A 456,236-nucleotide genomic window follows, 5' to 3' on the forward strand; every position below is an offset into this window, starting at 1 on the left:
GGCGTGATCCACACCGACTTCCAGCGCGGCTTCATCAAGGCCGAGGTGGTCTCGTTCGACGACCTGGTCGAGGCGGGTTCCATCGCCAGCGCCCGCTCGGTGGGCAAGGCCCGTATTGAGGGCAAGGACTATGTCATGCGTGACGGAGACGTGGTGGAGTTCCGCTTCAACGTCTAAGACGTTCGGCGAAAGGCCCTATGACCTGCGGCGGAGCGGGTTGGGCGGCCTTCGCGGTCGGCGCAGAGCTACCGTTACCGTCAGCCAGCGTTCAGGCGCTGGAGGGCCTCCTGGGCACGGAGCTGCGAAAGGTCATCGCCCGGTACTGACGTCAAGCGCTGGCTTCGCTATGCAGGGCCGCTCGGAAACAGAGGCTCGTAAGGCAGGTAATCGTCGTCCGGTACGCGCGGGACGTAGTCCGGGGCCGTGCGTGCAGCCACCGCCAGCAGGCGAGCGGCAGCCTCCTCCTCGGAGATGGAGGCAAGCCCGAGGGCGTGCAGAAGGCGGCCACGTTCGGCGTCGAAGTCCGGGTGGTCGGCCCGAAGGTCCGAGCCGAGCTCGCTGATCGCGAAGCCATTCGCCAGGTCACGCCAGAAGGGCAGCACCACGATGAGTGTGATGGCCTCGACGAGGTCGGCGCCGATCAGTGTGGCCTGGCCCTCCGAGTCGGCGTACAGGACGGGCCTCTCCTCGGCCCCGGCTTCCCCGCACAGGAAGTAAGTGCCGCCGGCGCCGCAGCCGGCTATCGGGTGTAGGGGGATCCCGCTGGGAAGGGCAAGGTCCTCAATGGGGTCCCGGCGCTCGACGTCGAAATCGCCAGGCCAGGCGAGCGCGGCAGCAAGGGAAGGCTCCTGCTCGATCCGAAGGAGTAGATCGTCTGGTGCGGTCATGGGTGGAACGTAACAGCGCCCTCGGACATCTGGTGCGGCTGGCATGCTGATCGACGCTGAAGGGGTGCTGTCAGTGGGGCATGGCACAGTTCGGCCATGAGCTACGACCTGGCGGTGTGGGAAGGCGGCAAGCCCGCTGACGATGTGATCGCGGGCGAGGTCCTCACCCAGCTACTTCGCGATGCGGTACAGCATGGCCGAGGAGGCTTCGGCCTACGCCGCCGAGCTCGCGGAATCGATGGGGCTCGTCTGCTATGACCCGCAGGCTCGGCTGCTGCGGCCGTGACCCGCGCGGCGGTCAGCCGATTCGCTGTTGGTTGATGCGACCCGAGTGCTATCATGGCTGATATCGGCTGAGGGGGTGGTTCTGATGTCATCCATCGTCGTCCGCGGGCTCGAGGAGTCCGTAAAGAAGCAGCTCGCCGTTCAGGCGAAGGAGCATGGCCGCTCCATGGAAGCCGAGGTCCGCGACATCCTTACGAAGGCCGCGCGCCGGCCCCACATCGGCCTGGCGCTCATGCGGGCCGCGCAGGAGGCTGGCGGGATCGATGATCTCGTTATCCCTGAGCGCAGCGACGTCGCGCGAGTGGTGGACCTCGAGTGATCGTCCTCGACACGAACGTCATCTCGGAGATCTTCCGACCGAAGCCCGATGCCCGCGTCGTGGCATGGCTGGAGTCTCTCGTCGGCGATGTGGCCATCACCTCCGTCACGCTCGCCGAGCTCTTGGCCGGCGTGCGCCGTCTCCCAGACAGCAAGCGCAGATCGGCGCTAAGCGCGATGATCGAATTCGCGCTGCAGCCCTACCGGGAGACCAGAGCAGTGCTGCCGTTCGACGAAGAGGCGGCAGCGCACTACGCCGACGTCATCGTTGTGCGCGAACAGGCCGGACTGCCCATCAGCACGGCAGACGCCCAGATTGCTGCGATCTGCCGGTCCCACAAGGCCGCGTGCGCGACCCGCAACATCAAGGACTTCGTGCAGACGGGAATCGAACTGCTCGACCCATGGACAGACTGAGCCGGCTCCCTCGCTGCGCCCGACGCTGGCACGCTCCTTGGCGGAAAATTCCAGAGTCGCGTTCCGGTTCAACCTTATGAATGGGTTTGCCGCCTGATATGCGGAAACATTAGTTTGCGCTGGTTTTTGAGGGTGTTTTGTAGCGTTTCATGTCCTCCCCCGGAACGTGGTGGAGTTCCGCTTCAACGTGTAGCGCGAATATCGCTCTACAAAAGTGACCACCCGAGCGGGGGTCTTGTCCGGGTGATCAGGCCAGTCGTGCGCGGTCAGGTCGCGGCAGGTGCTGGCCGAGTACCGAGCCGAAGCGGGTGCCCTGCGCCCCGACGGTGTCAGTGTAGGTACCGACCGGGAATGAGAACAGGGGAGAGCACGCTGCCGTGGCGCCGTATGCCGCAGCAGTAGGGGTGTGTCCGGTGGACGGTGTGGCCCTGTCCCGGTGTCGTAAATCCATGGAGGTTACTTTTCGGCATATGTCATAGCGGGCGTGCCTACCATGATCCTCATGGACCTCGATATGCGCCGGGTGCGCTACTTCGTGGCCGTGGCCGAGGAGTGCAGCTTCGTGCGAGCGGCGAGCCGTCTTTACATGACCCAGCCGGCGCTCAGCCGTCAGATCCGGGCGTTGGAGGAGGATCTGGGCGTGGTCCTCTTCCTGCGGGACCGGCAGGGCACTGTACTGACGCGGGCGGGACACCAGTTGCTGGAGGACGCCAGGCCGATGCTGGCGATGTCACAGGCGGTGCAGCGGCGGGTGCGGATGGCCAACCGGGAGATCAACCACTTCGCCATTGGCTTCATGCCGGGGATCGTCGTCACCCCGATCGTGCGGGAGTTCGCCGCGATGGCGCCGCAACTCGACATCGAGGTCGTGCACACCTCGATCACCGACCAGGTCGACTTCTTGATCGATGGTCGGGTCGACGTCTGCTATGTCCGGCTGCCGCTGCCGGAGGGCATGTTCGAGGTGGTCCCGCTCTTCCCAGAGCCCCGTGTGGTGGCGCTGCCGAGCGTGCATCCGTTCGCGGCGCTCAAGGCGGTGCATGTCGAGGACCTGCGGGACATGACCCTGTTGCAGGACCCGCACGACGTCCCGGAATGGCGCGGGCGCCTGCCGCGCGAACCCCTCGCGCCGCAGATGGATGCCGGGCGGTTTCCGGTGACGATCGAGGAGTGCCTGGAAGGCGTTGCCTCCGGCGCCGGATGTTATGTCATGCCGGCCGGCATGGCCGGCTTCTACCGCCGTGACGATGTCGCCTATCTGACGCTGGAGGGCGTCGCGCCGCGCATGGTCGCCCTGGCCTACAGCAAGCACCGGACCATGCCCGAGTTGAACCAGTTCGCCGAACTCTCCTGCCGCATGCTCGGCCCGGGCCCGGACTGACATCCGGCGTTGGCCGTCCGGCGGCACCGGCGCGAACGGACTGGTGGGACACGACGGTGACAGCCATGGCCGTCACCGTCAGTGGATCGGCGGGCCGGCGGTTCAGCTCAGCGACGGCATGAGGCCGGTCTGCATGAGGAAGCCCGCGAGGTTCCAGTAGTCGCGGTTCTCGGTGATGAGTCCGTTGGTCCGCACGCCGATGGTGACGCCGGGGCACTCGAACTTCTTGCCGGTGGCCGGTATCCCCAGGTCGGAGTTGGAGCGGTCATGCGTGCCGGAGAGGACCCACTCGAACGAGTAGGAGTCGCCCGATTCCACGACCTTGCCCAGGGTGAAGACGTAATCGCTCGAGAGATTCGCATCCATACCGTCGATCAACGCCTTGACCGCTTCCCTGCCTTTGAAGAGGCCACCGAAGGCGGTGTCGACGACCTGGACGTCCTCGCTCATCATGTCGACGACTGCCTGCGAGTCGTGCCTGTTGCAGGCGTCGATATAGCTCGTCACCCAGGAGGGCGGGGTCTGCTCGTTCATGTGTTTCCTTACTGGCTCGACTTGATACGACCGCATGTGTCCGGAGGGGACCGGACATTCGCAACCGATGGTCGAGCAGACGGAGACCGTGCCGCCAATGCCGAATCGGAGCGTCCTGATGCCTTCCCGGCATGTTGGGAGCCTGGAGCCGTCGCCTCGACGCTGTTCCCGCAGGACTCGGGCGACGCGTTTGCGATTGAAGCCTGCCGGTGTCGGCTTGCTGATCATTTCGAGTTTGCCCATGTTGCTAACATGCATGTTACTGACATTGCTGTTAGTACATGCGGTGGGGATGCGAGCAGGTGAGTGGGCGTGGTGGATTTCGTGGGGCGTCGGCAGGAGCTGGCGACGCTGGAGCGAGAACTGCAGAAGGTGGCGGCTGGGGTCGGCGGGGAGCGGCCCGGTCGATGTGTGATGCTGCGCGGACGACGCCGGGTGGGCAAGTCGCGGCTGGTCGAGCGGTTCGTAGAGCATGCCGGAGCGCCGTTCCTGTTCTACGCGGCCATTGGTGCATCGCCGGGTGACGATCTGGCGCGGCTGGCCCGGGACGCCCACGTGTCGACCCTGCCTCTCGCACCGCTGGTGGCTGCCGCGCGGCCGGAGAGCTGGGATGCGGCGTTTGATGTACTGGCCGCGGCGCTGCCCGCCGACCGGCCCAGCGTGCTGGTCATCGACGAGGTGCCGTACCTGATGGATGCCGATGGCGCCTTTGAGGGGATGCTGCAGCGGGCCTGGGATCGGGGGCTGGAGGCCAAGCCGGTGCTGCTGGTCCTCATCGGCTCGGATCTGTCGATGATGGAGGCGCTGAACAGCTATGGACGCCCTTTCCACCAGCGTGGCCGGGAGATGGTGCTCGGGCCGCTGAACCCCGCCGAGGTCGGGCGGATGCTGGGACTGAGTCCGGCCGAAGCCTTCGACGCCGCGCTGGTCACCGGCGGGCTGCCGCTGATCTGCGCGGAGTGGCCGCACGGTGCGGGACTGTGGGACTTCCTCGGCGAGGCGCTGAACGACCCGGTCTCGGCATTGTTGGTGTCCGCCGAGCGCTCGCTGGCCGCGGAGTTCCCACCGCAGGCCCAAGCTCGTGCGGTGCTGGCGGCGATCGGCAGTGGCGAGCGTACCTTCACCAACGTCGCCCGCGCGGCCGGCGGGATCAGCGCCACGCCGCTGCAGCGAGCGCTGGAGTTGCTCACACACAAGCGAATCATCGCCGCGGAGTTGCCTGTGTCCTTGCGCCCGTCGAAGGATCGCCGCTACCGGGTGACGGATCCGTACCTGCGGTTCTGGCTGCACCTTCTCGGTCCTTTCATGGAGGAGATCGAGCGGGGACGGGGAGATCTGACCTTGGCGCGGATCCGGGACAACTGGACCAGCTGGCGCGGCCGGGCGATCGAGCCGGTCGTCCGCGAGGCGCTCGCCCGGATACTGCCGGACGACCGGCTGCCCGCGGCCCCTGTGGTGGGCGGCTACTGGACGCGCACCAACGGCGTCGAGATCGACATCGTCGGGGCGGACCGCGCCCCCATCGCCAAGGAACTGCTCTTCGTCGGCTCCATCAAGTGGTTGGAGCAATCCCCCTTCGACCGGCACGACCTGGCAGCCCTTCACCGGCACCGCGCCGCGCTCACCGACGAACCCGTTCCCGCCGTGGCTGTCTCGCGCAGCGGAGTCGACTGTCCGGGGCTCGATGCCGCATACGGCCCTGGCGAATTGCTGACCGCTTGGCCGCTTTGAGCGGCGGATTTCCCACCCTGAAACCCCCTCGCCGCTGCCCGAGCCCGCCCCTCGAAGCGCGTGGGCTCGGTGGGTGTGATGGGCCCCTGAACCCCAGGGTTTCCCTCGGTCGCGGCATCCCGCCGGATTCTCCGCCCCGGGCTGTCGCGGCTCAGGGGTGAATCCCACAGCGACGGATTGCGTCGAAGTAGAGTTAGACGTATTCCGTCGCAGCCGAGATGTGGGAGGGTGAGTGACGAAGGGCCTGCCGGCCAAACCGGACGACGTGGTCGATCGGGACCGGGAGTGGGGTCTACTCGCGGAGTTCCTCATCGATCCAGACCCGGCGATGCGGCTCGGCATCGTGTCCGGGCGGCGGCGGCATGGGAAGTCGTACCTTCTGCAGGCCCTGTCCGAGCAGGTCGGCGGCCTGTATGTCACAGCCGTGCGGGAGGAAGGGCGGCTGCCCGCGATCCGGCGGTTCAGTGACGCGGTCGCCACCCACGCCGGCCTGAGGCCAGGAAGCCTGCGCCTGACCGACTGGCGTGATGTCCTGTCCAATGCCCTTGATGTGACCGCCCGTTCGTCGCACCCGCTCCTGGTGATCGACGAGTTGCCGTACCTACTCCAGCACTCGCCCGAAATCCCGGGACTGCTGCAACAGCTCTACGACGAGCGCCAGCGCGGCGCCGGGCCCAATGCCGCGCCGGGCCCGCGGCTGATCCTGTGCGGCTCCGCTATGAGCGTCATGCACGAACTGCTCTCGGGGACCAAACCGCTGCGCGGGCGTGCGGTGGTCGATCTACGGCTGGGTGCCTTCGGCTACCGGGACAGCCGGGCCTTCTGGCAAATCGATGACCCGCTGACCGCGCTGAAGGTGCACGCGGTCCTCGGCGGGGCCCCGGGCTACCGGCCGGTGGCGGCCCGTCCGCATCCGGACGACGGCTTCGACGCGTGGCTTACCCGGACGCTGCTCGATCCGGGGCGTGCGGTGTACTCCCGCGCCGAGACCGAGTACCTGCTGCGTGAGGACCCAAGGATCACGCAGCACACCCTGTACTACGACATCCTCACCGCGATCGCGCAGGGCGCCACCACCCCCAGCAAGATCGGTGCCGCCCTGGAGCGCCCGCGCAACGCCGTCGCTTACCCCCTTGGAGTGCTGGAATCCACCGGCTACATCCGGCGGGAACAGGACATCCTCCGCTCCAGGCATCCCGTCATCACCCTCGCCGACCCGGTTATCCGCTTCAACCAGCTCATCACCCTCCCGCAGGCCGCCGCCGTCGAGCAGGGGTTCGCCGAGCAGGTGTGGCAGCAGGCCGCTCCGACCTTCAACTCCAAGATCCTCGGACCGCACTTCGAGGACCTGGCCCGCGACTTCACCCGCCGTTACGCCCACACCCTGCTGCCCGGTGGACTGCCCGGTCCGGTCGGCACCACCGAGGTCGCTGACCAGGCCGCCCGCACGAGGCATGAGGTCGACGTCATCGCCCTGGCCGCCGGCGAGCGCCCGCAGGCCCCCCGGGCGAGGATCGCGCTCCTCGGTGAGGCCAAGGCGACAGTCGCCCGCCGGGGGACCGGCGACCTGGAGCGCCTGGAACGCATTCGTGGTCTGCTCGCAGATCAGGGGTACGACACCACTGCCACCACTCTGGCCCTGTACTCCCTGCACGGCTTCCACCCCGACCTGGTCGACCTGGCCGACCGCCGTAACGACCTCCTCCTGGTCGATCTGCTCACCCTCTATGGCAGCTGAGCTCAAGAGCGGCCAGTCTTCGGACGTGCCTGCTCTGGGGAGGGATGCGGGGCGCGTACCAGGTGAAGGCCGACTCTGCCTCGCGCATCCGCTCCTCCAAGCCCTCTGGGGCGTCGTCTTCGACGATCAACGGCCTCGGTGCCGGCCAGGCCGCCATGGCGTAGAAACGGCGGTTGCCGAGGCTGTAGAGCACGCTCCAACCGGGCCATGCCTGATCGAGTAGTTCGGCCTCGGCGCGGGCCGGGCCATCCCACAGGCGGCGGTACGCCTTCGTGTGAGCCTGGCCCTTACGGTGCCGGCCGGGGGCACGGGCAGGGCGTCGCCGGATCATGAGATCACCCGCTCGGCGATCTCTTCCTGCCGGGCGACCTCGACCTTCAGCGCGTCGAAGGTGTCGGCGTCCACGGTGGGTTCCGCCCCTGCGCGCAACGCGTCCGGAGGGAACGCCTCGCAGCGGACGGCCCAGAAGCGGCCCCTGTCGCTGAGGATCAGCCGCCAACCGGGAATCGTCGGTTCTGGCGTAGCGGTCTTAGCATCGTCCATGGATCGCAACACTCCTTTGCGATCAAGGAACCCCGTGTGGCCTGTCCGCCTGCGGGGTTCCGCTTTGCGTAGCGCTGACTGGTGCCATAGTTGAAGCGACTCAGCGTGTTGGACAAGACACGTAGCGTTGCTCTGGGGTCGGTGCAACGCGTGCAACGGATCGCGAGGCAGACGTGATCAGACAATCGACATCGACGACCTGGCAGGAGTTCGGCAGTGCTCTGCGGGCATGGCGCGAACGGCGCGAACTGAGCCTGCGTGACCTTGCCGGGCGGATTCGATGGGACTACTCATTGATCGCCAAGTGGGAGCAGGGGAAGAACCGCCCGCCCGCCGAGGCGATCACGGCCCTTGACGCCGAACTCGGCGCCGGGGGCGAACTGGTGGCCCACGCACTTCGTGCGGCCATGGCCGATACCGATCGGCAGCGGAGGGGTACCGTCCAAGGAAACGCCTCAACACGGGATGAGGGTGAGGATGTGGAGCGCAGACGACTGATGCGGGACGCGGCTGCCATCGCCGCTGTAGGTGTGCTGGCTCCTGTGCTGACCTCGTTGACCGACGCATTGGCCGTCGCGCAACGGCCGGTGCCGGGCGCGAGCGTGTCACAGGGGATGATCGACGACTGGGAACATGCCGCTGATGTCCACGCGCAGCGAGCACGCTTCGAGCCGGCCGCCGTCGTTCTCGCCGCGCTCGCGGTCGACTACACCGACATGGCTCCGCATCTGGGCCGTGCCCAACCCGATGCCGTGCAGCGTGACCTCTCCCATGCCGCCGCGCGTCACGCGGCCCTGATCGGTGGCAAGTGGTTCGACCTGGGCAACCGCCGCGAGGCGCAGCGCTGGTGGGCACAAGCCCGGCAGTTGAGCGAACGGTCCGGTGATGACCTCCTGGCGTCGTTGCTGAGAAGCTGGGAAGCGAGTTACCGGCTATATGATCCGGGTGAGGATCTCGACAGCGTGCTTCTCGTGGCGCGCGAAGCAGGTCGTCTCGCGGGAGATGCCCCCAACGCGCCACTCGTGTCCGCTCTCGCAGTCGAGGCCATGATCCTTTCGATGATTGGGCGTCACGCTGAGGCGATCACCGCGCTACGCCGCAGTGAGGAGACATACGAGCGGCTGTCTTCCTCGGCAGACCCACATCAAGGCCGTGCGCTGTGGTACGACCGAACGCTGATCCACACTCTCGCGGGGCACACCAAGCGCGCCGAGGATGCCCGCCGTACGGCCGAGAGCTTCTATCCGGCGGGGCATCGCACAGCGACCCTGCTCGCGCTCCACGGTGCCGCGCTCCACGCTCGAACTGATCCCGTCGAGGGCACGCATCAGGCGTTGCGGCTCCTCGACGCACTACCCGCCACGCGACACGATACCCGCGTGATCTCAGCGGCCCGTCTGATCATCGACGGCTTGCCGGAGAAGGCCCGCACCCTGCCTTCGGCACGCGAACTGCGCGCCCTGACGGTGGGTGCCCGGTCAGCCTGAGCCGGACCCGACGACGCCCGCTGGTGGATAACCGGCCGCGGACAGACGAACCGCGGCCGGAAGGTCTGCTTCAACGCCTGATTCTTAGATAAGTGAGCTGTCAACCACTTTGGGCCCCTACGCGTCGAATCGTCACAGCGTTTACGCTGACTCGGGAGGGCCCTCATGATCCGTCGCATCATCCGGAAACGACGTCCCGCACCTTCGCTGGCGGGCATCAGCCTCGAAGAGGAGCTTGCCCTGTTGCGGGTCGAGCTCATGTACGGTCTGCGCGTCAATCGCGAGGCGTACTTGCGCAGGAAAGTGGACGAGCGCGAAGAGCTCGCCATGCGGGTGCGTGGGCAGGACGCCACCACCATGCTCGAAGGCCTGCGTGGGTCGCTGGAGCGGTCGGTGGCGCCCACGGTGGTCGATCTGCGCGGCAGGAGACCGCGCGACTTGGGACAGGACCCAGAGCCTGCCTGAGGGCGCGCCACGCACCAGGCCGCAGGCCCCTTGGCGGGCATGCGGCCGTTCGCGTGTTATACCAATTCCGCAGGTCAAAGAGAGTCCATGGCTGGTTTGGACAGGAATCCATGGCCGCAGGGCTATGCCATTACCGGCCTCTGGCCTGGTCAAATGCCCATTTGGCAGGGGAAGTGACAAGAGTTGGCACTCCAGCGTGGCATACACAACCTGGTTTGCCCATGGACGGCGATGCCTGCAGCATGGGCGTGGCTTTCCTGGAACAATGGCGGAGACCGGTAGGGTGACTGCTTCACCGCGGATGATGGGGATCGGCAACGGACGACACCGCGCCAGCCCGGGGGATCGGCGCGAGCGGAGGCGTGATGGCTCGTAGGTCAACCGTCCAGCAGGGTCCTCGGATCCCTGGCGACCCCGAGCTTTCGGCTCGCCATGACATGGCTGACTTCGACGTTTCGCCTGCCCGCAGGCCGCGTCGTGGTGGCTGGTCTGGTGCCGGCGGGAGATGGCTGGTGTGGACCGGCCGAATCGTTCTTTGGGCGCTTATCATAGTTATCGTGGTTAATGGGGTCCGTGCCCCATTTGAGAGGTTTACTCAGAGTGGCGCGGCGGCTCCGAATGAGGCGCCGGTGGCCAATCACGGATTCCCGGCCGACCGTGGCATGGCGTTCGCGGCCCAGTTCGCCGGTGTCTATCTGAATTTCACCCCCGCCGACGCGCAGAGCAGGGCGGGCAAGCTGGCCGCGTTCCTGGCGGACGGCATGGATCAGCAGATGGGCTGGGACGGCAACGGCAAGCTGGCCGCCGTCGCGATCCAGCCCTACGACATCGAGGCCACCAGCGCCAGCGACGCGATCGTCACCGTGGCCTTCCAGTCGGGCTCCCGCCGGATGTTGCTGTCGGTCCCGATCTACTACTCGGCCGACGGCGGTAGCTTCGTCGTCTCCGGCCGGCCCGCCATACTGCCCGCGCCCGGCCGGGCGGATCTGCCCCAGCTGGCCAAGCCCGAGAACGACGACGCCGTCGCCGCCGAGCTCAAGCCGCAGCTGGAGGACTTCTTCAAGAACTACGGCTCAGGCGACACGACGGGATTGCAGCGCTATGTCGCCCCGGGCAAGAGCATCACGAGCTTCGGCGGCGCCTTCACCTTCGCCGAGCTCAAGGACATCGTGGTGCCTGTGGGGGGTGCCACTCGAGAGATCCAGGTGGTCGTGGTGTGGAGCGTGCCGAGCGGCGCGACGCCGTCGGCCGAACCGGACGCCGCCGACGCCAACGCGGTCGGCGCCCGCCTGGAGCAGGCATATCGCCTCACCGTCGAGAAGCAGGGCGACAAATGGTACGTCGACGACATCCGCGGTGCCGGTCGGGCCGTTGGGTAGACGCACGAACGCCTTGTTGATCGGTACCCCCGGGAGGACAAAGAAGTGATCTTGAAAACGATAGTGCTCAACCTGATCGAAATGACGCCAACGCCCGCCCCCACCGGCATCGACTCCGAGGGGCTCGCCAACTTCCTGCGGGCCTTCTTCGCCCCGCTCTTCCTTGTCGTCGTCTCCGTGGTCGCGCTCTTCTTCCTCTTCACGCGCGAGATCACGAGGTTCGTGCAGTTCCTCATCCTGGCCATCGCCATCGGCGTGATCTTCTACGTGCCCAACATCATTGAGGTGACGGCGAAGGCGATCGCGGGAGCACTGGGCATCAAGTAAAGGGTTGAGACCGCTCAAGGGCGGTCATTGTACGAGCGGGTGGAGAGGAGGACCGCGTGGACCTGCCCACGTATACCAATATTTGGCGAATTGAGAAGCGGCTCTACAAGCTGTACGATCTACGGCTGCCGATGCCCCTCCCGATCGTGTGGATCGGTGTGTTCGTCGGCGTGCTGGCTCCATGGTCCCTGCTCCTCATGCTCCTGCACATCCCTTTCGCCGCACCATGGCACGTGCTTTACCTGGTGCCACCGGGTGTCGTCACCTGGCTGTCCACCCGCCCGGTGATCGAGAGCAAGCGTTTGACCGAGCTCCTGCAGTCGCAGCTGCGCTATGTGGGCGAGCCGCGGGCCTGGTGCCGGATGGCGCCGACCTCCGAGCCCGAGACGGTCACCTTCGCGGGACGCGTCTGGCGGGTCACGCCCAAGCGGGTCAAGGCGCCGCGCAAGGCCCGCCAGTCCCAGCGCAAGCGCCGCGCCGAGCTGGAGCTCGCCACCCAGACCAGGAGGGCCGTCGGCGCCGAGCCGGTGACCGGCCCGCGCCAGGTCCGCCCCGCGGTCGCGGCCGCCGCCGCGGCGGCCGCCCAGGCGCCGGTCGCCGAGCCCAGGCCCGCCCGTCCCGGCTGGGGTTCGGTCACGCGCCGCGGCACCGCGCCCGCCTTGGGCACCGAGCTCGCGGTCCAGCCGCCGACACTTCAGCCTGAGTCCTCCGTACGCCCGGACAAGACACTCGCGATGGGCTCACGGGCGGCCAAGGCGGGCTCGTCGGCGGACAAGACATCAGGTGCGGGGCTGATAGCGGGTAAGGCCGCTGGGAGCGGTTCACGGTCGACGGAGCCGCCGCTGATCGCCGTACAGGGAGACGAGGGCGGCGAAGACGTCGTCCGGGCGGCCGGGAGGCCGGTCGACGGTGGCGGCGAAGACGTTGCCCGCGTGGCTGGGAGGCCGGTCGACGGTGGCGGCGACGATGTCGGCCGGGCGGCCGGGAAGCCGATCGACACGGAGGCGCTGCGGCGGCTGCGCAGGCTTGCGGCGAGCGCCGACACGACGGCGTCCAGCGAGGTGGCCGGTGCTGAGGCGGCTCGCACCGAGGTGACCCGCGCTGGGGCAGTCCGCACTGAGGCGGCCCATGCAGAGACGGTCCACACTGAGGCGGTCCACACCGAGGCGGCTCGCGCTGAGACGGTCCGCGCTGAGACGGCCCACGCAGAGACAGCCCACGCAGAGACGGTCCCCTCTGAGGTGGCGCGCGCTGGCGTGACCCCCTCTGACGTGACCCCCTCCGAAGACGTGACCCGCGCTGAGGCGCCGCACAGCGAAGCCGCCTCTCGCGAGGCGGTGGCCGGTGGATTGGCGGAGGTGGGCGGGTCCTCGGGGGCGGGCCGGAGCGAGGGATCGCGGCGGGACGACGGCGCCGGTCCTGAAGAGGTGCGTGAGGCCGGTCCCGAGGGCGAGCGCGCGGCCGGTGCCGAGGAGCTGCGTGCGACTGGTCCCAAGGAGGTGCGCGCGACCGGGGCGGACGAGGTGCGCGCGACCGATCCCGAGGAGTTGCGTGCGACCGGTGCCGAGGACGTGCGTGCGACCGGCTCCGAGGAGGTGCGCGCGGCCGGGGCGGACGAGGTGGCGCGTGACCAGCACAGGAAGGGGAAGCCGCCCAGGCAGAGCCCGCCGCTCGTGTTCCCGGACGTGCAACGGCTCTGGCCGCCGCTCAACCCCGACAGCAAGCCGGTGCGGTTCATCCGGCCGGTGACGCGGGACGACGAGGCCCAGAAGGCCGGGACGGCTCCCGTGGGGCGCGACGAGTCCGCGGCCACCGCGTCCCTCCATGGGCCCGAGACCACCGCGTCGGTTCACGAGATCGGCCCCGCCAAGAGCGAGCGGGCCCGTCAGGAGAACGGTCCGGCGAAGAGCGAGCGCGGCCGTCAAGGGACCAGCTCCACGAAGGGCGAGCGATCCGCGCCGGTAGGCGACCGCGACAGCAGGACGTTCGCGGACGAGGCTGCGGGCAGCAGGACGTACGCGGACGAGGCTGCGGGCAGCAGGACGTACGCGGACGAAACAGCGGGCAGCAGGACGCACGCGGACGAAGCAGCGGGCAGCAGGACGTTCGAGAGCGAGCAGAGCGAGCAGGTCGTGCGGCCGCCCGCGGCCAGGCAGATCACCCACGGGCCCACGCCGGGCGAGCGGGTGCGGCGGGTCGAGTCCGTGGTCGGCCGCGACTCCGGTGGCTGGCGGCGGATCGCGCAGGTGGTCGTCGGCGGCGGCAGCGTACGGACCGACGGATCGGAGATCGACGAGGCCCGGACGCGGGCGGTGTTCGGCGGCAGTCGCCGGGTCGTGGTGCTCGGCTGCACCGGTGGCGCCGGGCAGAGCACGACCGCGCTGATGCTGGGACATACTTTCGCCCAATATCGCGACGACCGGGTCGTGGCCATCGACGCCAACATCGGTGGCAACACGCTGACAAGCAGGATCGACCCGGAGACCCCCGAGACGCTGGCCTCGTTGCTGGCAGGGCTGGAGCGGGTCAGCGGCTACCTGACCATGCGGGGCTACACCACCCGCACCGGGTCGGGGCTGGAGGTGATCGGCGCCGACACCGACGTGGACGCCGAGCAGCGGCTGTCCGACCGGACGCTGTTCTCCGACCACCGGCTGGGCCAGGCCATGCACCTGCTCGACCGGCACTACAAGCTGGCCGTCCTGGACCCGGCCGCCGCGCTCGCGGCTCGCGTGCTCCCGTACGCCGACCAGCTGGTCCTGGTGGTCCCCGCGAGTGAGGAGGCGCCCGAGGCGGTGGCGATGACGTACGAGTGGCTCGACGGGCACGGCTGCGCGGACCTGCGCAGGCGGGCGGTCATGGTGGTCAACGGCGTGAGCAGGCGTTCGATGGCCGATGTCGAGCAGGCGGAGTCGGTGGCCAGCGGCAGGTGCCGGGCCATCGTCAGGGTCCCCTGGGAGGACGACCTGGCGCCGGGCGGCGACGGGGTGGTCGATCCTGGGCAGTTGCGCGCGGCCGGGCGGCGGGCCTACCTCGCCCTCGCCGGGGTCGTGGTCGCGGGCTTTGCGGCACAGACGGTCCGTCCGAGCGAAGAGGAGTTGGCGAGTGACCCCCCGGGCACGAGAATCGGTGAGCGATAAGTGAACATGCGAGCAGGTCTGACTTGTTCATGCGCCGAGGGGGCGGCATGAGCAGGGGGTCCCGAGCGCATCAGCGCCTGGCGGTCCGCTATTTCGACGACCGTATCCTGCTCACCAACACCTGCGCATGGGCGTATTTCCGACTTCCGACGATCAGCTACGAGTTCGTCACGCCCGAAGAGCGTGAGGCGCTGGCCACCAACATCACGATCGCGCTGGCCACGATCCGGATGCCCGACGCCGAGGTACACCTGAGGGTCGCCCACCGCACCTATCCCGCGGCCGAATGGGCGATGGCGCTCAACGCCACCTCCGACGAGGGGTCGGGCTGGCGCGACTATCTGGAGGAGATGTACCGGCACGTGTGGGCCAAGGACTTCTGGTCCAAGGAGGTCTACCTCGGTGTCCGCCTCGGCCCCCGGGGCAAGCAGGTGGGCGCGGGCGTGCTGGGGCAGCTGTTCGGCTTCTACCAGCGTACGGAGAAGGCACTCGGGCTCGAGGACGACCATGTGCCGGACGGCGAGATCGGCAGATGGACCGAGCAGGCCGAACGGCTGGGCCGGGCACTCGCCTCCAGCGCCCTCTATGCCAGGCACGCCACTTCCGTGGAGGTGGCGTGGCTGTTCCAGCACTCGGCGGCGGGCGCGCTCGGCGATCCGCCGCCGTCCGCGAGCCCGAAGCGGCGCTGGGGCAAGGGCGAGATCGAGTCGCTGGTCGAGGGTGAGATCCACAACGGCAGGTCGCTGCTGCGCATCGTGCAGCCGCAGGGCGACTCCTATGTCGCGCAGCTGTCGTTCGCCCGTTTCCCGGACATCATGCCGTTCCCGGACGGCGAGCCGTGGCTGCACTTCGCCGACCAGCTGCCCTTCCCCGTCGAGGTCTCGTCGAGGATGCGGCTGATCCCGCCGGTCAAGGCGTCGAAGGACGTCGCGCGCAAGCTCGCGCACGCGCGCGACATGGACATCCACATCCGCGAGGCCGGCGCGGAGGCGCCGCTCGCGCTCGCCGAGCAGATCGACGCGGCCCGCATGCTGGAGCACGGCATCACGAAGGAGCGGCTGCCCTTCGTGTACGGCTGGCACCGGCTGATCGTGTCGGCCCCGACCGAGGACCTGTGCGTACAACGGGTCGAGGCGGTCGTCGAGCACTACCGTGACATGGGCATCGACGTGGTCAACTCGACGGGCGACCAGTTCTCGCTGTTCTGCGAGGCGCTGCCCGGCGAGAAGGTCAGGGTCAACGCCTATGCCCAGCGCCAGCCGCTGCGGACGATCGCCGGCGGCATGGCCACGGCGACCGTGGACCTGGGCGACCGGCTGGGCGACGGCAGCGAAGGCTGGCTCGGGCCGTACATCGGGGAGACCGTCGGCCGGGCCCGCAGCATCGTGCACTTCGACCCGCTGGTCGCGGCCACCCGCAACCGGCCGACGGCCATCGCGATCACCGGCGAGCCCGGTGGCGGCAAGACCACGCTCGCGTTGCTGATGATCTACCAGATGGCGCTGCGCGGCGTCACCGTCGCCGTGATCGACCCCAAGGGCGACGCCGAGTCGCTGGTGCAGCTGCTGCAGAAGCGCGAGCGCAAGGCCCGCGTCATCCCGCTGGGCTCGGCGGCGCCCGGCCTGCTCGACCCGTTCTCGTTCGGCGACGACATCGCGGCCAAGAAGACCATGGCCACCGAGACGCTGCGCCTGCTGCTGCCCCGGATGTCAGAGGAACGCGAGTCGGCCATGATCCAGGCCGTCGCGGCCGTGTCCAACGGCGTGGACCCGTCGCTCGGCAAGGTGGTGGAGTTCCTGGAGCAGTCCACGGACGCCGCCTCCAAGAACCTCGGCGCCGTACTCCGCTCCATGTCGGAGATGCGGCTGGCCAGACTCTGCTTCGACCCCTCAGGAGGCGACCAGGTCGACACTGAGGGCTGGACGACCGTGTTCACGCTCGGCGGCCTGACGCTGCCCGACGTGGCGACGGGCCGCGACGACTACTCCTATGAGCAGCGGCTGTCGGTCGCGCTGCTCTACCTGGTCTCCCAGTTCGCCCGGCGGCTGATGAACAGCCTGGACCGCCGCGCGCCCAAGGCGATCTTCTTGGACGAGGCATGGGCGATCACGTCCACGCCCGAGGGTGCGAAGCTGGTGCCGGAGGTCAGCCGCATGGGTCGTTCTCGCAACACCGCGCTGGTGCTCGTCTCACAGAATGCCGGTGACCTGCTGAACGAGCAGGTCACCAACTGTCTGTCCTCGGTCTTCGCGTTCAGGTCCACCGAGCGGGTGGAGGTCGATCACGTGATGTCCCTGCTGGGTGTGGAGGCATCGGAAGAACACAAGGCGGTGCTGAGATCGCTCGGCAACGGCGAATGCATTTTCCGTGATCTGGATGGCAGGGCGGGCCGCATCGGAGTAGACCTGATCTCCGAAGACCTGCTCCGCTGGCTCGACACCAATCCGACACACGACAAACCCAGCGACAACGGGCATCATGATCTTCAAGGGGGAGTGGGCGGCAGAGCGCAGGAGGTGCGGTCATGAAGATCCGGCTACCCAGGCGGCTCGCGCTCGCTCTGGCCCTGCTCGTGGGCATCCTCGTGGTGCCGATCGTGGTGGGCTCGCTGTCACCCGCCGCCGCGGCCCCCTGTGACCTGTCCGGCGCGCTCGCTCCCGAGGTGATCGGCAGCGGCTCCGACGGCATGATGCAGCCGCCCGCGGCCGAGGGCGGCGCCGCCGCGGCGCCGACCACCAACTACGCCCAGTTCGGCATGAGCGGCCAGTTCTGGCACACCTACGACCTGGGCTGCTCCGACTTCGCCGCGGTGCTCGGCAACACCTGGGCCAACACGATCTTCCTGTGGGCCAAGGCCATCGACCGGGTGACCATCACCACCTACCAGGCGGCGGCCACGGAAGGACCGCTGCAGTCCATCAAGGACGTGGTCGATGACATCGTGACGAACCTGTCCAACGCGATGTACTGGCCGCTGCTCCGGCCGCTCGTCATCCTCGGCGCCATCTGGCTGGCCTGGTACGGACTGATCCGCAAGCGGGCCACCACCACCGCCGAAGGCGTGATCTGGATGGTGCTCGCGGTCACGGTCGCGACCTGGTTCTTCAGCCGGCCCGGCGACTTCACCGGCCTCGGCACGATCGTCACGGACAAGACCGGCGAGGTCGTCAATTCCGCCTTCTCCGGCCTGCCCGGCGCGGGCGGCGCCTCCTGCCTGCCCGGCCCCGGTCAGACGAACCCGCAGGTCAAGGCGGGCGGCTACGGCCAGACCGGCACGCCAGGGGTCGACCAGAACGCCGAGGCGCTGTGGTCCACGCTGGTCTGCAAGCCGTGGCTGATGGGGCTGTTCGGCACCGCCGACCCCAACCAGCCGATCGTGCGCGACTTCGGCCGTACGATGCTGGAGACCCAGTCGATCCCCGCCGCGACGGCCAACCAACCGGCGCCGGACGTCGGCGCGCATCAGGCCAAGTACGCCGAGATCGCCGAGAAGCTCAAGAACGACTCCCGCTACATGATCTTCTCCGGCCGTGACTGGACCAGCAGGCTCGGCGTGGCCATCGGCGCGCTGATCGCCGCGCTGGTCGCCGGGGTGCTCATCTTCCTGGTCGCGGTCTCGCTGCTGGTGCTGAAGGTCGGCTTCCTGCTGCTGCTCATCCTCGGGCCGGTGTTCCTGCTGATCGGCGTACATCCGGGCAGCGGGCGGATCATCGCCATGCGCTGGGTGGAGATGCTGATCGGCACGCTGCTGCGGCAGGCCGTGCTCGCGCTCGTGCTCGGCGTGCTGGTCTACGGCTATGCGCTGATCATCTCGACCGCCATGCCGTGGGGGCTGCAGATCCTGTTCATGGCGCTGCTGACGATCGCGGTGTTCTTCTACCGGCGGCCGTTCCAGCACCTGTTCGCCTCGATGAACGGGCACACCCTGACCACGCGCATGCTCGGCGACGCCGCGTCCTCCTCCGTGCTCGAGCGGTCCTCTTCGGCGCTGCCGCCGGTGGCGGCGGCCAGGATCGGCCGCTGGGGTGCGCGCAAGGCCGAGCCGCTCATCCAGGCGGCCGCGATGGGCGCGTCGGCGGGCACCGCGGCGGCGGCCACGGTCGCCCAGGGCCGGGCCCGTGGGCAGGAGACCGCGGAGGGCGCGGCCGCGGCCGGCACCCGGGTCCCCGCCACGGCGGCGCCGCTGAACACCGACAAGCAGGACGGGAAGGCCGCGGGCCGGCAGGTTCCCGCACCGCGCGCAGGGGCCGCGCCGCCGCTCAACCTGAGCGGCACGCCGACCCGCACCCGTGGCACTCCGTCGCCTGGTGGAGCGCGACCGTCAGGTGGGTCCGCCGCCGGTGCCGGGAGTGCCGGTGCCGGGAGCGCCGGTGCGGGGAGCAGCGGTGCGGGGAGCAGCGGTGCGGGGAGCAGCGGGGCCGGTGGAGGTGGCTGGTTCGGTGGAGGTTCCGGGGGCGGCTGGGCGTCACGTCGTGGCGCGGGCGGCTCCGGTGGCTCCAGGTCGGGTGGCACGCGGTTCGGCGGTTCCGGTGGTTCTGGTGGCTCCAGGTCGGGCGGGTCAGGGTCGGGTGGATCCTGGCTGAGTGGCTCCGGTCGTTCGGGTGGCTCTGGTGGCTCTGGTGGCTCGGGCGGTTCCGGTGGTTCTGGCGGGTCCCGGTCGGCGAGTCGTGGTTCGTCGGGTGGCGGGATGTTCGGCGGTGGCGGTTCGGGCGGTCGGCGCCCGGCCGACGAGCCGAAGGGCCGCTCGTCGGAGGCGCCGCCGCTCTGGCTGCCGAGCAGCCGCCGTGGCAGCGGCTCCGGTGAGGGCGAGCCATCCGTGCCGTTCTGGCTCAAGCCCAGCAATCCGGACAGGGACTGATCATGGCGCAGCCAGGTGACAGGCGGGGCGTCGCCTTCGCCGCCATCGTGGTGGTCATCGCCGCCGTCGGCATCTACCTGACGATGTGGCCGGACTCCGGCGAACCGGACGCGGGACAGGCGCCCGCCGGCCACACCACGACCGTCTCACCGGCCGCGCCGAGCAAGCCGCTGGCCACCGCCAGCGGCAAGCCGTTCGACATCTACTCCTACCTGCCGATGACCAAAGAGCAGCTCGCCGCGGCGTCCGACCTGGCCGAGCGGTTCACCGCCGCGTACGGAACGTTCCGCTACGACGAGGAGCCCTCGGCCTATGTGGACCGGGTCAAGGTGTTCACCACGGCCGAGTTCGGCAACGTGCTCGCCAGGACGCGCACCTCGCCCGGCACCGTCGAGCGCGACCGCGCCGACGAACTCGTGGCGGCGGGGACGGCCAAGATGAAGGAGATCAGGCAGGTCGAGAAGTCGTCCGTCATCTTCGTGGTGACCGGCACGCAGCAGATCACCGCCAAGAGCGGCAACAAGCAGGTCGTGGACGACTACGCGGTCACAGTGAGTCAGATGGGCGCCGACTGGCGGGTCTTCGACCTGCAACCCGCCGATGCCGGCCAGGACGGAGACACCCAGGGGTGAACACCTCCCGCGCTCACGTCGCCCTGGCGGTCGGGGCCGCCGGTGTGCTGCTCCTCGCCGTCATCATCATGTCGCCGATGCTCATGACCTCGATCCCGTCCTTCCTCGGCAGCGGAAGCACCGCCCGTACCGACTGCGTCAACGGCGACACACCCGTACAGGAAGTGTCCGACACCGGCGCCTCCGACATCCCGGCCGACTACCTGGAGCTCTACAAGAAGTTCGGCACGAAGATCGGCGTCCAGTGGAACATCCTGGCCGCCGTCGGCAAGCGCGAGACCGACCACGGCCGCTCGAACATGGCGGGCGTCAAGAGCGGCACCAACTACGCGGGCGCGGCCGGGCCGATGCAGTTCCTGATCGGCACGTGGGGCGGCAAGGCGCGGATCGCGATGTCGTCGAAGTTCAACGGGTACGCCTCCGACGGCGACGGTGACGGCGTGGGCGACATCTACAACCCCGCCGACGCGATCATGGGCGCCGCGAAGATGCTCAAGCGCAACGGCGCACCGGAGAAGGTACGCCAGGCGCTGTTCATCTACAACCGCGCCTGGTGGTACGTCGACCAGGTCGAACAGATCGCCAAGAACTACGCCAAGTCCGGTGACGTCGAGGTGCCGCCGCAGGCCGACGAGGCCTGTGACGATCCGCTGGTCGAGGCCGCGCCGAGTGACGTGGTGGCCAAGATCCTGGAGTTCGCGCTGGCCCAGCGCGGCAAGCCGTACCTGTGGGGCGGGACCGGGCCCGACGCCTTCGACTGCTCGGGCATCATCTACGCCGCCTACCGGGCGGCCGGGCTGTCGATCCCGCGGACCACGTTCGGGCAGTGGCCGTTCGGCGTGAAGATCCCGCAGGGTGACGAACAGGCGGGCGACCTGGTGTTCTTCAACGCCGGGCCGGGCACCGGGCCGAACAACCCCGGGCACGTCGGGATGATCGTGTCGAAGGGCAAGATGGTGGAGGCCCGCTGCACGCTGTGCGGGCCGATCAAGGTGACGACGTATCAAGCGCGCGGCAATATTATGGGTTTCACCCGTCCGTTACAGAACCCCGACGTGCTCGAACAGCTCAAGAAGCTGCAGAATGCCGCACTATGACAGTCGATCGTGGTGACGGCATGAGGGTGGTCGTGGTGGCGGTATGACGGTGATCGTGGTGGCGGCGGTGATCGTCTCGTCGGATGGGCACATACTCGCCGCGCAGCGGGCCGAGCCGCCCGCCCTCGCCGGCGGGTGGGAGTTCCCGGGCGGCAAGGTGGATCCCGGCGAGAGCGAGATCGAAGCGCTGATCCGGGAGTGCCGCGAGGAGCTCGGCGTGACCGTGTCGGTCGGCGCGCGGGTGGGCGGCGACTGGCCGCTGTCCGAGGGGTACGTCATGCGGGCCTGGCTCGCCTCCCTGGCCTCGGGCGTGCCGGAGGCCAAGGAGCATCTGGCCCTGCGGTGGCTCGGGCCTGGCGAGTATTACGACGTGGCCTGGCTCGGGGCGGATCTGCCGCTCATGGAAGCCGTGGAAGATCTGCTCCGACAGGGTTAACCATCTCCCCTGGGTGACATAACGATTACTGAGCGTAATGTCACGCGGCCTGGGGGGAGGCGACGTGGTCAGACATGGCTGGATCGTGGCGGGGGCACTGGCCTTCGCGGGGGCGTCGGTTTTGGCGGGCATCCAGTGCGAGCCCGTGGCGGCCGAGGTCTTCAGGGCCGCTGGCGGGGCTGGGATCGCGCTGGTCTTCGAGCGGCTGGGCGATGCCGGCGGGATCGGGCGATGGGTACGTACGGGGGATGCGCTGCGGTTTCGGGTGAGCCTGGAGGGGATGGGGCGCGACGCCCGGCTCGCGGTGGCGACCAGCCCGGCGAACGCGCTGACGTCGATGACGTGCCCGAGCTTGCCCGCCGGAGGGTTGTTGGACGCGGGGCCGGGAATCGTGGGCGGGCCAGGGGATCAGGCGGTTGAGGGGCGAGCGGTCCCGGGTGGGCAGGCAGCCTCGGGTGGGCTGCTGGTTCCAGGCGGGCAGGCCGTTCCGGGTGGGCAGGCAGCCCCGGGCGGTGCTCTGGCGGCTCGGACCGCCGCGCTGAACGCCCTGGCAGCTGGAGAGGCGGCTGACGGACAGGCGTCGGTGGGTGGGCGACCGGTCGCCGGGGCGGCGACGTCGCGAGGCGTCCTGGCGTCCGGGCCATCGCCGGTGCTCGCCGCGTCGCTGAGGACCGCGCTGGTGCCGACCGCGCCGGCGGTCAGCGCTTCGGGTGTGATGGCGCGGGGCGTGAGCGCGTCGGGTGTGGCGGCGCAGGGAGTAACGGCGCAAGATGTGGCGGCGCAGGGCGTGAGCGAGCTGGATGCGACCGCGCCGGGTGTGATCGCGCCCGGCGGGACGCGCCCAGGGGCCGGAGTCGCGGCAGGCGGGGTGGCTCCGAATGTGGTCCCCGTGGCGCGGGTGTGTGCGTTGGGTGATGCGGCGGGGGATCGGTTCGTGGACGTGCTGCTCACCGTGCCGCCCGGGCCGAAGGAGGTCGTGCTCACGGCGGCGGCTCGGGCGCGTGACACGGCGAGTGGTGGTGTCGCGACCGTCGTCGGCTCGACCACGACCTCTGTCAAGGCCCCAGTGAGCGCGCCTGTCAGGCCGGGCGGCGGGCCGACGACACCTGCCGCGACCCTGCCGAAGGGGACGAAGATACCCATCCAGACGCTCTCGCCAGGGACGAAGGCATCCGCCCAGAAGCCCTTGAAGGGGGCGAAGTCATCTGCCCAGACTCTGCCGCAGGAGACGCGCGGAGAGGGGGCGGTGCGAGGAGAGTCCGCCGATGACAGCACGGGGACGTTCGTCGAGATCCCACGTGGTGACGTCACGCTGAGCGGCCGAGCGGTGCGCGTCCAACGCGGCGCCGAGGACGTTCGCTCGAACGGGACGGGCGCGAAGGACGTTCGCTCGAACGGGGCGGGCGCCAAGGACGCTCGCCCGGACGGGACGGCGGTCGCCGGAAGGGCGCGCCCTGGAAACGGGCATACCGCGAAGTCCCATCTGCGGATGGTCTCCGCCGGTCATGCGCACGCGTCCAGCCCCGTACCGAACGGGACGGCCGCCCAGGTCCCGGCGCCTGAGCTGCGGCGCGAGCCCGCACTGACCCTGCCCCAGGTCCTCCCTCCGCCGACGTCGGGACTTGGCATCCCGGGAGTCGGCGGAACGTCAGGAATCACTGGCGGCACGCCGAGGGTCGGGGCTCCAGAAGTGAGCACCCCACAAGCTCCACAAGCCCTACAAGCCCCACAAGGCGGCACTCCCGGACTTGGTGCTCCGGGTTTCGGTGCCGGTGCGGGAACCGGGTGGGGGGCCATGACATCGGCCGAAGAAGTTGGGCCGCCGTTGCCATTCGCCATTACCGGTAACCGCTTTCAACCGGCCGAGCGGGTGAATCCCCTGGCAGGCGTACGCGGACTGCCGTGGGTCGCGAGCGGGATCGCGGTGCTGCTCGGCGCGCTGTGGCTGGTCGCCAGGGCACAACGGGCGCGATTGCGACGAAAGGTGTTGTAATTCCGTCTTTACTGTTACTTTTACCCGGCTAGGATTCCCTTGACCATGGTTTCGGGATTGCGCGGAGGGCACAGGTGGCACGTACGCGAGTGACGGCCGTGTCCGCACTGATCCTGGCTTTAGGGCTGACGGGTGCCGGTGCGGTTCCCTTCGTCCTCCAGAGCGCCAGCGCCTCCGCGGTCGCCTACGACCCCGCCGTCGAGCCCTGTGAAGCGGGCGAGGTGTGCGACACCACGCCGGAGACCACCGTCACGGTCACCACGACGATGGGCACCCCCACTCCGGACCCGGAGACGACGATCACCAAGACCGTCACCGCGCCCACGAAGACGACGACCAAGACGAGCACCCCGAAGCACTCGAAGACGCCGAGCTCGACTCCCAGCACGCCCAAGACCACGCCCTCGCAGATGCAGCCGTTGCCGTCGCAGAGCGTGGAGGTGCCGTCCACGACCGCCACCTCGTCCACGCCCGAGCCCACGGACTCGGGCGTCATCCTGCCCAGCGTGGCGCCCATCGAGACGCCTTCGACGACGCCGTCGCCGAGTTTGACGGAGAGCTCGACGGAGGAGTCGGTCCCGCTCGAACTGCGTAACGCGGCCCCCGAGTACGACCAGCGGACGCTGACGCAGCAGCTCAGCATCCCGGCGCTCGTGCTGGTGCTGCTGGTGCTGTTCGCGGTGCTCATCTTCGAGGGGCGGCTGCGCCGGATGGCCCACGCGGCGGCCGTACGCAAGGCGGGCCCGCAGGGTGGCCCGGGTCAGCCCGGCTTCCCGGGAGCCCCTGGTGGACCGGGAGGCTATCCGGCGGGCCCCGGTTATGCCACTGCCGGTTTCGCTGCGCCCGGTTATCCGGGCGGTACGGCGTACGCGCCGATCATCAGCTTTGTCCCCGTACAGACCTATCCGGGGGGACAAGTCCAGTACGGCGCGGTCTATCAGGACCCGAACATGTACGGCCAGTCCGCGCAGCCGCCCATGGCGGCGAGCGAGCCCGTGGTGCTGCATCCGGACGAGTTCGACACGTTCAGCCAGGAGCCGGCCAAGTCCGACTTCGATGCCTTCAGCCGTCCCGAGCCCCAGGGGGAGTCGTACCGGGCCCCGTTCGAGGCTCTGGTCCCGGCTGAGCAGCCGCCTGGGGACATCCCGCCCGGTGGTGCCGGTCCGTACGAAGACTCGCCTGAGCGCCCGCTGGGCGCCGCCTCGGCCGCCGAGACCGGCGACGCCGAGCCGTGGCAGAGCATCGGTCAGCCTGGCGCCGAAGGGCCTGGCGCCGGAGGGCCTACGCTCGAAGGGCCCACGCCCACCCTCGAAGGGCCGTCCGCCGATGTGACCGCCATCCAGCCGCTGCCCCCGCAGAAGCCCAAGCGCCGCTGGGGACGTCGCTCGTAACGCTTTCAGGCGGCCAGGAGCGTTGCCGCCGCGTCACGTACGGGTGACGAGTTTGTCGAAGGCGCGGTCCGAGAGCACCCGGTGGATTCTCAGCAGGAGCTTGCCCATGTAGCCGACGGCGTACCGCGGCTTGGGGGCCGTGGCGTCGATGGCCGTGCGAATGGTCTGGGCGACCACCGAGGGGTCCGAGGCCTTGTTCTTCCCGGCGAAGGCGGCTTCCGCGCGGTCGGCCATCGCGTTCGCGACGGAGGCGTAGGCGCCTTTGCCGGAGATCTCCCTCAGGTCGTGGGGCGTGCTCGACTCGAATTCCGTCTTGATGAGGCCGGGCTGGACGACCACCACCTTGATGCCGAAGCGGCCGACCTCCTGGCGCAGGGTGTCGGAATAGCCTTCCAGGGCGTGCTTCGAGGCGTGGTACCAGGCGCCGAGCGGGAGGGAGATCACCCCGGCGATCGAGGAGACGTTGACGATCGTGCCGGAGCGGCGCTCGCGCATCCCTGGCAGGACCAGTTGGATCAGCCGGGCGGGCCCGAACATGTTGACCTCGAACTGGTGGCGCGCGGTGTCGAGCGGCACGTCCTCGGCGGCCCCGTACACGCCGACGCCGGCGTTGTTCACCAGCACGTCGATGCGCTGCTGCTCGGCGAGGACGGTGTCGACGACGCGTCGCAGGTCCTCCTCCTTGGTGACGTCCATCGCGAGGGTGTGGCCGCCGGCCTCGCGGATGTCCTCCATCCGGTCGACGCGCCGGGCCACGCCGTACACCGTGTGGCCGGCACGCAGCAGTTCGAGTGCGGTGGCGCGGCCGATGCCGGCCGAAGCGCCTGTGACGAGGCAGATCTTGGCTGCCATGGAACGACCTTTCATCTGAATTGTGGTGCGGAGACTCGGTCCTTCAGGGCCGGGAGGAAGTGCCAGCCCTCCTTTCGAAAACAGTATGGAAAGACTCGGTCACGTTCGGTAATGTGTGCGGTGGGTGAGGCCGCTGTGACAGGAGGTGCACGATGGCGATCCGCCGCTCCACCACCAAATGCACCGGCCTGCCCACGATCGTGCAACTGCGGCTCATGCCGGTCCCGGTCCAGGCTGAGTCGCTGGCGGCGGCGGTGCTGTTGTGCAATCAGGCGGCCACCGTCGTCTCCCGCCTGGCCTGGCAGCACCGCGTCTTCGCGGTGGTGGAGTTGCACCGGCTGGCCTACTACGAGGTGCGCGCGCAGCTGGCCGGGCTCGGTGCGCAAGCGGCCGTACGGGCGATCGCCCGCGTCGCCGGCGCCTACGCCAACCGGCGCGCCACCAAGAAACGCGCCCACATCTTCCGCCCCCATGGCGCTGTCCCCTACGACGCCCGGCTGATGAGCTTCAACCGCGACGCCCGCACCGTGTCGCTGTGGACGCCCACCGGCCGCGTCACCGTCCCCTACACCGGCCGGCCAGAAGACCTCAAGGCCGTGGATGCGCTGCCGCTCGGGGAGGCCGACCTGATCTGCCGGCGCGGCATGCGGCTGCTGCAGGTCTCCCTTACCCTGCCCAAGCCAGCGGTGCGCGAGCCGGTCGGTGGCTTCGTGGGGGTGGATCAGGGGGTGGCGAACCTGGCGGTCACCTCCGACCGGGTGGTGCTGCCCGGCCCGGCACTGTCGGGGCCGGTCGGTGGCAACGGACACGTGCGCACCCTGCGGGAGCGGCGGCATCGCCAACGGCGTCGGTTGCAGAAGAAGGGCACGTCGGCGGCGCGGCGGGTGCTGCGCCGCCTGTCCGGGCGTGAGCATCGGATGATGACCGACCTCAACCACCAAATCTCGAAGTTCGTGGTGCGTGAAGCCGAACGCACCGGCCGCGGTGTCGCTCTGGAGGACCTTCAGGGTATCCGCGATCGGGTAAGGGCTCATCGGTTCCAGCGGCGCACCCTGCACACCTGGGCCTTCGCCCAGCAGATCACCTTCACCCGCTACAAAGCCGCCCGCGCCGGAATCGCCTTCCTGCTGGTCGACCCCGCCTACACCTCGCAGGCGTGTCCGGAGTGCGGGTGTGTGGCCAGGGCGAATCGGTCGGCGCGGGGCCGGTTCGTCTGCAAAGGGTGCGGCCTCGCTGGGCACGCCGACCACATCGCGGCCCGCAACATCGCCGCACGCGGCGCTGCGGGCTGGGCTGTTATCAACCAGCCACACGCTACCGGCCTCCCTTCACCCAGACGGGACCGTGAGAGCAAACCCCCAGCTTCAGCTGGTGGTAGTTGATCAGGGGTTACGCGGCGTAGAGCCACTCCCGGTAGGGCGGTATCAGGGCTTCCGAGGCGGCGATGATCTCCGCGGCGGCGGCCGCGATCACCTGTGCGTCCGGCCGCTCGGCCGGCTCGTACGCGTGCCGGACGATGTGCGCGAGCACCCTGGCCTTGGCCTCGGGATCCGGCTCGTCGGGCACCGTGATCACGGTGCCGAGGAGGTAGAAACTCGCCTGCGTCGCGGTCAGGCCGTAGATCAGGTGCTCGACGTCGTCGCGGAGCAGGCCGTGACGGATCAGCACCTCGTGGAAGCGCGCGGTGGCGAGCAGTTCGTGGCTGCGCGTCGCGCTGTCGGCCATCCTGCCTTGGAGAAGCGGCAGGTCGCCGGTGAGGAGCGTCCGCAGCATCGGCCGGCGGCAGCTCACCAGGAACAGCGTGCTGAGCATGCGGTGGGGTAGCACCACGGCCGGGTCGCGGCGCAACTCCGTCAGCAGCGTCTCGACGTAGATGATGGCCTCGCGCACGAACAGGGCCTCGAAGAGCTGTTGTTTGGTACGCCAGTGCAGGTAGACGGTGCCCTTGCCGATGCCGGCCCGCTGGGCGATGTCGTCGATCGTCACCTTGCGAACGCCGAGGCGCACGGTCAGCTCGGCCGCCGCGTCGAGGATCCGGTCGGCGCGGTCGGCCGCCTCGCTCGGTCTTCCCAGCGCCATCGTGCGACCTCCATCTGACTTGTTGACCAGCTTAGCAAAAGAAGTCATAAAGTCACACCGGCGCATGAAAAGGCCGGTGAGGGAAGCCCTCACCGGCCTTTTTCCAGTACTACTTGGCGCGCTTGAAGATCTTGTTGCCCAGCCACACGATCGGGTCGTACTTGCGATCGGCCACGCGCTCCTTCATCGGGATGAGCGCGTTGTCAGTGATCTTGATGTGCTCGGGGCAGACCTCGGTGCAGCACTTGGTGATGTTGCAGTAGCCCAGCCCGTGCTCCTCCTGGGCTGATTCCTGCCGGTCCGCCACGTCGTACGGGTGCATGTCGAGCTCCGCGATGCGCATGAGGAAGCGCGGCCCGGCGAAGGCGGGCTTGTTCTCCTCGTGGTCGCGGATGACATGGCAGATGTTGTTGCACATGAAGCATTCGATGCACTTGCGGAACTCCTGGGACCGCTCGACATCGACCTGCTGCATCCGGTATTCGCCCGGCCTCACATCCGATGGCGGAGTGAACGACGGGATTTCTCGTGCTTTTTCGTAGTTGAACGAGACGTCGGTGACGAGGTCCTTGATGACGGGGAACGTACGCATCGGCGTGACGGTGATCGTCTCGTCCTCGGTGAAGGTGGACATCCGCGTCATGCAGCCCAGCCGGGGCTTGCCGTTGATCTCCATCGAGCAGGAGCCGCACTTGCCGGCCTTGCAGTTCCAGCGGACCGCCAGGTCCGGCGCCTGCGTGGCCTGCAAACGGTGGATGATGTCGAGGACGACCTCGCCCTCGTTCACCTCGACGGTGAAGTCCTCGAGCTTGCCCTCACCGCCCTCACCGCGCCATACCTTGAACTTTGCCTTGTAGCTCATGACTTTGCGATCCCGTCGAACTCGGTCATCTCTTCGTCGGTGAGGTATTTCGCCAGCTCGTCCCGGTCGAACAGCTTGATCAGGTGGTCGGCCATCGTAGGCTGCACCTTCTCCTCGACCGAGACGGACGAGCCGTCCTCCGTCGAGCAGACGAGCAGCTTGCGGCGCCACGCCGGGTTCATGCCGGGGAAGTCGTCGCGGGTGTGCCCGCCGCGGCTCTCCTCGCGCAGCAGCGCGGCCCGCGCCACGCACTCCGAGACCAGGACCATGTTGCGCAGGTCGATCGCGAGGTGCCAGCCGGGGTTGTAGATCCGCGAGCCGGCCGCGCCGACCAGCTGCACCCGCTCCTTGAGCTTCTCCACGGCCTCCAGGGCCTCGGAGACCTCTTCGGCCTTGCGGATGATGCCGACGAGCTCGTTCATCGTCCGCTGGAGCTCGTGGTGCACCTCGTAGGGGTTCTCGCCGGAGCGGCCCAGCGGGGCCAGGGCCTCGGCGTGCGCCTCCTCGACGAGTTCCTGGGACACCTGGGGCCTGGCGGGCAGGCCGTCGATGTACGCGGCCGCTCCGGCGCCCGCTCGGCGGCCGAAGACCAGCAGGTCGGACAGCGAGTTGCCGCCCAGGCGGTTGGAGCCGTGCATGCCGCCCGAGACCTCGCCCGCGGCGAAGAGCCCCGGCACGGCCGCCGCGCCGGTGTCGGCGTCGACCTCGACGCCGCCCATGATGTAGTGGCAGGTCGGGCCCACCTGCATGGGCTCGGCGGTGATGTCGACGTCGGCCAGCTCCTTGAACTGGTGGTGCATCGACGGCAATCGCCGCTTGATCTCCTCGGCCGGGAGCCGGCTGGACACGTCGAGGAAGACGCCGCCCTGGGGAGAGCCGCGGCCCGCCTTGACCTCGGAGTTGATCGCCCGAGCCACCTCGTCACGCGGCAGCAGCTCCGGAGGGCGGCGGTTGTTGGCCTGGTCGGTGTACCAGCGGTCGCCCTCCTCCTCGCTGGTGGCGTACTTGTCCTTGAACACCTCAGGGATGTAGTTGAACATGAAGCGCTCGCCGTCGGAGTTGCGCAGCACACCGCCGTCGCCGCGGACCGACTCGGTGACGAGGATGCCGCGTACGGACGGCGGCCAGACCATCCCCGTGGGGTGGAACTGGATGAACTCCATGTTGATCAGCTTCGCGCCGGCCAGCAGGGCCAGGGCGTGGCCGTCACCGGTGTACTCCCAGGAGTTGGAGGTGACCACGTAGGACTTGCCGATGCCGCCGGTCGCAAGCACGACGGCGGGCGCATCAAAGACCACGAAATTTCCGGACTCGCGCCAGTAGCCGAAGCCACCCGAGATGCGGTCGCCGTCCTTGAGCAGGCGCGTGACCGTACATTCGGCGAAGACCTTGATGTAGGCCTCGTGATCGCCGTGCGTCTCGAAGTCCTCCTGCTGCAGCGCGACGACGCGCTGCTGCAGCGTGCGGATCAGCTCCAGCCCGGTGCGGTCGCCGACGTGGGCCAGCCGGGGGTACTCGTGCCCGCCGAAGTTACGCTGGCTGATCTTGCCGTCCTTGGTGCGGTCGAACAGCGCGCCCCAGGCCTCCAGCTCCCAGACCCGGTCGGGGGCCTCCTTGGCGTGGAGTTCGGCCATCCGCCAGTTGTTCAGGAACTTGCCGCCCCGCATGGTGTCACGGAAGTGCACCATCCAGTTGTCGTCTGAGTTGACGTTGCCCATCGCGGCGGCCGCGCCGCCCTCGGCCATGACCGTGTGGGCCTTGCCGAACAGCGACTTGCAGACGATCGCCGTCCGCTTGCCCTGCTGGCGGGCCTCGATGGCGGCCCGCAGTCCGGCGCCGCCCGCGCCGATGACGACGACGTCGTATTCGTGACGCTCGATGTCCACAGAAATTGTCCTAACAGAAAGGGCCTTAAGCGAACGGGAAGGCGATGATGCCCTTGGCGACCAGGCGGACATAGAGGTCGGCGCCCATGACGGAGAACATCGAGGCCCACGCGAGTGGCTGGTGCTTGGCGTTGAGCTTGGAGACGAACGTCCAGGCCCGGTAGCGAAGCGGGTGCCGGGAGAAGTGGTTGAGTCGGCCCGCGGTGATGTGCCGGCACGAGTGGCACGACAGCGTGTAGGCGACGATCAGGACGGCGTTGGCGATCAGGATCCACGAGCCCAGGCCCAGCGGCTTGTGGACGACCGCGAGGATCGCGTCGTAGCTCAGGATCGCGCCGATGACGATGGCCGCGTAGAAGAAGTACCGGTGGATGTTCTGCATGATCAGCGGGAAGCGCGTCTCACCGCTGTACTTGCCGTGCGGCTCCTGAACGGCGCACGCGGGCGGCGACAGCCAGAAGGACCGGTAGTAGGACTTCCGGTAGTAGTAGCAGGTCAGCCGGAACCCGCCGGGCAGGCCGAGGATCAGCAGACCAGGCGGCAGTGTGTACCAGTCACCGATCGGCGCCCAGCCGAACAGCCGCGCGCCCTCGGCACACGAGGTCGTCAGACACGGCGACGAGAACGGGGCGATGTACGGGTCAAGGTAGTAGCTGCCGTCGAAGATCGCCCACACGCCGTAGACGAGGAAGGCACTGAGTGCCAGGAAGGTCAGCAGCGGGGCCAGCCACCATCTGTCGGTGCGCAGCGTGCGCACCTTTATCTGCGCACGCTGCCTTCTGACAGGAGCATCGGGCGTCGTTTGGGTCATCGCGGACCTCTCCACCTCCCGCGGACCCTGCTCGCAGGGAATCCGGGTCGTTCGCTTGACGCGTGCACGGCGGGGCATGGCCTCCGCTCGCAGCGCGCACTTTGGTGGGGGATACGTTACGACGACCGCCTCGGGATTTGTGAGGAGGGTCACTCACTTTTTCGATGACTCGCTGTGATTCCTGTCACGTACCCCTGTCACGTGGGCTGCCCTTTGCTCGGCAGCTTAACCACAGTCACGAAAAAATCATCTATTTGGCGGACAACTCGGATAAATTGCTCAAAATCTACCGGCTTGGAGACGTACGCATTCGCGTGCAGCCGATAGCTGTGCAGGATGTCCTCCTCCGCCTCCGAGGTCGTCAGGATCACCACGGGGATCGTCCGCAGCTCGGCGTCGGCCTTCACCTCGGTGAGCACTTCCAAGCCGCCCATCCGGGGCAGGTTCAGGTCGAGCAGGATGAGGTCGGGCGTCGGCGCGTCCTGGTAGCCGTCCTCCCGGCGGAGGAACGCCATCGCCTGCTCGCCGTCGTTGACCACGTGCAGGCGGTTGCGGACCTTGTTGAAGTCGAACGCCTCCTTGGTGAGGAGCACGTCACCTTGGTCGTCCTCGACCAGGAGCACCTCGATGGGCCGCCAGTCAGTTGCCATCTTCGTCTCCAGCCGCGGGCAGGGTCCAGCGGAACGTCGCGCCCTCGGCGGCACTGTCTTCGCCATCCAGCCAGAGCTGGCCGCCGTGATACTCGACGATCTTGCGGCAGAGCGCGAGCCCGATGCCGGTCCCTGGATAGACGTCCCGTGGATGCAGGCGCTGGAAGATCAGGAAGATGCGGTCGGCGTACTTGGCCTCCACCCCGATCCCGTTGTCCGAGCAGCTGAACTCCCACATCCGCCCGGCCCGCTTGACGCCGATGTGCACCCGCGGCGGCAGGTCGGAGCGGAACTTGACGGCGTTCTCGATCAGGTTCTGGAAGAGCTGGGTGAGCTGGCCACGGTTGCCGACGACCTTGGGCAGGGCGTCGCGGGTGACGACCGTCCCGGTGTCCTCGATCGCGGCCGACAGGTTGTCCAGGGCCGTGGTGAGCGCCGTGTCCGTGTCGGTGACCACCCGCTCGCCGGTGACCCGGCCCACCCTGGAGAAGTCGAGCAGGTCGTTGATGAGCAGTTGCATGCGCTTGGCGCCGTCGACCGCGTAGCGGATGTACTCCTTGGCCCGGTCGTCGAGCCGGTCGCCGTACCGCTGCTCCAGCATCTGCGTGAAGCTGGCCACCTTCCGCAGCGGCTCCTGCAGGTCGTGACTGGCGACGTAGGCGAACTGCTCCAGCTCCCCGTTGGACCTGCGCAGCTCGTCGGACTGCTCCTCGGCCCGTCGCCAGGCCGACACGATGCGCGCGCGCATGGAGTCGACGTGGCTCGACAGCTCGGCCAGCTCCGCCGGCCGCGCCACGCTCAGCCGGTGGTCGAAGTCGCCCGCCGCGACCTTGCGCACCTGGTCGGTCAGCTGGGCGATGGGCTTCAGTACGGCGTAGCGGACGATGAACAGCAGCCCGATCCCCACCGCGGCCATCACGGCCAGCAGGACGACCAGCGCCACGTTCAGCCGGTCGAGCTGGACCGCGACGTCGGGCCGCAGACCCCGCTCCCGTACGTCGGCGACCAGCTTCATGATCAACGTGGCCCCGAGCACGAACACCACGGCGCTCACCACGCCGACGGCGAGGAACCAGCGGCCCACCGGCAGTCTGCCGACGCCCGTCGCCGGCTTCGGCGGGGGCAGCGGATGGATGCTCACTGCGACCTCCTGCTGACGCGCACCACGGCGAGGTCGTCGCTGAGCGTGCCCACGTGCCTGATGAGCCGGTCGAGATCGATCGAGCCGTGTTCGCGTACCAGGTCGACCAGGCCGTCCACGCCGAGCAGCTCCTTTTGCTCGCCCACCGCGGCCTCGATCAGGCCGTCGGTGTAGAGCATCATGGACCATTCCTCGCCCAGCGGCACGTCGAGGACGGTCCATTCGGCGTCGGAGAAGATGCCGAGCGGCGGCCCGGAGGGCGCGCCGGGGACCACGCCGACGACTCCATCACGGACGAGGACGGGCGGCGGGTGTCCGACCACCCGCATCCTGGCGTCGCGCAGGTCGGGCGTGATGGTCGCCATGCACAGGGTGGTGAAGATCTCCGGGGCCTGGCGTTCGGCGCGCAGGACGGCGTCGAGCGTACGCAGCAGCCGATCGCCCGTCTGCCCGGCGAGCACCAGCGTGCGCCAGGCGATGCGCAGCGCCACGCCGAGCGCGGCCTCGTCGGGCCCGTGCCCGCACACGTCGCCGACCACGACGTGCACCGCGCCGTCGGGCGTCTGCACGGTGTCGAGGAAGTCACCGGCCAGCAGCGATCCCTGGCTGCCCGGCAGATAGCGGGTGGTGTGCTCCAGCGCGTCGGTGCGCAGCAGGGCGACGGGCAGCAGGCCGCTCTCCAGCCGAGCGTTCTCCTTGGCCGTCAGCTCGGCCGCGACCAGCCTGAGCTGCGCCAGATCGGCCCGCTTGCGCTCCATGGCGTAGCGGATGGCCCTGGCCAGCAGCCGCGCGTCGACGTCCTGCTTGACGAGGTAGTCCTGCGCTCCGGCCTGGACCGCGGCGACCCCCACATGGGCGTCGCGCAGCCCGGTGAGCACCAGTACGGCCGCGTGCGGCGCCGCCCCCAGCACCTGCTCCAGCGCCTCCAGACCGGTGGCGTCGGGGAGCGAGAGGTCGACGAGTACGCACTGGATCCGGGCGTTGAGCTTGGCCTTGCCCTCGGCCAGGCTGCGTACCCAGGTGATGCGCGGCGGCGCCTCGGCCTGCTTCAGAAGCTCCTCGACGAGGAACGCGTCACCGGCGTCGTCCTCGATGAGGAGCAGCGTCAGCGTTTCGGAGAGAGTTGCCGTCACACGCGCCTCTTCGTAGAAGTCGGGCTGTTGGGGTTCATTCTGCGATGAGCTCTACCCCCTGCGGAAGCGTGTGCTCATGGCCGGCTTCGACGACGAAGGAGAGCAGGGTCGTACGGAACGCCTGCGCCGCCCTCGTCGGCTCCACGTCCTTGCGATGGGCCAGCGCGATGGTGCGGCTCAGCCCCGGCGGCGCCAGGGGAGTGCCGGTCAGCCCCGGCCGTCCGTCCAGCACCATGGACGGCACCACGGCCAGCCCCAGCCCTGCCTCCACGAACCGCAGGACGGCGTCCATCTCGCCGCCCTCCACCGCGAACCTGGGCTCGAACCCGGCCTGGCGGCAGGCCGCCAGCGTCGCCTCGCGCAGGTCGTAGCCGCGCCTGAACATCACCATCCCCCGGCCGCGCAGATCCTCCATACGAAGGTACGGCTTGCGTTCGGGCTGGTGAGAGGGCGTCACCACGACCAGGTTCTCGCGCAGGATCTCCTCGGTCACCAGGGACGGGTCGTCGCTCTGCAGCGGCGTGATGATGAGGGACAGGTCGAGCTGCCCGCGAGCCAGCGCCCTGACCAGGTCGCGTGAGCCGTCCTCCTCGACCAGCAGCTCGATGCCCGGATAGGCGAGGTGGAAGCGGGCCAGGGCGTCGGCCAGCAGCCCGGCGCACAGTGACGGGGTGGCGCCGAGCCGGACCCGTCCCCTGCGCAGTCCGGCGAGCTCGGCCACCTCCTGCCGGGCGGTGCCGGCGTCGGCCAGCATCCGGCGGGCGAGCGGCAGCAGCGCCTCTCCCGCCGGGGTCAGGGTGACGTTGCCGCGCGCCCTGGAGAACAGCGGGGCGCCGAGGTCGCTCTCCAATGCCTTGATCTGCTTGCTGAGTGAGGGCTGGGCGACCCGCATCCGCTCGGCGGCCTGGGTGAAGTGCCTGGTCTCCGCGACTGCGACGAAGTAGGCGAGCTGTTGCAGCTGCATGTGATTTTCCTCGCACCGGCGCGTGGGATTTCCTTACGCCGACCGTACAAACCAAGCATCATAGCCGAAGGCTATGGAAACCAGGCCCATCATGACTTGGACGGATCATGGCTGGATATCTAGCGTCGGAAGACGTGACAGCCACGATTGAGCGAGGCGCCGCTACCGCGCCAGTCTCGAAGCCCGCACCGACAAAGCCGACCCCCAGCGGAAAGCGCGGCGGATTCCTGCGCTCGTCCAACGGCAAGAAGGCCATCATGGCCGTCACGGGCGCCGCGATGGTGCTCTTCTTGATCCTCCACATGCTGGGCAACCTCAAGATCTTCCTCGGCAAGGACTCCTTCAACGAGTACGCCGAGGCGCTCCGCACACTGCTGGAGCCGCTCGCGCCGTACCGGACCGTGCTGACGATCCTGGAGGCCGGCCTCGTCGTCGCGGTGGTCCTGCACATGTGGGCCGCGATCTCGCTGGCGCGGCGGGCCCGCCAGGCCCGGCCGGTGAAGTACGTGGCCAAGAAGTCGCAGGCCAAGGGCTACACCACGCACATCATGCGGTGGGGTGGCGTCACGATCCTGCTCTTCGTGGTCTGGCACCTGCTCGACCTGAGCTTCGGCGTGGTGAACCCCAAGGGGTTCGACTCCGCGCCGGCCGACCGGATGATCGCCGGGTTCGACCTGTCGCGCTGGTGGGTCACGCTCTTCTACGTCGTGGCCGTCGTCATGGTCGGCCTGCACCTGCGGCACGGCATCTGGAGCATGTTCCAGACCCTCGGCTGGGCCACCCGTTTCAAGGCGCTTCGCCCGGTCGCGGCGCTGGTGTCCGCGGTCCTGGTCATCGGCTTCCTCGCGCCGCCGCTCGCCGTCACGTTCGGAGTGATCAAGTGAAGTACACCGAAGGCCCGGAGATCAAGGACGCCAAGGCTCCCGCCGGCCCCATCGAGGAGCGGTGGGAGAAGCGGAAGTTCGCCGCCAAGCTCGTCAACCCGGCCAACAAGCGCAAGCTCAACGTGATCGTGGTCGGCACCGGCCTGGCGGGCGGTTCCGCCGCCGCGACGCTGGGAGAGCTGGGCTACAACGTCAAGTCGTTCTGCTATCAGGACACGCCGCGCCGCGCGCACTCCATCGCCGCGCAGGGCGGGATCAACGCCGCGAAGAACTACCGCGGCGACGGTGACTCGATTTATCGCCTTTTCTACGACACGGTAAAGGGTGGTGACTTCCGGGCCCGCGAGTCGAACGTCTACCGCCTCGCCCAGGTCTCCGTGAACATCATCGACCAGGCCGTGGCCCAGGGCGTCCCGTTCGCCCGCGAGTACGGCGGGCTGCTGGACACCCGCTCGTTCGGCGGCGCGCAGGTGTCGCGTACGTTCTACGCGCGCGGCCAGACGGGCCAGCAGTTGCTGCTCGGCGCCTACCAGGCCCTGGAGCGGCAGATCGCGGCCGGGACCGTGGAGATGTTCACCCGGCACGAGATGCTCGACGTGATCGTCGACGACGGCCGGGCGCGCGGGATCATCGTCCGCGACATGGTCACCGGAGAGATCGAGCGGCACGTGGCCGATGCCGTCGTGCTGGCCTCCGGCGGCTACGGGAACGTGTTCTTCCTGTCCACGAACGCCAAGGGCTGCAACACCACGGCGATCTGGCGGGCGCACGAGCGCGGCGCGTACTTCGCCAACCCGTGCTACACGCAGATCCACCCGACCTGCATCCCGGTGTCGGGCGAGTACCAGTCGAAGCTGACGCTGATGTCGGAGTCGCTGCGCAACGACGGCCGGGTGTGGGTGCCGCTCGTCGGCGGCGACTCCCGCGCTCCTGGCGACATCCCAGAAGACGAACGCGACTACTACCTGGAGCGGATTTATCCGGCTTTCGGGAACCTCGTCCCCCGGGACATCGCCTCCCGCGCCGCCAAGAACGTCTGCGACGAGGGTCGTGGCGTCGGACCCGGCGGGCTCGGGGTCTACCTGGACTTCGCCGACGCGATCAACCGTCTCGGGCGGGACGCCGTGGAGAAGAAGTACGGCAACCTCTTCGAGATGTACGAGCGCATCACGGGCGAGAACCCCTACGAGGCGCCCATGCGCATCTACCCGGCCGTCCACTACACCATGGGCGGCCTGTGGGTGGACTACGACCTGCAGTCCACGATCCCCGGCCTGTTCGTGATCGGCGAGGCCAACTTCTCCGACCACGGCGCCAACCGCCTCGGCGCCTCGGCGCTGATGCAGGGCCTGGCCGACGGCTACTTCGTGCTGCCCACCACGCTCGGCGACTACCTGGCGGCCGGGCCGTTCGGGGAGGTCTCCGAGGACGCCGTGGCCGAGGCCGAGATCAAGGTACGAGCCAAGATCGACCGCCTGCTCGCGGTGAACGGCACGCGTACCCCCGACTCCTTCCACCGCGAGCTCGGCAAGCTCATGTGGGACTACTGCGGCATGGAGCGCACCGAGGAGTCGCTGCGCAAGGCGCTGGAGCGCATTCCGGAGCTGCGCGAGGAGTTCTGGCGGGACGTCAAGGTCTCGGGCACCGCCGAGGAGCTGAACCAGGTCCTGGAGAAGGCCGGGCGGGTCGCGGACTTCTTCGACCTGGCCGAGCTCATGTGCCTGGACGCGCTGATCCGCACCGAGTCGTGCGGCGGCCACTTCCGCGCCGAGTCGCAGGACGCCGACGGCGAGGCCCTTCGGGACGACGAGCACTTCGCACACGTGTCGGCCTGGGAGTACTCCGGGGACGGACCGGTGCTGCACAAGGAAACGCTCGAGTACGAGTACGTCAAGATGACCCAGCGGAGCTACAAGTGAACTTGACTTTGAAGGTCTGGCGCCAGAGCGGCCCGTCAGCTCCCGGCAAGATGACGACTTATCAGGTTGAAGACGTCTCCCCGGATATGTCCTTCCTAGAGATGCTCGACGTACTCAACGAGCGCCTCATCCTCTCGGGCGACGACCCGGTGGCCTTCGACCACGACTGCCGCGAGGGCATCTGCGGCATGTGCGGCATGGTCATCAACGGCGTCGCGCACGGCGAGCAGCGCGCCACCACCACCTGCCAGCTCCACATGCGCCACTTCGAGGACGGCGCCACGATCACCATCGAGCCGTGGCGCGCGGCGCCGTTCCCGGTGGTGAAGGACCTGGTGGTGGACCGGTCGGCGTTCGACCGCATCATCCAGGCCGGCGGCTTCGTCTCGGTCCCGGCGGGCTCGGCGCCCGACGCCCACAGCATCCCGGTACGCAAGGAGGACGCCGACTCGGCCTTCGACGCCGCCACCTGCATCGGGTGCGGGGCCTGCGTGGCGGCCTGCCCGAACGGGTCGGCCTCGCTCTTCACGGCCGCCAAGATCACCCACCTCTCCCTGCTTCCCCAGGGCCAGCCGGAGCGGCTGACGCGGGCCAAGGCGATGGTGGACCAGATGGACGCGGAGGGGTTCGGGGGGTGCACGAACACGGGTGAGTGCACCGCCGTGTGTCCCAAGGGGATTCCGCTGGACACCATCGCGCAGATGAACAGTGACTACCTCAAGGCGAACGCCAAATAGGGGCGGCGGGCCTTGTTTTGGTACGGCCCGCCCACCTGTGCGCGTTGACGCCGTCAACGCGCGTCGGCCACCACCATGAACAGCGGGCAACTGACCAGGAAGGGCCCGGAGCCGAGGTCGGCGGAGTCCTCCAGGTAGCCCGCGTGCACCGCCCTGGAGAGGGTGCGGCGCAGGCCGAAGAGCTGCTCGGCCGTCTCCAGGTCCCGGATCACCGGGCTGAACACTGTCGCCGTCCGCACGGTCAGTCCGGCCTGTTCGGCCAGGCGGGCGAGGCTCCGTCCGATGGCCGGGTTCCTGATCACCTCTGTGGTGACGTACCGGACGAGGCCCGGGCCGGCCGGAGAGTCGATCAGCAGGCCGTGCCAGTCGGGCTCGGCCATGGTGATCGTGGCGCCCGGCCGGGCCACGCGACGGAACTCCGCCAGCACTCGCCCCGGGTCCGGCACGTGCTGCAGCACCCGGTCCGTGCGCGCCCGGTCGACGGTGCCGTCGTCGAGCGGCATCGCGTGGGCGTCACCGACGCGGATCTCCACGTTGGCACGGTCGGCCAGCCGTAGCCGGGCCTGGTCCGCCATGGCCGGGTCGTGGTCGAGGCCGATCACCGTACCCGAAGAGGTCACGCCGTCGGAGAGGCCGGCCAGGTCGGTGCCGGGGCCGCAGCCTATGTCGAGCACGGTCTGGCCGGGCCGCAACTCCATCATGGTCAGCAGGTCCCGCTTGTACGCGCGGCCGGGGGCGCTGGCGGCGAGTTGGTCCAGGTACGCGATGGTCGTCATGACCATGAGCCAAGCAGGTCGCTGTGCGGTTTCCGGGGAGAGCGTGTCAAGATCCGGTGCACGAGCGTTCACGCTCTCAGAGCGTCGATCGGGTTGCCGCCGAATCGGTCGGAGAGCGCCACGACCTGTTCGAGGTGGGCGAAGGCGCCCTCCGGATGCCGGTGGACCTCGTCGAGGAAGCTGTCGCGCATGCTCGATGCGAAATCGAGCCGCGGATAGGCCGCCAAGATGTCGGCGAGATCATCGGCCGCGAGCCCTTCCCAGCCGAGTCCGGCGACGTCGACGGCCGCCCCCGCTTGGACCAACCGGAACACGGGCACCTGCTCGGCCACGAGGTTGGTGTGCCGCAGGATCGCCTCCTCGACCAGGTGGATGCGCTCCAGGTCCCATCCGCGCCCTTCGAGGAAGCGGCACGCGAGATCGGCGCCGACGCGTCCGAACTCGCTCTCGCCGGCGTAGGTGTCAGTGAGGCCGAGGTCGTGGACTATCGCCGCGACGAAGGCCGCCTCCTCGTCGACACCGGGCTCGGGGACGAGGCACCGTCCGAAGAGGTACGTGCGGTAACTGTGATTGAGCAGGTAAGCGGGTGCGGCCTCGGCGGCGAGATCGGCGGCCGCCTGGGTCGTGGGGGTTCGAGGAAACTCGGGAATCATCGAACGGGTCCGTTCGTCAGCGGAATTGAACGAGCACCATCGTCGGCGGGCACGACCGATGTCCGCAAGGACGTTGGTATGTCAGATCCGGACACGGCCACGTCGCCGGGCTGCGTCCGAATGTGACATGTTCTTGTCGCCACGGACATCCCGGTGATCCTGCAGACTTGGCGGCATGACCCCTCACCTCGTCGTGGTCGCCGTGTTCGACGGCGTCGAGCTTCTCGACGTCGCCGGACCGCTCGAGGTGTTCTCCACCGCTGATCGCCTGCTGAACAAGGACGTTCCCGGCTACAAGACGCTGGTCGCCGGCCCCCAGCCTGGGCTCGTGCGCTGTGCCGGGGGCACCTCGATCGCCGCCGACGTCTCCTGGAAGGAACTGCCTCGCGAGATCGGGACTCTCGTCGTGCCCGGTGGCCTGGCGCTCGATGAGAGCGGGGTCAAGGCGCTGGAAGCAGAGTCGCTTGTCCAGTGGCTGGCGGCCCCCGGCGCTCACGGCGCGTCCCGAATAGCCTCGGTCTGTGCGGGAGCGCACATGCTGGCCGCCGCCGGATTGCTCGACGGGCGGCGGGCGACGACGCACTGGGCGACGGCGGGTCAGCTCGCCGCCGACCATCCCGAGGTGACCGTCGAGCCCGACGCGATCTACGTGCGTGACGAGCACATCTGGACGTCGGCCGGCGTGTCCACGGGGATAGACCTCGCGCTCGCCCTGGTCGCCCACGACCACAATGCCGAGTTGGCCCGTCGTGTCGCCCGGTGGCTCGTCATGTACATGCGGCGACCGGGTGGTCAGAGCCAGTTCAGCGAGCTTCTGGCGTACTCCTCGGCCACCGACGCTCAGATCGCCCGCCTGCAGGCGTGGATTCCGGATCACCTCACCGAGGACCTGTCCAACGACGCGCTCGCGCTCCGGACGAACCTCAGCGTCCGGCACTTCTCGCGGGTCTTCCGTCAGCAGGTCGGGGTGACGCCCGCGCAGTACGTGGAGTCGGTCCGCGTCGACGCCGCCGCGCGGCAACTCGTCCACACCGGCAACGGGCTCAGAGCCATCGCGAACGCGGTCGGGCTCGGCTCGGTCGAGACGCTCCACCGGCTGTTCAAACAACGCTTCGGCGTCACCCCTGCGGCCTATCGGGAGCGTTTCACCACCCGAGGAGGATGACCGAAGTCCGCAGGGATCGGTACGGTACGGCAACGGCCATCCCCGGGCTCGGGAGCGACCTTGGGCAACCGCGCCGACTATTGCCGGATGCCTGCTCTTCAGGTCATGGGCGTAGCGGGTTCTCCTAGACATGGCGCAGTGGCTAGCTCCAGGTCATAGGCGTTGGCCGATGGTCAGGCCGACCGACCAGTGGCGGACGAGTCGTCCGTCCGGGCGTGCGGCGAGGAGGCGGCGTATCTCACGGTAGAGGTGTTCCCGCTTGGCCGGCTCCATGGCGATGTGGCCGGAGAATGTGTCGAGCAGAGCGATGTATTCGTCTACCGTGTAGCGCAATCCCCATACGTAGAGCCTCGTTCCGACCACTGTGAAGTGTCCGGAGGCATCGAACTCGGTGGCGATGGGGTCGGGCTGGTTCTCGGGCAGTGGCGGCGGCCACGGGCTACCATCACCTTCGCCGATCTCGTCATAGACCTTCTGGATTTCGGTGAAGAACGGGTCGAAATCTGCCGGGAACGCGTGGTCGGCGTTCCACACGGCCAGATGGCCGCCCGGGGTGAGCAGCTCGGCGGCTTTCGCGTACTTGACCTCTGGGTCCACCCATTTCCACGCCGTGGCCGCGTACGCGAGATCGAAGCGGGCCTCTGCCGGCGGCTCCCAGCCTTCGAAAGACGATGCGATGACGGAAACGTCGGCGAATTCGGCGAGGCGGTGCCGTGCCTCCGCCGCCAAAGCATCGCCGAGTTCGACCGCGGTGATCCGGAAGCCCATCCGTGCCAATGGCAGCGTGGCTTTCCCCGGACCGCATCCGACTTCGAGCAGGTGCGCGGGTGGCGTGATCGCCGTGATCGCCAGCAGGTCGGAATACAGCTCGGCCGGGTAGTCGGGGCGGGCGTCCTGATATGAGTCAGCGGCGCTGTCGAAGGTGGCTCTCATCAGCCGAAGATCGCGGGTCATTCTCCCATGCTGACAGTGCGGCGACGCTGCTTTCATCTACGCACCCAGCTCTGCTCGAACGCCGCGTTACTACGAGGTGGCGGTGGTGCGCCCGACTTAATGGGAGGCGCCGCGACCGCGTCCCTGCTTACGCTCGGGCGTCATGGACTACCTGACGACCAACCGGGCCAACTGGAACGCACGGGTCCCGATCCATGTCGACAGCGACTTCTACGATGTCGACGGTTTCAAGGCCAACGGCCGCAGCGTCCTGAGACCCTTCGAGGTCGCGGAGGTCGGCGACGTGTCCGGCCGCCGCTTGGCGCACCTGCAGTGCCACATCGGCCTGGACACGCTCTCCTGGGCCAGGCTCGGCGCCGAGGTGACCGGGCTCGACTTCTCCGACGCCGCCATCGAGCAGGCCAGGGCCATCGCCGCCGACTGCGGCCTGCCGGCGAGGTTCGTCACCGCCGATGTGTACGACGCGGTCGAGGCGCTCGGCGAGACCTACGACATCGTCTACACCGGCCTCGGCGCCCTGGTGTGGCTGCCTGAGCTCACCCGCTGGGCGGAGACGGTCGCCGCACTGCTGAAACCGGGCGGATTCCTCTATCTCGCGGAATTCCACCCCTTTCCCCAAGTCCTTGATGAAGAGACCGGTACGACGATCGCCTACGACTACTTCGACCGGGGTCCGCACGTCTGGGAGGAGCCGTACACCTACACCGGCGGCCGGCTGATCGAGTCCCACACCTCCGTGCAGTTCCAGCACAGCATCGGCGACGTCGTCAGCGCGGTGGCGGCGGTGGGCCTGCGGGTGGAGTTCCTGCACGAGTACGACCACACCCTTTTCCGCCGCTTCGCCACGATGTCCGGCGACCACACTGGCTACCGCCTGCCGGAGGGCGCGTCCAGGGTCCCGCTCATGTACTCCCTGCGAGCTTCAGCCGGTAGCGCACCTCCTGCGGCGGGTCCGGTCGCGGGTCCGGTCGCCCCAACGATGTGATCCCGAATCGCTCGCAGAACCGTCGCGCCTGCGGTTGTCGGCAAGTACCGCAGCCCTACCTCGGCGCATCCCGACGACAGATGTTCGAGACCTTCTTCGGCCGCCGCGGCAATACCGTCGCGATGCCGGAGGAGCGTTTTCAACACTCCTGCCGGCGGAGGCAATCGGTCATTCGCAAGATGGGTCCGGACGTCGCAAGGTTCGCGCGGTGATTGTCAGACTCGTTGAGTACCATCCGCGGGATGGAGATACCTTTTGTCCGACTTGAGCCCTGGTCGCAGGGTGACCTTGGGTTGCTGCGCCGCCTCAACGCTCCTGAGATGACCGAGCACCTGGGCGGTCCCGAGACCGAGGAAGAGGTGGTCGGGCGGCACGAGCGCTACCTCAAGCTGGATGATCCGGGACTGGGCGCCATGTTCAGCGTGGTCGTCGAGCCTGAGCTGGAGACGGTCGGCTCGATCGGCTTCTGGGAGCGCGAATGGCAGGGTGAGACCGTTTATGAGACGGGCTGGGGGATCTTGCCGGAGTTTCAGGGGCGGGGCATCGCGACGGCTGCTGCCATCGCCATCGCGACCAAGGCTCGGGCGGAGGGCAGGCACCGGCACCTGCACGCCTACCCATCGGTGGAACATCCGGCGTCGAACGCGATCTGCCGCAAGGCCGGGTTCACCCTCGTTGGGGAAGTCGACTTCGAGTACCCGGTGGGTCATCCGATGCGCTGCAACGACTGGCGACTTCGACTGCTCTGACCGGCCGCCCGCCGCTCTGGTGCCCGCCTGCATCGGTGTCAGGCTGCGCCGGCCCAGGGGGCGGTGATAGACGACTGGCGACCGTGATCGCGCTGATGGGTCGCCCGCCGCGCTGATGTCCGCCCGTATCGGTGTCAGGCCGCGTCGGTCCAGGAGGCGGTGACGTCGAGGCGCTCGCGCCACAGTTTCTCGCCGTTGCCGCCCGGCTCCCACCGGCCGGTGAAGTCGAGCAGGGCACGGCAGCGCGCCACCATGGCCGCGTGACGCTCCGGCCAGGGCGGCACCGGGCCGCCGTACGCGTCGAAGAAGGACGACAGGAGCGGTACGTGCTCCGCGTGGTGCATCCGCACGATCCACTCGCACCACGCGAGGTCCTCGATCGGCTCGCCCGGGTGCGCCCACTCCCAGTCGAGGATCGCCGCCGTCTCGAACGTGGCCGGGTCGAACAGCAGGTTCTGCGGCCCGTAGTCGCCGTGCACGATCCCCAGCCGATGGATGCGGGCCAGCGTCTTCCCGCACCCGGCGAGGACCTCGGTCACGCGGCCCTCGTCGATCAGGTCCTGACCGTGCGCCCCGCGTACGTAGCGAGTGGTCACGCTCGTCGGGGTCACCCGGTGTACGGCGGGCACAGGCAGCCGCCCGCGCAGTCGGCGCAGGAACCTGCTCTCGGTCTTGAGGCGGATCGCCGCGTCAGGACCTTCGTAACACTTGACGACCCATGTGTCGTCGCCGACCGTGCTGTTGGTGTACCCGTGCTTCACAGAGACCGATTCTGGCGTACCGGGAAGATCCCCGGAATCACCTGGGCCAGCCTCGATACACGGTGTAAGACGGGGTCGGCGGTAGAATGGTAGGGAAACCGCAGGCACCGGGCGGCTGAACGGCAAAAGCACGACGATGTGTCAGCCCGATGCGAACATGCGTCCTGTAAAGCGCTTCGGCGTGTCCCCGCTGCGCGCTCCCTGCCACCTGCTTAGGGCCGGACGCAAGGACAATCCGGCGGCAGCCATCCGCCCGGATGATCGAGCGCCGGACAGCCAATGCAGGACCGCCGTGGTCGGGCCGGCGGGCCCGCCGTGGCCGGACCGGTCGGACCGGCGGGGCCCGCCGTGGCACGCTGACCGGATGATCGGCGGCAGCCATCCGCCCGGATGATCGGGCGCCGGACCGCCCATGTAGGACCGTGGCCAGACCGGCGTACCGGCGAGACCGCCGTGGCCGGGCCAGTGGACCGGCGGGACGCCGTGGCACGCCGACACGCCGTCTGCAGCAGGCGCGGGTTGAGCCGCCGGTGCGCAGCCGCTGCATCCGGCAGCCGGCGCGCGGGCCGACGCTCGGCGCGGCGGGAGCGCCTCCGCCAGAACGCCTTGGCGGAACGCCTTTGCCGGGAGTGTTGTGGCCGGAACCCGATCTGGCAGGGGTCGGCGGTCCAGGTCGGTGCGGTTCGTCGCGGGCAGGTCGTACTCGCAGCCGGCCGCCAAGGCAACGGACCGGTGGATCTGGTTGGTGAGCACCGCCAGGGTGCTCAGGTCGGAAACCGCTGCAGTTGGTCGGTCGGCATCGGTGTGGTGTTCAGGTCGGAGATCAGCTGATCTGGTCGGTGAGCACCGCTATGGGGGTTGAGGTCGGAGAAAGGTGAATCTGCTCGGTTAGCACCGCTACGGGTGTTGAGGTAGGAGGCCGGTGGGTCTGGTCGGTGAGTACCACTACGGGTGTTCAGGTCGGAGACCGGTGCACCTGATCGGTCAGCACTCCTCGCGGTGCTTGAGTCGGAAAATGGTTTGCCGGGTCAGCCGGCGCCTTGTCAACCTTGATGAGCTATGCGATCCCTTCCAGAAGCCGATTTCGGCATGCCCGACATCCGCAGCCCGCTCCGGTACCTGTGGTGGAACGCGCGTGCCCAGGCCCCGGCATTGCTGGGCGGCATCGGCTTCGCCACCGCTTGGTGGCTGTTGCAGGCGCTGGTGCCCGCCGTGCTCGGCAAGGGCATCGACGCCGTCACGGCCAAGGACACCGACGCGCTGCTGACCTGGTCGGCGATCATGCTCGTGATCGGCATGCTGCAGGCGTTCACCGGGATCATGCGGCACCGGATGGCGGTCTACAACTGGCTGGCCGCCGCCTACCGCACCGTACAAGTGACCGCCAGACAGGCCGCGCGGCTCGGTGCCACGCTGCCCAAGCGGGTCTCGACCGGCGAGGTCGTCAGCGTCGGTAACTCCGATATCTCCCACATCGGCAACTCGATGGAGATCCTGCCGCGTGGCACCGGCTCCGTTGTGGCGATCATCGCGGTCACCGTGATCCTCATCTCCACTTCGCTGCCGTTGGGCCTGCTGGTGATGTTCGGCGTGCCGCTGATGGCCGTCGCGATCGGGCCTCTGCTCAAGCCGTTGCACAGGCGGCAGAAGACCCAGCGCGACCTGATGGGCGAGCTGTCCACCAGGTCGGCCGACATCGTGGCGGGCCTGCGGGTGCTGCGCGGCATCGGTGGCGAGCAGGTGTTCGCCACGCGCTATCGCGAGGAGTCCCAGCGTGTACGGGCTGCGGGCGTCAACGTGTCCAAGGTCGAATCGCTGCTCGAAGGCGCGCAGATCCTGCTGCCCGGAGTGCTCATCGCGGTCGTCACCGGGATAGGCGCCTCGTTCGCGATCGGCGGCGAGATCACCGCTGGTCAGCTCGTCGCCTTCTACGGCTACGCGGTCTTCCTGATCGGCCCGATGCGTACGCTCACCGAGGTCGCCGACAAGCTGACCAAGGGCCATGTCGCCGCCCGCCGCGTGGTGCGCATTCTGTCCATCGAGCCCGAGGTGTCAGGGGGCACCGGCACCAGTGAGGGCGGCGTGCTGCGCGACTCTTACAGCGGCGTCACCGTCCAGCCGGGCGTCATGACCGCGATCGCGGCCGCTCTCCCGGAGGACGCCATCGCCATCGCCGACCGGCTCGGCCGCTACGCCGACGGCGACGTCACCTTCGGCGGGGTCGACCTGGCGAAGCTGCCGATGGCCGAGATCCGTACGCGCATTCTGGTCGCCGACAACGGCGCCCGGCTGTTCACCGGCAGACTCCGCGATGAGCTCGATGTTCGTGGCGACTTGTCCGGCGGGTTGGACATCCGTGGCGACGGTTCGGGTGAGCTGGACGTCCGTGGCGACTCTTCCGACGAGCGGGTGGGGCAGGCGCTGTACGCCGCCTGTGCCGAGGACATCATCGAGGCCCTGCCTGACGGGCTCGACGCCCTGGTGGCCGAGGCGGGACGGGAGTTCTCCGGCGGGCAGCAGCAGCGGCTCCGGCTGGTCAGGGCACTGCTCGCTGACCCGGAGGTGCTGATCCTGGTCGAGCCCACCAGTGCCGTGGACGCCCACAGCGAGGCCCGCATCGGCGAGCGGCTGGCCAAGGCCCGCGTTGGCAAGACCACGCTGGTCTGCACGACCAGCCCGCTGGTGCTCGACCGCACCGACCACGTGATCTACGTCGAGAACGGCAGGGTGCTCGCCGAAGGCACGCACCGCGAACTGCTGGCGACCTCGCCGGAATACACCGCGACCGTGACGAGAGGGGAGGACTGACGATGGCCCGCGAGATCCTGCCGGTCGCCGACCAGCGACAGGTGCGCGCCTACGCCAGGCGGCTGACGCTCAAGTATCCGCGTCAGCTCACTGTTGTGCTCGCCCTGCACGGGTTCGCGGCGATCGTGGGCCTGGCCGTGCCCTGGCAACTCGGCAATCTGGTGCAGAACGTCCAGGACGGCGGCCACGTCAACGTGCTGCTCTTCGCCGTCGGCATCGGCGCGTTCCTGTTCGGGCAGGGCGCTCTGGTGCGTTACGCGGTGCTCGCCTCGGCCAAGCTCGGTGAGAAGGTCCTCGCCGAGCTGCGTGAGGAGTTCGTCGACCGGGTGCTCGGTCTGCCGCTGTCGACGGTGGAGCGGGCCGGCTCCGGCGACCTGATCACCAGGACCTCCCGCGACGTCGACTCCCTCTCCCAGACCGTCCGGCACGCCGTGCCCGAGACGCTGATCGCGATCGTCACTTTCACGATCACCGTGGGCGCGATGGTGCTGGTCAGCCCGCTGCTCATGCTGCCGATGCTGATCGCGGTGCCGCTGCTCTGGATCTCCACCCGTTGGTACCTCAACCGCGCCCGGGACGGCTACCTGCGCGAGAACGCCGCCTACGCCGACATGACCGAGGGACTGGCCGAGACCGTCGAAGGCGCCAGGGCCGTGGAGGCGCTCGGCCTCCAGCGGCGACGGGAGGCGCGGACCGCGAACGACATCCGCGGCTCGTTCGCCGCCGAACGCTACACCCTGTGGCTGCGCACGATCTGGTATCCCGCCGTCGAGCTGGGCTATGTGATCCCGGTCGTCTCGACCCTGTTCATCGGCGGCCTGTTCTACACCAACGGCTGGGTGTCGCTGGCCCAGGTCACCGCCGCCACCTTGTACGCGCAGCAGCTCATCGACCCGCTCGACCGGTTTCTCATGTGGATCGAGGAGTTGCAGGTGGGTGGGGCCGCCATGGCCCGGTTGCTCGGCGTGGCGAACGTGCCAGACGACCGGACCGCCTCGACCGCGCGGCCCGCGGGCGAACTTTTGGAGGCCGACGACGTCCGCTACGCCTACCGCGAGGGCCGCGACGTGCTGCACGGCGTGTCGCTGACCGTCCGGCCAGGGGAGCGGCTGGCCATGGTCGGCCCTTCCGGCGCGGGCAAGTCGACGCTCGGCAGGTTGCTGGCGGGCATCCACGGCCCGCGTACGGGCGCGGTGTCGGTGGGCGGTGTGCCCCTGGTCGACCTGCCTCTCGACGACCTGCGCGGCCACGTCGCGCTGGTCACCCAGGAGCACCACGTCTTCAAGGGCACACTCCGTGACAACCTGCTGATCGCCCGCCCGGACGCCGACGACACCGCCGTGCGCGCGGCCCTCGCGGCGGTCGACTCGCTCGACTGGGTGCTCGCCCTGCCCGACGGACTCGACACGGTCGTCGGGTCCGGCGGGCTGGCCGTCTCTCCTGCCCACGCCCAGCAGTTGGCGCTGGCCCGCCTGGTGCTGGCGGACCCGCACACGCTGGTGCTGGACGAGGCCACCTCGCTCATCGACCCCCGAGCCGCCCGGCACCTGGAGCGGTCGCTGGCGGCGGTGCTCGACGGTCGCACGGTGATCGCCATCGCCCACCGCCTCTACACGGCGCACGACGCGGACCGGGTGGCGGTGGTCGAGGATGGACGGATCAGCGAGCTCGGGTCGCACGATGAGCTGGTGGCGGAGGGCGGCTCGTACGCGGCCCTGTGGAGTAGCTGGCACGGGACCCCGGCCACCACCCGCTCCCTCGCCACGGACGAGTCGGCAGAGTGGCTGGCACGTCATTCCTGACCGTCTACTTCTGGTTGCCGACACTTGATGACCCACCTCTGGCCGGTGGTCAGCACTTAGCTTCAGAGGACGGCAAGGTGCGGTCCGTCAAGTAGCGGAACATGTGGGTGCGGGCGCACTCGTTGAAGGCGAAGAGTGTGTGTCCTGGGCCCTCATGGCGGATGGTGGCGCTGCCCGGCACCTGCGTGAGAATCCGGGCGACCGCGTCGGACTCGCGCCAGGCACCAGCGCCCAGCATCGGCGGCAGGCCCTTGGGGAGGGGTGCGGGCGGGTTGGTCACTGATACCGGCCAGCCGATGCAGCCGAGCGTGCCCGTCGCCAAAGTGTTGGCCGCGCCCGCGTTGGGGGCGATCTTGCGGAGCCGGGCGATCGTCTTGTCGAGCTCGGCGCGGCCGGCGGGGCGTGGCCAGTCGGTGCATTCGGTGACGCCGGTCGACTGGTCGGGGTAGCGGGAGCCGCGGGCGGGGACGAAGCCGGAAGCGTCGCCGCGTACGGCCTTACGGAGGGCCTCCGCCAGCTTGGGATAGCTGTCGGGACCCTGGTGGGCGAACCCCATGGCGAGGGATTGCAGGTCGCCCCCCGTATAGGCGATCCCTGCGGACTTGGCCGGGACCGGGGAGCGGTCGGCCTTGGCGACCAGGCCGCGCCATTGGGCGGACAGCTCTCGGCACTTGCCGGCACCGGCGCACCAGGTGAAGAAGCGGTTGAAGGACGTCTCGTTGTCCTTGGCCATGTTGACCATGTCGGTGGTCCAGTCGGTGCCGCTGTGGCTGATCGTGCCGTCGAGCACCATGGTGCGCACCTGGCCGGGGAAGAGCCGGGCGTAGTCCTGCGCGTAGATCCCGGCGTAGGAGGCGCCGTAGAAGTTGAGCTTGCCGTCGCCCAGGGCCTTTCTGATGGCCTCCATGTCTCTGGCGTGGTCGGCCGAGCTCATGTTGGCGAACAGCTCGGGGTCCTTGTTGCGGCAGACTTCCGCGTAGCCGCGGTTGGTGTCGGAGAGCCGTCCGAAGTCGGCGTCGTCTTTGGGGAAGTCGGGCAGCGGGATTCGGGTCCAGGTGCAGGCCAGCCCGGTGCTGAGGCCGCTGAACTGCGTGCCGTAGCCGCGGGTGTCCCAGGTGATGACGTCCATCCGTTCGCGCAGCTTGGCCCAGAGGTCCGCGTAGGTCTGGGTCAAGGCGATGCCGGGGCCACCGGGGCCGCCGTAGGCCACCAGGACCGACCCTTCGGAGGAGGTGCCTGTTGCCTTCAGCCGGCCCAGCTTGAGGGTGATCTTGCGGCCGTCGGGTTTCTGCCAGTCGGCGGGGACCTGGAGGTCGGCGCAGGTCATCCCCACTTTGTCGTTGGGGCAGGCGGACCAGTCGAGGGTGGCCGCCTGCTGGGACTGGACGCCAGCGCCGAGGAGGGCCATGGCGATGGAGAGGGAGATGTGCTTGAGCATGCGGACGACGATCCCGCAGAGGGGGTTGCGGGCACATCGGACCAGGGGCTGGTCTGGAAGGAGGCGAATCAGCCCGTGGCATGTCATGCCACGGGCTGATGACACCTGCGAGGCGGCTCACCCCGAATGGTCGGCCGACGAGAGTCACCCACTGCGCGGGAAGCCGGGCCACTGTCACCTAGAGCGCGGGTAGCCGGGCCACTGTCACTTACAGCGCGGGATGCCGGGCCACGGCCCGCCCCAGGCGGTCACACGCCCAACGACCTCTTCAGGAACTCCACCTGCAGCAGCAGCAAGTTCTCCGCCACGACCTCCTGCGGCGTCATATGGGTGACGCCCGACAGCGGGAGCACACTGTGCTGCCGCCCCGCCGCCAGCAGCGCCGACGACAGGCGAAGCGTGTGCGCGGCCACGACGTTGTCGTCGGCCAGACCGTGGATCAGCAGCAGCGGCCGCTCCAGCTTGGCCGCATCGCCGAACAACGAGGAGTTGTCGTACACGTCCGCCTGCTCGTCCGGATGCCCCAGGTAGCGCTCGGTATAACACGTGTCGTACAGCCGCCAGTCCGTCACCGGCGCCCCCGCCACCGCGGCGTGGAACACGTCGGGCCGGCGCAGCACGGCCAGTGCCGCCAGGAAGCCGCCGAACGACCAGCCCCTGATGGCCACCTTCGTCAGGTCGAGGTCATCGGGGTATTGCTCGGCCACCCCCTGCAGGGCGTCGATCTGGTCCTCCAGCGGGGGTGTGGCCAGGTCGTTGAGTACGGCGCGTTCGAAGGCGGGGCCCCTGCCCGGGGTGCCGCGGCCGTCGGCCACGATGACGGCGAAGCCCTGCTCGGCGAACCACTGGCTCTCCAGGTAACCGCCGCGACGGTTGAGCACCCGCTGCGCATGCGGCCCGCCGTACGGATCCATCAGGACCGGCAGCTTCCGCGAGCCCTGCTCGTGCCAGGAGGGCAGCACCACGGCGGTGGAGAGGTCGCGGCGGCCGGAGCGGCCGAGCGAGACCCGCAGGTCGAGGCCGGGGCGCTCGGCCAGCGAGGGGATCGGGATGGCCATGCCGTCACGCCGTACGACCGTGGTGGACACACCCTCGGTGTCGAGGCTCTGCTCGGTCAGTACGCCAACGCCGCCGGACATCCGCCCAGAGAACACGCCGGACCGGGTCGACACGGGCAGCAGCGAGTGGCCGTCCCAGGTCCACAACTGGATCTCGGTGGGGTCGCCGCTCGCGCTGAACAGCACGCTGTCGTGGTCGACGTCGAGCACCGCGCGTACCTGCAGGGTGGGCGGGGTGACGGCGCGGTCACCCACGAACAGGCGATTGCCGCCGTCGGACGCGGCCACCCAGACCAGCGAGCCGTCGTCGAGGTGGGCGGGAACGCCGGTGACGACGTCGACCCAGGCCGGATCGGCGTCCTCGCGGACCAGCGTGGACACGCCGGTCGCCGGATCGACCGCGAACAGGCGCAGCCTCTTCTGATCACGTGACATGGTCACGATCGACAGCGCATGGGAGCTCCAGGCGGCCGTCGTGAGGTATTCGTCCTCGTACGGCACCGCCACGCGCGACCCGTCGACTCCGAGCACGAACAACTGGGTCACCGCGTTGGGCGTGCCGGCGGCCGGATAGCGCTGGGCCGTCGCGGGCCGGTCCGGGTTGGCCGGGTCGGCGATGTGCCAGGTGAGGACCGGAGCCTCGTCGGCCCGTTCGACCAGGAGCGCGTCGCTCGACGGCGACCACCAGTGGCCGCGCATCCGGTCCATCTCCTCGGCGGCGATGAACTCGGCCAGGCCGTACGTGACGGTCGGCGATTCGGGCTCCGCGAGCGCGCGGTCGTCACCTGTCGCGAGGGTGTGCACCCGCAGGGCGCCCCCGCTGACGTACGCGACCCGCCGGCCGTCCGGGGAGATGCGCGGGTCGATGACCGCGCCGGGCGTCTCCAGCCGCCGGGTGTCGCCGTTGGGCAGCTCGGTGACGTACAGGCCGCCGGCCAGCGCGAAGGCGGCCCTGGTCACCGAGGAGTCGGTGCTGTAGCCGACCACGCCGCCCGCCTGCTCGCGGCTGCGCTCGCGCCGGGCGCGCTCCTCGGGCGGGAGGTCGCCGTCGTCGAGCGTGCGGGGGTCGACCACGAGGCGCTCGACGTGAGTCTCGGTGTCGAGTTCCCATAGGCACGTCACCGGGTCGGTGCCGGACTTCGTACGCAAGAACACGACTTTGCCGCCATCGGGGGAGATCGTGAAGCCCCTGGGCACTCCGAGGGTGAACCTGCGGGTCCTGGCCGACAGGCGCGGGAAGCTCTCACTCATGCTCTAATCCTGCCAGTACGCTCGAACGCATGACTGACCGACGGCTGCTCCTGGTGCACGCCCACCCCGACGACGAGTCGATCGGCACCGGCGCGACGATGGCCAAGTACGCGGCGGAAGGCGCGCACGTCACGCTCGTGACCTGCACGCTCGGCGAGGAGGGGGAGGTCATCCCCCCGGAGCTCGCCCACCTGGCCGCCGACCGCGACGACACGCTGGGCACCCACCGCATCGCCGAACTCGCGATGGCCTGCAAGGCGCTCGGCGTCGAGGACCACCGCTTCCTGGGCGCGCCGGGCCGTTGGCGCGATTCGGGCATGATGGGCGTCGCCTCCAACGACCGGACCAACGCGTTCTGGCGGGCCGACCTCGACGAGGCGGCGGGGGAGCTGGTCAAGGTCATCCGCGAGGTACGGCCCCAGGTCCTGGTCACCTATGACGACAACGGGTTCTATGGGCATCCCGACCACATTCAGGCACATCGCGTTTCGCGGCGGGCGTACGAACTCGCCGCCGACCCACGCTTCGGCGAGGGTGCGCCGTGGCGGATCACGAAGTTCTACCACACGGCCGTCGCCAGGTCGGTGATGCGCCGTACGGCCGAGGCGCTGCGCGCGGCCGACGTCGGCTTTGTCGTCGAGGAGGTCGACGACATGCCCTTCGCCAGCCCCGACGAGGTGATCACCACGGAGATCGACGCGCGGCCGTGGGTCGGCAACAAGCTGGACGCCATGCGCGCGCACGCTACGCAGATCAGTGTGGACGACCCGTGGTTCGCGCTCTCGAACAACATCGGCCAGGAGGCGCAGGGCGTCGAGCACTACATCCTGGCGCTCGGTGCGCCCGGCCACGCGATGCCTGGCCCGCCGATCGAGGCGGGCGGGATGGGAGCGCCGCACAACCGCGAGAACGATCTCTTCGCGGGCATCCACTAACCTCGTTCTTCATGGAGCAACGCAGCCAGGCCGAGTCGGCGTTGGGTGGGGCCGCCTACGGCATGCTGTTCGTGTTGGGGCTGGTCATGGGCATCGTGGGCGGGTTCACGCAGGCGGTTTGGCACGTCGGTCCCGTCCCGTTCGTCGGGATGATCCCGGGCTCGGCGATCGGCTGGCTGCTCGCGCTTTTCGGCGTCTGTTTCGGGGCGGGCAAGCTCATGGGTTCGCGCCTCGGGGTGTCGGTGACGGCGCTCGGGTGGCTGCTGGTGTCCATGCCGTTCTCGCTCAGGCTCTCGCAGGGCGACCTGGTGATCTCCGGTAACCCCTCCGGGTTCGTCTACCTGTACGGGGGCATGGCGGCGGTGGTCGTGGCCTTCTGGCTGGCGCCCTCGTCGGGCGGCGGTTCCTGGTTGTTGCATGGCCAGCAGCCAAGGAACCCGACTTAGAGGCATAAAGTAGCGATCGTGCACCATGGTTCCACAGAGCAGCACGTCGATCGGGACATCTACCGCAAGGTGGTCGGCCGATTCGCCACTGGAGTCGCGATCGTCACGACCAGGCTCGACGGGATCGATCACGCGATGACCGTGAACTCGTTCACGTCCGTGTCGCTGGACCCGCTGCTCGTACTGTTCTGCGCGGAGAAGGTGGCCCGGTTCCACGACGCCGTGGTGGAAGCGGGTGTGTGGGGGGTGTCGGTGCTGCCGGCCTCCATGGAGGACGCGTCGCGGTTCTTCGCACATCGGGGGCGGGAGCTCGACGGGCAACTGGAACGCTGGGCGCACCATCGGGGCGAGTCGGGCGTGGCGCTCTTCACCGACGCCGTGGCGACGTTGGAGGCCCGGACGACCTCCGTCCATGAAGGCGGCGACCACTCGATCGTGGTGGGTGGGGTGACTGCGCTGGGCGCGCGCGCCGACGACCGTCCGCTGCTTTACCACCAGGGCCGCTATAAGACGTTATGAGCAGTCTTTTGCGGCTGGCCTGGGTGTGTGACTGGGGACTGTCCCGGGGGCACGCTCCTCGGGTGGAGGTGGCTGGGCGCCGATTCGTTTTGCGATCCTTTACGGCAGGCCTGGTGAGCCCCACCGACCGCACGGGGTCGGGCTCTGCCCAGGGGCACGCTCCTCCGGTGGAGGCGGCTGGGCGCCGATTCGTTTTGCGATCCTTTACGGCAGGCCTGGTGAGCCCCACCCACCGCACGGGGTCGGGCTCTGCCCAGGGGCACGCTCCTCCGGTGGAGGTGGCTGGGCGCCGTGACGTGCGCATTCTTGACCCCGGCCGTGGTCACTCGTGGGCCGGTGCTCCTATGTGATGGGCCCTGTCGGCCCTACGGGCGGAATGTGGGTCCCGTGGGTGGAATGTAGGTTCCTGCAGCCCTGTGCGCCCGGCGCGCGTGACTGTGCCCGCGCCCGTGTGCCTGCGCGAGCGTGTGGCCATGTGCCCGTGCCCCTGTGTTCCCTGTGCGTGTGCGCATTTGCCTATAGCCCTGTGCGCGTGTGCGTCTGGTCGCGTGTGGCCGTGTGCCTATGTGCCACGGTGACCGCCGACCCGGCGCCCGAGAGGGAGCCGGGTCGGCGGGCCGGGGTTATTGGGCCTCGGGAGCTGGGGTCGTCTCTGTTGGTGCTGGTGTTTCGGACGCCGTGTCCGTGGACGCCGGTGTTTCCGCCGTGGGGGTCGCCGACGGCGTTCCCGCCGATGGCGGGCACGTGGGAACCGGGTCTGCAGCGGACTCGGTCGATGCCGCCGTCTCGGTGGCCGTCACGGACGCTGTGTTCGACGCCGTCTCGGGCGCTGCTTCGGGCGCTGTCTCGGACACCGTGTTCGACGCCGTGACCGACGGGGTGGGGGTCGGGGTGGGTTCGGGGGCTGCCGAGATTGTCGGAGTTGCCGAGTTTGTTGGGGTTTCTGGGGTTGTCGGGGTCTCGGTGGGGGCCAACGGTTCTGCGGTGTTGGGTTGGCAGGTGAAGGTGACCGTGGCGGTGACGGTGGCAGCTGGGGCGGCTTCAGTGACCGTGGCCGTGGACTGCTGGGTGACCGTGGCGGTCGCTGTGGCAGTTTCGGTCACTGTCGCGGTCGCCGTATTGGTTACCGAATCGCTGGTGCCAGGGGTGCCGGTGATCGTCGCCGTTGGGGTGGCTGTCACGGTGCGGGTGGGCCAGGGCAGGACCTTGACCTTGATGCCGGGTTTGCCCTTGACCTTGTAGCTACCCTTGCCGATCTTCTTGCTCGTCTGGCCGGCACCGGTGGTCACGGGGAGGTCGGTGGCCGTCGTCTTGCACGACTTGGCCTTGCAGACCTTCTGTTTCACGCTGAACCTGGCCGCTCCGTCGTACTTGATGGAGACATCCAGATACGAGACGCCCTTCTTCTTGACGACCTTCGTCTTCGCGGTGTACTTCCCGACTTTAGGGGTGGGGGTCGTCGTCGGGGCGGCGGCGGGTAACGCCACCTCTACGCGGAGAGGAGGGCCAGTGGAACTGAGGGGATCGGACGCTGACGTCTGGGTGATCGCGACTCCGCCGACTCCGGCCAAGGCCATGGTGCCGACCAGCGCGCCCACGATGGTGAATCTCATAATCCTGCTCTTGGGGGAGATTTCAGGACGCGGATCATTATTCCGTCTTGTCAAGATTGGTCAAGGCTGAAACGCATGAACAGGCGCTATCGGTTCCGGCGGGTGGTGAACTACGTCAATCTCTCCACCCCGCTCGGTCTGCTGATCTCCGTCGTCGGCGGTGCCACGAGGCAGAGTGGGCCCAACGGCCTCGTCCTCGCGTTCGGCTACCGCTACCGCTTCCCCATCGCCGGGGCTTTCACCGTCGGAAATGTCGTCCTGACCAGGCGCGACTCGCTCGAAGAGCAGCTCATCCGGCACGAGGGCCGGCACGCCACCCAGTGGGCTTGGTGCGTCGGTCTGCCGATGCTTCCGCTGTACTTGATGGCCATGCTCGTGTCTGTAGTGGTCTGCGGGCACCAAGCCTCGTACAACGTCTTCGAACGGCTGGCCGGACTCGACGACGGCGGATACCCACGCGCACCCCTCTGGTGGAGAAGGGGCGGGGGCCGGGATCGGTTGGGGTGATCCACATACTCCACTGGTCAGGCTTCACCAGGTCGGGGCAATGGTTGGTTTCAGTGATCTATATGCGCCTCGGGTGGGGAGGGGGCGGGGGTTGGCCGGACGATCCGTGTATGCCTCGGGTGGGGAGGAGATGCGGGTTGGGGGCGGTTGGGTGATCCGCGCATACCTCGGGTGGGGCGGGGGGTGGAGTTGGGGTACCCGTGTACGCCTCTGGTGGAGTGGGGGTTGGGGGCGGTTGAGGCGATCCGTGTACCTCTCTGGTGGGGAAGGGGCGCAGGTCACGATTGGTCTGGGTGACTGATCCGCTACGTAGGGCAGAGCGTCGCGTATGACGCAGACGATCGAAGTGCCGCACTGGCCGGACAGCTTCAAGGACCGCCTCACCGCCCCCCTCCCCGAGTTTCGTGAGTTACTGAGCGTCACCTGGCACGGCGCGTTCCGTCCGGACATCGGTGACGCCGACCAGATTCCGGTGCTGCGTAACGGCGGTCTTCCTCGGGCAGCCACCGGCGAGACCATGGTCACCTGGGTGGGTCACTCCACGTTCGTCCTGCAGATCAGAGGTTTGACGATCCTGACCGATCCGGTTTGGTCGCGCAGGATTCCCGGTGTACGGCAGCGGCTGACGCCTCCGGGTGTCGCCTGGAGCGACCTGCCGAGGATCGACGCCGTGGTGATCAGCCACAACCACTACGACCACCTGGACGCGCCCACCGTGCGCAAGCTGCCGAGGGACACGCCGATCCTTGTGCCTGCTCGGCTGAAGACCTGGTTCGACCGGCGTGGCTTCAACCGGGTGACAGAGCTTGATTGGTGGGAGTCCACGTCGATCGACGGCGTCACATTCGACTTCGTACCCGCCCACCACTGGAGCCGGCGGACTGTCTGGGACACGTGCAAGACGCTTTGGGGTGGGTGGGTGATCGACGGCTCGGTCTACTTCGCGGGCGACACCGGCTATGGAGACCGGCTGGCGCAGATCGGGGACAGGTTCGGTGGGCTGGATCTGGCGCTCATGCCGGTGGGGGCGTATGAGCCGCACTCGTTCATGAAGGCCGCGCACGTCAACCCCGAGGAGGCGGTGCGGGGCTGCCTGGACGTCGGGGCGCGGCGGATGGCGACCATGCACTGGGGCACGTTCGTGTTGTCGGGGGAGCCGCTGCTGGCGCCGGTCGAGGCCGCACGGTCCGCATGGCGCGCCCAGAGCTTGCCACGAGAGGGTCTGTGGGATCTGGCGATCGGGGAGTCACGTTCCTTCGTCTCCTGAGGGGTTTGGGCTGTGGGTCGACGGGCGGGGGTTACGTTCCTTCGTCTCCCGATGTGTGGGGGTTGTGCGGTTGTGGGCGGAGGAGGGTGCCCAGAGTCAGGGCGCCGATGGCCAGGCCTGAGATCGCACCCGCGCAGAGCACCGAGGCGGTTGACGGGCTGACGATGGTGATGTCGAAGAGGGCCAGGGCCGAGACGATCGCGGAGACGGTGATGTACGTCCAGATCGCCAGTCGTACGACACGCAGGCGGGTTTGCTCGGACGGGTGGGTGCGGGAGAGGAGCCAGGCCAGGGCGGGCAGCAGCAGCACACCGTGCATGAGGATGGCGTGGGCGGGTTTGAGCGAGCCGGCCACTGTGTAGGCGAGCTGCTGGGAGCCGGTTATAGCCTCGAACACTCCGCGGGCGATCATGATGCCCCCGAAGGCCATCGCCGCCAGGAACGTGCCGAACCCGGCCTGGACGGCCAGACGCATGCTGGGTGATCCGGCCAAACGTGCGATGGGTGACCCGCTGGGAACCGTGCTGGGTGAGGTGAGATTCGTGATGGAGGACCCGCCGAGATCTGTGCTGGGTCCGGTGTGATCCGTGGTGGGCGACCCACTGAGACCTGTGCTGGGCCCGATGAGACCCGTGGTGGGGGTGCCGCCGAGGTCCGCGCTGGGCGACTTGCCCGTGTTCGGGTGTGAGGGGCGGAAGGCGCCGACCGTCATGAAGATCGCTACGGCGATCAGGGTGAAGCCGCCGGCGGCCAGGGTTCTGGCGATGAGCGAGTCCACGTCGGTGGACATGTTGAAGTGCGAGGGCACGCCGCGCCACGCCTGCACGCTGATGAGCGCGACCTCCACGACCGAAGCCGCGGCGAAGACGCCCAGAAGGACGTTGCGCCTGCGTAGCCGGATGAACTGTGACACCCAGGTGAGCGAAAGCACGCTCAACCCGAACGAGACCCCGAACGTGAACGGTTTGCGCCACGACACAGGGCCGTCCCACGGGCCACCGTCGAGCACGAGCACGCCCAGGTGGACGAGCCCGGAGACGATCAGGAGCAGTCCGATCAGGTACCAGAGGCGAGTCATGTTCGCCATGGTGACGTGGGGGAGGGGGTGTGGGCGTCAGCCCAGGGTCTTGATTCCAGATACGGCTGTGGTCGTAGCTGCCAGGTCAGGGGATGAGGCACAGAGGTTATGTGAGGCACAGAGGTTTGGGAGCACCCCACCAGCACAGGGAGCAAGGGGCGAGGTGCCTGGTCAAGGGGCGAGGTGCCTGGTCAAGGGGCGAGGTGCCTGGTCAAGGGGCGAGGTGCCTGGTCAAGGGGCGAGGCCCCTGGTCAAGGAGTGAGGCGCAAGGTGTGGACGGCGGTCTTCTTGACGGTTGCCGGTCTCGAGTACATCGGGAGTAATTGTCCCTTCGCCCACAGCGGTGCCTGGTCCCAGTAGTTGTCGTGGAACGCGTGCCCCGAAGCCCCCGTCAGGTTGATCCATCCAGACTTGTCCAGATCGCCCAGATCGACGATCATCCGCATCGACGGTACCGAAGTCACCGCGTAGTCGCGCTGCGCGTTCCAGCCGGTGGCGTTCGGAGCGTCCTTGCTGCCCGGTACCTCGAACGGGCCGCGGTTGAAGAGTGCCTCGATGGGCGCTATGCCTGATGTGCCAAGTGAGCCGTTGGTGAGCGTCAGCTGGTGCAGGTCGCCCCAGCGCCAGGCCGCGACGTCCGTGCCGAGTCGGTCGGACACCTCCTGGTAGGCCGAGGCCAGTGCCTGCTGGACGATGTCGTCGCGGGTCTCGGTACGGCCCTTGGTCGTGGTGTCGTCCCAGTACGGGTCGTCGGGGGTTTCGAGCAGCCGCTTGATCACCTCGTACCAGCGGTCCCCGCCGCTCGGCCTGGCACCGGCGGGCAGGTCGTCATCGAACGTCAGCTTGAGCAGCTGCCGCCAGACCGCGTTGAAGTACGCCGCGGGAGCCGAGTCGACGCCCTGTGAGCCGTCCCAGTCCTTCAGCGACTGCCTGGCCTGTACGGCCGGACCCGCCAGAGGCACCCGCATCAGGGCGGGGACCAGGGTCTTGGCCAGGCCGTTCTGGGTGTCCTGCTGGATCTTGGACATGGTCGTGGCGTCGACCTTGCCCTTCGCGAGCTCCTGGTTGAGCCGGTCGATGATGCGCTGGGAGCGATAGCCGTACGCCCAGTCCTTGGTCAGCATCGGCCGGTACTGCCTGGGGTCGATGACGGCGTTGTTGGCCGTCACGATGTAGCCGTCGGAGGGGTCCTCCATGGAGGGCAGCTGGTCGTAGGGGATGGGGGCGGTGCGCCAGTCGTACTCGCCGGTCCAGCCGGGCACCGGCCATGTGCCGTCGCCCTTCTGGCGTACGGGGATCCGGCCGGGTGCCTGGTAGCCGATGTGGCCCTCGGTGTCGGCGTACACCAGGTTCTGCGCCGGCACGTCGAAGAGCGCGGCCGCGGCGCGGAACTCCTGCCAGTCGGTGGCCGAGTTCAGCGCGAAGATCGCGTCGACCGTGGTGCCGGGCGTCAGGGCGGTCCACTGGAGGGCCACGGCGTTCGCGCCGTCGCTCGGTTTGACGTCGCCCATCACCTCGTTGATCAGTGGGCCGTGCCGGGTGCTCCTGACGTTCAGCGTGACCGTGTCGCCGCCGGCCACCTTGATCTTTTCCTGCCGGGTCTCCAGCTTCACCGGCTCGCCCTTGTACAGGTACGTGTCGCCCTTCACCCGCTCCAGGAACAGGTCGGCCACGTCGGGGCCCAGGTTGGTGAAGCCCCAGGCGATCTTGTCGGTGTGGCCGATGATCACGCCGGGAACGCCGGAGAAGCTGAACCCGGTCACGTCGTACGCGCAGGATTCCGTGATCTTCCGGCAGTGCAGCCCGACCTGGTACCAGACGGACGGCATCTGCGCCGACAGGTGCGGATCGTTAGCCAGCAAGGGCTTGCCGCTGGCCGTGTGCTCGCCGGAGACCACCCACGAGTTCGACCCGATGCCCTCGCGGTCAGCGGCGCTCATCGTGCCGGGCACCGCGTCGAGCGCCTTCGCGGCCTGGGCGAGCGCCCTGGCCGCGCCCTGGCCTGGTGTCGTGGTCTCCTGCGGCGTGGTGCCGCGTGGCGTGGTCTTGCGGGTCGTGGTGCCACGGGGAGTAGTGCCGCGTGGAGCGGTGCCGTCCGTAACGGTGTCGCGTGGAGTGGTGCCGTCCGTTGTGGTGCCGTCTGTTGTGGTGCCGCGCATGGAGGTGTCGCGTGCGGGCAGCCGGTCGCGCTGGTCGAAGCGGTCATCGGCGATCGTGCCCTGAGTGACGATCGGCATATGGCTGTCGTACGGATAATCCGGGTACAGCTGCTCGACCCGGGCCCGAGGCAGCTTGGTAAGCGCCAGAGCGCGGTCGATCTCGTCTTCCATGTTGGAACGCAGGTCCCACGCCATGGCCTTGAGCCAGGCGACGGAGTCGAGCGCGGTCCACGGCTCGGGCTTGTAGGACCCGTTCTGTACCTTGAGCACCGAGTATTCGAGGCTCCGGTCGGAGGCGTTGGGGTTGGCCTGGAGCCAGGTGTTGACGCCCTTGGCGTACGCGTCGAGGTAGCGGCGGGTGCTTTCGCCCAGCTCGGGCAGCTCCTGCTCGGCCACCTTCCGCCAGCCCATGGTCCGGATGGCCTTGTCGTTGTCGAGCGTCGCCTTGCCGAACAGCTCCGACAGCCGCCCTGAGGTCACGTGCCGCCGGAAGTCCATCTCCCAGAACCGGTCCTGCGCGTGGACGAACCCCTGCGCCATGAACAGATCCTCGGCCGTGTCCGCGTAGATCTGTGGAATTCCCGCTTTATCGCGATAAATCTCTACATTCCCGGTTAAACCGGGTAGCCGCACGGTTCCGTCCACCTGAGGGAACGACCGCCGCACCGTGTACACGAGCACCCCGGCGAGCACCAGCGCGAGGACGAGGACCACGGTCAATGCCCGCGCCAGCCACCGGAACGGCCAGGGCATCCAGGCGTAGGGCCGCAACCTCACAAAGACCTCCATCTCTCGCGCAGCCCCTCAATTCTGACAGCCCACGATCACTACTCCCGCCCCACGAGCCCCTCCTGAAACACCGACGCCTACGGGGTTTCAGCACATGGGGACGGCCTGCCAGGGGCAACGAAAGACCGACTGCTTCAACATCGAACCGCGGCCGGGGGAATCTACCGAGACGCGGGCCGATGCTCCGTCTTCAGGCGGGATGGTGTGGGCGCGTGCAGTGATCGGCGCCGGACGGGCGGTGACAGGACGTGGAGACTTGCGGGTAGGCGGGTCGGTGAAGCGTCCGCGTTCATGCTGCGTACGCGGTATGCGTAAGTAGCAGGCGAGGAGCACGTCAATCCCACACCTGTCCGGAGGGCGTATCGGAAACCCGGACACCCATGCTCACGAGGGACTCGCGCAGCCGATCCGACGCCGCCCAATCCCCCGCCTCCCGGGCCCGCGCCCGCTCGGCCAGCAGCTCCGCCGCCCCCGGCGGCAACGCCGGCCGTCGAGACCGCCCGATCTCGACGGCCAGGTCCAGCCCCAGCACCTGGTCCAGATGCAGGAACGACTCCAGCTTCGCCCCCGGCGCCACCGACTCGTCCCGCTCCAGATCCCGCAGCGCACGCAGCGCGGCCGGCGTGTCGAGGTCGTCGTCGAAGGCCGACTCGGCCCGCCGTACGTGGTCGGCCGCCATCGGCGCGCTGGGCGACTCCGACCACTCCGCCACCCGTGTCCGCCACCGCCGTACGGTCCTGTCGGCCGCGTGCAGGGTGTCCCAGGTGAGGTTGAGCTGCTGGCGGTAGCGGTGTTCAAGGAACGCCAGGCGTACGGCCAGCGGATCGAGGCCGGCCTCGGTCACGTCGGACAGCAGCACCACGTTCCCGGTGGACTTGGCCATCTTCCGTCCGTCGAACAGCAGGTGCTCCCCGTGCACCCAGTGACGTACCACCTCGTGGCCGGCCGCCGCGTTCGACTGGGCCCGCTCGTCCTCGTGGTGGGGGAAGCGCAGGTCGATGCCGGCGGTGTGGAGGTCGATGCGCTCGCCGAGGAAGTGCAGCGACATGGCCGAGCACTCGATGTGCCAGCCGGGAAAGCCGCGGCCCCAGGGGGCCTCCCAGGACAGGTCGCCGTCGGAGGGCTTCCAGAGGGCCCAGTCGGCGTGGAAGCGCTTGCGGGGGTCGGTGGTGTCGGGACGGAGGGAGTCGAGGCGGTTGCCGGAAATATCGCCGTAAGTGGGGAAGGACGTGGCGTCGAAGTACACCGCTCCGTCCGGCAGCGCGTACGCGTGTCCCCGCTCGATCAGCTTGGCGATCAGCTCGATCATCAGGTCGATCGTCTCGCTCGCGCGGGGCATGTGCTCCGGCGGCCGCATGTTCAGGGCGGCGGTGTCCCGCTTGAAGGCGTCCTCGTAGTAGCGGGCCAGCTCACGCGGCGAGCGGCCCTCGGCCCGCGCCCGCGTGAGCACCTTGTCCTCGCCGGCCTCCGAGTCGTCGGCCAGATGACCTACGTCGGTGATGTTCTGGCAGACCACCATGCGGACCCGCTGCCGCTCCAGGACCCGCCGGATCAGGTCGGACAGCAGCTGGGAACGCAGGTTGCCGACATGCGCGTGGCGATAGACCGTCGGCCCGCAGGAGTACATGCGCATGGCGCGGGCGGGGGCGATCTCCTCGACCTGCCTGGCGCGCGTGTCGTAGATCCGCAACATCCCCCGAGCCTAGCCCCCGACCTTCAAGGAAAACCTCCGAGGAACCGCCGACGATGGAACCGCCGACGATGGAACCGCCGACGATGGAACCGCCGACGATGGAACCGCCGACGATGGAACCGCCGACGATGGAACCCCAGACGCGCCCAAAGAGACGCCCGAACAGTCAGCCGCCCAGGAAGCCGACGATGTCCCGGTCCCCCCGCTCCCGCAGCCGCGCCAGCACCTCGTCCCGCGTCGCCGTGTCCGGCAGTCCGATACGTGCCCCGATCAGCCGCAGCCCCTCCATTTCCGAGGTGACCGGAGCGGTGTAGCCGATCAGATAGAGCGCCCGGTTCAACGGCGGCATCCCCGGAGCCGCCGCGGGCAGGTAGCGGGTCAGCAGCTCGCCCCCGTCGGACACGGTGAGGAAGACGTGGTCGCCCTCCCCGGCCTTGAAGTCCGCCAGTACGTTCCTGATGGATCCCATGGTCGGCTGGTTGTGCCAGCTGACCACCACGTCCCCGGAAGGCGTCGCGGCCGTGAGCTGCCCGCCGGGAGCCATCCCCAGGTACGCCGCGAACCCCGTCGGCAGCGGCGACCCCGACCCGCGCAGGTGCTCGGCGTTGACGTCGACGCGGTGCCACCAGCGGCCGTCGCGGCTGCGGAAGCTGCGCCGGGTCTCCGACACGTCCCTGCGCGGCTGGTACGGCTCGGCCTCACCGGTCGGCGAGGTGCCCGCCACCCGGATCCAGCCCCGCTGCGTCCGCTCGAACCCGGGACCGCCCGAGTAGGCGCGTACCGAGCTCTCGCTGACGTCGTAGCGGGAGGTGAGGTTCGAGACGATTGTGCTGACCGACGCCTCGCCACCGGCGCGCTCGATCTCCCTGGCGATCATCTCCCTGATCCCCAGGTATTCGTCGCCGCCCCATCTGGTCAGCCCGTACTTGTTCCGGTCCACGCGGCGGAAGCGCTCGTCGGCGGTGAGCTGGTTGCGGATGCCGACCAGGCTGTAGTCCTCGCCGATGCGCTCCTGGATCTCCTCCGGCGTCATCGGCCGCCCGGCCACCGCCAGGACCGCCTCCGCCTTCTCGTTGATGCTGCGCGGCCACGGGACCACGTGCTGGTCCAGCACGCGCAGCTGCGGCACGGCCAGGATCCACCGCTCGGCCACGTCCTCGCGAATGCCGAGCTGCGTGACCATGGTGACGGCCTCGGCGATCGGCCGCGGGCCGTCGGTGAACAGCTGGCGCGTCTTCTCCCTCAGCTCGTCCGCGCCGCCCGCGATCAGCCAGTCGTCGGCCTGCTCGTACCCGGTCAGCAGCGTGCGGACGAACCGCCAGGCGGGGATGCCCAGCGTGCGCAGCTCGCCGCGGTGCCACGGCACGGCCGCGGCCAGGTCGTCGGCGGGTACGGCCGAGCCGAGGCGGCCGCGCAGCCAGGTGACGTGCGCGACGAGCGAGACCGCCTCCGGGCCGCCCAGCCAGGCTTCGACATGGTCGCGCAGGTCGCGTTCGATCTGCCGGATCCGCTCCCGCGTGACCGAGAAGCGCTGTGCCAGCTCGTCGAGCGTGGCCCGCTGCGAGGCGTACAGGCGGTCGCGGGCGATTGCCCGCTGCCGCTCGTCCAGCGCCGCGAACAGGCCGTCGATCAATTCGGGCAGTGGCTTGTCCGGCCGGGCCACGGCCGCGGCGACCGGCTCCGACGGAGGTTCGAGCAGGCGCTCGAACACCCCGCTGAACAGCTTCTGCACGACGTCCTTGCCCAGCATCTCCGGCGTGCGCTCGGCCTCGGCGGGGTCGGAGAAGCGCAGCAGCGGCAGGATGTCGCCGACGAGCAGGTGCCCCCAGCAGGCCACGGCGAGATCGGCGAGATGGCCCGCCACGGTCTGCGTGGTGATGACCGCGCACGCGCGGTCGAGGGGGATCGTCTGCCACCACGCCTCGGGCAGCTGGGGCTCCTCCACGATCGGCGCTATCTGCACAGGAGAAGTCCAGCGCAGCGGTGGCGCGAGGTCGCTCAGGCTGAGGTTCATTGAGGTCCAACCGGCAATGGGAAGATATCCGCAGTTCAGACTATGTGATCAGAGTGACAGAAAGGGGCTACCTCTTCCTGAATGGGAGATATAGAGCATGGATCGAGCCCGCGTGCAGGCTACATACAGCATGCTCCGTTCCCGTTGCAGTGCTCTCGCCCGGGCCCCCGGTTCGTCGGGCGGCGGTTCGGGCACCACGCCCTCCGCCACGCCGATGAGCGCGACCCGCTCGAACTCCAGCCCCTTCAGATTCTGGAACGCCGCCACCCGCACGCCCGCCCGCCCGAGCGCCTTGCGCGCCTCACGGACCAGCTTCGAGGTGCGCGCGCCGACGGCGATCTCATCGGCCGGGACACCGTCGTCCAGCCAGGAGGCGACTGTGGCCACCAGCCCGGCCAGCTCCGCCTCCGGCGAGTCGTACGCCCTGAGCACCGGCCGCTCGCCGTTGCGCAGCGCGCGGAACCCGTACAGCGGGGACATGCCCTTGACCAGCCCGTCGACGGGACCGCCGCCGCGCAGCCGGACCGCGAACGACAGCAGCTCGTGCGGCAGCCGGTAGGACACCTTGAGCGTGTGCTGCAGGGCCGGGATGCCCACCGAGCCGAGCGTCACGCGCGTGTCGGTGATCCGCTGGTGCGGGTCGCCGACGATGAACAGGTCGTCGTGCGCCCGCGGCGCCACCGCCCGCAACAGCCGCCACTGCGACGGGCTGATGTCCTGCGCCTCGTCCACCACGACGTGCCGGTACGGCTTGCGGCCCGGCTCGATGTCGTCGAGCAGGTCGCCGGTGGCCCTCGACAGCAGCCGGAGCGCCTCGTCGGTCAGCTCGGCCAGCGTGCGCGCGCCGGGGCCGATCAGCGCCGGACGCTGGCCCTCGGCGCTGGCCACGATGCGCATCGCCAGCCGCTCGGCGTTGTCCACGTCGACCCGCTTGCGCGTCACCCCGTCGTCGATCAGCCGGTCGAGCCGGTCTGACAGGTCCTCGCCCAGCCCCTGCGAGTACGTCACCAGCAGCACCGGTCCGCTCCCGTGCGCGGCCAGATGGGCCGCCCGGTGCAGCGCGATGATCGTCTTGCCGGTGCCCGCCCCGCCGATCACCAGCACCGGGTGCTCGTAGCGCGCGGCGCGGGCCAGCCGGTGCTGTTCCGGACGCGGGAACGCGCACCATTCCGGCGCGTCGAGGATCCGTTCCAGCTCCACCTTGTCGGCGGCGAACACCGCCCGGTCCGGGCTGCGGCGCAGCGCCGCGTGGAAGTCGTTTACATCGATGCCGTCGGCGTCCTCGTCCGTGGCGCGGCAGGCGTCCAGCTCCCGCCAGGCTTCGGCGAGCGTGCCGCCTCGGGCCAGCACCGCGAGCGGCACGTGCTGGGTCGGGGGGAGCAGCGGTTCGAGCGCCTCCACGTCGGCCTCGTTGCTGATGAGCCGTACCAGCGGCAGCGCGCGTACGTCGATGCCCAGCGCGAGCAGATCACCATCGCAGATCGGGGCGAATAACCCCGAAGCACTCGCCGACCGCCGTAACGCGGGTTCGACCCGTTCGAGCGCCTCGGCGTCCCACTCCTCGACGACGCCGATCACCGGGTTGATCCCGTAGCGGTAGCGCTGCGCGTACGACCAAGCCTCGGGATCCGGGAGCACGGTACGCAGCCAGTACACGTCCCGCTGACGCACCACCACGCCCCGATGCCCCGAAGTGAGGCGGAGCGTCGCGATCCGCGGGTCCCTGGCGCCCCTGACCCGCTCGGGGTGCGGAGCGCCCGAGACGTTCAGCAGCAGGCGGCGGAGTGCGACCACGGCGTCCCTGCGCACCGGCTGTGCCAGTGCGCTGAGGTCCCGGGGGAAGTCCGGGGCGATCGCCAGCCGCGGCACGGCTCAGTCCAAGAGTTGCAGCAGGTCGCGGTCCCCGCGTTCGCGGAGCCTGGTGAGCAGGTCGGGCAGTCCGACGGGTCCGGTCATCCCGATCCTGGTGGCGATCACCCTGGCGGCCTGGTCGCGGGTCCCGCCGGGGGCGGTGTAACCGACCAGGCGCAGCGCCTTGGTGATCTTCTCGGCCCCCTGCGCGGCCACCGGCAGGTGCCTGGCCCGCAACACGCCCTCGTCCGACAGCGTGAGGAACAGGTGCCCGCCCTCCTTCGCACCGACGTCCGCGAGCAGCCGCTCGACGGATTCGAGCACCGGCCTGCCGTGCCAGACCATGGTCAGCTCGCCGGCCGCGCTCCGCACGGTCCTGCTCTCTCCCGGCGACAATCCGAGGTACGTGGCGAACCCCGTGGGCAGCGCGCACTCGCCGCCGCCGAGCTGCTCGGCCGTCACGTCGATCCGCAGCCACCACCGGCCGTCCGGCTGGCGGAAGCACCGCCTGGTCTGCGAGACGTCCTTCAGCGGCTGGTACGGCTTGGCCGGCTCGTTCGAGGCGCCGTTGCCCTCGCCCACCACGACCTCGGCCGGAGCGAACGCCTGGAACTGCGGCGTCCCCGGCGGCGGCGACGGCATCGGCGGCACCTGGGCGAACGCGGATGCCGGGGGGACCTCAATGATCTGCGGCTCCGGAGGAGCCGGCGGCTCAGACGGCCTGGCGGGCGCCTCCGACGGCAGCGTGGCCAGCACGAACTGCCAGGCGGGGACCTCCAGCGCGTGGATCTCCAGGGCGTGCCAGTCGGCCGCGCCGATCAGCTGGTCCCTGGGGGCGGCCGGGCCGATCGTCCGGCGCAGCTCGTCCAGATGCGCCCGGTACGGGGCGGCCTCCTCGCTGGCCAGCCACTGGCCGAGGCGGGCCCGCAACTCGGTCTCGGTGGCGGAGATGTCGGCGGGCGGCACGGCGAACAGCTTGGCGAGCTGGTCCACGGCGGACGGCTGGTCGGTGAAGACCCGGTTCTGGGCGACGGCCCAGCTCTTGTCGTCCAGACCGGCGAACGCGGCCTCGATCAGCTCGGGCAGCTCGTGTCCTGCGGGCTCCGCCGGCTCCGGCTCCTCCGATTCGGCCGCCTCGAAGTCCGGTGTGTCGTACTTGGGTTTCGGCTCTTCGGGAGCGGGCTCAGGCTCAGGCGCGGCTTCGGCGTCCTGTGATTCCGGCTCCGCGCCCTCGGCTTCGAGCGCGGCGGCCTCCTCGGCGGCCGGCTCAGACGCGGGCTCGTCGGCGGCGTCCAGGACGGGCTCGGACTCGTGCTCGGTCTCTGGCTCGGCGGCCTCGTCCACGACCGGCTCGTCGTCGGCGTCGAGCACCGGCTCGCCGGCCTCCGCCGCGTCCTCGGCCTCCGCCGCGTCCTCGGCCCCCGCCGCGTCCTCGGCCTCCTGCGCCTCTTGAGGCTCCACCGTCTCTTCGGCGGACGTCGCCTCTTCGGCGTCCGGCGCTTCCTCGCGCTCCGGCGCCTCCTCGGCGATCGGGGCCCGCTCGGAGACGCGAGCCTCCTCGGCGACCGGCGGCGCCTCTACCGGTAGCGCGACAGGCACGGCCTCGGGCGCGTGGGCGGCGAGGGGCAGGGCGGATACCGGCGTCGAAGGGCGTTGGAGCTGGGGCGCGAGGTGTACCAGGGCCGCGAAGAACAGCGTGTTGAGCACCGGACGCGCCTGGATGAACGGCTGGTCCACCAGCTCCCTGCCGGTCAGCGCGAGCAGCCCCGTCCACGACCCGGCGCGGTCCAGCGCGATCGCCACCTGCGGCTCGTCGGCCTCGTCCGGATCCAGGACGTGCAGCGCCGGCAGCACGTCGCCCACGGCGGCGGCCGGCCAGTGCTCAAGCGCGATCTCCGTGAGCAGCTCGGCCAGAGGCTCGGGGCCGATGGCCGCGAGCACGAGCGGCATGGGCAGGCTGCGCCACCAGGCGTCCGGAAGCTCCGGCTGCCCGGTGAGCAGCGTGATCGTGGACGCGTCGCTCCACCTCAACGGTGGTACGAGGTCGCTCAGGCAGAAATTCATCCCGTTCCGTTCACCAGCCCCTCACGCCGCCGTGTCGTCGCAAGGCTCCTCAACTTCGTCAGCGGTGCAGCCTTACTCTCTCCGCCACTCTTTCCGCCGCCCACGAACAGACCATAGTCCGGCAAAACTCCCCCACGCATCATCCACTACGTATCAGCGCCGGACGGCGGCGAAGCGTAGACGGACGTAGTCGGCCATCCAGCCCGTCTCCCTGCGCAGAGCGGGTGCGGCGAGCTCGTTCACCCGCTGGAGCAGCGGCTTGACGATGTCCTGCGGCAGCCCTTCGATGACCGAGGACGCGAACATGCGTACCCAGTCGGCGGCCCCCTGCGGGCACTCCTCGAGCGGCGTCGGCCGGTCGAAGTACTCCAGCAGCCGGACCACGAAGCCCTCCTGCTCCAGCCGGCGGGCGTACTCGGCGGGCGTGGGGAAGTACCAGGGCAGGTCGGGCTCGCGCAGACCGTACTCCCGCCAGGCGGTGTGCATGGCGGCGGTGAGCTCCGCGCAGTTGCCCGCGCCGCCCATCTCGGCCACGAACCGGCCGCCGGGCGAGAGCGCCTCGTGCACGTTGGCGATGACGGAGACGGGGTCGCGGCTCATCCAGTGCAGCGCGGCGTTGGAGAAGACGGCGTCGTAGGCCAGCGCCACGCTGAAGTCGTGCCCGTCGCCGACGATGAAGTCGACACCCGGATAGAGGGCCAGAGCCTTCTCGATCATGGCGGGGGAGCCGTCGATCCCCAGGACGTCGGCACCCCGCGACGCGATCTGGGCGGTCAGCACCCCGGTGCCGCAGCCGAGGTCGAGCACGCGCTCTCCCGGCCGTGGATCGAGCAGGTCCACCAGGGGCGCGCCCTGCGTCGAGACGTAGCCGAAACTGCCGTCGTAGGCGCGACTGCTCCACCGCTCCAAGCTCGGTGTGTCGTATCGCAAGACGATCAGCTCTCATTCGTCAGACAAGGGCCCCCTGTGGCCGTGCTGTCTGTTCACTTTAGAGGTTGATTGTCTCCGCGACATATCAAGTCACAATGGTCTCATCGCACACTTTGCGTCCATCGCTTCTTGAGGTAGGACTTTCCGGCATCTGTCTGCGGAATCGTGAGGAGCACCGGCGGCCCGGGGGCGGCGGGCATTTTGGCTGCCTGCTCGGCGTCGAGCGTGCCGCGCATCAGCATCGCCTCGCCGCGGGCGGGGCGAGCCCAGCCCTTCTGCAGAAGGTTCTGGCCCTCGTCGGAGAACAGGAACTCCTGCCAGAGACGGGCGGCGGCCGGATGCGGCGCGTCCTTGCTGATCGCCTGCACGTGGTAGTCGCCCAGCGGCGCGTCACGCGGGATCGTCACCTTCCACGCCTCCGCGTCGCGGGCGCTGCGGGCGGCGTTGAGGTGGTCCCAGTCCACGATCACGTTGGCCTTGGCCGGATCGGTGAGCCGGCCCGCCTGCCTGAGCTTCGCGAACAGCTCGACGCCGCGCTGCGGCTGTGGCGCGCCCGACACCAGCGAGGCGGCCATCACGCCGTCGAAGGCCGCCGCCGAGTGCAGCGGGTCGCCGTCGAGCGCGACCAGGTAGCCCGGCTTGGCGGCCAGATCGGCGAAGGAGGCGGGGGCGGGGACCTTGCGCGGGTCGTAGCCGAGCGACATGTAGGCGCCGTAGACGCCGTACCAGGCGCCCGCGGGATCCTTGATGTGATCGGGCAGGTCCTGCCAGCCCTGCACCTTGTACGGGGCGAACTTGGCGGCATCGGCCACCGCGACGTCGAGGGTGAGGTCGAACACGTCGGGCTTGAGCTGGGCAGCGGCGTCGATCTCGCGCCGGCTGCTGGCGCCGGGCTCGAGCTCGTTGACCTTGATGCCGTACTTGTCGGTAAAGGCGTCGATGATCGCGCCATAGTTGACCCAGTCCCGGGGAAGCCCGATCACGGTGAGCGAGCCTTCCCGCTTGGCGGTCGCGGCGAGGTTGTCGAGGGTCGTGAAACCCTGCTTCATGGAGGCGGCCTTGACGTTCACCGGCGGCAGCGGCTTCTCGGCCGGGGACGACGACGCGCCGCATCCGGCGCTTGCGATGAGGACGGTTACGGCGGCGCAGATACGTACGGTCACACGACGAATACTCGCCGTTACTTTCGTTCAGGTCGAGGAGGCGCGGCCGGAACGACCTTGGCCGCCACCAGCACCTCTTCGGAGATCTCCACCAGAGTGCCGTCTCTCTTGCGGACACGCAGCACGCCGCCGTCCCAGGATTCGAGAATCCCGACGGCGTCACGGAAGCCTTCCGGAACCCGTCTGCGGGTGGTGATCCGGGCGCCGACGTCAGCGGTTGTGATCGCGATCACGAGGCGAGCGGCCACGAGTTTGCCACCCTCCGTTTCGGCCAGTTGGCAAGCACGGCAATACTAGGGCTAGCAGACCGCCGTCAGAGTCATGCCATGGTGCGGAGAGAAGGAGCTCGAGGTGACCTACGTCATCGCGCAGCCTTGCGTGGACGTCCTGGACAAGGCGTGCATCGAGGAATGCCCCGTTGATTGCATTTACGAGGGCGAGCGCATGCTTTACATCCACCCCGACGAGTGCGTGGACTGCGGCGCTTGCGAGCCAGTGTGCCCCGTCGAGGCCATTTTCTACGAAGACGACCTTCCCGAGCAGTGGAAGGAGTACTACAAGGCGAACGTCGACTTCTTCGAGGACCTGGGCTCGCCCGGTGGCGCCTCCAAGGTCGGCAAGATCGACAAGGACCACCCGGTCATCGCCGCGCTGCCGCCGCAGGCCGAAGAGCACTAGCCCGTCCCCCGCAGCGGGGCGCCCGAACGGCGGGCCCCGCTGCCGGGCGTACGGCGCGCACGCCTGAGAGGTGGAGACGTGCACGCCTGAAACCTGGAGAACCGTGAACAACCTGCCCGACTTCCCTTGGGACCGGCTGGAGCCGTACAAGGCGCGTGCGCTGGCCCACCCCGACGGCATCGTCGACCTGTCGGTCGGCACGCCCGTCGACCCGGTGCCGCCGCTCGTCCAGAGCGCGCTCGTCGAGGCCGCCAACAGCCCCGGCTACCCGCTCACCCACGGGACGAAGGCGCTGCGCGAGGCCGCCGCCGGCTGGCTGCGCCGCAGGCACGAGGTCACCGTCGAGCCGAGCGACGTGCTGCCGCTGATCGGTTCGAAGGAGTTCGTCGCCTGGCTGCCCAGCTACCTGGGCGCCCGGCGGGTCGTCTTCCCCGAGCTGGCCTATCCCACCTACGACGTGGGTGCCCGGCTGGCCGGAGCGGAGGCGACGGCCTCCGACGGCCTGCTCGCGCTGGGCCCCCAGCACGTGGACCTCGTCTGGGTCAACTCGCCCGGCAATCCCACGGGCCGGGTGCTGCCCGTCGAGCACCTGCGCAAGGTGGTGGCCTGGGCGCGCGAGCGCGGCGTGGTCGTCGCCTCCGACGAGTGCTACATCGAGCTGGGCTGGGAGGAGCGACCCGTCTCCATCCTGCATCCCGACGTCTGCGAGGGCTCCCACGAGGGGCTGCTCGCGGTCCACTCGCTGTCCAAGCGTTCCAACCTGGCCGGATACCGCGCCGGGTTCGTGACCGGCGACCCGGCTCTGGTCAAGCGGCTCCTGGAGATCCGCAAGCACGCGGGGATGCTCATGCCGGCCCCCGTACAGGCCGCTATGACGGCCGCGCTGGGCGACGACGCGCACGCCGAGGAGCAGCGTGAGCGCTACGCGAGGCGGCGTCTCCAGCTGCGGCCGGTGCTGGAGAAGGCGGGCTGGAGCATCGAGCACTCGACCGCCGGGCTGTATTTCTGGGCGACGGACGGGACCAGTTCTTGGGAACAGGTCAGCAAGCTCTCCGAAATCGGTATTTTGGTTGCTCCGGGGGAATTCTACGGATCGGCAGGTGGGCGGCATATCCGCATCGCCATGACCGCCACTGATGAACGCATCAGTGCGGCGGTGCGCCGCCTCCAGTAGGATCCCCGCGAAGCAGGGCACACATAAGTTGATAACGGCGTTTGCTGAGGCAGACCGCGAGTGGAGCGAGCTGATCGATGAGCATGACCTTCGTGGTCGTACTCGGGCTGAGCATCGCCACCGTCCTCCTGCTGCTGGGTGCCTTCCTGGCCACCATGCGCCAGGACAGGAAGGGTCGCGCGACCGCACAACCGGTCGAGATCGCGGCCACCGAGGCCCCACTGCCGGCACCGGTGAGCATGTCCGGGTACACCGGATCCGACTATGTCGATCCCCGCACCATCAAGGTCGGTGACCGGATAGAGGTTCATGGATCGCCCGCGCGAGTGCTCGGCGCCATGTACATCTCATGGCAGGGCACGCAGTGGGTCGAATACCGGTTGCGCGACAGCTCCCGCCGCATCCAGTGGCTGTCGGTGCAGGTGCGGCAGGCCGAAGGCGAGCCGTCGCACCTGGAAGTGCTCATCTGGACCGAGGTGCCCACCGAGGGCATGGTGCCCGCCAAGAGCATGCTGATCATGGAGGGCGTCGAGTTCCATCCGATCGAGCGGGGCACGGCCGCGTTCAGGTCGGAGGGCAACACCGGCAACGCCGAGCGGGGCCTGCTCGACTTCGCCGACTACCGCGCCTCCGACGGGCGGCTGCTCTCCTTCGAGCGGATCCAGGGCGCCAGGTGGACGGCCAGCTACGCCAGGCCGCTGCCGCCCGGCTCGATCAGCATCGTCAGCCGAGCCACTTCCTAGGCGGATCCGTCTAGGAGATGTCCACCTTGCTGTCGGTCGCCTTGCCGCCCGACTGCCAGCCCTCCAGGTTCATGTCGTTGGTCCAGGTGGCGCCGTTGAAACCGACGTGCTTGAGTCCGTACTTCTGCGCGTGGGCCACCGACCAGGCGGCGATCAGCCAGCCGCGCTTGCGCGTCGAGATGGACGGGTCGCCGAGCGCCCGGACGAGCTGGCGCCGCGCCTCGGCGGTCTTGGCCTGGGGAGCGGGCGTGCCCGTCTTGGGCGGTGGATACCAGCAGTGCACGGCCTTGGGGACACGCCCGGTGAACGCCGCCGCCAGGATCCTGGCGTCCTCCTCGTGCTGGGCGTAGGCGTAGCCGCCCGCCGAGCGCTGCACGGCCTGGGCGGCGTCCGCCAGCGGGATCTTCCGGTAGTTCTTGACCTTGACCAGCGCGGCGAAGAACCGGTTGGTCGCGTAGACGGGGTCGAGGAGCTGTTTGCGCTTGCCCCACCCCTGCGACTGGCGCTGCTGGAACACGCCGACGGAGTCGCGGTCGCCGTAGTCGAGGTTGAAGAGCTTCGACTCCTGCAGCGCGGTCGCGTAGGCGATCACCACCGCCCGCTCGGGCAGCTTGCGGCGCTCCGCGACGGCCGCGATGGTGGCCGATATCTGGGCCTGCTCGATGTCGAGATCCCGGTCGCCCACGGGGGTCTTGACGCTGCAGTGGGCTTCCGGAACGGCCAGCGGCTCCGTCTTTTTGAGCAGGTGATAGAGGCCGACGGAGATCCCCACCGCGAGCAGCAGAACGATGACCGCGATGGTGATGACTCCGCGGGAGAAGCGCAGGCGCACCCTGAAAAACCTACCCGGCCAGATAAGCTCCGTGGCCATGAGGCACGTGAGCGGTGTGTCACCGATCGTATCCGCGGTGGACGAGCTGTGGGCGCGTCGCGAGGAGCTGTCACCCCGCGACCTCGACGCGCGCAACGTGGTGGTGAGCGCGATCGACCTGCTGGACAGGGGACAGGCACGGGCCGCTCGGTTGTCCGACGGCGAGGTGGTCGTGGACGAGCGGGCCAAGCGGGCGATCCTGCTCAGTTTCCAGGTGCTCGGCCTGGCCAGGTCGCAGGTGGGCGACTTCCAGCACCACGACCGGCATCCGCTCAAGACCACGCTCGACGGGGTGCGGGTGGTGCCGGGAGCGATCGCGCGCTGGGGCTCCTATCTGGCGCCCGGCGTGGTGCTGATGCCGTCGTTCACGAACATCGGCGCGTACGTCGGCGAAGGCACGATGGTCGACACCTGGGCCACGGTCGGCTCCTGTGCCCAAATCGGGAAAAATGTCCATTTGTCCGGCGGCGTCGGGATCGGCGGTGTGCTGGAGCCGCCCAACGCCGTGCCGGTGATCGTGGAGGACGACGCGCTCATCGGCAGCCGTGCGATGCTGGTCGAAGGCGCCCGGGTGGGACGCGGCGCCGTCATCGGGGCGGGCACGATCCTGTCGGCCTCCATCCCGGTGATCGATGTGCAGACCGGCGAGGAGCTGGCCCGCGGCCGCGTGCCCGACTGGTGCGTCGCCGTCGGCGGCACCCGCCAGAAGGAGTTCCCCGGCGGCACGTTCGGATTGCCCTGCGTGCTGGTGATCAAGCGCCTGGAGCCGGGGCAGCGCCACGACAAGGCAGCGCTCAACGAGGCGCTGCGCGAACACGGAGTGAACACCTGATGCTGGACCTGACGCAGGACGTACGGACGCTGACCGCGGCCATCGTGGACATCGAGTCGGTGAGCGGCGACGAGAAGACGCTGACCGACGCGGTCGAGCGGGCGCTGGCGGCGTTGCCGTACCTCAAGGTCGACAGATCGGGCGAGACGCTCGTCGCGCGCACGGAGCTGGGCCGAGCCGAGCGGGTGCTGATCGCCGGGCACCTCGACACGGTGCCGGTCGCCGGCAACCTGCCCAGCCGGGTCGAAGGCGACCTGCTCTTCGGCTGCGGCACCTCGGACATGAAGGCGGGGGTGGCGGTCGCGCTCAAGCTGGCGGCCACCGTGCCCGCGCCCAACCGCGACGTCACCTACGTCTTCTACGACTGCGAGGAGATCGAGGCCGAGCGCAACGGGCTGACGAGGGTGGCGCGTGAGCACCCCGACTGGCTGGCGGCCGACTTCGCGGTGCTCATGGAGCCCACCGACGGGGTGATCGAGGGCGGCTGCCAGGGCACCCTGCGGGCCGAGATCACCGTGGCCGGCAAGCGCGCGCACAGCGCCAGGTCGTGGCTCGGGGTCAACGCCATTCACGGCATCGAGCCGGTCCTGGCCCGGCTCAACGCCTACGAGGCCCGGCAGCCCGTGGTCGACGGGCTCGCCTACCACGAGGGGCTCAACGCGGTCGGCGTGCGCGGCGGCGTGGCGGGCAACGTGATCCCGGACGAGTGCGTGGTCACGGTCAACTACCGGTTCGCGCCCGACCTGTCGATCGAGCAGGCGCAGGAGCACGTACGCGAGGTGTTCGACGGGTTCGAGGTCCGCTTCACCGACGGCGCCCCGGCGGCGCGGCCCGGCCTCACCCACCCCGTGGCGGCGGCCTTCACCGCCGCCGTCGGTGGCACGCCGCGGGCCAAGCTGGGCTGGACGGATGTCGCGCGATTCTCCACACTGGGGGTGCCGGCCGTGAACTACGGTCCTGGTGACCCGAACCTGGCGCATCAGCAGGGGGAGTATGTGTCGCTTCCGAAGATCGTGGAGAGCGAGCGGGCTCTGCTGAACTGGCTGACAAAGTGAAAGTGGCTTTCCTCGCCGGCCATTTGGCGGGGAAAGCCACTTTCAGTCCCGAGCAGCACCCTCGGCAGTTAGACGCAGGCAGGTCGAAATCTGGTTCCTGCTTCTTACAAGATTTTTTACGCGGGTTCTTAGGGCCATCTACCAGGGCATTTGCCGCAGAGGCCCTCCAACGGGTGACTAGTCCTCGTTGTGCGCGGGGTCGCCCGGCGTTGGGCTAGCGTGACCGCATGGAACAGACACGTCCGGAACGCCGTCAGGGGCAGGCCGTGATCCGCGGCAGTCTCGCGCTTCAGACCACCCATGATCAGCGGCTGCTCGACCGTCAGGGCCCCGCCGACTGGGTGCACATGGACCCGTGGCGAGTGCTGCGGATCCAGGCGGAGTTCGTGGAGGGATTCGGGCAGCTGGCCGAGCTGCCCCCGGCGGTCACCGTCTTCGGCTCCGCCCGCACGCCCGAGGGCTCGGCCGACTACGGCATGGGCCGCGCGCTCGGCCGTGCGCTGGCCCAGGCCGGATACGCGGTCATCACCGGCGGCGGCCCCGGGATCATGGAGGCGGCCAACCGGGGCGCTCTGGACGTGGCGGGCGCCATGTCGGTGGGGCTCGGCATCGAGCTGCCCTTCGAGCAGAAGATGAACGACTACGTGGACCTCGGCATCGAGTTCCGCTACTTCTTCGTCCGCAAGACGATGTTCGTCAAATACTCGTGCGGCTTCATCGCGCTGCCCGGTGGGTTCGGCACGCTCGACGAGCTGTTCGAGGCGCTCACGCTGGTGCAGACGCAGAAGGTGACCTCCTTCCCCGTCGTGCTGATGGGCTCGGAGTTCTGGGGCGGCCTGATGGACTGGATCAAGAGCACACTCCTGGACACCGGCAAGATCGCTGAGCAGGATCTCGGCCTCATCACCATGACCGACGACGTCGAGGAGGCCGTACGCATCATCGTCGACGCCGACCTCAAGCGGTCCGAGCAGCTCCGGGAGGAGCAGAGCGCCGTCGCCGCCCAGCCGGCCGAGCCCCAATAAGCTCAAATGTGTGAATATCTGCGTGTTTTGCGCCTCAAGCCAGAAGATTGACGAGAAATACCTCCAACTCGCCACAGAGGTCGGCGTCGAGCTCGCCCAGCGTGGCCACACGCTGGTGAGCGGCGGCGCCACCGTCTCGTGCATGGGCGCCATCACCGCCGCCACCCGCGCCTCCGGCGGCCGGACCATAGGCGTGATCCCCCAGGTCCTGGTCGACATCGAGGTCGCCGACACGGACTCCGACGAGCTGATCGTCACCACCGGCATGCGCGAGCGCAAGGCCGCCATGGACGAGCGCTCCGACGCCTTCCTCGTCCTGCCCGGCGGCATCGGCACGCTGGAGGAGCTGTTCGAGATCTGGACGGCCCGCGTCCTCGGCATCCACGACCGTCCGCTGGTGATCCTCGACCCATGGGGTCTGTACACGCCGCTGCGGCAGCTCATCGAGAACATGTACGACGCGGGCTTCACCCGGGCCAACGTCTTCGACGCCATCTCCTGGACCAGCACGGTCGAGGAGGCGTTCGCGCACCTGGAGGCCACCGGCAAGCCGGTTCGGCCCAGCGTCGAGGAGCTCGGCGAGGCCACCGGCTGACCCGTCCCGGGGAGTCCCAAGACGTAACAGGCGCGGCAAGTGCGGGACTCGTGCCTCGATCGTATGAGTACGATGCCAATGTGCTGGTCGTACTCGCCATTGCCGCGCTCGCCATTCTGGCCTGCGTGGTCCTGGTCTCCCTCGGAAGGGGCGGGGAGCTGACCGAGTTCCCGCCGGACGTGCCGCCTCTCGACCTGCCCGAGCCCGGGCAGCTCACGGCGGTGGACTTCATGGCGCTGCAGCTGCCGGTCAACCTGGTCGGCTATCACACGCAGAGTGTCGACGAGACCCTGCGCAGGGCGGCGACGGCGATCAGCGCTCGGGACACCAGGATCGCGGTGCTCGAACAGCGGGTCTCCGAGCTGCTGTCGAGCCGGCTGTACGCGCGGCAGGAGGTCTACGCGGCTCCGGGCGCCGGGCTGCGCACCGACCACGAGCCACCGGCCGCGCCCCGGGACCTCTCTCAAGAGGGGGACTCGGCGGCCGAGCCGCACGACCTGGCAGACCAGCACGCCGAGCCGTCCACGGACGAGCCGCAGGACGTGGTGGCGGAGCCGGACGTCGTGGCAGAGCCGGACGCCGTGGTGAAGCCGGAAGACGACGCCACGCCCTCCGATGCGCCGGCTGATCGCACGGCCGCGTTCGACGCCTCGGCCGTGGCAACGGAAGGCGAGCCGGTTCGCGACGGTGAGGCGGTTCGCGACGGTGAGCCGGTCGTGGCCCAGCCGAGCGACGACGGGGAGCCGATCGCGGCCCAGCCGAGTGACAAGGGGCTGGAGCGCGAGGGCGAGCCGGTGCGGGTGGCGCCGGGCGAGGACAGGGACGAGAGCAAGTGACGCAAGCGACCGAAGTGATCCGCTGTACCTGGCCGGGGATGGCGGACCCGATCTACATCACCTACCACGACGAGGAGTGGGGCCGCCCGGTCCGGGGCGACGACGGCGTATTCGAGCGGGTCTCCCTGGAAGCCTTCCAGTCGGGCCTGTCGTGGCTGACGATCCTGCGCAAGCGCGAGAACTTCCGCGCCGCCTTCGACCAGTTCTCCATCCCCAAGGTCGCCGCGTACACCGAGGAGGACGTGACCCGGCTCCTCGGCGACCCCGGCATCGTCCGCAACCGCGCCAAGGTGGAGGCGACCATCGCCAACGCGCGGGTCGCACTGGACCTGCCCGGCGGCCTGTCCGACCTGGTCTGGCAGTACGCCGACGCCGAGTCCCCGGTCCCCAGGTCGATGACCGACGTCCCGGCCATCACCCCGGCCTCCAAGGCCCTGGCCAAGGACCTCAAGAAGCGCGGCTTCAGATTCGTCGGCCCGACCACCGCGTACGCCCTCATGCAGGCCATCGGCCTGGTCAACGACCACATCGAGGGCTGCGTGGCCCGGCAGGAACAGCCCTGACGGTCAGCGGCCGCCGAACGTCGGCAGCTCCTTGGCCAGGAAGGCCCGCGTAGCGTCGAGATGGTCCAGGGTGGCCACGCATTCGTCCTGCAGGTCGGCCTCCACGGCCAGGGTCTCGGGCAGCGAGTGCGTCGCGGCGTAGGCCAGCGCGCGCTTCGTGGCCGCGTACGCCCTGGTAGGCCCCGCCGCCAGCCGTACGGCCAGCTCATGGGCGGTCTTGAGCACGTCTTCGGCGGGCACCACGCGCGTGACCACGCCCAGTTCGAGCGCGCGGGCCGCGCCGAGCGGCTCGCCGAGCAGCAGCAGCTCGGTCGCCCGTCCCAGACCCACCAGGCGGGCCAGGGTCCACGACGCGCCCGAGTCGGGCGCCAGGCCCACCCCGGTGAACGCCATCGCGAACTTGGTCTTGTCCGAGGCCACCCGCAGGTCGCACGCGAAGGCCAGCGAGGCGCCCGCCCCGGCGGCCACGCCGTTGACCGCCGCCACGACCGGCTTGGGCATCGTGGTGATCAGCTCGACGATGGGGTTGTAGTGCGCGCGGACCGTGTCGGCCAGGCCGCGGCCCGCCTCCAGGTTGTCGGCGTGCTCGCGCAGGTCCTGGCCCGCGCAGAAGGCCCGCCCCGAGCCGGTGAGCAGCACCGCGCGGACCTCGGGGTCGGCGGCGGCGCGGCGCAGCGCGTCGAGCAGGGCCGCCTTCACCTCGGCCGTCAGCGAGTTCATCGCCTCGGGCCGGTCGAGGGTGATGGTGGCGACGGCATCGGTCACGTCATAGCGGATCAAGGCAGCTCCCTGTCGACGAACGCGGCGGCCGCGGGCAGCAGGCGGACCGCCTCCTGCTCGAAGTAGGCCCTGGCCTTCTCGCCCGGCCAGGCGGATGGCAGCAGCTCCGGGGGGAGGCCGGGGTCCCGGAACAGGAAGTTGCGCCATCCGTGCACGAGTTTGCTCCTGGTCGCGAACACCTGATCAGCCGGGGCGCCGCCGGGCAGCGCGCCGACCAGAGTGACAGCTTCCGCCAGCCAGTGCTCGTACGCCGCGCCGATGGCGGTCAGATCCCAGGCGCGGGCCACCAGCTCGCGCGGGTCGCCCTCAAGCGCCGCGTCGAACCTGTCGGCGCGCACACCCTCGCCCTCCAGCAGGTTGTCCAGCTCGATCGACGAACGCGGGCCGATCCATGTCGTCTCTGACAGCGCGGCGTATCCCAGGAAGGTCAGGTCGGCGCGGATCCGTTCCCTGCGGGGGCGGTCCTTGACCGGCTCGAAGACGATCAGGTGCCACCGGCCACGCCAGCTCAAAGTTCCGGCTCGGTAAATTCTCAAGGCGGCTTCGTCCAGACGTCTGACGCACTTCGGCGTAAGTCCGTAACCGGCGCCCTGAGGCAGTCTGACGGGCTGCAACCAGCCCTGCCGCACCATGCGGGAAACAGCCGTCCGCACGGCTGGGGCGGCGATTTCGAGGGGCTTCATGAGCCGTACGAGAGCGGCCACGGACGCCTGTCCACCGCGCGAGCGCAGGTGGTCTCCATAGAGGTCGAACAGAGCGGCGCGAGCATGCACGAAGTCCAGTTTGGCCGCCTTCGCCAGCATGGACAACGCATTCTGGGAGGAGATCGTTACCCATGCGCGCTCTCGATGCGGGAGAATAGGACATCACAGATGACGTGAATGCGTCGGCCATCCTCAGGGGCGGCCGGAAACCGCGGGCCGCGGGAGCCCAAGGCAGGAAGGGATGCACGCATGGCGGCGATGAAGCCGCGGACCGGCGATGGTCCGCTGGAGGTCACCAAGGAAGGGCGCGGCATTGTCATGCGGGTCCCCCTGGAGGGTGGCGGCCGGCTCGTCGTGGAGATTTCCGCCGACGAGGCGAAGGCGCTCGGCGAAGCGTTGAAGAACGTCGTCGGCTGAGAGCTCCCGAGACACAGGTCGTTCCACGGCCCTGGCGTGCGTCCGCGCCAGGGCCGCTGACGTTTGAGGGGGATTTCCGTGCCCATTGAGACCACGGCATCGGTGGTGGCCGACGTACCAGCGGACGTCGAGCTGCTCGCCGTGCCCTATGACGCCGATCTCACACCCGCCGTCGAGCTGGATCTGCACCTGCCGACGGCCGCCCTGCTGGCGCACTACGACGCCAAGGGAGAGGCGGGTGAGGTGGTGGAGGTCCCGGTGGCGCGGGCGGACGGGGTCGGCCGGGTGCTCCTGTACGGAATCGGCGACGGCTCGCCGCGCGCGCTGCGCAAGGCCGGCGCCGCGCTCACCCGCAAGGCCAAGGGCAGGGAAGCACTGGTCGTGGTGACGCCGACGGGCGACGTGACGGCCTTCACCGAGGCGGCGCTGCTGGCGGCGTACACCTTCAAGATCGGTGAGCCGGGCAAGCCGTCCGTGCGGGCGCTGAGGTTCGTCGGCGCCGACGAGGACGCGGTGCGGCGCGGCCAGACCGTCGCCCAGGCGGTGGCGCTGGCCCGCGACCTGACCAACACGCCCGCGTCGGTCAAGAACCCGCTCTGGCTGGCCGAGCGCGCGGCCGAGCAGGACGTGCCGGTACGTGTCTGGGACGAGGAGCAACTGCAGGCGGGCGGCTTCGGCGGCATCCTGGCCGTCGGCCGGGGCTCGGCCAACCCGCCCCGCCTCATCCAGCTCTCCTACACACCGCCCGAGCCGAGCGCCCGGCACGTCGTGCTGGTGGGCAAGGGCATCACGTTCGACTCGGGCGGCCTGTCGCTCAAGCCGAACGAGAACATGAAGACCCAGAAGACCGACATGGCGGGCGGCGCCGTGGTGATCGCCGTCATCTCCGCGCTCGCCCGGCTGGGCGCGCCCGTACGGGTGACCGGCCTGATCGCGGCGGCCGAGAACATGCCTTCCGGTACGGCCCAGCGGCCCAGCGACGTCATCAAGCACTACGGCGGCCGCACGGTGGAGGTGCTCAACACCGACGCGGAGGGGCGGCTGGTGCTGGCCGACGCGCTCGCCTACGCCGACGCCGAGCTCGACCCGGACGCGGTGGTGGACATCGCCACGCTCACCGGGGCGATCACCGTCGCGCTCGGCCGCGGCTACGGTGCCGTCTACGCCACCGACGACGACCTCGCCCAGCGGCTGGTCGAGGCGGGGCAGGCCAGTGACGACCGGCTGTGGCGGATGCCGCTGATCGACGACTACGCGCCGGCGCTGGAGTCCTCGATCGCGGACCTGGCCAATGTCGAGAGCGGTTCCACCTATGGGGCCGGGTCGATCACGGCGGCGTTGTTCCTGAGGGAGTTCGCGGGCAAGCGGCCGTGGGCGCACCTGGACATCGCGGGCGTCGGACGCAGCACCGTGAACGAGGGCGTGCTCACCAAGGGCGCGACCGGGTTCGGGGTGCGCGTGTTGCTGGAGTGGCTGACGCGCTAGGAGTACGCGCGCTGCTGGTGTGGCTGAGGCGCCAGGTGCACGCGCCGCGGGTTCGGCTGAGGCGCCAACAGTAGGCGCCGCAGATTTGGCGCTATGAGGCGATCTTGACGGCGGCGAGCAGGCCGTCGCCCAGGGGCATCAACAGCGAGCGCAGCCGGTCGTCGGACTGCACCAGCTTGCCCAGTTCGCGCAGCGCGACCGTGTCGGGGTCGCGCTGCGCCGGGTCGGCCACGCGGTTGTGCCACAGGACGTTGTCGAAGGCGACGATGCCGCCCACGCGCAGCAGCCTGACGGCCTCGGACAGGTAGTCGGCGTACTCCTGCTTGGCCCCGTCGGCGAAGACCATGTCATAACCGCCGTCGGAGAGGCGGGGCAGCACGTCGAGGGCCCGGCCGGTGATCAGCCGCACCCGGCCGCCGGAGAACCCGGCCTCCGCGAACGCCTGCCTGGCCAGCCGCTGATGCTCCGGCTCCACGTCGACGCTGGTCAGCGTGCCGTCGGGGCGCATGCCGCGCAGCATCCACAGACCGGAGACGCCGCAGCCCGTGCCGATCTCGACGACCGACTTGGCGTTGACGGCCGTGGCGAGGAAGCAGAGCGCCGCCCCGCCCCCGGGAAGGATGGGCGTGGCACCCATTTCCAGGCCGCGCAGGCGCGCCGCGTGCAGGATCTCATCCTCATGATGGAACTGCTCCGCATAGGCCAGAGTGGCCTCTACCGGACTGGTCATCGGCCTCCTCCCCCCACTTTCGTGCGATTGGTCACCGATCGCAGCCTAGGGGAGACACGCCGGGACGGGAACTCAAGACGACCGTGAGGCGTTGCAGGTTTAAACGGGCTTTGCCGGTCCGGAAGGCAGGCAGTACGCACGAAGGGACGAAACCAGGCACTATGGCGGTAGCGGTGGTCCCAATGAGAGGAGTTCTGGTGGACGAAAGTGACCACCAGGCCGATACTCCCGTGTCTGACTGGACGCCTCCCACCTGGGAGGAAGTGGTGCGGACTCATTCCGCACGTGTATACCGGCTGGCGTATCGCCTGACCGGCAATGTCCACGATGCCGAAGATCTCACCCAAGAGGTCTTCGTGCGGGTCTTCAGGTCCCTGTCGAGTTACACCCCCGGAACGTTCGAGGGCTGGCTGCACCGGATCACGACGAACCTGTTCCTCGACATGGCGCGGCGCAAGCAGCGCATCCGGTTCGAAGGACTCGCCGACGACGCGGCCGAACGGCTGCGCGGGCGCGAGCCGTCACCGGCGCAGGCGTTCGACGACGCCCACCTTGAGCCGGACATCCAGGCCGCGCTCGACGCGCTCGCACCGGAGTTCCGGGCCGCGATCGTGCTGTGTGACATCGAGGGTCTGTCGTACGAGGAGATCGCGGCCACGCTCGGCGTCAAGCTGGGTACGGTCCGAAGCCGTATTCACCGTGGCCGGGCGCAGTTGCGGGAGGCGCTCGATCACCGGGCCCCCCGTAATTCCCAACTCCCCCCGCCATCATTCCCGTCGGGGACCCGTGGGGAGGAAGTCTGATATGTCGCATCTTGGAGAACGCGTTTCCGCGCTCGTGGACGGTGAGTTGAATCACACCGAACGCGACCGCGCTCTAGCCCATCTGACCTTCTGTGGCGACTGCAGGCGGGAGGTCGAGTCGATGCGGGCGCTGAAGTCGCGCCTGCGCTCGCTCGACGGCCCGGTGATGCCGGCCGATCTCACCATGTCGTTGCTGCGGATGTCCGAGCCCGGTGGCCCGTTGCCCCCCAGGGAGCGGCCTTTCCCTACCCGGACGTTCGGCGGAGTGCCCATCCCTGGGCCGCACAGCATCGCTCCGCTGGACAACCGCCCGCGCAGGGACGCGACTGGTGGCGGTTCGGGCCCTGGCCGCGGGGGTAGGCGGCGCGGCGCGTACGTGGCGGTCGGCGTGGTCTCCGCGGCCGTCGCGCTCGGCACCTTCTTCGCCGTCTCGGGGGTCGGCCAGAGCGCCCAGGCGCCGCCGGTCGAGCTGTTCGAGCAGGCGCGGCACACGCCCACTTCGTCGCCGACCACTACTCTGCCCACCGCCACGCCCTGATCTCCCGCCCGCTCTCAGGAATGCCTGGGATACTCGAGTGGCGTAGTCGACGGCGTCAGGGGCATACGATTTGAGTTCGGGAATCTGTCAGGTGTCCACATATGTTGGCTCATTGCCTGACAATTGCTTTACGACTCTCGTATGCCGTTCACGCCAGGATTGCGGTGTCCGAGGCAAGGAGTGGTGAGATCTAGATGACCGACGAGAAGCGCCCACCAGAAGGACGCATGCCGTCGGACTTCCCTGAGCCACAGGGGCGGCCGGAGTTCCTGCCGGCCGACGACCAGGCCGAACAGTCTGGATGGCGGTCCGAGACGGCCTCCTTCGAGAGCGGCCGGTGGGGTGACCCGTCAGGCCGCCCCGGAGACACCGCGTCCTATGGCAGCCCCTCCTACCCGCCTCCGGCCTCGTACGGGGCTCCGGCCTCGGGCCAGGGACCGGCTGAGGAGCCACCGCCGCCCAACAGCACCCGCACCTACGAGAGCCCGTTCTTCGGCAACTCGGCGGGCCCGCCGCCGTTCGGTGGCGGCGACAAGCGCCCGCCCCCGCCGCCCAACGCGCTCGGCATGGGCGCGGGCTGGGCGCCACCGCCCGGCGGCCTGACGTCGGCACCTGCTCCCAGGCGCGGTCCCGGCACGGGCGTCCTGATCGTCCTGGCGGTCGTCATCGCCCTGGTCGCCTCGGGGCTGGGCAGCGTCGGCACCTACCTGCTCACCAGGTCGGGCGGCAGCGGCACCGACCCTTCCTTCAGCCTCGGCCCCATCCCGAGCGGCGCCACGAACCGGGCCCCCGACTCCGTCGCCGGAGTGGCCGCCCGCGCCCGGGCCAGCGTGGTCTCGCTGGAGGTCAACGCCAGCAGCGCCGAAGGCGTGTCGGGCTCCGGCTTCCTGATCAAGAACGGTTACGTGGTCACCAACAACCACGTGGTCGCCCCGGCCGCCAAGGGCGGCGACATCCAGATCATGTTCAACAACCGCAAGACCACGAAGGGCCGCATCGTCGGCCGTGACCCGGGCTCCGACCTGGCCGTGGTCAAGCCGGAGGAGACGTTCGGCACGCCCGAGATCACCCTCGGCAACTCCGAGGACGTGGTCGTGGGCGACCCGGTCATCGCGATCGGCTCCCCGCTCGGCCTCACCGGCACGGTGACGACCGGCATCGTCAGCTCCCTGAACCGCCCGGTCATCGCGGGCGACGAGAGCGGCACCAGCACCGAGGAGCCGGCCTACATCAGCGCGATCCAGACCGACGCCGCCATCAACCCCGGTAACTCGGGCGGCCCGCTGGTCAACGGCAAGGGCGAGGTCGTGGGCGTCAACTCCGCGATCGCCACGCTGAGCCGCTCCATGAGCAGCCAGGGCGGCAGCATCGGCCTCGGCTTCGCCATCCCGGTCAACCAGGCACGCCGCGTCGCCGAGGAGATCATCACGACCGGCAAGGCCAAGCGCCCCAAGATCGGCATCGTCCTCGACAAGGACTACAAGGGTCAGGGCGTACGCATCGCCTCGGGCCCGACGGAGGGGCGGCAGCCGGTCGACGCGGGCGGCCCGGCCGCAAAGGCGGGCCTCAAGGCGGGCGACGTCATCATGGAGATCGACGGGCTGATGCTGCAGGACGGCAACGAACTGATCGCCCTGATCCGCAGCAAGTCTCCGGGCTCCAAGATCACCATCAAGTACCAACGCGCCGGCCAAGACCGCACCGCCACGCTGACCGTTACCGCGGATGACACCCCGGCTCCGACGCCGTCCTGACTTCCAAAAGCTTTTCTTTCACAGCTTTTACGGCAGGCACGGTGGGCCCCACCCGCCGTGCGGAGCCGGGGTCTGTCCAGGGGGACGCTCCTCCGGTGGAGGTGGCCGGCCGCCGCGACGAGACGGTGAGACCGCCCGCGTGGTCTTGGAGACCGTCTACGTGGTCTTGCTGAACCGAGACGGGGGCTGGCGACCTGGCCGGGGCGGTTTGGCCTTAGTCTTGAGGGGTCGGGTTGTCCCCGGTTTGGTTGGACTGCGGTAGGAGCAAACGGTGTTCGGACTCGGGTGGATGGAGATCTGCGCGCTGGTCGTCATCGCGCTGCTCGTCTTCGGTCCCGACAAGCTGCCTCAGGCGGCCTCGCAAGCCGGTAAGACGCTGCGCAACCTGCGCCGGATGGCCAACAGCGCACGCGACGACCTGCGGGCTGGCCTGGGCCCGGAGTTCTCCAACTTCGACCCCAGCGACCTCAACCCCAAAAACTTCGTCCGCAAGCACCTGCTGGAGGACGAGGACGACTGGGCCAACAAGCCCCAGCAGCTGGAGCCCGTCACCACCTCTTACGATCCTGAGCCGGTCGACGAGCTGGGCTACGGCGAACTGCCTCCCTACGACGCGGAAGCGACCTGAGTCGAGCTTCCGGTGTACGGCGCGGCGGCTGGGTGAGTCAGTCGAGTCGGACGGCGCGGCGGCTGGGTGAGTCAGCCGGGTCGGACGGCGCGGTTCAGCAGGGCCATGAGCTGCCGCAGTTCGCTGTCGGTCAGCGCCGCCAGCGGGGTCTTCTCCAGCGCCGTCCGGACCAGTTCGTCGCGGACCTCGCGGCCCTTGGCGGTCAGGACCAGGACGCGAGAGCGGCGGTCGGCCGGGTCCACGGCGCGCTCCACCAGGCCCCGGTCGGTGAGCTGGTTGGTGATGAAGGTCAGGTTGGGGGCGTTGCAATACAGGCGTTCGGCCATCACCTTCATCGAGGGTGGCGGCTCGGCCGGGTCGATGGCCCAGAGCGCGTGGAACGTGGCCGGTGTCAGTTGGTGTTCGGCCAGTGCCTGCCCGATCAGGTCGTTGGTCCGCATCCAGATCTCGTGGGTCGCGGCCACCACCGCGGTGAGCTCGGGCGTGGTCATGTCGCCATCCTATAGACGGTTCGAGAATTGAAGGATCGGGCCTGGGCCGCGGCCGGGAATCCTCACGTGGGCGCGGCCGTTGTCAGCGATGTGGGGCCGATCGGGTCCCGCCCGGACGAGATGCGCCGTACCCGGCCTGCAAAGACGACGCTCCTTGAAGAAAGGGGCTGTCATGGCCTGGCTCATGATCATTGTCGCCGGTCTGTTCGAGGTCGCCATGGCCTATTCGCTCAAGCACAGCAATGGATTCTCCGTACTGCTGCCTAGCATCGGCTTCTTCGTCTTCGCCGTGCTCAGCTTCGGCCTGCTGGCATTGGCGCTCAGGACCCTCGAGATCGGTACGGCCTACGCGGTATGGACAGGCATCGGTGCCGTCGGCACGGCCGCGCTCGGCATGATCGTGCTGGGAGAAGGCGTGTCCCTCCTCAAGATCGCCTCGATCGCGCTCATCCTCCTCGGCGTTGTCGGTCTCAACCTGGCGGGTGGCGGCCACTGACGCCTTGGCCCCAGATGCTGGTCCGGGGACGTCGTCGCGGGCGCACACGCCTGTGGAGCTGCGCGGGCGTGCGGTCCTGATCCTTTCTGGTTCGTCGGTCTGTTCTCTTCTCTACTCCGTGGTACTGTGTAGTGGTACTCGGTACTACAAAGTACTAGGAGATCGAATGAGGAATCACGATGGACGACCTGACGGAGATGCTGAAAGGCACGCTTGAGGGCTGCGTGCTGGAAATCATCGGCAGCGAGGAGACCTACGGGTACGCCATCACGCGTCGGCTGAACGAGCTCGGCTTCGCCGACGTCGTCGAGGGGACGGTTTACACCATCTTGCTGCGGCTGGAGAAGAACGGGCTCGTCCAGGTGACGAAACGACCGTCCGGCATGGGCCCGCCGCGCAAGTTCTATGCGCTCAACGACGCGGGGCGCGAAGAGCTCGCGAGGTTCTGGGCGAAATGGGAGTACGTCACATCACGGATCGACAAGCTCAAGGAGGGCGGGAGATGAACTTCTGGGAGGCCATGACGGGCAGCGATCTCACCAGGGACTGGAAGGCGTTCGAAGCCCGGGCCGCGAAATTGCCGGCCGAATACCGGGCGGCGTGGGAAGAGATCAAGGGTCATCTTTTTCCCTACGGGGACTTCTCGGGTCGCAACCTGATGCCGATCCTCGACAGCGCCCTGGGGCTGCTCGAAGAGACAGCGGCTGATGAGCAGAGCATTCACGACGTGCTGGGTGACGACATCGCGGGCTTCTGCGCGGCGCTGGTCGGCGGAGAAGGGGCTCGGAGCTATCGCGACCGATGGCGCGAGCAGTTGAACAGGAACGTCGCCAGGAAATTGGGCCGGCTGGGAGGCTGACGTGGGCATCCAAGACATCATCGAGGGCAAGAAGCAGTGGCGGGCGCACATGGCGCGGGTCAAGGCGCTCCCGCCGGACTACCGGATCGTCTACAAGGAGATTCAGAAGTACCTCTTCAAGGTCGGACCGATCGACTTGTTCGACGGGTCCCTGCTCACAGGGATCGTCGATTTCTTCGAGGAGGGCGTCGCGGCCGGCAAGGGAGTCCTCGAACTCCTCGGTAACGACGTCGCTGCCTTCTGCGACGACCTGATCAAGGACTCGCGCACCTACGCGGAGATCTATCAGGAGTCCATCAACGGGGAATCCGGCAAGGCCGAGAAGTAACACCAGGCGGAGTTCTTCGGACCCCTGGCCATCGACAGCCCGCTTGCCGCTGCGCGCTCCAAGTCGCGCTGAGTCGCGCCGGTTGTCTCCCGCCGAAGCCGGCGTCGTGGTCGCCCGCGGCGCTCGGCTGGTGGACACCCGCCCGCACGTCCAGCGGGCGGCCGACGGTGAGATCCCGGGGCCCCAGGGAGGGCCCTGTGGACGCCGAATCGCCCCTTGGGAGGCGTGCCAGGCGGGCCTGGTGCGGTGTCGTGTCAGCGTCCATGTCAGCACGGCAACGGGCTGGTATCAGCGCGGTCGGCGATGGTGGACGCCATGAACAGTTCAGCGAACGCACTCGTGATCGCGGGGCGCTTCCGCCTCGTCCGCGACGATCGAACTCTCCAGTGAGCCGGCGGAGCCCGTCTTCGCCCAAGGGATGACGGACTCGCTCACGAACAGCGATCAGGCCGCCCGCACCCACACGCTCAAACCTCAGCTATTCGGTGTTGCTATGTACTAGTAGTCAGTGCTACTTTGTACCGGTAGTCAGCGCCACTAAATAGCTGCCTCACCAGCGCCATCGAGAGCGCCGCCGGCGAGAACACCACGACAGAAGACAGGACAGACTGATGACGACACAGCAAGCTGCGGCGATCCAGGTGCAGGGCCTGGAGAAGGCGTACAAGGAGCTGCGGGTGCTGCGCGGCGTGGACTTCGACGTGGCGCGGGGCAGCATCTTCGCCCTGCTCGGCTCCAACGGGGCCGGCAAGACCACGGTCGTGAAGATCCTCTCCACGCTGCTCAAGGCCGACGCGGGGACGGCGCGGGTGGACGGCTTCGATGTCGCCACCCAGGCCGCGGACGTACGCGAATCGATCAGCCTGACCGGGCAGTTCGCCGCCGTCGACGAGATCCTCAGCGGGCGGGAGAACCTCGTGCTGGTCGCCCGGCTGCGGCATCTCAAGAAACCCGGCGAGATCGCCGATGATCTGCTCGCCCGCTTCTCGCTCACCGACGCGGGTGGACGGAAGGTCGCGACGTACTCCGGCGGCATGCGCCGGCGCCTGGACATCGCGATGAGCCTCATCGGGAACCCGCCGGTCATCTTCCTCGACGAGCCGACCACCGGCCTCGACCCCCAGGCCCGCATCGAGGTCTGGCAGGCCGTCAAGGAACTCGCCGGCCGCGGCACAACGGTGCTGCTCACCACGCAGTACCTGGACGAGGCCGAACAACTCGCCGACCGGATCGCGATCCTCCACGAAGGCCGGATCATCGTCAACGGCACCCTGGACGAGCTCAAGCAACTGCTCCCACCCGCCAAGGTCGAATACGTCGAAAAGCAGCCGACTCTCGAGGACGTCTTCCTCACCCTCGTCGGCACGAAGGCATAAGGAACAACAATGAGCAAGCATTTCCTCACTGACACCACCGTCCTGCTGGGACGGTCCCTGCGCCACATCACGCGCAGCCCGGACACCATCATCACCACCGCGATCATGCCGATCGCCATGATGCTGATGTTCGTGTACGTGTTCGGCGGCGCGATCAGAACAGGGTCGGGTTCGTATGTGAACTACATGCTGCCCGGCATCCTGCTCATCACGGTCGCCTCGGGCATCGCCTACACCGCATATCGGCTGTTCATGGACATGAAGGGCGGCATCTTCGAGCGCTTCCAGTCCATGCCGACCGCGCGCTCATCGGTGCTGTGGGCGCACGTGCTGACCTCGCTGGTCGCCAATCTGATCTCGCTCGTGGTCGTGACGCTCGTCGCCCTGCTCATGGGCTTCCGCTCGGGGGCGGGAGTGCTGGCGTGGCTGTCGGTGGCGGGCATCCTGATCCTGTTCACCCTGGCGCTGACCTGGATCGCCGTCATCCCCGGCTTGTCCGCGAAGACCATGGAAGGCGCGAGCGCGTTCTCCTACCCGCTCATCTTCCTGCCGTTCCTCAGCTCGGCGTTCGTGCCCACCGCCACCATGCCCGGCCCGCTGCGCGTCTTCGCCGAGAACCAGCCGGTCACCTCCATCGTCAACGCCATCCGCGCCCTGTTCACCCAGCAGCCGGTCGGCACCGACATCTGGATCGCCCTCGGCTGGTGCGTCGGCATCCTCGTCGTCGCCTACGCCTTCGCCATGAACACCTACCGCCGCAAGATCTCCTAAGCGACGTGCGGCAGTCGCTGCCCCTCTCGGAAGCCAGTTTGGCCGGGAGCCCACGCGGGCGGTCTCACCGTCTCGTCACGGCGCCCGGCCATCTCCACCGGAGGAGCGTCTCCCTGGACAGAGGCCGACCCCGTGCGGCGCTTGGGGCTCACCGTGCCTGCCGTAAAACTGTAGAAACGCGCCGCGGGCGTCAGCCGTTGAGTGCGGCGGAGAGGGTTACCACCGCGCTGACGAGGAGGGCCGCCAGCACCACCTTGCGGAAGCGCTCCGCATCGATGCGGCGGAAGACCGCGTTACCCGCGAAATACCCCAGCTGCACGATCGGCAGGCCCACCACCCCGATCCAGATCGACTGGGTGTTCACCTCGCCGGCCACGGCGAATCCCACCAGGCTGAGCACGCTGGTGCCGGCGAACACCACCGAGAGGGTGGCGCGGAACTTCGTGGGGTCGTAGCCCATCCCCTGGAAGGCGGCGACCATCGGCGGCCCATTGGTGCCGGTCGAGGTGGAGAGTGCGCCGGAGATGAAGCCGACTCCCACCAGCACGGGAACATTCCCCGGCACCTTCACGCGCCGCCACACCATCACCGTGCAGCCCAGGACGCCGACCCCGATGAGGGCCGTGAGCACTCGCTCGGACGTCACTCCATAGACCCAGAGGCCGAGCGGCATGCCGAGCACGATGCCGGCCATGGCGATCATGGCCACCTTCCACTCGGCGTGATGACGCTGACGCACGGCGATCGTGACGGTCATGGCCAGGGCGGACATCGTCGTGGCGACCACCGCTGTATGAGGGTCGACCGTGAGGGCCAGTAGGGGAGTGGCGACGAGGGCGTACCCGAATCCGGTCACCGCGTGCACTGTTGAGGCGATCAGGATAATCACGGCGGCAGCTAGCAGCGTGGACACCTGCCACACTTTGCCATGATCTACTGAAATGAACCAGTATTCTCGGAAAATTTGCCTCTGGCGGTTGGTGTTGGGATATATGGAGACTGTCCGGGATGGGGTAGTTACACGTTGGTAAATGGTTGGCCCTTGTACTTCGTCACTTGTCAATAGGAGCGAATGAAATGGGTGGTCAGGAGCCTGCGAGCTACATTGTCAGCCCGGCACTCGATGGTGGCCGGGCCGTCATCTTCGTTCCCGGTCTGGGCGGCCGGACGAAGTTCGTGGAGCGGTGGAACGAGCCGGGCAGGGAACCTGTCGTCCGCCGGGCCGGCTGGAGCGAGCCGATGAATGTGCCCTCCGTTGACGAGCGCGGCGCCGCGCTCGCGGCCCTCATCGCGGACTCCGGCGCCACGGACGTCGTGCTCGTGGGCCACAGCATGGGTGCTCTGGTCTGCCTGGAGGCGGCCAAGCGCCTGGAGCGACAGCTTCGCGGCATCGTCGTCATGTGTCAGTACCCGCCGCATCGCACGCCTGTCTCGCCTCTGGCGGAGCTGCCGGACCGGGCATTGGCCGAGGAACTGGAGGCGCCGTCACACATCATGGAAACGGCGGCTCTCCCCGAGTACGCACGTCTCTGGCGGTCTGAATATCAGCTGCTCAATCGCTATCTTGAGACAGATCCGCGCCCGATGCTCAACGCGCCGATAATCGCGGTCGGCGCCAAGGATGATGCGAGCTCCTGGAACACCGAGTCTCTCAATGACTGGAGCCAGTACACAACGGAATGGCTGTCCGTCCACATGATCGACGGCGGCCACCAGATCGTCGAGCAATTGCCTCCCGAGACTCTTCACGAATGGGTCAGAAAGGTTCGTGGCTGAACGCCATCATGCCGTCAGTCGGTGCAGTTCGGCGGCCAGCTCGGCCACCGTCGGGTGGTCGAAGATCACCGCGATGCCGACGTCCACGCTGAAAGCCCTGCGGATCTCCTCGACCAGACCCACCGCGGCGAAGGAGTCGCCGCCCAGCTCGAAGAAGTCCTCGTCGGGGCGGACGGACTCCACACCGAATTCGGCGCACCACATCTCCGTCAGCCGAGCTTCGAGCGACGCCTCGTCCGATGGCGCCCCACTTGGGACCTGCTCAGGCGCACGTACCATGGCCGTCGGTTGTTCGGCGGCGTCTGGCATGTCCTCGGGGGAGTTCCTCAGGACCGCGTCTTCCCCCGACATGGTGATCGCCACTTGTCTGTGGCCGGGGCGACCCAGGAGGCGCAGCAACATGCCGACCCCGGTCGCGGGCGTGATCCCGTCGTCGGGCGACGACGGGGCATCGGCGCCTCGCTCTTCACGAGAGGTCTCGGGGGCGACCATGGATTCGTCGACGCGGCGCATCGTGAAGCCCCTGACCTCGACGGCGACGTCACCACCGGCCGTCAGTACGTCGATGTCCGCCACGATCGTGTCCGAGCCGCTCGGGCGCCGACGGATGTGGCTGTAGGCAAGACCCGGTATCGGCCGGTGCACCACGATCGACTGGTACGCGAAGGGCGCGTGCGGAGGCTCAAGGTCGGGATCCCGCGCCAGTGACACCGCCGCGTCCAGGAGGGTGGGATGCAGCGCGTGCTCGTCGAGCTCGTGGTCGAACGCCTCGGGAAAGGTGAGTACGGCGAGCTTCGTGCTGATGTCCTCTCTGGAGGTCCAGATCTCCTCTCCCGGCCATCGCGGCCCGATGGTGAACAGCCGGTTCTCGGCGTCGTTCACGGGTATCCGCCGCTCGGGCAGCGACGCGCGCAGCCCGTCCAGGTCCACCGTGTCCACCCCGGCGTCCACCAGCAGGATCTCTCCCGTCGTGTGGACGCGGTAGCCGTCAGGGGAGCCGGCGGAGAGCGGCGCGGTGCGGACGGTGAAGCGCCAGAGGTCCTCGTGCGGTTCGAAGCCGACCTCGAGTGACACCGGCTCCGGGGTGGTGATCGGCTTCCGGAAGACCATGTGGCGCAGCTGCGCGGGCCGCCCGTTCGGGCGATCGATCGCCTCGTGGAAGGCGCGCAGGACGAAGTCGACCTGGGCCGTGCCCGGCAGTACCGGTACGCCGTCCATACGGTGTTCGTCCAGGATCGGATAGTTCTCGGCCGACAGCGGGGTCGACCACCAACGCACATCCGACGGCGTGTCTCGCGGCGGCCGCCCTTGACGGGCAGCCATACCGACCTCGGCCCAGGACGGCCAGTTGATGGTCATCGAGACGCAGCCCGCCAAGGGCTGCCGGCGTACGACCGCGTCGAGGAAGGCGTTCGCCGCGGAGTAGTCAGCGCCGCCGACCAAGCCCCTGAGCGCCGCTCGGCTGGAGAAGGCCACGAAGAAGTCGAGGTCCGCCCGGCCCCGCAGCACCTCGACCAGCGCCAACGTACCGTGGACCTTCGGCGCGAGCGTGTCCGACACCTGCTCCCGCGTCCGGAACTGGAGCATGCCCCCTCCCGCCACACCGGCCAGGTGGAAGACCCCGTTGATCCCACCGAAGGAGTCCGACGCCTGGTCGATCACCCGCCGCAGCGCGTCCACGTCGGTCACGTCGCATGCCTCGACGCGGCACTCGGCGCCGAGAGCCCGGATCTCGGCGAGCTCGGCGTCGTGCCCGCCTGTCACATGACGGCCCAGCAGCAGCAACCGTGGTCGCAGACCGGTGTCCGCCAGGCCACGTGCCACGGCCAGACCGAGGCCACCGAGTCCACCGGTGATGACGTAGGCACCCCTGTGACGCAGGTCGACGGGGCCCGCACCGTCAGGGACGAACTCCCGCTCGCCGGGCACCCAACGCCGATCCCCCCGCAGGGCGACGATCTCGGATCGCTTCCGGCCGCTCAGCTCCGCGACCAGCCGGTCATCGGTCACGCCGTCCTGGATGTCGACGAGCTTGCACATGGCGCGCGGGTTCTCGAGGATGTAGCTCCGCAGGAGCCCGAGCAGCATGGCCCGCACCGGGTGCACGTTCTCGCCGCCCGTCACGTCCGCGGACAGCTCGGTGACGACCAGGACGTCGCGGGCGCGCTTGTCGGGCGCCCGTCGCGCCGCTTCCTGCAGCAGCTCGACGATCCGCTGGAAACCGGTGTCGATCTGGTGGTCGATGTCGCTCAGGCCGGGCTCGGCCAGGCCGCCGCCGAGCTGCGTCGCGTCGATGATGAGCTCCGGGTATCGCTGCGAGTCTCTCAGCTCGTCCAGCAGCCGGACGACGTCCGCTTCGTGGCGGGAACGGATCACGAACTCCGAGCCCCGGGCTCCCGAATAGGAGGAGCCGTGCCGCACCAGCAACGCGTCATCCCACCCGGCCCTGCCGAGCAGGGCGACCAGCTCGGCGGCTCGTCGCGCATCGTCGGGTAGGAATACCAGCGCGCGGTCCGAGACGTCGGTGTGCCCGGCCGGCGCGGCCTCCACCCAGGTGGGCAGACGGAACACCGCATGGCCCGCTGGTTCCCGTGCCTCGTGGACGGGCGCGGAACCGCTCGGAGACTCGATCCAGTACCGCTCGCGCTGGTACGGGTAGCCCGGCAGAGGTACGCGTTCACCCGTCGCGGCCGGCGCCGACCAGTCCACATCAGCGCCAAGGGTCCACAGCCGGGCCAGCGCATGCAGGAACGAGCTGCGTTCGGTGGCGGCCTTGGCCGGCCCGCTCGGGAGCGTCGGCACCGTCAAATGCCGCTTGGCGCGTACCTGAGGATGTGAGCGCGCCAGGGTGGTGAGCGTCCGCCCGGGGCCCACCTCCACCAGCACCCGGTCACCGTCGGACAACACGGCCTCAAGCGCCTGCTTGAACAGGGCGGGCTGGGTGAGCTGCCGGCTCCAGAAGTCCACGCTGCTCACCAGGTCGCCGGTGGACGCGGAGTAGAGCTTCCACCGAGGACGACGTAACTCGATACCGTCGAAGTCCGGCTGGTGAGCGCCCATGGCTCGGGCGCTCACCAGCCGGACCGCTTCCGGGAGGGTGAACACCTCGGCGAGCGTGGCGGCCGCGAACTCCCCGATGCCGTGGCCGAGCAGCGCGTCGGGCTCGATGCCCAGCGCCAGCCACAGTCGCCCCAGCGCGTACTCGACGCTGAAGAGCGTCGGCTCTTCCGGCGCCCGCTCCCAGATCTGCCGCTGGGGCAGGCCGCAGGCATCGAAGAGCGCGAAGCACTCGTCGAGTGCCTGGCTGAAGGCTGGTTCGGTGCGATAGAGCTCCGCCGCCATATGGGCGTGCCGCGCCCCTTCTCCCGGGAACAGGAACACGGTGCTCCGGTCTGCCTGCTCCTCCGGGGTGACGATTCGCCGCCCGTGGTCACGCACGGCGGCGGCCGCGTCGGACATGCTCTCGACCACCACGGCGCCGCGCACCGGGTGTGGCGTGCGTCCCTGCCGCAGCGTGAACGAGACGCTGGAGAGCGGGTCCGCGCTCTCCTTGAAGGATTGGGCAAGCCGCTCCGGGTACGCCTCGGCCGCGGACGGCGTCCGTCCCGACCACACGATCAGCTGCGTGGGCCCCGGAGCGGGGTCGACGACGCGGGGCGGCGGCTCTTCGAGGATCGCGTGCGCGTTCGTGCCACCGATGCCGAACGAGCTGACCCCCGCCAGGCGTCGCTGGTCGCCCGATCGAGGCCAGGGCCGCAGCGTGTCGTTGACGAAGAACGGTGAGTTCCCGAGTTCAAGGAACGGGTTCACCTCCGTGAAGTTGACGCTCGCGGGGATCTGCTCATGATCGAGTGACAGCGCCGCCTTGATCAGCGACGTGATCCCAGACGCGTGACCCAGATGGCCCACGTTTCCCTTGATCGATCCGATGGGACACCGCCCGGGCGCGAGTCCCGACGTCGCCCGAGCGCTGAACGCCTTTCTCAGCGCCGCGATCTCGATGGCATCGCCCAGCCGAGTCGCGGTGGCGTGCGCCTCCACGTACCCGATGTCCTCGGGACCCACACCGGCCAGCTCCATCGCTCTCAGCACGACCTCCGCCTGCCGATCGGCGCTGGGCGCGGTGAAGCCGACCTTGTTCGCGCCGTCGTTGTTGACGGCCACGGCCCGGATCACCGCGGTGATCCGATCGCCGTCGGCCATGGCGTCGGCGAGCCGCTTGAGCACCACGACGCCGACGCCGCTGCCGAAGATCGTGCCGGTGGCCGCCGCGTCGAAGGGGCGACAGTGGCCGTCCCGGCTCAGCGGGCCGTCCTGAGCCCACCAGTACCCGTGACCGATGGGAAACTCGACGTCGGCGCCGCCGGCCAGAGCGACGTCGCACTCGTGGAGCCGGAGGGCGTTCACGGCGAGCTGTACGGCCACGAGCGAGCTCGAACACGCGGTCTGCACGGTCATGCTGGGGCCGTGCAGGTTCAGCTTGTACGAGACCAGCGTGGACGCGCTGTCGGGGTTGTTCCACATGCCGGTCGCCATGCCGGTGGCACTCCGGAGCGCCTCAAGGTTCCCGACGACGCGGCCGATCCCATAGCGGTTCGCGGCGACCGACGAGAACACACCTGCCTTACCAAGCCTCAAGGCGTCATAACCGGCGTTCTCGACAGCGGCGTGCGAGGTCTCCAGGTACAGCCGTAGCTGCGGGTCGCACACCTCGGCCTCACGCCGGTTCAGGCCGAAGAACCCGGCGTCGAACAGGTCGATGCCCTCAGGCTCGGCCACCGCCCGCACGTAAGCCTGGTCGTCCAGCGCTTCACGCGACACGCCGCTCGACCGGAGCTCGTCCTCGGACGGGAAGCGCACCGCCTCCTCGCCGGCCACGAGGTTCCGCCAGAGCCGCTGGGTGTCGACCGCTCCCGGGAAACGACCGGCCATCCCGATGATCGCGATCGGCTCAACGAGGTTGCCCATATCGTCCGCCCTCCGATTCGCTTGCTGCCGCTCCGTACGGGGAGCGAGCCGTCGCGGGGTCAGGACACGTCGTCCAGGTTCTCCCGCAGGTAATTGGCAAAGGCATTCAGGGTGGGATAGCGAAAGACCAGCAGGGGAGAGATCTCCGTTCCGAGCTGTACGGAGACCTCCGACACGAACCGCATGAGGGACATCGAGGTGAAGCCGGCCTCGAAGAAGCCGTCGTCAGGGTCGATCCGGCCGTCGCTCCGGCCTTGGCCGAGAGCCGACCGCGCGCTCTCGTGCAGCACTTCCCACAGCGTCGCCGCCCGGTCCTCAGCCCGCGCGGCGTCCACGACCGCCGGTTCGTCCGGCGATGAGTCGCGCACCTCGATGCTCGACGGCACGACCGCGGGGTCCAGGTGGTCGTGGAGTGCCGCACGAAGCTCGTCGTTGTCGATCGCCGTCGTGGAGCTCTGTACGACGGTCAGGCGTACGGATCCGACCCCGTTGCCGTCTTCGACGAACGTCGCCACCACTTCGGCGACACCGGCGACCAGGGCGGCCGCGCCCTCGATCTCGTCCAGCTCCACCCGCGTGCCGTTGACCTGGACCTGCCGGTCCGCCCGCCGTAGGAAGCACATCGAGCTGTCCGGTAGCCGACGGACGATGTCGCCGGTGTCGTACCAGCGGCCGTCAGGGCCGGTGGTCAGCAGTGGGGTCCCGTCCGTGTAGCCGAGCGCGCAGGCGGCGGCTTCCACGTGCAGCCGGCCTTCCGGACTCTCACCGTCGGACGCGTCGGTGGGCACGATCTTGACCACGGCCTGGTCGAGCGCGCGCCCGATGGGAACCGGGTCCTCGCTCGCCACCCCCTTTCCGGGCGGCACCTGGTGCACGCACACGACCTGCGGCGTCTCCGACGCGCCGTAGCAGTTGGCGATGGTGGCCTGTGGGGCGAACCGTGCGGTCGACCGCAGCGCCGCGGCCGTGAGCCGGGCCCCCACCGAGCAGACCAGCCGCAGGCTGTCGACGGGAAGCCGCGACGAGCCCGCCATGAGCTGGAGGAGGACCGGCGAGCCCTGGAGCACGGTGATGGAATGCTTCGAGAGCCAGGCCGCCAGCAGCCGGGGATCCGCGGCCGTGCGACTGTCGGGAATGAACAACGTCGCACCGGTGAGCCAGGGCGCGATCAGCTCCCGCAGGCTCGGATCGTGGCCGGGTCTGCTGAGAAAGGCGATCCGATCGGATTCGTCCATGGGCAGTTCCTTGAAGAACGCCACACTGGCGGCCTCGAAGGCCGCTCGTCCGACGACGATCCCCTTGGGCCTGCCCGTCGTGCCGGAGGTGAAGAGGATATGACTGACTCCTCCCACGCCCTCTTCGTCCTCTTCGTCGAACCCACGGCGTCTGCGGAGCCCGGTGAGCCCATCGCCTCCATCGACCTCATCGAGGCGCACGGGTGACGGGCCACCGTCATCCAGCAGTTCCAAGCCGGCCGGGGCGGACGACTGGCCGAAGGTCGCCACGGCGCCAGTGGCCGTCAATGCTCCGCGCACCCGCGCGGCACCCCAGTCCCCCAGGATCGCCGGGACGGCTCCCGCGCTCCAGAGCCCCACGATCCGCGCGACGAACTCCGGGCTCCGGTCCGCCGGCACGCCCACCACGCGGCGCTTCAGATGGTGACCCCGTACGACGCCGCTGATGTCCTCGCTGAGTGCGGCGACGTCGCCGAAGGTGATGCCACGATCCTCGTGAACCAGGGCGACCCTGCTCAGGTCACGAGGCACCCGTCCGAGAAGCCCCGGCGGGACAGCGCTGGTGGCGGTGTTGGTCGCGGTGTTGGATGTGGTGCTGGTCGTTGTTCTGGTCGTGTCACGGACGGGGCCGGCCGGCTCGTCCACTCGGCTCACGCTGACCTCCCTCGCGGGCATGACGTCCAGCCCGTCGGATCGATGTTGCGTTCACAACAGCTCATCCCACGCCGAGTGAAAGTACCTGGGGTGAGCGTTGCGTAGTTCGCGCCAGTGCTGCCTGCGGTTCTCCGCCGGCATGGTGTCGATCTGGCCGTCGGGGCCGCCTCCGGCCGCCGCCCACGCCAGATGCACCAGCGGGAGCACGACCGAGCCACGCCGGGCCTTGCCCAGCTCTGCCCCGGCGCCGGTGACGACTCTCGACAGCCCCACCGAACAGGCGTACTTGATGGGTTCGTAGACGGCCGCGTTGAAGTACACGAACGGGTCCGGCGCCTCGTCATCGAGGCGCCCGAAGTCCGTCACGTACAGCCGGTCATGCCAGCGGCACATGACTCCAGCACCGACGAGACGACCCCGCACCCGGCACAGCACGGCCATCGACGCGGCGTCTCCCAGCGCGGCCGAGTACACCGAGAGGCGTCGCGTCACCGCCTCCACGCTGTACGCCATCCCGTACTTGGCCCGCACGTTAACGATCATCGGCGCGATGGTCGTGATGGCTTCACGGAGAGGTACGGTCTCGGCCGCACAGTCCTTGGCGAAGAGCCCGACCTCCCTGCGGACGCTGGTGCGGGTGTTCCGTGGCAGCGTCGCCAGGTAATCCTCGAAGTCCCCGCCGGGGAGCTCCAGCTCAGTCTGTGCGACGCTCGCCAATCGGTGATGGTCTCCGTCGCCGACGACCGGAGCGAGGTCTCTCCACGCGGAGGAGTCGAGGAACAAGAAGAAGGTGTACGGGAGCCCGCGCTCGACCGCGACGGCGCGGGCGGCATCCCGAAGCGCTTGCAGGACCATCGTCCTGGTCGAAGTCGGCAGGGTGCGGTCCACGATGAGCCGCGTACTGAATCCCGCGCAGGAACCGGCCAGCAACCCTAGCCGACCATCGAGTGAACCCGCGGCGTGCAGCAGGTCCTGGAAGTGGAGCTCCGGCCAGTACAGGTAGTCACCACGGCTGGGGAGCGAGTCATAGAGGGGAAGGGCACCGGCGACTCGCGGGTGCCCGGATTGTCGGGCGATCAGATACATGATGGGCCCGTCACCGGACCGCGCAAGAGCCGTCAGCCACGCACGACTCTGGAACATGTCCCGCGGGTCGGCGACGTCATCCCACGCGCACCCGGCCACGTCGTCCAACGAGGGGACGCGCTCGACCGTCACGAGCCCGGCCGCTTCGGGCGACAGTTCCGGAATTTCCTGATGCTTCATCGAAACCCGGCAGTCATACCGTCACCTGGCCCCGTGATGGAGCCATTCGCGGAAGTCTGGCTCCGCGAGCTCGGCTATCCGACGGTCGTAGTGCGCTCGATCCTCATCGGTGAGGAACTCCTGCCACTGGCCCGACTTACCACTGCGGAAAAAGCGTTTGTGATCACGGATGTAGCCCAGCTGCTCGTCGGGTGCGAGTTCATCCGCGCGATTGCGCATCTGCTGGAACGTGGCGGCCTCGACCAGTTCCGGCCACTTGCTTTCGTCGATCTCGATGCCGAGCCGTTCGGCGAGCCGTCGCATCTGGCCGGCGAGATCCTTGGAGAGGTCGGCGTAGTGCAGCAGAATGACATTCGGCTCCGCGCGGCGAACCCATGCGCGGCTCTGCGTCCAGATCAGCGCACGCAGCGAGTCGAGATTGTCGTACGGCGAGTCGTCGTTGTCCACCCAGCGTAATAAGTACTCCCGTTCGTCGAGGAAGTCCCTCTCGTCATGATCGTCGATCTGAACGTCAGTCGCCGCGTTTCCGGGGTGGGCGGCCTGATGGATCAATCGACGAATCACGTCACGCTTGAGATTCTTGCCGTGGCTGCGCAGGGAGATGGCGACATCGCGCGGGTCCCGTCCCACCGTGATGTAGGTGACCTGCGGGTCGACCGGGATGCCGTCGAGCGGAATGTGGGTTTTGATGAAACGGCGGTGTTGCTGCGCGGCGAGGTTGTCCCAAACCTCCTGTTTCGGACGTACGAGCATGTCGATCCACGGTGAGAGACTCGACAGTGGAGCGGGTAGCTGCGGCGTCTGAAAAATCAGGAGCGCGCAGATCGTCTGGGTCCAGGTGGTGCCGCATTTGGCCGGCGAATTAATGACAATATCGCCGGGCCGGAATTCGAACGCGTCCCACCGGGAGCTGTCTTCCATCGGTGTGAGGTAACGGACTGGATGCGTCGTCATCAACGTGAGTTTAATCACATTATGGGAGTTAAGGAAGGTATGTGATTGCCTGTGTGCATTCAGTGATAGTAATGCGCAAATTGATGACTTTTCCGATCTGGCTGCAGGGGAATTCCAGCCACAACAAATCCCCTGGTAAGACATGTGCTATTTATCTGACGGCTCACCCGCTGCGCAGCGAATAGGCGGTCACATCCTTCGGCAGGTCGGCGACGCGTGACAGGGCGCCGGTGTTGATGTTCCAGCCGAGCAGCCTGTCCCCGCTCTCGACGATCACCGTGTCCTGGCCGATCCAGCCGCGCACGGGGCACCCGCCCTTACCGCACCTCCTGCCGGAAGAATCACCCCAGGGCAGGAGCAGCGTCCTGACCACCCGTCCCGTGGCGATGTCGGCCACGACGACCACGTCGGCTTGCTTCGCCCGGTCGTGGCCGGCGAACGCGGACCTGGCGACGAGGCCGCCGCGCTGCCATCCGTGGTTGCCCAGGACGCCCACGGGCATGCTGCCCTTGTCGGTGATGTCCCGGACGTTCAGCGCCACCTCCGACCCGCCCTCCTGGATGACCGTCCAGCCGCCTTTGGCGGGCGAGACGATCCTGAGGTCGCGGTAGCCCGCGACACCCGTGAATCCTTTGTACGGCTGCCGCCGCACCTTCCCCGTGGCCAGGTCGAGCAGGTAGCTCGCCTCCTCCTGCTCGACGAGGAGTTGCTCGCCGCGCCAGAGCACCATCTCGTTGAACCCCGGCACCGGGTAACGCCTGGCCTGGCCGATCACGAGGTCGACGACCACCACCTCGTGCTTCAGCGGGAAGGCGGCCATCGTCCCGTCGGGGGCGAGCGAGTTGGGCTTCAGCGGCGTCCCGCCGTTGCCGGTCGAGCCCAGCTCCATACCAAGAGGGATTCGGCCGCCGGATTTCATGATGTAGATCCGCCCGTCGCCGAACTCGGCCAGTGCCAGGACGGGCCCGGAAACGGTGGTCACTACGGGGATGTCGGCCCACCTCTCCGGGATCCCGGTCGCCAGCGTGGGCAGCCCCGCCTCACCGCTGGGCGGCGGAGCGGTGTCCATGGGGGGAGTCGGCGGGATCGTGGGTGTGGGCGGCACGCTGGGATACACGGTGATGCCGCGTTCGACCGGTTCCGGGGACACGACGATCCCCACCACGACGAGCACAGTGACCGTCGCGGCCGCCGTCCACCGGCGGCGAGTACGGCTCCGCGTGCCCTGCCGCCACAGCTCGCCCGCGCGGGACGACCCCTCAGGCAGAGTCTCGGCGAGATCATTGAAGAGCTCCCGCAGCCCCTGGTCGGTCATATCAACACCTCTTCCAGCTCGGGAGCGACCTCGCGCAACCGCTTCAGGGCCGCGTGCGTCTGGCTCTTGACCGTCCCGGAGGAGACCCGGAGGATCGCGGCGACCTCCCCGACCGGCAGGTCCTCGTAGAACCGCAGCACCAGCACCGCCCGCTGCTTCACGGGCAGCCTGGCCAGCGCGCGGGCGAACACCACCTTCAGGTCCGACGCTTCCGAGGTGTCGTGATCCGCCTGCTCGGGCGGCTCTCCGTAGGCGAACTCCCGTCGCCGCCGCCACGTGGACGCCACGTCCCTGTACAGGGTGGTACGCACGTAATTGACCGGGTCGGTATGCACCTTCGACCAGCGGCGCGCCAGTTTGATCAGGGCATCCTGGAGTACGTCCTCGGCCAGATGCCTGTCACCGCTGATGAGGATGGCGGCACGCAGCAGTCGCGGGTGCCAGGCGGCGACGAAGGCCTCGAACGCCTCGGAATCCGTCATATAGACAAGACGTCCGACAGGGGGTGAACGGTTGGGGCCGCCACGAAATGCTTATAGGGGGCCCGCTCTGAGGAGCGGACCCCCTATGGACGTCGAACCGGATGTCAGCGGTTGGGGGACAGGCCCAGCTGGAGGCCCTTCAGGCTGCTGGAACGCTTGCTCAGCCCGGCGGCGATCGTGCGGAGCTCGGCCGCGGCCGGAGAGTCGGGATCGGTCAGGACCAGCGGCTTGCCCTCGTCCCCGCCCTCGCGGAGGCGCAGGTCGATGGGCACCTGGCCCAGGAGGGGCACCCGGGTCCCCAGCGTCCGGGTCAGCGCGTCGGCCACCGTCTGGCCGCCACCCTCGCCGAAGACCGAGATGCGCTCGTCGCAGTGCGGGCACGGCAGCCAGGCCATGTTCTCGATGACGCCGGCGATCTGCTGGTGCGTCTGCGCGGCGATCGAGCCCGCCCGCTCGGCCACCTCGGCGGCGGCCATCTGCGGGGTGGTGACGACGAGAAGCTCGGCCGACGGCAGCCGCTGCGCCACCGAGATGGCGATGTCACCGGTGCCCGGCGGCAGGTCGAGCAGCAGGACGTCGAGGTCGCCCCAGTAGACGTCGGCGAGGAACTGGTGGAGCGCGCGGTCGAGCATCGGCCCGCGCCAGACCACCGCGCTGTTGCCCTCCGGCTTGAACATGCCCACCGAGATGACCTTGATGTCATGCGCCACCGGCGGCATGATCATGTCTTCGACCTTGGTGGGACGCTCCGAGGCGCCGAGCATGCGCGGCACGCTGTGGCCGTAGATGTCGGCGTCGACGATGCCGACCTTGAGCCCACTGGCGGCCATGGAGGCGGCCAGGTTGACGGTGACGGACGACTTGCCGACCCCGCCCTTGCCACTGGCCACCGCGAAGACGCGGGTCAGCGAGCCCGGCTGGTTGAAGGGGATCTCCTTCTCGGGGCCCCGATCGCCGCGCAACGTGGTCTGGAGCTTCTTGCGCTGCTCGGTGCTCATCACGTCGAGCTCGATCTCGACGCCCGTGACACCCTCGAGTTTGGTCACCGAAGTGGCGACGTCGCGGCGGATCGTGTCCTTCATCGGACATCCGGCCACGGTGAGGTAGACACCCACGCGAACGACACCGTCGGCACCGATGTCGATGCTCTTGACCATACCGAGTTCGGTGATCGGGCGACGGATCTCGGGGTCGATGACGGTGGCGAGAGCGGCCGTCACCTGTTCCTGTGTTGGTGCCATCTAAGTCTCGGCACGAGGGAGTGCCGTCCCTCCTTAGTCGTCTATGTGTGACCTGGCGCTGCACGCCGGTGAGGATGCCCCTCCATCGTATGAACCAGGGACCCCGTGCGGATAATCCGCACTGTTTAGGTTGTCCGTGCAACGTTCTAAGGTTACTCCGTGACTCTTCTGCGCGACGAGGGCCTCGCCACCGGCCGCACCACCGGCACCACCGGCCCCATCGGCCTCAGCGCCGAGGAGCTGGCGGTCTGGCGGATGCTGCAGCGAGCTCAGGTGCACATCACCCGCCACCTGGAGGCCGAGCTGCTCTTGGCCCACGGCCTGCCGCTGGCCTCCTACGACGTGCTGACGCAACTGGCCGAGGCGCCGGACCGGCGCCTGCGGATGAACGATCTGGCCGGCCGGGTGCTGCTCTCCCGAAGCGGCCTGACCAGGCTCATCGACCGGCTCCAGCGTGACGGCCTGGTGGCGCGCGAGGCGTGCGCCAGCGACGCGCGGGGGCTGTTCGCGGTGCTGACGGATCGCGGCGCGGCCCGGCTGACCGAGGCCACCCCCACTTACCTGCGCGGAATCAGATCCGAGTTCCTCGACCTGCTGGGGCCCGGCGAGATCCGCCTGGTCCGCGAGATGCTCGCCAAACTGCCCATCACCGCCGCTCTTTAACCGCCGCCGCGTTCATTGCCGGATCTTGAGTTGAGCTCCTCCGCCAGTCGCTGCAGCTCCGAGCGGAGATAGTCCCGGGTGGCCACTTCGCTGATCGCCAGCCGGAGCCCGGCGATCTCGCGGGTCAGATATTCGACATCGGCCTGGTTGCGGTCGGCCGCCGCCCGGTCCTGCTCGTACTGGACGCGGTCCCTGTCGTCCTGCCGGTTCTGGGCCAGCAGGATCAGCGGCGCGGCGTACGACGCCTGCAGGGACAGGATGAGCGTGAGGAAGATGAACGGATAGGGGTCGAACCGCAGGCTGTCGGGGGCCAGGACGTTCCAGGTCACCCAGACCGCGACGAACGCCGTCATGTAGACGAGGAACCTGGCCGTACCGAGGAAGCGGGCGATCTGCTCCGACAGGCGGCCGAACGCCTCGGGGTCGTAGTGCGGGCGCAGTGAGCGGCGCAGCGCGCGTGGCTGGTCGAGGCGTTCAGTCGTCACGGTGTGCCCTCTCGCGCCAGTCCTTGGGAAGCATGTGGTCGAGTACGTCGTCGACCGTCACCGCGCCGACGAGCCTGCCCAGCTCGTCCACGACCGGCGCCGCCAGCAGGTTGTAGTTCGCCAGGTAGGAGGCGACCTCGTGCACGGTCAGCTCCGGCCTGATCGGGTCGACCGAAGGGTCGATGGCCGAGCCGAGCAGCGTGGAGGGCGGTTCGCGCAGCAGCCGCTGGAAGTGGGCCATCCCCAGGTAGGCGCCCGTCGGCGTCTCGGTGGGCGGCCTGGTCACATAGACCTGCGCCGCGACGGCGGGCGTCAGATCCTTCTGCCGCATGTGGGCCAGCGCCTCGGCGACCGAGGCGGTGGGCGGCAGGATCACCGGCTCGCTGGTCATCATGCCGCCCGCGGTGTCGTCGGCGTAGGTGAGCAGCCGCCGCACGGGCGCCGCCTCCTGAGGCTCCATCAGTGCGAGCAGCTGAGTGGCCTGCTCGCTGGGCAGGTCGTGCAGCAGGTCGGCGGCGTCGTCGGGGTCCATCGCCTCCAGTACGTCGGCCGCCCGCTCCACCTCCAGTGACCGCAGGATGGCGATCTGGTCGTTGGGCGGCAACTCCTGAAGGGTGTCGGCGAGCCGGTCGTCGTCGAGGGCGCGGGCGATCTGGATCCGGCGTTTGTCCGGCAGGTCGTGCAGGGCACTGGCCAGGTCGGCGGCCCGCATCGACTCGAAGGCGGCGATCAGTCCGGCGGCTCCCTGGTCCTTCTGCAGGACACCGAACCCCGACACCTCGCTCCAGCCGACGATCCTCGTCTCGCGCCGCCGCCGGCCCCGGTAGACGGCCACCTTGGTGATCTGCCAGAACGACGGCCTGGTCTCCTCCATCGCCACGTCGTAGACGGTGACCGGCTCGCCGTCGAGCTGAACAGTGAGGTCGAGCATCTGCGCGATGACCAGCGTCTCGGTGTCACGCTGCTCGAACCTGCGCATGTTCAGCCGGCCCGTGAAGACCACCGCGCCCGCTTCGATGCCGCGCACCCTGGTGATGGGCAGGAAGACCCGGCGCCGCGGCTGGATCTCGACCACCATGCCATGCACGCTCGGCGGATTGCCGTCATGCGGCCCGACCACGACGTCTCTGATGCGGCCGATCTGATCGCCCGCGGGGTCGAAGACCGGGGTCCCCGCCAGGCGGGCCACGAAGATCTTCACGTCAGCAGGCTAACAGTGCCCCTCCATTGCGCTCCGGACGCCTGACGTGTCAGTATCAAAAGTACATTACGGTGATTACGAAGTTGAGGTTGATCGTGAAGTACCCAGGGCTCGCGCTGGCTTTCGTGTCCTCGTGCTGTTTCGCGTTCTCGGGCCCGATGGCCAAGTACCTGATCGCCGCCGGACTGGCCCCGATCGAGGCGGTCTGGACGCGCATGGCGGGCGCCGGCGTGCTCATGGTGGTCGTATTGGCCCTGGTCAAGCCGCGCGCCCTGCGGATCCCGCGGTCGCGGCTGCCGTTCTTCGCCATGTACGCGATCGTGGCGGTGGCCGCGGTTCAGTCACTGTACTTCGTGGCCATCACGCGGTTGCCGGTGGGGATCGCGTTGCTGCTGGAGTTCATGGCACCGGTGATGGTGGTGCTCTGGGTACGTTTCGTCCGCCGGGTACGGCTGGCCCGCGCGGCCTTCGTCGGCGCCGTAACAGCCGTCGCCGGCCTCGCGATCGTCGTGGAGGCCTGGCAGGGCCTGCGCCTCGACGCCCTGGGCCTGCTCCTCGGCCTGCTCGCCGGAGCCTGCTGCGCGGGCTACTTCCTGATGAGCGACAGCTTCGGCGACGACGTCGACCCCCTCGGCCTGATCGGCTGGGGCCTGATCGGGTCGGCCGTGATCCTGGTGCCCTTCGCCCGCCCGTGGAACATCCCGTGGGACGCCTTCACCCGTACCGTCACTCCCTCGGCGGGCGCGCACACGCTGCCGGTGCTCGGGGCGTACCTGTGGATGGTCCTGATCGCCACGGTCGTCGCGTACATCCTGGGCGTGAACGCGGTCCGGCGACTGACGGCGGCGGTGGGCGCCACGGTGGCCTCACTGGAGGTCATCGGCGGCGCGGTGGTGGCGTGGGCGCTGGTGGGGGAGACGCTGGGCGTGTTCCAGATCGTGGGCGGCCTGATCGTCCTCACCGGCGCCCTCCTCGCCCAGACCGCCACCGAACAACGACCGGAACCGAGCACGAAGCCCAGCCCGGACGACCTCGAGCAGCCGGTCGGCGTGGGGTGAGCTTTGGGGTCAGCGCGTGGTGAGCTCAGGTGTGTCAGCGGCGGGTGAGCTTTGGTGCCGTGCGGGCTTGGCGGCGGGTGGGCTGCGATGTGGGCTCAGCGGCGGGTGAGCTTCAGTACGGTCGACTCGCGCGCCCAGCGGTCGGTCAGGTGCTCGCTGTCGGGTGCGTTGAGCCGCTCCTTGGCCAGCGCGGCGACGGCCTCAGGCTCCGCCGCCTGGTCCACCACCCGGACCTCAGCCTCGAAGTCGGCCAGCCTGGCGCCGTTGTCCTTGCTGCGCAGGATGACCTGAACGGTGTCGAGCCCCTCGATGCCCGGCAACTGCTGCTCACCGCCGCCCGTGACGAGGTAGATGGCACCCTCGTGCCAGGCATGCCAGGCCAGGCGCGGGCGGTCGAGGGTGAGCCAGAGGACACCTGACTTCTTCGCGCCCTCTTCGATGGCCGCGGACATGTCGCTCACGCCTCGACTGTACCGGGGCTGTGCGCGCTTCGGCGGCACCGATCAAGGCGTGACCCATCCGAAGCCGCACCAGCGCCTTGGCGTCCTTGTCCAGACGGCCTTACGCGCCGAGAGCGGCAGTCAGGTCGAGTTCGACGAGTTGGCCGGCGAAGCCGAGCCGGGCAACCCCCAGCAGCGTGCTCGCGCTGGTGAAGGCGGCGGCGAGGGGCGAGTCGAGCAGGCGCTGCCATACTCCCCCTAGCGCGGTGTTGTCCTGGATAACCACGTAGATGACCGAGCGGACCACCTGCTCCGGGCGGGCGTTCACGGCCGCGAGCGCGGTCAGGGCGTTGGCGATGACCTGGTCCACCTGGGCGCCCAGATCTCCGTCGCCGACCAGGGCGCCGGTCGCATCCAGCGGACACTGTCCGGCCAGGTACGCCGTCCGCCCGGCCTCGACAACGGTGACGTGGCTGTAACCGGGAGTCGTGTGCAGTCCGTCGGGGTTGAGGCGGGTGATCGTCATGCGGAGATTGTGGCGGCTCTGGGGTCGGCGGAGCATCTGGTTTATGTTCGTGCCTCGCGATGGTCTCGAAGGAAGCTTCCGTCTCCCGGCTGACCGGGGGATGCCGGTGGCGCGAGCCGCCACCTCGCTAGGAGCTAACGGACCCTCCGGCAGACCGCCCACGTATGTGGCGGCAGACCGCCCACGGACCCTCCGGCAGAACGCCCACGCACCTAGCGGCAGAACGCCCACATAGCCGCATTTAACTGCGGTAGCGTTCAGCCTGTGATGGATCCGTCTCTGTTCCCGCGACGCGCCGAGGCAATGGCGCTCGAAGCGCTGTCGGACACGCGAGTCGTCGTCGTGAACGGCGCTCGGCAAGTGGGCAAGAGCACGCTGGCGAGCTTGATCGCCGCGCAGGCGGACAATGCCCGCCAGCTCTACCTGGACGATCCAGCGATCCTGGCCGCAGCCGAGGAGGATCCCGTCGCCTTCGTCCAGCACGACGGACTTCTGATGATCGATGAGATCCAGCGCACCCCGCAGCTACTCCTGCCGATCAAGCACGAGGTTGATCGGCATCCACGTGCGGGCCGTTTTCTTCTCATCGGTTCCGCGCGCCTACTGGGCCTTCGTGATCTCCCGGACGCTCTGCCCGGGAGGACGGAGACCATCGAGTTGTGGCCGCTGTCCCAAGGAGAGATCGACAGCGCTCCGGACGGATTCGTGGACCATGTCTTCACTCATGGCGCCGATGTCGCCATGAACCCCTCCCCGCTCCGCAAGCCTGACTACGTGGATCGGGCACTGCGCGGCGGCTACCCGGAGGCGGTCCGGCGGGATCCTGGACGCAGGCGCAACCGGTTCTTCGATTCCTACATCACCGACCTGGTCACCCGCGATGTGCGCCAGATCTCCGACATCGAACGTCCAGCGGAGATGCGCAGGCTGCTCAGCGTCATCGGGGCTCGGATGGGCGGGTTGGCCGTGGTCCAGTCGATCGCCGGCGACGTAGGGCTGCCCAGGGTGACGCTCTCGCGCTATCTGGATCTCCTGGAATTGATCTTCGTCATCAAGCGCATACCGGCCTGGTCGTCGAATCTCACCACCCGCGCCATCTCCACCCCCAAACTGATCGTCACAGACAGCGGGCTCGGCGGTCGGCTCATCGGCATGTCGACTGAGCGCGCCAGGGATGTCACGGCGCCCATCGGCCCGCTCCTTGAGAATTTCGCGATCGGTGAGGTAGCCCGTCAGCTCACCTGGGCCAATGAATCCGTCCAGCTGTTCCACTACCGGGACCGCGACCAGATCGAGGTGGACATGGTTCTGGAGCATGCTTCCGGCGAAGTGATCGGCTTGGAGGTCAAAGCCGCGGAAACCGTGCGCGGGGATGACTTCCGAGGACTGCGCCACCTGGCCGACCGGCTTGGAGCACGGTTTCGGGCGGGATTCGTCCTGTATACCGGCGAACAGAGCTTGTCGTTCGGTGAGAGGCTGAGAGCCTTGCCCATGTCATCGTTGTGGACGCTCGGCACCACAACCCAATCGTGAATGCGCAGACTTCCGGCTTACCGGCGCAGAATCCCCGACTGACATCGGCTGCAATGAGGAAACTCTAGTTTGCCGTGCCTGACCTCCCGCAGCACTCCGCGGAGGCAGGTTTCCGCTGAGTAGCGGCGTTGTCGGTGAGGCGGGGCTTCAGATTGTTCGGCCGGTCGCGGCTGTTGGGCTGCGGGAAGATCTCTGAGTTGCCGCATGCAGGCGGGCGGCCTCGCTGGCTGGCGACCCGCATCAAACGGGCTTACCCACGCTGAGGGCTCTAGCCTCCTCAGCGCGGTGCATGCGGGTGGGTGCGACGGGCCAAGGGTGCTGCCGCCGACGGCTCGACGTGAGGCGTTGTAGAATTCAATCGCTCATGATGTTGAATAATATCGCTCATGATGTTGGATTGTATTGGATAATGAAGCATGCTCTACGCCACTCCACAGCTCGATGACCAGGAGCTGAGCGTCCTGGCCGAGATCGATGCCCTCAGGGGGCGCCTCCGCACCCAGCTTCATGAGCCGCGCCGCTGGGTTGGCTCGCTGCGCCGTCAGAGCTTCGCTCGGGCCGTGCAGGGTTCTAATTCGATCGAGGGCTACGACGCCAAACTCGACGACGCGGCGGCCATCGCTGACGGGGCCGAGCCGATCGACGCGGCAGGTGAGACGAGAGAAGCGATCAGGGGCTACAGCGAGGCGATGACGTATGTCCTGCAGGTCGCTCGGGAGAAGGACTTTGCCTACAGCCCTCAACTGATCAAAGTCCTGCACTTCATGATGACTTCGTACAATCTTGACAACCGGCGCGGGAGCTGGCGCGCAGGAGATATCTACGTCCGCGACGACGCCAGTGGGGCGATCGTGTACGAAGGGCCACCTGTCGACGAGGTGCCCACGCTCATGGACGAGTTCACGGCGCGACTCGAAGCGGAGAACGGCTGCGCGCCTACGGACCGCGAGGAACCCCCGCTTGTGCGTGCCGCCATGGCGCACCTGAACCTGGTGATGATCCACCCGTTTCGGGATGGCAACGGCCGGATGGCGCGCTGCCTCCAATCGCTGATCATTGCGCGTGAAGGTGTACTCAGTCCGATCTTCATGAACATCGAGGAATATCTTGGTCGTAACACTCCCGCCTACTACAAGGTGCTGGGCGAGGTTGGACAAGGTCGTTACAGGCCTGATGGTGACGCTCGGCCATGGCTGAGGTTCGCGCTCGCCGCACACCTGCGGCAAGCGCGCACCGTGCTCGTGCGCGTGCGCGAATCGGCCAGGTTGTGGGTCGAACTGGAAAGACTCACCAAAGCGGAGGCGTTGCCCGAGCGCGCACTCACTGTGCTGTTCGACGCGGCCCTCGGGCAACGAGTACGCAATGCCACTTACCGGGCGTGGCTCAAGCGCGGGGGCGATGAGGAGATCTCTCTTGCTACTGCCAGCCGCGATCTCAGCCATCTTGCATCCATCGGCCTTCTGGAACCTCAGGGATCCAACAGGGGGCGCTATTACGTCGCGGGTGCGACGTTGCGTGAGGTGCGGCGGATGATCGTCGCCGAACGTGATCCGCGTGACGATTCCGATCCATTCGCCGCAGACGCTTGAGATCATGGTGGTGCCGACCGCACGCCACATCTGCCTCATCCCAGCTGTTCACCCGCACTTGCGCACGGGCCACCGAACTCGACCCCTCCTATCCGGGCCGTCGCCGGTAGGGCGCGGGCGGGGCCCGCTTGAGGAGGGCGTCCGAGCGGAGCGAGGGCTGCAGGGGTCGAGGCTTTGGCCCGACTGGGACAAGCGTCTGAGTCCGGTGCGCGAAGCGCTCCATGGGAAGTCCGTTGTGGCGGGGCGGGCAGCAGACGGTCAAGCCGGTAAGTGGGTAACGGGTGGCTGGGGCAGTCAGCCTGTCCAGGTCACGTTGAAGATCCAGATCAACTCGGCGGCCTCGTCGACCTTGAAGTACATGATGCCGAAGTCACCGAAGGTCGTCTGTCGATACTCAGGCTGATCCGCGTACAGCATGCGGGCATCCCACGGCTTCTCGACCAGATCCACCGTTCTGGCGAGGAGTGCGTCGAACGCCTTGCTCGGCAACCCCTTCATCTGGGCCAGTGCTGCCACGTGGAGCTCCACGCGATAGTTCAACGACGGTCGGCCCAGCCCGGGAACGCCATGTCCATCGAAACGAACTCGTCGGTCCGTCCCTCACGCACTGCCCGTTCGGCGTGGTCGAAATCAGGGTTGGAGACCGCGATCGCATGCAGCCGCCAGACATGCAGGAGCTCTTGAAGCTGCTTGAAGCGCCACACCTCGTGGGCCGCGTCCACGGCAGTGTGATAGTCGCTGAGGAACTGCTCGTGCCACCTCTCCGGCAGGAGGCGCAAGATCTCCGCAGGGTCATCCCCGATCTCATGCAGCGGCTCAGCAGTCATGCCCGCAGTCTAGGCGCCTCCCTCTCAGAGTGTGTTGATTTCCCGTCGGCCGTAACGGGAGATCCTCTTGGTGACGGAGTGCCATCGTCCTTTGGCCATGCTGCAACAGAAGTCCTTCACGACTTCATTGCTCCACGGCTTCGTGCTCATCCATCTGCCGCATTCGCATGCCGCCTTTCGAAGCAGATGGCCGAGGGGGGAGGGTGCGCGGGCGGAGCCCGCGCCAATAGGGAGTCCGAGCGGAGCGAGGGCCTTCAGGGGTCGGGCCTTGGCCCGACTGGAAGCAACGCCTGCCCCCGAAGCGCGAAGCGCCCACCCGCGAAGTCCTTTGTGGAGGGGCGGGCATCAGATGGTCAAGCCGGTAAGTGGGTAACGGGTGGGGGCGTGGTGGGTTGGGGGGTGCGAAAGGGCGGAGGCGAGGGGGCTAGCGTGTGCGCATGCGTTCACGTCGATCTGTTCTCGCCGTCCCCGGTAGTAACCCGAGGTTTCTGGAGAAGGCCCAGACCTTGCCGGTTGATGAGGTGTTCCTCGATCTGGAGGATTCTGTCGCGCCCCTGGTCAAGGATGAGGCTCGCAAGAACGTCGTGACCGCGTTGCGGGAGGGGGACTGGACGGGGAAGACGCGGGTCGTACGCGTGAATGATCTGTCGACGCAGTGGACCTACCGTGACGTGATCGAGGTGGTGGAGGGTGCGGGGGACAATCTCGACTGCCTGATCCTGCCCAAGGTGCAGGACTCGACCGAGGTCGTCTGGCTCGACACGCTACTCACCCAGATCGAGAAGACGATGGGGCTGGGGGTCGGGCGGATCGGGATCGAGGCGCAGATCGAGAACGCGCGCGGGCTGGTCAACGTGGACGCCATCGCGGGGGCGTCCAGGCGGCTGGAGGCGCTGGTGTTCGGGCCGGCCGACTTCATGGCGTCGGTGAACATGCGCACGATGGTCGTGGGGGAGCAGCCGCCGGGTTATACCGAGGGCGATGCGTACCACTACATCCTGATGCGCCTGCTGATGGCCGCGCGGATGCACGATCTGCAGGTGGTCGACGGCCCGTACCTGCAGATCAGGGACGTCGAGGGGTTCAAGCGGGTGGCCAGGCGGGCCGCGGCGCTCGGGTTCGACGGGAAGTGGGTGCTCCATCCGTCGCAGGTGGAGGCGGCCAACGAGGTGTTCTCGCCGACGCAGGAGGACTACGACCACGCCGAGCTCATCCTGGAGGCGTACGACTACTACACGACCGTGGAGAAGCGCGGCGCGGTCATGCTGGGGGACGAGATGATCGACGAGGCCTCGCGCAAGATGGCGCTCGTCGTGGTGGCCAAGGGGCGGGCTGCCGGGCTGAGCCGTACGAAGACGTTCAGCCCGGAGAGCTAGAGCCGTCCAGCCGTACGGCTTTCAAGCCGTCCGGCCGTCCACCGGTCATGGCGTCGTGGCCTTTAGGCCGTCAGACTTTGAAACCGATCGTGGTGAAGAACCAGAACGACGAGGTCAGCCAGAGCCCGACCAGCGCCGTGAACGCGAGCCCGCCGATCACGGGCAGCGTCCAGCCTGGCGTGCCCCGCTTCGGCAGCACCAGCATCTTGGCCGTGAACAGCCCGTAGAAGAAGCAGCCGAGCAGCGAGTGCGCGAGCACCCTGGGCACGTCGTACTGCAGCCCCAGGGCGTACAGGCAGTGGAAGGCGACGGGGATGGTGAGCAGGAAGGCCAGCCGGCCCGACCAGCGATGTACGGCCGGCGGAATGGAGATCCCGAGCTTGCCCCACATCGACAGGGCGGAGATGACCTGGACGGCGGCGAGCACGAACGCGCCCGTCGTCAGCCACGCCTTCATCGGCAGCGCGGCGGAGAAACCGGCGGGGCCGACCGCGAAGCCGGTGGGGGCGTGGACGCGCCCGAAGACGCCGAGGGCGATCGCCACCATTCCGCCGATCAGCAGCGGGACTGACAGGGGGTGGAAGCCGGTCGGCCGGTGCGAGGTGACGCTCATTGCATCTCCTGAATGAAGCCGTCGACGTCCTTCGGGTAGAGGGTGGTCTCGTCGTCGAGCGGCACCGGCTTGGTCGGCTGGTAGGCGTTCAGCTGCGGGATCTGCAGCTGCTTCTCGTCCGCGAACGCGGCGCCGACCTGCGTGAAGCCGCCTTGCGGGCGCTTCAGTACGATCCAGCCGGCTCGTAGCTTGGCGCCCCTTACCTGGGCGGTCGCCCGGTAGAGGCCGGAGGGTTTGACGACGGTGTTCGCGGCGAAGGTCCACTTCTTGCCGCCGATCTTCAGCCAGCCGGTGGCCTTGCCGCCGCCGAGTGTGCCGCCGACGGCCGCGGCGCCGAAGCCCTTCAGGGTGATCTTTCCGTCTTTCTCGTTGCCCTTGAACCAGGCCTCGGACTTGCCGTCACAGAAGTAGCCGATGGTCTTGCCGTCGCGGGTGGAGATGGCGATCAAGCCTCCGTTGCCGCGTACGTAGCCTCCGTAGTCCGCTTTGTCGATGGTCTTTGGGGCGGCTTCGGCGGTTTCGGTGGGTTCGGGGGTAACGGTGGCGGCGGTGGCGGCGGGTTCCGCCGAAGGTTCAGCCGCGGCGGCGGTCTCGGTCGCGGGGGGTTCGTTGGAGGTGGCGGCAACCGTTGTGTTCGCCGCCGGTGTCGCGGTGATGCTGGCGACACCCAGCCCGACGGCGAGCGCGGCGCCCGCTGTCAGGGTGATGACAGGTCCCAGCCTTGACATGAACTGCTCCCAGGGTCGAAATGCTTACTCCACCGAGCATCCGCTCAAACTAACGGATCGTCTGTGAACTAATGCTCATCTCCCAGACAGAATGTAGAGATGCAGGAAAATCCTGGACCCCAGCTTCCGTACGGGACGCAGCCGCCGGGCCGGCCGGCCTACCCTTACCAGCCGCCGCCCATGCCCGTGCGAGAGCCGTGGTTCCGGCCGATGCCCAGGGGCGCGCGGTACGACTACCTGGCCCGAGTGGGTGACCGAGGTGCCTGGCGGGAGATCGTCGGGACGATCCTGGTGGGCGTCGCGTTCTTCGTCATCGGTGCGATGGTCATTGGCGTCGGCGTGGTGCTGGCGACGATCCTCGGCATCCCCGCGTCGCTGACGCCTGAGGAACTGTTCGGCGATCCGGTGTTCTCGCTGGTGGTGCTGCTGCTCTCGATCGCGGCCGTGCTCCCGGCGGTGTTCGGTACGGTCGCGCTCGTCCAGCGGCGGCGGCCCGGGTCGCTCTCCTCGGTCGCCGGGCGGTTGCGGTGGGGGTGGCTGCTGCGCTGCCTGGGAGTGGCGGTCATAGCCCTGGCGCTGGGGCAGGTCGCCCAGGTCGCCATGATGACGGTGACCAGGGAACCGGTTACGGACCTGTTCGGCTGGGCCGGGTGGAGCGCGTTCCTTCCCTCGCTGATCGTGATCGTGCTGCTCGTGCCCTTCCAGGCCGCCACCGAGGAGTACATCTTCCGCGGCTGGGTCATGCAGGCGTTCGGAGCCCATCTGCGGAGCCCGATATGGGGGATCGTGCTGGGTTCGGCGCTGTTCGCGTCCCTGCACGGGTACTCGTGGATCGGGCTCATCGACGTCTTCAGCTTCGGTGCCCTCATGGCGTGGCTGGCGGTACGGACCGGAGGGCTGGAGGCCCCGATCGCCCTGCACGTGGCGAACAACATGCTGGCGTTCGGGGTCAGCGCGGCCGCCGGGCATCTGGAGAAGGCGCTGCAGCAGGGGGACGTGCCCTGGCAGGCGTTGGTGGGGACCGTGGTGCAGTTGGGCGCGTACGCGGTGGGGGTACTGTACCTGGCTAAAAAACGGTCAGTTAGCGATCTTTCGGGATAAATAGCTAGCTGGTGCCAGGAATCTCGCTAGAGAGGTCTCGCCATTCGGGCTCAGTCGTGTTGCTCTGGATCCAGTGGGTGGGCGAGGATTCCGGAGGTGATCATCTCGGCGAGACAGGGTAACTAGCACTCATGTGCGATATTCCACGCCGCAGTGACATTAGAAAACGAAATAAGCGCATAAACGTGGACAGGCTGCCCTGGAACGATCTGGCATACCTCTCTACCGGGTCGTTCGCTCAGTTCGATCAGTACGTACTAGGAGGTGCGACGCGTGGCCTCCGGCCCCAGCGACCCGCCACGGCGACCGCCGGGTGATGACGACCCGCGGCCCGAGAGAGCCGCCGACCCCCATGCCGCCAACGAGCCCCGGATCCAGCACTCTCCGCCGGGCCCCAGCGATGATCGGGCTCGTGGCCTGCCCGCGGCCTCACCGTGGGGTATGCCGCCGTTCTCCTCCCCTGTCCCTGGGGACGAGCCTCCGGACCCGCCGAAGGGGCGCCGGCCGTACAGCTCCCCGACCGCGGAACCCGAGACGGAGCCGCGCCGCCGCCGGGTCGTGAACCACCCCGACAAGCTCGTGGCCGGCGGCCCACCTCGGACCGAGCCCGAGCCCCGGACCGAGGATGAGCCCGCTGACGTAACACCCCGTTCCTGGTTCGAGACAGAGGACCAGCCGCAGGACGAGGACCGACCTCAGCACGAGCCCCAGTACAGCACGCCGGAAGACTCGGAGGAAGACGACCCCGAGGACCTCGACGAGCCCGAGGTGCGGCGCGTCGGACGCCCGCCCGCCGGCCGCCCCACCAGACCGGACCGCCTCGTCGCGTCCGGCCCGTCGCGTCCCGGCGGCTCCAGCGGCAGGCACCACCGCGGCCCCGCTCCGTCGGCGGTCCGCCGGTCGAGTCCGGTACGGAGGCGCAGCCTGGCCGCGCCGACGGCCATAATCCTGGCGCTGGTGCTGCTCGTGGCGGGCGGCGTGCTCGTGTGGCAGTGGCGCTCCTCCGACAAGCCCGGCCTGGCGCTGTCGGAGGGCACGGAACGCTCGGGCGACGAGCTGTTCACGGTGCCGTCGGCCGGTGACGGCTCCGATCAGAAGCTCAACGACATGACCTCCGTGGGCCGTGCCGTGGTGGCCGTCGGCAGCGACACGACCAGCCCGACGCCGCGGCCGCTGTTCCTGTTCTCGCCGGACAGCGGGAAGACGTGGCAGCTCGGCCAGGTCAACGGGTCGACCACGGCGACGGTCCAGCGGGTCGTGGGCGGCGACGGGCGCTGGCTGGCCAGCGGCGGCGACGGGGTGGGCGCCGAGCGCGGCCTGTGGACCAGCACCGACGGGTTCACCTGGGCGGCCGTGGAGCAGAGCGGTCTGTCCGCGTTCAGGAACGGTGACCTGATCTCCGGTATCGCCAGGACGTCGTCGGGGTTCGTGGCGGTCGGCCGTACGACGCTCACCGGCGGCGCGACGGGACCCGCGGCCTGGCAGTCGCCGGACGGGCGCGCATGGGAGCGCGTGAACATGGGCGGGCTGGACGTACGCGAGCTCAAGGCGGTCGTGGCCAAGGGGAACACCGTCGTGGCCATCGCCGAATCCGCCCCGGGCGAGGGCTCAAGGGTCGTCCGGTCGAGCGACGGCGGCGCCACGTACCAGGCCACCGGATTCCAGTTGCCCGAGGCGCGGACCGGGTCGTCGCTGGCCGTACTGCCCAAGCAGTTCGTCCTCGTCCCGACCAGGCAGCGGACGATCACCGGCGACGTGCGCGTCTACTGCTCACCGACCGGCGCGCAGTGGGCGCAGTGCGGCTCGATCCGTGGCCTGAGCGGTACGAGTCCCGGCATCGAATCGCTGATCAGCTACCCGTCGGGGATCGCCGCGGTCAGTCAGGCGGACCTCGGCAAGTACTCCATCCTGACCAGCGCCGACGGGCGCGGCTGGGCCAAGCGGACCGACCTCGGCAACCTGCCGGGCGCCACGCTGCGCGGCTTCACGATCTCCGACTCGGGCACCCTGTTCGCGGGCGGCGACCAGGCCACGGCGGACGTCGAGAACCAGCTCGTCCTCATGACCGCGCCCCCGCGCGGCGACGCGACGCGCGTACGGCTGGCCGGCGTCGACGGCCTGTCACGGATCGCCCGCCAGACCAACCGCCTGGCCGGTTTCGACGGCCGGTACGTCGCTGTCGGCTCGGCCTCCGGCGACGCCGGCATCTGGACCAGCCTGAACTGGCAGTCCTGGACCTCCATGAGCCTCGGCGGGACGAACCAGCAGACCCTCGACGACGTCGCCCACGGCCGCCGCGGCTGGCTGGCCGTCGGCAGCACCCAGACGGACACATCGGTCACCGACCCGCTCCTGGTGTCCTCCGAGGACGGCCGCACCTGGAAGAAGGTGACGGCCTCCGGTGACCTGGCCCGTACCCAGGACCATCCGTACCTGGCCCTCCACGTCGTGGCCGCCGGCGAGTCGGGCTATGTGCTCGCCGGCGAGGACCGGAACGCGGCGGGCATTCCGAACGCCGCGCTCTGGTTCACGCCAGACCTGCGCAAGTTCACCCGATCGAAGAAGCTGCCGCAGGGGGGCTCCGGTGTGCGCGTGTACGACGTGGCCGCCACACAATCCGGATATGTCGCCATAGGCGGCTCGGGCAGCGGCGACCGGGAGAGCGCCGTGGTCTGGTTCTCGGAGGACGGCGTCAACTGGAAGTCCCGCGACCGCGTCTCGCCCCCGGAGGCCGGCTCGGCCGGACTGCGGGAGGTGGTGGCCTACCAGGACAAGCTCATCGCCATCGGAACAGCCCAGACATCCGGCTCGCGCCGCGCCTTCGCCGCGGTCTCGGAAGACGACGGTACGACCTGGCGTACGGCCTGGCTGCCGGCCGACCAGGCGGCGGCCGTGTACGACCTCGCGGCGGCCGACCAGGGGCTGGTGGCGGTCGGCTGGCACGGCACACCGGGGGAGGGGGACAGCGCGGTCTGGCTGTCTGAGGATGGTTTGACGTGGAACCGGGTGGACCTGACGAAGGGACGGCTGGCGGGGGCGGGGATGCAGTGGCTGGCGGCGGTGACGGTGATGGGATCGGAGGTGGTGGCATTGGGCCGTTCGACGACCTACAACGCCGATCACATGATCCTGTGGACGTCTTCCCTTTCGTCTGATCGCTGAAAGGCTCGCCTTCCAGGAGCGCGCTCGCCGCGGCCCTCGTGCCAGACGGGTTCGTCGCTCTCCTGGATCGTGCCGTCGGCGCCGAATATGAGGAACCGGTCGAAGTCTGCGGCGAACCACCGGTCGTGGGTGACCGCCAGCACCGTGCCGGAAAAACTATTGAGTCCCTGTTGCAGGGCCTCCGCGCTCGCCAGGTCGAGGTTGTCGGTGGGCTCGTCCAGCAGCAGCAGGGTGGCGCCGGACAGCTCCAGCAACAGGATCTGCAGCCGGGCCTGCTGGCCGCCGGAGAGGGTGTCGAATCTCTGGTTCGCGGCGGGAGCGAGCTCGTAGCGGGCCAGCGCCGCCATCGACTCGTTCAGGGTGAGGGGGTGGCCAGTCGTGACCAGCTCGACCGGGGTGCGGTCGTGCAGGTCCGGACGGGCGTGGGTCTGCACGAACCGGCCGGGCACCACCCGCGCGCCCAGCCGCACCGTACCGCTGTGGCTCATCGTGGGCACCGCGCCGTCCGCGGCCTGTTCCAGTATCTGCAGGAAGTGGGACTTGCCCGTGCCGTTGGAGCCGAGCACGCCGACGCGCTCGCCGTACCAGATCTCTGTGCCGAACGGCCGAGTCAGGCCGGTGATCTCCAGGTCCGCGCAGATGACGGCGCGTTTGCCGGTACGGCCGCCGCGCAGCCGTATCCGCACGTTCTGCCGCCTGGGCGGGCGCTGCGGCGGGCCGGCCTCCTCGAAGCGGACCAGCCGGGTGCGGGCGGCCCGGTAGGACGAGGCCAGTGCGTCGTTGTTGGCCGCGGTCTGCCGCAGGGTGTTGACCATCTGCCGCAGCCTGGCGTGCTCTTCGTTCCAGCGGCGGCGCCGCTCCTCCAGTCGGTTGACGCGCTCCTCGCGGGCCTTGGCGTACGTGGCGAAGCCGCCACCGTGAGTCCAGACGCCGCGGTCCTCCACGGTGACGATCCGGTCGGCGGCGTTGGCCAGGAGCTGACGGTCGTGGGAGACCAGCAGCACGGTCTTGGACGCGGTCCGCAACCGACTCTCCAGCCACTGCTTGCCGGCCACGTCGAGGTAGTTGTCGGGCTCGTCCAGCAGCAGGACCTCGTCGGGGCCCCGTAGCAGCGCCTCCAGAACCAGGCGTTTCTGCTCTCCGCCCGACAGGGTGGTCACCGGGCGGTCGCGGATCGCGTCGTAGGTCAGGCCCATGGACTCGGTGACGCAGACGTCCCAGACGACCTCCATGTCGTAGCCGCCGAGGTCGGCGTAGTCCGCGGTGGCCTGTGCGTAGGCGAGTTGGACCGCCTCGTCGTCGTGCGCGGCCATCGCCTCCTCCGCCCGCGCCAGGGCTGCCGCCCCGGCGCGGATCCGCTCCGGCGCGACGGACAACAGCAGGTCGCGCACGGTGCGGTCATCGCGGATGCTGCCGATGAACTGCCGCATCACCCCCAGGCCGCCCGAGGAGACCACGCGACCGGCCTCCGGCTGGAGGTCGCCGGCGATCAGGCGCAGCAGCGTGGTCTTGCCCGCGCCATTGGGCCCCACGAGACCGGCTTTGGCCCCGTCACCGACGCGGAACGAAACCTCGTGCAGGAGTAGCCGCCCGTCGGGCAGCACGTAGGTCAGCCCGTCCACCTCCACATGTCCCGCCACGGTCCCGCCTCCTCAGGGGTACTCGATCATTGGTCTAGAACAGGATCAACGATCCAGTAATATTAGACTTGCGTCTGTGGACATGAGCAAGGCAGGACCAACGACCAAGGGGGTGGCCGGCGGCGTGTGGCTGCGGGCGGCCACGCGGGCGGGCCGCGAAGGGCCACCGCTCACCCGGGAGCGCATCGCCGCCGAGGCCATGGCCCTGCTGGACGGGGAGGGCGTCGACCGGCTGACCATGCGCAGGCTCGCCCAGCGCCTCGGCACCGGCTCCACCACCCTCTACTGGCACGTCAAGACCAAGGAAGACGTCCTGGATCTGACCCTCGACATGATCTTTGGGGAGGTCGAGATCCCCGAGGAGAACGCGGACTGGAGGGCCGCCGTCACCACACTGGCCGGCCGGTGGCGTTCCGTCCTGCTGAAGCATCCCTGGTCGGCCGTGCTGCTGGGCCGGCCGATGCTGGGCCCCAACGTGCTGGCACGCAGCGAGTTCCTGTACTCCACGCTGATCAAGGCGGGGGTCGGCGGGCCATCCCTCACCGCCGCGGCGTACGGCCTGTCCAACTACATCGTCGGCTCGGCCCTGATGCAGACGACCTGGCAGACGAACGCCGACCCGGACATCCGGCAGGCCGCTCGCGAACACTTGCGCACCAGCAGGGACAGTTACCCGAGCCTCGCGGAGCACGGCCCGATGGTGGCGGGCGACGACTGGGACTCGGCCTTCACGCTGGGTCTCGCCTGGCTGCTCGACGGCATTGAGGCCGCCGTTGCCCGGTGAGGTCGGCCGGCGACACGCTTGCGAAAAATTCTCCTGCTGCCATAGAAGGGGGCCTTGGGGCGGCCGTCAGAAGCCCTATAGGCGCCTCTGACGCGGGCGTTGCCGGGCAAGGACAGCCCTCTCCAAGGGTGAGGGCACGGCGGGCTCCCCAGGTCGCTCTGTCGCCCTTTGGGGCGCTGCTGGACGATCTCGAAAACGGCCGCTGACGTGGGCAAATGCAGCCTATGGCGGCTAAAATTCAAGGACCCGATCGCGTGGGCGGCCGGGGTCTGAGGAGGCCGTGAGTGAACCGGGATATCCGCACCGTGGAAGACGTTCTGTCCATGTTGGACCGCCTTTTCGCCGCGGATGCCGACCGATGGACGCCGAACGCCTCCTCCTGGTGGGACGACTTCTACGCCGACCGCTCCTCGCCGATCCCCTTCTTCGTCGACAAGCCGGACGAGAGCCTCGTGTCCTACCTCGATCGCGGCCTGCTCGCCCCCGGACGAGCCCTGGACCTCGGCTGCGGACCAGGGCGCAACGCCGTTCACCTCGCCTCGCTCGGGTTCGAGGTGGACGCCGTCGATCTTTCCCCGGCCGCCGTGACCTGGGGCCAGGAGCGGGCCCGCGAGGCGGGTGTCGAGGTCCGCTTCCACTGCGGCGACATCTTCTCCGTCGGCCTGCCGCCTGGGCACTACGACCTGGTCTATGACTCCGGCTGCCTCCACCATCTGCCGCCGCACCGCCGGGTGAGCTATCTGAACCTGCTGGACCGTCTGCTCGCCCCCGGCGGTCATCTTGGCCTCACCTGTTTCGCCGCCGGTGCCATGGGCTCCGAGCTGCCGGACGAGGAGTTCTATCGCCAGGGTCGTCTGCACGGAGGATTGGCCTATACGCCTGAGGCGCTGCGCTGGATCTTCTCGGACTACACCGAGATCGAGTTGCGACCTATGGAGGAGCAGGCGGCCGACGCGCCCGCCTTCGGCGTTCCCTTCCTGTTGGCTGCCCTGTTCCGGCGGGTCGCCATATAACTGGCGGCCGGCAGATAGCGCGGTCGGCAGGTAACTGAGGGCGTGCGCGGATACAACGTAGGCTGCCCGGCGGTCCGCCGCCGGGAGCCGCTCTACGGCCAGCCGGCGCCGGGGACCTCGACCTCGGTGGAGAGGACTTGGCCGGTTCCGGGTGGCACCATCTCGGGCATGCCGCGCCACTCCGCGGCCACGATGAAGAGCGTCGAGCGGTTCGCGCCGCCGAGTTCGCAGGCGAAGGCGCCGCGGTCGAGCTGGATGGTCCGCACCTTCTCTCCGCCTTCGCGGACGCGTACGCACTGCCGGTTGGGCACGTCGGCGTACCAGACGGCGTGCTCGGCGTCGACGCAGATCCCGTCGGGGACGCCGTCTCCGAGGTCGGCCCACACCCGGCCGTTCGCGAGGCTGCCGTCAGGCCCGATGTCGTACCCCATGAGCCTTCTGCCGTACGAGTCGGCGACGATCAGCGTTGCGTTGTCCGGCGTCACGGCCAGCCCGTTGGGGAACGAGATGCCGTCGGCCACGTCACGTGCCAAGCCGTCGGGGCCGACATGTGTGACGGCTCCGGGAGCGAACTCCCCGCCGCTGAGCATGTCGAAGCCCGCGCGGTCGACGTAGATGTTGCCGCGGCCGTCGATGACGATGTCGTTCCAGCCCTGCCCGACGCCGGCCAGGTCGGCGTGGGTCACCAGCGAACCGTCGGGTTCCATACGCAGCAGCAGCGCCCGCGCCGAATCGACGATCACCAGCCGCCCGTCGGGCTGCCAGGCCGTGCAGAGGGGTATCGACTCCACCCGGGCCACGACCTCGTGCTTGCCGTCGAGGTCCAGCGCGATCACCTCGTGCGCGGTCCAGTCGGAGAAGTACAGGCGGCCGTCGTGCCAACGCGGCGCCTCGAGCAGTCCGAGGCCGGTGAGCCAGGTACGCAGTTCAGACATCGAAGTCTCCCTTCGCGACGTCTTTGACAACGATTTGCCCGACCCGCCGACCCGTCGATAACATCGCGCCTGCGCGAAGGGCGCGTGATCGCCGTGTGACGAGGGAGGTTGATGAATATGGCTGCCAGCAGCCCTCATCAGCATGCCCTTGTCCGGCCCGCGCGAAGCTAGCGCGGTCCGGGTCGTACGAAACGACCAGGAGTCACACGTGTCATCTTCCCCTTCACCGACCCACCCCGATCTGACCACTGCCCGCCTCATCCTGCGGGTATGGACCGACGGCGAGGCCGCCGCCGTCCTGAACGGCACCAGGCAGACGCACTGGGCGGCGGACTTCCCCGCCGAGGGCGACGGCGTCATCGCGGGTCTCTTCGCCGAGCATCCCGCGTGGCTGGGCGAGTACGGCCACCGGCAGGTCATCGAGCGCGAAAGCGGCCTGGTGGTCGGCTCGATCGGCCTGTTCTGGCCGCCCGGCGACGGCACCCTGGAGCTCGGGTACGGCATCGTGGCCTCCCGGCGCGGCCGTGGCTACGCCCCCGAGGCCACCCGGGCCATGACGGCGCACGCCCTCACCGCACCGGGTGTGCACACCGTGTACGCCAATGTGGAGCTGTCGAACCCGCCCTCGATCCGAGTGCTGGAGAAGGCGGGCTTCGAGCGGTGGAGCCTTGAGCAGGACACAGCCCGGTACTGCGCCACGACGGCAGACCTGCCGCAGCGGTAGCAAGCGGTAACAGTCTCCGCGCCGAGTGTCGAGCGGGCGCGCTTCCGGTACTCGGCGCGGAGAGGGGCTGGAGTTGTTCAGTCGTCAGCGTCACCTCTGGAGGCGAGCTTTTTCTCCATCACCAGCTTCGGCAGCCCGTTCGGCGGCTCGTCTCCGAGCTGCGAAGTGTCCTCGAACCCGTGCCGCCGATACAGCGCGATCGCCTTCTCATTGCCCGGATCGACCGACAGCTCAAGGACCTCCGCCCCCACCTCCACGGCCCACGCCGCAACGGCGCGTATCAGGTGATCGCCGACCCCTCGCCCCCGCGCCTCCGGAGCCACCCACATCGAGATCAGTTCGGTCACGCCGTCCCGCTCGTCCGGGATGCCGCTGGCCATCCCCGCAGGCTTGCCGTCGAGCAGGGCGATCAGGTCCCGCGAGCCGGGGATGCTCAGACGGTCCCGCCACCGCTCCTCCCGGTCGCCGTCGCCCTGCCATTCCGAGAGCGGGACTCCGAACGCGTTCGGCGCCTCCTCGAGCGCGACGAGCCGAAGCTCTCGCCAGAGGGCCCAGTCATCAGCCGACAGCTCCTGCAATTCGATCATCCGGGCAGCCTGTCGCCCCGAACGTCCTGATCGCAACTGCTTTAGGCGGCCTGCTGAAGGTAATTGACACACTCATAGACGTCTATGAAGCTTGTCGTCATACCGGACAGCCGAAAGGTCACCACATGACGGCGACGGCCCCCGACCCCCAGCACACCGACCCCGCCCGCTCCCGCCGGGCCCTGATCGCCGGCTCGGTCGGCAACTTCATCGAGTGGTACGAGTTCGGCGTCTACGGCTATTTCGCCACCATCATCGCCGCCAACTTCTTCACCCCCGACGGCGCGAGCGACATGGAAGCGCTGGTCAAGACGTACGCCTCGTTCGCTCTGGCGTTCTTCTTCCGTCCACTCGGCGCCGCGCTCTTCGGGCGCCTCGGTGACCGGATCGGCCGCAAGCCCCTGCTCATCCTGGTCGTCCTGCTCATGTCTGGCGCCACGACGCTCATCGGCGTACTCCCGACTTACGCCACGATCGGCGCGGCGGCCCCGTGGCTGCTGACGCTCGTCCGGATCGTGCAGGGGCTGTCGGCCGGCGGGGAGTTCGGGGGCGCGGTTTCGGTCATGACGGAATTCGCACCGCGTGGCAGGCGTGGGCTGTACGGGTCGTGGCAGTCGTTCACCGTGGCGCTGGGGCTGCTCGGGGGAGCAGGCGCGGCGGCCGTGCTCGCGACCGCGCTGCCGGAGCAGGACCTGGCGGACTGGGGATGGCGGGTGCCGTTCCTGCTGGCCCTCCCGCTCGGTCTCGTGGCGCTCTGGCTGCGACTGCGGCTTGAGGAGACGCCGTCGTTCGAACGGGCGCGTACGGCGGGACCGCTCACGAAGCCGAGCGCCGGTGAGGTGACCAAGGCGATCGTGCTGGGGATCGGGCGGCTCATGGGCTGGTCGGCCGCCGGGTACACGTTCCTGGTCGTCATGCCCTCCTACCTCCAGACCACGCTGAACGCCACCTTCCAGCAGGCACTGGTCGCCACGGTGCTGGCCAACCTGGGCTTCGCGCTGGCGATCATCCCGGCGGGCGTGCTGAGCGACCGGGTCGGCAGGCGGCCGGTCATGCTGGCGGGGGCGATCTCGGTCATCGTGCTCGCCTTCCCCCTGCTGAACCTGCTCCAGGACCCCGGCGCTCCCAGCTGGGCCAAGGGGCTGGCCGTACTGGTGGCCGGAGTGGCGGTCGGCCTGATGGCGGGGCCGGGGCCCGCGATGCTGGCGGAGATGTTCCCGACCACGGTCCGCTACACGGGGTTGGGGCTGGCGTACTCGCTGTCGAACGCGGTCTTCTCCGGGTCGGCGGGGCTGATCATCACGGAGCTGATCAAGACGACCAAGGACGTCGACATCCCGGCCTACTACGTGGTGGCGGCCTGTGTCGTCAGCGCCGTGGCGCTGGCCGGTCTGCGCGGGAGCGACCACCGAGAAGAACTGCGCGGCTGACGAGGTAGGGACAGATCCCGCATAAAACTAGGGACAGATCCCGCATAAAAGTGGGGACGATCCTGATATAAAACTAGGGACAGTCCAGAGTTATGCCAGTTCAGGAGGGTAGGCCGATGGATTCGGACGCCCTCGTAGACCGGCATCTGAAGACGGTGATCTGTCGGCGGCTTGCCAGTCGGCCCGTCGTTGTACTGACGGGGCCGCGCACTGTCGGAAAGAGCACGCTACTGAGCGCCTGCGCGCGCCTGCAGGACGTCCCGGTCATCGACCTCGACGACGTCTCGGTCAGGCGTGCTGCGGACGCCGACCCAGGTCATTTCGCGACCATCCCGCTCGAACCGGTATGCATCGACGAATTCCAGCATGTGCCCGAGATGCTTTCGGCGATCAAGGCTGAGCTCAACCGCGACTTGCGACCGGGTCGGTTCATCCTCACAGGCTCCACGCGCTATAGCGCGCTACCCCGTCTCGGGCAGGCATTGACGGGTCGAGCGCATGTCATGACCATCTGGCCGCTGTCCCAAGGCGAGCTCAGCGGTCATCGGGAGACCTTCTTGGACGCTGTGCTCACCGATCCGGAGAGCCTCCTGACGTCTGTGCCGTCGCGTACGTCGCGCGCCGAATACGAGGCCGCGATACTCGCCGGTGGTTTCCCGGTCGCCTTGGGCATGCCGGAAAGCGAACGCGGATCCTGGTTCCGCGACTTCGTCTCGATGGTGATCGAGCGGGACGTGCTGGAGATCCGCAAGGTACGGCAGCGCCAAGTGCTGCCCATCATCATGCGCCAGTTGGCCGCCCGTACCTCCAGCACGGTGAACATGGCGGACATCGCGGCCGCCGTCGGGCTCGATCAACGTCTCGTGGGTGACTATGTCGCCCTGCTCGAAGCGGTCTTCCTCACCCACCGGCTGGAGGCGTTCGGCCGTACGCTGGCCAGCAAGGTCGCCAGGTCGCCGAAGATCCACCTGATCGACAGCGGGCTGGCCGCGCACCTCCTGGGCATCACGCGCAGGAAGCTGGACCGGCGCGATCCCGCCACTCTCACCGAGTTCGGCCGGGTCGTGGAGACCTTCGCCGTGAACGAGTTGATGAAGCAGGCGGGCTGGTCGGAGGAACTGGTCGAATTCAGCCACTTCCGCACACGGGATCAGCGGGAGGTCGATCTCGTCATCGAGTCGCAGGAGGGATCGGTCGTCGGCGTGGAGGTGAAGGCCAAGTCGTCGATCGAGGAGAAGGACTTTCAGGGGCTGCGGCTGCTCAGGGAGCGGCTCGGGTCGAGCTTCGTCGCGGGCGTGCTGCTCAATCTCGGTCAGCAGTCGTTCCGCCACGACGACCGGCTCTACGTCATGCCGATGGATCGGCTCTGGACGCCTGTCCCGGCAGCGCCTCCCAGGACGTCAGCGCCTCCAGCAGGCCGTCCGTGAGCGGCAGCCGTACCAGGTCCTCCCGTGAGCACCAGCGGGCGTCCGCGGCGTCGTCGCCCGCCGCGAGCGTGCCGTCCGTGACCGTGGCGCGGTAGTCGCGGATCTCGTACGTCACGCCGCCCGGCCCCGGACGGTCCACGGTGCCCACGAGAGGGCCGATCGTGACGACCAGGCCGGTCTCCTCCAGGACCTCGCGGCGCAGGGCTTCGGCGTCCGTCTCGGCGGTCTCCACCCGGCCGCCCGGGATCGACCACAGGCCCGCGCCCGGCGGGTGACCGCGCTTGATCAGCAGGAGCCGGCCCGAGGCGTCGCCGATGATGGCGCCCACGCAATTTACGCGCACATGGTCAAGATTACGGCTGGACAACAGCATGCGGCCTTGACGGGGTGGTGCCCGAGGACGCAGCGTGAGTAGCTGTGAGAGCGGTTCCAACCTGCCCACGGTGTTTTGGTTCACTTCACGGGCCAAGTGCGTGGTCGAGCGCCTGGCGATGTGACGCGCACGGTGATGTCCTGCCCTACCAGCCACCTTGGCCCCCGTCCTCCAGGGCGGTCGAGACGATGCGGAAGAGCTCGATGGTGCCCGTCTGGCTGCCGTGGCCCTTGCCGCCCGGCTGGCTCGTCACCGGGTTCGCGGAGGCAGGCGACGAGCGTACGGGGGGCCGGGCCAGCGTGGTCGCGCTGTGCGGCCCTTCGCTGACGCGAGGGCCCGCCGATCTGCTGGTCATCGCGGAGGAGCCCGGCGTCGGGCTGGGGGCGGCGTTCGCGGGGCTGGGCGGGCCCGATCCCGGTGAGGGGTTCGACTCCGGGCCGCCGAACGCGAAGATCGTGGTGCTCGGGCATCCGACCGCGCTGTGGTGCGTGGGCGCGGGCGCCGACCGGGCCGTCTACGCGGGCGAGGCGATGGGGAACTGGCTGTGGACGATCGCCTGGCCCGCCGAGGCCGGGTGCCTCATCGCGCTGGCCGAGCTGAGCCTTCACGACCTGCGTGACCTTGAGCTCGACCTGCCTTTCGGCGCCTTCTCACCGAGGCTGGAGTAGTCCGTACGCATGCGGCGCCGTCGACGAGATTCGCTCTGTCACTCAGACGGACTAGAGTGCGGAGGCGTGACAGCGCGTATCGAGCGAGTGGTGAGCGAGGGTGTCGTCGACGTCGACGGCACCGAGCACAAGGTCGAGAACAACATCTGGATCATCGGCGACGATGACGAGGTGATCGTGATCGACCCGGCGCGTGACGCCGACAAGATCCTGGAGAAGGTCGGCGAGCGAGAGGTGCTCGCCGTGATCTGCACCCACGGTCTGCCTGACCACGTCGGCGCGGCCATCGAGGTGGCCAGCAGGGACGAGGCGGTGATCGCCCTCCACCCCAAGGACAAGCCCCTCTGGCGGGAGACCTGGTCGCAGACCTGGCCCGACATCGACATGGAGGACGACGGCATCTTCGAGGTGGCCGACGTCCGGCTCGACGTCATGGATACGCCCGGCGTCACGCCCGGCGGGGTCTCGCTCTACTGCGAGGCGCTCGGGGTGGTCTTCAGCGGCGAGACGCTGCAGGCCGACGGGCCCGGCAAGATCGGCGGCGAATACCCCGACCTCAACTTCCAGCTCAACGCGATCGGGGCGCGGCTGTTCACGCTGCCCCCCGAGACGCGGGTGCTGGCCGCACACGGCGACGAGGTGACGGTCGGCGACCTGGAGCCGCACTTCGGCGAGTGGCGCATCATCGAGTCGGACGACGCGGACGAGGGCCCGCTGACCGACGGCACCAAGGCCGCCGGGATCAGGCTCGATCCGGGTGACGGCCGGGGTGTATGACCAGCTGCCGCTGGAAGGGATGCCGCGACGGCTCTATTCGTGTACGCCGTCGCGGCTGAACGCCTGGCTCGACTGCCGTCGCCGCTACCGGTTCACCTACCTCGACCGGCCGCAGCCGTCCAAGGGGCCGGGGTGGGCGCACAACAGTGTCGGAGCCAGCGTGCACAACGCGCTGGCGGCCTGGTGGCGCGAGCCCTATGAGCGGCGGACGCCGCTGACGGCGGCCATCCTGCTGAGCAACGGGTGGATCACCGAGGGGTTCAGGGACGCCGAGCAGTCGGCGCAGTGGCTCGGGCGCGCCCGCGACCTCGTGTCCGGATATGTCGGCACACTGGATCCGTCGGATGATCCGGTCGGCGTCGAGCGTACGGTGGCCACGCGCACCAAGGTCATCGCCGTGTCCGGCCGCATCGACCGGCTCGACCGGCGGGGCGACGAGCTGGTCGTGGTCGACTACAAGACCGGACGGCGGCCCCTCACCCAGGACGACGCGCGGTCCTCGCTCGCGCTGGCCGTCTACGCGATCGCGGCCTCCAGGATGATGCGCACGCCGTGCCACTCGGTCGAGCTGCACCACCTGCCGACCGGCGAGATCGTCGAATGGCGCCACACGGACGAGTCCCTCGGGCGTCACCTGGGGCGGGCGGAGGAGGTCGCGGTCGAGGCCGCCACCGCCGACGAACGCTACCGCGAGGTGATGGGCGCACCGGGCCCCGTACGCGCCCGCGGCCGAGCATCCGGTACGACAGGCGGCCCGGCCCCCGGCACGCCCGCCGGCGGCCCTGGCGCGGTTGGCCGGGACGGCGCTGAGGCGGTCGCAGGTGGGCCTGCCGCCCGGGAGGCGGGTGGTCCCAAGGATCGGCCGCATGTCGGGCCCCCGGCGGTGTCAGCCGAGCTGGACGCGATGTTCGCCCCCAGCCCCGGCCCGATCTGCGGCTGGTGCGACTTCCGGCGCCACTGCCCCGAAGGTCTGGCCGCCGCACCCGAGCACCGCCCCTGGGAGGGCCTGGCCGAATAACACCTACACACTCGGTCGGTGGTTGGCCGACGCCTCCGGCCGGGTGACCATGGTGAGACATCCGGTTATGGTCGGATAGTGGGTCGGGTGGGGCGTTTGCCGGTGGCGGTGGCGCTCGGTGCCCTGTTCAACCCGCTGAACTCCTCCATGATCGCCATAGCCCTGGCCCGCATCGAGACGGAGTTCCGCGTCGGCGTCGTCGCCGTCACCTGGCTGGCCGCGGGCTTCTACCTGACCGCCGTCGCCGTGCCGCCCCTGATGGGCGCGCTGGCCGATCGGTTCGGTCCCCGGCGGGTGTTCTGCGGCGGGCTGGTCATGGTGGGCCTGACCGGCGCCCTTGCCGCCTTGGCCCCCTCCTATCCCGTCCTGGTGGTGGCCCGGCTGCTGCAGGCGTTCGGGAGTTGCGCGACGCTCCCGGCCGGGATGGCGATCATCACGGCGACGGCGGAGAAGGGGCGGCCGGCGCCCCGCGTCATCGCGCTGATCTCGATGGTGCTGACGGCCAGCGCCGCCGCCGGGCCGGTGCTGGCGGGGTTCCTGGTCAGCTTGTGGGGGTGGCGGGCGATCTTCCTGGTCAACGTCCCGCTCGCGGCGGTGGCGCTCGTACCGGCGCTGCGCTGGCTGCCCAAGGTGGCCCCCGTGCGGCGGCGGCAGGCGTGGCTGCCCAGGCCGAAGCCGGCGCTGCTGGCCACCTACGGGGTGTTCGCGATGGTCAACGTGGTGTTCTATCTGGCGTTCCTCATGGTGCCGCTCTGGGCGCAGCGCTCGGCCGGGCTGCCGCCGCACCTCGCGGGGCTGCTGGTCCTGCCCATGGCCGTGTCGGCGGTCCTCATGACGCCGGTGGCGGTGGCGGTGGCCGCGCGTGTGGGGATGCGGGTCGTGCTGCTGGTGAGCGCGGGGTTGCTGCTGACGGGGTCGTGCGTCATGTTCTTCGTCGGGCCCGTCGGGGTGGTGCTGGTGATCACGTCGCTGATCGGCCTGGCGTCCGCGTTCAGCCAGTTCGGCCTGAACTCGCTGGTGTTCGTACACGCCGACCGGAACGAAACCGGCTTGGCCGTGGGCCTCTTCCAGGCCTCGCGGTACATCGGAGCCGCGACCGCCGCCTCGATCACGGGCGTGCTGTACGCCCCCGAGACCATGGCCCCCAGCGGCTGGGTCATGGTCACGGCCTCGACGCTCATCCTGCTCGCCGGATTTATCATCCCCGTCGAGACATCGGATGAAGAATCTTGCCAAAAGAGCTAAAAACCAGCAATAGGGAGAAATCTCAGGGCATAGCTCCGATCTCAGCCATTGACGCAAAGCTTCCAAGGCGGTCATATCTGGTGTAACCCCTATGGAAGGCAGGTGCGCATGTCCCAGCCGAAGGAACAGGGCAAGACGCAACCACGCAGGATCCATGAGAAGAAGGTCAGGGCCCGCGGCGAGGAGATGACCTGGCACAAGCCCGACTACCAGGTCGTCGAGGCGTCGATGGAGATGACCGCCTACTTCCTGGCCACCAGGTAACCGGGCACCGCCATGCGACTGCAGGTGCTCGGCACCGCGGCCGGTGGCGGCGTGCCCCAGTGGAACTGCGCGTGCCCTGGCTGCTCCGGGGCACGCGCTCATCCGGGTCGCCGCAGACGCCACGCCAGCCTGGCCGTACAACAGGACGACGGGTGTTACGTCGTCAACGCCACGCCCGACATCGCCGAGCAGATCGAGGCGTGCGCGTGGCTGCGCCCGGGCCCGGGGCCGCGCGAGTCGCCGCTGAAGGGCGTGATCCTCACAGACGCCGAGCTCGACCATACGATCGGCCTGCTCAGGCTCAGGGAGGCGGACGAGCTGGAGGTCCGCTGCACCCCGGTGGTACGGCAGGCGCTGAGCTCCTTCGCCGACATCCTCCGCCCGTACGTACGGATCGCCTGGGCCGACGCCGACCTCATCCCGATATCGGCGAAGCGCCCCCGGTACGCCGACTCCCCGGAGGCTCCGGACTGGGTCTCCGCCCTGCGCCTGATGGGAGGAGCCGTGGTGTACGCGCCCGCCATGGGCGTGTGGCCCGAAGCGCTGGACGAGGCCGAGTGCGTCATCATCGACGGCACGTTCTGGGACGACGAAGAGCCCCGCCGTACCGGGATCTCGGCGAAGACCGCCACCCAGATGGGCCACCTCCCGATAGAGGCGACCATGGAGCGCCTGTCCCGGTTGCCGGGCCGTCGCCTGTACACCCACCTCAACAACACCAACCCCCTCGTGGACCCGGCGGCCGAGCAGCACAAGGTGCTCGCCGAGCTGGGGATCGAGGTGGCCGCCGACGGGATGGTGATCGACCTGTGAACGGCTTCGAGGCCGAGCTGCGTGCCGTACCGGAGAAGCGCTACCACCACCTGCACCCCTTCAACCAGCGCATGCACGCCGGCGAGCTGACCCGTGACGAGTTGCGGGGCTGGATACTCAACCGCTTCCACTACCAGCGGCACATCCCGATCAAGGACGCGTTCATCCTCGCCAAGCTGGCCACGCCCGAGCTGCGCAGGACGTGGCTGCGCAGGATCCAGGACCACGACGGCGGCGCGCCGGGCGAGGGCGGCATCGAGCGGTGGCTGCGGCTCGGCGAGGCGGCCGGACTGGACCGGGCCCTGCTGCTGTCGGGCGAGGGCGTGCTGCCGGGCGTGCGGCTGGCCGTCGACGGCTACGTGAACCTGTGCCGCAACGGCTCCGCGCTCGAAGCCGTGGCCGCCTCGTTGACGGAGCTGTTCGCGCCGGACCTGATGCGCACCCGGATCGCCGCCTTCGAGCGGCACTACCCGTGGATCGACCCCGAGGGGCTGCGTTACTTCCGCGTACGCGTCTCTCAGGGCCGCCAGGACAGCGGCGAAGCACTGGCCCTGGTCCAGGAGTGGGCGCGGACCCGTACGGACCAGGAGAGGGCCATTGCGGCGCTCGGCTACAAGTGCGACGTGCTGTGGGCGCTGCTCGACGCGGTGGACGGGGCCTACCGATGACCGAGCCGACGACCGGCCCGACGGCCGAGCCGACAACAGCGCCGACGACCGGCCCCGCGACAGCGTCGGCCACCTGGCGCCCCGTGCTGTCCCGCGCGGCCATGCTCCGCCACGATCCGGTACGGCAGGCCGACCTGCTGATCGTGCCCGAGCGGATCGTCGTACTGAACGAGGAGGCGGCGGCCATCGTCGGCCTCTGCGACGGCGAGCGGACCGTGGCCGACATCGTCGCCGAGCTTCCCGAGGGTGCGGAGGCCGACGTGGTGGAGTTCCTCGACCGGGTGCGCGCCGAGGGGTGGGTGCGGTGAGCGCTCCTTGGGCCATGCTGGCCGAGCTCACGCACGCGTGCCCGCTGCGTTGCCCATACTGCTCCAATCCGACCGAGCTGGCGGCCAGGTCGAGTGAGCTGAGCACCGGTGAGTGGCAGCGGGTGTTCGCCGAGTCGGCGGCGCTCGGCGTCGTGCACGCCCATCTGTCCGGCGGCGAGCCGCTGCTCAGGCCGGATCTGGCGGCGATCGTGGCGGCGGCCGCGGGGGAGGGCGTCTACACCCAGCTCGTCACCAGCGGCGTCGGGCTCACGGAACGGCGGCTCGGCGAACTCGCCGCGGCGGGACTGCGCAGCGTGCAGCTATCGGTCCAGTCGGCGACGAGCGCGGAGTCGGACCGGATCGCCGGAGTCGCCTCGTTCGCGTGGAAGGAGCGGGCCGCCGACGCCGTGGCGGCGAGCGGGCTGCCGTTCGGGCTCAACGTGGTGCTGCACCGGGAGAATCTCGACGCCGTCGGCGAGATCATCGAGCTCGGGCTGGCGTGGGGCGTGGAGCGCATCGAGCTGGCCAACACCCAGTTCTACGGGTGGGGGCTGCTCAACAGGACCGCGCTGCTGCCCACCAGGGAGCAACTCGCCCGCGCCGAGGCCACAGTCACGAAATATCGGGAAAAGACGGATGTTGAGCTGATCTGGGTGATTCCCGATTACTTCGACGGCGTGCCGAAGCCCTGCATGGGCGGTTGGGGCGCGATCTCGATCACCGTCGCGCCCGACGGCCGGGTGCTGCCCTGCCCGGCGGCCTACGCCCTGCCCCTGGAGCTGCCGAACGCCCGTGACCACTCGATCGGCTGGATCTGGGAGCACTCGCCCGCCTTCAACGCCTACCGGGGCACCGACTGGATGGGCGAGCCCTGCGCGAGCTGCCCGCGCAAGGAGCTCGACTTCGGCGGCTGCCGCTGCCAGGCGTACGCGCTCACCGGCGACGCGAGCCGCACCGACCCGGCCTGCCGCCTGTCACCCGACCACCATCTCCTCGACGACCTGGCGAGCGGCGGCACATGGACCTTCAGGCGACCGGCGCCAACGGTCGGCGGCGGCACGGAGACCGTCAGGCGGCCAGCGCCTTCGGCCGGCGGCGCGGATCGGTCAGCCCCCTGAGCCCCTTGCCGGTGTCGTAGCCGACGCCGGCGAGCCGCTCGCGGGCGGCCCGCAGCATCTCCCTGGTCGCCGGCATGAACGCGTGGTCGTGCAGCGGCTCGGGCAAGGAGTTCATGGCCAGCCGGAACGCTCTCAGCCCGGCCGTCACCGTGGCCCGCGGCACCGCCGGCAGCACCCCGTACATCCGCCTGGCCCACTCCGGCAGCGAGTAGTAGCACAGCGCGCCGAACGGGAAATAGGCGGGTTTGCCCGGCGTGAGCGCCCGCAACTCCTGCGGCAGCCTCGGCCACAGCAGGAACCGCACGGCCGCGGCGGCCTCCTCGGTGACGCGCAGCGCGGGACGTACCCGCTTGAAGTAGGCGTCCATCTCCGCGCACGAGCCGGGCACGTCCTCGGGGTGCAGGCCCACATAGGAGGCGCTCTTTCGCTGCTCCCGCAGGTAGGCGTCGGCCTGGCGCTCGGTGAGCCCCAGCCCGCCGCGCCTGGCCACCTCCAGGTACGACGAGACCTCCGCGCAGTGCACCCAGAGCAGCAGCTCGGGGTCGTCCACCCGGTGTGTCCGGCCGGTGTCGGGGTCGCTGACACGCAGGCTCTTGTGGATGCCGCGCACCCGCCGGCCGATCTCGTCGGCCTCGGCCGGGCTGCCGAACGTCACGCGGCCCACGAAGTCGGCGGTGCGGCGCAGGCGGCCGAACGGGTCCTCCTGGAAATTGGAGTTCTGCCAGACGCCGCGCATCGCGAGGGGATGCAGCGCCTGGAGCATCAAGCCGCGCACGCCGCCGACCCACATGGAGCGGTCGAGGTGCACCAGCCAGGTCACGCTGTGCGGCGGCTGGACGACGATATCTTCGATGCTCGTCATAGTAAGTACATCGTTACAGATCATTGGATCGAATGTCCAATTGCTGGTGCTCCGCGGCGTTCCAGAACCGGACCAGCGCCGTGGCCGTGGTCTCCGGAGCCTCCACGGCCGGCGAGTGGGCCGCGCCGGGCAGCACCACGCACTCCGCCTCCAGCCGGGCCGCCATCTCCGACTGCAGCTCGGCCGGCCAGCCGTCGTCGCGCTCGCCGTAGAGGACCAGGGTGGGCACCTCGATCTGCCTGAGCTCGTCGGTACGGTCGGGCGCGGCCAGCACCTGCTCGGCCATGCGCGACAGCGCGGTGGGGGAGTTGGCCAGCAGGCGCTTGTGAAGAAAGGCGATGATCTCGTCGGGCACGCCGTTGGCCAGCGCCTCGGGCTCGAACCTCGTGGACCAGAGGTGTTCGAGCCCCAGAGTGGGGAGCTCCTTCATGATCGTCTTGCCGCTGCGCGCCCGCTCGCCCACGATGCCGGACGGCCCCGAGCTCATCAGCGTGAACGAGGCGAACTTCGTCCGGCCGTCGATGACCGCCTCACGCGCGACCAGGCCGCCGAAAGAGTGCCCCACCAGGTGCATCGGCTCGCCGCCGCTGAGCGTCTGGGCCAGCAGATCGACGTCGGCGCCGAGCGCGGCGAACGAGTAGGCGGCGGGGTCGTCAGGGCCGGGCGTCTCATACTGCCCGCGCAGGTCGACGGCCACCACCCGGCGGCCAGACTGGGCCAGGGTCTGCAGGATCGCGATGAAGTCTTCCTTGCTGCCGGTCAGACCGGGAACCAGGAGCGCGGGCCAGCGCTCCACCACACCACTGACCGGAAGCGCCTCAAGGGCCGCGAAGGTGCCCTGGGACGTTTCTATCTTTTGTGGTGCAACGCCAGGAGGCAGGTCGAGGAAGCGCGGCGTACTCACGTGAGGCAACAATACCCAGAGGTCAGCGCCTCGACACCGGCATACTCCCCACGCTGGTGCGAAACGGCGCAGGCGCGCACCGCGGGATGCGGTGCGCGCCTGCGTTTATCAGGTGCCTGCGTCTGTCGGCTTTGAGCTGCCTGCGTCTGCCGGCAGCTCTTAGCCGGCGCGACGGCGGTTGCCACCGCCGCCGTTGTTACCGCCGCCACGCGGCTGGCGGCGCTGCTGCTTGCGCTCGGTGGCCGCGGACGGGGCGATGTCGTCGTCGTCCGTGGCCAGGTCGGGTGACTGGAAGATCACCATGAACGGGCTGGCCGGCACGATCCGCTCCGGCTCCTGGCGCGCCGCGGGCTGCGGCGTGGACAGGAAGCTCGGCTCGGCGATCGGTGCACGTTCCATGACCCGCTCCTCCACGACCTGCTCCTCCACAATCCGCTCCACGGTGGGAGCCTGCTCGACGACCTGTCCGCGCCCGGCGGCGGACTTGCGCGTACGGGCCGGCCTGCGCTCGCTGACCTGAGCTTGCTCAGCGACCGGCTCAGCGACCGGCTCCGCAACCTGCTCAGCGACCGGCTCACGGGTCGACGCACGGGCCGCTCTGCGGGCCGGCTTCTGCTCGGTGACCGGCTCGCGCTCGGTGAGCGGGGCCTCCGGGGCGCCGGCGAGGGCGTTCTCGATGGCGGCCGTCGCGGCCCCCCTGCGAGTGCGACCGCGCCGCGGCTCGGCGGCCGCCTCGATCTCGTCGGCTGAGATGATGGCGGGTGTCTCCTCCGTCTTTCGGGCGCTCGCCTTGCTGGAGCGACTGGGCACAGGCTCGACCTCCGGCGTCTGGACGGGTGCGGTGCCCTCTTCCGTGGGCATGCCGCCGCGGGTGCGGCGGCGCTGGCGCGGCGTGCGCGCCGGACGCTCCTCGCGCTCGTCCCGGCGCTCGTCACGGCGACGGCCGCCGTTGCGCGTGCGGGTCCTGCCGGTCTCGCCGAGGTCCTCGATGCGCTCCGCCGACAGGCCCGCCCGCGAACGGCTGGCGTGCGGCAGGACGCCCTTGGTGCCCTCGGGGATGTTGAGCTCGGTGAAGACGTGCGGCGAAGTGGAGTAGGTCTCCTCGGGTTCGGCGAAGTCGAGCCCGAGCATCTGGTTGATCATCTTCCAGCGGGTCAGCTCCTCCCACTCCACGAACGTGACCGCGATGCCCGTGCGCCCGGCCCGGCCGGTGCGGCCGGTGCGGTGCACGTACGTCTTGTCCTCGGTGGGGCAGTCGTAGTTGACCACGTGGGTGACGTCGTCGATGTCGATGCCGCGCGCCGCCACGTCGGTGGCGACCAGCACGTCGATCTTGCCGCTGCGGAACGCGCGCAGAGCCTGCTCGCGCTGGCCCTGGCCGAGGTCGCCGTGGACGGCCGCGACCGCGAAGCCGCGCGTCTCGAGCTGCTCCGCGACCATGTCGCAGGCCCGCTTGGTCTCACAGAAGACCATGGTGAGCCCGCGGCCCTCGGCCTGGAGCAGCCGGGCGACGATCTCGATCTTGTCCATGCGGTGGACGCGCCAGACGATCTGGCGTACCTGCGGGTGCGGGATGCCCTCGCCGCCCTCGCCGTTCTCGTGCTCGGCCCGCACGTGCGTGGGCCGGTTGAGGTACTTGCGCGAAAGCGCGACGATCTCGCCGGGCATGGTCGCCGAGAACAGCATGGTCTGCCGCTCTTCGGGGATCAGCTTGAAGATCCGCTCGATGTCGGGCAGGAAGCCCAGGTCGAGCATGCGGTCGGCCTCGTCGAGCACCAGCGAGGTGATCTGGCTGAGGTCGAGGTGCTTCTGCTTGACCAGGTCGAGCAGGCGGCCGGGGGTGCCGACGATGACGTCGACGCCGGCCTTGAGCGCTTCGACCTGCGGCTCGTACGCCCGGCCGCCGTAGACGGTCAGGACCCGCGAGCCGAGCTTGCCGGCCGCGGTGACGAGGTCTTCGCTGACCTGTACGGCCAGCTCGCGGGTGGGCACGACGACCAGCCCGCGTGGCTTCTTACGGTTCTTACGCGGTTTGCCGATGCCCTGGAGCATCGCGATGCCGAACGCGTAGGTCTTTCCCGTGCCTGTGCGTGCCTGACCGATCAGGTCCTGGCCGCTCAGCGCGAGCGGGAGTGCCATCTCTTGGATGGGGAACGGTGTGGTGATGCCCTCGGTCTCGAGGGCATCAGCGATCTCTGGTGTGACTCCGAGGTCTCGGAAAGTCGTCAGCGTGGCCTGCCTCAGTCTCAAATGAAGGCGGGCCTGCCGGGACCGACGGGCGGAAAACAAACCCCGTGCCTGGGTCCTCGCGGTAGAGCCAGCCCTCTCGCGTCATCGCGACCGCAGACCCGGGAGCGGGGGGTTAACGGGGAAATCCCCCGAATTAACACAGTGCGGTCGCACTTTCACAGAGCAGTGTACTCGATACCACAACGTTGGCCGAGTTTCCGAATGTTCCCGAAGTACGCTGCCTTCCATGAACGAGTCTCCAGGAGTCGTCGATCTGCTCGGTGTGCTGGCCTATGCCGAGCTCAGCGCCTTCGCGCGGATGACCGAGGACGCGGCCTCCCTGGCCCCCTCCTTGGCCGATCAGGCCGCGCTCAGCGAGCTGGCCGTAGCCGAATATGCCCACTTCCGTCTCCTGCGCGACAGGCTGACCGAACTCGGCGCCGATCCCGAGCGGTCGATGTCGCCGTTCGTCGAGGCGCTGGACGCCTGGCACACCCAGACAGCTCCGGCCGACTGGTTGCAGGCGTTGGTCAAGGCGTACGTGGGCGTGGGCATCGCGCTCGACTTCTACCGGGAGGCGGCCAGACACCTCGAACCGTCGATCGCGAAGCTGGTCGACGAGGTGCTCGTGGACGAGGGCCGCTCGGAGTTCGCGGTGGAGCGGGTCAGGGCCGGGGTCGCGGCCGACCCGGCGGTGAGCGGCCGGCTGGCGCTGTGGGCGCGACGGCTCGTCGGAGAGGCGCTCAGCCAGGGCCAGCAGGTCGCGGCGGCCCGGCCGGAGCTGGCGCTGCTGGTGGTCGGCCCGGCGGCCGACGACCCCGCACAGATCTCCCGCCTGTTCGCCAAGCTGACCGAGGAGCACGGCAAGCGGATGGCCGCCCTCGGCCTCTGAACCGCTCCCGCGCCCTGCGCGCCGCTCCAGGCGAGGGTACGGCGTGTGCCGCCGCACCCTCGCTCAAGCCGCTGGAGGGCGTCGCATCCTCGCTCAAGCCGCTGGAGGGCGTCGCCGCACCCCGCTTGAGTCGGTCTTGAGCCGCTGGAGAGTCGTTGTCGCTGGAGAGTCGTCAGAGAGTGCCGCCGAAGCCCACGGGCCTCGACTCGTCCTCGCCGATCTCGATGAAGCCGATCGACGCGACCGGCACGATCACGCGCCGCCCCTTCGCGTCGGTGATGGAGAAGACGCCGCGATCGGCGGCCAGCGCCTTTCTGATCTCCTCTTCGACCTGCTCGGACGACAGCTCGGTCTCGACAACGAGCTCGCGGTGTACGGAGCGTACGCCGATCTTGACTTCCATCATGCTCCCTTTCGACGGGGCTGGCTCCTCCCATCGTCGCCGCTGGTGGGCCAGGAAACGCCGATGATCGCGCCCAGCGAACGGGTTTAAGCCGTACGCGGAAAACCGCTGATGCCGCGCCAGGCCAGCCGGGCCATGAGCTGCTCGGCGGCGTCCTTCGGGATGGAGCCCTGCGTGGTCACCCAGTAGCGGGCGCTCACCTCGGCCATGCCGACCAGTCCGACGCCGAGCAGGTGGGCCTCGTCGCTGGTGCAGCCGGTGTCCTCCTGGATCACCGCGCTGACCATCTCGGCGCACTCGCGCAGGGAGCGCTCCACCCGCTGGCGCACCGGCGCCACGTTGCGCAGGTCGGACTCGAAGACGAGCCGGAACGCCTCGCCCTGGGTGGAGACGAAGGAGTAGAACGCGCTGAACGTGGCCTGGACGCGGAGTTTGTTCTCGTGGGTGGAGGCCAGCGCCTCACGGCAGCGGTTGACCATGTCGTCCACGTGCAGGTCGAGCAGCGCGAGGTAGAGCTCCAGCTTGCCGGGGAAGTGCTGGTAGAGGACGGGTTTGCTGACTCCGGCCCGATCGGCGATCTCGTCCATGGCGGCCGCGTGATAGCCGTTCTCCACGAACACTTCCTGCGCGGCGCTGAGCAGCTGCCGGCGGCGGGCTAGTCGGGGCAGCCGAGTGCCCCGGGGCTTGGCGTCCGGGGTTGCGGTCACGCTGGTCTCCATGGGGCTCCGAGTCGGCTGTTCGGACATCCTACGTGCGACTCAACGACTCATCAGCGATAGTCGTCATCATCGAGGTCCACCTCGCGATACTGCTCGGCGGCGTCGGCCGGATCGACCTCCAGCGGGGTCTCGCCCTCCGCGTCGCGCACGTCACGGTGCTGCTCGGCGGCGTCGGCCTCGGGGGCCTCGATCGACAGCTCTTCCATCTCGTCGAAGGGGAGGTCGTCCCCACGTACGTCCATCTCCGACATTGCAGTCCCCTTCTAGGTGCGGACGGAACCAGACTACGCCTGACCGAAAAGGTCGCCGTGCTCCTCGACTCTGGCCAGTACGTCGTGTGTCGTGAACACCAGTTCCTCCGGATGCTCACAGCCCTCGACCTCCTTCCACAGCAGCGGCGTCGAGACCGTGGGCCGTGGCCCGGCCCGCAGTGAATAGGGGGCGACCGTGGTCTTGGCCGGGTTGTTCTGGCTCCAGTCGATGAACACCTTGCCGGGGCGCGCCTTCTTGGTCATCAAGCTGACCACCTGGTCGCGGTGGGCCTTCTCCAGCATCTGGGCCAGCCTCTTGGCGTACGCCGAGGGCTCCTCGCGGCCGTCCCATTCCGCGTACAGCTGCATGCCCTTGTTCCCGCTCGTCTTCGGCCGTGCGGTGAGGCCGTCGGCGCGCAGCACCTCGCGCAGCATGAGGGCCACCCGGCAGCACTCGACGATGGTCGCCGGAGCCCCGGGGTCGAGGTCGAACACGAGTGTGTCGGGCGGCAGCGCCTCGCCGTCGCCGGACACCCGCCACTGGGGCACGTGCAGTTCCAGGGCCGCCAGGTTGGCGTAGTAGACGAGCGACGGCAGGCCGTCGATCACGGCGAAGTCGATCTCGTCGCGGTTCTTGGTGCTGCCAGGCACGGGCAGGGTGGCCCTCCTGACCCAGTCCGGGGTGTGGTCGGGGGCGTTCTTCTCGAAGAAGGACTGGCCGGTCACGCCGTTCGGGTAGCGCTTGACGGTGAGCGGCCTGCCTTCCAGGTGCGGCAGGAGCGCGGGGGCGACGCGGCTGTAGTAGTCGATCACCTCGGCCTTGGTGAAGCCGACCTCGGGATAGAGCACCTTGTCCAGGTTGGTCAGCACCAGCTGCCGCCCGTCGACCCGCACCGGGACCTTCGCTGGGGTCACAGTGTCACCTCCGAAGGGAGCTTGTCCGGGCGCAGCCCGCGCCACACCGGGTGGCGCAGCCGCAGATCGTCGGTCCACATCGTGTAGGCCACCTCCCCGACGAGCTCGGGTCTAACCCAGCGGTTGCGCCACGGGACGACGTTCTGGAAGGGGCTGCGCGGGATCTCCAGCGGGCTCAGGAACGCGTGGAGCTGGTCGAGCACGGCCTCGGTGAAGCCGGTGCCGACGTGACCGACGTACGTCAGGCCGTGCTCGGTGAACACGCCCATGATCAGCGAGCCGATCCCGCCCGACCTGCGGCCCTTGCCGGGCTTCCAGCCACCGACCACGACGTCCCTGGTGCTGAGGTGCTTCACCTTGATCCACGACGGCGAACGCGTGCCCGGCCGGTACGGCGAGTCGAGCCGCTTGGCGACGACGCCTTCGAGGCCCTGCTCCTGGGTGGCGGCGAGCAGGTCGGAATCTCCCGGGAAGTACGGCGGGGCGCCGATGTCCAGCTCGTCGAGGAGGCTGCGCCGGTCGCGGTACGGCAGGTCCAGCAATGTGGTGCCGTCGAGGTAGAGCAGGTCGAACGGCAGGTACGTGACCGGATACAGCTCCAGCATCACCTCTTCCGGGTCGGTGAGATGCATGCGATGCTGCAGCCGGACGAAGCTGGGCCGCCCTCGGGGATCGAGCGCGACCACCTCGCCATCGATCACCGCATTCTTCACCCCGAACCCCGAAATTTCGGGATACCGGCGGGTGTACTCGACTCCGTGCCTTCCCGTCACCTTCAGTTCACGGTCCAGGTGGAGGATGGCGCGGATGCCATCCCACTTGACCTCCAAGCCATACCGCTCGTGATCTTCCGGTAGCTGTCCGGGCACGGCGAGCATTGGTTCGATGGGGTATGGCATTGGTTGCACCATGACGGGTATGTGCCCATAGGGCGAGCCCGCTAGAGCTGAGGAGTGCCCATGCGCAGCATCTGGAAAGGGGCGATCTCCTTCGGCCTCGTCACGATCCCGGTGAAGCTCTACTCCGCGACCGAGCAGAAGGACGTGACCTTCCACCAGGTACACCGCGAGGACGGCGGCAGGATCCGCTACAAGCGCGTGTGCACGGTCGACGGCGAAGAGGTCCCCTACTCCGACATCGCCAAGGGCTACGAACTGGCCACCGGAGAGATCGTGGTGCTGACGGACGAGGACTTCGAGGATCTGCCGCTCAGCACCTCGCGCAGGATCGACGTCCTCCAGTTCACGCCGGCCGACCAGATCGACCCGATCTACTTCGCCAAGTCGTACTACCTGGAACCGGACGGCCAGGGCGACAAGCCGTACGTGCTGCTGCGCGACGCCCTGGAGAGCTCGGGGCAGGTCGCGGTCGTCAAGGTGGCGCTGCGGCAGCGGGAGTCGCTGGCCACGCTCAGGGTGCGTGACGGGGTGTTCGTGCTGGAGACCATGTACTGGCCGGACGAGATCCGCGTGCCCGACTTCGGGTTCCTCGAAGAGGACATCGAGGTACGGGCCCAGGAGCTCAAGATGGCCGAGTCGCTCATCACCACGATGAAGGCGGACTTCGACGCCACCGAGCACCACGACGCCTACCGCGAGGCGCTGCAGCAGGTGATCGAGGCCAAGGTGGAGGGCAAGGAGGTCATCGCGCCGCCGGAGGGCGAGGAGGAGGCGGGTCCCGCCGTCGACCTCATGGCCGCGCTGCGGGCGAGCGTCGACGCGGCCAAGCGCGAGCGGTCGGGCGATGCCGCCAAGCCCAAGCGGGCCACCAAGGCGTCGAAGGACGCGGGGGACAAGGACACGGGGGAGAAGGCCGCCCCCAAGCGCAAGGCCCGCAAGTCCGCCTGATCCGGCACCGCACTCCGCCGGCACCGGGCACCGCACTCCGTCGGCGTACGCACACGGGCCGTTCTGGCAGCGCGCACAAATGCCGAGCGGTGGGCACAAATGTCGGGCGGTGGGCACAAATGCAAAGGCGCCTTCGGCATCAAATGCCGAAGGCGCCCCGCATTTATCGGAGGGGGAGGCTCAGCCGGAGGAATTCCGCTTGACTGCTTCCCCCAAGAAGCCATGGGAATTAATTCCCGCCGAGCCCGGACGCGTTGGCGTGGCGACTTTTCCGAGTGCCTGTGTCCTTTATTGAGAACACAGGCACCCGGTGGCGTCCGGAGCTCAACTCAACCGGGTGACCGGTTGCCTGGCCATCTCCTCGACGACCGGATCGGCCGTCTCCGATTTGTTACTGGAGAGCCTCGCGACGAGCGCGCTCCTCTTCCTCACGCTCGAAGTTGAACGAGCGAGCGTTGGCGTCGGCGTCAGAGTCCGTGCGCACGGTGTTCTGGTTGTTGTTGTGCAGGTGGATGTGGACCTTGACCCGGCCACTGCGGTGTCCGCCGCGACGGCCCCAGCCGCCCCAGCCGCCCCAGCCACCGCAACGGCGGCCACAGCCCCACGAGAAGGTGGAGGCGCTGGTGCTCGCGGAGGCGGTCGTGGCGCTGGCGGAGGTGGCGGTGGTCAGGGCGCCGAGGCTGATGAGGCCGCCGGACATACCCGTGCTGATCACAAGCCCTGCGATGACACTCTTGAACTTGGGCATTGAATTCCCCCCTAAAGGATCGGTTGCCCTGTTCCAGATATTTGCCGGAGTGAACGGTAAATATCTTGGATGACATTGAATGCGTCATCCGTGCTGATTTATTTCCGACGTTCCGGCGGGATAAACGGCCGTAGTTGTGTTTTGCTATACGCTAACTCTCTCATTGCTCTCATTAAGCATTTATGAAATGAAATGAAATGATTTGTCCGTTTTATGGGGGTGGGTGATCCGCGCTGCGGCTGCCCCGATTCCGGCTCGCGGCGGTGGCATCGCAAGTGGGGGCCCCGTCGAGAAATCCGGCTAAACGCCGCGAATCGCGTGCCGATAAATGCCAATAAAGGAGCATTTATCCGAAATGTAGGCTGGAGGACGACGGCGGTTATCGTTGGAGGAGGCGAGGAGGACGCATGACAGCAGCACCGATCCCGCACTGGCCAGGACGGATGTTCGGGTCGGTGCACGTGAGGAAGACCCCCGAAGGCGCCCCCGAGAAGGCGGTCTTCGTGCACGGCCTGGCCGGCGCGGCCACCAATTGGACCGACCTCATGGACGAGCTGAAAGACCTCGTCACCGGCTACGCCATAGACCTGCCCGGCGCGGGATTCTCACCCGAACCAGCGAACGGCGACTACACCATCGCCGCGCACGCCCGCGCGGTGATCGGCCTGCTGGAGGAGACCGGTCCCGCCCACCTGTTCGGCAACTCGATGGGCGGCGCGGTCGCCGTCAGGGTGGCCGCCACCCGCCCCGACCTGGTGCGCTCGCTCGTCCTCATCTCGCCGGCGCTGCCCGACCTGCTGCCCAGGTACGGCCCGATGCGCATCGCCGCCGCGTCACTGCCCCGGCTGGGCGAGTGGGTGGCGGGCAAGCTCCAGCTGATCCCCGCCGAGCAGCGCATCAGGTCCTCCTTCGCCATGGTCTGGGCGGACGTCGCCGCGGTCCATCCGCTACGGCTGCGCGACGCGATCGAGGAGCAGCGCAGGCGCGACGGGCTGCCCCACGCCGCCGCCGCCATGATCGGCTCGGCCCGGGGCATCGTGGCCGAGTACTTCCGCCGCGGCGAGGCGAACCTGTGGCGTCAGGCCGCCCTGATCGAGGCGCCCACCCTGATCATCCACGGCAGGCACGACCGCCTGGTGCGCCCCGCCATGGCCGCCAAGGCGGCCCGTACGTTCCGGCAAGTCAGACTGGTCCTCCTGCCGCGCGCCGGGCACGTGGCGATGATGGAGACGCCCCGCGTGGTCGCCGCGGAGGCCCGCCGTCTGATCGGTGAGACACGCTTGGGGAATGCCCCACTCGCCAACTAGGTTTCACAGGTGGATGGGATAGTCCCCCTCGAACGGGAGCGTAGAAAGTGTCGTTGCCACCGCTGGTCGAGCCGGCCGCAGAGCTGACCGTCGACGAAGTGCGCCGCTACTCACGCCACCTGATCATTCCCGACGTGGGGATGGCCGGGCAGAAGCGGCTGAAGAACGCCAAGGTGCTCTGTGTGGGCGCCGGTGGCCTGGGCTCGCCCGCGCTGATGTATCTGGCGGCGGCGGGCGTGGGCACGCTGGGGGTCATCGACTTCGACGTCGTCGACGAGTCCAACCTGCAGCGCCAGATCATCCACGGCCAGTCCGACGTGGGCCGGCCGAAGGCCGAGAGCGCCGCGGCCACGGTCCGTGAGATCAACCCGCTGGTCAACGTCGTCGTTCACAACACGGCGCTGACCAACGACAACGTGATGGAGATCTTCTCCGGCTACGACCTCATCGTCGACGGCACCGACAACTTCGCCACGCGCTACATGGTGAACGACGCCGCGGTGCTGCTCGGCAAGCCGTACGTCTGGGGCTCGATCTACCGCTTCGACGGCCAGGCGAGCGTGTTCTGGGCCGAGCACGGCCCCTGCTACCGCTGCCTCTACCCCGAGCCCCCGCCTCCCGGCATGGTGCCCTCGTGCGCCGAGGGCGGCGTCCTGGGCGTGCTGTGCGCCTCGATCGGCTCCATCCAGGTCAACGAGGCCATCAAGCTGCTCACCGGCATCGGCGACCCGCTGGTCGGGCGGCTGATGATCTATGACGCCCTGGAGATGAAGTACCGCGACGTCAAGGTCCGCAAGGACCCCGAGTGCGTCCTGTGCGGCAAGAACCCGACGGTCACCGAGCTGCTCGACGACTACGAGGCGTTCTGCGGCGCGATCTCCGACGAGGCCGCCGAGGCCGCGACGGGCTCCACGATCACCGCCCGCGAGCTCAAGACCATGCAGGACAACGGCGACGACATCTTCCTCGTCGACGTCCGCGAGATCAACGAGTACGAGATCGTCTCCATCCCCGGCGCCACGCTGATCCCCAAGGGCGAGTTCCTCAACGGCTCGGCCCTGGAGAAGCTGCCGCAGGACAAGCGCATCGTGCTCCACTGCAAGTCGGGCGCGCGCTCGGCGGAGGCGCTGGCGATCGTCAAGAACGCCGGGTTCTCCGACGCGGTGCACGTCGGCGGCGGGGTGCTCAGCTGGGTCGCGACCGTCGACCCCAGCCTGCCCTCCTACTGATACTCATTTTCTTGAGTCCGTCCACTGGCGTCTGCTTTCTGCGGATGGCGGCCGGTCGCCCGCATTAAGGTCGATGCCGTGGACGACGCTCGCCCCTGGCCCGCTCTCGTGGCGGCCTCCGTGCTGACGATGGTCTGCGCGGTCGCCGCCGGGGTCGCGGCCAGTGCGGCGGGCGCGGAGCTGTCCCGCGGCCCGAGCCCGGCCGAACTCCACTCGGCGGCCAGGCGCGAGGTCGCCGAGCGGTGGCGCACCTGGGCGAGCGGGCGCATCTTCCCCGCCAGCCTGCCCTACTCCGCCGAGCAGGGCGGCCGCGAACGTGCCAGCCGGATCGGCATCTCACCCGCCGTCACCTGCGCCGACTCCGTCGACGCCAAAGCCGCCAAGGCCCTGCGCAAGGCGGGCTGCCTGGGGGTGCTGCGCGCCACCTACATCGACGCTCTGCGGGGCGTGCTCGTCACCGTCGGCGTCGTGGCCCTGCCCGACGAGCCCCAGGCCGTACGCGCCAAGTCCGCCTTCCCCGCCGCCGGCGCCCCCGTGCCCGGCCTGCGGCCCGTGGCCTTCCAGGACACGATCTCCGACCGTTTCACCCCTTCCGTACGTCAGGCCGGCTCGGTACGCCAGGCCGGCCCGTACCTCGTGCTGACCACGGCGGGCCAGGTCGACGGCCGGCCGGCGCGCACGGTCGGTGAGCAGCGGCCGGCCATCTTCGCCTTCGCCGGCGAGATCTCCGAGCGGATCCTGGCCGACCTGAGCACGCCGCGGATGCCCGACTGCGCCTCCCAGGAGTGGCGGTGCTGACCCGCGCGGCCGTGCTCATCACGGCGACGCTCCTCTTCAGCGCCGGGTCCGCGCTGGGGCTCTTCAACGCCGCGCCCGCACTGGCGGACGACGTGCGCGGCGGTCAGGAGCCGGTGATCAGCACGCTGGAGCTGAAGAAGGCGTGGCGGATCAGCAAGGGCGCGGGCGTCACGGTGGCCGTGCTCGACTCGGGCGTCGATCCCGGTCACCGCGACCTGGCCGGCTCCGTGACCGTGGGCAAGGACTTCACCGAGGGCGCCAACCCGCCGGACGTGCCGCCGCGTCGCCTGCACGGCACGTACATGGCCTCGCTGATCGCCGGGCATGGCCACGGACACGGGGGGAGGCTCGGCGTGATCGGCGTGGCTCCGAAGGCGCGGCTGCTGTCGGTCCGGGTGATACTGGAAGACGAGGAGCCGGGGTTCAGGGAGTTCAACACCGCCGTGCGCTTCGAGAACGTGGTGGCCAGAGGCATTCGCTACGCGGTCGATCGGGGGGCGCGCGTGATCAACATGTCGATCTCCAAGGATCTGGCGACCGAGGAGGAGCGGGCGGCCGTGCGTTACGCGATCTCCAAGGGCGTCGTGCTGGTCGCCGCCGCGGGCAATGACGGCGCGGGCAAGCCCGATGAGACGGGATTCGCCCCCTTCTCCTATCCGGCCGCCTTCCCCGGCGTCGTGTCCGTGGGCGCGACGGACCGGCGGCTGCGGCGGGCGACGTTCTCCAACTGGAACTCATCGGTGCTGGTGGCCGCGCCCGGCGTCGACATCATGGGCGCGGGCCCCGACGACGAGTACTGGGTCGGCAGGGGCACCTCGCAGGCCACCGCGCTGGTGTCCGGAGTGGCCGCCCTCATCAAGGCCAAATATCCGGCGATGTCGCCGCCGCTGGTCGCGCGGGCCATGACGGCGAGCGCCACCGACCGGCCACCGGGCGGCTACGACACAGGCACCGGCTTCGGCGTGGTCAACGCCGCCAAGGCGCTCGCCGAGGCGGCCCGGCTCGCCAAGCACACCGAGACGGCCGCGGGGGAGCAGGCGCAGGACCCCGCCCGGCCGCTCGCCGGCGGATCGGCGGGCCGGATCGAGGTCGTCAACAGGGACCAAGCGCGCGTAAAGGTCTATGGGACGATCGCCTTGGCGGCCGCCCTTGGCGCGCTCTCCTCCATGTGGGCGATATTCGCCCTGGTCAGACGCGTGCGTCGCGCTCAGAATGGGCAAGACGCATGATCCGCCCGCCAAGGGGGACGAAATAGACACGAACCGAGCCTGGGAACGAGGCGGTGGTGAAGGCACGTAGGTCCACCTCAGGGTTGCCGCGCGCCGGGGGAGCCACATCGGGACGAAGGAACCCGCTCGGCGCTCCAGCCGGCCGCCGTTCTCGCGTGCGCTCCTGGCCGGCGGCCACCGGCCGCGACAGGCTGGCGAGCAAGGAGCGGGTGGAGCAGGCCGTGCTCCGGCAGGGTGTGCGCTTCCGCCGCCTGTTCGTGACGCTGGTCGGCACCATCGTGGTCGCCTCGGCCGTCCTCGTGCTGCTCGGCACGATCGGGCTGCTCGAGGAGACCCGGTCCCGCCCGCTGACCGCCGCCGAGCAGAACCAGTACAAACAAGAGGAGATCGCCAGGCGCTGGCAGGCGTGGCCCGCCACCGACGTCTTCCCCGAAGAGGTCAAGTACGTCGGGCTCGACAAGGCCCAGCAGTACGCCCGGCGCGTCGGCATCGCCCCCGAGACCGAATGCGGCAAGGGCGTCGACCCGTCCGTGGCGGGCGTCCTCGACGACCACGGATGCGTGACCATGCTCCGCGCCACCTACGTGGATCAGACGGCCATGTTCGTCTTCACGGTCGGCGTGGCCGTACTCAAGGACGAGGACTCCAGGCTCTCGGCGACGGAGCAGCTCACCCAGGACGACCGGGTCGGCGTGCTGCCCGTGGCCTTCCCCGGCACGGTGACCGAGCGGTTCGGGGTCGACCAGCGCCAGCGTACGGGCTGGGTGGGCGCCGGACCGTACATCGTGTTCTCGACGGCGGGCTACACCGACGGCAGGACCCGGGCGGCCATCCCGCCCGAGGAGATCCTGCACAGTGAGCTGTGGCCGGCGGGCAAGTCGATCGGCAACCAGATCGCCTACTTCCTGGCGGACCCGCCGAAGGTTCCGCCCTGCACTCAGGGGAACGTGTGCTGACCGCCCTACGCGCGCTGACCGCCGCCCTGGTCATGCTGCACGCCCCGGCGGCCGCCCCCGTCCGGGAGCAGCAGCAGTGGGTGCTCGACGCGCTCAACGTCGAGCAGGCCTGGACGGTCACCAAGGGCAAGGGCGTCACCGTGGCCGTGGTCGACAGCGGGGTCGACGGCAAGCTCAAGGAGCTGCGCGGTCGCGTGACCGCCGGTCCCGACATGACCGAGGCCACCGTCCAGCGCCAGGCCAAGCCCGGCAGGCACGGCACCGCGATGGCCGCCCTCATCGCCGGGTCCGGGGCCGACGACGGGCTGATCGGCGTGGCGCCGGAGTCGGGCATCCTCTCCCTGGCCCTGCCCGTCGACGAGGATCCCGGCGCCGGCACCATCGACCCCCAGCAGGAGGAGCAGAGCGCGCTGGAGAGCCCGCTGGCCCGTGCCATCCGCTACGCGGCCAACCACGGCGCCAAGGTCATCAGCATGTCGATCGGCTCTTACGGGCCGCTGAAGTCCGAGCGCGAGGCCGTCTCTTACGCGCTCGGCAAGGGCGTCGTGCTGGTCGCCGCCGTAGGCAACGACGGGCAGACCAAGTACGCCAAGGACAACGGCACCTCGTTCTGGAGCTTCCCCGCGGGCTATTCGGGCGTCATCGGCGTGGCGGCCGTCGACAAGCAGGGCAAGGGCGCGACGTTCAGCAGCGACAACCTGTCCGTCCTTGTCTCCGCGCCGGGAGTGGGCGTGCCCGTCGTCAAGCGCAAGGGCGGCTACGAACTGTCGGAGGGCACCAGCTCGGCCAGCGCGCTCGTGGCCGGGGTGGCCGCGCTGGTCAAGTCGCGCTATCCCGCCATGGCTCCCGAGCAGGTCGCGCAGGCCCTGGCCGCGAGCGCGCGCGGACGGCCCGCAGCCGGTTATGACGACAAGTCCGGATTCGGGGTGGTCGACGCCGGTGCCGCGCTCAACGCGGCCGAACGGCTGGCCGGGGAGCAGCGCGAGGTCACCGTGCCCGACGACCGGCACTTCGGCGTCGGCGAGGACTCGCCCGGGCCGTCGCGCCCGGGGCCCGATCCGTGGCGGCTGTGGCTCTACGGAGGGGGCGTGCTGCTGGCGCTGGTGATGTTCTGCGGGGCCATCATCGTGCTCAATCAGCGTAGAGAGTAAAGATCCGCTATGGTCGCGCGTCATGGGATACGAGCTGCGCGTGGTTCGTGAGGCGCCTCTGGCGTTTTCCGAGCTCGCGAAGGCGATCGCGCCGGCCGGTTTCGGGCTGCGCGGGTCGGACGAGATCGTCACCGGACACGCCGGTGACACGCACGTCGTGGGGCACTGGCGCGATCAGGTGATCGGCGAGCCGGGCTCCGACTGGCAAGTGGCGCAGCTCGTCCTGCTGGCGGCCGCCCTCGGCGCCAGGCTCGTCGGCGAAGACGGCGAGAGTTACACGCTGCGCGACGGCATCGTGGAGCTGGTAGCCGGCGGTTCGGTGGTCGAGATCGGCAAGCTCCACGAGATGATCGAGGCGGGGCCCAACGCATGGACTCCATGAACCCGTTCGCCGAACGGGTCCTCGACGTGGTGGAGTCCATCCCGCCGGGCATGGTGATGGCCTACGGCGACATCGCCGAATATCTCGGCGAGGGCGGGCCACGTCAGGTCGGGCAGGTCATGTCGACCTGGGGCGGCGGCGTGCCGTGGTGGCGCGTGGTGCACTCCGACGGCACCGGCGCGGCCCCTGACCACGTACAACGCTGTCTGGAGCACTGGCGCGAGGAGGGCACCCCCCTCCGCGGTGAGCGCGTCGACATGCGCCAGGCACGCTGGGACGGTCGTTCAGCCGATTCTCAGAAACGAGCTTGACCAGCGGATTCGCGCGTTAGGCGAATCCGTTGCACGTTAGTCCCCTTACCATGGCATGAACCAGTGATGGCGGTTCGAAAGGCGGTGCCTTACCGATGGCAACCGGCGTCACAGCCCTGAGTCAGGGCGGCGATCTGATCGCCGATCGCCTGAAGGCTGTCCAGGATCTCTGTGACCGGGGTGAGCCGCTCGACGCGGTCATGAAGGCCGTCGGACCGGGCGGACGCGACTCGGCGTTCGACACCGAGGCGCTCAGCGGACCGCTGGGCGCGCGGATGGACTTGGCCGTCAAGCGCGGGGCTGCGCGCAGGCGTGAGCTCATCACGTTGCTGCGCCCCTACCTGGCGGCCGTGGACGCGGGCGTCAAGCGTGACCTGCCGGTCGCGCGGCGCCTGATCTGCCACCTTATCGAGCATCGCCCGGACGACGAGCTCGTCGACGGCGAAACGCTCACCAAGGTCGTGGCGGCGGCGGCCGAGCCGTCCAAGCGGATCCGCGCGGGTCTGCGCTGGTACGCCGACCTGCCCTTCCGTGACGAGCTCCCCGCCGACCTCTACCGGCTGCGGCGCGCCGACCTGGTGCCCGTGACCCACATCGACGACATCGTGTGGGTCAACGGCAAGTTGCGCGTCACCGGCTTCGCCTACCTGGCGGGCCTGTCGGTGCGTAGCCGCCGGTTCAACTGGGCGACCGTGGTGCTGCGCGGGCCGCGCTGGCTGCCTCCGGTGCGGCTGCGCACGCGCCGGGTGCTGGCTCCCGAGGCCACGCACGGCGCGCGCGAGCCCGGCTGCAACTATGACTGGTCCGGGTTCACCGCCGACCTCAGCCCGTGGTCCCTGCGCTGGCGCGGAGCCGTGCGCGGCCTGGTGCACGCCGTACGCAGGCGGATGCGCCACCGGCCCGCCGTCCACGACACCACGACGTGGCGGGCCGAGATCGTCTTCTACAGCCGCGGCGCGCGGGCGACGGGCCTGCTGCGTGGTGCGTCCCCCGGCCGCACCGAGCGTCCGGCCGGGCTCAAGCTGCGGCCGGGCTGGTGGGCCAGGCCGGTGTGGACCTCCGACCGGGCGTTGCAGGTCGTGCTCCAGCCCAACCGCGCCGAGCTCGCCGGGGTCTCCGTCGAGGGCGACCGCCTGGAGCTGAAGATCTTCCTGGCCGGCCGTACGGTGACCAAGGGCCACGCCCGGCTGGGCGGACACCGCATGGCCGCCGAGTTCACGCCGGTGGCCAACGGCACCGAGGTGCTGATCAGCCAGGCCGTGTCCGCCCTGCTTCAGGAGAAGGACGGCCGGCGGCTCTGGGTCGAGCCGAAGGGCGATCCCGCCGCGTCGGTCATGCTGGCCGACCTGGTGGAGACCAGGATGCCTTCCGGAGACCGCGAGATCACCGTGCTGGGCGACCGGCGCGACCGCGTGCTCGTCTCCGCGCACCGCATCCGCCCGGTGATCACCTCGGCGGTGTGGGAGGGGCTCACGCTGGTGCTGCGTGGCGACTACCCCGACGCGACCGGGCCGCGCGTGCTGACGCTGCGCCACCGGTCGGGGCTGTCCTACCACGTCCCGATGGAGCGTACGGGCGACCAGTTCTCCATACGCCTTGAGCCCGCGTCGATGGACCGTTTCGGCGAGGTGGTGCCGCTGTCGTCCGGCACCTGGAACATGTCGCTCCGGCACCCGTCCGGGGAGATCGTCCCCGTCCGCATGGACCACGCGGCGCTGCCCGGCCTCGACGAGGAGCCGCGCTTGTCCGAGGGGCGGTCCTTCCGGATGCTCTCGACGCGCTTCGACGTGCCGGTGGTGGCCGTGGAAGAGGAGCGGCCGGCCGACGAGAAGGGCGTCGCGGGCACCCACGTGCTGCGGCGGGTCTTCTATCCGGCGCAGCGCACCGAGCCGCTGAACGACGCGACCGTCTACGTGGTCAACGACGGCCGCCTCTACGCCGACAGCGTCCGGGCCATCTACGAGGAGCGGGTGCGGCGGGGTGATGACCGCGAGCACATCTGGATCGTCAAGGACGGCGCGTTCACGCCACCTCCGGGCACGACCTCGGTACGCGCCGGCAGCCGCGAGCACCACGCTGCGCTCGCCCGGTCGCGATTTATCGTGACAAATGCGTTTCTGCCGGTTTGGTTCCGCTCGCGCGAGGACCAGGTCGTCGTGCAGACCTGGAACGGCACGCCGGCCAAGCGCATCGGCAACGACCAGCCGCACATGACCCGCGACCCCCGCCCGCCGATCTGGCACCGGCAGGCGGCCGAGGTACGCGGCTGGGACGTGCTGCTGTCGCAGTCGCCCTGGGCCACGACGGTGCTGCGGCGCGCGTTCGGCTACCAGGGGGAGATCCTGGAGAGCGGACTGCCGCGCAACGACGTGCTCACCTCGCCGGACCGCGACTCGCTGGCAGCCGCCGTGCGGGAGCGGCTGGGCCTGGTCGAGGGCAAGCGCGTGGTGCTGTACGCGCCGACGTGGCGAGACTATGACCGCAAGAACGCGATGGTGAAGCTCGACCTGGCGAAGGCCCGCGAGGCACTGGGCGCGGACCACGAACTCCTGGTCAGAGCCCACCCCATGCAAGCCATGCCCGCCGTCCCCGACATCGCCCACGACGTCACGACTTATCCCGATATGGCGGATTTGCTGCTCGTAACGGACGTGCTGGTCACGGACTACTCCTCGGTCATGTTCGACTTCGCCGCCACCGGCCGCCCGATCGTCTTCTACGGATACGACCTGGCGAAATACTCATCGAAGCGCGGCCTCTACATCGACCTCCCGGAGCAGGCGCCGGGGCCGGTGCTGTCGACGTCGGCGGAGGTGATCGACGCACTACGTTCGATCGACTCGGTGGCCGCGGCCCACGCGGACCGCTACGACGCCTTCCGCGCCACCTTCGCCCCCAGGGACGACGGCAAGGCCACGGCCCGAGTCGTGGACCACCTCTTCTCCTAACTCGCAAAGGGCTTCAAAAGGGACGCTTCGCGCAATGGACTCAGGCGCCCTCCCAGTCGGCGCCAGCGCCGACCCCGTGGGGGTCCTCGCTCCGCTCGGGCGTCCCTTTTGAACGCTTCGCCGCCTCCTTGGCGGAAGGTAGAAGGCGGCGGGTGAACGGGAGAGGGTCCTCTCACTGACTCCGAGGGAGCGGTGGGGTCGGCTGCACCGCTCGACGCAAAGCCTGACCGATCGCCCGATCAATCACTATCGCAGCAGATCGATCTGGTACTTGATGAAGCCCCGGTTCTCGGCCACTTTGTCGTACAGGCGCCGCGCGGTGGTGTTCGACTCGTGGGTGTTCCAGTAGACGCGGCCGCACCCATGGTCCTTGGCCCAGTCGGTCACGGCCGCGATCAACGCGCGCGCCACGCCTTTGCCCCGTACGTCCTCAGCGGTGAACAGGTCCTGCAGGTAACAGACGTCGGTGTCGGGCGCCGATGTGCTGGCGTGGGGCAAGAAATGCGTGATGCCCACAAGCCGTCCGTCCAGCGTCGCCCCAAGGGAGTGTAGGCGCGTGTCCGCCTGGAACTCCTGCCAGGCGCTCTCGTACATCTCGTCCGGTTCGACTCGCTGGTAGAAGTCGATGTAGGCGCGGAACAGACTCTCCCAAGCCGCTCTGTCAGACGGGCGGAGCTTGCGGATGCTGATCACGTCGCCTCCTTCTGAGGACTTCGCACGATCGGTCGGGGCACGCCCAAAGGTAGGGGCAAAGTGGTCTCCAAGGACACGCCCACTCTTCGGCGGAAGCTAAGGACCACTTCAGGAGCCCCGGCAACCCATACCCCGCCCCGGTGGACGCTACGTCGCCTCAGCGCGGATCGAACGCGCGAATATACGCACCGAACGTCGATCCCGAACACGGCAACCGCATGCTGGTCGCGCGCAAGGCATCGATGAGATTCCCGGCCGATACGTCGGTGAGCTTCCCGTCGCGGCGTGCGTTGGCGAGCAGCCAGATGGTGCCGTGCACTTTCAAACCGTGGGTCCGGCCCACCTGCACGGCTTCCCTGTCATCGGTGATCGCGATTCCGCCGGACAGTTCGGCTGCTGAGAACACGCTTGCTTCTCCCCGGTCTCTGTCGGAGGAGCCGATGCGCCTGACCCATCTGGCGAAACACTGGAGTTCCTCGAAGGAGTCAAGTCTCGCGATGCCCAGCCAATCCGCGTCCAGGGCGCTGCGGAGGGCCGGATATATTGTCAGCCCCTGTCGTATCTCTTCGCGCACGACATGAGTCGTGAGACAGGTGGAACCCAGCAGTAGATCCCGCAGCACATCGAAACGTTCGGCGCGGCAGAAATGGCTGAGACAGGTTGCGTCGAACACCAAAGGGGGTTCGGGCTCGTCGCCGTTCATGGCTCCAGGTCCGTGTAATCGCGGGCAGGGAGGTCGGCCGCGGAGATCTGGCCGCGCATCATCTCAACCGCGCGGGATGTCGTAATGAGCCCGTTCTTGAAGGTCTGGAGTACGGCGTGCGCGTAGCGCGGCGGCACGAGAACCGCCTCGAGATCCGGCTGTGGAGCCCATCCGACCGCTTCCATCAGCTCGGCCCGCGTCGGATTGCGTTGACGCAGTGTTTTGGCGGTTTCCCTGTCGATGAGGCCGGCCTCGGTTGCCTGACGAAGGGTCAACGACCACGATGTCCGGTACTTCGCGGCGAACGTGATCAACACATCCCGCTTCGTGGTCGTGTCGGCGGGGAGGCACTCGGTGAGCGCGCCGATGGGCAGCAGTAATTCCGCGGAGAAGGAATCTATGATCGATTCCCTTTCGGCGCGCGAGCTGTGGACGCCGATGTCCGAGGAGTATTCGTCACCGATTATCAGATGCCCGAGCTCGTGGGCCGCTGTCGCGCGGCGGCGCCCCGGATCGCCGTTGCTGCTGACGACCGCCACGGCGATATCGTCTTCAACCAAGGAAGCCCCGTCACCGGGTGTCTCGACGATGGCCACCAGCTGACCGAGTCGCTCGCATACGGTCATCATCGAGTCGATGGGCTCAAGCCCGAGGTTGAGCCGTCCGCGCGCCCACGTGGCCGCAGAACGCGCGCCCAGGGTGTCCTCCACGGCGCCGGGATATCGCTCGATGTGCGGAGCGGTCAATTCTCCGAGTCCTATGAGCTGTTGGACGTCGGACAGCCAAGTGGATAGGGCGATCTCCAACCGGTAGGACTGTCTGGTGGCGTCGGTCACGGTGTCGTCGGCCAACTCGGTGCGACGGGACACGACCGCTGGGGGAGAGCTGAGAAAGTAGTTCAACGGGACCTTGAGGATGGCCGAAAGCTTGGCCAGCTCGAGCGCGTCGATCCGACGGACGCCTGTCTCGATTTTGGCGATCATGGTGCGGTCGAGATTCATGGCCGAAGCGAGCTGCTCCTGAGACATCTCAGCCGCGAGCCGGCATTCGCGGACGCGGTCACCCACGCCGATCCACTCTCCGCCATCCTTCATAGTGCGATAATCGCACGGACGGTCATCGCTTAGCGGGTCGTTCGGAGATCGTAGGGGTAATCGTTATCCCAAGAGTGCCTTGTCCGGCTGCGGGGCGAGGGGTTCTGGCCTCGGGTCGAGATCTGGGAACCCTACTTGTGGAGTTCGACAAGAAGAGACATCGGTGTCTCCTGGATGTTGAACGTCCGGAAGTCCGTGTGGGTGATGATGGCCGCGAACTGCTTCTTGTCGTACGCCCGCCGGGGAAGGACCGAGCGGAGCACGTAGCGGATGACGGCGGCGTTGACCGCGCCGACGCCCATGCGGGCGACGTCCTCGTCGACCGCTTCCTTGGAGACGTCACGGCGCAGGTCGTTGATGTAGACGGAGCCGCCGGGGCGTAGGACGCGGTGCATCTCGCGTAAGGCGCCGACCGGGTCGGAGAAGTTCTTGAAGGCGGCGCAGCAGGCGATGAAGTCGAAGCTCTCGTCGTCGAAGGGCATGGCCGAGGCGTTTCCGTGGCGGAAGTCGACCTGGACGCCCGCCTCGGCGGCCTTCTGGCGGGCGATCTGGACGAAGGAGGCGCTGACGTCGAGGCCGGTGACCCGGTAGCGGCCGGTTCTGGCCAGTCTGATGGAGAGGTGGCCGGGGCCGGGGGCCACCTCCAGGATGTCGCCGCCTGCCGGGGCGTGTTCCAGGACCAGTTGGGCCTGCTCCGCGAACCTCGATGGGTCCTTGCCGGTGTTTCTCGCATACCAGCGGGCGATCGAGCCTTCCATGCCGATGCCCTTGTAGCCCTTGTCGGTTTTGGTCATGACGTGTCGTTCCTCTCTGCCGCAGTGGAGCGTTGTGGTACAGGTCACGATATATCGCATCGTCGCCGAGTCAAGATATGTCGCGAAATTCCACGGCAGGCCGGTGCGGCGTGTCATCGGGTGTGGTGACGTTTCCGCCGATAGCGTTGGCCGATCGCGTGGTAGAGAGGTCAACTCGGCACGATCTACCCCTGTGGTCTGGTGGAATCTAGTGTTGTGAGTGCTCAGACCTGGCGGTTGGTGCGGCGTGGGAGCGGGGGACCTGTTGCGGCCCCTGTGCTCGATGAGCACCAGCGTGCCGTGGTTCAGCACCGGAGTGGGCCGCTGCTCGTGCTCGCCGGTCCCGGCACCGGCAAGACCACGACGATCGTCGAGAGCGTGGTCGACCGGATCGAGCGGCGCGGGGTGGATCCCGAACGCGTCCTCATCCTGACATACAGCCGCAAAGCGGCCGGTGAGCTGCGCGAACGGGTCACCGGACGGTTGCGCCGCACGACCAGGACGCCGTTGGCGCTCACCTTCCACAGCTACGCCTACGCGCTGCTGCGGCGGGAGGCGGTGCTGGCGGGTGAGACGCCGCCGCGGCTGCTCACCGGGCCCGAGCAACTGCTGGAGATCCGGCGGCTGCTGCACGGCGAGCTGGAGGACGGCGCGCGCGATTGGCCGGTCGCGTTGCGCGAGCCGCTCAAGACGCGCGGGTTCGCGGAGGAGCTGCGCGACTTCCTGTCGCGCGCGGGCGAGCGCGGGCTCGGCGGCCCACGGCTGCAGGAGCTCGGCAGGCAGTACGGCAGGCCGGACTGGGTGGCGGCCGGCCGGTTCCTTGAGCGGTACGAAGTGCGCTTCGACCTCGACCCCGAACCCTCGCTCGACTACGCCGAGCTGATCAGAGCGGCGGCGGGCGTGCTCGCCGACCCGGAGGTGCGCCGGAGGGAGCGGGCGGCGCACGACGTGGTCTTCGTGGACGAATACCAGGACACCGATCCGGCGCAGGAGTTCCTGCTGAAGCAGCTGGCCGGTGACGGGCGTGACCTGATCGCGGTGGGCGATCCGGACCAGTCGATCTACGGGTTCCGGGGGGCCGACGTGCGGGGGATCCTGGGGTTCCCGCAGCGGTTCCCGGCCCGTGACGGGCGGGACGCGCCGGTGGTGGCGCTTCGGATGTGCCGCCGCAGCGGGGCCGAACTGCTGGCGGCGTCCAGGCGGGTGGCCGACCGGCTGCCCGCGGCGCCGATGCCGGACGCCATAGCCGCCGGACGTCCCCATGGGCATCGCGAGTTGCTGTCGCTGCCCGAGATGGAGGACGGCGACGTACGCGTGCTGCTGGCCGACAGCACCAGCCAGGAGGCGGCCGTCGTCGCCGACACGCTGCGGCGGGCCCATCTGATCGACGGCGTGCCCTGGCATCGGATGGCGGTGCTCGTCCGGTCGGCGGCCCGTCAGGTGCCGTTGCTGCGACGCGCGCTGGTCAGCGCGGGCGTGCCGACGATGGTGGCCGGCGACGAGGTGCCGATCGCGCAAGAGCCCGGCGTACGCCCGCTGCTGACGATGCTCAGGATCGCCCTCGACGCGGGCGAGCTCGACGAGGGGGTGGCCGAGGAACTGCTGACCGGCCCGCTCGGCGGCACCGACATGATCGGCGTACGGCGGCTGCGGCGGGCGCTGAAGATCGCCGAGAACGAGGCCCTGGCCGCCACGTCCGACAACAACGAGGCGACGGTTGCCGCGCCCGACAACAGCGAGGCGACGGGTGCCGAGTCCGGGAGCGAGTCCGCGAAAGAGGTCACGCAAGCGCATACCTCTGGAGAGTTGCTGGTCGCGGCCGTCAAGGACGCGCGGGAGCTGATCCGGATCGAGCCCCACGTGGCACTCCCCGCCGAACGCGTCGCCAAGCTGCTCTCCGCCGCCCGTCAGGCCGTGCGCGACCACGCCGGCGCGGAGGAGGTCCTGTGGGCCGTCTGGCACGAGAGCGGCCTGGCCGAGAGGTGGACCGAGCTCAGCCTGTCGGGCGGCGCCAGAGGGGCGCAGGCCGACCGGGATCTCGACGCCGTGGTCGCCCTGTTCGACCACGCCGCCAGGTTCGTGGACAGGATGCCCAAGGCGGGCCCCGAGGTGTTCCTGGACGATCTGGCCGCGCAGGAGATCCCGGGTGACACGCTGGCCGAGCGGGCGCCCGACGGTGACGCCGTACGAGTGCTGACCGCCCACCGGTCCAAGGGGCTGGAGTGGGACGTGGTGGTGGTCGCGGGTGTGCAGGAGGGCGTCTGGCCCGATCTGCGGCTGCGCGGCACGCTGCTGGGCGTGGAGGATCTCGTCGAGCTGGTCGAGGGCGGCAAGCCCAACGCGGCGTCGCTGGCCTCCAAGCTGCTGGCCGAGGAGCGGCGGCTGTTCTACGTGGCCGCCACCCGCGCCCGGCGCAGGCTGGTCGTCACGGCCGTCGGCGGGGAGGACACCGACGAGCGGCCGTCGAGGTTCCTCAGCGAGCTCATGCCGGGCGCCGTCGAGGCCGCCACGGTGGACGACCGGGCGCGGTGGCTGAACATGTCCGCGCTCGTGGCGGACCTCCGCAGCGCAGTGACCGATCCCACTAAATCGGGAAAAATCCGGCACAAGGCCGCCACCCAGCTCGCCCGCCTGGCCGCGGCCGGAGTCCAGGGCGCACACCCCAACGACTGGTACGCCCTCACCACCATGACCGACGACCGCCCCCTGAGCTGGCCCGACGACATTGTCAGGATCTCGCCCTCGGCGGTCGAGAGCTTCACCAAGTGCGGCCTGAGATGGCTGCTGGAGACGGCCGTCGGCGCCGCCGGCACCAGCTCGGCCCAGGGCCTCGGCACCGTCATCCACGCGCTGGCCGTGCTCGCGGCCACCGACCTGCCCAGCGAGGACCTGCTCGGCAAGCGCCTGGACGAGATCTGGAACGAGCTGGACTTCGGCGGCGTCTGGTTCAACCGCAAGCAGCGCCAGGTGGCCGAGCAGATGATCACCAAGTTCTGGCGCTGGCACCAGGAGAACCCGCGCGAGCTCGTCGCCCTCGAAGAGGCGTTCACCGCCACGGTCTCCGACGGCGTACAGATCAAGGGCCGCGTGGACCGCGTCGAACGCGACTCGGAGAACCGCGCGGTGATCATCGACCTCAAGACCGGCAGCGCGAAGCCCAAGGCGGGCGAGCTCGACCGCCACCCGCAACTCGGCGTCTACCAGCTGGCCGCGCTCCTCGGCGCGTTCGCCCGGCACGGCATGACCGAGCCGGGCGGCGCCGCGCTGGTCCAGGTCGGCAAGGCGGCGGGCAAGAACGACGCGCTGGAGCAGACACAGGGCGCGCTGGCCGACGACAAGAACCCCGGCTGGGCCAAGGACCTGGTCGACACCGTGGCGATCGGCATGTCGGGCCCGTTCTTCCAGGCCAAGGTGAACGACGGCTGCCGCACCTGCGCGGCCAGGTCCAGCTGCCCCGTCAACGACAACGGGGGACAGGTGTGCTGAACCCCGTCGAGCTGGCCGAGAAGCTCGGCATCCTGCCCCCCACCTCCGAACAGTCCCGCGTCATCGAGGCCCCGCTCGAACCCATGGTCGTCATGGCCGGAGCGGGCTCGGGCAAGAGCGAGACCATGGCCGGGCGCGTGGTCTGGCTGGTGGCCAACGGCCTGGTCAAGCCCGAGAACGTGCTCGGCCTGACCTTCACCCGCAAGGCCGCCGCCGAGCTGGCCACCCGCGTCCGCGAACGGCTCAACGGCCTGGCCGAGGCCGGCCTGGTCGAGCCGGGGCTGCTCGACAACGAGCCGACCGTCTCCACCTACCACGCCTACGCCGCCCGCCTGGTCACCGACCACGCCCTGCGCGAGGCCCTCGAACCCACCATGCGCCTGGTCACGCCCGCCGTCTCATGGCAGCTGGCGTCCCGGGTGGTGGCGATGTACGACGGGCCGATGGACAAGATCGAGCTCGGCCCGCCGTCCGTCACGGCCGCCGTCCTGGAGCTGGCCGGCGAGCTGTCCGAGCACCTGCGCACCGCCTCCGACGTGCGGCGGATCGGCGACTGGCTCGATGAGAGGTACGCCGCCCTGACCGGCCGGACGACCGTGGCCCAGCGCAAGCCGATCAACGTCCAGGCCGCGCGGAAACAGCTCCTGCCCCTGGTCGAGGCGTACGAGCGGCTCAAGCGCGGCCGGGAGGTCATCGACTACGGCGACCAGATGTCGCTGGCCGCCAGGATCGCCGCCGGCCACCGGGAGGTGGGCGAGATCGAGCGATCCCGCTTCTCCGTGGTGCTTCTCGACGAATACCAGGACACCAGCCACGCCCAGCTCGTACTGCTCCGATCCCTGTACGGCAACGGCCACCCGGTCACCGCGGTGGGCGATCCCTGCCAGTCCATCTATGGCTGGCGCGGCGCCTCGGCGGGCAACCTGCGGCGCTTCGCCCAGGACTTCAGGACGAGCACCGGCGACCCGGCCCCGGTACGCCAGCTCAGCGTCAGCTTCCGCAACGGCGACCGGGTCCTCGACGTCGCCGCCCGCGTGCAGCTGCCGCTCCGCATGGAGGCCCGTGAGGTGCCGGTCCTCGTCCCCGGCGCCAACCGCGTCGACCGGGGGCGCGTCACCTGCGCCTTCCACGAGACCGCCGAGGACGAGGCGAAGTGGATCGCCGACGGCATCCACAAGATCCTCGGCCAGGAGGTCGCACCCGACGGCCTGCCCTGGGGCGAGAAGGAACGCAAGAAGACGCTCGCCGTACAACCCCAGGACGTGGCGATTCTCGCGCGCAAGCGGTCGCAGTTCCCCGCACTGCGCAGAGCGCTCGAAGAGCGCGACATCCCGGTCGAAGTGGTCGGTCTCGGCGGGCTGCTGACCGTGCCCGAGGTCAACGACATCGTCGCCACGCTCAGAGTCCTGTACGACCCGACCGCCGGTGACGCCTTGGCCCGGCTGCTGGCCGGACCGCGCTGGCGGGTCGGCCCCGCCGACATGCGGGTGCTGGGCGAGTACGCCAGGGAGCTGACCCGCGAAGCCCGCGAGACGCGCCATGAGCAGGACCCGCTGGACCAGGTGGTCGCCGACCTGGCGGAGGAGCGCGGCAGCCTGATCGACGCGCTCGACGAGCTGCCCGACAGGGAGGCGTGGCTGGAGGCGTTCTCGCCGCTGGCCAGAACCCGGCTCGTCGCGCTGGCGCAGGAGCTGCGGCAGCTCAGGGCGCACACCGCCCAGCCGCTCCCCGATCTGATCACGGAGGTGGAGCGGCGGCTGGGCCTCGACATCGAGGTGGCGGCCCGGGGCGGCACGGTCAGCGCCTTCGCCGCCAGGGCCGACCTCGACGCCTTCCAGGACGCGGCCGCCAGGTTCGCCGGGGACGCGGAGGATCCGACGCTCGGCGCGTTCCTGGCCTATCTGCAGGCGGCCGAGACCGAGGAGTTCGGGCTGGAGGCCGGGCGGGTCGGCGAGAGCAACAGCGTCAAGCTGATGACCGTACACGCCTCCAAGGGCCTGGAGTGGCCGATCGTGGTCGTGCCCGGACTGTCACAGCTGGTCAGCTCGAAGGGCACGATCGCGACCGGCAGCATGTTCCCCGCGACGCCGGTCATGAACAGCCGTTGGACCGACAACCCACGCAAACTCCCCTATCCGCTCCGCGGCGACGTCGCCGACCTGCCGCGTCTGACGGGGCTCACCAAGGAGGAGCTGGCCGCGTTCGACGAGGGCTGCCGTGACCGCGACCTGATGGAGGAACGGCGGCTGGCGTACGTGGCCGTCACCCGGGCCCACTACCACCTGATCGCCTCCGGCTACCGCTGGGGGAGCGCCTCCAAACCGCTGGAGCCGTCGGACTTCCTGCTGGAGATCCGCGACACCAGCGACCGGGTCGCGTTCTGGGCGCCGGAACTCGCGGCCGGTACGACCAACCCGCTGCTGGCCGAGCCCGCCGAGGCCGTGTGGCCGGTCACGCCGGAGGGCCTGCGCTACGAGTCGGTGCTGGACGGGGCGCGGCTGGTCGAGGACGCGCTGACGGGCAGCCTCGCCCCCGCCGAGGACGAGCCGCTGCGCGCCTTCGAGGAGGAACGCGTCCGCGCCTGGGAGCGTGACACCGACCTGCTGCTGCGCGAGCGCGAGCTGCACCGGCGGCGCGGCTCCACCACCGTCGAGCTGCCCTCGAAGCTGACCGTGTCGTCGCTGGTCACGCTGGCGGAGGACGCCCGCGAGCTGGCCCGCAGGATCCGCCGTCCCGTCCCGGTCAAGCCCGCGCCGCTGGCCCGTCGCGGCACGTCGTTCCACAAGTGGCTGGAGACGCGCTGGGACCAGCAGCGTCTGCTCGACGACTTCGACCTGGACCTGGTGGACGAGCCGGAAGAGGCCGACGTACGGCTGGCAGAGCTGCAGGAACGCTTCGAGGAGAGCGAATGGGCCGGCCGCCGGCCGCTCGACCTGGAGGTGCCGTTCGAGACCATGATCGCCGACCGGTTGGTGCGCGGCCGGATGGACGCCGTCTTCGAGCTGCCCGACGGCCGTTACGAGGTCGTCGACTGGAAGACCGGCGCGCCGCCACGCGGCAAGGCCGCCCGCGCCGCCTCGGTGCAGCTGGCCGCCTACCGGCTGGCCTGGTCGCACCTGGCGGCGGTGCCGCTGGAGCGGGTGGGGGCGGCTTTTCACTATGTCCGGATGAACCAGACCGTCCGCCCAGTGAACCTGCTTGATGCCGACGGCCTGGTCGCGCTCATAGAGGCCGTGCCCATCTCCTAGGGCCCGGCATCTCCCGCTCCCACGGAGAGGGTGTCCCGCCCATGGGACCTCAGCCACGACAGGCCGTCTTCTTCCGCCTTCCCCGGAGGGGGTCCCTTCCTAAGGACCCCGGCCACGACGGGCCGTCATCTTCCGCTCCCCCGAAGGGGGTACTCCTCCATAAGGACACCAGCCACCACAGACCGGCACAGGGGCCGAGACCGTCGTGTGACGGGCCTAGTCCCGCAGGTAGTGGAAGCCCGGCTTGGGGTGCATCAGGAAGTCGTGGTGGGAGATGTTCCAGGCATACGCCCCGGCCATCTCGAACACCACTGTGTCCCCCACTCGCAGCGAAGTCCCGATTTTTCGAGCGAAAACGTCTTTCGGGGTGCACAGCTGCCCGACCACCGTCACCGACTCATCCGCCAGAGCAGGACCGGAGCCGGTGGGCAGCACCGTGAACGGCTGGTCGTGCCCCTTGGTGACAGGAGTACGCAGGTGGTGCGTGCCGCCCAGCACGATCGCGTACGCCTCCCCGCGTACCCGCTTCACGTCCACGACCTTGGTGACGTAGTAGCCGCAGTACGCGGTAAGCGCCCGCCCCGGCTCGATCCGCACCCGCTGCCCGGCCCGGCGCAGCGCCGCCAGCCCGGCGCCGTAGGCCGCCCAGTCGAACCGGGACTCCGGCGCGGCGTAGGAGACCGCCATGCCGCCACCCAGGTTGACCTCGTCGTACTCGGTGTCCAACAGCGTCTCGGCCAGCCGAAGGAGCTCCGGGGCGTCCAGGCCGCTGGCCAGGTGGGTGTGCAGGCCGCGCAGTCGTACGCGGTCGGTGAAGAGCGGCAGGCACTCGCGTACACCCGCCTCGTCCATGCCGAACGGCCCGCTCATCGTCAGCGCCGCGCCCTCGACCGGCAGGTCCGGGTTGAGCCGGAGCAGGACGTCGGCCTCCCGGCCGGTGGCGAGCAGGCGGCGCAGCTCGTTGGGCGACTCGACGTGCAGGCGGTGGCAGGGCAGGCGCAGCTCGGCGTCGGTCTTGCCGGGGCCACCGAGGGCCAGCGGCTTGCCGGTCGTGCCAGGCGCGCCGGGGGAGTCGGGTTCGCCGGGGAAGAGGGCTGACACGTGGGCGTGTTCGCCGCCGGACGACACCTCGAAGCCGTCCACGTGCTCGGCCAGCGTCTTGAGCAGCTCGGTGTCGGGATTGGCCTTGACGGCGTAGTACAGCTCGACGCCGGGCAGCGCCTGCCGTACCGCCGAGGCGTGGTCGCGCAGCGCGGGCAGGTCGTAGAGGTAGGCGGGCGCGTCATCTAGCCGCAGGGCGGCTTCGCGGACTCTCGTCGTGATCATGCGAGCGGGTTCGCGATCGGGACGTATCCGGCGGTCCGGTCGGCGGCCCTGGACCAGCGGACCGTCAGGTTCGCCTTGGCCGGGAGCGGCGCGCCGGCCAGCAGATCGGACAGCGGGAGCGGCCGGCCGAGCGCCCCGGCGTGGCGGGCGAGCACGTCCCGGGCGATCCGCCACAGCTCGCGCAGCAACTCGTCGTCATCTCCCACCAGCGTGGCGGCGATCTCGGTGAGATGGTTGACCAGCAGGCAGTAGACGACGCGGGCCCAGCCGCGCTCGGCGTCGTAGCTCAGGGCCTCGGCCACCTTCGCGGATACGCCGTCGAGCGAGTGACGGCCGGCGACCAGCTTGGTCCCCTCCAGGTCGCGGAAGACCGCCTCGACGGGCAGCCCTGAGGGGTCCAGGCCGACGAGGACGTTCTGCAGGTGCGGTTCGAGGATCACCCCATGCGTGAAGTACAGCTCCAGCACCGGCGGCGCCACCACCGAGACATAGGCCGTCCACCACGCGAGCGGATCGCCCGCCGGCGCTTCGAGCGCGAGTGCCCCGGAAAGGACCGGAGTGACCCCAGGGGAGCACACGGACCACGGGCTGGCCCGGACGATCACGCCGAGCCCTTCGAGCAGGCGAGTGCCGAGCGCGGCGGAGCGGTAGCCCGGCTCGGGCAGCCAGCGGGTGCCCGGATGCGCGGCCGAGACCGCCTCGAACACCGGCGTCAGGCGGGAGGTCAGCTCCACCGCTCCGGCCAGCTCGTACCAGGCGTTCTTGCGTACGCAGTTGGTGATCCGGACATCGAGACTGAACTTCAGGCACGACTCCGCCGCGGGCGCGTAGACGGTCCGCACCGACGAGGTCGGTACGGCCACCGGGCCGGGGCCCAGGTCGATCAGCTCGGCGCCGTACGCGGGGCGCAGCAGGTCCAGCTGCCACGGGTGGGCGGGCAGCAGCCGGTACCCGGACGGCGCCTCGCCCAGCAGGTCGAGGGCCGAGGCGTCGCCCTCCTCGGCGAGCACGTCCGCGCGGACGCCGAGCAGCCGTACGGGAAACTCGGCGTGCGCCTCGGGCGCGAACCGCAGCCAGTCGGCGCCACCTCGCGACTTGGGGCTCGGGTGGAACCGGTGCCCGTAGACCAGCGCCTGCTCGGAGGCCAGCCACGGATCGGCGGGCGCCACGGCCACGGCCCTGGCCGCCAGGATCGCGGCGACCGCGTCGCGGCTCGCGGCCACCTGCCCGGCGAACTCACCGTTGGCGGCCGACCCATTGGACGCCAGCCCGTTAAGTGCCGGTCCGTCGAAATCCGGCGCCGCCTGCCCGGTCAGGTCGGCCTCCGCCAGCCGTACCAGCTCGTCGGTCGTCAGAGGCCGCCAGGCACCACGGTCCAGGCGCTCAGGCCGGCCGTCGAAGCGCAACGCCGCTCCGCCGTACGTACGGACCCGCAGCAGCGTGCCCCCGACCCTCAGCAGCAGGTACGGCGGCGCGGGCCAGACCAGGCCGCGCGGCCCGGCCACCTCCCGCACACAGCACCGCAGCAGGGCGCCCAGCGTCGCCTCCTCCGCCAGCGCGGCCGGTGATGAGGCCGGTGAGGTCGGCGAGTCGAGGACCAGACCGTGCATTCAAGCTCTCCTCAGATAGTTGGGCCCGCTGGTGCCGTAGAACTTGTTGATGTCCCGCGCCCCGGAGCGTTCCTTGGCCACGAGAGTCCCCGCGGTGATCATCGACTTGCCGGTGAGCCTGGCCGCCTCGAGCGTCCTGGCGCGCAGCAGCCGGGCCATGGGGTCGTCGCCGTACTCGTCGAGCGCCTCGGTCAGCGTGTCGCGCAGCAGGGCGGCGGCCCGGTCGGGCGGCAGGGCCCCGAACACGACGGCCGCCGCCGCCAGGTGCAGCGTGATGGTCACGAACACGTCGGCCAGAGCGTGCGGGTCGTCCGTGAGCATCCGTTCGTCGGCGAACGCGGGCACCTCGACACCCGCCGCGGCGAGCCTCGAAGGGGACGCCAGCAGCCCGTCGTTGTCCTTGACCAGCAGTTTCATCCGCCCGTCCTGGAACACCAGCGACAGGTTCTGCTGATGGGCCTCCAGGGCGACGCCGTAGCGTACGAACAGCCGTACGTTCCAGCGCAGCAGGAGGCGCAGATAGCCGGGCAGCACGTCGCCCACCTCCTGGAGCACGCCGGGGGCGTTGAACGCGGCGACCGGCACCACCCGCCCCTCCGGCAGCCTCCGAACCATCCAGGCGAGATACTCGTGCCCGGCGTGCGCGTAGGTCTGTTCGTCGGCGACCAGCACGTCGGGGTCGGCCAGGCGCCGCAGCAGCAGCTCGGCCATGGCGCCGTCGCGCAGGGTGCCGGGCTTGATCGACCGCCGGTTGCGCGCTCCGAGGGTGCTGGTGGGCAGGGGCAGCTTGAGGTGCGTGCGCTCGTCGAGCTCCACGGTCCGCATCGACAGCGTGGGCCGCACGGTCAGCCACGGCTCGCCGAGCAGCCGCACCCCGTCGATCTTCCGTACCTCGTCGACGGTGAGCGGATGAACGGGAAACAGCAGATCGTCGGCCCGCACCTCGTGGGTCGCGTGCGGATGGGCCGGAAACGGCGTCGGCACGGTGGTGGAGCCCGGCGTCAGCAGGCGGCGCGGCACGGCCGCCCAACGCAGCTCGAACGACGGCGCGAACTCGGGCGCGTACGCGGGCAGCGCGGCGGCGGGCACGCCCAGCCGGGCCCGGGAGGTCGGATAGACCGGATGGTCGACGAACGCCGCCAGCGACTCGTAGGACGGCCGCCGGGCGAGCACTTCGGCCCTGTGTACGTCGTGCAGCTCCAGCGCCGCCAGTGCCTGCGCGCACTCCTCGGCGAACGCCGCCACCCCCGGCGCGTCGGCCGGATCGGCCACCTCGGCCAGCGTGCCGAGCACCTCCGCCAGCCCCAGCCGCTCGTCGGGACCGACCACGAAGTCCTGGAACAGCAGCCCGGGCACCAGCCGTACCCGGCGCCCGCCGGCCAGCTCCAGCTCCACGCCGTCACGGCTCCTGGCCACCCGCGCCGACAGCCCGCCGTAGTCCTCCCGCAGCAGCGCGTCCAGCACCCGCCCGGCCAAATACGCCTCGCGCGAGGTCATCCCACGGTCCGCAGTGTCGCGCGAGCTCATCCCACGATCCACGGCTTGGCAGCCCGGAAGTCATCGATGGCCGCGTCCACCCGCGCCCGGTCCGGACCGACGGCCCGGAGGACGCCGAGATAGTCGCGGTTCGTATGGGTCTGTTCGACGACATCACCGACGGCCCGAAGCGGCCGGTGCCACAGTCGTACCCCTTGGGAGACCAGCTCCTCCGCCCCCGGCGCCGCCGTGATCGTCCCCGACCGATCGGCGACCAGGCTGACCGCGCTGCCGTAACGGGACGTATCCGGGACGGCAGGCACGGCCTCACCCAGGTGCACCCGCAGGATCCACTCGAACACCGGCACCCCGAGCACGTCGGCCAGCAGGAAGTCACAGTGGTCGCCGATCACCCGATAGTTCACCTCGACGATGCGCGGCCCGGCCGGGGTGACGATGTATTCGGTGTGGCAGGCGCCGAACCCCACCCCGAGCGCCGCCAACGCGCCCAGAACGTGCTCTCGCACTCCATCGGGCGGCGTCCAGTCCAGCCGCTCCTCGATGAAGTGCGGCAACGGCCCGAGTGTCGTCCGGAACCCGCCGAGCACCCGTACCCCCTCGGCGTCCCCAAGGGTCTCCAGGGTGCGCAGCGGCCCCTCCAGGTATTCCTCCACGACCAGCGCCTCGCCGGGCCGCCGCTTCCTGACCTTCGCCACCGCTCCGGCCAGGTCCCGCTCGACCAGCAGCACGTCCTCGCTCGCGACCCCCTCGCGCGGCTTGACGACCAGCGGGTACGGCAGGTCGCCGGGCACGGGGTCGCCGGGCGCCAGCCGTACGGACGAGACCCGCTCGACCCCCGCCTCGGCGAGCCGGCGGCGCATCAGGAACTTGTTCTTGGCCGCCAGGCAGGCCCGCCAGTCCTTGCCGGGCAGCCCGAAATAGGCCGCCGCCAGCGCGGTCTCCGCCTGTAGGTGGTCGGAGTTGGAGAAGATCGCGTCCGGCCGGCCGAGCTGCTCGATCGCGTCGATCACCGCCCGCGGATCCCGTACGTCGCACTCGACGGCACCGGGATGCCGCTCCGGCTGGTCGGTGAGAATCGTCACACGACAGCCCAGGGCCTCGGCGGCGGGCAGGAACCCATCGGTCACCGAATCGGTGGGTTTGAGCGCGGTCAGGTAGAGCCGCAACGCGAGATACCCCCGGAGAATCAGGTAAGCCTAACCTAACTCGCTGATCCTAGCCGTTGGGAGATCATCCCGGATACAAGACCCCACATTCGGTGGCGGTCATAGGATGACATGGGATTTGGGAAGGGTGGGGCCCGTGCAGACGAGGGTGGAAGAGCAACTCATCGGACCGCTGCTCCTCGCGCGCGGCACCATCGACAGGTCGTCCGCCCTGCGGGCGAACGCCGGTTGGCTGGAGCGTGCCTGGGCGGATCCGGCGACCAAGGTGCTGGTGATCGACGACGGCCGGACGCTGGTCAAGCGCGCCGGCGACGAGGTGCACGCGGTCCTCTACGCGCCATCGGAGGCGCCGGCGGGCGAGCGCTACCTGCTGGGGGTCGAGGACGGCACCGCCTACTTCGCGGTCGCCGCGCCGCTGCCCGGCTCGCGGGCCGGCGACGTCAACGGCCGCGTCACGATGCCGATGAGCCTGCGCGACACGGCCGAGGGCGAGCTGGTCGTCGCGGGTCTGCGCCAGGTGGGCGGCCTGCTGGGCGACCGCGACGCGGGGATGCTGGTCTACGCGGTGGCGCTGGAGGCCTGGCACTCGACGCACGAGTTCTGCCCGCGCTGCGGCAGCCGTACGGACGTGCAGGCGGGCGGCCACATCCGGGTCTGCCCGCGTGACTCCAGCCAGCACTTCCCACGCGTGGACCCAGCGGTGATCATGCTCGTCCGCGACGAGGACGACCGTTGCCTGCTGGCCCGCGGCCCGCAGTGGCCGGAGGGACGGCTGTCGATCCTGGCCGGGTTCGTGGAGCCGGGGGAGTCGCTGGAGCACGCCGTGATCCGCGAGGTGGCCGAGGAGGTGGGCGTCACCGTCGTCGACCCCCGCTATCTCGGCAGCCAGCCGTGGCCGTTCCCGCGCAGCCTGATGCTCGGCTTCTTCGCCCACGCCACCACGACGACCCTCACCCCTGACGCGGAGGAGATCGCCGAGGCCCGCTGGTTCTCCCGCGAGGAGCTGGTGGAGGCCCTGCGGTCGGGCGAGGTCCGCCTGCCTCCACCGGTCTCGATCGCCCGGCGCCTCATCGAGACCTGGTACGGGGGACCGCTTTCAGGGGACTGGTAAGCGACGGTCACTTAGCGTAGATTCGAAGACACCTTCGGTAACGAAAGGCTATGCTCATGACCATGCAAGAGACCCACATCCAGCAAATCCTGGAACTCGAACGGCAGAAGCTGGCCATCCAAATCGCCGCCACGGAGGTGTGGATAGACGACAAGGTCAGGGCCTCGGAGGGCCGCATCATCGAAGCGGTCACGGGCGCCATCACCAATGCGGTGGTGGAGCTCAAGGGCGACATCATGGACGTGCGATCCGAGCTCAAGGCCGAGATGGTGCGCCTGGAGCACAAGATCGACAATCACCTGAACTAAAGGGGACCTGGGTGAAACTAGCACCCAGGTCCTCAAGGTCATGCTAACCACTTTGCTCGGGCTTCAGCCAGCGCTGGGGCCCGAGCCCGTTAAAAACCTCAGGCCGCCTCGAGAAGCGCCTTCACCTCGCGAGCCGACGGGTTGGTGCGGACCACCCGCCCAGCGGGCGTCTCGATCACCACGGTGGGCACCACTTGGTTGCCGTTGTTGACGCTCATCACGAACTCGGCGGCATCGGGGTTCCGCTCGATGTCGATCTCGTCGAAGCTGATCCCCTCACGGGTGAGCTGCGACTTGAGTCGCTTGCAGGGACCGCACCAGGTGGTGCTGTAGACCGTGAGCGCCATGTGGACATCCCTTCGAGGCGTAAAGCAGGCGGTCGGTGCAACAACCTGGACGCCCCAGGTAATTCCTAGCCGATGCGATCGGCGATCCACTCCTGCACCCGCTCGGCCACACCCATCTCGCGGTAGAGGGGCGCGCTGTGCGCGACGCCGGGTGAGGTGAAGATCGTCACGGGCACGCCGACCTGGCCGAGCATCTCCTTGAGCAGCTGGCTCTGCGCCGGCGGCACGAACTCGTCCGTGGAGTGCACGGTCAGTACCGGCGCGTCGTTGTGGCTGGCGTGCCAGGCCACCTCCATGCTGGCCCAGACGCGCGAGCACTTGCCCCTGGGCAGGCACCCACCGGCCAGCTTGATCGCCGAGGCGCGCAGTTTGCGCTTGTACGGGTCCGTGGAGGTCGCGCCGTCGGCGTACGCGCGCAGCGGCGAGATGATCGGCGAGAGGCCGACCACGCCCTTGAGCCCCCGCTGCCCGTCGCCGTACGTGCCGACCGCCGCGGCGATGTGCCCGCCCGCCGAGAAGCCCACCACGACGTAGTTGTTCGGGTCGAACGACCAGCGCTCGGCGTGCTTGCGCGCCAGAGCGATCGAGGCCAGCGCGTCGATCCGCTGCGCGGGCCACGCCGCCTCGCCGGAGAGCCGGTAGTTGATGTTGAAGACCGTGTAGCCGAGATCAGCGTAACTACGGGCGATCTCGGTCATCTGTTTCTTGTCGCCGCTGGACCACCAGCCGCCGTGGATCAGGAAGACGCCGGGTCGCTTGGTACCGTCCGAGGTCCACCACACGTCCATGTCCTGGCGGCGGCGCGAGCCGTACGAGACGGACTCGGTGGATAAACCGCTGAGCCCGTACGGGTCGGGGGACGTGGTCGACACGGGGCTCGGTGTCGGGTCCTTCGTCGCCTGCGCCGACATCGGTGTCAACGTGACGGCAGCGAGCGCGAGAACGCTCACGAGCACCGCAGTTCGCACGGCCTGCCCTTTCCCCCATGCAGTTGGTCGGGCCCCATTGTGGGGGAAGAGACCAGTTCTTTGCATCTTGTCATGATTCGGACGACGGGCGGCATGTTGCCAGAATGGAGCCCTTCACCGCCACTGGCTGGGAGGATTGACAGGTGACCAATGTGGACGATGTCCTGTCCGGCCTCGATCCGGAGCAGCGCGAGGTGGCCGAGGCCGTACGCGGTCCCGTGTGCGTTCTCGCAGGTGCGGGCACGGGTAAGACCAGGGCGATCACCCACAGGATCGCTCACGCCGTACGCAGCGGGGTCGTCGACGCCCCCAGCGTGCTGGCGGTGACGTTCACCACACGGGCGGCGGGGGAGCTCCGGCAGCGGCTGCGGGCGCTGGGGGCGCCGGGGGTGCAGGCGCGGACGTTCCATGCTGCGGCGCTGCGGCAGCTCACCTACTTCTGGCCGCGGGTCATAGGTGGCGAAGCGCCCTCGGTGATCGAATCCAAGCTGCCGATCCTGATCGAAGCCTGCCGCCAGATCCGGAAAAATCCGGATCGGTCCGAGCTGCGGGACATCGCGGCGGAGGTCGAGTGGGCCAAGGTCACCCAGGTCGGCCCCGAAGACTACGCCGCGGCCGCCGCCAAGTCCTCCAGGACGCCGCCGGTGCCCGCCGAGGAGGTGGCCCGGCTCTATGAGGCGTACGAGCGGATCAGGCGCGAGCGGCACCTGGTCGACTTCGAGACGATCCTGGAGCTGACCGCCGCGGTGATGACCGAGCACCAGGAGGTCGCCACACAGATCCGCCAGCAATACCGCTACTTCGTCGTCGACGAGTACCAGGACGTCAACCCGCTGCAGAAGCTCCTGCTCGATACCTGGCTCGGCGGTCGCGACGACCTGTGCGTGGTCGGCGACCCCAACCAGACCATCTACTCCTTCACCGGCGCCTCGCCGCGCTACCTCACGGGCTTCGCCGTCGAACACCCGAAGGCCTCCGTGATCAAGCTGGTCCGCGACTACCGTTCCACCCCTCAGGTGGTGAACCTGGCCAACCTGGTCATCGCCAAGGGCCGCTCCCCGCACCGTCTCGAACTCGTCGCCCAGCGGCCCGACGGCCCCCGGCCGGTCTTCGCCGACTACGACGACGAGCCCGCCGAGGCCGCCGGAGTCGCCCGGGCGATCAGGAAGCTGCTCGACCAGGGGGTCCAGTCCCGCGAGATCGCCATTCTGTTCCGCGTCAACTCCCAGTCGGCGGCGTATGAGGAGGCCCTGTCCAAGGCCGAGATCCCCTACGTCCTGCGCGGCGCCGAGCGCTTCTTCGAACGCCCCGAAGTGCGGCACGCCGTCGTACTGATGCGCGGCGCCGCCAGATCCGCCTCCGAGGAGCCGCTGGCCACGGAGGTCCACCACATCCTGGCGGGCGTCGGCCTGACGCCCACGGCGCCGGGCGGTGGCAAGGCGCGCGAGAAATGGGAGTCCCTCAAGGCGCTGGCCGACCTCGCCGAGGACATGGCCGCGGAGGGCGCCGACCTCGCCGCCTACGTCGCGGAGCTGGAGCGGCGCGCCTCCGAGCAGCACGCCCCGCCCGTGGAGGGCGTGACCCTGGCCTCCCTGCACGCCGCCAAGGGACTGGAGTGGGACGCGGTCTTCCTGGTCGGCGTCACGGACGGGATGCTGCCCATCGTCTACGCGGAGACGCCTGAACAGATCGAGGAGGAGCGGCGCCTGCTCTATGTGGGGGTGACGCGGGCGCGTGAGCACCTGTCGATCTCCTGGGCCCTGGCACGTGCGCCCGGCGGCCGCAAGGGACGCCGCCCGTCCCGCTTCCTCGACGGCCTCACCGGCCGCCCCGCGCGCGCCGCCACCGCGGGCTCCGGCGTCGGCGTCGGTGTTGGCTCGGGTTCGGTTTCACGCGAGCGGCGGTCGGTCGCCGTTACGGTCAGCTGCCGGGTGTGCGCCAAGACGCTGGTGGCGGCCACGGAACAGAAGCTGGGGCGGTGCGTCACCTGCCCGGCCGATTACGACGAGGCGCTGCTGGAGCGGCTCAAAGCGTGGCGCGCCGCCACCGCCAAGGAGGCCAAGCTGCCGCCGTACGTGGTGTTCACCGACGTGACGCTGCAGGCCATCGCTGAGCGCGCGCCGGTCACCGAGCAGGACCTTCTGTCTATTACGGGCATCGGCCGCGTCAAACTCGACCGCTACGGGGATGCCGTGCTCGCGCTGTGCCGCGCGTGAGCTTTTATACGGCCTTTTTGTACGGCAGGCACGGGAAGGCGCCAACCGCCGTGCGCGGCTCAGGGCCCTCCAGGGATACGGTTACCAGCTTCCCCGGCTGGCCGCCGTTACGTCGCGTCCCTTGGCCGTGTCCGTGGTCCGCTGCGGCCTTTCAGCTGGTTGCTCCATTTGCGTGGCGTACCGACCGCCGCCCGTTCGCCGGGGGAGATCCGCGGTAAAGGGGTGCCGGGTTGGTGGGAGGTGTGGGGGCACGCCAGACTTAGGGGCTAATGGTGGTTGGTAGGGGGATTCGTGAACGAGGCGTTGAAGGAATTGCTCGACCTGCTCGACCTGGAGCAGATCGAGCTCGACATCTTCCGTGGCCGTAGCCCGGAGGAGCGTATTCAGCGCGTCTTCGGCGGTCAGGTGGCCGCGCAGGCGCTCGTCGCCGCCGGCCGTACCGTGCCTTCCGACCGGAACGTGCACTCGCTGCACGCCTACTTCATCCGCCCTGGCGACCCGTCCATCCCGATCGTCTACAACGTCGAGCGGTTGCGTGACGGGCGGTCGTTCACCACGCGCAGGGTCCAGGCGATCCAGCATGGCAAGGCCATTTTCACCATGTCCGCGTCGTTCCACGTCTTCGAGGAGGGCGTCGAGCATCAGGCGTCCGTGATGCCGGCCGTACCCGATCCCGCGACGCTTCCGACCTTTCAGGAGCGGATGGCGGAGATCGTCGGCGACAACTCCGAATACAAGGAGTGGCTGTCCCGGCCGCGGCCGGTAGACGCGCGCTACGCCTCACCCCTGACGTGGGAGGCACACCGCAACCCCGAATTGCGCAGTGCAGAGACCAACGTGTGGTTCCGCTACGACGCGGATCTCCCCGACGATCCGCTGCTGCACGTGGTGCTGGCCGCCTACGCGTCCGACTTCACGCTGGTCGACACGATCCTGCTCGCGCACGGCATGGCGTGGGGCGCGTCCGATGTCATGGGGGCCTCGCTGGACCACGCGATGTGGTTCCACCGGCCGTTCAGGGCGGACGACTGGTTGCTCTACGCACATGAGTCCCCCTGGTCCGGGGGAGCGAGGGGGCTTGCGCGGGGTGAGATGTTCACTGCGTCCGGTGACCTCGTCGTCTCGGTCGTACAGGAGGCCATGATCCGCGTGACAAAGTCACAAAATCGCAGGTAGAAAATATGTTGCCGGTTCTTCGGTTCCCGGTTTAGGGTCATGGTCAAGCGAGTCGGACAGGTCCTGTCCGACGATCTCATGAGTGGAGGTGAGTCCCAGTGATCAGCATCAACATGTCGGCCACGCCGTGGCTCGCCTCCGCATGCCGTGACCTGGTGAGGCTCGTCGATGGGCCGGCCAAGCTGCGGCAGCAGAAGTCTGCCCGTCGCCAGGAGCCCGCCGTGTTCGCGCATGCCCGCCGTGCCGGGGCCACGCCGAGCGCTCTCGTGTATGTCGCAGCAGCCAGTGAATTGCCGACCCAGCAGAACCCCAAGGGTGGACTGCGCGGTCCGCATCCCTGGAGGGATGTACCGGTCATAACCTGACCGGTAAATAGCCTCCAGGCCGCGGATCCGCAGACAGGATCCGCGGCCTCTTTGTTTGTCCGTGATCCCCAACCACCCACGAGGTGCCCGACCAAGATCAAAAAGATCGATCAAAAGGAGAACGTGATGGGGGCGATGACGATCATGGACCTGATCGACGAAGCCAAGATCCCCTGTCGTACCGACCCTGACCTGTGGTTCGCCGAGTCGCCGGAGGACGTGGAGTTCGCGAAGGCGCTCTGCGGCGGCTGCCCGATCCAGAAGGCCTGCCTGGCCCGCGCGCTCGAGCGCGAGGAGCCGTGGGGCGTCTGGGGCGGCGAACTGATCCTCCGGGGAGCCGTTGTTCCCCGCAAGCGGCCCCGCGGTCGTCCGCGGAAGCACCCGGTCGCTGCCTGACCCACAATCCCCCCGTCCCCATCGAGCAGAAAGCAGACAGACAGATGACCGCGTTCTCCACGAGGAGCCTCAAGGTGCCGTATCTCTACCATGAACTGGTAAACGACCGAATACAAACCCTCCACCGCGAAGCCGAGGAGCAACGTCTCGCCGCCCGCATTCGTCGCGTGCAGCGTGCGCGCCGCAGCGTCGAGCGGGCGAACGAGCGCCTCAGCCGGGCTCTTGGCCAGGAGGTCTGATGCGGGAGATCCTGCCGCCGGCGCAGGATCTCCCGTTGCGGGCTCTTAGTTGATCGAGCGGTTTTCCACGCAGTTGATCTAGCCAGCCAATTGTTCCGTTGATCCACGCGGAGTGAGTGAGCGGCCGGGCGCATCCAGCGCCCGGCCGCTCTGCATATCCAAGGTCGGCCTCGCGTGGCGTATCCGAGGTCGGCCTCGCGCGACAGAACAACTAGCCGGGCTCGGCTTCGAGGTAGGCGAGGACCGCCATCACCCGGCGATTGTGGTCGTCGCACGGCGGCAGTCCCAGCTTGGCGAAGATGTTGTTGGTGTGCTTGCCGATCGCCTTGTCCGTGACGAACAGGCGGGCGGCGATCGCGGCGTTGGACATGCCCTCGGCCATCATCGCGAGCACCTCGCGCTCCTTCGGGGTGAGGTCGCCGAGCGGCTCGTCCCGCTCCCGGCGGATGAGGAGCTGGGAGATCACCTCGCTGTCCATCGCGGTGCCACCCGCCGCCACCCGGCGCACCGAGTCGACGAACTGCTCCACATCACCGATCCGATCCTTCAACAGGTAACCCACGCCGCCGGAATGGTCGGACAACAGCTCGCGGGCGTAGAGCTGCTCGACATACTGCGAAAGGATCAGAACCGGCAACCCCGGCTGCCTCTTGCGTGCCTCGAGAGCGACGCGCAGCCCCTCGTCCGTCAGTGTCGGCGGCAGCCGTACGTCGATCACGGCCACGTCCGGCCGGTGCCGAATCAGTGCGTCGAGCAGCATCGGCGCGTTGTCGACGGCCTCGACCACCTCGAAGCCGTGCGCCGACAGCAGACGGACCAGCCCGTCTCTCAGCAGCGCTAGATCTTCGGCGATGACAACGCGCACGGTAACTCCATGGTGACTCGGGTCGGGCCGCCGGGCGGACTGTGTACGGCGAGAGTGCCGTCAAAGGCCGACAGGCGGCGCCGGATGCCGTCGAGGCCGGTCCCGGCCGCCGGGTCGGCGCCGCCGCGTCCATCATCGCCCACCGCCAGCCGCAGGATGCCGCCCCCGTGGCGCAGCCGTACCCATGCCCGAGTGGCGGCGCTGTGCTTGGCCACGTTCGTCAGGGCTTCGGCGGCCGCGAAGTAGACCGCCGACTCGACGGGTGGCTCCGGACGGGCGTGCAGGTCGATGTCGACCTTCACCGGGATCGGACAGAGCAGTGCGGCGGCCTGGATCGCACCCGCGAGCCCTCGGTCGGCGAGCACCGGCGGGTGGATGCCGCGCACCAGGTCGCGCAGGTCGATGAGGGCTTGCCCGACGGATTCCCACGCCTCTCCCACCAGCTCGCGGACCTGATCGGGGTCGCTTGTGCTCTTGGCCAGCCCAAGGTTCATCCGTACCGCGATGAGCCTGGCCTGCACGCCGTCGTGCAGGTCGCGCTCGATCCGGCGCACCTCGGCGGCCTGCGCGTCGATGGCCGCCGCCCTGGACTCGGTCAGCTCCCTGACCCGCCCCGCCAGGGAGGAGGTGGGCCGCAGCAGCCGCTCGGTCAGGCGGGCCTGCAAGGTGTGCAGCAGCGGGACCGCGACGAGCGTGATCGCCGCGAAGGCCAGGATGGCCAGTATCAGGGTGAGCGCTATCAACCCGCTGGGTAACCCGATGGACCCCGTCGGCGACGCCGTGGGCAGGCCAATGATCACGCCGGCGAAGGACAGTACCGCCCCGAAGGAGACCATGCCGATAGTGATCAGGCAGGCCGGTCCGACGACGGCGTGGACGGTCAGCCAGGCCACGTCGCGCGCGGTGCGGTCCTGCTGACGCGGTTCCATGATCTCGTGGCCGAGCGTACGGGCCGCCCGGGTGCGCTGGAAACCGGCCAGGGCCCGGGCCATGGCGAGCACGCGGGCCAGCAGCGGCCGGCCGAGCCCGCCTACGGGGACCAGCAGCGCGCACCCCGCCAGCAGGAGGAGAAGCAGCCACGCCGCCAGGCCCGTGGCGGCGTTCAGCAGCAGCCCGGCGGGGGGTCGGAAGACACGCTGGATCCTGCTCACCTCAGCAGTCTGCCCGCTCGGTGCCGCGCGGGCAGTAGGCCCAGCCCTACCACGGAGAGGGCGAAGTCCCACGCAGGCCGCTGGAAGAGTCCGGGAGGCACGGCCGTCCGTCAGGTGACGGCCTTGGGGCACACGGTGCCCTTCGCGGGGAGCCGCAGGCTGATCAGGTAGCGGTTGACGTGGGAGATGATGCAGGAGTTTCCGCTGTTGTAGAGGGCGTGGCCGTGCCACTGGTACTGGACCGCGGCCGAGCCGGGCACCCGCCGCACGATGTCCGCGGACCCTGCGAAGTCCGTCCAGGCGCCGACGCCCAGGTAGGGTGGCAACCCCTTGGTAAGCAGCGGCCCGGGCGGGTTGGTGACGGGGGTCGGCCAGCCGACGCAGGCGAGTGGGTGCCAGAGCTCGGTCCCGGCGATGTTCGGCAGCAGGCGCTCACCCTCGCGGCGCTTCTTCCGGTACTCCTCGTAGTCGCGGTAGGCGAAGCCGTCGAGGCAATGTGTCATGTTCATCCCGACCGGCGAGGGGACCTTCGGGCTTTTCATGGTCTGCCGGACGTAGTCGGCGAAACCTGAAGCGTCACCACCGGCGGCCCGTTTGATCGCCTCGGCGAGTTGCTTCCATCGGGGGTACTCAGGCTCGGGGCCCGGTGAGATGATGCTGGGGGCGGCGGCCTCCTTGATGTCGAACCCGCTGTAGGCGGCCTGCGGCGATTCGCCCTTGACCGGGACCGGGACGCGGTCGGCCCGGTCCACCAGAGCCCGCCAGACCTCGTCGACATCCTGGCCGTGCAGCGCGCAGGTGGTGGTCGCCTCGCACCAGGCGGCGAAGCGGGTGAAGGACTTCTCATGAGGGAGTCTGCCCTGCACGCGGTCGACGTACGGGTTCTCCGCGCCGTCGAACACCATCGCGCGCACCCGGCCGGGGAACAACCGGGAGTATTCGATCCCGGGTCTGCCGCCGTAGGAGCTGGCGATGAAGCTCAGCTTCTCCTCTCCGAGCGCGACGCGGATCGCCTCCATGTCCCGCGCCACGGAGGCCGAATCCATGTGATCGAAGAACTCGGGATCGGCGGCGCGGCATCGCTCTGCCGCTGCCCGGTTGCGTCTGCCCAGCTCGGCGTACTCGGCTGGGGTGTCGGGCCAGGTGATCCACGGGCCGGAGGCGAGGCAGTCGAATGGCAGCACGCCCTTGTCGACGGTGTTGCGGGGCTCGACGGTGACCACGTCGAAACGGGCGCGCAGCTCGATGAAGCTACCCGCGTACTTGCTCAGATCCTCCACACCCGAGCCGCCCGGCCCGCCGGGGATCGCGAATACCGTGCCCATCCGGCGTTCGAAGCCGGTGGTCGGGAGCAGACCGACGGTCAGGTCGATCTTGCGTCCGGACGGCTTGGTCCAGTCCAGGGGCACCTTGATCGAGGCGCAGCGCATCTCCTTCGACGGGATCTTGTCCGCGCAGTCCCCCCAGGTCAGCGTCGACTGGCCGGAGCCCGGCGAACCGGCCGCGGCGGCGGGCACCGCCGACACCAGGACGGCCGCGGCCGCGCCGATCGCCAGCACCTTGATCCTGCGCCCGGTCAACGCGATCATCGTGGCGCCCGCCGTCAACGCGGCGATCACGTACGCGACCAGCAGCCCCGCAGCGGCCGCGGGCGACAGTTGCCCACCGCCGACCCCCGCGATCTGGAGCGGCAGGTTCTCGATCATGAACGAGCCGGCCTGCGCGCGCAGCGGCATGGGCAGCGTCTTGGCCACCACCGGCAGCACCACGATGATCACGGTCAGCGCGACCAGCGCGCCGGGGGTGGAGCGGATGGCGGCCCCGACGCCGAGCCCGATCAGCGCGACCGCGGCCATCGACAGCCCGGCGACGACCACCGAGGCGAGCACGCCCGGCTCCGACAACGACGTGCCCAGCGTCACCCCGTCGCGGAGCAACTGGCCGGCCCGGTCGCCGAGCGCCGCCATGGAGGCCGCGTGCATGACGAACGCCAGGACCTGACCCGCCACCAGCGCGACCGCGGCCAGGCCCGGCACCTTGGCCAGCAGGAGCACCTGCCGGCGCGGCACGGCCACCAGGCTCGTCTGGATCATCTCGGTGCCGTACTCCGAGGTGATCGCCAGGGCGCCCAGCAGGGCGAACACGAAGTAGGCGGCCGCGATCCCGTTGCCGACGCCGTCCCCGTTGGTGGGGAAGGCCATCCTCTCTTCCATCGTCTGGTTGTCGAACCCGCGGCCGATCATGAACGCGATTCCGGCGCAGGCCACGACGGCCGCCAGCGAGCAGGCCAGCAGATAGAGGTTCGAGCGGAGCGAGCGAAGCTTCAGCCACTCGGAAGCGATCACGTCGATCATCGGCCGGTCTCCCCGGCGCCAGCCTTGTATTCCGTGCTGTCCTCGGTGAGCCGCATGAACGCCTCCTCCAGGGACGCGCCGCGCGGAGACAGCTCCGCCAGTGCGATTCCTCCGGACAGCGCCAGCAAGCCGATCTCGGCCGCGTCCAGGTCACGGACGGACAGGGCGCCGTCGTCCTCAGCCACCACCGTCGCCCCGCGCGTGCGCATGATGGCGGCGAGCCGCTCCGGGTGGGGCGTGCGGACCAGCACGTCGCCCTGGAAGTGCCCGGCCAGGGCGTTCATGGCGGTGTCGGCGATCAGCCGGCCCCGTCCGATGACGATGACGTGGTCGGCGGTGAGCGCCATCTCGTTCATGAGGTGACTGGACACCAGCACGGTACGGCCCTCGGCCGCCAGCGAACGCAGCAGGTCGCGCAGCCAGCGGATGCCCTCTGGGTCCAGCCCGTTCAGCGGCTCGTCGAGCATCAGCACCCCCGGATCCCCGAGGAGCGCGGTGCCGATCCCCAGGCGCTGGCGCATGCCGAGCGAGAAACCGCTGATCCGCTTGCCGGCGACGTCCATCAGGCCGACCTGGTCGAGGACGGCGCTCACGCGGGTGCGGCCGATGCCGTTGCTGCGCGCCAGACAGGCCAGGTGCGCGTACGCGCTGCGGCCCCCGTGCACCGCCCCGGCGTCGAGCAGCGCCCCCATCGACTTCATGGGGCGGCGGATCGAGGCGTATGGGCGGCCGTTCACCAGCGCCTTGCCCGCGCTGGGCATCTCGAGGCCGAGAACGGCGCGCATGGTGGTGGACTTACCGGCGCCGTTCGGGCCGAGGAAGCCGGTCACCAGTCCCGGTTTCACACTGAACGTCAGATCGTCGACGGCGACCTTGTCCCCGTATCTCATGGTCAGTTCATTCACTTCGATCACGGTCGTCAGCCTCGCCGCTCGGCCGGCCGATCTCGATGGGGGTGCGCCCACCGCGCAGGGCGTACATTCCTACCTTTGTTGGTAGGGCTGGGCCTACCGTCGATCCCGGCCTCCTGCCGAGGCCAGGACCGTCCCGAATGTCACTGGCGAACTAAGCGGGCATCCGCCGCCCAGTGGGCAGGAGCGCCGGGTCCTCCTGGGCCGACCAGAGACGGGCCGACATCCAGGCGATTCCCGCCGCGGCCACTGCCAGGCCGATCAGATAAATGGGAAGCGGGACCATGTTCCGCAGCGCCCCGGGGATCATGCCGGCCGCGTAGAGCACGACTGCGAGGGCCGGCAGCGTGCCTTCTCGTAGAGCCGCCGCGCTGAAGGTCAGGACCCCCGCCAGCAGTACGACCGAAGTGGCGAGGAACGCCTGCCCGGTGCCTCCGGTCAGCAGTTCGTTCACCTTGGTTCCGCCCAGGAAGGGGAAGACATAGTGCAAGGTGTACTCGATCGCGTAGGCCCCGGCCAGTCCCGCGGCGTTGAGCAGGTAGCCGATCAGGCCGAGGGTGCCGGCCGCACCGCGAACGAGCAGGAAGAGGCCGGTGATCGCGAGTAAGCCGGTCAACGCCCCGAAGGGGGCGATGGCGTGGGTGAGCGTTGTCTCCGGCAGCAGGCCCGCGCGGCGGAAAACGTTGATCACCAGCAGCACGGCGGAGGCGAAACCGGCCATGGCGGTGGCGCGGTAGAGAGCCGATGAACGCATGTCAGAGCTCCTGTCTCGATGGCTGATAACGCTCGTTATGATGAGCGTTATGGCCCGTTAGGGTAAGAGGGTGGGGAGAGACGTAAGCACCTCGAAAGAAGTCGGCGAGTTGCGCGGCGACCTGCTCGCCGCGGCCGTACGCGTCCTTCGCGAGCAAGGGGCGCCGCAGCTGACGCTCCGCCGCGTGGCCGAGGAGGCGCGGACGTCCACGATGGGCATCTACACGTGCTTCGGCGGGCGGGCGGGGCTGCTGGCGGCGATCTATCAGTACGGGTTCGACGTGCTGCAAGAGGTGCTGCTGCGCTCGCTCGACGGTCAAGCGGAGCCGTTCGAGCGGATCATGGCGGTGGCCTACGGATACCGGGAGTTCGCGCTGGCCGATCCGGCGCTCTTCGCGTTGATGTTCGAACGGCCGCTGCCTGACTTCGACCCCTCGCCGGAGCTGCGGCAGGACGCCCTCGGGCGGACATTCAGCCTGCTCACCGAGATCATGGCGGGTTCAGAAGAGCCCACCCGGATGGCATACCTGGTGTGGACCACGATCCATGGCCTCGTCAGCATCGAGCTCACCTGCTCGCTGCGCAGTCCGCTGCCCGGTTGGTTCCTGGACTCGCGCGAGGAGGGCGCGCGTGTGCTCGCCGACGGGGTGGGCACGCTGCTCAGAGGCATGCGCCAACCGGGAGGGACCGACCCGCTGCTCGGCAGACCCTGATCGGGCCGCCGTTCGACCGATCGTGATTGGGTCACTAGAGAGTCGGTCAGGTAATGATCAGGCGGCGAGGTGGTAGCCGTCTTGTTGTCTGGCGATGACGTGGAGGTTGTGGACCACGGCGGTGCGGCGCAGGTCGAACAGGTTCTTGCGGGTGCCTTTGTAGCGGGCGCGGCGGTCTTGCCAGCGGCCGATGTGTGCCAGGACGTGTTCGATGCCGACTCGCTGACGCAACTGGGCGCGGCCTTCGAGGGTTTGCTGGCGTTCGCGCAGTTCGATCAGGAGTTGCTCGTCGGGGTGGATGCTTACGCTGCGGCCGCCTGTGCTGGTGGTGCAGCGCTCGCGCAGCGGGCAAGCGGCGCAGACGTTCTTCGGGAAACGCACCGTCTGTCCGGGCCGCAACGGCATGCTCACCTGGTTGGGGCAGGTCAGCTCTCCGGTGGAGAAGTCGATGGTGAACGCGGTCTTGGCGAAGCGGTCGCCGGGCGCGCGGACCCGCCAGGCCTTGCAGAAGATCGCTAGATCCGCCTCGCGCTCGCGGACCAGATGTGAGGACAGGTAGGCGCGGTCGATGTGCAGTTCGGTCAGTGTGGCGTGCTGGGCGGCCAGGTCGGCGGCGATGTCGCCGGTCACGGCGGCCTCCGGCACGTTGGCCGCAGTGATGCCGACCGCGTGCACCAGGTGGGTGTCCAGGTCGGCCAGCACGTGCCGTTTGTAGCCATCGAACAACACCGAGCGGGACGTGCGGCCATGGCGCATGTCGGCGTCTTCCACGCTGATCCGCCGGTCCTTGGCCACCCCGCGGATCAGCACCGGTGCGCCGTCGGCGGCCAGGGTGACGTCCTGCTCGCGGACCTGCTCGGCGATCTGGACGCATGCGCGTGCCTGGCTGGCGACGGGAGCCTCGGGATGGGAGTCGATGAACGTCTCCACCGCGTTCAGGCAGTCCAGCACCGCCTGCAGCGCCCGCTGCCGGTCGGCCGGATCGTCCCAGTCGGCATCCAGCGCGGCCTTCAGGCTGGAGGCGGCCAGCTGTGGCGCGCCGGCCTGGCCCGCGATCCGGGCGGTGCCCTCCGCCAGCCCCCACCCCTGCCGGCGCGCGATCACACCCACAGCTTTGCGCAGGGCGTGTCCCATCAGATTCCAGGTGTCTTCCACCCGCCCGGCGCCCCATAACGGGGACGAATCCAGCGCCCCGCGTAACGCCCGCGGCCCGAACGCGCCGCTGACCTGTGCGATCTCGATGGTGCGCTCGATCAACCGGCGGTCCAGGTTCGCCTCCATCAGCCGGGTCCGGAAGGCGTTCAGGGTGCCCTTGGCGAACGGCGGCCGCTCGGCATCCAGGCAGTCCAGCACCAGCTGCCAGCGCCGGTCCATCACCAGCGCCTCGATCACCTCATCATCGGAGACCCCCGCATAAGCCTGCAGAATGGTCGCCAACGCCAGCTGTGCCGGCGGGATCGGCGGATGCCCTTTGGACACCTCGCCGTACATGCCCGCCAGCTCCTCCTGGAAGGCCGCATCGAACAGCTCATGCCGATACAGCCGCAAGAAGATGAACAGCTTGGCCCGCTTGATCCGTTTGATGATGGACTGCTCAGCCGCCGACAACTCCACCGGCGGGTGCCACGCTCTGGGACGCATGAACCACAAGCCTCTCCCTGACCCCGACCGAAAGACGCGATCAGGAAGAGCTACCACAAACACCGCCGTGGTTACATGACCGACTCTCTAGTCGAGAAGCCGCACGCCTCCCCGGCCCGTGACGGCAGAGGGTCGTGACCGGCTGCCTGTCGATGGGGGTCCATCCCTCATGTTTCAGCAGATCAAGGGCGTCGACCCACGGCGAGTCGAGTACGTGGTGCGCAGGCCGATCCAGGAGGCCCGGTTCCCGCCGGGCGCGATCGGGCCGGCCGCGATCTCGGCCATCGACCACGCGTTGTGGGACGTCGCAGGGGAGGCCGCAGGGCTCCCGGTGTACATGCTGCTTGGCGGGCAGGTAGGCGACCGTGTCCCGGTCTGCTGTGGCGTCTACATCGCCCCCGACCCGTTGGTGTGCCGTGACCTCACCCAATCGCCGCTCGGCGGGCAGGTACACGACCGTGTCCCGGTCTGGCTGACTGCTCGCCATCGTGTACGGCGACCGGCCGCATCCAGGCTCAGCACCGACCGGCTACGTGCGACCAGCCGCTCGCCGCCATGAACGGCGAGTGGCCACATGCGGGCTCGGCCAACTGTCGAGCGGTTAAAGTCCGGCTCGGCTGACCGGCGAGCTGTGACAGCCGGGCTCAGCTAACCGGCAGCGCCTCGTCGTCGGGGTCGTCGGCGAAGCCTGGGACCCAGCGGATCACCTCGTCTCGAAAGCGGGCCGTGGTGCCCAGCTGACAGAGGACGCCGACGCCCGCCGCGTGCACCCGGTGGATGAGCACGTAGGAGACCGGCAGGTTGAGCTGGCGGACCACGTTGGTGGGGCGGAAGTCGGTCACGCTGGCCGCCTGGGCCTGAAACCATTCGCGGCTGAAGGTGAACTCCTCGACCGCAGTCGGCTCGACGTAGGGGGAGAGGAACGAGCGCAGGGCGTCGGTGTCCACCTCGATCTCAGGGCGGATGAAGCCCTCGGCGCGCAGGCCGGCGACCACGCTGTCCATGTCGCCCTGGTTGAAGATGCGGGTCAGCTGGCCGAAGGACCTGGGATAGCCGTCGGGCAGGCGGTTGACGGCGCCGAAGTCGAGGACGCCCAGCTTGCCGTTGTCGAGGATGCGGAAGTTACCGGGATGTGGGTCGGCGTGCAGCATGCCGACCCGGGCCGGTGAGCAGAACAGGAAGCGGACGAAGAGCAGCCCCGCGTGGTCACGCTGCTCCTTGGTGCCGTCGGCGATGACCTGGGACAGGGGAGTGCCGTCCATCCACTCGGTGACCAGCACCATCTCGTTGGCGGCGACCACGTCGGGAACGTGGAAGTCGGGGTCGTCCATGAAGCCGAGGGCGAAGGCGTGCTGGGCTTCGGCCTCGCGCAGGTAGTCGAGCTCCTCGGCGATGCGCTCGCGCAGCTCGGCCAGCACCGCCTTGATGTCGAGGCCGGGCATCAGCACACCGAAGAGCTTGCCGAGCCGCGACAGCTGGGCGAAGTCGCCGAGCAGGGCCTTGCCCGCACCCGGATACTGGATCTTCACCGCCACGTCGCGGCCGTCATGCCAGACCGCCCGGTGCACCTGGCCGATCGAGGCGGCGGCGGTCGGCCGGTCGTCGAACGACTCGAAGTAGTCGCGCCAATCGTCACCGAGTTGCTCGGTGAGCACCTTGTGGACCGTGGCCACGGGCAACGGCGGGGCCGATTCCTGCAGCTTGGTGAGCGTGGCGCGATAGGGCCCGACGATCTCCTGAGGCAAGGCGGCCTCGAAGATGGACAGCGCCTGCCCGACCTTCATCGCCCCGCCCTTGAGCTCGCCGAGGACCTTGAAGATCTGTTCGGCGGTGCGCTGCTGGATCTCCTGGGCGACGATCTCGGCCGGCTTGCCGCCGATCCGTTTGCCGAGCCCCAGGGCGGCGCGGCCGGCATAGCCGAGTGGAAGAGTGGCCAGCTTGGCGGAACGCGTTACGGCGCGGCGCGGCAGATCGCTCACACTGAAGCGCGGCATCGTGGCTGAGACACCGCTTCCCCCCTTCGAGGTTCCCCGTACTGCGTCAGCCCATCGCTTGCGACTGACATGACCATTCTGGGCGATACGGATGGTTTCGCATACAACGACATTGCGGATGCTGGGTCCATGACCTGGTTTTCCACTGCCAATCAGGCATGACGTCCAATGTGCCGTTGGTCACAACAGGGTCGCGACCGTCGATGTAAGCGAGCGCGTGGCCCGTCGCGGCGGCCGCCACCAGCGTGGCCAGGGTCGCGTCGCAGGCGATCTCGCCGGGTGGGTAGCCGCCCAGTCGCGCGGTGACGATGGGCCACGCGGGGTCGGCGTCACGGCGCGCCAGATCGAGGCAGTGCAGGCAGGCGGTCTCGCCGGGGAGGACGAGCGGTCCCACGGAACCGTGGCCCTCGAAGGCGGACACGAGCAGGTGGGGGATGGACAGGACGGTCAAGTCGTTGACCAGTACGCCGTCCAGCGGGGTGACCGGGGCCAGGATCACCAGATCGGGACGGTCGGAGCCGTCACCCAGGTGAGGGCCACCGGCCCGCGCGTCGGTCGACGGCATCGAGGGCGTGCCGGGAAGCGCGGCGCCGTCCGGCATCCGGGACGCCGCCCGGGAACGCGACGCCGGTCCCTGAACGGCCGAGCCTCGGGTGGCCGGGCTTGGAGGCGCAGGGTTTCGGGGTGTCGGTCCTGGAGTGGTTGGGTCTTGGGAGGTTCGCCTTGGACTGGCTGGGCTTCGGGTGGCTGGGCTTGGAGCCGTAGGGTTTCGGGGTGTCGGTCCTGGAGTGGTTGGGTCTTGGGAGGTTCGCCCTGGACTGGCTGGGCCTCGGGTGGCCGGGCCTGCAGCCGCACGGTTTCGGGGCGCGGGGCCTTGGGACGCCGGTCCCGGTGCGGTCGTGCCTCGGGCGGCCGCTCCTCGGGCAGTTGGGCCTGGAGTCATCGGGCGTGGAGCAGCCGGACCCGGAAGTGTCGAGGCCGGCGGCAGTGGGCCGCCGGAGGTGAGGCGGCGGGCGAGCGCCACCGCCCCGTCCTGACGGCTCATGCCCAGCTCCGACCACGTCAGCCCACCCGGCGTGAGGTCGCACGGCCGGGTCGGCCCTTCGTCGAAGACGCGGATCGCCCCTATCCCGCACGCCGCCAGCAGTCCCACCACCTGCGCCCCCACCCGCCCGGCCCCGTAGACCCGCACCCGCGCCCGCCGCCGCCGCGTGAACGAGCCACCGCCCAGGTCGAGGGCATCCAAGTCGGGAGCCAGGCGATCACGCTCCTCGAGAGACAGGCGAAGGGGCGGGACCGCCGCGTCCTCCAGCACCCCCTGCTCAGCGAGTCGATCCAGCATCGCCCGGCAGTCCGCCTCGGCCAGACCGGCGGCGGCGCCGTCACGCAGCACCTGGCCCAGATCGCGGGTGCCGTCGAGCCCGGACACCCATCGGTGGACCGAACCCGTCACCAGGACGGCCCGTAGGGGATGCGCCCCCAGTTGCAAGGTCTGCTCGTCGCGGACGATCCGCCGGAGGGCGGGCTTCACACGTGGCCTCATGGCGGGCAAGACTGCCACCCCGAACCAAGATCCCGAGCGGCTTACGAGCCACCTGTGGATAACTCTCCGTCATCAGGGTCTCGCGGGCCTTATGGTGGAGTCCGCCTGTGGATAACTCTCTGCCACGAGGGTCCTGAGGACCTTTCGGTTGAGCCCTCTGTGGATAACTGTCCGTCCTCAGGCTCCCGTACGGTTGGGCCGTCTGCGGGCAACTCTCCGCGACCAGGCTCCCGCACGTCTTACGGTCGAGCCGTCGCGGACGACTCTCCGCCACCAAAGGCCCCGAGCGCCGAACAGTCGCACCTCCTGTGGACAACTCCCCGCCGTTACGCTCAGCCCATGAACGCCACAAACCCCACAACCCCCACGAACGAACTCCTGGTGGACCGCAGAGACGACGGAACCGTACTGATCACCCTCAACCGCCCCGACAGACGCAACGCCATGACCGACGGCATGACCGACGAGTGGCGCGAGACCATGGCCGCCCTGGCCGTCGACCCAGGCGTCCGCTGCGTGATCGTCACCGGGGCCGGCACCGCGTTCTCCTCCGGCGGAGATCTGTCCTGGTTGGGGGAACGCGGGGTGGAGACGGTGCCGAAGCTGCGTGACCGGATGCTCGCCTTCTACCGCACCTGGCTGGCCATCACCGAGCTGGAGGTGCCGACCATCGCCGCCGTCAACGGTCCGGCGGTGGGGGCGGGTCTGTGCGTGGCGCTGGCCTGCGATCTCGTGTATGCCGCCGACGACGCCAAGCTGCTGGCCCCGTTCACGAAGCTCGGTCTGCATCCCGGGATGGCGGCCACGTACCTGCTGCCGAGGAGGGCGGGCGCCCTCGGCAGGGAGATGCTGCTGACCGGCCGCACGGTCATGGGACCGGAAGCCGCCGCTAAAGGTCTTATAAATCAATCTTTCCCGAAAAATGACCTTATGTCGGAAGTAGAGGCCATCGCCCAGACCATCGCGCAGAACGCCCCGATTGCCACAAGACTCACCAAGGTCGCCCTGAACCAGGACCATCAACACCTGGACGCCGCTCTGCGCTGGGAGTCTCTCGCGCAGCCGGTGACCATGGCATCTGCCGACATGATCGAGGGACTGACCTCGCATCGGGAAAGGCGCATGCCCAAATTCACCGGGTCTTAATCATCTGACCAGCAGAAACAACCTCTCCCCCTCTGTGGAATTTCGCCAGTCTCGGCTAACGTGCATATGTGCCCCCCGAGACAGTCGAGGTCCGTCGCAGTTCTCGTCGCCGGCGTACGGTCTCCGCCTACCGCGACGGCGACAAGACGATCGTGCTCCTGCCCGCCTGGCTGAGCGGCGAAGACGCTGATGAATGGGTGAGCCGGATGCTCGATCGGCTTGCGGCCAAGGAGAACCGGCGAAGACCGACCGACGAGGCCCTCCTGGAGCGGGCCAAAGAGCTGTCGGCGAAGTATCTCCACGGCAGGGCCATGCCGGCCAGCGTGCGCTGGGTGGACAATCAGCAGCATCGATGGGGATCATGCACCCCGGAGAACGGCACGATCCGGATCTCGACCCGCCTCAAGGGTCTGCCTGAGTGGGTCATCAACTACGTGATCATCCACGAGCTCGTACATCTGCTCGTCCCCAGCCACGGCGCCAGGTTCTGGGCGCTGGTCGAACAATATCCCAAGGCGGAGCGGGCGCGCGGGTTCCTCGAAGGATTCTCCGCCGCCGCACACACGGCACCGGAGGAGTGTTGACGCGCATAGCCGCGGTCCTCGTACGGCAGAGCATGGCGCAAGCCGCCCCCGAGGGCATGGATCCGGACGAGTTCCTGGAGGCCATGGCCGAGGACACCTACGAGATGGTCGCCGGACTCCAACTCGTCACGCCCGTCCTGATCACCAGCGTCCCGGGCCTCGACGCGATCGTCTGGCCCGGCACCGAAGTGCTCACGATCGACGAGGACGAGCCGCTCAAGGCCATCATGAGCCGGTTCGACGGTGACCAGGCGGTGGTGATCGGCGCCGACGCGCCCGACCTGCCGCCCCTGCTGGTCGGCAAGCTCTTCCGTGAGCTGGGCCGCGCCCAGATCACGCTCTGTCCGGCCGAGGATGGCGGAGCCGTGGCGCTGGCCTGCGGCCTGCCCATGCCCGGATGGGCCGACCCCGACCTCGACGACCCCGACCCGGTGACGACCCTGCGTGCCCAGGCGCCCGGCCGCCGCATGGTGGCCACCGTCCCCGGCTGGCACCGCCTGCGCACCCCCGAGGACCTCACCCGGCTAGACCCCGGCCTGGAAGGCTGGGACAACCTCAGGGCACTGCTCAAGGCACACTGAGCTCCGCGAACACAGAGCGAACCCAAGACGAACTCAAGGCACGCTGAGCTCCGCGAACACCGCCCGGTGGTCGGTGCGCGGCACGGTGTGCACGCTGACCTCCTTCACGCCCACGCGCTGGTCCACCAGCACATGGTCGATCGTGATGATCGGCGGCACCCGCTTGTTGGCCGGCCAGGTGGGGATCAGCCCCGCCCCGACCTGGGCGGCGGCGTCCTTGTAGCCGCGGGACAGCAGCCGGCGCATGGGCGTGTGGTCGAGCGTGGCGTTGAAGTCGCCCGCCAGGACGCGCACGGTGTCACCCGAAGCCGGGGGGAGCCCGTCCAGCGCCTCGATCCACTGCGTCACCTGGGGGCCAAGCGGCGGAAAGGGATGTACGTCCACGAACTCCACCGGCTTGCCGCCGGGCAGCGAGACCATCGCCGCGGGCATGTTGTGCCCGACCGGCGGCACCAGGTTGTAGATCGGCTTGAGCGGATGCTTGGAGTAGAGCCCGCTGCCGCTCGCGGACCATTGCTCCTGGAGCACCCGGTAGGGCATCAACCCGGACAGCCCGGCCGTGTCGAGCGCCTCGACGCCGTCGGGTGTGAGCTCCTGGGTGCTCAGCACGTCAGGCTCGTAGCGGCGCACCAGGTCGAGGATCGTCTTCGGGTCGGCCCTGCCGAACAGCATGTTGATGGTGAGCACCCGGAACGGCCGGCCTGCCGTGGTGTCGGCCGTACCCAGGGCCCTGGGCAGGACGGCGAAGCCGAAAGCGGTCGTCGTGAGCAGTGCCACCGCGGTCGCGGCGCGCTTGCGGCTGAGCGCGGCGATCAGCAGCGGGACGAGCGAGCCCGCGGCGGCGTACGGCGTGGCGGTCATGAGCTGGGTGGCCAGCGAGCCGCGTTCGAGTCCCGCCACCCTGGTCAGCGCCCAGGCCGCGAACGGCGTCAGGGCCAGCCAGGTCAGCGTGGTGCCGGTGAGCCTGCGCCGTTTGCGGGCGGGTGTGACGATCGTGCCGCCGACTGTGCTCTCGGTGTGCACATATCCCCCTCGGGAACGGTAGGGCCCACGCGGACTCTAACCAAGCGCGCGTGAGTCCGCCGTCAGCGCCACGCGGCCACGTGCGGCCAACCGCCGCGTCGCCTCGTCGGAGAGCTCCGGGATCTCGTCGATCGGGAACCAGCGCAGGTCGAGGGACTCCTCGCTGATCACCGCCTCGGCGCCCGCCGGGGCCACGGCCGCGTACTCCACGTCGAGATGCCAGCTGTGCGGGGGATGGCACCAGACCTGGTGTTTGTCCAGGGCCAGCGGCCCGGGCAACAGCTCCAGACCGGGAATGCCCGACTCCTCCACCGCTTCGCGCAACGCGACGCCCGCGAGGGAGGTGTCGGAGATCTCACAATGTCCGCCCATCGGCAGCCACATGCCCGCCTTCGGGTGCAGTGTCAGCAGCACCCGCGCGCCGTCGTGCGACAGCACCGCGGTCGTCGCCGTGAGATGACCCGGCACGCACTCGCGCAGCATCGCGTCGTCGTGCGTGCGCAGATGATCGAGGAACTCGGCGCGCAGCGACTCCTCGCCGGGCGTCGGCGCGGTCCAGTCGGAGAGCGCGGCCACCGCGTCCTGGCGCAGGCTCAACTCTGGTCGTCCTCGTCGGGCTTGGCCTCCAGCTTGGAGATGTCCCAGGCGGCCTCGCCGCGGACGAACGCCTCGGGGTCGTCGAGGTCCTCGGCGTGCGGCAGCAGGTCGGGGTGACCCCACAGCGCGTCGCGCCCGTCGACGCCGCGCGCCTCCTTCAGCGCCCGCCACAGCGCCGCCGCCTCGCGCAACCGCCTGGGCCGCAGCTCCAGCCCGACGAGCGTGCCGAAGGTCAGCTCGGCGGGACCGCCGGTCGCGCGGCGCCGGCGTACGGTCTCGGCCAGCGCGACGGCCGACGGCAGCTTGCCCTCCGCGGCGTCGTCCACCACGGTCGCCACCCAGCCCTCGACCAGGGCGAGCATCGTCTCCAGGCGGGCCAGCGCGGCCTTCTGCCGCTCGGTCTCCTCGGGCTTGAGCAGCGCGCCGCCGCTCAACGCCTCCTGGATGGCCTCGGGATTGTTGATGTCGAGCCCGCGGATCTGCTCTTCGAGCGCCGAGGTGTCGACCGTTATGCCCCTGGCGTATTCCTCGACGGCGCCGAGCAGGTTGGCCCGCAGCCACGGCACGTGCTGGAACAACCGGTGGTGCGCGGCCTCGCGCAGCGCCAGATAGAGCCGGATCTCGTCGGCGGGATTGTCGAGCCCCTGGCTGAACGACGCGATGCCGCCGGGCAGCAGCGCGGCCGTGTCGGACAGCGGCAGGCCGATGTCGGTGGTGCCGATCACCTCGCGGGCGAGGGAGCCGAGGGCCTGGCCGATCTGCTGGCCGACCATCATGCCGCCCATCTGCTTGAGCATGCCCATCAGCGGCCCGGCCATCTGCTGGGCCTCTGGAGGCAGGCCCGCGCCGCCGAGCGCGCCGCCCATGGTCTCGACCATGCGCGCGGCGATCGGCTCGCAGAGCGTGCGCCACACGGGGACGGTGTTCTCGATCCACTCGGACCGGCTCCACGCCTGCGGGTTGGACACGCCGCTGGGCAGCGTCGTCGCCTCGTTGAGCCACAGATCGGCCAGGCGCAGCGCCTCCACGATCTGGCGGCGCTCGCCTTCCATGACGCTCGGATCGCTCTCGGCGACCACGGCGTGGCGGGCGATGTTCTTGGCCATGTCCCAGTTGACAGGGCCGGAGCCCTGGGGCGCCGACAGCATGTCGGCGAACTGGCGCATCGCCTGAGCCATCTGCTCAGGGTTGCCGAACATGGCGAACGGGTTCTCGTTGGGGTCGTTTTCGCGACCTGGCAGGTCAGTCACCGCTCTACCTCGTGCAGGATGGAGGAGTCCACATCCGCCACGTTAGTCGTCCTACGGCGGATCAGTGCAAAGTGAGGACCTGGTGCCTACCTCGAAACGCCCGCGCCACCCCGTCGTCGCCGTCACCGGGGCCGCCTCGGGCATCGGCCGCGAGCTGCTCGCAAAGCTCGTATCCTCCGCGGATTTCCGCAGGGTGGTGGCCATTGACGAGGAACGCGGTGACGTCCAGGAAGCCACGTGGAGAGTGATCGACGTACGAGATCCGCTCTTGGCGAACCGCATCTCCGACATCGACGTCCTGGTCCACCTGGCCGGTGACTACGCCGTCGACTCCGATCCCGCCGAGCGGCGCGCGTACAATCTCCGAGCTGCGCAAACGGTGCTCACCGCCAGCGCCGCCGCGCGCGTCCGGCGCGTCGTGCTGGTCACGAGCGCGATGGTGTACGGCGCCGCGCCCGAGAACGACGTGCCCCTGCCCGAGGAGTCCCCGGTCGCGGCCGAACCCGACACGGGGGTCGTGGGCGACTATCTGGAGATCGAGGCGCTCGTACGCAGATCGTCGCGGAGCCACCCCGGGCTGGAGGTGACCGTGCTGAGGCCCGCGGCCGTGGTCGGCCCCGGCATCGACACGGTCATCACCCGCCATTTCGAGTCGCCGAGGCTGCTCACCGTCAAGGGCTGCTCGCCGCGCTGGCAGTTCTGCCACGTCGACGACCTGATCACGGCGCTGGAGCTGGCCGCACGCGGCGTGGTGACGGGCGTGGCCGCCGTCGGCTCCGACGGCTGGCTGGAGCAGGAGCAGGTCGAGGAGCTGTCCGGATTGCGGCGCTTCGAGCTGCCGGCCGGCCTCACCTTCGGGACGGCGCAGCGCCTGCACCGGCTGGGCATCACCCCGGCCCCCGCGACGGACCTGCACTACGTCGTCTATCCGTGGGTCGTCGACTGCACGGCGCTGCGTGAGGCCGGCTGGAAACCCGCCTGGACCAACGAGACCGTGTTCGAGCAGCTCCTGGAGCTGCGCGAGAACAGGACGACCGTGGTCGGCAGGCGGTTGCCGGTCAAGGAGGCCACGCTCACCGCCGCGGGCGCCACGGTGGCGGTCATCGGCACCGCCGCCATCGTCCGTCAGGTGCGCAAGAAGCGCCGCCTGTGACTATGTAGGCTCTGTTCGTGGACGTCATCCGGTTGCTCGGGATTCGCGAGACCTCGCTCTCGGTGGACGAGGTGCTGGCCGCTGTGGGGGACCACGCGGCAGGGGGCACCACACTCTTCGTCGGCACCGTACGCGAGCAGGACCACGGCAAGCCCGTGACCGGGCTCTCCTACTCGGCGCACCCCTCGGCCCTCGACTCGCTGCGGCAGGTGGCGGAGAAGGTGGCCGCCGATTTCCCGGTCACCGCCCTGGCCGCCGTGCACCGGGTCGGCGATCTGGAGCTCGGCGACATCGCCGTGATCGTCGCGGTCGCCTGCCCGCACCGGGGTGAGGCTTTCGAGGCGTCACGCAGGCTGATCGACGACCTCAAGTCCCAGGTACCGATCTGGAAACACCAAATCTTCGCCGACGGGTCGGCCGAGTGGGTCGGCGCCTGCCAATAAGCTCGTCTTCATGTCGCGACGCGCCTTGACCCTGCTGGTTGCGGGTTTCCTCGTGCTAGCGCTCGGTGTCGCAGGGGCTTTCCTGCCCGTGCCGTACGTCGTACTGAGTCCTGGGCCGACCGAGAACACCATCGGCGAGGTCGACAAGAAGCCCGTGATCACGATCACCGGGCATCAGACCTTTCCTACGAAGGGCGCGCTGCGCCTGGTCACGGTGGCTTACCAGGGTGGGCCGAGCAGCAGGATCGATCTGCTGACCGCGTTGCGCGGCTGGGTCGATCCGACGGTCGCGGTCGTCCCCGAGGAGACCATCTTCCCCAAGTCCCGCTCGCCCAAGGAGGTCGAGGAGGAGAACACGGTCGAGATGACCAACTCCCAGGACTTCGCCACCGCGGCCGCGCTGACCGAGCTCAAGATCCCCTTCGGTATGAAGGTCTCGGTCGCGTCCACACAGAAGGGCAAGCCGGCCGACGGCAAGCTGAAGCAGGGCGACGAGATCAGCGAGGTCGACGGCAAGCCGGTCGTGAACGTCAAGACCGTCAGCGACGCCGTGAAGGCGCACAAGCCGGGCGACGCCGTGGCTTTCACGGTCACGAGGGGCAAGGACAAGAGCGAGGTCAGCGTGCCTACCGTGGCGGACGGAGACGGCCAGGCCGTCGTGGGCGTGATCATGCAGGAGAGCTACAAGTTCCCGTTCAAGGTCGACATCAACGTGGGTGACGTCGGCGGGCCGAGCGCCGGGCTGATGTTCTCGCTCGGCATCCTCGACAAGCTGACCCCCGGCGAGATCACCGGCGGCAAGGACATCGCGGGCACCGGCACCATCCAGGCGTCGGGCGAGGTCGGACCCATCGGCGGCATCGCCCAGAAGATGGTCGGCGCCCGCAAGTCCGGCGCGACCGTGTTCCTCACCCCGCCGGACAACTGCGCCGAGGCCATGAAGGCCGTCCCCGACGGGCTCCGCCTGGTGAAGGCCGAGACGCTGCACGCCGCGGTGGGCGCCCTTGAGGCACTGCGCACCGGCAAGGGCGATGTGCCCGCTTGCGCTGCTGGATGAAACTTCTGGCGAATGCCATCCGTTAGCCGTACGGCTGGCACAGCGGTGTAGGTTGCCAGACACGGACCGTTTGTTCATCACGACGAGGGGTTGGCCTTGAGCTTCCGGACCCCAGGAGCCGGCGGCAGGGCAATGCGTTTGCCCCGCCGACCGCGACTGCTTCTTCCAGTTGCGATCGCGCTCGTGGCGATTGTGGCGCTGTTTTTCCTATTTTCCGGTATTTATACCGATTATTTGTGGTTCGACACGGTCGACCCTGGAGTCGACTACACCTCGGTCTTTTCCGGGGTGCTGCTGACCGAGATCGTGCTGTTCCTGGTCGGAGCGGTGCTCATGGTCGGCATCGCCGGCGGCAACATGCTGCTGGCCTTCCGGATGCGGCCGATGTTCGGCCCGGCCATGTTCGGTGGCGGTAGCGGCGCCGACCGCTATCGGATGGCGCTCGACCCCCACCGCAAGCTGATCTTCATCGTCGGCATGGGCCTGCTCGCGCTCTTCGCGGGCTCGTCGTTCGCCGGGGAGTGGCAGACCTGGCTGCAGTTCATCAACGGGGTGCCCTTCGGCACGAAGGATCCCCTGTTCCAGATGGACGTGTCGTTCTTCATGTTCGACTATCCGTTCATCCGGATGATCCTCAACTTCCTGTTCACCGCCGTGATCATCTCGATCATCCTGGCGGGGATCACGCACTACCTCTACGGAGGCTTCCGGCTGCAGTCGCCCGGCGTGCACGCCTCCCGCGCGGCGCGTGCCCACCTGTCGGTGCTGCTCGGTGTGTTCGTGCTGCTCAAGGCCGTCGCCTACTGGATCGACCGCTTCGGGCTCGTCTTCTCCGACCGCGGCTTCGTCCACGGAGCCTCCTACACCGACGTCAACGCGGTGCTCCCGGCCAAGACCATCCTGGCCATCATCGCGCTGATCTGCGCCGGTCTGTTCTTCGCTGGAGTCATCCGCCCCGGTGGCATGCTGCCCGGCGTCTCCTTCGGCCTGCTCGTGCTCTCGGCCATCCTGATCGGCGGCGTCTACCCGGCGCTGGTCGAGCAGTTCCAGGTCAAGCCCAACCAGCAGCTCAAGGAGTCGGCGTTCATCCAGCGCAACATCGACGCCACGCGGGCGTCGTACAACGTCGACAAGACGGAGATCCTGCCTTACACGGCGGAGGCAGACCCGACCAAGGTCCAGACCGGCGGCGACGCCTCTGTGTCCGGCGTCCGGCTGCTCGACCCCGCGCTGGTCTCCGCGACCTATGAGCAGACCCAGCGCATCCGCGGCTTCTACGGCTTCTCCGCCCAGCTCGACGTCGACCGCTATCCCGATGCCAGCGGCAAGCAGGTCGACCACGTCGTCGGCGTACGCGAGCTGCTCGGGGCACCCGAGGGCCAGAACAACTGGATCAACAACGCCCTCGTCTACACCCACGGCTACGGCATCGTGGCGGCGCCCGGCAACGAGGTCACCGACCCCGGTGGCCTGCCCGACTACGACGCCAAGGACATGCCGGTCGTCGGCCCGCTGGTCAACTCGACCAAGCTGAAGGAGCCGCGGGTCTACTTCGGTGAGAGCCCGGGGTCCAACGAATACGTCATCGCGGGCGGCAACCCCAACAACCCGCAGGAGCTCGACTACCCGGAAACGGGCGGCACCGAGCAGAAGAACACCACCTACACCGGCAAGAGCGGTGTCCCGGTCGGCTCGTTCCTCAACCGGCTGGTCTACGCGGCCAAGTACGGCGAGAAGAACATCCTGCTCTCGGGTGACGTCAACGACAACTCCAAGATCCTTTACGTGCGCAACCCGCGCGAACGGGTCCAGAAGGTCGCGCCGTTCCTGACCCTGGACGGCAACCCCTACCCGTCGATCGTCGACGGGCGGATCACCTGGATCATCGACGGTTACACGACCTCCAACGAATACCCCTACGCGCAGAGCGAGAGCCTGGGCGACATGACCCGCGACCGCAACACCGACCGCCGCGTGGTCGCCCAGCAGCCGCAGGACAAGGTCAACTACATCCGCAACTCGGTCAAGGCCACCGTCGACGCCTACGACGGCACGGTCACGCTGTACGCCTGGGACGACAAGGACCCGGTGCTCAAGACCTGGAGCAAGGCATTCCCCGGCATCATCCAGCCGGAGGCGAAGATGAGCGCCGACCTCAAGGCCCACGTCCGCTACCCGGAAGACCTCTTCAAGGTGCAGCGCTACATCCTGTCGCGCTATCACATCACCACCCCCGCCGCCTTCTACAGCGGCCAGGACTTCTGGAACGTCCCGAGCGACCCGTCACAGGGCGACACCAACACCAAGCAGCCGCCCTACTACGTGACCACCACGATGCCCGACCAGAGCCCGGCGCCGACGTTCTCGCTGACGACGACGTTCGTCCCGAAATCGGGGCCCAACCTGGCGGCCTTCATGGCGGTCGACTCGGTGGCCGGCCCTGACTACGGCAAGCTGCGCATCCTGCGCATGCCATCCAACACCCCCATTCCCGGCCCCGGACAGGCACAGAACGCCTTCCAGAGCCGATTCGCCGGCGAACTCAACCTGCTGGGCGTGGGCGCCTCGTCGGTCAGATACGGAAATCTGCTGACTCTGCCCTATGCCGGGGGGTTGGTGTACATCGAGCCGGTGTACATCCAGGTCGCCGCCGGTGGGGGCCAGGAGCCCTATCCGATCCTGCAGCGCGTACTGGTGTCGTTCGGCAGCAAGATCGGTGTCGCCCGCACCCTCGATGACGCGCTGAAACAGGTCTTCGGCGGAGAGCAGCAGCAGACGACGCCCAACAACGAGCAGGCCAAACCCAACCAGAACACCACTGCTCTGAAGTCGGCGATCGACAGTGCGCAGAGCGCCTACAACGACGCTCAGAAGGCCCTGCAGTCAAGCCCGCCCAACTGGGACGAGTACGGCAAGGCCCAGAAGCGGCTGGAAGCGGCGCTGAAGGCACTGGAGGCGGCGGGTGCTCTGCCGTCCACCGCCACCACCCCGACGCCGGCACCTACGGCTTCTCCGTCGGCGTCACCCACGGTGTCACCGTCGACCTCCGCCACCCCGACGTCCACCGCAACCCTCACCGCAACCCCCACGCCGACGGGCGGTACGTAGGCTCTTCGATTTGCTTCCACCCCGTGCCACCTATAGTCTTTAGACACACACCGACGCGGGGTGGAGCAGTTCGGTAGCTCGCTGGGCTCATAACCCAGAGGTCGCAGGTTCAAATCCTGCCCCCGCTACCAAGTCGAAAAAGCCCTCCAGGTTTATCCTGGAGGGCTTTTTCGCGCGCCCAGTCACAATGGGCCTCGCTTCGCTCGGACTGTGTTTCTCGAGGCGGTGCGCAAAGGGCTTCGTCTGGGGCGCTTCGCGCTCGGGGCTCTGACGCCGGCTTCCAGCCGGGCCGAGTCCCGACCCCTGGAGGGCCTCGCTTCGCTCGAACCGCCTTACTCAGGCGCGCCTTCGGCGCGCAACCCTCACGGCTGGCGCTTCGCGAGAGTGAGCAGCCACCTGTTGACCTGAGTCGATCATCATGACTATTCGTCCCGACGTCGATCTCTAGGACCCGCACCCCGTCGGGCAAGGAATGCACAGTGTCCGAGACCCGCCAGGCCGCAAAACGTCAACTCGATCACAACCCCGCTCAAGAGCCACCGAGGCCAGGTCTCGACCGGGCCGGCTTCGCCGAGCACCCAGAGGACGAAGATCAAGGTGGCGAGTCCGCAGAGGAGGAGTCCAGCGCTCAGGCGGATGTATGCACGACGGGGGATGGACCTCCCCAATCTCCACAGGACCATGGGCAGGGAGAACAGCACGAAAGTGCTCATCGCGCCACCTGCCAAGGTGCCCAGGAGATAACCGAGAGGCGCTTGGAACGTGGTCAGCCCAGTCATACTTCTCGGCCAGCCATGAGCCCGTCGCCCAAATCAGCGTGAGAATCACCAAAATGACGAGGAACTCGCCGATGGTCGGCCAGCCCGTGCGTCAGTTGCCGGACGGCTCCGCCACGGCGCTGCCAGATCCTCGGCGAGCCGTTGCGGCACTCGCTTCCACCACCAGCCATCGGGTCGTTCAGCTCTGCCAACACGAGAGAGCGCTTCGCCGCCGTCGTCCAGTGTGGCGGCTCGAAAGCGCGCGTCCAGCGGCAGGAGCTCGTGGTCCAACATCATCCGAGCCGGCTCTGTAATCAAGGGCCTGACCTGGGCCAGCCAATCGCGGCAGGACAGGTCGTTCAGGTATTCATACACGGGCTCGTCGTAGCCGCGCTCAATCTCGGAGACGAGCCATTCCCATTGGGCCAGCATGCTGCGGAAGGAGAAATTCGTCGACCACCCTTGGGCGCGGAGTACACGCCCAGCCTCCTGTAATGACAAAAGGTCTTCAGCTCCAAGCCGTCGTTCGTTCCCCATGGGTCAAGCATGCCGGATGCCTCCTGCGCACAGGTGTCACAGCTCTGGCTTCATGGTTGTCGATTTCCGGAGTAGGTGGGTGCCGCCAGCAGCCCTACGCCCGACAGCAGGAACATGGCACAGTACAGCAGGGTGAAACGCAGCCGTACGGTGTGCGCCGGGGTTCTCATGGGTTCGAGGATGCCGTGCCGCCCCTAACAGCGATGTGACAGCCTCCGTTCGGCCGGTGTTAGGGGCGCGTCCGTACAACTTGTCCGTATGCGAGCAACCATCGAAGTCGCCGGGCTGCGCAAGCGGTTCGGGCCGACCATGGCGCTGGACGGCATGTCGTTCACCGTGCTGCCGGGGCAGGTCACCGGTTTCGTCGGGCCCAACGGGTCGGGCAAGTCCACCACGATGCGGGTGATACTCGGCCTGGACGCGGCCGACGAGGGCACCGCGCTGATCGGCGGCCGGCCGTACGCGAGCCTGCGCACACCGCTCAGCCACGTCGGCGCGCTGCTGGACGCCTCCGCGCTGCAGCCGAGCCGTACGGCGCGCAACCATCTGCTGTGGCTGGCCCACTCCCAGGGACTCGGCGCCAAGCGGGTCGACGAGGTGCTCGAACAGGTCGGCCTCCAGTCCGCGGCCCGGCGCAGGGCGGGCGGCTTCTCCCTGGGCATGCGGCAGCGGCTCGGCATCGCCGCCGCGCTGCTGGGCGACCCGCCGGTCCTCATGCTGGACGAACCGGTCAACGGCCTCGATCCCGAGGGCATCGTGTGGATGCGCGGGTTCCTGCGGTCGCTGGCCGGTGAGGGGCGTGCCGTGCTGGTGTCCAGCCACCTGATGAGCGAGCTTGAGGACACCGCCGGCCATCTCGTGGTGGTGGGCAAGGGCCGCGTCATCGCCGACACCAGCGTGGCCGACCTCCTCACGACCGCCTCCCGCGGCCGCGTCACCCTGCGTACGGCGGCCCGATCCGAGGCTACGTCGGTGCTGGGCCACGCGGGCGCCACCACGACCGCCGCCGACGGCGACACGCTCGTCGTCATGGGCCTGCCGGCCGAGCGCGTCGTGAGCCTGCTCAACGCGCACGCGGTGCCGTTCTCCGAGGTGGCGACGCATCGGGCGACGCTGGAGGAGGCGTACATGGACCTCACCAGGGACGCGGTCGAGTACAGGGGAGCGGCCCGATGATCACCCTCACGCGTCCTGGGCGTGACGGTTTCGGGCGGATGCTGCGGGCCGAGTGGACCAAGTTCAGGACGGTACGCGGCTGGGTGCTCGCCATGACGGTGGCGGCCCTGGTCACCGTGCTGCTCGGGCTGCTGTCCGCGTCCGGCAACCACTCCTCGTGCGGCGCCGGTCCCGTCGAGACCGCCTGCCCGCCGCCGCCGGCCGGGCCGGACGGCGTGGCGGTGTGGGACAAGTTCTTCTTCGTGCACCGGCCGCTGGCCGGGGACGGCGGCATCACCGTCCGCCTCACCTCCATGTCCGGCCGGATCCGCAAGCCCGACGTCACCACAGGGGTACGGAACGAGGTCTCTGGTCTCACCCCGTGGGCCAAGGCCGGGATCATGATCAAAAAGGGCACTGGGCAGGGCACGACGTACGCCGCCGTGATGATGACCGCCGAGCACGGGGTGCGGATGCAGTACGACTTCACCCACGACGTGGCCGGGCGGCCGGGCGGTGTGTCGCCGCAGTCGCCGCGCTGGCTGCGGCTGACCCGCGCTGGAAGCACCCTCACCGGGTACGAGTCCGCCGACGGCGTCACCTGGACCCGCGTCGGCACCACCACTTTGGCCGGGCTGCCCGCGACTGCCGAGATCGGGCTGTTCGCGACCTCCCCTGGCGATCTGACCGTCACGCGGGCGGACCTCGGCGGCTCCGTCGCGGCCGTCCGCTTCGCCGAGGCCACCGGCGAGTTCGACCAGGTCAAGCTGGAGGGCAAGGTCTCCGGCTCGTGGCGCGACGAGGACATCGGCGTCCAGCTCGAACCCAGCGGAAAGCCCCACCACCCGGGCCGCGCCAGTCACACCGGCGACAGGTTCTCCGTGACCGGTGTCGGGGACGTCGCGCCCCTCATCGAAGGCCCGACCGCCGAACGTCCCCTCGGCGCCGCGCTGACCGGGCTGGTCGTGGTGATCGTGGTGTCGGTCATGTTCGTCACCGCCGAGTACCGGCGCGGCCTGATCCGTACCAGCCTGCTGGCGAGTCCGCGCCGCGGCCGGATGCTGGCGGCCAAGGCCCTGGCGCTCGGCCTGGTCACCTTCGCCGCCGCCCTCCCCGCCGTCGCGATCACGTACGTCGTCGGCGCCTGGATCCTGCGGGCCAACGGCAACCAGCTCCTCCCGGTGTCCCTTCTCACCCAGGTGCGGATCGTGGTCGGGCTGGCGGTGCTGTTCACGCTGGCCGCCGTGCTCGCCCTCGCCCTCGGCGCGCTGCTGCGGCGCAGCGTCGCGGCGGTCATCGTCGCCATCGTGGTGATCGTGGTCCCGAACGTCCTGGCGACGACCTCGGTACTGCCCGACGGCGTGGGGCGATGGCTGCTGCGCGTCACCCCGGCCGCCGGGTTCGCCGTCCAGCAGAGCATTCCGGAGTATCCGCAGGTGCTCGGGCACTACTCGCCGATCGCCGGGTTCTACCCGCTGCCGCCGTGGGCGGGCCTGACCGTCCTGGCAGGGTACGCCGCGCTCGCCCTCGGCCTGGCCGCCGCCCAACTCCGCCGGAAGGACGCATGACTCGCCCCCGCATGAGGAGTCATCTGCATGCGGAGTGGACAAAACTCCGCACGCTGGCGGGCACCGGCTGGCTGCTCCTCACGATCGTCGCGCTGACCGTGGCCGTCAGCGTCACGGCCTCCGCCGTCGTGTCGTGCGCCTCAGCAGGCTGCGGCTACGACCCCGCCGAGATCAGCCTCTTCGGCGTACAGGTGAGCCAGGCGGTCGTCGCCATCCTGGCCGTCCTGGCGATCACCGCCGAGTACAGCACCGGCATGGTCCGCGTGACCCTGACGGCCATGCCCCGCAGGACCGCTGTCCTGGCCGCCAAGGCGATCGTCCTGACCGGCCTGACCCTGGCTGCCGGGAGCGTCGCCGTGATCGCCTCCGCGCTGGCCGCGCGGCGCGTCCTGCTGGGCAACGGCTTCACCCCCGAACTGCTCAGCCTCACCAGCGGCCCCATGCTGCGTGCCGCCGTGGGCTCGGTCCTCTACCTGGCGCTGATCGCCCTGCTCAGCCTGGGGGTGGCGACCGCCGTACGAGACTCCGCGACCGCCATCGGGATCGTGCTCGGCCTGCTGTACCTCTTCCCGGGGCTCATCCTCATGGTCGCCGACGAGGACTGGCAGCGGCTGCTCTGGCAGATCTCCCCGATGAACGCAGGCCTCGCCATCCAGGCCACCACCAACCTCACCAGCCTGCCCCTCACCCCCTGGGCAGGCTTGGGCGTACTGGCGGCTTGGGCTACGGCGGCGATGGCGAGCGGCGGGCTACTCCTGCGCAAACGCGACGCGTGACTGCCGTCGGCGGCGTGCGGTGGATCAGCGGCTCACCGCGATCTCCCGCGCCACGTGCGACAGCTTCTCGGGATTGCGCCCGTGGTAGGTGCCGGTGAGGGTCTCGCCGGGAACGGCCGAGTGTTCCGCCGCAGGTACTGGCGTGTGTGACGGTCCGGCAGGCGTTGCTGCACCACTCCGACCCCGAGACCGGCGGGGCGCTGCGGGGACGGGGACGGCGGGTGCTGGACGACGCGGTGGCCACCCAGGACACCATCAATCAGCTGATCGCGGCGGTGCGGCGGGTGGGCGCGGCACCCCTAGGTGGGTCACCAACCCGTCTTCCATCGGTGGACCAAGGGTTACACACTCGAGGCATGATGATGCGGCGCATAAGTGCGGGCCTCGCGGTGCTGCTGACGATCGCCTACCTGGCCTATCTCGTGGCGATCCCGTTCGGCCTGATGGCGCACCGGTTCGAAGTGCACGAGCTGGTGCTGGCGGCCGGGCTGCTGGTCGGGGTCTGCTTCACGGCCTCGTCGTACTCCATCACCGACTTCTCGATCGGAGCCGGCGGCGTCAGCGCCAGGCTGGACAGGGCCGAGGCCAAGCAGCGCGTGCTGGAGTCCGAGCTGCGGGCGCTGCAGGTGGCGTTGAGTGGGCTGGTGACCAAGTACGAGTGGGGCCATCTGCGGCGGCTCGCGGCGGAGGGGCCCGTGCCCGCGCAGTTCCGGCAGGACAGGAAGCTGCAGATGGAGCTCGAACGGCTCGACGCCATGGGGTTCGTCGAGCCGGTCGACCCGCGAGGGCTGAACGCGATTCCGCAGGACTACGGGCACACCTACGAGGAGTTCGACCTCAAGCGGTACGTCGCGATCACCGAGGCCGGCCGCGAGTACGTGCGCTTGCGCGAGCGGCTCTGATCAGGTCAGGCCACACCGGTCAGGTCAGGCCACACCGGTCGACTGACGGCCGGTCCGGACCGTCACGTACGTCTTGCGGATCGTCTCGTGCACATCCCAGGTGCCCCGCCAGCCGTCCGGCAGCACGACCGTCGAGCCGGGCCCGAGCTCGATGACCCGGCCGTCCTCACCGGTCAGCGTCGCCCGCCCCGCCAGGATCTGGCAGATCTCGTGAAAGCCGTCCCTGACCGCGGTGAACGAGCCGGGTTCGCACTCCCAGATACCCGTTTCGGCGTGCGAGTCGGCCCACACCTCCAGCGTGGACTCCGACTGGCCGGTCAGGCTGGTCGGCTTGGGTTCGGCGGCGGGCAGGGAGATCGACGGGGCGTGCGCCAGGTGGGAGAGCGGGGTCAAGGGTCGTCCTAACGTAGGTCAGCGGCCTGAGATGAGGTTGGCGATGCGGGCGTAGGCCGAGGTCGTGGTGCCGCGGTCGTTCTCGTGCCGGTCCGCCGCCCTGAAGAGCGCGTAGATGAGCTGCACCCCCGTCCATCGCAGCGGCTCCGGCTCCCACTGCCTGACCTGGCGGCCCACCCAGGGCAGTGCCGTCAGCTCGGTGTCGCGGCGCAGCACCAGGTCGCGCAGCGTACGGCCGGCCAGGTTCGTGGTGGTGACGCCGCTGCCCACGTAACCGCCCGCCCAGCCGAGGCCGGTCGTGTGGTCGAGGTGCACCGTGGAGCACCAGTCGCGCGGCACGCCGAGCACGCCGCACCACGAGTGCTGGACGCGGGCGTCGGCCGCGGCGGGGAACAGCTTGACCAGCATCCGCCACAGCAGCGCCACCGTCTGCGCCTGGGTGGCGCCTCGGGAGTCGGTGCGCGATCCGTACCGGTACGGCACGCCGCGCCCGCCGATCGCGATCCGGTCGTCCGCGGTGCGCTGGGCGTAGATGTAGGCGTGCGCCTCGTCACCGAGCAGCTCGTTGCCCGACCAGCCGATGTGCTTCCACACCTCGGCGGGCAGCGGCTCGGTGACGATCATGGAGCTGTTCATCGGCAGCCACTGCCGGTGCTGCCCGGCGAGGCTGGCGGTGAAGCCCTCGGTGGCGCGGATGACGTACTCGGCCGAGACGACGCCGCGCGAGGTCACCGCCGACGCCATCCCGCCCTGGCGGGGGCGGATCTCGGTCACCGTGGTGTTCTCGAAGATGTCCACGCCCAGCGCGGCGACCGTCGAGGCGAGTCCGACGGCCAGCTTGGCGGGCTGGATGCGGGCGCAGTGCGGCGAGTACGTGGCCTCCAGGGTCCCCGCCACCTGCAGGCGTTCCTGCTGCTCGTCCCGGGACATCACCCTGAGGTCGTCCTCCCCGTACCCCCAGGTGCGCAGCGAGGACAGCTCCTCGCGCAGGCGCCGGCGCTGGGCGGGGTTGGTAGCGACGTGCACCAGGCCGCCCTTGTGGATGTCGGCCTCGATGCCCTCCTGGCGGGTCACCTCGATGACCTCGTCGACCGACCGGAACATGGCGTGCTGCAGGTCGATCATCGCCTGGCGGCCCCGGGCCTTGGCGTACCGCTTGCGCGAGCCGGCGAACTCCGCCGACAGCCAGCCGCCGTTGCGTCCGGACGCGCCGAACCCGGCGAACTCCCGCTCCAGGATCGCGATCCGCAGGTCGGGCTGGGCCTTCTTGAGGTAGTACGCGGTCCACAGGCCGGTGTAGCCACCACCGACGATCACCACGTCGTACGAGCGGGACCCGGGCAGCGCCGCCCGGCGGTCCGGCACGCCGATCTGCCGGTACCAGAAGGAGACGCCGCCGTTGGCGAAGTCCTCGGTCAGCGGGATGCCTTTCACGTGAGCACTGCCTCCACATCACTTTCGTCGGCCAGGAGTACGGAGTCGGACACGCGCCAGGTGAGCGTGACCTCGTCACCGCGACGGGCGTCGCTGAGGCTGCCCGCCTGCTCACGGACCAGCGCGGGGGAGCCGTCCGGCAGTCTCAGCTCCAGTTTGCGGCTGGAGCCGAGGTAGATCTCGCCGGTGACGGTGGCGGGCAGCGCGTTCCAGCCGGTGTCGGGGGAGTGGTCCACCTGGCGTACGGTCAGGCGTTCCGGACGTACGACGAGCGCGCCCGGCCCGTCGGGCAGCGAACCGGGGGCCCGCATCAGCCGGGCGCAGACGCCGATGCCGTCAGCCGAGACGTCGCCGCGCAGGATCGTCGACTCGCCCAGGAAGCGGGCCACGAACAGCGTCGCGGGCCGCTCGTAGAGCTCGTCGGCCGGGCCCAGCTGCTCGATGCGGCCCTTGTTGAAGACCGCGATGCGGTCCGACAGCACCAGCGCCTCGTCCTGGTCGTGGGTGACGTAGACGAAGGTGATGCCGAGCTCGCCGTGGATGCGCTTGATCTCCAGCTGGAGCCAGTCGCGCAGCTTCTTGTCGAGCGCGCCGAGGGGTTCGTCCATCAGAAGGACGCGCGGGCTGTAGACGATCGCCCGGGCCACCGCGACCCGCTGCTGCTGCCCGCCGGACAGCTCGCGCGGGTAGCGGTGGCCGTACTCGCCGAGGTGGACGGTGGCCAGCGCCGCCTGGACCAGCTCGGTCCTGCGCTCCTTGGGGATCTTGCGTTGTTTGAGGGGGAAGGCGATGTTCTCGGCGACCGTCATGTGCGGGAACAGGGCGTAGTGCTGGAAGACCATGCCCATGTCCCGCTTGTGCGGCGGGGTGGCCGCGATGGCGGTGCCGTCCACGGTCAGCTCGCCCGAGGTCGCCTTGTTGAAGCCGGCGATGACGTTCAGGGTGGTCGTCTTGCCCGAGCCGCTCGGCCCGAGCAGCGTGATGAACTCACCCGGCTTGATCGACAGTGAGACGTCGTCCACGGCGACGAAGTCCCCGTAGCGTTTGGTGAGGCCGGTGAGCTCGATGCCCGCTCCGCGGGCGGCGAGATCGTTACTGGTCGGCGGCACGGGACCTCCTGGCGACGAAGAAGGTGGCGGCGAGCACGAGGGTCGTGGTCAGCACGAGGATCATCGTGGCCGCCGCGGCGATGGTCGGGTCGGTCTCGCGGGTGACGCTCGCGTACATCTTGACCGGCAAGGTCTGCAGATACGGGCTCTGGATGAACAGCGAGACGACCACCTCGTCGAAGCTCGTGACGAACGCGAACAGCGCGCCGGAGGCGACGCCGGGCGCGACCAGCGGGAGCGTCACGCTGCGGAAGGTGGCCCACCGCCCGGCGCCCAGACTGGCCGCCGCGCTCTCCAGCCGCCGGTCGAACCCGCGCAGCGAAGCGGTCACCGGGATCATCACGAACGGCAGCGCCAGTACGGTGTGCGCCATGACGAACCCGGCCAGCGTGCCCACGAGCTGCAGCTTCAGGAACACGGCGTAGGTCCCGACGGCCAGCACCACACCCGGCACGATCATCGGCGCCAGCATCGACCCCTGCGCGAGCGCCAGACCGCGGATCCGCGCCCTGGTCAGCCCGAGCGCGGCGGCCGTGCCGAGCACCGTCGCCACGACCGTGACGAGCAGCCCGACCTCGACGGAGGTCAGCAGGGCGGACACCCAGGCCGGATCGCTGAAGAAGTGCTCATACCAGCGGAAGGAGTAGCCGTCGGGCGGGAACTTCAGTGACGCCTTGGAGGTGAAGCTGAGCGGCACCACGATCAGCGCCGGCGCGACCAGCCACACGCCCACGAGCGCGCAGAACGCCCACAGCACGCCGCGGCCGAGGCGAGCGGTCATCCGGCCACCTTCCTTCCGGTACGGCGCAGCGTCAGCGCGAGCAACGCGATCATCGCCAGCGTCAGCCCGAGCAGCACCACGCCCATCGCGCCCCCGCGTCCCCATTTGAGCAGCCCGTTGACCTGCGTGAAGATCTGCTGCGAGATCAGCGCATCGGTGGGCGAGCCGAGCAGCGCGGGCGTGACGTAGAAGCCGAGCGCGCTGATGAACACGGTCAGGCAGCCCGCCGAGACGCCGGGCAGCGACAGCGGCAGATACACCTTCACGAACGCCTTGACCGGATGCGCCCCCAGGCTCCCCGCCGCGGTCAGCAGCCGCCGGTCGATCCCGCTCATCACCGCGTACAGCGGCAGCACCATGAACGGCATCAGCAACTGCACCATCCCGATGACCACCCCCGTCTGGGTGCGGATCAGGCTGAACGGCCCGAGCCCGATCGCCTGCAGCGCGCCGTTGATCACTCCGGTGTCCTGCAGCAGGATCACCCACGCGAACGTCCGCACCATCAGGCTGGTCCAGAACGGCACCAGCACGAGCAGCGTCAGCACCGCCCGAGCGCGCGGCCCGGCGAGCGTCATGGCGTAGGCGTACGGGTACGATACGACCAGCGCGATCACCGTCACCCACAGGCCCGTCGTGAACGTACGGCCGAGCACCTTCAGGTTCTGCGGCTCACCGAAGAACCAGGCGAAGTTCCCGAGCCCGGGCGTGGGATCGGTGAACGCGCTGACCACCATCGAGATCAGCGGGTAGAGGAAGAAGACGGCGAGCGCGATCAGCGCGGGCAGGATGAGCAGCGCCGGCCGACGGTCACCGGTGTCCCTGCCCGCCGTCGCCGGCAGGGACACGGCTTGCAGCGTCGAGGCCATCTCGGATCAGCCGCCGAGCCAGGCCGACCACTTCTCGATCATCTCGCTCTGGTGTTGCGCCCACCATTTCGAGTCGATCTTGAGTGCCTTGTCCGCCACTTCGGGCCTGGTCGTCAGGAACGACATCCCCTTGGGGTCCAGATTGGGCTTGGCATCGGTGTTGATCGGCGAGTACGAGGTCAGCTCGGTGAGCTTGGCCTGCTGCTGCGCGCCCAGGTAGTAGTTGATCAGCGCCATCGACGCCTTGGGGTTCTTGGCGTTCTTCGGCACCGTCAGGGAGTCCATGACCGGCATCCACTGGTCGAAGGCGACGTCGTACGGGGCGCCGTTCTTGACGGCCGCGTACGCGCGTCCGCTCCAGAGCATCGCCATGTCGACCTCGCCGGACTCCAGCAGCTGCTGCGACTCCGCGCCGGTCTTCCAGAACACCAGGTTCGAGCGGACCGTCTGGAGCTTCTTGATCGCGCGGTCCGCGTCCAGGGGATAGAGCTGGTCCGGGGAGACGCCGTCGGCGATCAGCGCGCCCTCGAACGGGCCGGGCGCCGAGTCGCCGGGGTTACCGGAGATGCCGCGCTTGCCGGGGAACTTCGTGGTGTCGAAGAAGTCCTTCCAGCCCTTGGGCGGGTTCGCGCCGAACTTGTTCTTGTTGTAGGCCAGCACCATGCCGTACTGCATCGCGGGGACGCTGCACTCGCCGGCGAGTCCCTCGGGGACCTTCGACTTGTCGATGATCTTGTAGTCCAGCGGCTGCAGCAGCTTGCCGCACTGCGACTCGGCCCAGATCGAGTCGGCGTCGATCACGTCCCAGGTGACGTTCGAGGAGTCGACCTGGGCCTTGATCTTGGCGTAGTCGGTCGGGCCGTCCTGGAGGATCTTCGCGCCCGACTCCTGGGCGAAGGGGTCGACCGCCGCCTTCTGCTGGCCCTCCTGGTACGCGCCGCCGTAGGAGACGAACGTCATGTTCAGGCCGCTGAGCGCGTCCTTCTTGACGGTGCCGGACTTGGCGGGGCCGGTGCCGAGATCGACGGTCGCGGGCGCCGCGGAACCGGCACCGCACGCGGCGGAGAGTAGGAGCGAAGCCGCTATAGCGGACATACCGGACAGTCGTTTGGGAAGTTTCGGCATGGTTGACCCCCGTAGATAAGGGTGGGTGTTGGTCAAGCGGGCGTGGGCGGACTGATCGTCCAGAGGACTTCGGCTGTCTCGTCGCCGTCATTGACCACGCGGTGAGGCACCGACGTGCGGTACTCCACGCTGTCGCCGGCCGCCAGGACGTGCGGGGCGGCCGAGTCGGCGGGCCCGAGCCAGAGGGTCACCTGGCCGCGCACGATGAGGAAGATCTCCTGGGAGTCGCCGTGGGTGTACGGCTCGTCCCCGGTGGAGGCGCCCGGGTCGAGTTCTCCGGCGTACACCTCCAGGTTCTGCAGGGGGCGCTGGGAGATCAGGTACTTGCGGGTGCCGGGTTTGGTGGGGAGTTCCGGGCGTTCGGCGCGGCGTAGCACCCGGTGTCCGACCTCGTCCTGCTCGTTGAACAGGTCGGCCACCGTGATCCCGAGAGCTCCGGCGATCCGCCGCAGCATCCCGATGCTCGCGCTGGTCTGCCCCCGCTCCAACTGGCTGATGAAGCTGGCGCTCGCCTTGGCCTCGGCGGCGAGTCCACGAACGGTCATCTGGCGCATGTTCCGGTAGGCCCGGATGCGTACGCCTAAGTATTCGGTCTCCGACTCCGTCATCGAACCTCTTGATCGGCTTGACTGAACAAGTTGTTAAGTGGCGTTGAAGGGACCGTACATAGCGTGCGAAGACCCAACAAGGGGGCGTTAGATAACGAATCGGTAACCGGCCCGGGTGGCGCGAGATCAACATGGGGGTCTGTACGACCTTGTCGAGGGCGCTCGCGGCGAGGATCTTCGCGCAGCATAATGACCGGTATAAACCCGATAGTTTCGCTGTCTCCCGCCTCCACGACCTCCACGACAGAAACGAGAAATGCCGTGAAAACCTGGATCTTCCTAGTCCTCGGCGTTCTCCTGGTCCTGATGGGCGCCCTGTGGACGCTTCAGGGGCTGGGCATCGTCGGCGGCAGCGTGATGAGCGGCGTTACTCTCTGGGCCATCATCGGCCCCATCGTCCTCATCGTCGGCGCTGTTGTCGCCTTCATCGGAATACGCGGGCTACGACAGCCGCGCGGCTAATATCCCGCCGTTCAGGCATATTCCGAGGTATCAATGGATCATGACGGCACGCTATGACGGCCTGGCCGAGTGGTACGACGACCTCATCGTCCCGAACCTCGCGGACGTGACCGACCTCCTGGGCCCAGGCGACGGGACGTGCCTGGACCTGGGCTGTGGCACCGGGCGCTACCTCGACGCGATCCGCTCCACCGGCAGGACCGTCGTGGGGCTCGACCGGTCCGGCGACCAGTTGCGTCTTGCTCGCCGCCGGGACCCCGCGCCGCTGCTGCAGGGTGACGGGACGACGCTGCCGTTCGCCTCAGGGGTGTTCGGCACCGTCACCATGCTCTGGGTGTCCACGGACATCGGCGACTTCCCCGGACTGCTCGGGGAGGCGACTCGGGTGCTCCGCCCCGGCGGGCTGCTGCTGTTCTACGGGGTGCACCCGTGCTTCAACGGCCCGCACATCGAGAACCGCGAGGACGGCGCGCTGATCATCCATCCCACGTACCACCTCAAGGGCTGGCACCAGCGCGGGTCCTGGTGGCGCCAGGGCGGGATCAGGGACCGGGTCGGGATGAGCCAGGTGCCGCTGGCGGACCTGATCAACGCCTTCATCGACGCCGGGCTCGCCATCGAGCGGGTGTACGAACCGGGCGAGCAGCCCATCCCTAGCATCCTGGCCATCAGGGCGTCCGCTCACTGAAGGCGCGTGCTCAGGTGGGGGAGCACGTAGGGGCGGGCGCGGTGTTGGTGCCGTTCCAGGAGGCCAAGAAGCCGAAGGTGGCCGAGGCCCCGGCGGCCAGGGTGCCGTTCCAGGCGACGTTCCGCACGCTCACGGCGGCCCCGCTCGCGCTGAGAGTGCCGCCCCAGATCTGGGTGATCTGCTGACCGTTGGCGAACGTCCAGCGGACCGTCCAGGCGTTCGTCGTCGCGGCCCCGGTGTTCTTGACCGTAACCTCACCCTGGAAGCCGCCCGTCCACTGCCCGACGTTCTTGAACGTCGCCGTGCAGCCGCTCCCCGGCGTGGGGGTCGGTGTGGGCGTCGGCGTGCTCCCGCCAGGGGTCAGGAAGTTCGCCAGCGCGGGGTACCAGCGGTCGGACATCTTCTGGTCGCCCGAGGCGTTCGGGTGCACCCCGTCGTAGGTGTCCGCGCTCGTGCTGAACCCCGTCCACTGGTCCACGACGACGATCGGCGACTGCTGGGTGGTGGTGGCGGCGGCCCAGGCGGGGATCGCGTTGTTGAAGGCGACGACGCGCTGCCCGCAGTCGGCGCAGTTGGCCGGGTTCATGGGAATGATCTTCGCGACCAGGATCTTCATCGCGGGGTTGCTCGCCCGCATCTGGTTGACGAGCGTGGTGAACGCGCTGAGGATCGTCGCGGGCGCGATGTTGCTCCACACGTCGTTGGTCCCGAAGTGCATGACCACGATGTCGGGCCTGGTGGCCGCCAGCCAGCCGGGGAGCTGGTTCTGGTTGGCCACGTTGGTCGCCAGGAAGCCCCCATGGCCCTCGTTGTCGCCGTCGTGCGCCACCGAGCAGCCCTGCGGCGGCAGGGTGCCGACGAAGTCGATGTCGGTGTAGCCGGTGCTCTGCAGCCTGTTCCACAGCAGGGCCCGCCAGCAGCCGGGTGAGCCGGTGATCGAGTCGCCGAGGGGCATGATCCTGATGGCGGCGGCGCCGGCGGGCGTGGTGGTGAGGAAGAGTACCGTTCCGATCAGGGTCAGCATCGCCACCAGCAGGGCGCTCGTCCTCGACATCGTCGGCTCCCGAAGATCGTGGGTCTGCCGAGAGCGTAGGAGCGCGGAGCGGCGGCGGGAAGGCGACCGGCTCAGGAGGGTCGCGCGACCTGCGGCGTCGCCCGGAACGGCGTGTAACTTTCAGGGCCTTCGCCGTGGATTGACCACCTGATCCACCTGATGATTACATGATTACATGGACAACGAAGCAGTGCCGAGCCTCTACGAGTGGGCGGGCGGGGTGGAGGCGCTGGAGCGGCTCACCGAGGTCTTCTACCAGCACGTCAAGAAGGACGAGCTGATCGGGCCGCTGTTCGCGCACATGGACCCCGGCCATCCCCGATATGTGGCGATGTGGCTCGGTGAGGTGTTCGGCGGCCCCGACCGCTACACCAAGGAGCGCGGCGGCTACCCCCACATGCTCTCCCAGCACCTCGGCAAGGCCATCACCGAGCCGCAGCGGCGCAGGTGGGTCAACCTGCTCATGGACGCCGCCGACGAGGTCGGACTGCCCGACGACCCCGAGTTCAGGGCCGCCTTCGCCGGCTACATCGAGTGGGGCACCCGGCTGGCGGTGCACAACTCCCAGCCCGGCGCGAAGCCTCCGACCAAGGCTCCGGTGCCCCACTGGGGCTGGGGCGTCGCGCCGCCGTACCAGCCGTAGACAGGCCGTCGCGTCCCTGGTCGTAGCCTGGAGGTCACAGACTTACCACCGGGGAGCGAGGCATGACACGCGGGCGGCTGCGCATCTACCTCGGCGCGGCCCCCGGCGTGGGCAAGACGTTCGCGATGCTCGCCGAGGCGGCCCGCGCCAGAGAACGCGGCCGCGACGTGGTCGTCGGCTTCGTCGAGACCCACGACCGCGCCCGTACGGCCGCCCTGCTCGACGGGCTGGAGACGATCCCCCGCAAAACGCTCGTCCACCGAGGCGCCACCTTCACCGAGCTCGACGTGGCCGCCGTCATCGAACGCGCGCCGAAGGCCGCGCTGATCGACGAGCTGGCCCACACCAACGTCCCAGGATCGAAGAACGCCAAACGCTGGCAGGACGTCGACGAGATCCTCGACGCGGGCATCGACGTCGTCTCCACCGTCAACATCCAGCACCTCGAATCGCTCAACGACGTGGTACGCCAGATCACCGGCGTCCCACAGCGCGAGACCGTCCCCGACGAGGTGGTACGCCGGGCCGAACGCATCGAGCTCGTCGACATGTCCCCCGAGGCGCTGCGCCGCCGGATGGCGCACGGCAACGTCTACGCCCCCGACAAAGTCGACGCGGCCCTGTCCAACTACTTCCGCGTCGGCAACCTCACCGCGCTGCGCGAGCTGGCCCTGCTCTGGGTCGCCGGCAAGGTGGACGACCAGCTCATCCGTTACCGGGCGGACCATGGCATAGCGGGCACCTGGGAGGCCCGCGAACGAGTCGTCGTCGCGCTCACCGGGGGCCCCGAGGGCGACACGCTGATCAGGCGGGCCGCCAGGATCGCCGCCAGGTCCAAGAGCGTCGACCTGCTGGCCGTACACGTGACCAGGCCCGACGGTCCGGCGTCCGACGGCGAGCCCGCCACGCTCGTACGGCGTCGCGCCCTCGTCGAGAGCCTGGGCGGCACCTACCACCAGGTCGTGGGCGACGACGTCCCGCGCGCGCTGCTGGAGTTCGCCCGCGGCGCGAACGCGACGCAACTCGTGCTCGGCGCGTCCAGGCGGGGCCGGTTCGCGCAGATCCTGTCCCGCGGCGTGGGCGTCACGGCGACCGCCTTGTCCGGCTCGATCGACGTCCACCTGGTGCCACACGAGGCGGTTCGGAGCGCACGAGGTCCCGCCCGCTCGCCGGCCGCACTGAACCGGGACCGGCGGATCGCCGGCTGGGCACTCGCGCTGCTCGCGGTGCCGCTGCTCACGGCCGTCATGCTGACCTTCGCCGAGCGGCTCACGCTGCCGAGCGAGATCCTGCTCTTCCTGCTGCTGGTGGTCGCCGTCGCGCTGGTGGGCGGCAGGTGGCCGGCGCTGACGGCGGCGGTGCTCGGCTTCGCGCTGCTGAACTGGTTCTTCACACCGCCGCTCCACACGCTGACGATCTCCGCGCCGGAGAACCTGTTCGCGCTGTCCACCTTCGTACTGGTCGCCGCGATGGTCAGCACGGTCGTCGACCAGGCGGCCCGCCGCAGCAGGGAGGCCGCCCGCTCGCGCGCCGACGCCGAGGTGCTGTCCACGCTGGCCGGCCACGTCCTGCGCGGCGACGCGGCGCTGCCCTCCCTGCTGGCCAGGCTCAAGGAGGTGTACGGCCTGGAGTCCGTCACGCTGCTGGAGCGCGACGGCGACTCATGGCACGTCGTGGCCACGGCCGGAGGACCGCCGTCCACCTCGCCGGGCCATGCCGACACCGACGTGCCCATCGACGACGACCTCGTGCTCGCCGTACGGGGAAGGCTGCTCGACGCGGCCGACCGGCAGGTGCTCGAGGCGTTCGCGGCGGAGTCGGCGGTGGCCCTGCGGCAGGAACGCCTGCGTGCGGAGGCCGACCGGGCCAGGCCGCTGGCCGAGGCCGACAGGATGCGCACCGCCCTGCTCGCGGCCGTCAGCCACGACCTGCGCAACCCGCTCGCGGCGGCCAGGGCCGCGGTCGACGGCCTGCGCGGCACAGAGGTCGACTGGACTCCTGAGGACCGCGAAGAACTGCTGGCCACGGCCGGCGAGTCGCTCATCAAGCTCGACCGGCTGGTGTCGAACCTCCTCGACATGAGCCGCCTGCAGGCGGGCGTGCTCGGCGTCACGCTGGAACCGCTGGCCGTCGAGGACATCGTCCCTCAGGCGATAGCCGAGCTCGGACCGCTGCGCTCGCGCGTCCATGACGGGTTCACCGGCGAGGTGCCGGAGTTCATGGCCGACGCGGCGCTGCTGGAGCGGGTGCTGGTCAACCTGATGTCCAACGCCATCCGCTTCAGCCCGCCCGGTGGCCAGGTGGTGATCTCCGCGAGCGCGTACGGCGAGCACGTCGAGATCCGCGTCATCGACCGGGGACCCGGGATTCCGCCGGAGGCGCAGGAGCGGGTGTTCCTGCCGTTCCAGCGGCTGGGCGATCGGCAGGGCGTGGGACTGGGGCTCGGGTTGGCGCTGTCCCGGGGGCTGACGGAGGCCATGGGCGGCACGCTCACCCCGGAGGAGACGCCCGGAGGAGGCTTGACCATGACCGTCTCGTTGCGGAGGGCTCTTTGACTCGCGTGCTGGTGGTGGACGACGAACCGCAGATCCTGCGGGCGTTGCGCATCAACCTGGTGGCCAGGCACTACGAGGTGGCCGTCGCGCCGGACGGCACCGCCGCCCTGCGCCAAGCCGCCGACTGGCATCCCGACCTGGTCATTCTGGACCTAGGACTGCCGGACCTCGACGGGGTGGACGTCATCCAGGGGCTGCGTGGCTGGACGAGCGTGCCGATCATCGTGCTCTCGGGCCGGACGGGCAGCCCCGACAAGGTGGACGCCCTCGACGCGGGGGCCGACGACTACGTGACAAAGCCGTTCGGGATCGACGAGCTGCTCGCGCGGATCCGCGCGGTGACGCGCCGCACCGGAACGGCCGCCGACGAGCCCGCGACGGTCCGGGTGGGAGAGCACGTGATCGATTTCGCCACGAAGACGGTCTCGGGCGGGGTACGCCTGACGCCCACGGAATGGCACTTCCTGGAGCTGCTGGCCCGGAATCCCGGCAAGTTGATCAGTCAGCGGCAGTTGCTCAACGAGGTGTGGGGGAGTTCGTACGTGAAGGAGACCCACTATCTGCGGCAGTACATGGCGCAGCTGCGCCGCAAGCTGGAACGCGATCCGGGGCATCCGGTGCACCTGCTGACAGAGCCCGGAATGGGCTATCGCTTCCAGCCGTAGTCCTACTCCTACTCCTACTCCTGCTCTTGCTCGAAGAAGAAAGAGTCCTCCAGCGGATCGGCGAAGGCATCGGACTCACGGTCGTCCTCCTCGTTCACCCATCTGGAGATGCTCCGCGCGGCCTCGTCATCGATCTCGAGGATCCTGTGCCGTTGCGGGAGTCTGTCCAGGTACATGGCGGTGGCGGAGAGCTGTACATCATCCCCCATGTCATGACTGATTTCGTAGAGTTGATCGCTCATGAGACTCACGCCTTGGTGATCATCAGGGTTGTCTTGCGTACGGCCCAAGCGGCCAGCGCGGCACCGAAGACCAGTTGGGCGACGCGCATCCAGAGGACTTGGGTGTCTTCAACGTAAATGACGACACCCATCCATATGAGGCTGAAACCGCCGACTAGGGCGATTGCTGCCCAGTTGAACCATCGCTGCCACATATGCGCAGTCTTGCAGCCGATCGGCCAAGGCTGGGTAAGCGAGCGGTCGTCTTCTGGTCACCTGGGGAGCAGGCTACTGGGCGGTTTTGGTGCCGATGACGACGGTGGCGTACCGGTCCTCGGAGCCGGCCACGCGCGGGGTCAGCCCGGCGGCGGCCATGTCCTCGGCCGTCCGCGACGCCTGGCGCTCGCTCGTCTCGACCAGCAGATGACCACCCGGCGCCAGCCATGCCGGCGCCTCCGCGATCACCCGCCGCACGACGTCGAGCCCGTCGGCGCCACCGTCGAGCGCCACCAGCGGCTCGTGGACGCGGGCCTCCGAGGGCAGCAGCCGGATCGCCTCGGTGGGCACGTAGGGAGGGCTGGCGATCAGGATGTCGACGCGACCGCGCAGCGTGGCGGGCAACGGCTCGTAGAGGTCCCCCTCGTACACCTGACCGCCGATGGGGGCCAGGTTGCGGCGCGCGCACCGTACGGCGGCGGGGTGCAGGTCCGCGGCGTGCAACTCGACCCCATTTTGATCGCTGTTGAGGGCCGCGGCGAGCGCGGCGCCCATCGCACCCGTGCCACAGCACAGATCGAGGATGACGGTGGGGGAGGGGCCGCTCGGCGCGGCGGCCTCGGCCTGGTCGATGAGGAACTCGGTACGGCGGCGCGGCACGAACACCTCGGGATCCACCGCGATCCGCAGCCCGCAGAACTCCGCCCACCCGAGAACATGCTCAAGAGGCAGCCCGGCGACCCGCTGGTCGACCATGGTGGTGAGCTCGTCCGGCGTCCTCGCCGTCGAGATGAGCAACTCCGCCTCGTCCTCGGCGAAGACACAGCCGGCGGCCCGGAGCCTGGTGATGATGGCGGACGGGGGGACAGGTGACATGAGCGCCTTTCGGAAAGCCAATGAGCGCTCCCTCGGTCACCTATGTCAGGTGGATCGCACGATCACGAGGCGGGAGCACCCAGCCTGCTGCAGCGTTAATGGGTCTCACCTCCTCGATCGGGTCCATCGCTGGGGACGGCAACATTACCTGACGTCCTGTTCGGCACGCGAGCGGCCTCTTCGTCTGGGTTCCGAGAGCCGTCCGAGCTTCGCCAGGTCTTTCGGGGTCCGTCAGGTTCGTGGGGTTTCGCGAACCGGCCGGCCTACCGGGGGAGTGTACGAGCGGTGCCGACGCAGCGGCGCAGTCGCATGCCCCTCGGCCGGACCTGAGCCGGCTGCTGCTGCTCCAGACAGGCCAGCAAGGCGGCCGCCGTACGCGCGTCGGACAGGATGCGCTGTACGGCCTCCCCATCCTCGGGAAGCTGACCGCGTTCGGCGAGCTCGTGCTTGACGAAGGCCAGCGGATCAGGCGCGCCCACAGTCTCGGCGGCCACCGTGGCCCTGGCGGCGGTGAGCAGGCGCAAGTAGTACGTCCGCAGGACGGCCTCGCGCATGCGCGCGTGCTCGAGGTCGTCGATCAGTGTCCGGGCGACTCGGAGGAGGTCTCCAGCATGAGTCGCATCGTCGGCCAGGAAGGCGCGGATGTCATCGAACTCCGAGCGGGTCATTGCGGACACCTCCGAGGGCGCAGATTGCTCGTACATACTTCGTACACACCCGCGATTGCGGATGACTTGCTTTCGGCTTGTCTCCGCCATGTCACCCTCCCGCCGCGGATCCGGTCGGCGACTCGACGGGTTTGAGCATCTTGAGGGCAGGGAAGGACCTCATGATTACCTGTACGGCACGAAGCAGGCGTGGACGGCTGCTAGAGTTGCTCAGGCAGGGCGGCCAAGGGTTCACGGAACCAAGGCAGTGCCCGGCACATCCCACTTCTTCCTGGTTCGTCCGGTTGATTCGCATCTGTCCGGATGGTCTGGTAAGTTAGAGGGGTTGTCCCGGAAACGGGGCGGTCTTTATTCCAGCAGGTCGGAGCGGGTCGGGTCAATTTGACACCGGGCCGGGCGACTGAAAAGATAAAGACACAACGAAAACAGAAAAACGAAATGTGCGCCTCTCGCAGGTTGGGGAGTACGCGTCCGTTTCTTGAGAACTCAACAGTGTGTTAAAAGCCAGTGCATGATGCACAGCCCCGTCATGTCTGCGCCTTTATGGTGTGGATGTGGTGGATTCCTTTTATATGGTTGGGATTTCTTTCCCTTCAGACATTGTTTGGAGAGTTTGATCCTGGCTCAGGACGAACGCTGGCGGCGTGCTTAACACATGCAAGTCGAGCGGAAAGGCCCTTCGGGGTACTCGAGCGGCGAACGGGTGAGTAACACGTGAGTAACCTGCCCCTGACTCTGGGATAAGCCCGGGAAACTGGGTCTAATACCGGATACGACCGCCTCCGGCATCGGATGGTGGTGGAAAGTTTTTTCGGTTGGGGATGGGCTCGCGGCCTATCAGCTTGTTGGTGGGGTAGTGGCCTACCAAGGCGACGACGGGTAGCCGGCCTGAGAGGGCGACCGGCCACACTGGGACTGAGACACGGCCCAGACTCCTACGGGAGGCAGCAGTGGGGAATATTGCGCAATGGGCGGAAGCCTGACGCAGCGACGCCGCGTGGGGGATGACGGCCTTCGGGTTGTAAACCTCTTTCAGCAGGGACGAAGTTGACGTGTACCTGCAGAAGAAGCGCCGGCTAACTACGTGCCAGCAGCCGCGGTAATACGTAGGGCGCAAGCGTTGTCCGGAATTATTGGGCGTAAAGAGCTCGTAGGTGGCTGGTCGCGTCTGCCGTGAAAGCCCGCAGCTTAACTGCGGGTCTGCGGTGGATACGGGCCGGCTAGAGGTAGGTAGGGGCAAGTGGAATTCCTGGTGTAGCGGTGAAATGCGCAGATATCAGGAGGAACACCGGTGGCGAAGGCGGCTTGCTGGGCCTTACCTGACGCTGAGGAGCGAAAGCGTGGGGAGCGAACAGGATTAGATACCCTGGTAGTCCACGCTGTAAACGTTGGGCGCTAGGTGTGGGGATCTTCCACGATCTCCGTGCCGGAGCTAACGCATTAAGCGCCCCGCCTGGGGAGTACGGCCGCAAGGCTAAAACTCAAAGGAATTGACGGGGGCCCGCACAAGCGGCGGAGCATGTTGCTTAATTCGACGCAACGCGAAGAACCTTACCAAGGTTTGACATCACCCGGAAACGTGCAGAGATGTGCGCCTCTTCGGACTGGGTGACAGGTGGTGCATGGCTGTCGTCAGCTCGTGTCGTGAGATGTTGGGTTAAGTCCCGCAACGAGCGCAACCCTTGTTCCATGTTGCCAGCACGCTCCTTCGGGGGTGGTGGGGACTCATGGGAGACTGCCGGGGTCAACTCGGAGGAAGGTGGGGATGACGTCAAGTCATCATGCCCCTTATGTCTTGGGCTGCAAACATGCTACAATGGCCGGTACAGAGGGCTGCTAAACCGTGAGGTGGAGCGAATCCCTAAAAGCCGGTCTCAGTTCGGATTGGGGTCTGCAACTCGACCCCATGAAGTCGGAGTCGCTAGTAATCGCAGATCAGCAACGCTGCGGTGAATACGTTCCCGGGCCTTGTACACACCGCCCGTCACGTCACGAAAGTCGGCAACACCCGAAGCCCGTGGCCCAACCAGCTTGCTGGGGGGAGCGGTCGAAGGTGGGGCTGGCGATTGGGACGAAGTCGTAACAAGGTAGCCGTACCGGAAGGTGCGGCTGGATCACCTCCTTTCTAAGGAGCAGCTGATTGATAGCGGAAGCTATCGGTCTACGTCGAGGTCAGAAGCGAACGTCTTCTGCTCGGCAGCTCATTAGTGGAGCACTGGCTACTCAAGTGGTCCGGATCGTCCGGGTCGTTGGTACCGCCGCTGGAGACAGCGGAGTGGGAAGACGCGCCATCGGGGATTCGGGTCGGCTTGAACACACTGTTGGGTCCTGAGGAAACGGACCTGGGACTGCGACCGCATCCCACCACCCACGCCAGTGGTTGCCCGCAAGGGCTGACCTCCTGGCGCCGGGTCGGCGGGGTGGGACGTCGGCGGAAGTCGGCGCCCTTGAGCGGTGGGCAGTCCCGTGGTTTGTGGATACCTCATGCAGGGCCGCCTTCTGTCACATCGCATCGATCCTTCTCCCTCCAGGGGGAGCGGGGTGGTTGGTCTGGTGGCGGGTGGGGTTGGTTGCTGTTTGTTGTTTGAGATTTGCATAGTGGACGCGAGCATCTTTGTGGCCAAGTTTTTTAGGGCACACGGTGGATGCCTTGGCATCAGGAGCCGATGAAGGACGTGGGAGGCTGCGTTAAGCCTCGGGGAGTCGCCAACCAGACGTTGATCCGGGGATGTCCGAATGGGGAAACCTAGCACCAGTCATGTGGTGTTGCCTCCGCCTGAATGTATAGGGCGGTTGGTGGTAACGCGGGGAAGTGAAACATCTCAGTACCCGTAGGAAGAGAAAACAAGAGTGATTCCGTGAGTAGTGGTGAGCGAAAGCGGATGAGGCTAAACCGGGCGTGTGTGATAGCCGGCAGGCGTTGCATGTCCGGGGTCGTGGGACCCTCTGGGTCGATCTGCCGATCGGCCAAGGAGTGATAAACCTTTGAGGTAGTCGAAAGCTCTGGGAAGGGCTGCCGTAGACCGTGAGAGCCGGGTAGGCGAAATCTTGAAGGCTTCTTGAGGGGATCCCAAGTAGCACGGGGCCCGAGAAATCCTGTGTGAATCTGCCAGGACCACCTGGTAAGCCTAAATACTCCCTGGTGACCGATAGTGCACGAGTACCGTGAGGGAAAGGTGAAAAGTGCCCCGGTGAGGGGTCGTGAAATAGTACCTGAAACCGTGTGCCTACAAGCCGTAGGAGCTTACATCAGCTTGCTGGTGTGTGATGTGACTGCGTGCCTTTTGAAGAATGAGCCTGCGAGTTATGGTGTGTGGCGAGGTTAACCCGTGTGGGGGAGCCGTAGCGAAAGCGAGTCTGAAGAGGGCGTTTGAGTCGCATGCTGTAGACCCGAAGCGGAGTGATCTACGCATGGGCAGGTTGAAGCTCAGGTAAGACTGGGTGGAGGACCGAACCCACCAGGGTTGAAAACCTGGGGGATGATCTGTGTGTAGGGGTGAAAGGCCAATCAAACTCCGTGATAGCTGGTTCTCCCCGAAATGCATTTAGGTGCAGCGTCGCGTGTTTCTTGCCGGAGGTAGAGCACTGGATGGCTGATGGGCCCGACAAGGTTACTGACGTCAGCCAAACTCCGAATGCCGGTAAGTGAGAGCGTGGCAGTGAGACTGCGGGCGATAAGGTTCGTAGTCGAGAGGGAAACAGCCCAGATCACCGACTAAGGCCCCTAAGCGTGTGCTAAGTGGGAAAGGATGTGGAGTCGCAGAGACAACCAGGAGGTTGGCTTAGAAGCAGCCACCCTTGAAAGAGTGCGTAATAGCTCACTGGTCAAGTGATTCCGCGCCGACAATGTAGCGGGGCTCAAGTACACCGCCGAAGTCGTGGCATTGATGCAGATTCGTCTGTGTTGATGGGTAGGGGAGCGTCGTGTATGCGGTGAAGCGGCAGAGTGATCTAGCCGTGGAGCGTATGCGAGTGAGAATGCAGGCATGAGTAGCGAATCGAGGGTGAGAAACCCTCGCGCCGGATGACCAAGGGTTCCTGGGGCAGGCTAATCCGCCCAGGGTAAGTCGGGACCTAAGGCGAGGCCGACAGGCGTAGTCGATGGACAACGGGTTGATATTCCCGTACCCGCTTCAATGCGCCCATATCGAACCTCGTGATGCTAAGAGTCCTTAAGTCCTCTGATGTCCTTCGGGACTAGGGGTGAGGCTGAACGCTCGATCCGATCGGGTAGTAGGTAAGCGATGGGGTGACGCAGGAAGGTAGTCCAGCCCAGGCGATGGTTGTCCTGGGGTAAGCATGTAGGGCTGAACGTAGGCAAATCCGCGTTCTGTATGCCTGAGATGTGATGCCGAGCCGATTGTGGTGAAGTGGATGATCCTATGCTGCCGAGAAAAGCCTCTAGTGAGTGTTGTGGCGGCCCGTACCCTAAACCGACTCAGGTGGTCAGGTAGAGAATACTAAGGCGATCGGGTGAACTGCGGTTAAGGAACTCGGCAAATTGCCCCCGTAACTTCGGGAGAAGGGGGACCTCTGCTGGTGATCAGGCTAGCTCTGTGAGCTGGTGGGGGTCGCAGTGGCCAGGGGGAAGCGACTGTTTACTAAAAACACAGGTCCGTGCGAAGTCGTAAGACGATGTATACGGACTGACGCCTGCCCGGTGCCGGAACGTTAAGGGGACTGCTTAGCCGACGTAAGTTGGCGAAGGTGAGAACTTAAGCGCCGGTAAACGGCGGTGGTAACTATAACCATCCTAAGGTAGCGAAATTCCTTGTCGGGTAAGTTCCGACCTGCACGAATGGCGTAACGACTTCCCCGCTGTCTCAACCGCAGACCCGGCGAAATTGCACTACGAGTAAAGATGCTCGTTACGCGCAGCAGGACGGAAAGACCCCGGGACCTTCACTACAGCTTGACATTGGCGTTTGGAGCGTCTTGTGTAGGATAGGTGGGAGACTGGGAAGCTCGGACGCTAGTTCGGGTGGAGTCATTGGTGAAATACCACTCTGGTCGTTTTGAACGTCTAACTCTGGTCCGTGATCCGGATCGGGGACAGTGTCTGGTGGGTAGTTTAACTGGGGCGGTTGCCTCCTAAAGGGTAACGGAGGCGCCCAAAGGTTCCCTCAGCCTGGTTGGCAATCAGGTGTTGAGTGTAAGTGCACAAGGGAGCTTGACTGTGAGACTGACGGGTCGAGCAGGAGCGAAAGCTGGGACTAGTGATCCGGCATCGGCGTGTGGAAGCGGTGTCGCTCAACGGCTAAAAGGTACCCCGGGGATAACAGGCTGATCTTCCCCAAGAGTCCATATCGACGGGATGGTTTGGCACCTCGATGTCGGCTCGTCGCATCCTGGGGCTGGAGTAGGTCCCAAGGGTTGGGCTGTTCGCCCATTAAAGCGGTACGCGAGCTGGGTTTAGAACGTCGCGAGACAGTTCGGTCCCTATCCGCTGCGCGCGCAGGAGACTTGAAAGGGGCTGTCCCTAGTACGAGAGGACCGGGACGGACGAACCTCTGGTGTGCCAGTTGTACCGCCAGGTGCACGGCTGGTTGGCTACGTTCGGAAGGGATAACCGCTGAAAGCATCTAAGCGGGAAGCTCGCCTTGAGATGAGGTCTCCCACCATGAGAGTGGGTAAGGCTCCCGGTAGACGACCGGGTTGATAGGCCGGAGGTGGAAGCACGGTAACGTGTGGAGCTGACCGGTACTAATAGGCCGAGGACTTGACCACAAAGCATCTTGCTCGCGTCCACTATGTGATTCTGAAACAGCAAACGCGTGTGTGTTTGACAGTTTCATAGGGTTACGGCGGTTATGGCGGGAAGGAAACACCCGGTTACATTCCGAACCCGGAAGTTAAGCTTCCCAGCGCCGATGGTACTGCACTCGGGAGGGTGTGGGAGAGTAGGTCACCGCCGGACAATCTTTGGTTACGGGAAAGGGCTCCACGTTTGTGGGGCCCTTTTTCGCGTTGTGGGGCCTCGCTTTGAGCGCGGTTCCCCCTTTTTGCGTTACGGGTCGTCCCCGGGGGTCAGGTGTGTGAAGGGCTGTAGCGGACGGAACCCGTTCAGGGCTTAGCGGAGGGGTTTTAGCGGGCTGGGACCCGTTCAGGGCTTATGGACGGTAACGCGATGGGCGGTAACGCGCTCGGCTCGTTCGCGGCCATGGGTCTCACGCCTTGCGGGTGGGGCCCCTTTTTGCGTTATGGGGTCAGGCGCCGTTCCCGGGCTTCTCTGCGTTCCCGGCCCTCTCGCCGTCCTCAGGGCCTGGAAGCCTCGCTCCGAGGGCTCGGTCCGCACGAGGTGGCCTGAAGGCGGCCTGCTGGAGCGGCGGCCAAGATGCTGTGGAGAAGGCCAAGGCGGTGGAGAAACGGCGGAGGAGACGGAGAGACGGCGAAGGGGATGGCGATGATGGAGTACCACGGATGGGTGACCATCCGACAGACGGCCCGCGTCGACGAAGAGTGGACGGCCTCGCTACGACGGCCTCATGGAGAGGACGGCCACGACGATCTCCTGGAGCGGCAGGTGGAGGAGATTCGCGCCCATCTGGCGCGGCTCCCCGACTACGGTCTGATCGATCTGCGTTGGCTGAACGGCGTCCCCTGTCTGCATGTGGCCGGCCAGCCCAACCGCAATGGCGGCTGGAGCGACATTGTCCTCGAGCTGTTCCAGCGGATCGGCCAGATCGCGCCCGGCTCCTACGGCCTGCTCCATCTCTGGGACGACGAAGGCGCTCACCCGAACGAGTTCCGCGTCTACCGGCTCGTCCGTGGTCGGCTGAGCGAGCACGCCGACATCCTGCTCTCTCCCACGATCCCGACCCTCGAAGACCCCGAACCGGGCTCCTGAGCGGACTCGAACCGGCGCGGTGACCATGATCGGGGTTTTGCGGTCGGGCTGCCGAAGATCACGGCCTTGGCGGGCCGCATGCTCAGCCGGGCCGCCGCGGCGGCCACGTCGTGTTGGATGACGGTGAAGAGCGTCAGCCCTTTCCAGGCGATCAGCTGCTTCAGCCGGTCCAGCGTCGCACCGACGGAGCCGCTCGCGGCGTGGGTGATGACGTCCATGTGACGGAGAATGCCCACGTCAGGGGCATGTCTGATAAGGCAGCATTTTTCGCGTAAATCTATTTTGCCCGATATGAGGGACGGCTCTGGGCTGTGGTGGGGAAGGGCGTGAGAGGGGCAGCCGCACCCTTGATCAGGGGTGCCTTGCTGGAAGGGGATCCTGATGTCGCCTGGCAAGAGGAAGCCGGATCTGGCAGGTCCGATGTTCGCCGAGCAGGCCGATGGAAGCTATGTCTCGTCGCTGCGCGGCCTCGCGGTGCTGCGCGAGCCGCTGCTGAACAAGGGCACGGCCTTCTCGCCGCAGGAGCGAGCGGACCTGGGTCTGGAGGGCCTGCTGCCGCCGGTGGTCGAGACTTTGGACGAGCAGGTGAGCCGGTCGTACGCGCAGTATCGTGCGCAGCCGACTGACCTACTGAAGAACGTCTTCCTAGAGGGCCTCCGCGACCGGAACGAGGTGCTGTACTACCGGCTGCTGGGCGACCACCTGCGCGAGATGCTGCCCATCGTGTACGACCCCACCGTCGCCGAGGCGATCCGCAGCTACAGCCATGAATACCGGCGCCCGCGGGGAGTGTATCTGTCCGTCGATGACCCGGATGGGATTGAGCTGGCGTTCCAGAGCCTGCAGCTGGGGCCGGACGATGTGGATCTGATCGTGGCCTCCGATGCCGAGGAGATCCTGGGCATCGGCGACTGGGGCGTGGGCGGCGGGGCCGGCATCGCGGTCGGCAAGCTGGCCGTCTACACCGCTGCCGCGGGGATCGACCCCGGCCGGGCCGTACCCGTCGCCCTGGACGTGGGCACCGACAATGAGGCGCTGCTGAACGACCCGGGCTATGTCGGCAACCGGCACGCCCGGGTGCGGGGTAAGCGTTACGACGACTTCATCGACGCCTACGTGAAGACGGCGGCCCGGATGTTCCCCGGCGCGATGCTGCACTGGGAGGACTTCGGCCCGTCGAACGCCCGCCGCATCCTGGAGAAGTACACCGATCGCCTCTCGACCTTCAACGACGACATGCAGGGCACCGGAGCGATCGTGCTGGCCGCCATGCTCGGCGCCGTTCGGGCGTCCGCGACCACCATGGACGAGCAGCGGATCGTCGTCTTCGGCGCCGGCACCGCCGGCATCGGCATCGCCGACCAACTGCGCGACGCGATGGTCCGCGCCGGTCTGGACGAGGAGAGCGCGACCCGGCGGATCTGGCCGGTCGACAAGCAGGGCCTGCTCATTGACGGCATGAAGGACCTGCGTGACTTCCAGCGGCCCTATGCCCGTTCACAGGCCGAGGTGCGCGGCTGGTCCAAGGACGCCGCAGGCATCTCGCTGGCCGAGGTCGTCAAGCGGGTCAAGCCGACCATGCTGCTCGGCACCTCCACCGTGCACGGCGCGTTCACCGAGCAGATCGTGCGCACGATGGCCGCGGGGGTCGAGCGGCCGATCATCTTCCCGATCTCCAACCCGACCGAGCGGATCGAGGCGATGCCCGCCGATCTGATCCGCTGGAGCGACGGCCGGGCACTGATCGCCACGGGCATCCCGGTCGAGCCGATCACCTACAACGGCGTCACCTACGTCATCGCCCAGGCCAACAACGCCATGCTCTATCCCGGGCTGGGACTGGGCGTCGTCGTCGCCCGGGCCCGCCGGGTCAGTCCCGGCATGCTGCAGGCCGCCGCCGAGGCGGTGGGCCGCATGGTGGACGTCTCGACCCCGGGCGCGTCACTGCTGCCGCAGGTGGACAACCTGCGCGAGGTCTCCGCCTCGGTCGCCGTGGCGGTCGCCGACAAGGCGGCCGAGGAGCACCTCGCCCGCACCGACCTGCGCAACACGATCCAGCAGGTCCAGGACACCATGTGGCAGCCCACCTACCGGCCGGTCCACGCCAACGGGAACGGGCACGGGCGGTGAGCGCGCCCCGCGTCCAGGACGTGCCGATCGGACTCGCGGACACTGGCACCCGGACGGAGAGCGACTCACTCGGCGAGGTGGAGGTGCCGGCCGAGCACTATTGGGGCGCCCAGACCCAGCGTTCCCTGATCCACTTCGACATCGGCGACGATCGCATGCCGAAGGCCGTCTACCACGCCTACGGCTACATCAAGAAGGCGGCGGCGATCGTCAACGCCCGCGCGGGCCGCCTCTCCCACTGGCAGGCCGACCTCATCAGCCGGGTCGCCGACGAGGTCATCCGCGGCGAGCTGGACGGTGAGTTCCCGCTGTACGTCTGGCAGACCGGCTCGGGTACCCAGACCAACATGAACGTCAACGAGGTGATGTCCAACCGGGCGATCCAGCTCGTCGGCGGACGGCTCGGCAGCAAGGATCCGATCCATCCCAATGACGACGTGAACATGGGCCAGTCGTCCAACGACACCTTCGTCACCGCCATGCACCTCGCCGCCGCCGAGGCCATCGACGAACACGTGCTCCCCGCCGCCGACCGGCTGCGTGACAGCGCCGAGGCCAAGAGCGGCGAGTGGGAGCACATCGTCAAGATTGGGCGTACTCACCTGGAGGACGCCACCCCGTTGACCGTCGGCCAGGAGTGGTCTGGCTACGCCGCCCAGCTCGGCGCGGCCATCGACCATCTCGAACGTACCCGTACCGGGCTGTATCGGCTGGCGATCGGCGGCACCGCGGTCGGCACCGGGCTGAATGCGCCGCCGGGGTTCGGCGAGGAGATGGCCCGGCAGATCGCCGAGCTCACCGGGCGGCCCTTCACCGGCGCGCCGAACAAGTTCGCCGCCCAGGCCTCGTGCGACGATCTCGTCCGGGTCTCGGCGGCGCTGCGCGCCTTGGCCGTGCCGCTGTTCAAGTTCGCGAACGACCTGCGCTGGCTCGGCTCCGGGCCACGTACGGGGCTGCGTGAGCTGATCCTGCCGGCCAACGAACCGGGTTCGTCGATCATGCCGGGCAAGGTCAACCCGACGCAGGCCGAGGCCATGCTGATGGTCGCCATTCAGGTGACCGGCAACGACACCGCAGTGTCCATGGCAGGCGCCGAGGGCAACTTCGAGCTGAACGCCTTCCGCCCGGTCATCATCAAGAACGTCCTGCATTCGGCGCGCATCCTGGCCGACATGATGGACCACTTCCGCACGTATCTGGTCGAAGGAGCCCGGCTGAACATCGAGACCCTGCACCGCTACATCGACAGCTCGATCATGATGGTGACCGCCCTCAGCCCCGTCGTCGGTTACGACCAGGCCGCCCGCATCGCGCACCACGCCCTCGACAAGGGGCTGGCGCTCAAGGACGCCGCACTCGAATGCGGCGTCGCGGAGGACCTGTACGACAAGATCGTCGACCCCGAACGCCTCACCAGGCCAGGGGTGCCCAGCCCGAACGGCGGCAACCGACGCTGAAACAAGGCCCACAGCCCTCGACATCTTCCCTGCCCGAACCTGCCGGGCGGAAGAACGCGGACCGAGCAATGGACTGGCAGCGAGGAGAAGCGATTCCTTCGGCGGTGAGTTCGTTCTGCGGGTCGCGCTGAAACCGGCCGACGGCGGTGATGACGTTGATGAGCGGCGCGGCGGCCGCGACCTTTGTGAACGCGGGCCGCTCCAGCGCCGGGATCTTCGAGGTCGTCGCAGGGTCCTGTCTGACGGCCAGGTCGGGCCGCCAGACGGCCGCCCCGCAGGGCTTGCCGAATGGGGCATCTGTGACGCCGACTCGAACGTCAAACTGGGCACCACTGGCCACTAGCGTCACATCAGGACCATTCGTGATAATTCACGAATGGTGGCGGGCAGGGGCGTCGGGGGGTTCTCTCGCGTGGCCTCAGCAGGGCTTCTCCTGCTGCTCTTGGCCGTCTGGCCGGTGCCATCCCAGCGAGAGCCGATCCAGCGTCCCGCCGCCTTCCACCGGCAGGCCCCGGTCCTGGTTCAGCAGCAGGCGCTGGTCGAGGTCCCCGCGCCGGTGAAGCATCGCAAGAAGCCCAAACCGGATCCGCCGATCGCGGCCAAGAAGATCACCAAGCGGCTCGATCGCTACCTGGCCGGGCGTCCGGGGCCCGTCACAGCGATGGTCAAAGATCTCACCACCGGGCGCCTCTACCGTTATCACCGCAGCGAACACCTCATCACCGCGAGCACCGCCAAAGTGCAGATCCTCATGGCGCTCCTCCTCAAGACCCCCTGGCACAAGCTCTCGAAGGCCACCAGGCGCGACGCCGATCTCATGATCCGCTACAGCGACAACCACGCCGCCGACCGTCTCTGGCTGCGCATCGGTGGGGCCGCCGGGTTCACGAAGGCGGGCAAGAAGTTCGGGCTCCGCCACACTCAGGGGGTTCCGGGTGACTGCGTCGACCTGTACTGCTGGGGCATCACCAGCACTTCGGCCGAAGACCAGGTGCGGCTGATGAAGGCACTCGTGTCGGCCAAGAGCCCGCTCCGGGCCAAGGATCGTGCGCAGGTGCTCAGGCTGATGGGCAAGGTGATCGACGGCCAGAACTGGGGCGTGAGCGCCGCCAAATGCAAGGGCGATCATGTCGCGCTGAAGAACGGCTGGCTGAAGCGCGTGTCCACCAAGCGCTGGGCCATCGTCAGCGTCGGCCTCATCCACGGCCACGGCCATGACTACGCGCTGGCCGTACTGACCGAGAACAACGCCGACACCGGCCAGGGCATCGCGACCGTTCAGGGCGTGGCCGAGCGGATCATGAAGTCTTTCCGGTCGTGCCACGCCTGACCGAAGGGAGGTCACACGGGGCCGGATGGGCGTTCACCGGCTGAACGGGGTTAAGCAGGGTTAAGCGGGGCGGAACGTAGTCACACAGAGCTGAACAGCTGCATAGGGTCTTACAGGGCCAAGCAGGGTCTCACAGGGGCGTGCAGGGCCGCACAGGGCCATGCCGGTCGTACAGGGCCGAGCAGGGTCACACAGGGTCGGAGGGGGTGGGGGCGATCAGGCGGTAGCCCACGCCGCGGACCGTCTGGATCAGTGCGTCCTCGTCGTCGCCCAACCGGGCCCGCAGCCGCTTGACGTGCACCGCGATGGTGTTCGTCGAGGTGCTGGACACCGTGTGCCACACATGTCGCATGATCTGCTCGCGCGTGACCGTGCGGTTCGCGTTGCGCATCAGATACTGCAGCAGCTCGAACTCGCGCAGCGGCAGATGCACCACCCGCCCGTCCACCCGCACCTGGTATGCCTGTGCGTCGAGTTCGACGCCGCCCACGACCAGCACCTCGCGGCCCTCGGGAGAGGCCGCGTGGATGAACGGCAATAATTCCGGCACCCGGTACGGCCTGGCCACGCAGGCGACGGCACCGGCGGCGAGCGCCTGTACGGCCTGCTCGGCGTGCCCCTCGCCGACGCCGAGCAGAACGGGCACGGCCCGTGAGAGCCGTACCGCCCGTACGAAGTCGACGGCGCCGATGACCGGCAGCGTGGCCGACACGAGTACCACGTCAGGCTGCAGCGCCCCGGCCTGGATCAGGCCCTGGGCGCCGTCGGGGACGCCGGTGACCGAGACGCCCTCGCGTTCGAGGGCGGTGGCCACGTCCTCCACGACCCCGTTGTCCGGGTCCGCGATGAGCAGGATGGGCTTCGTCCTCGTGTCCCCGTTCACACTGGATGCCGCCTGCTGGTGGATCATCAGCCGAAGCGCCCGGTGATGTAGTCCTCGGTCGCCTTCTCTGTGGGGTTGGTGAACATGCGGGAGGTCTCGTCCATCTCGACGACCTTGCCGGGCTTGCCCTGCTCGGCGAGGTTGAAGAAGGCGGTCCGGTCGCTGACCCGGGCGGCCTGCTGCATGTTGTGGGTGACGATCACGATCGTGTAGTCGTCCTTGAGCTTGGCCATCAGGTCCTCGATGGCCAGTGTGGAGATCGGGTCGAGCGCGGAGCAGGGCTCGTCCATCAGCAGCACCTGCGGCTGGACCGCGATGGCCCTGGCTATGCAGAGTCGCTGCTGCTGGCCGCCCGACAGGCCCGCGCCGGGCTTGTTGAGGCGGTCCTTGACCTCATTCCAGAGGTTGGCGCCCTTCAGTGACGTCTCGACGATGCCGTCCATCTCCGACTTGGCGACGCGGCCGTTGAGCCGGAGCCCGGCGGCCACGTTCTCGTAGATCGACATCGTGGGGAACGGGTTGGGGCGCTGGAAGACCATGCCGATCATCCGGCGCACCGAGACCGGCTCGACGCTGGAGGCGTACAGGTCCTCGCCGTCGAGCAGCACCTTGCCCTCCACGCGCGCGCCGGGGATGACCTCGTGCATGCGGTTGAGCGTGCGCAGGAACGTCGACTTGCCGCACCCGGACGGGCCGATGAACGCGGTGATCGAGCGCGGCTCGATCGTCATCGAGACGTCCTCGATGGCCTTGTGGCCCCCGTAGTAGGCGTGGAGGCCGGAGACCTGGATCTGCTTGGACATAGTGGCTTTACCCCTTATCGGCCTCTGGCAGGTGCGCGCCACCGGGCGATCAGGCGCGCGACCAGGTTGAGCAGCATGACGATCAGGATGAGCGTGAGGGCTCCGGTCCAGGCCCGATCCACGGCGGTGTCGTTGGGACGCGCCGCCTGGTCGAAGACGAACAGGGGGAGCCCCATCTGCGGCCCGCTGAACGGGTCGTTGTTGATGGAGTCGGTGAAGAACACGGTGAGCAGCAGCGGCGCGGTCTCGCCGGCGACTCTGGCCACGGCCAGCATGACGCCGGTGATGATGCCGGTCAGCGCGGTCGGCAGGACGACCTTCATGATCGTGCGCCACTTGGCCACACCCAGCGCGTACGAGGCTTCGCGCAGGTCGTTGGGGACCAGGCGGAGCATCTCCTCGGCCGATCTGACCACGGTCGGCATCATCAGGATCGACAGCGCCAGCGCCCCGGCGAACCCGGAGAACGGCTGGCCCAGGAACAGGACCCAGAACGCCAGGATGAACAGGCCGGCGACGACAGAGGGGACGCCGGTCATGACGTCCACGAAGAAGCTGATGTACCGGCTCAACCGGCCGCCGTTGCCGTACTCGACCAGGTAGATCGCGGTCAGCAGCCCGATGGGGACGGAGATGACCGAGGCGAGCAGGACCTGTTCCAGCGTGCCGATGATCGCGTGGTAGGCGCCGCCACCCGCGTCGCGGGCGCCGATGTTGCGCATCGAGTGCGTGAGGAATTCCAGGTCGAAGCGCCCGAGACCGTTCTTGACCACCAGGTAGAGCACGGACACGAGCGGCACCACGGCCAGGGCGAACGCCAGGTAGACCAGCCCCTGGACGACGCGGTCCTTGATGCGGCGGCTGGTCGAGATGTGCTGGATCGCGGTCATGCGGCGGCCCTCGCGTACTCCTTGCGGCGGTTGATGATCATACGGGCCGCTATGTTGACGAGCAGGGTGATGACGAACAGCACCAGGCCGGAGGCGATCAACGCGCCCCTGCCGATCGGGGTGGCCTCACCGAAGCCGTTGGCGATGTTCGCCGCGATGCTGTTGGCGTGCGGGGTGAGGATCTCGAAGGTGATGTCGAAGGTGGCGGGGAAGATCAGCGCGACCGCGATGGTCTCGCCCATCGCCCGGCCGAGGCCGAGCATCGCGGCGCTGATGACGCCGGGGCGGCCGAACGGCAGTACGGCCATCCGGATCATCTCCCAGCGGGTGGCGCCGAGCGCGAGCGCCGCCTCCTCGTTCATCTTGGGAGCCTGGAGGAAGACCTCGCGGGAGATGGCCGCGATGATCGGCAGGATCATGATCGCCAGGACGATAGAACCAGCGATCATGGTCTTGCCGCCGATGGCGCCCTCGCCGGCGAAGAGCGGGAACCAGCCCAGGTTCTCGTTCAGCCACTGCGACGGCGCTTTGAGCAGCGGCACCAGGAAGACCACGCCCCACAGGCCGTACACCACGCTGGGGACGGCGGCGAGCAGGTCGATCAGGTAACCGAGCGGCCCGGCCAGGCGGCGGGGCGCGTAGTGGGAGATGAACAGCGCCACGCCGACCGCGATGGGAGTCGCGATGACGAGCGCGAGGGCCGAGCTGAGCACGGTGCCGAACGCCAGGGCGGCGATGCCGAAGACCTGGCTGCCGTTCGGGTCCCAGACCAGCTCGGAGAAGAAGTGACCCTTGTTCGCCTGCAGGGCGGGGATCGCCTCGCTGATGAGGAAGACGGCGATGGCCGCCATGATCCCCAGCAGGATGACGCCCGCGCCGGTGGCGGCGTAGCGGAAGGGCCCTTCACCATGGCTGCGCCGCGAGGCGGGCCGGCTCGTGGCCGGTCCGCCATCACGGGTACGAACGTTGGTCGTCATCGGCTGCTAGGAGATCGCCTCGACAGCGGTGCGGACCTTGGTCAGCAAATCGCCCGCGAGCGGGGCGTAACCGAGATCCTTCAGCGCGGCCTGGCCCTCGTCGCTGGCGGTGTAGGTGAGGAAGGACTTGACCAGCTTCGCCTGGTCGGCGGGCAGGCCCTTCTCGCAGGTGATCTCGTACGTCACCAGGACGATCGGGTACGCGCCCGCGGTCTTGGTGGCGTAGTCGATGCCGAGCTTCAGGTCGTTGCCCGTGCCCTTGATCTCCGCGGTCTCGATCGTCTTGGCGGCGCTGTCGGAGTTCAGCTCGACGAACTCGCCCGCGCCGTTGGCGACCTTGGCCTTCTGGAGCTGGGAGTTCTCGGCGAACGACAGCTCGACGTAGCTGATCGCGCCCTCGGCGCCCTTCACCGAGGAGGCGATGCCGTCGGAGCCCTTGGCGCCCTGGCCCTTGGCCTCGGCGGGCCACGCCTTGGCGGGCTCGTACGGCCACTCGGCCGTGGCCTTGAGGAACTTGGTGAAGTTGTCGCTGGTGCCGGACTCGTCAGCCCGGTGGAAGGCCTGGATCGGCGTCGAAGGCAGCTTGGCCTGCGGGTTGTCGGCCTTGATGGCCGCGTCGTCCCACTTGGTGATCTTGCTGCTGAAGATGCCGCCGAGGGTCTTGGGGGACAGCTGCAGCCCGTCGACACCCGGGAGGTTGTAGACGACCGCGATCGGGCCGGTCACCATCGGGATGTTGATGGCCTTGCCGGTCTTGCACCGGGCGTCGGCCTGGGCGGGCTCGCCCTTGTCGTCCTTGAGGGCCGAGTCGGAACCCGCGAAGGCGACCGTACCCTGGATGAAGGCCTGGACACCCGCGCCCGAACCGCTGGGCTGGTAGTTCAGGCTGGCCCCGGGGTTCTTGCTCTGGAAGTCCTTCTTCCACTGGTCGATCGCGTTGGCCTGGGCCGAGGATCCGGCGGCGTTGATCGTGCCGCTCAGACCGTTGTCGTTACCCGCGGCGGTGGTGGCACCGGCGGACGCGGTGGCGTCGGCGCCGCTGTTGTTGTCTGTGCCGCACGCAGCGAGCGAGAGCGCGCCGACGACGGCGACGGCGGCGAGCCGGCCTGCATACTTCACGGTTGGGTTTCCTCCCACTCGGTCCTTAGTCGCCACGAAGTTATGCCGCGAAAGTGACTCAATCCCCCTACCGGGGGTGAACGGACGGTGAACGGCCCTGGTCACCCTCATGATGGGAGGTATGACCTATCGCGTATGCCTGGTGTGCATGGGAAACATCTGCCGTTCACCTATGGCGGAGACCGTGCTCAGACGGACTCTGGCCGACCACGGACTCGATGAACAGGTGGCCGTCGACAGCGCCGGCACCGGCGGCTGGCACGCGGGCGATCCCATGGACGCGCGGGCTCTGCGGACACTGGCCGACCACGGCTATGACGGCTCCGCGCACCGGGCCAGGCAGTTCACTTCCGGCTGGTTCGACCGCTACGACCTGGTGCTGGCCATGGACCGGGACAACCTGTCGTTCCTGCGGCGGATGGCCCCCGAGGGCGTGGAGGTACGGCTGTTCCGCTCGTTCGACCCCGACGCGCCGGAGGGCGCCGAGGTGCCCGATCCCTACTACGGCGGGGACGAAGGTTTCGAAGAGGTGCTGCGGCTGGTCGAGGCCGCTTCCGACGGCGTCGCGAAGCACATCGCCGATGAGATTGGCTGAAGACCTGGGAGCCTCCCACGGGTGGCGGCTGCAGCGGGGCGTGCTCGACGACGGGCGCGTGGTGTTCGCCAAGACCGGAGCCGTTTCTCCGGTGTTCACCTCCGAGGCCGAAGGGCTGCGGTGGCTGGGTGAGGTCATCGCCGTGCCGGAGGTGGTCGAGGTCTCCGGGGATCGGCTCGTACTCTCGTGGGTGGACACCTCGGCGCCGACGGCGGCGGCCGCCGAGCGGTTCGGGCGCGATCTCGCGCGGCTGCACAGCGCCGGCGCGCCCGCCTTCGGCGCGCCCTGGCCGGGCTTCATCGCCGACCTGCCGATGGACAACGCGCCCGCCGACGACTGGCCGGCCTTCTACGCCACCCGCCGGGTGCTGCCCTTCGTACGGCAGGCGCGGCTGCCCGCGCGGGACGTGGCGCTCATCGAGCGGGCCGTGTCGCGGTTCGGCGAGGTGGCGGGGCCACCGGAGCCGCCGGCGCGCATCCACGGCGATCTGTGGAGCGGGAACGTGCTCTGGTCGGACGGACGCGGAGTGCTCATCGACCCGGCGGCGCACGGCGGGCATCGGGAGACGGATCTGGCGATGCTGGCGTTGTTCGGGGCGCCCTACCTGGATCGGATCCTGGGGGCCTACCAGGAGGAGACGCCGCTCGCGGACGGGTGGCGGGAGCGGGTGCCGCTGCATCAGCTGCATCCGCTGCTCGTCCACGTGGTGCTCTTTGGTGGGACATATCGCGACAGCTTGCTGGCTGCCGTGGCGCGGGTGCTGGCGCTATGAGGCGTTCAGGCGTCTGAGGACCTCGTCGTGCAGGAGGCCGTTGGTGCAGACCATGCTGCCGCCCTCCAGCCCGGGGACGCCCGCGAGGTCCGTCCACCTGCCACCGGCCTCCTCGACGATCACGGTGAGGGCCGCCATGTCCCACGGCGACAGCTCCGGCTCGGCGGACACCTCCACCGAGCCCTCCGCGACCATCATGTGCGACCAGAAATCGCCATAGGCCCTGGTGCGCCAGCAGGCCCGGCCGAGGTCGAGGAAGTTGTCGAGGCGGCCCATCTTCTCCCAGCCGCCGAAGCTGGAGTAGGAGAAGGACGCGTTCTCCAGATCGGAGACCGACGAGACGCGCATCCGGGTCGCCTTGGTCAGGCTCTTGCCGGTCCAGGCGCCGCCCTCGGTGGCCGCCCACCAGCGCTTGCCCAGGGCGGGGGCGGACACCAGGCCCACCTTGACCTGGCCGTACTCCATCAGCGAGATCAGCGTCGCCCACACGGGCACGCCGCGCACGTAGTTCTTGGTGCCGTCGATCGGGTCGATGATCCAGGATCTGGCACCCCAGCCCGTCTTGCCGAACTCCTCGCCCACGACCGCGTCACGCGGCCGGGCCCGCCGGAGGGTGCCGCGAATGGCCTCCTCGACAGCGCGATCGGCATCGCTGACCGGCGTGAGGTCCGGCTTGGTGTCGACCTTGAGATCGACCGCCTTGAACCTTCGCATGGTCAGGTCATCGGCGTGGTCCGCCATGACATGCGCCAGACGTAGATCATCGTTATAACCCGTCACGATGAGCCACGCTACCGTGACTTACCTCCCGAACATCAGTCGAGCGGCCCTGCATTTCTGGTAAGTCCCGTTCCCCGACGGATGGCTGATTCTTCTGATAAGTCCCGCTGCGGGGCCTCAGGTGCCGTCGTCCGGCGTGCCCTCGCGGCTGGACAGGAGGCGGCGGAGGGACTCCAGACGGGCCGGCTCGGCGTGCCCGGCCGCCACCCAGGGGCCCAGCGCGCAGTCGGCGTCCAGGTGGGTGCAGCCCTTGGGGCAGTTGACCGTGCCTTCGATGAGGTCGGGGAAGGAGGCGAGGACGGTCTCGACCGACACGTGGGCCAGGCCGAAGCTGCGTACGCCGGGCGTGTCGATGATCCAGCCGCCCTCCGGGAGCTCGAGGGCCACGGCCGAGGTCGAGGTGTGGCGGCCGCGGCCGGTGACGGCGTTGACCTGGGAGACCGCCCGGTTGGCGGCCGGGACGAGGGCGTTGACCAGGGTCGACTTGCCCACGCCCGAGTGGCCGACCATGACGCTGAGGCGGCCGGTCAGGTGGTCGCGGAGTTGCTCCAGTGAGCCGCCCTTGTGGACGACGACGTGCGACACCCCGAGCGGTTCGTACATCGCCACCAGCTCGTCGGGCGGCGCCAGGTCCGACTTGGTGAGGCAGAGGAGTGTTTCGATCTCGGCGTCGAAGGCGGCCACCAGGATCCGGTCGATCATGCGTGGCCGGGGCGGCGGGTCGGCGAGGGCCGTCACGATGACCAGTTGGTCGGCGTTGGCCACCACGGGGCGTTCGATGCCGTCGGTGTCCTCGACGTCGTCGGCCGAACGGCGCAGCATCGACGTGCGCGGCTCGACGCGTACGACCCTGGCCAGGGCGTCGGGGCGGCCCGAGACGTCGCCCACGAGGGCCACCCGGTCGCCGACGACGATGCCCTTGCGGCCGAGCTCGCGCGCCTTCATGGCGGTGACCAGGCGACGCTCGGGCTGCTTGCGCTTCTGGGCCGATCCCTTGGCGCGTTCGGGCCCGACCAGCGCGGTGTAGCGGCCCCGGTCGACGGCGACCACGAACCCCTCCACGGCGTCCTCATGCGCAGGCCGGATCCGGGTCCGCGGCCGTGAGCCCTTGCCCGGCCTGACCCGTACGTCGTCCTCGTCGTACTCCCGCTTTCTCAGCGGTCTACCCCCATGTCGCCGTGCGCCGCCCGTTCGCCGTGGCGGTCCTGTCCACATGTTGCCCCACCGGGCGGGGTGCCCAGCGAATCGTGCCCGCGTGTCCATCCCACCATGCCGACCGGCATGGCCGCCCGCACGAGCATCCGCGTCGGGCGGGTGGTCATCGCTCGCCCAGCATGGTCGTCCACATCTGGACGAACTCCGGGAGCGTCTTGGCCGTCGTCGCGATGTTCTCCACCTCGATGTCCGGGACCGCCAGCCCGATGACCGCTCCGGCCGTGGCCATGCGGTGGTCGTCGTAGCTGTGGAAGACGCCGCCGTGCAGCGGGCGGGGGCGGATGAGCAGGCCGTCGTCGGTCTCCTCCGCGTCGCCGCCCAGCCGGGTGATCTCGGTGACCAGGGCGGCCAGGCGATCGGTCTCGTGGCCGCGCAGGTGCGCCACGCCCCGGATCCGGGACGGCGAGCTCGCCAGTGCGGCCAGCGCGGCGATCGTCGGCGTCAGCTCGCCCACCTCGCGCAGGTCGGCGTCGATGCCCTCGATCCGCCCGGTGCCGGTCACGGTCAGGGAGCCGGCCTCGCCTGCCGCCTCGTGTGCCGCCGGGGACAGCCGGACCGTGGCGCCCATCGAGGTGAGCAGGTGGCGCAGGGCGTCGCCCGGCTGCGTGGTCGTGTGGGGCCAGCCGGGGATGGTGACCGTGCCGCCCGTGACCAGGGCCGCGCTCAGGAAGGGCGCCGCGTTGGACAGGTCGGGCTCGACGGCCAGGTCCCTGGCCGCGATCGGTCCCGGCTCGACCCGCCAGATGTCGCGCTCGCTGTCGTCGACCGTCACCCCGGCCGCCCTGAGCATCTGGATCGTCATCTCGATGTGCGGCTGCGACGGCACGGGCGGGCCGACGTGGCGGATCGTGACGCCCTTCTCGAAGCGCGCCGCCGTGAGCAGCAGCCCCGAGACGAACTGCGACGAACCCGACGCGTCGAGCGTGACCTCGCCGCCCGCCAGCGGGCCGTGGATGGTGAAGGGCAGGGCGTCGTTGTCGACGCGGGCGCCGAGCGCGCGCAGAGCGTCGAGGATGGGACCCATGGGGCGCTTGCGGGCGTGCGGGTCGCCGTCGAAGGCGACCGGGCCGTCGGCCAGGGCGGCCATCGGCGGCACGAAGCGCATGACGGTGCCCGCCAGGCCCGCGTCGATGCTCGCGCCGCCACGGATCGGGCCGGGCGTCACCTGCCAGTCGACGGCGGCCGTGGTCTCGTGCACCGGTGTCAAGGTGGCGCCCAGGGCACGCAGCGCCGCCACCATGAGGTCGGCGTCGCGGCTGCGCAGTGCCTGGCGCACCATGCCGGGGCCGTCGGCCAGTGCGGCGAGGAGCAGCGCGCGGTTGGTCACGGATTTGGAGCCGGGCAGGTGGATCGACGCGACCACGGGAGCGGTCGCGGTGGGCGCGGGCCAGTGCGGTGCGGGCATGGTCAAAGAATACTGGCGCCGGTGAAGTTCACGGCTGCCGACGACCCGGACGGCCGCGCATGCGGTCGCAGGCCGTACATGGCAGTGTGGGGACATGTGCGGGAGATACGCGTCGGCGCGCAAGAAGCACGAGCTGCTGGAGGAGTTCCAGGTCGAGCTCGACGGTGACCCCGACCAGGAGCTCGGGCCCGACTACAACGTCGCGCCCACCAAGAACGTCTACGCCGTCCTCAGCCGGGTCCCGAAGGACGCCGAGCGGGCCGTGCGGCAGTTGCGGATCGTCAAGTGGGGGCTGGTGCCGGCCTGGGCGAAGGACCCGTCGGTGGGCTCACGGATGATCAACGCGCGGATCGAGACGGTGGCCGAGAAGCCGTCCTACCGCCAGGCGTTCGCCAAGCGCAGGTGCCTGCTGCCGGCCGACGGCTACTTCGAGTGGATGCCGGTCGAGGGTGACAAGAAGAAGAAACAGCCGTACTTCATTCACCCGGAGGACGGCGGGGTGCTGGCGATGGCGGGCCTGTACGAGTTCTGGAAGGACAAGTCGCGCGACGACGACGATCCGCTGAAGTGGCTGGTGACCTGCACGGTCATCACCACCGACGCCGAGGACGACCTGGGCCGCATCCACGACAGGATGCCGATGATGATCGAGCGGGAGCGCTGGGCGGAGTGGCTCGACCCCAAGCTCACCGACCCCGAGCAGGCTTCGGGCTTGCTGGTTCCGGCCGACACCGGGCGGCTGACGGCGCTGGCCGTTTCCACAGATGTCAACAATGTTCGGAACAACGGCCCGGACCTCATCAAACCCCTGCCCCCGGAGGAGGAAACCGCTCTCCGCTAGAGGTGTAAGAGCCACGCTTAGTGGGCATTCGGTGGGGAAAGCGATGCATCCGTTCACCCGGAGTCACCGCCACACATGCCCCCCAACGCGCCGGGTAGGACTTCCGGGGAGTCCCGCTGCGGCTTGCCCCCCTTTACCCGGAGGTGCGGATCCGTGGACGACGCGACCGCTCGTAAGCAGCTGGAGAAGATGCTCGCCGACCTGGACCGATCGATCGGGGTGCTGCAGGGCGACCCCGTCGCGATCCGCGAGCACTCCGCGGCCGACGCGGGGTCCGACCTGACCGACGCCGACCGTGCCCAGGCCATGCTCACCGTGGCAACCGCGCAGCGCAGGGCCGTGATCGAGGCGCTCAAGCGCGTGGACGAAGGCACGTACGGCAGGTGCGTCGACTGTGGCAAGCCGGTCCCGGAGGGCCGGTTGGAGGCCCGTCCGGAGGCGGCGCGGTGCGTGGAGTGCCAGGGCAGGCGGGAACGCCGCCGCTAGCGGGCTAGGCCTTGCGGGCGCTGGCCACGAGGTGGATGCCGACCGTGTCGTCGTCGTCAGGGTGCGCGTCGAGTTCGGTGCGGACCAGCCAGGCCAGCGATCTGGTGTCGGAGCCCAGCACGTGGTCGACGGTGGAGGGCGACAGCACGGTGCGCGGGCGTACCCACTCCACCTCCAGGCCGGCGCCGGTCAGCAGCTCGCGCAGCTGCGCGCTGCTGAAGCAGCGAGTGATGCTGCCGTCGGGCCACGGCACCAGCATGACCTCGCCCGTCTGCCGCAGGTGCTGCCACTGCTCCTGCTCGGCGAGGATCGCCATGCCCAGCACCAGGGAGTCGACGCAGATCAGCGCCCGGCCGCCGGGCCGCAGCACCCGGAACACGTCGCTCATCGCCGACTCGGCCATGAGCTCGATCGACATGGCGCGTTCCTCGGCGACGACCGCGTCCACGCTCTCGTCGGGGAGGAAGGCCAGGTCGTCGGCGCGTACGTGACGGACGCGCCCGGCGTCGCGCAGCCGCGCCTGCGGGTCGGGCATCAAGGGGGAGCTCGGCGACTGGGCGTTGAGCGATTGGGCGTTGAGCGACTGAGAGCTGAGCGAGGCAGAGGTCAACGCCAGCGAGGTGGATCGGCGGAAGTCGAGCAGCTCGATCACCCGGTGCCCGGCTCGGGCGGCCTGCCCGGACCAGCGTCCGCGGCCGCCAGACAGATCGAGTACGACGGAGGGTTGGTCGGGTAGCCACCGGGTCAGCTGCTCGGCGACAACGGCGCGGTAGAAGGTCCAGTACGGCCCGAGCGTCCCTGAGCCGTTCAGTTCCTCGGCCGGAATGGGCAGCACACGCGACTCCTGGGTTCCGGGAAAATGGCTACCAGCCGGTACGTATGGTTTTCCCCGCACCGGGTCGTTCGTCACCTTCTATCTTGCGGGAACAGACAAGGGCGCGGGCGTGTTGCGACGTGCATGCTCACATTGCTCGAACCCCTCCCCAGTGACGGACCGGTCCGTGACGAGCGGGTATTCTCCCCTGAGTACGGTGTACCGCAACAGCCGGCCACCGGTGATCTTAGGGGGGTGGGTCCGGTGCCCGCGACAGGCGCGGAGACTCTGGAACAGCGAAGTGAGCGGTTCGAGCGCGAGGCCATGCCTTACCTCGATCAGCTCTACTCCGCGGCGCTCCGGATGACCCGGAACCCAGCGGACGCGGAGGACCTGCTTCAGGAGACCTTCGCCAAGGCGTTCGCCTCGTTCCACCAGTTCCAGGAAGGTACGAACCTCAAGGCGTGGCTCTACCGGATCCTGACCAACACTTTCATCAACAGCTACCGCAAGAAGCAGCGCGAGCCCAAGCAGTCGGGCACCGAGGAGATCGAGGACTGGCAGCTCGCCCGCGCTGAGTCGCACACGTCGAGCGGCCTGAAGTCGGCCGAGGTCGAGGCGCTCGAGCATCTCCCCGACGGTGATATCAAGCAGGCCCTGGCGGTCCTGCCCGAGGAGTTCCGGATCGCGGTCTATCTGGCCGACGTCGAGGGCTTCCCGTACAAGGAGATCGCCGACATCATGGGGACCCCGATCGGTACCGTGATGTCCAGGCTGCACCGCGGTCGCAGGCAGCTCCGCGGACTTCTCGAGGACTACGCCCGCGAGCGCGGTCTGGTCCCGGCGGAGGGATCGAAATGAGCTGTGGCAACCCGCATGACACCGACTGTCGGGAAGTACTCGACAAGGTCTACGCCTACCTTGACGGCGAGCTGACCGAGGGCGACGTGGTCGATATCCGCGTGCATCTCGACGAGTGCAGCCCGTGCCTGAAGGAATATGACCTCGACAAGGCGATCAAGGCGCTCGTGGCCAAACACTGCGGCTGTGATCCGGTCCCCGGCGACCTGCGTTCCAAAGTGCTGGCCCGCATCGCGCAGGTGAGGTCGGAGCTGTCCGACTAGGATTCCCCCATGCGCGTGCTTGTCACCGGGGGTGCCGGGTTCATCGGTTCGAATCTCGTCGACCGCCTGCTGGCGGATGGGCACGACGTGGCGGTCGTCGACGACTTCTCGTCCGGCTGCCGGGACAACCTGGCCGACGCGGCCACGCATGACCGCTTCCGCCTGCACGAGGTCGACGTCCGCGATCCGGGCTTGATCGAGCTGGCCGCCGAGCTGCGGCCGGAGGTCATCTGCCATCTGGCCGCGCAGATCAGCGTGCGTAAGAGCGTCAGCGACCCGGTCCACGACGCCAGTGTGAACGTCCAGGGCACCGCGTCGGTCCTGACCGCCGCGCAGGAGGCCAGCACCCGCAAGGTGGTCTTCGCCTCCTCCGTCGCGGTCTACGGCCGGCCCGCCACGATCCCGGTGCCCGGTGACGCCGCCACCGACCCGCGCTCGCCGTACGCCGCCTCCAAGCTGAGCGGCGAGACCTACCTCGCCACCTTCAAGGCGCTCTACGGCATCGAATACACCACGCTCGTGCTGTCCAACGTCTACGGCCCGCGCCAGTCGCCAGAAGGCGAGGCCGGAGTGGTGGCCATCTTCACCGACGGCCTGCTCAGCGGCACGCCCACGGTGCTCTATGGCGACGGCACGCAGACCCGCGACTACATCTACGTCGAGGACGTGGTCGACGGCTTCGTCCGGGCCTGTGGAGCCGAGGGCAACGGGCGCAGGTTCAACCTCGGCACCGGCATCCAGACCACCGACCGCAGACTGCACGCCCTGATCGCCGACGCGGCCGACGCGCAGGACAAACCCGGCTTCGCGCCGCCGCGGGTGGGCGACCTGCCGGCCATGGCGGTCGACCCGGTGCCCGCCTATGAAGGGCTCGGCTGGCAGCCGCGCACCGACCTGGCGACCGGGCTGAAGAACACGGTCGCGTGGGCCGCCCGTCGCCCAAGGTAGTGGATTGATTACGCTTTGCTTGCGATTCTCGACTCTGGCCCTGCACAGACCGGGCCTTCTGTAGCGTGACCCACAGGAGTCGGCGTAACGAGTCGACGTGGAGGCGAGCACATGCTGAAGGCTATGATCGCCCGGCTGATCGCGGCCGCGGTGCTGATCACCCCTGTGATGACACTGCTGATGAGCGCGGGCGGGGCCCTGCCTCACGGGGTGTCCTGGACCTGAGCACCCTAGGGGGCCGCAATGCGTGATCTGCCGTGGCCTGCGAAGGTCTATCTCATCGCCGTCATCGGCGCGGCGACCATCCTCCTCGGGCACAGCGTGATCACCTCTGGGCGCCTGGTGGCACCCGGTGATCTGGGCATCCTGCTGGTGCTCGCGCTGCTGTTCCTGGTCTGCGAGTCGATGCCGACGTTGCTGAACGTGGAGCAGTTCGCGGTGTCCGTGAGCTTCTCCGCGGCGCTGGCCGCTGTCGTCCTGATCGGTCCAGAAGGGGCCGCTCTGGTGGGGTTCACGGCGGTCTTCAGCGTGCGCCCGGGGCTGCCGTTGATCAAGCGGCTGTTCAACGGGGCGCAGTTCGCGATCTGCGGCTACGCGGCCGGCTGGATCTACCAGGGGCTGGGCGGGGTCTCCGGCGTGCCGGGGGTCAACGCCTTCGACGGCCTCATCGGTCCCTACGCCGCGGCGACGGGCGTGTTCGTGCCGCTCAACATCGTGCTCACGCTGACCATGATCCGGCTGGCCACCCGGGTGCGGGCCATGGAGGTGCCGCTGCGGGGCATGGTCCAGTTCCTGCTGTCCTATCTGGGTTACGGCACGTTCGGGCTGCTGGTGGCCGGGCTCTGGGCGACCGTGCAGTCGATCTCGGCGGTGCTGGTGCTGCTGCCGCTGTTCGTCGCCCGCTGGGCGTTCGGTCAATATCACGCGCAGCAGCGCTCGTACGACGCCACGATCGCCGCCCTGTGCCAGGCGGTCGAGACGAAGGACTACTACACCAGGGGCCACTGCACCCGCGTCTCGCTGGCCTCCTCGATGATCGCCCAGGAGATCGGCATGGGCCTGGAGCGGCTGCGCGCCATCCGCTACGCGGGCATGCTGCACGACGTGGGCAAGCTCGGCGTGCCGACCAAGGTGCTGCAGAAGGAGGGGCCGCTGACCGAGGAGGAGTTCGCCGCGATCCAGCTCCACCCGATGCGCGGGCTGGAGATCGTCCGGGGGATCGACTTCCTCGACGAGGCGTACGCCGGGATCATGCACCACCACGAACGCCACGACGGCAAGGGCTACCCGATGGGACTCGCGGCCGACGAGATACCGGAGTTCGCCCGGATCATCGCGGTGGCCGACGCGTTCGACTCGATGACGTCCGACCGCTCCTACCGCCACGCCCGCTCCGTCGAGGTGGCCGTCGAAGAGCTGCGCAAGAACGCGGGCCGCCAGTTCGACCCGGTCATGGTCGCGGCCTTCGCCAGAGCGCTCGAACGCGAGCCGTGGCAGCCGCCCCGCCGCGTCGAGTCGCCGCCGCCCGAGGCGACCGAGACCCCGATCAAGGACCATGACGACCCGACCAGGCCGATCGAAGTGGTGAGCGGGCCTTGACGCGTGCCTTCCAAAGCCTGGATTCCGGGCAGCTGCTGCTCATCTGCGGGGCGGGGCTGGTCGCGGTGGCCGGCGTCGCGCACACCTCCGCCGTGGGGCTCGACCGGCCCGAGATCGCGATCGGCTTCGGCGCGCTGATCGCGGTCGGCGAGCTGGCCAGGCTCACCATGCCGGGCAACCGGGAGGTCGCGCCCATCGGCGCCGCCGCCGCGCTCGGCTACACGCTGCTGCTCGACCTCAGCGACAACCCGCTGCGCCACACGGCGCTCCAGGTGGTGGCCGTGATCGCGGTCGGCATGATCGCGGGCGCGCTGCCGCATCTGGCGGTCGGCCGCCCGCCGCGCCTCGACGCCATGGCGCGCCGCCTGCTGACCGGCGCGCTGCTCGCCTTCGCCTTCCGGCCGCTGGCCGACCCGCTCTTCCAGCTCACCCGGCAGGACCCTCCGACGTGGTGGCCCGCGCTCGGCGTCATGGTCACGCTCATCACGCTCACCCTGCTGATCGACGTGCTGATCGCCGCCCTGCTCAGAGCCGAGCAGGTGCGCACCGCCTTCAAGGTGGCCGTGCGCGACGAGCTCAACATGGCCTTCCCGCTGGGCGCCGCCGTGGCCGCGTCCGGCGTGCTGCTCGCGCTGGCCACCCACAGCATGGACCTGGTGGCGCTGCTGGTCTTCGCCGCTCCGCTGCTGGTCACTCAGGTGGCCTTCCGCAAGTACGCCGGCATCCGCGCCACCTACCTGCAGACCGTACGGGCCCTGTCCCGGGTCACGGAGGTCGGCGGCTACGTGGAGCCCGGCCACTCGCGCCGGGTGAGCCGCCTGGCCGTGGCGGTCGGCCGCGAGCTGGGCATGGCGGAGCCGGAGCTGCTGGAGCTCGAGTACGCCGCCCTCATGCACGACATCGGCCAGCTGTCCCTGAGCGACCCCATCCCGGGCGGCGCGACCGTGCTCGCCGATCCCGCCCAGGCGCGCCGCATCGCGGAGCTGGGGGCCGAGGTGATCAAGCAGACGGGGGTGCTCGACCGGGTGGCCGAGCTGGTACGCCGCCAGTGCGACCAGATCGCCGAGGACCCGCCGCTGTCCAGCCGGATCATCAAGGCGGCCAACGCCTACGACGACCTGGTCGGAGGGTCGGCTGATCGGGACCGGGCGGGGGCGGCGCTTGAGCGGCTGCGGCTGGCGGTGGGGACTGCGTACGATCCGGCGGCGATCGAGGCGATGACCCGGGTGGTGGACCGGCTGGCGGTCCACAAGCTGTAACGCGTGTGTGGTCCCCGGGCGGGTCGTCACGCGGCCGTCTGGATTCCTGTGACGGTCTGTGGTGGCTGAGGTCCTTGTAGGGAGAAACCCCCTTCGGGGGAGTGGAAGAGGGCGGCCCGTTGTGGCGGGGGTCCCCAGGGTGGGATGCCCCTGCGGGGGAGCGGAAGGGGACCGTCGGTTGTGGTTGGGGTCCTCGGGGTGGGATGTCCCTGCGGGGGAGTGTAAGGGGACCGTCGGTTGTGGTTGGGGTCCTCGGGGTGGGATGTCCCTGCGGGGGAGCGGAAGGGGACGGTCCGTTGTGGCTGGGTCCCTGTGAGGATTACCCCCGGCTCGCCGGTCCGCGCCACCGGCCAAGGATGCGCACGTAACGGCGCCCGGCCCTGTGCGGGTCAGCGGGCGTTTTCCTGGAGGCCCTCAGCCATGTGCGGTGGGTGGCGGTGGGGGCGGCTTGCCGTAAAACATGGCGCTTGTGGGGTTGGGGTTTCTAAGGAGGGGGTGGCTTGCCGTAAAACGCGGGGTTTGTGGGTTTTCTACAGAAGACGTACCGGCGATCAGTGGTTTAGCGGGAACGGGACCTCATGCACAACGGCCGTAGATTGGGCGGGTGCTTACTGAGACGCTTGGGGCTGTTCTGGTCGCCAACCGAGGGGAGATCGCCCGGCGGGTCATCCGCACGGTCAAGCGGCTGGGGCTGCGGGCCATCGCCGTCTACTCCGAGGCCGACGCGGATCTGCCGTTCGTGCGCGAGGCGGACGAGGCAGTGCTGATCGGGCCGGCCAATCCTCAGTTGAGCTATCTCGATGCCGGGAAGGTGCTGGAGGCGGCTCGGGCCACCGGGGCGCGGGCGATTCATCCGGGCTACGGGTTTCTGGCGGAGAACGCGGCGTTCGCCAGGGCGGTGATCGATGCCGGGATGGTGTGGATCGGCCCGGCTCCCGAGTCCATCGACCAGATGGGCGACAAGATCAATGCCCGCAACCTGATGGAGGACGCGGGTGTGCCCGTGGCGGCCGGCACCCGGGAGCCCGTCACCGACCTTGAGCAGGCGCTGCGGGCGGCGGGCCGGATCGGCTATCCGGTCATGGTCAAGACCGCGGGCGGGGGTGGCGGCATCGGGATGAGCGTGGCCCACAACGACGAAGGACTGGCCAAGGCGTTCGAGCAGGCCGCGCGGGCGGCGGCGAGGTTCGCCGCCGGTGATGTCCTCGACGGGCCCGCCATCCTGCTGGAGCACTACATCGAGCGGGCCCGCCACGTCGAGGTGCAGATCCTCGGCCTGCCCGACGGCACGGTCGTGGCCCTGGGCGAGCGCGACTGTTCCGTGCAGCGTCGCCACCAGAAGGTCGTTGAGGAGTCTCCGTCGCCCGGCATCACGCCCGAGTTGCGTGAGCGCATGCTGGCCGCCGCCGTGCGGGCCGGCGAGGCCGTCGGCTATCTGGGCGCCGGCACCGTGGAGTGCCTGGTCGACGCCGACGCGCAGGACTTCGTCTTCCTGGAGATGAACACCAGGCTCCAGGTGGAGCACCCCGTCACCGAGCTGGTCACCGGGCTGGACCTGGTCGAGCTGCAGCTGCGGGTGGCCGCGGGCGAGAGTCCCGAGGTGAAGGTGGAGACCGGTGGCCACGCCATCGAGTTCCGTGTGTACGCCGAGGATCCCAAGAGGTTCTTCCCGGGACCGGGCAAGATCTCCGCCTGGCGAGAGCCGGCCGGCGAGGGCGTCCGGGTGGACTCCGGTTACGAGGAGGGCAACACGGTCACGCCGTTCTACGATCCCCTCATGGCCAAGCTCTGCGTCTTCGGTGCGACCCGGGCCGAGGCGCTGCGGGCCGGTCGCGAGGCCGTCGCGGGGTTCGTCGTCGAAGGGCCCAAGAACAACCTGCCGTTCTGCGCGGAACTGCTGGACAACGCCGAGTTCGTCAGCGGCGACTATGACACCGGCTTGATCGGGCGAATGCGCGCCTAGCGCACATGACATTGTTAGCTCATTGGAAGAGGGGAGTCGCGGTGGCTGAGGTACGCGCGGAGATGGTGGCGAATGTCTGGAAGGTCGTTGTCCAGGAGGGCGACACCGTCTCCGAGGGCGACACACTGGTCATCCTCGAGTCGATGAAGATGGAGATCCCCGTCCTGGCCGAGGACGAGGGCGTCGTCGCGCAGCTCAAGGTCAGCGAGGGCGACGTGATCCAGGAGGGCGACCTGATCGCCGTCATCGAATAGCCGCCGGTCATCGAGCGGCCGCCGGTCCGAAGACCTCAGCGGGCGGTACGGTCGAGGAACTCGGTGAGATCAATCACCATCAGCGGGCGGCGCGGTCGAGGAACTTGGCGCGATCGACCACCACTCGCTCGATGGTGCCCTGGCCGACGACGCGCTGCTTGTCGCGGGCCTCGAAGCCGAAGACCAGCCGCCTGCCGTCGACCTCGGTGAGCTCGGTGGTGATCTGTACGTGCGTGCCCAGCGGGCTCGGGGCCAGGTGCGCCAGCTCGACGCGGGTGCCGACGGTCGTCTCACCGGGAGCGAGATGCGATCGCACCGCGTCGACCGTCGCCATCTCGGCCAGCGCGAGCAGGCGTGGAGTGGCGAGCACCGGGACGTCGCCGCTGCCGACCTTCTCAGCGGTGTCGGACCTCTCGACCATGATGAGCAGCTGTGAGCGGAGACCCGGAGCGAGCGTCATATGGCCAGCGTACTGCGATCATCACCACGGCCCGCTGTCAAGGGCCCTGATCTCCCAGAAACGCGGACAAGTGCGGTCAGAAGGCCGCAGGATAGGGTTTGTAGGGCTTACGGCATTTAAGTGGCAGGTGGGACTCGTGAGTCGTACACTCTCGAAGTTCCGTGACCTCTGTGTTACCTCACCGCGACACAACTTCGCTTTGTTGGAGGTCCTTGGGGTGGGAGAGGTTATAGAGGTGAAGGGGTAACGGGGGAGTCATGGTAGCCCAAGGTACGACGCTGGCGGGGCGCTATCGCCTGGACACCCGCATCGGCGCCGGTGGCATGGGCGAGGTGTGGCGGGGCGAGGACATCGTGCTGGCGCGCACCGTCGCGGTCAAGGTGCTGCTGCCCGGCCGCATGGACGATCCCGGGTTCGTCGCGCGTTTCCAGGCCGAGGCCAGGGCGATGGCGACGATCAACCATCCGGGTGTCGTCGACGTCTACGACTACGGTGTGAGCGGGGACACCGTCTATCTGGTGATGAAGTTCGTCGACGGGGAGCCGCTCGACAAGTTGCTGATGCGGCTGGGCCGGATCCCGCCCCAGCCCGCGATGGAGCTGATCGCGCAGGCTGCCTCGGCGCTGCAGGCGGTGCACCAACAGGGGATCGTGCACCGTGATGTGAAGCCGGGCAACCTGCTGGTACAGCGCGACGGCACGCTCGTGCTGACCGACTTCGGCATCGCCCGTTCCGACGTGGCCAGCCGGCTCACGGACGCGGGCATGGTGCTCGGCACCGCCGCCTACTGCGCGCCCGAGCAGGCCGAGGGCGCGCCGGTGACGCCCGCGGTGGACATCTACGCGCTGGGCGTGGTGGCCTACGAGTGCCTGGTGGGGCAGCGGCCGTTCGAGGGCGAAAGCGCGGTCACGATCGCGCTCAAGCACATCCGCGAGGCGCCTCCACCGCTGCCCGCCGAGATCCCTCCGCCTGTTCGCGCGCTCGTGGAGCGCGCTCTATCGAAAGATCCGCTCGCCCGTTACCCGACGGCCCGGGCGATGAGCGAGACGGCACGCAAGATCGCGGCCGGTGAGACACCCCCTCCAGAGCCCGCGCCGCCGGTGACGGGTGCCACCATGGCCGCGCCGATGGAGGCGTACCAGACCGGGTCCCGTCAGTCGGGTCCCCACCCGACCGGATCCCACCAGGCGGGCGCTTACCAGACGGGGTCCTATCAGGGCGCTCCCCATCAGACGGGGTCCTACCAGGCCGGTGGGCCGCCCCAGACCGGGGCCTACCAGGCTGGGCCGCACCAGACCGGGGCCCATCAGGCTGGGACGTCTGAGGCGCAGACGTTGGCCGGGTCGCGGCAGGGCGCTCGCCGTGCCGCCGCCAAGGCGCCCCGCAGGGGTGCCCTCGTCGCCGGAATCGCGGCCGCGGTCGTCCTCGGGGCGGGCGCGGGTGCCGTCGCGCTGACGAACATGTCGACCCAGCTCGAACCCGAGCCGACCGTCACCACGTCGAGGGCGAACTCCGAGCCCACTCCCGATCCGACCCCTCCGTCGCCGAAACCCAAGCGCACCAAGACGACCAAGCCGCCCACGCAGGAGCCGACGCCCACCAGGACGACCGCTGAGCCGACGGAGACGGAGAAGGAGTCACCGACCCCGGACCCGACGGAAAAGAAGACGCCGACCAAGACCCCCAGCAGCTCGCCGAAGCCGAGCACGACGGTCACGAAGAAGCAGGTCCCCTCCGTGGTCGACCTGCCGTACGCGGAGGCGACCAAGCGGATCCGGGCCGCGGGCTTCCAGAACATCCGGACCGATGACCAGACCACCACCGAGCAGGGCATGGCCTGCGGCCGGATCGGTCAGTCCTTCCCCGACGCCGGCACGTGGCTTGAGGTGATCAAGCCGGTCAAGATCGTCGTCATCGACGGCGGCCCCTGCCCGTCACCCAGCCCGACCCCGACGCCGACGCTCGGGGCCAGGTAGCTCAGACCCCCGCCGTGGTTCGGGGGTAGGCGATGGTCAGGTCAGATCGCCCGGCGGGTGGGCGATCTGGGAGTTGGTCAGGTCAGATCCCCGTTGTGGTGCGGGGGTAGGCGATCTGGGGGTCGGTGGCGATGTTCACCATGTACGGCACACCGGAGTCGAACGCGCGACGCAACGCGGGCCCGATCTCCGACGGCCGGGTGACCAGCTCGCCGCCGCCGCCCAGCGCCGTCACCACCTGGTCGTAACGGCACTGCGGCTGCAGCTCGGCGGCCACGTCGTAGCCGTAGAGCATCTGCATCGGGTGCTTCTCCAGCCCCCAGATGCCGTTGTTGCCGCAGATCATGACCACTGGCAGGCCGTGGCGTACGAGGGAGTCGACGTCCATGAGCGAGAACCCGGCCGCGCCGTCGCCCAGCAGCAGCACCACCTGCGAGGACGGCCGGGCCAGCCGGGCGGCGATGGAGTAGCCGAGCCCGGTGCCGAGGCAGCCGTAAGGGCCCGGGTCGAGCCAGTTGCCGGGCTGCTTGGGCTCGACGTACTTGCCCGCGTAGGAGACGAAGTCGCCGCCGTCACCGATCACCACGGCGTCGTCGTCGAGCACCTTGCCCAGCTCGCCGTAGATGCGCATGGGGTGGATCGGGTCGGAGCCGGCCGTGAGCAGGGCGGCGTCGTCGGCGATCGCCGCGGCGGCGGCCTCCGACAGCTGCGCCACCCAGCCGGAGTAGGTCGTGGGCTTCAGACCGGCGTCGCCGCAGGCGGTGCCGAGACTCCAGAGCACCACGGACAGGTCGCCGGCGGCCGACGCGGCGGGCTGGGTGTGCGTGGCCAGCTGCGACGGCGTGTCGGCGATGTGTACGACCTTGGCCGGCGGCGCGCCCTGCTTGCCGCCGAACCAGCCGTAGCCGAGCCGGAAGTCGAGCGGGGTGCCGACCACGATGACCAGGTCGGCCTTGGCGAAGGCGAGGCCGCGGGCGCGGGTGACGAGCAGTTCGTGGCCGGCGGGCAGCACGCCGCGGCCCTGGCCGTTGGGGATGACCGGCAGCCGCCAGTTCTCGGCGAAGTCGCGCGCGGCCTCCTCGGCCCGGTCCATCCACACGTCGGACCCGTAGACCAGCACCGGGCGCTCGGCCTCGGCGAGCAGCCTGGCGATGGTGGCCAGGGACTCGGGGTCAGGCTCGAGGGGTGACGGGCTCTGCGTCTGGACCACGTGTGCCGGCGACGGCGCGAACAGGTCGTCCATGTAGAAGTCGAGGAAGACCGGTCCGCGGTGCGGCGCGACGGCCGTGCGGAAGGCCGCCTCGACGTCCTGGCCGATGGAGTCGGCTCCGGTCGCGGTGAACGACAGCTTGGTGATCGGCCCGAGCAGCGGTGGGTGGTCCATCTCCTGCAGGGCCCCGCTGCCCCAGCGTGAGCGCGGGGCCCGCCCGCCCATGACGACCACGGGGGAGCCGTTGAAGTGCGCGGTCGCGACGCCGCTGATCCCGTTGGTGATGCCGGGCCCAGCCGTCAGGACGGCCAGCCCGGGTTTCCTTGTCAGCCGGGCCGTGGCCTCCGCGGCGAATACGGCGCTCTGCTCGTGGCGTACGTCGAGGATCCGCATGCCCTCGTGCACGGCGCCGTCGTAGAGCGGGAAGACGTGCCCTCCCGACAGCGTGAACATGGTCTCGACACCATAGGCTTTGGACACGGCGACGGCGGCGTCACCGGCGTGCTTCGCAGACTCCATGCCGGGAACCTACCAACGAGCCATCAGAGTAAACAGATGTCAACGGTTGCGTCCTCGCGCAGCCATGGCGGCCAATTTCCGGGCCTCACCTGCAGCAGACACTCGCCATGCCGTCCGGCACCTGCACGGTGATCTTCCTTGGCGAGGCGGCGTCCTTCCTGATGTCGAGGTCGACGTTCTTGGCACGCGCGTCCACGTCGTAGGCCAGGCCGGGGACGGACACAGCGACGCTCCCCCTGGTTCTGACGACCGCGCGGACCTTCGTCGGAGCGGTGTCGAAGGACAGGTCCACCCGGCCTGAGCCGGTCTCCACGTCCGCCTCGCCGCCGGTGAGCGCGCTGCCCCTGACATCGCCGGAACCGCTCCTGGCCCAGACGGTGCCCGATGTCTCGGTCACCCGCAGCAGACCCGACTCGGAGGTCATCCGCACATTGCCGTAGAGACGACTGACCTCCAGGCCACCGTTGGCCGACTCCGCCTCAAGATCGGTCTCCACCGGCACGAACAGCGTGTAGTCGGCCTCGCAGACCGCCAGGTGCCGCTCGTCCGTGTCCGGGCAGGAGGCGTCGAGCCGCAGCGTCCGGCCGTCCCAGTCCTCCTTGACGGTCGGTTTCGTCTTAGACCAGCTCAGTGACCGTTCGAGGAACAGCTCGCCCGCGTCGCCGGGATGGATGCTGACATTCACGCTCCCACGCCCCACGATCACCTTCAGCTTCGACAACTTGAACGAGATGCTCCTGCTGGTGGTCTCCGTCGGTGGACTGGCATGGGCGAACCCATCCCAGAACGCGGTACCGCTGATCAGCAACGCGCACACGGTCGCCACGGCGCCCGCGCTCAGCCACAGGGCCCTCATGGCAGACTCCTGATCTTGAGGAACTGCAGGACGGCGAGGACCCGGCGGTGGTCGCCCTCGGCCGGGGACAGGTCGAGCTTGGTGAAGATGTTGCCGATGTGCTTGCCGACCGCTCCCTCACTGAGCACCAGCGCCTGGCCGATGCCCGCGTTGGAGCGGCCTTCGGCCATCAGCTTGAGCACCTCGCCCTCCCTGGGCGTCAGCCGGTCGAGCGGGTCGCTGTGCCCGCGTAGCAGCAGCTGGGCGACGACCTCGGGGTCCAGCGCGGTGCCGCCCGCCGCCACCCGGCGCAGCGCGTCGATGAAGTCGGTCACGTCGGCCACCCGGTCCTTGAGCAGGTAGCCGACGCCCCCGGTGGCCGAGGCGAGCAGCCGGGCCGCGTAGCGCTCCTCCACGTACTGCGACAGGACCAGCACCGGCATGTCGGGATGCTCGCGGCGCAGCACGAGAGCCGCGCGCAGGCCCTCGTCCGTGTGTGTGGGAGGCATCCGTACGTCCGTGACCACCAGGTCGGGCAGATGCTCCTCAGCGGCGCGCAGCAGGCTCTCCGCCTCGTCCACGGCCGCCACCACCCGCATGCCGGCCGCGTCGAGCAGCCGGACGAGCCCTTCGCGCAGAAGTACGGAGTCTTCCGCCAGTACTACTCGCACGACAGGTCCACCTCAAACGCTAGAACTACTACTCGCACGGCAGATCCACCTCGATCGTGGTCGGCCCGCCGAGCGGGCTGGACAGGCGGAGCGTCCCGTCGACCGAGTCGATCCGCTGGAGGAGGCCGCGCAGCCCGGTGCCGCCGTCGAGCCGGGCGCCACCGCAGCCGTCGTCGAAGACGCGCAGGCACAGCCGGTCGCGTTCGCGGACCACGCTCACCTGGGCCTTGGTGGCCGCCGCGTGCTTGGCGATGTTGGTGAGGGCCTCGGACACGATGAAGAACGCCACCGCCTCGATGGTAGGAGAAGCGCGCAGGTCGATGTCGACGCGCAGCCGTACCGGGATGGGGGCGCGCGCGGCGATGCCGGAGAGCGCCGCGTCGAGGCCCTGGTCGTTGAGCACGGCGGGGTGCAGGCCGCGGACGAAGTCGCGCAGCTCTTTGAGCGCCTGCTTGGACTCCTCGTGCGCCTGCGCGATCGCCTCGCGGGCGGGCTCGGGCAGGTCGGTCAGCGTGGCGCGGGCCAGCCCGAGGTTCATGGCCAGCGAGACCAGCCGCTGCTGGGCGCCGTCATGCAGGTCCCGCTCGATGCGCCGCCGCTCGGCGTCGGCCGCGTCGATCACCCCGGCGCGGCTCTCGGTCAGCGTCTCGATCCGCTGCCCCAGCTCGTGGCGGCTGGGGCCGAGCAGTGTACGCGCCACCGACAGGTCCAGACGCGCCATTCCCCGCGCCAGCGTCGGAGCCACCAGCAGCAGGACGAACCCGACCGCCATGTACACGGAGACCACGCCTGGTTGCCTCAGGTTGAACTCGAACACCAGCGGACGTTCCTGCAGCATCGGCTGCAGGAACGCCGTCAGCCCCACCCCGGCCGCCCCCCACGCGGCCGCCACCAGAACGGTCCCGGCCAGCCCCACCAGCGGCGAGAGCAGGTGGTAGCCGATCTGCCGCCAGGTGACGCGGCTGCGCCAGGTGGTCGGCGAGCGCACCGGCGGGATGCGCACCCCGAGGAACGCCTCGAACCGGGAGCGCTGCACCCGGGTGAAGAGCGGCAGACCGCGGCGCATGAGGGACGGCACCACGGCGCACACGAGGGTCAGCCCGGCGAGGATCACGCCGACCGGCAGCCCGATCACGACATGCGCCGTGTCGAGCCAGGCGCGTGCCGACCACGGACGGGGGACTTTCATGGCAGCAACGGTATTGACCTCCGGGACCCGCGCGACATGGGCTTGGTGTGTGCCTGCGGGGTAGGGCTAGCCCCACCCCACTCACAGTGGTGGGACGGACCAGCCCTTCTCCCTGAACAGCGGGGCGTGCTCGGCGTTGACGAACAGCCGGTCCTCGGGATTGGGGATGCGGAAGTAGCTCTGCGGGTGCAGCAACTCCCTGGCGTTGTCCGACAGGTCGAGCACGTAGCGGTCGGGCGCCCGCCGCTGGGCCAGGAAGCGCAGCTCGAACGGCAGCAGGGCGAGCGGGTTCGCGTGGTCCCAGAGGCCCAGCCCCGCCTCACGGGCCCGCCGTACGGCCTGCCTGGCCCGGCCCAGCGCCCCCGCTTCGGCGACCGTCCTGGCACTGCCCGGCGCCGGCACCGCGTCGGCCAGCCGCCCCTCCTGGCGGACGAACGGGTCGACGTTGGGCCAGATGAAGTAGGGGATCACGTGCCCGGCCGCGAGCAGCCGCTCGTTGTACGGATCGGGGCGGGGCTTGTCGCGCTGGTCGCGGTTGACGTAGCAGAGGAGCCTGCCGTACCGGTCGAGGATCTCGTACGCGAAAGCCAGCCTGATCTTGAACGTCTCGTCAGTGAGGCCCTGCTCGGTGATGTCGAGCTGCATCATGGTCTTGAGCGCCTGGGTGGCCGGGGCGGCATGGGCGGCGTGGTTGGGCGCGGCCGCCGGGCCCAGCCTGTCCAGCAGGTTGTTGTGCAGGGCCGTGCGGAGCGTGAGCTCCTGGTAGCCCTTCTCGAACGGGTCGGTGAGGAAGGTCGTCCAGGCGGGCTTGTCGATGGAGACGAAGCCCTTGGGGAAGTCGGGGAAGTTCGGGTTGCGGGGTAACTCGAAGCTGACTTCGGGAGCGTCGACACCGAGCAGACGTACGCCGAAGTTGCCGTCGGCCGCGATGTTGATCGTGTCGCCGTCATGCACGATCTTGTCCACCGGCTGGGCCGCGCCTTTGGCGCGGCCGAGGAGAGCGTGCCCGACCGTGACGCCGGGAACGGGTTGTTCGATCGCCTTTGCCATGCCTGCATCATCACCCCGCGATGGCTGCAAGTCCCGAAATACTTGAACGAATCGGTATTGCGGGCCGTCTCTTGTGGTGACGGATGAGCTGGAGGTCCAGATGTTACAGATCGGGGTAGCCGTGGCGGCCGCCGCGGCGATGTCGATGGGGGCGGGCGCCCTGCCCGACGGGATGCTCTTCCTGGAGACCCACCCACCGGCCAAGAAGTGGGAGTCCTACAAGACGACGGAGTCGAAGAGCCTCCCGCTCCGGCTGAACCCGTGCGAGCGCCGTACGGCCCCGACCGCCGACCGTCTGGAGACCCGGGCCGTCCACTACCGCTCGGAAGACACCATCAAGTACGAGCAGCTCGTCGTCTACAAGAGCGTCTCCGCCGCCCGTACGGCGATGCGGGGACTGCGCGCGGACCTGTCCCGGTGCAAGAACTTCGGCAAGGGCCCCGACCGCCACCACTACTACACCAAGCCCCTCAAGGTGGGCGACGACGCTCTCCGGGCCGGCAGCAGCTTCTTCGAGAGCGGAGAGCAGACGGTCGTCGTACGGAACGGCGCGACCGTCTACGTCGCGGGCGGATCGGCCTGGCCGGGGAAGAGCCTGCCGCTCAAGCGCTTCAAGGGCCTCATCTCCCAGGCGGAGCGGATGAGGGTGAAGGTCTGCGACCTGCCGAAGGCGGCCTGCTGAAGAAGCTCCCTCACGGGCGGCGCAGGCGCGTGACGAACTTGTACCGATCGCCGCGATAGAGCGACTGTGCCCACTCGACCGGGTTTCCGTCGGCGTCGAAGGCGTGCCGCGTCAGGAGCAGCATCGGCAGCCCGACGTCCACGCCGAGCGCCTTCGCGTCATAGGGCGTGGCGAGCACGGTCTCGATGATCTCCTCGGCGTCGGTGAGCCGGACGTTGTAGGCGTTGTGCAGCGTCTCGTACAGGGACGCGTGCACCTCCAGCTCCCGCCGCAGCCTGGGGAAGCGGCGGGCCGACAGGTGAGTGGTGTCTATCGAGACGGGCTCCCCGTTGGCCAGGCGCAGGCGGTGGATGCGCAGGACGCGTCCGCCCGGGTTGATGGCCAGCCGCCGCGCGAGCGGCTCGTCGGCGGTGATGTAGCCGATCTCCAGGATCTTGGTGTCGGGCTCCAGGCCGGCCGTGCGCAGGTCGCCGATGTACGACGTCAGCTGCAGCACCTGCGCCACCTTCGGCTGAGCCACGAAGGTGCCCTTGCCCTGGATGCGCAGCAGCCGCCCCTCGACGACCAGCTCGGTCAGCGCCTGACGGACGGTGGTGCGCGAGGTCTCGAAACGTACGGCCAGCGCCCGCTCGGGAGGCAGCGCCGCGCCGGGAGGCAGGCTCTTGGTGAGCTCGAGCAGGCTCCGTTTCACGTCGTAGTACTTCGGTACGCGAGGGCCGTCGTCCGTCACGCTCTCACCTTCACTTCTGCCACGGCGGTGAGGGCGTGTCTGATCACCGCGAGATCATCGGAACTCAGATTGGCCCGAGCGGTCAACCACCGGCACGACACAGGCAGGGGCGCGCTCGTCGTCAGACCGGGCTCGCCCGCCGTGATACATGCCGGATCGGGCAGCTCAGGTTGATTGTGAAGGATATACACAGTGGCAGGCATGCCCGCAACCGCGGCGGTAGCCGAGGTGGGGCCGAAGATGAGCAACGTGTCGATCACCTCCGTTGCGCGCCGAACGGTCCCGCTCCGAGGGTCGACCGAACGGAACAGTGTGACGGTTTTCACAGTGTGAGATTCCCGAAAATCAGCGGTTGACCGCACGGCGACACGCCCGTGTTCATCGGTGTTCCCGGTCCGGTGAGCACGCCGGCGGGAGGGGCGGGCCGGGTCGCCGGTTTGGTTGTTGCGGCGGAAAGCACGCATGATGCACTCGTGCCGACTCTCAGCGACCTCGTCGTCCGCCACACCGCTCTCGACGCGGCGGACCTCGACTGGCTGCACTCGCTGGTCTCCGACTGGCAACTGCTGGCCGACCTGTCGTTCGCCGACCTCATCCTGTGGGCGCCGCTCCAGGGCGAGGGCGGCGGCTGGATCGCTATCGCGCAGATGCGCCCGACCACCGGGCCCACCGTCTACCACGACGACATCGTCGGCACCGTCGCGGCCAAGGGCGAGCGCTACCTGATCGACACGGCGTGGAACGAGCGGCGCATCTGCCGCGAAGGCGATCCCGACTGGTCGACGGGCGTGCCCGTCCGCGAGGAGACCATCCCCGTACGGCGGGCGGTCCCGGTCGGCGAGGCCCGCTTCCTCGCGGTGATCCAGCGCTCCACGAATCTGTCCTCGGCGCGTACCCCGTCGCGCCTGGAGCTCACCTACCTGCAGAGTGCCTCCGACCTGGCGCAGATGGTGGCCGAGGGACGCTTCCCGTTCTCCGGCGAGGAGCCGATCCTGGTCCGCTCCCCGCGCGTCGGCGACGGCCTGCTGCGGCTGGACCGGGCGGGGCGCGTGACGTACGCGTCGCCGAACGCGCTGTCGGCCTACCGGCGGCTCGGTCTGCACGCGGATCTGGTCGGGGCCGAGCTGGGCCGGGTGACCGCCACGCTCTGCTACTCCGACGAGCCGATCAACGAGGACCTGATGATCGTGGCCAGCGGGCGCGCGGCCAAGGAGACCGAGGTCGAGTCCGGCGGGACGATCGTGCAGCTCCGGGCGATCCCGCTGATCGTCGGCGGCGGCCGCATCGGCGCGCTGGTGCTCATCCGTGACGTGACGGAGCTGCGCCGCCGCGAACGCGAGCTGATGACCAAGGACGCGACCATCCGCGAGATCCACCACCGGGTCAAGAACAACCTGCAGACGGTGGCGGCCCTGCTCCGGCTCCAGGCGCGGCGCCTGCGCGTGCCCGAAGGGCGGGAGGCGCTGGAGGAGGCGGTGCGGCGGGTCGGCTCGATCGCGATCGTGCACGAGACGCTCTCTCACGCGCCGGAGGAGTTCGTCGACTTCGACGACATCGCCGACCGCGTGATCGCGATGGCGGGCGAGGTGTCGGCGGCGGAGGCGGCGGTCACCCCGCGACGGATAGGCAGCTTCGGCACCCTTCCGTCGCTCATCGCCACACCTCTGGCGATGGCTCTCACCGAACTTCTCCAGAACGCCTTGCAACACGGCCGCCCCAAACACCTGCAAGTGGTCGTGGAACCGACTCCCGACAGGCTGCACGTGACCGTCTGGGACGACGGTCAGGGTCTGCCCGACGACTTCGAGCTGGACAACTCCACGAGCCTGGGCCTGCAGATCGTCCGCACGCTCGTGGTCGGCGAGCTCTCGGGCAAACTCTCGATCGCCCCTCGCCTGGAGGGCGGCACAGAGGTGACGCTCTCCATCCCGCTGCCGGCCGCCTGACGGCAGCCTGCCGTACGAGCTGCGGATCGGGCGGTTCGGCTAGGCGGAGGCGCGAGCGCGGGCACGGGCGCTGCGGCGCTTCAACGCCCTGCGCTCGTCCTCGCTCAGGCCGCCCCAGACGCCGGCGTCCTGGCCGGACTCAAGGGCCCACTTCAAGCACAGGTCGACCGCCGAACACGAGCGGCACACCGCCTTGGCCTCTTCGATCTGCATGAGTGCCGGGCCGGTGTTGCCGATCGGGAAGAACAGCTCGGGGTCGACGTCACGGCAGGCAGCTCGGTGGCGCCAGTCCATGCGTTTCACTCCTTAGTAGATGGAACCTCTGGTCGGCTCCGTGCGGCTACTACTTTGTGAAGAGTTTCACTAACTCGCGCGAGCAATGACCCGGATCCTGTGCTGGACCGGGGTTGCCCGCTGAGCGTCGGGGCGGACCGGTGGGGCTTGTTAAAGGTCCTACGTTCCGACGTCAAAGTTGAGCCTGTCAGCCACTGACAGTGCACGCAAGAGGGTTGGTAGGAAGTTTTGGTGTGGATGGATGTCGGATGCGTCACACAATGACCGAATGTAACCAGCTAGACCAGAACTTGTAATGCGTTCGGGATAGAGCGGAATGTCACTGATTCCCGTTCTCCCAGGTAGTCGCCGTCCAGCTCGAAGGCCACAGGGCGGTCCGCCGCGAGCGTGAACTCGGACTCGTCGTGCAGCTGGACGAGGTGCCGGCCCGACGGAAGAGTGTCACGCTCCGTGAGGATCTGCCGGATGGCGGGAAGGATCGAGGTCACGCCTATCTGCTGGAGTCCCAGCAGGTCGAGCCCGGTCTCGAAGCCGGCCCAGGGCGTGGGCAGGACCGGCCGGGTGCCGATGTAGGTCCAGGGCGAGGCATTGGAGATGATCGCCATGTACACGCCCTTGGCGGCGGGAATGCCAGGGCCGCTCAGCGTCATCGCCGGGTGGCGCTTGTCAGTGGCGAGGTAGTGGCGCAGCGCGGTGTTGACGTATCGCGTGGGTGTCGCCTTCCGGCCCGTGCCGCGCAGCCCCTCGACGGCTCGGATGACCTCGGCGTTGTACCCCATCCCAGCCCCGAAGGTGAAATATCGGCTCTCGTTCTCCCAAAGGGCTTGCCCCAACCCCACGGTCCTGCGGCGGCCGTCACGCAGCGCCTCGAGCACGGCGCCCGTGGCCTCGACCGGGTCGTTCGGCAGGCCCAGGTCGCGGGCGAACACGTTCGCGCTGCCCCCAGGGATGACGATCAGTGCGGGCCGCCCGGCACTGGGATCGTCATGGTGCGCGGGGTCGTCGCCGTTGACGGCGTTGAGCAGGCCGTTCACGGCCTCGTTGATCGTCCCGTCGCCGCCCAGCACGGCCACCACGTCATAGCCCTTGGCGTGCGCGGTGGCGGCCAGCCCGGCCGCGTGGCCCCGGTACCGGGTCTGTTCCACGGTCAGCTCGACGGCGGCGCCGAGCGCGCGGATCAGTACGTCACGCCGGCGGGCATTCGTGGTCGTGGCCTTGGGGTTGACCAGGAGCATCGCTCGCATGTCGTTCAGACTAGCCGGTGCCCGATATCTGGCTTATCGGCCATTAGTCGGAATCTGGGGGCGGCAAGGGGCACCGATAGGGTTTGGGGCGTGAACCGACCTTGGACACTTCTCGCCGCCGCGCTCATCGTCGCCCTGGAGGGCTTGGTGGCGCTCGGTCTCGGCCTGTACGTCGCGGTGGAGACGCTGGCCGGCGCGGCGGAGGACATCACCAGCGCGCTGGCCGAGTCGGGGTTCGGGGTGCTGATCGGCGCGGGACTGGTCTGGGTGGCCTGGGGCGGCCTGTACAAGATGGAGCGATGGGGGAGATCGCCCAGCGTGCTGGCCCAGATCTTCGTGCTCCCCGTCGCGATCACGCTCATCCAGTCGGACAAGCCGCTCTATGGGATCCCGCTGATCGTGGTGGCCGTCGCCGGCCTCGGCACGTTGCTCGCGCCCCCCACCACCCACGCTCTGTACGGCGAGGACTCGCAGAAGGGTTAGCTGTCGAGGGTCGGTCGTCGGCCCTCGATCGCGTTAGTCGTCCAGGGTCAGTCGTCCGCGGTCAGGCCCTCGCGCAGCTGGGCCAGCGTGCGGGCCAGTAGGCGTGAGACGTGCATCTGCGAGATGCCCAGCTCGGTGGCGATCTGCGACTGGGTCATGTTGCCGAAGAAGCGCAGCAGCAGGATGCGCTTCTCACGGGGCGGCAGCCGTTCGAGCAGTGGCTTGAGCGACTCGCGGTATTCGACGCCTTCGAGAGACTCGTCCACGATGCCCAGCGAGTCGGACACGGCGGGCGCGTCGTCGTCACCGGAGTCGGGCGCGTCGAGCGACACCGTGGAGTAGGCGTTGGCCGACTCCAGGCCCTCAAGGACCTCCTCCTCGGTCATCTTGAGGTAGGCGGCCAGCTCCGCGACGGTCGGTGCCCGGCCCTCGCGCTGCGACAGCTCGCTGATCGCCTTGGTCAGCGACAGCTTGAGCTCCTGCAGGCGGCGCGGCACGCGCACCGCCCAGCCCTTGTCACGGAAGTGGCGCTTGATCTCGCCGACGATCGTGGGCGTGGCGTAGGTGGAGAACTCCACGCCGCGGTTGAGGTCGAAGCGGTCGATGGACTTGATCAGTCCGATGGTGGCGACCTGGGTGAGGTCGTCGAGCCACTCGCCCCGGTTGCGGAAGCGGCGGGCCAGATATTCGACCAGAGGAAGGTGAAGCTCGACCAGCTCGTCCCTGATGCGCTGCCGACGCGGCTCGTCAGGCCCCAGCTCGGACAGCTCGGCGAAGAGGATGCGGGCCCGCACCCTGTCGGGCACGGCGTGGTCGCTGGTGGCCATGGCTCCAGTCCTTTCCGTCACGCCGGCCTCGCCGTGCCTCGGCGCTTACGCAGGACGATCGCCATGCGATCGGGAGAGTCGATCACCGCTTCCACATCGTCTGCCAGGGCGGTCAAGACCATCCAGGCGAAGTCGTCCCGCTTTGGCGCGGAGCTGCCGACCGTCGCGACCTCGACCCTGACCTGCATTTCCTGCCCGGTCAGCTCGAACTCGGCGGTCAGATCGGTCCCGGGCACGGCCTCGCTCAGCAACATCGCGCACGCCTCGTCGACCGCGATCCGCAGATCCTCGATCTCGTCCAGCGTGAAGTCGAGCCGTGCGGCCAGTCCGGCAGTGGCCGTACGCAGTACGGACAGGTAGGCACTCGCGGCCGGGAGCCTGATGCTCACCACGTCGCGGATGCCGGCCACGCCCTCAGCCCGCGTCTCGGTTTCCTCGGTCACGTTCCTCCTCGCGTATACGGCGCTGACTGCAACTTACCGCCCCCGGGAGGTGGTTGGCGGAATCAGACTCGCCATCGACCGAAAAGGCTCTGCACGGAAGGTCGCCGCACAGAGCCTTTATGCCGATTTAGGCGGCCTTCGTCTCCCAGAAGATCTTGGAGATTTCGTCGATCTTGCCGAGAAGGTCCTCGGCCTTGGCGACCTCGACCGTGCCCTTGCCGCCTGCCGCGCCGGCGAGCTTCGTGGCCTCCCAGAAGAGCTGGTGAAGCTGGGGGTACTGCTCGAGGTGCGGGGGCTTGAAGTAGTCGGTCCAGAGCACCCACAGGTGGTGCTTGACGAGCTCGGCCCGCTCCTCCTTGATGGAGAGCGCCCGCGCCCGGAAGATCGGGTCCTCGTTGGCCGCGTACTTCTCCATGATCGCCTTGACCGACTCCGCCTCGATCCGGGCCTGCGCGGGGTCGTACACCCCACAGGGCAGGTCGCAGTGGGCGGAAGCGACATGCTTGGGTCGTAGCAGTCGTGCGAGCATCAGAAAGTCCTTCCTTGATGCTGAATCAGCTTGGTCCAACTACCGACCTTACTCGGGTCCAAACGCCTGCGGCGGAGGGGGTCACAGCCCATGAGAGTGCGTGTCGAGGGGGATTCCATGCGGCCGGCGCTGGTGCCCGGCGACTGGCTCCTCGTACGGCGGGGCGCCGCGGTGCATCCCGGCGATCTGGTCGTGGCACGGCTCCCGGGCGATCCCGAGCGGCTCATCGTCAAGCGGGCCCAGTGGCACGGCGACGACGGCTGGTGGCTGGAGAGCGACAACCAGCGGGCCAGCGGGCGCCGCGACAGCTGGGACTTCGGCCCGGTGAGCGACATCGTGGGCCGGGTGGTGCTGCGCTACTGGCCGCTCCTGCGGCGGGCACGGTAGGCGGCGACGTTGGCCCTGCTGGCGCACCGGGCGGAGCAGTAGCGGCGCGAGCGGTTGGAGGAGGTGTCGAGGAAGGCCCGCAGGCATCGCGGTTCCTGGCAGCGGCCGAGCCGGTCGGTGCCCAGTTCGGCGACGAGCGCGGCCAGGCCCATCACGGCGCCGGCGGCGGCCGTGCCGTGCGCGTCCACAGCGAGGTGCAGGTGCCAGCGCTGCCCGTCGTGGTCCGACAGTTGGGGGCGCACCGGATGACGCACGAGCAGCGCGTTCAGGCGCGCCACGACGGCCTGCTCGCCACCGGTCCCGTCGAACAGGGCCGCCAGTTCGTCACGCAGCTCTAGGAGCTCCGGCGGCGGGTGCGGATCGTTCACCAGCCGGACCGCCCACTCGGCGTAAGAGGTGAGGTCCATGCCGGAGTATTACACGAGCCGCGGGGCGCCCCAGCCTCGGACGCCCCGCATAAGGCCCGCTGTGAGGCCGGCCCCGCTGAGGTCAGCCTTCCGGGTGCAGGACGCGCCTGAGGAAGGAGCGGGTCCGCTCCTGCTTCGGGTCGCCGATCACCTCGGCGGGCGACCCCTGCTCGACGATCACCCCGCCGTCCATGAACACCACACGGTCGGCCACCTCGCGGGCGAAGCCCATCTCGTGGGTGACCACCAGCATGGTCATGCCCTCCTCCGCCAGCTTGCGCATGACGGCGAGCACGTCGCCGACCAGCTCCGGGTCCAGCGCCGAGGTGGGTTCGTCGAAGAGCATCAGGTCCGGGTTCATGGCCAGCGCCCTGGCGATGGCCACCCGCTGCTGCTGTCCGCCGGAGAGCTTGCCGGGATATTCGTCGCACTTGTCGCCGACGCCGACCTTGGCCAGGTTCTCCCTGGCGACGATCTCGGCCTCCTTCTTGCTCCGGTTCAGCACCCGCTGCTGGGCGATCATCACGTTCTGCAGCGCGGTCAGGTGCGGGAAGAGGTTGAACTGCTGGAACACCATGCCGACGTGCCGCCGGGCCGCGTCGATGTCGGCGTCGGGATGGGTCAGCTCCACACCGTTGACGAACACCCGGCCCTTGGTCGGCGTCTCCAGCACGTTCACGCAGCGCAGCAGCGTCGACTTGCCCGATCCTGAAGGGCCGATGACGCAGACCACCTGACCGGATTCGACGGTGAAGTCGATGCCCTTGAGCACCTCGTTGTCGCCGAAGTACTTGTGCAGTTCTCTGATCTCTACGGCGTGCGTCACCGTTTCCTCCCCTGGCGCGCTTCGAGGCGGCGTACCACGAACCCGAGCGGAATCGTGATCAGCAGGTACGTGGCGCCGGCCACGATCAGCGGCGTGCTGTTGGCCTGGTCGATCGTGGTGTCGGAGCCGAACTTGGTCAGCTCGGTGGTCGCCGCCGTCACGCCCAGCGTGAAGACCAGCGAGGAGTCCTTGAACAGCAGGATCAGCTCATTGGTCAGCGGCGGGATCACGATCCTGATGGCCTGCGGCAGGATGATGGAGAGCATCGCCCGGCCCGGCTTCATGCCGAGCGACCTGGCCGCCTCCATCTGACCCTTGGGCACCGCCTGGATGCCCGCGCGGAACGACTCGGCCATGTAGGCCGCGGCCACCAGGCCCAGCGCGAGCGCCACCGTGCCGTAGACGTCGCCGGGGAGCTTGAACCCGGGGAAGGCGATCGGCAGGCCGAACCCGAGCAGCAGGAAGATGATCAGCGCGGGCAGGCCGCGGAAGATCTCGATGTAGACGAGGGCGACCACCCGGTAGGGGACCACCGAGGACAACCGCATCAGCGCCAGCACGAGACCGAGCGCGAAGCCGATCACGTAGCCGCACACAGTGAAGATCAGGGTGTTCTTCAGCGCGACCGTGAACAGCGTGGGGAACATCCCCGCGGCGACCTTGCCGTTCAGGAAGTTCTCGAAGATCTTCGGCCAGTCCGCGAGCAGGATCACCGCGAGGAGGACGAGGACGAAGACGGCGTACTGGATGGCGAGGCTGACGCGGCGGCGCTGGCGGGGGCTGAGCCCGCTTTTCGCGGGCTCAGCCGTGGTCGGCGTGGTCGTCATGATCAGGAGGTGGGCGTCGGGGTCGTGACGGGCGCGGCGCCCATCCACTCCTGGTACTCCTTGGTCCAGGTGCCGTCCTTGATGGCCTCGGACAGGGACTCGTTGATGACCTTGAGCAGCGCGGCGTTGCCCTTCTTGACGGCGAAGCCGTACTGGGCGTGGGTCGGCACCTGGCCGGACAGCTCGTAGGCGGAGGAGACGTTCGGCTTCTTCATCCAGTCGACGACGACCGGCAGGTCCTGGATCACCATGTCGACCTGGCCGGACTGCAGCGCGAGCAGCAGCTTGCCGGAGTCCTTGAACTCCTTGGCCTCGATGCCCTTGCTCTTGGCGAGCGTGAGGCTGGTCGTGCCGGCCTGCACGCCGACGCTCAGGTTCTTGCTCTTGGCGGTCTCGAGGTCGGGCACACCGGCGCCCTTCTTGGTCACCAGGCCGAGCACTTCGTCGAAGTAGGGGTTGGAGAAGTCGAGGTGCTGCTTGCGGTCCTCGGTGATCGTCATACCGGCGGCGGCGACGTCGCACTTGCCGGCGCTGAGCGCGGCACCGCCCTTGATCGAGTCGAAGTCGATGTCCACGATGTCCTGCGTCACGCCCAGCTTCTTGGCGACCAGGTCGATCATGTCCACGTCGAACCCGACGACCTTGCCGCTGGCGTCCTTGGACTGGAACGGCGGGTACGGCAGGTTGGTGCAGGTGGTCAGCTTTCCGGGGGCGACCAGCTGTACTCCGCCCGCCGCTGTGGCGGGTGCGGAGGACGAGGCGCTGGTGCCCGTCTGCGAGGTGCTGCCGCAGGCGGACAGCGCCAGGGCGGCGGTCAGGGCGAGCGCACCGGTGGTGTAGCCACGGCGCGTCCTGGGCCAGAGGGCCATGTGCGGGCCTCCTCGAGTGATATGTAAGGAAAGTTGGTTTTTGTGAAGTTTAAATGGCCTTTTGCTGCGGACCGTCATCTGAGAATTAACAATGCGTCAACAGAACGGAGTCGGTCCTGAGACAGACCCCATCTCAGCATGTGGCACTATGGAGCGACGGGTGACCCCCGTAACCCCTCTTACGAGACGATCGAGGAGGGGCACCTGGCGGCTACCGAAGCCAGGCCTCTCGCGCCGTCTGCCGAAGGTCTCATCCGTCCGATGACTACTGGGGTCGCTGTGACTACCACACCCGCTTCCGTTGAATCCCTCGATCTTGATCCCGCCTTCGCGTTGCATCGCGGCGGCAAGCTCGAGGTCCGATCCACCATCCCCGTCCGCAACGCCGACGACCTTTCCCTTGCCTACACCCCCGGGGTCGCTCGCGTCTGCACCGCGATCGCCGACACGCCGTCACTCGTCAACGACTACACCTGGGTCTCCAACGTGGTCGCCGTCGTCTCCGACGGCACGGCCGTGCTCGGCCTCGGTGACATCGGCCCTGCGGCCGCCATGCCCGTGATGGAGGGCAAGGCGCTGCTGTTCAAGGAGTTCGGGGGCGTCGACGCGGTCCCGATCTGCCTCGACTGCACCGACGTCGACGCCCTGGTCGAGACCGTCGTACGACTGGCGCCCTCGTTCGGCGGCATCAACCTGGAGGACATCAGCGCGCCCCGCTGCTTCGAGGTCGAAGACCGGCTGCGGGACCTGCTCGACATCCCCGTCTTCCACGACGACCAGCACGGCACCGCCATCGTGGCCCTCGCCGCGCTGACCAACGCGGCCCGGCTGACCGGCCGCTCTCTGGGCGACCTGCGCGCCGTGGTGGCCGGAGCCGGCGCGTCCGGGGTCGCGGTCACCCGGATCCTCCTGGAGGCCGGCATCGGCGACATCGCGGTCGCCGACTCCAAGGGCATGATCTACGACGGCAGGGAAGGGCTCAACCCGGTCAAGCAGGCCCTGGCCCGCGACACCAACAAGGCGGGCCACAAGGGCTCGACCGAGGAGGCCCTGGCGGGCGCCGACGTCTTCCTCGGCCTATCCGGCTCGACGGTGTCGGAGGCGGCCATCGCCTCGATGGCCGCGGACTCGATCGTGTTCGCCCTGTCCAACCCCACCCCCGAGGTGCATCCCGAGGTGGCCGCGAAGTACGCCAAGGTGGTCGCGACCGGCCGCTCCGACTTCCCCAACCAGATCAACAACGTGCTGGCCTTCCCCGGCGTCTTCCGCGGCGCGCTCGACGTCCGGGCCACCACGATCACCGAGAACATGAAGGTCGCGGCGGCCGTCGCGCTCGCCGACGTGGTGGGTGCGGACGTCAGGGCCGACTATGTCATCCCCAGCCCGTTCGACGCGCGTGTGGCGCCCGCGGTGACCGCCGCCGTGGCCGCCCAGGCCCGCGCCGACGGGGTCGCCCGCCTGTAGTTCCCCGGGAACCGGAACCTGCGGAAGTGCAGGAACCTGCACTTCCGCAGGAACCTGCACTTCCTCAGGGAACCGCCAAATTTCCTTTACTCTCCGTGCTATAAAGAGGGCTCTCTGTAAGGATGCGGGCGCAGACTCCTGTTGCCGCGAGGAGAGCGATGGAACGCGAGCCCAATCGACTGCTACAGCAGCTGATCGCGGAGGCCGGCTTCTCTCACAAGGGGCTGGCCAGGCGCCTCAACGACCTGGGAGCCGCGCGTGGCACCCCTGGCCTGAAGTACGACCACAGCTCCGTGCTGCGCTGGATCGGTGGTCAGCGGCCTCGGGACCCTGTGCCGTGCCTCCTTACCGAGATTTTCGCACTGCGGCTCGGCAGGCCCTTCTCCCCCGTGGAGGTGGGCATGCCGGCCATCGTTACACCCCTGGATCTCGGACAGGAGTTCACGCACACGTGGAAGGAGGGGGTCGCGACCGTGACGGCGCTGTGGCGGGCCGATATGGAGAGGCGGCGCTTCCTGATCGATTCGACTTTCGCGATTGGTGCGGGCTCGGTAGGGGCCGTCCGCTGGCTGACGGCCCCGCCGGAGGAACGCCCGGGCGGCTCCGGCGCACGCCGCGTCGGCAGGGCCGACATCACCGCGATCCACGAGGTCACCCGTTCGTTCGGTGAGCTCGACAACAGGTTCGGCAGCGGACGTGTCCGCGCGTCGGTCATCAAATACCTCGACACCGCGGTCTCACCGCTGCTCAAAGAGGGCGCCTACGGCGAGGCCACGGGCAGGCAGCTGGCCGGGGCCGCCGCGGAGCTGACCCGCCTGGCCGGTTGGATGGCCTACGACCTGGAGCAGCACGGCCTGGCCCAGCGCTACCTGATCCAGGCGCTGCGCCTGGCCCAGGGCGCCGACGACCACGCGCTGGGCGGCGAGATCCTGGCCGGCATGGCGCACCAGGCCATCTACATGGGCCAGCACGCCCACGCGCTCGACCTGGCCAGGGCCGCCCAGCTCTCGGCCCGCCGCGCGGGCGTCCACACCCTGCTGTGCTCCGGCCAGGTGCTGGAGGCGCACGCTCACGCGGGCCTCGGCGACGCGCGCTCCTGCGGCAACGCGCTGCACGCGGCCGAGGTGACCTTCGACTCGCGGGCTCCCGCCGACGAGCCGGCCTGGCTGAGCTACTTCGACGAGGCGTACCTGTCGGCCAAGTTCGCCCACTGCTTCCGCGACCTGGGGGAGGGGGAGCGGGTCGTCCGGCAGGCGCACCGCTCGCTCGACATGGACGGCCGCTACGTGCGCGGGCGGATGTTCAACCTGTCGCTGCTGGCGGCCGGGTTGCTGCAGTGCGGGGAGTTGGAGGAGGCGTGCAAGGTGGCGGAGACCGCGTTCAAGCTGGCCGGTGAGCTGCAGTCGGTGCGGTCTCGTTCGTACGCGGCCGACCTGCGGCGGCGGCTGGAGCCGTACAAGAGCGAACCTGCGGTGCGGGCGCTGCGCGAGCTGTCCGCTGTTTGAGCCTTCTTCCTCTATTAGATGAGCCCGCCGCCGGATCTCCGGCGACGGGCTCGTTCTGTCCCTATCTATTACTGCATCATCTCGCCGTTGGGGCCGACGATCGACTTGGTCGCGGCGTACTGGGCCTTGTTGTAGACGTCAGCGGTCTCGCCGTCGAAGTAGGCGGAGCTGATGAAGTCGATCCGGCCGTTGCCGTCCTGGTCGTGGAACATGCTCGTCACGCCGTTGACGTAGCCGGTGCGCTTGTTGTTGTCGTACTTCATCAGCCAGGGGCCGCCGTCGGCGCCGGGGGTCATGGAGCACTTCAGCACCTGGTGCGTCTCGACCTTGAAGGTGTTGACCTGGTAGGTCTTCGTACCGGTCTTGCCGGCGCACCACTTGGGCGTCACGCCGGTGAAGGCCTTGTCGCCGTCGGGGTGGGGGGCGCTGGGGTAGCCGAAGGCGGTGACGGTCTGGCCCATGGGCTGGTTCCAGGCGACGCCCTGGCCGCCGACGATGTCGCCGAGGCGGCCCAGGTCCTTGGCGATGCCGATGACGTACTCGGCCGTGTAGAACTTGCGTGAAAGGCCCGGCTTGACCCACTTTTGTGTGTAGTAGTGGGTGATGAGGTAGTTGCCGGACTTGTCGATGATCCTCTTGCCGGGACCCTTATAAGCCTCGTACTCCGGCAGAGTGACGGGCACGGTCTCTGGCTCGCCCAACTTGAAGCCATTGCCCTTGCCGGTCTTGGCAGCTTCGTACACCTTGTCGCTCACCTCGACCTTCTCCAGGACCGCGCCGATAAAGTCGGGGCCCACCTTGTCGGCCGGGGTGTCGGCGCCCTCGGACCAGCAGCGGCCGAGGGTCAGGACGCACTTGGCGTACTCGGCGGGGCTGATCTCAACCGGCTTGACCCACTTGTCGCCACGCCACTCTTGGAACTCCTTGAACGACACCTTCTTGTCGTTGGGGAGCGCGAAGCCGTTGTGCACGGCCACGAACGCGAAGTCGCCGTCGTAGTCGTCGTAGGTGTCCAGGTCGTAGCTGGTGAACGCGTAGGCGCCCGCGTAGACACCGAACGGCGCCTTGCCCTGGTAGTAGCCGGGGACGAACACCCACTTGCGGAAGACGTCCTTGCCGCGCTCGTAGACACAGTGGCCTGCCGTGGCGACCAGGTTGCGGTTCCTGGCCTGGACGGAGGTGGCCGAGCACCAGCGGTAGTTGCCGCCGCTGTCGAGGAAGAAGACCTTGCCGATGGTCTTGGGCAGGTTGACCACCTTGGTCTTGGACGCGGCGGGCGTCGTGCCGGTGGGGGAGGCCGAGCCTGGCTTGCCGTCGGGCGCCTTGGCCGAGGTGGAGACCAGCTTCTGGACGTCCTTGGCGTCGACGTTGTACTGCGTGGCCTTCTTGAGCGCCGCGCCGTTGGCGTCGAGCCAGAAGTAGGCGTTGCTGTAGGCCTCGGCTGCCTTGGGGGCGAGTGGGTCCTGGACCCAGTCGGGGGCCGCGTTGGCGGGGAGGGCGAGGGTGGCGGCGCTCAGGCTGGCGGCGGTCAGGGGGACGAGCAGGCGCTTCACTGGGGATCTCCACAAGGTTAACAAGCAGGTGTTGAGACCCTATCGACCCTCTGGTCACTCTGGTAACAGATTGTTCGGGAGTGTTACAGAAATGGTGGAGTACCAGGTCATGGCCTGGTTTGTGCGGAAAAGGCCGAAGGGCCCGGCAGGATGCCGGGCCCTTCGGTAAAGCAGGTGAACGATGACCTAGATCCTCGTTCGGTTCAGCTAACTACTTGACGAGCTTGCCGGACCACGAGGCCGCAGCGGCCTTGTAGATCGCGGCGGTCTCACCGTCGAAGATCGGCGAGGTGATCGTGTCGTAGCGCTTGTTGCCATCGAGGTCAACGATGAGGCTCGTGACACCGGTGACGTAGCCGAGACGCTTGGCGTTGCTGTAGTTCGCCAGCCACGGGCCACCGTCGTAACCGGCGGTGACGGCGCACTTCAGCGACTGCTGCTCCTCGACCTTGCGGGCCGGGATCTTGACGACCTTGCTGGCGGTCTTGCCGTAGCACCACTTCGGCGTAACACCGGTGTAGGGCTTGCTACCGTCAGGGTTGGGGCCGAAGGGGTACCCGAAGGTGCGAACGACCTTGCCCGGAGCCTGGTTCCACGCCACACCCTGGCCGCCGACGTTGTCGCCGAGGCGACCGACGTCCTTGAGCGCAGAAGCGACGGTGTAGAACTCGGTACGGAAGTACCCGACCGTGGCGGTCTTCTTCACCCAGTACTTGAGGTAGTAGTGGGTGATGGTGAAGTTGCCCTTGGAGTCGATCTTCCGGTAACCCGGGCCCGTGTAGGCCTTGTACGCCGACTCGGTGACGTTCTCGACCCAGGTGGCCTTGAGCGCCTTGGCGCCGTTGGCCTCGCCGGTCGGAGCCGCGTTGAACTGGTCAGCGCTGACTTCCTTCAGCGTCTTGATGGCGCCGGGGAAGTCAGGGCCCGCGAGGTCCTCGATCTTCGTGATCTTGGCCCAGCAGTCGGTGGTCTCGCCACCGTTGAGGTCCTTGCACTTCTGGTAGTCGGCCTCAGAGATCGAGATGTCCTTAGCGAACTTCTCGCCCTGGTAGGCGTCGTACTCAGCCTTGGAGACCTTGCTGGGGGTGCCGCTGGCACCCACGCCGCCGATGCCGTTGTACACGGTGACGAACGAGTAGTCGCGGTCGAAGTCCTCGTACACGTCAAAGTCGTAGTGCGTGAAGGCCTGCTTGCCCACGTACACACCGTAAGGCGTCTTGCCCTGGTAGTAACCCGGGACGAAGACCCAGCGCGAAACGACCTCGTCGTTGCCGGCGATGTCGTAGACGCAGTGACCGGCCGTGGCGACCAGGTTGCGGTACTGCGACTGGACGGAGGTACCCGAGCAGTAGTAGAGCTTGCCGTCGCGGCCCTCGAAGAACACCTTGCCGATGGTCTTCGGCATGTTGACGTTCTGGGACTTGACGGCGACCTTCTTCTCCTCGCCGATCGGCAGGGAGGAGCCCGGCTTGGTGTCGGCGCTATAACCGCCACCACGGGAGATCTTCTCAACCTCGAGGGAGTCGGGGTTGAAGGCCACAGCCTGCTTCAGCGCCGCGTTGTTCGACTTGGTCCAGAAGTCGAGGGTCTCAGCTGCCTGAGCCTCGGTCTTCGCCAGGGCGTCGGACGCGATGTCGCCGCTCGCGTTGGCCGCAGCGGTGCCGGCGAGGCCGGCAGCCAGAAGACCGGTGGCCAGAATGGCACCACCGGCGGGGAGGAGGATGCGCTTCAAGGTAACTCCTTGGTCTGTCGTGGAGCGCTTCTTGCGCCCCATGCGTCAGTAAAGGGATAGCCAGAACTTACAGTGTGGATCTTGAAGTTCGGTAGCTACTTTGACGGGAAAAACGGCGCTAAGTCGGGCGTGATCATTCCGTGATGTTTAAGTGGCGATAGAGCGTGACTTGCCGGAAGTGCCGGACGAGCCCGTTTCCGCAGATCAACATAAGAGAGTTGTCAGTGTTGCTGCGGTGGCTCGAGTGCCGCCCTCGCGGCCACCGCCTGGCTGATGTGACGCAGATCACATCGACTTGATGGCACCGTCCGGGCGCCCCATGCGTCAAAACGCCCTTCAGATTTGCCCGGGAACGCCGAAGGGCCCGGCGATGCCGGGCCCTTCGCGAGTTACCACTGTGCGCACCGTCCTCGAACGGTCGCGGTGTGTTACTTAGAGGATCTTGCCGGACCACACGTTCGCCGCGGACTTGTACACCGCAGCGGTCTCACCGTCGAAGTACGGCGAGGAGATGTAGTCGACTCGCTTGTTGCCGTCCTGGTCGTTGAAGGTGCTGGTGACACCGTTCACGTAGCCGAGACGCTTGCTGTTGCTGTAGTTGAGCAGCCAAGGACCACCGTCGGCGCCCTCGGTCATCGCGCACTTGAGCGCGACGTGCTCTTCGATCTTCTTGGCAGCCGAGCCGACGACCTTCTTGCTGGTCTTGCCGTAGCACCACTTGGGCGTGATGCCCGTGTAGTTCTTGTGGCCGTCGGGGTGCGGCGCAGCCGGGTAACCGAACGCGCGGACGTACTTGCCCGTGGGCTGGTTCCAGGACACGCCCTGGCCGCCTACGACGTCACCCAGGCGACCGGCATCCTTGGCGAAGCCCTCGACGATGTAGAAGACAGTCTTGTAGTAACCCTTGATGTCTGTCTTCTTCACCCAGTTCTTGACGAAGTAGTGGGTGATCGTGAAGTTGCCCCTGGAGTCGATCTTCCGGTAGCCCGGGCCCTTGTAGGCGTCGTACTCGCTCTTGGTGACGTTCTCCGTCTTGGTGGCGGCGGGCGCCTTGGTGCCGTTGGCCTTGCCCGTCGGAGCGGCGTCGTACTGCTCCTTGGTGACCTCGGTGAGGGCCTTGACGGCGCCGGGGTAGTCCGGGCCCACGACCTCGATCTTGCTGTCCGTCTTGGCCCAGCAGTCCGGGGTCTCGCCGCCGTTGAGGTCCTTGCACTTCTGGTACTCGGCCTCAGTGATCGCCACGTCCTTGGCGTCCTTGATGCCCTGGAACTTGTCGAAGTCGGCCTTGGAGACCTGCTTCGCGGAACCGCCACCGAGCTGGATGCCGTTGTACACGGTCACGAACGCGTAGTCGCGGTCGTAGTCCTCGTACACGTCGAAGTCGTAGTGGGTGAAGGCCTGCTTGCCCACGTAGATTCCGAACGGCGTCTTGCCCTGGTAGTAGCCGGGGACGAAGACCCACTTGGACATGACGTCCGAGTTGGTGGCGGTGTCGTAGACGCAGTGACCGGCCGTGGCGACCAGGTTGCGGTACTTCGACTGAACCGAAGTGGCCGAGCACCACTTCTTCTCGCCCTTGCTGTTGACGAAGAACACCTTGCCGATGGTCTTCGGCATGTTCACGTTCTGGACCTTGGCCGAGGTCTTCTTCTCCTGGCCGATCGGGACGGACGAGCCAGGCTTGCTGTCGGCGCTGTAACCGCCCTTGCTCTGCAGCTTGGCGACGTCGCCGGAGTCCCAGACGTTGGACTCCTTCGCGGCCTTGAGGGCGGCGTTGTTGGTGCCCGCCCAGAATTCCGCGATGGCCTTGGCGTCAGCGGCGCTCTTCGCCATCGGGTCGGAGGCTACGTCGCTGGCGGCCGTGGCCGTACCGGCGAGGCCGGCAGCCAGAAGGCCGGTAGCCAGGATGGCGCCACCGGCGGGGATGAGGATGCGCTTCAAGGGAACTGCTCCTTGCTCTGTCGTGGGTCGCAACTTGCGTCCCATGCGTCAGTAAAGGGATAGCAAGGAACATAGCGTGGTGATCTCCGCAGGTAAAAGCCGTTCTGGGGCATCTGGAAGCCAGCCTTACCGCTGTGACCGTCCTGTTACCAGTCAGAGATCTTCGCGCTGAGTGATCGATAGGCCACGTTTTCGCTGGGTATGCACTGGGTGTCACGAATCGGCGGTGAGGGGTGTGTCACGCCAAGTAGGCGGCTCAATGTGACTCAGATCACAGGAACCAGATTGGCGCGAGCTCCGTCTAATATCGCCAAATCGGCTGAAATGATCTTGCTGGGGACGCAAAAAGGGGCTCGGCCGAACCCGGCCGAGCCCCTTTTTGGGTGTTGAGTGGTTACTTGTACAGCTCGCCGTTCGGGCCGACGATCTTGCCGGACCACGTGTTCTTGGCCGAGTTGTACACAGAGGCCGTCTCACCGTCGAAGTACGGCGAGGTGATGTAGTCGATCCGGTCGTTGCCGTCCTGGTCGGCGAAGGTGCTGGTCACGCCGTTGACGTAGCCCAGACGCTTGCCGTTGCTGTAGTTGGCCAGCCAGGGGCCGCCGTCGAAGCCGGGCGTCACAGCGCACTTGAGGCCGATGTGCTCCTCGATCTTCAGCCACGGAGCGCCCACGGCCTTGGCGGTGGTCTTGTTGTAGCACCACTTCGGCGTCACGCCGCTGTAGGGCTTGTTGCCGTCGGGGTGCGGGCCGGCCGGGTAGCCGAACGCGCGGACCTGCTTGCCGGTGGGCTGGTTCCAGGACACGCCCTGGCCGCCGACGACGTCGCCGAGTCGGCCGGCGTCCTTGGACAGCAGGATGTAGTAGCGCCCGCCCCAGTTCCGCTTGGGACCGACGAAGCCGTCGTACTCCTTCTTGGTCACCTGCTTGACGCCGTTGAAGGAGATGCCGTTGTAGACGGTCACGAACGCGTAGTCGCGGTCGTAGTCCTCGTACACGTCGAAGTCGGTGTGGGTGAAGGCCTGCTTGCCCACGTAGATCCCGAACGGCGTCTTGCCCTCGTAGTAGCCGGGCACGAAGACCCAGTTGTCGAGCAGGGCCTTGTTGCTGTCGGTGTCGTAGACGCAGTGGCCGGCCGTGGCGACCAGGTTGCGGTAGTTCGACTGGATGGACGTGGCGGAGCAGTAGCGGAACTTGCCCTTGCCGTCGACGAAGAAGACCTTGCCGAGCGTCCTGGGCATGTTCACGTTCTGGACCTTGCCGGGGGCCTTCTTCTCCTCCCCGATGGGAGTGGCGCTGCCCGGGTTGCCGTCGGGGCTGTAGCCGCCCTTCGAGACGACCTTCCTGACTTCCTTGGCGTCCCAGGTGTACGCGGTGGCGGAGCGGAGGGCGGCGAAGTTCGACGCGGCCCAGAAGGACGCGACCGAGGAGGCCTGTTGCGTGTTGCGGGCCATGGGGTCGGTGGCGATGTCGCCTTGTGCCTGAGCGGTGCCTGCCAGGCCGGCGGCCAGAAGGCCGGTCGCCAGGACGGCGCTACCGGCCGGGAGAAGGATGCGCTTCAAGGTAAAACTCCAGACGCGGGGCGCCTCTTGCACCCCAGAATGCAGCAAACGGACAGGCGGGAACCTATCGGTCTGACTCTGGTCGTGTGAATTACCCGATACTGGAGTCAAGCGCGACGATCATGGCCGTGATCGTATTGAGATGTGAAACCGGCTGATCACTCGGGGTGGCGATACGCTGGGTGTAACTTACGTCACATTTTGCGGTGTTGCGAGCCCTGCGGCGCGTCGGTAGACCTCGCCGGTCGTGGCGTTGAAGGTCGGCGAGGACACCGCGTCATAGGCGCCCTTGGCGTCTCTGTTCCAGGTCAGGCTGTTGATCCCGGTGAGGAGTCCGAGCTTCTGCACGGGCTGGTAGTTGAGCAACCAGGGGCCGCCGCTGGCGCCGGCGCTGAAGTCGCACGGCTGGAGTTGCACGCCGTACTGAAGGTCGAGGCTGGGGGCGACCGTGCGTCTTGTGCTCCCCGCGCAGACCTTCAGCGTCTTGCCGTCGAACGGGTGGCTGCCGTCGGGCTGCGGGCCCGCCGGGTAGCCGAAGGCGGTGATCGTGAGGGCCAGGCCCTTGCCGAGCGTCAGGCCCTGCCCGCCGACGTTGTCCTGGAGCCGGCCGACGTCCTGCATGGCGAGTTGGCCGTTCTTCTCCACCCACTTGAAGCCGCGGTGCACGGTCACGAACGCGTAGTCGAAGTCGTAGTCGCCCTTGCCCGGCCAGTCCTCGTGCATGCTGATCGACGCGCCCACGTAGATGCCGTCGGGCGTCGCCCCACCGGGACCCGGATTGGGAACGAAGATCCAGTAATCGGCGGGCTTGCCCTGGCGCGAGTCGTACGCGCAGTGCCCGGCGGTCGCCACCACGCTGCGGTTCTTGGCCGCGATCGCGCTGGCCGAGCACCAATATTCCTTGTCGCCGAAGCGGAAGAAGACCTTGCCCATCGTCTTGGCGGACGTGCTGTTCAGCGGGAGGGCGGGTGCGACGTTCAGCAGGCTCCGCGTGCTCTTCGGCTTGACCACCTTGCTCGGCACGGCGGCGCCGCCGGCCGACGAAGACGATGACGCGGTGGGCTTGGACTGCGAGGCCGGCGTGGCGGGGCTGTACTGGTCGGCATTCTTGAGCCGGTCAGGCTTCCAGTATTCGGCGACCTTCTTCATGTCCGCCGCCGACTTGGCCAGCGTGGCCGAGTAGACCCGGCTGTTCGGCGCGGCCGAGGCGGTCCCCGTGAGAGCAGGCAGCATCAGCAGCGCGCTGAGCGCAGCCGCTACCAGGTGCCATGCCCGGGGGATCATGGAAATGCCTTGCCTTTGAGGGTTAGTACTTCTGGGGGTGTAACGATGGATTTTTCCAGATCACTCACTGTATTGCAGCTCGGATGGAGATTCGTTATCTGATCAAGCGTGACTTGTGTCCCATAAGGAGTGCGTCAAGGGGTTCGATCCGGATAGCGTCTCCGATCCATGTGAGGATCGTTTCCGCACGTCAGAGGCATAGTACATGAGTCGACTTCGATGTCCATCCGCCTTTCCTGTGTGTTTCTTGATCACACGTGAGAAGGGCCCCGGCCGGGAGTAGCCGGGGCCCAGGGTGGGTTGCTACGGCATGTTGCCGGTGCACAGGTTCGCGGCGGCCTTGTACACGTTGTAGGTGTCGGTGTTGAAGTACGGCGACGAGATGTGGTCGTAGCGGTCGTTACCGTCCGTGTCCCACGCGACGCTGTTGACACCGATCAGGTAACCGGTACGGGTGGAGCTCTTGTAGCTGTACAGGAGCGGTCCACCGCTGGCGCCGGCGGTGAAGGCGCACTTGAGTCCGATGTGCTCCTGGAGGTTGTACTTCGGCGCGGCGGGCATCGAGGCCGTCTTGCCGTAGCACCACTTCATCGTGGGGCCGGGGAACGGCTTGTCGCCGTCAGGGTGCTCGCCCGCCGGGTAACCGAAGGAGAACGCCTCCTTGACCTTGATGCCGTTTTGATGCGCTCCTCCATATGAATGTGGAGGGTTCCTGTGCTGCTTAGGCAGCAGCTCGCAGCGCGGGTGCGGGCGAGGCTGTGGGACAGGATGCTTGACGCTTCACAGGCCCCGCTATCGCGGAGTCTCCACGTCCTGTAACCGCCCATCCGGCGGCAGAGTTGTACCGATGAAGCTGGTTTCGGGCGGCGTTGGTATCAGCGTTGCCGATCCATCCGCACGCCAGGTTCCTGCACGCGAACCGCGACTGCGTCTCGCGAGATCCCGCAGTGGTGATGTGGCAGCGGTGGCACTGTTGGCTGGTGCCGCGCGGGTCGACCTTGGCGACCAGGCCACCGCGGTCGGCAGCCTTGTAGGTCAGCAACTCCACCGTCCGGCCCCACGCCTGGCTCGCGATCGAGCGGTTCAGGCCCCGCTTCTGGGCGACGTTGACCCCCGGCTCCTGCACGGTCCCGGACGCCGAGGCCATCATGTTGGTGATTTGCAGGTCTTCGACCACGATCGCGCTGAATCGCCGCGCGAGGTCGGTCGTGCTCTGATGCCGCCAGTCGATGGCTCGGCGCTTGGCTGTCGCGCGGAGCCGGGCGATCTGGTCGTAGGTGCGGCGTTCCCGGTTGGAGACCGGGCTGCCCTTCTTGCGGGTGGCACGCTGACGGGCGCTTTTGCGCTCCAGACGCAACAGCCACTCACTCTCCCCGCTCGTGAGCCACGGACCGTGCCGAAGGTGCTCCCCAATGGACAGAGCCAGCGGGACCGTGATGCCTCGATCCATGCCGGCCTTCGGCCCGGTGTGCGGCACGGGTACGGAGACCAGCAGTTCGATACGGAAGACGATGTTCCACCCGTGGGCGTCTTTCACCAGGCGAGCCCCGGTGATCCTCCCGGATGGCCCGCTCTTGGTGAGGCCGGGCAGGTCTTTCGTCCACCGGAACTTCACTCGCCCGAGTTTGGGCAGGTTCACCGCACCCCACCTGCGGTTGATCCGGGTGATCTGCAAGTCGCGGGCCTGGGGGACGTCTACGGCCATCCGGGACCGCAACCGGCCCTTGAACGTCGGGCGCTCGGCCGGGTGGTCGGGGTTGAAGAAGTTCGCCCACGCCTGCCGGTGGGTCTTCAGCACGGCTTGCGCGGCCTGAGCGGGCAACTGCCCCATCCACTCGATCTCGTGGCGGGCTTGCCGAATCGCCGCGTCGCACTCCGTCAAGGACGCCAACCGGCCCTGACGGAAGGTCGCGAACTCATGGAGCAGGTTCCACACGGCACGCGCAGCGTGGGCTTGACCGTCCAAGACGGCTGCTTGCCGCTTGTCCAACTCCAAGCGCGCGACGTGCGCACGAGGCCGCTCCGCCTTCTCCACGCGCTGATCATATCGTTTGGTTTATGTCACCGCGATGGAATCCGAACCCCGATGTCAGAACGGGACGGCACGTCGTCCACACCCTTCATGCCCATTTGGTGTTCGTGACAAAGTACCGACGTGGGGCCTTCACCGACGAGATGCTAATCCGCTGCGAGGAAGTCATGCGCGAGGTATGCGCCGACTTCGAAGTCGAACAGCGCGAGTTCAACGGCGAGCACGACCACGTCCACCTGCTGATCCACTACCCGCCCAAGGTCGCCCTGTCCAAACTCGTCAACTCGCTGAAGGGGGTCTCGGCTCGGATGCTTCGCAAGGAATACAGCGCACACGTCCGCAAACACCTATGGGGCGGACATTTCTGGTTTGGTTCCTATTTCGCCGGGTCGGTCGGCGGGGCGCCGCTCACCGTGCTCACTGCGCCCCGGTGGGCCAGGAAAACGTTGGGAACATTAATGAATGGCGCAACCTGACAGTCGGGAAGCGGAGCGAAAAAGTCTGGCGGGGTTCCATTCCGTTATGGAAATAACCAGATCGCATACATTCCGAGAAAGCATTTCGGAGGTCGAGATCATTTTTGATTTGCTCTGGCGCCAATGGTAACACTGATTATCAAATGCCACCGCTTATCAACCGAATGTTATTCTGGTTAGATGGGTGACATGGATCCACGCACCCCCTGTCTCATAGGTACGGCCCAGCGCACCGTTCGCGACCAGCCGGGCCCGGAGCCACTCGACCTGTGGGAGGACGTCGCGCGCGAGGCGGCTCGCGAGGCGCGGCTGCCGGTCGAGCGACTCGACTCGATCCAGCTCGTCTACACCGACTCGTGGCAGTACGACTCCCCGGTCGGCCGGCTCGCCGACCGTCTCGGCGCCGCGCCCCGGCACCGGGCCTACTCCATGGTCAGCGGTACGGCCCCGCAACTCCTCATCGGCGAGGCCGCGGCCAGGATCGCGGCGGGGGAGCTCGATTCGGCGCTGATCGCCGGCGCCGAGGCGCTGGCCACGCGCCGGGCCTACCGGCAGGCGGGCGAGCGCGTGCCGTGGAGCCATCCGGCCGATCCCAAGCCGCCGTACGGCTGGGAACGCCCGCCGCATCCGGCGGAACTGGCCCATGAGCTGTTCCTGCCGGTCCACACCTACCCGATCATGGAGACGGCCCGCCGCGCGTCCCTCGGTATGTCGATAAATGAGGAAATGGTGGACCGAGGGCGGATGATGGCGCCGATGACCGAGGTCGCGGCCGCGAACCCGCACGCCTGGCGGCGTACCGCCCGAACCCCGGAGGAACTGGTCACCGGCAACCGCTTCATCGGCTGGCCGTACACGCGCAACACCGTGGCCGTGGGGGAGGTCGACCAGGCCGCGGCCGTCGTCCTGGTCGCCGCCGGACTCGCCGACCGGCTCGGCGTACCGCGCGATCAGCGTGTCTACCTGCGCGGCTGGGCTTACGGCGAGGACACGTGGGAGGTGGCGGCGCGGCCCGCGCTCGGCGCCTCGCAGGCCATCGGCCGCACCGCCGAGGCCGCGTTCGCGCGGGCCGGGCTGGGCCTCGACGACATCCACGCGCTCGACCTCTACAGCTGCTTCGCGATCGCGCTGCGGCAGGCGTGCGACGCGATCAAGCTGGACCCGCTCGACCGGCGCGGCCTGACGGTCACCGGCGGCCTGCCGTACGCGGGCGGCCCCTCCAGCGACTACGTCCTGCACTCGACGGCCACCATGGCCGGGCTGCTGCGCGCCCAGCAGGGCCACGGGCTGGTGACGGGGGTCGGCATGCACCTGACCAAGCACACGTACGCGATCTGGTCCACGGACCCGGGCGGCACCCTGGGCGATGCCGCACCTGTCTTCACCGCCGATCCGGTGGAGACCGTCGCGCTGTACGACGGTCCCGCCACGGTGGCCGGCTACACGGTGACGCATGGGCGCGATGGGGCTCCGGAGAAGGGCATCCTCGTCGTGGACCTGCCGGGCGGGGGGCGCGCCCATGCCCACGTGCTGGAGACCGAGCTCCTGGCGGACGCCATGTCCAGGGAACTGGTCGGCCAGGGGGTGCGGCTGGCGTCCGACGGGAAGGTCAATGTGGCGCTCTGGTGAGATTAAAAGCTGTGCAAGAATTGTGAGCGCTCGACTACTCTCTGATGTTGACATTTTTATGTCATGGGCGGACGCTGGTGTCATGCGGAGGACCACGGTGCGGATCGACGACGCACTCCTCAACGAGGCCAAGGCGTACGCGGCACGAAACGGACGCAGTCTCACCTCAGTGATGGAGGACGCTTTGCGACAACTACTCAACCGCTCCACGGAAACGGCCGCCCGGCCTCGGGTGGAGCTCCCGGTGTCCGGCGCTGTGGCCGGGCCCAAGCTCACCTGGGCTGAGATCAAGGAGCTGATGGAAGCGGACTTCGTGGAGCACGAGCTGGCGAAGATGGCGCGCTGCGGAGGCCGCGATGCGGATGCCTGACGTCAACATCCTGGTCAACGCGCAGCGCCGCGACACCGAGCACCATGACGAGTGCCTGACCCTCGTCGAGGAGCTCGTCAACGGCGACGAGGCCTATGCGGTCAGCGACTTCGTGATCAACGGCTTCATGCGGGTCGTGACCAACCACCGCATTCCGCAGAGCACCTCGTTCGAGACGGCCGTCAAGTTCGCGGAGAGCGTCCGCAACCAGCCGCATGCCGTCCTGGTGAACGCCGGATCGCGACACTGGGAGATCTTCACCAAGATCTGCCGTTCGTCGGGCGCCACTGGCAAACTCCTGCCCGATGCCTATCTGGCCGCGCTGGCCATCGAGCACGGTTGTGAATTCGTGACCTGCGACGCTGATTTCGCCAAGTTCCAGGGCTTGCGCTGGCGGCATCCGCTCAACTGAACTGGGGAGTAAAACAGCACTCCTCGGCAGGGGATGTCCGTGGCCGATCAGTTCGACGTCATCGAGGCGGGCGCCCGTGGTCGGCGCCGGTGGGTCGGGATCGGTGTGGTGGCGGTGCTGCTGGCGGTCCCCGTCGTCAGCCTGCTGGCCAGCCGCGACCCCGAGCCGGATCGCGCGCCGCCGACATCGACTCCTGCCCCGCTGCCCATCCGGTCGTTGACCAGGATCGAGGGCGCGCCCAACGTCGTGAGCGCGCCGGTCAAGGCCAAAGGTGGTAACGAGGTCATCCGGGTGGTGTTCCCCGACGGGGCCCGGGCGGAGGTCCGCTACCCCGCTGAGCTGCGGCTCAACGAGCTGGGCGCGCGGCCGTTCCAGGGGGCCTGGATCGCCGGGCAATACCGCGGGTTCTCTGCCCCCTACGGCGGTGAGATGGAGATCTCCAGGGGTGCTCAGCCGATCAGGAACCTCACGCCCAACGTCACGCTCTGGCCGGGACCGGCGGGTGTCGGTTCGGCCGGGCAGGTGCTGATGTTCGCGTTCGGCAAGTGGCGGCTGGCGATGTACGACCGGCGGGAGGGGCTGACCTTTGAAGATCGGCTGGCGACGGCCAAGGGCCTACGCGGGAAGGTCGGCAAGGACGGCTACCTCGTCCTGAGCGGTGGTGGCTTGATCCGTCTGGCGAATCCGGGCGAGACCATCCAGGGCGGACCGGTCGGGCCGCAGCTCTGGTTCGGCGGCGGGACCGGCGACATGGTCATGCTCATCCCGACCCCCAACTGCCGGAAAAACGCCAGGACGCCGCCGGCGATCAACCGCCCCAACCGGCCCACCCGTACCGTATGCAGGGGCGATGTGCAGATCGTCGCCTCCGGCTCGCGCGCTTTCGTCCAGCAGGCCATCGACGGGATCCGGATCACGCTGAAGTAGGGTGCGGCCATGTTCGCCGTAACCGCCTCACAGACCGATCCCGACAATCCTCTCGCCGGGCTGACGCTCGGCGAGCATCCGGAGCCGCAGGTCCCGGACGGCTGGACGACCGTCACCGTACGGGCGACCGCCCTCAACCACCATGACCTGTGGACGCTCAAGGGCGTGGGCATCAGGCAGGACCGGCTGCCGATCGTGCTCGGCTGCGACGCGGCCGGAGTGGACGCCGACGGCAACGAGGTCATCGTGCACTCGGTGATCGGCTCCGGGGCCGACGAGACGCTCGACCCCAAGCGTTCGCTGCTGTCGGAGGTCCACGACGGCACGTTCGCCGACCGGGTCGCCGTGCCGCGCCGCAACCTGGTGCCCAAGCCGGCCGCGCTCAGCTTCGAGGAGGCCGCCTGCCTGCCCACGGCCTGGCTGACCGCCTACCGCATGCTGTTCGACAAGGCCGGTCTCGAGCCCGGCTCCACCGTGCTCGTGCAGGGCGCCGGTGGCGGGGTCGCCACCGCGCTGATCGCGCTCGGCCGGGCGGGCGGTTACCGGGTCTGGGCGACCAGTCGCTCGGCCGCCAAGCGGGAGCAGGCCGCCAAGCTCGGCGCGGACCGGGTGTTCGAGCCCGGCGCGCGGCTGCCCGAACGGGTCGACGCCGTCATGGAGACCGTCGGTCAGGCCACCTGGGACCATTCGCTCAAGTCGCTCAAGCCCGGCGGCCGCATCGTGGTCTGCGGCGCCACCAGCGGCGCGGTCCCGCCCGCCGACCTGAACCGGGTGTTCTTCCTCCAGCTCTCGGTGATCGGCTCCACGATGGGCACGCGTGACCAGCTTCAGCGGCTGGCCGTGTTCCTGGAGCAGACCGGGCTGCGGCCGGTCATCGACCGGACGATGCCGCTGACCGACGCCCGCGACGGCTTCGCCGCCCTGGCTGAAGGCGACATATTCGGAAAAATCGTCTTTACGCGCTGAATAAGTGAAGGGTTACCTATGCGCGCCCGGGATGATACAAAGAAGGTGAGGTTGTATCACCCGGGAGGCGCCGTCATGGACGTCGAACCGTTCGGCCCAGGCTCGTTGCACTGGGAAACCGCCGGTGAATACCGCAACCTGCTCGTAGCGGGCAGTGCGCTGGTCCTCCAGACCATGCACCCCGCGGTGGGCGCGGCCGTCGCCCGGCACTCCATGTACAAGCAGGACCCGTGGGGCCGCCTCCACCGCACACTCACCTCGGTCCAGAAATGGGTGTACGGCGGAGTGGGCGGCCCGGCCGAGGGTGAGCGGCTGCGCGAGCTGCACAAGCCGATCAGCGGGGTGGACGAGCAGGGCAGGTCCTACCACGCGCTCAACGGCGCGGCCTGGGCCTGGGTGCACCTGTCGCTGTTCGAGCGCTTCGTCACCCTCAATCGCTACTTCGGCACTCCCTACACCGAAGACGCCGAACGGCGCCTCTACCAGGAATCGCGGCAATTGGGGGCGATCCTGCGGGTGCCGGAGCGGGAGATGCCCGCGACCGTCGAGGAGTTCTGGTGCTACTTCGACGAGATGGCGGCCGACCGGCTGGAGCCGCATCCGACGGCGATCGACGTGCTCGCCGTCATGCGCGGGACCCCGATGCCGCCCGGGCTGCCCCGGCCGTTGCGTCGGCTCTGGGCGCCGGTGGGGGTGGGATCGGGGGAGTTCAACTACTTCGTGACGGTTGGGACACTGCCGCCCATCGTACGGAAGAAGCTGGATCTGCCCTGGTCGGCGCGGGACGAGTGGCGGCTGCGGCAGCTCGGGCGGGCGGTGGCGGTGATCGCGCCGCGCCTGCCGGAGCGGCTGCGGTATATGCCGATCGCTTATCACGCCCGGAAGGCCGCCCGAAGCCTGCGCGGCTTGGAACGGGCCCTCCGCTCGGCGTAGCGACCGGGGTCTGGGCGGCTTGGAGCAGGTCCTCCGCTCGGCGTAGCGACCGGGGTCTGGGCGGCTTCGCGTAGCGATCCGATCGCGTCAGGGTTTCAGTGAGTCGCGGATCTGCCGGGCGGCATCGTCGAGCGTGGCGCGTACTTCGTCGATCGCCTTGCGGGTGAGCGGGGCGGCCGACGCCTCGCGGCGCACCTGCTCGACGAAGTCGGCCAGGCGCTCGCCCAGCTCGGCGTCGAGCTCGGCGCGGCTGGGCGGCGCGCCGCCCAGCGTGCTCCAGACCTCGGACCAGATTCTGCGCCACTCGCCGGTGAGCCGCTCGCCCTGGTCCTGCCAGTTGGTGGCGTGCTCCATCCACTGGCGTTTCTGCTGCTCCTTGAGCCGCTGGATGTTGGCCTTCTGCTGGTCGCGCACGCGCCTGGGGTCGTCGGCGACGCCGGTGCGGACGTCCTTGGCCATCTTGGTGAGCTCGTCGCGCAGCGACTTGACCGTTTCGCGGACGTCCTCCTTCACCTCGCGCGCGATGTCGCGCACCGAGGCGGAGATCTCCTGCTCCAGGTCGTCGAGCTCGTCCAGGCGGGCGTTGAGCTCGTCGCGACCCCGGTCGGTGATCGAGAACACCTTCTTGCCCTCGATCACCTCATGCGTCACCAGGCCCTCCTCCTCCAGGCGGGCCAGGCGCGGGTAGATCGTGCCGGGGGAGGGCGAGTAGACGCCGAGGAAACGGTCCTGCAGCAGGCGAATGACCTCGTAGCCGTGCCGAGGGCTCTCCTCCAGCAGCTTCAGCAGGTACAGCCGGAGTCGGCCGTGACCGAAGACAGGGCTCATCGCTTCTCTCCCTTGAGCAACGTGACCTCGCCGGAGACGGTCGTCGCCGTCATCGAGGCCATGCCACCACCCAGCCGTCCGGACACCGACTTGTTGCCCGGACGGCTCGCGTCTGACAGGTTTTCGAACGTGCTGACCAGCCTGCCGGAGGTGGATCGCATGCTGACGTCCGCCTCCACGTTCTCGGGCAGCCTGACCAGGATGTCACCGGACACGCTGTTGAAGGTCACATATCCGGTCGGGCGCAGCTCCAGATCGGCGGTGATCCGTCCGGACACGGTGTTGGCGCGCAGGCGGCGCGGCGTGCCGTCGGCGACGGTGAGCTCGCCCGAGACGCTCTTGAACGCCAGGTCGCCGTCCATCGCCCGGCTCTCCACGCTGCCCGAGACGGTCGTGGCGCTCACGTCGCCGCTCACCCCGTCGAGCACGATGTCCCCGGAGACGCTCCTGACCTGGGTCGCCTTCTCGAACCCGGCGACGACCGCCGAGCCGGAGACGACCCCGACGTTGACCGTGCACTTCTTGGGCACCGCGAGCGTCAGGACGCTCTTGCGCCGGTCGCGCCGCAGCCAGCCGAGTATGCCCTCCCAGGTGAGGTCTTTGTAGGCGACGCTGAGCTCCCCGCTCTCCTCGTCGTAGGTCACGATCAGCGGAGCGGAGTCGATCTCGGCCACCTCCAGTGTCGGTGGTCCGTCGGTGGCCAGCACGGCCACTCGTCCCGCGACAATCCGCACGTCAAGCGCGGTCACCGAGCCGAACGTCAGCTGCTCCGGCCGCTCGATCGTCCACTGCCGCATGATGCCTGTCCCTTCCGACGACACGTCCACACAAGACACGATATGTCGCGTCTGTGGAAAACTCAAGATGTATCGCGTATGGCAGGCAGTTCACGCCGTTGGTACTTCTCATCGGCCGCGAGGCGTGCCTCCGTCTCATCGGTCGCGAGGGTCCAGTGCACTTCCGTCTTCCCATCGGTCGCGAGAGTCCGGTCCGTCGCGCCGCGTCAGTCGTCCTCGTCGTCGAGCCGGGCCAGCCAGGTGGCCAGGCGCTCGACCGGCGTCTCGAACTCGGGATTGAGGTCCACGAACTCACGCAGCCGCTCACCCAGCCACAGCAGGCTGACCTCTTCCTCGCCACGCCGCTCGACCAGCTCCTCGATCCCCCGGTCGGTGAAGTACATCGCTCTCCATTCATCAGTCGCGCAGCCGCGTCGTCAGGTCGCCGGCTGGGGTCCAGGCATCGGCGCGTCCACGTCTGACTTTAGTCAGCAGGCCGCGCTGCTCGAGCTCGCGCAGATCGGTCCGCGCGGTCTGCAGGACGATCTTGTGACTACGTGCGTGGCCTGCGACGGTGTACTCGGCCAATGGGTGGTGGGTGGCGTGCGTCAGCAGGGCGATCTGGCGGGCGTTGAAGTCGCCGGTACGGCTGCGCGCCAAGCTTGCCCGCACCTCGCGGGTCTGCGCCGCCTTCCTGCCGAGGTAGGCGTGGAGGTCGTCGACCGCCCTGCGCAACACGTCGAGTTGGTAGAGGACGAAGTAGGTGAGGTCGTTCTCGTCCTGCTCGACGTGGAGGAAGCTGCGCCCGTAACGCGCGGGGGCGTTCTTCAGGATGCGGGAGATGGAGATGAACTCGGTCAGCCAGTAGTCCTGGTTGAGCATCGACCAGTAGAACAGCGCCCGCGCGGTCCTTCCGTTGCCGTCCTCGAACGGGTGGTCGTAGGCGAGCATGAAATGCACGGTCAACGCCCTGATCACCGGCGGGACGTACGCCGTCGGCGACGTGCCGTTGGCGAAGTCGCACAGCCGCTGGATCCGCTCGGGCAGCTGCTCGGCCGGAGGAGGGGTGTGCAGGACGTCACCATAGGTGTCGGCGACGACCACCCGCTCCTCGCCGGGCAGCTGGAAGCGCCCGGCCGCCGTCGGGTTGCGCAGCGTGCCCTCGGTGACGATCCGCTGGATCTCGCAGATCAGCGCCGGAGTGAGCGCCTCATCGCGCATCTCGCCGATCCGGCGCATGGCGACGTAGTTGTTGCGGATCATGACTTCGTCGACGGTCTGCGGACTGCGGCCGCTGCGCAGCATCTCCTTGGCCACCAGGTACGTGGTCGCGGCGCCTTCCAGCTGGCTGGAGGTGATGGCCTCCTCGATCAGCGAGCTGACGAGGTAGCGATCACGGGTCAGCGGATCGGTCACCGGCTCCGGCATGCCGATGCGGCCGCTGAGATCCCGGTTGAGCGCCTCGACCCCCCGAAGGACGTCGTCGGGCAGCGCGTAGGTGAACGACAGACCGCCGGAGTCGACAAGGGGGAGATCGCGGCGCATGCCGAGCCGGGCCATCTTGAGCCCGAGCCACCACTGTTCGTGCGTGAGCCCGGCGGGCGGGGTGCGGTGGCGAATCTCGTCCCAGGGCAGGTAACGCTCCGCCGAGTCGACCGCCGACAGGAGCCAGAGGCTGTCGGCTTCCAGCCAGAGCTCCCGCCATGGTGGCGGCTCCTGGGGTCGGCGCACGGTCACCTGCCAGATTTAGCAGTTACTAACAGCTAATTAGCTGCTAGTAACTGCCAATTTTAGCAGCAAGCCCCCGCCGACAACGGCGAGGGCCCATGTGGTGAGGGTTTCAGCACCAACCTCCCGCCGATAACGGCAGGGGGCTCATAGCAGTAAGCCCCCGCCGATGACGGCGAGGGCTTATGCGGTGAAGCGACTGGCTGACTAGCCGAACAGCTCGCTCAAGATCCCCTCAAGCTCGTTGTCGTGAGAGGAGTGCGAACCGGTCGCGGGCGAACTGTTGGGCGTCCGCGAGACGCGACGCAGCGCGCGGCCGTTGAACAAGTCCGGGTCCTCGGCCAGCTTGAGCGTGAGGTAAGGCCACGGCCCCATGTTGACCGGCTCGTCCTGCGCCCACAGCAGCTCGGCCTGCGAGCCGTAGCGGGAGAGCTCGGCGGCGAGCTCCTCCGCCGGGAACGGGTAGAGCCGCTCCAGACGGACCAGGGCGACGTCGTCGCGGCCCGACTTCTCGCGCCGGTCGAGCAGGTCGTAGTAGATCTTGCCCGAGGAGAGCACGACCTTGGTGACCTTGCCCGGCTCGACGATGGTGTCGCCGAGCACCGGCTGGAAGGTGCCCGAGGTGAAGTCGGACGCCTTCGAGACGGCCCGCTTGTGCCGCAGCAGCGACTTCGGCGTGAAGACGACCATCGGCTTGCGCCTGCCCGACTCGACCTGCCACCTGAGCAGGTGGAAGTAGTTGGCCGGAGTGGACGGCTGCGCGACCGTCATGTTGTCGAGCGCGCAGACCTGCAGGAACCGTTCGATGCGGGCCGAGGAGTGGTCGGGACCCTGGCCCTCGTAGCCGTGCGGCAGCAGCAGCACGACAGCCGACCTCTGGCCCCACTTCTGCTCACCGGACGAGATGAACTCGTCGATGATCGTCTGGGCGCCGTTGACGAAGTCGCCGAACTGGGCCTCCCAGGCCACCAGGGCGTCGGGACGCACGACGCTGTAGCCGTACTCGAAGCCCAGTGCCGCGAACTCGCTGAGCAGCGAGTCGTAGATGTAGAACTTCGTGGTGCCCTCGTTGAAGACCTTCAGCGGGGTGTGGTCCTCGCCGGTCACCCGGTCGACCAGCACCGCGTGGCGCTGGGTGAACGTGCCCCGCCGGGTGTCCTGGCCGACCACGCGGACCGGGTGGCCGTCGATGAGCAGCGAGCCGAAGGCCAGCGTCTCACCCATGCTCCAGTCGATCGCGTCCTGCTCGACCGCCTGGCCGCGGCGCTGCAGCACCGGCGCCAGGCGCGGGTGCGGCGTGAAGCCCTCGGGCAGGTTGAGCTGGGTGTCGACGATCCGCTTGAGCGTCTCGTCGGTGATCTCGGTCGGCGTGTCGTTGTGCGACCACTTGATCACCTCAGCCGGCGGCACCCGCATCGCGCCCGCCTCCGGCGGCTTCTTGGCCGCCTCGCGGGTCTCGGTGAAGGCCTGCTCCAGCTTGGCCTGGTAGTCGCGCAGCGCCTGCTCGGCCTCCTCCACCGTGATGTCGCCCCGGCCGATCAGCGCCTCGGTGTAGAGCTTCCGAGTGGAGCGCTTGGCGTCGATCAGGTCGTACATCAGCGGCTGGGTGAAGGCGGGGTTGTCGCCCTCGTTGTGGCCGCGGCGGCGGTAGCAGATCAGGTCGATGACGACGTCCTTGCGGAACGCCTGGCGGTATTCGTAGGCCAGCTCGCCCACGCGGACGACGGCCTCGGGGTCGTCGCCGTTGACGTGGAAGATCGGCGCCTGGATCATCCGAGCCACGTCGGTCGCGTAGACCGACGACCTGGACGAGGCGGGCGAGGTCGTGAAGCCGACCTGGTTGTTGACCACCACGTGCACGGTGCCGCCGGTGCGGTAGCCGCGCAGCTGCGACAGGTTGAGCGTCTCGGCCACGACGCCCTGGCCGGCGAAGGCCGCGTCGCCGTGGATGAGCACCGGCAGGACCGTGAAGCCCTCCTCGCCGCGCTCCAGCAGGTCCTGCTTGGCGCGGACGACGCCTTCGAGCACCGGGTCGACCGCCTCCAGGTGAGACGGGTTGGCCACCACGGAGGCGGCGATCGTCTTGCCGCTGGGAGCGGTGAAGGTGCCCGACGCGCCCAGGTGGTACTTCACATCGCCCGAGCCGTGCGCGGTGCGCGGGTCGATGTTGCCCTCGAACTCACCGAAGATCTGCCCGTAGGACTTGCCGACGATGTTGGCCAGGACGTTGAGCCGGCCGCGGTGGGCCATGCCCATGACGACCTCGTCGAGGTCGTCGTCGGCGGCGTCGCTGATCACCGAGTCGAGCAGCGGGATCAGGGACTCGCCGCCCTCCAGCGAGAAGCGCTTCTGCCCGACGAACTTGGTCTGCAGGAACGTCTCGAAGGCCTCAGCCGTGTTGAGCCGGCTCAGGATGTTGAGCTGCTCGTCGCGGGCCGGGGAGGCGTGCGGCTTCTCGATCCGCGCCTGGATCCAGGACCGCTCCTCGGGGTTCTGGATGTGCATGTACTCGATGCCGACCGTGCGGCAGTAGGAGTCGCGCAGCACGCCCAGGATCTCGCGGAGCTTCATCAGCGGCCGGCCGCCGAAGCCGCCGGTGGCGAACTCGCGCTCCAGGTCCCACAGCGTCAGGCCATGGGACTGGATGTCGAGGTCGGGGTGCTTGCGCTGCTTGTACTCCAGCGGGTCGGTCTCGGCCATGAGGTGGCCGCGGACGCGGTAGGCGTGGATCAGCTCGATCACCCGAGCGGACTTGGCCACGTCGTCATCGTGCGAGGCCGAGATGTCCTGGACCCAGCGGACCGGCTCGTAGGGGATCCGCAGCGCCTCGAAGATCTCGTCGTAGAAGCCGTCCTCGCCGAGCAGCTGCCGGTGGATCGTGCGCAGGAAGTCGCCCGACTGGGCGCCCTGGATGATCCGGTGGTCATAGGTGCTGGTCAGCGTCATGACCTTGGAGACGGCCAGGCGCGAGAGCGTGTCGGGCGAGGCGCCCTGGTATTCGGCCGGGTATTCCATCGCGCCGACGCCGATGATCGTGCCCTGTCCGGGCATCAGGCGCGGGACCGAGTGGACGGTGCCGATCGTGCCGGGGTTGGTCAGCGAGATCGTGGTGGCCGCGAAGTCGTCGACCCCGAGCTTGCCCGAGCGGGCCTTGCGGACAACCTCCTCGTAGGCCATCCAGAACTGCCGGAAGTCCATGTCCTCGGCGCCCTTGATGGAAGGCACCAGGAGCTGCCGCTCGCCGTTGCTCTTCTGGACGTCGATGGCCAGGCCGAGCCCTACGTGCTGCGGCTTGACCAGGGTCGGCTTGCCGTCGACCTCGGTGTAGGAGTAGTTCATCTCCGGCATGGCCCGCAGCGCCTTGATGACGGCATAGCCGATCAGGTGCGTGAAGGAGACCTTGCCGCCGCGTCCCCGCTTGAGGTGATTGTTGATCACAATGCGGTTGTCGATGAGCAACTTGGCCGGGATGGCCCGGACGCTGGTCGCGCTCGGAATGACGAGCGAGGCGTCCATGTTGGCGGCGGTGCGTGCGGCGGCACCGCGCAGTTTGACTTCCTCGGCGCCCGCGGGCACCGGGGCCGCAGGCTGCTTCGGCTTGACATCGGGGACCGGGGCAGTCGGTGCAGCCTTGGGTGGAGCCGCCAGGGGAGCCGGAGCGGTCACTGTGCCGTTCGCCGCCTCCTTGGCGGGCATTCTGCCCGGTCCATAATCAGGGTTGTAGTCAGCGAAGAAGTTCCACCATGCCCGGTCCACAGACTCGGGATCCTGGAGGTACTTCTGGTACAGCTCGTCGACAAGCCACTCGTTCTGTCCAAAGCTTGCCAGCGGGTTTGTCCGCGACGACTCAGACGACACGGCGGAAATCGCCCTCTTCCGCAGATCGGCGTTGATGATAGAGAACCTGTCCAAGGTTACTCGTCTTGCCCGGCGGCGCGCGCAAGAGACGCCCCGCGGCCTCGCCCGATCCTCTCAAGAGAGTCAGAAGAGGTCACGCCCCCCTAGTCAATCCAGGGGGTGCCGCAATTATCACTGTTTGGTATCAACAGCTGTGCGGCAGGTTTATTTCACCCCAGACAGCACTCTGGTGTTGATCCGCACCTCCGGGGACAGCTCAGTCAGCAGGTTCGCCAGCTCCTCGCCCGCCTCCTTGAGCTCCTCCATGGACATCGGCTCCAGCCGCTCCAGGATGAAGATCGCGTTCGTGGTCTCCTCGGTGAGCCGGGTGCGCGCCACCTGGCGCCAGTTCCACCTGCGGCAGGTGACGCCGGTGTCGTCGCGCCAGACCACCTCGCCGGGCTCCGGGGCGCCGAGCGCCTCCGCCTCCTCGTCGCCCTCGGCCCTGACCAGTCGCGGCGGGCCGGCGTAGTGGTCGAGGTCCTCGCCGCCGATCGGCAGCGCGTGCTTCACGCTGATCGAGTTGTACGCGTCGACGGCCTGGTTGATCTCCGGCAGCGGCAGCCTGCGGGTCAGGGCGTCGACCGAGGGTCTGGTCTTCTGCGGCTTGGCGCCGAACGCGCGATAGGCGTCCTTCCACGCGTCGATCTTCTCGGTCTGTACGGGCTGCTCCGAGGCCGCGGCCAGCCAGGCGCGGGAACGGTCGTCGGTGGGCCCGTTGCACAGGCCGTGCGCCGTCATGATCAGCACCGCGAAGTCGGGACGCAGAGCGAAGACCGCCTCGTCCACCCAGATCTCATCAAGCATGCGCCCCAGTTTATTCGGCGGGGGAACTCGCAAAATTCTCTTTGCAAAATTGCCTTTGCGGTTTAGTCTTCGCCTATGGAAGAGAGGTTCAAGATCAGCGATCCGCAGGTGCTCAAGGTGGTGGCGCACCCCCTGCGGGTGCGGCTGCTCGGCCTGCTGCGCGGCGACGGGCCCGCGACGGCCAGCGAGCTGGGGCGCAAGGTGGGGGAGAGCTCCGGCTCGACCAGCTACCACCTGCGCGAGCTGGCCAAGTACGGCTTCATCGAGGAGGACCCCGAGCGGCGCGATGGCCGGGAACGCCGCTGGCGGGCCCGCCATCAGTACACCTCCTGGGACAACCTGGAGATGGCGGCCACGCCGGAGGGGCAGGAGGCCGTCCGGATCATGCAGCTGCGCCAGCTGGAGGCGCTGGGGCGGGCGGTCGAGGCGTTCGAGGCGGGGGAGTGGCCCGCCGAGCTGGTCGAGGTCTCCGGGATGAGCGACCATCTGGTGCGGCTGCCCGCCGCGGGTGTCCGTGAGCTGAGTGAGCGCGTCGACGCGCTGGTGCGCGAGCTCAGCGAACGTTACGCGGACGACCCCGGCGCCGTGCCGATGAGCGTCTGGTCGGCGGCCTTTCCTCGAAGGCCGCAGGAAGGGCGGGACGGCTCTCAAGAGCCGCAGGATGGGCGCGACAGATGATGAGTCCCCGATCCGCGTTACGCCGCTACCTGCTGGTCAGCTTCCTGACCTGGCTGCCGCCCGGCCTGATGACGGCCGTCATGGTGCTGCTGATGACCGAGCGGGGTCTCAGCCTGGCCCAGGTCGGGTTCGCCGTCATGGTGTTCTCGATCGTCACGATCGGCCTCGAACTGCCCACCGGCGGCCTGGCCGACGTGATCGGCCGCCGGACGGTCCTGGCGATCTCGGCCGCGTTCACCGTCGCCGCGCTCACGCTGATGGCGATCTCGACCACGTTCTGGATGTTCCTGGCCACCGGTGTGCTCAAGGGTGTCGCCCGCGCGCTCTCCAGCGGACCCGCCACCGCCTGGTACGTCGACACGCTCCACGACCTCGAAGGACCGGACGCCGACCTCAAACCGGGGCTGGCGCGCGGTGGCGCGGTGGAGTCGGTGGCGCTGTTGCTGGGCGTGCTGGTGGGCGGATTCGCGCCGCTCGCGGTGCCGCCGGCGGTGATGACGCCCCTGGCGCTGCCGCCGATGCTGGGCGCGGCGGCCGGGCTCGTGCTGCTGGTGACGGTGCTCTTCGCACTGCCCGAGACGCGCGACCTTGAAGAGCACTCGCGTCGCGTTGGAGCGCGACCGCGGCGCGTCGGACGGTCACCCGGACGGGCAATCGGGCGGGTGGTCCGGGACGTGCCCGCGACCGTGGCCGAGGGCGTGCGTCTGGCGGCGGGGGGACCGCTGCTGCGGCGCCTGATGCTGGCCGCCGCGGCGTCGGGCGTCGCGCTGGCCAGTGTCGAGCTGCTCACCCCCGGCAGGCTGGCGGCGCTGGCGGGCACGGCGGAGCTGGGCAGCACCGGTTATGCCGTCGTGGCGGCGCTCGGCTTCGCCGGCAGCGCGCTGGGCAGCACGATCGTGCCCAGGGTGGCCAGGGCGGCGGGCGGCTCGGTACGCGGCGCGGTGGCGGGCGTCGTCCTGACCGCGCTGGCCATCGCCGCCCTGGCGGCCACGGCGGGCCTCGACGGGGCGCCTGGTTTCGCGGCCACCGGGCTGGCCTATGTCGTCATGTTCGCCGGGCTCTCGGTGGCCGGGGTGCTGTGCTCGGAGATGACGCACCACGCCGTCACGGCCGCCCAGCGCACGACGGTGACCTCGACGAGCTCCCTGTCACTGCAGGCGGGGGCGGCGCTGTCCAACACGACGTTCGGCACTCTGGCCGCTCAGGCCGGCCTGTCCGCCACGTGGTCGCTCGCCGCGGGGGTGGTCCTGGTCTCCGCGCTGCTGTTCGTCCGCATGCCCGCGCTCCGGTCGGCTCGCCCAGCCCCGTAACGCGGGAGCAGGGCTCAAGGGAGAGCGGGCACCGACGGGGCGGCGTCGGTCCAGCCGACCTGGAGCATGGTCGAGGTGAAGTCCGCAAACGGCTTGCCGTTGAGCTCGGTCGTCAGGCGTTCGGCCAGCAACACCATCTCGTCGGTGTTGACGATCACCTCGGTCTTGACCTTCTGACGGGCCCGATCGTGAAAGATGGAGAGTTTCGCACCGGCTCTGCCCAGAGCGTCCTTGGCCGTCCCTTGGGAGCGTACGTCGGGCATCGTCAGCAGCGCTTGGTAAGCCGCGGCGCGGACCTCCTTCGGCGCGGGAAGGTCGCGCAGCAGAGTGAGCAGCGCCAGTGCCACGTTGTTGTCGACGGCGTCCTCCGGAGCCCTCGCGACTCGCACGGCCTTCGTGAGCCAGGCTTTCAAACCGCTCGGGTCCGCGGGCAGCTTCTGGACCTCCTCGTACGACAGCTGCTGCTCAGCCAGCTCGAAGGGGTTCGAACCCCTTGGGGGGATGACCTGGCCCTTGTCCGCTTTGGTGTCCAGGGTCACGGGGCCGTCACCAGCGGGGCGGCTCAACCTGGACGGGGAGCCGTCGCGGCGCCATGCGTTCTCGTCCGCCGCGCTCTTCGGTCGTGCCCCCAGACTCCGGCGCCCGACCCAGGCCTTGCCATCGGTCGTGGTCCAGATTTCCTCGATCCGCCGCACCTCCACCCAGTAGCGGTTGGCGCCCCTCCCGAACCGCTGGGGCAGGCTGCTCCGCAGCAGCGTCCTCGTATGCCAGTAGGCGCCTTTCGCCGGAGTGGTCACCGCACGGGCGGTGGCCGCCAGCCGCAGGTCCGAGAGGCCGGGCGCGCTCGGCAGAGCGATGGCACTCGCCACGGCCAGGCCGATCCCGATGGCGATCAGCGGCCGGATCGGAGCGGTCACGTGTTTCATCTGTTTCACGCCTCCCTATACGCCTGAGCGGCCCACAGGGTTGCCTCTTGATCCGAGGCAACGCCCGGCGTGGCCCAGGCGTATTAGGAGGCGTGAAATCGGACAGACAGCCGTGAGCGGCGCAGAGGAACAGGCATTCGCCGCGTTCGTGGCCGCGCGCGGCACCAGCCTGCTGCGCGTCGCCTACCTCACCTGCGGCGAGGAGGCGGAGGCGGAAGACCTGCTGCAGACGGCGCTGGAGCGTACATGGCGCAAGTGGGACCGGGTGCGGTACGCCAACCCCGAGCCCTACATCCGCCGCGTCATCGTGAACACCGCCATCAGCCGGGCCCGGCGGCGGGCGATCCTGCACATCATCCCGGTGCGTACCCCGCCGGAGTCGGCGGCGCCGGAGACCGACGTCGACCTGCGCCGGATGCTCATGGACGCCCTGCGCGCCCTGCCTCCCCGGCAGCGCGCGGTGATCGTCCTGCGGTACTGGGAGGACCTCGGCGAGACGCAGACCGCCGAGATCCTCGGCTGCTCGGTGGGCACGGTGAAAAGTCAGGCATCCAAGGCGATGGCCAAGCTCCGTTCGGCGCTCGGCGACGGAACACTGGAAGGAGCGGTCAGGAATGTCCGTACTTGAGGAGCGCCTTCGCCAGATCATGGCGGACGAGACCGCGCGGTTGCGGGCCGCGCCCGACCTGGTGGAGCGGGTGCTCCGGTCTTCGCGGAGGAAGAGGAAGCGGGTCAGGTTCGCCGCCATGGCCGTGTCGGCGGCCGTCGTCGCCACCGCGGTCCCCGCCTTTCTGATCCTCGAGCCTGGCACCACGACCGTGCTCGCGCCCACGGCCAGCGCGACCCCCGAGCCGACGCAGCCGGACACCCCCGCCATCGACGACACCCCGGTGCCCCCGTCTCCGACCCCCGACTTCGGGGACCTGGGCGACGGAAGGGCCTTCGGGCGCGTCAAGGTGGGCTACCTGCCCGACGGCTTGCGGTGGGGCAACTGGTCCCTGGACTTCGGCGACAAGTACACGACCTCATGGAACTACGACGGGGACAAGCACGGCTTCTACTGCGTCCAGATCTACGTGTACGAAGGCAAGACCGTCCAGGAGGTCGATGACCGCATCCAGGACTACCGCGAGGAAGGGAAGGGTGAAGAGGTGGCCATAGGCGACCGGAGCGGGTACCTGGTCACGCAGTGGGTCGGCGAGGACGGCGGGAAGGGCACCCCGACTCTCACCCTGACCATGAGCGAGGAGCGGCGAGCCGAGGTGATGATCAGCCCGGTGTACGCCAAGAAGCTGGGCAGCGCCAAGGCGATCAATCGCGAGCTGAAGAAGATCGCCGAAGGGCTCACAGCCGACTGAAACCAGCCTTTTCCCGGGCCGGCCCGCTGATCGGTAGTAGAACATGGTTCGGGCACAATGCTGAGCATGGCGAAGTTTGTGGTGACTCCATCCAGCGAGACCCAGCGCGCGGCGTGGCTCGGCGGCACGATCCCCGAGGTCGAGCGGGTGCGGCCGGGACTGTGGTCGGTTCCGGTGCCGATCCCTGTCAACCCCCTGCGTTACGTGCTGGTCTACGTCCTGGAACTGCCCGACGGGGTCGCCATCGTCGACGCCGGATGGAACACCGGCGAAGCCTACGAGGCGCTCGTCGCGGGGTTGCGGGTCGCCGGGTACGCGATCACCGACGTCAAGGGCGTACTGGTCACCCACATCCATCCCGATCACTACGGCCTGGCCGGGCGGGTCCGGGAGATGTCGGGCGCGTGGATCGCCCTGCACCCCGCCGACGCGCGCCTCGTCCACGATCGCTACGACGACAGCGCCATCGACTCGCTGGTCGAGCGCGAACGGGCGCAGCTGGTCCGGTCCGGGGTGCCCGAGCTGACCCTGGACGAGCTGGCCGGCGCCTCGATGATGATCAGGCACATGGTGTCCATGGCCAAGCCCGACCGGTTGGTCGAGGACGGCGACCGGCTGGACCTGCCGGGCTGGGACCTGCGGGCCGTCTGGACCCCCGGCCACTCGCCCGGCCACCTCTGCTTCGTGTCGCCGTCCAGGAAGCTGCTGTTCTCCGGCGATCACGTGCTGGCCAAGATCACGCCGATGGTGGCCGTGCATCCGCAGTCCGCGCCCAACCCGCTGGCCGACTACCTCGACGCGCTGGCCGCCGTACGGAAGCTGGATGTGGAGGAGGTGCTGCCCGCGCACGAGTACCGGTTCCTGGAGCTGGCCGAACGGGTCGACTACGTGATGGCGCATCACGAGGAGCGGCTGGCGGAGATCGAGCGGATGCTCGGAGGCGCCTCCGACGGGATCTCCTGCTGGGACATCGCGACCGGCCTGACCTGGTCGCGGCCCTGGGAGAAGATCCCGCCGTTCATGCGGCGCGCGGCCACCAACGAGACGCTGGCGCACCTGGTGTGGCTGGAGTCGCGGGGACGGGCGCGGCGCGTGCTCGGCGAGCCGGAGCTGTGGTTCGCGGGGACCTGACCAGGCGAGATTTATTTCATGTAAACCCAGTAGGAAATGTTGACTTCTTGACCGCGCCTGCGTAGCGTCGAGTGCATGAGCCCGGACCTCACCCGGCGCGCGCATGTCGACTTCTGCCGCGTCGTCAGCGCACAGTGTCACTGATCACGACTTAGTCCCCGTCCCCCTTTATTTGAGGACATCTCGTGATCAAGCGTCTCGTTTCCCTTGTCCCTCTTCTCCTCGCCGTCACGGCGTGCGGCACCGCCCAGGGCGCCGCCGAAACCCGGGAACTGCGCTACCAGGGCAGTGTCGGCACCGTCACCTTCCCCGAGCTGGCCGAGGAGCTCGGCTATCTCAAACCCGTCAAACTCAAGTGGATCGGCAACACGACCAGCGGACCACAGGACATCCAGACGGCCGCCACGGGACAGAGCGACTTCGGCGGCGCGTTCAACGGCGCCGTGGTCAAACTCGTCGCCGCCAAGGCCCCGATCAAGGCCGTGATCAGCTACTACGGCAGTGACCAGAACTCCTACCAGGGCTACTTCACCCTCCAGGACAGCCCGATCCGCAGCGCCCGCGACCTGATCGGCAAGAAGGTCGGCATGAACACCCTGGGCGCCCACGCCGAAGCCGTGCTGAAGGAATACCTCAAGCGCGGCGGCCTGACCCCGGCCGAGATCAAGCAGGTCGAACTGGTCGCCGTCCCACCCGTCAGCACCGAGCAGTCGCTGCGCCAGAAACAGATCGACGTGGCCGCGCTCGGCGGCATCCTGCGCGACAAGGCGCTGGAACGCGGCGGTCTCAAGACCCTGTTCAAGGACGTCGACCTGTTCGGCGACTTCTCGGCCGGGACGTACGTACTCACCGACCGCTTCATCAAGCAGAACCCCAACACGACCAGGAAGTTCGTCGAGGCCACTGCCAAGGCCATCCAGTGGACCCAGACGCACACCCGCGAAGAGGTCGTGGCCGAGTTCAAGAAGATCATCGCCAAGCGGGCCAGGAACGAGGACGCCACCACCGTCGGCTTCTGGAAGAGCAGCGGTGTCGCGACCAAGGGCGGGGTGATCCAACCGCAGGAGTTCCAGCGGTGGATCTCCTGGCTGGAGGGCGCCGGCGAGATCAGGCCCGGCCAGATCAAACCCCAGGACGTCTACACCAACGCCTACAACCCGTTCGTCTCGGGAGGCTCCTGATGAAGATCGAGTTCGTGTCCGTGACCAAGGAGTTCGCCGTCCGTGGCAGCTCTTTCACCGCTCTGTCCGACATCTCGCTCGACGTGGCCGAAGGCGAGTTCCTCACGCTCGTCGGCCCCAGCGGATGCGGCAAGTCCACCCTCCTCGACCTGCTCAGCGGCCTGACCCTGCCCACACGCGGCGAGATCCGCATCGACGGCGTCCCCGTCTCCGGTCCGGGACTCGACCGGGGCATCGTCTTCCAGCAGTACGCGCTGTTCCCCTGGCGGACCGCGGTGGCGAACGTGGAGTTCGGGCTTGAGGCCAAGGGGGTGCCGCGGCGCGAACGCCGTGAGCGCGCCCGCGGCTACCTCGACCTGGTCGGGCTGCGCGGCTTCGACGAGCGCTACCCGCACGAGCTCTCGGGCGGCATGAGGCAGCGGGTCGCCATCGCCCGCAGCCTCGCCTACGACCCCGACGTCCTGCTCATGGACGAGCCCTTCGCCGCCCTCGACGCCCAGACCCGCGAGTCCCTCCAGGAGGAGCTGCTGCGCATCTGGAACAAGACCGGCAAGACCATCGTGTTCATCACCCACGGCATCGACGAGGCGGTCTACCTGGGGCAGCGGGTCGCCGTCATGACGCCAGGGCCCGGTCGTATCCGGGCCGTCGTACCGGTCTCGTTCGCCTCCCGCGAGGGGGATCTGCGGGCCGATCCGGTGTTCGGCGAGTACCGCCACGCGATCTGGACGCTGCTGCGCGAGGAGGTGACCCCCGTTGGCCAGACCCTCACTCAGCCTCTCGGCCTCCCCGCTTGAGGACGACCACCTTCACCCACCCGCCGTCACGACCCTCGCGCCGGTGCGTCCCGCCGCCGTCCGGCGCCGTAGCCTCTGGGGCGTCGCCCGCCGGGTGGTCAACGCCTCCGCCGCGATCGTCGTGCTGGCCGCCGTCTGGGAGATCCTGCCCAGGGCCCAGGTGGTGGACCCCACCTTCCTCCCGCCGCTCAGCGACGTCCTGGCCGCCTGGTATGACCTGCTCCGCAGTGGTGAGCTGGCCGACCACGCCCAAGCCTCCCTGGCCAGGTCGCTGGCCGGGTTCGGGGCGGCCATCGTGGTCGCCATCCCGCTGGGTCTGCTGATCGGCTGGTACCGCCCGGTGGCCGAGCTGCTGAACCCGGTCCTGGAGCTGTTCCGCAACACCGCCGCTCTGGCCCTGCTGCCGGTGTTCGTGCTGGTCCTGGGGCTGGGGGAGACGTCCAAGATATCGATCATCCTGTACGCCTGCGCCTGGCCGATCCTGCTCAACACCATCGCGGGCGTCAAAAGCGTCGACCCGCTGCTGATCAAGTCGGCGAGGTCCATGGGGCTCGGGCCGTACCGGCTGTTCCAGAAGGTCATCCTGCCCGCCGCGGTGCCCACCATCTTCACCGGCATCCGCCTGGCCGGGGCGTACTCGATCCTCGTGCTGATCGCCGCCGAGATGGTCGGCGCCAAGGCGGGGCTCGGCTACCTCATCAACTACGCGCAGTACAACTTCCGGGTGCCCGACATGTACGCGGGGATCATCACGATCTCGGTGCTCGGCCTGCTGTTCAACCTGCTCCTCGTACGCCTGGAGCGACGCTTCTCCACCTGGAGGACCACGTGACCATGCACCTGAACGCCTTCCTGATGGGCGTCGGCCACCACGAGGCCGCGTGGCGGCATCCGCTGACCGAGCCGAGCCGCATCACCGACATCCGGCACTTCCAGGAGCTGGCCCGGATCGCCGAACGCGGCAAGCTGGACTCGGTGTTCCTGGCCGACGGGCTCGCCCTGTGGGGAAATGTCCGGCACAACGCGCTCGGTGGGCTGGAGCCCCTCACCCTGCTCGCGGCCCTGGCCGCCGTCACGGACCACATCGGCCTGATCGCCACGGTGTCCACGACGTACAACGAGCCGTTCCACGTGGCGCGCAAGTTCGCCTCGCTCGACCACATCAGCGGCGGCCGGGCGGGCTGGAACATCGTCACCTCCGCCGGCGAGGCCGAGGCCCGCAACTTCGGCATCGAACGCCCGCCGCACGGTGAGCGCTACCACCGGGCGGAGGAGTTCCTCCAGGTGGCGAACGCGCTCTGGGAGAGCTGGGCGGACGGAGCGGTCGTCGGCGACCGGCGAAGCGGGGTCTACGCCGACCTCTCCCGCGTCCAGCCGATCGACCACGTGGGCACGCACTTCAAGGTCCAGGGCCCGCTGAACGTCCAGCGCTCACCCCAGGGCCGCCCTCTCCTGGTCCAGGCCGGGTCGTCGGAGGACGGCAAGGAGTTCGCGGCGCGGTTCGCGGAGGCGGTGTTCACCGCGCAGCAGACTCTGGAGGATGCCCAGGAGTTCTACGCCGACCTCAAGGGCAGACTCCCCGCGTACGGCCGCCGGCCCCAGGACCTCAAGATCCTGCCCGGCGTCTCGCCCATCATCGGCTCGACCGAGCGCGAGGCGCTGCGGCTGGAGAAGGAGCTGGAGGACCTCATCGTCCCGGCCTACGGCGTGCGGCAGCTCTCGAACATCCTCGGCGTCGACCTCACCGCCCACCCCTTGGACGGCCCACTGCCGGACATCCCGCCCAACCCGGACGGCCAGCAGAGCCGCATCAAGCTGATCAAGGACCTGGCGGCCCGTGGCGACCTGTCGATCCGCGAGATCATCGGCAAGCTCGCCGGCGGCCGCGGCCACCGGGTCGTCGCCGGCACGCCCGAGCAGATCGCCGACCAGCTCCAGGAGTGGTACGAGAACGGCGCGGCCGACGGCTTCAACATCATGCCCCCGCACCTGCCGGGCGGCCTCGCGGACTTCGTCGAGCAGGTCGTACCCGAGCTGCAGATCCGCGGCCTCTTCCGTAAGGACTACGAGGCCCGAACCCTACGCGACCACTACGGATTGGCCACCGCCTCATGAGCATCGTCACCGTCGTCGGCAACCCGCGTTCCGGATCGCGCACGCTGGGGGCGGCGGTCGCGGCCACTGACGCCATCGCCGCCCGGCTCGGCCACCCGGGCCCGAGGGACGTCATCGACCTGTCAGCCCTCGCCCCGGAACTGCTCCTCCCGCGGAGCACCGCGAATGTGGAGATCGCCCTCGAACTCCTCACCGGTGCCTCGGTGGCCGTCGTGGCCAGTCCCACCTACAAGGCGACCTACACCGGCCTGCTCAAGGCGTTCCTCGACCGGCTGCCCCCGAACGCCCTGGCGGGCACTGCCGCCCTGCCGATCCTCGTCATGGGCGACCCCAGGCACGCCCTGGCGGTGGAGGTCCACTTCCGCCCGCTCCTGGTGGAGCTGGGGGCCTTCGTCCCCACCCCCGGCCTGGCCCTCCTGGAGTCGGAGCTGCTGGGAGACGACGGGCCCCTGGCTCGCTGGGCGGATCAGGTCGTGCCGCAGATAACGGTCAGGCAAGGGGCGCTGAGATGACCATTTCCCTTGATCGCGACGAGTTCCGCACCGCCCTGGCCCAGCACGCCGCCGGAGTGGTCATCGTGACGGCCAGACCGGAGGGCGTCCCGGTGGGCCTCACGGCGACCTCGTTCTCCTCGGTGAGCCTTGATCCGCCGCTGGTGTCCTTCTACGTCGACCAGTCGTCCACCACCTGGCCCTGGCTCCGGCTGGCCGACCATTTCGCGGTGAACGTCCTGGCCGGCCACCAGCACGACCTGGCCACCCGCTTCGCCCGGCGCGGCATCGACCGCTTCGCCGAACCCACCCGCTGGCATCCCGGCCCGCACGAAACGCCGTTGTTGGAGGACGTCTCCGCGCATCTCATCTGCCTTCCCCACACGACCGTGGAGATAGGCGATCACACCCTGGTGGTCGGCCTGGTCACCGCCGCCCAGACCACCCCGGCCCGCCCGCTCCTCTACCACCGAGGGCGGTACGGGCGCTTCCTCCCGCACAACTGACTCTTTCCCCGCCGTACGTGGCCCGCCTGACGGATACGAACGCGCCCGCGCGTGATTCTTCCCCGCCTGCTCAACGGATGCGGACCCGGGCGCGTGCGGTGGGGAGGGGAAGATCAAGCAGGGTGCGGATGCCGGGCGGAGCGGTGCAGACGGCGGGGATGGCGTTGATGGCGTGGGCGGCCGCGGCGGCCAGGCCGTGGGAGACCTCGTCGATCGACATCGTCATCTGCGGCACCCCCTCGATGTGGATCGCGAAGCCCGGCTCCGGCCAGCGTTCCACCTTGCCGGCGTCGGCCTTGTAGATCACCTCGACCGTCATGAACGGCCGCCCCCGCACCAGCCCCGAGAACACCCAGCGTGACGCGCACACCGCGCCCGCCTCGACCCGGCCGGCCGCGATCTCGAACTCCCGCCCGGCCACCTCGAACTCGTCCCGCTCCTCCACCTCGTCCAGCCGCACGTCGAGCGCGTCGGCCACGAGTTGCACGCTCTCGGCGAAGAGCGAGCGCTGGAAGGTGCGGAACGGCCGGACCGCTTCGGCGTAGTCCTTGGCCGTGCGGGTGAACCCGACCAGGTCCACGACCACCTGGCGCGACGGGTGGCCGCGGAAGTCCGACGACTCGCGTACGTAGATGTGGTCGACCCGGTCGGACAGCCCGGTCAGCGCCAGCGGCAGGAAGTCGCTCATGAAGCCCGGGTTGATGCCGGTGCCGTGAAGTGTGGTGCCGCCCTTGTCACAGGCGGCCTCGATGCGCTCCACCACGTGGGGGCCGTACGACTTGGGGTAGACGAAGCCGGTGGTCGTGATGACGTTCTTGCCAGAGGCGAGCAGCGCGCAGATGGTCTCCAGATCCAGGCTCCGGTCGGGGCCGAAGTAGAAGGACGGCAGCGGCATGTGCAGCACGCAGTCGGCCTCCATGGCCATGACGCGTTCCGGGTCGTCCGTACAGCTCACGCCCGCGTACGGCAGGCCGACCAGCTCGCCGGCGTCTTTGCCGATCTTGTCGTGGTCGTAGACGAGGACTCCCGCTAGCTCCAGCCCCGGCCTGCTGAGCACGCTGCGCAGCGCATAGCGGCCGACAGCTCCCGTGGCCCACTGAACCACGCGAAGGGGCGCGTTTACCGGCATGTCCGGCCTCCGAAGGCCCGGTGGAGGGCGGACAGGAGCTGGGGGTCGCCGCCCATTCGAAGCCCAGAACTCTAGCAGAGAATCAACCTTCTGATCACTATCCGCGACGATCAGTCGTAGTGCGGCGGACTCGGGTTATTGTGCCATTACTAGAACGATGTTCTCCTGCGCTGGAGGTTCGATGCTTCGGTTCGATGACAGGGTCGCGATCATAACGGGAGCCGGGCACGGTCTCGGCAGGTCGCACGCGCTCCTGCTGGCCGAGCGGGGTGCCAAGGTCGTCGTGAACGACCTGGGCGGCGCGCTCGACGGCACCGGCGCCTCCGCGGGTCCCGCCGCCGACGTGGTCGAGCTCATCACCAAGAACGGCGGTCAGGCCATCGCCAACGCCGACAACGTGGCCACGCCGGAAGGGGCCAGGGCGATCGTGCAGGCCGCGGTCGACGCGTTCGGCAAGATCGACATCGTCGTCAACAACGCGGGCATCCTGCGTGACAGGTCGTTCGGGAAGATGGCGGTCGAGGACTTCGACAATGTGCTGGCCGTACACGTGCGCGGCTCCTACCTGGTCAGCCAGGCCGCCTACCCGTACATGAAGGAGGCCGGCTACGGCCGGATCGTCAACACCTCCAGCCCGGCGGGCCTGTTCGGCAACTTCGGCCAGGCCAACTACTCCACCGCCAAGATGGGCCTGGTCGGCCTGACCAAGACGCTCGGCATCGAGGGCGCCCGCAACGGCATCAAGGCCAACGCCATCGCGCCGATCGCCTGGACGCGGATGACCGAGTCGCTGCTGCCGGCCGAGTTCGAGGCCAAGTTCACGCCCGAGCGGGTCAGCGCGCTGGTGGCCTACCTCGTACACGAGTCGTGCGAGCCGAGCGGCGAGGTGTTCAGCGTCGGCGGTGGCCGGGTGGCGCGGGTGTTCGTGGCCGAGGGGCCCGGCTGGAAGTCGGACGAGCTCACGCCGGAGTCGCTCGCGGACAACTGGGCGGCGGTCATGGCCGAGCAGCCGTACGTGCTGTCGGCGGCCGACTCGATGAAGGCCATGCTCTAGGAACGCCGGAGGGGGCTGTCTGTAGCCCCCTCCGGGTCTCACAGCCGCTCGACGTTGGGCCCCCGGCAGCGGTTGCGCGTGTCGAAGACGAAGGCGCTCACCTGCTCGACCATCTCGTAGTCGAAGCAGTCGTGGTCGGTGAGGATCAGCACCGCGTCCGCCTGAGCCAGTTCCTGACGCGTGGCGTCGATGATCGCGATCCCCTGTGGCAGCAGGAAGTGGTCCACGTGCGGGTCGGCGGCCAGTACATCCGCGCCCAGCTTGCGCAGGGCCCTGGCCACCTCGATCGCCGGTGACTCGCGGCAGTCGCCCGCGTTCTTCTTGTAGGCGAGGCCGAGCACGATCACCCGGCTGCCCTTGACCGGCATGGAGCGCTGGTTCAGCGCGAGGGTCAGCCGGTGGACGACGTGATCCGGCATGTGGTCGTTGATGTCGTTCGCCAGCTCCACGAACCGGAAGTTGTGCCCCAGGCTGCGCTTGACCTTCCACGACAGGTAGGACGGGTCGATCGGCAGGCAGTGCCCGCCGACGCCGGGGCCCGGGGTGAAGCGCATGTAGCCGAACGGTTTGGTGGAGGCGGCGTCGATGGCCTCCCAGACGTCGATCCCCAGCTGCCGCGCGAAGATGGCCAGCTCGTTCACCAGGGCGATGTTGATGTGCCGGAAGGTGTTCTCCAGGAGCTTGCTCAGCTCGGCCACCTGGACCGAGGAGACGGGAACGGCATCCCGCACGATGCGCTCGTAGAACGCCTGGACTCTTTTCAGCGAGGAGTCGTCGATGCCGGACACGATCTTCGGGGTGTTGTCCAGTCGCCAGCGGGTGTTTCCCGGGTCGATCCGTTCGGGACTGTAGCCAAGGTAGAAATCCTCGGGCGCCTGCAGTCCGGAGCCTTCCTGAAGCAGGGGCAGGAGATATTCCTCGGTGGTTCCGGGATAAGTCGTCGACTCCAGCACCACTGTGGCGCCCGGCTGAAGGAGCGGGGCGATGGATTGGGCGGCCGAGGCGATGTGCCGGAGATCGGGCACGCCCTCACGGAGCGGCGTCGGCACGGTTATCACACAGATGTCGAACATCTCGGCGTCGGCGTAATCGGTGCTCGCCAGATAGCGGCCGCAGCGGTGTGCGGCGATCAGCTCATCGTCCCTGATGTCCTCGACATAAGATTCACCGGCCGTCAATCGCTTGATCCGCCACTGGTCCACGTCGATGCCCACGACGTCGAATCCCGCGCTGACCGCCCGCATCGCCAGAGGCAGGCCGACATAGCCTTGGCCGACCACCACCAGTTTCTCTCCCATGTCAGGAGCCCCCGTTACATCGAGATGAGACACGATCCGACTGTAGGAGGCCGGAGTTCTCATATCGCCGATTTGATGGCGATGCCCGGCGTGTCGTCTGATGGCGTTTCCGTGGCGAGGCCAGCGATTAGGGGTTTATAAGGGCATTAAGCGGAATATTTCCGCGCGCTCAAGAAAAAGCCGCCTGTGCGGGGATACCTTGTTCAAGCTTTCCGGTAAGTGTTGCCAGCGGGTATCGAAGGGTAAAGAGCGACCCAATAGGACGCTATCCTAGGCTTTTCTTGATCACATATAGGTTTTTCGCGTCATGCCGTTCAAGGCGCGGTCCTCCCGAATGTCGTAGCGTCTTCAACGGGATTGGCGACATTCGGGTCGCATCTCTTATGGCTGGACTTTATCCGCATTTACGGCAACCGCGACAAGCCGGGCGATGACCGCCTATGGATTCTTGACGAGCCGCAGGCTGCGGCAAGCCAGCCGATTGCCTGAGTAGCACAAGATACAGTGAGGAGTTGTGGCGCATGTCAACATCACATAGCGATGCGCCCGATCGAGCAGCCTGCAAGGCCCTCCCCGAAGCTCTCAAGCGCGAAGCGACCAGCAAAGTCAGATATTCCCGCTCTTTGGGGAATGTCGGGCGGTTGTGGATGGGGGTGAGTGCGGCGGTCGTGCTGGCGGCAGGTGCGGTGGTGGGGCTGCCGCAGGCCGCGAGCGCGACGGGGCCGGTGGACATCGGTGTCGCGGAGCCCTATGCGGTCGTGGCGGGGGTGTCAGTCTCCAACACGAATCTGACCACGGTCACTGGAGACCTCGCGATCAGTCCGGGCAGTACGCTGACCGGCTTCCCGCCCGGCACCGTGAACGGTGACCGGGACCTCGGCAACGCGGCCGCGGCGGCGGCCAAGGCCGACGTGGTCGCCGCCTACAACGACATCGCCGGGCGGACCCCGGACGCCACGGTGGCGCAGCAGCTGGGCGGCACGACCAAGGGGCCTGGCCTGTACGCCTCCAACACCGGCTCCTTCGCGATCAGCGGCACGCTCACCCTCGACGCGCAGGGGGATCCGAACGCAGTCTTCATCTTCCGGGCGACCACTCTGACCGCCGCCAACGTCGCCAACATCGCCCTGGCGCGCGGCGCGCAGGCCGACAACGTCTTCTGGCAGTTCAGCGACACCGTGACGCTGGGCAACTACTGCACCTTCCGCGGCAACGTGCTGGCCCAGAACGCCGTCACGGTGAATGTCGGTGCCTACACCAACGGCCGCATCTTCTCCCTGAACAGCTCCATCAACATCACCGGCACCGACAGCACGCCGGCCACCCAGATCACGCTCCCCAACGACCCGCCGACCACGACGACCCTGACCACCTCACCCAACCCCTCCTGGAGGGGGCAGCCGGTCCTCCTCACCGCGGTCGTGCAGCCGGTCAGCGGCACGCTGACCCCCGTTGGCGAAGTGGTCTTCAAGGACGGCTCGACCGTGCTCGGCTCGGGCTACCAGGACGCCGACGATCCGGCCACGCTCACGACCCCGAGCCTCAGCGCGGGGGATCACCACCTCACCGCCGTCTACCTGGGTGGTGACGTCTTCGACCATGAGGCGCTGATCCACTTCGCGCCGAGCTTCTCGCCGGAAGTGGTTCAGCATGTGTCGGACAGTCTGTGGGACAGATCGGCCACTCCGGCCGTCCAGTCTCAATCTGATTCGCAGGCGGTCACGGTCGGCGTGAAGTTCCGGGCCTCGACGAACGGGACCATCCTCGGCATCCGGTTCTTCAAGGGATCCCTGAATACGGGGACTCATACCGGGAGTCTGTGGAGCAGCAGTGGTCAGCTGCTCGCGAGCGCGGTCTTCACCAGTGAGACGGCCTCTGGCTGGCAGCAGGTGAACTTCTCGACGCCTGTCGCGATTACCGCCAATACCACCTATGTGGCGTCTTATCACACTACGTCGGGATTCTATTCGGTTACCCGACCCTACTTCACCTCCTCATTCACGAACGGCCCGCTCACCGCACTGGCGAACGGTACGGATCCGAACGGGGTGTACACCTACGGGGCGACCAGCACCTTCCCGACGGCCTCCTACCAGTCCACCAACTACTGGGTCGACGTCGTGTTCGAGCCGTCGGACAGTCTCTGGGACAAAGTGGCCACTCCGGCTATCCAGTCCCAACCTGATACGCAGGCGATCACGGTCGGCGTGAAGTTCCGGGCCTCGACGAGCGGGAACATCGTCGCCATCCGCTTCTTCAAGGGCGCCTCGAATACGGGGACTCATACTGGGAGCTTGTGGAGCAGCAGTGGTCAGCTGCTCGCGAGCGCGGTCTTCACCAGCGAGACGGCCTCTGGCTGGCAGCAGGTGAATTTCCCGACGCCTGTCGCGATCACCGCCAATACCACCTATGTGGCCTCGTATCACACTACGTCGGGATTCTATTCGCTAAACCGACCCTACTTCACCTCGGCATACACGAACGGCCCGCTCACCGCACTGGCGAACGGTACGGACCCGAACGGGGTGTACACCTACGGGGGGACCAGCACCTTCCCGACGACCGCCTTCCAGTCGTCCAACTACTGGGTCGATCCGGTATTCGACTCCTAGCGGGCCCGTGAGGTCCGGGTGTTTCTCAACCGGCCCGGCCGTGCGCTTCCGCACGGCCGGGCCGCGCCCTGTCACCGGCGCGAATACGACACGGGCCGCGTCGCATGTCATTTCTCTGGAACGGCATCGATGCCCGCTAATGTCGATTATCCAGAGTCATATGACCGGCGGAGTATTCCAGGTCGCAGATAAAAGGATCGGCTCATGGCGAATATTGATTTGTCCCGTTTTTCGGGGAAAGCGGGTCGGTTGTCGCTGGGGGTGGTGGCGGCCGTCGTGCTGGTGACCCTGCCGGAGGGCGCGCGCGCGACACCGCCGGTGAACATCGGCAATGGGAAGGCGTACGGGGTGGTGGCCGGGATGTCGGTCAAGAACGCGCACCTGACCACGGTCTCCGGAGATCTGGCGATCAGCCCGAACAGTACGCTGACCGGCTTCCCGCCCGGCATCGTGAACGGTAACAGGCAGCTGGGCAACGCGACCGCGGCGGCGGTCAAGAGTGACGTGGTCGCCGCCTACAACGACATCGCCGCGCGGTCCGGCGGTTCCGTCGTGGCGGGGGAACTGGGCGGTACGACCAAGGGGCCCGGCCTGTACGACGCCGGCAACGGCACCTTCACGATCAACGGCACGCTCACCCTCGACGCGCAGGGAGATCCGGCCGCGACCTTCATCTTCCGCGCGGCCAATCTCAACACCGCCAGGGTCAGCAACATCGCCCTGCTGCGCGGCGCGCAGGCCGACAACATCTACTGGCAGTCCACCAGCACCGCGGCGCTGGGGGTGTACAGCACCTTCCGCGGCAATGTGCTGTCCCAGGGCAACGCCAGCGTGAACTTCGGCGCCAACGTCCAGGGCCGGGTCTTCTCGCTGAGCGGCTCCGTCAACACCACCGGCACCGACAGCATCCCGGCCACCCAGATCAGCCTTCCCGACGACCCGCCGACCACCACCGCGTTGACCAGCTCCCCCAGCCCCTCACGGGTAGGACAGCCGGTGACGTTCACCGCCGCTGTGGCACCGGTCAGCGGCAGCCAGATCCCCTATGGCGAAGTGGTCTTCAAGGAAGGTTCGACCAATCTCGGCTCGGTGTACCTCAACAGCGCCGGTCGTGCGATGTTCACGACGTCGAGCCTGTCCCAAGGGCAGCACCAGATCGTCGCGGTCTATCTGGGCGGCGACGTCTTCGACCACGAGGCCCTGATCCACCTGGCCCCGAGCACGTCAAACCCGGTGAACCAGTCCGTCACCCCATAGCGTGGGGAAGACGGACGTACTCCCTCTCCCCCCGGAGGGGGTGTCCGCCCACGGGGCCCTGCACGGCGGGCCGTCTTCCTCTGCCCTCCCCCGGAAACCCCCGAAGGACCCCAGCCACTTCCGCTCCTCGGGTGGGGATGTCCCTGAGGGCCCCGGCCTCGGCGAGCCGTGGTCTCCCGCCCCCCGGGAGGGGGTATCTCCCGAGGGACCTCAGCCACCACGAACCGTCACATAGATCGAGGCGTGGCAGGAGCCTTCAGCGGCCGCCACCACTGCTGGTTGTCCTGATACCAGCGCACCGTCTCCGCCAGGCCGTCCGCGAACCCCATACGCGGCTCGTACCCGAGCCCTCGAAGCTTGCCGCAGTCGACGGAATAGCGACGGTCGTGCCCGAGCCGGTCCGGCACGTTCCTGACCATCTCCCATCCTGCTCCGAGCGCGCCGAGCAGCAGCTCCGTGAGCTCCCGGTTGGTGAGTTCGGTGCCGCCGCCGATGTTGTACGTCTCTCCCGGCGAGCCCTTCTCCAGCACCAGCTGAATGCCCCGGCAGTGGTCGTCGACGTGCAGCCAGTCCCGTACGTTCAGCCCGTCGCCGTAGAGGGGGACCGGCTCGCGATCCAGCAGGTTGGTGACGAAGAGCGGGATGAGCTTCTCCGGGTATTGGTAAGGGCCGTAGTTGTTGGAGCAGCGGGTCACCCGGACATCCAGGCCGTACGTCTGGTGATATGCCCGGCAGAGCAGGTCACTGCCGGCCTTGGCCGCCGAGTACGGCGAGTTCGGCAGCAGGGGCTCGTCCTCGGTCCAGGATCCTTCCGCGATCGACCCGTACACCTCGTCGGTGGAGACGTGCACCACCGTGCGGACGCCGGTCTCCAGCGCCGCCTGCAGGAGTCGCTGCGTGCCCAGCACGTTCGTCGTCAGGAAGTCACCGGCTCCCGCGATGGAGCGGTCGACGTGCGTCTCGGCCGCGAAGTTCACGATCACCTCGCACTCGGGAACGACCTTCGCGAGCAGCTCCAGGTCGGTGATGTCCCCATGGACGAACCGGTAGCCGGGATGTCCGGCCACCGGTGCGAGATTGGCGAGATTTCCGGCGTAGGTGAGTTTGTCGAGAACGGTGATGTTCACGGCCTCGTAGCCCGGATACGAGCCGAGCAGCAGCGACCGCACATAGTGCGATCCGATGAAGCCGGCGCCGCCGGTGACCAGAATCCTCATGTACGCACCTGTATCTTGCTGTGATCGCCGACCATGAGCTCGTGGGTGTTCGGCATGCCTTCCGCGCGGTTCACTTCGACGTTGCGCCCGATGAGGGAATGCCCGATGCGCGACACGCCACGGATGGACGAACTGTCGAGCACGATCGAGTACTCGATCTCGGCGTCCTCCAGCACGCAACTCGCCCCGATCGAGGTGAAGGGGCCGACGAAGGAAGAGACGATCTTGGAGTCGGCGCCGATCACGATGGGCCCGCGGAGTATGGAGTTCTCCACCACCGCGCCCTGCTCGACGACCACTCGCCCGGTGATCTCGCTCCGGCCGTCTACTGTGCCCCTGATGTCGGGCTCGATCTGTTCGAGGATGATCCGGTTGCATTCCAGCATGTCCTGCAGCCGGCCGGTGTCCTTCCAATAGCCGTTGACGAAGTGGGAGTGGACGCGGAAGCCGTTGTCGATCAGCCACGTGACGGCATCGGTGATCTCCAGCTCGCCGCGCGCGGACGGGGTGATGCGCCGGACGGCCTCGTGGATGACGGGGGAGAAGATGTAGACCCCGACGATCGCCAGATCGCTGCGCGGGTGCTCCGGCTTCTCCGCCAGCCCGATGATCTCGCCTTCCGGCCCGAGCTCGGCCACGCCGTAGAACTGCGGTTCGGCGACCTTGGTGAGCAGGATCTGCGCGTCATTGTCGGCCCGGCGGAACGCGTCGACCAGGGCGGTGATGCCACCCACCAGGAAGTTGTCGCCCAGGTACATCACGAACGGCTCGTCGGCGAGGAACTCTCTGGCGATCAGGACGCAGTGGGCCAGGCCCAAGGGGGCCTGCTGCGGGATGTAGGTGACCTCGAGGCCGAACTGCGAGCCGTCTCCGACGGCCTCGCGCACCTCCGCGGCCGTGTCGCCGACGATGATGCCCACGCTGGTGATGCCCGCGTCCCGAAGCGCTTCGAGCCCGTAGAACAGGACCGGTTTGTTGGCCACGGGGACCAGTTGTTTCGCTGAGGTATGGGTGAGCGGGCGCAGCCTCGTCCCCTTGCCACCCGCTAGAACGAGCGCCTTCATGGGCTCCCTGAGTCCTTCCGCGAAGCGGACATGACGGCGGTGGCCGCCTGTCGGCTGGAGTTTATGCCGGGCCCCGGCCAGGGGAACTTCGCAGTTCCGCGTGCTTGTCGAAGAACGTCCGGCACGTTGCCGAGACTAGATGGATCCGCGATCACGAAAAGTCCATGTTCGGTGTATCAGATAGCTTAGTGAGGGACTTATGAGTATTATCAAGCCCTGTGCGATCATGATGGGAATTCCGATGACGCCAACGAGGATCGGCAGGCTGATGAGGGACGCCCCGAGGAAACTCAGGCCGACCACATAGAATCGCAGGTACCCCCGCAGCCAGGAATCGCCGGAGACCCGGAACACCACCAGCCGATACCACGGGTAGACGATCACCACGGTGACGAAGTGGCTGGTCACGACCAGGACAAGATAGGGCACCGCACCCTCGGCGGCGAGCAATGCTAGGCCAAGGAGACAGTAATAGACAACTGCCGTCATGGCGCCGGCCATTAGGTATGTGATGCGGTTTCCAGCAAAAGTGGAGATCAGAGCCCGCCACCAGAAATGCGGCTTCTTGTCGCTTTTGGTGTGGCTCTCCACGTCAACCATGTCGCCCGCACTCCAGATCGTCACGTGGTGGGGGGCGGCACGATTGTAACCGGCTCACACTGGATGATCGGGGGATCAATGTCGGTGTCGGTGGTAATTCCGTGTTACCGATCCGCGCGCACTCTTCCAGCGCTGGTGGCCAGAATCCTGTCGACCATGAGCGAGGCGTCCGTCCGGCACGAGGTGATCCTCGTCGTCGACGGCAGCCCGGACGACACCTGGGCGACGGCCGCCGGGCTGGCCCGCCGAAACGAGGCCGTGCGGGCGATCCACCTCTCCCGCAACTACGGTCAGCACAACGCGCTGATCGCCGGCATCAGGGAGGCGGCCTTCGAGGTCATCGTCACCATGGACGACGACCTGCAGCATCCACCGGAGCAGATCCCTCTCCTGCTGGCCGCCCTTGAGGGCGACCGTCTCGACCTCGTCTACGGCGTCTCCTACCGTGAGGAGCACGGCTTTCTCCGGAGCTTCGCCTCCCGATCGGTGAAAGCCGGGATGTCCAGCGCGCTGGGCATCCGCTCCGCCCGCGCGATCAGCGCCTTCCGCGCCTTTCGTACGCGGCTGCGCGACGGGTTCCAAGAGCTGTCGGGGCCGCATGCCTCGGTCGACGTGGCCCTGTCGTGGGCGACCTCCAAGGTGGGATCGGTCAGCGTACGCATGAACGAACGCCACCACGGGCGCTCCAACTACTCGGCGCGGCTGCTGATCCGGCACGCGGTGAACATGCTGCTCGGCTACAGCACGGCGCCGCTGCGGGCGGCGAGCTATCTCGGCTTCCTCGTCGGCATCGTCGGCCTGCTGCTGGGCGGTATTGTTCTGTGGCGGTTCGCCACGGGAGAGACCACGGTGGCAGGCTTCACGACGATCGCCTCGATGGTCGCGCTCTTCTCCTCCGCGCAACTCGTCTCCATCGGGGTCCTCGGGGAGTACATCGGCCGCATTCACGGCAGCGGCATGGGCCGGCCGACCTACGTCGTGCGTGAACGTGTCGGACCGACCGCCGCCGCCGACGTGGGGCCCGGTGGTCCTAGCGTTCCTGCCCAGGCAGGAGCCCGCTCCGGACCAGATGAACAGTGAGGACCGTCCGTACGGGCTCGAACCCGTATCGGGCCCACGCCCGCTGCACGCGCGTGTTGTGCCCCTGGGTGGAGATGACGACCTCGTCCCCGCCGCGCGCCAGCGTGCGGTCCTCGACCGCCTTGAGCAAATGGGCGTACAGACCGCGCCCCTGCGCCTTCGAGATCACGCCGGCGAGCAGGATCTCCGTGCGGGATTCGGCCTCGTCCAGCGTGGCCAGCGCGAGCACGCGCGAGTCCGGCCGATCCAGCAACGCCAGGCAGCCGCCTTCGGCGGCCGAGCGCAGCGCCCATTCTTGGTAGCCGGCGAGCGCGTCGGCGGCGTTGAACAGGGGATTGGCCAGGTAGTGGTTTCCGTACGAGAGAAAGATGTCGGACACCAGATCCTCGATCACGGCGGTTCCGGTCAGCTCCGCCGCCCGCAGGTCGGGTGACGCCTCGGGCGCCCGGCCCGCTCCGGCGCGCAGCCGCCAGTAGACCAGGGAGTCCGCGAAGACGGCGGTCCGGCCCAGGGCGGTCAGCTGGGCGTACCAGCTGACGTGATCGGCCGGGTAGCGAAGGATGATCACGTCCGCGGTGGATCGTACGACGGCCTCACGGACCGCGGCGAACGACGATCCGGAGACGGCGAGCCGCTCGATCGAGCGGCCGAACCGCGCGGACTCGAGCGGAGACTCCCGCGTGAGCACGGCTTCCGCCTCGATCACGTCGTTCCAGGCCATCAGCGCACCTCGTAGGCTCGGACCGCGTCGATCACGCGGGACAGGTGGGCGTCGTCCAGGTCGGCGAAGAGCGGCAGCCGTACGAGACGGTCGGCGACCTCCTCCGTGACCCGGCAGCCACCCGGGGCCGTCCGCCCGTACCTCAGGCCGGCGGGTGAATCATGGAGCGGCTGGTAGTGGAAGGCCGCCTGCACGCCACGCTCGGAGAGATGAGCGATGAAGCTCTGCCGGTTCGCCAGGTCGGGGAGCAGCAGGTAGTACAGGTGCGCCGGATGCGTGCACTCGTCCGGGATCGTCGGCTGGGCGACCCCGTTCTCCGCGGCCCAGTCCGCCAGTTCCTCGTGATACCGGTCCCATGCGTAGTGGCGCCGGAACTGGATCTTGTCGAACGACTCCAGCTGGGCGGTGAGCTGCGCGGCGAGCACGTCCGACGGCAGGTAGCTGGACCCGATGTCGACCCACCGGTATTTGTCCACCTGGCCGCGGAAGAACCGGCTCCGGTCGGTGCCCTTCTCCCTGACGATCTCCGCGCGCTCGCCGAGGCCGGCGTCGTTCAGGAGCAGCGCGCCGGCCTCTCCGCACTGCACGTTCTTCGTCTCATGGAAGCTCTGGGCGGCCATGGAGCCGAACGACCCGAGCGGACGGTCCTGGTAGAACCCGCCCAGTCCATGGGCGTTGTCCTCGATGACCGCGAGTCCGTGCCGTTCCGCGAGCTCGCCGATCTCCTTCATCGCGCACCCGACACCCGCGTAGTGGACGATCACGATGGCCCGGGTGCGGTCGGTGATCGCGGCTTCGAGCCGTCGTTCGTCCAGGTTCAGCGTGTCCGGCCGGCAGTCGGCGAACACCGGGACGGCGCCGCGCAGCGCGTAGGCGTTGGCCGTCGACATGAAGGTGAACGACGGCATGATCACCTCGTCACCCGGCCGCAGATCGAGCAGGAGCGCCGACATCTCCAGCGCGTGTGTGCACGAGGTGGTCAGCAGCACCTGGCGGGCCCCGGTGATCTCCGCGAGGAGACCGGTGGCCCGTTGGGTGAAGGGCCCGTCTCCGCGGGTGAACCGCTGGAGTACGGCCTCCGCCAGATAGTCGAGCTCGTTCTCCGAGATATGCGGCACGTTGAAGGGGATCGCCGTCAGGCCGGATGCGTTCACGAACGCAGTGAACAACGGTCCGGACCGGCCGACACGCGTGGCGCCCGGCTGGCTGGTTGAGGCATTACACAAGCCTTACCTGCCCACCTCACACCCAGCCGTCCGGCAGTCGATAGACGGCGTAATCGCCGGACCGGAACTGGAATTCCGCGAACTCGCCGATCCTCGGGCTGACCTTTCCCCGAAGCTCGTCGACGAAGAGCCAGCGCACTCCGTAGCGCTCGCGCAGGCTCCGCATGGAGGTCTGGCTCGGCGACTGGAAGGCGCTGTCGTTCAGCTTGATCAGTTCGGTGTCCCAGAACGGCAGACCCTCCGGCAGCAGCCCCGGACGCCAGTGGCTCAGGTTCGTGGCCGTGTAGGCCCAGCCCTCGACCAGCACATGCCGTTCCGACAGCGCGGCCACCCACGGGTATCGGGTGTCGCACGGGTTCTCGTATCCCAGGCGGCAGTGCGTGTTCGTGGCCACCAGGTCGTCCGGCCCGGAATGGTCGCGCAGCCATCGTCCGGCGGTCAGGGCCCCCTGGGGGATCACCCGGTTCTCCGCCGGTCTGACCATCGGGTTGGGATCGTCCCCGGTGACGTTGTCGATGGCGGAGAGGACGCGTGCGTGCCAGTACGCGGGCAGGCCGATGGTCATGAACGCGACGATCACGAGGGCCGAGGCGCGAGCGCGTCCCTTCAGGTAGGCCACGAGCAGGCCCGCCAGTACGGCCAGGGCCACCAGGGTGAGATAGGGCCGGTACAGGATCCCGTCGCCCTGACCGGCGCTGAGCGGAATCTTGACGTCACAGAGGATGGGGATCAGATAGGCGGCGAGGAGTCCCGCGCCCATCGAGCACATGACCGCCTTGGGCGACACCCGGGCCCGTCGCAGGAGGATGAGGATCCCATAGGCCGCGACGGCCGCCAGATAGGGGTAGGCCGCCCAGAAGAAGAAGAGCTGGCTCTGGCCGGGGTGCCCGAGGAGCAGCACCGCGCCGAGCCCGGCCGCGCCCATGCCGAGCATGAGGCTCACCCGCGGTCGCAGGAGCAGCCGGGGCCTGCTCAGCAGCCCGAGGACGCCGGACCAGGTCACGGCCCAGCAGAGCAGGTACACCAAGGTGAGACCGAGCAGCGAGCCCGCCGAAGGAGTGGTCAGCCCGGTGAGTTTGCTCCAGGTCATGCGCATGAAGGACAGAGGGTCCGCGACCAGCCCTTGCCGCTCCCGGCCGAACAGGACGAACTGCGCGAAGAGGATGCAGGCCGTGGTCATTCCCAGCATGATCAGCACGTTCCCGGACGGCCGGCGTCGCCTCAGCACCTCGACCGCCGCCACGAGCGCCAGGCCGGCGCCGAGCAGGGGCAGATAAGTGGCTTTGGCGCCGGTCAGAACCGCCAGGAAGAGCCCGGCCAGCAGCCATTTGCCGGTGTCTGGCCGGCGGCGTTCGAGCAGGTCAAGAAGGACGAGGACGAGGGGGGCGAACAGCAGCGCGCCCAGTGTCTGCGTGGGGCTTATCCACGCGGTGTCCGGAACCCCTCCCCAGGTGAACACCCCGTTCGTCCCCAGATACAGGGTCGGGGCGCCCACCAGGACAGTGCCCACGACAGTGACGGCCCCGCCGATCCACGAGCCCGTGACGCGGCGCCCGGTCATGCCGGCCAGGACGACGAGCCCGGCCAGCATGGGCAGCATGGCCAGGCGGTACAGCAGGACAAGAGGCTCCACCCCGGACAGCCAGCTCGCCGCCGCCAGATGCGCGTAGACGAACCAGTGGTAGGCGAGAGGCTCGCCCACGACCATCGGCACCGCGGGCGGCACATGGTGCTTCAACTCGCCGATCAGCGCGAGATGAAAGGGCATATCGGGATATGACGCCCCGAGACCGGGCCAGGTGATGGCGTGGGTGCCGAAGAACTTGACCGCGCTCCCGGCGACCAGGACAACGATGACGAGGGCGAGGAACCATGACCACCACAGCGGAGTCGCCGGGCGGGATCCCGCTCGCCAGTGCCCGCGCAGGGACGGGACCACGAGGAAGAGCGCGTAGGTGATCAACGGCCACACCGCGACGAGCAGCGGCATCCCGGCGGCGCGCGCGCCTATGTAGACCAGGATCTCCACGGCGTAACCGAACGCCAGGCCCAGGGCGATCTCCTCTGCCGCCGTGCGCGGACCGCGATACAGGGCTCTGATCACCAGGACTCCGGGCAGCGCCACCCCCAAGGCGACGTAGACGGCGAACGACGCCATGTCCGTGACGGATACTCCATAGCGGATCAGTACGGCAGCGGTGAAAGCCGTCACGGAGGCGGCCGCGAGCCCTCCCGACAATGCGGGCCTCCCCGACAGTGCGTGCCTCCAGCGCGACGGTGGCCGGCCGTCGCGTGCGGGCCGAACCGGACGCAGCGCCTCCGCAGTGCTGCTCGGCCGGCTCGGCGCGGAACCGTTGACAGGCAAGATCTCGTCCATGGCCGCAAGCTTGGTGCGGTGAGTGCTTCGATCGGGCTTGTCCCTCTGCTCACGGTTGTTTCTTGCCGCTTCCTTGTCCGGGCCAAAGGGTGATGGCTCGCGTTCTCCGGAGATATGCCGATCTCCGCGCCGATTGAGTTCTTAGCGGAGAATCAACGCCGTCGTCCGTCCTGCTGGGAAATCGCCCTTCCCTCCTCCGTTTCACGAGAGAACCGGGCATCGTTGTATTTATTTGCTCATGACCCCCCGCGACCTGCTGAAATCAGCGCGATCGAGGGATGCATCATGGAAGAAAGTGGAAAAAAGACCGGTTTGCGATGGCGGGCCTTTCGCAGCCCGCCCTTTGTTCTGAGCGCAGGCATCGCGGCCGCGCTCGCCATCCTCGGCGCCGCCCAGGCGCCGGCGCGGGAGAGCGGCGTGGTCGGCATCGCCGCGAACCCCGCCTCCGGGGCGACGGTGAGCCTCGGGGGAGGGACGCCGCAGTCCGTACCCATGGGTGCTCGGATCAGCAAGGCCACGCGCAAGGATTTGAAAGCGATCAAGGCGGCCCACGGCCGGCCGTCGGGCCCGCTCAGGAAGAGGGGCGCCCGGCCGGCGACCTGCCCGCCGACCTCGGTCATCTGCCTGGAGAATTCTCTTCCCGGCAATCCGCCGAGCGAGTGGGACGTGGTGGGGGCCGGCAGTCCCACTATCCAGGGATATGCGACGGATATCAGCATCAACAAAGGGACGACCGTAGATTTCAAGGTGGACACGGACGCCACCGACTACCGGATGGACATCTATCGCATCGGCTACTACAGCGGCATGGGAGCGCGCCTGATCGCCACCGTGCAGCCGTCCGCCACGTTGCCTCAGGTGCAGCCCACGTGCGACAGCGATGATGCCACCGGACTGGTCGACTGCGGCAATTGGGCGGTGTCCGCGTCCTGGGCGGTGCCGAGCACCGCCGTCTCCGGCGTGTACATCGGAAAGCTGGTACGCGAAGACGGCACCCCCGGCGAGAGCCAGATCACCTTCGTCGTCCGAGATGACACGCGCGGCGCGGACCTCCTGGTGCAGACCTCTGACGCGACGTGGACGGCGTACAACAACTACGGCGGAAACAGTCTGTACAGCGGAAACCCGGCGGGGCGGGCCTTCAAGGTCAGCTACAACCGGCCGTTCAACAACCGGAGCGCCGAAGTCAGCGGCGCGGCGGAATCCTTCTTCTACAACTCCGAATACCCGATGATCAGATGGCTGGAGGCCAACGCCTATGACGTGAGCTACGCCACGAACGTCGACACCGCCAGGAGCGGGGCGGAGTTGCTGGAGCATCGCGCGTTCATGTCGTCCGGACATGACGAGTACTGGTCCGAGGACATGCGGGACAACGTCGAGGCCGCCCGCGCCAGCGCCGTCAACCTGATGTTCTTCTCGGGCAACGAGATGTTCTGGAAGACCAGGTGGGAGCCGAGCATCGACGGCACGGCCACGGCGTTCCGGACCATGGTCTGCTACAAGGAGACGCTGGCGAATGCCAAGATCGACCCCAGCCCGCAATGGACCGGCACCTGGCGTGACCCGCGTTTCTCCCCGCCGTCGAACGGCGGCCGGCCGGAGAACGCCGTGACCGGCACGATGTTCACGGTCAACGGCACCGTCTCCGACTCGGTGGCTGTTCCTTTCGCCTACAAGGGCCTGCGGCTGTGGCGGAACACGTCCGTGGCGAATCTCCTGCCCGGACAGACGGCGATCTTTCCAGCTGGAGTGCTGGGTTATGAGTGGGATACGGCGCCCGACAACCTGACGACTCCCGCGGGCTCGGTGAAGTTCTCCAGCATCACGATAGGCCGGATGGACAAGATCCTGCTCAACTTCGGTGGCACGTATGGTGCCGGGGTAGCGACCCACAATCTGATCCTTTACCGGCACTCCAGCGGTGCGCGCGTCTTCGGCGCGGGCACCGTGCAGTGGGCGTGGGGGCTTGACGCCGTTCACTACCGGCCTGGTACGCCTACGGACATCCGGATGCAGCAGGCGACCGTCAATCTCCTCGCCGACATGAGTTTGCAGCCGGCCAGCCTGCAGCCGGGCCTGGTTCCGGCGACCGCGTCGCCGGACACCACCCCTCCGACGACGACGATCACGAGTCCGTCCAGCGGCGCCACCGTGCCGAGCGGCACCACGGTCTCCATCCGGGGGACGGCGATCGACCTCGGTGGCGGACAGTTGGGGGGAGTCGAGGTCTCCCCGGACGGCGGCAACCGGTGGTTCCAGGCGAAGGGGCTCGCGGACTGGCAGTACAGCTGGACGACCGGCTCGGCCGGGCCGGTGACGATATTGGCGCGAGCGGTCGACGACAGCGGGAATCTCCAGACGACGCCGACCCAGAGGCCCGTCACCATCACCACGCCGTGCCCCTGCACCACGTGGCCGCCGTCCGCGACACCGGCCACCACGTCACAGAACGATCCCGCCGCGGCGGAGCTGGGCGTGAAATTCACGCCCACCAGTCCGGGCCACATATCCGGTATCAGATTTTACAAGGGGACGCTCAACACCGGAACGCACACGGGCGATCTCTGGAGCTCCACGGGCCAGCTCCTGGCCAGAGCGACGTTCACCAATGAATCGGCGAGCGGCTGGCAGCAGGTGAACTTCTCGACGCCCGTCGCGGTGAGCGCCAACACCACCTATGTCGCCGCGTACCACACGACATCCGGGAGGTATTCGATAACCCGGCCGTATTTCAACCAGCAGTATTCGTCCGGGCTGCTCATCGCACTGGCGACCGGAGCCGTCACCGGGGGCAACGGCGTCTATTCGTACAGCGCGACGCCCGTCTTTCCCACCAACACCTACCAGGCCACGAACTACTGGGTGGACGTGGTGTTCTCGCCGTCGAGCACGCTGTGGGACGAGACGGCGCAACCGGCGATCGATTCCACCGGCGACACCAAGGCGGTCGTCGTCGGGACGAAGTTCCGCCCCATCTCGAACGGGGTCGCCACCGGAGTCCGGTTCTACAAGTCTCCGCAGAACACGGGAACCCACGTCGGGTCCCTGTGGGCGCTCGACGGCACACTGCTCGCGAGCGCGACCTTCGCCAACGAGACTCCATCCGGCTGGCAGCAGGTGAATTTCGCGACACCGGTCCCGCTCGTCGCGAACACCACGTACGTGACCGCCTATTCCATGAATCCGGGAAACTACTCGATAACCAGGCCGTACTTCACCACGGGATATGGCCGCGGTCCGCTCTATGCGCCGGCCGGTACGGAGGTGGCGGGCAGTAACGGGGTGTACAAATACGGGCCGCCGCTCACGTTCCCCAACAATACCTACCAGCTCACCAATTACTGGGTCGATACGCTGTTCGACGCCACGAGTTAGCACCTTCATCCGGAAATCCTCCGGCCCGAGGCCGAGCCTCGGGCCGGATCACCCTCGCGATCCTTAAAAGCCCACCAAGGACCGGCAAGAACATCGCCGTACTCGGGCGTTCGCACCTTTCCGCGGCGCCGGTGTGGTCAAGCTTGCGTGCATGGCCGACGCTCCACCCTTTCCGCGCTCCGCGCCGCCTTCCTACGCACCCACGCCGGAGCCGGGCGTGGCCCGGCCACCGTCCGGGAGGAATCGCGCGTCGCTGCTGAAGCGCTGTTCGATCTGGCTCCCGGCGACGGCCGTGGTCGCCTGCGTCGGGGTCGCGCTGGGGTTCTACGGCGTCTCCGCCACCGACCTGGCACTCTTCAGCCTCTACATCGCCCTGGGCCTCGCGCTGCCGGGCCTGTTGTGGGTCCGGGCGCTGTACCGGGGTACGCCCACGCTGACGGAGGGGCTCGCGCTCGGCCTGATACTCGGGTACGCGCTGGAGGTCCTCACCTACATCCCGGCTCGCGCGCTCGGCGTGCCGCTGCTGGTGCTGGCCTGGCCGATCGGCACCTACGCACTCTTCCTCGCCGTCCCCCGGCTGCGCGGGCATTGGAAGACCGCCCCCGGCGCGGGCAGGACGCCGCTCTGGTGGTCATGGTGCACCGCGCTGACCATGATCTATCTGATCGTGTGGTCGGCCGTCAACGTCTTCAGAACCCAAGCCCTCACCTGGCCGGCGATGGGCACGTCGTTCATCGACATGCCCTTCCACCTGGCCCTGGCCGGTGAGCTGAAGCACCACATGCCGCCCATGGTGCCGACGGTCGCCGGCGAGCCCTTGGTCTACCACTGGTTCGTCTACGCGCATCTCGCCGCCGCCAGTTGGGTCACCGGGGTGGAACCGCTGGTTCTGCTCTTCCGCCTCGCCATCCTGCCCATGCTCGCCGCCCTCATCGTCGTCCTCGGGATGGTCGGCCGGCGCATAACGCGCTCGTACGGGGGAGCGCTGGCCGGCCTCGCGAGCACGGTCTTCATCACGGCGCCGAGCCTCTACCTCGGCGAGACCACCGGGGTGTTCACCTGGAAGACCGTGCAGTCATGGTCGAGCCCGACCCAGACCTTCGGCGCCCTGTTCTTCGCCCCGATCGTCCTGCTCCTCATCGACCTTCTCGGTCAAAAGCCACAGCCTCGGGGCAGATGGGTCCTCCTGGGGATCCTGCTCGCGGCGGTGATGGGGGCGAAGGCCACCTATCTGCCGCTGCTCATGGTGGGCCTGGTGGCGGTCGCGCTGGTCGAGACGGTGAAATGGTTCAGCCTGCCCCGGCGCCCGCTCGCCGCGCTCGGCCTCACCGCGGTGTACCTGCTCTTCGCGCAGTGCGTGCTGTTCGGCGGCGCACGGCAGGGGATCGTGCTCGATCCGCTGGCGATCGTACGCCTGACTTTGCGAGATATGGCCGGCCTGGCGGCCGGGGCCGAGCCGTCGGCCGTCACGATCGGTGTCGCCCTGCTGTGCGTGCTCTGCGGGGTCATCACGTGGTGCGGGATCATCGGGCTCATGGGCCGGCCGAACCTGCTCGCGCGGCCCGTGGTGGTGCTGGTGCTCAGCATGAGCGCGGCCGGTCTCGCGGCGGCGTTGGTGCTCGGCCATCCGCATCAGTCGGAGGGGTACTTCCTCCAGGCGTCCTATCCCTACCTGGCGATGCTGGCGGTCTACGGGCTCATGCTCATCGTACGGAAGGCGCGCGTGCGGCTCAGGGCGATGGTGTGCGCGGCCGGTGTGGGGGTGGTGGCCGTCTACGCCATCCGGACGCTCTGCGGCGTCAGGCTCCCGCTGGCTCCGGGCGCGGATTACACGGTCCTGTTCCTGCCGTACCTCGTTCTGCTGGGCGTGGTTCTGCTGGCCGTCGTCGTGCTGCGTGCCGCGCGCCAGAGCAGGCTCCGTACCTGTGCCCTGGTGATCTGCATGGTCACGGCCGCCGGCACGCCCGCCGCCTGGTTCGCCCGCGTCATGCCCGGCACCTTCAGAACCCCCGTGACCACCACCGCCCGGAACCCGACCGGGGCGACCACCAATCCGCCTGGGACGGCCGCCGTTCCGGTTCGGAACGGGACCGTGCCGCTGCAGGAGATTCCCAAGGGGGCCTTCACCGCCGGGCGGTGGCTGCGCGCCCATTCGGCCGTCGACGACCTCATCGCGACCAACGTGCACTGCCGTATGGGCTACGAAAACCCCTGTGACAGCCGCGCGTTCTGGGCGACGGCGCTGAGCGAGCGGCGGGTGCTGGTCGAGGGATGGGCCTACACGGTGACCAACATGGACAGCTGGCGTCCCGGCGAGGTGGTGGAAACGCGCCCGTTCTGGGATGGCGAACGGCTCCAGGCCAACGAAGTGGTGTTCCAGGCACCCTCAGCGGAGGCGATCCGGCGTCTGCGGGACGACTACGGGGTCCGATGGCTCTTCGTGGACGAGCACCGGCTGAGCCCCGGCGTCACCCTCGCCGCCTTCGCCGACCTCCGGTTCCGTGACGGCGACTACGCCGTCTACCGGCTCCCCACGACAGACCAGCCTTTGGGACCACTGTCTGACGACGCGAAGCCGACGCCCCCGGCCCCCTCCTCGGGAGCACGCCGGTCGGGGTAGCACGGCGCCCAGAGACGTTCGCCGGGCATCGGTTCCTCCGCTCCCCCGAAGGGGCGTCCGTCCTTGGGACCCTCGCCACAGCGGACTGTCTGCTTCCTCACCTCCAGAGGGGGCGCCCCTCGGTAGGGACGCCAGCTACGACGGACCGGCTTCTTCCGCTCCCCCCGGATCCTCCCCCCCACAGGGACGCCAGCCACGACAGACCGGTTTCTTCTGCTCCCCCGGAAGGGGTCTGCCACCTAGGGACCTCGGCCACGACGGACCGTCACAGGGTTTGCGGCGGTCGTGTGACGAACCTCGGGTCATGGCCGCAAGACTTGCCGGCCCTTGGTCATTGTAGATCGAGATGTACAGCAGCCCGTTCGGCGCGACAAGCCGGGAAGCCGCCTCGATCGCCCGCCACATGGCACCCGTATGGTGCGGCACTCCCCAGGAATATACGACATCGTGCTGGCCTAGAGCCTGTGTGTAAGCTTCGTCGAGAATGGATCCCTGGGCCGCGCTCCAAGTGCTTTCCGGCGCGAATATGCTGCGCGGTTTCGCCGATACGGCGACGGAATTCACGTCGAAGTCGAAAGCGTGGACCTTCGCCCCCCAAGCGGTGCGCGACGAGCGGGAACAGGCCGCTGCCGCGGCCGACGTCTCTACGTCCCCAGGGGGCGACGCAGGTCGTGGGCCGATCTCCAAAGCTTGTCGCCCGTCGACCGGATAATCCCATTTCGAGCTTCCCGAAGCTCACATGGCGCCTGGCATATTCCGCGCTCGGTGCCGACCACATTTGGCGGGATTTTAAGGAAGCTCTGCCATGTCTTTCAGGCGTTGACCGCCGCGTTATCGGACGTCTCCAAGTAAGAAAGTAAGGTGATCTGGTTGGTCTCGGGCGACGTGGACGAGGACGACATCGCGGGACCAGCGCCTTCAATTACCGAGCGAGGGAGAAACTTTGCAGGATCATAAGCTGATACGCCAAGATTCGCCCCAAACGAAGATGTCGCAGTCCGTCGAGTCGTCCGACCGCCTCCAAGTAAGCGTGATCGGCGCCGGATATCTGGGCACCGCCCACGCGGTGGGGATGGCGCAACTCGGCCACGATGTCATCGCCATGGACATCGAGAAGGAGAAGATCGCGAGGCTTTCGGCGTGCGAGCTGCCTTTCTTCGAGCCCGGTCTCGGCGAGTTGCTGCGCAAAAGCGTGGAGGCGGGCCGGCTGCGCTTCACCACCTCGTACGACGATGTCGCCGAGGCGGACGTCCATTTCGTCTGCGTGGGAACACCGCAGCTTCCCGGCTCCTTCAACGCGGATCTGCGATGGGTCGAGACGGCCTTCGCCGAGCTGGCGCGGCGGGTGGCCGGACCGGCGATCATCGTGGGCAAATCCACGGTGCCGGTAGGAACCGCGCGGCGCATGGCCGATGTCGTCCGTCACCAGACCGCCGGCGGCCGAGTGGAAGTGGCGTGGAATCCGGAATTCCTTCGCGAGGGGCACGCGGTTCAGGACACGCTCCAACCCGATCGGCTCATTTTCGGGGTGGAGTCGCAATGGGCGGAGCAGTTGCTCCGGGCCGTTTACCAGCCGATCATCGAGGACGGCTGTCCCCTCGTGGTGACCGACTACGCCACCGCCGAGCTCGTCAAGGTCTCGGCCAACGCCTTTCTCGCGATGAAGATCTCATTCATCAACGCAGTGGCGCAGATATGTGAGGCCACTGGCGGTGCCGTGCTGCCGCTTGCCGAGGCACTCGGCTACGACGAGAGGATCGGCAAGCGCTTCCTGGGCCCTGGACTCGGCTTCGGTGGCGGTTGCCTCCCCAAAGACGTTCGTGCCCTGTACGCCTGCGCGACGGAGCTCGGCCTGGACGAGGTCGCCACGTTCATCAGGCAGATCGACGCCATCAATCTGAGTCGCAGGGACCGCGCCCTCGCGCTCGGCCGGGAACTCCTCGGAGGCGCGTACGAGGGAAGGCGGGTCTGCGTCCTCGGTGCCGCGTTCAAGCCGAACACCGACGACGTCCGAGACTCTCCCGCGCTGGCGGTGGCGGTCGCCGCCCATCGCGAGGGCGCGCGGGTCACCATGCACGATCCCGTCGCGATGAACAGCGCACAGCTGGTCCACCCAGAGGTCGAGTACGCCGACTCGATTGTCACGGCCGCGTTGGAGGCCGACCTCGTCATGCTGTTGACCGACTGGACCGAGTTCAAAGACATGGATCCAGCGCTGCTCAGCGGCGTGGTGCGCAGCCGGAATGTGCTGGACGGGCGCAACGCGCTGACGCCGGAACGCTGGCGCGCGGCCGGCTGGACCTACCGCGCTTGACTCGGCAGGCCGTACGGTCCCGAGGCCGTGCGGTCCCAAGGCTTATAAGGATCATGCCAAAGGCATCGGAGGTCGCGTCATGAGACGACTGCACGTCTGCGAAGTCATCAAGGACCTGGGGGTCGGCGGCGCGGAGATGCTGCTCGTCGAGCGATTGCTGGCGGCGCCCGCCACGGGCGTGCGCTACACGGTCATATGCCAGGGCGCGAAGACCGACGAGCTCATCCAGCGGCTGCGCGCGGCGGGGACAGAGGTGATCACCTTCGCCGCCTGGCCGCGGCGGCTCCGCCTCGCCCGTCTGGCGGTGGAGGTCGGACGCCTGCGCCCGGACGTTCTCAACCTCCATTCACCCCTGCCCGCGTCGCTGCTCCGGCTGACGTCGCGGTTGTCCAGGCCGAGGCCCGCGCTGGTCTCGACCGTGCACAACGTCCGCTATCGCCTGCCGACGATGCTGCTCGACCGGGCGACAGGATGGCTGGACGCCCGTACCGTGGCCGTCTCTCCGCAGGTCGCGCGGGCCGTCGTCAGCCGGGGCGCGCGCAACCTGGTGACCAGGATCCACGGCATCAACGTCGCGGAGTTGCGCCGCCGGGCGGGGGAGGCCGCGCGGACGCGGCAGGAGTGGAACGTCCCCGAGTCCGCCTTCCTCATCGCGCACGTCGGCAACTTCCGTCCGCAGAAGCAGCACGGTGTGCTCATCGAGGCGGCCGCCAAGGTGGTCGACCGTGATCCGCGTGCCGTCTTTCTGCTGGCCGGCACCGGTCCGCTGTACGAGGAGACGGCTCGCCGGGTCGCCGAGCTGGGCTCAGACAACGTGCGGCTCCTCGGGCATGTGCCGGACGCCGCCCGCCTGATCGCTTCGGCCGATCTGCTCGTGCTCAGCTCCGCGCACGAAGGGCTGCCTGTCGTTGTCATGGAGGCTCTGGCGGCCGGTGTCCCGGTCGTGTCCACGGCCGTCGGAGGGGTGCCGGATCTGATCGACAACGGTCGCAACGGCCTGCTCACCCGGCCTGGAGACCCCGATGCGCTCGCTGAGGCCATTCTTCGGGCCATGCGGCCGGAGGTGCACGCACAGCTTCGCGAGGAGATACGGAACAACGCTGATCCGGTGGACATAACCCAGACAGCGGAGTGGTTCGAGCGGCTCTACGACGAAGTCGTCACCGATGGCGGACGGAACGGCCATGGTCATGCGCCGCGCCGGCGACAGGCAGAGAGGCTTTGACGGCCTCAAGGACACGGGGGCACGGACGCCCGGCGGGGGGACGGAGTCGATCCGGGCCGGATCCCGCTTGTCCATATGCGAAACCCGGCGCTCCTCGACTATTCCGGTGCGGGAATGCCTTCGTTCTTCAGAGTCCACACGACTTGCGTCGTCAATCCGGTTCGCAGATCGATCGTGGGCTGAAAGCCGATCACGTCCTTCGCCCGGGAGACATCGGCATGCGTATCCCGTACGTCACCGGCCTGTCCGCACCCGAACTCCAGCACGACCGGCCGCCCGACGATGTCGCCGACGAGGTCGGCCACGTCGAGCACCGAGGTGGTGACACCGGTGCCGATGTTCAGCGCCTCCGCTTCGACCTCCGCGTGCATGGCCAGCAGGTTGGCCCGTACGGCGTCCGCGACGAAGGTGAAGTCCCTTCGCTGCTTGCCGTCGCCGAGAATCGTGACGGTCTTCCCGTACAGCGCCGATGCGACCAACCGGCTGATCAGCATGTCATGACGTTGCCGCGGGCCGTAGACCGTGAAGTAGCGCAGTGCCACGACCGTTGGCCCGGAGGGTCCGCGCCGCGCGTGAGCCAGGGCCAATTGCTCCGCGGCGAGCTTCGTCACCCCGTAGGGCGAGAGCGGGGCGGGGAGGTCTGCTTCGGTCACCGGTCCATTCGGCGCACCGCCGTACACACTCGACGAGGACGACACCACGACCCGGCGGACCGCGGTACGGGCGGCCGCCTCCATCAGGAGATGGGTGGCGACGATGTTGCTTCTCGCATAGCTGGGGAACTCGGCTCCCCATGAGGGGCGAACGCCGGGCCGGGCCGCGATGTGAAAGACCGTGTCGGCCCCCTCGAGCTGCGGCTCAAGGGGGATCTCCGCAAGATCTCCACGAATCAGGGTGAAGCGATCACTGGCCTCGTTGAGCCGGAGGTTCCGCTCGGTGATCTCCCGCGGATGGCCCAGGCAATGGTCGATTCCGATGACCTCGTGGCCATCGTCGAGCAGTGACCTCGCGATGTGGGAACCGATGAATCCGGCGACTCCCGTCACGACGATACGTTTCCCGGGCGGCCTGTCCGCGGTTTCCATGGGTTTCATGGATCGGTTCTCCTCATCTGAGTACAGAAAAATTGGCCGGCCCAGCGATAACTGCGGTGAACCGGAATAGAAGCCCTTTGCGCCCTGTTGCCTTTTGGCGGCTCGCCGATGGCATCGAGGCATGCGGGTGGGAAATCCGGGATGGTCTCGACCGTCCGGCCGATATGTTCCGCTGGCCATGATACCGAGAATGATCGGGCGGGCACTTGTGGTGGGAAGGCGTGTTGCGTAAACGCGAGCGACTGGCGAATGGTCGCCTTCGACGTGTTTTGCGCCGGTGGCGAAGCCCGCAGAAGGCGTCAGGCGGGAGAAACGGACGAAACGGTTGATGGCCTGGAGCCACGCCCACCTCGGCGGGGATGTCACGGTGCATGGTCCACGGTGATCTATGATCCGTTTCCAGCGAATCATGTGGCTTTCCAGGCCGCCGCGTTGCTAAATGTCTGGCGGCGCCGTTCCGCGGAATGCGGGAAATCCTGTCGTGCGGTCAATCGCCTGGTCGAGGAATACGGTTTTTGCGTCCACTCATGGAGGACCGATGTGCGGGATAGCCGGGATCGTATCGACGACACCTCCCGACCCGGCGCTGGTGCGCCGCATGTGCGAGGTGATCGTGCACCGTGGTCCCGACGGCGACGGATTCCACAGCGACGAGCACGCGGCCCTCGGCATGCGCCGACTGGCGATCATCGACCTGGCCTCGGGTGACCAGCCCGTTTACAGCGAGGACGGCCAGGTCGTCGCCGTCTTCAACGGTGAGATCTACAACTTCGCCGAGCTGCGACGGGACCTGGCCGCACGAGGGCACCAGTTGCGCGGGACGGGTGATTCCGAGTGCCTGGTCCACCTCTACGAGGAGCATGGCACCGAGATGGTCCACCGGCTCAGGGGGATGTTCGCCTTCGCCATCTGGGATCGCGAGCGACAGCGATTGGTCCTCGCGCGTGACCGCATAGGGAAGAAGCCCCTTTACTGGCGATCGGACGGCACCTCGCTGGTGTTCGGATCGGAGCTGAAGTCCTTGGCGCAGGATCCGCGCCTGCGCCGCGAGGTCGATCCGGTGGCGTTGGACCACTATTTGACGTACAAGTACGTCCCGGCGCCCTGGTCTATTTACCAGGACGTACACAAACTTCCGCCCGGTCATCTGCTGGTCTGGGAACGCGGAAACGTCTCCGTGGACCGCTACTGGGCGCTGGACAGTTCGCCGCGACCGGTGCTGGATGAGAAAGGGGAGGAGGAGCGGCTGCGTGAGCTGCTCCTGGAGGCCACCCGCATCCGTATGGTGAGTGAGCGTCCCATCGGCGCGTTCCTGTCCGGCGGGGTCGACTCGTCCGCCGTCGTCGCGGCCATGGCCATGCAGAGCCAGAAACAGGTACGCACATTCTGCATCGGTTTCGAGGACGGTAATTACGATGAGCGGCACAAGGCCCGGATGGTGGCGGAGCGATATGGCACCGACCATCATGAGCTCGTCGTCACATCCGACTTGCTGGACGTTCTGCCACGCATCGCTTGGCACTTCGACGAACCGTTCGCCGACGCCTCGGCCATCCCCAGTTTCTACGTCGCGCGGCTGAGCCGGAAGCACGTCACCGTGGTGCTCAACGGTGACGGCGGCGACGAGAGCTTCGGGGGATATCAGCGTTACGTTCGGATGGGGCAGGCCGGGCGGATACCGGTCATGCCCGGCCCCCTGGCGATGGCGACCGGCCGCATCGGCGACATGATCGCGGATCGGACCGCCGGCGGATCTCTGCCCCGGCGCCTCGCCCGGCTGATGCAGTTCGCCGCGGAGCGCCCCGCACGCCGCTACGCCCGCCTCATGTCCCAGTACACACACCGGCAGAAGCACGCCGTCTACAGTGACGAACTTCGCGATCTTCTGGTGGGGGCGGACAGCTACCGGCTGCTCGACGAGGCGTTCGAGCGGTCTTTGGCGGCCACCGACCTCGGCCGCATCCTGGACGTGGACGTGGCGAGCTACCTGCCGGACGATCTCCTGGTCAAGGTGGACATCTCCGCCATGGCCAACTCGCTGGAGGCCCGCTCCCCGCTCCTGGACCACCACCTGATGGAATGGGCGGCCGGCCTGCCCATCGCACTGAAGGTGCGCGACGGCGACACGAAGGTCCTGCTCAAGCGGGCCGTCGCTCCTTGGCTGCCCAAGGAGATCCTGGGCTTCCCCAAGCAGGGATTCGACGTGCCGCTGGCGACCTGGCTCCGGGGTGAGCTGCGTGAGCCGGCCTTCGACCTGCTCACCGACGCCACCGCCCGCGCTCGGGGCCTGTTCCGGCCACAGGTCGTCCGGAACCTCCTCCAGCGGCACGTCGAAGGGGCCGACCACAGCGTCCAGCTGTGGGCTCTCCTGCAGTTCGAGCTCTGGCACCGAGCTCACGTGACCTCTGACGATCTGGTGATGCCCGAGACCGGTTGTGCCCCCTCGATGTGAGCCGAACGCCGTTCCGGTGGCCATGTGCTCACCACGATAAGGAAGATCACTCAAGTGATGCGTAGCCAGCGCGAGGTGAGGACGCGGAGCCCGTCGCGACGCGGAGCGTCGAGCGCCGTCGTCGGCGAGAGGCCCTCCTCTGGGGTTCAGCTCCTTCGGGCCTTGACCTTCTCGGGGGACTCGAATTCCGCCAAGATCGCACAGACGGTGGTAAGCCAGGGGCTCCGCCTTCTGCTGGCCACAGTCACCAGCATCTTGATCGCACGTTACCTCCAGCCGGAAGGCAGAGGTCTGTACGCGATGATCGTCAGCTTGGTCAGCTCGTCGGTCATCCTCGGGCATTTCACCATCGTCAATTCCCAGATCGCGTTCTGGAAGGACGGCGCTCTCAGCCGTGCGCTGACCGCCAACGGTCTCCTGTTCGGGTTGGGTCTGGGAGCGGTGGCCGCCCTGGGAGCCTTCGCCGTGTCACCGCTGGTGTTTCCGAACCGGCCGGCCCTGATCCTGGCGGTGGCCATGTCGGCGGTGCCCGCCATGGCGGCGATCATCAACCTGCGGGGCATCCTCACGCTCCAAGGAAGGGTGGACCTGGTCAACCGCAGCATCCTCATTTCCGGCCTGATCAACTGCGTGTCCCTGGTCCTGCTGGCGGTGTTGGGCCACTTCACGATTTTCACGGTCATCGTCATGTGGGCCGTTTCCGCTGCCCTGCCGCTCCCGATGTACCTGCGGGCGCTGCGCCCGAACCTGAGCCACGCCACCCGGGAACTCGCCGTGCGCCAATTCGGCCTGGCGGGGCGCTACTACATCGGCAACATCGCCCAGTATCTCCTGCTGTGGTCGGTGGTGGACATCATGCTGCTCAACACGCTGGCGTCCGCGTCCGAGGCCGGTCTCTACAGCGTGGCGGTAGTCGTGACCACGATAGCCAGGGTGCCCGCGGAGGCCGTCATTCAGGTCGTCCTGCCACAGCAGGCCGGCGGTGACATGACCGCGTCCGCGGCGGCGACCACGCGAGCGCTCCGGCTCTCGTTGCTCTGTTCATCGGGCTGCGCGTTCCTTCTCGCCGCCGCCTCCCCGCTGCTGATCCCCTGGGTGTTCGGTTCCTCGTATGAGGGGAGCGTCCTGCCGCTGGTCGTCCTGGCCCCGGGGGTCGCCTTGTACGGAATTGTGCGCCTGACGGGGCAGTACCTGATCCGGCTCGACCGCCCACTCTCGATGTCCGGGATCACCATCGGAGCACTCGCCGTGAACATCACGCTCGATCTGCTTCTCATCCCCGGCTGGGGGGCGGTGGGGGCCGCGCTGTCATCCTCGATCGCTTACGGCCTGCTGGCGGTCATCCAGGTCATGTGGTTCTTCCGGGTACGCGCGTCTTCATTCGCCGCGACAGGACGAAAGGCTTAGCCATGCGGAAAAGAGACCGGTCCGCCCTCCGCCGGGTCGCATTTCTCATCGGGCACCTTGGGCGAGGGGGAGCCGAGGCGCAGATCTCCCTGCTCGCGCAGGGTTTGTCCGCCAGGGGCATCGAGGTGCACATGTTCCTCATCTCGAAAAGTGGACCGCACGAAGCGGTCCTCCGCGCCGCCGGAATACGAGTGCATCATCTCGGTTTCGGCCGTGCGTCTTCGGGATCACCTGATCTGGTGCGGTGCGTGCGGGGTTTCGCCCGTCTCATTCGATTGTTGCGGCATATTCGGCCCGAGGTGCTGCACGCTTATCTCTTCGAGGGCCGCATGCTGGGACCGCCCGCCGCTTGGCTGGCGGGCGTCCCCGTCATGGTCGCCGGTCGGCGCAACGCGGGTGAGCCGGAACAACGCCATCGGCGGGTGGTCGTTCTCGAACGAGTGATGACCCGGATCACCGATCACGTCGTGACGAACGCGGTCGCCGTGGCCGAGGAAGCCCGCACGATCACCAAGATCCCGGCGCGCAAACTGAGCGTGATCTACAACGGTCTTCGGGCCTCCGCCTTCGAGCGGGCCGAGCCGGCGAGCATCGAAGACACCGAACTCCCTGTCGTGCTGTGCGTGGCCCGCCTGGCGCCGCAGAAGGGGCACGACATCCTGATCGAGGCCGCCTCGCGGCTGCTCCGGCGCGGCCGGCCGTGCACCTTCCTGCTCGCCGGCGAAGGCAGGGAACGGCACCGCCTGGAGGAGCTGGTTCGCGGGTCGCGGGTGGATGTCCGTTTCCTCGGTGACCGCACCGATGTGAAGGCGCTCCTGGCCAGAGCCGATGTGGTGGTCCTTCCCTCACTTTGGGAGGGCCTGAGCAACGCGGTCATGGAGGCGATGGCCGCGGGACGGCCGATCGTCGCCACCGCGGTGGGCGGCACACCCGAGTTGCTGGACGGCCGAGGCATCCTGATCCCCGCGTCCGACGCGGAGGCGTTGGCCGACGGCATCGTCCGTCTCCTCGACGACCCGGACCTCGCGGCCTGCCTAGGACGCGAGGCGCGCGCCTGGGCGCGCGAGCATCTTGATGTGGACGTGCTCGTCGATCAGCACATCAATCTCTACCAGCGGCTCGCCCGGATCCGGAAGGACTGCTGAGCGCGGTCAGCGGCGGACGTGCGGCTTGTTCGATGTCCGCCGCCGGCTGCCTCCTGCTCCATGCCACAGCGGACAGCAGGCTCGTGAGCATGACGATGGGAATGCGCTGCCGGAAGATCAGGCCGACATTGGCCACCGTCGTGGCGTAGGCGATCGTGCTCGGTACGATGAAGAGCAGCAGGATCACGAGCGATCGCCGGTCGTAACGCCAGAGCAGACGGGCCCCGCGTACGGCGCTGTACAGCATGAAGTACCAGACCAGCGTCTCGACCTTCGCCAGCTGCAACGTCATGCTGCCATCGGCCCAGGGGAACGGAGCGAACAGCGTGTAGAGCAGCTTCGGGAGCAGCGAACCCCACGCGCTGCCGCTGTCCTCGAACAGCACGCCTGAACCCTGGCTGGCGTACGAGCGGCGAGCCTCTGCCGACTGGCCGAACTCCAACTGTTCCAGTGCCGAGTCCACGAGCCCGTCGTCGTTGACATAGCCGGCGAAGAACAGGCCCGACACCAGCAAGCCGGCGGAGACCACCAGAACGCGGGTGAAAGCCGCGCCCCTGGAACCCATGAGCCCGAGCAGCGACGGAACCCCGCACATGAACACCATGTAGGCACGTACGTTGAGGAGCCCCCACAGCAATGCCAGCGTCGCGAGCGGCTTACGTATGTCGAACCGTCGCGCATTCGAAACGGCGAGGTAAAGACAGCCCACGACGAGGAAGGCGTTGAACCCGTCCTTGAACGTATCCGACGTGCACAGGAGAAACATCGGCGAAAAGGCGGTGATGGCGAGCAGCACGAACGCCGCCCGTTCGTCGGCGCCTATCAACCGGGCGAACCTGTAGACGACGATGCACAGCGCGCACGCTATCAACGCCACGACCGCCACACAGGCGAGTGGAGCCGGGCCGCCGCACAGGTAGATGAGGATGGCGAAGACATAACACGGCAGCGCCACGGAGTTGAAGTGCTCGGCCGGCACGGAGGTGGCGAACTGAAAACCTTCGCGCTGCCAGAACGCGGCGGTCTCCAGGGACATGGCCTCGTACCCCAGATAGTCGCCGCCATATCCGACGGCATCGGGCCGTACCACCGCGACGTGGATGACCAGCCGGGCGGCGAAGGCGGCGACCAGCACCGGCAACACTTGCCACGCCGCCCGTTTGTCAAAACTTACCGAAACAAGGAAGACCAGTGTGATCACGGCGGCGGCCACAATAAGGTATTCCACCTAAACTCCTCAACGCTCGTATCGGCGCCATATCGACCACTATGTCGATGTGATCGGGATGGCACGAAGAACAATACGTTGAGCGGCCGCCGAGATCGGCATGGCACACCGAACCGCTGCAAGTCAGCAGGAAAGACGTCGGCCGGTCAGCTCATCCGATGTGATTCCATAACCTGCGGGGACAAGATATGCAAATATTCCGTCGGCACCGCGACTCGGACCATTGAACGAGTCAAGGCCCAAGCTAGCTTCTGCGGCATGAAGACCCATTCCGCAGGAGCTTGTGCGAAGCCGGACGGCCGCATAAGAGTCATGGATGTCATCGCCCGGATGAACATCGGCGGCCCGGCTACTCAGCTGACGGGATTGTGCGCGCAGCTGAACCACGACACCTTCGATCATCGCCTCTACACGGGTGACGTCAGCGGCGACGAAGGCGACCATTTCCTGCTCCGGGAGTCGGCGATGCCGGTTCACCGGGTTCCCGGGCTCGGCCGCTCGATCAAGCCCGCTGATGACGTCCGGGCTGTCGCCCACCTGATCAAGGCGATACGCACGTTCCGGCCGCATATCGTGCACACGCGGACGACGAAGGCCGGATTGCTGGGTCGCGTGGCCGCCCGCCTGTCCGGCATCAATCCGGCCATGGCCCACGTGTTTCACGGACATCTCCTTTACGGCCATTTCTCGCCGCCCAAGCGATTTGTCTACGTACGGACCGAGCGCCTTCTCGCCTCGATGTCCGATCGTCTGGTGACCGTGGGAGCCCGCGTCCGCGACGAGTTGCTGGAGGCCGGGATCGGCCGTCGCGAGCAGTACATCGTCACCCCGCCGGGCGTCGGGCTCGGCCCGATCCCCAGCCGCGAGGACGCCCGCCGGTCGCTGGGACTTCCGCCGGACGTGCCCGTGGTCGCCTTCGTGGGCCGGCTCACCCAGGTGAAGCGGCCCGACAGATTCGTCGCCACGGCAAGAGCGATACTCCGGCAGGTTCCCGACTGCCACTTCGTCGTCTGCGGAGACGGTGAGCTCCGCGAGCAGATGGAGCAGGCGGTCACTCCCATGCGCGCCTCCTTCCATCTGCTCGGCTGGAGAAACGACGTGGCCACCATCTGCTCGGCCGCCGACGTGGTCCTGCTGACCTCCGACAACGAGGGGATGCCCGTCGCGCTCATCGAGGCCGGGATGGCGGGCAGGCCCTCCGTCTCCACCAGGGTGGGCAGCGTCGCCGAGGTCATCAGGCACGAGCACACCGGCCTGGTGAGCAGTGCCGACGTCGGTGAGCTGACGGAGCACACCGTACGACTGCTGACCGACCCCGAACTCAGGCACCGGATGGGCGAGGCCGCCCGCGACTGGACCACCGCCTCGTTCGGGGTGGAGCGCCTGGTGGCCGACACCGAGGCCATGTATCGATCCCTGTACGAAGAGCGCCGGGCACGCGCTTCAGCCAGAAGGGCGAGGTGACAACATGCGATATCTGCTGACAGGCGGGGCCGGTTTCATCGGATCTCATCTCACCGACGCACTGCTGGCGCGCGGTGACTCCGTCGTGGTGGTCGACAATCTGTCGACGGGACGGACCGCGAACCTCGCGCTCGCCGCCGGCCACCCCCACCTTCAGTTCGTCCAGGGCTCCGTGCTGGACGAACTCATGGTGGACGAACTGGTGCACGAGTGCGACGTCGTCGTCCATCTCGCGGCCGCGGTCGGCGTCAAGCTGATAGTCGAGCAGCCGCTCCGATGCCTGACGACCAACATCCGCGGTTCCGAGGTCGTCATCGAGGCCGCGCATCGCTACCGGAAAAAGATCCTGATCACCAGCACGAGCGAGATCTACGGCAAGAACTCGTCCGGACCGCTGCGGGAGGACGCCGATCGCATCCTCGGCAGCCCGTCCGTGGTGCGCTGGGCCTACAGCACGGCCAAGGCCGTCGACGAGATCCTCGCCAACGCCTATCACCAGGAGCGCGGCCTGCCGACGATCGTCGTGCGGCTGTTCAACACCGTGGGCCCGCGGCAGAGCCCGGCGTACGGAATGGTCATCCCGCGCCTGGTCCATCAGGCGGTCGGCGGCGCGCCGCTCACGGTCTTCGGCGACGGAAGCCAGACGCGCTGCTTCGCGCACGTCGCGGACGTCGTCGACGCGTTGCTCCGGCTCCTCGACCTCGAGGCGGCGGTCGGGCAGACCTTCAACATCGGCTCCGCGAACGAGGTGAGCATTCTTGACCTGGCGAAGCTGGTCATCGAGCACACCGGGTCCACCTCCGGGATCGACCTCATCCCGTATCACGAGGCATACCAGCAGGGTTTCGAGGACATGACCCGCAGGGTCCCCGACACCACCCGGATCCGCGAGCTCACCGGCTGGGCTCCCCGGCACACTCTCGACGAGATCCTGGCCGAGGTCGTCAAGCAGGTTCGCGAAGAGCTCACGGCGTCCAACCGGTGAACGCGACGATCGCCCTCGCCACCGGCGTGGCCGCCTTCGTGATCAGCTGTGCGGCGATCGTGCCGTTGCGGCGCCTGGCGCTGCAATGGGAACTGACCGATCGCCCCAGTGAGACGAAGGCGCACGCCCGCCCGACTCCTTACCTGGGTGGCATCGCGATCACGCTCGGCACGGTGGTGCCCGTGATCGCGGTGCTCGGCTTCGCCGAACTCCGGATCATGGCGATCCTCCTGGCGGGCACCGCGGTGTCGCTGGTCGGCCTGATCGACGACGTCGGCCCGCTGCGCCCGGTCACCAGGCTGGTCGTGGAGGCCGCGGCGGCCAGTGGGGTCGCGCTCGCCGGTGTCCACGTCAGCACGCCGGCCAACGGATGGGTGGACGGAGGCATCACGGTCGTGTGGATCGTCGTGATGCTCAACGCCTTCAACCTGCTGGACAACATGGACGGCGCGCTGGGAGCCGTCAGCACCGTCACGGCGGCCCTCCTGGGTGGAACGGCCTTCGTGACCGGCCACCCGGCACTGGGGCTGCTGCTGATCGCGCTCGCGGGCACCAGCCTCGGCTTCCTGCCGCACAACTGGGCGCCCGCGAGGATATTCATGGGTGACTCCGGATCCCTGTTCATCGGATTCGTGGTCACCTGCTCGGCGGTCTTCCTGGTGAGGGGGCAGGATCCGGGCGAGATGATCGCCGGATTGCTCCTGCCGACCTTCGTCGCCACCGTCGACACCGGCGTGGTGTTCCTCTCGCGGGTGCGGGCGGGCCGCTCGCCGCTGATAGGCGGCACCGACCATGTGACACACCGGCTCCGCCGGCTGGGGCTCAGCATCCGTATGGCCGCCGCGACGCTCGGCGCGCTCGCGGCCATGGCGGGCGGCTGCTGCCTGATGATGGCCCTGGGCTGGATATCGCCCCTGGTCACCACGATGGTCGCGGGCGGAACCGCCATCGTTCTCATCGCCTTGCTGCAGGGTGTGCACGTCTACGCGCCGATCGAACACCTCAAGGCTCCTCCAAGAATCCGCGAAAGGCGGCGTTGATCCAGTGGATCTGCTCTACTACATGCGGCTCCTGCGCCGGAACTGGCTGCTCCTCCTCATCTCGGTGGGGATCGGGATCAGCGCGGCGGCCGTGGTCACCGCGAACACCCCGCCGCAGTACGTCGCGACGATCTCCATGCTGGTCTCCGGCCAGGACAGGGAAGGCAGCCTCTCCACCGCTTACCAGGCGGGAATGCTGTCGGCGCAGCGGGTGCAGTCCTACGCGACTCTGCTGTCGAGCCGCCGGGTGGTCGGTCAGATCACCACGCCCGAGGACATCCGGCGGATGCAGGCGAACATCTCCGCCGAGGTCGTCCCCGGCACCGTCCTGCTCCGGGCGACCGTCACCGACACCGACCCGGGCCGCGCCGCACAGCTGGCCAACACCCTGGGCTCGCGGTTCACGCAGCTGATCGAGCAGATCGAGCGGGTCAATTCGGCCACCCGGCCCACGGTCAAGGTCACCATGGTGGACCAGGCGGAGATCCCTCAGACGCCGGTCAGCCCCAGGCCGGTGGTCAACCTGGTGGTCGCCGTACTGATCGCGCTGGTCATCGCCATCGGTTCGCTGACGCTCCGCGATCGTCTGGACACCACCATCAAGACCTCCGACGCGCTGCTGCAGGTCTCGAAGAGCTCGACTCTCGGGATCATCGGGTACGAGCGGGACGCGCGGCGTCACCCGCTGATCGTCCGTAGCGGGGGCCGATCGTCCAGGTCGGAGGCGTTCCGCTCACTCCGTACGAACCTGCAGTTCATCGGCGTGGACCGGCAACCCAAGTCCCTGGTGATCACCAGCTGCCTGCCGAACGAGGGCAAGTCCTCGACCTCCTCCAACCTAGCGATCACTCTGGCCCAGGCGGGCTGGCGGGTGCTGCTGGTCGACGGCGACCTCCGCCGTCCGCGCATCCCGACCTACCTCGGCATCGAGGGCGCGGTCGGCCTGACGGACGTGCTGATCGGCAAGGCAAAGCTGGACGAGGTGATCCAGCCCTGGGGCGAGCCGCGCCTGTTCGTGCTGCCGAGCGGTCAGATCCCGCCGAACCCGAGCGAGCTGCTCGGCTCGCGAGGGATGCGCCAGGTGATCGACCAGGTCATGGACGACTACGACATCGTGATCGTCGACGCGCCGCCGCTGCTGCCGGTGACCGACGCCGCGACGCTCTCGGCGATCTGCGACGGAGTGCTGCTCGTCGCCCGGTACGGCAAGACCCGGCAGGAGCACATCGTCCGGGGTACGGAGCTGCTGGCGTCGATCAACGCGCGCATCGTGGGCACGGTCATGAACTTCGTCCCGGCCAAGGCCAGCCGATACGACGGCTACGGCTACGGCTACGGGTATGAGACCGACACCGCGACCGAGGCCAGGGCCGCGGTCAAGGCGCCGACGACTGTGTGAGGAGCCGGAGCGGGACGTCGAGCGATCTGGCGATCCTCCGTCCCGCCATCCGGTGGTGCCACCGGGTGCCGCCGATGGGGTCGAGGATGTCGGGCCGGTCCACCGGCACCAGGCCGCGTAGCCCGCGCACCTCGTCGACCAGCGTGTGCGCCCGCCGTACAGGATCGCGATGACGCGTGATCGCCGCGGGCTCGACCGCGCCGCACAAGGCGCCGAACTCGGCGATGGTGAAGGTACGCCCGGCGGCCTGGAGCCGCCTGGTCACCACTTCGGCGCGATGCGCGGCGGCGGCCGTCAGCACGAGGTCCGCGGCGGCCACCACCTCGGTGGTCAGCGGGCTGGAGACGAAGCCGCTGGGATCGCCACCGAGGCGCAGCAGCGTCCGCCGCGTGTGCTCGGCCATCTCCATGCCCGGCTCGGCGTGGGTGCCCGCGCTGGTCACCCGGAACGCCGGCCCGAGGACCGACCTGGTCAGCCGCTCCGCCAGAGGTGAGCGGCAGATGTTGCCCGTGCACACGAACAGGATGTGGAAACCAGGCGCTGTACCTTCCATGAGCGCGACGGTAGAACGCCCTGGTCAGAAGGCCGTTGGCGGCACGCCGGTCTTTGTTATCTGGTGGGAGTCTCGAAGGTACAGCCCCGATGGTCCTGGGTGATGTTGGTCTGCTGGGGATGGACCAGTGGCTGCACGGGCACCAGCGGCGCCGCGTCCGAGGCGGGTTCGAGCAGGAGGAACTCCAGTGTCTTCGACTGCCGGGGCGCGAGCTCCAGCATGATGGAGTAGACGGGGTGGGATCGTTCGACTTCTTTGATGACCTCCACGAGCTTGCCGTCGATCCGCACGCCGCCGTTCTTCGCGCCGATCCCGGTATACAGCGACACCCACAGCAGGTTGGATCCGATGGCATGGGGGCGTTCCGGGGAGTCAAGGCGGCTGGTGACATACCTGGGCAGCTTCCCGCGCGGCACGTCATTGGTGAGACGGACCCGCACCTTCGTGACGCGTTGGCCGTCGGGACGGCAGGGGCCCAGCTCATAGTCGACCGAGCGCTTGAGGTAGTAATCGAGCTTGTTGCCGCCGGAATTGTTGACCACCAGTCCGGCGAACGGTCCCGGCTCCTTGGGCAGCACACCGCCCAGCGGTGTCGTGGCCAGGCGGCGCTGCTCGACGCCCCTGCGGCTCCACACCTGGATCCGCCGCTCATCCACCATCTGCGCCAAGGTGGACATCAGGGTGCGGGGATCCGGATGGGACCGGGTCAGCGCCTCGCTGACGGCGCCGGCGATCGTGATGAGGTACTTCTTACGCTCGGCCGGATCCTGGTAGCGGACGTAGGCCACCCGCTCGGTCAGGTCGGTGACGTTCTCGGCGGTCACCGTCTCACCGCCCGGGAGAGTGACCGGGCCGATCAGCCGCAGCAGGTAGGAGAGCCCGACCGGGTCGGTCGCGATGGCGCCATCCAGCCGCCGGCCCGTCTGCCGCTCCCAGAGCGCGGTCCAGGTGGTCGCGGCGTACGGGAAATGCGGGGAAAGATTGGAATTGGAGAGCAGGGAAAGCGCGCTCGGCCCGTACCGCGCACTGAATGCCGGCCCATTGTCGGCGACCGGCGCCGGACTCGGCGCGAGGCGAGTGTTGGCGGAGAGCCGCTGAATGCCGAGTTTTCCTTGCCCGGCTTTCAGAATGCCGAAGGCGCCCACCAGGCCGCCGGTTCCGCGCGCCTCGGCATTTGTCTGGAATGCCAGGAAATAGCGGCGTGGACCGTCATGGCCCAGCATCGGCGGCAGCAGGGCGGCGGCGTCGGCCGCCGCCCCGAGCCAGCCGTGCAGCCGATCGACCTGCTCCAGGGCCGTGACGCGGGCCTGGTCCAGCTCGCTCACGCCGGTGTCCGCCGGGGTAACGGACAGGCGTGAGCGCGCCAGGGCGACCCGGTCGGCGGCGGCGTCCAGGGCCGGTGCCGCCGACTCCAGGTCGGCCAGCAGTTCGCCCATGTCGGTCATGGAAGCGCCCTCGGCGGACCCACCGGCCGTGATCAGCCGCGCGGCGGCCCGGTGCACATCGGCCAGGGCACCGGTCAGCTCCGCGGCGGTCTCCGCCAGACCACGGATGGTCGTCGCGCTCTCTCCGACCAGGGGAGTGTGAGCGAGCAACGACCAGTCCGGGCCGGAGGTGAGCCGACGGGCCTCGTCCGCGTGCCACTGCGCGTCCGCGAGCGTCCCGGCCAGCCGGCCGGGGTCGCTCGCGCGCAGCAGGACCAGCGCGTTCCTGGTCGCCTGCAGGTGGTCCCGCACGCTCAGAGCGAGGTGCGCGGCCCAACCCCCGGCCAGCGTGAGACCCGCGGCAGGAGCCAGCAGGCCGGCGATGACAACTCGGCGTCTCTTACTTCGCACTGTGAGATCGGTGACTTACTTCGCGCTGTACGAACGGCGACGCCGCATGGCGATCAGCGTGCCGGCGGTGCCCGTCAGGAGCATGCCGGCGCCGGCCGCGGCCAGGGCCTTCACGGGCGCTCCGGTCATTGGCAGCTCCTTGTGGTGGCCATGGCACCCATGGCCGCAGCACCCATGACCACAGCCCCGATGGCGACGATGCCACCCACGGAACTCCTCAGGGTCGATGTCGACGTCGATGTTGACATGTGACGACGACGTCGAGGTGGCCCTCGGCGACGCGGCGGCACTGGCGGTGGCCCTCGGCGGATAGGGTCGCGGGCTCTCGGTGATCATGGGTGCCACCTGGCTGTCCGTGGAGGCGGACGCCAGTCCTGCGGTCCCGAAGGCGATCCCACCTCCCACGGCCATCGCCACGAAAATAGGTATCGTGATTTTTTCTCTCATTTCGGACTCCCCGTATGGATGGCGGTTCGGGTCATGGGACATTTCGCCCGGAATTCCAGCGAAGTGTTCGCCACGGAACCCGTTATATGCGCCCTCCTAATGGGTGCTCCGGTCGCCGCACAGTTCTTACCGAATGACCACTAATGGTTCTCCAGATGTTGACGGTCTGCCGGGCCCCGCCGCGCCTGCGCCCGTGCCGCACTTGTGGGGAGGGTGCTCCGAGACGCCGGAGCTTGTGGCGCTGGGTCGCCGGGACGTGTGGCTGAGGGCCGTCGCTGGGCGGCGCGTCGCGACCTCGCTGGGGCTGAACTGCCCTTATGTCCGAATTCAGGGATCTTTGTTTGATAATCGGCGGAAGTAGGGAGGGTTTGGGCGGCTAACACTCTTGATTTGCCGCTTGTGTGATCTTATTGTCGCCGCATGACCTCCGCTCCGGGCTCGCCCGGTGACGTTCTGACGCTCATCAGCGCCGGTTCCGCTACCACCCGCTCGGACCTCGCCCGGCTCACCGGCCTGGCCAGGTCCACGATCAGCCAGCGCGTCGACGCCCTGATCGAGCGCGGCCTGGTCTCCGAGACCGGAAGCGGCGAGTCCACCGGCGGCCGGCCGCCACGGCAGTTACGCCTGCACACCGCGGACCACGCCTTCGCGGGCGTCGACCTGGGCGCCACGCACTGCCGGATCGCGCTGATGGACATCTCGGGCGACGTGCTGGCCGAGTGCGAGGACCCGCTGCTGATCGCCGAGGGTCCGGAGACGGTCCTGGCCCACGTCGACGAGCGGCTGGACCGGTTGCTCGCCGAGGCGGGACGGCCGCGGGCCGCGCTCAAGGCGATCGGGATGGGGGTGCCGGGGCCGGTGGAGTTCGCCACGGGCCGGCCCAACAACCCGCCGATCATGCCCGGCTGGAACGACTACCCGATTCCCGAGCACTTCGCCGGCTGCGCCGTACTCGTCGACAACGACGTGAACGTCATGGCGCTCGGCGAGCACCGCAACGCCTACCCCGGAGCCGACCACCTGCTGTTCGTCAAGATCGGCACCGGCATCGGCTGCGGCATCGTGGCCGAGGGCAAGCTGCACCGCGGCGCCCAGGGTTCGGCCGGCGACATCGGCCACATCCGGGTCTCCGGCCACGAGGACGCCGGCTGCCGCTGCGGCAACAGCGCCTGCCTGGAGGCCGTCGCCGGCGGCGCGGCCGTCGCCAGGAGGCTGACCGAGCTCGGCACGCCCGCCGAGACGGGGGCCGACGTCGTGGCGCTGGTGCAGGCGGGCAACACGCAGGCGCTCCGGCTGGTCAGAGAGGCGGGCCGGTTGATCGGCGAGGTGCTCGCCAGCCTGGTCAACTTCTTCAACCCCGAGGTGATCGTCATCGGCGGCGCCCTGTCCCGGGTCCACGAACACCTGCTCGCCGGCATCAAGGAGACCGTCTACCGCAGATCGCTGCCACTGGCCACGCATCACCTCTCGATCGTGCCCAGTCGTACCGGGATCAACGCCGCCGCGCTGGGCGCCGGGATTCTGGCGATCGAGAACTATCTGTCACCCGAGAACATCAACCGGATCGTCAACGCCTGAAAGGGACCCCGATGCTGGTCATGAGGGGGATCGTGAAGCAGTTCCCCGGCGTGCGCGCGCTCGACGGGGTGGACCTCGACGTTAGCGCCGGTGAGGTGCACTGTCTGCTCGGCCAGAACGGCGCGGGCAAGTCGACGCTCATCAAGGTCCTGGCCGGGGTCCACCAGCCCGACCAGGGCACGATCGAGTTCAACGGCGCACAGGTCAGGGCGGGCAGCCCGATCGACGCCATCAGGCTCGGCTTCGCCACCATCTACCAGGAACTCGACCTCGTCGACGGCCTCAGCGTCGCGGAGAACATCTTCCTCGGCCACGAGCACGCCCGCGCCGGCTTCGTGAACAGGGCGGCGGCCAACCGGGCCGCCGCCGCGGTGCTGGCCAGGCTCGGCCACCCGGAGATCCGGCCGAAGGCCGAGGTCGGACGGCTGGCACCGGCCGCCAAGCAGGTCGTCTCGATGGCCCGCGCGCTCTCCCACGAGGCCCGCCTGATCATCATGGACGAGCCGTCGGCGGCGCTGGCCCATGACGAGGTGGCCAACCTGTTCCGCATCATCCGCGAGCTCACCGCCCAGGGCGTCGCCGTCGTCTACATCTCCCATCGCCTGGAGGAGATCCGCGAGATCGGCGACCGGGTCACCGTGCTCAAGGACGGGCGCACGGTCGCCGTCGGCCTGCCCGCCCGCGACACGCCGACCTCCGAGATCGTCTCACTCATGACCGGCCGCAACGTCGAGTACGTCTTCCCGCCCCGCGCCGCCGAGCCCCCGGGCGACGAGGTGCTGCGTGTCGAGGGCCTCAGCTCGCCGGGCGCGTTCGCCGACGTGTCGTTCTCGGTGCGCGCCGGCGAGATCGTCGGGCTGGCCGGGCTGGTCGGCTCCGGCCGTTCGGAGATCCTGGAGGCGGTCTACGGCGCCCGCCGCGCCTCCGGCCGCGTCCTGCTGGCGGGCAAGCCCCTACGGCGGGGCGACGTCGTCGGCACCGTACGGCAAGGCATGGGCCTGGCCCCGGAGGAGCGCAAGGCCCAGGCTCTCCTGCTCGACCAGAGCGTGACCGCCAACATCACCCTGGGCAGCCTGCCGGAGTTCGCCACGTTCGGCTGGATGAACCGGGTGCGCGAGAAGGCCGAGGCGCGGCGCCTGGTCGAGATGCTCGACATCCGCCCGCCCGACCCCGAACGGCCGATCAAGACGCTGTCCGGCGGCAACCAGCAGAAGGCCGTACTGGCTCGCTGGCTGCTCGGCGGGCGCAAGTTACTCCTGCTCGACGAGCCGACCAGGGGCGTGGACGTCGGGGCCAGGGCCGAACTGTACGCGGTGATCCGCGGGCTGGCCCACCAGGGCATCGGCGTGCTGCTGGTCTCCAGCGAGGTGCCCGAGGTGCTCGGCCTGTCCGACCGCGTGCTGGTGCTGCGCGAGGGGACGGTCATCCACCAGGGCGACGCCCAAGAGCTCGACGAGCATCGCGTGCTCGACATGATCATGGATGGGAGAGCGGCCTGATGAGCAACCCCGCAGAAGCGGGCCCGCAGAACCGCCTGGCCGTGCGGGCGCCCGGTCCGCTGGCCTGGCTCGGAGAGGCACGGCACCTGGGCCTGGTGGTCGCGCTGGTACTTCTCGCGATCGTCGGCCTGGTCACCAAGCCCGAGAACTTCGCCACCACCTCCAACCTGGTCAGCATCCTGTCGCTGGCCGCCACGATCGGCGTCATCACGGTCGGCGCCACGTTCGTCATCATCGGCGGCGGCATCGACCTGTCGGTGGGCGCCACCATGGCCCTGGCCTCCGTCTGGGCGACCACGTTGGCCACGCAGGCGTACGGACCGGCCGTCATGGCCGTCTGCGCGATCCTCGTCGGCACCGGCACGGGCCTGGTCAACGGGCTGCTCATCGCGTACGGGCGGTTAGTGCCGTTCATCGCCACCCTGGCGATGCTCGTCGCGGCGCGCGGGCTGGCCCAGCGCATGTCCGACCGCAAGACGCAGATCATCCAGGTCGACAACGGCGCGATCGTGGACCTGTCCACCACACGGCTGCTCGGCGTCCCGCTGCTGGTCTACATCTTCGCGCTGGTCGTGGTGCTGGGCTGGATCCTGCTCAACCGCACCACGTTCGGCCGCCGCACCTACGCGGTCGGCGGCAACCCCGAGGCGGCCCGGCTGGCCGGCATCAACGTCCGCCGGCACACGATGCTCCTGTACGCCCTGTCCGGGCTGTGCTGCGGCATCGCGGCCATCCTCATCATGGCCCGCACCACCACGGGCTCCTCCACGCACGGCGACCTGTACGAGCTCGACGCCATCGCCGCCGTCATCATCGGCGGCACCCTGCTCACGGGCGGCCGCGGCACGATCATCGGCTCGATCCTGGGCCTGCTGATCTTCACCCTCATCACGAACCTGTTCATCCTCAACGGGCTCAACACCAGCGACCAGCTGATCGCCAAGGGCCTGATCATCGTCGTCGCCGTCCTTCTCCAGCGACGGAACCTGAAGGAGAGAGCACCATGAGCAACAACGTCGCGCGCAGGGGTTTCCTGGTCGGTGGAGCCGTGATGTTAGCGGCCGGCTGCACCAGCAACGAGCCCGCCGCCGCGCCCTCGTCGGCGGCGCCCGCTCCCGCGCCCGCGGCCAGCGGCAACGACCAGCCCGGCACCAAGGTGGTCATCGGCTTCTCCGCGCCCGCCGCCGACCACGGCTGGATCGCGGCCATCGCGAAGAACGCCGAGTCCGCGGCCAAGCAGTATTCGGACGTCGACTTCAAGCCCGTCGAACCGACGAACGACATCAACCAGCAGATCTCCGCTGTCGAGTCGCTGATCGCGGCCAAGGTCAGCGCCCTGGTGATCCTGCCGAACGACGGCCAGCAACTCAACCAGGTCGCGCTCCAGGCCACCCAGGCCGGCATCCCGGTCATCAACCTCGACCGGATCTTCCCCGACAAGCTCGCGTACCGCACCTGGATCGGCGGCGACAACTACGGCATGGGCGTCGCGGCCGGCCAGTACATCGGCAAGCAGCTCAAGGACAAGGGTGTCTCGAACCCGGTGATCGTGGAGATCCAGGGCATCGCGACGCTCCCGCTGACCCAGGACCGCAGCAAGGGGTTCGCCGACGCGCTGAAGACGTTCGGCTTCAGCGTCACCGCGAAGCAGGACGCCAAGTTCACCGTGGAGACCGGCAACTCGGTGGCCGCCAGCCTGCTGCAGGCGCACAAGAAGATCGACGCCCTGTGGAACCACGACGACGACCAGGGCGTGGGCGTGCTCGCCGCCATCAAGGAGGCGAACAGGAACGAGTTCTTCATGGTCGGCGGCGCCGGCTCCCTGAACGCCATGAAGGAGATCCAGTCAGGCACCTCCGTGCTGAAGGCCACCGTCACCTACAGTCCTACGATGGCCTCGTCAGCCATCAAGCTGGCCAGGTTGATCGCGCAGCAGAAGGGCATGAGCGACCTGGTGGAGAACCAGGTGCCACAGTCGATCACGCTCGCGTCGGAGACCATTACCAAGGAGAACGTCGAGAAATACCTGCCACTCGGCTTCGAATCCTGATCGGGGGTTGCATGTCAGACCAAACCACCGTCGGCGTGGGCATGATCGGCTACGCGTTCATGGGCCGCGTCCACTCCCAGGCATGGCGCAGCGTCGGCGCTTTCTTCGACCTGCCGCTGGCACCGCGCATGGCGGTGCTGGCCGGCCGGTCCCAGGAGCACACCACCGCCGCGGCCGCCCGGCTCGGCTGGGCCGACACCGAGACCGACTGGAGGGAACTGGTCAAACGCGACGACGTGCAGATCGTCGACATCTGCACGCCGGGCGACTCCCACGCCGAGATCGCCATCGCCGCCCTGGAGGCCGGCAAACACGTGCTCTGCGAGAAGCCGCTGGCCAACAGCGTGGCCGAGGCGGAGGCCATGGTGCGGGCGGCGGCCTCGTCGACCGGCAAGAGCATGGTGGCCTTCAACTACCGGCGGGTGCCCGCGGTGGCGCTGGCCCGGCGCTACGTCGAGGAGGGCAGGCTCGGCGAGATCAGGCACGTACGAGCCCAGTACTTGCAGGACTGGATCGTCGATCCTTCGTCTCCGCTGGTGTGGCGGCTGCAGAAGGACAAAGCGGGATCGGGCGCCCTGGGTGACATCGGGGCGCACATCATCGACACCGCCCAGTTCATCACCGGCCAGAACATCGTGGGCGTCTCGGCGCTCACCGAGACGTTCGTCAAGGAACGTCCCGTGTCGGCGGGCTCATCGGAAACCGGGCCCGTCACCGTCGACGACGCCGCGCTGTTCATCGGGCGGCTCACCGGCGGTGCCGTGGCCTCCTTCGAGGCCACCCGGTTCGCCACCGGCCGCAAGAACGCGCTGCGCATCGAACTCAACGGCTCGAACGGCAGCCTCGCCTTCGACTTCGAGGCCATGAACGAGCTGTGGGTCAGCGAAGGCGACAGCGGCTTCAAACGCATCCTCGTCACCGAGGCCGACCACCCCTACGCCGGGGCATGGTGGCCACCCGGGCATGGACTCGGGTACGAACACACATTCACCCATGAGGTCAAAGACTTCCTGGAAGCGATCGCCCAGGGCAGCGACCCGGCGCCGTCGTTCGCGGACGGACTCCGGGTGCAACGCGTGCTCGCGGCGGTCGAGCGCAGTGCGGCTGACTCCAGCCGTTTCACAGTTGTGGAGGACATATGAGACCGGTCACCTTGTTCACCGGCCAGTGGGCCGACCTGCCGTTCGAGGAGGTGTGCCGGCTCGCCGCCGAATGGGGCTACGACGGCCTCGAGATCGCCTGCTCCGGCGACCACTTCGACGTGGCGCAGGCGATCAGCGACCCGTCGTACGTCTCCGCCAAGCGGGCCCAGCTCGACAAGCACGGCCTCAAAGTCTGGACGATCTCCAATCACCTGGTCGGCCAGGCGGTCTGCGACCATCCGATTGACGAGCGCCACAAGGCCATCCTGCCCGCCCGCATCTGGGGTTCGGGCGACCCGGAGTCCGTACGCCAGGCGGCCGCCGAGGACATGAAGAACACGGCGCGAGCCGCGGCCCTGCTGGGCGTCGACACGGTGGTCGGCTTCACCGGCTCGTCGATCTGGCACACGGTGGCCATGTTCCCGCCGGTGCCGGCCTCGATGGTGGAGGCGGGCTACCAGGACTTCGCCGACCGCTGGAACCCCATCCTCGACGTCTTCGACCAGGAGGGCGTCCGCTTCGCCCACGAGATCCACCCCAGCGAGATCGCCTACGACTACGTGACGACCCAGCGCACCCTGGAGGCCATCGGCCACCGCCCCGCGTTCGGCCTCAACTGGGACCCGTCCCACATGGTCTGGCAGGACCTCGACCCGGTGGCGTTCATCCTGGACTTCGCCGACCGCATCTACCACGTGGACTGCAAGGACACCCGCGTCCGCGTGGGCGACGGCCGCCGCGGCCGCCTGTCCTCCCACCTGCCGTGGGCGGACATGAGGCGCGGCTGGGACTTCGTCTCCACCGGCCGCGGCGACGTGGCCTGGGAGGACTGCTTCCGAGCGCTCAACTCGATCGGGTACGCGGGCCCGATCTCGATCGAGTGGGAGGACGCGGGGATGGACCGGCTGGACGGGGCACGGGAGGCCTTGGGGTACATCCGTGCCCTCAACGCCATCACCCCACCGACCACCGCCTTCGACGCGGCCTTCTCCACCACCTGACGCCTTCTCACCGGGGGGCCCACAGGCGTGGGCCTTCCGGTGGGGCGCGCTTCGCGCGTTTGGCGTTCGGGCGTGTTACCCAGGGGCTCCGCCCCCCTTCGACCCCCGACAGGCGAGGTCCTCGCGGTGGGGCGCGCTTCGCGCGAATGGCGCTCCGGCGTGCTTCCCAGGGGGCTCCCGCCCCCTTCGACCCCCGACAAGCGTGGGCTTCGCCGTGGCGCGCTTCGCGCGGACGGGCGCTTAGGCGTATTTCCTTGGGGCTCCGCCCCGGCGAGGGGCTCCCGCCCCTCGCGCACCCCGGCCCGGCCCGGTGGCGGGGATGGAGACAGGGACAGCCATCACATTCATGGCGGGAAGCATGAGCTCCTGGTAGGCGGGTTGATCACCACAATCCAAGCTGGCGCCACCGTTTGGCGATCGGGCCGATCTGGTGGCAGCCCAACTCCGCCCAGCAGGCCCTGCTGGTGTCGGTCGATCTACGCGAGGGCGAGACCTACGCCGATCTCGCGGTCGGGCAGCAGCCCGGTCAGATAGGCGCGGGCGGTACGGCGCGGTTCCACCCGGCAGAACCGGTCCGCGATCCGGCCCATCAGTTCCTCGAAGGTGACCGGTCAGTCTTCAGGCCCTACGCTGTCGCCCGCGGGCACGTCACGAGCGTCTCGAGTTCGAGCAGGCGCTCGAACTCACTGATGATCACGCGATGGCCGTACTCGTGTGGCCTCAACAGCAAGATCGCGAAGTGTCGCTGGGGCCCTCCCCCTGGAGTGCTAGGAGACAGCGCATGTCCACGAAGCCGTCCCTGCCCGAGGTGGTCGCGGCGCTGCTACGCCGAGACCCGGTCGTGCTGTGTACCCGGCTGGCGCTCACACACGAAGGAGTTGCCCGGCTGCCGATCCCGGGGCGCCGGAAGTTTTGGGTAGTGAGCGATCCCGAGTGCCTGCATCGAATCCTGGTCACCGACGCGACACAGTTCGACAAGGGCGGGCCCATCTATCGGATCATCGCCGATGCCCTGGGCGAGGACGGACTATTCACGGTGAACGATGAGGCGACCTGGCGCCTGCTGCGCCAGATCATGAATCCCGCCTTTCGCCGAGCCGAACTGCGCACCGTAATGGAGTTGACGGCCGATGCTTGGCGGAGCCGAATGGACACATGGGATCTGCGCGGTCCGATAGAGCTCTTCAGCGAGCTGAAGCTGCTGAGTGTCGAGGTGTTGATGCGGCATGCGCTGGGGAACGCAGTCGATACGGCCGAGCTCACGCAGCTCGCCCTGCCGGTCTTCGACGGCATGGCGGGGCGAATCTTCCTCCCGCACTGGGCACCTGGGGCGAGCGGCTATCGAAAGGCCATCGCGGCGCTGGATGGCAGAGTTAGGTCAATCATCTCCTCGCGCCGGGATCAGGGCACCGAGACCGGGGACCTGCTCGGGCAGCTGATGACCGCCACCGATCCGCAGACCGGTCACCGCCTGAGCGACCGGCAGGTACGAGACCAGGTCTTCACGCTGTTGATGGCGGGATTCGACTCCACGGCAACCGTGCTGTCGTGGGCGTGCGTCCTGATGGCCGAGCGAGGGGATCAGTTGGACCGGCTACGGACCGAGGTGGTCAATGTCTGCGCGGACCGCACCCCTACCCTGGAGGACCTTCCGCGGCTCGTCATCGTGCAGGCTCTGCTGCAGGAGTCGCTGCGTCTGCATCCCGCGTTCCCCATGTTTTTCCGCAACGTCAAGGCGGAGACTCAACTTGGTAAGCACCGGCTCGCCGTGGGCGACCAGATCATCATCGCCCCCTATGCGACGCACCGCGATCCAGCCCGATGGCCCGGCCCGGCGGGCTTCGACTCCGGCCGATTCGCCGGCAGGCTCGACCACGAGCAACGAGCGGCTTATCTGCCGTTCGGCGAGGGAAAGCGGAAATGTATCGGTGAGGACATGGCCACCATGACCGGGCTCCTCATCCTGGCTATGTTGGCGCAGCGGTTTACCGCTTTTCGCCGCCCGGATGGCCATAGCGGCCAGGCGGCCCGATACGCGATGACCCGTCCATCGAGGGACAACGCCCGCTTGATCCTCACGCCGATCGGTGAGTAGGCCGACCTAGTGCGGTGGCCTCCATTTGTTAGCTGAGCTGCTTGTATGCGGTGGCCAGGCAGATTTGTTGGTGGAACCAGCGGGCGCGGGCTCGGTGCTGGCGTCGCCAGGCTGACCAATGGGCGGTGCGTTCCAGTTCGTCGCGGGCAGAAATTTCGGCAAGATATGCGCGCACTACCATGTCGGTGGTCGCGTTAGCTTTTGGCCGGGCAACTGCCGGTCCATGCGAAACGTCACACGTCGAGCGGCCACTTATGGCATTAATGGAAAAAGTACAGCCAACACTAATGCCGCTTGCTGGACCCTCATTAGTCTTCCCATCGTTGATGATTGAGCGGGGAGTGAGGGGCGTTCGCCTGCGCGGCACCTCCCACTGCCCGCATCACCGGGCTGCGCGGCCCCGTCGTCAGCCTCGTTCAGTGCCGGTCGAGGAGGAGGGCTATCGAGGCCCGAGTCCCGTCTTTCCATCGAGTAACTCGCGTGCGGCGTCGAGGTGGCCCGCATGGCGTGCGGTCTCCTCGATCATGTGCAGGACGATTCGCCGCAGGTCGGTGATCTCGTCCCCGAGCGGGCCGGGGTGACGTCCTTGCGGGGGCGTCGAGAGCGGAGTAGCGGCAAGGACCGCGTTGGACCGCTCGCACTGGTCCCGGTAGAACGCGAAGACCACAGACGGTGGCCGCGGTGTGGTCAGTGGCAGGTGGTCGTCGTCGGGCCAGTCCAGCGGCTCGGCGTAGCCAGTGGCGATCTCCTGGAACCAGTGCCGCTCGGCGTAGCCGAGGTGCTCCACGAGGCCCAGCACCGTCCATCCCGAGGGCAGGACCGCGGTGGACAAGGCGTCGGCGTCGAGGCCGTCCACGATCGCGAGAATACTGGCGCGCTGCGCCTCCAGGAACATCAACAGCGTGTTCTTCTCACCGTCATCCACTGGGGCCACACCCTCTCTGATCAGGCAATGAGGAACTGCCGGGGGTGCTCGTGCGGGATCATCACCGGCGCATGCGGCACGTTAGCAAGCGGCGCCGACATCTATGGCGATCGGTGTTTCGTGGGATCGGACGCCGTGGTCAGTCCTGACCCGGCGTCAACGCGGTTTCGGGAGTCCTGGGCCAAGTCCCGCACGGGCTCTCGTGATCTCTATTGCGCTTCGATCACGATTGTTCGAATTTGTATGACCGCCCCATGTGACGCCAGATGATCAGTGGAGTCAAGCTCTGGAGAGAGGAAACCTCATGCACTTAGCCGCAGCCCGGGCCGCTCTGAGCGGTGCCACTGTCGTCTCAGCGATGCTCCTCGCCGCCCTCCCCGCGACTGCCTCCGTCGCATCAGCCGCCACTACCCGCGCCGCCGCGACCCAGGTCGGAATCGACCGTGGGGTGCTGCTGACCAAGGCGGACCAGCCCCCGGTCAGCGAGTCGTATGGGGACCCGTGGGTCGACCCCTACGCCGAGCCCGACGTCGCCGGCCCGAGCTGCTGGCAGTACGGCCGCGGCACCGGTGCGATCGCGGGCATCAGCGCCAGGTTCTCCACGCCGACGTGGTTCCACTCCTACAACGACGTCTGGGTCTTCTCCAGCCCGGACGACGCGGCGGCCTTCGAGCGGCAATGGCGGGCCGACCTGGCCACCTGCGTCGACCGCAACCCCCCGGCCGAGACCGGCACGGCGGTGTATGACATCACCAAGGTTGGTGAGGCGGACGGCGTGGATGTCCTGCGCGTCACCTCCGCCGCCAACCCGTACTCCACCGTGCTGCAGCACTTCTGGGTCGCCGTGGTCCGCCAGGGCCGCGCCGTGTACGCCGTCCAGCTCCTCGACTACCGGCACGGCGACCCGCAGCTCATGCCCTTCGACGGCACCATCGCCAAGATCAAGGCCAAGCTGGCCGCGTACTATCCCTGATCTGCTCGATTGCCCCTGATGTCGCTCTGGCGACCGCCTCCACGAGACGGGCGGTGGCGGTCGCCGGGGCGTGCGCATGCCGGCCACCATTGGCGCATCACCCTCTGACGGCGCCGTAAGCCACGTGAACGCGGACGCCCATTCGCGGTGACAGCGCGCTGGACGCCGGGGCGCGGATGATCCCGATCGCCATGGCGCTCAGGCGTGTTTCCTTGGGGCTCTGCCCCGGCGAGCGGCTCCCGCCTCTCGCGCACCCCTGCCTTGCCTGGCTGGAGGGTCGGCTATTGAGGCCCGAATCCCGGCTTGCCATCGAGTAACGCGCGCGCGGCGGCAAGGTGACCCGCATGTATAAAGCAGAAGGCCCTCTCCTCGAGGCCGGGATGAGAGCCTTTCACCTGCGGAGAATCGGGGGGTTAGACCAGGCGAATGTCGCAGCCGATCCCCACCGGCAGGTTGGCGAGCTTCGCATCACCGGTGATCAGGGTGCAACCTTCAGCCTCGGCCAGCGCCACGTAGGCGGCATCGTAAGCCTTGATGTTGCCACGCAATTCCCAGATGCGAGGCAGGAGAGGCCGGATGTCCGCCAACTCGATCTCGGCCCGGGTGAGCGCCTCGAAGGCGCTCCATCCGCGCGTCTGTGTGATCAGTTCTTGTCTGACGAGGCGGGAGACGACGTGGGCGACTTCGCTGGGCATGTGGGCAGGCGCGATCCAGGCGGGATCGGTCATGATGGCCTTGCGTGCGGCCCGGCCAGCCTCTCCGTCGTCGGCCAGCGCATTGATCATGACGGAGGCATCGATCACGAGCACGGGCAGTCTCCAGTGGTATCTGCGAGTTGCTCGTCCCGCTCGTTTCGTGCCTGGTGAACGAGTTCCGCGGCCTGCCCAGGAGCGCTGTTCATGCCGTCGTCACGCCCCTCGAACCGGGCGATCAGCTCGATGTTGTGAGAACGGCGTGCATCCGCTGCCAGGAGGCTCAGCATGTAGGCCTGCGCGGACTGCCCCTTGGCACGGGCTCTGGCTGCGATCGCGTCGGCGATGTCGTCGGGAACATCGCGGATCTGCATGTTCCTAGGCATGCCTTCATTTTACATGCACAGCTCGGCACTGTGCAGGATCCGCTGCTGTGGCGACCATTGTGGAGATTCCACCGGAGCCGGAAACCATCATCGGCCCAAGCTCCCGGGCCACGGTAATCATTGGCGAGAAGAGCCGGGTCCACGCCCGTTTCGGTCACCATTTCGGCAGGTCGGAGCCTTGCGAGCGGCGCTCGACATGCTTGCGACGCGCCTTCGCCTGTGATCGACTTACAAGGTATGCGATCGGAAACAGGGGGTTCCGCGATCGACAGTGGCCCCGGACGGAGGGAAGCTCATGTCTAAGGGGAACCACGTCACGGTGGCGGTCACCGGGGTGACCGGGGCGCTGGGCAGCCGGATCGCGGCCCGACTCGCCGACCGTGGCGTCCCCCAACTCCTCCTCGGACGCAGCCCCGACCGTCTACCCGAACTGCCGGGCGCTCAGCGGCGCGGTCCAGCCGCCTACGCCGACGCCTCGGACATGCGCGGGGCGCTCGAAGGCGCGTCGACCCTCATCCTGGTCTCCGGACACCGTACGGGGCGTCGGCTGGAGGAACACGCCACCGCGGTCGAGGCCGCGATCGCGGTCGGCGTGGACCGGGTCCTGTATGTGTCCCTCGTCGGCGCGGCGCCCACCGCCACCTATGTCAACGCCCGCGACCAGTGGCTGACCGAACAGTTCCTGGCAGGGGCCGGGATCCGCCACACGGTGCTCCGGGCGGGCTTCTACGCGTCGACGCCGGCCGCCCTCGCCAACGAGGAATTCGTCGTGAGCGGCCCCGCGAGCACCGGCCGGGCCGCGTTCGTCACCCACGAGGACATCGCCGACGTGATCACGGCCGTCGCGCTCGACGAGGGTCCCCGCTCCGAGCACGACGGCGCGACCCTTGAGATCACTGGGCCCGAGGCCTTGACCCTCGACGAAGCGGTCACCCGGATCGCCGCGGCCACCGGTCGGCCCTACCGCTTCGAAACCGAGACCCTTGAGGAAGCCTTCGCGCGGCGATGGCGACTGGGCATCAGCGGAGAGCAGATCGAGACCTGGATCTCGTGGTTCCAGGCGATCGAGAAAGGCGAGGTTTCCATGGTCACCGACGTCGTCCCCCGGCTTACCGGCTCACCGGCGACTCCGATCTCAGAAGCAGCTTGGTGGCCCGAACCGAAGACGGCGCGTGGTATCCGCTGAGGGCCCTTTCCTGTCGCGTTTTTGGAACGGTCCGCCGACCTACATCGATACAATATTCGGCCCGACTATCTGGTTTTCACATGGGCCCACACCATGCGGTGCTCGGCTGCGGTGACAAATGTCCCCCAGCATCCGTTGGACAGATCGGCGACAATGCGAATACCGCGCCCGGATTCGGCCTCGGGAGCGGGCTCGGCTATATGCGGCTCAGCTCCAAATGCGCCCGGATCGGTTACCTCAACGCGAAAGAAGCCGTCTCCGCGTCCCACGCTCACCGTGACCCACTCGCGGTCCGGGCCTCCTTCCACGTGCTCGCAGGCGTTCGCGACCAGCTCAGACACCACCTGCTGCACGTCGGGAACCGTCCGGTGATCGTCCGCGAGCCACCAGGCGACAGCCGCGCGCGCCTGTTTCGGTGCCATGCGGCCGCGCCGCAGCCTGGTTGCTCCGAGGAGAATTACATCTTCTGCTCGCATTAGCATGCAAATCACCTGACTCGTCCGAATTTATGTGCCGTTATAAGATGCGATCTCGAGAATTCGTGTGTCGCGCGGGGAATTGTTGGCCCGAAGTACTGGTAAGCGTGCCATCCGGCAGGTAATTTTTGGGATGACCGTAAGGGCTCGTGCCACACGAATATGAGTCCCTCGGTGGGAAATGTTGTGTGATCCTGTGGGATCAGACCAGGAGTAGCCCCCGATGCGTCCTGCCAAAGAGTTGAATCCAGACGCCAGCGCGGAGGCCCGTTTTGGGTACGAACTACGTCAGCTTCGTCTCGAAGCGGGACTGACCCAAGGGCAACTCGGCCACAAGATCGGTTTCTCCGCCAACCAGGTCGGTTCCGTCGAACGAGCCGTACGCACACCGACCGAGGTGCTCGCCAAGCGCTGCGAGGAAAGACTGGGGCTGGAGCCGGGCCGCCTGGTCGACTTCCTGCCGGTCGGCAAGCGGGAGTCCATCTTCAAGACGCTCGCCCCCTGGCTCGACATCGAGGCGACCGCTCGCGAACTCTGGACCTGGGCGCCGACCATCGTTCCTGGTCTCCTGCAAACGCAGGACTACACCCGCGCCATCGTGGAGGGAAAGCCGGGCGTCACCGCTGCCCAGGTTGAGGAGGCGGTCAAGTCGCGGATGGCGCGGAAGGGCATCTTCGCCGGAGATAATCCGCCCACGCTCTGGGCGGTTCTCGATGAGTCGATCCTCTATCGTCCGATCGGGAGCGAAAGTATCACCCGCGACCAACTGGCGTACCTCGTCGAGGCCGCTCATAGTCCGTGTATCACGATCCAGATCCTCCCGCTCAGTGCCCGCGTCACGGCTGGGCTGCTCGGAGGTTTCGTGATCGCGCATACGACGGGTGGGCCAAGAGCTGCCTTCGTGGATAGCCCGGTTTCGGGGAAGGTGTGGGACAGAGCGGCCGAGATCGAGGTCCTTGGCCTGCGGTATCAGATGTGCCGCGCGGAAGCCCTTCCCCAAAGCCTGTCTGTCAAGAGGATCGAAGAGAGGTTGGAACAGGAATGGACCTGAAGCTGAGCGAGGAACTCAAGACTGCTGACTGGCGGAAGTCCTCATACTCGGGTGACAACGGAGACTGCCTGGAGGTTGCCCCGCTCTCGGCCGGTCGTGTGGGCATCCGCGACACCGAGCGGCCTGACCTGCAGCCCTTCGTGGTGAGTGCGTCGGTGTGGGCGGCGTTCATGGACGGCGCCAAGCGAGGAGAGTTCGACTTCTAGCCACCTCAAGTAGGGGGCCCGGCAGCGTACCGGGCCCCTTTGTCATGCCTGCGGTGCCCAGCGTGGGAGGACATGTCACATTTCCGACCCCTGTGACGTCTATGTAGCGAGGTGTCCACGAGAACGGGGAGCGACATGCCCACAGTGCCTGACGCGGAGGTCGGCGTGAGCGGAGATCACGGATGAACGAGCTCAAGACCATCCCGAAGGCCATCTCCGGCCCCTCGAACTGGCTCGACGAGCGCCTCAGCACGGCCAACTTCATCAAGCGCAACATGCGCAAGATCTTCCCCGACCACTGGACGTTCCTGCTGGGGGAGATCGCTTTGTATGCGTTCATCTTCCTGCTGCTGACCGGAACGTTCCTGACATTCTGGTTCAAGCCCAGCATGGCGGAGATCGCCTACGACGGGTCGTACGCCCCGCTCAAAGGCGTCATGATGTCCCAGGCCTACGCGTCGTCGCTGGAGCTCAGCTTCGATGTCCGGGGTGGTCTCCTGGTCAGGCAGATGCATCACTGGGCGGCGCTGCTCTTCGTGGCGAGCACCATCGTGCACGCGCTGCGGGTGTTCTTCACCGGCGCCTACCGCAAGCCGCGCGAGCTCAACCATGTGATCGGTGTGCTGCTGCTGGCGCTGGCGCTGCTTGAAGGGCTGACCGGATATTCGCTGCCCGACGACCTGCTGTCCGGCGCCGGTCTGCGGATCACTGAGGGTGTGCTGGTCTCACTGCCACTGGTCGGTACGTACGCGACGTTCTTCCTGTTCGGGGGAGAGTATCCGGGCGGAGATGTCATCTCCCGGTTCTATTCGCTGCACATCCTGCTGATCCCGGGCATCATCCTGGCGCTGGTCACCGCTCACCTGGTGCTCATGTGGATGCAGAAGCACACCCAGATGGCCGGTAAGACTCAGACGAACCGGAACGTGGTGGGTGCGCCGTTCTATCCGGCGTTCATGGCCAAGGCGGGCGCGTACGTCCTGTTCACGTTCGGGGTGATCGCGGGGCTGGCGACCTTCGCCCAGATCAACCCGATCTGGCTGTTCGGGCCCTACACGCCCGCCGATGTATCGGCGGGTTCGCAGCCCGACTTCTACATGGGCTTCCTCGAAGGCGCGTTGCGCATCATGCCTCCGTGGGAGATCAACTTGTTCGGTACGTCTCACGCGGGCACGGTGCCGCTCAACGTCATCATCCCGGCGCTGGCGCCGCTGGGTATCGTCTTGACGGGTCTGGCGTTGTATCCGTTCCTGGAGCAGTGGGTGACGGGCGACAAGCGCGAGCACAACTTCGCCGACCGCCCACGCAACAACCCGCACCGCACGGCGATCGGCATGACGACCGTCGTGTTCTACGGCGTGCTCTGGCTCTTCGGTGCCAACGATGAGATCTCCGCCTATTTCCACATCAGCCTTAATGCGACGACATATGCGGGCAGGGTGCTGATCTTCGTGGCGCCTGTGCTGGCGTATGTGATCACGTACCGGATCTGTCTGGGGCTCCAGCGCTACGACTCGGGCGTCATCTCCCACGGTGTCGAGTCGGGTGTGATCAAGCGGTTGCCCAACGGCGGGTTCGTCGAGGCCCATGTGCCGGCGGCGGACGACATCGAGGCGCACGTGCGGGGCAAGGAGCTGGTGCCGATATTGCCGGCCGCCGAGCCCGACAGCGCGGGCATCCCGCCGAAGGGCATGCGCGGCCCACTGGGCAGACTGCGCGCTCGGATGTCGAAGGCGTACGGGGGCGAGAAGGTCCCCCTCGACGACGGTCACGGGAACGGAGAGGTGGAGCGGGCGGGCGACGACCGTACGCTGATTCATTAGCTTCGGGTATTCAGCCGGGACGGCAAACAAGCCTTGACGCATCGAGGTCAATGTCCGGCAGATGTCCTGGCTATGTCCGTCTTGACGGGGCGAGGATCGGGTTGCGCTAGAAGGAATATCAGCCAACCCGGCTCGGCCAACAGAAGACGGAGAAGACCATGCGTACGAAGAACATGTGGATGGCACCGGCGGTCATCGCGACAACGGCGTTGGCGTTGGCCATGACCGCCTCCCCGGCACAAGCGCACGACTTTAGGTTCGGAGATGAGGTCGGTTTCTTCAATCTCAAGAGCAACCACACCGTACTTGAGGTCTGTAGGCAGATCGGGCCTGGTCCTGGTATCGGCGCCTGGGCCACTGTGAGGTACCGCAACCCGTCCGGTCCTGGCGAAGAGCTCGTACGTTATGACGCCCCAATACGGTCGGGCTTTGTGTGAGCGGCGGTTTGGGGGCCAATGTCAACGCTGTCAGGTGGTGCCATTCCTACTCGGCGGGAAACAATGTCTGTTCAGTATGGAAGACGGCCTGAATCTATTCCATCTCCATATCGCTGACAGGGCATCTTAAGAGAACCATAAGCGGGGCCTGAGATGGTGTGAGTGTCGCCAAGAAGCACTCCGCCACCAAGGAGATCCCGATGCGCAAGATCGTCAACTCGACCTACATCACTCTCGACGGCGTCATCGAGAACCCGATGTGGACGATGCCCTACTTCGACGACGAGGCCGCCGCATTCGCCGGTGAGCAGACGAATGGCGCCGACGCGCTGCTGATGGGCCGTGCCACGTACGACGGCATGTCCGCCGCCTGGCCGAACCGTGACGAGAGCGACCCGACCACCGGCGCCGCCTACTTCAACAACGTCAAGAAGTACGTCGCCTCGACCACCCTGACCGACCCCACCTGGAAGAACACCGAGGTGCTGCAGGGCGACCTGATCGAGGAGGTCACCAAGCTCAAGGCCCGGGACGGCAAGGACATCCTGCAGTACGGCTTCGGCTCCGTCACCACTCAGCTCATCGAGGCGGGTCTGCTGGACGAGGTCCGGTTCTGGATCCACCCTGTCCTGGAAGGTGCCGAGAGCGTGACGACGCCGCTCAAGGACTTTAAGGCGTCGTTCGTGCTAGTCGACACCAAGGTCATGAAGAGCGGCGTGATCATCGCCTCGTACCGCCCGAAGGCGGCCGAGTGACGGATGGGCCCGGGATCAGCAGAGGGGGCGGATCTCGCTGAACAACTTGAGCGTCACCGGACGCAGCCGCAGCCGTGCCTCGCGCGGCCAGCGCAGGCTCAACGACGCGAACGCCGTCTCCAGGACGATCTTCAGGTAGGGGCGGCCGGAACGACCGACGGGAATCTTGGCGCACAGAGCGGACACGCTCGTGAACGTCTCCCGTCGGCCGAGCCGCAGCCGGGTCCGCCCGCTGAACTGGTTCGGGATCCCGGCGGCTTCGAGGCTCACCGACTCCCACAGCAGTTCGGCCGTCTCCTCCTCCCGTAGCCACGCCGGGCGGGTGGGCAGGGGCAGTCGCAGGGTGAATCCCGCCGGCAGCCCGGCCGGGGTCAGCCGGAAGGAGCCCTGGAACCACGGCAGTTCGTCGAGGAGTCGCGGACCGTTCAGGGTGCTCATCGACAGGCTCGCCGCACTGGCTTCCATGGCGATCCGCCAGCTGTTGGGGTCGGTGTATGGGACTTCCGGGATGGACACCAACAGGATTCATCTCCCCTGCGCGAACGTCTGGACTTCTGGGCGGCTACCTATAAGACGTTCTAACCACGGGAAATGTGACAGGGCGCTGTCGCGGCCTCAGCCGGTGGAGTCGTCGTACCACTGAGGCGTCCTGACCTTCAGCGGGTCGGGGGCGGGACCGGCGCCGGGACCGGGCAGGACATAGAGGTCGACGGTGTCGGAGCTGTGGTCGCGGGATCCGCTCACGGTCCAGTCGTCCTTGATCCGGTCCGCGGGGACGGGCTGGTCGGAGAAGCCGCCGTCAGGGTAGCTCCACACCAGGCGGTAGCCGATCTTCAATCCACGGCGGCGCGCCTCGGCGCGCGCGGCCGCGACCGTCTTGCCGTGAGCCGTGTAGCCGTCCATGGCCTCCTCTCCCTCGGGATCGAAGGCGGCGTCCTCGGCATAGGGTTCGCCCGGATTGGCGGGGCGGCCGACCCCGAAGACGACGCGTCCGGGGAAGTCCGAGGGCATCCAGACCTTGCCGCAGAACACCGACGCGCAAGGTGTCACGCCCTGCACCCCAATGCTTCCGTGCCATTTGAAGCCCTCCGGAACGATTGGGCCGAGCAGCTTGCCGACCTCGTCCGGTGCCACCGGGACGACCTTCACCGTGACGTTCAGCCCGACCGCCCGAAACGCCTCCTCGAAGCGCCGGCGGTCGGCCGCCGGGTCGGTGATGGTGACGCTGAAAGAGTCCTCGGCCCGCTTGATGGAGACGGCCGCGTTGGCGAACTCGGTCGCCGGACCGCCGGCCGGCAGGCCGACGCCGATCGCCACGGCCACGGCCGCGGCGGTGACCGCCGATGCCAGGACAGGCCAGCGGAGTCCGAAAGTTCCCCTTCGCGGAAGCCAGGACCATCGGCGGTCTGGAGCCGGTGTCGCCATGATCGCCGCACGTAGCTCGCGCGCGCCGGGCCCCTGTTCCGGCGCGTGCGGGGTCGGGTCGATGGCCCTCATCAGGTTGTCGATGTCACTCATGCTTCCCCCATCGCGATCGTCGAGGACGTCGGCCGCTCCAGCGCCGCCGCCAGCCGCTTGCGCGCCCGGTGCAGCCGGGTCCGGGCGGCGACGGCCGTACATCCCAAAACCTTGGCGATCTGCTCGCTGCTCAGACCCTCCCAGTGGGCCAGCGCCATGACCTCGCGGTCACGCTCGGGCAACTCGTCGAAGGCGGCGCGTACGTACTCCAGATCGACCGGTCTGACCGGCCGGTCGGCGGCCAGCTCGTGGCGGAGCCGCTCGGCGAGCCCGGCCCTGCGGGACGCGCCGCGTTGCTGGTTGGCCAGTACGCGGCGGGCCACTCCGTATAACCAGAGCAGTGCCCGCTCGCCCTCGGGCACGTCGCCGATGCGCCGCCAGGCGGTGAGGAACGTCTCGGAGATGACGTCGGCGGTGTCGTCGGGGGAGCTGGTACGGCGGGCGGCGTACTGATGTATCGCCGGATAGTACGCGTCATAGACCGCTTCGAAGCGATCTCGGTGTGTCACAGAGTCTCCTTGCCGAAAGGTGCCGGACACCTTGGTTAGTGTCCGGCACCCTTCGGCCTGTTGCAGAGCGGGTCTCGACTTTCCCACCCGCCCAGTCAGATGTTGTGCTTGAAGTCCCCGCCGAAGCCGGCGATGAAGACGTGGCTGTCGATCTGACCGGCGGTGAAGAACATCGAGATCCCGCACCCCCAGTTGATGCCGTCCCGGCCCACGGGGAAGATGTTGTCCTCGTTCAGGCCGTGCGAGTGATCACCTTCGATCCTGAGGCCGTCTCTGACCAGGATGCGGTCCGGGCCGTCCCAGACGTGCACACTGAGGAGTGCGCTGGTCTCCCGTGCGTGGAAGAGGATCAGCACCCTGTCCAGGGTGGCCCGGCGGTCTTCGACGATGACGGGGGTGGGAATGGCCAGGTGGATCCAGTCGCCTCCGTTCGCCGGCAGCGAGAAGGTCACGCCGAATCCCTGACGCAGTGCGCGCGTGTTGGGGTTCTCGGCCACCGCGGTGAATCCGTGTTCCCATGATGCGTACAACTTCGACATTGTCGTACTCCTTGTGGTTTGGTGGGCTGCGGATATTCGTGGTTATGCGGTTTTTGGCAGGCCGGTTTTCTTTTTGGGGTTCGGGCTGCCTGGTCGCTCCACGGTAAAACGCCCTGAGGAAAGCCAGATATCCCCTAACCTGGGGATTGATGACTCGCTATAATTGCGAGAAATGGCCGATTGTCGCTAATTTCGGGATGTAGCGAATGGGGTGGCGTGGGCGAACTGGGGTCGTCCACGCGGCGCCCAAGGCGTTGAACCCCGCGGCGCCAGCCGGTGGCTAGCAGGTCATCGCTTCGGACGCGCCCGCCGGGATCTTCGGCATCGCGTCGACGACCTTCGTCTCCAGCACCGCGGTGGCGTAACGCAGCACCTCCGGGCCACCCCCCGGCGGCTCGATCAGTTTCCGCCAGCCGAGGAAGCGGTAGGTGCCGGGCTCGAAGATCAACTCGGTGCGCTCCCACCCTTCCAGCCCTTGATATCTGATCGAGGCGCCCACGCCCTGCCGTCCTGCCGGGTCGGTGAGATCGGTGCGCATGGTGGCGGTGGGCATCTTGGACAGCGCACCGAGCACCGCCGCGCGCAGGCCGGGGCCGGGGAAGGGGTTCTCGGCCAGGAGGGCGAGGCGGGCTGCCACAGTGCTCTCGATGGACTGCCGGATCTGCTCCTCGCTGAGGGGTGCGGTGCGGGGGTCGGGCCGTTCGTTCCGGACCGCGGCCTCGGCGTCCGCACGGACCCGGGCCAGCAACTGGTCGGGGTCGGCGGGCAGGTTCTCGGCACTGGTCGCCGGGAACACACCCACGGCACACCGCCCGTAGCGTTGGACTTCGACCGTGCCCGGGGTCGGCAGATCGGTCGGGAGCCGGCCGGTGAGTGCGCGCCGCTCGCCGTAGGTGGAGCGGATCAGTGCGCCGCCGGGGTCGGCGGCGGGAATCCAGGCAGCGCGGTCGACCTCCTGGATGTAGTCCGAGCGGAGGCTGCGGCTCATGTAGGCGACGAAGCTCTGGTCTTGGCGGCTGACATAGACGAACTGGCCGGGCAGCGGCTGTTGTTCCCGATCGGCGGTCGTGGCCGCCTTCTGGAGCAGCTCTGCGGCACTGGCCGGGGTCTCGCCACCGTCAGTGCCGACCAGGAAGGCGACCGCGCCGACCGTCGCCGCCAGACCGACCGCGACCGCCCTGAGCAGGAGGCGCTGCTTCGCGGAGCGGATATGTGGTCCGCGTTCCGCCGCCACCTCGGCTGTGAGCCGGTCCTTCGCCATGGTGACGGCCGTGGCGGAGGGGCCAGGCAGTGCGTCGTGGTGTGCCTTGATCTCCTGCAAGTCGTTGGTCACTGCAGCTCCTCGATGTCGATGAAGGTACGGAGTTTCAGTCGGGCCCGGTTGAGCCGCGAGCCGACCGTGCCGCGCGGGACGCCGAGCGCCTCGGCGACCTCCTCATAGGTGAGCTGGGCGCAGGCGACCAGCAGCAGTACGGACCGGTCGCCGGGCGACAGCGCGGCCAGCCCGGCGGCCAGGTGTGGCCGCATGACGAGCGCGGACATCCGCTGGACCACGCGCTCATCGTGGTCGTCGACGTCTGTGACCTCGGCGCTCCTGGCCAGGGCGCGGTATCTGCGGGCCTCGGCGCGCCGGTGGCCGGCGACCAGGTTGGAGGCGATGCCGTACAGCCAGGCGCGAGCGTCGGGGCGGGAGAGGTTGTAGTGCGCTCGGCCGCGGAAGGCCCGCAGGAACGTCTCGGCGGCGAGGTCGTCCGCCGCTGTCTCGCCGAGGCGCAGGTGTACGTAGCGGTGGATGGCTTCGTGGTGCCGGTCGAACAGCGCGCCGAACCGCTCGGGCCGGCGGAGTGACGCCTCGATGAGCTGGGCGTCGGTCTCGACGGCCGGTGGAGCCGACGGTGGAGGGGGAGCTGGCATGCCTGCCCTTCGGAGAGGAACCTCGGAGAAGAACCATGGACACGCCTATTTCGCCGTTCCGGTGATTCGTATTCACGCCCATCCTCGTGCCGGACGGTCACGTTTCTCCGATTCGGTGGGTCATATGGGTAACGGCCCGAACCCGGCCGGCCGATATGACTCCTGGAGGAACGCGATCATGCAAGCGCGGATGACCAACCCGGCGAAGCTCGTCCCCGACGCCATGAAGGCGATCCTGGCCCTCATCGAGGCGTCCAAGCAGGGCGGCGTGCCCGGCACGACGCTTGAGCTCGTCCACCTGCGGGCCAGCCAGATCAACGGCTGCGGCGTGTGCGTGGACATGGGCTCGCGCAGCGCCAAGAAGGCGGGCGAGAGCGACGAGCGGCTGTGGGCGGTGGCGGCCTGGCGGGAGGCCCCCTACTTCACCGACGCCGAGCGCGCCGCCCTGGCGCTGGCCGAGGCCGTCACCCGGCTCAGCGACCGTGCGGACCCGGTTCCGGATGAGATCTGGGACGAGGCCGCCAAGCACTACGACGAGCAGGGGCTCAGCTCCCTGCTCCTGATGATCTCTACGACCAATGTCTTCAACCGCCTCAACGTCGCCACCCAGCAGGTGGCGGGCGCCTGGTAACGAAAGCCGGCCGGCCCTTCGCTGCAACCTGGACGACGTCCGGCCCTGTCTCCACGGTATGAGCGAGACAACACTCGATCGGGCGCCTGTCGTCGCGGCTCAGCCCGTCGCCATCGACCTGTCGGTGGTCATTCCCGCCTACAACGAGGAACGCAGGCTCGGCGCGACGCTCACGGCCGTGCTCGGCTACCTTCGCGGCACGTCGCTGCGCTGGGAGCTCATCGTCGTCGACGACGGCTCGACGGATGGCACGGCCGCGCTGGCCCGGCGGGTCGCCCGGGACGAGCCGGGCGTCCGTGTTCTTCGCCACCCCGCGAACCGGGGCAAGGGGTGCGCGGTACGCCACGGTGTGCTCGCCTCCAGGGGAGGCCAGGTGCTGTTCACCGATGCGGACCTGGCCACGCCCATCGAGGAGTTGGCCGGTCTGCGGGCCACGCTGGCGCTGGGCGCCGATGCCGCGATCGGGTCGCGCGCCTGCCCCGGCGCCCGGGTGGAGACGCCTCAGCACGTGGTCAGAAGGCTGCTCGGCACCCTGGGCAATCGGCTGATCCAGGCGAGCGCCGTACCCGGTGTGGCCGATACCCAGTGCGGGTTCAAGCTGTTCGACGGTGAGAAGGCCAGGCTGGCGTTCGGCCGGGCCAGGGTGGACGGCTGGGGATTCGACGTGGAGATTCTGCGTGCCTTCTCCCGGCGGGGCTGGGTGGTCAGGGAGGTTCCGGTCCGCTGGGCGCACCAGCCGGGGTCGAAGCTGCGCCCGCACCACTACCTGCGGATGCTCATCGAGCTGTGCCGAGTGCTCGCCGGACGTCGATGATCCCGCACCTCAGGCGGGGCCGCGCCGATCTCGGGTGCGCCGCCGCCTTCCTCGTCTTGGCCGTGCTGGTCTACGCGCGGCTCTGGGCCGATCCGGGACGCCGCTACCTGATCGAGGGCGGGCAGGACCAGAACCAGTGGGAGTGGTTCTTCTCCGTCACCGCGCACAACCTGGTCAACGGCGAGTCGCCGCTGTTCACCACGCTGCAGAACCATCCGCTCGGCGTGAACCTCATGGCCAACACGGTCATGCTGGGCCTGTCGATCCCGCTGGCGCCGCTGACGCTGGCCTTCGGGCCGTCGGCCACGTGGGCAGTGGTGCTGACCGGCGGGCTCGCGGGCAGCGCCTTCGCGTGGTACTGGCTCCTGTCCAGGCAGCTCGTGGCCACGCGCGCGGCCGCCGCGGTCGGGGCCGTGTTCTGCGCGTTCGCACCGCCGATCGTCTCGCATGCCAACGCCCATCCGAACTTCGTCGTGGTGTTCGTGATCCCGCTCGTCATCCACCGGCTCGTGCTGCTGCACCGGCGTCGGCGGATCCTGCGGGATGGCGTGATCCTCGGGGTGCTCATCGCGTACCAGATCTACCTGGGGGAGGAGGTGCTGCTGCTGGCCGCCACCGGGCTGGCGGTCTTCGGCCTCGCGTACGCGATCGCGGTCCGCCCGCCGACGCGGCCGGTGGTCGTGGGCGTGGCGGTGGCGGCGACGGTCTGCCTGGCTCTGACCGGTCCCGCGCTGGTGTTCCAGTTCACCGGGCCGCAGAGCTACGCGAGCCTGATCCACGGGCCGGCGGGCAACGACGTGCGCGCGCTGGTGTCGTTCGCGGGACGCTCGCTGGCGGGCGACGCCACCGTGGCAGGGTCGCTCTCGCTGAACCCGACCGAGCAGAACGCCTTCTTCGGCTGGCCGCTGGTCATCCTGGTCATCGGCCTCGTGGTGTGGCTGCGGCGCGTCCCCGTCGTGATCCCGCTCGGAGCGGTCGTGGTCGTGGCGGCGACGTTCTCCCTCGGGCCGGAGATCATCTTTTATGGCGAAAAATCGGGTCTTGCTGGGCCGTGGGAGGTGATGTCGCGGTTGCCGATGTTCGAATCGGTGTTGGAGTCGCGGTTCGCGATTGTCTGCGTGCCGGCGATGGCCGTACTGCTGGCCGTCGCCGCAGATCGGGTGATCGCCGCCTCGTGGCGCGGTGCCCCCGCGCGGGTGCTGCTCGGCCTGGCCCTGGCCGAGGCGTTGGTGCCACTGGTGCCCAAGCCGCTGGTCGCGGCCGACCGGCCGGCCACCCCGGAGTTCTTCACCGCCGGCCTCTGGCGGCGGCACGTGCGCGAGGGCCGCGCGTTGGTGCCGGCGCCGCCGCCCGACGCGGCCGATGCCACCGCCCTGCGCTGGCAGATCGACGCCGGTCTGGGCTTCCCCCTGCCCGAGGGCTACTTCGTCGGCCCTTACGGACCTGACCGGCAGGGTGTGTACGGCGTCGCGCCCCGTCCCACCGCCTCCCTGCTGCGTGACGTACGCGACAGTGGCCAGGTGCCGTCCATCGGCGCGGCCGAACGCCGCCAGGCCCGCGAGGACCTCGCGTACTGGCGAGCCGACGCCGTGGTCCTCGGCCCGCACCAGCGGCAGGCCGAGCTCCTTCGAACGCTGACCGACCTCCTCGGCCCCGGCCGCCAGGAGGGCGGCGTGTGGATCTGGGACGTATAAGGCTGCAACCTTTCGCCTGCCCGGCCGTGTCACACAAGGCGAGGAGGTGATCGATGCAGCCCGCTCAGGAACAGGAGTACGTCGAGTACGTGACCGCACGACTGGCGTCACTCCGGCGGCTCGCCTTCTACCTGTGCAAGGACACGCACCGGGCCGACGACGTGGTCCAGATGACCATCACCAGGCTCTACATCCACTGGAAACGCGCCAAGGCCGCCACCGACCTGAACCGCTACGTGGACGCGATGCTCGTGCGCTGCTTTCTCAACGACCAGCGGCTCGGCTGGTGGACGAGGGTCAGTCTCGGCGGGATGGCACACGAGCTCCCGGGCACGCGGAGCACGGGGCCCCCGGACCTGGAGACCCGATCGGTCGTGCACGCGGCGCTGGCCAAGGTGCCGCCGCGCCAGCGGGCGGTGCTCGTGCTGCGCTTCCTGTACGACCTGCCGGTGGCGGAAGTGGCGGAGATCCTCGGTTGCTCAACGGGGACGGTCAAGAGCCAGTCGGCGCGCGGGCTCGCCACGCTCCGCGGCCTGCTGGGGGATCGGATGTTCGTCGAGGAGGGGGTGGCGCGTGATGGGCGGATCTGAGCCGGTCGGCAGGCGGCTGCTGGACCCGCTGCGCGAGGCGGAGCCCCCGGGCAGCGGCACGATCGACCTGGCCCGCGCCATGCGCACCGGGCGGCGCCGGATCAGGGCGCGCCGGGTCATGAGCGCGGCGGCCGGCGTGGGCGCGGTGGTCGCGGTCATCGTCGGAGGCACCGCGCTGGGACGTACGGCACGGCCGCCGGAGCCCCAGCCGATCAGCCGGCCGGCCGGGTTCGACGTGCTGACCCGGATGTTCACGGTGGGATCGGCGGGCGGCTTCACTCCCGACTCCTATGAGACGGGGTACGACCACCAGCGGGTGCGCCTGCGCCTGGCGGATCCCGCGAAGGCGGGCACGGCGGACGCGCTGGTGGAGATGTATCCACGAGGCCAGAGCCCGTTCGCCGCCCTGTCGCGGCCCGACGGCGAGGCAGCGCCGCCGATCAACGGACGGCCTGCCTACTGGCCGTCCCGGCCCCTGCTCAGGCCGGGAGCGACGGAGGTGGCCTGGGAGTGGGCGCCGGGCGCGTGGGGTGTCGTGTCCGTCAAGGGAGCCCGAATGGACAAGGACACAGCCCACCGCGTCGCGCAGAGCGTGCTGCCGATCACCGGAGAACGCGTCGAGGTGCCCTTCACCCTGGCGGACGGCGGGCCGGCCGGAAAGCTCTCCGGAACGGTCGCCTCGTACCCGGAACCGGACGACCCCACCCGGGTCGGGCTCCGCTACGGCGACGAGCGCGAGTGGGTGGAGGTCGGAGTCGAGCAGGCCGCCGACGCGGCCAAGCCGAACGCGACGGTCGGCGGGGTGCCCGCCGTACGGACGGACACCGAGGTCACACTGGTGCGGCCGGGCGCCAGATACGCCACATACGCCAGGACCAGCCGGGCCGGTCAGCTCGACGCGCGGCGTCTGGGGGAGCTGGCGGCCGCGGTGCGGGTGAAATCGGGCCGTCCTCCGGAATGACCTGGTCGCTCCCGCGGGTCACATCGGCCGGAACCTGGCCGGCCGATGTGGCTCACGGACGAAGGAGATCTAGTCCATCAGGACGATCTGGCGCAGCACCTCGCCGCCCTTGAGCGCGGCCACGGCGTCGTTCAGGTCGCCCAGCCGGATCCGGGCGCTGATCATGGATTCCAGGTCCAGCTGGCCGGCCTTGTAGAGCTTGGCGAAGTAGGGGAAGGCGTGCCGTACGTCGGCTTCGCCGTACAGGCTGGACAGCAGGTTCTTGCCCTCGAACAGCAGGCTGAACGCGGAGATCGACACCATGTCGTCCACCGCGCCCGCGCCGACCACGATGACCTCGCCGCCCGCGCGGGTGACCTGCCACGCGCTCTGGATGGTGGCCGCCTTGCCGACCACCTCGAAGCCGTAGTCGAAGCCGCCGCCCCCGGTCAGCTCGTTGAGCGCCTCGGGGACCTGCTCGGGGGTGACGGCGTGGGTGGCGCCGACCTTCTTGGCCAGTTCGTGCTTGGACTCCAGCGGGTCGATCGCCAGGATCGTCCGGGCGCCGGAGACGCGCGCGCCCTGGATGACTGACAGGCCGACGCCGCCGCAACCGACGACGGCGACAGTCGAGCCGGGGCGTACCTTGGCGGTGTTGAGTGCGGCGCCCACGCCGGTGGTGATGCCGCAGCCGATCAGCGCGGCCGCCTCCCACGAGATGTCCGTGTCGACCTTGATCGCGCCCTGCCAGGGGACGACGATCTCCTCGGCCCAGGTGCCGCACCCGGCCATGCCGTACGCCGTCTGGTCGCCGCCGAAGCGGAAGTTGCCCTTGGTGAAGGACTCGATCACGTACTTCATGCAGAGGTACGGCTGGCCGCCCAGGCACAGCTCGCAGGCCTGGCAGGACGGGCGCCAGTTGATGATCACGTGATCGCCCGGCTGGACCGAGTCGACGTGCTCGCCCACCTCGACCACCTCGCCCGCGCCCTCGTGACCCGGGACGAGTGGTACGGGCTGCGGCAGCACGCCGGACATGGCCGACAGGTCCGAATGGCAGACGCCCGTAGCCTTGATCCGCACCCGTACGTCGGTCGGGCCGACAGGGGTGAGGGTGACATCGTCGCGGATGTCCAGCTTGTCGTCGCCTACGGCGTGCAGAAGGGCGGCGCGCATGGGGAGTTCCTCCTCCGGCTATTCCTCTAGGGAAAGAGCGGCTTTGGGGCAGGACCGGACTGCGTGGCGGACGCGGTCCAGGAGTTCGGGGGGTGGTTCCGGGAGCAGGATGTGGAGCTGGTCATCGTCGTCCACGTCGAACACCTCGGGTGCGAGCCCCATGCACACCGCATTGGCCTCGCACACCATCTCATCTACCTTGACCCTCATGTGAGCCTCCTGTGATCCCATGAGACCACTTTGGTGCGCTCGACAAGGTAAGCGACCCGTTTCCGCCCGGTTTGTTCGACATATGGCTGCAAAAGTTCGTCCGGCACGTCCGGGGTCATCCTGCGCGTGATCTTCATGCCGACGGCCAGGACCTGCTCGGGCTCGTCGACGAGCTTGGCCTCGCCGTACAGCAGGACGCCGCGCAACTCGTTGTAGTCCTCGCCGGTCTCGATCAGGCAGCTCACCCGTGGGTCGCGCTCCAGATTGCGGACCTTCTGCGCCTTGGCGTAGCTCCAGAAGGCGATCCGCCCCTCGTCGAGGCCGTAGAACATGGTCACCAGATGCGGCGTGCCGTCGGGGTTGATGGTCGCGAGCTGGAGCTTGCGGGCCCCTTCGAGGAAGGCGGTGACCTCGTCTCCGGACATCGCGATGCGAGCGCGCTGATTCACGTTGCCAAGTAGAACAGGTTGCAGAATGGCGGGCAAGGGGGCGCTGGAATGTTGTTCGGTTCTACTAGGGTGCATCCCTATGACGATGCCGCCTGAACTGCGATTCGCAGCCAAGCAAGCCAAGGGTTTCATGCCGGAGAAGGAGGGCCTGGCGCTGTTCGAGGCGGCCTGCCAGTACGGCAAACTCGGACCCATCTGCGAGATCGGCACCTACTGCGGAAAGTCGGCCGTCTACCTCGGGGCGGCGGCCCGGCTGGCCGGGTCCGTGGTCATCACCGTGGACCACCACCGCGGCTCGGAGGAGATCCAGCCCGGCTGGGCCCACCATGACCCGACGCTGGTCGATCCGCGGTTCGGCAAGATGGACTCGCTGCCGACCTTCCGTCAGACGATCGCCGCCGCCGGGCTGGAGGACGAGGTGATCGCCGTGGTCGGCCACTCCGAGCAGGTGGCCCGGCTCTGGAACACGCCGTTGGGGCTGCTGTTCATCGACGGTGGCCATTCCGAGGAGCCGGTGACGCGCGACTACGAGGGCTGGGCGCCGCACGTCATGGCAGGAGGGGCGCTGGTCTTCCACGACATCTATCCGGACCCGGCCGACGGCGGCCAGGCTCCCTACCAGGTCTACCGGCGGGCGCTGGCCTCGGGCGCGTTCACCGAGACCTCGGTGGAGGGCTCGCTGCGCGTCCTGGAACGCGTGGCGCCAGGCATTTAGTGCCGCGTCCGGCGGCGGGTCCATGCTCTGCGGGTGTGGGCCCGCCAGGACTGGAAGTCCTCGTGGGTGTGCGGGTCGTGGCCGAGCGCGATGAGCGCCCCCTCGGCCCACCAGGCGGCCTCGTCGGGCTCGGCCCCCGCCAGGATCGGTGCGGCCTGCGCCACGTGGTCCGGCAGCGCCCCCGCCTGGAGCCGGGCCGAGGCGGCGAACGCGCTCCCCTGAGCCAGATGGGACCGGAACCCGTCGGCCCCCGCGTGGTCGGTCAGCCACCACAGCTCGTCGGCGCTCGCGCCACCCGTGTGCGTCGCCGCGAACCCGACACCGCTCCACAGATCGGCCCGGCGGCCCGCGGGGTAGGCGGCGATCCTGGCCGCCACGTCGTCCGGTGAGGCGCACTCGTGGTACCAGAGCAGCCGCCCCAGCCCCTGGTCGAAGATCGCGCAGTGGCTCCGGGTGAGCAGGTCGGGCATGGCCCGCTCGCCCACCATCCGGTCGGCCCGCGTCAGGCTCCGCTGGAACCCGAACCCGTCCACGGCCAGCCACCGGAACAGCGGGTGGGCTCGCCGTACGCCCCACATGGGCCGCAGGCGCAGCAGCGCGTAGCCGCGCCCGGCGCCGAGGTGCACGGCGTACGGGTGGAGTTGGGCGGGGCCGGCCAGTAGCTCGTGAAGGCGCCGGCCCCGAGTCATGGTGAGCAGGTCGAGCACGGTGCAGGCGGCACCGGCCCCCTCATAGGCGAAGCTCCGCTGCTCCGGAGCCACCTCGTCGATTCTGTCGGCTTCATCGGAAAGAGCGGCGTTGTACCCGAAAAGGTATGACCGCTCGGCCCCTTCGACGGCCGTCCGGGAATGTCCCTGCCGTAGCCGGAACCTCCGCCGGGCCAGGTCGGCCTCGGACTGCTCCTTCAGCAGCAGCTTCCGTAGCCCGCGAACCGGCGAAAGCGTCGGCTCGGTCCTGTCTTGTGCCAAGAACGCTGTCGGCTCGGTCCTGTCCTGCTCCAAGAACGCTGTTGTGCCCGTGTCGCCCACGCTTCCCCCGAAGACGCCTCGTACGGCCACTCACGAAGCTAGTAACCCCATTGAGGCGTTCAGCGGCGCCGCTCCGCATTTCCCGGCAAAGAACCCGCAAAAGCCCTTGCGTACCCGGGAAAGATCACGTGCGCGCGGGCGTGCAACCACACAGGTGCGGGTCGGCGGGGGAGACGGAGGGGGCGCTGATGTCGCGGAAGATCCCCGCGCCCGGGGAGAAGGCGGACAACGCGTCCGCCGCGAGCACCGCCGCCGCGGCCGTGTATCCGCTCCGCTCGTGCGGGAAGTGCCGCTGGTTGACGAACTGCCAGCCCGTCCAGTACGAGCCGTCCTCATGGCGCAGGTGCTGGACGTCGGCGAACAGCCGGGCGGCCCGGTCGCGGTCGCCCAGCGCGTCGAGGGCCAGCGCCAGCTCGCACGTCTCCGCCCCCGTCACCCACGGCTGGTCCGACACGCACCGGATCCCCAGCCCCGGCACCACGAACGTGCCCCACTCCCGCTCCAGCAGCTCCTCCGCGGCCGCGCCCCGGACGGCGCCGCCGAGCACGGGGTAGTACCAGTCCATGGAGTAGCGGCTCTTGTCGGCGAACGCCTCCGGGTGCGCGGCCAGGACGTGCGCCAGGCGGTCGGCGGCCAGCTCCCAGTGCGGCTGCGGGTCGCCTAAGTGGTCGGCGAGTAGAACGCCGCAGCGCAGCCCCTGGTGGATCGACGAGCAGCCGGTGAGCAGCGCGTACGAGGAGGCCTGGCCGCGCGCGTCGCGCTCCCAGACGACCTCGCCGCGTTCGGTCTGGAGCCCCACCACGTAGTCGAGCGCCCGCTTGACCATCGGCCACCTGAGCTCGGTGACCTCCTGGTCGCCCGTCACCAGGTGATGGTGCCAGACGCCCACCGCGACGTAGGCGGCGTGGTTCGACTCACCGCCCGGCTCGGTGGCGACGCCCTCGACCAGCTTCATCGCCCACGAGCCGTCGTCGCGCTGGTGCCGGGCCAGCCAGTCGTAGCCGCGCGCCACGGGGTCGCGCAGGCCCGCCACGGTCATCGCCATCAGGCACTCGACGTGGTTCCACGCGTCGACGTGGCCTTCCGGCCAGGGCACGCCGCCGTCGTCGCTCTGGATCGCCGAGATGCTCAAGGCCGTCCGTACGACCTCCTCGCGTGAGATCACGCGGCGGGCTTCCTCACGTAGAGCACCACGCTCTTGCCGATGAGCGGGTTGAGCAGGTTCTCGGCCAGCCGGGTGAGCGGCGGGCGCTTCATGATGTCCCAGACCAGCAGCTCGTGGTAGGCCTTGGCGAGCGGGTGGTCGTCGTTGTTGACGCCGACCGCGCACTTGATCCACCAGTACGGGGCGTGCAGGCCGTGGGCGTGGTGGTGGGGGCCGATGTCGAAGCCGGTGGACTTCAGCTTGGCCGACAGCTCAGCCAACGTATAAATCCGGACATGTCCGCCGGGGGCCGTGTGATAGTCCTCGTCCAGCGCCCAGCAGATCCGCTCGGGCAGGAAGCTCGGCACGGTGATCGCGGCGGTGCCGCCGGGCTTGAGCACCCGGAAGATCTCCCGCATCGCGGCCATGTCGTCGGGGATGTGCTCCAGCACCTCGGCCGCGATGACCCGGTCGAAGGAACCCTCCTCGAACGGCATGTCCAGCGCCGTACCCTGAACGGTCTCACCGCCGGCGCCGGGCGGCACCTCACCCGCCTTGTCCATCGCCACGAACATGGCCGCCACGCTGTCCAGCTCGGACTGGTCCATGTCGAAGGCGACCACGTCCGCGCCCCGGCGCAGCACCTCGAAGGCGTGCCGGCCGCCGCCGCAACCCAGGTCGAGCACGCGTACGCCGGGCCCGACCGGCAGCCGGGCGAAGTCCACCGTCAGCACTTATCGATCTCCTTGAAGTTCGGTCAGCGGGTACTCAGCGGGTACGGCGGGCCGCGATGGCCTCGCGATACGCCTCGACGGTTCTCTGGGCGACGACGCGCCAGGTGTAACGCTCCATGACCCGGTCGTATCCGGCCTTGCCCACCCGCTCGCGCTCCTCCGGCGAGTCGTGCAGGCGGCGCAGCACCGCGGCCAGCTCCTCGGAGTCGCCGGGCGCGACCTGGATCGCGGCGTCCCCCACCACCTCGGGCAGCGCCCCGGTACGGCTGGCGACCAGCGGGGTGGCGCAGGCCATGTGCTCGACGGCCGGCAGCGAGAACCCCTCGTACAGCGAAGGCACCACGGAGACCTCGGAGGTGGCGATCAGCTCGCCCAGCTCGTCGTCGGAGATGCCGTGCACGAAGCGGACCCGGTCCTGCAGCGACAGCTCCTGTACGAGCTGCTCGGTGGGCCCGCCGGCGGTCGGCTTGCTGACCACCGTGAGGTTGACGTCGCGCTCGGTGGCCAGCTTGGCCACCGCCCGCAGCAGCGTGGCGACGCCCTTCATGGGGGAGTCGGCGCTGGCCACCGCCACGATCGAGCCCTTGCGCCGGGGCTTGTCCGGGCGCGGGTGGAAGTAGCGGGTGTCGACGCCGAGCGGGATCAGGCGCATGTTCGCCTGCGGGACGTTGAAGTCGCGGTGGATGTCGGCCAGCGACGACTCGCTGACGGTCAGGATCGGGCTCAGCCGGGGCGCGACCTTGGCCTGCATCTTCACGAAGGCGTACCAGCGGCGCATGGTCAGCTTCTTGGCACCGGTGGCGGCCTCCAGCTCGATGCGCCGGTCCACGCTGATCGGGTGGTGGATCGTGCCGACCACCGGGAACAGCTTCTGGATGCCGAGCAGGCCGTAGCCGAGCGTCTGGTTGTCCTGGACGACGTCGAAGTCGCCCACCCGCTTCTTCAGCGCGCGGTGCGCCCGCAGCGTGAACGTCAGCGGCTCGGGGAATCCGGCGGTCCACATGGTGCCGACTTCCAGCCAGTCGATCCAGTCGCGGTATTCGTGCAGCTTCGGCGTCCTGAACGGGTCCTCGTCGCGGTAGAGGTCGAGGCTCGGCACCTTCTGCAGGATCACGCCCTCGTCCAGCTCCGGGTACGGCTGGCCGGAGAACACCTCGACGTGATGGCCCAGGGCGACCAGCTCGCGACTCAGGTGGCGGAGGTAGACGCCCTGGCCACCACAGGTCGGCTTGCTGCGGTAGGACAGCAGCGCGATCCGCAGCGTGTCGCTCACGGACACCCCTTTCTAGCCCGGTATGCCCCCAGAGATGGGCGTGTACCGTGAAGATGACCTTAGTCCGAGAAGGCTACCATTCGGTAGGTCATCTGGAATTGTTCACAACTGCCGCCAAAGGCCGTGCGAACTGCGATGTTGGCATGACCGAGCGCGGTTCGGTGGAACGTGTTCTAGAGGGCTCTGGTGCTGTATCGAGGCGCTTAGCTGTACATTCCCGTCCAAACGGACGCGGTCGTGATAGTGGGAGGACCCCTTGGCCAGGCGCGCTCTGATCACCGGCATCACCGGCCAGGACGGTTCCTACTTGGCGGAGTACCTGCTCGGTCAGGGGTACGAGGTGTGGGGTCTGGCGCGAGGTCAGGCCAACCCGCGCGTGTCGCGGCTGCGCAAGCTGCTGACCGATGTCCAGGTGGTCCGCGGCGACCTGCTCGACCAGGGATCGCTGATCTCGGCCGTGGAACGGGTTCAGCCCGACGAGGTCTACAACCTGGGCGCCATCTCGTTCGTGCCCATGTCGTGGGAGCAGGCGGAGCTCACGGCCGAGGTGACCGGGATGGGCGTGCTGCGCATGCTGGAGGCCATCCGGGTGTGCTCGGGCGTGTCGCGCGGCAGCGCCGCCTCCGGCCAGATCCGCTTTTATCAGGCTTCGTCCTCTGAGATGTTCGGCCAGGTCAGCGAGACGCCGCAGACGGAGCGCACCGCGTTCCACCCGCGCTCGCCGTACGGCGTGGCCAAGGCGTACGGGCACTTCCTCACGCAGAACTACCGCGAGTCCTACGGCATGTACGCCGTCTCCGGCATCCTGTTCAACCACGAGTCGCCCCGGCGGGGCGCCGAGTTCGTCACCCGCAAGGTCTCGCTCGGCGTGGCGCGTATCAAGCTCGGCCTCGACAGCGAGCTCCGGCTCGGCAACCTGGAGGCCAGGCGGGACTGGGGTTACGCGGGCGACTACGTACGGGCCATGCACCTCATGCTCCAGGCCGGCACCCCCGAGGACTACGTGATCGGCACCGGGCGCATGAAGTCGGTCCGCGAGCTGGTCGAGGCCGCCTTCGCGGCGGCCTCCCTCGACTGGGAGCAGTACGTCGTCACCGACCAGGCCCTGCATCGGCCCGCCGAGGTCGACCTGCTCTGCGCGGACCCGAAGAAGGCCCGGGTGCAGCTCGGCTGGGAGCCGACGATGCCGTTCGACGAGCTGGTGGCGACGATGGTCGAAGCCGACCTGCGCCTGCTGTCGAACGGCGGCGACCCCGACCAGGACAGTTCCTGGCCCTGACCCCGCTCCTGGCCCTGATCTCGCTCCTGGCCCTGATCCACCCCCATTGGCGGTGCTCCTTCGAGCACGCCCCATTGACAAAATCCTGTTTTACGTAAAGGATTGTTTTTGCGATGAGAGATGTCCTGTACCTGGAGCAGATCGAGCAGGCCGAGGCACTGCTCAAGCCGCAGCGCGTCGAGGTGTTGCGGCAACTGGCCGAGCCGCGCACCTGCACCGAGGTCGCGGCCCGGCTCGGTCAGACGCCACAGCGCGTCTACTACCACGTCAAACGGCTGGTGGACGCCGGCCTGGTCGACCTGGTGTCGGAGCGGAAGGTGCGCGGTGTCCACGAGGGCATCTACCAGGCCAGCGCTCGCGCGTACTGGCTGTCACCCCGCCTGGTCGGCCGCATCGGCGTGCGCAGGGTGCAGGACGAGCTGAGCCTGGGCTACCTGCTGGACCTCATGGAGGAGGTTCAGGCCGACATCGCGAGCCTCGACAGGACCGCGACGGAGCTGCCGTCGATCGGGCTGTCGGGGGAGATCCACGTGCGCCCCGAGAACCGTCAGGAGTTCCTGCACGAGCTGCAGGGGATGCTGCAGGACCTGTTCACGAGGTACGGCGGAGCGGAAGGTGACGCCTTCAAGCTCGTCGTCGCCTGTTACCCCAAGGGAGATGAACATGAGTGAGCCGATGACCGTCCGCGCCCGCGTCCAGGCACCGGTGAAGGAGGTGCACCACGCGCTGACCGACGCCGCGACGATGCGGCTCTGGCTGGCCGAGCACGCCGAGGTGGAGCTGCCGGACCGCTACGGGTTCTGGGGTCGCTATACCCCCGAAGGCGACGCGCCGCACCAGCGCCCCCTGCACGTCGACGACCACACGGTGCGCTTCTCCTGGCTGCTGGACGGCGTGGACACCACGGTCGAGTTCGGCCTGGAGGAGGAGAGCCCCGAGACCACCATCGTGTCCGTCTCGCAGACCCACTTCGACTTCCAGGAGGCGCTCGCCGAGTCGACGATCCGCGGCGTGATCCAGACGTACTGGTGCCTCATGCTGGCGAACCTGGCCGAGCACTTCGACGGCCGCCCGCTCACCCCGAAGCCCGACTTCACCGCCTCCGACCTGCGGGCGGAGGTGCTGATCGCCGCTTCGGCGGAGAAGGTCTTCGACTCGATGATCGACTCGGAGTCGGTGACCCGCTGGTTCGGCTTCCCGATCGAGATCGAGCCGCACGTCGGCGGCCGCTTCGCCATGGGCGGGTTCGCGAACGACCCCAACCCGGCGAAGATCGTTGAGCTGGAGCCGGGGCGAAAGCTGTCCGTCGACTGGGGCGGCGTCGGGGTCAGCACCTGGGAGCTGGCGGAGTCCGGCGGCAAGACGCGGTTGACGATGGTGCAGAGCGGATTCGACCGCCCGCCGTACGCGGCCTGGCTCGGCACCATATCCGGCATATCCGAACTGCGCCGCTTCCACGAAATGGCCGACTGGAGCCCCATCTGGGTGTCCTAGTCACCTTTCTCGCCCAGGTGGGTCAGAACGGTCTCCGCGACGGCCCCCAGAACCTCGATCTGCTCCGGCGTCAGCAGGTCGATGAAGTGGCGGCGTACCGACTCCACATGATCGGGAGCCGCCACCTCGATGGCCCGCATTCCCTCCTCGGTCAGCACGATCACGGCGCCGCGACCGTCGCTCTCGCACTCCTCACGGGTGACCAGGCCGCGCTGCTCCATCCGTGAGATGTGCCGCGACAGCCTGCTTTTGGACCACAGCATCCGCTCGGCCAACTCGGTGAGCCGCCCCCGGCGCCCCTCGGCCGATGACAGGGACGACAGCACGTCGTAGTCGGGGGCCGACAACCCCGAGTCGCGCAGCAGGTCCCGGCTCACCTGGGCGTCCAGGAGCAGCCGCATCCGGCGGTAGCCGAGCCAGGCCCGGAACTCCGCCTCATCCAACCAACGCGGGTCACCCATGCCGCCCAGATTAGCTGACTTAGTTGACGTGTAACCAACGTTGGTTTTAGGTTCCATGTAAACCAAATGATGGGAGGCGGACACGATGTTGGGTGGAATGGCGAGTGGAATGTCGGGTGCGATGTTCGGTGTGGGCATTTCGGCCTCGGCGGCTCCCGGCTCCGATCCGGTCGGGGACGCGCGGCTGGCCGAGGAGCTGGGGTTCGACTTCGTGTCGACGTCGGACCATCCATGTGGGACGTCGCCGACGTACGAGATCTGGACGCTGCTCACCTGGATAGCCGCCGCCACCTCGCGGATCCGCGTCGCCACGCGGGTCCTCGGGGTGCCGTACCGGCCGCCGGCGATGGTGGCCAAGATGGCGGAGTCGCTGCACCGGCTCTCGGGCGGCCGCCTGATCCTGGGGCTCGGCGGCGGCTATTCGGACGAGGAGTTCCGGGCCTTCGGGCTGGGCGTACCGACGCCGCGGGAGAAGGTCGACGGGATGGTGGAAGCGATTCACATCATGCGCGGGCTGTGGTCGTCTCCGTCGTTCACGTACGAGGGCACCCGCTACCACACGCTTGACGCCTCACTGGAGCCCAAGCTGGTCGGCCCGATCCCCATTTGGCTGGGGACGTACGGCAACCGGGCGCTGGCGGCGACCGGGGAACTGGCGGACGGGTGGATCCCTTCATTGGGGTTCGCTCCGCCTTCGGTGGCGGTGGAGATGCGTTCTCGGGTGCTGGAGTCTGCTGGGCGGGTGGGGCGGGAGGTGGAGTGCGTGTACAACGTGCCGGTTTCGGTCGGCGGGTCCTCGTCCTCGCCGTCTATGGTGGCGGGGTCGGCGGAAGAGGTAGTCGAGGGATTGATGGGGTTCGTACGGTTGGGATTCACCTCTTTGAATCTGATGCCTGTGGGGGCGGACTTCCGTCAGCAAATGGAGCGACTTGCTGCTGACGTTCTCCCGGCATTGCGTGCATTCTCTTCATAGGCGACGCCGGGCTACGCACCATTTCAGGCTTCTTGACGTCGACATTCTTCTTGGACTCGGCGTGTAGCTACATAGTTAGTATTGTGTCACTCGGGCGCTTCGCTCCGTTGTGCTTGTCCGCTCTGGCGGCTGCACCGCTTCCCCTCGTAGGAGGCCGCGCAAGTTACGCAGCCGCAGATGACGTCATGTGACCGCTGATCGCTCCCCCAGTAGAGGTCGTAACAAACATAGGTAGACAGCGTTTGGCTGATGAAGCCGAGATATTGCGCTGCGTAAGTAATTCGCGACAAATCTGCCTCTATCATCCCTTCCGATGTTGATCTAGCATCCGATTGCCTTTCTGATCTTTACTTACGGAGGTCGGGTGCACATCCCCCACAGGGCTGGCCTTGCCATGCCCAAAACCGGGCAAGCAAGGTGCCGAACAGCCCTCACCATAGGGCTGGTGGCCACGCTGCTTTTTTCCACCGGCCACGCGGCCGAAGCTGCGACCCCTTTACCCGCAGCTCCCACCCCCGCCCCCACGACACTCAAAACTCAGCCCGTTACTGAGCGGCCCGACCGTGTCTCGGCGGCCTTATCCGCACGCTTGCAAAACAGCCGGGTCTTGGTCACCGCGGAGACCACCGAGACGACGCTGACCTACGTCAACCCCGATGGCACTATCACGCTGGAAGCCTCCAGCGGGCCGGTCAGAGTCAAGCAAGGCGATGCCTGGACCGCCATCGACACCAACCTTGTCGCCAAAGATGGGGTGCTCAAGCCTAAGGCCGCGCTCGCCAACGTCACGTTCTCGGCTGGCGGCGACGGCAAGCCACTTGCCGTACTGGAGCGTTCCGATAAGCAGTCCTACGCCTTAACTTGGCCCACTGCGCTGCCTCAGCCCAAGGTGGAAGGCAGCAAGGCCACCTACTTCGACGCGGCAGGCCCTGGTGCCGATATTGTCTTGACTGCGGTGCCCTCCGGGTTCCGCCATGACATCGTGCTGCGTGAGCGCCCCACGGGACCAGTCGAATACAAGATCCCCATCGAGACTAAGGGCCTGAAGCTCAGTGAGACCGAGCGGGGCGGGCTCAAGCTCAGCGACGGCAAGGGTAAGACGGTCGCAGCCGCGCCTGAGCCGATCATGTACAGCGGCCTTGAACAGCCTTGGCACGCTGAGTCCCAGCTGGCCGGGTCGATCCCAAATCGCGGAAAGATCGACGCCGAAGTTGTCGCGGATGGTGATCAGCAAGCGCTTGTCCTGAAACCCGATCCAGTCTTCTTGTCCAACCCGGACACGCACTACCCGGTCACGGTGGATCCCACCACGACGCTTCCATCGGCGACTGCGAACACGATCAGCATGCCGTGTCCGAACGGCAGAGAGTTCAACGCCCCCGATGCAGCCACGGTGGGCATCACCGAGTCGGTGTGCCCTGACAACTGGAGCGCCAGCGTTGTAGAGCGCGCGCTGATCGGTTTCGATACCTCCAGTCTCGTGGGCCAGCAGATCACCGACGCCAGGCTGGACCTCGTCGGGAACTTGAGCACCTGTCCTACGGGCCAGCGCCTGCGGGTGCAGCGCATCACCGCGGAGTGGGATCCGGACAGCGTCTTCTGGAGTGCCCAACCGGCGGTGACCAGTGATGGGGAAGCGATCTCCACACCACCTGCGGTCTGCACAACCACCTCAACCCCCGATAACGTGCCATGGAGCATCCCGGTCACCGACATCGCCCGAGCCTGGGCAGGCGGCCAGGCAGGGCGCGGCCTGATGCTGAAGATCACGAATGAGGACAAGGCGGCCTCAAAGTTCTCGTGGTACTTCCAAGACGGTACGACGGCCCCGCCCACGCTGGTCGTCACCTATGGTTCTTCACCGGCTACGGGCCAACTGCGCGCTCAGCCGGTGGCGGCGGTCAACAATCACGTGTACACCAACACGCTCACCCCGACTCTGGTCGCCGGGCTCAGCGACCCTGATGGCGGGCTGCTACGAGGCGAGTTCGAGGTCGAGCATGACCCGGCGGCATCCGGACAGGGCACCGGTCAGGTCTGGTCCGGAGCGGTGGACAACATCACGGCGGGCACCGACGCGAAGATCACCATCCCCGCCGGCAAACTCGCCGATGGGTGGAATCTGCGCTGGCGAGCTCGTGCCTCTGATGGCCAGTCCGTATCCGCCTGGTCCCAATGGCAGACGTTCATCGTCGACGCCACCACACCCAAGGTGACCTCGATCTATTGCTGGGACGAGACCAAGGGCGGAATAGACCCCAACGTCTGGGGACCCAAACCCACGGAGGCGCACTGCGGGGTCTATAACGATGACTCCGCTCCAGGCCCGAACAGCACCGAGCCGGACGTCACACAACTCTGGTGGGGACTCGACGATCCCACCACCTCTACCAAGGCGGACGGGAACTGGGGGTGGTCGTCCGACGGCAAGGGAGGCGTCAAGTCACTCTCCTTCGATATCAATCCTGGGCCAGGCTGGCACACCTTGTACGCCAAAGTTAGGGACAGGGCCCACAACTCATCCACGGTGGCCACCTTCAGCTTCGGCGTCAATCCGGGCGGCCTCGTGACGGCGCCCAAGCAGGAACGGACACAACGCTTCGTCACCCTCGACGCAGCTGCCGCACCGGAATGGACCGGGGTCACCTACGAATACACCACGGATCTCTCTCAAGATTTCTCGTGGGAGACGGTCCCACCCACTGATGTCACTGCGCCGGGCACTTCCACCCCGATCAGCTCATGGCCGCAAACCCGCACCGACACCAGTAAGAACTTCACATCTTTGGCTTGGGACGCTGCTAAAACGCTACGTGATGCGAAAGCCCGCGGGCCGATCAGGGTGCGAGCCTGTCTTTCCAGCAGCAGCGATCCGTGGGAGTGCACCCCCGAAGCCACTGTCGCCCTCGACCAATCCGCGTTCGGCGGCTCCTACGCCACCTCAGACGTCGGTCCCGGCACCGTAGCACTGCAGAGCGGCGACTACTCCATCACAAGCACCGATGCCAGCCTCTTCGGCATCACCGTCGGACGCACGCACACCTCGCTCAACCCAGGCGCCGAACGAGCCGACGAACAGCTGGCCGAAAACAAGGTGTTCGGCCCCGGCTGGCGGGCAGGCTTCCCCTCGGTACCTTCGAGCATCGCCGACTTCTCACCCACCGATGCCGATAGCCCCGGCTCTCTGCAATTGGTCGGCCCCGATGGAACCACCCTGTCCTATATCAAGGACGGCACCACATTCACCGGCATCGGCGACGCCGCCGACGGCTCCAACATCCTCACCACCGACGAGGAACTGACCGTCACCGAACCCACTGGTGGCAAGACTACTTACAACAGGGTCGACGGTAACTGGGTCGTGGCTCGTACCGAAACCTCAGCGACCGAATCCGCCGTGACCTACTACCGTGATGCGCAAGGTCGGATCACCCGGATCGTCGCACCTGTGCCAACGGGCGTGACCTGCGGGACCACCCTGGTTGCGGGCTGCCGCGCGCTTTCACTGTCCTACGCTTCCGCGACGACGGCGACCGGTGTCGCCTCGAATTGGGGAGACTTCAAAGACCAAGTGAAAAGCGTGTCGTTCACTGCGTTCGATCCAGAGTCGAACGCGATGAAGACCACCGTGCTCGCTTCCTACCTATATGACTCGACCGGGCACCTACGGCAGATGACGGACCCCCGCACCAACCTGGCCACCGTCTACTACTACACCGGTGAAGGCCGCATCTCTCAGATCACCCCGCCAGGCCTCGCCCCCTGGCGACTTGAGTATGACACTGGCGGTCGCCTGGCCCACGTACAACGTGAAAGTGGCGATATTGACCCGACCTGGGCACTCGCCTACGACGTGCCAACAGGCGGGGTCTCGGCGCCGATCGACCTTACTGCGGCGCAGACAACCAGGTGGGGGCAGGCGAGTGATCTACCCGCCGTAGGCACGGGAGTCTTCCCTGCCACACACGTGCCGAGTCGTGGCTCCGATGGCGCCTACAAGCCAACCACTGCAGACTGGGAATACAGCCAGCTTACTTACACTGACGTCAACGGCCGGGGAGTGAACACTGCGGGATTTGGAGCTGGAGCTTGGCAGGTCTCAAGTGCCAGATTCGACGACAATGGCTATACGATCTGGCAATTGTCAGCAGAGAACAGGGCCCAGGCTCTCCAACCGACTGCAGATACAGATCCTTATGTGGCCGGGCGGGCGGACTCAGCTGAGCGAGCAAATCTACTGGCCACCACCAAGGGGCATGACGGGGGCGGGAACCCGACCGTCGGCGAGCAGCCGACACGCCCGGTTGTGTTGAGCAGTGGGAACGTAGTATCAGCGCGTTTGCGTACCACATTCACCTACGACGAGGGCAAGCCGCAAAGCGGCGCGGCCTACAATCTGCTCACGACCACCAAAATGGCACCCGTCGTATTGGACGGCACATCCGTAACCGCTGAGGCCGATGTCCAGACCTTTAAGCTGGGATATGATCCCCTCAAGACGGGCGATCCCTCAGGGTGGGATCTGAGGCTCGCCACTACTGAAACAACATTGGTGCCAGGACAAGCCGACATCGTCAAACGCCTGCGCTACGACAATGCAGGGCGAGGGCTTGAGACTCGAATGCCCAATTCAACCGGAGCTGACGCAGGCACCAGTTCGATTAGCTACTATACTGCAGCCGCCCATCCTACGACGGCGGTATGCGGCAACAAGCCGCAATGGGCTGGCTTACAATGCTTGATAAAACCAGTCGCGCAACCTTCCGGAGTGCCACTTCCAGTCACAACTGCGGCGTACGGCTACTACGGCCAACTCGTGACGCGCACCGAGACTGTCGGCTCGATCGTCCGGACCACCACCACCACATTTGACACGGCAGGCCGTATGGCCAAAGACAAGGTCACTGTCACGCCGGCGAGCGAGGGAGGAGTGGAGATCCCGGAAACGACCTACTCCTACGATCCGGCGACAGGTCTGAAGACTCAAGTCTCAGCGGGTGGGGCTGCGGTAACGACAACGTATGACACATTCGGCCGGGTGGCCGGCGTGACCGATGCCGACGGTAACGCCTCCACTGCCACCTATACGCTCAATGGCGATCCAGCCACCTTCAATGATGGTAAAGGCTTAACCACCTACACCTACGATGGAACGGATGCGGGGGGAAGGAGTGAGCGGCGCAATCTCCTCACGAAAGTCACGACGAACAATGTGGGCGAATTTATGGCAGCCTACAACGCCGACGGACAGCTCATTCAGCATCGTTATCCCAACGGACTAAACGCGACACTACGCCGAGACAACGAAGGAGCGACGACACGCCTCACCTACGCCAAGGGGGGAGCTAGCTGGGCATCGTTCGAGCAGGCCGTTGACGCTTTCGGCAAAGTTTCGAGTGTCGCTGCTCCGGGAGGACGGGACCAGAAGTTCACTTACGACGCGGCCGAGCGACTCACCAAAGTGCAAGACAGTTCCGGTGGCCAGTGCGTCACGCGGGTATACTCGTTCGACCTGAATACGAACCGCACAAGCCGAAGCACTTTTCCCGCCACCACAACAGGGGCTTGCTCAGACACCACGGGCATGGTGACGGAGACGAACACCTATGACCAGGCCGACAGAATCACCAACAGTGGTTACACCTACGATGCCTTCGGTCGCACCACCACCGTTCCCGCAGCACACGTCACTGGCACAGGTAATCTCCAGATCGGCTACCATAGTAACGACACGGTGGCGTCGCTCTCTCAAAATGGCCAGACTAGGACCTTTGCCCTGGACCCCGTGGGGCGCATTCGGTCTACTACCACCACAGGTGGAAGTCAGCCAGGCACCGTTACCAACCATTACGCCAAATTGAATGACAGTCCGGCCTGGATCACCGAGCCCGACGGTTCGTGGACTCGTAATATCGTCGCCTTTGGTGGCCTTTCCGCGATTCAAAAGAGCAACGGCACTAGCATAATCCAACTAACCAATCTCAATGGTGACGTCATTGCCAGCGCCGACAACTCGCCTACGGTAGCTGGCTTCTCCGGGTACTTCGAATACACCGAATACGGTCAAGCTTATGAAAGATCTCAGGGCAATCCCGCCCGATACGGCTGGAGTGGCGGAAGCCGGCGTTCCAGCGAAATGCTTGGTGGCATTATCCTGATGGGCGCGAGGCTCTACAATCCGACCACCGGCCGGTTTCTTCAAGTCGACCCGGTCCCCGGTGGCAGCGCCAACGCCTACGAATACTGCACTGCGGATCCGATAAACTGCTCAGATCTTGACGGCTTCAAGGCAAAGAAGAAGACGCCGTCCTGGGTAGCTATCCTCAGTAAAAACATTGCGTCCGCAGGCTATTGCTTGAGCCTTGGTCTACGGTGCAGCACTGTCGTAAACATCATAGTGCAGGCATATCTAAGATCCGGCACAAGCCCAGTCACTCCGGACAGTAAAACCGGGGGAGATGGAAAGAAACGGCACTTCCTGCTCATGGGCGCTATGTACCTCCTCTTCGGGTCAAGGATTGCATGGGATCTAGCAACCATGCATGAGTGGGGTGAGCAGGGAAAAGATGACAGCAAAACAGATATGCGGGTCAATCACGCGGCCGTCAACTGGGTGAACGGCAAGAGCGGGTGGTGGAAGGCTGGAATGGTTGGTCTCTACTACTCGGATGAACAGAAATTCTGGGCGGAACTAGAAAAGGGATATAGGGAAGAAAGCGCCAAGGGGGAATTTTAGGAAGACGCGCGCACGCCTGATGCGATGCGACTGGGTGCGAGAAAGTTCATCGCGTCCAGTCGCATCGCACCTCATGTTATCGGGAGAAGGAATGATTCATCAAACACACCTGAAGCTGCCAGTCTGCCTCGTGCTGGCTTCCGTGATGCTTGCTATAGCGACTGGCTGTTCCTTTGTCCAAAAGGCAACGGGTTTAGACTGCATCAACGACCCCACGGAGCCATGGTCCGAGCTCGCGGGTCGAGACGCGATCCTTCGACAACCACCGCCTCATGCCGAACCACTGGGAGATCAGTATGTCTCGGCGGCATGCGAGGACGACAACGCTATCGCGGAGGTCGGGCGCCGATACAGATTCAACGGCTCTCCTCTCGAGATCGCCACCTATTACAAAGAGCAAGCTCGCGCGGTCGGCTGGCTTCTGTCCAGTGACGGCACCGGAGATCTAAGAACGCGCCATCAAACAACAGAGGGATGGCCTTCCGTGACGTGCTTCTCAAAGAATTTCGGCGACTTCACGGCAGATCTCCAGCTCGATTTTGACTTCTGGTCACCGGACGTGGAGAAGGACCCTTCCGTGCAGACCTACTGGTTGGAGATATCGTTCTCCCCAGATGGGGGTAACTGTGCGAATTCGGTGAAGGGTGCCACGGGCACTCCTTATCGACCTTGATGCGGAGTCATGCCGGTCGGGGCCAGCGTGGTTAGATATCCTCGGAACAGCACGGTCAGCTCCCCGCTGCGGAATATCTCCGCAAGTGTGCGATGGCACCAGTCGCGCGCCTGCTCGGCGCTGTCGTCCCCGCGCGCGATGGCGCTGTCCACGTTGACCTGGCCCAGCACGTAGCGGAGGTAGTCGCCGAGTGTCATCGGTATCGGGATCTCGATGTCGGAGTAGTCGAGCAGACGCAACCCCCTCTCGGCGAGGGGCAACTCCGGTACGGCCAGTGGCCGCCATCCAGGCGGCGATGGAAACCGCTGCTCGAACGACGTGAACCACGCCGCCAGTGCGTCACCTGTCAGCGAGTACCGGTCTTGCGAGAAGTCGTACAGGAGGAAGACCCCGTCCGGAGTCAGGACGCGGGCCACCTCGGCAAGGGCCGACGAAAGGTCGGTGTAGTTCAGCGAGCCGGCGGCGGCGACCAGATCAAACGACGCTGCGGCGAACGGCAGTTCCTCCGCTGTGCCGATGACGAATCGAGCTGATGGCGCGACGGATCGTCGGTGCACGAGCATCGCTGGGATCGGCTCCAGGCCGATTGCATAATCGGCGAATGGGGCGAGCGCGGCAGTAGATATACCGGCACCGCATCCGACATCCAGGGCTCGCCGGACCGGACGCGTAAGGTGAACCGACTTGAGGATCTGCTGATGCACCGGAGGGCGGTCGAAGGCATAACTTGCCGCCAGTCGTTCGCTGTCATAGACGCTTGGCATGGCCTCTCCGAGATCAACTACTCCGTGGCTGTGGATGATCTGTTTCATCTATCCACAGAATCGGATTCGGCGCCTGTTGCCCATCGTCTGCTGCCTCATTCTGAACGGCGTGAACGAACCCTCGCTGCTCGAACGTGCCCAGCGCATTACGCGGCTGATTCCCCAGGCGGTCGCCTGCCGCCGGACGGCCGCCCACATCTGGGGCCTGCACGTACTGAGCCTCGACACCCCCGAAGACGATTGGCCGGTGGAGCTCATAGCTCCCGGCCACCTGGCGATCCCCGGCTGCGTCACCCACGTGACCACCTTGCCCGCTGACGACATCACGGAGCACAAGGGCGTCCGCCTCACCACCCGGGAGCGCACGGCCCTCGACTGTGTCCGCTGGCTTCCCCGTCTGGAGGCCGTGGCCGCCCTGGACCAGTTCCTCCGGCACGGAGTGGACCTGGAGGCCCTCTGGCACCAGTCCACTTCATGGCACCTGCGCGACACGCTCAGCCTCGCCGACCGGGGCGCCGCATCGCCTCGGGAGAGCTGGCTGCGCGTGATCCTCGTGGACGGCGGCCTGCCCAGACCCACCACACAGGTCCGTGTCCCCCTAGCTGACGACCGCTTCGCTTACCTCGACCTCGGCTGGCCGGAGTTTCGGGTGGCGGTCGAGTACGACGGTCAGCGACACCACACTTCGGCCGCCGACCAACTTCGCGACGAGCACCGGCGCGCAGAGCTACGCGCACTCGGCTGGCGGGTCATCGTCGTTCGCCGGGACGTCATCCCCGGTCAGACGGCCGACCTGCTCCACCAGGTGGCGGACACCCTCATCCAGCAGGGCTGGCAGCCAGGCGCCCGCCAGACGATCCGCATCCTCTCCCGCATCAGAGCCGCCCGCCGACGACGACGGTTACCTGATGCTGGCGAGGCCGCTCTTGCGCCACATTAGCCATCAGACCATTCCGAAAGTCGCGTTGTACGTTGTGTGCGGTCAAGGGGGTGCTGGTCCTCGGACAAAAGTGGTTCTGTCGGTGACAAGTGACAGCGTTTGTCGGTCTCCTGCGACAGCGATCGTTTCGGCAGCAAGACGATGTCGCTGAGAAGTAACAGCGCTCCGGGGCTTGCGGTGAGAGCATGGGTGTGCTTCCGCCGGATGGGGTGGCGTCGGTGCAGCCCAAGAGCAAGGTTGAGTTGTACGCGGCGATCCGCCGCAACCACCTGGTGCCGGTCCCTGATGTCGCCTCGATCGGCGAGCTCAATGCGCTGATCGACCAGTGGGACATCAAGGACGAGCAGCGCCGGATCCGAATGCGCGCCCAGACCATCGGCGAGCGTTTCGCGCACGAGCGGAGGTTGCTGGCGCCACTGCCGGTCGAGCCGTTCGAGATCGGCCGGTTGCTGACCCCGCGCGTCAACATGCACGGACAGATCAGCGTGCGCACCAACCGTTACTCGGTGCCGATCCGCCTGGCCGGGCATCAGGTGCGCGTGATGCTGTTCGCCTCTCACCTGGTCGTCTATCACAAGGGGGTGGAGGTGGCTCGGCACGAGCGGCTGATCGCCAAGGGAGGGGCCCGGCTGGAGCCGGACCACTATCTGGAGGCGCTGGCCCACAAGCCCGGCGCGCTGCCCGGCGCCACCGCGCTGGAACAGGCCCGCGCCGTGGGCACCTTCACCGCCGCCCATGCAGCGCCCGCAGCGAAGCGAGGACGAACGATCTTGACGCGGGACGAGCCGCGGCCATCGTCACAGCGTCGAGGAAGAGCCCCAGTGACTCGTCGAAGGCCCGGCGGTAGCCCGGACTACCGGGAGCCCGCTACAGGGCGCGACTTGTAGAAGGACTCCTCCAGGTAGGCGGCCTCGTGCGGCTGGTAGGGCTCCTCCAAGTAGGCGGCCTCGTCTTCGTCGAGTTCGACGTCCACCGCGGCGACCGCGTCGGCCAGCTGGGCCGACTTGGTGACCCCGACGATGGGCGAGGTCACCACCGGGTTGCGCATGACCCAGGCCAGAGCGACCTGGGCCGGGGACAGACCCCGCTTGCCCGCGATCTCGTGGACGCGCTCGGCCACCGCCTGGTCCTCGTCACGATAGAGGATCTTGCCGCCCTCGTCGGTCCCGGCACGCGCCGTGGCGGTGTCCCGGGCCCGCGTCAGCCTGCCCCGCGCCAGCGGGCTCCACGGGATCACGCCGATGCCCTGGTCGGCGCAGAGCGGGAGCATCTCCCGCTCTGCTTCTCGGTGGATGAGGTTGTAGTGGTCCTGCATCGACACGAACCGGGTCCAGCCGTTCAGGTCAGCCAGGTACAAGGCCTTGGCGAACTGCCAGGCGTACATGGAAGAGGCTCCGATGTAGCGGACCTTCCCGGACTTGACCGCGTCATGCAGCGCCTCGAGGGTTTCCTCGATCGGGGTGTCGTAGTCCCAGCGGTGGATCTGGTACAGGTCGATGTAGTCGGTCCCCAGGCGCTTCAGGGAGGCGTCGAGCTCGGCGAAGATCGCCTTGCGGGACAGCCCGGCGCCGTTCGGGCCGGGGCGCATCCGCATCCAGACCTTGGTGGAGAGAACGACCTCCTCGCGCTGGGTGAAGTCCTTGACGGCCTGGCCGACGATCTCCTCGCTGCTTCCGGCGCTGTACCCATTGGCCGTGTCGAGGAAGTTGACGCCACTCTCGAGGGCCTGCTTGATGATGTCCCGGCTGGCGTCCGCGCCCAGCGACCAGGGCTCGCCGCCCCGGTCCGGCTCGCCGAAGCTCATGCAGCCGAGGGCGATGGCGGAGACTTCCAGTCCGGTCGTTCCAAGTTTGATGTATCGCACGCTTCCGAACCTAGGAGTTGGAGTGCGCTCTAACGCAAATTCGGAGGCGTGGGGCATGCGCGCCCTGTCAGGTTTCACCATGCGCCCGGAGTGCGGGCCCCTCCAAGCCAACCACCGTCTCTGTCGGCAGCCGCATGAACGCGCTAGGTGAGCAGCCGAGCCTCCGGGTGCTGCTACTTCTCACCGACATTCCGGGCCCGATCAACCCCCGAGTGCTGTCCAAACTGACCGACGAACGCTGCTGCTACTCACCAGCGAAATCAGACAACCGAAGCTAGGGTGTGTGGGCATGGTGACGGAAGCGTGGGCGCGGATCGAGGAGTGGTTGGCGCGGCATACCCCGGCCAGCGCGGCCGCGCTGGCGCCACCCGCCGATCCGGCCGACGTCGCCGCCGCCGAAGCCGCGCTGGGACTCTCCTTCCCGCCTGAGCTCGTCGAGTCGCTGAGCCGCCATGACGGCCAACGCATCTGGGCGAACATCCTGCCCGAAGGGCCGCCACTGTCGACCGTCGGCATCGTCGACCACTGGCGCGCGTGCATGGACGTCGCCGCGAGCGTCGACGGACTCACCCCGCACCGGCCGGGCGCCGAACCGTGGTGGCACGAGCGATGGGTACCGTTCGCCGCCGCGGACGGCGATGCGCAGGTGATCGACCTGCGGCCCGGGCCCGGGTACGGGCGGGTCGGTTGTACCGCGCACGACGGCCTCGGCGACTTCGATGCTGCCTGGCCGACGCTCGGCGCCTACCTCACCGAGGTGGCCGGCGCGCTCGCCGCGGGTGCCCCGGTGCGTTACTGGGTGCCGTACCTGACGGTCGACGGCGAGCTGTGGTGGAGCACCGAAAATCCGGAGGTTGCGCCCGCGGGTGCCAGGCGTTTCCTCCCAACTCCCTGACATGGCGCACATCGCCATCCGGTAGAGGCGCCGGGATCCACCGACATGATTTCCGAGACCGGACAAGTAGGTCTGCGGCGCCGGTTTACGAGCCTTCGTCGGCGCGGTGCGAGCCAGCGGAGTGGGCCACGGTCAGTTCACACCGGCCATCTACGCAGGAGCGCCGCAGCCGGCCCATCGAAATGGTCTGTATCAAACCGATGGCCCAGCAGGTCGGACACCCTCGCAGGGCGAGCAGACCAACCGGCACGAGCAGCAAGCCACCCAGTCCGATCATCGGAATCAGGGCGACCGAACCGACCAGCGCGCCGAACCCCAGCACGCCGCGCACCAGATGTCGCGGCAGAGAGGCGCTGGCAAAGCCGCGATCATCAGTCATCGTTGTCTCCCATGGCTGTGCCAGGTGTGCCCTGCAGCGTGTGGTGCACCGTGGCGCGGGCGCGGTGCAAGCGCGACTTCATCGCGGCGGTGCTGAGACCGAGCGCATCGGCGACCGCCCGTCCGCGATAGCCCAGAACATCTCGCATGATCAAAACGCGCCGCTGATCAGCGGGCAGAGAAGCGATCGCCGCCGCTACCCGCTCGGCTTCCAATCGCCGCAGTACCTCCTCCTCGGCCGACCACACGGTGGCGTCCACGACCGGTTCGTGGCCTCGCACCAGTAGCCGTGACCGCCGCAGGCACTCGTTGCGGACAATGCGAAACATCCACGACGCCAGCGCACCGGACGCTCGCAACGTCCCGATCTTGCGGTACAGGATGATCAACGCCTCTTGCGCGGCGTCTTCCGCGTCTTCCGGCGAGGCACACATCAAGTGGGCGAATCGCTGCACGTGCGGGTGCGCGCCGGACACCAACGCGGCGATCGACTCGACGTCGCCATCCCGCGCGGCGACGACCAGCTGCTCGACCGGCCAACTCGCCTCAGCCACGCGAACGACTCCGCCTACGGAGTACCACGACGGTGCACGCGCACAAGAGCACAGCCGCCACGACGACGATACCTACGAGCATGACAACCTCCTGAACCTGTCCCGACGCTGTTGTCGGTACAGGTATAAGAGACGCGAACCCCACCAAAGGATTCACCCAGCACTCCAAGACTGGAACTCATCCAAGGGGTGCCTCCAGGGGAGCCCCACCCACGACCGATCAGGAGAAGGCGACGTTCTTGGACCAGCGGCGTGTCCGGTGATACCGGTAGAGCCCTTACCTGGGAGTGGTGAGGGCTTATGAACGGGTCGATGTCAGGCGTCAGAATGGGCGAAGGCCTCCTGAAGGGGCGGCAGCATCTGGCGGGCGTCGTACCCGGCGAACCACAAGCCGACCACGAACACACTCATGGCTTCCAGATAGCGCGCCCGCCTCAGCCCACCTGCCCGTACCGGCTCGAACCCCAGATCGCTCACCAGACCGGCGACCACCTCCACAGCCCGCTCATCGTCGCCGCACAGCGGCACCCCCAGCCCGCGCCCTGCGTGGGAGGTCCAGACCTCCGCGGCGCACACGTTGAACGCCTTGACAACCCCCGCCCCGGTGGCCAGCCTGGCCACCCGCTCGGACACCGCGTCGTCAGCCAGTAGGAACGAGTTGGGCGCGTTGGTGAACGCGTCAGGCTCGTAGGCGTTGGTGCAGTCGATCAGCGTCCGCCCGGCCAACCCGCCGTCCGCCGCGCCGATCTCGGCGAGAATCCCGTCCACCGACAAGGCCGGTACGGCCAGCAGCAACGCCTCGCCGTGCTCCGCGGCGGCCCGCAGGTCACCGCCACAGGCGCCCGCTCCGATCGCCTCGGCCAGCTTGCGCGCCTTCTCCTGCGACCGTGCGCCGACCATCACCTCGTGCCCAGTCCGCGCCCAGCCCGACCCCAGCGCCTCGGCCATCTGTCCGGCCCCGAGTATGCCAATACGCATGTCTTTCCCTCTTCCTCGCCTGAACCGCGGCTTCCCGCGAAGACAGTAGGCGTGCCGATAGGCACCTCCAGGTGTCCAACGGATGCGGGAGACTGTCGAATGTGGACCACCACGACGACGCTCCGTTTGAGCCCTACGGCGACTTCGTCGCCGATTGCCCGGCCCGTCTGGCCGTGGATCTGTTCGCCCATGCCTGGCTGCCGGTGGTGGTATTCGCCCTTAAGGAGGGGCCCATGCGCCCCGGCCGACTCCGCCAGGAGATCGGCGGCATCAGCCAGAAGGTGCTCACTCAGACCCTGCGTCGCATGGAACGCTGTGGCCTGGTCGAACGCCGACGCTATGCCGAGGCCCCGCCGCGGGTGGAGTACGAGCTGACCCAAGCGGGCAAGGATCTGCTGGTGCCGATCCGTGCTCTAGGCGACTGGGCCTTCCGCCACGCCGACACGGTCCTGACCGCCTACGACGACTCCGCCCGCACAGCCGGCTGACCCGCACGGCCAGGCGAGCCACGGCCGGATCAGCCGACGGGGGGTGCTTCGTGGAGGCTGGGTCGCGCCGCTGGGTCTGGCTCGTGCCCCTCCACAACGGCCAGCCTGCCCAGCCGCCCGCTCAGCGGCCAGACCACACCCGGCCCTCGACTGCGTCCGCTAGGACCTCTGGTTCCGCCTGAGTATTGGTAGCCACTGGTTCCGCTGTACCGTGCACCGTTTGAGGCATACCAGATTTCTATATGATAGGTCCCGCTATTGCCGGTTTTCTGCTGGACGTCGACTCGATTGTTGGCACGTACGCCGATCCACATCCAGCCATCATTTTCGGCCAACGCGGGTGACGCGCCGACGGTCGCGATTGTGCCGGCGAACAGTACGCCGAGGGCTGCGCCGATAATGCGCCGGCGAACGAAGCGGCGGCACTTCGATCGCGTTTCCATAGAAACCTTGATGGGTCGTCCGGTCGGAATTGCGACGGTCTGAGATGACACCCAACCGCCGCTACTCATGACCTTCCAGCATCCGATAATGCGGAGACCGGGACAGGCGCCGGACATCGGAAAATAGGGCCACCGGTCGTCGGTCACGACGCGTGATCGTCGGTTGGTGACTACTTACTCGCCGAATTCCTGTTCGTACAGCTTGAGGTGATGTTGTCAGGGCGGCCGTAGGTTCACGTCTGGGGAGAAGAGTCCTCTCGGGGCGGTGCCGAGGAGCCGACGACCAGTTTCCTGGAAACAGGAAGGAAACAACCGCTGCGTTACAACTGGGCCGCATGACGTACCGAAGATCACTGACCGCATTGGCATTGGCGCTGGCGGGGCTGGCGGCGCATCCTTCCGCGGCAGGCGCCGCCGCTGAGGCCGGCCCGAGCGTTACCGCGAACCCCAGCCCGAGCTCCGGCGTACCGTCCGTGCAGTGGAAATCCTGCCCGGACTACTCCGATGAGGTGATCCGGAGCCTGCGCGTGACGCAGGAGCAGATCCCGGCCTTCCGGACGCTGATGAAGCGCCTGGAGTGCGGGACGGTCAGTGTCCCGCTGGACCACCGCGATCCCGGCGGCCGGAAGATCGACATCGCGGTGACCCGGCTGGCCGCCACCGACAAGGCTCGCCGGCTCGGCGCCACCGCCGTCCTGCCGGGAGGGCCGGGCAACAGCGGATACCTGGACCCGATCCTGCGCTCCGCGCTCAGGAACGAGGAGATGGCCAAGCTCAACGAGCGCTACGACATCATCGGCTTCGACCCGCGCGGGGTCGGGTACAGCACCAAGGTCGCCTGCCCCACCTTGCCAGGAGGCCCGCAGGAGCCGGGCGCCCTGACCAAGGAGGCGGCCAGGAAGGTCTACGACGGCCAGGTCGCGGCCAACCAGAAGTGCGGAGGCTCCGACGCGGCCTTCCTCGGTCAGCTCACCACCGGCAACGTGGCCAAGGACCTGGATCTGGTGCGGGCCGCACTGGGTGAGCGCAAGCTCAACCTGCTCGGTTTCTCCTGGGGCACCTATCTGGGCATGGTGTACCGCAGCCTGTTCCCCGAGCACACCGGACGGGCCTTCCTGGACAGCGTGGCGCCGCCGTGGACCCGTTTCGACGAGCACGTCAAGGACAGCGCGGAGGCGGCCGAGCGTGACTTCGGGCGCATGGCCGCCTGGCTGGCCCGGCGCGATGAGACCTATGGTCTCGGTGCTACCGCCCGGCAGGTGCGCGAGCAGGTGGCCAAGCTGGTGCGCGACTACGACAAGAGCCCCAAGACGTACACCGACCTGCCGCGGCCCATCGACGGCTCGGCCGTCGCCGACCTGGCCAAGCGCAACTCGACCGAGTGGGTACCCGCGGGCAAGGCACTGGCCGAACTGCGGACGGCGACGGGCACCACCGCCCCGCCCACCGTCAAGGAGTTGTTGGGCGCTCCGATGATGGGTACGCCCGTGCCCGGCGCGCCCGAAATACTGAACATGACCATGAACTGGGCGGTCGCCTGCAACGAGGACAGCAGCCGAGCCGGTTTCGACACCGCCTGGCGTGCCTACCAGCAGCTCGTGAAGCGCAATCCGGCGACCGGCCGGTCCTGGGGACTGGGTGTCATGTGTGCCGGCTGGCCGCTGCCGGTGCAGCAGGCCACGTTGAAGCGGAGCAGCGGGTCGCTGGTGCTGGCGGGGCACCTGTATGAGTTCATGTCCGTCTATGGCTGGACGTTGCAGACGCGGCGGGCCATCGGCGGCACCGTCTACACGGTCGCCGACGACGTGCACGTGTCGACCACCCGGGTGCCCGAGTGCGCCGCCGACGTGGTGAAGTACTTCGAGACGGGCCGGATCGGCAGAGGTTGCCAGGGCAGCGAGATCCCGAGCTGACCACCGGTTCCCGGGCGCGGTGTTCCCGCAACCAGGAAAAGGATCTCCATCGTTGATCGTGCGACAGCGTGCGGCCCTGCCGGCTCTTCGCCACGCGGCCGGGTCCCGCTGTCGTGGAATTGAAGCCATTCACAGACTTCACGAAATTCTTGAAGTAAGTTTAGTGTTGCTGTCATGAAGGACACCGAACTTGTCGGGGTGCAGAAGACCCTCAGCCCTGTCCTGAAGGCCAAAGCACTGGACAACCGGCTGTCGGACCCGATCCTTGGCGACGAATACGCCGAGCAGGCGATGCGCCGCCTCGACCCCGGCTACGACAGCCGCAGATTCGGCACCAGCCAGATGGGCCTCGCCGCCGTGGTGCGCGCCAAGGCCCACGACGACTGGGCCCGAGGCTTCCTCGCCGATCACCCCGACGCGGTGGTGCTGCACCTGGGCTGCGGCCTCGATGCCCGGGTGTACCGGATCGACCCGCCCGCCACCGTCGACTGGTACGACCTGGACTACCCCTCCGTCATCGAACTGCGGCGGCAATTCCTGCCGCCGCGTGAGCACTACACCCTGATCGACTCCAGCGTCACCGACCTGACCTGGCTGGAACGCATCCCCCGGGGGCGGCCGGTGCTGATGATCGCCGAGGGACTGGTGCCCTACCTCACCGAGACTGACGTCCGGCGGCTGCTGACCAGCGTCATCGACGCCTTCCCTACCGGCCAGATACAGTTCGACACGGTGCCGGTCTGGGCGTGGCGTACCTCGAAATGGGATCCCACGCTGCGCAAATACGGCGCCCAGTTCCACTGCGGCTTCAACAACCCGGCAGAGCCGGCCGATTGGCATCCGCGGCTCGAATACGTCGACGAGGCGCCGATGTTCGACTCACCGGTGCTGATGGCCAAGGCACCCGCGGGCGTACGCCGCATGTACCGCCTCCTGAAGCTGCTGCCGGGCATGAAGCGGTCCACCCGCATCGTGCGGTTCCGCTTCTGACGCGCTCTTGTCGAGGTGGTGAGGGTGAGCTTGATCGGTGCTCATGAGGCTTCCCCTCGCGGGACAGTGGCCGGTTTCACCAGCGCAGACAAGACAGCGTCCCAATGTGTGAACAATGATGGGAAATCTCATATGCGCAGTCAGCCGGCCAGCAGGGCCATGAAAGCCATGCTGGCCGCCATTCCGGCCGAGCACGCATCCTGCTGGGTGAGCGCCCTTCGATCCGCGCCCCGTTCGGTCAGAACGCGGATGAGCCGCGCGCAGGTCCAGGCCAACCCGATGACCAGGGCCACCGTGGTCAGTGACCCGCCTCCATGCGCGTGCGCGTGCCCGGACGGAGCGCCGGCGGGAGCAGGCCCGCCGAACCCCGTCAGCACCAAGAGGAGGGACATGACCACGAAGTCCTGGATGTGATGACCGGTCTCCGCGCGGCGGGAAGGGGAGCCGCAGAACCAGCCGGCGGTCAGCAGCGCGAGCACCGCGACGAAGAGGAACACGCCGCCCAGATGACCGGTTGCCATGCCGAGTGCCATGACGACGTGCGGCCATCTTCTGGCAGGGCGCGCGGAGGGAAGCAGGGCCGGAGCGAGGGCCAGGACACAGCCGACCAATAGCGCCACCGTGTGGAGGAAAGCATGCATCAGGCGACCCCCGCTCCCACCGGACAGATACTGCTCGTTACCCGAACTGGCCGGGCTGGTAGTCGCCGGCGGGCTGCTGGGTGATGACGTTCAGCCGGTTGAAGGCGTTGATGATGGCGATGAGGGACACCAGGGCGGCGAGCTGGTCCTCGTCGTAGTGCTTGGCGGCGTTCGCCCAGGCCTCGTCCGTGACGCCACCGGCCGCGTCGGCGATGCGGGTGCCCTGCTCGGCCAGTTCCAGGGCGGCGCGTTCGGCCTCGGTGAACACCGTGGCCTCCCGCCAGGCCGGCACCAGGTTGAGGCGTACCGAGGTCTCCCCGGCGTGCGCGGCGTCCTTGGTGTGCATGTCGGTGCAGAAGCCGCAGCCGTTGATCTGACTGGCGCGGAGCTTCACCAGTTCGCGAGTCGCGGCCGGCAGCGTCGAGTCCACGATCACCCTGTCCGCCGAGACGATGTGCTTCATGACCTTGCCTGCGATCGGGTTGCCGAAGAGGTTCAAGCGGGCATCCACGATGCACTCCTTGCCGTTGTTGGTGGGGTTTACATCCGTCTAGACAAGACAGCCCGGCAAGTTGTGACAGGAACGCCCCCGCAGAGCAGACGCGATGTGAGCCAACGCCTTGACGCGGCCGATGGTTGGTACCGCGGACGTCGTTCGCCGCGTTCCATCCCCTCATCCAGCCCTTGTTCTTGATCTATGGGCTTGGTAATGCCGTGGTCTCGAGGCTGTCCGCCGCTGGCGGAAACGCAGGTGATCTCGGCGCGCCCTCTGGGTAGAGTCGGGCAGTGCCCGAGCTGAAGCAACTACATGCTGGTCATGCCCCGGCGGTCCTGGCCTTCGAGCTGGCGAACCGCGCCTACTTCGCCGCCTCGATCTCTGATCGCGGTGACGACTTCTTCGACCAGTTCACCGACCGGTACAACGCCTTGCTGGCTGAGCAGGAGGCCGGCGTCTGTGCTTTCTACGTACTCATCGCCGAGGACGGCTCGGTGCTCGGCAGGTTCAACCTGATCGACATCGAGGATCGCATGGCGAACCTCGGCTACCGGGTGGCGCAGCACGTCGCCGGCCGCGGGGTGGCGACCGCGACCGTTCGGGAGCTGTGCCGGCTCGCGGCGTCGCGGCACGGGCTGCGCACGCTACGGGCGGCCGCCGCCCACAAGAATGCCGCGTCCCAGAAGGTGCTGACCAAAGCCGGGTTCGTCCTGGTCGGCCCAGCTGACCCGGCCGACCTCGGCGGCAAGCCAGGCAGTTGGTATCAGCGCGCCTTGGTACCCCAGCCGTAGACCGCGATCTTGCTGGTGGACCGGCGATCAGTCCATGACGACCGGTAGTTCCTTGATGTCGTTGATGAAGTTCGCCCGTAGGCGCCTTGCCTCTCCCGTTTGCCGCAGCCGTGGATACCGCCGGGCCAGTTGCTCGAACAGCGCTCGCAACTCCAGCTTCGCCAGGTGATTGCCCACGCAGAAGTGCGCCTCAACGCCCCCGAACCCGATGTCTCGACGCCGCGAGCGGGCCCTGACCGGCCAGATCGAGCAGACCCAGGCGGATATTGACGCCATGGCCGCGTACCTCGGCGAACTGTACGAAGCGATCGAGCACCTGCGGATCACATGCAAGACCCTGCTGCCCCTCACCGACGAACCCGGACCCGAGCTGGCCCCACCGCCTCCCGTGGTGTTCGACAGTGACACGCTTGATGGCGAGACGATCAAGCGGATCGGGTTCGCAGGCAACGAGCTGAGCGCCTACGAATTCCACCACGTTGTGCCGGTAGCGCCCCCCTATCTGGGAGTACCGAGGGCCCTAAGGCATGTCCGGCTGCTCAGGTTGAGGGAAGCTCGAACTCCTGCATGTGGACGCCGCCGGTGAAGGCTCGCCACTCGTCAGATGTGAAGATCAATGCCGCCCCATGAGGATTCTTGCTGTCCCGCACGGCTACGCGCTGGCCGATGAAGGCAACCTCTACGCACTGGCCGTTTGGGGCGCTCAGGCTGCTCTTGCGCCATTCAGCACCAGACAAATCAATGGCTTCACCAGCCATCTCAGTACCTGCTTTCATTCCCGGAAACAGCCTGGTCAAAGCACCTATGGCAAGTCGAACTCTTTCTTGCTCACGCCATCGAGGAACGCTTCCCACTCAGTGTGGGTGAACACCAGCGCGGGGGCGTCAGGGTTCTTGCTGTCACGGACGGCCACGATGCCAGGCAGGTTGCTCGCAACCTCCACGCAGGCGCCACCCTGACCGTTGCTCTTGGAAGACTTGCGCCAAACGGCACGGGACAGGTCATCTTGCGACATCCCGCACCCCCTTCTCTATGGTTGGTCTGCTACGCCCGGAGATCGCGCGCCACCTGCCGTATGAGTGCCGACGATTCATCAGCAGACAGCGCCGATTCGCGCAGGTGGTCAAACATCACCGTATACCGATCTACTTCGTGCTGTTTCTCCAAATAGAGGGTACCGGTGCCGTATTCGATGTACACAACGCGTGGGTCTGTGGGTTCGAAGCACAGAACATGGAACGCTCCGTCCATTGCAGGATGCGCGCCGACTGCGAAGGGCAGTACCTGCAGCGTCACGTTCTGCAGGTCTGCTACATCAAGCAATCGCTGGAGCTGGGCGGACATCACCTCGGAGCCGCCGACAACGCGGCGAATCGCTGCTTCATTCATCACCATGGACACATTCGGGGCACTTTCGCCCGTTAGAAGCTTCTGCCTCGTCAGTCGAACGGCAACTCTCTGCTCGATGTCCTCGCTCGGCACGTCGGGCATAGAGGCTCGATGCACCGCCCGGATGTAATCCTCGGTCTGTAGCAGGCCTGGCACGAACTCGCTCTCATAGATCTGCAACGCGGATGCGGCCGATTCCAAGCCCACGTAGACCTCGAACCACTCGGGGACTGCCGGTCCGTAGACGTGCCACCAGCCACGCTGACGAGCCTCACGCGCCAACGCGAGCAGCGCGTCCCGCTCGGCAGGGTCGACTTCATAGATGCCCAACAGCGCTCGGGCGTCGCTGGGCTGGATCGCCCGACGAGCAGTCTCGAACCGGCTGAGCTTGGTGGGGTGCCAATCGAGTTGCTCGGCGACCTGTTCGATACCTAGATTGCGATCTTCGCGTAGGCGGCGCAGCTCGGCCGCAAGCTGACGTCGCCGCACGGTCGGACTAGCTGCTGGGCGCGCCATTGGGATCACCTTTCCAGTCTTCCACTCACAGGCAAGCAAGCAACCAAGTTAGCAACTGCTATCTGGCACTTGCCAATCTGCAATCCATCGATAGACACTGGCCATCGTCGCACCATCGCATCCTCGCCAAGGTCCGATTGGCGCGAAATCGAACGTCAGACGTGCCTCAAGGGCGCCCCACAAAGTAGGTCCCCCATGCGCAAATTCGATTACAAAGAGGAGCGGTTCATTCACTTGGTGCGACTCTCGTGGGATCTGTCGCAATTCGGGCTGGCGCACGCGGTGGAGTGTCCGTCGACGGTTGAGCCGTTCATCGCCATACGCAGGGCGCGGGGCCTTCTGTACGTGAGGGCCGCGTTGAGGGGTGAGCAGTGGATCTTCACGTGGGGTCACGGTCGGGGTCGGTGGGTGGCTGCGTACGACGTTGACGCGGCTACGCGGGTCTGGGAGGTGGCGCGGTGAGTGAGCGGTTTCTTGGTGAGTTCGTGTTGCCGGGTGTGGCGCAGTCGGTGGCGGTGGCTCGTCACTGCGTCGGGGAGATGCTGGCGGCGGCAGGGCACAGGGACGTGGAGAACGCGCGGCTGATCGTCAGCGAGTTGACCACAAACGCGCGTGCGCCACGAGGCGCTCTGTTGTATCCCCGGTTGAGCCGGGAGGAACTGAAGGGAGGTTCCTGGGCCTGATGGCTTACCCGGATCTGAAAGGTGAAGGGGACCGTAGCATGCCAGGAAATCAACGGTCGTGTTCAGGCATGGAAGCGATGCGTTGAGGGGCCCGTGCGATATGGCGAAACCTGGATTGGCTGAACCCCAATCTCCAGTCGATGAAAGGAAGGCATCCGCCGGAAATCCATGCCTGGCACCGGCGCCGCTCCCTGTGTCGGATTGAGTGCATTATGACACAACCTTCAGGAGTGAGGACGATCCCCAGCGAGGGGATTCAAGGAGATGAGTGGGGCGCCTAAGTCGCGCTAGAACGTATGACAGAGACGAACGTGGGATCGCCTAAGGAACGCGAGTTCTAAGGCGACGGAGGCCCCGTAGTAGTCGCAGGAGTCACGACCTGCCAAGGCGGGCGGGAAAGCCGTCCACAGGGCGAAGGGGGCCAGGTGATCGGATATTCAAGAACTGGGAGGTATGCGCAATGCAGAGCGCCGAAACAGTGCTGAATGTCCTGCGTGAACGCGGCAGGCGTGGCCTGCCATGTGAGGAACTGTATCGGCAACTGTTCAACCCGCACCTGTATCTCATGGCCTACGGGCGTATCTACTCCAACCACGGAGCGATGACACCCGGAGCCTGCGGGGAAACCGCTGACGGCATGTCGGAGGCAAAGATCGAGCGCGTCATCGACGCGCTGCGCCACGAGCGCTACCGGTTCCAGCCCGTCCGGCGGACCTACATCCCGAAACAGAACGGGACCAGAAGACCGCTCGGCCTGCCGTCCTGGTCGGACAAACTCGTCGGCGAAGTGATCCGCCTCCTGATCGAGGCCTACCACGAACCGCGATTCTCCGGCCGCTCACACGGTTTCCGTCCCCAAAAAGGCTGCCACACCGCACTATCCGAGGTGGCACACAACTGGACGGGGACAACCTGGTTCATCGAAGGAGACATCTCCGACTGCTTCGGGACACTCGACCATCAGGTCATGCTCTCGATCCTGGCGGAGAACATCCACGACAACCGGTTCCTGCGCCTCATCAAACAGATGCTCCAGGCCGGATACCTCGAAGACTGGATCTGGCACGCCACCCTATCGGGAACCCCGCAAGGCGGCGTCGCCTCACCAATCTTATCCAACATTTATCTGGATCGGCTGGACACATTCGTCGAAACAATACTCATCCCGGAATACACCCGAGGACAGACAAGGAAAAGCAATCCCGCCTACCACAAGGTGGAGAACGCGATCAACTACATCCGGAGGAAACAGTCCCGCAGAAAGGAGAAAACCGAAACCCCGGAAATGCGAGAGCTACGCAAGCAACTACGCCGCCTCCCAGTCGGAGATCCCAGCGATCCCGGCTACCGGCGCCTGCGCTACGTCCGCTACGCAGATGATCACCTACTCGGGTTCATCGGACCGAAAGCCGAAGCCGAGGAGATCAAGCAACGCCTCGCGACGTTCCTACGTGACGACCTCAAACTGGAACCCAACGAGGACAAAACACTGATCACCCACGCCCGCACAGGCGCGGCCCGATTCCTCGGCTACGACATCACCGTCCAGCACGCCAACAACAAGATCTCCCGAGGCGAGCGGCTCACCAAAGGCATGCGCGCCACCAACGGGAAGATCCGCCTAAAGGTACCGCCACCGGTGATCAAGGCCAAATGCGCCCCGTATCTCAAGCACGGCAAACCCGAGCACCAGCCCCACCTGACGAACCTGACCGACTACGACATCATCAGCAGGTTCGGGGCCGAATACCGGGGCATCGTCCAGTACTACCTGCTGGCCGGCGACGTCTGGAAACTGGACAGGCTCCGCTGGACCATGCTGACCGCGATGCTCAAGACACTGGCGGCCAAGCACCGCTCAACGGTGACCACGATGGCAAAGCGAACCAAGACCACCATCATCACACCGCACGGGCGACGCAGATGCTTCGAAGCCCGTGTCGAACGAGCAGGCAGGAAACCACTGGTCGCACGGTTCGGTGGCATTCCCCTCAAACGGCAGCGGAAGGCCGTCCTGGACGACCATCCATCGGCCCCGCTCACCCGCAAACGAGGCAAGCAACTGATCGAACGCCTCCAAGCCGGGCGATGCGAGCTCTGCAACAGACCGGCCACGGTGCAAACACACCACATCCGCGCACTCGCAGATCTCGCCAAAGCGGGACAACCACCGCCCCCGTGGGCGGAACTCATGACCAGAATGCGACGCAAAACCCTGATCGTCTGCGCCGCCTGCCACGAGACCATCCACGCCGGGCAACCCACCGCGACAAACACGCAGTAGTCACTGGAGAGCCCGCTGCATCGAAAGGTGCACGGCGGGTTCGGGCCGGGGGCCACTGGAAAAGGACCTGCACCAGCAGACACCTCGCCAGTGGCCTACCGGTACTGGCCCACACTGCTTCGGGGCTGCATGGCGGGGTCGTGACGGTGGAGGTCGTCGCTGTTGATGCCGAGGTCGTGCGCGTTGAGGTGACCGATGACGGGGCGGACACGGTTCCTCGCTCCCGGGTGTCCAGCGTTGACGACTGTCACGGGCGGGGTCTGTGGCTGGTCGAGCAGATCTCGCTGAAGTGGGGCGTGCGCTTGCTGGGTGCGGGGCAGCGCGCGGTCTGGGCGGAGACGTTCACGGGTCAGGCCGTGCCTGGCTGCACAGGGGAAGGCGTGGCGGCCGGGTCGCGCGCAGAGGGTGGGAGGTGAAGAGGTGAGCTGGGTGATGAGTCACTGGCGCTTTCCCCCTCATTGCACGGCACCGCACGTGTCAACCGTTCAGTCGCACTACGACCAATTGGCATGGAACGCTCCACGCGGCGGTGGGCCGGACGGCCGCGTCATGCGGTGGACCTGCGACTGTGATGAGGTCTTCTACGAACTGATCGCGCTCGGCGGGCTGCGGTTCATTCGCCGGATAGCTCTCCAGAACAGGAAGACCGTCATTCATGAGAGTGACCGCTGGTCCTTCTCTGTGGCAAATGCCATGTGGACCGCCCTGCTCTCCGGTCACGCCAGATGACGTATGAGTCTGCGCTCTACGGGCTGGCCTGCTCGCGATCACCCAGGGCGGCCAGTTGGTCGAAGGGGCCAACTGGCCGGCCGATCAGCCCATACCGGGGTCAGTCCATGACGACCGGTAGCTCCTTGATGCCGTTGATGAAGTTCGACCGCAACCGCCGCGCCTCACCCGTCTGCCGCAGCCGTGGATATCGCCGGGCCAGTTGCTCGAACAGCACCCGCAGCTCCAGCTTCGCCAGGTGATTGCCCACGCAGAAGTGTGCCCCACCGCCGCCGAAGCCGATGTGCGGGTTCGGGTTGCGGCCGATGTCGAAGACCTCGGCGTCCGGGAAAATGGAGGTGTCCCGGTTCGCTGACGAGTAGAAGACCACGACCTTGTCGCCCTCGCTGATCTGCTGCCCGCCCAGCATCGTGTCCGCCGTGGCCGTACGCCGGAACAGGTTCACCGGCGACACCCACCGGACGATCTCGTCGGACGCCGTCCCGGCCAGCCCCGGGTCCGCCACGAGCCGCTGCCACTGCTCGGGGTGCTCGAACAGCGCGAGCATCCCGCCGGAGGCTGCGTTGCGGGTGGTCTCGTTGCCGGCGACCACCAGCAAGAGGACGAACAGGTCGAATTCATCCTCCCCGAGCGTCTCACCGCTCTTCTCGTCGGGCTGGATGAGCTTGGTGACGATGTCGTCGCGTGGGTTCGCCCTGCGCTGGGCGGCCAATTGGTTGGCGTACGCGTACACCTCCATGGCCGCCGCGCCGCCCTGGTCCTCCGAGGTGGCGTAGTCGGGGTCCTGTGCGCCGATCATGCGGTTCGACCAGTTGAAGATCTTGTCGCGGTCCTCGACCGGGGCGCCGAGCAGCTCGCAGATCACGTAGAGCGGCAGCGGAGCCGCCACCTCGGTGACGAAGTCCGCCTCGCCCGAGCACTTGTCGAGAAGGTCGTCGCAGATATCCCGGATGTGCTGTTCGAGCGCTCCAATCGTGCGCGGCGTGAACCCCCGGTTGACCAGCGACCGCCGCCGCGTGTGCTCCGGCGGGTCCTGGTTGAGCATCATCAGCCGCTGCAGCGCCCGCTGGTCCTCGGTGACCTCGTTGAACAGCGCCAGTTTCCTGGACGAGGAGAACAGGTCGGAGCGCCGAGACACCTGTACGACATCGTCATATCGGGTGACGGCCCAGAAGTCGGGCTCGTCCTTGTGTCGGTATACGGGATCGTTGTCGCGCAGCCAGCGCAACTGCTCGTGTGGCGGGCCGGAGGTCGCGTAACGGTCCTGGTCGACGAGGTCAATATGCACTCGAGCTCACCTCGGGCCTGTGGAGTGATCAAGCGCTTGGTTAAGCACCTTATTGAAACGTGTTCTATTACGCGCTGGTGCCTCAGTCAACCGTCCGCCCCGCCATCATCCCGATCCCCGCCATCTCGGCCCACCGACCATCCCGGTCCACCGACGCCCGCAAGCTGGCTCTGCTATGCCTGAGGCGGACTCATCTTGTCTGCTCGTCCATGATCATGCCAACCGGCCCGCCCATCCGTCCAGCCGGCCGGCCCTTGCCCTCTCAGCTCTCTCTCAGCTCCTTTGGCTCTCTCCCGGGTGCTCTCCCCACGGCTCTCTCCGGGATGCTGATTGTCGATCTTCGCGTGAAGAAGGGCGAGTAACTGCCGTGGATCGTGCGGGACAGCCTGTGGGAGCGGATCGAGCTGCTGCTGCCGACGGTGGAGCGGCGTAGACGCTATCCGGGCCGCAAGCGGCTGGACGATCGGCTGGCGTCAAACCCGTCACCGCCCGGCGCGGCACCCCACACGGCTCACTGCGGCACGGGTGCGGTACGACCAGGCAGCGAGAACCAGGCCGATGCCCCAGACCAAGAACTGTGGAATCCCGTAGACGACGATCCACGGACTGAAAATGCCGTCGTCGCTGAAGTCGGTAGCCAACCGCCATGCGGCCCATGCCGTGTATCCAAGCAAGAAGGCCGACACCGCGAACGCCGTGGTGGCAAGGGTCCGGTGCGGCACCCTCCGCCCGGAGACCAGCGGCACCCAGCGCGGGAAGACCAGGCCCCATGGTCGTACAAGACTCAGCGCCAGGATTCCGGCCAGCACCGCCATGACGCAGAGGATGAGGAGATAGGGACTGCCGCCCTGCGCGTACCAGTCCCGGAACTTGCCCTCGTCGGCCCAGAGGGGAATTCCCAGAGCCCATACCGCGTGCAGCGGTATGAACCCGATCGTCGCCGAAAGCGCAGACGCATAGGCCGACCGCATGGCCCAACGCGGGACAGGTACTTCGGTTCGCTCACTCACCATGTCCCTAGCGTCGTCGAGCCACCTCGGCCATGGGTCCCTCGCACGGGTGAACCGTTTCCCTCTCACGGGTGACCAACGGGACGTTCACCAAAGGCGATGACCCAGTGGTTCCCGGATGGTTCGTCACGCGACCGTCTCGGCCCCTGTGACGGTCCGTGGTGGTTGGGGGCCCTGGGAGGGATCCCCCTCCGGGGTGGAAGAGCGCCGGTCCGTGGGGGCCGGGGTTTCCACGGAGGCGTGCCGCCGCCGGGGGAGCGGAGAAACGGAAGTCCGGCGAACGTTCGTGGACACCGCGTTGAGGTTTCGGGTGGCCACATCGCCCATTCGCGCTCGCCGCCTGCGGCCTACAGCTTGCGCTCACATTCCAACCGCTTGCCGGACAGCCCGCACGTTGGGGTTGGTGTGGTTGGTGGCGTCGTTGGGTTGGGATGGCGGGGGTCGAAGTGGCCGAGGTCGGTTGTGAGGGGCGGCCATGAGGGGGCGGGACCACCTCGTACGTGCGAGGTTGAGTAGATTCATCGGGTGTTTGGTGCCATCTGGCGGAGGTTTACCCGTTAAGTGGGGCTTGTGGTGGAGGCGGATGGGGAAGGCTGCGGGGTGGGTGAGCCCGGGTTCTGCCCAGCGATTTATGCTAGACCTCCGAGGATCTACCCGTTACGCAGGTGAAAGGAGTCCGCCATGTGGAAGAGGTGCCATCCGATGTATGTGACTGTTGCATAGCGAAGCTTCGCGTAGGGGGTGGGCCTTACTGGCCACTGCAACCGTTTGTAATGCGACTTCAGCGGCCACCCTCGGTCTCTATGGATCCGATGTATCGCGCGTGAAGGCTTGACAGGCCCCACCGAGGCCGACCAGCATCGTGCTAGATACATCCGATGTATAACTTAAGGATGCGGTGTGAAGCTGCTGCGAGTAGGACCTGTCGGCCAGGAGCGCCCGGTGGTGATGGATGGCGCCGGTAACCTGCGCGACATCGGAGAGCCCGAGATCGATGGGGCTTTCCTCGCTTCCGGGGGAGTGGCGCGCGTCCGCGACGCGCTCGAGCGTGACGCGCTGCCCGTGATCGCGGCCGAAGGGCTGCGCGTGGGCGCTCCGGTCGCGCGACCAGGCAAGATCGTCTGTATCGGGCTGAACTACAGCGACCACGCGGCCGAGTCCGGCGCGGAGGTGCCGGCGGAGCCGGTCGTGTTCATGAAGGCCACCAACACCATGGTGGGCCCCTACGACGAGGTGCTCGTACCGCGCAACAGTCTGAAGACCGACTGGGAGGTGGAGCTGGCCGTCATCATCGGTAAGCGGGCCCGCTACCTGGGCAGCCGGGAGGAGGCGCTCGACGTCATCGCCGGGTACGCGGTGGCCAACGATGTCTCTGAGCGGGAGTTCCAGCTGGAGCGGGGTGGCCAGTGGGACAAGGGCAAGTCGTGCGAGACGTTCAATCCGCTCGGGCCTTGGCTGGTGACCGCCGATGAGGTGGCCGACCCGCAGAACCTGACCATGCGGCTGTCGGTGAACGGTGAGGTGCGCCAGGACGGCGTCACCAAGAACATGATCTTCGATGTGGCGGAGATCGTCCGGTATCTGAGCCAGTTCATGGTGCTCGATCCTGGTGATGTGATCAACACCGGCACTCCGGCCGGGGTCGCCATGGGGATGCCCGGCCAGCCGTACCTGCGCGCGGGTGACGTGATGGAGCTGGAGATCGAGGGGCTCGGCCGCCAGCGCCAGACAGTGGGTCAGGCATGACGACTCCCGACGGACAAAAGAGCAGCTACCGGATCGTGGAGTTGGAGACGCACGACATCCGTTTCCCCACCTCCCGGGAGCTAGACGGCTCCGACGCCATGAACCCCGACCCCGACTACTCCGCCGCCTACGTGGTCCTCAAAACCGATGACGGCTACGACGGGCACGGGTTCGCGTTCACCATCGGGCGCGGCAACGACGTGCAGACCGCGGCGATCAGCGCCCTCGAGTCGTACGTGATCGGCAGGGACGTCGAGGACCTGGGCGCCCTCTACAAGGAGATGGTCTACGACTCGCAGCTGCGCTGGCTGGGCCCCGAGAAGGGCGTCATGCACATGGCGATCTCCGCCGTGGTCAACGCGCTGTGGGATCTGAAGGCGAAGCGGGCGGGCAAGCCGCTCTGGCTGCTGCTGTCCGAGATGACCCCCGAGGAGATCGTCGATCTCATCGACTTCCGGTACCTGAGCGACGCCCTGACCCCCGAACAGGCCCTGGAAATCCTGAAAAAGGCGGAAAAGGGGAAGGCGCAGCGGGTCGAGGACATCAAGCGCGAGGGGTACCCCGCCTACACCACCTCTCCGGGCTGGCTCGGCTACGACGACGACAAGCTGCGCCGGCTGTGCAAGGAGGCGCTCGACGCGGGCTTCCGCCAGATCAAGCTCAAGGTGGGCGCCGACCTCGACGACGACATCCGACGTTTCCGGGTGGCTCGCGAGGTGTGCGGAGCCGACTTCCCCATCGCGATCGACGCCAACCAGCGCTGGGACGTGGGCGCGGCCATCGACTGGGTGAACGCGCTCCAGCAGTTCAACCCACACTGGGTGGAGGAGCCGACCAGCCCCGACGACGTGCTCGGCCACGCCGCCATCGCCGCGGGCATCAAGCCCATCCCGGTGGCCACCGGCGAACACGTGCAGAACCGGATCGTGTTCAAGCAGCTCCTGCAAGCGGGCGCGATCTCGTACCTGCAACTGGACTCTGCTCGGGTCGGCGGTGTTAACGAGAACATCGCGATCCTGCTGCTCGCGGCCAGGTTCGGCATCCCCGTCTGCCCGCACGCCGGCGGCGTGGGGCTGTGCGAGCTTGTACAGCACCTGTCGATGTTCGACTACGTGGCCGTGACCGGCACGATGGAAAACCGGGTGATCGAGTACGTCGACCACCTGCACGAGCATTTCGTCGACCCCGTGGTCATCGAAGGCGGCCGGTACGCCGCCCCCAGCGCGCCGGGCTTCAGCGCGGCGATGCACCCCGAATCGATCGCCGCCCACACTTTCCCCGGCGGCGAGGTCTGGAGGGACGCATGAGTCTTAAAGCGATTGTCACGGGCGGCGGAGCCGGTATCGGCCTCGCCACGGCCACGTTGCTCGCCGAGCGCGGCATGAAGGTCGCCTGTTTCGACATCAATCCGCCCGGTGATCCGTTCATCGGCATCAAGGTGGACGTCACGGACGATGCCGGCGTACGCGCGGCCGTGGCCGAAGCGGCCGAGCGGCTCGGCGGCATCGACATCGTGGTCAACAACGCGGGCATCGGGGCGCAGGGTACGGTCGCCGATAATCCCGACAGCGAGTGGCAGAAGGCGTTCGACGTCAACGTGTTCGGCATGGTCCGGGTGACCCGGGCGGCGTTGCCGTACCTCAGGCAGTCGGAGCACGCGGCGGTGGTCAACACGTGCTCGATCGCGGCCACCGCGGGCCTGCCGAACCGGGCGCTCTACAGCGCGACCAAGGGCGCGGTCCTGTCGCTCACGCTGGCGATGGCGGCGGATCACGTACGGGAGGGCATCAGGGTCAACTGCGTCAATCCCGGCACAGCGGACACCCCGTGGGTGGGAAGGCTGCTCGACGCGGCCGACGACCCGGTGGCGGAGAGGCAGGCGCTGAACGCCAGGCAGCCGATGGGCCGCCTGGTCAGCGCGCAGGAGGTGGCCGCGGCGATCGCCTACCTGGCCGGGCCCGAGGCCGGCGCGACGACCGGCACCTCGCTCGCGGTCGACGGCGGCATGCAGGGACTACGGCTCCGGCCGGTCAACTGAACGATTCGATGGACAGCTAAGCCCAGTCGAGGGCCGGTCAAGCAGAGGCATTCGAGGAAGGTAACCCCCCACCATGAAGTTCGGTTCTTTAGCCGCAGGCGCGGCCCTCTTGGCGGTCATCACCGCGTGCGGCTCCGGAGCTCAGACAGCAGCCGGAGGAGGCGGCGGCGGGAAGGTCGGCATAGACCACCCGCGCGCCGACTCCGACTTCTGGAACTCCTACATCAAGTACGTCCCACAGATGGCCGGCGAGCTCAAGGTCGACCTGATGCCCGCGACGAACTCGCAGAACGACGTGACCAAGCTGGTCAACAACGTTCAGGCGCTGATCGGCCAAGGGGCCAAGGCGATCGTGATGGCGCCCCAGGACACCGGCGCGATCGCCACCACCCTCCAGACGCTGGCGAACAAGAAGATCCCCGTCGTGACCGTCGACACCCGGCCGGACAAGGGTCAGGTCTACATGGTCGTACGCGCGGACAACCGGGCGTACGGGACGAAGGCCTGCGAGTTCTTGGGCGAGAAGCTGGGCGGCAAGGGCAAGGTCGTCCAGCTGATGGGCTCCCTGAGCTCGATCAACGGGCGCGACCGGGCGGAGGCGTTCCGGGAGTGCATGAAGACGAAGTTCCCCGGGATCACGGTCTTCGAGGAGCCGACCGAGTGGGAGGGCAGCAAGGCCGCGTCCATGCTGCAGACCAGGCTGGAGCAGAACCCGGATATCAAGGGCATCTATATGCATGCCGGTGGCGTGCACCTGGCCCCGACGCTGCAGGTGCTGAAGCAGAAGGGCCTGCTCGTCCCGCCGACCGATCCCAAGCACGTGTTCGTGGTGTCGAACGACGGCATCCCGCAGGAGTTCGAGGCGATCCGCAAGGGCGACATCGACGCCACGGTGTCGCAGCCCGCTGACCTGTACGCGAAGTACGCCCTCTTCTACGCCAAGGCGGCGATCGACGGCAAGACCTTCAAGCCGGGACCGACCGACCACGACAGCACGATCATCCAGCTGCCGAACGGCCTGGAGGACCAGCTTCCCGCCCCGCTCGTCACCAAGGACAATGTGGACGATAAGAACCTCTGGGGCAACCAGGTCAAGTAATGAAAAATCATGTTGAAGCCCGAAATGTCGTGAAGCGCTTTGGCCCCACCACGGCGCTGAACGGCGCGGGCATCGCGATCGCCGAGGGGGAGACCCACGCGCTCGTCGGCAGGAACGGCGCCGGAAAGTCCACCCTGGTGTCGATTCTCACCGGGCTTCAGCGGCCGGACGAGGGCGAGGTGCGGTTCTCGGGAGAGGCGGCGCCCGCCCTCGCGGACCGCGACGCCTGGCGGCAGCGGGTCGCCTGTGTGTACCAGAAGTCGACGATCATCCCGGCGCTGACCGTCGCCGAGAACCTGTTCCTCAACCGCCAGACCACCGGCGGCATGATCAGCTGGCGGACACTCCGGGCGAAGGCCCGCGAACTGCTCGCCACGTACGAGGTGGAGGTGGACGCGGAGGGACTCGCCGGCGACCTGAACGTCGAACAGCGGCAGCTCGTGGAGATCGCCCGCGCGCTGTCGTTCGGCGCGCGGTTCATCATCCTCGACGAGCCGACGGCCCGGCTGGACGGCCCGGCCATCGAGCGGTTGTTCACCCGCATGCGGGCGCTGCGCGAGCAGGGCGTGACGATGATGTACATCTCCCACCATCTCGATGAGGTGTACGAGATCTGCCAGAGCGTCACCGTCTTCCGCGACGCCCGGCATGTCATGACAAGACCGGTCGCCGAGCTGCCGCACGACGAGCTGGTGGCGGCGATGACGGGCGAGGCCACGGCGGCGTACGAGGCCAGGACCCGCGGTGCCGCGAACGGCGAGGTGGTCCTGTCGGCCGAGAGGCTGTCGCTGGCCGGCCGCTTCCAGGCCGTCGACCTGGCCGTCAGGAGCGGCGAGGTGGTCGGCCTGGCCGGATCCGGCAGCAGCGGCAAGGTCGGCCTGGCCGAGACCCTGGTCGGCCTGCGCAAACCCGACTCGGGCACGGTCACGGTCAACGGCACCCAGGTCAGGCCGGGCGACGTACCGGCCGCCCTGGGGGCGGGCCTCGGCTTCGTGCCGGAGGACCGCAACCGCGAGGGCTTCGTCCCCCTGCTCTCGGTGGGGGAGAACGGTACGCTCCCGATCGCCCGCAAGCTCGGCAGGTACGGCCTCATCTCACCGACGAGACGCCGGAACAAGGCCTTGCAGCTGATCGAGGACCTGGACATCAAGACCGAGGGACCCGACCAGCCCGTCGGTGACCTGTCCGGAGGAAACGCGCAGAAGGTGGTGTTCGCGCGGGCGCTGGTCGACGACCCGTCCGCGTTGGTGGTGATCAACCCAACCGCCGGTGTCGACGTCAAGGCCAAGCAGGCCCTGCTCGGCGCCGTCGAGGACGCGGTCGAGCGGGGAGCGGGGGCCGTGCTGGTCTCCGACGAGCTCGATGACCTGCGCATCTGCGACCGGGTGCTGGTGATGTTCCACGGCAGGGTCGTGAAGGACGTGCCGCGTGGGTGGACCGACCATGAGCTCGTAGCCGTGATGGAAGGCATTGAAGAGTGACGACCACACTGTCTGCGCCGGCCCCCCGGGTGCGGCTCGCCAGGTTCCGCGACCTCACGCTGGTGCCGGTGATCCTGATCCTGCTCATCGTGGGCGCGTTCCTGGACCCGATCTTCTTATCCGTCGGCAACCTGACGAACGTACTCCAGCAGCAGGCGTCGATCTCGCTGCTGGTGCTGGCCGAGGCGCTGATCCTGATCGCCGGCAAGTTCGACCTGTCGCTGGAGTCGACGGTCGGCATGGCCCCGGCGATCGCGGTGATGCTGGTGATCCCGGCGTCCGCCGGTGGGTTCGGGCTCGGCCTGCCCGGGCCGCTGGTGATCCCGCTCTGCCTGCTGATCGGGGCGGCGATCGGGGTGTTCAACGGGTTTCTGATCATCAAGTTTCAGCTGTCGGCGTTCATCGTCACGCTGGCCATGCTGATCATCGTGCACGGCCTGCAGTTGGGTCCGACCGAGGGCAAGACGCTGTTCGAGCTGCCCGACTCCATCCTCTACCTGGGCAGCGCCATCTGGCTCGGCCTGCCGGCGGCGATCTGGATCGCGGCCGTACTGTTCGCGGCGGGCATCGTCGGACTCGGCTACTTCCGGCTCGGGCGCTCGCTCTACGCGATCGGCGGCAACGCCGACGCGGCGCGGGCGGCGGGCATCCGGGTGGACCGGGTGCTCTGGGGCGTGTTCATCCTCGGGGGTACGCTGGCGGCGCTCGCCGGCGTCCTGGAGACCGGGCGGCTCGGCGCCATCGGCTCCAACCAGGGCGTGGGCTGGATCTTCATGGTGTTCGCCGCGGCCGTCATCGGCGGCGTCAGCATGGACGGCGGCAAGGGCACGATCCTCGGCGCGCTCACCGGCGTGCTGGTGATCGGCCTGGTCCAGAACATCCTCACTCTCAAGGGCGTCTCCGGTTTCTGGCAGCCGGTCGTCTATGGGTGCATCATCCTGATCGCACTCATCATCAGCCGGATCGCCGGCGGAAAGGCCCAGGACTGATGGAACGCATCGCCTTGCGTACCCGGCTCAAGCCCGGTTTCGAGGAGACGTACGACCGGGAGCACGCGAGCATCCCCGCCGAGCTGGAGACGGTTATGCGGGCCAACGGCGTGCACTCCTGGCGCATCTTCCGCGACGGACTCGACCTGTTCCACTTCGTCGAGGTCGACGACTACGCCGCGCTGCAGGCGGCGCTCAAGGACGATCCCGCCGACCAGGCGTGGCAAGTACAGATGAACCGGCTGCTCGACGGCGACTTCGACAAGGGCGCCGGCGGGCTCGCGCTGGTCTGGGAAATGACGTGACGAATGTTGACCTGGAGAACGACATGATCGAACTGCCCCGCCACGGCTTCGGAGCGGCGCCGATCGCCGGCCTCTACGAGGCGGTCAGCGACGAGCAGGCACGCGCGACCGTGGACGCCGCCTGGACTCATGGCGTGCGGCTGTTCGACACGGCCCCGCACTACGGGGTCGGCCTGTCCGAACGCCGCCTCGGCGCCGCGCTCGCCGGCCGCGAGGGCTATGTGCTCTCGACCAAGGTCGGCCGCCTGCTGGTCCCCTCCACCACGGGCGGTCGTGACGAACAGGGCTTCGACGTACCGGCCACTTTCGAGCGCGCCTGGGACTTCTCGGGCGACGGCGTACGGAGGTCTCTGGAGGAGTCCCTGGCCCGGCTCGGCCTGGACCGCGTCGACATCGCCCTGATCCACGACCCGGACGCCCACGCCGACCAGGCGATCAGCGAGGCGTACCCGGCGCTGGCCGAGCTCCGTTCGCAGGGCGTGATCGGCGCGATCGGCGTCGGCATGAACCAGTGGCAGGTGCCGCTGCGCTTGGTCCAGGAAACCGACATCGACGTGGTCATGCTGGCCGGCCGCTACACGCTGATCGACCAGTCGGGGCTCCCGCTGCTCGACGCCTGCGCCGACCGGGGCGTACGCGTGCTCGCGGCGGGCGTCTTCAACAGCGGCCTGCTGGCCACCTCCACCCCTGGGGGCACCTACAACTACGAGCCCGCTCCCGCCGAGGTGCTCGACCGCGCCAGACGGATCGCCAAGGTCTGCGAGAGGTACGACGTGCCGCTCCCGCAGGCGGCCATGGCCTTTCCGCTCCGGCACCCGGCGGTGGCCTCCATCGTCATCGGTGCCCGGTCGCCGGAGGAGGTGGCGACCAACGCGGCGCTCTGGGAGCGTCCGGTGCCCGACAACCTGTGGTCGGAACTGGAGGCCGAGGGGCTTCTCTCGCGAGGGGGCTAGCTTGGATCGCTGAACGTCCCGGCCACGTCGCCCGCAACTGCGGCAGGCGTGGCCGGTTCAGCCGCTGTAGGCGTAGTTGGCGATCCACAGCCCCGGGATCACTTCCACCTCGTCGAGCCCCTCGAACCCCAGCCGCTCGTACAGTTTCCTGGCCGGCGCGTTGGCCCGGCCGGTGGACACCACGATCCTGCGGCTCCCCGCCCGGCTCATGACCTCCTCGACCAGCGCCCGCCCGACCCCTCGCCGGTGTGCCGCGGGATCGACCACCAACCGGTCGATGTCCACCTCATCCACCGTCTCGCTCCACGCGACGGCCCCCACCAGCAACTCGTCCTCGTCGAACGCCCCCACCCACCGCAACGGCCGCGCCCGCAGCTCATCGAGCGTCTCACTCAACGGGGGAATCCGGTCGTCCTCGATGATCTTCGCTTCGACCGCGTACGCGGCATGCTGAACGGCCAGCAACCGAGGCCCCACCGACTCACTATCGGGCGATATTTCGGAAATATGCATCCCCCGAGTATCTCCTAGCCGATCTCCCACAACGCGCTCACCGGCATCGCCCGCATCCGATCGCCGAACGAGTAGGTCTGGTCGCCGGTATAGAGCACGAGACCCGCGACGAAGTCGTCCCCGAGCCGGTCGGCCAGATGCCTCAGCCCCTTGAAATCCTCATTCCGTACGGTTGACGCGGCCTTCACCTCGATCCCGACCACCCGGCCCTGCCTGTTTTCGAGAACCGCGTCGACCTCGGTCTTGTCTTTGGTCCTGAAGTGGAACAGCTCCACTCTCTCCGCGGACCACGTCACTTGGCGAGCGAGCTCCATGAGAACGAAGCCCTCCAACAAGGGTCCGAAGAGGCTGCCCGGCCGGACCAGGCTGCGCGCGTCGGCACCGACCAGGTTCGCGGCTATGCCGGAGTCGACGCAGGCGACTTTGGGCGTTCCGATGGCCCGGTTGCTGATAGGTCGGGGACTCGCTGGATCTCGTCGATGACCATCAGGTCCGGGAACGCCACGAATCCCTCCGGATCGGTGGTGGCCGCCTGCCGGTTGATCACGGTGTCGAGGTCGCGCCATTCGGCGGTTCTGTCTTTGGCGACCACGCGCACCAACGTGCTCTTGCCGGACTAACGAGCTCCGTTGAGGAGGACGACTCGAGTGTCCGCCAGAGCCTCGGTCACAGCACGTTCGGCATGACGTGGAACGACCCTGTTCAATGCATTGCTGGCCACGGCTTAAGCATCTCACCTCCAGCAGATCATGGCGCTGTGGTCGCCATGATCGTGGCGTTTTGGTCGCCGTACTCATGGCGCTCTGGTCGTGACGATGGTGGTCTTGCCGTCGATGGCCATGCCGGCACGGGCGCGCAGGTCTGGGTTGTATCCGGCGATGTACCAGGCGAGCACGTCCATCGGGGATGACGGCACGCGAACGCGGCCCCTGTTCTTGATCGACTGGCGTAGACAACCGACGATCGTCGGGGGCCGCGTTCGTCATTCGTGCCCGAGGGCGCCTCTCAACCGCCCTTCACCGGGGCCCTCCTAATAAGTGCTATTGATGTTATCCCGGTTATTGGAGCCAAGATCGTTGCTCCTGACAGGAGTCGTCAGACAGCCGAGGCGGGAATCGGTCTTGCTGAGCATGGGTGTGGAATAGTCGCCGTGCTGCAGGCCGACAGCGTGTCCGGTCTCATGGCAGACCAGCCCGTAGGTGTAATTTCCGTTGCCTCGGATGCGGATGTACTGCTGGTCGCAGTTGTAACGCTCGCCGCCGCGCGCATTGCACCACGTCCTGCCATCCGCACTGTCCGGGATGCCGGTCGAGCCTTCCTGGTAGATGATGTCGGTCTCGCCGCTCCCTTCGAACACCGGCGACGAGTCGTAGTGGAAGGCCAGATCCGTGGGACGGTATTCGCCGTCAATGGCGGAGTTGACCGCCGACCGGTCCTCCGACTCCAGCTTGTATTCACCGCTGCTGTCCATGTAGAAATAGACCTCGCGATTGTCGGTCTGGCATGGCGAATTGCCCATACCGGTCAGGCAGCTACTGCCGGTGCTCTCGGTCGGGAACATGTTGTCGGTGACGGCGGCCCAGGCCACCCCGACCGCCACCATCAACGGCACGAGAGCCATCGCGATCACGCCGGTGATCCGTCGTCGAACGGGCCCGCGACTGAATACTGACACTCTTCTCCTTCGGAAGTCATGAAACACGTACGGTGCCGCACAATGGGCGGCACCGTACGACTCGGGGTCAGCCTTTATCGGCCTCGCCGGTAGCCTGTTCCAACTGGTTTTGGGGGAGGCCTCTTTCCAGAAGCCCTCGGGCAGAGGGCAATCCGATGCTCAGCCGCAGGTGGCCGTCGGAGACGGTTCGAACTGCTGCCTTTCCCCAGGCTGGGTCGCCTTCAGTTTGGCGACGAGGGCGTCCGCGCTGTTGCCTGCCATTTCCTCTTCCAGTCCGGTGTTCGGACCGGCGTCGGCCGCCAGCGTGCGTGCCTCGGCGGCGCTCTGCGCGTGGCCTTCCTCCTCGCCCTGGCCGATGACGTCGCCGTCGAAGGGCAACTCCGAACCCTCGCCGAGCCCCATCCACTTCGCGGGCTCCGGGGTGTCGCCCTCGGCGCAGTGCTGCCCTTCCCAGGTGATGGCCAGGATGTACTGGTGCCCGGGTTCGATGCGCGGCCGATCGTATATGGCCGTCGGGGTCGGACTGTTCAGGTTTCCCTCGGTGAAGGTCCAACCGGACGCGTTGTACTGCCACTCCTTCGGGGCCGGCTGGGCCGCGTCCTCCCGCGACCACAGCACCTTTTTGACCTCCAGATTCACCTTCCGCCCGATCAATCCTTCCCCTCGCTCGATCTCGATCTGGGCGGGCGGGATCGTCTCCTCGGAGGTGGCGCTGACGACGACCACATGGTCGGCGTACGTCACCCAGTCCGTGGCCGTGATGCTGGGCAGGCGGTCGTCTCCGTCGGCCATCACGACCTGGCGCGGCGCGGGCGCGCGGTCGGCGGCATTCACAGTGGCGACTCCCGCGACGGTGAGAGCGGCGGCGAGCCCGATACCGGTTGCGATATACGTAAGACGCTTCACGGCGGCCCTCCTAATAAGTGCCATCGATGTTCTCCCGGTTATTGTCGCCAAGATGGTTATGGCCGGCGGAAGGGGTCACCATACAGCCGAGGCGGGAATCGGTCTTGTTGAGCCAGGGCGTGGAGTAGTCGCCGTGCTGCAGGCCGACGGCGTGTCCGGTCTCATGGCAAACTCTCGCGTAGATGTAATCCCCGTTGCCTCGGATGCGGATATACTGCTGGTCGCATTTATAATGCGTGCCGCCGCGCGCATCGCACCACGTCCTACCGGCCACACTGTCCGGTAGGCCGGTCGAGCCCTCCTGGTAGATGATGTCGGTCTCCGCGCTCCCCTCGAACACCGGCGACGAGTCGTAGTGGAAGGCCAATTCCGTGGGACGGTACTCTCCGTCAATGGCGGCGTTGACCGTCGACCGGTCCTCCGACTCCAGCTTGTATTCGCCGCTGCTGTCCATGTAGAAATAGACCTCGCGATTGTCGGTCTGGCATGGTGGATGGCTGCCGAAGCCGATCACGCAGCTACTGCCGGTGCTTTCGGTCGGAAACATGTTGTCGGTGACGGCGGCCCAGGCCACCCCGACCGCCACCATCAACGGCACGAGGGCCATCGCGACCACACCGGTAACCCGTCGTCGAACGGGCCCGCGACTGAATAATGACACTCTTCTCCTTCACAGATTCATGGGCGCTTGATGTACCGCTTGATACATGGGCATGAAACACGTACAGCGCCGCGCTGATATCGTTCGCACACGCCGACGACCCGATGGTTCGCATACTTCAACTCATTGCGCGGAAGAAATGGCTACAGCCCGGACAGAAGGACGCTACGACGCCGTTCTTCCATTCCTCTTCCGCTTCTCTTCCGTTGTAACGGCACCGGTCGCGGCGTGTGATACAGGTAGAAAGCCAGGTCGCGGGGGTTGCCGAGCGAGCGGCGGATGAGCAGGCGGTGCGCGGGTCACATGGCCACCCAGAGCCTGGGCGCCCGGTCCCGTCGCCATGATCGTGGCGCATCGGCCGCCCGCTCATTGACCCCGCCAAGATCTCGACGGACGCTGCACAAGGCTCCGCTCCCTTCGGTGCGGTGCTTGTCCCGCTGAGGCGCAAACGGTTGCCGGCCGTATCTCCGTTATGGGCCGGCCGGTAATGGGGCCGCTCAACCAGGGCAGCTTCTAGGTGCGCAGCGTTCTTCGACGACTGGAGGAAACATGATCGAGTACGGTCAACCCAACCCGGCGGCGGGTCCGCCGCTCGTCGCCGTCGAGGGGACGCCTCGTGAGATGGGGGCCGAGATCGGCCGCAGGACCAGCGAGCTCGTCGAGCGGAGCCTGGGCACGTACCTGCGCAGGTTCCGTGACGACGTGGGCCTGTCGGACGCCGACGTGCTGCGCTGGGGCGCCACCTATCTCGCCGTGGCCCGGGGTTACGACCGTACGATCGCGGAGATGCTGGAGGGCCTGGCCGAGGGCGCGGGCCGGCGGGTCGAGCACATCACGGCGCTCAACGCGCGTACCGAGCTGCTCTACGGGACCGGCTACCACGACGAGGGCTGCACCTCGGTGGCGGTGCTGCCGCAGTACACGCGCGACGGCCACACCCTGCTCGCGCAGAACTGGGACTGGAACCCCGAGCAGGGACCCGTCACGTTCCTGCTGGCGACCCGCGACACCGAGGGCTTCTCGGTGCTCACGCTGGCCGAGGCGGGCATGCTGGCCAAGAGCGGCCTGAACTCCGCGGGCCTCGGCGTCTGCGCCAACCTGCTCGTCTCCGACCTGGACACCGGCGGCGAAGGCGTGCCGTACCACTATCTGCTGCGCGGGGTGCTGAACTCGCCGCGGATCAGCACCGCGTTGCGCAGGACGCTCAACGTGCCCCGCGTCTCCTCGGGGAACGTGCTCATCGCCGACGCCGGAGGTGAGGCGATCGACCTTGAGGTGGCGCCCGGCGTGTTCGGGCACCTGCTGCCGGAGGACGGCCTGCTGGCCCACTCCAACCACTTCCAGTGTCCGCTCCCGCTGCATGATCAGAAGGTGGCGGCCTCGGCTCTGACGCTGCTGCGGCCCGCGCGGATGCGCCATCTGCTGGAGGACGCCGCGCGCGTACGGGCGGCGACCGTCGAGGACATCGTGGCGGCGCTGCGCGACCACTTCTCCTTCCCTGACGGCATCTGCCGCCACCGCGATCCGGATGTCGCGGAGGCCGATCTGTCCACGACGGTGTACTCGATCGTGATGGATCTTGATGAACGCGTCCTGTCCATCGCCAGCGGGCCGCCCTGTGAGCACCGCTACGCGCGCTGGCGCCTGGACGACGTCTTCACCCAGGACGCCGTGCCCGCCCTGCACGCGATACCGGAGGAATCGGTCGGGGGTAGGCGGGGATGAAGAGCCAGGACTTCGACACGCCCGGCTCATAGGGAGAGTCGAGGCGCTTGGCGACCACGCCGGGCAGCCCCTGCTCGCGGGCCGCCTGCCGCACTGGCTTGGCCTGGCCCGGCCACGCGGGGGCGGTCTGCCAGCGGGCGGCGGCCGGCTGGAGCGCTTCCAAGGCCGCGCGGCGGGCCGTGTACGGCAGCGCGACCAGGGAGTGGCCGTCGTCGTAAAGGAGGTCATAGCAGACCAGGACCTCCGTGCCCGACATCGTGACCACCTCGCCGTCCAGCACCGCCGTGCGGCTGCCGAACGACGCCGCGAGCGGGCGCAGCCAGGGATGGCGCCGCGCCGCCTCCGTACGGCCGCCGTCGATCGCCACCAGCACGCGCTCCCCGCCCCACGCGAACTCGAACGCGTAGTCGGCCACGTCACGTGGCAGCCGGGTCCGTTCGACCGGGAGCATCGGGTCGAGCGGGGGCAGGGGGTCGCGGGAGGGCGGGTCCATGCGGTGGATCATCCAGTTCTTGCCGGTCGTCGGGAACAGCACGAACCGTCCCGCGGCTCGCGAGCCGTGCAGGACGACCTTGACCTCGCGGTCGGACCACTTCTCGGTCTCGTACGTGCCGCGGTCCCAGACCGTCATCGTGCCGCCGCCGTACTCGCCCTTAGGGATCTCGCCATGGAAGTCGAGGTATTCCATCGGATGGTCCTCGGTCCGTACGGCCAGGTGATTGACGCGTGGGTCGGCCGGCAGGCCCTTGGGGATCGCCCAGGAGGCGAGCACGCCGTCGCGCTCCAGCCGCAGGTCCCAGTGCAGGGCGCGGGCGTGATGCTCCTGGATCACGAACGCGGCGCCGTCACCCTGCTCGGTTGACGGCGCCGCCTCGGGGACGGGCTCGGGGGTACGGCTGGCGTCGCGTTTACTGCGATATTTCTCCAGTTTGTCGGCCACGCCGGGGTATCTACCCTCAGTCGAGGGCCTTGCGCAGCCAGGATTCCACGCCCGCGATGTGCACCGTGGCCCACGAGCGGGCCACGTCGGGCTGACGGGTCGCGATGGCCTCGTAGATCGCGGTGTGCTGCTCCCGCGTCTTCTCCATCGCGCCCTCCTGCGTGAGCCCGCGCCAGATCCGCGCCCGGGTCGTCGGTCCGGACAGGCTCTCGATGAACGAGCAGAGCACGCTGTTGCCCGAACCCCGCGCGATCCGGTGGTGGAAGTCCAGGTCGTTGGCCACCAACTCCTCCACCGTGGGCGAGTCGGGCAGCGACTCCAGGATCACCCGGAGCTCGTCGATCTCGCCGTCGGTCATCTGCTCGGTCGCCATCGCCGTCGCCGCGGGCTCCAGGATGCGGCGTACCTCGAAGAACTGGATCACCGTGTCGTCGCGATGCAGGTCGAGCACGAACGACATGGTGTCGAGCAGCAGGCGCGGCTCCAGGCTGGTGACGTAGGTGCCGTCTCCCTGGCGTACGTCGAGGACGTTGATCAGCGCCAGTGCTCGTACGGCCTCGCGGAGCGAGTTGCGCGACAGGCCGAGGCGCTCGGCCAGGTCGGCCTCCTTCGGCAGCCTGTCGCCGGGCGTGAGCTCGCCCGAGAGGATCATCTGCTTGATTTTGTCGATGGCCGCGTCGGTGACCGCCACACTTTTCTCCCTAGACATCGGATGTCTAGGATTCTAGGGCCTGGAAGCGCACCGTATCGACTCCGGAGACGCGGCGAATCACACCACGCGCCTCCAGCGTGCGCAGATGAGCGGCCGCCTCTCCGGCGGCCATGCCGCGCAGGACGGGGGACAGGTCGTCCCAGGGCCGGTTCCAGGTCATCATCGCGGCGGTCTCCCAGATGGTCAGCGGTTGCGCGCGCTCGGCCAGGAGGGCGCCGAGTCGCTGGAGCTTCTCCTCGTGATGGTGGCGGATCTCGGCGGCGCGCGCGGCTACATCCGGAAATATCCATTCATGGGCGGGAAGCGCGTCCAGCGGGCCCAGCTCGCCGACGCGGTCCAGCGACTCCAGAAAATCCCCCAACGGATCAACATCGTCCCGGTCATAGGGATAAATCCCGACGTGGGGGGTGATGTCGGGGAGGACGTGGTCGCCGGTGAACAGGCGGTCGGCGTCCTCCAGGTGCAGGCAGATGTGGCCGGGAGTGTGGCCCGGCGTGTGCACGGCCCGCAGCTTGCGGCCCGGCAGGTCCACCAGGTCGCCGTCGCGCAGCTCGCGGTCGGGCAGCGCGGGCGTGTCCGGGCGGCCGGCGGTCGCGACCGCCACGTCCTCGTGCCCGGCCCCCGCCCGCCTGAGCATGTCGGCCTGGAAGTCGCGGTGTTCGCCTTCGGCGAGGTTGTGCATGAGCCTGACCAGCGCGGCGTCCGATTCGTGCATCGCGATCCAGGCGCCGGACTCCGCCCTGACCTGACCGGCCAGCCCGGCGTGGTCGGGGTGGAAATGGGTGACGACCACGCCTCTGACCGCGCTCACGTCGAGACCGAGCGTCCGCAGGCCACCGCTGAGGGCCGCCCAGGCGTCCGGGTGGTTCCAGCCGGCGTCCACCAGCACGGGGCCCTTGGGGGAGTCGACGGCGTAGACGAGCGTGTAGCCGAGCGGGTTGCCGGGGATCGGCACGGGCACGCTCCACACCCCGCCGCCGAGGTCCTGCGGGCGCTGCTCGGTGTACGGCCTGCGCCGGGTCGTCTTCATGTGGGGTCCCCCGTTGAGCGTGCTGGTCCTCGGTCGAGTGTGCGGGACGGAAACGTGAGATCGGTACGGGATTTCCTCGGACGCGGCCGCGCACAACGCGCCCGGGGATCGCGCGGCGGGCCTTCGCCGTGTGCGACGTGGTCGCGGAACGGACCCATGTGGCGTCGGACGTGGCCGCGGAACGGACCCACGTGTTGTCGGACGTGGTCGCGGAACGGACCCACGTGTTGTCGGACGTGATCGTGGGACGGACGTCCCTCGTACGTCACGTGACGCGTTCGATGATCGTGGCCGTCGCCAGTGCCCCGCCCGCGCACATCGTGACCAGCGCGGTCGCCGAGTCGGAGCGCTCCAGCTCGTGCAGCGCCGTCGTGAGCAGCCGCGCCCCCGTGGCACCGACGGGGTGGCCGAGCGCGATCGCGCCGCCGTTGACGTTGACGCGGTCGAAGTCGGGCTCGTGCACGCTCGCCCATGACAGCACGACCGACGCGAACGCCTCGTTCACCTCGAACCTGTCGATGTCGCCGATCGTCATCCCGGCCGTCGCGAGCACCTTCGCCGTCGCGTCCACCGGCCCGTCCAGGTGGTAGTACGGCTCCGCGCCGACGAGGGCCTGGGCCAGGATCCGCGCCCGGGGCCGCAGGCCGTGGCGCAGGGCCGTCTCCTCGCTCATCACCAGCACCGCGGCGGCGCCGTCGGAGATCTGCGACGAGGTGCCCGCGGTGTGCCTGCCGCCCTCGCCCATCACCGGCTTGAGCGCGGCCAGCCCGTCGACGGTGGTCTCGCGTAAGCCCTGATCCCTGCGTACCTGCCCGACGGGCACGATCTCCCGCTCGAACCGTCCGTCGGCCCACGCCTTGGCGGCCAGTTGCTGCGACCGCGCCCCGAACCAGTCGAGCCGCTCGCGGGTCAGCCCGCGCCGCTCCGCGATCCGCTCGGCCGCGGTGAACTGGTCGGGCAGGTCGATGTTCCAGTCGTCGGGCTTCGGCTTGGCCGGCAGGACGTTGCTGCCGAGCGGCGCCCGGCTCATCACCTCGACCCCGCACCCGATGCCCACGTCGATCACGCCGGCCTGGATCATCGCCGCCGCCAGGTGTACGGCCTGCTGCGACGATCCGCACTGCGCGTCGACCGTGGTCACTCCCGTTTGGTACGGCAGCCCCGCGTACAGCCAGGAGTGCCGCCCCACATGCCCGCCCTGCTCGCCCGCCTGGGTCACGCACCCGGCGAAGACCTGGCCGACGATCGCCGGGTCGATCCCGGAGCGCTCGATCAGGCCGTTGAGCGCGGTGGCCAGCACCTGCTGCGGTTTGAGCTCGGCCAGCCAGCCGCCACGCTTGCCGATGGGGGTGCGGACGGCCTCGACGATCACCGGTGTGCCCACAGTAGCCTCCAGAATGATGCTCTGGACGTGACTGTAACGGGTTCTAGTTTCCGGTGGAAGCCCCGCTCAGCGTGCGAGGCAGCCCGAAGGTGTCGAAGAGGCCCAGGTCGAAGAACATCGCGACATGGCTGACCCGCGAGCCGGTGAACGTGAGCACCGGCAGCCCGAACGCGTCATAGACATCCCCGTGCCGCAGATACATCCCGAACGCCGGCTGCCCGTTCGCCTCGACCGGCACCAGCCGCAGGTCGCCGGGCTTCTTCGCCGGGCAGTTGGTCGCGATGAGCCGGCCGATCTCCTCGGCCCCCTGATACCAGCCGGTGAACGGCGGCATCTCCCAGACCGCGTCCTTCGTGAACAACTCCACGATGCCCGCCACGTCGTAATTCTCGAACGCCGCCACATAGCGGTCGAGCTGCGCCCGCTGCTCGGCCGTCAGCGGCTCGATCGGGTCGTCGAGGCTCGGCGCCACCTCGTCGAGCTGGGCATGGGCGCGCTGCAGCGCGCTGTTGACCGCGACGGTCGTGGTGCCGAGCACCTCGGCCACCTCGGCGGCCCGCCACTTGAGCACGTCGCGCAGGATCAGCACCGCCCGCTGCCTGGGCGGCAGGTGCTGCAGCGCGGCGATGAGCGCGAGCCGGATGCTGTCGCGCGTGGTGACGATGGCGGCGGGGTCGTCGGCCCCGACGCCGACCATCCCGGTGGGCACGGGCTCCAGCCACGGCACCTCGTTGCCCTCGACCAGAGGGCCGGTCGCCTCGGACGCGGGCGCGCCGAGCCCGGTCGGCAGCGGCCGCCGGCCCCGGCTGTCGAGCGCCGTCAGGCAGGCCGTCGTGGCGATGCGGTAGAGCCAGGTGCGCAGGGACGAACGCCCCTCGAACCCGTCGTAAGCGCGCCACGCGCGCATGTAGGTCTCCTGGACGAGATCCTCGGCGTCGTGCACCGACCCCAGCATGCGGTAGCAGTGCGCCAGCAACTCGCGCCGCATCAGGTCGGTCTGCCGCAGGAACTCCTCGTTCGACGGCCGCTCAGTCATACCCCCTGTATAGCCCCCGCCACCGACAAACCGACGAGTCTCAGGGACGTACAGAGAGGACGATCTTCCCCGTCGTACGGCCGGACTCGCCCAACTCGTGGGCTTTGGCCGCGTCCGCCAGCGGCAGGACGGCGGCCAGCTCGGCCCGCAGTTTCCCGGCTTTCGCCAGCGCGGCCAGCGCCCGCATCGTGGCGTGGTCGGGCTCGACGAGCATGGCCGCCGACCGGACGCCGCGTTCGGCGGCCCGCGCGTGCAGGCTCTCGTCCAGGAGCGAGAGGGCCAGTGAGACGATCGTGCCGCCCTCGCGCAGGGTGCGCAGCGAGCGCGGGCCGTAGTCGCCGCCGATGGTGTCGATCACCACGTCGACGTCGCGGACGACCTCGGCGAAGTCCTCGTCGTGGTAGTCGACCAGTTCGTCGGCGCCGAGGTCGCGGAGCAGCTGGTGCTTGGCGGCGCTGGCCGTACCGATGACGTACGCGCCGCGCGCCTTGGCGATCTGCACGGCGAAGTGCCCCACACCGCCCGCCGCCGCGTGCACGAGCACCCGCTGACCCTCCGTCAGCCTGGCGGTGTCCACCACCGCCTGCCAGGCGGTCAGCGCGGCGAGGGGGATCGCGGCCGCCTGGTTGTGGTCGAGGTTCGCGGGTTTGGGGGCGAAATGGCGGGCCGGGGCGCTCACGTACTCGGCGTAGGCGCCGTGGCCGTACGGAAAGCGAAGCATGCCGAAGACCTCGTCACCGGGCCGGTAAATGGTCGTGCCCAGGCCCACCTGCTCGACGACGCCGGAGACGTCCCAGCCGAGCACGAACGGCGGCACCCCCAGGTGACCGCCGCCGGCCCGGGTCTTCCAGTCCGCGGGGTTGACCCCGGCCGAGTGCACCCGCACGAGCACCTCGGTCGGTCCCGGCGTGGGCCTTTCCACCTCGATCATCTTCAGCACTTCTGGTCCGCCCAGGGCGTTCTGGCTGATCGCTCGCATCTTCATGGGGTCAAGCTTGCTGCGCCGGGTATCGGGCGGCGAGTGGCCCGGAGGCCAAGATGTGTAAAGATCGGGCCATGCATCGTGTGGTCGTACTGGCGCTGCCGAACGTCATCCCGTTCGAGCTGAGCGTGCCGTCCAGGATCTTCTGTACGGCACGCGATCCGGGAGGCGAGCCGCTCTACGAGGTGATCACCTGCACGCTCGACGGCGGCCCCGTCGCCACGGCCGCCGACTACGCGATCGTCGTCGAACACGACGCGAGCGCACTGGCGAGCGCCGACACCGTCGTCATCCCCGCCGCCGTCGGCTTCGCGGACATCACCGGCCCGGAGTCGCTGCCTCCCAAGCTGCTCGACGCCCTCTCCCTGGTACGGCCGGGCACCCGCGTCGTCTCGATCTGCATCGCCAGCTTCGTCCTCGCGGCCGCGGGACTTCTCGATGGCCGCCCGGCCACCACCCACTGGCGGCACGCCGAGCGCTTCGCCCGCCTCTTCCCCGACGTGCGGATGGACTCGGACGTGCTGTTCGTGGACGACGGCGACGTGCTCACCTCGGCGGGCGCGTCGGCGGGCGTGGACCTCTGCCTGCACCTGGTGCGGCGCGACCACGGAAGTGAGATCGCCAACCAGGTGGCCCGCCACTGCATCGTCCCTCCGTGGCGGGACGGCGGCCAGGCCCAGTACGTCGAACGCCCGGTCCCCGAACCGTCGGCCTCCGGCACCGCCCCCACCCGGGCGTGGGCCCTCCAGCACCTGTCCACCCCGCTCCAGCTGGCCGACCTGGCCGAACACGCGGGCATGAGCAGGCGCACCTTCACCCGGCGCTTCCGCCACGAGGTGGGCCAGAGCCCCGGCCAATGGCTGCTCCAGCAGCGCGTGGAGCTGGCCAGGCACCTCCTGGAGACTACGGACCTGCCGGTGGACCGGGTGGCGGAACAGGCGGGTTTCGGCACGGCGGCCTCCCTGAGGCAGCACCTGCACGCGTCGCTGGGGGTGTCCCCGCACGCGTATCGCCGTACGTTCAGGGCGGTCGGCTGACGACAACTAGAGATCGTTGACGAGCCGTGCGGCGGCGATCTCGATGCGGCGCTGGATCTGCTCATAGGTGCGGCGCCCGCGCAGCATCTCCAGCAGCTCCTGCACCCACACGCTGGACAGCGACCCCGCCAGGTCGAGCTGCACCTCGCTGGCCCGATCGCGCGTGAGGTCGGCCGAGACGCGCAGCAGCAGCCCCGTCATCCGGTCGCCGAACGGCGTCTCCACCTCGGCCATGATCAGCGACCGGATCAGCGCGTCGGCCAGCTCCGGCTCGCGCATGAGGCCGCGCGTGGCGCGCATCAGGACGTCGACCGCGCGGCCCGCCGGGGTGGAGGCGCTCGGCGGACGGCGCTGGATGCTGCTCTCCAGCAGGTCGATCTCCTCGCCGACGACCGCCACGACCAGGTCCATCTTCGACGGGAAGTAGCGGTAGAGGGTGCCGAGCGCGACTCCGGCCCGCTCGGCGACCGTGCGCATCTGCATGGCCTCGACGCCGCCGCGTGAGGCCAGGGCGGCGGCGGCCTGGACGATGCGCTTGCGTCGCTGGTGCTGGCTACGCGTACGGACGCTGTGACCGCCGGACGTGGAATGGCTCTCCATGATCCCCTCGGTGTCGCTGGGGGGCGCGGCGGTGGTCGCCTGCGGGGTACGCATGAGAACACGTTATCTGATTTCTCGATAACTCGGCTTGTTACCCGCGAGTCACAAAGAGCCTGCATAGGCGCATGTCTGCGGCGCTACAGGCATATATCCAGACTTGTTGGGATGTGTCGTGGCTGGACAGATATTAGAATCTGTTCTAGTTTGCGGAACTGTTGACCGAGCGCTTGCTGGGAGGGTCGATGGCCGCGGACACACTCGCCGCCCTGCTACTGGCCCGGGCCGATGATGACCGTCCGGGGCTGGTGTTCGAGGATCGCGTGTGGTCGTGGCGCTCGGTCGTGGCCGCCTGCCGTACCGCCGCCGACTGGCTGACCGCCCGCTCCTTCGACGGGCCGCCGCACGTGGGGGTGCTCTGCGACAACGTTCCGGAGATGGTGTTCCTGCTGGGTGGGGCCGCGCTGTCCGGGCGGGTGCTGGTGGCTCTGAACCCGACCCGATCGGTGGCGGAGCTGACCCGCGACGCCCAGGCCACCGACGTCGGGCTTCTGCTGTGGGACACGCCGTACGAGACGGTGGCGCGGTCCGTCGCCGAAGCCTCGGGTACGGCCTCGACGCCCGTCCCGGACAGGGGCTCGGGGGACCTGCCTCTTCCGGGGAGGGACGCGAGATCTGAGCCGGACGCGAGCCCTGATCCCGGCACGAGTCCGGCTGATCCGGGCGCGTTGGTCATGCTGATCTTCACCTCGGGGACGTCCGGACGGCCGCGGGCGGTGCGGATCACGCAGCGGAAGATCGCCGTCCCCGGCGTCTCACTGGCCGCGATGCTGACCCCCGCCGACGCCGTCTACTGCGCGATGCCGCTCTTCCACTCCGGCGCCGTCATGGCCGCGTACGCCCCCGCCGTGGCATCAGGGGCGACGCTGGTGCTGCGGCGGAGGTTCTCCGCGTCGGGCCTGCTGCCGGACATCAGGCGGTACGGCTGCACGTACCTCCACTACGTCGGCAAAGTGCTCTCCTACGTCCTGGCCACCCCGCGGCAGCCCGACGACGCCGACAACCCCCTGAAGCTCGCCTTCGGCAACGAGGGGAGCGCCACGGCGACCAGACGGTTCGGGGAGCGGTTCGGCTGTCATGTGATCGACGCGTTCGGGTCGACGGAGACGGCCATCTCCCTCACTCCGGACCCCACGGGACCGCCCGGCTGCCTCGGCAGGCTGCCGGCGGGCATCGAGATCCGCAGCTGGCTGACCGGCCTGCCGTGCCCGCCGGGCCGCGTCGAGGACGGGCGGCTGCTCAACCCCGACGAGGCGATCGGCGAGCTGGTGAACACCGGCGGCCTCGGCCTGTTCGACGGCTACTACAACGACCCGGAGGCCGACGCCGAGCGGATGCGGGAGGGCGTGTTCTGGTCGGGCGACCTGGCGTACGCGGACGCCGACGGCTACGTGTTCTTCGCCGGGCGGGGCACCGAACGGCTCCGCGTGGACGGCGAGAACCTGGCGGTGGCGCCCATCGAGGCGGTCCTGCGGGAGTTCCCGGGCGTGATCGAGGCGGCCGTCTACCCGGTGCCGGACGCGGCGGCCGGAGACCAGGTCATGGCGGCGCTGGTCCTGGAGGCGGCGTTCGACCCCGTGGCGTTCGCCGGGTTCCTCGCCGGGCGCCGCGATCTGGGCGCCAAGTCGTTCCCCCGGTACGTACGCATCTCCGACGGTCTGCCCCAGACCCCCTCGCACAAGGTCGTCAAGCGTGTCCTGGTGAAGGAGGGCTGGCGGACGGCCGACCCCGTCTGGTGGCGTCCTGCGGGCGCGGAGATCCGATTACTGGGCGGCGCGGACGTCGCGGCGATCGAGCGGGAGTTCGCCCGGCACGGCCGGCAACACCTTTTGGAGAAATAGTGGATTTCAACCTGGATGAGACCCAGCAGGACCTGCGTACCCTGACCGCCGACCTCCTGGCGAAAGAGGCGACCCAGGAGCGGCTGGAGGCGCACGAGAAGAGCGGCCGGCCGTATGACGAACGGCTCTGGCAGGCGCTGTGCCAGGCGGAGTTGATGAGCGTGTGCGTACCGGAGGAGGCGGGCGGAGCCGGGCTCGGGTCCGTCGAGCTGGCCGTGGTGCTCCGCGAGTTCGGCGCGCGGGCCGCACCCGCGCCCGCGCTGGCGACGCTGATGAGCACGCTCGCGCTGGCCCGCTACGGCACACCCGCGCAGCAGCGCCGGCCGGCCGACGGCATCGGCACGGTGGCGCTGCGGGAGCCGGGCTGGGCGCCGGCGGCCCCGCCCGTGACCGCCGCCGAGAGGGACAGCGACGGGTGGGTGCTGACCGGCCGCAAGATCGGGGTCCCGTACGGGAGCGAGGCGGCGTACATGCTGGTCACGGCCGCCGAGGGGGTGTTCCTGGTCACCGGCGGATGGACGGCGCGCCCGGAGTTCGCCGCCAACGGCGAGCCGCTGGCCACCGTCGTGCTCAACCGGACCCCGGCCGAGCGGCTGGCCGGTCCGGAAGCGGTCTCCGGTCTGCGGCAGATCTTCACGGCGGCCGTCGCGGCCCAGGCGAGCGGCGTGCTGGCCGGAGCTCTGAAATTGACCACCGAGTACATCAAGAACAGGAAGCAGTTCGGCCGCGCCCTGGCCGAGTTCCAGGCGGTCACCGTACAGATCGCCGACGTCTACATCGCCGCGCGGGCGCTCGACGTGGCCGTGTGGTCGGGCGCCTGGCTCCTGGCCAACGACCTCCCGGCGGAGGAGGACCTGGCCGTGGCCGCCTTCCACGTCAGTGAGGCGTACAAGGCGCTCTTCACCTGCCAGCACCTGCACGGCGGTCTGGGCCTCGACGTGACGTACCCGCTGCACCGCTACTTCGCGCACGTCAAGCACCTGACGCACCTGCTCGGCGGCACCGACGCCCAGCTCGACCTGATCGGAGCGCTCGTCTGATGCTGATCGACCTGACCCCCGAGCAGCGCAGGCTCCGCGACGAGCTGCGCGAGTACTTCCAGAACTGCCTCACCGACGAGGACCGCCGCAAGATCTCCCAGGACCCCTTCGGCACCGCCTACATGGAGCACTGCCGCAGGCTCGGCCGCGACCGCAAGCTCGGCCTCGGCTGGCCGAAGGAGTACGGCGGCGCCGGTTACGGCCCGCTCGAACAGCAGATCTTCGCCAACGAGATCGCCCGCGCCGGCGTGCCGTACCCGATCATCACGCTGCAGACGGTCGGACCCACCCTGATGCAGTACGGGACGCAGGAGCAGAAGGAGATGTTCCTGCCGAGCATCCTGGCCGGCGAGTGTCACTTCGCGATCGGCTACAGCGAGCCCGAGGCCGGTACGGACCTGGCCTCGCTCCGGACCACGGCGGTGCTCGACGGCGACCACTACGTCGTCAACGGCCAGAAGATCTTCACCAGCGGCGCCCACTACGCCCAGTACATCTGGCTCGCCACCCGCACCAACCCCGACGCCAAGAAGCACAAGGGCATCACGATGATGATCGCCTCGACCGACGATCCCGGCTTCTCCTGGACCCCGATCATCACCATGGACGGCCGTCACCACACGAACGCCACCTACTACGCCGACGTCCGCGTCCCGGCGAGCATGGTCGTCGGCGAGGTGGACAAGGGCTGGGACCTGATCGTCAACCAGCTCAACCACGAACGCGTCACGCTCGGTCCTGCCGGGAACCTCGGCGGGACCTACGACCGCTTCCTGGCCTGGGCGCGGCGTACCGGGCGGCTGGAGAATCCGGACGTACGGCGGGCGCTCGGCAGGATAAGGGCTTACTTCCGTACGAACGAGCTGCTCAACTGGCAGGTCGCGGCGAACATGGACCTCGGCTGGCTGGGCGCGCCCGACGCGTCGGCCACCAAGATCTACGCCTCGGAGCGGGTACAGGAGGTCGGCCGGCTCATCGGCGACATCCTGGCCCGCTACGGCGACCCGTCGGACCCGGAGACGGCCGAGCTCCTGGAGCGCACCGATCACGGGGTGAAGGGCGCGGTGGTGCTGACGTTCGGCGGCGGGGTGAACGAGGTGCAGCGCGAGCTGATCGCGATGCTCGGCCTGAGCCTCCCGAGGCCGCCCCGATGACCGACCCCTCGATGACCGACTCCGCGCGCGTGGACAGGGAACTGCGGGAACTGGCGGACAAGCAGATCGCCCTCGGGGAGATGCGCGGCACCCCCGCGGCCGATCCGGTGAACGTGCCCATGATCAGGCACTGGCTGACCGCCCTCGGCGACGCGAACCCCGCCTACCTCGACCAAGGGGTCGCCCCGCCCGCGATGATCCAGGTCTGGACCATGCAGGGCCTCCGCCAGGACGCCAAGGACCGCTCGCCGGTCGACGACATGCTCGCCGCGCTGCAGGCGCACGGCTACACGGGCGTGGTGGCGACGAACTGCGAGCAGACCTATCACCGGTACGTACGGCTCGGCGAGCGCCTGACCCCGTCGACCCGCTTCACGAGCCTTGTGGGCCCGAAGCGGACGGCGCTCGGCGAGGGCTACTTCGCCACCTGGAACGTCACTTGGTACGACGAGGCGGACGAACCAGTGGCCGAGATGATGTTCCGAATCCTGAAATTTCGCCCACGCACCGGGACCGCGAAACCCCCGGAGACCGGCCGCCGCGAGCCGTACCCGTTGCGCCCCGCCGTCAACGCCGACACGGCCTTCTTCTGGGAGGGCGTCCAGCAGGGCGAGCTGCGCATCCAGCGCTGCGCCGACTGCGGCGAGCTGCGCCACCCACCCGGCCCGATCTGTCCCGCCTGCCGCTCCACCAACCGCACCCACACCGTGGCGAGCGGCCACGGCACCGTCTACAGCTACGTCGTCCACCACCACCCCCCGGTGCCGGGACGCGAGACGCCCTTCGTGGTGGCAGTGGTGGAACTGCCAGAAGGGGTGCGGATCGTGGGAAACATCGTGGACTGTCCTACCGACGCCGTGAGTATCGGCATGTCGTTGCGTGTGACGTACCGCGCGCTGGACGACGAACTAGTCCTGCCCATGTGGGCGCCAGGGGAGTCGTGATGGAGACGCTGACCGAAGATCAGGTCGAGATCGGTTCGGTGCTTCCCGAGCTGTCGATCGACCTCACGCCCACGGTGGTCGTCTCCACGGCCCTGGCCACCATGGACTTCACGCCGGTGCACCACGACGTCGAGCGCGCCCGCGCTCAGGGCTCCAAGGACATCTTCCTCAACATCCTGACCACGATGGGGCTGGTGGAGCGGTACGTCACGGACTGGGCGGGTCCGGCGGCCATCATCAGGCGTATCAACGTCAAGCTCGGCGTCCCGGCGTACGCGGGCGACCGGCTCAGCTTCACGGGCGCGGTCGTCTCGCGGGCGGAGGGAGAGCTCACCGTCGAGGTGCGCGGCAAGGTCAGCCTCGGCGACCACGCCACCGGCACGATCACCCTCACCCTCCCCACAGCCCCTGACCCCCACAGCCCCTGACCCGGTCAGGGCCCTGATCCGAACAGGGCCCCGACCCGAACAGAGCCCCCTGACCCGAAGGAGTGGCACGTCAGTGCTCAAGTCACGAGCCGCCATCGCCGGCATCGGCGCCACCGAGTTCAGCAAGCGATCCGGCCGGTCGGAGCTGCGACTGGCGGCCGAGGCCGTCTTCGCCGCGCTCGACGATGCCGGGGTGGCGCCGGGTGACGTGGACGGGATGGTGACCTTCACCCAGGACACCAACCAGGAGATCGCCGTGGCCCGCGAGATCGGCGCCGGTGAGCTCACGTACTTCTCCAGGGTCGAGTACGGGGGCGGCGCGGCGTGCGGCACGGTGGCGCAGGCCGCCATGGCCGTCGCGACCGGCATGGCCACCACCGTGGTCTGCTACCGGGCGTTCAACGAGCGGTCCGGCCGGAGGTTCGGGCAGCCGGACGCCCGCCTGGGCGGCCAGCCGACCTCGCAGGGGCTGGAGATGAGCTGGCACGTACCGTTCGGGCTGATGACGCCCGCCGGGTGGGTGGCCATGTTCGCCCAGCGGTACATGCACACCTACGGCGCCACCTCAGAGGACTTCGGCCGGGTGGCCGTCGCCATGCGCAGGCACGCCGCCACGAACCCCGCCGCCTGGTTCCACGGCCGCCCCATCACCCTGGCGGAGCACCAGGAGTCCAAGTGGATCGTGGAGCCGCTGCACCTGCTCGACTGCTGCCAGGAGAGCGACGGGGCCGTGGCCTTGGTGGTCACGACCACCGAACGGGCCCGGGACCTGCGCCGCTCCCCGGCGGTTATCACGGCCGCCGCCCAAGGCTCGGGCGCGGGACAGATGATGATGACCAGCTACTACCGCGATGACATGAGCGGCCTGCCGGAGATGGGAGTCGTCGGCCGACGTTTATGGGAAATGTCCGGCCTGACCCCACAGGACATCCAGACAGCCATCCTGTACGACCACTTCACCCCGTTCGTCCTGGCCCAACTGGAGGAGCTGGGCTTCTGCGGCCGGGGAGAGGCTCCTGACTACCTCCAGGACGGCGGCATCGAGTTGGGCGGCCCCCTGCCCGTCAACCCGAACGGCGGCCAGCTGGGGGAGGCCTACATCCATGGCATGAACGGCATCGCCGAGGCCGTACGGCAGCTGAGAGGCACCTCCGCCAACCAGGTGAGCGGCGTCCGCAACGTCCTGGTGACGGCGGGCACCGGCGTCCCGACCAGCGGGCTGATCCTGTCGGCCGGCTGACGGCGCCTTTTCGCATGCTCAGGCGCTGCTCAACATCACCTCCGGAGTGTCGAGCCATACCCGCTGTCCCTCCGGCGTGACCGTCACGCCGAAGCGCTCCCAGTGCGGCTCGCCCAAGGCAACCCACTGGGCGTACGCCTGAACGACCTCATCCCACAGCGGCCGGTCGCCTACCTGCTGGACGCCGTAGTCGAGATCGTCCGGCCGCCACGTGGCCGCTGCCCACGAGCGAGGATCGTCCGGGTCGGAGACCCACATCCGGGCATACTCGCCCCTGTCGTCAGCCCCCGTGGTGGTGTGCGACAGGCACCCGGTCAGCGCCGCTATGGCCAGGTCCGCGCCCGCGCACAGCTGACCGAGCGCTCGTGGATCGAGCGCCACCCGATAGTGCCGCCGCTCCTGACCCGGCAGTTGATTCAGGCTCGGGCGGGGACGCTGCGACCGCAGCATCATGTAACCGGCGTACCCGACCACCCGCCCGACGGCGGTCCCGTCTTCCCGCACCTCCAGGCGTAGCGCGTGGCTGGTGCCGTAGCCGGGATGCCACGGCAGCACGATCACGCCGCCGGGCCGTGTCTGCTCGACCCACGGGTACGGGATCGTCCTGATTCCGCAGGTGACGTGTACGCGGTCGTACGGCTCCCCATCCGTGCAGCCGAGCGCGCCGTCACCGACGAGCAGCCGCGGACGGAACCCTGTCTCGTTCAGGTTCTTCGCCGCCTGCTCGGCCACCTGGGGATCCACCTCGATGGAGGTCACCTCCCCCTGACCTCCCACGAGATGGGACAGCAGCGCCGCCGTCCATCCGGTGCCCGTCCCCACTTCGAGGACACGGTGACCGGGTTCCACCCGCAGGTGGTTGAGCAGGTCGGCCACCGTGGACGGCGCGGACGCCGACGAGGTGGAGTCTCCCCGCAGCGCGCTCAGGTCGGTGGTGCCGTCGTCGAGCTGTGTGACGATGATGCTGCGCGAGTAGACGGCATCCCACCAGGCGCCAGGGTCGGCCTGCTGGTCGATCAGGTACGGCTCTCCCTCCTCGACGACCAGCCCGACCGACGGAATGAACAAGTGACGGGGGACGTTCCGCACCGCCTCCTTGATGGAGTCGCTGATGTCGCCGGCTTCCTCGGGATCGCACGCGGCGATCAGCCGGTCCATTCGCTCGGGGGTGACGTTCACTTCTTTCCCTTGCCCTTGGCGTGGTCGCCCTTGGGCTCTTGATGCTGGTCGTTGGTGCTGCTGCCGGGAGACTTGCCGTGCTTGTCGGCGTCGAACTCTTCGTCCTTCGGGCTGTTGGGGTCTTCGCGACGGCCCATGCTGGCCTTCCTTCCTCCTTGTGCCCGCAATTCCTGATCAGCTAGGTACATTTCAGACTCCGTCAATTGATCGCAGCTTGTGGCGCCTGGCTTTCGAATGCGGGGACGTTTCCGCCGTTCAGCAGTAGCGTGGCCAGTACGGGATGCGGTGGTCTAGACGCTGGGCGTTAACTGCCGTTCACCGTTGTCCACCAGCGTTGAGTGGAAAACAGTGGAAAACCCGATAGGGCGCGCGCGGAGGCGGCATGGGCGAGGAGACATTCGGCCAGGTCTTGCGCCGCCTCCGTGGCAGGCGTCCGCTGGCGGCGGTCGCCAGAGCAGCGGGCATATCAACGAGTTATGTCCATAAATTAGAAAACGGATATGGGACGCCAACCCATACAGTGGTCATGGCGCTCGACGCCGCTACCAATGCGGCAGGTGAGCTAATTGCGGCATATGAGAATACGGAGCCGCTAACCGCGATAAATGCGGAGTTTCGCCCCACTATCGAGATGTTGGGCCCTGTGCGTACTCTGGATATAGAAGACGATTTGGGGGAGGACGCCACGGAACGCCGCAGACTCCTGCAGATGGCCGCCGGCCTCGGAGCGCTCGGACCCAGCGAAGCTCTCCGCCAACTCATCGACCTCAGCATCCCCAGCACTCGATCAGCAGAAGACTGGGAACTTGTCTGCGCCGACCATCTGTACGCCATCCGGCGTCGTCCCCCCGCCCAGGTCCAAGCGGACATCCATATCGACCTCATGGCGGCGGTGCACCAGGTCCAGCAGAGCATCGCCCAGATCGGGCCCGACCACGCGCATACGCGCGACCTGTACCGCGCGTTGGCCGCGCTCGCCACGCTGCACGCCAACGTGCTCACCCGCCTCGCCCAACACGGCGCCGCACTCCGGTGGTGGCGTACCGCACGCCAAGCCGCCGACGCGAGCGGCGACCTGTACCTGCAACTCGGCGTACGCAGCACGGAGGCGGGGCACGGCATCGGCGGTGGTCAGCGGGACCCGGAAACGGTGCTCCGTCTTCTGTCCAGCGCCGCGCCATTGGTCGAGAAGGTGCCGGGTTCGTACGGCGCCGCGCTGATCGACTACACCCGCTGCCGGGCCCTGGCCATGGTTGGGCGACACGATGAAGCACGCGCGACGTTGGAGCGGATCAGCGAGCGTCTGAGCACCGGTCATCTGCCGGCCAGCATCATGGCTGACTACTGGCGGTCGGGGCAGCTCCCGTTCGCTCGGGTATGGGTGTACAGCGCGGCAGGCGACATGGCGCAGGCCAGTGAGGCGCGGGACCAGATCATCAGAGGCAACCCCGACTACCAGTACCCGGCTATCGCGCGCCTGCTGACCGCGCAATGCACAGTGGTCAACGGCGGGGTTGACGAGGGACTGCGGGTGGCTGCTGAGGTAGTGGACGGCCTGCAGGCCATCCACCGGACGACGATGGTCGAACATGCTGGGCGGATGGTGTTGTCGGCGGTTCCGGTGGAGCAGCGGGAGCGGCTGGCAGCGAGCGATCTGCGGTCAATGCTCGCAGCTAGCCGATGATGAGCGGGACCGCGAAGAAGACGATCATCGCGATGGCGACGCAGACCAGGAATCCGACCAGTTCCCACGCCCAGTCGTGGTGCCGGTCCTTGCCGGGGCGTACCCGGGCTCGCGGTAGGTCCGGTACCTCCGGGAGGTCCTCGGGTAGGTCGTCCACGATGGGCAGGTCGTCCACGGTCGGTGGGAACGGCAGCGGGGCAGGCAACCGGTAGATGGGCTCCCTGGCGGCGGCCCTGGGGACGAAGAGGGCGCCCGGCTCCCTGGCCTCGCCCTTGTGCACGAGGATGTCGCCAATGGCGGGCAGTTCCTGGGTGATCGGCTCGTCGTCCAGCACGTCCGCCGGAATGGACGCCGAGAGAGTGAACGGACGTTTCGGCAGGGGCTCCGGCTCCTCGGCCGGCCGGGCGGGCGCGGGCTTCTCGGAAGCGGGCTGCGGTAAGCGGAACAACCCATCACGCACCGGTCGCGCACCAGAGGGGGCGTCGTCGGACGGCCGCGAGCCGGAGACCGCGTCCCCAGACGGTCGCTTACCGAAGAGGGCGTCGTCGGACGGTCGCTTGCTGGGGAGCGCGTCGGAGGATGGTCGCGTGCCGGAGAGGGCGTCGTCGGACGGTCGCCTGCCGAAGAGCGCGTCCCCAGATGACCGCGTGTCGGAGAGCACGTCCCCGGGCAGTCGCGTGCTGGGTGACCGAGGCGTGAAGAAGCGCTGTCCCTCAGGAGCCAGGCCCTCGGGAGTCGGACCCTTGGGAGCCAGACCTGTAGGAGCGGGACCCTCAAGAGGGGAGCCGGGTCCGAACGGGTCGCGGAGTTTGGGCATCGGTGCCGTGGGCGCCTCGTGCTCCGGCACTCGGGACGGCGACGGCGGCGTCAGCAGCTCCGTCGGGAAGATCCCGGTGCTGGTCGCCGCGTCCGCCACGGCCAACGGCTGCGGCCACGTGGGCGGGCCCGGCCAGAGCGGCTTGACGAACATCGGCGCCGCCGTACGACCGGGCGGGACCTGAGGAGCGAAATGCGAGTGGAGAGAGGCGGGCGGCGGCGGCCAGGGCAGCCGTCCCAGTACGTCGCGCAGCGGCGCCACGCCGAGCGCCCCGTAGACGTCGGCCACCGGCTTGGACACGCGGGTTTCTGTGCGGGCCAGGGTGGTGTCGAGCGCCTGCCGGTAGCGGTGCGTGGCGCTGGTGGCCAGCTCGTCCGCCGTGTCGGGCGCCACGTCGAGCACCCAGGCCAGCTCGGCGCGGTCCAGGCCGCACACCTCGCACAGCACCAGCACCTCGCGCTGGTGCGGGCGCAGCTCTCGAAGGACCCGCTCCACCAGTGCGGACGCCGGGTCGATCAGCGGGTCGACCGCCGGCGGCGCGTAGACGACATCGCGGCGCTGGATCTCGCGGCGGGCGAACGCGAACAGGGCGGCGCGCGCAGGCGGCCCCGCCTGCCCGCCAGCGCCGGCGGACATCGAGGCAGCGGCCGTGGAACCGCGGGCGGACATCGAGGCGGCGGCCGTGGAACCGCGGGCGGACGCCCAGGCGTCGGCGGCGGAACCGAGGACGGACACCAGGGCGTCGGCTGCGGAACCGTGGTCTCCGAGCTGGTCGGCGCAGTACGCGAACAGCCCGGCGGCATAACGGTCGTAGAGCTCCGCGATCAGTTCGGCCCGGGAGGGGTGATCGGTGAGCAAGTCTGTCACGGGGCCGGATCCTCTTGCTGAAATCGGACGCTTGAGGTGGGGGGTGCGGCGTCTGAGTTTGTGGTGTTAATCATGCCAACTTACCCAGGTGCCGCGCACTACCAGAACGGCATTTCGTATGAAACTTGCAGCTAGCTGAAGCGTTTCAGAGAGGCCCGAGGGGACAGAGTGCGCTGGATCGCCGTAGTCTGGTCGTCCTGAGAGATCATGCGGCGGTCGTAGCAGGGGGGCTGCGGCCCCCGCCACGAACGCGAGAGGTCGCGCGTGATCACATTTGACGACGTCACCAAACGCTATCCGGACGGCACGGTCGCAGTCGATCACCTGAGCCTTGAGGCGCCGACGGGTGAGATCACCGTGTTCGTCGGCCCCTCCGGTTGCGGGAAGACGACGTCCCTTCGAATGATCAACCGGATGATCGACGCCTCAGAGGGGCGGATCCTCCTTGACGGTGAGCCCGTGCAGGGCATCGATCCGCCGACGTTGCGGCGCGGCATCGGCTATGTCATCCAGCAGGCCGGCCTCTTTCCGCACCGGAAGATCGTTGACAACATCGCCACCGTCCCCTATTTGCTCGGCTGGGACCGCAAGAAGGCCCGTGATCGCGCCATGGAGCTGCTCGAACGCGTGGGACTCGACTCGGCCATGGGCGAGCGTTACCCGTTCCAGCTGTCCGGCGGGCAGCAGCAGCGGGTCGGTGTGGCCAGGGCGCTCGCGGCGGACCCGCCGGTGCTGCTCATGGACGAGCCGTTCAGCGCGGTCGACCCGATCGTCCGCACCAGCCTGCAGGAAGAGCTGCTCAGGCTGCAGGCGGAGCTGAACAAGACCATCGTCTTCGTCACCCACGACATCGACGAGGCCATCAAGCTCGGCGACCGGGTGGCCGTCCTGCGGGTGGGCGGCAAGCTGGCGCAGCTGGCCGACCCCAAGACGCTGCTGTCAGAGCCCGCCGACGACTTCGTCCGCGAGTTCCTCGGTCATGACCGGGGCATCAGGCGCCTGCAGTTCATCTCGACGGAGGGCCTGCGTCTGCGCGACGACCTGACCGTGTCCGAGGGCTTCGAGGGGCCCACGGACGAGCCGTGGCTGCTCGTCGTCACCGGGGACGACCGGCCGGTCGGCTGGATCTCGCGCGAGCGGCCCGCCGAGCTGGAGCCGTACGGGACGTTCGTGCTCGGCCGCGACTCGATGCGCTCGGCCCTCGACGCGGCGCTGCTGTCGCCGTCGGGCTGCGCGGTGGCCGTCGACGGGGACGGCAAGGTCGTCGGCGCCGCCACCCGGGAGGCGCTCGACGAGGCACTGGCGGAGGCGGCCGATGGCTGACGGATCACCCTCTACCTGGGCGATGGCCGATGGGCCTCCTTCCATATGGGAGTGGATCGCGCGCAACTGGGACACCGGCCGGGTCGACAGCATCAAGAACCTGCTCGGCGACCACCTGATCATGTCGCTGGTGCCGATCGTCGTCGCGCTGATCGTGGCGCTGCCGCTGGGGCTGGCCAGCGTGCGCTGGCGCTGGCTCTACCAGCCGACCACGGGCGTGTTCAACGTGATCTACGCGCTGCCGTCGTTGCCGGTCTTCATGCTGCTCATCCAGTTCACCGGCCTGTCGAAGACGACCGTGATCGTGCCGCTGACCTTCTACGCCTGCGCCGTGCTCATCCCGTCGGTCGTCGACGGGCTCGGCGCGGTTCCCGAGCACGTGCGGCAGTCGGCTGTCGCGATGGGGTTCACGCCGCTGCGCCGCCTGGTGCAGGTGGAGTTGCCGATCGCCACGCCCGTCGTGATCGCCGGGCTCCGGGTGGTCGCCGTCTCCAGCATCAGTCTCGTGAGCGTCGGCGCGCTGATCGGGCAGGGCGGCCTGGGCATGCTGTTCACCAGGGCCTACCAGAACCCGTTCGTGCCGCCCGCGCTCGTCGGCATCGTGCTGATCGTGCTGCTGGCCCTCATCGCCGACGGCCTTCTGGTGCTCGCCCAGCGGCTGCTCACGCCCTGGGTACGGGCTAGGAGGTCCGCGTGAACTGGCTGCTGGAGTTCTTCGGCAAGGCCGACAACTGGTCGGGCCCGGCGGGCATCCCCGCGCGGCTGCTCGAACACCTGGAGTTCTCGGTCATGGCGCTGGCCCTGGCCGTGCTGATCGCGATCCCGCTCGGCCTGCTCATCGGGCACACCGGCAAGGGCGGGATCGGCGTGGTGGTCACGGCCAACCTGGCCAGGGCGCTGCCGACGCTGGGGCTGCTGGTGCTGTTCGTGCTGCTGCTGGGCACCGCGTCCATCCTGCCGGTGATCATTCCGCTGGTGCTCCTGGCCATACCCCCGATCCTGGTCAACACCTTCGAGGGCATCAGGGGCGTGGACCCGGAGTTGCGCGACGCCGCCTACGGGATGGGCCTGCGGAGCGGGCAGGTGCTCGGGCGGGTGCTGGTGCCCGTGGCGCTGCCGCTGATCCTCCTGGGGCTCCGGCTGTCGGCCATCCAGGTGGTCGCCACCACCACGATCGCGGCCTACACCGGATTGGGCGGGCTGGGGCGATTCGTTATCGACGGGTTCTCGACTCAGGATTACGCCAGTGTCGTCGGGGGTTCAGTACTGATTGTGTTGTTCGCGCTCGTCGTGCAGGTGCTGTTCACCCTCGTCCGGAGGGTGACGGTCTCCCCAGGGGTGAGCCAGCGGGTCAAGGTCCGCTAATCTCTCCAATACCTGCCGCTAAGGAAGGAAATAACGATGAAACGCATGTTCGGCACCGCGGCGGTGCTGCTGACGGCATCGCTCGCGTTGGCCGCTTGTGGAGGTGGCGGCAGTGGTGGAGGCAACCCGCTCAACACCACGAGCGCGGCGCCCAGCGGCTCGGCCTCCGCGAGCGGCGGCAAGGTCATCATCGGCTCCGCCAACTTCGATGAGAACACCCTGCTGGCCTCTATCTACGCCCAGGCGCTCCAGTCCAAGGGCGTGCAGGTGGAGGAGAAGCCCAACATCGGCACCCGCGAGGTCATCTACGACCAGGTCAAGAGCGGCGGGCTGACCGTCGTGCCCGAGTACAACGGCAACTTGCTGGCCTTCGTCGACAAGGAGACCAAGGCGAAGACCACCGACGAGGTCAACGCCGGGCTGAAGGAGAAGTTGCCGCCCGAGCTCGAGGTCCTCGACTCCTCTCCCGCCGAGGACAAGGACACTCTGACGATCAGCAAGGACACGCAGGCCAAGCAGTCGCTCAACACCATGGACGACCTGGCCAAGGTGTCCAAGACCATGGTCATCGGGGCTCCGGCCGAGTTCAAGAAGCGGTGGGAGGCGGAGCTCAAGTCGGTCTACGGGATCGAGTTCAAGGACTGGAAGGCCACGGGCGCCACGACCGCCGACGCCATCAAGGACGGCACGGTCCAGGTCGGCAACGTGTTCAGCACCGACCCGAAGATCGCCGCCAACAACCTCGTCTCGCTCCAGGACACGAAGAACCTCTTCGCCGCCCAGAACGTGACGCCGCTGGTCAACAAGGCGGCTGTGAACGACACGGTCAAGACCACGCTCAACGCGATCTCGGCCAAGCTCACCACGCAGTCGCTGCTCGACATGATGCAGAAGATCGCCGTCAACAAGGACGAGCCCGCCACGGTGGCCAAGGAATGGCTGACCTCCAACGGTCTCGGCTGACCCGCCCGGCGAGGGTCCCCGCGCTCCGGGGGCTCTCGTCGTGAGCGAGTTCACCGAGGCGATGGCGCAGCTCGCGGCGGGCGTGGCGGTGGTCACCGTACGCGACGGCCGCGACGACCTGGGCACCACGGTTTCGGCGCTGATGTCGGTCTCGCTGGAGCCGCCGCTGATCCTGGTGAGCCTGGGCAGCGGCGGCTACCTCTGCGAGGTGCTGCTGCGCCAGGACCGCTGGGCGGCCTCGCTCCTGTCCGCGGGGCAGGCCGCTGTCGCGAGCCGCTTCGCCACCGCCGGCCGGCCCAGCGCCCGGCACCTGGTGGCGGGCATCGCGCACCACCGTGGCACCCACTCGGACGCGCTCGTCGTCGAGGGCGGCGTCGCGGCCCTGGAAGCGGAGACCACCCAGGTGGTCCCCGCCGGGGATCACACGCTGTTCGTCGCGCGTGTGCTCGCGGTGCCGTACATCACGCCGTCACTCCAGCCGCTGGTACGGCTCCGCGGTCGCTACCGCCCGATGGGCGGCTCCTGACGGCAGGGCGTACGAAAGCGCCACCCGACATCACGTACGGCGGTCTCAGCGGATCGCGTACCAGCTAGGGAGGGTCAGCGGCCCGGCGGCCGGGAGGCCCAGCTCGGCGGAGAGCCGGGCGAGCGGCCCCCAGGCTTCCAGGCGGACGCGGGCCAGCGCGGCGGCCTTGTCCTCGCTCGACTCCGGCCCCAGCAGCCGCTCCAGCGGGTTGAGCCGCGGATAGACCCGCACGGGCGCCTCCGCACCCAGGCCCGCGCGCTTCCTGGCCATGCCGAGCGCGTCCTCGAGGCCGCCCAGCTCGTCTACCAGGCCGCAGGACCGGGCGTCGGAGCCGGTCCAGACGCGGCCGCGGGCCAGCTCGTGGGCGCGCTCCCGGGTCAGGCCGCGACCCTCGGCGACCTTGCCCACGAAGTCATCGTAGATACGGTCGAGCCAGGCGTTGACCCGCTCCCACTGCTCGGGGGAGAAGGCGCGCGTCGCGGAGAACATGCCCGCGTTGGCGCCCCCGGCCACCAGCTCGGAGTTGATGCCGACCTTCTCCAGCAACTCCCGCATCACCGGCTTGCCGGCGAACACGCCGATGGAGCCGGTCAGCGTGCCGGGCTGGGCGACGATCACGTCGGCGGCCATCGAGACGAAGTAACCACCGGAGGCGGCCACGTCGCCCATCGACACGATCACCGGCTTGACCTTGCGGGCCAGCACGACCTCACGCCAGACCGTGTCCGAGGCGACGTACGAGCCGCCTGGGCTGTCCACCCGGAACACGATCGCCTTGACGTGCTCGTCGCGCCGGGCGGCCCGCAGCGCGGCGCTCACCGTGTCGGAGCCCATCGCGCCGCCGCCGCCGAGCGGGCTGCGTCCGCTGCGGCCGGACCTGATCTGCCCGTTGCCGTGGACGAGCGCGAGGCCGTCGGCCGTCGGGTGCGGCAGCTTGCGTACGGCCGCGGCCTTGGCGTAGCGGGAGACGTACTGCAGATGCGGTTCACCGCCCGCGGCCCGCTTGACCTCGTCGTAGACCTCGTCGCGGTAGGCCAGCCCGTCGACCAGGCCGGCCTCCAGCGCCTCGGCGCCGATGAAGGGCCCCTGGTCGATCAGCTCGCGCACCTTGGCCGGGTCGAGCCGGCGGCCCTCGGCGATGCCCGCGCCGACCTGCTCGATGACCGACTCGACGATGCGGGTCATCGACTCGCGGTGCGGCTCGGTCATGTGGTCCTGGGTGAACATGTTGGCCGCGGTCTTGTACTCGTGCCGCTGGCCGACCTCGTAGTCGACGCCCAGCTTGGCCAGTGTGCCCTTGACGAACCGCTGCTCCAGCGCCACGCCGGTCAGCCCCACGTCGCCGCTCGGCTGCAGGTAGATCCGCTCGAACGCGGTGGCCAGGTAGTAGGGCACGGTGGCGTTGCCGAACTCGCCGAACGTCTCGGCGAAGGCGACCGTCAGCTTGCCCGAGTCGCGGAACTGGGTCACCGCCTGGCGCAGTTCCTGCACCATCGCCAGACCGAGCGGGTTGCCGCCCATCTTCACGATCAGTGCCTTGACCCTGGAGTCCTGCCTGGCCCGCTTGAGGCCTGAGAGCACATCGGCCAGCCGCGTCTTGCGCATGGACAGCACAGCGGAGAGCGGGTCCGCCGGTGGCCCTTCGGTGAGCCCTTCGGTCAGGTCGAGCTCAAGTACCAGCGGGGCGGTGCGCCGCTGGCGAAGCCTGTCAACGGTATCCAAGATCGCCTTGCCTGCGTCCATAAAAGCCACCCTAAGCGGCAGGAGTCGGTCATGGGTTGACCAAACTCCTGCCGAGGGCCGGACGGCAGGCCGGGCGAGGGTTTAAAGGGCGGACTGGCTCGGCAGGATCGCTCTGGCGAGGTTGATCCGTTCGGTGCTCACCTCGGTGAACTCGCTGCTGTAGGAGATGTCCATGCCGGTGTTCTGCAGCTTCGCCATGACCTGGGCGACGCCCAGGCCGGGAAATGCCTGCCTCATCACCGCGAACCCGCCGGTCACGTGCGGCGCGGCCATCGAGGTGCCGCTCAGCTCCGCGAACTTGCCACCGGGCACCGACGAGTTGATCTTGACGCCGGGCGCGAACACGTCCAGCATCGCGCCGCGGTTGGAGAACGCGGCGATCTGGTCACTGTCGTCCGTGGCGCCCACCGCGATGGCGCTGGAGACGCAGGCCGGGGAGGCGACGCCGTCGTTGCCGGAGTTGCCCGCCGCGACCACGGGCGCCACGCCGAGCGCCCGCAGGGCGTCGAACTGCGCCTTGTGCGCGCCCGCCCGCGGGTCGTTGTCGCACGGCTCGGTCCACATGCGGCCGCCGCCGAGGCTCATGTTCACCGCGGCGATGTGCCGCGCCTTGGCCGCCTTCGCGACGTACTCCAGCGCGAGCTTCTGGTCGGAGGTGTAGCTCAGGAAGCACGGGGTCGCGGGGGCTCCCGCCGCGCCGCAGGCCGTGGCGCTGTTGATACGGGTGAAGACCTGGATGGGCAGGATGGCCGCGGCCGGGGCCACACCGTTGGACGGGGCGCCCCGCACCATCGCGCCCGCCGCTATGCCCGCCACGTGCGAGCCGTGGCGGCACTGGTTGACGCCGTTCGCGATGCACAGCGGGGTCTCGGCGTTCGCCGCGCCGAGGCCGGTCTGGCTGGGCTGCCCGTTGGGGCAGAGCGAGACAGCCTCGACGCTCGGGTTCGCGGAGGAGAAGCAGGCTTCGTCGGTGATCCGGCCGGCGAAGAACGGATGGTCCTCGTCGATGCCGGTGTCGAGGATGGCGACCGTGGCGCCCTTGCCGGTCCAGCCCGCCGCGTTGGCCCGATCCGAGCCGATCACCTTGGTGCTCACGTCCAGGAGTTTGGTGTTGTCGTCCATGAAGGCCGAGCTCAACTCGTCCGCGTAGACCGATTTGACGCGGTAGTCATCCTTGAGCGCGTCCAGGCACGCGTTGTCGAGTTCGGCCACGAAGAAGTTCGGCGACTTCGCCGTCTCGACGATCCGCGCCGCCGCGGAGGCCGCCATGATGTCCCTGGCGACGGCCTCGCCGTCCTGGCCGGGATGGAGCTCGACGATCGAGCGGACGCGCTCCGTCCTCTGCATCTCCGCGACGAGCGCCG

General features: G+C 68.3%; 423 protein-coding genes, 1 tRNA gene, 3 rRNA genes, 3 pseudogenes and 1 riboswitch (2 of these 431 running past the window's edge). Of the genes and pseudogenes, 231 read left to right on the top strand and 199 right to left on the bottom strand.

From position 1 onward, the window contains the following. Positions 1–177, top strand: the 3' portion of a protein-coding gene (gene ychF / locus ACQP2T_RS08420; RefSeq protein WP_357944103.1) for a redox-regulated ATPase YchF. 900 nt of this gene lie to the left of the window's left edge; the window shows 177 of its 1,077 coding nt (coding positions 901–1,077); its start codon lies off the left edge, out of view; it ends in the stop codon at positions 175–177. A gap of 167 nt (positions 178–344) precedes the next feature. On the opposite strand, the gene ACQP2T_RS08425 is transcribed toward ychF, so the two are convergent. Further along, positions 345–887 carry a hypothetical protein gene (locus ACQP2T_RS08425; protein ID WP_433515616.1) on the bottom strand — a complete coding sequence of 181 codons (543 nt, stop codon included), beginning with the start codon at positions 885–887 and terminating at the stop codon, positions 345–347. A gap of 370 nt (positions 888–1,257) precedes the next feature. Between ACQP2T_RS08425 and ACQP2T_RS08430 the strand changes: the two genes are divergently transcribed. From ACQP2T_RS08430 to ACQP2T_RS08440, 3 genes are all read left to right on the top strand, one after another. Next, positions 1,258–1,491, top strand: coding sequence for a FitA-like ribbon-helix-helix domain-containing protein (locus ACQP2T_RS08430; protein ID WP_433515617.1), 234 nt, complete (start codon positions 1,258–1,260; stop codon positions 1,489–1,491). Continuing rightward, positions 1,488–1,907: a type II toxin-antitoxin system VapC family toxin gene (locus tag ACQP2T_RS08435; RefSeq protein ID WP_433515618.1), complete on the top strand. Its 420-nt coding sequence runs from the start codon at positions 1,488–1,490 to the stop codon at positions 1,905–1,907. Before ACQP2T_RS08430 ends, ACQP2T_RS08435 begins: the two co-directional genes overlap by 4 nt. A gap of 502 nt (positions 1,908–2,409) precedes the next feature. Then, the gene (locus ACQP2T_RS08440; protein WP_433515619.1) at positions 2,410–3,288 is read left to right on the top strand and encodes a LysR family transcriptional regulator; all 879 of its coding nucleotides are present in this window, start codon (positions 2,410–2,412) and stop codon (positions 3,286–3,288) included. A gap of 102 nt (positions 3,289–3,390) precedes the next feature. On the opposite strand, the gene ACQP2T_RS08445 is transcribed toward ACQP2T_RS08440, so the two are convergent. Continuing rightward, positions 3,391–3,822: an ester cyclase gene (locus ACQP2T_RS08445; protein WP_433515620.1), complete on the bottom strand. Its 432-nt coding sequence runs from the start codon at positions 3,820–3,822 to the stop codon at positions 3,391–3,393. Between the two features lie 312 nt (positions 3,823–4,134). Between ACQP2T_RS08445 and ACQP2T_RS08450 the strand changes: the two genes are divergently transcribed. Then, complete coding sequence (locus tag ACQP2T_RS08450) at positions 4,135–5,553, top strand: ATP-binding protein (protein ID WP_433515621.1); 1,419 nt, start codon at positions 4,135–4,137, stop codon at positions 5,551–5,553. Positions 5,554–5,785: 232 nt separating this feature from the next. Next, on the top strand, positions 5,786–7,291 hold the full coding sequence (locus tag ACQP2T_RS08455) for an AAA family ATPase (protein ID WP_433515622.1): 1,506 nt from the start codon (positions 5,786–5,788) through the stop codon (positions 7,289–7,291). On the opposite strand, the gene ACQP2T_RS08460 is transcribed toward ACQP2T_RS08455, so the two are convergent. Both ACQP2T_RS08460 and ACQP2T_RS08465 read right to left on the bottom strand, forming a co-directional pair. Continuing rightward, entirely contained in the window at positions 7,272–7,622 is a 351-nt protein-coding gene (locus ACQP2T_RS08460) for a hypothetical protein (RefSeq protein ID WP_433515623.1), read from the bottom strand. The genes ACQP2T_RS08455 and ACQP2T_RS08460 overlap by 20 nt on opposite strands. Next, on the bottom strand, positions 7,619–7,834 hold the full coding sequence (locus tag ACQP2T_RS08465; protein WP_433515624.1) for a hypothetical protein: 216 nt from the start codon (positions 7,832–7,834) through the stop codon (positions 7,619–7,621). Before ACQP2T_RS08465 ends, ACQP2T_RS08460 begins: the two co-directional genes overlap by 4 nt. A 173-nt stretch (positions 7,835–8,007) precedes the next feature. Here ACQP2T_RS08465 and ACQP2T_RS08470 point away from each other — a divergent pair, with 173 nt between their 5' ends. The 12 genes from ACQP2T_RS08470 (at position 8,008) to ACQP2T_RS08525 (ending at position 25,039) form a co-directional block, all read left to right on the top strand. Then, positions 8,008–9,321 (top strand): helix-turn-helix domain-containing protein, encoded by a 1,314-nt coding sequence (locus ACQP2T_RS08470; protein ID WP_433515625.1) that lies wholly within the window; start codon positions 8,008–8,010, stop codon positions 9,319–9,321. Between the two features lie 165 nt (positions 9,322–9,486). Continuing rightward, positions 9,487–9,786 carry a hypothetical protein gene (locus tag ACQP2T_RS08475; protein WP_433515626.1) on the top strand — a complete coding sequence of 100 codons (300 nt, stop codon included), beginning with the start codon at positions 9,487–9,489 and terminating at the stop codon, positions 9,784–9,786. A 629-nt stretch (positions 9,787–10,415) separates the two neighbouring features. Further along, a complete protein-coding gene (locus ACQP2T_RS08480; RefSeq protein WP_433515627.1) occupies positions 10,416–11,165 on the top strand; it encodes a conjugal transfer protein in 750 nt (249 codons plus the stop codon). A gap of 81 nt (positions 11,166–11,246) precedes the next feature. After that, a complete protein-coding gene (locus ACQP2T_RS08485) occupies positions 11,247–11,492 on the top strand; it encodes a hypothetical protein (protein WP_357652102.1) in 246 nt (81 codons plus the stop codon). 56 nt (positions 11,493–11,548) lie between these two features. After that, entirely contained in the window at positions 11,549–14,632 is a 3,084-nt protein-coding gene (locus ACQP2T_RS08490) for a TcpE family conjugal transfer membrane protein (protein WP_433515628.1), read from the top strand. A gap of 47 nt (positions 14,633–14,679) precedes the next feature. After that, on the top strand, positions 14,680–17,160 hold the full coding sequence (locus ACQP2T_RS08495) for an ATP-binding protein (RefSeq protein ID WP_433515629.1): 2,481 nt from the start codon (positions 14,680–14,682) through the stop codon (positions 17,158–17,160). Further along, positions 17,157–19,490, top strand: a complete 2,334-nt coding sequence (locus ACQP2T_RS08500) for a type IV secretion system protein (RefSeq protein WP_433515630.1) — start codon at positions 17,157–17,159, stop codon at positions 19,488–19,490. The genes ACQP2T_RS08495 and ACQP2T_RS08500 overlap by 4 nt, the downstream gene beginning before the upstream one ends. 2 nt (positions 19,491–19,492) lie before the next feature. Beyond that, positions 19,493–20,122 (top strand): hypothetical protein, encoded by a 630-nt coding sequence (locus tag ACQP2T_RS08505; RefSeq protein WP_363989665.1) that lies wholly within the window; start codon positions 19,493–19,495, stop codon positions 20,120–20,122. Then, positions 20,119–21,219: an NlpC/P60 family protein gene (locus tag ACQP2T_RS08510; RefSeq protein ID WP_433515631.1), complete on the top strand. Its 1,101-nt coding sequence runs from the start codon at positions 20,119–20,121 to the stop codon at positions 21,217–21,219. The genes ACQP2T_RS08505 and ACQP2T_RS08510 overlap by 4 nt, the downstream gene beginning before the upstream one ends. Positions 21,220–21,262: 43 nt before the next feature. After that, entirely contained in the window at positions 21,263–21,655 is a 393-nt protein-coding gene (locus ACQP2T_RS08515) for a (deoxy)nucleoside triphosphate pyrophosphohydrolase (protein ID WP_433515632.1), read from the top strand. A gap of 64 nt (positions 21,656–21,719) precedes the next feature. Continuing rightward, a complete protein-coding gene (locus ACQP2T_RS08520) occupies positions 21,720–23,648 on the top strand; it encodes a hypothetical protein (RefSeq protein ID WP_433515633.1) in 1,929 nt (642 codons plus the stop codon). Positions 23,649–23,722: 74 nt separating this feature from the next. Continuing rightward, positions 23,723–25,039 carry a hypothetical protein gene (locus tag ACQP2T_RS08525; protein ID WP_433515634.1) on the top strand — a complete coding sequence of 439 codons (1,317 nt, stop codon included), beginning with the start codon at positions 23,723–23,725 and terminating at the stop codon, positions 25,037–25,039. Positions 25,040–25,072: 33 nt separating this feature from the next. Here ACQP2T_RS08525 and ACQP2T_RS08530 read toward each other — a convergent pair whose 3' ends face one another. Continuing rightward, complete coding sequence (locus ACQP2T_RS08530; RefSeq protein WP_433515635.1) at positions 25,073–25,891, bottom strand: oxidoreductase; 819 nt, start codon at positions 25,889–25,891, stop codon at positions 25,073–25,075. A 152-nt stretch (positions 25,892–26,043) separates the two neighbouring features. Here ACQP2T_RS08530 and ACQP2T_RS08535 point away from each other — a divergent pair, with 152 nt between their 5' ends. Further along, complete coding sequence (locus ACQP2T_RS08535; protein ID WP_433515636.1) at positions 26,044–27,273, top strand: RNA-guided endonuclease InsQ/TnpB family protein; 1,230 nt, start codon at positions 26,044–26,046, stop codon at positions 27,271–27,273. A gap of 7 nt (positions 27,274–27,280) precedes the next feature. On the opposite strand, the gene ACQP2T_RS08540 is transcribed toward ACQP2T_RS08535, so the two are convergent. The 8 genes from ACQP2T_RS08540 to ACQP2T_RS08575 form a co-directional block, all read right to left on the bottom strand. Continuing rightward, complete coding sequence (locus ACQP2T_RS08540) at positions 27,281–27,970, bottom strand: TetR/AcrR family transcriptional regulator (protein ID WP_433515637.1); 690 nt, start codon at positions 27,968–27,970, stop codon at positions 27,281–27,283. A gap of 109 nt (positions 27,971–28,079) precedes the next feature. Further along, positions 28,080–28,832 carry a succinate dehydrogenase/fumarate reductase iron-sulfur subunit gene (locus ACQP2T_RS08545; protein WP_433515638.1) on the bottom strand — a complete coding sequence of 251 codons (753 nt, stop codon included), beginning with the start codon at positions 28,830–28,832 and terminating at the stop codon, positions 28,080–28,082. Beyond that, positions 28,829–30,718 (bottom strand): fumarate reductase/succinate dehydrogenase flavoprotein subunit, encoded by a 1,890-nt coding sequence (locus ACQP2T_RS08550; protein ID WP_433515639.1) that lies wholly within the window; start codon positions 30,716–30,718, stop codon positions 28,829–28,831. The genes ACQP2T_RS08545 and ACQP2T_RS08550 overlap by 4 nt, the downstream gene beginning before the upstream one ends. A gap of 25 nt (positions 30,719–30,743) precedes the next feature. Then, a complete protein-coding gene (locus ACQP2T_RS08555) occupies positions 30,744–31,529 on the bottom strand; it encodes a hypothetical protein (protein WP_225300741.1) in 786 nt (261 codons plus the stop codon). A gap of 197 nt (positions 31,530–31,726) precedes the next feature. Further along, a complete protein-coding gene (locus ACQP2T_RS08560; protein WP_433515640.1) occupies positions 31,727–32,179 on the bottom strand; it encodes a response regulator in 453 nt (150 codons plus the stop codon). Then, a complete protein-coding gene (locus ACQP2T_RS08565) occupies positions 32,169–33,320 on the bottom strand; it encodes a sensor histidine kinase (protein ID WP_433515641.1) in 1,152 nt (383 codons plus the stop codon). The genes ACQP2T_RS08560 and ACQP2T_RS08565 overlap by 11 nt, the downstream gene beginning before the upstream one ends. Further along, positions 33,317–34,453 (bottom strand): PP2C family protein-serine/threonine phosphatase, encoded by a 1,137-nt coding sequence (locus tag ACQP2T_RS08570; RefSeq protein WP_433515642.1) that lies wholly within the window; start codon positions 34,451–34,453, stop codon positions 33,317–33,319. The genes ACQP2T_RS08565 and ACQP2T_RS08570 overlap by 4 nt, the downstream gene beginning before the upstream one ends. Before the next feature lie 34 nt (positions 34,454–34,487). After that, positions 34,488–35,417: a LysR family transcriptional regulator gene (locus tag ACQP2T_RS08575; protein ID WP_433515643.1), complete on the bottom strand. Its 930-nt coding sequence runs from the start codon at positions 35,415–35,417 to the stop codon at positions 34,488–34,490. A 134-nt stretch (positions 35,418–35,551) separates the two neighbouring features. On the opposite strand from ACQP2T_RS08575, the gene ACQP2T_RS08580 reads away from it, so the two are divergent. Genes ACQP2T_RS08580 through ACQP2T_RS08590 form a run of 3 tightly spaced genes read left to right on the top strand, consistent with a single transcriptional unit; the run spans position 35,552 to position 38,957 of the window. Then, positions 35,552–36,301 carry a succinate dehydrogenase cytochrome b subunit gene (locus ACQP2T_RS08580; protein ID WP_433515644.1) on the top strand — a complete coding sequence of 250 codons (750 nt, stop codon included), beginning with the start codon at positions 35,552–35,554 and terminating at the stop codon, positions 36,299–36,301. Then, positions 36,298–38,220 carry a fumarate reductase/succinate dehydrogenase flavoprotein subunit gene (locus ACQP2T_RS08585; RefSeq protein ID WP_433515645.1) on the top strand — a complete coding sequence of 641 codons (1,923 nt, stop codon included), beginning with the start codon at positions 36,298–36,300 and terminating at the stop codon, positions 38,218–38,220. The genes ACQP2T_RS08580 and ACQP2T_RS08585 overlap by 4 nt, the downstream gene beginning before the upstream one ends. Next, a complete protein-coding gene (locus tag ACQP2T_RS08590) occupies positions 38,217–38,957 on the top strand; it encodes a succinate dehydrogenase/fumarate reductase iron-sulfur subunit (protein WP_433515646.1) in 741 nt (246 codons plus the stop codon). Before ACQP2T_RS08585 ends, ACQP2T_RS08590 begins: the two co-directional genes overlap by 4 nt. Before the next feature lie 53 nt (positions 38,958–39,010). On the opposite strand, the gene ACQP2T_RS08595 is transcribed toward ACQP2T_RS08590, so the two are convergent. Both ACQP2T_RS08595 and ACQP2T_RS08600 read right to left on the bottom strand, forming a co-directional pair. Further along, entirely contained in the window at positions 39,011–39,733 is a 723-nt protein-coding gene (locus ACQP2T_RS08595) for a methyltransferase domain-containing protein (protein WP_433515647.1), read from the bottom strand. Positions 39,734–39,801: 68 nt separating this feature from the next. Then, complete coding sequence (locus tag ACQP2T_RS08600; RefSeq protein ID WP_433515648.1) at positions 39,802–40,386, bottom strand: HD domain-containing protein; 585 nt, start codon at positions 40,384–40,386, stop codon at positions 39,802–39,804. A gap of 175 nt (positions 40,387–40,561) precedes the next feature. Between ACQP2T_RS08600 and ACQP2T_RS08605 the strand changes: the two genes are divergently transcribed. Continuing rightward, positions 40,562–41,551, top strand: coding sequence for a GlxA family transcriptional regulator (locus ACQP2T_RS08605; RefSeq protein ID WP_433515649.1), 990 nt, complete (start codon positions 40,562–40,564; stop codon positions 41,549–41,551). Between the two features lie 153 nt (positions 41,552–41,704). Here the strand turns inward: ACQP2T_RS08605 and ACQP2T_RS08610 are convergent, their stop codons facing one another. Continuing rightward, the gene (locus ACQP2T_RS08610) at positions 41,705–42,505 is read right to left on the bottom strand and encodes a class I SAM-dependent methyltransferase (RefSeq protein WP_433515650.1); all 801 of its coding nucleotides are present in this window, start codon (positions 42,503–42,505) and stop codon (positions 41,705–41,707) included. Between the two features lie 142 nt (positions 42,506–42,647). On the opposite strand from ACQP2T_RS08610, the gene ACQP2T_RS08615 reads away from it, so the two are divergent. Both ACQP2T_RS08615 and ACQP2T_RS08620 read left to right on the top strand, forming a co-directional pair. After that, positions 42,648–43,490 carry a class I SAM-dependent methyltransferase gene (locus ACQP2T_RS08615; RefSeq protein WP_433515651.1) on the top strand — a complete coding sequence of 281 codons (843 nt, stop codon included), beginning with the start codon at positions 42,648–42,650 and terminating at the stop codon, positions 43,488–43,490. A 320-nt stretch (positions 43,491–43,810) separates the two neighbouring features. After that, on the top strand, positions 43,811–44,239 hold the full coding sequence (locus tag ACQP2T_RS08620; protein ID WP_433515652.1) for a GNAT family N-acetyltransferase: 429 nt from the start codon (positions 43,811–43,813) through the stop codon (positions 44,237–44,239). A gap of 134 nt (positions 44,240–44,373) precedes the next feature. Here the strand turns inward: ACQP2T_RS08620 and ACQP2T_RS08625 are convergent, their stop codons facing one another. Further along, positions 44,374–45,000, bottom strand: coding sequence for a phosphotransferase (locus ACQP2T_RS08625; protein WP_433515653.1), 627 nt, complete (start codon positions 44,998–45,000; stop codon positions 44,374–44,376). A gap of 1,059 nt (positions 45,001–46,059) precedes the next feature. Here ACQP2T_RS08625 and ACQP2T_RS08630 point away from each other — a divergent pair. Both ACQP2T_RS08630 and ACQP2T_RS08635 read left to right on the top strand, forming a co-directional pair. Continuing rightward, entirely contained in the window at positions 46,060–47,808 is a 1,749-nt protein-coding gene (locus ACQP2T_RS08630; protein ID WP_433515654.1) for an ABC transporter ATP-binding protein, read from the top strand. Between the two features lie 2 nt (positions 47,809–47,810). Beyond that, complete coding sequence (locus ACQP2T_RS08635) at positions 47,811–49,610, top strand: ABC transporter ATP-binding protein (protein WP_433515655.1); 1,800 nt, start codon at positions 47,811–47,813, stop codon at positions 49,608–49,610. A gap of 49 nt (positions 49,611–49,659) precedes the next feature. Here the strand turns inward: ACQP2T_RS08635 and ACQP2T_RS08640 are convergent, their stop codons facing one another. Next, on the bottom strand, positions 49,660–51,048 hold the full coding sequence (locus tag ACQP2T_RS08640) for an alpha/beta fold hydrolase (RefSeq protein WP_433515656.1): 1,389 nt from the start codon (positions 51,046–51,048) through the stop codon (positions 49,660–49,662). Between the two features lie 248 nt (positions 51,049–51,296). Continuing rightward, positions 51,297–53,357 carry a prolyl oligopeptidase family serine peptidase gene (locus tag ACQP2T_RS08645; protein ID WP_433515657.1) on the bottom strand — a complete coding sequence of 687 codons (2,061 nt, stop codon included), beginning with the start codon at positions 53,355–53,357 and terminating at the stop codon, positions 51,297–51,299. Positions 53,358–53,386: 29 nt separating this feature from the next. On the opposite strand from ACQP2T_RS08645, the gene mshB reads away from it, so the two are divergent. Genes mshB through ACQP2T_RS08660 form a run of 3 tightly spaced genes read left to right on the top strand, consistent with a single transcriptional unit; the run spans position 53,387 to position 55,257 of the window. Continuing rightward, the gene (mshB, locus tag ACQP2T_RS08650) at positions 53,387–54,292 is read left to right on the top strand and encodes an N-acetyl-1-D-myo-inositol-2-amino-2-deoxy-alpha-D-glucopyranoside deacetylase (RefSeq protein WP_433515658.1); all 906 of its coding nucleotides are present in this window, start codon (positions 53,387–53,389) and stop codon (positions 54,290–54,292) included. A gap of 11 nt (positions 54,293–54,303) precedes the next feature. Next, complete coding sequence (locus ACQP2T_RS08655) at positions 54,304–54,738, top strand: DUF6113 family protein (protein ID WP_433515659.1); 435 nt, start codon at positions 54,304–54,306, stop codon at positions 54,736–54,738. An 18-nt stretch (positions 54,739–54,756) separates the two neighbouring features. Then, a complete protein-coding gene (locus tag ACQP2T_RS08660) occupies positions 54,757–55,257 on the top strand; it encodes a flavin reductase family protein (protein ID WP_358179311.1) in 501 nt (166 codons plus the stop codon). Between the two features lie 623 nt (positions 55,258–55,880). On the opposite strand, the gene ACQP2T_RS08665 is transcribed toward ACQP2T_RS08660, so the two are convergent. Continuing rightward, entirely contained in the window at positions 55,881–56,855 is a 975-nt protein-coding gene (locus ACQP2T_RS08665; protein ID WP_433515660.1) for a hypothetical protein, read from the bottom strand. Between the two features lie 90 nt (positions 56,856–56,945). On the opposite strand from ACQP2T_RS08665, the gene ACQP2T_RS08670 reads away from it, so the two are divergent. Continuing rightward, positions 56,946–57,377, top strand: coding sequence for a hypothetical protein (locus tag ACQP2T_RS08670; RefSeq protein WP_433515661.1), 432 nt, complete (start codon positions 56,946–56,948; stop codon positions 57,375–57,377). Positions 57,378–57,705: 328 nt separating this feature from the next. Continuing rightward, positions 57,706–58,644 (top strand): MBL fold metallo-hydrolase, encoded by a 939-nt coding sequence (locus ACQP2T_RS08675; protein WP_433515662.1) that lies wholly within the window; start codon positions 57,706–57,708, stop codon positions 58,642–58,644. 31 nt (positions 58,645–58,675) lie between these two features. On the opposite strand, the gene ACQP2T_RS08680 is transcribed toward ACQP2T_RS08675, so the two are convergent. The 9 genes from ACQP2T_RS08680 to ACQP2T_RS08720 form a co-directional block, all read right to left on the bottom strand. Further along, complete coding sequence (locus tag ACQP2T_RS08680) at positions 58,676–59,722, bottom strand: hypothetical protein (protein WP_433515663.1); 1,047 nt, start codon at positions 59,720–59,722, stop codon at positions 58,676–58,678. 251 nt (positions 59,723–59,973) lie between these two features. Next, positions 59,974–62,634 carry a penicillin acylase family protein gene (locus ACQP2T_RS08685; protein WP_433519738.1) on the bottom strand — a complete coding sequence of 887 codons (2,661 nt, stop codon included), beginning with the start codon at positions 62,632–62,634 and terminating at the stop codon, positions 59,974–59,976. 370 nt (positions 62,635–63,004) lie between these two features. Then, positions 63,005–64,363, bottom strand: coding sequence for a cysteine--tRNA ligase (gene cysS / locus ACQP2T_RS08690; protein WP_433515664.1), 1,359 nt, complete (start codon positions 64,361–64,363; stop codon positions 63,005–63,007). Positions 64,364–64,529: 166 nt separating this feature from the next. Then, a complete protein-coding gene (locus ACQP2T_RS08695) occupies positions 64,530–66,377 on the bottom strand; it encodes a sigma factor-like helix-turn-helix DNA-binding protein (RefSeq protein WP_433515665.1) in 1,848 nt (615 codons plus the stop codon). 48 nt (positions 66,378–66,425) lie between these two features. Continuing rightward, positions 66,426–68,246 (bottom strand): UvrD-helicase domain-containing protein, encoded by a 1,821-nt coding sequence (locus ACQP2T_RS08700; protein WP_433515666.1) that lies wholly within the window; start codon positions 68,244–68,246, stop codon positions 66,426–66,428. Between the two features lie 3 nt (positions 68,247–68,249). Further along, complete coding sequence (locus ACQP2T_RS08705; protein ID WP_433515667.1) at positions 68,250–70,292, bottom strand: hypothetical protein; 2,043 nt, start codon at positions 70,290–70,292, stop codon at positions 68,250–68,252. Positions 70,293–70,445: 153 nt separating this feature from the next. Next, positions 70,446–71,222, bottom strand: a complete 777-nt coding sequence (locus ACQP2T_RS08710) for a class I SAM-dependent methyltransferase (protein WP_433515668.1) — start codon at positions 71,220–71,222, stop codon at positions 70,446–70,448. Between the two features lie 101 nt (positions 71,223–71,323). After that, entirely contained in the window at positions 71,324–72,385 is a 1,062-nt protein-coding gene (locus ACQP2T_RS08715) for an ABC transporter substrate-binding protein (protein WP_433515669.1), read from the bottom strand. Positions 72,386–72,402: 17 nt separating this feature from the next. Then, positions 72,403–72,633: a putative acetyltransferase gene (locus ACQP2T_RS08720; protein WP_357944220.1), complete on the bottom strand. Its 231-nt coding sequence runs from the start codon at positions 72,631–72,633 to the stop codon at positions 72,403–72,405. Positions 72,634–72,736: 103 nt separating this feature from the next. Between ACQP2T_RS08720 and fdxA the strand changes: the two genes are divergently transcribed. The 3 genes from fdxA (at position 72,737) to ACQP2T_RS08735 (ending at position 74,980) form a co-directional block, all read left to right on the top strand. Further along, positions 72,737–73,063 carry a ferredoxin gene (fdxA, locus tag ACQP2T_RS08725; protein ID WP_357944222.1) on the top strand — a complete coding sequence of 109 codons (327 nt, stop codon included), beginning with the start codon at positions 72,737–72,739 and terminating at the stop codon, positions 73,061–73,063. Between the two features lie 103 nt (positions 73,064–73,166). Beyond that, a complete protein-coding gene (gene dapC, locus ACQP2T_RS08730) occupies positions 73,167–74,237 on the top strand; it encodes a succinyldiaminopimelate transaminase (RefSeq protein WP_358179323.1) in 1,071 nt (356 codons plus the stop codon). A gap of 77 nt (positions 74,238–74,314) precedes the next feature. Continuing rightward, positions 74,315–74,980 (top strand): DUF4178 domain-containing protein, encoded by a 666-nt coding sequence (locus ACQP2T_RS08735; protein ID WP_433515670.1) that lies wholly within the window; start codon positions 74,315–74,317, stop codon positions 74,978–74,980. Positions 74,981–74,990: 10 nt separating this feature from the next. On the opposite strand, the gene ACQP2T_RS08740 is transcribed toward ACQP2T_RS08735, so the two are convergent. Beyond that, positions 74,991–75,812: a hypothetical protein gene (locus ACQP2T_RS08740; protein ID WP_433515671.1), complete on the bottom strand. Its 822-nt coding sequence runs from the start codon at positions 75,810–75,812 to the stop codon at positions 74,991–74,993. Between the two features lie 37 nt (positions 75,813–75,849). Here ACQP2T_RS08740 and ACQP2T_RS08745 point away from each other — a divergent pair, with 37 nt between their 5' ends. The 6 genes from ACQP2T_RS08745 (at position 75,850) to ACQP2T_RS08770 (ending at position 80,757) form a co-directional block, all read left to right on the top strand. Further along, positions 75,850–76,683, top strand: a complete 834-nt coding sequence (locus ACQP2T_RS08745) for a 2,3,4,5-tetrahydropyridine-2,6-dicarboxylate N-succinyltransferase (protein ID WP_433515672.1) — start codon at positions 75,850–75,852, stop codon at positions 76,681–76,683. Next, a complete protein-coding gene (gene dapE, locus ACQP2T_RS08750) occupies positions 76,683–77,738 on the top strand; it encodes a succinyl-diaminopimelate desuccinylase (RefSeq protein WP_364005085.1) in 1,056 nt (351 codons plus the stop codon). Before ACQP2T_RS08745 ends, dapE begins: the two co-directional genes overlap by 1 nt. 227 nt (positions 77,739–77,965) lie before the next feature. Next, positions 77,966–78,763, top strand: a complete 798-nt coding sequence (locus ACQP2T_RS08755; RefSeq protein WP_433515673.1) for a TIGR00730 family Rossman fold protein — start codon at positions 77,966–77,968, stop codon at positions 78,761–78,763. Between the two features lie 10 nt (positions 78,764–78,773). Then, on the top strand, positions 78,774–79,358 hold the full coding sequence (locus ACQP2T_RS08760) for a TIGR00730 family Rossman fold protein (protein WP_433515674.1): 585 nt from the start codon (positions 78,774–78,776) through the stop codon (positions 79,356–79,358). An 80-nt stretch (positions 79,359–79,438) separates the two neighbouring features. Then, positions 79,439–80,194, top strand: coding sequence for a hypothetical protein (locus ACQP2T_RS08765; protein WP_433515675.1), 756 nt, complete (start codon positions 79,439–79,441; stop codon positions 80,192–80,194). Positions 80,195–80,232: 38 nt separating this feature from the next. Continuing rightward, positions 80,233–80,757 carry a DNA-3-methyladenine glycosylase I gene (locus ACQP2T_RS08770; protein WP_433519739.1) on the top strand — a complete coding sequence of 175 codons (525 nt, stop codon included), beginning with the start codon at positions 80,233–80,235 and terminating at the stop codon, positions 80,755–80,757. 3 nt (positions 80,758–80,760) lie between these two features. Here ACQP2T_RS08770 and ACQP2T_RS08775 read toward each other — a convergent pair whose 3' ends face one another. Together ACQP2T_RS08775 and ACQP2T_RS08780 are read right to left on the bottom strand one after the other, a co-directional pair. Next, positions 80,761–81,537 carry an enoyl-CoA hydratase-related protein gene (locus tag ACQP2T_RS08775; protein WP_433515676.1) on the bottom strand — a complete coding sequence of 259 codons (777 nt, stop codon included), beginning with the start codon at positions 81,535–81,537 and terminating at the stop codon, positions 80,761–80,763. Further along, on the bottom strand, positions 81,534–82,340 hold the full coding sequence (locus ACQP2T_RS08780; RefSeq protein ID WP_433515677.1) for a PaaX family transcriptional regulator: 807 nt from the start codon (positions 82,338–82,340) through the stop codon (positions 81,534–81,536). Before ACQP2T_RS08780 ends, ACQP2T_RS08775 begins: the two co-directional genes overlap by 4 nt. 150 nt (positions 82,341–82,490) lie before the next feature. Between ACQP2T_RS08780 and ACQP2T_RS08785 the strand changes: the two genes are divergently transcribed. Together ACQP2T_RS08785 and ACQP2T_RS08790 are read left to right on the top strand one after the other, a co-directional pair. Next, on the top strand, positions 82,491–82,658 hold the full coding sequence (locus ACQP2T_RS08785) for a DUF3117 domain-containing protein (RefSeq protein WP_020545024.1): 168 nt from the start codon (positions 82,491–82,493) through the stop codon (positions 82,656–82,658). 78 nt (positions 82,659–82,736) lie between these two features. Beyond that, positions 82,737–84,143 carry a leucyl aminopeptidase gene (locus tag ACQP2T_RS08790; RefSeq protein WP_433515678.1) on the top strand — a complete coding sequence of 469 codons (1,407 nt, stop codon included), beginning with the start codon at positions 82,737–82,739 and terminating at the stop codon, positions 84,141–84,143. 91 nt (positions 84,144–84,234) lie between these two features. Here the strand turns inward: ACQP2T_RS08790 and ACQP2T_RS08795 are convergent, their stop codons facing one another. Beyond that, on the bottom strand, positions 84,235–84,873 hold the full coding sequence (locus ACQP2T_RS08795) for an O-methyltransferase (protein ID WP_433515679.1): 639 nt from the start codon (positions 84,871–84,873) through the stop codon (positions 84,235–84,237). Positions 84,874–85,055: 182 nt separating this feature from the next. Here ACQP2T_RS08795 and sigE point away from each other — a divergent pair, with 182 nt between their 5' ends. From sigE to ACQP2T_RS08815, 4 genes are all read left to right on the top strand, one after another. After that, positions 85,056–85,676, top strand: a complete 621-nt coding sequence (gene sigE, locus ACQP2T_RS08800; protein ID WP_372451219.1) for an RNA polymerase sigma factor SigE — start codon at positions 85,056–85,058, stop codon at positions 85,674–85,676. A 1-nt stretch (position 85,677) separates the two neighbouring features. Further along, entirely contained in the window at positions 85,678–86,214 is a 537-nt protein-coding gene (locus ACQP2T_RS08805; protein WP_357651909.1) for an anti-sigma factor family protein, read from the top strand. Positions 86,215–86,408: 194 nt separating this feature from the next. Then, positions 86,409–87,968 carry a trypsin-like peptidase domain-containing protein gene (locus ACQP2T_RS08810; protein ID WP_433515680.1) on the top strand — a complete coding sequence of 520 codons (1,560 nt, stop codon included), beginning with the start codon at positions 86,409–86,411 and terminating at the stop codon, positions 87,966–87,968. Positions 87,969–88,239: 271 nt separating this feature from the next. Continuing rightward, positions 88,240–88,596, top strand: a complete 357-nt coding sequence (locus tag ACQP2T_RS08815) for a sec-independent translocase (protein WP_357944255.1) — start codon at positions 88,240–88,242, stop codon at positions 88,594–88,596. A 71-nt stretch (positions 88,597–88,667) separates the two neighbouring features. Here ACQP2T_RS08815 and ACQP2T_RS08820 read toward each other — a convergent pair whose 3' ends face one another. Next, a complete protein-coding gene (locus ACQP2T_RS08820) occupies positions 88,668–89,087 on the bottom strand; it encodes a MarR family winged helix-turn-helix transcriptional regulator (protein WP_433515681.1) in 420 nt (139 codons plus the stop codon). Between the two features lie 88 nt (positions 89,088–89,175). Continuing rightward, positions 89,176–89,241: riboswitch (guanidine-III (ykkC-III) riboswitch) on the top strand. Positions 89,242–89,259: 18 nt separating this feature from the next. On the opposite strand from ACQP2T_RS08820, the gene ACQP2T_RS08825 reads away from it, so the two are divergent. The 6 genes from ACQP2T_RS08825 to ACQP2T_RS08850 all read left to right on the top strand — a co-directional run bounded on the left by ACQP2T_RS08825 (position 89,260) and on the right by ACQP2T_RS08850 (position 92,917). After that, on the top strand, positions 89,260–89,583 hold the full coding sequence (locus tag ACQP2T_RS08825) for a DMT family transporter (protein WP_433515682.1): 324 nt from the start codon (positions 89,260–89,262) through the stop codon (positions 89,581–89,583). Positions 89,584–89,762: 179 nt separating this feature from the next. Beyond that, entirely contained in the window at positions 89,763–90,089 is a 327-nt protein-coding gene (locus tag ACQP2T_RS08830; protein WP_433515683.1) for a PadR family transcriptional regulator, read from the top strand. Then, positions 90,086–90,442, top strand: a complete 357-nt coding sequence (locus ACQP2T_RS08835) for a DUF1048 domain-containing protein (protein WP_433515684.1) — start codon at positions 90,086–90,088, stop codon at positions 90,440–90,442. Before ACQP2T_RS08830 ends, ACQP2T_RS08835 begins: the two co-directional genes overlap by 4 nt. Position 90,443: 1 nt before the next feature. Then, on the top strand, positions 90,444–90,770 hold the full coding sequence (locus ACQP2T_RS08840) for a DUF1048 domain-containing protein (protein WP_433515685.1): 327 nt from the start codon (positions 90,444–90,446) through the stop codon (positions 90,768–90,770). Positions 90,771–91,381: 611 nt separating this feature from the next. Continuing rightward, positions 91,382–92,146 carry an ABC transporter ATP-binding protein gene (locus tag ACQP2T_RS08845; RefSeq protein WP_433515686.1) on the top strand — a complete coding sequence of 255 codons (765 nt, stop codon included), beginning with the start codon at positions 91,382–91,384 and terminating at the stop codon, positions 92,144–92,146. A gap of 9 nt (positions 92,147–92,155) precedes the next feature. Continuing rightward, positions 92,156–92,917, top strand: a complete 762-nt coding sequence (locus tag ACQP2T_RS08850) for an ABC transporter permease (RefSeq protein WP_433515687.1) — start codon at positions 92,156–92,158, stop codon at positions 92,915–92,917. Positions 92,918–93,107: 190 nt separating this feature from the next. Here ACQP2T_RS08850 and ACQP2T_RS08855 read toward each other — a convergent pair whose 3' ends face one another. Then, the gene (locus tag ACQP2T_RS08855) at positions 93,108–93,806 is read right to left on the bottom strand and encodes a sulfite exporter TauE/SafE family protein (protein ID WP_433515688.1); all 699 of its coding nucleotides are present in this window, start codon (positions 93,804–93,806) and stop codon (positions 93,108–93,110) included. A 188-nt stretch (positions 93,807–93,994) separates the two neighbouring features. Between ACQP2T_RS08855 and ACQP2T_RS08860 the strand changes: the two genes are divergently transcribed. Continuing rightward, entirely contained in the window at positions 93,995–94,693 is a 699-nt protein-coding gene (locus ACQP2T_RS08860; RefSeq protein ID WP_433515689.1) for a thioesterase II family protein, read from the top strand. A gap of 6 nt (positions 94,694–94,699) precedes the next feature. On the opposite strand, the gene ACQP2T_RS08865 is transcribed toward ACQP2T_RS08860, so the two are convergent. The 7 genes from ACQP2T_RS08865 to ACQP2T_RS08895 all read right to left on the bottom strand — a co-directional run bounded on the left by ACQP2T_RS08865 (position 94,700) and on the right by ACQP2T_RS08895 (position 106,808). After that, complete coding sequence (locus tag ACQP2T_RS08865; protein ID WP_433515690.1) at positions 94,700–99,661, bottom strand: SDR family NAD(P)-dependent oxidoreductase; 4,962 nt, start codon at positions 99,659–99,661, stop codon at positions 94,700–94,702. 59 nt (positions 99,662–99,720) lie between these two features. Then, entirely contained in the window at positions 99,721–101,550 is a 1,830-nt protein-coding gene (locus ACQP2T_RS08870) for a non-ribosomal peptide synthetase (protein ID WP_433515691.1), read from the bottom strand. Between the two features lie 51 nt (positions 101,551–101,601). Continuing rightward, complete coding sequence (locus ACQP2T_RS08875; protein WP_433515692.1) at positions 101,602–102,816, bottom strand: peptidogalycan biosysnthesis protein; 1,215 nt, start codon at positions 102,814–102,816, stop codon at positions 101,602–101,604. Positions 102,817–102,837: 21 nt separating this feature from the next. Next, positions 102,838–103,770, bottom strand: a complete 933-nt coding sequence (locus tag ACQP2T_RS08880; protein WP_433515693.1) for a sulfotransferase domain-containing protein — start codon at positions 103,768–103,770, stop codon at positions 102,838–102,840. Positions 103,771–103,933: 163 nt separating this feature from the next. Beyond that, positions 103,934–105,085 carry a hypothetical protein gene (locus tag ACQP2T_RS08885; protein WP_433515694.1) on the bottom strand — a complete coding sequence of 384 codons (1,152 nt, stop codon included), beginning with the start codon at positions 105,083–105,085 and terminating at the stop codon, positions 103,934–103,936. Beyond that, positions 105,082–105,567, bottom strand: coding sequence for a SigE family RNA polymerase sigma factor (locus ACQP2T_RS08890; RefSeq protein ID WP_357944289.1), 486 nt, complete (start codon positions 105,565–105,567; stop codon positions 105,082–105,084). Before ACQP2T_RS08890 ends, ACQP2T_RS08885 begins: the two co-directional genes overlap by 4 nt. Positions 105,568–105,671: 104 nt before the next feature. Then, positions 105,672–106,808, bottom strand: a complete 1,137-nt coding sequence (locus ACQP2T_RS08895) for an Mrp/NBP35 family ATP-binding protein (protein WP_433515695.1) — start codon at positions 106,806–106,808, stop codon at positions 105,672–105,674. Between the two features lie 159 nt (positions 106,809–106,967). Here ACQP2T_RS08895 and ACQP2T_RS08900 point away from each other — a divergent pair, with 159 nt between their 5' ends. Further along, positions 106,968–107,471: a MarR family winged helix-turn-helix transcriptional regulator gene (locus tag ACQP2T_RS08900; RefSeq protein ID WP_433515696.1), complete on the top strand. Its 504-nt coding sequence runs from the start codon at positions 106,968–106,970 to the stop codon at positions 107,469–107,471. Here ACQP2T_RS08900 and ACQP2T_RS08905 read toward each other — a convergent pair. Beyond that, complete coding sequence (locus tag ACQP2T_RS08905) at positions 107,468–107,956, bottom strand: DUF1003 domain-containing protein (protein WP_433515697.1); 489 nt, start codon at positions 107,954–107,956, stop codon at positions 107,468–107,470. The two genes, ACQP2T_RS08900 and ACQP2T_RS08905, sit on opposite strands and share 4 nt — an antisense overlap. Further along, positions 107,946–109,157 (bottom strand): magnesium transporter MgtE N-terminal domain-containing protein, encoded by a 1,212-nt coding sequence (locus tag ACQP2T_RS08910; RefSeq protein ID WP_433515698.1) that lies wholly within the window; start codon positions 109,155–109,157, stop codon positions 107,946–107,948. Before ACQP2T_RS08910 ends, ACQP2T_RS08905 begins: the two co-directional genes overlap by 11 nt. A 95-nt stretch (positions 109,158–109,252) precedes the next feature. On the opposite strand from ACQP2T_RS08910, the gene ACQP2T_RS08915 reads away from it, so the two are divergent. Continuing rightward, on the top strand, positions 109,253–110,215 hold the full coding sequence (locus ACQP2T_RS08915) for an EamA family transporter (RefSeq protein ID WP_433515699.1): 963 nt from the start codon (positions 109,253–109,255) through the stop codon (positions 110,213–110,215). A gap of 95 nt (positions 110,216–110,310) precedes the next feature. Here the strand turns inward: ACQP2T_RS08915 and ACQP2T_RS08920 are convergent, their stop codons facing one another. Further along, positions 110,311–110,667, bottom strand: coding sequence for a hypothetical protein (locus tag ACQP2T_RS08920; protein WP_433519740.1), 357 nt, complete (start codon positions 110,665–110,667; stop codon positions 110,311–110,313). A 109-nt stretch (positions 110,668–110,776) separates the two neighbouring features. After that, the gene (locus ACQP2T_RS08925; protein WP_433515700.1) at positions 110,777–111,181 is read right to left on the bottom strand and encodes a RidA family protein; all 405 of its coding nucleotides are present in this window, start codon (positions 111,179–111,181) and stop codon (positions 110,777–110,779) included. Positions 111,182–111,448: 267 nt separating this feature from the next. Here ACQP2T_RS08925 and ACQP2T_RS08930 point away from each other — a divergent pair, with 267 nt between their 5' ends. Both ACQP2T_RS08930 and ACQP2T_RS08935 read left to right on the top strand, forming a co-directional pair. Next, complete coding sequence (locus ACQP2T_RS08930) at positions 111,449–112,714, top strand: ATP-binding protein (RefSeq protein ID WP_433515701.1); 1,266 nt, start codon at positions 111,449–111,451, stop codon at positions 112,712–112,714. A gap of 416 nt (positions 112,715–113,130) precedes the next feature. Continuing rightward, a complete protein-coding gene (locus ACQP2T_RS08935) occupies positions 113,131–114,303 on the top strand; it encodes a Fic family protein (protein ID WP_433515702.1) in 1,173 nt (390 codons plus the stop codon). Between the two features lie 294 nt (positions 114,304–114,597). Here ACQP2T_RS08935 and ACQP2T_RS08940 read toward each other — a convergent pair whose 3' ends face one another. Together ACQP2T_RS08940 and ACQP2T_RS08945 are read right to left on the bottom strand one after the other, a co-directional pair. After that, positions 114,598–114,819, bottom strand: a complete 222-nt coding sequence (locus tag ACQP2T_RS08940; protein ID WP_433515703.1) for a hypothetical protein — start codon at positions 114,817–114,819, stop codon at positions 114,598–114,600. A gap of 20 nt (positions 114,820–114,839) precedes the next feature. Continuing rightward, positions 114,840–115,130, bottom strand: coding sequence for a DUF6247 family protein (locus ACQP2T_RS08945; protein WP_433515704.1), 291 nt, complete (start codon positions 115,128–115,130; stop codon positions 114,840–114,842). Between the two features lie 437 nt (positions 115,131–115,567). On the opposite strand from ACQP2T_RS08945, the gene ACQP2T_RS08950 reads away from it, so the two are divergent. Beyond that, complete coding sequence (locus tag ACQP2T_RS08950) at positions 115,568–116,506, top strand: HpcH/HpaI aldolase/citrate lyase family protein (protein ID WP_357944315.1); 939 nt, start codon at positions 115,568–115,570, stop codon at positions 116,504–116,506. 70 nt (positions 116,507–116,576) lie between these two features. Here the strand turns inward: ACQP2T_RS08950 and ACQP2T_RS08955 are convergent, their stop codons facing one another. Further along, a complete protein-coding gene (locus ACQP2T_RS08955) occupies positions 116,577–117,119 on the bottom strand; it encodes a DUF6529 family protein (RefSeq protein ID WP_433515705.1) in 543 nt (180 codons plus the stop codon). Then, positions 117,116–117,847, bottom strand: a complete 732-nt coding sequence (locus tag ACQP2T_RS08960) for a hypothetical protein (RefSeq protein ID WP_433515706.1) — start codon at positions 117,845–117,847, stop codon at positions 117,116–117,118. The genes ACQP2T_RS08955 and ACQP2T_RS08960 overlap by 4 nt, the downstream gene beginning before the upstream one ends. Positions 117,848–117,946: 99 nt before the next feature. On the opposite strand from ACQP2T_RS08960, the gene ACQP2T_RS08965 reads away from it, so the two are divergent. Together ACQP2T_RS08965 and ACQP2T_RS08970 are read left to right on the top strand one after the other, a co-directional pair. Next, entirely contained in the window at positions 117,947–118,948 is a 1,002-nt protein-coding gene (locus tag ACQP2T_RS08965; RefSeq protein ID WP_433515707.1) for a lysostaphin resistance A-like protein, read from the top strand. 273 nt (positions 118,949–119,221) lie between these two features. Next, positions 119,222–122,110: a hypothetical protein gene (locus ACQP2T_RS08970; RefSeq protein ID WP_433515708.1), complete on the top strand. Its 2,889-nt coding sequence runs from the start codon at positions 119,222–119,224 to the stop codon at positions 122,108–122,110. Here ACQP2T_RS08970 and ACQP2T_RS08975 read toward each other — a convergent pair. Then, positions 122,068–123,750 (bottom strand): ABC-F family ATP-binding cassette domain-containing protein, encoded by a 1,683-nt coding sequence (locus ACQP2T_RS08975; protein ID WP_433515709.1) that lies wholly within the window; start codon positions 123,748–123,750, stop codon positions 122,068–122,070. The genes ACQP2T_RS08970 and ACQP2T_RS08975 overlap by 43 nt on opposite strands. Positions 123,751–123,832: 82 nt before the next feature. Here ACQP2T_RS08975 and ACQP2T_RS08980 point away from each other — a divergent pair, with 82 nt between their 5' ends. Both ACQP2T_RS08980 and ACQP2T_RS08985 read left to right on the top strand, forming a co-directional pair. Then, on the top strand, positions 123,833–124,534 hold the full coding sequence (locus ACQP2T_RS08980) for a TetR/AcrR family transcriptional regulator (RefSeq protein WP_433519741.1): 702 nt from the start codon (positions 123,833–123,835) through the stop codon (positions 124,532–124,534). A gap of 323 nt (positions 124,535–124,857) precedes the next feature. Continuing rightward, on the top strand, positions 124,858–125,547 hold the full coding sequence (locus ACQP2T_RS08985) for a class I SAM-dependent methyltransferase (protein WP_433515710.1): 690 nt from the start codon (positions 124,858–124,860) through the stop codon (positions 125,545–125,547). Positions 125,548–125,639: 92 nt separating this feature from the next. On the opposite strand, the gene ACQP2T_RS08990 is transcribed toward ACQP2T_RS08985, so the two are convergent. After that, complete coding sequence (locus ACQP2T_RS08990; RefSeq protein ID WP_433515711.1) at positions 125,640–126,482, bottom strand: SMP-30/gluconolactonase/LRE family protein; 843 nt, start codon at positions 126,480–126,482, stop codon at positions 125,640–125,642. Positions 126,483–126,690: 208 nt separating this feature from the next. Between ACQP2T_RS08990 and ACQP2T_RS08995 the strand changes: the two genes are divergently transcribed. After that, positions 126,691–127,206 carry a GNAT family N-acetyltransferase gene (locus tag ACQP2T_RS08995; protein ID WP_433515712.1) on the top strand — a complete coding sequence of 172 codons (516 nt, stop codon included), beginning with the start codon at positions 126,691–126,693 and terminating at the stop codon, positions 127,204–127,206. Positions 127,207–127,283: 77 nt separating this feature from the next. Here ACQP2T_RS08995 and ACQP2T_RS09000 read toward each other — a convergent pair whose 3' ends face one another. Further along, entirely contained in the window at positions 127,284–127,793 is a 510-nt protein-coding gene (locus tag ACQP2T_RS09000; protein WP_433515713.1) for a GNAT family N-acetyltransferase, read from the bottom strand. Positions 127,794–127,918: 125 nt separating this feature from the next. On the opposite strand from ACQP2T_RS09000, the gene ACQP2T_RS09005 reads away from it, so the two are divergent. The 3 genes and pseudogenes from ACQP2T_RS09005 to ACQP2T_RS09015 all read left to right on the top strand — a co-directional run bounded on the left by ACQP2T_RS09005 (position 127,919) and on the right by ACQP2T_RS09015 (position 130,650). Then, positions 127,919–129,223, top strand: coding sequence for an MFS transporter (locus ACQP2T_RS09005; protein WP_433515714.1), 1,305 nt, complete (start codon positions 127,919–127,921; stop codon positions 129,221–129,223). Between the two features lie 116 nt (positions 129,224–129,339). Further along, positions 129,340–129,699 (top strand): annotated as a pseudogene (locus ACQP2T_RS09010) (AAA family ATPase); the annotation flags it as partial. 27 nt (positions 129,700–129,726) lie between these two features. Continuing rightward, complete coding sequence (locus ACQP2T_RS09015; RefSeq protein WP_433519742.1) at positions 129,727–130,650, top strand: ATP-binding protein; 924 nt, start codon at positions 129,727–129,729, stop codon at positions 130,648–130,650. On the opposite strand, the gene ACQP2T_RS09020 is transcribed toward ACQP2T_RS09015, so the two are convergent. Next, positions 130,571–130,993, bottom strand: coding sequence for an NUDIX hydrolase (locus ACQP2T_RS09020; RefSeq protein WP_433515715.1), 423 nt, complete (start codon positions 130,991–130,993; stop codon positions 130,571–130,573). The genes ACQP2T_RS09015 and ACQP2T_RS09020 overlap by 80 nt on opposite strands. A 74-nt stretch (positions 130,994–131,067) precedes the next feature. Between ACQP2T_RS09020 and ACQP2T_RS09025 the strand changes: the two genes are divergently transcribed. From ACQP2T_RS09025 to pqqE, 9 genes are all read left to right on the top strand, one after another. After that, positions 131,068–131,691 (top strand): DUF6758 family protein, encoded by a 624-nt coding sequence (locus ACQP2T_RS09025; protein WP_433515716.1) that lies wholly within the window; start codon positions 131,068–131,070, stop codon positions 131,689–131,691. A 66-nt stretch (positions 131,692–131,757) separates the two neighbouring features. Next, complete coding sequence (locus ACQP2T_RS09030; RefSeq protein WP_433515717.1) at positions 131,758–132,468, top strand: MBL fold metallo-hydrolase; 711 nt, start codon at positions 131,758–131,760, stop codon at positions 132,466–132,468. Positions 132,469–132,487: 19 nt separating this feature from the next. Continuing rightward, a complete protein-coding gene (locus ACQP2T_RS09035) occupies positions 132,488–133,486 on the top strand; it encodes a RecB family exonuclease (protein ID WP_433519743.1) in 999 nt (332 codons plus the stop codon). An 87-nt stretch (positions 133,487–133,573) separates the two neighbouring features. Beyond that, complete coding sequence (locus ACQP2T_RS09040) at positions 133,574–134,731, top strand: MFS transporter (RefSeq protein ID WP_433515718.1); 1,158 nt, start codon at positions 133,574–133,576, stop codon at positions 134,729–134,731. A 108-nt stretch (positions 134,732–134,839) separates the two neighbouring features. Further along, entirely contained in the window at positions 134,840–134,995 is a 156-nt protein-coding gene (gene pqqA, locus ACQP2T_RS09045; RefSeq protein WP_433515719.1) for a pyrroloquinoline quinone precursor peptide PqqA, read from the top strand. A gap of 12 nt (positions 134,996–135,007) precedes the next feature. Then, a complete protein-coding gene (pqqB, locus tag ACQP2T_RS09050) occupies positions 135,008–135,808 on the top strand; it encodes a pyrroloquinoline quinone biosynthesis protein PqqB (RefSeq protein ID WP_433515720.1) in 801 nt (266 codons plus the stop codon). Then, positions 135,805–136,476 carry a pyrroloquinoline-quinone synthase PqqC gene (gene pqqC, locus ACQP2T_RS09055; protein WP_433515721.1) on the top strand — a complete coding sequence of 224 codons (672 nt, stop codon included), beginning with the start codon at positions 135,805–135,807 and terminating at the stop codon, positions 136,474–136,476. Before pqqB ends, pqqC begins: the two co-directional genes overlap by 4 nt. Then, a complete protein-coding gene (gene pqqD / locus ACQP2T_RS09060) occupies positions 136,473–136,784 on the top strand; it encodes a pyrroloquinoline quinone biosynthesis peptide chaperone PqqD (protein ID WP_433515722.1) in 312 nt (103 codons plus the stop codon). The genes pqqC and pqqD overlap by 4 nt, the downstream gene beginning before the upstream one ends. Beyond that, positions 136,781–137,902 carry a pyrroloquinoline quinone biosynthesis protein PqqE gene (pqqE, locus tag ACQP2T_RS09065; RefSeq protein WP_433515723.1) on the top strand — a complete coding sequence of 374 codons (1,122 nt, stop codon included), beginning with the start codon at positions 136,781–136,783 and terminating at the stop codon, positions 137,900–137,902. Before pqqD ends, pqqE begins: the two co-directional genes overlap by 4 nt. On the opposite strand, the gene ACQP2T_RS09070 is transcribed toward pqqE, so the two are convergent. The 3 genes from ACQP2T_RS09070 to ACQP2T_RS09080 all read right to left on the bottom strand — a co-directional run bounded on the left by ACQP2T_RS09070 (position 137,853) and on the right by ACQP2T_RS09080 (position 141,807). Then, complete coding sequence (locus ACQP2T_RS09070; RefSeq protein ID WP_433515724.1) at positions 137,853–138,764, bottom strand: oxygenase MpaB family protein; 912 nt, start codon at positions 138,762–138,764, stop codon at positions 137,853–137,855. The two genes, pqqE and ACQP2T_RS09070, sit on opposite strands and share 50 nt — an antisense overlap. Positions 138,765–138,777: 13 nt before the next feature. Then, positions 138,778–139,668, bottom strand: a complete 891-nt coding sequence (locus tag ACQP2T_RS09075; RefSeq protein ID WP_433515725.1) for an alpha/beta fold hydrolase — start codon at positions 139,666–139,668, stop codon at positions 138,778–138,780. A 159-nt stretch (positions 139,669–139,827) separates the two neighbouring features. Beyond that, positions 139,828–141,807: a DEAD/DEAH box helicase gene (locus ACQP2T_RS09080; protein WP_433515726.1), complete on the bottom strand. Its 1,980-nt coding sequence runs from the start codon at positions 141,805–141,807 to the stop codon at positions 139,828–139,830. Positions 141,808–142,144: 337 nt separating this feature from the next. On the opposite strand from ACQP2T_RS09080, the gene ACQP2T_RS09085 reads away from it, so the two are divergent. Next, positions 142,145–142,789, top strand: a complete 645-nt coding sequence (locus ACQP2T_RS09085) for a ferritin-like fold-containing protein (protein ID WP_433515727.1) — start codon at positions 142,145–142,147, stop codon at positions 142,787–142,789. A 172-nt stretch (positions 142,790–142,961) separates the two neighbouring features. Here ACQP2T_RS09085 and ACQP2T_RS09090 read toward each other — a convergent pair whose 3' ends face one another. The 5 genes from ACQP2T_RS09090 to ligD (ACQP2T_RS09110) all read right to left on the bottom strand — a co-directional run bounded on the left by ACQP2T_RS09090 (position 142,962) and on the right by ligD (ACQP2T_RS09110) (position 145,976). Next, the gene (locus ACQP2T_RS09090) at positions 142,962–143,195 is read right to left on the bottom strand and encodes a DUF3107 domain-containing protein (protein ID WP_357651993.1); all 234 of its coding nucleotides are present in this window, start codon (positions 143,193–143,195) and stop codon (positions 142,962–142,964) included. An 83-nt stretch (positions 143,196–143,278) separates the two neighbouring features. After that, positions 143,279–143,899: a TetR/AcrR family transcriptional regulator gene (locus tag ACQP2T_RS09095; protein WP_225300629.1), complete on the bottom strand. Its 621-nt coding sequence runs from the start codon at positions 143,897–143,899 to the stop codon at positions 143,279–143,281. Between the two features lie 62 nt (positions 143,900–143,961). Next, positions 143,962–144,162 carry a hypothetical protein gene (locus ACQP2T_RS09100; RefSeq protein WP_358551579.1) on the bottom strand — a complete coding sequence of 67 codons (201 nt, stop codon included), beginning with the start codon at positions 144,160–144,162 and terminating at the stop codon, positions 143,962–143,964. A gap of 33 nt (positions 144,163–144,195) precedes the next feature. After that, complete coding sequence (gene ligD / locus ACQP2T_RS09105; RefSeq protein WP_433515728.1) at positions 144,196–145,077, bottom strand: non-homologous end-joining DNA ligase; 882 nt, start codon at positions 145,075–145,077, stop codon at positions 144,196–144,198. Then, on the bottom strand, positions 145,074–145,976 hold the full coding sequence (gene ligD, locus ACQP2T_RS09110) for a non-homologous end-joining DNA ligase (RefSeq protein ID WP_433515729.1): 903 nt from the start codon (positions 145,974–145,976) through the stop codon (positions 145,074–145,076). The genes ligD (ACQP2T_RS09105) and ligD (ACQP2T_RS09110) overlap by 4 nt, the downstream gene beginning before the upstream one ends. 60 nt (positions 145,977–146,036) lie before the next feature. Here ligD (ACQP2T_RS09110) and ACQP2T_RS09115 point away from each other — a divergent pair, with 60 nt between their 5' ends. Further along, a complete protein-coding gene (locus ACQP2T_RS09115; RefSeq protein WP_433515730.1) occupies positions 146,037–146,924 on the top strand; it encodes a Ku protein in 888 nt (295 codons plus the stop codon). Between the two features lie 391 nt (positions 146,925–147,315). Here the strand turns inward: ACQP2T_RS09115 and ACQP2T_RS09120 are convergent, their stop codons facing one another. After that, the gene (locus ACQP2T_RS09120; RefSeq protein WP_357944396.1) at positions 147,316–147,672 is read right to left on the bottom strand and encodes a hypothetical protein; all 357 of its coding nucleotides are present in this window, start codon (positions 147,670–147,672) and stop codon (positions 147,316–147,318) included. Positions 147,673–148,079: 407 nt separating this feature from the next. On the opposite strand from ACQP2T_RS09120, the gene ACQP2T_RS09125 reads away from it, so the two are divergent. The 9 genes from ACQP2T_RS09125 (at position 148,080) to ACQP2T_RS09165 (ending at position 157,983) form a co-directional block, all read left to right on the top strand. Continuing rightward, positions 148,080–148,979 carry an alpha/beta fold hydrolase gene (locus tag ACQP2T_RS09125; RefSeq protein WP_433515731.1) on the top strand — a complete coding sequence of 300 codons (900 nt, stop codon included), beginning with the start codon at positions 148,080–148,082 and terminating at the stop codon, positions 148,977–148,979. A 47-nt stretch (positions 148,980–149,026) separates the two neighbouring features. Next, complete coding sequence (gene moeZ / locus ACQP2T_RS09130; RefSeq protein ID WP_433515732.1) at positions 149,027–150,208, top strand: adenylyltransferase/sulfurtransferase MoeZ; 1,182 nt, start codon at positions 149,027–149,029, stop codon at positions 150,206–150,208. 78 nt (positions 150,209–150,286) lie between these two features. Then, positions 150,287–151,006, top strand: coding sequence for a hypothetical protein (locus tag ACQP2T_RS09135; RefSeq protein WP_433515733.1), 720 nt, complete (start codon positions 150,287–150,289; stop codon positions 151,004–151,006). Then, entirely contained in the window at positions 151,000–152,235 is a 1,236-nt protein-coding gene (locus ACQP2T_RS09140) for a S8 family serine peptidase (RefSeq protein WP_433515734.1), read from the top strand. The genes ACQP2T_RS09135 and ACQP2T_RS09140 overlap by 7 nt, the downstream gene beginning before the upstream one ends. Positions 152,236–152,390: 155 nt before the next feature. Next, complete coding sequence (locus ACQP2T_RS09145; RefSeq protein WP_433515735.1) at positions 152,391–153,191, top strand: hypothetical protein; 801 nt, start codon at positions 152,391–152,393, stop codon at positions 153,189–153,191. Further along, positions 153,185–154,342: a S8 family serine peptidase gene (locus ACQP2T_RS09150; RefSeq protein WP_433515736.1), complete on the top strand. Its 1,158-nt coding sequence runs from the start codon at positions 153,185–153,187 to the stop codon at positions 154,340–154,342. The genes ACQP2T_RS09145 and ACQP2T_RS09150 overlap by 7 nt, the downstream gene beginning before the upstream one ends. A gap of 22 nt (positions 154,343–154,364) precedes the next feature. Next, positions 154,365–154,724 (top strand): hypothetical protein, encoded by a 360-nt coding sequence (locus ACQP2T_RS09155; RefSeq protein WP_433515737.1) that lies wholly within the window; start codon positions 154,365–154,367, stop codon positions 154,722–154,724. Continuing rightward, positions 154,712–155,035 (top strand): MGMT family protein, encoded by a 324-nt coding sequence (locus ACQP2T_RS09160; protein WP_433515738.1) that lies wholly within the window; start codon positions 154,712–154,714, stop codon positions 155,033–155,035. The genes ACQP2T_RS09155 and ACQP2T_RS09160 overlap by 13 nt, the downstream gene beginning before the upstream one ends. 95 nt (positions 155,036–155,130) lie before the next feature. After that, a complete protein-coding gene (locus tag ACQP2T_RS09165) occupies positions 155,131–157,983 on the top strand; it encodes a CDP-glycerol glycerophosphotransferase family protein (protein ID WP_433515739.1) in 2,853 nt (950 codons plus the stop codon). A 246-nt stretch (positions 157,984–158,229) separates the two neighbouring features. Here the strand turns inward: ACQP2T_RS09165 and ACQP2T_RS09170 are convergent, their stop codons facing one another. The 4 genes from ACQP2T_RS09170 to ACQP2T_RS09185 form a co-directional block, all read right to left on the bottom strand. Continuing rightward, a complete protein-coding gene (locus ACQP2T_RS09170; RefSeq protein WP_433515740.1) occupies positions 158,230–158,676 on the bottom strand; it encodes an N-acetyltransferase family protein in 447 nt (148 codons plus the stop codon). A 157-nt stretch (positions 158,677–158,833) separates the two neighbouring features. Next, positions 158,834–159,379: a hypothetical protein gene (locus ACQP2T_RS09175; RefSeq protein ID WP_433515741.1), complete on the bottom strand. Its 546-nt coding sequence runs from the start codon at positions 159,377–159,379 to the stop codon at positions 158,834–158,836. Continuing rightward, a complete protein-coding gene (locus ACQP2T_RS09180) occupies positions 159,376–160,473 on the bottom strand; it encodes a helix-turn-helix domain-containing protein (protein WP_433515742.1) in 1,098 nt (365 codons plus the stop codon). Before ACQP2T_RS09180 ends, ACQP2T_RS09175 begins: the two co-directional genes overlap by 4 nt. 131 nt (positions 160,474–160,604) lie before the next feature. Next, the gene (locus tag ACQP2T_RS09185; protein WP_433515743.1) at positions 160,605–161,267 is read right to left on the bottom strand and encodes a class I SAM-dependent methyltransferase; all 663 of its coding nucleotides are present in this window, start codon (positions 161,265–161,267) and stop codon (positions 160,605–160,607) included. A 276-nt stretch (positions 161,268–161,543) separates the two neighbouring features. Between ACQP2T_RS09185 and ACQP2T_RS09190 the strand changes: the two genes are divergently transcribed. Both ACQP2T_RS09190 and ACQP2T_RS09195 read left to right on the top strand, forming a co-directional pair. Beyond that, on the top strand, positions 161,544–164,753 hold the full coding sequence (locus tag ACQP2T_RS09190; RefSeq protein ID WP_433515744.1) for an ATP-dependent helicase: 3,210 nt from the start codon (positions 161,544–161,546) through the stop codon (positions 164,751–164,753). Continuing rightward, positions 164,747–168,001 (top strand): ATP-dependent helicase, encoded by a 3,255-nt coding sequence (locus tag ACQP2T_RS09195; RefSeq protein ID WP_433515745.1) that lies wholly within the window; start codon positions 164,747–164,749, stop codon positions 167,999–168,001. The genes ACQP2T_RS09190 and ACQP2T_RS09195 overlap by 7 nt, the downstream gene beginning before the upstream one ends. Positions 168,002–168,217: 216 nt before the next feature. On the opposite strand, the gene ACQP2T_RS09200 is transcribed toward ACQP2T_RS09195, so the two are convergent. From ACQP2T_RS09200 to ACQP2T_RS09215, 4 genes are read right to left on the bottom strand one after another with little or no spacing between them, the layout of a single operon-like run. Then, positions 168,218–169,327, bottom strand: a complete 1,110-nt coding sequence (locus tag ACQP2T_RS09200; protein ID WP_433515746.1) for a type III PLP-dependent enzyme — start codon at positions 169,325–169,327, stop codon at positions 168,218–168,220. Continuing rightward, a complete protein-coding gene (locus tag ACQP2T_RS09205; RefSeq protein WP_433515747.1) occupies positions 169,324–170,937 on the bottom strand; it encodes an IucA/IucC family protein in 1,614 nt (537 codons plus the stop codon). The genes ACQP2T_RS09200 and ACQP2T_RS09205 overlap by 4 nt, the downstream gene beginning before the upstream one ends. Then, complete coding sequence (locus ACQP2T_RS09210; RefSeq protein WP_433515748.1) at positions 170,938–172,464, bottom strand: IucA/IucC family protein; 1,527 nt, start codon at positions 172,462–172,464, stop codon at positions 170,938–170,940. After that, positions 172,461–173,600 carry an ATP-grasp domain-containing protein gene (locus ACQP2T_RS09215; RefSeq protein ID WP_433515749.1) on the bottom strand — a complete coding sequence of 380 codons (1,140 nt, stop codon included), beginning with the start codon at positions 173,598–173,600 and terminating at the stop codon, positions 172,461–172,463. Before ACQP2T_RS09215 ends, ACQP2T_RS09210 begins: the two co-directional genes overlap by 4 nt. A 136-nt stretch (positions 173,601–173,736) precedes the next feature. Between ACQP2T_RS09215 and nudC the strand changes: the two genes are divergently transcribed. Both nudC and ACQP2T_RS09225 read left to right on the top strand, forming a co-directional pair. Next, complete coding sequence (gene nudC, locus ACQP2T_RS09220; RefSeq protein ID WP_433515750.1) at positions 173,737–174,711, top strand: NAD(+) diphosphatase; 975 nt, start codon at positions 173,737–173,739, stop codon at positions 174,709–174,711. A 56-nt stretch (positions 174,712–174,767) separates the two neighbouring features. Then, positions 174,768–175,019 (top strand): hypothetical protein, encoded by a 252-nt coding sequence (locus ACQP2T_RS09225; protein ID WP_433515751.1) that lies wholly within the window; start codon positions 174,768–174,770, stop codon positions 175,017–175,019. A 98-nt stretch (positions 175,020–175,117) separates the two neighbouring features. Here ACQP2T_RS09225 and ACQP2T_RS09230 read toward each other — a convergent pair whose 3' ends face one another. After that, positions 175,118–175,366: a glutaredoxin family protein gene (locus ACQP2T_RS09230; protein WP_357944454.1), complete on the bottom strand. Its 249-nt coding sequence runs from the start codon at positions 175,364–175,366 to the stop codon at positions 175,118–175,120. A gap of 65 nt (positions 175,367–175,431) precedes the next feature. Beyond that, a complete protein-coding gene (locus tag ACQP2T_RS09235) occupies positions 175,432–176,334 on the bottom strand; it encodes an alpha/beta hydrolase (protein WP_433515752.1) in 903 nt (300 codons plus the stop codon). Positions 176,335–176,486: 152 nt separating this feature from the next. On the opposite strand from ACQP2T_RS09235, the gene ACQP2T_RS09240 reads away from it, so the two are divergent. From ACQP2T_RS09240 to ACQP2T_RS09260, 5 genes are all read left to right on the top strand, one after another. Then, the gene (locus ACQP2T_RS09240; protein ID WP_433519744.1) at positions 176,487–178,550 is read left to right on the top strand and encodes an ATP-dependent DNA helicase UvrD2; all 2,064 of its coding nucleotides are present in this window, start codon (positions 176,487–176,489) and stop codon (positions 178,548–178,550) included. Between the two features lie 291 nt (positions 178,551–178,841). Then, entirely contained in the window at positions 178,842–179,726 is an 885-nt protein-coding gene (gene tesB, locus ACQP2T_RS09245; protein WP_433515753.1) for an acyl-CoA thioesterase II, read from the top strand. A 98-nt stretch (positions 179,727–179,824) separates the two neighbouring features. Continuing rightward, positions 179,825–180,091 carry a hypothetical protein gene (locus ACQP2T_RS09250; RefSeq protein WP_433515754.1) on the top strand — a complete coding sequence of 89 codons (267 nt, stop codon included), beginning with the start codon at positions 179,825–179,827 and terminating at the stop codon, positions 180,089–180,091. A 126-nt stretch (positions 180,092–180,217) separates the two neighbouring features. Further along, positions 180,218–180,487, top strand: coding sequence for a WhiB family transcriptional regulator (locus ACQP2T_RS09255; RefSeq protein WP_358551527.1), 270 nt, complete (start codon positions 180,218–180,220; stop codon positions 180,485–180,487). A gap of 44 nt (positions 180,488–180,531) precedes the next feature. Next, positions 180,532–180,726: a hypothetical protein gene (locus ACQP2T_RS09260; protein ID WP_433515755.1), complete on the top strand. Its 195-nt coding sequence runs from the start codon at positions 180,532–180,534 to the stop codon at positions 180,724–180,726. A 211-nt stretch (positions 180,727–180,937) separates the two neighbouring features. Here the strand turns inward: ACQP2T_RS09260 and ACQP2T_RS09265 are convergent, their stop codons facing one another. The 5 genes from ACQP2T_RS09265 to ACQP2T_RS09285 all read right to left on the bottom strand — a co-directional run bounded on the left by ACQP2T_RS09265 (position 180,938) and on the right by ACQP2T_RS09285 (position 186,761). After that, positions 180,938–181,591: a response regulator transcription factor gene (locus tag ACQP2T_RS09265; protein ID WP_433515756.1), complete on the bottom strand. Its 654-nt coding sequence runs from the start codon at positions 181,589–181,591 to the stop codon at positions 180,938–180,940. After that, a complete protein-coding gene (locus ACQP2T_RS09270) occupies positions 181,564–182,742 on the bottom strand; it encodes a histidine kinase (protein WP_433515757.1) in 1,179 nt (392 codons plus the stop codon). The genes ACQP2T_RS09265 and ACQP2T_RS09270 overlap by 28 nt, the downstream gene beginning before the upstream one ends. Before the next feature lie 110 nt (positions 182,743–182,852). After that, positions 182,853–185,096, bottom strand: coding sequence for an alpha/beta fold hydrolase (locus tag ACQP2T_RS09275; protein WP_433515758.1), 2,244 nt, complete (start codon positions 185,094–185,096; stop codon positions 182,853–182,855). After that, a complete protein-coding gene (locus ACQP2T_RS09280; RefSeq protein WP_433515759.1) occupies positions 185,093–186,010 on the bottom strand; it encodes an ABC transporter ATP-binding protein in 918 nt (305 codons plus the stop codon). Before ACQP2T_RS09280 ends, ACQP2T_RS09275 begins: the two co-directional genes overlap by 4 nt. A gap of 151 nt (positions 186,011–186,161) precedes the next feature. Beyond that, the gene (locus ACQP2T_RS09285) at positions 186,162–186,761 is read right to left on the bottom strand and encodes a hypothetical protein (protein ID WP_433515760.1); all 600 of its coding nucleotides are present in this window, start codon (positions 186,759–186,761) and stop codon (positions 186,162–186,164) included. 70 nt (positions 186,762–186,831) lie between these two features. On the opposite strand from ACQP2T_RS09285, the gene ACQP2T_RS09290 reads away from it, so the two are divergent. Continuing rightward, the gene (locus tag ACQP2T_RS09290) at positions 186,832–187,473 is read left to right on the top strand and encodes a TetR/AcrR family transcriptional regulator (protein ID WP_433515761.1); all 642 of its coding nucleotides are present in this window, start codon (positions 186,832–186,834) and stop codon (positions 187,471–187,473) included. 57 nt (positions 187,474–187,530) lie between these two features. Here the strand turns inward: ACQP2T_RS09290 and ACQP2T_RS09295 are convergent, their stop codons facing one another. Next, complete coding sequence (locus ACQP2T_RS09295; RefSeq protein WP_433515762.1) at positions 187,531–189,114, bottom strand: IS1182 family transposase; 1,584 nt, start codon at positions 189,112–189,114, stop codon at positions 187,531–187,533. 169 nt (positions 189,115–189,283) lie between these two features. Between ACQP2T_RS09295 and ACQP2T_RS09300 the strand changes: the two genes are divergently transcribed. Next, positions 189,284–189,673 carry a hypothetical protein gene (locus ACQP2T_RS09300; RefSeq protein WP_433515763.1) on the top strand — a complete coding sequence of 130 codons (390 nt, stop codon included), beginning with the start codon at positions 189,284–189,286 and terminating at the stop codon, positions 189,671–189,673. An 85-nt stretch (positions 189,674–189,758) separates the two neighbouring features. Here ACQP2T_RS09300 and ACQP2T_RS09305 read toward each other — a convergent pair whose 3' ends face one another. Continuing rightward, a complete protein-coding gene (locus ACQP2T_RS09305) occupies positions 189,759–191,108 on the bottom strand; it encodes an ABC1 kinase family protein (protein WP_433515764.1) in 1,350 nt (449 codons plus the stop codon). Positions 191,109–191,154: 46 nt separating this feature from the next. Then, a complete protein-coding gene (locus ACQP2T_RS09310; protein WP_433515765.1) occupies positions 191,155–191,709 on the bottom strand; it encodes a hypothetical protein in 555 nt (184 codons plus the stop codon). 1,281 nt (positions 191,710–192,990) lie between these two features. Between ACQP2T_RS09310 and ACQP2T_RS09315 the strand changes: the two genes are divergently transcribed. The 3 genes from ACQP2T_RS09315 to ACQP2T_RS09325 all read left to right on the top strand — a co-directional run bounded on the left by ACQP2T_RS09315 (position 192,991) and on the right by ACQP2T_RS09325 (position 194,962). After that, positions 192,991–193,797: an enoyl-CoA hydratase/isomerase family protein gene (locus ACQP2T_RS09315; protein WP_433515766.1), complete on the top strand. Its 807-nt coding sequence runs from the start codon at positions 192,991–192,993 to the stop codon at positions 193,795–193,797. A 68-nt stretch (positions 193,798–193,865) separates the two neighbouring features. Continuing rightward, positions 193,866–194,381: a M48 metallopeptidase family protein gene (locus ACQP2T_RS09320; protein ID WP_225300554.1), complete on the top strand. Its 516-nt coding sequence runs from the start codon at positions 193,866–193,868 to the stop codon at positions 194,379–194,381. Then, positions 194,378–194,962, top strand: coding sequence for a DUF2064 domain-containing protein (locus tag ACQP2T_RS09325; RefSeq protein ID WP_433515767.1), 585 nt, complete (start codon positions 194,378–194,380; stop codon positions 194,960–194,962). Before ACQP2T_RS09320 ends, ACQP2T_RS09325 begins: the two co-directional genes overlap by 4 nt. A gap of 33 nt (positions 194,963–194,995) precedes the next feature. Here ACQP2T_RS09325 and ACQP2T_RS09330 read toward each other — a convergent pair whose 3' ends face one another. Genes ACQP2T_RS09330 through ACQP2T_RS09340 form a run of 3 tightly spaced genes read right to left on the bottom strand, consistent with a single transcriptional unit; the run spans position 194,996 to position 197,832 of the window. Further along, entirely contained in the window at positions 194,996–195,985 is a 990-nt protein-coding gene (locus tag ACQP2T_RS09330; protein ID WP_433515768.1) for an endonuclease/exonuclease/phosphatase family protein, read from the bottom strand. Between the two features lie 36 nt (positions 195,986–196,021). Then, positions 196,022–196,582, bottom strand: a complete 561-nt coding sequence (locus ACQP2T_RS09335) for an NUDIX hydrolase (RefSeq protein ID WP_433515769.1) — start codon at positions 196,580–196,582, stop codon at positions 196,022–196,024. Further along, complete coding sequence (locus ACQP2T_RS09340; protein ID WP_433515770.1) at positions 196,579–197,832, bottom strand: zinc-dependent metalloprotease; 1,254 nt, start codon at positions 197,830–197,832, stop codon at positions 196,579–196,581. The genes ACQP2T_RS09335 and ACQP2T_RS09340 overlap by 4 nt, the downstream gene beginning before the upstream one ends. Before the next feature lie 79 nt (positions 197,833–197,911). Between ACQP2T_RS09340 and ACQP2T_RS09345 the strand changes: the two genes are divergently transcribed. The 5 genes from ACQP2T_RS09345 to ACQP2T_RS09365 all read left to right on the top strand — a co-directional run bounded on the left by ACQP2T_RS09345 (position 197,912) and on the right by ACQP2T_RS09365 (position 203,724). Beyond that, positions 197,912–198,985: an NAD-dependent epimerase/dehydratase family protein gene (locus ACQP2T_RS09345; protein ID WP_357944621.1), complete on the top strand. Its 1,074-nt coding sequence runs from the start codon at positions 197,912–197,914 to the stop codon at positions 198,983–198,985. Between the two features lie 17 nt (positions 198,986–199,002). Next, the gene (locus ACQP2T_RS09350; protein ID WP_433515771.1) at positions 199,003–199,428 is read left to right on the top strand and encodes a molybdenum cofactor biosynthesis protein MoaE; all 426 of its coding nucleotides are present in this window, start codon (positions 199,003–199,005) and stop codon (positions 199,426–199,428) included. A 10-nt stretch (positions 199,429–199,438) separates the two neighbouring features. Further along, entirely contained in the window at positions 199,439–200,485 is a 1,047-nt protein-coding gene (locus ACQP2T_RS09355; protein WP_433515772.1) for a YlbL family protein, read from the top strand. A gap of 132 nt (positions 200,486–200,617) precedes the next feature. Then, complete coding sequence (locus ACQP2T_RS09360; protein ID WP_433515773.1) at positions 200,618–203,593, top strand: UPF0182 family membrane protein; 2,976 nt, start codon at positions 200,618–200,620, stop codon at positions 203,591–203,593. A 54-nt stretch (positions 203,594–203,647) separates the two neighbouring features. After that, a tRNA-Met gene (locus ACQP2T_RS09365) sits at positions 203,648–203,724 on the top strand. Positions 203,725–204,417: 693 nt separating this feature from the next. Here the strand turns inward: ACQP2T_RS09365 and ACQP2T_RS09370 are convergent. Next, positions 204,418–204,888, bottom strand: a complete 471-nt coding sequence (locus ACQP2T_RS09370) for a hypothetical protein (RefSeq protein ID WP_433515774.1) — start codon at positions 204,886–204,888, stop codon at positions 204,418–204,420. A 258-nt stretch (positions 204,889–205,146) separates the two neighbouring features. Between ACQP2T_RS09370 and ACQP2T_RS09375 the strand changes: the two genes are divergently transcribed. The 4 genes and pseudogenes from ACQP2T_RS09375 to ACQP2T_RS09390 form a co-directional block, all read left to right on the top strand. After that, positions 205,147–206,064, top strand: a complete 918-nt coding sequence (locus ACQP2T_RS09375) for an ATP-binding cassette domain-containing protein (RefSeq protein ID WP_433515775.1) — start codon at positions 205,147–205,149, stop codon at positions 206,062–206,064. Further along, entirely contained in the window at positions 206,061–207,611 is a 1,551-nt protein-coding gene (locus tag ACQP2T_RS09380) for an ABC transporter permease subunit (protein WP_433515776.1), read from the top strand. Before ACQP2T_RS09375 ends, ACQP2T_RS09380 begins: the two co-directional genes overlap by 4 nt. 11 nt (positions 207,612–207,622) lie before the next feature. Beyond that, complete coding sequence (locus ACQP2T_RS09385; RefSeq protein WP_433515777.1) at positions 207,623–208,387, top strand: ABC transporter permease; 765 nt, start codon at positions 207,623–207,625, stop codon at positions 208,385–208,387. Between the two features lie 101 nt (positions 208,388–208,488). Further along, positions 208,489–208,677 (top strand): annotated as a pseudogene (locus tag ACQP2T_RS09390) (hypothetical protein); the annotation flags it as partial. 636 nt (positions 208,678–209,313) lie between these two features. On the opposite strand, the gene ACQP2T_RS09395 reads toward ACQP2T_RS09390, so the two are convergent. The 7 genes from ACQP2T_RS09395 to ACQP2T_RS09425 are packed head-to-tail and all read right to left on the bottom strand — an operon-like array spanning position 209,314 to position 215,608. Continuing rightward, a complete protein-coding gene (locus tag ACQP2T_RS09395) occupies positions 209,314–209,682 on the bottom strand; it encodes a cupin domain-containing protein (protein WP_433515778.1) in 369 nt (122 codons plus the stop codon). A gap of 18 nt (positions 209,683–209,700) precedes the next feature. Further along, positions 209,701–211,116, bottom strand: a complete 1,416-nt coding sequence (locus ACQP2T_RS09400) for an NAD(P)/FAD-dependent oxidoreductase (protein ID WP_433515779.1) — start codon at positions 211,114–211,116, stop codon at positions 209,701–209,703. Beyond that, positions 211,113–212,225 (bottom strand): ABC transporter ATP-binding protein, encoded by a 1,113-nt coding sequence (locus tag ACQP2T_RS09405; protein WP_433515780.1) that lies wholly within the window; start codon positions 212,223–212,225, stop codon positions 211,113–211,115. The genes ACQP2T_RS09400 and ACQP2T_RS09405 overlap by 4 nt, the downstream gene beginning before the upstream one ends. Then, a complete protein-coding gene (locus ACQP2T_RS09410) occupies positions 212,209–213,006 on the bottom strand; it encodes an ABC transporter permease (RefSeq protein ID WP_433515781.1) in 798 nt (265 codons plus the stop codon). Before ACQP2T_RS09410 ends, ACQP2T_RS09405 begins: the two co-directional genes overlap by 17 nt. Beyond that, positions 213,003–213,854: an ABC transporter permease gene (locus tag ACQP2T_RS09415; protein ID WP_433515782.1), complete on the bottom strand. Its 852-nt coding sequence runs from the start codon at positions 213,852–213,854 to the stop codon at positions 213,003–213,005. The genes ACQP2T_RS09410 and ACQP2T_RS09415 overlap by 4 nt, the downstream gene beginning before the upstream one ends. Before the next feature lie 27 nt (positions 213,855–213,881). Next, the gene (locus ACQP2T_RS09420; protein WP_433515783.1) at positions 213,882–215,000 is read right to left on the bottom strand and encodes an ABC transporter substrate-binding protein; all 1,119 of its coding nucleotides are present in this window, start codon (positions 214,998–215,000) and stop codon (positions 213,882–213,884) included. 32 nt (positions 215,001–215,032) lie between these two features. Beyond that, positions 215,033–215,608 (bottom strand): helix-turn-helix domain-containing protein, encoded by a 576-nt coding sequence (locus ACQP2T_RS09425; protein WP_433515784.1) that lies wholly within the window; start codon positions 215,606–215,608, stop codon positions 215,033–215,035. A gap of 261 nt (positions 215,609–215,869) precedes the next feature. On the opposite strand from ACQP2T_RS09425, the gene ACQP2T_RS09430 reads away from it, so the two are divergent. Together ACQP2T_RS09430 and ACQP2T_RS09435 are read left to right on the top strand one after the other, a co-directional pair. Continuing rightward, entirely contained in the window at positions 215,870–216,070 is a 201-nt protein-coding gene (locus tag ACQP2T_RS09430; protein WP_433515785.1) for a hypothetical protein, read from the top strand. A 40-nt stretch (positions 216,071–216,110) separates the two neighbouring features. Further along, positions 216,111–216,758, top strand: a complete 648-nt coding sequence (locus ACQP2T_RS09435; protein WP_433515786.1) for a class I SAM-dependent methyltransferase — start codon at positions 216,111–216,113, stop codon at positions 216,756–216,758. Positions 216,759–216,768: 10 nt separating this feature from the next. Here ACQP2T_RS09435 and ACQP2T_RS09440 read toward each other — a convergent pair whose 3' ends face one another. Continuing rightward, positions 216,769–217,812: a cellulose binding domain-containing protein gene (locus ACQP2T_RS09440; protein WP_433515787.1), complete on the bottom strand. Its 1,044-nt coding sequence runs from the start codon at positions 217,810–217,812 to the stop codon at positions 216,769–216,771. Positions 217,813–217,987: 175 nt separating this feature from the next. On the opposite strand from ACQP2T_RS09440, the gene ACQP2T_RS09445 reads away from it, so the two are divergent. From ACQP2T_RS09445 to ACQP2T_RS09455, 3 genes are all read left to right on the top strand, one after another. Then, positions 217,988–218,455 (top strand): group II truncated hemoglobin, encoded by a 468-nt coding sequence (locus ACQP2T_RS09445; protein WP_433515788.1) that lies wholly within the window; start codon positions 217,988–217,990, stop codon positions 218,453–218,455. 62 nt (positions 218,456–218,517) lie between these two features. After that, complete coding sequence (locus tag ACQP2T_RS09450) at positions 218,518–221,010, top strand: DUF4118 domain-containing protein (RefSeq protein ID WP_433515789.1); 2,493 nt, start codon at positions 218,518–218,520, stop codon at positions 221,008–221,010. Next, complete coding sequence (locus ACQP2T_RS09455; protein WP_357944547.1) at positions 221,007–221,675, top strand: response regulator; 669 nt, start codon at positions 221,007–221,009, stop codon at positions 221,673–221,675. Before ACQP2T_RS09450 ends, ACQP2T_RS09455 begins: the two co-directional genes overlap by 4 nt. Before the next feature lie 14 nt (positions 221,676–221,689). Here the strand turns inward: ACQP2T_RS09455 and ACQP2T_RS09460 are convergent, their stop codons facing one another. The 4 genes from ACQP2T_RS09460 to ACQP2T_RS09475 all read right to left on the bottom strand — a co-directional run bounded on the left by ACQP2T_RS09460 (position 221,690) and on the right by ACQP2T_RS09475 (position 223,656). Beyond that, the gene (locus tag ACQP2T_RS09460; protein ID WP_433515790.1) at positions 221,690–221,917 is read right to left on the bottom strand and encodes a hypothetical protein; all 228 of its coding nucleotides are present in this window, start codon (positions 221,915–221,917) and stop codon (positions 221,690–221,692) included. Between the two features lie 5 nt (positions 221,918–221,922). After that, on the bottom strand, positions 221,923–222,048 hold the full coding sequence (locus ACQP2T_RS09465) for a hypothetical protein (protein ID WP_433515791.1): 126 nt from the start codon (positions 222,046–222,048) through the stop codon (positions 221,923–221,925). Between the two features lie 136 nt (positions 222,049–222,184). Continuing rightward, positions 222,185–222,988, bottom strand: coding sequence for a putative protein N(5)-glutamine methyltransferase (locus ACQP2T_RS09470; RefSeq protein WP_433515792.1), 804 nt, complete (start codon positions 222,986–222,988; stop codon positions 222,185–222,187). Between the two features lie 263 nt (positions 222,989–223,251). After that, a complete protein-coding gene (locus ACQP2T_RS09475) occupies positions 223,252–223,656 on the bottom strand; it encodes a hypothetical protein (protein ID WP_433515793.1) in 405 nt (134 codons plus the stop codon). A 601-nt stretch (positions 223,657–224,257) separates the two neighbouring features. Here ACQP2T_RS09475 and ACQP2T_RS09480 point away from each other — a divergent pair. The 7 genes from ACQP2T_RS09480 (at position 224,258) to ACQP2T_RS09510 (ending at position 235,420) form a co-directional block, all read left to right on the top strand. Continuing rightward, a 16S ribosomal RNA gene (locus tag ACQP2T_RS09480) occupies positions 224,258–225,781 on the top strand. Positions 225,782–226,274: 493 nt separating this feature from the next. Then, positions 226,275–229,383, top strand: a 23S ribosomal RNA gene (locus ACQP2T_RS09485). 73 nt (positions 229,384–229,456) lie between these two features. Then, positions 229,457–229,573, top strand: a 5S ribosomal RNA gene (gene rrf, locus ACQP2T_RS09490). Together the 16S, 23S and 5S rRNA genes form the textbook arrangement of a ribosomal RNA operon. Positions 229,574–230,080: 507 nt before the next feature. Continuing rightward, positions 230,081–230,503: an Imm7 family immunity protein gene (locus tag ACQP2T_RS09495; protein WP_433515794.1), complete on the top strand. Its 423-nt coding sequence runs from the start codon at positions 230,081–230,083 to the stop codon at positions 230,501–230,503. 381 nt (positions 230,504–230,884) lie between these two features. Then, on the top strand, positions 230,885–232,633 hold the full coding sequence (locus ACQP2T_RS09500; protein WP_433515795.1) for an NAD-dependent malic enzyme: 1,749 nt from the start codon (positions 230,885–230,887) through the stop codon (positions 232,631–232,633). Beyond that, positions 232,630–234,090 (top strand): class II fumarate hydratase, encoded by a 1,461-nt coding sequence (locus ACQP2T_RS09505; protein ID WP_433515796.1) that lies wholly within the window; start codon positions 232,630–232,632, stop codon positions 234,088–234,090. Before ACQP2T_RS09500 ends, ACQP2T_RS09505 begins: the two co-directional genes overlap by 4 nt. A gap of 412 nt (positions 234,091–234,502) precedes the next feature. Beyond that, positions 234,503–235,420, top strand: coding sequence for a serine hydrolase (locus ACQP2T_RS09510; protein ID WP_433515797.1), 918 nt, complete (start codon positions 234,503–234,505; stop codon positions 235,418–235,420). A gap of 187 nt (positions 235,421–235,607) precedes the next feature. Here the strand turns inward: ACQP2T_RS09510 and ACQP2T_RS09515 are convergent, their stop codons facing one another. Genes ACQP2T_RS09515 through pstS form a run of 5 tightly spaced genes read right to left on the bottom strand, consistent with a single transcriptional unit; the run spans position 235,608 to position 240,092 of the window. After that, positions 235,608–236,303 carry a response regulator transcription factor gene (locus ACQP2T_RS09515; protein WP_433515798.1) on the bottom strand — a complete coding sequence of 232 codons (696 nt, stop codon included), beginning with the start codon at positions 236,301–236,303 and terminating at the stop codon, positions 235,608–235,610. Positions 236,304–236,329: 26 nt separating this feature from the next. After that, positions 236,330–237,106, bottom strand: coding sequence for a phosphate ABC transporter ATP-binding protein PstB (pstB, locus tag ACQP2T_RS09520; RefSeq protein WP_433515799.1), 777 nt, complete (start codon positions 237,104–237,106; stop codon positions 236,330–236,332). A 14-nt stretch (positions 237,107–237,120) separates the two neighbouring features. Next, positions 237,121–237,996 carry a phosphate ABC transporter permease PstA gene (gene pstA / locus ACQP2T_RS09525; protein WP_433515800.1) on the bottom strand — a complete coding sequence of 292 codons (876 nt, stop codon included), beginning with the start codon at positions 237,994–237,996 and terminating at the stop codon, positions 237,121–237,123. Then, positions 237,993–238,973 (bottom strand): phosphate ABC transporter permease subunit PstC, encoded by a 981-nt coding sequence (gene pstC, locus ACQP2T_RS09530; protein WP_433515801.1) that lies wholly within the window; start codon positions 238,971–238,973, stop codon positions 237,993–237,995. The genes pstA and pstC overlap by 4 nt, the downstream gene beginning before the upstream one ends. Before the next feature lie 6 nt (positions 238,974–238,979). After that, positions 238,980–240,092 carry a phosphate ABC transporter substrate-binding protein PstS gene (pstS, locus tag ACQP2T_RS09535; RefSeq protein ID WP_433515802.1) on the bottom strand — a complete coding sequence of 371 codons (1,113 nt, stop codon included), beginning with the start codon at positions 240,090–240,092 and terminating at the stop codon, positions 238,980–238,982. Positions 240,093–240,213: 121 nt separating this feature from the next. Between pstS and ACQP2T_RS09540 the strand changes: the two genes are divergently transcribed. Both ACQP2T_RS09540 and ACQP2T_RS09545 read left to right on the top strand, forming a co-directional pair. Next, on the top strand, positions 240,214–240,687 hold the full coding sequence (locus tag ACQP2T_RS09540) for a low molecular weight protein-tyrosine-phosphatase (RefSeq protein ID WP_433515803.1): 474 nt from the start codon (positions 240,214–240,216) through the stop codon (positions 240,685–240,687). Then, a complete protein-coding gene (locus ACQP2T_RS09545) occupies positions 240,674–241,459 on the top strand; it encodes a fructosamine kinase family protein (RefSeq protein ID WP_433515804.1) in 786 nt (261 codons plus the stop codon). Before ACQP2T_RS09540 ends, ACQP2T_RS09545 begins: the two co-directional genes overlap by 14 nt. Here ACQP2T_RS09545 and hisN read toward each other — a convergent pair. The 3 genes from hisN to aroA all read right to left on the bottom strand — a co-directional run bounded on the left by hisN (position 241,454) and on the right by aroA (position 244,859). Next, positions 241,454–242,239: a histidinol-phosphatase gene (hisN, locus tag ACQP2T_RS09550; RefSeq protein WP_433515805.1), complete on the bottom strand. Its 786-nt coding sequence runs from the start codon at positions 242,237–242,239 to the stop codon at positions 241,454–241,456. The two genes, ACQP2T_RS09545 and hisN, sit on opposite strands and share 6 nt — an antisense overlap. A 117-nt stretch (positions 242,240–242,356) precedes the next feature. Then, a complete protein-coding gene (gene rsgA / locus ACQP2T_RS09555) occupies positions 242,357–243,454 on the bottom strand; it encodes a ribosome small subunit-dependent GTPase A (protein ID WP_433519745.1) in 1,098 nt (365 codons plus the stop codon). 103 nt (positions 243,455–243,557) lie between these two features. Then, complete coding sequence (gene aroA, locus ACQP2T_RS09560; protein WP_433515806.1) at positions 243,558–244,859, bottom strand: 3-phosphoshikimate 1-carboxyvinyltransferase; 1,302 nt, start codon at positions 244,857–244,859, stop codon at positions 243,558–243,560. A gap of 94 nt (positions 244,860–244,953) precedes the next feature. Between aroA and ACQP2T_RS09565 the strand changes: the two genes are divergently transcribed. Together ACQP2T_RS09565 and ACQP2T_RS09570 are read left to right on the top strand one after the other, a co-directional pair. After that, positions 244,954–245,700 carry an SOS response-associated peptidase gene (locus ACQP2T_RS09565; RefSeq protein WP_433515807.1) on the top strand — a complete coding sequence of 249 codons (747 nt, stop codon included), beginning with the start codon at positions 244,954–244,956 and terminating at the stop codon, positions 245,698–245,700. Between the two features lie 153 nt (positions 245,701–245,853). Then, entirely contained in the window at positions 245,854–246,186 is a 333-nt protein-coding gene (locus ACQP2T_RS09570) for a TraR/DksA family transcriptional regulator (protein ID WP_433515808.1), read from the top strand. 4 nt (positions 246,187–246,190) lie between these two features. On the opposite strand, the gene ACQP2T_RS09575 is transcribed toward ACQP2T_RS09570, so the two are convergent. Next, positions 246,191–247,021, bottom strand: coding sequence for a methyltransferase domain-containing protein (locus ACQP2T_RS09575; RefSeq protein WP_433515809.1), 831 nt, complete (start codon positions 247,019–247,021; stop codon positions 246,191–246,193). A 303-nt stretch (positions 247,022–247,324) separates the two neighbouring features. On the opposite strand from ACQP2T_RS09575, the gene ACQP2T_RS09580 reads away from it, so the two are divergent. From ACQP2T_RS09580 to ACQP2T_RS09610, 7 genes are all read left to right on the top strand, one after another. After that, positions 247,325–247,861, top strand: coding sequence for a sigma-70 family RNA polymerase sigma factor (locus tag ACQP2T_RS09580; RefSeq protein ID WP_433519746.1), 537 nt, complete (start codon positions 247,325–247,327; stop codon positions 247,859–247,861). Continuing rightward, positions 247,858–248,124, top strand: a complete 267-nt coding sequence (gene rsrA / locus ACQP2T_RS09585) for a mycothiol system anti-sigma-R factor (protein WP_433515810.1) — start codon at positions 247,858–247,860, stop codon at positions 248,122–248,124. Before ACQP2T_RS09580 ends, rsrA begins: the two co-directional genes overlap by 4 nt. 9 nt (positions 248,125–248,133) lie before the next feature. After that, positions 248,134–249,072, top strand: a complete 939-nt coding sequence (locus ACQP2T_RS09590) for an NAD-dependent epimerase/dehydratase family protein (RefSeq protein ID WP_433515811.1) — start codon at positions 248,134–248,136, stop codon at positions 249,070–249,072. A gap of 243 nt (positions 249,073–249,315) precedes the next feature. Next, the gene (locus tag ACQP2T_RS09595; protein ID WP_357949560.1) at positions 249,316–250,671 is read left to right on the top strand and encodes an HD-GYP domain-containing protein; all 1,356 of its coding nucleotides are present in this window, start codon (positions 249,316–249,318) and stop codon (positions 250,669–250,671) included. Then, a complete protein-coding gene (locus ACQP2T_RS09600) occupies positions 250,668–251,930 on the top strand; it encodes an HD-GYP domain-containing protein (protein ID WP_225301836.1) in 1,263 nt (420 codons plus the stop codon). The genes ACQP2T_RS09595 and ACQP2T_RS09600 overlap by 4 nt, the downstream gene beginning before the upstream one ends. Before the next feature lie 604 nt (positions 251,931–252,534). Continuing rightward, complete coding sequence (locus tag ACQP2T_RS09605; RefSeq protein WP_433515812.1) at positions 252,535–253,893, top strand: acetyl-CoA carboxylase biotin carboxylase subunit; 1,359 nt, start codon at positions 252,535–252,537, stop codon at positions 253,891–253,893. A gap of 41 nt (positions 253,894–253,934) precedes the next feature. Continuing rightward, positions 253,935–254,147, top strand: coding sequence for a biotin/lipoyl-binding carrier protein (locus ACQP2T_RS09610; protein ID WP_357643180.1), 213 nt, complete (start codon positions 253,935–253,937; stop codon positions 254,145–254,147). 79 nt (positions 254,148–254,226) lie between these two features. On the opposite strand, the gene ACQP2T_RS09615 is transcribed toward ACQP2T_RS09610, so the two are convergent. After that, positions 254,227–254,607 carry a thioesterase family protein gene (locus ACQP2T_RS09615; RefSeq protein WP_433515813.1) on the bottom strand — a complete coding sequence of 127 codons (381 nt, stop codon included), beginning with the start codon at positions 254,605–254,607 and terminating at the stop codon, positions 254,227–254,229. Positions 254,608–254,864: 257 nt separating this feature from the next. On the opposite strand from ACQP2T_RS09615, the gene ACQP2T_RS09620 reads away from it, so the two are divergent. Next, positions 254,865–256,583, top strand: a complete 1,719-nt coding sequence (locus tag ACQP2T_RS09620) for a protein kinase domain-containing protein (protein WP_433515814.1) — start codon at positions 254,865–254,867, stop codon at positions 256,581–256,583. An 82-nt stretch (positions 256,584–256,665) separates the two neighbouring features. Here ACQP2T_RS09620 and ACQP2T_RS09625 read toward each other — a convergent pair whose 3' ends face one another. From ACQP2T_RS09625 to ACQP2T_RS09645, 5 genes are all read right to left on the bottom strand, one after another. After that, the gene (locus ACQP2T_RS09625; RefSeq protein WP_433515815.1) at positions 256,666–258,312 is read right to left on the bottom strand and encodes an acetolactate synthase; all 1,647 of its coding nucleotides are present in this window, start codon (positions 258,310–258,312) and stop codon (positions 256,666–256,668) included. Positions 258,313–258,397: 85 nt separating this feature from the next. Continuing rightward, positions 258,398–259,168 (bottom strand): DUF4097 family beta strand repeat-containing protein, encoded by a 771-nt coding sequence (locus ACQP2T_RS09630; RefSeq protein ID WP_433515816.1) that lies wholly within the window; start codon positions 259,166–259,168, stop codon positions 258,398–258,400. Next, the gene (locus ACQP2T_RS09635; protein WP_433515817.1) at positions 259,165–259,818 is read right to left on the bottom strand and encodes a response regulator transcription factor; all 654 of its coding nucleotides are present in this window, start codon (positions 259,816–259,818) and stop codon (positions 259,165–259,167) included. The genes ACQP2T_RS09630 and ACQP2T_RS09635 overlap by 4 nt, the downstream gene beginning before the upstream one ends. A gap of 28 nt (positions 259,819–259,846) precedes the next feature. Then, on the bottom strand, positions 259,847–261,007 hold the full coding sequence (locus tag ACQP2T_RS09640; protein ID WP_433515818.1) for a histidine kinase: 1,161 nt from the start codon (positions 261,005–261,007) through the stop codon (positions 259,847–259,849). An 81-nt stretch (positions 261,008–261,088) separates the two neighbouring features. After that, positions 261,089–262,057, bottom strand: a complete 969-nt coding sequence (locus tag ACQP2T_RS09645; protein ID WP_433515819.1) for a thermonuclease family protein — start codon at positions 262,055–262,057, stop codon at positions 261,089–261,091. Positions 262,058–262,157: 100 nt separating this feature from the next. Between ACQP2T_RS09645 and ACQP2T_RS09650 the strand changes: the two genes are divergently transcribed. Further along, the gene (locus ACQP2T_RS09650; protein WP_433515820.1) at positions 262,158–262,739 is read left to right on the top strand and encodes a hypothetical protein; all 582 of its coding nucleotides are present in this window, start codon (positions 262,158–262,160) and stop codon (positions 262,737–262,739) included. 10 nt (positions 262,740–262,749) lie between these two features. Here the strand turns inward: ACQP2T_RS09650 and ACQP2T_RS09655 are convergent, their stop codons facing one another. After that, the gene (locus ACQP2T_RS09655) at positions 262,750–263,469 is read right to left on the bottom strand and encodes a GntR family transcriptional regulator (protein WP_358557384.1); all 720 of its coding nucleotides are present in this window, start codon (positions 263,467–263,469) and stop codon (positions 262,750–262,752) included. 473 nt (positions 263,470–263,942) lie between these two features. On the opposite strand from ACQP2T_RS09655, the gene ACQP2T_RS09660 reads away from it, so the two are divergent. Then, a complete protein-coding gene (locus ACQP2T_RS09660; protein ID WP_225301849.1) occupies positions 263,943–265,415 on the top strand; it encodes a PAS domain-containing sensor histidine kinase in 1,473 nt (490 codons plus the stop codon). 39 nt (positions 265,416–265,454) lie between these two features. Here the strand turns inward: ACQP2T_RS09660 and ACQP2T_RS09665 are convergent, their stop codons facing one another. Together ACQP2T_RS09665 and ACQP2T_RS09670 are read right to left on the bottom strand one after the other, a co-directional pair. Beyond that, positions 265,455–265,709, bottom strand: a complete 255-nt coding sequence (locus tag ACQP2T_RS09665) for a WhiB family transcriptional regulator (RefSeq protein ID WP_433515821.1) — start codon at positions 265,707–265,709, stop codon at positions 265,455–265,457. A 278-nt stretch (positions 265,710–265,987) separates the two neighbouring features. Next, positions 265,988–266,953 (bottom strand): diacylglycerol/lipid kinase family protein, encoded by a 966-nt coding sequence (locus tag ACQP2T_RS09670; RefSeq protein ID WP_433515822.1) that lies wholly within the window; start codon positions 266,951–266,953, stop codon positions 265,988–265,990. A gap of 90 nt (positions 266,954–267,043) precedes the next feature. Here ACQP2T_RS09670 and ACQP2T_RS09675 point away from each other — a divergent pair, with 90 nt between their 5' ends. Continuing rightward, on the top strand, positions 267,044–267,436 hold the full coding sequence (locus ACQP2T_RS09675) for a hypothetical protein (protein WP_433515823.1): 393 nt from the start codon (positions 267,044–267,046) through the stop codon (positions 267,434–267,436). Positions 267,437–267,483: 47 nt separating this feature from the next. Here the strand turns inward: ACQP2T_RS09675 and ACQP2T_RS09680 are convergent, their stop codons facing one another. The 3 genes from ACQP2T_RS09680 to sodN all read right to left on the bottom strand — a co-directional run bounded on the left by ACQP2T_RS09680 (position 267,484) and on the right by sodN (position 269,235). Then, positions 267,484–268,263 carry an RNA polymerase sigma factor SigF gene (locus ACQP2T_RS09680; RefSeq protein WP_357949601.1) on the bottom strand — a complete coding sequence of 260 codons (780 nt, stop codon included), beginning with the start codon at positions 268,261–268,263 and terminating at the stop codon, positions 267,484–267,486. 17 nt (positions 268,264–268,280) lie between these two features. Further along, complete coding sequence (locus ACQP2T_RS09685) at positions 268,281–268,706, bottom strand: anti-sigma factor (protein ID WP_214640148.1); 426 nt, start codon at positions 268,704–268,706, stop codon at positions 268,281–268,283. 127 nt (positions 268,707–268,833) lie between these two features. Then, the gene (gene sodN, locus ACQP2T_RS09690) at positions 268,834–269,235 is read right to left on the bottom strand and encodes a superoxide dismutase, Ni (RefSeq protein WP_219533868.1); all 402 of its coding nucleotides are present in this window, start codon (positions 269,233–269,235) and stop codon (positions 268,834–268,836) included. 90 nt (positions 269,236–269,325) lie between these two features. Between sodN and ACQP2T_RS09695 the strand changes: the two genes are divergently transcribed. Then, a complete protein-coding gene (locus ACQP2T_RS09695; protein ID WP_433515824.1) occupies positions 269,326–269,622 on the top strand; it encodes a S24 family peptidase in 297 nt (98 codons plus the stop codon). Here the strand turns inward: ACQP2T_RS09695 and ACQP2T_RS09700 are convergent. From ACQP2T_RS09700 to ACQP2T_RS09715, 4 genes are all read right to left on the bottom strand, one after another. Further along, positions 269,592–270,029, bottom strand: a complete 438-nt coding sequence (locus ACQP2T_RS09700; RefSeq protein WP_433515825.1) for a CGNR zinc finger domain-containing protein — start codon at positions 270,027–270,029, stop codon at positions 269,592–269,594. The genes ACQP2T_RS09695 and ACQP2T_RS09700 overlap by 31 nt on opposite strands. 82 nt (positions 270,030–270,111) lie before the next feature. Further along, entirely contained in the window at positions 270,112–270,855 is a 744-nt protein-coding gene (locus tag ACQP2T_RS09705) for an amino acid ABC transporter ATP-binding protein (protein WP_433515826.1), read from the bottom strand. Further along, a complete protein-coding gene (locus tag ACQP2T_RS09710) occupies positions 270,852–271,730 on the bottom strand; it encodes an amino acid ABC transporter permease (RefSeq protein WP_433515827.1) in 879 nt (292 codons plus the stop codon). Before ACQP2T_RS09710 ends, ACQP2T_RS09705 begins: the two co-directional genes overlap by 4 nt. Continuing rightward, positions 271,685–272,551 carry an ABC transporter substrate-binding protein gene (locus tag ACQP2T_RS09715; RefSeq protein ID WP_433515828.1) on the bottom strand — a complete coding sequence of 289 codons (867 nt, stop codon included), beginning with the start codon at positions 272,549–272,551 and terminating at the stop codon, positions 271,685–271,687. The genes ACQP2T_RS09710 and ACQP2T_RS09715 overlap by 46 nt, the downstream gene beginning before the upstream one ends. A gap of 261 nt (positions 272,552–272,812) precedes the next feature. Here ACQP2T_RS09715 and ACQP2T_RS09720 point away from each other — a divergent pair, with 261 nt between their 5' ends. Beyond that, on the top strand, positions 272,813–274,015 hold the full coding sequence (locus ACQP2T_RS09720) for an NAD(P)-dependent malic enzyme (protein WP_357949616.1): 1,203 nt from the start codon (positions 272,813–272,815) through the stop codon (positions 274,013–274,015). A gap of 158 nt (positions 274,016–274,173) precedes the next feature. Continuing rightward, a complete protein-coding gene (locus ACQP2T_RS09725) occupies positions 274,174–275,520 on the top strand; it encodes a hypothetical protein (protein WP_433515829.1) in 1,347 nt (448 codons plus the stop codon). A 68-nt stretch (positions 275,521–275,588) separates the two neighbouring features. On the opposite strand, the gene ACQP2T_RS09730 is transcribed toward ACQP2T_RS09725, so the two are convergent. The 7 genes from ACQP2T_RS09730 to ACQP2T_RS09760 form a co-directional block, all read right to left on the bottom strand. Continuing rightward, positions 275,589–277,073 carry a hypothetical protein gene (locus ACQP2T_RS09730; RefSeq protein ID WP_433515830.1) on the bottom strand — a complete coding sequence of 495 codons (1,485 nt, stop codon included), beginning with the start codon at positions 277,071–277,073 and terminating at the stop codon, positions 275,589–275,591. Between the two features lie 211 nt (positions 277,074–277,284). After that, positions 277,285–278,805: a trypsin-like serine peptidase gene (locus ACQP2T_RS09735; RefSeq protein ID WP_433515831.1), complete on the bottom strand. Its 1,521-nt coding sequence runs from the start codon at positions 278,803–278,805 to the stop codon at positions 277,285–277,287. Between the two features lie 432 nt (positions 278,806–279,237). After that, a complete protein-coding gene (locus ACQP2T_RS09740) occupies positions 279,238–280,746 on the bottom strand; it encodes a trypsin-like serine peptidase (RefSeq protein ID WP_433515832.1) in 1,509 nt (502 codons plus the stop codon). A 394-nt stretch (positions 280,747–281,140) separates the two neighbouring features. Then, the gene (locus tag ACQP2T_RS09745) at positions 281,141–282,307 is read right to left on the bottom strand and encodes a trypsin-like serine peptidase (RefSeq protein WP_433515833.1); all 1,167 of its coding nucleotides are present in this window, start codon (positions 282,305–282,307) and stop codon (positions 281,141–281,143) included. A 189-nt stretch (positions 282,308–282,496) separates the two neighbouring features. Next, on the bottom strand, positions 282,497–283,591 hold the full coding sequence (locus ACQP2T_RS09750; RefSeq protein WP_433515834.1) for a trypsin-like serine peptidase: 1,095 nt from the start codon (positions 283,589–283,591) through the stop codon (positions 282,497–282,499). Positions 283,592–283,894: 303 nt separating this feature from the next. Further along, a complete protein-coding gene (locus ACQP2T_RS09755; protein ID WP_433515835.1) occupies positions 283,895–284,182 on the bottom strand; it encodes a hypothetical protein in 288 nt (95 codons plus the stop codon). A gap of 130 nt (positions 284,183–284,312) precedes the next feature. Next, on the bottom strand, positions 284,313–285,557 hold the full coding sequence (locus ACQP2T_RS09760; protein ID WP_433515836.1) for an RNA-guided endonuclease InsQ/TnpB family protein: 1,245 nt from the start codon (positions 285,555–285,557) through the stop codon (positions 284,313–284,315). Between the two features lie 92 nt (positions 285,558–285,649). On the opposite strand from ACQP2T_RS09760, the gene tnpA reads away from it, so the two are divergent. From tnpA to ACQP2T_RS09795, 7 genes are all read left to right on the top strand, one after another. Further along, positions 285,650–286,099, top strand: coding sequence for an IS200/IS605 family transposase (tnpA, locus tag ACQP2T_RS09765; RefSeq protein ID WP_433515837.1), 450 nt, complete (start codon positions 285,650–285,652; stop codon positions 286,097–286,099). Between the two features lie 180 nt (positions 286,100–286,279). Next, positions 286,280–287,728 (top strand): acetyl-CoA synthetase, encoded by a 1,449-nt coding sequence (locus ACQP2T_RS09770; protein ID WP_433515838.1) that lies wholly within the window; start codon positions 286,280–286,282, stop codon positions 287,726–287,728. A gap of 82 nt (positions 287,729–287,810) precedes the next feature. After that, positions 287,811–288,098, top strand: coding sequence for a DUF6364 family protein (locus ACQP2T_RS09775; RefSeq protein WP_433515839.1), 288 nt, complete (start codon positions 287,811–287,813; stop codon positions 288,096–288,098). Further along, positions 288,085–288,510, top strand: coding sequence for a type II toxin-antitoxin system VapC family toxin (locus ACQP2T_RS09780; protein ID WP_433515840.1), 426 nt, complete (start codon positions 288,085–288,087; stop codon positions 288,508–288,510). Before ACQP2T_RS09775 ends, ACQP2T_RS09780 begins: the two co-directional genes overlap by 14 nt. 39 nt (positions 288,511–288,549) lie before the next feature. Continuing rightward, complete coding sequence (locus ACQP2T_RS09785; RefSeq protein ID WP_433515841.1) at positions 288,550–289,437, top strand: hypothetical protein; 888 nt, start codon at positions 288,550–288,552, stop codon at positions 289,435–289,437. Between the two features lie 9 nt (positions 289,438–289,446). Further along, a complete protein-coding gene (locus ACQP2T_RS09790; RefSeq protein WP_357949646.1) occupies positions 289,447–290,403 on the top strand; it encodes a zinc-binding dehydrogenase in 957 nt (318 codons plus the stop codon). 75 nt (positions 290,404–290,478) lie between these two features. After that, positions 290,479–291,336: an oxygenase MpaB family protein gene (locus ACQP2T_RS09795; protein ID WP_433515842.1), complete on the top strand. Its 858-nt coding sequence runs from the start codon at positions 290,479–290,481 to the stop codon at positions 291,334–291,336. Between the two features lie 87 nt (positions 291,337–291,423). Here ACQP2T_RS09795 and ACQP2T_RS09800 read toward each other — a convergent pair whose 3' ends face one another. The 6 genes from ACQP2T_RS09800 to ACQP2T_RS09825 form a co-directional block, all read right to left on the bottom strand. Next, positions 291,424–292,164: a helix-turn-helix transcriptional regulator gene (locus tag ACQP2T_RS09800; protein ID WP_433515843.1), complete on the bottom strand. Its 741-nt coding sequence runs from the start codon at positions 292,162–292,164 to the stop codon at positions 291,424–291,426. Beyond that, positions 292,161–292,991: a DUF4097 family beta strand repeat-containing protein gene (locus tag ACQP2T_RS09805; RefSeq protein ID WP_433515844.1), complete on the bottom strand. Its 831-nt coding sequence runs from the start codon at positions 292,989–292,991 to the stop codon at positions 292,161–292,163. Before ACQP2T_RS09805 ends, ACQP2T_RS09800 begins: the two co-directional genes overlap by 4 nt. A gap of 176 nt (positions 292,992–293,167) precedes the next feature. Further along, a complete protein-coding gene (locus ACQP2T_RS09810; RefSeq protein WP_225301873.1) occupies positions 293,168–293,344 on the bottom strand; it encodes a DUF6104 family protein in 177 nt (58 codons plus the stop codon). A 13-nt stretch (positions 293,345–293,357) separates the two neighbouring features. Next, a complete protein-coding gene (locus tag ACQP2T_RS09815; protein WP_433515845.1) occupies positions 293,358–294,677 on the bottom strand; it encodes a Fic family protein in 1,320 nt (439 codons plus the stop codon). Positions 294,678–294,875: 198 nt separating this feature from the next. Further along, a complete protein-coding gene (locus ACQP2T_RS09820) occupies positions 294,876–298,526 on the bottom strand; it encodes a multifunctional oxoglutarate decarboxylase/oxoglutarate dehydrogenase thiamine pyrophosphate-binding subunit/dihydrolipoyllysine-residue succinyltransferase subunit (RefSeq protein ID WP_433515846.1) in 3,651 nt (1,216 codons plus the stop codon). Positions 298,527–298,730: 204 nt separating this feature from the next. Next, the gene (locus ACQP2T_RS09825; protein WP_433515847.1) at positions 298,731–299,372 is read right to left on the bottom strand and encodes a B3/B4 domain-containing protein; all 642 of its coding nucleotides are present in this window, start codon (positions 299,370–299,372) and stop codon (positions 298,731–298,733) included. Between the two features lie 75 nt (positions 299,373–299,447). On the opposite strand from ACQP2T_RS09825, the gene ACQP2T_RS09830 reads away from it, so the two are divergent. After that, positions 299,448–300,050, top strand: a complete 603-nt coding sequence (locus tag ACQP2T_RS09830; RefSeq protein ID WP_433515848.1) for a helix-turn-helix domain-containing protein — start codon at positions 299,448–299,450, stop codon at positions 300,048–300,050. Then, positions 300,047–301,360: an MFS transporter gene (locus ACQP2T_RS09835; RefSeq protein ID WP_433515849.1), complete on the top strand. Its 1,314-nt coding sequence runs from the start codon at positions 300,047–300,049 to the stop codon at positions 301,358–301,360. The genes ACQP2T_RS09830 and ACQP2T_RS09835 overlap by 4 nt, the downstream gene beginning before the upstream one ends. Before the next feature lie 14 nt (positions 301,361–301,374). Here the strand turns inward: ACQP2T_RS09835 and ACQP2T_RS09840 are convergent, their stop codons facing one another. Next, positions 301,375–302,295, bottom strand: a complete 921-nt coding sequence (locus tag ACQP2T_RS09840; RefSeq protein ID WP_433515850.1) for a hypothetical protein — start codon at positions 302,293–302,295, stop codon at positions 301,375–301,377. A gap of 103 nt (positions 302,296–302,398) precedes the next feature. Here ACQP2T_RS09840 and ACQP2T_RS09845 point away from each other — a divergent pair, with 103 nt between their 5' ends. The 9 genes from ACQP2T_RS09845 (at position 302,399) to ACQP2T_RS09885 (ending at position 309,865) form a co-directional block, all read left to right on the top strand. After that, positions 302,399–302,914, top strand: a complete 516-nt coding sequence (locus ACQP2T_RS09845; RefSeq protein ID WP_433515851.1) for a SigE family RNA polymerase sigma factor — start codon at positions 302,399–302,401, stop codon at positions 302,912–302,914. Beyond that, positions 302,901–303,644 (top strand): hypothetical protein, encoded by a 744-nt coding sequence (locus ACQP2T_RS09850; protein WP_433515852.1) that lies wholly within the window; start codon positions 302,901–302,903, stop codon positions 303,642–303,644. The genes ACQP2T_RS09845 and ACQP2T_RS09850 overlap by 14 nt, the downstream gene beginning before the upstream one ends. A gap of 66 nt (positions 303,645–303,710) precedes the next feature. Continuing rightward, positions 303,711–304,775, top strand: a complete 1,065-nt coding sequence (locus tag ACQP2T_RS09855; protein ID WP_433515853.1) for an MBL fold metallo-hydrolase — start codon at positions 303,711–303,713, stop codon at positions 304,773–304,775. 185 nt (positions 304,776–304,960) lie between these two features. Beyond that, on the top strand, positions 304,961–305,956 hold the full coding sequence (locus tag ACQP2T_RS09860) for an ABC transporter substrate-binding protein (protein WP_433515854.1): 996 nt from the start codon (positions 304,961–304,963) through the stop codon (positions 305,954–305,956). Then, positions 305,956–306,753, top strand: a complete 798-nt coding sequence (locus ACQP2T_RS09865) for an ABC transporter ATP-binding protein (RefSeq protein WP_358538903.1) — start codon at positions 305,956–305,958, stop codon at positions 306,751–306,753. The genes ACQP2T_RS09860 and ACQP2T_RS09865 overlap by 1 nt, the downstream gene beginning before the upstream one ends. Continuing rightward, positions 306,713–307,585 (top strand): ABC transporter permease, encoded by an 873-nt coding sequence (locus tag ACQP2T_RS09870; RefSeq protein WP_433515855.1) that lies wholly within the window; start codon positions 306,713–306,715, stop codon positions 307,583–307,585. The genes ACQP2T_RS09865 and ACQP2T_RS09870 overlap by 41 nt, the downstream gene beginning before the upstream one ends. 2 nt (positions 307,586–307,587) lie before the next feature. Beyond that, positions 307,588–308,868, top strand: coding sequence for an LLM class flavin-dependent oxidoreductase (locus ACQP2T_RS09875; RefSeq protein ID WP_433519747.1), 1,281 nt, complete (start codon positions 307,588–307,590; stop codon positions 308,866–308,868). Further along, positions 308,865–309,380, top strand: a complete 516-nt coding sequence (locus ACQP2T_RS09880) for an NADPH-dependent FMN reductase (RefSeq protein ID WP_433515856.1) — start codon at positions 308,865–308,867, stop codon at positions 309,378–309,380. Before ACQP2T_RS09875 ends, ACQP2T_RS09880 begins: the two co-directional genes overlap by 4 nt. Further along, positions 309,377–309,865: a flavin reductase family protein gene (locus ACQP2T_RS09885; RefSeq protein ID WP_433515857.1), complete on the top strand. Its 489-nt coding sequence runs from the start codon at positions 309,377–309,379 to the stop codon at positions 309,863–309,865. The genes ACQP2T_RS09880 and ACQP2T_RS09885 overlap by 4 nt, the downstream gene beginning before the upstream one ends. A 70-nt stretch (positions 309,866–309,935) precedes the next feature. Here the strand turns inward: ACQP2T_RS09885 and ACQP2T_RS09890 are convergent, their stop codons facing one another. Then, a complete protein-coding gene (locus ACQP2T_RS09890; RefSeq protein ID WP_433515858.1) occupies positions 309,936–310,994 on the bottom strand; it encodes an NAD(P)H-dependent amine dehydrogenase family protein in 1,059 nt (352 codons plus the stop codon). A gap of 181 nt (positions 310,995–311,175) precedes the next feature. Between ACQP2T_RS09890 and ACQP2T_RS09895 the strand changes: the two genes are divergently transcribed. Next, positions 311,176–312,048, top strand: coding sequence for an SDR family oxidoreductase (locus ACQP2T_RS09895; protein ID WP_358538913.1), 873 nt, complete (start codon positions 311,176–311,178; stop codon positions 312,046–312,048). 38 nt (positions 312,049–312,086) lie between these two features. Here ACQP2T_RS09895 and ACQP2T_RS09900 read toward each other — a convergent pair whose 3' ends face one another. Next, a complete protein-coding gene (locus ACQP2T_RS09900) occupies positions 312,087–313,346 on the bottom strand; it encodes a nucleotide sugar dehydrogenase (RefSeq protein WP_433515859.1) in 1,260 nt (419 codons plus the stop codon). Between the two features lie 521 nt (positions 313,347–313,867). Between ACQP2T_RS09900 and ACQP2T_RS09905 the strand changes: the two genes are divergently transcribed. Together ACQP2T_RS09905 and ACQP2T_RS09910 are read left to right on the top strand one after the other, a co-directional pair. Continuing rightward, on the top strand, positions 313,868–315,958 hold the full coding sequence (locus ACQP2T_RS09905) for a DUF4082 domain-containing protein (RefSeq protein ID WP_433519748.1): 2,091 nt from the start codon (positions 313,868–313,870) through the stop codon (positions 315,956–315,958). A gap of 204 nt (positions 315,959–316,162) precedes the next feature. Then, entirely contained in the window at positions 316,163–317,215 is a 1,053-nt protein-coding gene (locus ACQP2T_RS09910; protein ID WP_433515860.1) for an ice-binding family protein, read from the top strand. Positions 317,216–317,442: 227 nt separating this feature from the next. On the opposite strand, the gene rfbB is transcribed toward ACQP2T_RS09910, so the two are convergent. From rfbB to ACQP2T_RS09925, 3 genes are all read right to left on the bottom strand, one after another. Then, positions 317,443–318,432, bottom strand: a complete 990-nt coding sequence (rfbB, locus tag ACQP2T_RS09915) for a dTDP-glucose 4,6-dehydratase (protein ID WP_433515861.1) — start codon at positions 318,430–318,432, stop codon at positions 317,443–317,445. Further along, entirely contained in the window at positions 318,429–319,496 is a 1,068-nt protein-coding gene (locus ACQP2T_RS09920) for a glucose-1-phosphate thymidylyltransferase (RefSeq protein ID WP_433515862.1), read from the bottom strand. Before ACQP2T_RS09920 ends, rfbB begins: the two co-directional genes overlap by 4 nt. Positions 319,497–319,631: 135 nt before the next feature. Next, positions 319,632–320,096: a GtrA family protein gene (locus ACQP2T_RS09925; RefSeq protein ID WP_433515863.1), complete on the bottom strand. Its 465-nt coding sequence runs from the start codon at positions 320,094–320,096 to the stop codon at positions 319,632–319,634. 78 nt (positions 320,097–320,174) lie between these two features. Between ACQP2T_RS09925 and ACQP2T_RS09930 the strand changes: the two genes are divergently transcribed. Next, positions 320,175–321,176 (top strand): glycosyltransferase family 2 protein, encoded by a 1,002-nt coding sequence (locus ACQP2T_RS09930; RefSeq protein WP_433515864.1) that lies wholly within the window; start codon positions 320,175–320,177, stop codon positions 321,174–321,176. Here ACQP2T_RS09930 and ACQP2T_RS09935 read toward each other — a convergent pair. The 3 genes from ACQP2T_RS09935 to ACQP2T_RS09945 all read right to left on the bottom strand — a co-directional run bounded on the left by ACQP2T_RS09935 (position 321,127) and on the right by ACQP2T_RS09945 (position 325,362). Continuing rightward, entirely contained in the window at positions 321,127–321,897 is a 771-nt protein-coding gene (locus tag ACQP2T_RS09935) for a GNAT family N-acetyltransferase (protein WP_433515865.1), read from the bottom strand. The genes ACQP2T_RS09930 and ACQP2T_RS09935 overlap by 50 nt on opposite strands. Continuing rightward, positions 321,897–323,051 carry a dTDP-4-amino-4,6-dideoxygalactose transaminase gene (gene rffA, locus ACQP2T_RS09940; RefSeq protein ID WP_433515866.1) on the bottom strand — a complete coding sequence of 385 codons (1,155 nt, stop codon included), beginning with the start codon at positions 323,049–323,051 and terminating at the stop codon, positions 321,897–321,899. The genes ACQP2T_RS09935 and rffA overlap by 1 nt, the downstream gene beginning before the upstream one ends. Positions 323,052–323,139: 88 nt before the next feature. Then, complete coding sequence (locus tag ACQP2T_RS09945; RefSeq protein ID WP_433515867.1) at positions 323,140–325,362, bottom strand: hypothetical protein; 2,223 nt, start codon at positions 325,360–325,362, stop codon at positions 323,140–323,142. A gap of 252 nt (positions 325,363–325,614) precedes the next feature. On the opposite strand from ACQP2T_RS09945, the gene ACQP2T_RS09950 reads away from it, so the two are divergent. The 4 genes from ACQP2T_RS09950 (at position 325,615) to ACQP2T_RS09965 (ending at position 335,037) form a co-directional block, all read left to right on the top strand. Beyond that, the gene (locus tag ACQP2T_RS09950; RefSeq protein ID WP_433515868.1) at positions 325,615–328,878 is read left to right on the top strand and encodes a N,N-dimethylformamidase beta subunit family domain-containing protein; all 3,264 of its coding nucleotides are present in this window, start codon (positions 325,615–325,617) and stop codon (positions 328,876–328,878) included. Between the two features lie 151 nt (positions 328,879–329,029). Then, positions 329,030–331,498, top strand: a complete 2,469-nt coding sequence (locus ACQP2T_RS09955; RefSeq protein ID WP_433515869.1) for a hypothetical protein — start codon at positions 329,030–329,032, stop codon at positions 331,496–331,498. A 988-nt stretch (positions 331,499–332,486) separates the two neighbouring features. Beyond that, a complete protein-coding gene (locus tag ACQP2T_RS09960; protein WP_433515870.1) occupies positions 332,487–333,812 on the top strand; it encodes a UDP-glucose dehydrogenase family protein in 1,326 nt (441 codons plus the stop codon). Positions 333,813–333,891: 79 nt separating this feature from the next. Then, entirely contained in the window at positions 333,892–335,037 is a 1,146-nt protein-coding gene (locus ACQP2T_RS09965; RefSeq protein WP_433515871.1) for a glycosyltransferase, read from the top strand. A 98-nt stretch (positions 335,038–335,135) separates the two neighbouring features. On the opposite strand, the gene ACQP2T_RS09970 is transcribed toward ACQP2T_RS09965, so the two are convergent. Then, entirely contained in the window at positions 335,136–336,311 is a 1,176-nt protein-coding gene (locus ACQP2T_RS09970; RefSeq protein WP_433515872.1) for an NAD-dependent epimerase/dehydratase family protein, read from the bottom strand. Between the two features lie 358 nt (positions 336,312–336,669). Here ACQP2T_RS09970 and asnB point away from each other — a divergent pair, with 358 nt between their 5' ends. From asnB to ACQP2T_RS09985, 3 genes are all read left to right on the top strand, one after another. Beyond that, complete coding sequence (gene asnB, locus ACQP2T_RS09975) at positions 336,670–338,583, top strand: asparagine synthase (glutamine-hydrolyzing) (RefSeq protein ID WP_433515873.1); 1,914 nt, start codon at positions 336,670–336,672, stop codon at positions 338,581–338,583. A gap of 255 nt (positions 338,584–338,838) precedes the next feature. Next, the gene (locus ACQP2T_RS09980; RefSeq protein WP_433515874.1) at positions 338,839–339,990 is read left to right on the top strand and encodes a polysaccharide biosynthesis C-terminal domain-containing protein; all 1,152 of its coding nucleotides are present in this window, start codon (positions 338,839–338,841) and stop codon (positions 339,988–339,990) included. 2 nt (positions 339,991–339,992) lie between these two features. Beyond that, positions 339,993–341,135: a glycosyltransferase gene (locus ACQP2T_RS09985; RefSeq protein WP_433515875.1), complete on the top strand. Its 1,143-nt coding sequence runs from the start codon at positions 339,993–339,995 to the stop codon at positions 341,133–341,135. Here the strand turns inward: ACQP2T_RS09985 and ACQP2T_RS09990 are convergent. Continuing rightward, positions 341,092–342,348 (bottom strand): hypothetical protein, encoded by a 1,257-nt coding sequence (locus tag ACQP2T_RS09990; RefSeq protein WP_433515876.1) that lies wholly within the window; start codon positions 342,346–342,348, stop codon positions 341,092–341,094. The two genes, ACQP2T_RS09985 and ACQP2T_RS09990, sit on opposite strands and share 44 nt — an antisense overlap. A 327-nt stretch (positions 342,349–342,675) precedes the next feature. Between ACQP2T_RS09990 and ACQP2T_RS09995 the strand changes: the two genes are divergently transcribed. Genes ACQP2T_RS09995 through ACQP2T_RS10010 form a run of 4 tightly spaced genes read left to right on the top strand, consistent with a single transcriptional unit; the run spans position 342,676 to position 347,251 of the window. Continuing rightward, positions 342,676–343,827: a glycosyltransferase gene (locus tag ACQP2T_RS09995; protein WP_433515877.1), complete on the top strand. Its 1,152-nt coding sequence runs from the start codon at positions 342,676–342,678 to the stop codon at positions 343,825–343,827. 4 nt (positions 343,828–343,831) lie between these two features. Beyond that, positions 343,832–344,812, top strand: coding sequence for an NAD-dependent epimerase/dehydratase family protein (locus tag ACQP2T_RS10000; RefSeq protein WP_433515878.1), 981 nt, complete (start codon positions 343,832–343,834; stop codon positions 344,810–344,812). Further along, positions 344,809–345,852: a glycosyltransferase family 4 protein gene (locus ACQP2T_RS10005; protein WP_433515879.1), complete on the top strand. Its 1,044-nt coding sequence runs from the start codon at positions 344,809–344,811 to the stop codon at positions 345,850–345,852. Before ACQP2T_RS10000 ends, ACQP2T_RS10005 begins: the two co-directional genes overlap by 4 nt. 4 nt (positions 345,853–345,856) lie before the next feature. Next, positions 345,857–347,251 carry a polysaccharide biosynthesis tyrosine autokinase gene (locus tag ACQP2T_RS10010; protein WP_433515880.1) on the top strand — a complete coding sequence of 465 codons (1,395 nt, stop codon included), beginning with the start codon at positions 345,857–345,859 and terminating at the stop codon, positions 347,249–347,251. On the opposite strand, the gene ACQP2T_RS10015 is transcribed toward ACQP2T_RS10010, so the two are convergent. From ACQP2T_RS10015 to ACQP2T_RS10025, 3 genes are read right to left on the bottom strand one after another with little or no spacing between them, the layout of a single operon-like run. Beyond that, positions 347,229–347,804 (bottom strand): hypothetical protein, encoded by a 576-nt coding sequence (locus ACQP2T_RS10015; protein ID WP_433515881.1) that lies wholly within the window; start codon positions 347,802–347,804, stop codon positions 347,229–347,231. The genes ACQP2T_RS10010 and ACQP2T_RS10015 overlap by 23 nt on opposite strands. A gap of 56 nt (positions 347,805–347,860) precedes the next feature. After that, on the bottom strand, positions 347,861–349,639 hold the full coding sequence (locus tag ACQP2T_RS10020; RefSeq protein ID WP_433515882.1) for a DUF4012 domain-containing protein: 1,779 nt from the start codon (positions 349,637–349,639) through the stop codon (positions 347,861–347,863). 15 nt (positions 349,640–349,654) lie between these two features. Continuing rightward, a complete protein-coding gene (locus ACQP2T_RS10025) occupies positions 349,655–349,768 on the bottom strand; it encodes an LPXTG cell wall anchor domain-containing protein (RefSeq protein WP_358178670.1) in 114 nt (37 codons plus the stop codon). Positions 349,769–350,506: 738 nt separating this feature from the next. On the opposite strand from ACQP2T_RS10025, the gene ACQP2T_RS10030 reads away from it, so the two are divergent. From ACQP2T_RS10030 to ACQP2T_RS10060, 7 genes are all read left to right on the top strand, one after another. Next, a complete protein-coding gene (locus ACQP2T_RS10030; RefSeq protein ID WP_358429262.1) occupies positions 350,507–351,664 on the top strand; it encodes an ROK family transcriptional regulator in 1,158 nt (385 codons plus the stop codon). An 11-nt stretch (positions 351,665–351,675) separates the two neighbouring features. Further along, positions 351,676–353,163, top strand: coding sequence for a sugar ABC transporter ATP-binding protein (locus tag ACQP2T_RS10035; protein WP_433515883.1), 1,488 nt, complete (start codon positions 351,676–351,678; stop codon positions 353,161–353,163). Next, complete coding sequence (locus ACQP2T_RS10040) at positions 353,163–354,170, top strand: ABC transporter permease (RefSeq protein ID WP_433515884.1); 1,008 nt, start codon at positions 353,163–353,165, stop codon at positions 354,168–354,170. The genes ACQP2T_RS10035 and ACQP2T_RS10040 overlap by 1 nt, the downstream gene beginning before the upstream one ends. Further along, entirely contained in the window at positions 354,167–355,213 is a 1,047-nt protein-coding gene (locus tag ACQP2T_RS10045; protein ID WP_393468340.1) for a substrate-binding domain-containing protein, read from the top strand. The genes ACQP2T_RS10040 and ACQP2T_RS10045 overlap by 4 nt, the downstream gene beginning before the upstream one ends. Positions 355,214–355,224: 11 nt before the next feature. Further along, positions 355,225–356,355, top strand: coding sequence for a Gfo/Idh/MocA family protein (locus ACQP2T_RS10050; protein WP_433515885.1), 1,131 nt, complete (start codon positions 355,225–355,227; stop codon positions 356,353–356,355). Further along, positions 356,352–357,356: a sugar phosphate isomerase/epimerase family protein gene (locus tag ACQP2T_RS10055; RefSeq protein ID WP_358429252.1), complete on the top strand. Its 1,005-nt coding sequence runs from the start codon at positions 356,352–356,354 to the stop codon at positions 357,354–357,356. The genes ACQP2T_RS10050 and ACQP2T_RS10055 overlap by 4 nt, the downstream gene beginning before the upstream one ends. 781 nt (positions 357,357–358,137) lie before the next feature. Then, complete coding sequence (locus tag ACQP2T_RS10060) at positions 358,138–359,451, top strand: cytochrome P450 (RefSeq protein ID WP_433515886.1); 1,314 nt, start codon at positions 358,138–358,140, stop codon at positions 359,449–359,451. A gap of 439 nt (positions 359,452–359,890) precedes the next feature. Here the strand turns inward: ACQP2T_RS10060 and ACQP2T_RS10065 are convergent, their stop codons facing one another. Beyond that, positions 359,891–360,376: a DinB family protein gene (locus tag ACQP2T_RS10065; RefSeq protein WP_433515887.1), complete on the bottom strand. Its 486-nt coding sequence runs from the start codon at positions 360,374–360,376 to the stop codon at positions 359,891–359,893. Between the two features lie 304 nt (positions 360,377–360,680). On the opposite strand from ACQP2T_RS10065, the gene ACQP2T_RS10070 reads away from it, so the two are divergent. Further along, positions 360,681–361,349 (top strand): hypothetical protein, encoded by a 669-nt coding sequence (locus ACQP2T_RS10070; protein ID WP_433515888.1) that lies wholly within the window; start codon positions 360,681–360,683, stop codon positions 361,347–361,349. A gap of 413 nt (positions 361,350–361,762) precedes the next feature. Here ACQP2T_RS10070 and ACQP2T_RS10075 read toward each other — a convergent pair whose 3' ends face one another. Next, positions 361,763–362,158: a type II toxin-antitoxin system VapC family toxin gene (locus ACQP2T_RS10075; RefSeq protein ID WP_433515889.1), complete on the bottom strand. Its 396-nt coding sequence runs from the start codon at positions 362,156–362,158 to the stop codon at positions 361,763–361,765. Continuing rightward, complete coding sequence (locus ACQP2T_RS10080) at positions 362,149–362,415, bottom strand: FitA-like ribbon-helix-helix domain-containing protein (RefSeq protein WP_433515890.1); 267 nt, start codon at positions 362,413–362,415, stop codon at positions 362,149–362,151. Before ACQP2T_RS10080 ends, ACQP2T_RS10075 begins: the two co-directional genes overlap by 10 nt. A gap of 307 nt (positions 362,416–362,722) precedes the next feature. Between ACQP2T_RS10080 and ACQP2T_RS10085 the strand changes: the two genes are divergently transcribed. Next, the gene (locus ACQP2T_RS10085) at positions 362,723–363,613 is read left to right on the top strand and encodes an NAD(P)H-binding protein (protein WP_433515891.1); all 891 of its coding nucleotides are present in this window, start codon (positions 362,723–362,725) and stop codon (positions 363,611–363,613) included. 65 nt (positions 363,614–363,678) lie between these two features. Here ACQP2T_RS10085 and ACQP2T_RS10090 read toward each other — a convergent pair whose 3' ends face one another. Further along, positions 363,679–364,035, bottom strand: coding sequence for an ATP-binding protein (locus ACQP2T_RS10090; protein ID WP_433515892.1), 357 nt, complete (start codon positions 364,033–364,035; stop codon positions 363,679–363,681). Between the two features lie 277 nt (positions 364,036–364,312). Between ACQP2T_RS10090 and ACQP2T_RS10095 the strand changes: the two genes are divergently transcribed. The 4 genes from ACQP2T_RS10095 (at position 364,313) to ACQP2T_RS10110 (ending at position 368,361) form a co-directional block, all read left to right on the top strand. Beyond that, a complete protein-coding gene (locus ACQP2T_RS10095) occupies positions 364,313–365,140 on the top strand; it encodes a helix-turn-helix domain-containing protein (RefSeq protein ID WP_433515893.1) in 828 nt (275 codons plus the stop codon). Continuing rightward, positions 365,131–365,346, top strand: coding sequence for a DUF397 domain-containing protein (locus ACQP2T_RS10100; protein ID WP_433515894.1), 216 nt, complete (start codon positions 365,131–365,133; stop codon positions 365,344–365,346). Before ACQP2T_RS10095 ends, ACQP2T_RS10100 begins: the two co-directional genes overlap by 10 nt. A gap of 182 nt (positions 365,347–365,528) precedes the next feature. Further along, the gene (gene qcrB / locus ACQP2T_RS10105) at positions 365,529–367,169 is read left to right on the top strand and encodes a cytochrome bc1 complex cytochrome b subunit (RefSeq protein ID WP_433515895.1); all 1,641 of its coding nucleotides are present in this window, start codon (positions 365,529–365,531) and stop codon (positions 367,167–367,169) included. Positions 367,170–367,764: 595 nt separating this feature from the next. Beyond that, positions 367,765–368,361 carry a dihydrofolate reductase family protein gene (locus tag ACQP2T_RS10110; RefSeq protein ID WP_433515896.1) on the top strand — a complete coding sequence of 199 codons (597 nt, stop codon included), beginning with the start codon at positions 367,765–367,767 and terminating at the stop codon, positions 368,359–368,361. A gap of 15 nt (positions 368,362–368,376) precedes the next feature. Here ACQP2T_RS10110 and ACQP2T_RS10115 read toward each other — a convergent pair whose 3' ends face one another. The 6 genes from ACQP2T_RS10115 to ACQP2T_RS10140 all read right to left on the bottom strand — a co-directional run bounded on the left by ACQP2T_RS10115 (position 368,377) and on the right by ACQP2T_RS10140 (position 372,841). Then, positions 368,377–368,877 (bottom strand): hypothetical protein, encoded by a 501-nt coding sequence (locus ACQP2T_RS10115; protein ID WP_433515897.1) that lies wholly within the window; start codon positions 368,875–368,877, stop codon positions 368,377–368,379. Positions 368,878–368,976: 99 nt separating this feature from the next. Beyond that, positions 368,977–369,879: a hypothetical protein gene (locus ACQP2T_RS10120; protein WP_433515898.1), complete on the bottom strand. Its 903-nt coding sequence runs from the start codon at positions 369,877–369,879 to the stop codon at positions 368,977–368,979. Beyond that, positions 369,876–370,388 carry an RNA polymerase sigma factor gene (locus tag ACQP2T_RS10125; protein ID WP_433515899.1) on the bottom strand — a complete coding sequence of 171 codons (513 nt, stop codon included), beginning with the start codon at positions 370,386–370,388 and terminating at the stop codon, positions 369,876–369,878. The genes ACQP2T_RS10120 and ACQP2T_RS10125 overlap by 4 nt, the downstream gene beginning before the upstream one ends. 95 nt (positions 370,389–370,483) lie before the next feature. Next, positions 370,484–370,927, bottom strand: a complete 444-nt coding sequence (locus ACQP2T_RS10130; protein ID WP_433515900.1) for a DUF6623 family protein — start codon at positions 370,925–370,927, stop codon at positions 370,484–370,486. A 280-nt stretch (positions 370,928–371,207) separates the two neighbouring features. Further along, a complete protein-coding gene (locus tag ACQP2T_RS10135; protein ID WP_433515901.1) occupies positions 371,208–372,260 on the bottom strand; it encodes a CU044_5270 family protein in 1,053 nt (350 codons plus the stop codon). Beyond that, a complete protein-coding gene (locus ACQP2T_RS10140) occupies positions 372,257–372,841 on the bottom strand; it encodes an RNA polymerase sigma factor (RefSeq protein ID WP_433515902.1) in 585 nt (194 codons plus the stop codon). Before ACQP2T_RS10140 ends, ACQP2T_RS10135 begins: the two co-directional genes overlap by 4 nt. Positions 372,842–373,019: 178 nt before the next feature. Here ACQP2T_RS10140 and ACQP2T_RS10145 point away from each other — a divergent pair, with 178 nt between their 5' ends. The 5 genes from ACQP2T_RS10145 to ACQP2T_RS10165 are packed head-to-tail and all read left to right on the top strand — an operon-like array spanning position 373,020 to position 377,531. Next, positions 373,020–373,472, top strand: coding sequence for a carboxymuconolactone decarboxylase family protein (locus tag ACQP2T_RS10145; RefSeq protein ID WP_433515903.1), 453 nt, complete (start codon positions 373,020–373,022; stop codon positions 373,470–373,472). A gap of 58 nt (positions 373,473–373,530) precedes the next feature. Beyond that, positions 373,531–374,286 carry a dolichyl-phosphate beta-glucosyltransferase gene (locus tag ACQP2T_RS10150; RefSeq protein WP_433515904.1) on the top strand — a complete coding sequence of 252 codons (756 nt, stop codon included), beginning with the start codon at positions 373,531–373,533 and terminating at the stop codon, positions 374,284–374,286. Then, entirely contained in the window at positions 374,283–375,980 is a 1,698-nt protein-coding gene (locus tag ACQP2T_RS10155; RefSeq protein ID WP_433515905.1) for a hypothetical protein, read from the top strand. The genes ACQP2T_RS10150 and ACQP2T_RS10155 overlap by 4 nt, the downstream gene beginning before the upstream one ends. A gap of 53 nt (positions 375,981–376,033) precedes the next feature. Beyond that, the gene (locus tag ACQP2T_RS10160; protein WP_433515906.1) at positions 376,034–376,570 is read left to right on the top strand and encodes a SigE family RNA polymerase sigma factor; all 537 of its coding nucleotides are present in this window, start codon (positions 376,034–376,036) and stop codon (positions 376,568–376,570) included. Further along, positions 376,557–377,531, top strand: coding sequence for a hypothetical protein (locus ACQP2T_RS10165; RefSeq protein ID WP_433515907.1), 975 nt, complete (start codon positions 376,557–376,559; stop codon positions 377,529–377,531). The genes ACQP2T_RS10160 and ACQP2T_RS10165 overlap by 14 nt, the downstream gene beginning before the upstream one ends. Before the next feature lie 69 nt (positions 377,532–377,600). Here ACQP2T_RS10165 and ACQP2T_RS10170 read toward each other — a convergent pair whose 3' ends face one another. From ACQP2T_RS10170 to ACQP2T_RS10180, 3 genes are read right to left on the bottom strand one after another with little or no spacing between them, the layout of a single operon-like run. Beyond that, complete coding sequence (locus ACQP2T_RS10170) at positions 377,601–378,686, bottom strand: zinc-binding dehydrogenase (RefSeq protein ID WP_433515908.1); 1,086 nt, start codon at positions 378,684–378,686, stop codon at positions 377,601–377,603. Between the two features lie 18 nt (positions 378,687–378,704). Beyond that, positions 378,705–378,896 carry a ferredoxin gene (locus ACQP2T_RS10175; RefSeq protein WP_357949832.1) on the bottom strand — a complete coding sequence of 64 codons (192 nt, stop codon included), beginning with the start codon at positions 378,894–378,896 and terminating at the stop codon, positions 378,705–378,707. Further along, on the bottom strand, positions 378,893–379,345 hold the full coding sequence (locus ACQP2T_RS10180; RefSeq protein ID WP_433515909.1) for a pyridoxamine 5'-phosphate oxidase family protein: 453 nt from the start codon (positions 379,343–379,345) through the stop codon (positions 378,893–378,895). Before ACQP2T_RS10180 ends, ACQP2T_RS10175 begins: the two co-directional genes overlap by 4 nt. Before the next feature lie 85 nt (positions 379,346–379,430). Here ACQP2T_RS10180 and ACQP2T_RS10185 point away from each other — a divergent pair, with 85 nt between their 5' ends. Further along, positions 379,431–380,060, top strand: a complete 630-nt coding sequence (locus ACQP2T_RS10185) for a class I SAM-dependent methyltransferase (RefSeq protein ID WP_433519749.1) — start codon at positions 379,431–379,433, stop codon at positions 380,058–380,060. On the opposite strand, the gene ACQP2T_RS10190 is transcribed toward ACQP2T_RS10185, so the two are convergent. From ACQP2T_RS10190 to ACQP2T_RS10205, 4 genes are all read right to left on the bottom strand, one after another. After that, on the bottom strand, positions 380,057–381,061 hold the full coding sequence (locus tag ACQP2T_RS10190) for a DUF1702 family protein (protein WP_433515910.1): 1,005 nt from the start codon (positions 381,059–381,061) through the stop codon (positions 380,057–380,059). The genes ACQP2T_RS10185 and ACQP2T_RS10190 overlap by 4 nt on opposite strands. 151 nt (positions 381,062–381,212) lie before the next feature. Further along, on the bottom strand, positions 381,213–382,253 hold the full coding sequence (locus ACQP2T_RS10195) for a prenyltransferase (RefSeq protein WP_433515911.1): 1,041 nt from the start codon (positions 382,251–382,253) through the stop codon (positions 381,213–381,215). Beyond that, positions 382,250–382,966 (bottom strand): class I SAM-dependent methyltransferase, encoded by a 717-nt coding sequence (locus ACQP2T_RS10200; RefSeq protein ID WP_357949841.1) that lies wholly within the window; start codon positions 382,964–382,966, stop codon positions 382,250–382,252. The genes ACQP2T_RS10195 and ACQP2T_RS10200 overlap by 4 nt, the downstream gene beginning before the upstream one ends. Positions 382,967–383,000: 34 nt before the next feature. Next, the gene (locus ACQP2T_RS10205; protein ID WP_433515912.1) at positions 383,001–384,245 is read right to left on the bottom strand and encodes a glycosyltransferase family 4 protein; all 1,245 of its coding nucleotides are present in this window, start codon (positions 384,243–384,245) and stop codon (positions 383,001–383,003) included. 250 nt (positions 384,246–384,495) lie between these two features. On the opposite strand from ACQP2T_RS10205, the gene ACQP2T_RS10210 reads away from it, so the two are divergent. From ACQP2T_RS10210 to ACQP2T_RS10220, 3 genes are all read left to right on the top strand, one after another. Further along, positions 384,496–385,518, top strand: a complete 1,023-nt coding sequence (locus ACQP2T_RS10210) for a GDP-mannose 4,6-dehydratase (protein WP_397297518.1) — start codon at positions 384,496–384,498, stop codon at positions 385,516–385,518. 113 nt (positions 385,519–385,631) lie between these two features. Continuing rightward, a complete protein-coding gene (locus ACQP2T_RS10215) occupies positions 385,632–386,189 on the top strand; it encodes a helix-turn-helix domain-containing protein (protein WP_357949846.1) in 558 nt (185 codons plus the stop codon). Beyond that, positions 386,182–387,012, top strand: a complete 831-nt coding sequence (locus ACQP2T_RS10220; RefSeq protein WP_433515913.1) for an SRPBCC family protein — start codon at positions 386,182–386,184, stop codon at positions 387,010–387,012. The genes ACQP2T_RS10215 and ACQP2T_RS10220 overlap by 8 nt, the downstream gene beginning before the upstream one ends. Here ACQP2T_RS10220 and ACQP2T_RS10225 read toward each other — a convergent pair. Continuing rightward, the gene (locus tag ACQP2T_RS10225) at positions 387,009–387,473 is read right to left on the bottom strand and encodes a MarR family winged helix-turn-helix transcriptional regulator (protein ID WP_433515914.1); all 465 of its coding nucleotides are present in this window, start codon (positions 387,471–387,473) and stop codon (positions 387,009–387,011) included. The genes ACQP2T_RS10220 and ACQP2T_RS10225 overlap by 4 nt on opposite strands. 97 nt (positions 387,474–387,570) lie before the next feature. On the opposite strand from ACQP2T_RS10225, the gene ACQP2T_RS10230 reads away from it, so the two are divergent. Both ACQP2T_RS10230 and ACQP2T_RS10235 read left to right on the top strand, forming a co-directional pair. After that, positions 387,571–388,446 carry an LLM class flavin-dependent oxidoreductase gene (locus ACQP2T_RS10230; protein ID WP_433515915.1) on the top strand — a complete coding sequence of 292 codons (876 nt, stop codon included), beginning with the start codon at positions 387,571–387,573 and terminating at the stop codon, positions 388,444–388,446. A 445-nt stretch (positions 388,447–388,891) separates the two neighbouring features. Continuing rightward, the gene (locus ACQP2T_RS10235) at positions 388,892–395,182 is read left to right on the top strand and encodes a DNRLRE domain-containing protein (RefSeq protein ID WP_433515916.1); all 6,291 of its coding nucleotides are present in this window, start codon (positions 388,892–388,894) and stop codon (positions 395,180–395,182) included. Positions 395,183–395,842: 660 nt separating this feature from the next. On the opposite strand, the gene ACQP2T_RS10240 is transcribed toward ACQP2T_RS10235, so the two are convergent. Beyond that, positions 395,843–396,667 carry a class I SAM-dependent methyltransferase gene (locus ACQP2T_RS10240; protein ID WP_433515917.1) on the bottom strand — a complete coding sequence of 275 codons (825 nt, stop codon included), beginning with the start codon at positions 396,665–396,667 and terminating at the stop codon, positions 395,843–395,845. A gap of 61 nt (positions 396,668–396,728) precedes the next feature. Here ACQP2T_RS10240 and ACQP2T_RS10245 point away from each other — a divergent pair, with 61 nt between their 5' ends. Together ACQP2T_RS10245 and ACQP2T_RS10250 are read left to right on the top strand one after the other, a co-directional pair. Beyond that, positions 396,729–397,559: a DUF559 domain-containing protein gene (locus ACQP2T_RS10245; protein WP_433515918.1), complete on the top strand. Its 831-nt coding sequence runs from the start codon at positions 396,729–396,731 to the stop codon at positions 397,557–397,559. A gap of 185 nt (positions 397,560–397,744) precedes the next feature. Then, positions 397,745–398,446: a Mu transposase domain-containing protein gene (locus ACQP2T_RS10250; RefSeq protein ID WP_433515919.1), complete on the top strand. Its 702-nt coding sequence runs from the start codon at positions 397,745–397,747 to the stop codon at positions 398,444–398,446. Here the strand turns inward: ACQP2T_RS10250 and ACQP2T_RS10255 are convergent. Then, positions 398,413–399,423, bottom strand: coding sequence for an aldo/keto reductase (locus tag ACQP2T_RS10255; RefSeq protein ID WP_433515920.1), 1,011 nt, complete (start codon positions 399,421–399,423; stop codon positions 398,413–398,415). The genes ACQP2T_RS10250 and ACQP2T_RS10255 overlap by 34 nt on opposite strands. Positions 399,424–399,712: 289 nt before the next feature. On the opposite strand from ACQP2T_RS10255, the gene ACQP2T_RS10260 reads away from it, so the two are divergent. Beyond that, complete coding sequence (locus tag ACQP2T_RS10260) at positions 399,713–400,318, top strand: SMI1/KNR4 family protein (protein WP_433515921.1); 606 nt, start codon at positions 399,713–399,715, stop codon at positions 400,316–400,318. An 85-nt stretch (positions 400,319–400,403) separates the two neighbouring features. Here the strand turns inward: ACQP2T_RS10260 and ACQP2T_RS10265 are convergent, their stop codons facing one another. From ACQP2T_RS10265 to ACQP2T_RS10275, 3 genes are all read right to left on the bottom strand, one after another. Next, positions 400,404–400,697: a hypothetical protein gene (locus ACQP2T_RS10265; protein ID WP_433515922.1), complete on the bottom strand. Its 294-nt coding sequence runs from the start codon at positions 400,695–400,697 to the stop codon at positions 400,404–400,406. After that, entirely contained in the window at positions 400,690–401,250 is a 561-nt protein-coding gene (locus ACQP2T_RS10270) for an RNA polymerase sigma factor (protein ID WP_433515923.1), read from the bottom strand. The genes ACQP2T_RS10265 and ACQP2T_RS10270 overlap by 8 nt, the downstream gene beginning before the upstream one ends. A gap of 315 nt (positions 401,251–401,565) precedes the next feature. Beyond that, a complete protein-coding gene (locus ACQP2T_RS10275; protein WP_433515924.1) occupies positions 401,566–402,228 on the bottom strand; it encodes an NADPH-dependent F420 reductase in 663 nt (220 codons plus the stop codon). Positions 402,229–402,329: 101 nt separating this feature from the next. Here ACQP2T_RS10275 and ACQP2T_RS10280 point away from each other — a divergent pair, with 101 nt between their 5' ends. The 3 genes from ACQP2T_RS10280 to ACQP2T_RS10290 all read left to right on the top strand — a co-directional run bounded on the left by ACQP2T_RS10280 (position 402,330) and on the right by ACQP2T_RS10290 (position 406,062). Further along, on the top strand, positions 402,330–402,716 hold the full coding sequence (locus ACQP2T_RS10280) for a winged helix-turn-helix transcriptional regulator (RefSeq protein WP_433515925.1): 387 nt from the start codon (positions 402,330–402,332) through the stop codon (positions 402,714–402,716). 778 nt (positions 402,717–403,494) lie between these two features. Further along, positions 403,495–405,072, top strand: coding sequence for an alpha/beta fold hydrolase (locus ACQP2T_RS10285; RefSeq protein ID WP_433515926.1), 1,578 nt, complete (start codon positions 403,495–403,497; stop codon positions 405,070–405,072). Between the two features lie 174 nt (positions 405,073–405,246). After that, positions 405,247–406,062, top strand: coding sequence for a class I SAM-dependent methyltransferase (locus ACQP2T_RS10290; RefSeq protein WP_433515927.1), 816 nt, complete (start codon positions 405,247–405,249; stop codon positions 406,060–406,062). Between the two features lie 140 nt (positions 406,063–406,202). Here ACQP2T_RS10290 and ACQP2T_RS10295 read toward each other — a convergent pair whose 3' ends face one another. Then, positions 406,203–406,583, bottom strand: a complete 381-nt coding sequence (locus ACQP2T_RS10295; RefSeq protein WP_433515928.1) for a hypothetical protein — start codon at positions 406,581–406,583, stop codon at positions 406,203–406,205. Positions 406,584–406,740: 157 nt separating this feature from the next. Then, the gene (locus ACQP2T_RS10300; protein WP_433515929.1) at positions 406,741–407,214 is read right to left on the bottom strand and encodes a carboxymuconolactone decarboxylase family protein; all 474 of its coding nucleotides are present in this window, start codon (positions 407,212–407,214) and stop codon (positions 406,741–406,743) included. A 275-nt stretch (positions 407,215–407,489) separates the two neighbouring features. Here ACQP2T_RS10300 and ACQP2T_RS10305 point away from each other — a divergent pair, with 275 nt between their 5' ends. After that, positions 407,490–407,990, top strand: coding sequence for a GNAT family N-acetyltransferase (locus ACQP2T_RS10305; RefSeq protein WP_433515930.1), 501 nt, complete (start codon positions 407,490–407,492; stop codon positions 407,988–407,990). Positions 407,991–408,017: 27 nt separating this feature from the next. Here ACQP2T_RS10305 and ACQP2T_RS10310 read toward each other — a convergent pair whose 3' ends face one another. From ACQP2T_RS10310 to ACQP2T_RS10325, 4 genes are all read right to left on the bottom strand, one after another. Further along, the gene (locus ACQP2T_RS10310) at positions 408,018–408,266 is read right to left on the bottom strand and encodes a hypothetical protein (RefSeq protein ID WP_433515931.1); all 249 of its coding nucleotides are present in this window, start codon (positions 408,264–408,266) and stop codon (positions 408,018–408,020) included. 263 nt (positions 408,267–408,529) lie between these two features. Then, a complete protein-coding gene (locus ACQP2T_RS10315) occupies positions 408,530–408,787 on the bottom strand; it encodes a DUF397 domain-containing protein (RefSeq protein ID WP_433515932.1) in 258 nt (85 codons plus the stop codon). Between the two features lie 5 nt (positions 408,788–408,792). Next, the gene (locus ACQP2T_RS10320) at positions 408,793–409,005 is read right to left on the bottom strand and encodes a DUF397 domain-containing protein (RefSeq protein WP_433515933.1); all 213 of its coding nucleotides are present in this window, start codon (positions 409,003–409,005) and stop codon (positions 408,793–408,795) included. A 29-nt stretch (positions 409,006–409,034) separates the two neighbouring features. After that, positions 409,035–409,895: a helix-turn-helix domain-containing protein gene (locus ACQP2T_RS10325; RefSeq protein WP_433515934.1), complete on the bottom strand. Its 861-nt coding sequence runs from the start codon at positions 409,893–409,895 to the stop codon at positions 409,035–409,037. 458 nt (positions 409,896–410,353) lie between these two features. On the opposite strand from ACQP2T_RS10325, the gene ACQP2T_RS10330 reads away from it, so the two are divergent. From ACQP2T_RS10330 to ACQP2T_RS10345, 4 genes are all read left to right on the top strand, one after another. After that, positions 410,354–410,578, top strand: coding sequence for a hypothetical protein (locus tag ACQP2T_RS10330; RefSeq protein ID WP_433515935.1), 225 nt, complete (start codon positions 410,354–410,356; stop codon positions 410,576–410,578). Positions 410,579–411,038: 460 nt separating this feature from the next. After that, positions 411,039–412,862 carry a reverse transcriptase domain-containing protein gene (locus ACQP2T_RS10335; RefSeq protein WP_433508695.1) on the top strand — a complete coding sequence of 608 codons (1,824 nt, stop codon included), beginning with the start codon at positions 411,039–411,041 and terminating at the stop codon, positions 412,860–412,862. A 140-nt stretch (positions 412,863–413,002) separates the two neighbouring features. Further along, positions 413,003–413,278 (top strand): hypothetical protein, encoded by a 276-nt coding sequence (locus ACQP2T_RS10340; RefSeq protein WP_433515936.1) that lies wholly within the window; start codon positions 413,003–413,005, stop codon positions 413,276–413,278. Positions 413,279–413,282: 4 nt separating this feature from the next. Next, positions 413,283–413,591, top strand: a complete 309-nt coding sequence (locus tag ACQP2T_RS10345) for a hypothetical protein (RefSeq protein ID WP_433515937.1) — start codon at positions 413,283–413,285, stop codon at positions 413,589–413,591. A gap of 100 nt (positions 413,592–413,691) precedes the next feature. Here ACQP2T_RS10345 and ACQP2T_RS10350 read toward each other — a convergent pair whose 3' ends face one another. Both ACQP2T_RS10350 and ACQP2T_RS10355 read right to left on the bottom strand, forming a co-directional pair. After that, positions 413,692–414,879: a cytochrome P450 gene (locus ACQP2T_RS10350; RefSeq protein WP_433515938.1), complete on the bottom strand. Its 1,188-nt coding sequence runs from the start codon at positions 414,877–414,879 to the stop codon at positions 413,692–413,694. A gap of 482 nt (positions 414,880–415,361) precedes the next feature. Beyond that, positions 415,362–415,850: a hypothetical protein gene (locus ACQP2T_RS10355; RefSeq protein WP_433515939.1), complete on the bottom strand. Its 489-nt coding sequence runs from the start codon at positions 415,848–415,850 to the stop codon at positions 415,362–415,364. A 939-nt stretch (positions 415,851–416,789) separates the two neighbouring features. Here ACQP2T_RS10355 and ACQP2T_RS10360 point away from each other — a divergent pair. From ACQP2T_RS10360 to ACQP2T_RS10395, 8 genes are all read left to right on the top strand, one after another. Further along, positions 416,790–417,635: a fumarylacetoacetate hydrolase family protein gene (locus ACQP2T_RS10360; protein WP_357949897.1), complete on the top strand. Its 846-nt coding sequence runs from the start codon at positions 416,790–416,792 to the stop codon at positions 417,633–417,635. Further along, positions 417,632–418,942: an L-fuconate dehydratase gene (locus tag ACQP2T_RS10365; RefSeq protein WP_433515940.1), complete on the top strand. Its 1,311-nt coding sequence runs from the start codon at positions 417,632–417,634 to the stop codon at positions 418,940–418,942. Before ACQP2T_RS10360 ends, ACQP2T_RS10365 begins: the two co-directional genes overlap by 4 nt. Beyond that, positions 418,939–419,673: an SDR family NAD(P)-dependent oxidoreductase gene (locus ACQP2T_RS10370; protein WP_357949902.1), complete on the top strand. Its 735-nt coding sequence runs from the start codon at positions 418,939–418,941 to the stop codon at positions 419,671–419,673. The genes ACQP2T_RS10365 and ACQP2T_RS10370 overlap by 4 nt, the downstream gene beginning before the upstream one ends. Before the next feature lie 73 nt (positions 419,674–419,746). Continuing rightward, the gene (locus ACQP2T_RS10375) at positions 419,747–420,772 is read left to right on the top strand and encodes a sugar ABC transporter substrate-binding protein (protein ID WP_433515941.1); all 1,026 of its coding nucleotides are present in this window, start codon (positions 419,747–419,749) and stop codon (positions 420,770–420,772) included. A gap of 29 nt (positions 420,773–420,801) precedes the next feature. Beyond that, the gene (locus tag ACQP2T_RS10380) at positions 420,802–422,253 is read left to right on the top strand and encodes a sugar ABC transporter ATP-binding protein (protein WP_433515942.1); all 1,452 of its coding nucleotides are present in this window, start codon (positions 420,802–420,804) and stop codon (positions 422,251–422,253) included. Continuing rightward, positions 422,250–423,242 carry an ABC transporter permease gene (locus ACQP2T_RS10385; protein ID WP_357949910.1) on the top strand — a complete coding sequence of 331 codons (993 nt, stop codon included), beginning with the start codon at positions 422,250–422,252 and terminating at the stop codon, positions 423,240–423,242. The genes ACQP2T_RS10380 and ACQP2T_RS10385 overlap by 4 nt, the downstream gene beginning before the upstream one ends. Then, on the top strand, positions 423,242–423,547 hold the full coding sequence (locus tag ACQP2T_RS10390; RefSeq protein ID WP_433515943.1) for an L-rhamnose mutarotase: 306 nt from the start codon (positions 423,242–423,244) through the stop codon (positions 423,545–423,547). The genes ACQP2T_RS10385 and ACQP2T_RS10390 overlap by 1 nt, the downstream gene beginning before the upstream one ends. Further along, entirely contained in the window at positions 423,544–424,500 is a 957-nt protein-coding gene (locus ACQP2T_RS10395) for an aldo/keto reductase (RefSeq protein ID WP_433515944.1), read from the top strand. Before ACQP2T_RS10390 ends, ACQP2T_RS10395 begins: the two co-directional genes overlap by 4 nt. A gap of 57 nt (positions 424,501–424,557) precedes the next feature. On the opposite strand, the gene ACQP2T_RS10400 is transcribed toward ACQP2T_RS10395, so the two are convergent. The 7 genes from ACQP2T_RS10400 to ACQP2T_RS10430 all read right to left on the bottom strand — a co-directional run bounded on the left by ACQP2T_RS10400 (position 424,558) and on the right by ACQP2T_RS10430 (position 428,210). After that, positions 424,558–424,977, bottom strand: coding sequence for a GNAT family N-acetyltransferase (locus ACQP2T_RS10400; RefSeq protein ID WP_433515945.1), 420 nt, complete (start codon positions 424,975–424,977; stop codon positions 424,558–424,560). Between the two features lie 50 nt (positions 424,978–425,027). Further along, positions 425,028–425,465 carry a DUF4143 domain-containing protein gene (locus ACQP2T_RS10405; protein WP_433519750.1) on the bottom strand — a complete coding sequence of 146 codons (438 nt, stop codon included), beginning with the start codon at positions 425,463–425,465 and terminating at the stop codon, positions 425,028–425,030. Then, positions 425,411–425,611 (bottom strand): hypothetical protein, encoded by a 201-nt coding sequence (locus ACQP2T_RS10410; protein ID WP_433520023.1) that lies wholly within the window; start codon positions 425,609–425,611, stop codon positions 425,411–425,413. Before ACQP2T_RS10410 ends, ACQP2T_RS10405 begins: the two co-directional genes overlap by 55 nt. Positions 425,612–425,806: 195 nt before the next feature. Continuing rightward, positions 425,807–425,929 (bottom strand): hypothetical protein, encoded by a 123-nt coding sequence (locus ACQP2T_RS10415; RefSeq protein WP_433515946.1) that lies wholly within the window; start codon positions 425,927–425,929, stop codon positions 425,807–425,809. Positions 425,930–426,043: 114 nt separating this feature from the next. Next, entirely contained in the window at positions 426,044–426,643 is a 600-nt protein-coding gene (locus ACQP2T_RS10420; protein ID WP_433515947.1) for a hypothetical protein, read from the bottom strand. A 204-nt stretch (positions 426,644–426,847) separates the two neighbouring features. Next, on the bottom strand, positions 426,848–427,594 hold the full coding sequence (locus tag ACQP2T_RS10425; protein WP_433515948.1) for a hypothetical protein: 747 nt from the start codon (positions 427,592–427,594) through the stop codon (positions 426,848–426,850). 10 nt (positions 427,595–427,604) lie between these two features. Further along, the gene (locus ACQP2T_RS10430; protein WP_433515949.1) at positions 427,605–428,210 is read right to left on the bottom strand and encodes a hypothetical protein; all 606 of its coding nucleotides are present in this window, start codon (positions 428,208–428,210) and stop codon (positions 427,605–427,607) included. 594 nt (positions 428,211–428,804) lie between these two features. Between ACQP2T_RS10430 and ACQP2T_RS10435 the strand changes: the two genes are divergently transcribed. Then, positions 428,805–429,980 (top strand): C45 family autoproteolytic acyltransferase/hydolase, encoded by a 1,176-nt coding sequence (locus ACQP2T_RS10435; RefSeq protein ID WP_433515950.1) that lies wholly within the window; start codon positions 428,805–428,807, stop codon positions 429,978–429,980. Here the strand turns inward: ACQP2T_RS10435 and ACQP2T_RS10440 are convergent. The 6 genes from ACQP2T_RS10440 to ACQP2T_RS10465 all read right to left on the bottom strand — a co-directional run bounded on the left by ACQP2T_RS10440 (position 429,913) and on the right by ACQP2T_RS10465 (position 436,061). Continuing rightward, positions 429,913–430,920, bottom strand: a complete 1,008-nt coding sequence (locus ACQP2T_RS10440; RefSeq protein WP_433515951.1) for a DNA polymerase ligase N-terminal domain-containing protein — start codon at positions 430,918–430,920, stop codon at positions 429,913–429,915. The genes ACQP2T_RS10435 and ACQP2T_RS10440 overlap by 68 nt on opposite strands. Positions 430,921–430,936: 16 nt before the next feature. Continuing rightward, a complete protein-coding gene (locus ACQP2T_RS10445; RefSeq protein WP_357949938.1) occupies positions 430,937–431,611 on the bottom strand; it encodes a FadR/GntR family transcriptional regulator in 675 nt (224 codons plus the stop codon). Positions 431,612–431,636: 25 nt separating this feature from the next. After that, positions 431,637–432,662 (bottom strand): MBL fold metallo-hydrolase, encoded by a 1,026-nt coding sequence (locus tag ACQP2T_RS10450; protein WP_357949940.1) that lies wholly within the window; start codon positions 432,660–432,662, stop codon positions 431,637–431,639. A gap of 265 nt (positions 432,663–432,927) precedes the next feature. Next, positions 432,928–434,046 carry a steroid 3-ketoacyl-CoA thiolase gene (locus ACQP2T_RS10455; protein ID WP_433515952.1) on the bottom strand — a complete coding sequence of 373 codons (1,119 nt, stop codon included), beginning with the start codon at positions 434,044–434,046 and terminating at the stop codon, positions 432,928–432,930. 43 nt (positions 434,047–434,089) lie between these two features. Further along, a complete protein-coding gene (locus tag ACQP2T_RS10460; RefSeq protein ID WP_433515953.1) occupies positions 434,090–435,082 on the bottom strand; it encodes a sigma-70 family RNA polymerase sigma factor in 993 nt (330 codons plus the stop codon). A 40-nt stretch (positions 435,083–435,122) separates the two neighbouring features. Continuing rightward, positions 435,123–436,061 carry an NADP-dependent oxidoreductase gene (locus ACQP2T_RS10465; protein ID WP_433519751.1) on the bottom strand — a complete coding sequence of 313 codons (939 nt, stop codon included), beginning with the start codon at positions 436,059–436,061 and terminating at the stop codon, positions 435,123–435,125. 77 nt (positions 436,062–436,138) lie between these two features. Here ACQP2T_RS10465 and ACQP2T_RS10470 point away from each other — a divergent pair, with 77 nt between their 5' ends. Further along, entirely contained in the window at positions 436,139–437,101 is a 963-nt protein-coding gene (locus tag ACQP2T_RS10470) for a GlxA family transcriptional regulator (RefSeq protein ID WP_433515954.1), read from the top strand. Positions 437,102–437,107: 6 nt separating this feature from the next. Here the strand turns inward: ACQP2T_RS10470 and ACQP2T_RS10475 are convergent, their stop codons facing one another. Then, positions 437,108–437,701: a TetR family transcriptional regulator gene (locus ACQP2T_RS10475; RefSeq protein WP_357644750.1), complete on the bottom strand. Its 594-nt coding sequence runs from the start codon at positions 437,699–437,701 to the stop codon at positions 437,108–437,110. 242 nt (positions 437,702–437,943) lie between these two features. Between ACQP2T_RS10475 and ACQP2T_RS10480 the strand changes: the two genes are divergently transcribed. The 6 genes from ACQP2T_RS10480 to ACQP2T_RS10505 all read left to right on the top strand — a co-directional run bounded on the left by ACQP2T_RS10480 (position 437,944) and on the right by ACQP2T_RS10505 (position 444,405). Next, positions 437,944–439,599 (top strand): AMP-binding protein, encoded by a 1,656-nt coding sequence (locus ACQP2T_RS10480; RefSeq protein WP_433515955.1) that lies wholly within the window; start codon positions 437,944–437,946, stop codon positions 439,597–439,599. Next, positions 439,599–440,639, top strand: a complete 1,041-nt coding sequence (locus ACQP2T_RS10485; RefSeq protein WP_433515956.1) for an acyl-CoA dehydrogenase family protein — start codon at positions 439,599–439,601, stop codon at positions 440,637–440,639. Before ACQP2T_RS10480 ends, ACQP2T_RS10485 begins: the two co-directional genes overlap by 1 nt. Next, positions 440,639–441,793 carry an acyl-CoA dehydrogenase family protein gene (locus ACQP2T_RS10490; protein ID WP_433515957.1) on the top strand — a complete coding sequence of 385 codons (1,155 nt, stop codon included), beginning with the start codon at positions 440,639–440,641 and terminating at the stop codon, positions 441,791–441,793. Before ACQP2T_RS10485 ends, ACQP2T_RS10490 begins: the two co-directional genes overlap by 1 nt. After that, entirely contained in the window at positions 441,790–442,737 is a 948-nt protein-coding gene (locus ACQP2T_RS10495) for a bifunctional MaoC family dehydratase N-terminal/OB-fold nucleic acid binding domain-containing protein (protein WP_433515958.1), read from the top strand. The genes ACQP2T_RS10490 and ACQP2T_RS10495 overlap by 4 nt, the downstream gene beginning before the upstream one ends. Further along, positions 442,737–443,165 (top strand): MaoC/PaaZ C-terminal domain-containing protein, encoded by a 429-nt coding sequence (locus ACQP2T_RS10500; RefSeq protein WP_433515959.1) that lies wholly within the window; start codon positions 442,737–442,739, stop codon positions 443,163–443,165. Before ACQP2T_RS10495 ends, ACQP2T_RS10500 begins: the two co-directional genes overlap by 1 nt. Positions 443,166–443,238: 73 nt before the next feature. Then, positions 443,239–444,405 carry a lipid-transfer protein gene (locus ACQP2T_RS10505; protein WP_433515960.1) on the top strand — a complete coding sequence of 389 codons (1,167 nt, stop codon included), beginning with the start codon at positions 443,239–443,241 and terminating at the stop codon, positions 444,403–444,405. An 18-nt stretch (positions 444,406–444,423) separates the two neighbouring features. Here the strand turns inward: ACQP2T_RS10505 and ACQP2T_RS10510 are convergent, their stop codons facing one another. Together ACQP2T_RS10510 and ACQP2T_RS10515 are read right to left on the bottom strand one after the other, a co-directional pair. Further along, positions 444,424–445,584, bottom strand: coding sequence for a methyltransferase domain-containing protein (locus ACQP2T_RS10510; protein WP_433515961.1), 1,161 nt, complete (start codon positions 445,582–445,584; stop codon positions 444,424–444,426). Continuing rightward, positions 445,581–445,721 (bottom strand): hypothetical protein, encoded by a 141-nt coding sequence (locus tag ACQP2T_RS10515; protein ID WP_433515962.1) that lies wholly within the window; start codon positions 445,719–445,721, stop codon positions 445,581–445,583. Before ACQP2T_RS10515 ends, ACQP2T_RS10510 begins: the two co-directional genes overlap by 4 nt. Before the next feature lie 245 nt (positions 445,722–445,966). On the opposite strand from ACQP2T_RS10515, the pseudogene ACQP2T_RS10520 reads away from it, so the two are divergent. Next, positions 445,967–446,098, top strand: a pseudogene (locus tag ACQP2T_RS10520) (helix-turn-helix domain-containing protein); the annotation flags it as partial. Between the two features lie 12 nt (positions 446,099–446,110). After that, positions 446,111–447,268, top strand: a complete 1,158-nt coding sequence (locus ACQP2T_RS10525) for a hypothetical protein (RefSeq protein WP_433520024.1) — start codon at positions 446,111–446,113, stop codon at positions 447,266–447,268. Here ACQP2T_RS10525 and ACQP2T_RS10530 read toward each other — a convergent pair. Further along, complete coding sequence (locus ACQP2T_RS10530) at positions 447,258–448,952, bottom strand: hypothetical protein (RefSeq protein ID WP_433515963.1); 1,695 nt, start codon at positions 448,950–448,952, stop codon at positions 447,258–447,260. The genes ACQP2T_RS10525 and ACQP2T_RS10530 overlap by 11 nt on opposite strands. A gap of 264 nt (positions 448,953–449,216) precedes the next feature. Between ACQP2T_RS10530 and ACQP2T_RS10535 the strand changes: the two genes are divergently transcribed. Genes ACQP2T_RS10535 through ACQP2T_RS10555 form a run of 5 tightly spaced genes read left to right on the top strand, consistent with a single transcriptional unit; the run spans position 449,217 to position 453,129 of the window. Beyond that, positions 449,217–450,275 carry an ABC transporter ATP-binding protein gene (locus tag ACQP2T_RS10535; protein ID WP_433515964.1) on the top strand — a complete coding sequence of 353 codons (1,059 nt, stop codon included), beginning with the start codon at positions 449,217–449,219 and terminating at the stop codon, positions 450,273–450,275. Further along, positions 450,268–450,972, top strand: coding sequence for an ABC transporter permease (locus ACQP2T_RS10540; protein WP_433515965.1), 705 nt, complete (start codon positions 450,268–450,270; stop codon positions 450,970–450,972). The genes ACQP2T_RS10535 and ACQP2T_RS10540 overlap by 8 nt, the downstream gene beginning before the upstream one ends. Then, positions 450,969–451,640 carry an ABC transporter permease gene (locus ACQP2T_RS10545; RefSeq protein WP_357949999.1) on the top strand — a complete coding sequence of 224 codons (672 nt, stop codon included), beginning with the start codon at positions 450,969–450,971 and terminating at the stop codon, positions 451,638–451,640. The genes ACQP2T_RS10540 and ACQP2T_RS10545 overlap by 4 nt, the downstream gene beginning before the upstream one ends. Positions 451,641–451,676: 36 nt before the next feature. Next, complete coding sequence (locus tag ACQP2T_RS10550) at positions 451,677–452,603, top strand: ABC transporter substrate-binding protein (RefSeq protein WP_433515966.1); 927 nt, start codon at positions 451,677–451,679, stop codon at positions 452,601–452,603. Positions 452,604–452,643: 40 nt separating this feature from the next. Then, positions 452,644–453,129, top strand: coding sequence for a flavin reductase family protein (locus ACQP2T_RS10555; RefSeq protein ID WP_433515967.1), 486 nt, complete (start codon positions 452,644–452,646; stop codon positions 453,127–453,129). A gap of 45 nt (positions 453,130–453,174) precedes the next feature. Here the strand turns inward: ACQP2T_RS10555 and sppA are convergent, their stop codons facing one another. Further along, positions 453,175–454,872, bottom strand: coding sequence for a signal peptide peptidase SppA (gene sppA, locus ACQP2T_RS10560; RefSeq protein ID WP_433515968.1), 1,698 nt, complete (start codon positions 454,870–454,872; stop codon positions 453,175–453,177). A gap of 81 nt (positions 454,873–454,953) precedes the next feature. Then, positions 454,954–456,236 carry the 3' portion of a S8 family peptidase gene (locus tag ACQP2T_RS10565; RefSeq protein WP_433515969.1) on the bottom strand. The gene runs 115 nt beyond the window's last position, so 1,283 of the gene's 1,398 nt are visible here — the last part of the coding sequence; its start codon lies beyond the right edge, outside the window — the gene reads right to left on this strand; it ends in the stop codon at positions 454,954–454,956.

This window comes from Nonomuraea sp. CA-143628 (assembly GCF_050942315.1).
Lineage (GTDB): Bacteria > Actinomycetota > Actinomycetes > Streptosporangiales > Streptosporangiaceae > Nonomuraea.

Bases quoted from the DNA above. Each gene is read 5' to 3' on its own strand.
- ACQP2T_RS08605 (WP_433515649.1), top strand. From the start codon at position 40,562: ATGACCCCTCACCTCGTCGTGGTCGCCGTGTTCGACGGCGTCGAGCTT.
- ACQP2T_RS09205 (WP_433515747.1), bottom strand. From the start codon at position 170,937: ATGCACGGTCTGGTCCTCGACTCGCCGACCTCACCGGCCTCATCACCG.
- ACQP2T_RS09910 (WP_433515860.1), top strand. From the start codon at position 316,163: ATGGCGAATATTGATTTGTCCCGTTTTTCGGGGAAAGCGGGTCGGTTG.
- ACQP2T_RS08875 (WP_433515692.1), bottom strand. From the start codon at position 102,816: ATGAAGCATCAGGAAATTCCGGAACTGTCGCCCGAAGCGGCCGGGCTC.
- ACQP2T_RS10320 (WP_433515933.1), bottom strand. From the start codon at position 409,005: ATGTCGCAAGATGACCTGTCCCGTGCCGTTTGGCGCAAGTCTTCCAAG.
- ACQP2T_RS08535 (WP_433515636.1), top strand. From the start codon at position 26,044: ATGGCGATCCGCCGCTCCACCACCAAATGCACCGGCCTGCCCACGATC.
- ACQP2T_RS08575 (WP_433515643.1), bottom strand. From the start codon at position 35,417: ATGCAGCTGCAACAGCTCGCCTACTTCGTCGCAGTCGCGGAGACCAGG.
- pstA (WP_433515800.1), bottom strand. From the start codon at position 237,996: ATGACCGCGATCCAGCACATCTCGACCAGCCGCCGCATCAAGGACCGC.
- ACQP2T_RS10295 (WP_433515928.1), bottom strand. From the start codon at position 406,583: ATGGCAACCGGTCATCTGGGCGGCGTGTTCCTCTTCGTCGCGGTGCTC.
- ACQP2T_RS08980 (WP_433519741.1), top strand. From the start codon at position 123,833: ATGAGCAAGGCAGGACCAACGACCAAGGGGGTGGCCGGCGGCGTGTGG.
- ACQP2T_RS10490 (WP_433515957.1), top strand. From the start codon at position 440,639: ATGCTGATCGACCTGACCCCCGAGCAGCGCAGGCTCCGCGACGAGCTG.
- ACQP2T_RS08445 (WP_433515620.1), bottom strand. From the start codon at position 3,822: ATGAACGAGCAGACCCCGCCCTCCTGGGTGACGAGCTATATCGACGCC.
- ACQP2T_RS09640 (WP_433515818.1), bottom strand. From the start codon at position 261,007: ATGAAAGTCCCCCGTCCGTGGTCGGCACGCGCCTGGCTCGACACGGCG.
- ACQP2T_RS08600 (WP_433515648.1), bottom strand. From the start codon at position 40,386: ATGATTCCCGAGTTTCCTCGAACCCCCACGACCCAGGCGGCCGCCGAT.
- ACQP2T_RS09000 (WP_433515713.1), bottom strand. From the start codon at position 127,793: ATGATCGAATTGCAGGAGCTGTCGGCTGATGACTGGGCCCTCTGGCGA.
- ACQP2T_RS09445 (WP_433515788.1), top strand. From the start codon at position 217,988: ATGGACAACGAAGCAGTGCCGAGCCTCTACGAGTGGGCGGGCGGGGTG.
- ACQP2T_RS08890 (WP_357944289.1), bottom strand. From the start codon at position 105,567: ATGACGGATTCCGAGGCGTTCGAGGCCTTCGTCGCCGCCTGGCACCCG.
- ACQP2T_RS10275 (WP_433515924.1), bottom strand. From the start codon at position 402,228: ATGCGTATTGGCATACTCGGGGCCGGACAGATGGCCGAGGCGCTGGGG.
- ACQP2T_RS09090 (WP_357651993.1), bottom strand. From the start codon at position 143,195: ATGATGGAAGTCAAGATCGGCGTACGCTCCGTACACCGCGAGCTCGTT.
- ACQP2T_RS10365 (WP_433515940.1), top strand. From the start codon at position 417,632: ATGACGACTCCCGACGGACAAAAGAGCAGCTACCGGATCGTGGAGTTG.
- ACQP2T_RS10470 (WP_433515954.1), top strand. From the start codon at position 436,139: ATGCATCGTGTGGTCGTACTGGCGCTGCCGAACGTCATCCCGTTCGAG.
- ACQP2T_RS09925 (WP_433515863.1), bottom strand. From the start codon at position 320,096: ATGGTTGACGTGGAGAGCCACACCAAAAGCGACAAGAAGCCGCATTTC.
- ACQP2T_RS09305 (WP_433515764.1), bottom strand. From the start codon at position 191,108: ATGCCGCGCTTCAGTGTGAGCGATCTGCCGCGCCGCGCCGTAACGCGT.
- ACQP2T_RS08985 (WP_433515710.1), top strand. From the start codon at position 124,858: ATGTTGGACCGCCTTTTCGCCGCGGATGCCGACCGATGGACGCCGAAC.
- ACQP2T_RS10030 (WP_358429262.1), top strand. From the start codon at position 350,507: ATGACCTCCGCTCCGGGCTCGCCCGGTGACGTTCTGACGCTCATCAGC.
- ACQP2T_RS09885 (WP_433515857.1), top strand. From the start codon at position 309,377: ATGACCATTTCCCTTGATCGCGACGAGTTCCGCACCGCCCTGGCCCAG.
- ACQP2T_RS10140 (WP_433515902.1), bottom strand. From the start codon at position 372,841: ATGCCAGCTCCCCCTCCACCGTCGGCTCCACCGGCCGTCGAGACCGAC.
- ACQP2T_RS09825 (WP_433515847.1), bottom strand. From the start codon at position 299,372: ATGCTTGATGAGATCTGGGTGGACGAGGCGGTCTTCGCTCTGCGTCCC.
- ACQP2T_RS09125 (WP_433515731.1), top strand. From the start codon at position 148,080: ATGACAGCAGCACCGATCCCGCACTGGCCAGGACGGATGTTCGGGTCG.
- ACQP2T_RS10015 (WP_433515881.1), bottom strand. From the start codon at position 347,804: ATGGAAGGTACAGCGCCTGGTTTCCACATCCTGTTCGTGTGCACGGGC.
- ACQP2T_RS09120 (WP_357944396.1), bottom strand. From the start codon at position 147,672: ATGCCCAAGTTCAAGAGTGTCATCGCAGGGCTTGTGATCAGCACGGGT.
- rfbB (WP_433515861.1), bottom strand. From the start codon at position 318,432: ATGAGGATTCTGGTCACCGGCGGCGCCGGCTTCATCGGATCGCACTAT.
- ACQP2T_RS09865 (WP_358538903.1), top strand. From the start codon at position 305,956: ATGAAGATCGAGTTCGTGTCCGTGACCAAGGAGTTCGCCGTCCGTGGC.
- ACQP2T_RS08925 (WP_433515700.1), bottom strand. From the start codon at position 111,181: ATGACGATCACCCGCCTCAACCCCGACGGACTGCACACGACTCCCGGT.
- ACQP2T_RS09770 (WP_433515838.1), top strand. From the start codon at position 286,280: ATGGGTGACATGGATCCACGCACCCCCTGTCTCATAGGTACGGCCCAG.
- ACQP2T_RS10250 (WP_433515919.1), top strand. From the start codon at position 397,745: ATGGGTGTGCTTCCGCCGGATGGGGTGGCGTCGGTGCAGCCCAAGAGC.
- aroA (WP_433515806.1), bottom strand. From the start codon at position 244,859: ATGCCCGCACCGCACTGGCCCGCGCCCACCGCGACCGCTCCCGTGGTC.
- ACQP2T_RS09790 (WP_357949646.1), top strand. From the start codon at position 289,447: ATGTTCGCCGTAACCGCCTCACAGACCGATCCCGACAATCCTCTCGCC.
- ACQP2T_RS09285 (WP_433515760.1), bottom strand. From the start codon at position 186,761: ATGCGTTCATCGGCTCTCTACCGCGCCACCGCCATGGCCGGTTTCGCC.
- ACQP2T_RS09185 (WP_433515743.1), bottom strand. From the start codon at position 161,267: ATGACCAAAACCGACAAGGGCTACAAGGGCATCGGCATGGAAGGCTCG.
- ACQP2T_RS10130 (WP_433515900.1), bottom strand. From the start codon at position 370,927: ATGTCGAAGTTGTACGCATCATGGGAACACGGATTCACCGCGGTGGCC.
- pqqB (WP_433515720.1), top strand. From the start codon at position 135,008: ATGCGACTGCAGGTGCTCGGCACCGCGGCCGGTGGCGGCGTGCCCCAG.
- cysS (WP_433515664.1), bottom strand. From the start codon at position 64,363: ATGTTGCGGATCTACGACACGCGCGCCAGGCAGGTCGAGGAGATCGCC.
- ACQP2T_RS10155 (WP_433515905.1), top strand. From the start codon at position 374,283: ATGATCCCGCACCTCAGGCGGGGCCGCGCCGATCTCGGGTGCGCCGCC.
- ACQP2T_RS09155 (WP_433515737.1), top strand. From the start codon at position 154,365: ATGGGATACGAGCTGCGCGTGGTTCGTGAGGCGCCTCTGGCGTTTTCC.
- ACQP2T_RS10375 (WP_433515941.1), top strand. From the start codon at position 419,747: ATGAAGTTCGGTTCTTTAGCCGCAGGCGCGGCCCTCTTGGCGGTCATC.
- ACQP2T_RS08485 (WP_357652102.1), top strand. From the start codon at position 11,247: ATGACGCCAACGCCCGCCCCCACCGGCATCGACTCCGAGGGGCTCGCC.
- ACQP2T_RS10435 (WP_433515950.1), top strand. From the start codon at position 428,805: ATGATCGAGTACGGTCAACCCAACCCGGCGGCGGGTCCGCCGCTCGTC.
- ACQP2T_RS09670 (WP_433515822.1), bottom strand. From the start codon at position 266,953: ATGCGAGCGATGCTCCTGGTCAACCCCAAGGCCACGACCACGAATGCC.
- ACQP2T_RS09960 (WP_433515870.1), top strand. From the start codon at position 332,487: ATGTCGCAGTCCGTCGAGTCGTCCGACCGCCTCCAAGTAAGCGTGATC.
- sodN (WP_219533868.1), bottom strand. From the start codon at position 269,235: ATGCTCGCACGACTGCTACGACCCAAGCATGTCGCTTCCGCCCACTGC.
- ACQP2T_RS09905 (WP_433519748.1), top strand. From the start codon at position 313,868: ATGTCAACATCACATAGCGATGCGCCCGATCGAGCAGCCTGCAAGGCC.
- ACQP2T_RS09410 (WP_433515781.1), bottom strand. From the start codon at position 213,006: ATGACCGCTCGCCTCGGCCGCGGCGTGCTGTGGGCGTTCTGCGCGCTC.
- ACQP2T_RS09070 (WP_433515724.1), bottom strand. From the start codon at position 138,764: ATGACGAGCATCGAAGATATCGTCGTCCAGCCGCCGCACAGCGTGACC.
- ACQP2T_RS08920 (WP_433519740.1), bottom strand. From the start codon at position 110,667: ATGTCCGCGGCCATCGAAGAGGGCGCGAAGAAGTCAGGTGTCCTCTGG.
- ACQP2T_RS08475 (WP_433515626.1), top strand. From the start codon at position 9,487: ATGATCCGTCGCATCATCCGGAAACGACGTCCCGCACCTTCGCTGGCG.
- ACQP2T_RS10240 (WP_433515917.1), bottom strand. From the start codon at position 396,667: ATGAAACAGATCATCCACAGCCACGGAGTAGTTGATCTCGGAGAGGCC.
- ACQP2T_RS09830 (WP_433515848.1), top strand. From the start codon at position 299,448: ATGGAAGAGAGGTTCAAGATCAGCGATCCGCAGGTGCTCAAGGTGGTG.
- ACQP2T_RS08895 (WP_433515695.1), bottom strand. From the start codon at position 106,808: ATGGCACCAACACAGGAACAGGTGACGGCCGCTCTCGCCACCGTCATC.
- ACQP2T_RS10165 (WP_433515907.1), top strand. From the start codon at position 376,557: ATGGGCGGATCTGAGCCGGTCGGCAGGCGGCTGCTGGACCCGCTGCGC.
- ACQP2T_RS08695 (WP_433515665.1), bottom strand. From the start codon at position 66,377: ATGAACCTCAGCCTGAGCGACCTCGCGCCACCGCTGCGCTGGACTTCT.
- ACQP2T_RS10370 (WP_357949902.1), top strand. From the start codon at position 418,939: ATGAGTCTTAAAGCGATTGTCACGGGCGGCGGAGCCGGTATCGGCCTC.
- ACQP2T_RS09935 (WP_433515865.1), bottom strand. From the start codon at position 321,897: ATGGCCTGGAACGACGTGATCGAGGCGGAAGCCGTGCTCACGCGGGAG.
- ACQP2T_RS09625 (WP_433515815.1), bottom strand. From the start codon at position 258,312: ATGGAGTCTGCGAAGCACGCCGGTGACGCCGCCGTCGCCGTGTCCAAA.
- ACQP2T_RS09700 (WP_433515825.1), bottom strand. From the start codon at position 270,029: ATGGACCTCACCTCTTACGCCGAGTGGGCGGTCCGGCTGGTGAACGAT.
- ACQP2T_RS08515 (WP_433515632.1), top strand. From the start codon at position 21,263: ATGACGGTGATCGTGGTGGCGGCGGTGATCGTCTCGTCGGATGGGCAC.
- ACQP2T_RS08850 (WP_433515687.1), top strand. From the start codon at position 92,156: ATGAGCAAGCATTTCCTCACTGACACCACCGTCCTGCTGGGACGGTCC.
- ACQP2T_RS08425 (WP_433515616.1), bottom strand. From the start codon at position 887: ATGACCGCACCAGACGATCTACTCCTTCGGATCGAGCAGGAGCCTTCC.
- ACQP2T_RS09630 (WP_433515816.1), bottom strand. From the start codon at position 259,168: ATGAGGGCCCTGTGGCTGAGCGCGGGCGCCGTGGCGACCGTGTGCGCG.
- tnpA (WP_433515837.1), top strand. From the start codon at position 285,650: ATGTCACCGCGATGGAATCCGAACCCCGATGTCAGAACGGGACGGCAC.
- ACQP2T_RS09985 (WP_433515875.1), top strand. From the start codon at position 339,993: ATGCGGAAAAGAGACCGGTCCGCCCTCCGCCGGGTCGCATTTCTCATC.
- ACQP2T_RS09720 (WP_357949616.1), top strand. From the start codon at position 272,813: ATGACTACTGGGGTCGCTGTGACTACCACACCCGCTTCCGTTGAATCC.
- ACQP2T_RS08785 (WP_020545024.1), top strand. From the start codon at position 82,491: ATGGCGGCGATGAAGCCGCGGACCGGCGATGGTCCGCTGGAGGTCACC.
- ACQP2T_RS09005 (WP_433515714.1), top strand. From the start codon at position 127,919: ATGACGGCGACGGCCCCCGACCCCCAGCACACCGACCCCGCCCGCTCC.
- ACQP2T_RS08460 (WP_433515623.1), bottom strand. From the start codon at position 7,622: ATGATCCGGCGACGCCCTGCCCGTGCCCCCGGCCGGCACCGTAAGGGC.
- ACQP2T_RS08755 (WP_433515673.1), top strand. From the start codon at position 77,966: ATGGAACAGACACGTCCGGAACGCCGTCAGGGGCAGGCCGTGATCCGC.
- ACQP2T_RS08530 (WP_433515635.1), bottom strand. From the start codon at position 25,891: ATGGCAGCCAAGATCTGCCTCGTCACAGGCGCTTCGGCCGGCATCGGC.
- ACQP2T_RS09175 (WP_433515741.1), bottom strand. From the start codon at position 159,379: ATGAACGGCGACGAGCCCGAACCCCCTTTGGTGTTCGACGCAACCTGT.
- ACQP2T_RS08495 (WP_433515629.1), top strand. From the start codon at position 14,680: ATGAGCAGGGGGTCCCGAGCGCATCAGCGCCTGGCGGTCCGCTATTTC.
- ACQP2T_RS08610 (WP_433515650.1), bottom strand. From the start codon at position 42,505: ATGACCCGCGATCTTCGGCTGATGAGAGCCACCTTCGACAGCGCCGCT.
- ACQP2T_RS08965 (WP_433515707.1), top strand. From the start codon at position 117,947: ATGCAGGAAAATCCTGGACCCCAGCTTCCGTACGGGACGCAGCCGCCG.
- ACQP2T_RS08685 (WP_433519738.1), bottom strand. From the start codon at position 62,634: ATGCCCTGGCCGTTCCGGTGGCTGGCGCGGGCATTGACCGTGGTCCTC.
- ACQP2T_RS09440 (WP_433515787.1), bottom strand. From the start codon at position 217,812: ATGTCGAGGACGAGCGCCCTGCTGGTGGCGATGCTGACCCTGATCGGA.
- ACQP2T_RS09225 (WP_433515751.1), top strand. From the start codon at position 174,768: ATGACCATGCAAGAGACCCACATCCAGCAAATCCTGGAACTCGAACGG.
- ACQP2T_RS09620 (WP_433515814.1), top strand. From the start codon at position 254,865: ATGGTAGCCCAAGGTACGACGCTGGCGGGGCGCTATCGCCTGGACACC.
- ACQP2T_RS09380 (WP_433515776.1), top strand. From the start codon at position 206,061: ATGATCACCCTCACGCGTCCTGGGCGTGACGGTTTCGGGCGGATGCTG.
- ACQP2T_RS09085 (WP_433515727.1), top strand. From the start codon at position 142,145: ATGAACGAGTCTCCAGGAGTCGTCGATCTGCTCGGTGTGCTGGCCTAT.
- ACQP2T_RS09875 (WP_433519747.1), top strand. From the start codon at position 307,588: ATGCACCTGAACGCCTTCCTGATGGGCGTCGGCCACCACGAGGCCGCG.
- ACQP2T_RS08465 (WP_433515624.1), bottom strand. From the start codon at position 7,834: ATGGACGATGCTAAGACCGCTACGCCAGAACCGACGATTCCCGGTTGG.
- ACQP2T_RS10035 (WP_433515883.1), top strand. From the start codon at position 351,676: ATGCTGGTCATGAGGGGGATCGTGAAGCAGTTCCCCGGCGTGCGCGCG.
- ACQP2T_RS08770 (WP_433519739.1), top strand. From the start codon at position 80,233: ATGGCGGACCCGATCTACATCACCTACCACGACGAGGAGTGGGGCCGC.
- ACQP2T_RS09210 (WP_433515748.1), bottom strand. From the start codon at position 172,464: ATGAGCTCGCGCGACACTGCGGACCGTGGGATGACCTCGCGCGAGGCG.
- ACQP2T_RS09100 (WP_358551579.1), bottom strand. From the start codon at position 144,162: ATGTCGGAGATGGACGTACGTGGGGACGACCTCCCCTTCGACGAGATG.
- ACQP2T_RS10230 (WP_433515915.1), top strand. From the start codon at position 387,571: ATGGCGAGTGGAATGTCGGGTGCGATGTTCGGTGTGGGCATTTCGGCC.
- ACQP2T_RS09540 (WP_433515803.1), top strand. From the start codon at position 240,214: ATGACCTATCGCGTATGCCTGGTGTGCATGGGAAACATCTGCCGTTCA.
- ACQP2T_RS10000 (WP_433515878.1), top strand. From the start codon at position 343,832: ATGCGATATCTGCTGACAGGCGGGGCCGGTTTCATCGGATCTCATCTC.
- ACQP2T_RS09995 (WP_433515877.1), top strand. From the start codon at position 342,676: ATGGATGTCATCGCCCGGATGAACATCGGCGGCCCGGCTACTCAGCTG.
- ACQP2T_RS09015 (WP_433519742.1), top strand. From the start codon at position 129,727: ATGACCATCTGGCCGCTGTCCCAAGGCGAGCTCAGCGGTCATCGGGAG.
- ACQP2T_RS08795 (WP_433515679.1), bottom strand. From the start codon at position 84,873: ATGACCAGTCCGGTAGAGGCCACTCTGGCCTATGCGGAGCAGTTCCAT.
- ACQP2T_RS10040 (WP_433515884.1), top strand. From the start codon at position 353,163: ATGAGCAACCCCGCAGAAGCGGGCCCGCAGAACCGCCTGGCCGTGCGG.
- ACQP2T_RS08440 (WP_433515619.1), top strand. From the start codon at position 2,410: ATGGACCTCGATATGCGCCGGGTGCGCTACTTCGTGGCCGTGGCCGAG.
- ACQP2T_RS08670 (WP_433515661.1), top strand. From the start codon at position 56,946: ATGAACAGGCGCTATCGGTTCCGGCGGGTGGTGAACTACGTCAATCTC.
- asnB (WP_433515873.1), top strand. From the start codon at position 336,670: ATGTGCGGGATAGCCGGGATCGTATCGACGACACCTCCCGACCCGGCG.
- mshB (WP_433515658.1), top strand. From the start codon at position 53,387: ATGACTGACCGACGGCTGCTCCTGGTGCACGCCCACCCCGACGACGAG.
- ACQP2T_RS09545 (WP_433515804.1), top strand. From the start codon at position 240,674: ATGAGATTGGCTGAAGACCTGGGAGCCTCCCACGGGTGGCGGCTGCAG.
- ACQP2T_RS08950 (WP_357944315.1), top strand. From the start codon at position 115,568: ATGCGTTCACGTCGATCTGTTCTCGCCGTCCCCGGTAGTAACCCGAGG.
- ACQP2T_RS10355 (WP_433515939.1), bottom strand. From the start codon at position 415,850: ATGCGGTCGGCCTATGCGTCTGCGCTTTCGGCGACGATCGGGTTCATA.
- ACQP2T_RS08865 (WP_433515690.1), bottom strand. From the start codon at position 99,661: ATGGGCAACCTCGTTGAGCCGATCGCGATCATCGGGATGGCCGGTCGT.
- ACQP2T_RS10260 (WP_433515921.1), top strand. From the start codon at position 399,713: ATGGTGACGGAAGCGTGGGCGCGGATCGAGGAGTGGTTGGCGCGGCAT.
- ACQP2T_RS10550 (WP_433515966.1), top strand. From the start codon at position 451,677: ATGAAACGCATGTTCGGCACCGCGGCGGTGCTGCTGACGGCATCGCTC.
- ACQP2T_RS09955 (WP_433515869.1), top strand. From the start codon at position 329,030: ATGGCCGACGCTCCACCCTTTCCGCGCTCCGCGCCGCCTTCCTACGCA.
- ACQP2T_RS08505 (WP_363989665.1), top strand. From the start codon at position 19,493: ATGGCGCAGCCAGGTGACAGGCGGGGCGTCGCCTTCGCCGCCATCGTG.
- ACQP2T_RS08880 (WP_433515693.1), bottom strand. From the start codon at position 103,770: ATGACGACGCATCCAGTCCGTTACCTCACACCGATGGAAGACAGCTCC.
- ACQP2T_RS09385 (WP_433515777.1), top strand. From the start codon at position 207,623: ATGAGGAGTCATCTGCATGCGGAGTGGACAAAACTCCGCACGCTGGCG.
- ACQP2T_RS09080 (WP_433515726.1), bottom strand. From the start codon at position 141,807: ATGGCACTCCCGCTCGCGCTGAGCGGCCAGGACCTGATCGGTCAGGCA.
- ACQP2T_RS10390 (WP_433515943.1), top strand. From the start codon at position 423,242: ATGGAACGCATCGCCTTGCGTACCCGGCTCAAGCCCGGTTTCGAGGAG.
- ACQP2T_RS10080 (WP_433515890.1), bottom strand. From the start codon at position 362,415: ATGCAGATCCGCGATGTTCCCGACGACATCGCCGACGCGATCGCAGCC.
- ACQP2T_RS08820 (WP_433515681.1), bottom strand. From the start codon at position 89,087: ATGACCACGCCCGAGCTCACCGCGGTGGTGGCCGCGACCCACGAGATC.
- ACQP2T_RS10460 (WP_433515953.1), bottom strand. From the start codon at position 435,082: ATGACTGAGCGGCCGTCGAACGAGGAGTTCCTGCGGCAGACCGACCTG.
- ACQP2T_RS09300 (WP_433515763.1), top strand. From the start codon at position 189,284: ATGTTTCAGCAGATCAAGGGCGTCGACCCACGGCGAGTCGAGTACGTG.
- ACQP2T_RS09645 (WP_433515819.1), bottom strand. From the start codon at position 262,057: ATGGCAAAGGCGATCGAACAACCCGTTCCCGGCGTCACGGTCGGGCAC.
- ACQP2T_RS10540 (WP_433515965.1), top strand. From the start codon at position 450,268: ATGGCTGACGGATCACCCTCTACCTGGGCGATGGCCGATGGGCCTCCT.
- ACQP2T_RS08620 (WP_433515652.1), top strand. From the start codon at position 43,811: ATGACCGAGCACCTGGGCGGTCCCGAGACCGAGGAAGAGGTGGTCGGG.
- ACQP2T_RS09810 (WP_225301873.1), bottom strand. From the start codon at position 293,344: ATGTACTTCACCGACCGGGGGATCGAGGAGCTGGTCGAGCGGCGTGGC.
- ACQP2T_RS08645 (WP_433515657.1), bottom strand. From the start codon at position 53,357: ATGAGTGAGAGCTTCCCGCGCCTGTCGGCCAGGACCCGCAGGTTCACC.
- ACQP2T_RS08430 (WP_433515617.1), top strand. From the start codon at position 1,258: ATGTCATCCATCGTCGTCCGCGGGCTCGAGGAGTCCGTAAAGAAGCAG.
- ACQP2T_RS10285 (WP_433515926.1), top strand. From the start codon at position 403,495: ATGACGTACCGAAGATCACTGACCGCATTGGCATTGGCGCTGGCGGGG.
- ACQP2T_RS08540 (WP_433515637.1), bottom strand. From the start codon at position 27,970: ATGGCGCTGGGAAGACCGAGCGAGGCGGCCGACCGCGCCGACCGGATC.
- ACQP2T_RS08615 (WP_433515651.1), top strand. From the start codon at position 42,648: ATGGACTACCTGACGACCAACCGGGCCAACTGGAACGCACGGGTCCCG.
- ACQP2T_RS09950 (WP_433515868.1), top strand. From the start codon at position 325,615: ATGCCGATCTCCGCGCCGATTGAGTTCTTAGCGGAGAATCAACGCCGT.
- ACQP2T_RS09970 (WP_433515872.1), bottom strand. From the start codon at position 336,311: ATGGCCAGCGGAACATATCGGCCGGACGGTCGAGACCATCCCGGATTT.
- ACQP2T_RS08640 (WP_433515656.1), bottom strand. From the start codon at position 51,048: ATGCTCAAGCACATCTCCCTCTCCATCGCCATGGCCCTCCTCGGCGCT.
- ACQP2T_RS08930 (WP_433515701.1), top strand. From the start codon at position 111,449: ATGGATCCGTCTCTGTTCCCGCGACGCGCCGAGGCAATGGCGCTCGAA.
- ACQP2T_RS08935 (WP_433515702.1), top strand. From the start codon at position 113,131: ATGCTCTACGCCACTCCACAGCTCGATGACCAGGAGCTGAGCGTCCTG.
- ACQP2T_RS10465 (WP_433519751.1), bottom strand. From the start codon at position 436,061: ATGCGAGCGATCAGCCAGAACGCCCTGGGCGGACCAGAAGTGCTGAAG.
- sppA (WP_433515968.1), bottom strand. From the start codon at position 454,872: ATGGACGCAGGCAAGGCGATCTTGGATACCGTTGACAGGCTTCGCCAG.
- ACQP2T_RS08705 (WP_433515667.1), bottom strand. From the start codon at position 70,292: ATGAATTTCTGCCTGAGCGACCTCGTACCACCGTTGAGGTGGAGCGAC.
- ACQP2T_RS10055 (WP_358429252.1), top strand. From the start codon at position 356,352: ATGAGACCGGTCACCTTGTTCACCGGCCAGTGGGCCGACCTGCCGTTC.
- ACQP2T_RS10290 (WP_433515927.1), top strand. From the start codon at position 405,247: ATGAAGGACACCGAACTTGTCGGGGTGCAGAAGACCCTCAGCCCTGTC.
- ACQP2T_RS10335 (WP_433508695.1), top strand. From the start codon at position 411,039: ATGCAGAGCGCCGAAACAGTGCTGAATGTCCTGCGTGAACGCGGCAGG.
- pstC (WP_433515801.1), bottom strand. From the start codon at position 238,973: ATGACGACCAACGTTCGTACCCGTGATGGCGGACCGGCCACGAGCCGG.
- ACQP2T_RS08835 (WP_433515684.1), top strand. From the start codon at position 90,086: ATGAACTTCTGGGAGGCCATGACGGGCAGCGATCTCACCAGGGACTGG.
- ACQP2T_RS08810 (WP_433515680.1), top strand. From the start codon at position 86,409: ATGACCGACGAGAAGCGCCCACCAGAAGGACGCATGCCGTCGGACTTC.
- ACQP2T_RS09475 (WP_433515793.1), bottom strand. From the start codon at position 223,656: ATGACCCGCTCGGAGTTCGATGACATCCGCGCCTTCCTGGCCGACGAT.
- ACQP2T_RS09230 (WP_357944454.1), bottom strand. From the start codon at position 175,366: ATGGCGCTCACGGTCTACAGCACCACCTGGTGCGGTCCCTGCAAGCGA.
- ACQP2T_RS09725 (WP_433515829.1), top strand. From the start codon at position 274,174: ATGGAACGCGAGCCCAATCGACTGCTACAGCAGCTGATCGCGGAGGCC.
- ACQP2T_RS09565 (WP_433515807.1), top strand. From the start codon at position 244,954: ATGTGCGGGAGATACGCGTCGGCGCGCAAGAAGCACGAGCTGCTGGAG.
- sigE (WP_372451219.1), top strand. From the start codon at position 85,056: ATGAGAGGAGTTCTGGTGGACGAAAGTGACCACCAGGCCGATACTCCC.
- ACQP2T_RS08595 (WP_433515647.1), bottom strand. From the start codon at position 39,733: ATGACGACCATCGCGTACCTGGACCAACTCGCCGCCAGCGCCCCCGGC.
- ACQP2T_RS08675 (WP_433515662.1), top strand. From the start codon at position 57,706: ATGACGCAGACGATCGAAGTGCCGCACTGGCCGGACAGCTTCAAGGAC.
- pqqA (WP_433515719.1), top strand. From the start codon at position 134,840: ATGTCCCAGCCGAAGGAACAGGGCAAGACGCAACCACGCAGGATCCAT.
- ACQP2T_RS09695 (WP_433515824.1), top strand. From the start codon at position 269,326: ATGAGAGTGCGTGTCGAGGGGGATTCCATGCGGCCGGCGCTGGTGCCC.
- ACQP2T_RS09260 (WP_433515755.1), top strand. From the start codon at position 180,532: ATGACCGCGTTCTCCACGAGGAGCCTCAAGGTGCCGTATCTCTACCAT.
- pqqD (WP_433515722.1), top strand. From the start codon at position 136,473: ATGACCGAGCCGACGACCGGCCCGACGGCCGAGCCGACAACAGCGCCG.
- ACQP2T_RS08860 (WP_433515689.1), top strand. From the start codon at position 93,995: ATGGGTGGTCAGGAGCCTGCGAGCTACATTGTCAGCCCGGCACTCGAT.
- ACQP2T_RS09800 (WP_433515843.1), bottom strand. From the start codon at position 292,164: ATGAGCCCTGTCTTCGGTCACGGCCGACTCCGGCTGTACCTGCTGAAG.
- dapE (WP_364005085.1), top strand. From the start codon at position 76,683: ATGCTGGACCTGACGCAGGACGTACGGACGCTGACCGCGGCCATCGTG.
- ACQP2T_RS10515 (WP_433515962.1), bottom strand. From the start codon at position 445,721: ATGGGCCGTCGCGAAGACCCCAACAGCCCGAAGGACGAAGAGTTCGAC.
- ACQP2T_RS09895 (WP_358538913.1), top strand. From the start codon at position 311,176: ATGCTTCGGTTCGATGACAGGGTCGCGATCATAACGGGAGCCGGGCAC.
- ACQP2T_RS10170 (WP_433515908.1), bottom strand. From the start codon at position 378,686: ATGCGCGCCGCCCTTCTGCACGCCGTAGGCGACGACAAGCTGGACATC.
- ligD (WP_433515729.1), bottom strand. From the start codon at position 145,976: ATGCCATACCCCATCGAACCAATGCTCGCCGTGCCCGGACAGCTACCG.
- ACQP2T_RS10100 (WP_433515894.1), top strand. From the start codon at position 365,131: ATGGACCTGAAGCTGAGCGAGGAACTCAAGACTGCTGACTGGCGGAAG.
- ACQP2T_RS09595 (WP_357949560.1), top strand. From the start codon at position 249,316: ATGCGTGATCTGCCGTGGCCTGCGAAGGTCTATCTCATCGCCGTCATC.
- ACQP2T_RS08735 (WP_433515670.1), top strand. From the start codon at position 74,315: ATGAGCATGACCTTCGTGGTCGTACTCGGGCTGAGCATCGCCACCGTC.
- ACQP2T_RS10495 (WP_433515958.1), top strand. From the start codon at position 441,790: ATGACCGACCCCTCGATGACCGACTCCGCGCGCGTGGACAGGGAACTG.
- ACQP2T_RS08945 (WP_433515704.1), bottom strand. From the start codon at position 115,130: ATGACTGCTGAGCCGCTGCATGAGATCGGGGATGACCCTGCGGAGATC.
- ACQP2T_RS10500 (WP_433515959.1), top strand. From the start codon at position 442,737: ATGGAGACGCTGACCGAAGATCAGGTCGAGATCGGTTCGGTGCTTCCC.
- ACQP2T_RS10150 (WP_433515904.1), top strand. From the start codon at position 373,531: ATGAGCGAGACAACACTCGATCGGGCGCCTGTCGTCGCGGCTCAGCCC.
- ACQP2T_RS09115 (WP_433515730.1), top strand. From the start codon at position 146,037: ATGCGCAGCATCTGGAAAGGGGCGATCTCCTTCGGCCTCGTCACGATC.
- ACQP2T_RS09680 (WP_357949601.1), bottom strand. From the start codon at position 268,263: ATGGCCACCAGCGACCACGCCGTGCCCGACAGGGTGCGGGCCCGCATC.
- ACQP2T_RS09835 (WP_433515849.1), top strand. From the start codon at position 300,047: ATGATGAGTCCCCGATCCGCGTTACGCCGCTACCTGCTGGTCAGCTTC.
- ACQP2T_RS10185 (WP_433519749.1), top strand. From the start codon at position 379,431: ATGCCGCCTGAACTGCGATTCGCAGCCAAGCAAGCCAAGGGTTTCATG.
- ACQP2T_RS09780 (WP_433515840.1), top strand. From the start codon at position 288,085: ATGCGGATGCCTGACGTCAACATCCTGGTCAACGCGCAGCGCCGCGAC.
- ACQP2T_RS10225 (WP_433515914.1), bottom strand. From the start codon at position 387,473: ATGGGTGACCCGCGTTGGTTGGATGAGGCGGAGTTCCGGGCCTGGCTC.
- ACQP2T_RS10120 (WP_433515898.1), bottom strand. From the start codon at position 369,879: ATGAGTGACATCGACAACCTGATGAGGGCCATCGACCCGACCCCGCAC.
- ACQP2T_RS09425 (WP_433515784.1), bottom strand. From the start codon at position 215,608: ATGACGGAGTCGGAGACCGAATACTTAGGCGTACGCATCCGGGCCTAC.
- ACQP2T_RS10475 (WP_357644750.1), bottom strand. From the start codon at position 437,701: ATGGAGAGCCATTCCACGTCCGGCGGTCACAGCGTCCGTACGCGTAGC.
- rsgA (WP_433519745.1), bottom strand. From the start codon at position 243,454: ATGTGGACAGGACCGCCACGGCGAACGGGCGGCGCACGGCGACATGGG.
- ACQP2T_RS09775 (WP_433515839.1), top strand. From the start codon at position 287,811: ATGCGGAGGACCACGGTGCGGATCGACGACGCACTCCTCAACGAGGCC.
- ACQP2T_RS08885 (WP_433515694.1), bottom strand. From the start codon at position 105,085: ATGACCGACCAGGGGCTGCGGGAGCTCTTCAATGATCTCGCCGAGACT.
- ACQP2T_RS09165 (WP_433515739.1), top strand. From the start codon at position 155,131: ATGGCAACCGGCGTCACAGCCCTGAGTCAGGGCGGCGATCTGATCGCC.
- ACQP2T_RS10325 (WP_433515934.1), bottom strand. From the start codon at position 409,895: ATGGCGCGCCCAGCAGCTAGTCCGACCGTGCGGCGACGTCAGCTTGCG.
- ACQP2T_RS09715 (WP_433515828.1), bottom strand. From the start codon at position 272,551: ATGGCCCTCTGGCCCAGGACGCGCCGTGGCTACACCACCGGTGCGCTC.
- ACQP2T_RS09460 (WP_433515790.1), bottom strand. From the start codon at position 221,917: ATGAGCGATCAACTCTACGAAATCAGTCATGACATGGGGGATGATGTA.
- ACQP2T_RS10525 (WP_433520024.1), top strand. From the start codon at position 446,111: ATGGCGCTCGACGCCGCTACCAATGCGGCAGGTGAGCTAATTGCGGCA.
- ACQP2T_RS10095 (WP_433515893.1), top strand. From the start codon at position 364,313: ATGCGTCCTGCCAAAGAGTTGAATCCAGACGCCAGCGCGGAGGCCCGT.
- ACQP2T_RS09295 (WP_433515762.1), bottom strand. From the start codon at position 189,114: ATGCGTCCCAGAGCGTGGCACCCGCCGGTGGAGTTGTCGGCGGCTGAG.
- ACQP2T_RS09920 (WP_433515862.1), bottom strand. From the start codon at position 319,496: ATGAAGGCGCTCGTTCTAGCGGGTGGCAAGGGGACGAGGCTGCGCCCG.
- ACQP2T_RS10480 (WP_433515955.1), top strand. From the start codon at position 437,944: ATGGCCGCGGACACACTCGCCGCCCTGCTACTGGCCCGGGCCGATGAT.
- ACQP2T_RS09900 (WP_433515859.1), bottom strand. From the start codon at position 313,346: ATGGGAGAGAAACTGGTGGTGGTCGGCCAAGGCTATGTCGGCCTGCCT.
- ACQP2T_RS08780 (WP_433515677.1), bottom strand. From the start codon at position 82,340: ATGCTGGCGAAGGCGGCCAAACTGGACTTCGTGCATGCTCGCGCCGCT.
- ACQP2T_RS10045 (WP_393468340.1), top strand. From the start codon at position 354,167: ATGAGCAACAACGTCGCGCGCAGGGGTTTCCTGGTCGGTGGAGCCGTG.
- ACQP2T_RS08960 (WP_433515706.1), bottom strand. From the start codon at position 117,847: ATGTCAAGGCTGGGACCTGTCATCACCCTGACAGCGGGCGCCGCGCTC.
- ACQP2T_RS08555 (WP_225300741.1), bottom strand. From the start codon at position 31,529: ATGACCCAAACGACGCCCGATGCTCCTGTCAGAAGGCAGCGTGCGCAG.
- ACQP2T_RS10050 (WP_433515885.1), top strand. From the start codon at position 355,225: ATGTCAGACCAAACCACCGTCGGCGTGGGCATGATCGGCTACGCGTTC.
- ACQP2T_RS09420 (WP_433515783.1), bottom strand. From the start codon at position 215,000: ATGCCGAAACTTCCCAAACGACTGTCCGGTATGTCCGCTATAGCGGCT.
- ACQP2T_RS09750 (WP_433515834.1), bottom strand. From the start codon at position 283,591: ATGATCCCCCGGGCATGGCACCTGGTAGCGGCTGCGCTCAGCGCGCTG.
- ACQP2T_RS10070 (WP_433515888.1), top strand. From the start codon at position 360,681: ATGCACTTAGCCGCAGCCCGGGCCGCTCTGAGCGGTGCCACTGTCGTC.
- ACQP2T_RS09465 (WP_433515791.1), bottom strand. From the start codon at position 222,048: ATGGGTGTCGTCATTTACGTTGAAGACACCCAAGTCCTCTGGATGCGC.
- ACQP2T_RS09580 (WP_433519746.1), top strand. From the start codon at position 247,325: ATGCCTTACCTCGATCAGCTCTACTCCGCGGCGCTCCGGATGACCCGG.
- ACQP2T_RS09930 (WP_433515864.1), top strand. From the start codon at position 320,175: ATGTCGGTGTCGGTGGTAATTCCGTGTTACCGATCCGCGCGCACTCTT.
- ACQP2T_RS09160 (WP_433515738.1), top strand. From the start codon at position 154,712: ATGGACTCCATGAACCCGTTCGCCGAACGGGTCCTCGACGTGGTGGAG.
- ACQP2T_RS10085 (WP_433515891.1), top strand. From the start codon at position 362,723: ATGTCTAAGGGGAACCACGTCACGGTGGCGGTCACCGGGGTGACCGGG.
- ACQP2T_RS09855 (WP_433515853.1), top strand. From the start codon at position 303,711: ATGGCGAAGTTTGTGGTGACTCCATCCAGCGAGACCCAGCGCGCGGCG.
- ACQP2T_RS08655 (WP_433515659.1), top strand. From the start codon at position 54,304: ATGGAGCAACGCAGCCAGGCCGAGTCGGCGTTGGGTGGGGCCGCCTAC.
- ACQP2T_RS08500 (WP_433515630.1), top strand. From the start codon at position 17,157: ATGAAGATCCGGCTACCCAGGCGGCTCGCGCTCGCTCTGGCCCTGCTC.
- rsrA (WP_433515810.1), top strand. From the start codon at position 247,858: ATGAGCTGTGGCAACCCGCATGACACCGACTGTCGGGAAGTACTCGAC.
- ACQP2T_RS10175 (WP_357949832.1), bottom strand. From the start codon at position 378,896: ATGAGGGTCAAGGTAGATGAGATGGTGTGCGAGGCCAATGCGGTGTGC.
- ACQP2T_RS09310 (WP_433515765.1), bottom strand. From the start codon at position 191,709: ATGCCGGACGGCGCCGCGCTTCCCGGCACGCCCTCGATGCCGTCGACC.
- ACQP2T_RS09315 (WP_433515766.1), top strand. From the start codon at position 192,991: ATGAACGCCACAAACCCCACAACCCCCACGAACGAACTCCTGGTGGAC.
- ACQP2T_RS09850 (WP_433515852.1), top strand. From the start codon at position 302,901: ATGTCCGTACTTGAGGAGCGCCTTCGCCAGATCATGGCGGACGAGACC.
- ACQP2T_RS09615 (WP_433515813.1), bottom strand. From the start codon at position 254,607: ATGACGCTCGCTCCGGGTCTCCGCTCACAGCTGCTCATCATGGTCGAG.
- ACQP2T_RS09375 (WP_433515775.1), top strand. From the start codon at position 205,147: ATGCGAGCAACCATCGAAGTCGCCGGGCTGCGCAAGCGGTTCGGGCCG.
- ACQP2T_RS09355 (WP_433515772.1), top strand. From the start codon at position 199,439: ATGTCGCGACGCGCCTTGACCCTGCTGGTTGCGGGTTTCCTCGTGCTA.
- ACQP2T_RS08805 (WP_357651909.1), top strand. From the start codon at position 85,678: ATGTCGCATCTTGGAGAACGCGTTTCCGCGCTCGTGGACGGTGAGTTG.
- ACQP2T_RS09965 (WP_433515871.1), top strand. From the start codon at position 333,892: ATGAGACGACTGCACGTCTGCGAAGTCATCAAGGACCTGGGGGTCGGC.
- ACQP2T_RS08680 (WP_433515663.1), bottom strand. From the start codon at position 59,722: ATGACTCGCCTCTGGTACCTGATCGGACTGCTCCTGATCGTCTCCGGG.
- ACQP2T_RS10450 (WP_357949940.1), bottom strand. From the start codon at position 432,662: ATGAAGACGACCCGGCGCAGGCCGTACACCGAGCAGCGCCCGCAGGAC.
- ACQP2T_RS08825 (WP_433515682.1), top strand. From the start codon at position 89,260: ATGGCCTGGCTCATGATCATTGTCGCCGGTCTGTTCGAGGTCGCCATG.
- ACQP2T_RS08845 (WP_433515686.1), top strand. From the start codon at position 91,382: ATGACGACACAGCAAGCTGCGGCGATCCAGGTGCAGGGCCTGGAGAAG.
- ACQP2T_RS09665 (WP_433515821.1), bottom strand. From the start codon at position 265,709: ATGGACTGGCGCCACCGAGCTGCCTGCCGTGACGTCGACCCCGAGCTG.
- ACQP2T_RS10145 (WP_433515903.1), top strand. From the start codon at position 373,020: ATGCAAGCGCGGATGACCAACCCGGCGAAGCTCGTCCCCGACGCCATG.
- ACQP2T_RS08545 (WP_433515638.1), bottom strand. From the start codon at position 28,832: ATGAGCTACAAGGCAAAGTTCAAGGTATGGCGCGGTGAGGGCGGTGAG.
- ACQP2T_RS10215 (WP_357949846.1), top strand. From the start codon at position 385,632: ATGAGAGATGTCCTGTACCTGGAGCAGATCGAGCAGGCCGAGGCACTG.
- ACQP2T_RS08745 (WP_433515672.1), top strand. From the start codon at position 75,850: ATGAGGCACGTGAGCGGTGTGTCACCGATCGTATCCGCGGTGGACGAG.
- ACQP2T_RS09890 (WP_433515858.1), bottom strand. From the start codon at position 310,994: ATGCCGGTAAACGCGCCCCTTCGCGTGGTTCAGTGGGCCACGGGAGCT.
- ACQP2T_RS09035 (WP_433519743.1), top strand. From the start codon at position 132,488: ATGCCGCGACGGCTCTATTCGTGTACGCCGTCGCGGCTGAACGCCTGG.
- ACQP2T_RS09435 (WP_433515786.1), top strand. From the start codon at position 216,111: ATGACGGCACGCTATGACGGCCTGGCCGAGTGGTACGACGACCTCATC.
- ACQP2T_RS09200 (WP_433515746.1), bottom strand. From the start codon at position 169,327: ATGATCACGACGAGAGTCCGCGAAGCCGCCCTGCGGCTAGATGACGCG.
- ACQP2T_RS09500 (WP_433515795.1), top strand. From the start codon at position 230,885: ATGTCGCCTGGCAAGAGGAAGCCGGATCTGGCAGGTCCGATGTTCGCC.
- ACQP2T_RS08560 (WP_433515640.1), bottom strand. From the start codon at position 32,179: ATGGCAACTGACTGGCGGCCCATCGAGGTGCTCCTGGTCGAGGACGAC.
- ACQP2T_RS09180 (WP_433515742.1), bottom strand. From the start codon at position 160,473: ATGAAGGATGGCGGAGAGTGGATCGGCGTGGGTGACCGCGTCCGCGAA.
- pstB (WP_433515799.1), bottom strand. From the start codon at position 237,106: ATGTCCAAGCAGATCCAGGTCTCCGGCCTCCACGCCTACTACGGGGGC.
- ACQP2T_RS10060 (WP_433515886.1), top strand. From the start codon at position 358,138: ATGTCCACGAAGCCGTCCCTGCCCGAGGTGGTCGCGGCGCTGCTACGC.
- ACQP2T_RS08630 (WP_433515654.1), top strand. From the start codon at position 46,060: ATGCGATCCCTTCCAGAAGCCGATTTCGGCATGCCCGACATCCGCAGC.
- ACQP2T_RS08830 (WP_433515683.1), top strand. From the start codon at position 89,763: ATGGACGACCTGACGGAGATGCTGAAAGGCACGCTTGAGGGCTGCGTG.
- ACQP2T_RS10160 (WP_433515906.1), top strand. From the start codon at position 376,034: ATGCAGCCCGCTCAGGAACAGGAGTACGTCGAGTACGTGACCGCACGA.
- ACQP2T_RS09370 (WP_433515774.1), bottom strand. From the start codon at position 204,888: ATGGGGAACGAACGACGGCTTGGAGCTGAAGACCTTTTGTCATTACAG.
- ACQP2T_RS10310 (WP_433515931.1), bottom strand. From the start codon at position 408,266: ATGGCGTCAATATCCGCCTGGGTCTGCTCGATCTGGCCGGTCAGGGCC.
- ACQP2T_RS09360 (WP_433515773.1), top strand. From the start codon at position 200,618: ATGCGTTTGCCCCGCCGACCGCGACTGCTTCTTCCAGTTGCGATCGCG.
- qcrB (WP_433515895.1), top strand. From the start codon at position 365,529: ATGAACGAGCTCAAGACCATCCCGAAGGCCATCTCCGGCCCCTCGAAC.
- ACQP2T_RS09275 (WP_433515758.1), bottom strand. From the start codon at position 185,096: ATGATCGACGTGATCGCTTCCGAGTGGCTGAAGCTTCGCTCGCTCCGC.
- ACQP2T_RS10090 (WP_433515892.1), bottom strand. From the start codon at position 364,035: ATGGCACCGAAACAGGCGCGCGCGGCTGTCGCCTGGTGGCTCGCGGAC.
- ACQP2T_RS09880 (WP_433515856.1), top strand. From the start codon at position 308,865: ATGAGCATCGTCACCGTCGTCGGCAACCCGCGTTCCGGATCGCGCACG.
- ACQP2T_RS10220 (WP_433515913.1), top strand. From the start codon at position 386,182: ATGAGTGAGCCGATGACCGTCCGCGCCCGCGTCCAGGCACCGGTGAAG.
- ACQP2T_RS08990 (WP_433515711.1), bottom strand. From the start codon at position 126,482: ATGTCTGAACTGCGTACCTGGCTCACCGGCCTCGGACTGCTCGAGGCG.
- ACQP2T_RS09470 (WP_433515792.1), bottom strand. From the start codon at position 222,988: ATGTCACCTGTCCCCCCGTCCGCCATCATCACCAGGCTCCGGGCCGCC.
- ACQP2T_RS09255 (WP_358551527.1), top strand. From the start codon at position 180,218: ATGGGGGCGATGACGATCATGGACCTGATCGACGAAGCCAAGATCCCC.
- ACQP2T_RS09590 (WP_433515811.1), top strand. From the start codon at position 248,134: ATGCGCGTGCTTGTCACCGGGGGTGCCGGGTTCATCGGTTCGAATCTC.
- ACQP2T_RS09795 (WP_433515842.1), top strand. From the start codon at position 290,479: ATGGACGTCGAACCGTTCGGCCCAGGCTCGTTGCACTGGGAAACCGCC.
- ACQP2T_RS09755 (WP_433515835.1), bottom strand. From the start codon at position 284,182: ATGAAGTGGTGCTACGGCAAGACGGCCTCGATGCCCGCCGCGCCGAAG.
- ACQP2T_RS09450 (WP_433515789.1), top strand. From the start codon at position 218,518: ATGACACGCGGGCGGCTGCGCATCTACCTCGGCGCGGCCCCCGGCGTG.
- ACQP2T_RS10265 (WP_433515922.1), bottom strand. From the start codon at position 400,697: ATGACTGATGATCGCGGCTTTGCCAGCGCCTCTCTGCCGCGACATCTG.
- ACQP2T_RS09650 (WP_433515820.1), top strand. From the start codon at position 262,158: ATGTTACAGATCGGGGTAGCCGTGGCGGCCGCCGCGGCGATGTCGATG.
- ACQP2T_RS10025 (WP_358178670.1), bottom strand. From the start codon at position 349,768: ATGACCGGAGCGCCCGTGAAGGCCCTGGCCGCGGCCGGCGCCGGCATG.
- ACQP2T_RS08635 (WP_433515655.1), top strand. From the start codon at position 47,811: ATGGCCCGCGAGATCCTGCCGGTCGCCGACCAGCGACAGGTGCGCGCC.
- ACQP2T_RS08955 (WP_433515705.1), bottom strand. From the start codon at position 117,119: ATGAGCGTCACCTCGCACCGGCCGACCGGCTTCCACCCCCTGTCAGTC.